Source organism: Streptomyces sp. NPDC008150 (assembly GCF_042956945.1).
In the GTDB taxonomy this organism is placed as follows: Bacteria; Actinomycetota; Actinomycetes; order Streptomycetales; family Streptomycetaceae; genus Streptomyces.
Map to the genome: position 1 here is coordinate 1 of NZ_JBIBHJ010000009.1, position 339,429 is coordinate 339,429.

Here is a 339,429-nt window from a genome sequence, read left to right on the forward strand (position 1 = left end):
ACCAGCAACGGCAGTTCCAACGACACCGCCAGCCCGATGGTCTCCGACTTCAGCGCCACACCCGGCCCGGACGTCGTCGTCACCGCCAACGACCCACCGAACGCCGCACCCAGCGCCGCACCGATCCCCGCGATCTCGTCCTCCGCCTGGAAGGTCCGCACCCCGAAGTTCTTGTGCCGGCTCAGCTCGTGCAGGATGTCCGACGCCGGCGTGATCGGATACGACCCCAGATACAACGGCAGATCCGCCCGCCGCGCCGCCGCGACCAACCCGTACGACAACGCCAGGTTCCCCGAGATGTTGCGGTACGTACCCGCCGGGAACGCCGTCACCGCCGGCGCCACCTCGTAGGAGACCGCGAAATCCTCCGTCGTCTCCCCGAAGTTCCAACCCGCCCGGAAAGCAGCCAGATTCGCCTCCGCGATCTCCGGACGCCGCGCGAACTTCGTCCGCAAAAACTTCTCCGTGCCCTCCGTCGGCCGGTGGTACATCCACGACAGCAGACCCAGCGCGAACATGTTCTTGCTCCGCTCGGCCTCCTTGCGCGACAGACCGAACCCCGCCAGCGCCTCCACCGTCAACGTCGTCAACGGCACCCCGTGCACACGAAACGCGTCCAGCGACCCGTCCTCCAACGGCGACGCCTCGTAACCCACCTTCTGCATCGCACGCCGCGTGAACTCGTCCGTGTTCACGATGACTTCCGCACCCCGCGGCACATCCGCCACGTTCGCCCGCAACGCCGCCGGATTCATCGCCACCAACACGTCCGGAGCATCACCCGGCGTCAGAATGTCATGATCCGCGAAATGCAACTGGAACGACGACACCCCCGGCAACGTCCCCGCAGGCGCCCGGATCTCCGCCGGAAAATTCGGCAACGTCGACAAGTCGTTCCCGAACGACGCCGTCTCCGACGTGAACCGATCCCCCGTCAACTGCATCCCGTCACCCGAGTCACCCGCGAAGCGAATGATCACCCGGTCGAGGCGCCTGACGCCCTTCCCCCCGGCCGCTACGCGCTGCTCCCCCACGACGGCTCCGTCGGCCTGCTCCGCTGGGCTACTGACCTGGCTGGTCACGCTCTGGACCTCCTCCGAGGCGGCTGTTTTGTGGAGCCTTCCCGCAGACCTTCGCAGGATCAACCCTACGTCGGAAGGGGGCGCTCTCCCCGTGTCGCTCGCATGGTGGACCCGCCGTTGGGACGATCCGACGTACGTATGTGCCGGTTGATATGCCAGGTTCTGTCCGTGCCCGGCTCCGTCCCAGAAGACGCCGTCCGCTCCACCTCCGGTTCTGTGCCCGTGCGTGGTCGTGCCTGCCCGTGCCCGGCCGCCCCGTCCCGTCCCGGTCCGTCCCGGCCCGTGTCCGCCTGCCCGGCCCCGTCCGCCGTGCCCGCGGGCGCCGCCTGTCCGCGCCAGTCGGTTGTCTTCCCGTTCTCCGGGGCGTTCGTGCGTCCCGTGCGGCACTTTTCCCGTACTCCGCCACCTTCGCACCGTCCGGGGGACCCGGCGCCTTTTCGTACGGCCCCCTGGTCGTACGGCGGTCGCGGCCGGGCGGGCGGCCCGGTGGACGTACTGGTGTCCGAACCGTCGATCACGCCTGCGACCGGCGAAGTACCCGAACGGGGTCCCCGCCGGACGGGCATACGAGGCTCCGCGGAAGGGGCGGGGACCTGCCGGGCCCCCGCCGGTTCAGGAGTTGAGGTAGGTCAGGACGGCCAGCACCCGGCGGTGGTCCCCGACGCTCTGCGCCAGGCCCAGCTTCAGGAAGATGTTGCTCACGTGCTTCTCGACCGCGCCGTCGCTCACCACGAGCTGGCGCGCGATCGCCGAGTTGGTCCGCCCCTCGGCCATCAGCCCGAGCACCTCGCGCTCCCTCGGAGTGAGCGCCGCCAGGACGTCCTGCTTGCGGCTGCGCCCCAGCAACTGCGCGACCACCTCCGGGTCGAGGGCCGTACCGCCCCGCGCCACCCGGACCACGGCGTCCACGAACTCGCGCACCTCGGCGACCCGGTCCTTGAGCAGGTAGCCGACGCCGTGCGTGGAACCCGCGAGGAGTTCGGTGGCGTACCGCTCCTCCACGTACTGGGACAGCACCAGCACCCCGAGCCCCGGGTGCGACTTGCGCAACTGCACCGCCGCGCGGACCCCTTCGTCGGTGTGCGTCGGCGGCATCCGTACGTCCGCGACGACGACGTCCGGCAGCGCGTTCTGCCCGTCCAGGTCGGTGATCGTCTTGATCAGCGCGTCGCCGTCGCCGACGCCGGCCACGACCTCGTGCCCGCGATCGGTCAGCAGCCGGGTCAGGCCCTCCCTGAGCAGCACTGAATCCTCGGCGATGACCACACGCACTCTGTCCTCCACTGTTCTTCGGCCCCCCACAAGCCCCGGTCGCCGCGACCCGGGCCGGCCCCTGTTCCGCCCCGCGACGGTTCCCGCCGTCGCGCCCCCGCGGCCGCCGCGGTCGTCGTGTCGCGGTCCCGCCCGTACGGCGGGTACCGGGCGACAGCATTCCAGGATTCGCCGCGCCGTGCGCCGGGCCGGGAGCGGAAGCAGGGGGAACAGGCCGTTCCGGCCGTCCCGCCCCGGGGTCGGGGCGGGACGGCCGGAACGGCCCGCGTGCGTTCGTTCAGCCGCGCCAGGGGAGTTCGGCCGTCACCTTGGTGGGTCCGCCCGCGGGGGAGTCCACGACGAGGATGCCGTCCACCGCGTCGAGCCGCTCCGCGAGTCCCGCGAGTCCGGAACCCGCGGTGACGTCCGCGCCGCCGGTCCCGTCGTCCACGACCTGGAGCATCAGCCGGTTCTCCGCCCGCCACACGTCGACCGACGCGGAGCGCGCGCCGCTGTGCTTGCTGATGTTCTGGAGCAGCTCCGAGACCGTGAAGTAGGCGATGCCCTCGATCGCCGCGGCCGGCCGCCGCGCCAGGTCCACCTCCACCGTCACCGGCACCGTGCAGCGCGACGCGACCGACGACAGCGCCGCGTCGAGTCCGCGGTCGGTGAGCACGGCCGGGTGGATGCCGCGGGCCAGGTCGCGCAGTTCCTTCAGGGCCGTCTTCACCTCGCCGTGCGCCTCGTCGACCATCCGCGCGGCGACCTCGGGGTCCTCCGACAGCTTCTCCCTGGCGAGTCCCAGGTCCATGGCCAGCGCCACCAGGCGGGCCTGCGCGCCGTCGTGCAGGTCGCGCTCGATGCGCCGCAGGTCGGCCGCCGCCGTGTCCACCACGACACCCCGGTCCGACTCCAGCTCGACGACCCGGGTCGCGAGCCGCGAGGGACCCAGCAGGCCGTGCACCATCACGCGGTCCACCGTGGTCAGCGCCCGCACGATCCACGGCGTGGCCAGCGTGAACAGCAGTCCGACCAGGGCGGTCACCGTGATCTCGAACGGGTTGTTCAGGTAGACGCTGTGGGTCTCGTCGCCGTAGAGCTGGAGACCGTCCTGCCCGCCGTACATGGGGAACACCCAGAACCACAGCGGGTACGTCAGCAGCGACCAGCCGGTGCTCCAGAGGGTCACCGAGACCACGAACGAGAACACCGCCCACGGGAACTGGAGCACCGCGTACAGCAGCGCCCGCCACGACGCCCCGCTCTTGAGCACCGTGCCCGTCCACGCCACCACGCCGTGCTTGCGCACCCGCAGGGGCGCGGGCGGCGCCACGTCCAGACCGAGCAGCCCGCGTGCCCGCGCCCGCTCCAGCGCGCCGAAGCCGCGGCAGCCGGCCAGCGCCGCCGCGAGCACGGGGATGCCGAGGAGCGTCACCAGCAGACCGGCGCCGAGCGACACGGTCGTCACGGCGTACGTGAACAGCAGGATGCCCAGCGGCAGTCCCAGCAGCACGTACCCGAACTCCCGCCAGGTCCGGCCGGCGAACGGCGCCCGCAGCACGGCCGGCACCCGGTGCCCGGGGCCGTCGAAGCCGTCCGGCCCGTCGTAGCGGTCGTAGCGGTCGTAGGTGCTGTGAGGGTCGGGGCGGCCGGCGTCGGTGTCGCCGTGGTGCCGGTACGACCGGCCGTCGCGGCCCTGTCCCTGCCCGTACCCGTACTCCGTGATCATCGACGTCGTCCCGTCTTCTCTTCCGGTCGTCCGGTGCCCGCCGGTCGCTTCTGACCGGCCTCGCCTCGTCCTCCACCACACTGCTCCCGCGCGGGCCCCGGGACCATGGAGGCCGTGGGTGTCCCGACCCGGGGGATTTCCCCACCCCCCGGACACCGGCGGCCCCCGCCGCGGCCGGTTCGCGCGCCGCCCCGGGGCCCCCGCACGTGCGGCGGGGGCCCCGGGGCGGCGGGTACGCGGGTGTGCGGGCGGGGCCGGCCGGTGGGTGAGGCCGGCGGGCCGGTGCGTGCCCGGAGGTCTACGCCTCCTGGCGGGAACGCCAGGGCAGTTCCGCCGTGATGACGGTCGGGCCGCCCGGCGGGGAGTCGACGACGAACAGGCCGTCGACGGCGTCCAGCCGCTCCGCGAGCCCCCGCATCCCCGTGCCGTCGCCCAGCCCGGCGCCGCCCCGGCCGTCGTCCGACACCTGGATCAGCAGGCGGTCGTCCGTCCGCCACACGTCGACCGACGCGGAGCGCGCCCCGCTGTGCTTGCTGATGTTCTGGAGCAGCTCGGAGACCGTGAAGTAGGCGATGCCCTCGATGGCGGCGGCGGGCCGCGCGTCCAGGTCGGCGGTGACCTTCACCGGCACCGTGCAGCGCGACGCGACCGACGACAGTGCCGCGTCGAGTCCGCGGTCGGTGAGCACGGCCGGGTGGATGCCGCGGGCCAGGTCCCGCAGCTCCTGCAACGCGAGCTTCACCTCGCCGTGCGCCTCCGCCACCATCAGCGCCGCCGTGTCGGGGTCCTCCAGCAGCTTCTCCTTCGCCAGCCCCAGCCCCATGGCCAGCGCCACCAGACGGGCCTGCGCGCCGTCGTGCAGGTCGCGCTCGATGCGCCGCAGGTCGGCCGCCGCCGTGTCCACCACGACACCCCGGTCCGACTCCAACTCGGCGATGCGCCGCTCCAGTTCGTCCGACGGCGACAGCAGTCCGCGCACCATCGCGCGGTCCACGTTGGTCAGCCCGCGCGCCACGAACGGCAGTACCGGCCACAGCACGAACAGCGACGTCAGCGTCACGACGAAGGTGGCGATGCCCCACGGCAGCCGGATGACGTCGTACAGCATCGCGCGCCAGCCGACCGGGTCCTTCAGCGCCGTCCACAGCCGGGCGAAGAAACCGTCCCCGCTGTGCCGCCACAGCGGACTCGGCTCCTCGATCCGCAGCCCGAGCAGCATCCGCGCCCGCCCGCGTTCGAACCGCCCCATCTGCCGCGACCCGGACAACGCCAGCGCCAGCAACGGCAGTCCGACCACCGTGACGGTCAGCCCGGCACCGACGGAGAGCGTCGTCACCGCGTACACGAAGCCGACCAGCGTCACCGGCAGATTCGCCAGAAGGTGGGCGATCTCCCGCCAGGTGTGCGGATCGAAGGCGAAGCGGACCGGGGGCAGCCGGTCGCCCTCGGCGTCCCCGGGGTGCGGGGAGGGGATGGATACGGTCATGTGGGCCAGCGTGCCGTGCCGGAGGCCGCGACGCCATGCGGTCCGCCGCCCTCGGTCCCGGGGGAAAACCCCACCCCCACCCTTCACAGTGCGGCATGCTGCTTACGGCATCTTTAGCAGGCCCTAGACTCCCGTGCGTACAGATCGTCGAACAGCCGCGTACCGCCGAGTACAACCGAGTACAGCCGTTCACGCACGACCGCCGGGCCGCGGCGCACGGGCGCGGGCTCCGGGGGCGAGGGCCCGACGGGCGCGAGCCCGGGGCGGCGGCACGGCGCGGACGAGGTGGCGAGGCCGAGGTCAGGGAGCGAGGGCGAGGGGCGAAGATGCGGGACACCACTGAGGTCGTGGTCGCGGCGGACTACTTCAAGTCCTATTCGGTCGTCGGACTGCTCGCCGTCGTGGGCGTGCTCTTCGTCGCGGTGGCCTTCGGCGCGGGACGCCTGCTGCGCCCCGTCGTGCCCACCCCCGAGAAGCTCATGACGTACGAGTGCGGCGTCGACCCGGTCGGTGACGGCTGGGCACACACCCAGGTCCGGTACTACGTCTACGCGTACCTCTACGTCGTCTTCGCCGTCGACTCGGTGTTCCTCTTCCCCTGGGCGACGGTCTTCGCGGCCCACGGCTACGGGGCGACGACCCTCGTGGAGATGTTCCTCTTCCTCGGCTTCCTCGCCGTCGGACTGCTCTACGCCTACAAGAAGGGCGTCCTCACATGGACGTGACCCCCGCCGCCGCGACCGACCCCGTGACGGACCCCGTGACGGTGACGACGCCGGAGGGGAGTCCGGCCGGCCCGGTCCCGCTCGCCGATCCGGTCGCGCTGCCCGTGCCGAGGAAGCTCGGCGCGCTCGCCCGGCTCGCCCCGGAACCGATGAAGGTCGTCCTCAACTGGGGCCGCCGGTACTCGCTCTGGGTCTTCAACTTCGGTCTCGCCTGCTGCGCCATCGAGTTCATCGCCGCCTCCATGGCCCGGCACGACTTCATCCGGCTCGGCGTCATCCCGTTCGCCCCCGGACCGCGCCAGGCCGACCTGATGGTGGTGTCCGGCACGGTCACCGACAAGATGGCGCCCGCGGTGCGGCGGCTCTACGAGCAGATGCCCGAACCGAAGTACGTCATCTCCTTCGGCGCCTGCTCCAACTGCGGCGGCCCCTACTGGGACTCCTACTCGGTCACCAAGGGCGTCGACCAGATCATCCCCGTCGATGTGTACGTGCCCGGCTGCCCGCCGCGTCCGGAGGCACTGCTCCAGGGCATCCTGAAGCTCCAGGAGAAGATCGCCCGCGAGTCGCTGGGGGAGCGCTACGGGACGGACGGCACCGCCGGTGCGGGATCCGGCGCGGGATCCGCCGCGGATGCGGGCGCCGGTCGTCCGTCGGTGGCGGCGCTCCGGAGCGGGCTGGTCCGGCCGCCGGAGACGGGCACGGGTACGGGTACGGGTGCCTCGGGTGGGGCTGCGGGGGAGGCCGCCGGTTCCGGTTCCGGTGGCGGCGAAGGCCCGGAGGGTGACCGATGACCCTGGTCGGCTGGCTTCCCGCCCCCACCGAGGAACTGTTCGGCGCCGACGCCACCGCCGAGGAGGCGTACGGCCTCCTCACGGTCGACGTGCCGCCGGCCGCCTGGCTCACCGCCCTGCGCACCGCCCGCGACGACCTCGGCTGCACCTACTTCGACTGGCTGAGCGCGGTCGACGAACCCGGCACCGGCCTCCGCGTCTCGGCGCACGTCGTGGCCCTCGCCCCGGTACGCCGCCTCATGCTCCGCACGACCGTTCCGGAAGCAACTCCCTTGCTGCCGACGGCTGTTGACGTCTACGCCGGTGCCGCCTGGCACGAGCGCGAGACGCACGAGATGTTCGGCGTGGACTTCGACGGCCATCCTTCCCTCGACCACCTCCTCCTGCCCGAGGGCTTCGAGGGGCACCCGCTCCGCAAGGAGTTCGTACTGGCGGCCCGCGTCGCCAAGGCGTGGCCGGGCGCCAAGGAACCGGGGGAGTCGGCGGGCGAACACGGCGGCCCGCGCCGACGCCAGATGCTGCCCCCGGGCGTCCCCGACCCCAACGAATGGGGCCCCCTCAAGGGCCAGCTCCCCCCTGCCCCGTCCCGCCCGGCCCGAGCCGCGGGCGGCCGTACGGCGCCGGGTGCGGGGGACCGCCCGGTACGCCGCGCCCGTACGGCGTCCCAGGGTTCCACCAGCCAGAGTCCGGTCGCCACCGGCGACACGGCAACCCCCGCCACCGGGACAGAGCCGGACGCCACCGCCAACTCGGCCTCCACACAGCCCCGTTCCACCACCCCGCCCCGCAGCACGGGCGAGACCCCGGCCGACGGCACCACCCCGGGCACGGGCACACCCCCGGGCACGGCCACGCCCCCGGGCGACCCGGCTTCGGCGCCTGAGACCGCCCTGGGCGCTCCGGCTTCGCAGCCCGAGTCCCCGGGCACCTCGGCTTCGGCGCCCGAGAGCCCGGATGCCGCTGGGTCGGTGCGTCCTGCTGGCTCGCGGCGTTCTCGCAGTGCCTCGCAGGGTTCGGCCTCGCAGCGTGCGCAGTCTTCGGAGCCCGAGTCCCCGGGCGCTCCAGCTTCGGCGCCTGACGCCCCGGGCGCTCCGGCTTCGGAGCCCGAGTCCCCGGGCACCTCGGCTTCGGCGCCCGAGAGCCCGGATGCCGCCGGGTCGGTGCGTCCTGCTGGCTCGCGGCGTTCTCGCAGTGCCTCGCAGGGTTCTGCCTCGCAGCGTGCGCAGTCTTCGGAGCCCGAGTCCCCGGGCACCCCGGCTTCGGAGCCCGAGTCCCCGGATGCCGCCGGGCCGGTGCGCCCTGCTGGCTCGCAGCGTTCCCGCAGTGCCTCGGACGGGTCGGCCTCGCAGCGTGCGCAGACTCCGGCGGTGCGCCCCGATCGGCCCACTGCACAAGGCAGTTCGGACGCCCCCTGGCACCATGCCCGCCCCACCTTCGACACCCCGGAGCAGACGGACCCGGAGCCGGCCGCGCCGGACTCGGCCGCGCCGGAGCCCGAGGCATCGGCGCCCGACACGACGGAGTCGGACGCGTCGGAGCGGGCGGCCTCCGAGTCGCCGACGCGGCCCGAACCCGCCACCCCGCGCGGTGAGGCGGCCGCCTCCGAGGCCGACGGGCCTGGCGCGGATGCTTCCGGGCCTGACGCTTCGGAAGTTCCCGAGTCGGGCGCCCCGGGGCCGAGCGCTCCCGGGCCGGGCACTCCCGGGCCTGACGCCTCGGACGCACCCGGGACCGACGTACCCGCGTCGCCGGTCCTTCCGGCGGTGGACGCCCCCGAGCCCGGCGCTGTCGCCGACCCGGCGGACTCCGCGGGCCCGCGGCGTTCTCGCCGTGCCTCGGAGGGTTCGGCCTCGGCGGGCGCCGAAGCTCCCGCGACGCCGCCCGAACCGCCCGCCCCGGTGGGCGGCTCCGCCTACCCGGACCGGTCGGTACCGGCGGAATCTGAGTCGGAGTCGGGCTCGGAACAGCCGGCGTCGGCACCGCCCGCCGCGCCGGACCCGAAGCCCGCGAAGCCGGAAGCTCCCACCTCCGAGGCGGACCTCTCCGAGTCGGACACCCCTGAGTCCGACGCCGCCGCCGACCCGACGGCTCCCGCCGAACCGAGCCGTACCCACGATGCCGCGGACCGGCCGACCCCGGACCCCTCGGCCACTGACCGTCCGAACCCGGACAGTCCCGCCGGGCAACGTCACGACGCGGAACCGGCGTCCACGGACGAGCCCCGCGTCGCGGAGCCGCAGTCGGCCGAGCACCCCGCGGGTGAACCGTCCACGGAAGACCCGGATCCCCCCGCCGAGGACCCGGAAGTTCCGGCGGTCCCGGAGGATCCGCCCGCCGGTCCGGTCCCGAACCCAGCCCCCGGCAAGCCCGCCCCCCGCGCCCCCGGCGCGCCCCCCACCCCCGAAGACCCAGGAGGCACGCAGTGAACGACGTGCTCGACGTCGCCCTGCGACTCCTGATCGTCTTCGTCGCCTTCCTCGTGCTCCCCCTGGTCGTCGGCCAGACCGAGCACAAGGTGATGGCGCACATGCAGGGCCGCCTCGGCCCCATGTACGCGGGCGGCTTCCACGGCTGGGCCCAACTCGTCGCCGACGGTGTGAAGTTCGCGCAGAAGGAGGACGTCGTCCCGGCGGACGCCGACCGCCGCGTCTTCCAACTCGCCCCAGCCGTCGCCCTGCTCCCGTACCTCCTCGTACTGCTCGCCGTACCGATCGGACCGGGTGACGGCGCCGTCGGACAGGTCGTCGACGCGGGCGTCTTCTTCGTCCTCGCCGTGATGGGTGTCGGTGTCCTCGGTTCGCTGATGGCGGGATGGGCGTCCGCCAACAAGTTCTCCTTGCTGGGCGGCCTGCGCACCGCCGCCCAACTCCTCGCCTACGAACTGCCGATGCTGCTCGCCGCCGCCTCGGTCACCATGGCCGCCGGCACGGTCTCGCTGCCCGGCATCGTGGGCGCGTTCCACTGGTGGTGGCTGCCCTGGCAGATCGTCGGCGGGATCGTGTTCTTCGTCGCCGGACTCGCCGAACTCCAGCGCCCGCCCTTCGACATGCCGGTCGCCGACTCGGAGATCATCTTCGGCGCCTACACCGAGTACACCGGGCTGCGCTTCGCGTTGTTCCTCCTCGCCGAGTACGCGGGGATCGTCGTCCTGTGCGGCCTGACCACCGTCCTCTTCCTCGGCGGCTGGCACGGGCCGTGGGGTGCCGACGGCCTCGGCTGGCTCTGGACCCTGGTGAAGACCGCGGTCCTCGCCTTCGTCGTCATCTGGCTGCGCGTCACCTACCCCCGCCTTCGCGAGGACCAGCTCCAGAAGCTGTCCTGGACCCTCCTCGTGCCCCTCGCCCTCGCCCAGATCGCCCTCACCGGCGTCGTCAAGGTGGTGATCTCCTGACATGGCTCCCATCCCCGGCTCCGGCCTGGCCAAGGGACTGGCCGTCACCCTGCGCACGATGACGAGGAAGACGGTCACCGAGCAGTACCCGGACGTCCAGCCCGACCTTCCGCCCCGCACCCGCGGAGTCATCGGCCTGTTCGAGGAGAACTGCACGGTCTGCATGCTCTGCGCCCGCGAGTGCCCCGACTGGTGCATCTACATCGACTCCCACAAGGAGACGGTCCCGCCCGCCGCCCCCGGCGGACGCGAACGCAGCCGCAACGTCCTCGACCGCTTCGCCATCGACTTCTCCCTCTGCATGTACTGCGGTATCTGCATCGAGGTCTGTCCTTTCGACGCCCTGTTCTGGTCACCGGAGTTCGAGTACGCGGAGACCGACATACGCGAGCTCACCCACGAGCGGGACAAGCTCCGCGAGTGGATGTGGACCGTGCCGGCCCCGCCCGCCCTCGACCCCGCCGCGGAGGAGCCCAAGGAGATCGCCGCCGCCCGCAAGACCGCCGACAAGCTCGCGGCCGTGCGCGCCGCCGACACCGCCCCGGACACGGGCACGGGCACGGGCAACGGCGCCGACCAGGGCCCCGGCTCCGGCTCCGGCTCCGGCACAGGGGAGGGAGACGCGTGACCCCCGGCTCCGCCCTCACGCCCCTGCTGACCACCGCGGCCGGCAACGGCACCGCACCCCACGGCTTCCTCTCCCCGAACGGCGTCGAGATCGCCTTCCTGCTGGTCGGCCTGGTCACCTTCGGCGCCGCGCTGGTCACGGTCACCACCCGCCAACTCGTCCACGCCGCCCTGTGGCTGGTCGTCGCCCTCGGCGGCCTCGCCGTCGAGTACCTGCTGCTCACCGCCGAGTTCATCGCCTGGGTACAGGTCCTCATCTACGTCGGATCCGTCGTCGTCCTCCTTCTGTTCGGGCTGATGCTCACCAAGGCGCCCATCGGGCGTTCCCTGGACGCCGACTCCGCCAACCGCTGGGCCGCCCTCACCATCGCCGTCGCCGCCGCGGCCGCCCTGGTCTGGGTGGTCGTGGACGCCTTCCGCGCCACGTGGATCGACCTGGACGGAGCCGCCGCCGACGGCGCCGGCTCCACCCGGGTGACCGGCGAGAGCCTCTTCCAGCACTGGGTCCTTCCGTTCGAGGCGCTGTCCGTCCTCCTCCTGGCCGCACTGGTGGGCGCCATCGTGCTGTCCCGCAAGGCCGTGACCACCCCGCCCGCCGCCCCGGCCACCACCACCGCGGACCGCACCAACGGCCCGGCCGCATCCGCCCGTCCGGCCGCATCCGCCGGCCCGGCCACGCCCCCCGGCCGGACCCCCGCCCCCGGCCCCGTCGCGTCCGCCACGCCCGCCGCGTCCGGCGCGGACCCGGCCCCCTCGACCCCCGAGCCCTCCGACGGAGGTGACCGCTGATGCACCTCGTCTATCCCGCCGTGCTCGCCGCCCTCCTCTTCTGCACCGGGCTCTACGGAGTGCTCGCCCGCCGCAACGCCATCCTGGTGCTGATGTCGGTCGAGCTGATGCTCAACGCCGTCAACCTGAACCTCGTCGCCTTCGACGCCTGGCTCAGCCGGACCTCCGAGGAGACCCTGCACTCCGGCCAGGCCCTCACCCTGTTCACCATCGCCATCGCCGCCGCCGAGATCGGCATCGGCCTGGCGATCGTCCTCGCCGTGCACCGCAATCGCGGTACCGCCGACATCGACCGCCTCCGCGACACCGCCGAGCGTCCCGAGGACGACGACCCCGACGACGACCCCGGGACCGACGGCCCCGGCAGCGACGACGCCCCCGCGGCCGAGAAGGCTGAGGCCACCGCGTGACCACGACCACCCTCGCCGTCCTCGTCCCCCTCCTGCCGTTCCTGGGCGCCGCGGCCGGACTGCTCCTGGGCCGCACCGCGCCGGGGTTCGTCCGCCCCCTCGCCGTCCTGCCGCCGCTCGCGGCGCTCGTCGTCGCCGTGTTCGTCGCCGTCCGCCAGGGCGGCGGCCAGGCCGTCGACGCGGCCACCGAACTGACGCCCACCGGCTCGGTCCCCGTCGAACTCGCCCTGCACATCGACGGCTTCGCCGCCCTCGTCGCCGTCCTGGTCGGCGTCGTCTCCGTCTGCGTGCAGATCTACTCGACGGGCTACCTGCGCGACGACCCGCGCTACGCCTCGTACGCCGCCCTCGTGTCCCTGTTCACCTCCGCGATGCTGCTCGTCGTCTACTCCGGCGACCTGATCGTGCTGCTGGTGGGCTGGGAGGTCATGGGCATCTGCTCCTACTTCCTGGTCGGCCACTACTGGGAGACACCCCAGGCCCGCGCCGCCTCCCTCAAGGCGTTCCTCGTCACGAAGCTCGGCGACGTCCCCTTCCTGATCGGTCTGTTCGCGCTCGCCACCGACGCGGGCTCGTTCCGGATCACCGCGATCCTCGACACCGTCGCGGGCGGCGGCCTGCACCACCCGACGCTGGTGGCGCTGCTGCTCCTGGCGGGCGTGGCCGGCAAGTCCGCGCAGTTCCCGCTGCACACCTGGCTCCCCGACGCGATGGCGGGCCCCACGCCCGTCTCCGCCCTGATCCACGCGGCGACGATGGTCGCCGCCGGTGTCTACTTCGTCGCCCGGCTCCTCCCCGTCTTCGAGGCGTCCGCCGCCGCGATGACCGTCCTCGCGGTGATGGCCGCCGTCACCATGGCGGGCTCCGCACTCGCGGCCCTCGCCCAGGACGACATCAAGCGGGTCCTCGCCTGCTCGACGATCGGTCAGCTCGGCTACATGACCGGCGCCCTGGCCGTCGGCGACCGCGAGGCCGCCGTCTTCCACCTCCTCACCCACGGCGCCTTCAAGGCGCTGCTGTTCCTCGCCGCCGGCGTGATCATCCACGCCGCCGGCACCAACTCGCTGGCCGCCATGTCCCGCATGGGCAAGCTCCGTTCGCGCATCCCCGACGCCTACTGGACGACGACCGTCGCGCTCCTCGCCCTCACCGCGATCCCGCCGTTCAGCGGGTTCTTCTCCAAGGAGGCCGTCCTCGGGGCCGCCGAGGAGGTCGCCACCGGTGACACCGCGCACGCGCCCGGCGCCGCCGGCTGGATCGTCCTCGTCGCCGGCCTGGTCACGGCCCTGCTCACCGCCGCCTACGCGACCCGCCTGTGGCTGCTGGCCTTCCACGGCCGCGGCCCCGAGGCACCCGACCACGGGAAGCAGCCCCTGGTGATGAACGGCGTCCTGTGGGTCCTCGCCCTGCCGTCCCTCGCCCTGGGCGCCGCCTACCGGGAACTCCCCGGCTGGTTCGACGGCGGCAGCCTGACCCCCGGCCTCGAAACGTCCATGATCGGCACGGGTGTCGCCCTCGTCGGCGTGATCGTCACCTACGGCGCCTGGCGCAGTTCGACCGCCCTCGCGGCCGAGTCCCCGCTCGGCGCCGTCGCCGCGCACCCGGAGGGCGACGCCGGTCTGGTCGAGGCCGAGGCCATCGCCAGCCACACCCCCGCGTACGGCGACGTGGCCTACGCACCCGACCCGGCCGACCCGGGACGCCTGCTGCTGGGGCCGCTCCACCGCCACGCTGCCGCCGGCTTCCACCTCGACGCCGTGTACTCGGCGCTGTTCGTCCGCCCGGTACTGGGCGCCGCCAGGATCGTCCGGTTCCTGGACCGGGAGGTCGTCGACACCTACGTACGCGGTGCCGCCGCCCTGCCCCGGCTGCTGGGCGCCGCCGTGCGCCGCGCCCAGACCGGCAATGTGCAGACCTATGTGAGCGCGCTGCTCGCCGGCACCGTCGTCCTGGTGGTCGCCGCCGTCCTCGTCGCCACGGGAGCGTGAGCAGGCGTGATCGATATCAACGAGTCCGTGATGCAGGTCCTTCTGGCGTTGATCGTGGTGATCCCGCTCCTCGGCGCGGCCACCGCCCTCCTGCCGGCCCCGCCGGGACTGAAGGGGAAGTCGCCCGAACAGGCCGTGCTGCGGCACGGGGTGGTCGTCACCGGCGTCGTCCTCGCCGCCGCGATCGTCCTCGCGCTCGGCTTCGACCACGGCCACCCGTCGAGAATGCAGGCCACGACCGACATCAGCTGGATCCCTGCACTCAACGTGCGGATCCACCTCGGCGTCGACGGCATTTCCCTCCCCCTCCTGGTCCTGACCGCGCTGCTGACCTTCCTCTGCGCGCTCTACTCCTACTTCAAGCCGCCCGCGGGACCTTCCCCGAAGGCGCTCGTCGCCCTGCTCCTGCTGCTGGAGTCCGGCACCCTCGCCACCTTCGCCGTCCTCGACCTGCTGCTGTTCTTCCTCGCCTTCGAGACGGTCCTGGTCCCCATGTACTTCCTGATCGCCCGCTGGGGCGGCGCCGGGCGGCAGGCCGCCGCCTGGAAGTTCATCCTCTACACGTTGCTCGGCTCGGTCGTCATGCTGCTCGGCCTGCTCCTCATCGGGATCAAGTCGGGCACATTCGACATCGTGGCACTCGCCACTGACAACGGCCGCTCGCTCAGCACATCCGTGCAGGTCACCGCCGTTCTGGCGATCGGGATCGGGCTCGCCGTGAAGACCCCGATGTGGCCGTTGCACAGCTGGCTGCCCGGCGCCCACACCGCCGCCCCGACCGTCGGCTCGGTCATGCTCGCCGGGGTCATGCTCAAGATGGGCACGTACGGCTTCGTCCGGATCCTGCTGCCCGTCGCCCCGCACGGCTTCCGCACCTTCGCGCCGTACCTGGCCGCCCTCGCGGTCGCTGGCATCATCTACGGATCGCTGGCCTGCCTCGCCCTCGTCCGGCAGGGCGCGCGCGGCGACCTCAAGCGGCTCATCGCCTACTCGTCCGTCGGGCACATGGGCTTCGTCCTGCTCGGCATCGCCACGATGACCCCGACCGGCGTGAACGGAGCCCTCTTCGCCAACATCGCCCACGGCCTCATCACCGGCCTGCTCTTCTTCCTCGTCGGCGCCCTCAAGGACCGCACCGGCACCACCGACCTCGACACCCTCGCCGAGGGTTCCGGCGCCGCCCTCTACGGCAGAGCACCCCGCCTCGGCGGCCTGCTCGCCTTCGGCGCGGTCGCCTCGCTCGGACTGCCGGGACTCGCCGGGTTCTGGGGCGAGATGCTGGCGATGTTCGGCGCGTTCGACCCGGCGGCGGGCCTGAGCAGGCCGGCCTACCTCGTCTTCATGGCGGTCGCGGGGTTCGGCACGCTGCTGACGGCCGCCTACATGCTGCTCGTGGTGCGCCGCGTCTGCATGGGCGCGGTCCCGCAGGACACCGGCGTCGCGCACCTCGCCGACGTCCGCGCGTACGAGTTCGCCGCGTGGACCCCGCTCGTGGCCCTGACCGTCGTCGCCGGGCTCTGGCCCAAGGCCCTGCTGGGTCTCACCGACCCGGCCGTCCAGCTGCTCCTCGCAGGAGGCACCCGATGAGCGCCGTGGCGCAGCCGCTCGCCCAGTCCGTGGTCCAGTCGGTCGACTGGACCGCCGTGGCGCCGCCCACCGTCACCGCGGCCGTCGCCCTGGTCGTCCTGGTCGCCGACCTGTTCGTGCCGGCCACCCGGAAACCGCTGCTCGGCTGGGTCGCCGTCGCCGGACTGGCCGCCGCCGGCCTCACGCTGCTGCCGCTCCTGGACGGCGACCGGGCCACCTTCTGCCTGACCGGCGACCCGCGTGCGTGCAGCTACACCGTCGACCGGTTCACCCTCGCCGTGCAGCTCCTCGTCCTCGGCGGCGCGCTGCTCACCGCGCTCCTGTCGGTCACCGCGCTCAAGGACGCGCGAGGACGGCTGCCCGAGGGCGAGTTCTGGTTCCTGCTGCTCTCCTCGGCGGCCGGTGCGGCACTGCTGCCCGCGTCCCGCGACCTCGCCACGCTCGTCGTCGCCCTGGAGGTCGCGTCGCTGCCCGCGTTCGCCCTCGTTGGCATCCGGCAGGGCGACCGCAGGTCCTCGGAGGCGGCCCTCAAGTTCTTCCTGTCCTCGGTCACCGCGACCGCGGTCAGCCTGATGGGCATCAGCTTCGTCTACGCGACCACCGGCACGCTCTACCTCGGCCAGGTCGCCGCGCGGCTCCCGCACGTCGACGGGCGGTTCCACACCCTCGCCGCGGCGGGCGTCGTCCTCACCCTCGTCGGCTTCGCGTTCAAGACCGCCGCCGCGCCCTTCCACTTCTGGGTGCCCGACACCTACGTCGGCGCCCCGCTGCCGATCGCCGCGTACCTGTCCGTCGTCGGCAAGGCGGTCGGCTTCTCCGGGCTGATCCTCGTCACCGTCGTCGCGTTCCCGTCGTACTCCGACGCCTGGGGCCCGGCGGTCGCGGCCCTGGCGGCGCTGACCATGACCGTCGGCAACGTGGCCGCACTGCGCCAGCAGGCCGCACGCGCGTACAGCGCGGTACGGCTGCTCGCCTGGTCGTCGGTCGGCCAGGCGGGCTACCTCCTGGTGCCGATCGCGTCCGCCGCGTACGACGGCCAGCCGCGCGTGGCCGTCGGTTCCACCGTCGCGTACGCGCTCATGTACGCGGCGGTGAACCTCGGGGCGTTCGCCGTGGCCGCGCTCGTGGGACGTACCGCCGCCCGCAACCGCCTCACCGACTACCGCGGCCTCTACGCGTCCCGTCCGCTCGCGGCACTGCTCCTCGGCTTCTTCCTGCTGTGCCTCGCGGGGCTGCCGCCCGGCGTCATCGGGCTGTTCGCCAAGGTCACCGTCTTCTCGGCCGCGGTCGATGCGGGCCTCGGCTGGCTCGCCGTCGTCATGGCGGTGAACGTCGTGATCGCGCTCTTCTATTACCTGCGGTGGACCGCCCTGCTCTTCCGCGGCCCCGCCGAGACCCCCGCGGGACACCGCGTCCCGGCCCCCCTCACCGCGGCGCTCGCCCTCACCGGCGTGGTCGGCGTCGCGCTGTCGGGCGCGCCCCAGCTGGTCCTGCGTCTCGCGGACACCGGCCTGTTCTGATCCGGCGCCCGGGGCCGCCGCGGAAGCCGCGCGGCCCCGGCAACGGCCGCCCGCACCGGGCGCCCCGCCGCCGGTCCGTCACCTGGACGGCCCACCCCGCGGCCGCCGCGCGCCGGGGAACTGGAGTGCCCCGCCTGGCGTTGACCAGTACGGGAGGGTCCACTGGGTATGACACCGCCTTACCCGTGGCATCAGAAGATCAGCAGGCAGATCGGCAAACCAAAGAGGGCTCCCCTGCCACACCGCTTGGAGGGCGTACCGTGCACCGCCGGCACAACGGGCTCAGGACAGCGGTCCTCCTCGGGGGACTGTCCGCGCTCATCATCGTCATCGGCAGCTTCTTCGGCCGGACGGGACTGATCGTCGCCGTCCTCATCGCGCTGGGCACCAACGCCTACGCGTACTGGAACAGCGACAAGCTGGCGCTGCGCGCCATGCGCGCCCGCCCGGTCAGCGAGTTCGAGGCGCCCGCCCTGTACCGCATGGTGCGCGACCTCTCCACGCAGGCCCGCCAGCCCATGCCCCGGCTGTACATCTCCCCGACCGAGGCGCCCAACGCCTTCGCGACGGGCCGCAACCCGCGCAACGCCGCCGTGTGCTGCACCGAGGGCATCCTGCGCCTGCTGGACGAGCGCGAACTGCGCGGTGTCATCGGCCACGAGCTCAGCCATGTCTACAACAGGGACATCCTGATCTCGTCGGTCGCCGGCGCCCTGGCCTCCGTGATCATGTTCCTGGTGAACTTCGCCTGGCTGATCCCGGTGGGCCGCTCGGACGACGACGACGGCCCCGGCATCATCGGGCTGCTCCTCGTCATGATCCTCGGCCCGTTCGCCGCCACCCTCATCCAGCTCGCCATCAGCCGCTCCCGGGAGTACGAGGCGGACGCCTCCGGGGCCCAGCTGACGGGCGACCCGCTCGCCCTCGCGAGCGCCCTGCGGAAGCTGGAGACTGGAACCAAGCAGCTTCCGCTTCCGCCGGAGCCCCGCATCGAGACCGCGAGCCACATGATGATCGCGAACCCGTTCCGGCCCGGTCAGGGGCTGTCGAAGATGTTCTCCACGCACCCCCCGATGGGTGAGCGCATCGCCCGTCTAGAACAGATGGCAGGTCGATCCCGGTGAAGACACTCCTGAACGTCATCTGGCTGGTCCTGAGCGGCTTCTGGCTGTTCCTCGCCTACCTGCTCGCGGGCGCACTGCTCTGCGTCACGATCATCGGCATCCCGTTCGGCATCGCGGCCTTCCGCATCGGCGTCTACGCGCTGTGGCCCTTCGGGTACCGCGCGGTCGAACGGCACGACGCGGGAGCCCCCTCCTGCGTGGGCAACGTCCTGTGGCTCGTCCTGGCCGGCTGGTGGCTGGCCCTCGCCCACATCACGACCGGCATCGCCCTGTGCATCACGATCATCGGCATCCCGTTCGGCATCGCCAACTTCAAGCTGGTCCCCCTCTCGCTGTTCCCCCTCGGCCGGGAAATCGTGCGCACGGACCAGCCGTTCGGGGCGCGCTGACCCGTCCCGCCGTCCACGGCGCGAGAGTTGTCCACAGGCCCGGGCCGCTGTCGGTCCGGGCCTGCATCATGAATCCATGACCGAGACCGAGCAGTTGCTGGCAGCGGTGGCCGCGAAGGCCCGCGACACATCCCCGTACGGCTGGGACCGTCTTCCCGACCCCGCCGACGCGGACACCCTGGCCCGCGCCGAGGAGTCCCTGGGCTTCCCGCTGCCGCCGCTGCTCGCCGAGCTGTACCTGCGGGTGGGGGACGGCGGTTTCGGCCCGGAGTACGGTCTGCTGCCCCTGCTCGACAACGCTCCGGCCGGCGAGCCCGCGGCGGTCAGGCAGTACCTGGCGAACCGCGAGGCGGCCAGGAAGGACCCCGAGGACCACTGGCCCGAAGGGGTCCTGCCGATATCCCACTGGGGCTGCGCGATGTACGCGTGCGTGGACTGCCGTTCCCCCGAAGCCACCGTGCTGCTCTTCGAACCGAACGCGGGCGACCTCGACCACGCCTGGTTCGTGGACGCGCCGAGCCTCACGGACTGGCTGCGCGCCTGGCTCGACGGCACCGGCTGGTACGAGGAGGTGAACGACGGCCTGGAGCTCACTCCGTGGCAGCCCCGCGGCCCGCAGACCGAGGGGACGGGTGCTCCGCCCCTGCCGGCCTCTTGACCGCCGGTCCGCCCGCCGCGACCCGACGGCGCAACCACACACGCACCCGCCCGCGTCCTCAACATCAACACGGCACGCCCGGCCGGTGACCGCGCGCAGCCCCTCAACAGAGCGCGGCGGGACGGAAGTCACAGGTCCGGGACAGTGCGGGCACAGCGGAGATGGGCAGGTTCACGGCATGGGCATCATCAGCTGGATCATCCTCGGGCTCCTGGCCGGAGCCATCGCCAAGGTGCTGCTGCCGGGCCGCGACCCCGGCGGCTTCGTCGGGACCACCCTCATCGGCATCGCCGGAGCGTTCATCGGCGGCTGGATATCGTCGAAGTGGCTCGACCACCCGATCAGCAAGCACTTCTACGACGGCGCCACCTGGGCGGCCGCGATCGGCGGCTCGCTCGTGCTGTTGATCATCTACCGCGTCCTGTTCGGCAACTCGCGGGACTGACGCGGCCCTGGCTCATCACGGACGCGGGCGGGAAGGGGGCACCCCTGGATGCCCCCTCGTCCCGCAACCGGCGCCGCTCTACCGGTAGTTGACGAACTGCAGGGCGAAGTCGAAGTCCTTGCCCTTCAGGAGTGCGATGACGGCCTGGAGGTCGTCGCGGTTCTTGGAGCTGACGCGCAGCTCCTCACCCTGCACCTGGGCCTTGACGCCCTTGGGGCCCTCGTCGCGGATGATCTTCGCCACCTTCTTGGCGTTGTCCTGGGAGATGCCCTCCTGGATCTCCGCGAAGATCTTGTACTCCTTGCCGGAGAGCTGCGGCTCACCGGCCTCCAGCGCCTTCAGCGAGATGCCGCGCTTGACCAGCTTGGACTGGAAGACGTCGAGGACGGCGTTGACCCGGTCCTCGGAGTTCGCCTCCATGAGGATCTTCTCGCCGGACCAGGCGATGGACGCGCCCACGCCCTTGAAGTCGTAACGCTGGGAGATCTCCTTGCCCGCCTGGTTGAGGGCGTTGTCGACCTCCTGCCGCTCGACCTTCGAGACGATGTCGAAACTGGAGTCGGCCATGTCCTGTGGCTCCTTGAAATCGGGCGCGCGCGGGGCGCGTCGGCGTACGTGGGGCGGCCACCGGGCCCGCACGAGCCCCCGGCCGCATCCGCACAAGCCTATGGCCTGTCGTCGGCCCTCCGCCCGCCCCCGCCAAGGCACGCACACCCTCCGCCACCCGGGCCGCGCCCACTGCGGCAACCCCCTCCGGCCAGGGCATGGGACCCGCTCCGGGGTCCGTCCGCCGGGCCTCCGGACGCAGATCAATCGAGTGGCGGAGCACCCCTGTCCATCGGGTATCGTTTACGTCGTTGCCACGGAGCACCGCCGAAAAGCGGCGCGACGAGCAGCAAATCTGGCGGTGTGCCCGAGCGGCCAAAGGGAGCAGACTGTAAATCTGCCGGCTCAGCCTTCCCAGGTTCGAATCCTGGCGCCGCCACGTTAAGACGAGGGGCCCGTGACCTGCTGTTAAAGCAGGTCACGGGCCCCTCGTCGTGGGCGCTACGGACGGGCTGGCTGTCTCGCACTGTCTCGCGTTCGAACGCCGTGTCTCGGAATCTGTGGACGGGGCGTGGACGGGATCGCGGGGCGTCAGCCGCGAAGTTCCAGCCGGGCCGAGATCTTGGCATTCGCTGCCTCGTCTCCGCCCTGAAGGAACTTCGCGTACACGCGGAAGAGGACGCCCACGCTGTGGCCGGCCCGCTCCGCCACAAGCTGTGGCTCCACACCGGAGCTGAGCCACGTCGACACCGCGGCGTGACGCAGGTCATAGGGCCGCTTGGCCAGTGCCGAATCGAACTCCGACGCGGTGAGCGCGCGCGTTCGAGCCCCCGCCCACACTTCGCCATAGCCGGTGTCCTGGATCAGTCCGCCCCGCGACGTCTGGAAGAGTCGTCCGTCCGGTGCCGTGCCGTACGCGGTCACGTGCCAACGCAGCAGGGCAACCAGCTCGGGCGGAATGGGGACGCGCCGGACCGCCTTGCGCGGGCGGTGCTTGAGCCCTCTCCGGTCGTGTGGCTTGCCGCTGTCCGTCCATGCCGCCCCGGAGCGGGGACGGGTCTCTCTGAGGTTCAGCAGCCCCCACCCGCGCCGCGGGAGGTCGCAGTCACGGAAGCGCAGCCCGATCACCTCGGCCGGCCGTGCAGCGGCGAAGTACATGCAGCCGAAGAACGCGGCGAGACGACGTCCCCGGGGACTCTGATCCCGCACACCGGCCAGCAATTTGGCCGCCTGTTCCGGATTGGGGACGCACGCGGGATCGACCTCTTCGACCACCTGCTCCGGGGCTTTCCACTTGATGCGGGTGAGCGGATTGTCGGAGAGGAGTTCTGCTTCCACGGCGAACCCAAGGGAGTTGTAGAAGATCGCCCGCTTACGGCTGATGGTCCCCGGTGCCGCTGTCTGCCCGTCCAACTTCCGTGAGATGGCCCGGAGACTGCTCCGGATCAGCACGAGATCCGAGAGAACCGACGTTGCCAGTGACTTGCGCTCGAACCAGGCCAGGACTTTGGCGACGTCGGCCGGGGTTTCCTCGTTCCACCGGTTCTTGTTGAAAGCCCAGCCGTACAGGGCAGTTCGAACGAGCCGGGCGTCAGCCATGCCCTTGGTGTCCTTCACGAACACCGGCGTCACGGTCGCCATCGCTTCGGCGAGCGTGCGCCGTGTTGAAGCGGGGGAGTCGTCCCACTTCATCGCGATGTAGTTGCGTGCGTGCTCGTACCAAGAGACGTCGCGGTTCTTGGTGACACGGGACTTGGGCAACCCAGTCTCGATGTCGAAGGGTTCGCCTTCGCGGGCGGCAGTGATGAGCTGCGCGCGCTTGCTCTCAGCCAACCCCAAGGTGAGAAACGACTCGGAGTGCGGGCGTTCACCCACCTTCCAGCGGAGTTGGTAAGGCTTCCGGTAGTCGCGTTTCCGGATCGCCCAAATCTTGACGGTGTAGCTCCACTCGGTCACGCGACTTCCATTTCATCCTTGAAGGTGTCCAGGACACTGCGGCGAACGCAGATGCGACCGGAGGGGGTGCGACGGGCTTCCGGGCCGTAACCCTGGTTGCGCCAGCGATACCAAGTGGCCCGGCTGATGCCGATCTCGTCCAAGGCGTCGCTCAGCGGCACCAGTTCATCCTTCGGCGTCCGGCGCCGGCGGGTGGGCGTACTCATGCGGTGATCTCCTTGGGCTGAGGAGAGAGCAAAAACGAAGGCAGTTGGCGCCACAGTCCCGTGGGTCGCGGACCATCGCGGACCACCCCTTTTGACCTGGGGTTTTGTTGACGTGGTGTCCGGACCATCGCGGACCACCGGTGGACGCGTGGTCCGCGATGGGCCCGGTTTTGGGGTTGGCGAATGCGCAGGTCAGACAGGGTGGTCCGCGATGGTCCGCGACCCAACGGAATGTGGGCGGTGCTCTACTCGGACGCGTTCGGCGCGGGGCGTAGTCCGATGCCGGTGTAGGTGCGGACGCGGTTACCGCCGTCGCGAGGACGGGTGAGGCTGAGCTGAGGAACGACGGAGAGGAGGTTGCGGCCGAAAATCTGCTTCGTGCCGTGGCGAACGCCGTTGTCCTCGGTCCACTCGCGCCAGACGTTCCACAGGTCGTCCACGGCGACGGTGCTGGCAGGCCCGGTGGTGCAGCGTTCGCGGATGAATGCGCTGGTGGGCGAGGCGGTGTCCTGCATGGTGGTGATGGCTTCCCGGCTGGACGGTGGCTGTGTGATCCGTCCGTTGCGCTGGAGGCGGGCCAGCCCTTCCAGCGCCCAGTTGAGAATGCCGGGCATCTCCGCGGTGAGCCGGTCGGTGAGGGAGGGGTCTTCCTGACCAAGCCAGGACACGCGCATGCTGAGCAGGATGAACCGGTTGGCGATGACTCCGGATGAGTCGCCGAAGTGCGGCAGCTCGTTGGACAGGACCATCAGCCGGGAAGGCACGCGCCCTGTCCAGGGTTCGCGGAACTTGCGGTCGATGTCGATCGTGTCGTCACCGGAGATCGTCAACAGCCGTTCCACGACCTGGCTGTTGTCGTTGCCGGACAGACGGGCGTCCGAGATGACCGCGAGGGACTTGCCGATCAGCGTGGACAGGCCGAAGTTCGTGCCCAGCCCTGCCAGGGTCGGGCCGGCGAGGTTTTCCTTGCCTACCAGGGCTTTCAGCACACGGGCGATGGTGCCCTTCCCGGACCGCGTAGGGCCGACGATGAGCAGGATCTTCTGTTGGTCGGTGCGCCCGGACAGGACGTATCCGAACCACTCCTGAAGCGCTGCGATGGTGTCGGGGTCATCAGGCCAGAGCTGCGCGAGGAACCGTTCCCACGTGGGCGCATTCGCGTCGGGGTCGTAGGCGAACGGCACGGAGACGAGGTTGAAGAACTCCGGGCCGTGCGGGAGCAGCGCCCGGTCCCGGATGCGCAGAAGTCCGTTCTCACAGGCCACGATGGGCCCTTCGTCCTGCCCTGTGGAGCCTTGGTCATCGATCCACGCGGGGACGTCGGTGTCCGTGGGCAACAGGGTGATTGCCCCCAGGGCGTCGAGAAGGTTGCCGATCTTCTGCTTCGTCGGGGCCCACGGATGCTGCTCCGGCTCGCCCTTCTTGTTCGGCTGGACGTAGACGACGTGTTCCAGGCGCTCGTACATGGCTTTGCGTACCTGGGCGTCGTCGACCTCCCGCCAGGAAGAGCCGTTCCAGCGCATCCATGACGCCCGCCAGCGTCGGCACACGAGCCGTCCGTCCTCGGTCTGCCAATCCGTCAGCAGCCGACGGGCAACGGCCAACGGGTTGGTGGGCGAGGGCAGTTCCTCGGTCTCCGTGTCCGTGACAGGGCGGGGCATCATGCGGCATCCCTCCCTTCAGCGAGCGGGACGGGCACTCCGGTGCATACGCTCCGGTGGGCGTCGTAGTCGGCGACCAGAGCGGCCACGGCGTGAGCCCCGATCGCGGTGCCGGTCTGCCCGCACGTACAGGCGTAGGCCGCGGTGGGGGTGTCCCCGTGGCGCGTGGACCAACGGGCCCCGTCCTCGTGATGCCGGTAGACCGGCGGGGCGTAGATCCGGATGCCGGGCCGCTCCGGTGTCGGGTCGGGGGTGCGGTGGCGTGCCTGGTTGCTGCGGTACCGGTTCGGGCGAAGGGCAATGGGGGCGCCTTCGGCGACGTCCTTCGGCCCGCCCACGGCCGGCCGGACCGGGCCCGGCGGGGCGGGGTGCGGCACGGCGGCGGGCAGGGGCTTGCCTTCCAGGGAGGGGGCAGGGGTGCTCATGCCGATTCCCGGGTGCGGGCGGTGCGTTGAGAACTGTCCAGGGCACTGCGGATGGTGATCCGGCACTCGGCAGCGGTGAGCCCCGCCGCCTGCCCCGCCCCTTGGAAGGCATCCTCCGCGGTCTGCCGGGGGAGGTCGCCCCACGCGACGAACCGTCCCACCTTGAAGGCGCACCGGTTCAGGGTGGCGTTGCGCCGCCCGTCCGGGGCCGCGGCAACGACCGCGCATTCGGCTTCGAGTGCAGCCACCGCCGCCCTGCTCCCGTCCGTCACGGTGACCCGGAACGGACCCACAGGGGCGGCCGGAGCGGGCTGCAGGATGCTCAGCAGCCATCCGGGCACCGGGGCCGTCCTGGGGCCGCACAGGGACTCGTACATTCCCGCGGGAGTGAGGCTTCCCGCCGCGACGACGTACCCGCCGGCCGCGCGGGTGTCGACCAACTCCCCAACGGTTCCTGCCGTGTTGGCGAGGCGTACCCGGTCCGGGGCGATGAAGTACAGGTGCTCACCACGGCTCGCGGTCCGGACCCGGTAGGTGTCGGGGACGGAATGTCCGGCGCGCTCGCAGAGCGCTTTGAAGGTGGTCGCGCCGTGCGCGTCCGTACTGCTGTTGTCCTTGGGCGCGTCCAGGTCGATGACCAGCAGCCGGGAGGGTCCGCAGGCGATACCGACGTTGTACGGGCCCCGTGACCAGGCGGCGCGGATGCGGTCGGGGTCGCAGGTGGCGCGGTCCTCCCACTTGCGGTGCCCGCCGACGCAGGGCCCGGTGCCGGGGCACCGGGACTCGCCGTGCAGGGCGGGCCGCTTCGTGCCGGGCCGCAACGGGAAGACTCGCCAGCCCTGTTCGGCTGCGGCGAGAGCGGCGTGCAGGAGTTGTGGGTTCATGCGGCGGCGCTCCCTTCGAGGGTGAGGAACTGTGCGGCGATGAAGTGGGTGTAGGCGGGGGGAACGGCTTTGCGAGCTTCGCGGTTGGTCATCCAGGCGCAGCCCATGGCGTCGGCGTAGGCGCGTTCGCCTTTGTGCTCGAAGGCGAGCAGGGTCTTGGGGTGCCAGCAGGGCGGGAGCAGGTCCCCGCCGCCGCCCCATGACGTTTCGAAGGCGCGGTGGCGGCGGATGTTGAGGGCGAACTGGGTTCCGCACAGCAGGTAGTCCGGGCGCAGGATGCCGGCGGTGGCGGTTTCGGGGACGTTCTCCATGACCCAGGGGCGGCCGGTGGCCTGCATGACCTGGCGTCCGGGCCCGATCAGGTCAGGGTGATCGGCCGGGTTGCCGCGCCACCTGGTGACAGTGGCGTAGCGCTCGCAGGGCCAGGACCCGTGGACCAGGTCGAAGGCGTGCCCGTGGCGGGTGCCGTAGTCGAGCGCGTCGTCCTGGACGAAGGCGAAGGGGTAGTTGGGCTGCAGGGCGATGTCGACGCCGACGACGTCGAAGCCGGCCAGCCAGTAGCCCATCGACAGCCCGCCCGCACCGCAGCACAGGTCCAGCACGCGCAGGCCGTTCGGCCGCCGGAGCGGCAGGACGCGGCCGTTCACGCGGCCACCGCCACCGGTTGCGCGGCGAGTTGGGCGAGGGCGGCGGTGCCGATGCGCTGGGTGTAGGCGGGCGGGATGCATTCGCGGATGCCGTCGCGGTTCATCCACGGCACACCCAGGACACGCCTGGCCAGGTCGACGCCGGAGAAGTTCCCGACGAACTGCCCGTAGTGGCCCGGCGGGACGGGGCGGCCCATCTTCGCCTGCGGGACCAGGTGCGCGGCGTGGCCAGGCGCGCTGAGGGCGAAGCCGCCGCCGGGCTCGAAGAACCGGTGGCGGTAGTTGTCCAGCCCGAACATCGTCGCGCAGAGCATCACCGGCTCCCGGAGCTTGGGTGCCGCACCGCGCACGTTCTCCATCACCCACGGCCGCCCGGTCAGTTCAAGGGCGGCCCGCGTCGGGGCGATCAGGTCGGGGTGGTCGTTGCCGCGGATGCGCTGGCATTCGGTGTCGTGCTGGCACGGCGGTGAGGCGTGGATGAAGTCGAACTCCGCGCCGTGTTCGAGGACGAACGCGATCGCGTCGGCCTGCACGAACCGGAACGGGTACCGCGGCTGCGGGGCGATGTCGACGCCGGTCACGTCGAAGCCGGCCGCCGCGTACCCGGCGGCGGCGCCGCCCTGGCAGCAGTACAAGTCCAGCAGGCGGGGGCGGTTGTCGGTGGGATGGGCCATTCTTGTTGTCTCCGGTTTCCTTGGATTGGGGCCGGGGCGGGGCAGCCGTTTGTCTTTGGCGAGAGGGCGGCTGCCCCTTCTGTGGCTTTCAGGGAGTGGGTATGACGACGGCTTGGCTGGTGCTCGCGGTCGGCGATGCGCGGCAGCACGGCGGGAACGACGGCTACGACGACAACCCCAGCGAGCACTACAGCTGGGACAGCACCGTCAACAACCACGGCCAGATAGCGGTGGGGGACGTGATCGCTGTCTGGAACAAGCGCGAGCTGATCGGGATCTCGGTCATCGACGGCATCGAGGTCGGCCAGGCGGAGAAGACCCGCTACTTCTGCCCGGGCTGCAAGAGGGCGGATTTCAAAAGGCGTTCCCGCCTGACCCCGGCATGCCGCTGCAACCAGTGCGGCGCTCTCTTCGAGACCCCGGCACAGCGCACTGAGCAGGTGACGACATACCGGTCCCGGCATGCAGAGCAGTGGCGAGACGGCCGGGGAACTCTCAACGGCCGTCAGCTGCGGGCACTGTGCGACTCACCGGCCTCCCAGCTGAGCATGCGCCCGGCCCGCTGGGAGAAGCTACGTGCCGCACTCGAAGAGACTTCAGGCACCGGCTGGCAGCTCACCGCGCAACCACGCGGCGGGGCATGGCGGCCGGTCAGGGGCGGACACCGAATCGTGCATGCCCGCACCCGCATCGGCCAGCAGGAATTCAGGGAGCAACTGCTGAACGAACTGGGCGAGAACTGCGCCCTGAGCGGGCCCATGCCCCCGGCTGTTCTGGACGCAGCCCACCTCTACGGATACGCCGAAGCAGAAGAGCACTTCGAGTACGGCGGCCTGCTCCTGCGCACCGACCTGCACCGCCTCTTCGACCGCGGACAGATCACCGTGCACCCCGACAGCGGACTCATCGAGATTGCCGAAAGTCTGCGCAGCCACCCGCTGTACGGGCCTCTGCACGGTCAGGCTCCGCATGCGGAGCTCAGGCCCGAGCACAAGGCATGGCTGGCTGTGCACTGGCACGAGAACCACAGCTGAAGCAGCTTTACACACAGGCCAGTTGAGGGGGACACGGTGTCAGACGCTGTCTTCGGACTCGTTGCTGCCGGTGTCGGTGTCCTTGGGACACTGATCTCGCCGGTCTTTGCACAGAGGACCAACGCGAGAACGCAACAGGCGGAGTTCGAACGCCAGCAACAGGCTGTCCGGGCTCAGTGGGAACGCGAACGCCACGAGCAGGGGCTTCTGGTGCGCCGGGCCTGCTACAGCGAGACCAATGCCGCCTTCCGCCGCTATCGCACCCAGCAGATGGATTACCTGTGGCACGTACACCGCAACGAGGTCAACGACATCGCCAGGGACGCCCTCGAAGACGCGCGGCATGCCCACCACGCTGCATTCGCCCAAGCCCAGATGGTGGCCTCGCCAGCAGTACTTGCTCAGCTCGACGACGTGGCCAAGGCACTGTCAGAGGGATACCGCCGCACTAAGCATCTCGAAGAAGGCACCCCTGACACCGGGGACTCCTTCGAGGTGATCGAAGCGTACTTGCAGTGGATCTGGGAGCGGTGGGAGGAGATGCGCGCCGTTATGCGCGAAGACCTCGGAGAGGAAAACCTGCCCCCCAGCCGTCCCTCCTCCGGCGTCCAATAGCAGTTGGGCGCCGAAGGGTGGCCGTGATCTCCTTACCCGCTGACGCGGTTGCGCTTGATGACGGCTTTGCGGACGTGGGCGGTGGTGTTCGTCTGGCTCACGGGGCCCGCGTAGTGGTGGTTGACGTCCGGGTCCGGCTTCGCGTGCCGGGCGAGGCGGGCGAGGGCGAGCACGAGCGCGATCGGGGCGCCGAAGACGAGTCCGCAGACGATCGGGTCGGCGTACTGCGACACGTACATGAGTACGGCGCTGGTGCCGCCGACCATGGTCGTGGCGGTACCGCCGGCGAGCATGAGCACGCTCGCGTCCGTGGCGCCCTGACTCATCGGCGGACGCCCCGGCTGCATGACCGGCGGGGCGCTCCCGAACTCCGGCGCGGGGGTGTCGTCGCGGTACGCGGTCGCCTGCTCCGGGGCGGGCCGGTAGGCGTCGGCGATGATCCGCCGGGCTTCCGCGTCGGCGTCCGCGGGGGTCATCGGCCTCTCGGGCCGGATGGGCGTGGTGGGTTCCATGGGGTGCCTTCCGTTCAGCCGAGGTCGGAGAGGGCGGCGGCGCAGGCGGTGACGACGTCGTGGATCGGGCCGTAGGCGCCGGTGCCGGCGGCGAAGAACCCGAAGAGGAACAGCACGATCGCGGCGCCGCCGTTCGCGGAGCGGGTCTTGACCGCGAGGGCGGACGCGCCGCCGAACAGCAGCACGGCGGACAGGGTGAGCATCACCGGAACATCGCCTCCCGGACCGGGGTGTTGGGGGTGTCGGTGGTGCCGGCGCGGTAGATGCGGGCCCACCGGTTGTAGAGCCAGCGGCCCGCGCGGATGCGCTTGCCGGTGGCGTTGCAGCGGCGGCAGTCCTTGCCGCGCTTGGGCCGTCCCTTGCGGTCGGTCTTCAGCTTGTGGCCCATGCCGTGGCAGCGGCGGCAGTTGCCGAACGGCGAGACCGCACACAGACCGAAGTAACCGAGCGTGACGGAAAACAGGCAGGCGATAGCAGCGAGGATGGGGGTCACGAGATGCCCTCCAGGCGGTTTTCAGGGGTTTCCGCAGGTGGGCCGCTATCCGCTAGCGGCCTGATCACAGCAGGTTTGGGGCGCTAGCGGGGCCGCTAACGTTAGCGGGGGTTGCCGCTATCGTTAGCGGCCCCGGAGCCTCAGCCCGCGTCCCGCTTTCCGTCACGCTCCGCAATCGCGGTGGTGATGTGGGAGCGGTCGACACCGCGGCGGTTGACGACCTTGCCGTTCACCCGCCGGCCGACCTGCACGGTGCTGATGCCGTGCGGCTTGAGGGCCGCGGCGAGCGCGTCGGGGTCCCACCCGTCGTAGACACCCGCACGCAGGTCGGCGAGCCGGGCAACGATCGTCTCCGACCACACCTTCGGCTCATCCGCCGGGACCACGGCGAGGACGTCGGCGAGCAGGTCGTAGGCCGGCCCGCTCGTCTCTACCTCGGTCTCGCCGGTGGCGTAGCCGGTGAGGGTTCCGGCGGCTTCGCGGGTGGCGCGTGCGCGTTGGGCGATGGCTTCGGCGGCGGGTGCGTCGATGAAGACGGAGCGGACGATCCGGGCGTCGGAACCCTCACCGACGAAGTAGCAGATGCCCTTGTCCTTCCAGGCGAACATCGTGGCGCGCACGCCCCGCCGGTAGGAGGACGTGCCAAGCACCATGTCGTTCTCCAGTTGGCCCATGACCTTCAGGCACCACCGGGCGGACGCGTTCGCGCTGATCCCGGTGGGCAGCGACTTCGCGTCCGGGCGCTGCGTCGCCAGCAGGAGCACGATGCCGGTGGCCGGGCCGCGCTTGACCAGGTCGGTGCAGATTTCCTCGAACTCCGCACCGTACTTGGCGTGTTCGAACCACTTCTGGCATTCGTCCACCGTGATCACGATGGGGTGCAGACCCAGGCTGCGCTTGTCGGCGAGGGCTGAGGTCACCTTCGACTCGGGGCACAGGTTCCGGGGCAGGGAACGGATCACCTTGGCCCGGCGGCGCAGTTCCGCCCGCACCTCGCGCATGTCGGCGATCGCGTATTCGAAGTCCTCTTCGTCCTCGCCGGCGCGGTGCCGGTGGGAGACGAAGTTGCCGACCGGGTCCAGGTCGCCGGTGCCCTTCATGTCGTAGGAGTGCAGCTCAGCGCGCGGGTCCAGCGCGGCGATGAGGAGCAGGAGGCGGAGCAGGAACGTCTTGCCCATGCGGGGGATCGCGCCGATGACGCCGGCGATGTACATGAGGGTGACCTCGACCCAGCGTCCGCGCTGGTCGGTGGCGAACGCGACCGGCTTGAACAGGTCCACGCTCCCCGACTTGGCCAGGGACCAGGCGGGCGGCGCGGTCTTGGCCATGTCCTGGTCTCCGACCCAGAGCACGAGGCGGCCGGTGTGTTCGTCCGGGACGGCTTCGGGCCACACACAGCCCAGGGGGCGGCGCAGGCCGGAGGCGAGGCGGTCGCGGCGCTCGATGACGTCCGTGACCGTCACCCCGTACGGGAGGTCACCCTCCGCGCGCCAGCCGGGCCCGTCGCGGGTGATGGGTGCGGTGAACGCGAACCCGTCCCGCCCCTTGCCCTGCGCCTGATTGATCGCGGGGATGCCGAGCGCACCGAGCGCACGCAGCACGATGTCGCTGGTGAGTTTGGCCGCCTTGGGGACTTCCACCGCCCGGTGGGCAACCGGGGCGTCCGCCCGCCGGCCGGCCATGCCGAGCGCGGCCACGACCGCACCGACGGAGAGGATCTGCACCCAGTCGGGGGCGAGGACGTACACGGAGAGGGCGGCGGCGGTGCCGACGAACAGGGCGAGCACGCCCACGAGGGTGCGCAGCCGGACGCGTCCGTCGCGCTGCCGGGACAGCTTCAGGTACTCCGCGGCGTCCTCGCGGCGCACGGCGGCGAGGCGGACGGGTTCGCCCTCGCGGTCGGCCATCCACCGCATCGCTCCGCCCACGACCTTTGCCGCCCCGCCCGGGGCCTGGAAGGTGAGGCGGGCGGCGTAGACCGGGGAGCGGAGCGCGTGGTAGCCGACCGTGTGGGCGTAGTGCCGGGCGACCCAGCCGGTGGCGGTGCGCAGCTCCGCCGTGGACTTCAGCCACAGCGGGACGACCGACCTCCGGCGGGCGCCGGCGAGGCGACCGAGGTAGCCGGGACCGCCCGACTCGGGCGCCGGTCGGTCGACCATCGGTCGGGCCGACGGGTCGGCCGACTCGGGCGGGTCGGAGTCGGGCACCGCGTCGGGTGCCGGTCGGGCCGACGCGTCGGCCGACTCGGTACGGGCGTTGCGTGCCTTGTCGAGGTCGACCACGTCGGCCCCGGAGTCGGGCGACGGGTCTGGGTTCATCTCGGCTTCGAGTCGGTGGAACAGTTCACTTTCGTCGTCGGGCTGATTCACTGAGGATTCCTTCTCTCACGAGGGAGGGCCGGGCCCGACCGACGCTGTGGAGGTGAGCGGTCGGGCCCGTGAACAATCCTGAGCTGAAAAATCGGCGAAACTATCAGACTTCATTGACAGTCGGGGCCAATGCCTCACTCAGGGTGCGCAGTTCAGGCGGCGCGCTGTTCGTCGTCGGGGTAGGCGCAGGGCACGCACACCCCGAGCGAGCGCGGGATGACGTATCCGGCGTCGGTGAGGCACTTGGGGCAGGTGCGGCGGGCGGTGTTCGCCTTGGCGAGCGCGGCCCACTTCCCGGGCGTCATCGGCCGGACCGGCTTTGCGTCAGCCACGCGGTAGAGGTAGGCGACCAACGGGCCGCGCCGGAACCGCGGACGCAGCACCTGCCCTCGCACGCCCTGCCCGCCGGGCCGCAAGCCGTGGGCCCGGAGCTGGCGTAGGGTGGCGTATCCGTCGGGGGCGTAGCGCCACGGGTAGGTGGGGATGCCGTAGCGGGCCCCGTTCGGGTCGAAGCACTTCGCGAAGCCCGGCATCAGGCCACCACACCGACCGCCGGAGGTGAGGTGCGGGCACCGTGGCGACCGGAGCGGCGTCCGGCGACCGTGGCGAACAGCCAGCCAAGTCCCGCGCGCCGCATGCCGGTTCGGCCCTGCTTCGCCGCGTACATGGCTTCGTCCGCCCGCCGTAACAGCCCTGACAGATCGTCGCCGGGGAAGTCCGCGGCGCGGACCCAGCCGAGGGACACGGTGGTGTGGACGTCGAGGTTCTGTCCATCGGCCGGGCGGGCGAGGGTGCGGTGCAGCACGGTGAGGAGGCCGGCGGCGGTGCCGTGGTCGTCGATGAGGACCGCCGCGAACTCATCACCGCCGAGCCTGCCGGCGACGCCGGATCGGCCCGCGTGGTGGGCGAGGCGGTCGGCGGTCGCCTTCAGCAGCGCGTCGCCGGCCGCGTGCCCGAACGTGTCGTTGACCTGCTTGAAGCGGTCGACGTCCGCGAGGACGACGACCGCCCGCGGGTCCTTCAGCAGGGCCGTGGCACGGGTGGTGAACCCGTCGCGGGTCCACAACCCGGTCAGCGGGTCCCGCCGGGCCGTGACCAGCAAGGAGCGCAGCCACCACACGTGCACCGACCAACCCGCAACGAGCGGGGCCGCGGCGAGTACGAGCGTGACCAGGGTGCTCATGCCGCCGCCCCCGCCAGTTCGGCCGGCTCGTCAACGGAGTGCAGCGGGAGCGCGTCCGCGCGGTCGGCCAACAGGGTGTCCCGCACGGTCCGGGCGTTCGCAGCCGAGCACCGCAGTTTGACCCGCAGCGCGTCCGCCGTGATCTCCGCGTCCTTCCAACCGGCCGCTACCTCACGGGCTTCGGCAAGCAAGTCAGCCGCCGTGCGGCGCCCCTTGGCAGGCTTCAGCTTCGACTTGCGCTTGCGCAGCGCCGGCTTCGGCGTCTCGGTCTCCTGCTTGGGAGGCTCCGGAACGTCGTCCGATGGCGGCGCGTCCTCGCCGTGCGGGGCGAGTTCCCCCAGCTTCAGCAGGACCCGCTCCGGGCGGGGCGTCTTCGACCGCCACCGCCGGCCGTGCGCTTGGCGCAGCTCCGCGCGGGCCAACTGGCGTTCCCGCTCCCGGGCGAGGGCGTCGGAGTAGGAGGTGATCTCCCACAGGGTCATGCGCCGCCATAGGGCGAACGTCGACACCGGGGCCAGCAGCCACCGGGAGCGGCGGATCTTTTCCATCCGGCGGCCGGTCACCGCACCGATGCGGGAGGCGTAGACGTGGGCGGCGACCTCGGAGAGGACCACCCACAGCAGCGGCATCGTGCCGTGCGCAAGCTTCGCCGACACCGACTGTCCGGCGGCGACGTTGAGCCAGCACGTCACCCCGGTCAACGCCCACGGCACGAACCGCACCCAGCCCAACGGCATGTCCGTGCGGATCAGGAGCAGGAACGCCGCGGTGAACACCGGGATCGCGGTGTCGATACCGACCGGGAGCATCCACGGCGAGGCGAACCCCCACCGCGCACCCGCGGCCGACACCGCCTCGAACGACGACGCCAGCCCCAGCCCGCCGACACCGCCGGCGAGGACCGCGACGACACCCAACAGCCACAACTCCGGCTGCGACAACGGCGGAACCGCCGGCCGCACCTCGGTCGGGGCGCTCATGCTGCGCTCCCTGCGGTGAGGAGGGCGGCGAGGATGAGCAGGGCCCCGCCGGTCAGGGTGAGGTCGACCGCCCGTCGCAGGCACCGGAACTTGCCCACCGCGAGGCGGGACAGTCCGGCGATGTCGTGGGCCAGGTCGACGGACACGACGTTGGTGATCTCTTCCGGGGTGAGCGTCGCCCACAGCGGGAAGCCGTGCCGGCCACCGAGGTTTGGGCGCACCGACCACAACAGCAGACCGGCCGCACCCAGCAGCGTGACCACACCCGCACCGCCCACGGCCACACCCGCATCCGTGAGCGGTACCGCACCGCCGATCGTCCACGCGCCGGCGAGGACCGCACCAACGAACGCCAGCAGAAGGGCCGTCTTGTTGTCGGTGCGGGCGATCTCCGCCTTCACCTCCGCATGAGCGGCCGTGAGGCTCTGAGCGTCCGTGGCGCTCACGCGGCACCGCCCGACGTGCGGCCGGCGGCGGACCGGTTGACCAGGTTGCGCCGCTCGTTGAGCAGTCGGCGCCGCGCCCGGCGGATACGCTGCCGGTCCACCTCGGTCGGCGTCCGGTCGATCGTGACGATCAGCGCGTCCAGCAGGTCGACGTCCGCCAGCAGCTCGGGCATCTCCTGCTCGATCGCACTCAGTTCACCGGGCGTCGGTTCCATGAAGTCCGCAAACGCCGTAACAGCGTCCTGAACAGTGACGATGGTGCTCATAGGGTCTGGTTCCTCTCGCGAAGGAAACGGCCCGAACAGCGGCCCCGGTGTTACAGCACCGGGGCCGCGCGCCGTTGAAGTCGGTGGTCCGGCTCCCCGCACTCCCGCCCGTACGGCCTGCGCACCGAAGTGCGGACCGGACGGGCGGGAGAGGCAGCCGGCCGCGGCTCAGTCGCCGCGAAGCCAGGGGTGGACCGAGGTGGTTCCGGCGCTCGCCGCGGGTCCGGGCGGCGGCGCCTGTCGATGTCGTCGACTCATGTCGAACTCCCGCTGTGAGCAGGGACATTGGTGCGCGGCTCCATGCCGCACGGTCCGTCTTTTCGACTCGGGGAGACGGTGGCCCACCTATGGAGTTCTCAAGGAACGAAAGCTGCCTTCGTACTCACCCCTGCGGGCTTTCCTCTGGGCTTGCGGTACCTGTTTTACAGGTACCGCACAGGGGTCGGTCAAGTACCGCGCGGAACTTCCTGGATTTCCTTGCGAGCTTGCTGACCTGTCCTCAGCATCGCTGCACGTCAGGGGAGTTGGTCACCACAGACGTGGACAGCTTCGAATCAGCTCGCTACCGTCAAGAGGTCCCTAGATGTCCCTGCGGGGGTACGCATGTCCAACGAACGCTTACGGTCAGCCCTCTTGGCGCGCGGCCTGACCGTCCAAGGTCTGGCTGAGTCTCTGGGCGTGAACCCGAAGACGGTCGAGCGCTGGATCACCCAGGGCAAGATCCCGTACCGGCGTCACCAGTACGCGACAGCGGCAGCCCTGAAGGTGGACGTCACCACCCTGTGGGACGACGACCGCGTGGTGGAAACAGCGTCGGACCTGTCCCGAGCTGAGATCGTGGCGGTCTACCCGCATCGGCACACCGTGCCGACGGGCCTGTGGCGAGAGATCTACAGCAGGGCGCGGGAATCCCTTGACGTCCTGGTGTACTCCGGCCTGTTCCTCTCCGAGGACCCGGTGTTTCACGACCTCGTACGGGCGAAGCAAGAGGGCGGCGCGCAAGTCCGCATCCTCTTGGGCGACCCGGAGTGCGCCGCCGTTGAGCAGCGGGGCGTCGATGAGGGGCACCGGATCATGGGTGGGAAGATCCGAAACGCATTGATGCTCTACCAGCCGCTCATGGCGAGTCACCCGGAGATCGGCTTCCGCCTGCATGAGTCGACGCTCTACAACTCGGTCTACCGGGCGGATGACGAGATGCTGGTCAACCCGCATGTCTACGGCATAGGCGCCTACATGGCACCCGTCTTCCACCTTCGACGCATAGCCGCCGGGGGACTCTTCGACACGTACGCGAAGAGCATCGATCACACGTGGGCGCACGCTCGCCCTGTTACCCAACGCGACATCACGGGAGCTTGACCATGGGGCGCATCGACTACCTGCACGACTCTTCGGCGCCGCCGGCCAACTCGGTCGTGCCGTCGGTGGTGGCGTTTGTGCAGGACAGCATGGATCGGGTTCTGATGATCCAGCGGTCCGACAACGGGCGTTGGGCCCTCCCCGGTGGAGGCCACGACCTCGGCGAGTCCATCGGCGACACCGTGGTCCGGGAGGCGTGGGAAGAGACCGGAATCAAGGTCGAAGTGGTCGACGTGTCCGGGATCTACACCGACCCCGGACACGTCATGCAGTACGACGACGGAGAGGTCCGTCAGCAGTTCAGCATCTGCTTTCGCGCGCGGCCGGTCGGGGGCGAACTGCGGACAAGTGACGAGACGACACAGGTCCGTTGGGTCCCGCCGGCGGAACTAGCGGAGATGGACGTTCACCCGACGATGCGGCTGCGCATCGAGCACGCCATGGACCGAGCGCGGCCGGCTCCCTACATCGGCTGACGCTTGGCGGCGGCCAGCCGTTCGAGGACTCGGGACGTGCATCCGAGGATCTCCGGCTCAGCACGGCGGATGAACGTCCCGATCAGGCTCTCCGGCCCATATCGACTCGTGATCTCGTTGACGCGGTCGATGGGGTTCGTCGGCGTGCCGTCCGGCGTTGTGTTCATGTCGCAATAGCACAGCGCATCGTCCAAGTGCGCGTCCTCGTGCGGGAACTCGCTATCCAGCTCTTCGCGAAGTCCTCGTGCGTCGGCTTCCATGCAGGCGCACGAGTGGTGGGCAACGAGGTTGACGATCCTCTCGTCTGCGCGAGCGACGTCCCGGAGGTAGCGGGCGCCATCGAGGGGATGGAAGCCCGTCTTGGCCACGTCCGGCGCATAGCCGATGTCGTGCAGGACCGCGGCAGCTTCCAAGAGTTCGGCGTCCTTGCCGAGGACGGGCGCGATCGTGCGGGCTCGCTGCGCCACCCCCTGGCAGTGGTTCCACCGCCGCGGCAGGGGGCCGGCCAGCAGCGACTCCGACAGTGGATAGGCCCATTCAGTCAGCTTCGGCAAGCTACGACAGCCCCTCTCGATCCGGCACGGCGCGGACTGTCCGCACCTTGCCCTGTCCACCGTTGGTCAGCACCCCAGACGCTTCGAGCTTGTCCAGCGCCTTGGTCACGGTGGGCCGGGAGACTCCGAACCGGTCGGCGAGGACGGAGGCACTAGGGAAGGGTGCCCCTGCTTCCAGCCGGTCATCCGTGATGATCGCTGCCAGCCGTTCGGTGAGGGGACGCGCATCCTGCCGCCGGTCGCCGTGAACGACTCGTAGACGTTCACCAGGCGCCTGCTCTGCGATGCCCTCCCGCTGAAGTGCATCGAATGCGCGTAGGGCGACGCCGCGCGAGATGCTGAACTCCTGCATGAGATCGGCTGCGGAAGGCAGCGCAATCATGTTCGGGTCCGCTTCGATCCTGGCTTTTAGAACGTCGGCGACCTTCAAGTATGTACCCCGCGGAGCATTCCCTCGCGTCATACCCTCTCCTTCCCCAGACCTCCGCCGGCTCCAAGCCTCGCATGGTGGGGCGTTCGGCGAGCCAGCCGCGCACCCTGTATGTTTGCCGAGCCTCTGACCCATGCCTTCATAATCTGGGGCGCCTGCGGCGATTCTAATGACATCCCGCGAGAGGTGTCGCAATTGCGCGACCACCTCTCACCTCATCGGAATAGGGCTCACTCAGAAGCCTCGCGGCTTCGTCTCCATCCACCTCATCCGGCGCGATCGGCTGGCACTTGTATTTCGCAGAGGATGGGCGGAGAAGCGCTGTTAGGACAGTTCGCCGTCTTCGCGAAGCAATCGCAAGAGACGTCTTCCGAGATTTGAAAGCGCGTAAGGCTTGTCGCGATCTGCTGTAGAACTAATTCCTCTTGCGCACGATTCAATCAACCCCAGAGAGTGGAGCTTCTGGAGGATGCTAGGCCCGCTTTCCTGAAGTCCGGGATCGCGGCGAAAAACCTGTTGCAGCGACAGGCCGTAGTGATTACTGTCCGGCGCCAGGTCCAGAGCTTCGGGCAGATTCTCTGCGTCCTCAATGACGTACATGAAGCGCACGTGAGGGGCGTCGATATCGGCTATCGCTGTCTGCAGCAGCTCGCATACGTCGAGACGGGCCGGATCAGGATCTGCGGCAGCCGTGGCTAGGGCTCGACTCAAAGCTGATCTCTTGGCAGCGCTGGAAGCGTCCTGAGCAGCCTGAATTATTCGACTAGTGAGTTCGAGTAGCCGTTCGCTAGAGGCCAGGATGTGGGGTAGGTCCGCCTCGTCTACGCGCAATAGGCGTGCAACCTCTCCCAAGACTTCAATCGTCCGCTGATGGCGTATGTTCTGCACTTTAGCGGAGAGCGCAATAAGGGCGCCCGTCAGTACCGGGGCTGCTGCCGCGCCTACCAGTGCACCTGCGGTTCCGCCGATGGCAATGCCGGCGCCGGTTGCGATCGTGGCCGAAGCTATCTCGGCTGCGTTTGAAATTTTCTCGGAATCTTCAGCATTCATCGAAGTAGATCCAAGCTTCGTTCGCCCAACGGCGGCAATTGGGCAACCAGCCTTGTCGTGGCGTGATGTAGAACGGGAGAAGGGTTGCACGTGAAAGCGAGTTCATCAAAACGTGAGACACGAGGGTGACTCCCGCCCACTCCTCAAGCGAGCCAGTCATCCGCATTTGATCAGAGATTCGATTTCCGCCGACTGCGCGCCATTTTCGCGCTCTTTTTTGCCCTATTTGCGCGGATGGGGTCGCCTGGATCAGCGTTCGTCGAGTTCAGAATCTCATACGCCCGCCGCAATGCTTCCTTTCGGGAGGCGAGTACGGCGATAGTTCGATGCTTTTGCGCCGTAACGACGGACCATCCGGATGCTGTTTTATGAATTCCGAGAGTCCGCTTTTTTCCCCCTTTTGCCGTAAGTCGAATTCCAGTGTCTTTTCTGCCCAGGGGGCGTCTTTTGGTGACAGATGTAGCCGCGTTCCATTTTTTCTCGAACGCCTTGGCGGTAATGATTTCAGGCGTAAATTCTCGCTGCTGGGCGATGACGTTTGGGTCGGGGATTGGGAATTCTCCCAATTCGCTACCCTCTTTCGCCCTATCGGTATCGGCGTATCCAAGGCGCCCATCTGCGAATTTTTCGACCTTGCGGCTTTCATAGCCGTCCTCGCCGATTTCGCTCCAGATGGTTACGGGATCGTCGGGGGAGTTGTGGTGCCAAACCACCTTCAGGTAGCGCATCTAGTTCATTCCCCAGTCCTTGATCCGCCCGTTCAGATCGAGAGGTTCGGTTCCGAGTACCACATATACATGGGCCCGTCCCAAGTTTACCGTCAGCCCGGAGGTGTCGATCTGGACGAAGTGCGTGAACCGTGCTGCTGCGAAGGGCATCCTGACCAGGGCGTGGGACAGGTGGCTCCCTGCGAGGCTGCCGGGGGTGATGTCAGTCAAGTACTGCCCGTCACCGTACCGGGCGTCTTTCGGGTTGGTGCTGCGGAGGGATGGGAGTAGGAGCTGACTCCTCAAGATTCCAGCCTGACCCTCTTCCGTGGTGTAGTGAAAGAGGTGCACAGGGTGACCACCCATGCCTGCAGCGGGCACATCAACCTTCTGGGACACTGAACGCCTTTCGCCACCGCCTGCGAAAGATGACCTGTCGGGTTCGGGCTGGCGAAGAAGCCCGGCCGCCCGGAGGCGGCTTCACCCCAAGAGAGACGCTAAATGATCTCTCGCCGTGCTTGGGTCTTCCGCTCCTGCCGGTCCGCTTGTCAAGTCACGTAGACCCATACAGCGGCAGGATTCGGCGGCTGCGCAGGCTGCTCCATCTCCAAGACGGAGCCCGATGTCACCCCAAATCCTAGCAGTCGCAACCGAGTTCACGTTCGACACAGTCCGGAATTGGCACACGCTGCGCGCGATTGCGATACCTGGAGCGCTAGGCCGTCCTCGGGGCACGCGAGGGTGGCCAACGATGGCCGTCAACCCATGAGGGCCGCGGCTAGCTAGACCTAAGTGTCCAGCCACATCCTGGGTCGCCCGGAGTTGATGGGAATTGCCGTGCCGTGCGCAGGGCCTGAAGTAGATGGTCGCCCAGGTTGGTGCGACCACACTGTGACTCCGGCTCCAACGCTGCGGGAGGAACGATGGGCGAGACCCCCAGAGCTCTTGAGTACGAGGACGGCATCGTGTGGACCGAAGACATCGATCGGTTCGACTACGTCAGACAAACCGTTGAGCTGTTCGTTTCAACCCGTAGGCGCCCGGTCCCGTGGACCGGTAGTGGCCGACGTGTTGGCTACGCGGTGCTTCGCCTGGACGCGCCGGCTGGAGACGAACCAGGCAGGTTCATCCGACGCGTCTTCTGGGTCAAGAACTACGACAGGTCCGAGCAGCAGCCTGATGGGACCTACGAGCGCACAGCGCCCAGCGAAGCGGTCGACCCCCGCACTGTTGCCCCCGGAGTCTGGGGCGACCTCACGGAGCGGGCCTGGGGAGCGCCCCTGCCTGAAGCGTAAAACTCTGGCCGTTGAGGCACGCACGGTGGACGAGACGTGGACGGCTTGAGCCCAGACTGACGGGTGCTCCCGCACCTGTGCAGGTCAGCGTGCTCCCTGGACTGCCCTGCTGGGGGGACTGTAAATCTGCCGGCTCAGCCTTCCCAGGTTCGAATCCTGGCGCCGCCACACGACCGAGAGGGTCCGTGAACAGCAGCAATGCTGAGCACGGGCCCTCTCGTCGTTTCCGCGGCCGGGGGAGTGGAGCGGTACCCGCCCCCGGCCGTCCCCCGAGGGCGCGTCCGGGAGCGGCTCGGGGGCGTTGTCGGCGGGCGGGGGCACACTGGCACGTATGTCGTCACGTCGCAGGTTGTGCCCCGAGTGCCGTCGCGAGATCGCCGTCGTCGCGGGGCGTTTCGCACGGCACGACCCGCCGGGAGCCCGCGAGCACGGTGAGCTCACCTCGTGCCCCGGGTCCCGTCGGCAGGCCCAACTCGCCGCTGAGCAGCCCTCGTTGGACGGTTACGCGGTCCCGGACTTTCCCGGGCAGATGTCGCTGTTCTGAGCCGGGCCGCCCGGGCGCGGGCGGCTCCCGGGCTCAGTTGCCCGCGACCGACTTCACGGCCACCGCGACCTTGTCGGGGCCGCTGATCAGCTCCAGGTTCAGGCCCGCGGTCGCCGGGCTCTCCACGAGTTCGGCGATGACCGCCGCCACGTCCTCGCGCGGGATCTCACCGCGCCCCGTGCGCGCCTCCAGGCGGACCAGCCCGGTGCCGGGGTCGTCCGTGAGCCTGCCGGGTCGCAGGATCGTCCAGTCCAGGGCGTCCAGGCCGCTGATGTAGGCGTCCGCCTCGCCCTTGGCGCGCAGGTAGACGTCGAAGACGTCGTCGCCCTCGTGGGCCGGGTCGGCGCCCATCGCGGAGACGACCACGTGCCGCCGGACGCCCGCACGCACCGCCGCGTCCGCGAACAGCACGGCCGCCGCCTTGTCCACCGTCTCCTTGCGTGCCGCGCCGCTGTTCGGGCCGGCGCCCGCCGCGAAGACCGCCGCGTCGGCGCCCCGCAGGCTCTGCGCCACCTCGTCGAGCGACGCCGACTCCAGATCGAGCAGCACCGGTTCGGCGCCGACGGCCCGCAGGTCGTCGCTCTGTTCGGCGTGACGGATGATGCCCGCCGCCTCGTCCCCGCGCGCGGCGAGCAGACGCTCCAGCCGCAGCGCGATCTGACCATGACCACCAGCGATGACAATGCGCATGGTCTCGACCGTACGCCCGCGCGACCGCGTTCGCCCCACGACACCGAGCCCGCACGGCACCGGCCCCCGGTGGCGGGCACGCCGGGCTCAGCGCCCTCGTGCCCCCCTGCGCGCACCGTGGCGCGCACCCGTACCCCTGGGTCACGACGGCTGTCCGCGCCCCTGTCGCGGCAGTCCCGTCTCGGTCGGGGCGCCGCCCGTGTGGCAGAACTCCCGTACCGCGCTGGTGCGGGCCACCACCCGTCCCCGGTGGACGACGATCCGGCTGTACGCCAACGACAGTGCGCCCGCGAGGCCTTCGCCCCGCACCGCCAGCAACTCGGCCGGAAAACCGGCCTCCACGCGCACCTCGGGCAGGCCCAGGCCGGTGCGTGCCGCCGAACTCACCGCGTCATAGGCGTCCTCGGGGCGCAGGCCGTGCCGTGAGGCCAGCAGATAGGCGGCCTCCAGCGGGTCGCCACGGCCCACGGGGTTCGACACGTCCCGCAGTGCGCCGCTCCCGGCGGCGATCCGGACGCCCGCGGAGCGCAACAGCGGTACGGGCGCGGTGCTCCGGTGCTCGGCGTCCGCGCAGCCGCCCTGCGGCAGGCACACCACCGTCACGCCGGCGGCGGCCAGTTGGTCCGCGGCCCTCGCGGCGATCTCGGCGGGCAGCCGTCCCAGGCCGCCGCACGGGCCGAGCGTCACACCGGGGCGCATGCCGCCCACGACGGCCGCCACACGCGCGATGCGCGCCGGATCGGCGGCGTCGGTGTGCAGGTCGACGGGGCAGCCGTGTTCGGAGGCGACCTCCAGGACCGCCTCCACGTAACCCGTGGGATCGGGGTCGAGGTCCGGGCAGCCGCCGACCACCGAGGCGCCCATCTTGACCGCGTCCCGCAGCATCGCGAGCCCGTCGGCCCCGGCGACACCGGTCAGCACGCGGGGAACGGCCACCGTCGTCAGTTCCGCGAGCCCGCGCAGCGCGCGCCGTGCCTGGAGGACCGCGGCGAGGGCGCCGAGCCCCTGCACGTCGCCGATCCGTACGTGGGAGCGCAACGTCGTGGCGCCGTGGCCGAGTTGGAGCAGTGCCGCCTCGGTCGCGCGGCGCTGGACGTCCTCGGGCTCGTACGAGACGGGCCCCCCGGCGTCCGCGGACAGGGCGGTGTCGCCGTGCGCGTGGGGTTCGACGGGGGCCGGCAGCAGCAGGTACCCGCGCAGGTCGACGCGGGCCGCCGAACCGCCGGGTCCGGTCGCGGGGCCCGGCGCCAGGCTGCCCGCGGTGCCGACCGCCTCGATGCGCCCGCCGCCCAGGCGCACGTCCACGAGCCGGCCGTCGGTGAGCCGGGCGCCGCACAACAGCAGGGCCGCCGGGCCGGGTTGCCCCGAGAAGGAGTGGGCCGGGCCCGACGAGGACGAACCGGAGGACGACGAACCGGAGGAGGACGAGGGGGGCGGCTGCGGCTGGCTGTCGGGCATCGCGCTCCAGGGACTCGGACTCGGCTGCGCAAGGAGGCGCAAGATCACGCAGAGTGAGTCGAGCCTAGGACGGTGATCCACGCGGGACGGGGAGGAGCGCAATAGTCGTACTGATGTTGTCCCCGGCCGTGGCGGTGCTCAGGGTGCCTGCGGGGCAGGTGGGACACCGGTCGCGGGCGCCGCGAAACGGATTTGGGCGATCGGCGGGCGACCGTGTAATGTCTTCATCGCTCGCCCCAATAGCTCAGTCGGTAGAGCGTCTCCATGGTAAGGAGAAGGTCTACGGTTCGATTCCGTATTGGGGCTCTGGTGTGAGAGGTTCCCGCCGCGAGGCGGGGACCGATCTCATCAAAGCGGTGTAGCTCAGTCGGTAGAGCAAGCGGCTCATAATCGCTGTGTCACCGGTTCAAGTCCGGTCACCGCTACTGACAGTAGCCGATTGCGGGGTCGGTCCTTCGATCGGCTACTCTTCTATGCATTAATGTCCCATCCGTTCGTCAAGGAGCACTCCTGTGGCTGCCACCGACGTCCGCCCGAAGATCACGCTGGCCTGCGTGGAGTGCAAGGAGCGGAACTACATCACCAAGAAGAACCGGCGTAACAACCCGGATCGCCTGGAGATGAAGAAGCACTGCCCGCGTTGCAACGCGCACACCGCGCACCGCGAGACGCGATAACAAGGCTCGTACACGAGGCCGCCCCCGCAGTTCGGGGGGCGGCCTCGTGTCGTTTTTCGCCCCGCAGGACCGCAGGACCGCGAGTTCGCGAGACCGCGGGTTCGCAGGACCCCCGGACCTCCGGGCGGACCCCGGACCCCGTGCCGGACCGCCGGACGACTGCCGTCGGGGACTCCGACCGCAGGCCGGCCGGGTCCGGCTCCCGCGCCGCGGCGTCCCCGGGTGTGCCGGAGGGCGCGTCGGGCCGTACGCTCCCGGGGTCCCGTCGGTCACCGTGCGTGTCGCACGGCGGCCGGCCACAGCAGAACTTCAGGAGGTGCCGAGCCATGGCGCTCGACCAGTCCTTCGTGGGGCGGTCCTACCCGCCCACCGCCCCCTACGAGGTGGGCCGGGAGAAGATCCGTGAGTTCGCGGAGGCGGTGGGCGATGCCAACGCCGCGTACACGGACCCGGAGGCCGCACGTGCGCTCGGTCACCCCGATGTGATCGCCCCGCCGACCTTCGTCTTCGCGATCACCTTCAAGGCCGCGGGGCAGGTGATCGAGGACCCGCAGCTCGGCCTGGACTACAGCCGCGTGGTGCACGGCGACCAGAAGTTCGCCTACCGGCGCCCGGTGCGCGCGGGAGACCGGCTCACGGTCACCTCGACCATCGAGGCCATCAAGTCCCTTGCGGGCAACGACATCCTGGACATCCGCGGTGAGGTCCACGACGAGGCGGGCGAGCACGTCGTGACCGCCTTCACCAAGCTCGTGGCCCGCGCGGCCGAGGAGGCGTGAGGCGATGACGGCGAAGATCGCGTACGAGGACGTCGAGGTCGGCACCGAACTGCCCGGCCGCAGCTTCCCCGTGACCCGCGCCACCCTGGTCCAGTACGCCGGTGCCTCGGGTGACTTCAACCCGATCCACTGGAACGAGAAGTTCGCCAAGGAGGTCGGGCTGCCGGACGTCATCGCGCACGGCATGTTCACCATGGCCGAGGCGATCCGCGTGGTCACCGACTGGGCCGGCGACCCGGCCTCCGTCGTCGAGTACGGGGTGCGCTTCACCAAGCCCGTGGTCGTGCCCAACGACGACAAGGGCGCCGAGATCGCGGTCACCGCCAAGGTCGCCGCCAAGCTCGACGACAACCTCGTCCGCGTGGACCTCACGGCGACCAGCGCCGGCCTGAAGGTGCTCGGCATGTCCCGCGCGGTGGTCCGCCTCGCCTGACCGGGTGCGCCGGCCCCCGGCCGACGGTTCGGGGTGTGCCCCGGGTGCCCCCTTGCGGTGCGTGCCGCACGGGCGCGTCGCGCGCCGGAGCCCCCGCTCCGGCGCGCCCGCCCGTGCGCACCCCCGCCCGTGCGCTGCCGCACCGGGCCCCGGCGCCCGCGCCCTCGGCGCGTACCTCTCCTCTTGACGACCCCGGTTATTGAGTACTAACTTACTTACATGGTCAGGATGAGCGCAGAGGAGAGGCGTGAAAGCGTCGTCCGCGCGGCGACGAGCGAGTTCGCCCGCGGCGGCTACTACGGCACGTCCACCGAGGCGATCGCCAAGCGCGTCGGGGTGTCGCAGCCGTACCTCTTCCGGCTCTTCCCGAGCAAGAAGGCGATCTTCCTGGCCACCGTCGAGCACTGCATGGCGGAGGTCCTGCGAGCCTTCGAGGGCGCCTCCCGGGGGCTGGAGGGCGAGGAGGCCCTGCACGCCATGGGGGGCGCGTACCTCGACCTCATCGCCGAGCGGCCGGAACAGCTGCTCATGCAGATGCAGATGTACGTCACCGTCGCCGCCGCCGAGCAGGCGGGGGAGCCCGAGCTGGGTGAGGCGGTGCGCGCCGGCTGGATGCGGCTGTGGGACAGCGTGAACCTGGCGCTCGGGGCGGACCCCGAGGCGACCTCCGACTTCATGGGGTGCGGCATGCTGATCAACTGCCTTGTCGCCATGGGCTTCCCGGACGAGCACCGGGTCTGGCAGGGACTCACCGCGATGGACCGGATCGCGGAACGGATCGGCTCGGGTTCGTAGCGCGGGCCCCGGGCTCCCGGGCGCCGGCTGTTTTCTTGCGTGACCCGACCGGGGTCACGTGTGCGAGCAAAAGTTAGTCATCAATAACTAACCGAAGAACCACCGGCTTCTCTGGGGGAAGCGATGTCACAGCAAGCAGCGGAACGACCGGCGCGGCGCGGCAGTGTCGGCTGGGCTCTCGTCATCACCAGCGTCGCCGGGTTCATGGCGGCGCTCGACAACCTCGTCGTCACCACGGCCCTGCCATCCATCCGCAAGGACCTCGGCGGCGCCCTGGACGACCTGGAGTGGACGGTCAGCGCGTACACGCTCACCTTCGCCGTCCTGCTGATGTTCGGCGCGGCACTGGGTGACCGCTTCGGGCGGCGCAGGCTGTTCCTCGTCGGGATCACGATCTTCACCGGCGCCTCCGCCGCCGCGGCGATGGCGGGCGGGATCGACTCCCTCATCGCGGCACGGGCAGTCCAGGGTGTCGGCGCGGCGATCATGATGCCCCTGACGCTCACCCTGCTGACCGCCGCGGTGCCCGCCGCGCGGCGCGGCATGGCGTTCGGCATCTGGGGTGCGGTCAACGGCCTCGCGGTGGCCTCCGGGCCGCTCATCGGCGGCAGCCTCACCGAGCACGTCTCGTGGCACTGGATCTTCTGGCTGAACGTCCCGCTGGGCCTGGCCCTGCTGCCGCTCGCCCGCCTCCGGCTCGCCGAGTCGCACGGCAGCGGCGCCCCGCTCGACCTCGTCGGCACCCTGCTGGCCAGCGGCGGACTGTTCGGCATCGTGTACGGGCTGGTGCGCGGGCCGGCCGACGGATGGTCCGACTCCGTGGTGCTGACCTCGCTGTTCGCGGGCGGCGCCCTGCTGGCCGGCTTCGTCCTGCACGGCAGCCGTGCCGCCAACCCCATGCTGCCGATGCGGCTGTTCCGCTCCCGGGCCTTCGCCGGCATCAACGCGGCGAGTCTGCTGATGTTCCTGGGGATGTTCGGCTCGATCTTCCTGCTCAGCCAGTACCTCCAGGGCGTACAGGGCTACTCGCCCACCGAGGCAGGGCTGCGCATGCTGCCCTGGACCGGCATGCCGATGCTCGTCGCGCCGATCGCCGGCATCCTCTCCGACCGGATCGGCGGCCGCCCCGTCGTCACCACCGGCCTCTTCCTCCAGGCCCTCGGGCTCGGCTACATGGCCTTCGCGGCGACGACCGACCCCTCGTACGCGGTGCAGCTGCCGGGCCTGATCATCAGCGGCGTCGGCATGGCCCTCTACTTCGCCCCCGCGTCCAACCTGGTGATGTCCAGCGTCCTTCCGCGGGAGCAGGGCATCGCGTCCGGCGCCAACAACGCGCTGCGCGAGGTGGGCGGCGCGCTCGGCATCGCGGTCATGTCGTCGATCTTCGCGGCGCAGGGCGGCTACCAGAGCGCGCAGAGCTTCGTGGACGGTCTGCGCCCCGCCCTGCTGACCGGCGCCGGATTCGTCGTCCTCGCGGCCGTCGCCACCCTGGCGATCCCGTCCCGCCGCCCGGGTGCGGGCACCCCGGCCGCCGAGGGCGCCGACCGGGCACCGGTCCTGGAGAACGCCGCCTCCTGACCCGCCTCCTCGGTACGGCCCCGCGCACCCCGCGGGGCCGTACGCGTGCGGAGGGGCGGGCGGGCCGTCGGTACGCGCGCGTACCGGGCAACGGCCCGCCCGCGCGTACCGGCCCCTCCGGCCCGGTCTCGTAGTCTTGGCCGCGTGCAGGAACTTCACGACGTGCCCCTGGCCCCGCTGACCACCTTCCGCCTCGGCGGACCCGCGACCCGGCTGCTGACCGCGACGACCGACGCCGAGGTCGTCGCCGCCGTCCAGGAGGCCGACGGCTCCGGTACGCCGCTGCTGCTGATCGGCGGCGGCTCGAACCTCGTCATCGGCGACAAGGGCTTCCCCGGCACCGCCCTGCGCGTCGCGACCACCGGTCTCACGATCGACGGCACGACGGTCGAGGTGGCCGCCGGCGAGGTGTGGAGCGACGTCGTCGCCCGCACCGTCGAGGCCGGGCTCGCGGGCGTCGAGTGCCTGGCCGGCATCCCCGGCTCGACGGGCGCGACGCCCGTGCAGAACGTCGGCGCGTACGGCCAGGAGGTCTCCGCCACGATCACCGAGGTGACCGCCTACGACCGCCGCGAGGGCCGCACGGTCGCGCTCACCAACGAGGAGTGCGCCTTCACCTACCGGCACAGCCGCTTCAAGGCCGATCCCGACCGCTACGTCGTGCTGCGCGTCCGGTTCGAACTCCAGGACGCGGACGGCCTGTCCGCGCCGCTCAGGTACGCCGAGACGGCCCGTGCGCTCGGCGTCGAGGCGGGCGACCGGGTGCCGCTGGCCGCCGCCCGCGAGACCGTGCTGAAGCTGCGCGCGGGCAAGGGCATGGTGCTCGACCCCGAGGACCACGACACCTGGTCGGCGGGCTCGTTCTTCACCAACCCGATCCTCACGGACGAACAGTTCGCCGCCTTCCACGCGCGCGTACGGGAACGCCTCGGCGACGGCGTCGAGCCCCCGGCGTACCCGGCGGGGGAGGGGAGCACCAAGACCTCCGCCGCGTGGCTGATCGACAAGGCCGGCTTCACCAAGGGGTACGGGACGGGCCGCGCCCGGATCTCCACCAAGCACACCCTGGCGCTGACCAACCGGGGCGGCGCGACCACCGAGGACCTGCTCGCGCTGGCCCGCGAGGTCGTCGCCGGGGTCCGCGAGGCGTTCGGGATCACGCTGGTCAACGAGCCCGTCACCGTCGGCGTCGACCTCTAGCGGGCAGCGCGGCCGGCCGCGGCGCGCGCCACCACGTCGCGGCAGGTCAGTCCGCGGGTGTCGTCAGCCAGTCGTCGACCCCCGCGAGCAGCTTGTCCCGCACGTCGTCCGGGGCCGCCGAGCCCCGGATCGACTGGCGTGCCAGCTCGGCCAGTTCGGGGTCGGTGAAGCCGTGGTGGCGGCGCGCGATGTCGTACTGCGCGGCCAGCCGCGAGCCGAACAGCAGCGGGTCGTCCGCCCCCAGCGCCAGGGGCACGCCCGCCTCGAACAGCGTGCGCAGGGGGACGTCCTCGGGCTTCTCGTAGACGCCGAGCGCGACGTTCGAGGCCGGGCAGACCTCGCAGGTGATCTGCCGGTCCGCGAGCCGCTTCAGCAGGCGCGGGTCCTCCGCCGCGCGCACCCCGTGCCCGATGCGGGAGGCGCTCAGGTCGTCGAGGCAGTCGCGGACCGAGGACGCCCCGCTCAGCTCGCCGCCGTGCGGTGCCGCCAGCAGGCCGCCCTCCCGCGCGATGGCGAAGGCGCGGTCGAAGTCCCTTGCCATGCCCCGGCGTTCGTCGTTGGAGAGCCCGAAGCCGACGACGCCCCGGTCGGCGTACCGCACGGCCAGGCGGGCCAGGGTGCGGGCGTCCAGGGGGTGCTTCATGCGGTTCGCGGCGACCAGGACCCGCATCCCGAGCCCGGTGTCCCGCGCGGCCGTCTCCACGGCGTCCAGGATGATCTCCAGGGCCGGGATCAGCCCGCCCAGCCGGGGCGCGTACGAGGTCGGGTCGACCTGGATCTCCAGCCAGCCCGAGCCGTCCTTGATGTCCTCCTCCGCCGCCTCGCGCACCAGGCGCCGGATGTCGTCGGGCTCCCGCAGGCACGAGCGGGCCGCGTCGTAGAGGCGCTGGAAGCGGAACCAGCCCCGCTCGTCGGTCGCGCGCAGCTTGGGCGGTTCCCCGCTGGTCAGGGCGTCGGGCAGCCGTACGCCGTACTTGTCGGCGAGCTCCAGCAGGGTGGTGATCCGCATCGAGCCCGTGAAGTGCAGGTGCAGATGGGCCTTCGGCAGGTCAGAGACATCACGTACACGCTCCATTCGAAGATCCTGCCGCACGTCACCGCCGTCCCGGAAGCGGTTTCCCCTTTCGTGGTCTTGCTCGAACGAAGAAGCGGGGGCGCGGACCGCTCGCGTGAGCGGTCCGCACCCCCGCCTCCGCGGGACGGGGCCGGCCGTCAGTCGGTCGCCTCGGCCAGCAGCTTCTGGATGCGGCTGACGCCCTCGGCCAGGTCCTCGTCGCCGAGCGCGTAGGACAGGCGCACGTAGCCCGGGGTGCCGAAGGCCTCGCCGGGCACCACCGCGACCTCGGCCTCCTCCAGGATCAGCGCGGCGAGCTCGACGGAGCTCTGCGGGCGCTTGCCGCGGATCTCCTTGCCGAGCAGGCCCTTCACCGACGGGTAGACGTAGAACGCGCCCTCGGGCTCCGGGCAGACGATGCCGTCGATCTCGTTGAGCATCCGCACGATGGTGCGGCGGCGGCGGTCGAAGGCCTCGCGCATCGTCGCGACGGCGTCCAGGTTGCCCGAGACGGCGGCGAGGGCGGCGGCCTGCGCGACGTTGGAGACGTTGGAGGTCGCGTGCGACTGGAGGTTCGTCGCGGCCTTGACCACGTCCTTCGGACCGATGATCCAGCCCACCCGCCAGCCCGTCATCGCGTACGTCTTGGCCACGCCGTTGACGACGATGCAGCGGTCGCGCAGCTCGGGGAGGATCGCGGGCAGCGAGGTGAACGTGGCGTCGCCGTAGACGAGGTGCTCGTAGATCTCGTCCGTCATGACCCACACACCGTGCTCGACGGCCCAGCGGCCGATCGCCTCGGTGTCGGCCTCGCTGTAGACGGCTCCGGTCGGGTTGGACGGCGAGACGAAGAGGACGAGCTTGGTCCGCTCCGTGCGCGCGGCCTCCAGCTGCTCGACCGAGACGCGGTAGCCGGTGGTCTCGTCGGCGACGACCTCGACGGGCACGCCGCCGGCCAGCCGGATCGACTCCGGGTACGTGGTCCAGTACGGCGCCGGGACGATGACCTCGTCGCCCGGGTCGAGGATCGCGGCGAAGGCCTCGTAGATGGCCTGCTTGCCACCATTGGTGACGAGGATCTGCGACGCGTCCACCTCGTAGCCGGAGTCACGCAGCGTCTTCGCCGCGATGGCGGCCTTCAGCTCGGGCAGACCGCCGGCCGGCGTGTAGCGGTGGTACTTCGGGTTCTTGCAGGCCTCGATCGCCGCCTCGACGACGTAGTCCGGGGTCGGGAAGTCGGGCTCGCCGGCGCCGAAGCCGATCACCGGGCGCCCGGCGGCCTTGAGGGCCTTCGCCTTGGCGTCCACGGCGAGGGTGGCGGACTCGGAGATCGCGCCGACTCGGGCGGAGACCCGGCGCTCGGTGGGAGGGGTTGCAGGGCTCATGGCCCCATCGTTTCAGACCGGAAACGCCCACGGCACACGGGTTTCACAGTCTGAACAGTGGGACTCCGCCCTTTGAAACATCCGTCCGGTTCCCGGCCGCGGCCTGCGCGGTCCTGGCCCGTACCGTGTCCCTTCCCACCCTCACGGGCCCTTTCTGTTCGACGGCCGGGCCCGGAGCACGTACACTCTCACCTCGTTGGCCTTCGGCAGCCGTGCCGAACGCGGTGCTCCTGAGCACCCGTGCGGATGCGGTACGTTGGGGGACGCAGCAAAGGGTCGTAGCTCAATTGGTAGAGCACTGGTCTCCAAAACCAGCGGTTGGGGGTTCAAGTCCCTCCGGCCCTGCTACACACACCTTCGCCAGGGATGTGTGCGCATGTACGTACAGCAATGCACTGCCGTGCGGCTCAGACCGGGCGCGGCACGGCCACGACCCGGAATCAGGTGAGGACGAATGACGGACGCCGTGGGCTCCATCGACACGCCTGATGCCCAGGACGACGAGGTATCCGAGCCCAAGAAGACCCGTAAAGGCGGAAAGCGCGCCAAGAAGGGTCCTCTGAAGCGGCTCGCCCTCTTCTACCGCCAGATCATCGCGGAGCTCCGCAAGGTCGTCTGGCCGTCGCGAAACCAGCTCTCGTCGTACACGACTGTGGTCATCTTCTTCGTGGCCATCATGATCGCTCTGGTGACCGTGATTGACTATGGACTCAATCACGCCGCCAAGTACGTCTTCGGCTGAGCAAAGAGCGAAGGGCGCCGTCACCGGCGCCCCTTTCGCATGTTCCACAACTCTGTATCCAGGAAGAAGCAGCCACCGTGTCTGACCCGAACGTGAACGATGCCATCGAGCCTCGCGGGGAAGCCGTCGAGTCCGTGGACGACGAGCTCGACATCGTTGAGGGCGCAGACCAGGACCAGGCAGACCGGACCGAGGCCGCTGACACCGCCGCGGACGAGCCGGCCGAAGAGGCCGCTGTGACCGACGAGGACGAGACCCCCGGGGACGAGTCCGCCGAGGACGACGAACTCGAAGCCGTCGAGGGCGACGAGCCCGAGGCCGAGGACGCCGAGGAGGAGCCCGCCGAGCCGGTCGACCCCGTCGTCGCCCTGCGCGAGGAACTCCGCACGCTGCCCGGCGAGTGGTACGTCATCCACACCTACGCGGGTTACGAGAACCGCGTGAAGACCAACCTCGAACAGCGTGCCGTCTCGCTGAACGTCGAGGACTACATCTTCCAGGCCGAGGTGCCGCAGGAAGAGGTCGTCCAGATCAAGAACGGCGACCGCAAGACGATCCGTCAGAACAAGCTCCCCGGCTACGTGCTGGTGCGCATGGACCTGACGAACGAGTCCTGGGGCGTCGTCCGCAACACCCCCGGCGTCACCGGCTTCGTGGGCAACGCCTACGACCCGTACCCGCTGACCCTGGACGAGATCGTCAAGATGCTCGCCCCGGAGGCCGAGGAGAAGGCCGCCCGCGAGGCCGCCGAGGCCGAGGGCAAGCCGGCTCCGTCGCGCAAGGTCGAGGTCCAGGTGCTGGACTTCGAGGTCGGCGACTCGGTCACCGTCACCGACGGCCCGTTCGCGACGCTCCAGGCGACGATCAACGAGATCAACGCCGACTCGAAGAAGGTCAAGGGCCTCGTCGAGATCTTCGGCCGCGAGACCCCGGTCGAGCTCAGCTTCGACCAGATCCAGAAGAACTGATCCAGTCCTTCCGGACCCCACGCCTCCGACCAGGTCAGACGGGCTGTCACAGCCTGTCTGACCTGCTCGGTTTTTGGCCCCGCATGGATACCCGTTATCGTTGTGCGGTATGCCTCCATCCGGATGATTCACACCCTCGGGTGCGATCACACCGATCGATGGCGGCGGAAACCTCTCACTAGGACCCGGAGAGAGCAATGCCTCCCAAGAAGAAGAAGGTCACGGGGCTCATCAAGCTCCAGATCAAGGCCGGCGCCGCCAACCCGGCGCCTCCCGTCGGCCCCGCGCTGGGCCAGCACGGCGTCAACATCATGGAGTTCTGCAAGGCCTACAACGCCGCGACCGAGTCGCAGCGTGGCTGGGTCATCCCGGTGGAGATCACGGTCTACGAGGACCGTTCCTTCACCTTCGTGACCAAGACTCCGCCGGCCGCGAAGATGATCCTCAAGGCCGCGAACGTGGAGAAGGGCTCCGGCGAGCCGCACAAGACCAAGGTCGCCAAGATCACCCAGGCGCAGGTCCGCGAGATCGCCGAGACGAAGATGCCCGACCTCAACGCCAACGACCTGGACGCCGCGTCGAAGATCATCGCCGGCACCGCGCGTTCCATGGGCGTGACGGTCGAGGGCTGAGCCCCACCTTCGTCAGACCACCGTGGTAGGGCCTGCTCGGCCCGTGCACCACGACTCCTTTCCGAACCACACAGGAGCAAGTTGTGAGCAAGCGCAGCAAGGCTCTCCGCGCTGCGGACGCCAAGATCGACCGGGACAAGCAGTACGCCCCGCTCGAGGCGGTCCGTCTCGCCAAGGAGACCTCCACCACCAAGTTCGACGGCACCGTCGAGGTCGCCTTCCGCCTGGGTGTCGACCCGCGCAAGGCCGACCAGATGGTCCGCGGCACCGTCAACCTCCCGCACGGCACCGGCAAGACCGCCCGGGTCCTGGTCTTCGCGACCGGTGACCGTGCCGAGGCCGCGACTGCCGCCGGCGCCGACATCGTCGGCTCCGACGAACTCATCGACGAGGTCGCGAAGGGGCGTCTGGACTTCGACGCCGTCGTCGCCACCCCGGACCTCATGGGCAAGGTCGGCCGCCTGGGCCGCGTGCTCGGTCCCCGTGGCCTCATGCCGAACCCGAAGACCGGCACCGTGACCCCGGACGTGGCCAAGGCCGTGACCGAGATCAAGGGCGGCAAGATCGAGTTCCGCGTCGACAAGCACTCGAACCTGCACTTCATCATCGGCAAGACGTCGTTCGACGACACCAAGCTGGTGGAGAACTACGGCGCGGCCCTGGAGGAGATCCTCCGCCTGAAGCCGTCCGCCGCGAAGGGTCGCTACATCAAGAAGGCCGCCATCAGCACCACGATGGGCCCCGGCATCCTGGTGGACTCGAACCGCACGCGCAACCTCCTCGTCGAGGAGGACCCGGCCGCGGTCTGAGCCTCCGGCTCGAACCCGTCCGGTTCCACGGGCCCCGCACCTCGCTGTACGCGCGAGGCGCGGGGCCCGTGCCCGTTGCCCCCGTACCGCCGCCCAGCGCGCGGCACGGGGGCACACGCGTTCCCGGAACGCGCGCGTACCGCCTGCGCTAGCGTGCAGCCACCGGGAACGCACGGGCTGGGGGACGGATGACGGGCACGACCGTACGGCGCTGGGCACTGTCCGTCGTGGCATCGGCCGCCCTCGCGGCGACCGCCGCGTGCACCGCGACGACGACGGCCGCGGGGCCCTCCCCGCAGCCGACACCGGCGGGCGGCGGGACGGCCTCGCGGGACGCCGCCCGCGCGGCGGCCCTGCCGGCCCTGCGCGCCGTCGAACGGGCCACCGTGTCGGCGGGGTCCGCGCGCGTGGAGTCGGCGACCCGGCTGGGCACGATGATGTCGATGAACGCCAAGGGCGTCCTCGCCTGGAAGGGCGGCCTCACCGGCGCCCTCACCATCGAGTACACCGGCGGCACCATGGCCGACACCATGCGGAGCCTCGGCAGCACGACGATGCCCGCCCGCTACCTCGACGACGCGTACTACGCGCGCATGAGCGACACGTTCGCCGCCAAGGCCGGCGGCAGGCACTGGATCCGCTACGGCTACGACGACCTGGGCGGCGCCGGCGGTACGGGCGCGTACCTCGGCCTCCAGGACCAGATGCGCGACACCACCCCCGACCAGCCGGTCAAGCTGCTGCTGACCGCGTCGGACGCGCACCGCGCGGGCACCGACACCGTGGGCGGGCGCAGCGTCACCCGCTACTCCGGCACCGTGGACGCCGCACGGCTCGCGACGGCGGGGTCCGGGCTGAGCGGCGGCCAGATCGCCGAGCTGAGGAAGCTGCTCACCCAGGCCGGCGTCACCACGGAGACCGTCGACATCTGGGTCGACGCGGACGGCCTCCTGGTCAAGAAGGCCGAGCGGAGCCGTACCGCCGGCGGTACGACGACGCAGACCGCGTACTACACCGACTACGGCGTCCGTGTCAGCGTCGAGCGGCCCCCGGCCGCTGACACGAGGGACTTCGAGGACCTCATCGGGAAGCAGGGCCTCACCGACGACGACAGCTGACAACTCCCTTGCGGCGCACCGGTGTTGCTGTCCCCAGCCGCTGCCAGGAGGTCCGGCGGAGGGACCGGAACCGGCGGATTTGCCTGGCGGTCACCCGTTCGCGTACTCTTCCGGAGAAGCCAAAGACCGCTGGTCGTTGCCGTGCGCTCGTGAGAGGGCGCGGTGGCCGAAGGATCCGCTGAAATTGCGGGCGACCCGCGCAGGTGACTGTGGATGAACTCCCGGAACCCGCTGCCGCAAGGTGATGCGATCCGGTCGAGTCACGCCCCGTGCGCCTGCGCCGGGGCGTTTCGTTTTCCCCAGTCCTCCTTCGGGTCCGCGCGGTCCGAATCACCCGGAAGGAGGCCGAAACTCTATGGCGAGGCCCGACAAGGCTGCCGCGGTTGCCGAGTTGACGGACCAGTTCCGCAACTCCAGCGCCGCCGTGCTGACCGAGTACCGCGGTCTCACCGTGGCCCAGCTCAAGCAGCTGCGCCGTTCGCTCGGTGAGAACGCCCAGTACGCCGTGGTGAAGAACACGCTGACCAAGATCGCGGCCAACGAGGCCGGGATCTCCACGCTGGACGACCTGTTCAACGGTCCGACGGCGGTTGCCTTCGTCACCGGTGACCCGGTGGAGTCGGCGAAGGGTCTGCGCGACTTCGCCAAGGACAACCCCAACCTCGTCATCAAGGGCGGTGTCCTTGACGGCAAGGCGCTGTCCGCCGACGAGATCAAGAAGCTCGCGGACCTCGAGTCCCGCGAGGTTCTGCTCTCCAAGCTGGCGGGTGCCTTCAAGGGCAAGCAGACTCAGGCTGCGCAGCTCTTCCAGGCGCTTCCCTCGAAGCTCGTCCGCACCGTGGACGCCCTTCGCGCCAAGCAAGAAGAGCAGGGCGGTGCCGAGTAACTCGGCTCGCACAATGGCCGCCGCCTGACGGCGGAGGCCACAGCGGGCCGACAGTACGCCCGCCTCACATGTACATCCGGCACCTGCCGAATTAGTGGAAGGACCGCCACCATGGCGAAGCTCAGCCAGGACGACCTGCTCGCGCAGTTCGAAGAGATGACCCTCATCGAGCTCTCCGAGTTCGTGAAGGCCTTCGAGGAGAAGTTCGACGTCACGGCCGCCGCCGCCGTCGCCGTCGCGGGCCCCGCCGCGGGTGGCCCGGCCGCCCCGGTCGAGGAGGAGAAGGACGAGTTCGACGTCATCCTCACCGGTGCCGGCGACAAGAAGATCCAGGTCATCAAGGTCGTGCGTGAGCTGACCTCCCTGGGTCTCAAGGAGGCCAAGGACCTCGTGGACGGCGCCCCGAAGCCCGTCCTCGAGAAGGTCGCCAAGGACGCCGCCGAGAAGGCCGCCGAGTCCCTCAAGGGCGCCGGCGCCTCCGTCGAGGTCAAGTAACACCACCGGGGCCCGCAGAGGCCCCACGGCGGCGCGTACGGGGCTGGTCCCCGGCCGCGCGGCCACGCGAAGCGGGACCGTCTCATCGAGGCTGTAACGCCGACGCGGCGAAGAGCGATCATCCATCCGGGTGGTCGCTCTTCGGCGTTCCCGAGGGCCCGGTGTCGACTGCCTTGCGGCCGAGGTCGTGAGGGGTATGGTGATCTTCGTTGTGCCTCCGAGCGCCCCTGGTGGCGGGCCGCACGTGACGATGGCAGCACTTGGTTTTGGGCTAGAGGGGCCTTGACGAACCGCACGCAGCGCGCAATTCTCAGGACGCGTCGTCACAACGATCCGAATCCGAGGCATGGATCGACGGCGGAGAGGGCAGTATCAACGTGCGTTGAGGATGGCGATTTGCCGCAGGGGTTGAGGGCGACGAGGGTCTTGAAAAACCGGCACTGGACATCAGTGTGCCTAGTGGCTACACTGTCCCTTTGCGCTGCCTGTTAGCTGTCCCCTGCCCGTCACCAGGGGCATGCCCTCGCTTCAGCATCGACGTATCGACCGTCTCTGACCTGGCCCTTCGGGCTGGATCGTGAGCAGTGGGCCGTCATGCCTCAGCAGGGGACCGGTACGCGCGTAGTGAGTCCGAGCCCTCGGAAGGACCCCCTCTTGGCCGCCTCGCGCACTGCCTCGACCGCGAATACGAACAACGGCGCCAGCACCGCCCCGCTGCGCATCTCCTTTGCAAAGATCAAGGAGCCCCTCGAGGTTCCGAACCTTCTTGCGCTGCAAACCGAGAGCTTCGACTGGCTGCTCGGAAACGACGCGTGGAAGGCTCGTGTCGAGGCGGCTCTGGACAACGGACAGGACGTCCCCACCAAGTCCGGTCTGGAGGAGATCTTCGAGGAGATCTCCCCGATCGAGGACTTCTCCGGGTCGATGTCGCTGACCTTCCGCGACCACCGTTTCGAGCCGCCGAAGAACTCCATCGACGAGTGCAAGGAGCGCGACTTCACGTTCGCGGCCCCGCTCTTCGTCACCGCCGAGTTCACGAACAACGAGACCGGTGAGATCAAGTCCCAGACGGTCTTCATGGGCGACTTCCCGCTCATGACGAACAAGGGCACCTTCGTCATCAACGGCACCGAGCGTGTCGTGGTGTCGCAGCTCGTCCGTTCGCCCGGCGTCTACTTCGACTCCTCCATCGACAAGACGTCCGACAAGGACATCTTCTCCGCCAAGATCATCCCGTCCCGGGGTGCCTGGCTGGAGATGGAGATCGACAAGCGCGACATGGTCGGTGTGCGCATCGACCGCAAGCGCAAGCAGTCCGTCACCGTTCTCCTGAAGGCCCTCGGCTGGAGCACCGAGCGCATCCTCGAGGAGTTCGGCGAGTACGAGTCCATGCGCGCCACCCTGGAGAAGGACCACACCCAGGGCCAGGACGACGCGCTGCTCGACATCTACCGCAAGCTGCGTCCGGGCGAGCCGCCCACCCGTGAGGCCGCGCAGACGCTGCTCGACAACCTCTACTTCAACCCGAAGCGCTACGACCTCGCCAAGGTCGGCCGCTACAAGGTGAACAAGAAGCTGGGCACGGACACCGGTCTCGAAGCCGGCGTCCTGACGGTCGACGACATCATCGCGTCGATCAAGTACCTGGTGAAGCTGCACGCCGGTGAGACCGAGACGGTCGGCGACAACGGCTCGACGTACGTCGTCGAGACCGACGACATCGACCACTTCGGCAACCGCCGTCTGCGCAGCGTCGGCGAGCTCATCCAGAACCAGGTCCGCACGGGTCTGGCTCGTATGGAGCGCGTCGTCCGCGAGCGCATGACGACCCAGGACGTCGAGGCGATCACGCCGCAGACCCTGATCAACATCCGGCCGGTCGTCGCCTCCATCAAGGAGTTCTTCGGCACCAGCCAGCTGTCGCAGTTCATGGACCAGAACAACCCGCTGTCGGGTCTCACCCACAAGCGCCGTCTGTCGGCTCTTGGCCCGGGTGGTCTCTCCCGTGAGCGGGCCGGCTTCGAGGTCCGTGACGTGCACCCCTCGCACTACGGCCGCATGTGCCCGATCGAGACGCCCGAAGGCCCGAACATCGGTCTGATCGGCTCGCTCGCCTCCTACGGCCGCGTCAACGCGTTCGGCTTCGTCGAGACGCCGTACCGCAAGGTCGTCGACGGTGTCGTCACCGACGACGTCGACTACCTGACGGCGGACGAGGAGGACCGGTTCGTCATCGCGCAGGCCAACGCCACGCTGAACGACGACTTCCGCTTCGTCGAGGCCCGTGTCCTGGTCCGCCGTCGTGGCGGAGAGGTCGACTACGTCCCCGGTGACGACGTCGACTACATGGACGTCTCGCCGCGCCAGATGGTGTCGGTCGCGACCGCGATGATCCCGTTCCTGGAGCACGACGACGCCAACCGTGCCCTCATGGGCGCGAACATGATGCGTCAGGCCGTGCCCCTCATCAAGAGCGAGTCCCCGCTCGTCGGCACCGGCATGGAGTACCGCTCCGCCGTCGACGCCGGCGACGTGGTCAAGGCCGAGAAGGACGGTGTGGTCCAGGAGGTCTCCGCGGACTACATCACCACCGCCAACGACGACGGCACGTACATCACGTACCGCCTGGCCAAGTTCTCCCGGTCCAACCAGGGCACCTCGGTCAACCAGAAGGTCATCGTCAACGAGGGCGACCGGATCATCGAGGGCCAGGTCCTGGCCGACGGTCCGGCCACCCAGAACGGCGAGATGGCGCTGGGCAAGAACCTGCTCGTGGCGTTCATGCCGTGGGAGGGTCACAACTACGAGGACGCGATCATCCTGTCGCAGCGCCTCGTGCAGGACGACGTCCTCTCCTCGATCCACATCGAGGAGCACGAGGTCGACGCCCGTGACACCAAGCTCGGCCCCGAGGAGATCACCCGGGACATCCCGAACGTCTCCGAGGAGGTCCTCGCCGACCTCGACGAGCGCGGCATCATCCGCATCGGCGCCGAGGTCACCGCGGGCGACATCCTGGTCGGCAAGGTCACGCCCAAGGGCGAGACCGAGCTGACCCCGGAGGAGCGCCTGCTGCGCGCGATCTTCGGCGAGAAGGCCCGTGAGGTCCGCGACACCTCGCTGAAGGTGCCGCACGGCGAGACCGGCAAGATCATCGGTGTCCGCGTGTTCGACCGCGAGGAGGGCGACGAGCTCCCCCCCGGTGTGAACCAGCTGGTGCGCGTGTACGTGGCGCAGAAGCGCAAGATCACCGACGGTGACAAGCTCGCCGGCCGTCACGGCAACAAGGGCGTCATCTCGAAGATCAACCCGATCGAGGACATGCCGTTCCTGGAGGACGGCACCCCGGTCGACATCATCCTCAACCCGCTGGGTGTCCCGTCCCGAATGAACCCGGGTCAGGTCCTGGAGATCCACCTCGGCTGGCTCGCCAGCCGCGGCTGGGACGTCTCCGGCCTCGCGGAGGAGTGGGCGCAGCGGCTCCAGGTGATCGGCGCCGACCAGGTCGACCCCGGCACCAACGTCGCGACCCCGGTCTTCGACGGTGCCCGCGAGGACGAGCTCGCCGGCCTGCTCCAGCACACCATCCCGAACCGCGACGGCGAGCGCATGGTGCTTCCGTCCGGCAAGGCGCGGCTGTTCGACGGCCGTTCCGGTGAGCCCTTCCCGGAGCCGATCTCGGTCGGCTACATGTACATCCTGAAGCTGCACCACCTGGTCGACGACAAGCTCCACGCTCGTTCGACCGGTCCGTACTCGATGATCACCCAGCAGCCGCTGGGTGGTAAGGCCCAGTTCGGCGGCCAGCGATTCGGTGAGATGGAGGTGTGGGCGCTGGAGGCTTACGGCGCCGCGTACGCACTCCAGGAGCTGTTGACCATCAAGTCCGACGACGTCACCGGCCGCGTCAAGGTGTACGAGGCCATCGTCAAGGGCGAGAACATCCCCGAGCCCGGCATCCCCGAGTCCTTCAAGGTGCTCATCAAGGAGATGCAGTCCCTGTGCCTCAACGTGGAGGTGCTGTCCTCGGACGGCATGTCCATCGAGATGCGCGACACCGACGAGGACGTCTTCCGCGCTGCGGAAGAGCTCGGCATCGACCTGTCCCGGCGCGAGCCGAGCAGCGTCGAAGAGGTCTGACGGAGTCCGGCGGGCCTTCCTCGCGAAGGCCCGCCGACCCCGGGACCCCGTTTCAGACCCCAAGACTTACAACCCTGAGAGGGATTGACGCATAGTGCTCGACGTCAACTTCTTCGACGAGCTCCGGATCGGTCTGGCTACCGCTGACGACATCCGTCAGTGGAGCCACGGCGAGGTCAAGAAGCCCGAGACCATCAACTACCGCACGCTCAAGCCCGAGAAGGACGGACTCTTCTGCGAGAAGATCTTCGGCCCCACCCGGGACTGGGAGTGCTACTGCGGCAAGTACAAGCGCGTCCGCTTCAAGGGCATCATCTGCGAGCGCTGTGGCGTCGAGGTCACGCGTGCCAAGGTGCGCCGTGAGCGGATGGGCCACATCGAGCTCGCCGCCCCCGTCACGCACATCTGGTACTTCAAGGGTGTCCCGTCCCGCCTGGGCTACCTGCTCGACCTCGCCCCGAAGGACCTCGAGAAGGTCATCTACTTCGCGGCGTACATGATCACGTTCGTCGACGAGGAGCGCCGCACTCGCGACCTGCCCTCGCTGGAGGCGCACGTCTCCGTCGAGCGTCAGCAGGTCGAGAACCGCCGTGACTCCGACCTCGAGGCCCGTGCCAAGAAGCTGGAGACGGACCTCGCCGAGCTGGAGGCCGAGGGCGCCAAGGCCGACGTGCGCCGCAAGGTGCGCGAGGGTGCCGAGCGTGAGATGAAGCAGCTGCGCGACCGTGCGCAGCGCGAGATCGACCGTCTCGACGAGGTGTGGAACCGCTTCAAGAACCTCAAGGTCCAGGACCTGGAGGGCGACGAGCTGCTCTACCGCGAGCTGCGTGACCGCTTCGGCACGTACTTCGACGGATCGATGGGTGCCGCGGCGCTGCAGAAGCGCCTGGAGTCCTTCGACCTCGACGAGGAGGCCGAGAAGCTCCGCGAGATCATCCGCACCGGCAAGGGCCAGAAGAAGACCCGCGCGCTCAAGCGCCTCAAGGTCGTCTCCGCGTTCCTGCAGACCAGCAACAGCCCCAAGGGCATGGTGCTCGACTGCGTGCCGGTCATCCCGCCGGACCTCCGCCCGATGGTGCAGCTGGACGGTGGCCGCTTCGCGACCTCCGACCTGAACGACCTGTACCGCCGTGTGATCAACCGCAACAACCGCCTGAAGCGCCTTCTCGACCTCGGTGCGCCCGAGATCATCGTGAACAACGAGAAGCGCATGCTCCAGGAGGCCGTCGACGCGCTCTTCGACAACGGCCGCCGCGGCCGCCCCGTCACGGGCCCCGGCAACCGTCCGCTGAAGTCGCTGTCCGACATGCTCAAGGGCAAGCAGGGCCGCTTCCGTCAGAACCTGCTCGGCAAGCGCGTGGACTACTCCGCGCGTTCCGTGATCGTCGTCGGTCCGCAGCTCAAGCTGCACCAGTGCGGTCTGCCGAAGGCGATGGCGCTGGAGCTCTTCAAGCCGTTCGTGATGAAGCGCCTGGTCGACCTGAACCACGCGCAGAACATCAAGAGCGCCAAGCGGATGGTCGAGCGCGGCCGCACGGTCGTGTACGACGTCCTCGAAGAGGTCATCGCGGAGCACCCGGTTCTGCTGAACCGCGCGCCCACCCTGCACCGCCTCGGCATCCAGGCCTTCGAGCCGCAGCTGGTCGAGGGCAAGGCCATCCAGATCCACCCGCTCGTCTGCACCGCGTTCAACGCGGACTTCGACGGTGACCAGATGGCCGTGCACCTTCCGCTGTCCGCGGAGGCGCAGGCCGAGGCCCGCATCCTGATGCTGTCCTCGAACAACATCCTCAAGCCGGCCGACGGCCGTCCGGTCACGATGCCGACCCAGGACATGGTCCTCGGTCTGTTCTTCCTGACCACCGACGGTGAACTCCGTGACGTCAAGGGCGAGGGCCGCGCGTTCGGCTCCACGGCCGAGGCGACCATGGCGTTCGACGCCGGCGAGCTCGCGCTGCAGTCCGCGGTCGACATCCGCTTCCCGGTGGGCACCATCCCGCCGCGCGGCTGGGAGCCGCCGGCCCGCGAGGAGGGCGAGCCCGAGTGGCAGCAGGGGGACACGTTCCGCCTGCGCACCACGCTGGGCCGCGCGCTCTTCAACGAGCTGCTGCCCGAGGACTACCCGTTCGTCGACTACTCGGTGGGCAAGAAGCAGCTCGGCGAGATCGTCAACGACCTGGCCGAGCGCTACCCCAAGGTCATCGTGGCGGCGACGCTCGACAACCTGAAGGCGGCCGGCTTCCACTGGGGCACCCGCTCCGGCGTCACCGTGGCCATCTCCGACATCGTCGTTCCCGAGGCGAAGAAGGAGATCGTCAAGGGCTACGAGGCGCAGGACGAGAAGGTCCAGAAGCAGTACGAGCGCGGCCTGATCACCAAGGAAGAGCGCACTCAGGAACTCATCGCGATCTGGACCAAGGCGACCAACGAGGTTGCCGAGGCCATGAACGAGAACTTCCCGAAGACGAACCCCATCTTCATGATGGTTGACTCGGGCGCCCGAGGAAACATGATGCAGATGCGTCAGATCGCCGGTATGCGCGGTCTGGTGTCGAACGCCAAGAACGAGACGATTCCGCGTCCCATCAAGGCGTCCTTCCGCGAGGGTCTGTCCGTGCTGGAGTACTTCATCTCCACCCACGGTGCCCGTAAGGGTCTGGCGGACACCGCCCTGCGTACGGCCGACTCGGGTTACCTCACCCGTCGTCTGGTCGACGTCTCGCAGGACGTCATCATCCGCGAGGAGGACTGCGGCACCGAGCGCGGCCTCAAGCTGGACATCGCCGAGCGTGGCGCCGACGGCGTCCTGCGCAAGGCGGACAACGCCGAGACCAGCGTGTACGCGCGCTGCCTGGCGGAGGACATCGTCGTCGACGGCAAGGTGCTCGCCCCGGCGGGCGTCGACCTCGGTGACGTCCTCATCGACCAGCTCGTCGCGGCCGGCATCCAGCAGGTCAAGACCCGCTCGGTCCTGACCTGCGAGTCCGCCGTCGGCACCTGCGCCATGTGCTACGGCCGTTCGCTGGCCACCGGCAAGCTGGTCGACATCGGTGAGGCGGTCGGCATCATCGCCGCCCAGTCCATCGGTGAGCCCGGCACCCAGCTGACGATGCGTACCTTCCACACCGGTGGTGTGGCCGGTGACGACATCACGCAGGGTCTGCCGCGTGTCGTCGAGCTCTTCGAGGCCCGTACCCCGAAGGGTGTCGCCCCGATCTCCGAGGCCTCCGGCCGCGTGCGGATCGAGGAGACCGAGAAGACGAAGAAGCTCGTCGTCACCCCGGACGACGGAAGCGAGGAGACGCCGTTCCCGATCTCCAAGCGCGCCCGTCTCCTGGTCAGCGAGGGCGAGCACGTCGAGGTGGGCCAGAAGCTCACCGTGGGTGCCACCAACCCGCACGACGTGCTGCGCATCCTGGGTCAGCGTGCCGTCCAGGTCCACCTGGTCGGCGAGGTCCAGAAGGTCTACAACTCGCAGGGTGTGTCGATCCACGACAAGCACATCGAGATCATCATCCGGCAGATGCTGCGCCGCGTGACGATCATCGAGTCGGGCGACGCGGAGCTGCTGCCCGGCGAGCTGGTCGAGCGTTCGAAGTTCGAGACCGAGAACCGTCGTGTGGTCCAGGAAGGCGGCCACCCGGCCTCCGGCCGTCCGCAGCTGATGGGTATCACCAAGGCCTCGCTGGCGACCGAGTCGTGGCTGTCGGCGGCGTCCTTCCAGGAGACGACCAGGGTTCTGACGGACGCGGCGATCAACGCCAAGTCCGACTCCCTGATCGGCCTCAAGGAGAACGTCATCATCGGTAAGCTCATCCCGGCCGGTACGGGTCTGTCCCGCTACCGCAACATCCGGGTCGAGCCGACCGAAGAGGCCAAGGCAGCGATGTACTCGGCCGTCGGTTACGACGACATCGACTACTCGCCGTTCGGCACGGGCTCCGGCCAGGCCGTCCCGCTGGAGGACTACGACTACGGTCCGTACAACCAGTAGCAGGCGGGCAGTACCTGTTTGACGCGAAGGGCGGCCACCTCCGGTGGCCGCCCTTCGGCGTTCCCGCGGGCGGCGGCCCCGATCCGGTGCCGTCGCCCCGGCTCCTCAGGGCCCCGCCGGAGCCCGGGAAAGACGCTGGGACGTCTCCGTACGGGTACGGGCCTCCGCGGGCGGGAACCAGGAAGGTGCCCGCCCGCGTTGGTTCGGGTGAAGGCGTTCTTCGCCGGGGGAGGTGGCCGATGTCCGGACCGGCGTGGCAGCCCGTGCCGTGGCAGGGAGGCGGACCGGGGCAGCCCGTCCCGTCGCCCATGCTCGCCGCGCACGCGGACCGGGAGCGTGCCGTCGACGTGCTGCGGGCCGGCTTCGCCGAGGGGCGGCTCCAGCAGGACGAGTACGAGAAGCGCGTGGAACAGGCTTACGGCAGCCGCACCCTGGGCGAGCTGGCCCGGCTGGTCGCCGATCTGCCGCAGGGCCCGCAGCCGTTCGGGACGCCGTTCGCGCAGCAGCCCTACCCGGGCCGCGCCGCGGGGGTCCCGGCGACCTTCCTGCCCGCTCCCGCCGCGACGAACAGCAAGGCGACCGGCGCTCTGGTGTGCGGTGTGCTGTGCGTGTTCACCGGCGGGATCACCGGTGTGCCGGCGGTCGTCCTCGGGCACATGGCGCGGGGCGAGATCAGAAGGACCGGGGAACAGGGCGACGGCTTCGCGCTGGCCGGGCTGATCATGGGCTGGCTGTCCGTCGCCGGGTGGGCGCTCTTCGTGCTGCTGATGGTCGCCGCGTTCTCGGGCGGTCAGTAGGGTCGGCGCCTCCGCCGTCGGGGAACCGAGGGCCCCGGGAGCGGGCGGTCGTGAGGGGCGTACGGCGCTTGCGGGAGCGGGCCGGCGGGCGTGCCGTCCTGTCCGTGGCCATTTGTTTTGACCGCAGCCTATGAGGTAGGTACCCTCGGACCTTGTGCCTGGGGTGTGCCCTGGCTCCCGTGCGTGCCTTCAACCGCAGGGGGTCGTCACTGGCCACCGTGATCCTCGTCGTCCTTTCCACCTCGCGGTGGGAGTCTGCGGGATTCGACACACCCGACCGCGTGGGTCGGCGACTGTTCCAGGTTAGCTTTACTCGGCACACAGAATCGGAGAAGTAGTGCCTACGATCCAGCAGCTGGTCCGGAAGGGCCGGCAGGACAAGGTCGAGAAGAACAAGACGCCCGCACTGGAGGGTTCCCCCCAGCGCCGTGGCGTCTGCACGCGTGTGTTCACGACCACCCCGAAGAAGCCGAACTCGGCCCTGCGTAAGGTCGCGCGTGTGCGTCTGACCAGCGGGATCGAAGTCACCGCTTACATCCCGGGTGAGGGACACAACCTGCAGGAGCACTCCATTGTGCTCGTGCGCGGCGGCCGTGTGAAGGACCTGCCGGGTGTTCGCTACAAGATCATCCGCGGTTCGCTCGACACCCAGGGTGTCAAGAACCGCAAGCAGGCCCGCAGCCGCTACGGCGCCAAGAAGGAGAAGTAAGAATGCCTCGTAAGGGCCCCGCCCCGAAGCGCCCGGTCATCATCGACCCGGTCTACGGCTCTCCTCTGGTGACCTCCCTCATCAACAAGGTGCTGCTGAACGGCAAGCGCTCCACCGCCGAGCGCATCGTCTACGGCGCCATGGAGGGTCTGCGTGAGAAGACGGGCAACGACCCGATCATCACGCTGAAGCGCGCGCTGGAGAACATCAAGCCGACCCTCGAGGTCAAGTCCCGCCGTGTCGGTGGTGCGACCTACCAGGTGCCGATCGAGGTCAAGCCCGGTCGCGCCAACACCCTCGCGCTGCGCTGGCTCGTCGGTTACTCGCGCGCCCGCCGCGAGAAGACCATGACCGAGCGTCTGCTCAACGAGCTTCTCGACGCTTCGAACGGCCTCGGTGCGGCCGTCAAGAAGCGTGAGGACACCCACAAGATGGCCGAGTCCAACAAGGCCTTCGCGCACTACCGCTGGTAGTCGCTACCCACATCGAGACCGAGAGAAGACTGAAGCCTTATGGCTACCACTTCACTTGACCTGGCCAAGGTCCGCAACATCGGGATCATGGCCCACATCGACGCGGGCAAGACGACCACCACCGAGCGGATCCTCTTCTACACCGGCGTCAGCTACAAGATCGGTGAGGTCCACGACGGCGCTGCCACCATGGACTGGATGGAGCAGGAGCAGGAGCGTGGCATCACGATCACCTCTGCTGCCACCACCTGTCACTGGCCGCTCGAGGACAACGACTACACGATCAACATCATCGACACCCCGGGGCACGTCGACTTCACGGTCGAGGTGGAGCGCTCGCTGCGCGTCCTCGACGGTGCCGTCACGGTGTTCGACGGTGTGGCCGGTGTCGAGCCGCAGTCCGAGACGGTGTGGCGTCAGGCCGACCGTTACGGCGTGCCGCGCATCTGCTTCGTGAACAAGCTGGACCGCACCGGCGCCGAGTTCCACCGCTGCGTCGACATGATCAAGGACCGCCTCGGCGCCGTCCCGATCGTCATGCAGCTCCCCATCGGTGCCGAGATGGACTTCCAGGGCGTTGTGGACCTCGTCCGCATGAAGGCGCTCGTGTGGTCCGCCGAGGCGGCCAAGGGCGAGATGTACGACGTCGTCGACATCCCGGCCACGCACACCGAGGCTGCCGAGGAGTACCGCGGCAAGCTGGTGGAGACCGTCGCCGAGCACGACGACGAGATCATGGAGATGTTCCTGGAGGGCCAGGAGCCCACCGAGGAGCAGCTGTACGCCGCGATCCGTCGCGTCACCATCGCGTCCGGCAAGTCCAGCGACGTCACGGTCACCCCGGTGTTCTGCGGTACCGCGTTCAAGAACAAGGGCGTCCAGCCCCTGCTCGACGCGGTCGTGCGCTACCTTCCGACTCCGCTCGACGTCGAGGCCATCGAGGGCCACGACGTCAAGGACCCGGAGCTGGTCGTCAAGCGCAAGCCGTCGGACGACGAGCCGCTCTCCGCGCTCGCGTTCAAGATCATGAGCGACCCGCACCTGGGCAAGCTCACCTTCGTCCGGGTCTACTCGGGCCGCCTGGAGTCGGGTTCGGCAGTGCTGAACTCGGTCAAGGGCAAGAAGGAGCGCATCGGCAAGATCTACCGCATGCACGCGAACAAGCGTGAGGAGATCGAGTCGGTGGGCGCCGGCGACATCGTCGCCGTCATGGGCCTGAAGCAGACCACCACCGGTGAGACGCTGTCCGACGACAAGAACCCGGTCATCCTGGAGTCCATGGACTTCCCGGCGCCGGTCATTCAGGTCGCCATCGAGCCCAAGTCCAAGGGTGACCAGGAGAAGCTGGGTGTCGCCATCCAGCGTCTCGCGGAGGAGGACCCCTCCTTCCAGGTCCACTCGGACGAGGAGACCGGCCAGACGATCATCGGCGGTATGGGCGAGCTGCACCTCGAGGTGCTGGTCGACCGCATGCGCCGTGAGTTCCGCGTCGAGGCCAACGTCGGCAAGCCGCAGGTCGCGTACCGCGAGACGATCCGCAAGGCCGTCGAGCGCGTGGACTACACCCACAAGAAGCAGACCGGTGGTACCGGTCAGTTCGCCAAGGTGCAGATCGCGATCGAGCCCATCGAGGGCGGCGACGCCTCGTACGAGTTCGTGAACAAGGTGACCGGTGGTCGCATCCCGAAGGAGTACATCCCTTCGGTCGACGCCGGTGCGCAGGAGGCCATGCAGTTCGGCATCCTCGCCGGCTACGAGATGACTGGTGTTCGCATCACGCTTCTCGACGGTGCCTACCACGAGGTCGACTCCTCCGAACTCGCGTTCAAGATCGCCGGTTCGCAGGCCTTCAAGGAGGCCGCGCGCAAGGCGTCTCCCGTGCTCCTCGAACCGATGATGGCCGTCGAGGTCACCACGCCCGAGGACTACATGGGCGACGTCATCGGCGACATCAACTCCCGCCGTGGCCAGATCCAGGCCATGGAGGAGCGGATGGGTGCCCGCATCGTCAAGGGCCTCGTCCCCCTCTCGGAGATGTTCGGCTACGTCGGCGACCTCCGCAGCAAGACCTCGGGTCGCGCAAGCTACTCGATGCAGTTCGACTCCTACGCCGAGGTTCCCCGGAACGTCGCCGAGGAGATCATCGCGAAGGCCAAGGGCGAGTAACGCACCCCGTTTGCACGCTTTAGGCTTGACACCGACCGCCGGGGTTCGACCGGCAACGGGAAAGACCCCGGCGGACGGCATCCCAGCAAAGATCACCTGGCGCCGATGAGTAAGGCGTACCAGAACCACTCCACAGGAGGACCCAGTGGCGAAGGCGAAGTTCGAGCGGACTAAGCCGCACGTCAACATCGGCACCATCGGTCACATCGACCACGGTAAGACGACCCTCACGGCCGCCATTACCAAGGTGCTGCACGACGCGTACCCGGACCTGAACGAGGCCTCGGCCTTCGACCAGATCGACAAGGCTCCCGAGGAGCGCCAGCGCGGTATCACCATCTCGATCGCGCACGTCGAGTACCAGACGGAGACCCGTCACTACGCCCACGTCGACTGCCCCGGTCACGCGGACTACATCAAGAACATGATCACCGGTGCTGCCCAGATGGACGGCGCCATCCTCGTGGTCGCCGCCACCGACGGCCCGATGCCGCAGACCAAGGAGCACGTGCTCCTGGCCCGCCAGGTCGGCGTTCCGTACATCGTCGTCGCCCTGAACAAGGCCGACATGGTGGACGACGAGGAGATCCTGGAGCTCGTCGAGCTCGAGGTCCGCGAGCTGCTCTCCGAGTACGAGTTCCCGGGCGACGACCTTCCGGTCGTCAAGGTCTCGGCGCTCAAGGCCCTCGAGGGCGACAAGGAGTGGGGCCAGTCCGTCCTCGACCTGATGAAGGCCGTCGACGAGAACATCCCGCAGCCCGAGCGTGACGTCGACAAGCCGTTCCTCATGCCGATCGAGGACGTCTTCACGATCACCGGTCGCGGTACGGTCGTCACCGGCCGTATCGAGCGCGGTGTCCTGAAGGTCAACGAGACCGTCGACATCGTGGGCATCAAGCAGGAGAAGACCACCACCACGGTCACCGGCATCGAGATGTTCCGCAAGCTGCTCGACGAGGGCCAGGCCGGTGAGAACGTCGGTCTGCTCCTCCGTGGCATCAAGCGCGAGGACGTCGAGCGCGGCCAGGTCATCATCAAGCCCGGTTCGGTCACGCCGCACACCGAGTTCGAGGCCCAGGCCTACATCCTGTCCAAGGACGAGGGTGGCCGCCACACGCCGTTCTTCAACAACTACCGCCCGCAGTTCTACTTCCGCACCACGGACGTGACCGGCGTCGTGACCCTCCCCGAGGGCACCGAGATGGTCATGCCCGGCGACAACACTGAGATGACCGTTGAGCTCATCCAGCCCGTCGCGATGGAAGAGGGCCTGAAGTTCGCCATCCGTGAGGGTGGCCGGACCGTCGGCGCCGGCCAGGTCACCAAGATCAACAAGTAAGTTGATCCGTTGACCCGGTAGCTCCGCGAAGAGCGCCTGGAGGGGCCCGCACGACCTCGGTCGTGCGGGCCCTTTCGCATGCCCGGAGGGGATGGAGGCGTCCCGTGTCCGGGTGCGGCGTGCGCCCGTGTCCGCCGCCCTGCTCCCGGGTGGGGCGGGGCGACCCCGGGCGAGGTGCCTCCCATTTCCCCCATGGCCGGAAATTCCACGCGTCTGGCATATGCCTTTCCAGGACTCCCTTCCGGAAAGGGCCGGCGGCGCGGCGGTCCTTTCCGGAATTCCTCCCTACGGAAATGCCGAGCAGTCCTGGTGCGGTGCTCACCGTGCCCGGCCTGTAATGAGCGGTGCCCCTTCGCGCTGTACCGTAGTTCCACAGTGACGCGAAGTGTTCGGTGACCGGTTCGCGACGGTGAGGAAGGTGGTGGTGGTGGAGTCTCCTGTAGCGGCGTCCTATGACGATCTTCAGTCGTTGCCGACGCTGTTCAAGGCCGCCACGAGTGACCCCGCGCCCGCGCGCGGCAGTGTCTGGCAGGCCCAGCGTGCCCTGTTCCAGGCCATGGAGATCGGTCTCGTGAACCTGGAGGAACTGGCGGACGAGGCCACCGCCCGGCTGCGCGACGGCCGGCCGCGGGCCGCGGAGCGGTCCATCGGCTGGATGGTCGGTTTCGGTCAGCTGTGGGCCGAACTGGCGTGGCTCGTGAGGGAGGTGGCGCCACTCGACGACACCCCCGGCGGGCACGCCCTGGCCGTCGCCGACTCCCCCTCCTGGCGTCGGCTGGCCCACGCCGAGCGCGAACTGGCCCGTGAACTGAAGCCGCTCGCCGACGGACCCGGCGACTTCGCCTGGAAGCGGGACGTGCTGCGCTACGCGATGCTGCAACGGGTCGCACTGGAGCACGCGTGCGTCGGAGGGGCGCCGTACGGGTATCGGGAATTCGTACGGCCCGATGCCGTCGCCGCGGCCGTGCACGAAAAGCGGTTGCCCGGGGAGACGGTATTCCTGCAATTCCGGGCGGCCCACCAGATGCCGGAACTCCTGGTGCGTGTGGTGAACGACCACCTGGAACGCGCGGTGGACGAGATCAAAAGGGGGCACAGCGACGTTGCGGCCGATCTCCTCGCGCGTGCGGAACCTCTGCTGGAGGTCACCGCGCGTATGACCGATCTGCTGGTCGACCGGATGAACACCGCCGAATACCACGAGATCCGCGAGGCCCTCGGTCTCACCAGCGGCAGCCATTCCGTGGGCCTCCACTTCGACCTCATGCGGGACCTGTACCCGGCGCTGGCGCACGCCTCCGCCGGGCAGCCCGACGCCGTGCGGCGCGCGGCCCGGAGCATCGGCCTGCACATCGACCGCTGGCGGCTCGGCCACGTCAACCTGCCGCGGACCAACCTGGGCGGTGCCGGCGCCGGGACCAGGAGCCTGACGGGGTCGCCGGACGCGCTGCGGACCGTGGCGAAGATGCGCGAGGCGGGGCGGGCCCGGGACCCGTACGCGAACGACGGCAGGCCGTTCCGGGCCACCGAGTGGGAGTCCGACGTTCCGCCGCTCGCCGAGGTCGAACGGCGACTGCTCGGTGAGATCGCCCAGCAGACCCAGGAACGCTTTCAGGACGTGCAGGCGCGGACCGGCCGTTACGCTGATCCGTCAGAGTTCACACCACCGCCCAAGAGGTGTCCTGCTCGGCCGAGTTGAGGGGGAAGGCCGTGTCAGAGTCCGATTTCCGACGCTTTCTCAGGCGCCATTTCACCGCTGTCGACCTGCTGAAGATCATCCTTTCGCTGGCCTCGGGCTACGGCGTCGCCCTGCTGGTGGAGGACACGCGGGTCGCCGTGGGTGTGCTGGCGCTGTCGCTGCTCGCGGCATCGGGGGCGTTCGCCCTGGACCGGCTGCGGGTCGCGACCGAGGACGAGATCACCAGCGCGCTGCGTGCCACCAAGGAGCAGGTGCACGCCGACCTGAACGCGATCAACGACCAGGTGTCCGGCCATCTGGGGCGCATGCGGCGCCAGTTGGACCGGCACGTCGACCTGGTGCACGCCGGGGTGCGGTTCGTGCCCGACAGCCAGGGCGAGGAGGAGGGCGACGGCACCGGCTACAACGTCGCCACCGAGGCCGTGCGCAAGGCGAAGCACCGCATCTACGTCGTCGGTGACTACAGCCCACCCGAGGGGGAGGGCGCCACGCTGCTCGACCCGCCCGACAACCGTTCCGAGTACCTCGACGCCATAGAGGAATGCCTCATCACCCGGCTGTCGCAGAACGGCTGGGCCCGCACGACGCTCTCCTACCACCGGCTGATCCAGCGCCCGCCGGAGATCTACGCGGAGATCGCCCAACGGTCTGTCAACGGCGTCGAGTTGAGCCGCGAGGACATGGACGGTGACCTCCAGGCCTTCGGGCACCTCGACCGGGTGATGGAGATCGCGGGCCGCGCGGGGGCCAACCACCGCATCGACATCCAGATGAGGCTGATCCCCTTCCTGCCCAACTGCCCGTCCATCCTCCTCGTCGACGACGAGGAGCTCCAGTTCACCATCCCCACCCGCATCGACCAGCCGGGCGACCGTTTCGCGCTGCTGGGACTGCACGGCGTGATGGTGATGGAGGACCGGGCCTCGGGCAGCCAGTTGTGCGACCACTTCGACAGCCTGTTCAGCAGGCTCAAGACGAAGTCGCTGCCGATAGTGAAGGTGCTGTCGTGAGGAGCCTTCAAGGGGCCTGGCCGGTACGGGGGTTGGGCGTTTCGGCGGCCGCGAGGTAGCCCAGCGCCTGGGCCCGGGCGACCTCGCGCACGGCCTCGTCGGGCGGCAGGAAGACGGGGCTGTGCAGCGGGGCGGGCGCGAAGCCGGGGGCGTCGAGCAGGCCCACGAACACCATGAGCGCGGGCCACGAAGTCCCGTACCGGGCGAAGTCGTCGCCGCCGCAGGACCGCCAGGGCGCGGCGAGCGGAACGCCGGCCGCGCGGGCCGCGTCCCGCAACGCGCCTGTCAGCGCGGGGTCGTTGACGAGGGCGGGCTCGTCGCGGTGGGCCCGTACGGTTCCGGTGCAGCCGTGCGCCGCGGCGACCTGGGCGACGGTGGTGCGCACCGCCTCCCGCATCGGCAGGTGGTCGTCCTCGTGCAGGGTGCGCAGTGTGCCCAGCGCGCTCGCGCGGTCGGGGATGACGTTGTCGCCGGCACCGGCCGAGAGGGCGCAGACGCTGAGGGCCGCGGGATGCACGGGGTCCACCCGGCGCCCGGTCAGCGTGTGCAGGGCGACCACGATCTGCGCGAGCGCCAGCACGGGGTCGCGCGTGGTGTGGGGGTACGCCCCGTGTCCGGCGCTGCCCTCGACGGTGATCTCGAAGCCGTAGGTGGCGGCGTTGACGGCGCCGGGGTCCGCGCCCAGGTGGCCCCAGGGGATGCCCGGGTGCACGTGGACGCCGACGGCGGCCCGGACGTCGTCCTTCAACTCCGCGTCGCGCAGGACGACTTCGGCGCCGGAGGGGGTCCGTTCCTCGCTGGCCTGGAAGACGGCGAGCAGCGGCGCCGGGAGCCGGTGGCGCAGCCGGTGCGCGGCGCGGGCCAGCGCGACCAGGGCGGCGCAGTGCACGTCGTGGCCGCAGGCGTGCATACGGCCGCCGGTGGCGGCGTACGGGACACCGGTGCGCTCGGCGAGCTCCACGCCGTCGAGTTCGGCTCGGACGAGGACCCCGGGCCCCCGGGCGCCGACCCGTGCGACGAGGTTCGTCGTGCCGTCCAACGAGCGGGCGGCCACGGGCAGTTCATCGGCGAGCAGGGCCGACGTCCGTACTTCGGCACCGCCCGGCTCGGGCGTCGCGTGCAACGCCCGCCGCAACTCCACGGCACCGGGCAGCTCCTCCTCCAGCGCCGAGACCAACTCCCGCCACACGGCGCCCCCGTCCCGGACCACACCCACCCACCGCCCGACCGTCCGAGCATGACAAAGCGACGGGGGAGCGCCAAGGGGGCGGGCTCCCGCGTAGCGGCCTTCTCAGGGAAGGAGGGGAAGAGCGGTCTGCTCCGCTGCCGGTCCCAGGTAGGTGTACTCGGCGGATCGGGCGATGCCGACGGCGTCCAGTCGCTGTCTGAATCGGACCCGGAAGTGCACGTTGTCCCCGAGTCCTGGACGCATGCGCAACAGCTCCTCCGGATCATCGAACCGGACGTCGTAGGCGTAGGCGTTCTTCGCCGTTCCCGTTTTGACCTTCACCCAGCCGCTCTCACGGAGTTCGGTGATGCGACCGGAGATGGTGATCTCCTGGTCCCGGTCCTGGGTCTGACGCAACTGCTCGACGTACTGTCTGCCGCGCGCGGTAAGCCTGGCCCTCCGGGTACTGCCGTCGGCGCCGTACCACGTCACGCCCAGGTCGAGCCCGTACCTGCCGAGAGCACGGGACAGGACCTCGACGGACTCGAAGAGCCGTGACCACTCGCGGACGTCTCTCTCGGACTCCAGGGCACCCAGAAGCTCGGTGAGGGTGCTCATGCCGACAGCGGCCGCCGATACCTCCGGAACGGCGAGCATGTTCGATTCCGTTGCCTCGGGCGTGACCGGACGGGCATGAACGACAGTGCTGCCGGCAGAGATGCCGGTCAGTTCCAGCCGGACAGGAGTTCCGGCCGCCGCGGAGACCGCCGATTCCACAGGGTGGAGCAGCGCATCGCCCCACTGGAAGCGGAGGGCGCCGCCCTCGGTGTCAGGGCCGGTCAGCCGGAGCAGAAGTTCTTCGTCGTTGCGGGCGCCAGGGTCGTACTCCCGGGCCGCAGCGAGGCGGCTCGCCCGGTGGTCTGCCTCGACCTCCTCGTCCGCCCGGGTCTCCGTCCCCAGTTCGTCCAGCAGTCGCGCCGTTTCGTCCGCCGAGGGCCGAGCATCATCCTGGAGCGCCTGCCTGCGGTCACGCCAGCTTTCGCCGTTCACAGTCGCACCTCCAGATATCCACGCGCCGGGGCGGCACTCTGCTCGGACGGCGAGCGGTCCTTCTGGTCGGCCAGCCGACGGCGTTGCCACCAGTCGTCCCAGACTTCCCGTTGAGTGAAGTATGTCTGCTCTTCCGGGGTGAAGCGCTGCGGCTCGAAGATGTGGGCGACGGGCCGGTACCCGATACGGAGCGGGGAGACGCCGTATTTCTCCCTCATGCTGTCGCGGCTCTGAAATGCAGAGGTAAGCCACTTGGAGCCGGGCTTCCCGCGAACTGCCCGCTCGGCGCGGACGTCGATCAAGACCGTTGTATCGATGTTTCGAGGGTCGAGCTTCGTGCTGACGAAGCTCCCGCCGAGCCACAGCCGGTGGATGAGCGAAAGGCCGGCCAGAACTTCCGCGTAGATGTCCTCGAGATCCAGGAACACGTCGAGGTATCGGTGGAGTCCGTCCCAGAGGTCCGCCCTGGTGGAGGAGTCACCGAACTGCGGGGCGCTGACCAGAAGAGCTTCCGCCTCGTCGAACGTGACCGAGTACCGACTTGGGGCAGGAACCCGTCGGTCGTGAATGAGGGCTGCAAGTCGGCTGTCTTGTCGGCTCGGGAAGGCGTCTCAACGCATTCGACCGGAACTCGGGCCGCGCGGAGGGCAGTTGGATGTCCGGGCTGGTTCGAGCCGAGGCTAGGGCAGCGCTTCGATTCCGTTCGGGGGTGCGCGGGTCCATCACCCGGGAGAGTGAACCGTCTCTTCGACCGGCCCCCTGGACATCGCGCATGTCCCGGGGCTCAGGGTGTCACTCCCGCCCCCAGTGCCCGCCGTCCCTCCACCGCGTCGCCCTCCCAGGCGTACGCGGGGGCGGTGAACGCCGCGCGGCCCCACAGGGCGAGGAGGAGGTCGCGGGCCGGGGCGGTCACCGCGGCGGCGGACGGGCCCGTGCCGTACGTCCAGCTCGCTTCCGTGTCGCAGGCCGTCAGGCGGACCGACAGGTCGTCCGGCACCGCCAGGGCGCCCTGCCCGACCCTGCGCGGGACGAACATGGCGAAGACCTCCGCCACGCCGTCCGTGCTCAGCTCCGGGTCGAGGGGGCCGGGGCGGCCCAGCGCGTGTTCGGCGTCCCAGCGGTGCACCAGGGACTCCTGCGCGCGGCGGCGCTGCCAGAAGGCGACCGTGCCGGGCGGCGCGAAGGTCCACGCGGGACGGTCCGGCTCGACGTCGAGTGCCGTGAGCAGGGCGGCCGCCGCCTTGTCGTAACGGGCGAGCAGGTCGTCCCCGGGGTCCGGCGCGGGGGAGCGGCCGGGACTCTCCCCGCCGCCGGCCGCGGAGCGCGCCGCCCAGTTGTTGCCCCGCACCATGTGCTCGGCGAGATCGCGCAGGGTCCAGTCGCCGCAGTGCGTGACGGGGCGGTCCAGGTCGGCGTCGGGGCCGGTCAGGCAGGCGCGGAAGGCGGCGGTGTCCGCGCGGAGATGGGCCAAGTACGTGGAGGCGTCCATGCCGCGGACCGTACTAGGACGGGCACCCGGCGCACACTCCCTCCCCGACGCCGGGCCCGGCGCGCGGGGCCGGACGGGGAGGCCCTCCGGCGGTTGGGCTTGGGGGACCGCCAGGTGGAGGCTGCTCAGCGCCCCGGTCGCGAGCAGGGCGCTGCCGACGGGGCCAGGGGCGGCCGGCGCCATGCTGCACGGGGCGGGCGCTGATTGCCGCGTCCTGCGCGGGCGACCGTCGGGTCGCGCCCGCCGGAAGGGGGCGCAGGGCCGCGCCTTCGGTGGCTTGTGCGCTCGGCGTGTGCGGGCGGGCGGGCCCCCGGGGGTTGGCGTCCATGGCGGGTGTGGGCGCGGGCGCGGGTAGGGGTGGGGGTTCCGGTCCCGGGGCGCTGGTGCCGGGCATCGGCAGCGCGGCCGGGGGTGTCTGCGTCGCGTTGGTGGTGCCGGGCACTGGTCTGTGCCCTCGGCCTGTTCCGGGCGGATGGCTCTCGGTGGTTGGCATCCGTGGTGGCTGCGGGCGGGGTTCCTGTCCGGGGGCGGTGGTGCCGGGCACCTGCGCCTCCAGCGGCCCGTGCCCTCAGCCTGTGGGGCCGGTGGCCCCCGGTGGTTGGCATCCGTGCCGGGTGCGGGTGGGGTTCCGGTCCCGGGGCGGTGGTGGCGGGCGCCTCTGCCTTCAGCGGCCCGCGTCCTCGGCCTGTCCGGGCGGGTGGGCCCTGGGGGTTGGCATCCGTGGCGGGTGCGGTCGGGGGTTCCGGTCCCGGGGCGGTGGTGCTGGGCACCGGCGGCGCGGCCGGGGTGTCGGTGGTGGCGTGCACCCGTGCCTTCAGCGGGTCATGTCCCGGCCTCTGTGGGACCTGACGGTCGGGCCGGTACCTGGCAGCCGTGCGCCGCCCTGGGTGCCTGTTCGGGCGGTGGTGTCCGGTGCTCGGGAAGCCCCCCACGCGCGACGGCGCCCCGCCCCCGGTGAAGGGGGCGGGGCGCCGTACCGCTGTGCTCAGCAGCTGCGCGTCAGTGTGCGCCCGCGCCCGCCGGGGCGGCCGCGCCCCGGGCGGTCGGCTTCGTGGTGACCATGAAGCCCGCCGCGACCGCGGCGAGCAGCATCGCCGCGACACCGAACCAGATCGCGTGCGTGTAGCCGTGGACGACGGCCTCGCGCATCACCTGGGTCTTGTCCGACCCCGCCGCGAGGTGCGCGGCGGCGTACGTGGACGTCGCCGACGTCGCGATGGTGTTGAGCAGCGCCGTACCCAGCGAACCGCCCACCTGCTGCGAGGTGTTGACCATGGCCGAGGTCACGCCCGCGTCCTGGGGCCGCACGCCGTGCGTCGCCGTGGAGAACACCGGCATGAAGGTCAGGCCCATGCCGAAGCCGAGCAGCAGTTCGGCCGGCAGCACGTGGCTGACGTACGAGGAGTCGACGGCGAGCTGGGTCAGGATGCCCAGGCCCGCGGCGGCCAGGATCATGCCCGGCACCATCAGCAGGCGCGGGGCGACGTGCGGCAGCAGTCGCGCGGAGACCTGCGTCGAGCCGATGACGATGGCCACCGACATCGGCAGGAACGCCAGACCGGTGCGCACCGGCGTGTAGCCGAGGATGCCCTGGAGGTAGTAGGTCATGAACAGGAACAGACCGAACATGCCGATCGTGGCCAGGCCCATGGTGAGGAAGCAGCCGGCCCGGTTGCGGTCGCGCAGGATGCGCAGCGGCAGCAGCGGCGAGGACGACTTCGTCTGCCAGAACACGAACGCGGCGAGGAGCACCACGCCGCCCGCCAGCATCGAGACGACCAGGGAGTCGCTCCAGCCGCGCGGCTCGGCCTCGGAGAAGCCGTAGACGATGGCGACGAGACCGCCGCAGCCCAGGATGACGCCGGGGACGTCGAGGCGGACGTCCTTGTGGCCGGGGCGGTCGTGCAGCAGCACCAGCGCGCCGATCACCGCGACGATCGCGATCGGGATGTTGACGTACAGGCACCAGCGCCAGTTCAGGTACGAGGTGAGGATGCCGCCGAGCAGCAGGCCCACCGCGCCGCCGGCGCCGGCGAGCGCGCCGTAGATGCCGAACGCCTTGCCGCGCTCGCGCGGGTCGGTGAACGTCGTGGTCATCAGGGAGAGGGCGGACGGCGCCAGGATCGCGCCGAAGACGCCCTGGAGGGCGCGTGCGCCGAAGAGCATGCCGGGGCTCTGGGCGGCGCCGCCGATGGCGGAGGCCAGCGCGAAGCCGATCAGGCCGATGATGAAGGTGCGCTTGCGGCCGACGAGGTCGGCGACGCGGCCGCCGAGGAGCAGCAGGCCGCCGAAGGCGAGGGTGTAGGCGGTGATGACCCACTGGCGGTTGCCGTCGGACATGCCCAGCGCGGTTTGCGCGGACGGCAGCGCGATGTTCACGATGGTCGCGTCCAGGACCACCATCAGCTGGGCCAGCGCGATGACCACCAGGCCCCACCAGCGGCGGGGGTCCGGGGCTTCGGCCGCCGGGCCGGAGTTCGGGGCCGGCGCCGTCCGTATGACGTCGGCGGAAGAGGAGTCACTCATGTTCGCGGGGCGTCGCTTTCCTTGGTCGTGCCGTGGCTCCGGGTCGCGTCCTCGATGACGTGCTGCGCGGAACCGTCATGGCTTTAGATCGTCAGTATCGCTGATTGTCAGGAGCAAGGATACGCTATTCGTATGACGGGTGTGCCTCTCTCCGACGTCCTCTCCTCCAGGCTCGGATATCTGTTCAAGGACGCGCATTACCGCCTCGGCGACCGGCTGGTGGCGGCACTGGCGCCGTTCCGCCTGATCCCCCGTGAACTCGGTGTCATGGCGGTGATCGGCGAGGGCGGCCAGGAGCGCTCCCAGATGGAGCTCGCCGCCGAACTCGGCCTGGACCGCACCACGATGGTCATCGTGATCGACGCCCTGGAGGGCAAGGGCTACGTGGAACGGCGCCGCAGCGAGCGGGACCGGCGCCGCAATGTGGTCAGCCTCACCCCGGCGGGGGCGGAGTGCCTGCGGAACGCGGAGGCGGTCCGGGTCGGCGTCGAGGAGGAGTTCCTGGCCCCGCTCGACCCGCGGGCCGCGCGCACCCTGACGGCCGCGCTCGTCGAGCTGAACCGCGCGCACGCGGCGGAGGGCGGCGAACGTCCCGGCACCCTGGGTGTCGGCAGCCACGTCCGCCACGCGGCGCACCACGCCCGTCACCTCGGCGAGGGGTCCGCGGCGGGTTGCTGAACCCGGCCGCGGGGCTCCGGCACCCGCTTCGACGCCGCTCCGACACCCGTTCGGACTGCCCCGCGTTTGAGCTACGTCACTCTCGGGGTAATGTCTTCCGCCCGATTGGCCAGGGCCCTGCCCCATATGGCAGACTGGCCCAGTTGCTCGGTCGAGTGTTGATGCTGCGCGCCTCCCGCCGGGAGGACCGGAAGCGAGTCCCACAGTACTCGTCGTTCCAACTGCCTTACGGGGCAGCGCTGGGACGGACGTACGGGAATCTTCCGGGAAGTGTGAGCGCAATACCGGCCAGGCACCCGGTGGGCCTTCCGCCCCCGACCTGCGGTTCCGTGAGGGCCGCGTTTTCACGGCAGGGATGTTCGAACAAGGGACATCTGCGTTGGCGAGAGCGCGACACGCCCGACCGCGTGGGTCGGAGAGGGCGGGGCTGGGAACCACCGGGACGCCAGAGCGTTAGAAGAGACAGGACTACGAAGTAGCCATGGCGGGACAGAAGATCCGCATCCGGCTCAAGGCCTACGACCACGAAGTCATCGACTCCTCGGCGAAGAAGATCGTCGAGACGGTGACGCGTACTGGTGCGTCGGTCGCGGGCCCGGTGCCGCTGCCCACTGAGAAGAACGTGTACTGCGTCATCAAGTCGCCGCACAAGTACAAGGACTCGCGCGAGCACTTCGAGATGCGCACGCACAAGCGCCTCATCGACATCCTCGACCCGACTCCCAAGACCGTTGACTCTCTGATGCGACTCGACCTCCCGGCCGGTGTCGACATCGAGATCAAGCTCTGAGGCCGGTGATCTGAAGATGACGAAGCAGATCAAGGGCATCCTGGGCGAGAAGCTCGGCATGACGCAGGTCTGGGACGACAACAACCGTGTCGTCCCGGTGACCGTCGTCAAGGCCGGCCCGAACGTCGTGACCCAGGTCCGTACGAACGACACCGACGGCTACGAGTCGGTCCAGATCGCCTTCGGCGAGATCGACCCGCGCAAGGTGAACAAGCCCCTCAAGGGCCACTTCGCCAAGGCCGACGTCACCCCCCGCCGTCACCTCGTCGAGATCCGTACCGCTGACGCCAGCGAGTACACCCTCGGCCAGGAGATCACCGCCGAGACCTTCGAGGCCGGCATCAAGGTGGACGTGACCGGCAAGAGCAAGGGCAAGGGCTTCGCCGGTGTCATGAAGCGTCACAACTTCAAGGGCCTCGGCGCCGGTCACGGCACCCAGCGCAAGCACCGCTCGCCCGGTTCCATCGGTGGCTGTGCCACCCCGGGCCGTGTGTTCAAGGGTCTCCGCATGGCGGGCCGCATGGGCAACGAGCGTGTGACCACCCAGAACCTGACCGTCCACGCCGTTGACGCGGAGAAGGGTCTGCTGCTCATCAAGGGCGCGGTTCCCGGTCCGAACGGCGGCCTCGTCCTGGTCCGCACCGCGGCCAAGGGGGCCTGAGGTAACCGATGAGCACTGTTGACATCCTTTCGCCGGCGGGCGAGAAGGCCGGCACCGTCGAGCTCCCCGCGGAGATCTTCGACGTTGAGAAGGTCAGCGTTCCGCTGATCCACCAGGTCGTCGTCGCGCAGCTGGCCGCGGCCCGTCAGGGCACGCACAAGACCAAGACCCGTGGCGAAGTCCGTGGTGGTGGCAAGAAGCCTTACCGCCAGAAGGGCACCGGCCGCGCCCGTCAGGGCTCGACCCGCGCGCCGCAGTTCGCCGGTGGTGGCGTCGTGCACGGTCCCGTGCCGCGCGACTACTCGCAGCGGACCCCGAAGAAGATGAAGGCCGCGGCCCTGCGCCACGCCCTCACCGACCGGGCCCGCAACAACCGCATCCACGTCGTCTCCGGCGTGATCGAGGGCGCGAACGTGTCCACGAAGGCCGCCCGTGGCCTGTTCGGCAAGATCAGCGAGCGCAAGAACCTGCTCCTGGTCGCCGAGCGGACCGACGAGGCCGCGTGGCTGTCCGCCCGCAACCTGCCCCAGGTCCACATCCTGGAGCCGGGCCAGCTGAACACGTACGACGTGATTCGTTCCGAGGACGTGGTCTTCACCCAGGCCGCCCTCGAGTCCTTCGTCGCCGGCCCGCAGAAGGCCAACGACACCGAAGGGAGCGAGGCCTGATGGCCATCCGCCACCCCGCCATTGCCTCCAAGGCCGCCAAGAAGGCCAAGGAAGCGCGCGTCGCGAAGGCCAAGCGCCACGCGACCGAGGGCAAGAACACCGTCGTCACCCCGGTGAGCAAGTCGTACACGGACCCCCGTGACGTGCTGATCAAGCCGGTCGTGTCGGAGAAGAGCTACGCGCTCCTGGACGAGGGCAAGTACACCTTCGTCGTGGACACGCGTGCCAACAAGACCCAGATCAAGGAGGCCGTGCAGGCGGTCTTCTCGGTCAAGGTCACCGGGGTCAACACGATCAACCGTCAGGGCAAGCGCAAGCGGACCCGCACCGGCTTCGGCCAGCGCGCGGCGACCAAGCGCGCGATCGTGTCCCTCGCTGAGGGCGACCGTATCGACATCTTCGGCGGTCCGACCTCCTGACGGGGGTTGGAACTGTCCAGATAATCGGAACTTTCCGAGGACTGAGAGACAATGGGTATCCGCAAGTACAAGCCGACGACTCCTGGCCGTCGTGGCGCCAGCGTCGCCGACTTCGTCGAGGTCACGCGGTCCACGCCGGAGAAGTCGCTGGTCCGCCCGCTGCACAGCAAGGGCGGCCGTAACAACGCCGGTCGTGTGACCGTTCGCCACCAGGGTGGCGGACACAAGCGCGCCTACCGAGTGATCGACTTCCGTCGTCACGACAAGGACGGCGTGCCGGCGAAGGTCGCGCACATCGAGTACGACCCCAACCGCACCGCGCGCATCGCGCTGCTGCACTACGCGGACGGCGAGAAGCGCTACATCCTCGCCCCCCGCAACCTGTCGCAGGGCGACCGCGTCGAGAACGGTCCCGGGGCCGACATCAAGCCGGGCAACAACCTGGCGCTCCGCAACATCCCGGTCGGTACCACGATCCACGCGATCGAGCTCCGTCCCGGTGGCGGCGCCAAGTTCGCCCGCTCCGCAGGCGCTTCGGTGCAGCTGCTGGCGAAGGAGGGCTCGATGGCCCACCTTCGTATGCCGTCCGGTGAGATCCGTCTGGTCGACGTGCGCTGCCGCGCCACCGTCGGCGAGGTCGGCAACGCCGAGCAGTCGAACATCAACTGGGGCAAGGCCGGCCGCAAGCGGTGGCTGGGCGTTCGCCCGACCGTCCGCGGTGTCGTCATGAACCCGGTCGACCACCCGCACGGTGGTGGTGAGGGCCGTACGTCCGGTGGCCGTCACCCGGTGTCCCCGTGGGGCAAGAAGGAAGGTCGTACTCGTTCGCCCAAGAAGGCGTCGAACAAGTACATCGTCCGCCGCCGCAAGACGAACAAGAAGCGCTAGGAGCGGGTTTAGATGCCGCGCAGTCTCAAGAAGGGGCCCTTCGTCGACGACCACCTGATCAAGAAGGTGGACGTACAGAACGAGGCAGGCACCAAGAACGTCATCAAGACCTGGTCCCGTCGCTCGATGATCATCCCGGCCATGCTGGGTCACACCATCGCGGTGCACAATGGCAAGATCCACATCCCGGTGTTTGTCACCGAGTCGATGGTCGGCCACAAGCTCGGCGAGTTCTCGCCGACGCGCACCTTCCGGGGTCACGTCAAGGACGACCGGAAGTCGAAGCGCCGCTAATAGCGGGGTGGAATGACCATGACAGACACTGGAAGGACAACCATGGAAGCCAGGGCCCAGGCGCGGTACATCCGCGTTACGCCCATGAAGGCCCGCCGCGTGGTGGACCTTATCCGTGGCATGGACGCCACGGAGGCTCAGGCGGTCCTGCGTTTCGCCCCGCAGGCCGCGAGCGTGCCGGTCGGCAAGGTGCTTGACAGCGCCATTGCCAACGCCGCGCACAACTACGACCACACCGACGCCGACAGCCTCGTCATCTCCGAGGCGTACGTCGACGAGGGTCCGACCCTGAAGCGGTTCCGGCCGCGCGCCCAGGGCCGTGCCTACCGGATCCGCAAGCGGACCAGCCACATCACCGTGGTCGTCAGCAGCAAGGAAGGAACCCGGTAATGGGCCAGAAGGTAAACCCGCACGGGTTCCGGCTCGGTGTCACGACCGACTTCAAGTCGCGTTGGTACGCCGACAAGCTGTACAAGGACTACGTCAAGGAAGACGTCGCCATCCGTCGGATGATGACGTCCGGCATGGAGCGCGCCGGCATCTCGAAGGTGGAGATCGAGCGCACCCGTGACCGTGTGCGTGTGGACATCCACACCGCGCGTCCCGGCATCGTCATCGGCCGCCGCGGCGCCGAGGCCGACCGCATCCGCGGTGACCTGGAGAAGCTGACCGGCAAGCAGGTCCAGCTCAACATCCTCGAGGTCAAGAACCCGGAGACGGACGCTCAGCTGGTGGCCCAGGCCGTCGCCGAGCAGCTCTCCTCCCGCGTCTCCTTCCGCCGTGCCATGCGCAAGAGCATGCAGTCGGCGATGAAGGCCGGCGCCAAGGGCATCAAGATCCAGTGCGGTGGCCGCCTCGGTGGCGCCGAGATGTCCCGCTCGGAGTTCTACCGCGAGGGCCGTGTGCCCCTGCACACGCTCCGCGCGAACGTGGACTACGGCTTCTTCGAGGCCAAGACGACCTTCGGCCGCATCGGTGTGAAGGTCTGGATCTACAAGGGCGATGTCAAGAACATCGCCGAGGTTCGCGCCGAGAACGCGGCCGCCCGTGCCGGCAACCGCCCGGCCCGTGGTGGCGGCGGCGCCGACCGTCCGGCCCGTGGTGGCCGTGGCGGCGGCGGCGAGCGTCGTGGGCGCAAGCCGCAGTCGGCTCCGGCTGCCGAGGCCCCCAAGGCCGAGGCTCCCGCTGCCGCTCCGGCTGAGAGCACCGGAACGGAGGCCTGACCGACATGCTGATCCCCCGCAGGGTCAAGCACCGCAAGCAGCACCACCCCAAGCGCCGTGGTCAGGCCAAGGGCGGCACGACGGTTTCGTTCGGCGAGTACGGCATTCAGGCCCTCACGCCGGCGTACGTCACCAACCGCCAGATCGAGGCGGCCCGTATCGCGATGACCCGCCACATCAAGCGTGGCGGCAAGGTCTGGATCAACATCTACCCGGACCGCCCGCTCACGAAGAAGCCTGCCGAGACCCGCATGGGTTCCGGTAAGGGTTCTCCCGAGTGGTGGATCGCGAACGTGCACCCGGGACGGGTCATGTTCGAGCTGTCCTACCCCAACGAGAAGATCGCCCGTGAGGCCCTCACTCGCGCAGCCCACAAGCTGCCGATGAAGTGCCGGATCGTCAAGCGCGAGGCAGGTGAAGCGTGATGTCGGCCGGTACCAAGGCGTCCGAGCTGCGCGAACTGGGTGACGAGGAGCTTCTCGCGAAGCTCCGCGAAGCCAAGGAAGAGCTGTTCAACCTCCGCTTCCAGGCGGCGACCGGTCAGCTCGAGAACCACGGTCGGCTCAAGGCCGTCCGCAAGGACATCGCGCGGATCTACACCCTGATGCGTGAGCGCGAGCTGGGCATCGAGACGGTGGAGAGTGCCTGATGAGCGAGAGCAACGTGACTGAGAAGAGCACCGCGGACCGCGGTTTCCGCAAGACCCGTGAGGGTCTCGTCGTCAGCGACAAGATGGACAAGACCGTCGTCGTCGCCGTCGAGGACCGTGTGAAGCACGCGCTGTACGGCAAGGTCATCCGCCGTACGAACAAGCTCAAGGCTCACGACGAGCAGAACGCCGCGGGCGTCGGCGACCGTGTCCTCCTCATGGAGACCCGGCCGCTGTCGGCGACCAAGCGGTGGCGCATCGTCGAGATCCTCGAGAAGGCCAAGTAGTAGCTCCCGCAAGGGAGTTCAACTGGCAGGCAATCCCTCCTAGGGGACCCCTAGGAATAGTTCCGCCAGGCTCGGCGGGGTCCGCGCACCACTCGCGGACCCCGCCGGGAACCGGCAGACAACCAGGAGATAGACGTGATCCAGCAGGAGTCGCGACTGCGTGTCGCCGACAACACTGGTGCGAAGGAGATCCTTTGCATCCGTGTGCTCGGTGGCTCCGGTCGCCGCTACGCGGGTATCGGTGACGTCATCGTCGCCACCGTCAAGGACGCGATCCCCGGCGGCAACGTGAAGAAGGGTGACGTCATCAAGGCCGTCATCGTTCGCACCGTCAAGGAGCGCCGCCGTCCGGACGGCTCGTACATCCGCTTCGACGAGAACGCCGCCGTCATTCTGAAGAACGACGGCGACCCTCGCGGCACCCGTATCTTCGGCCCCGTCGGCCGTGAGCTGCGCGAGAAGAAGTTCATGAAGATCATCTCGCTCGCGCCGGAGGTGCTGTAAGCATGAAGATCAAGAAGGGCGACCTGGTCCAGGTCATCACCGGTAAGGACAAGGGCAAGCAGGGCAAGGTCATCGCGGCCTTCCCCCGCGAGGACCGCGTCCTGGTCGAGGGTGTCAACCGGGTCAAGAAGCACACGAAGGCCGGTCCGACCGCGGGTGGTTCGCAGGCCGGCGGCATCGTGACGACCGAGGCTCCGGTCCACGTCTCCAACGTCCAGCTGGTCGTGGAGAAGGACGGCAACAAGGTCGTCACGCGCGTCGGTTACCGCTTCGACGAAGAGGGCAACAAGATCCGCGTTGCCAAGCGGACGGGTGAGGACATCTGATGGCTACCACCACCACTCCGCGTCTGAAGACGAAGTACCGCGAGGAGATCGCGGGCAAGCTGCGTGACGAGTTCAAGTACGCGAACGTCATGCAGGTTCCCGGCCTCGTCAAGATCGTGGTCAACATGGGTGTGGGCGACGCCGCCCGCGACTCCAAGCTGATCGAGGGCGCCATCCGCGACCTCACCACGATCACCGGTCAGAAGCCGGCCGTCACCAAGGCCCGTAAGTCCATCGCGCAGTTCAAGCTGCGTGAGGGCCAGCCGATCGGTGCCCACGTCACGCTTCGTGGCGACCGCATGTGGGAGTTCCTGGACCGCACCCTGTCGCTGGCGCTCCCGCGCATCCGCGACTTCCGCGGCCTGTCCCCCAAGCAGTTCGACGGCCGTGGCAACTACACCTTCGGTCTCACGGAGCAGGTCATGTTCCACGAGATCGACCAGGACAAGATCGACCGCGTCCGGGGTATGGACATCACCGTGGTCACCACGGCGACCAACGACGCTGAGGGCCGCGCGCTCCTTCGTCACCTCGGCTTCCCGTTCAAGGAGGCGTGAGCGAGATGGCGAAGAAGGCTCTCATCGCGAAGGCTGCTCGCAAGCCCAAGTTCGGCGTGCGTGCGTACACCCGCTGCCAGCGCTGCGGTCGTCCGCACTCCGTCTACCGCAAGTTCGGCCTGTGCCGCGTGTGCCTTCGTGAGATGGCTCACCGCGGCGAGCTGCCGGGCGTGACCAAGAGCTCCTGGTAGTCCTGTAGTTCAGGGACTCCCAGGCTCTCGGTAAGCAACCGGTTCGGCAGGAAGCCCGCTCCGCATGCCGTAGGCTTGCGGGGTTGGGCGCCTGCCGCGCCCGAACGCGTGCGGGCCCTCAGGCCCGCTAACGAACGCTTACTACGCCGTAGGTCCACCGCGCCGCACCCGTCCCGTCTCGGATCGGGGAGAGGGATGGCGCACCAGGAAACCCCGGCGAGAGAGGCCGAAGGCCAATTCATGACCATGACTGATCCGATCGCAGACATGCTGACGCGTCTGCGGAACGCGAACTCGGCGTACCACGACACCGTGGGAATGCCGCACTCGAAGATCAAGTCTCACATCGCAGAGATCCTCCAGCAGGAGGGCTTCATCACGGGCTGGAAGGTCGAGGACGCCGAAGTCGGCAAGAACCTCGTCCTGGAGCTGAAGTTCGGCCCCAACCGTGAGCGCTCCATCGCTGGCATCAAGCGCATCTCCAAGCCCGGTCTCCGGGTGTATGCGAAGTCCACCAGCTTGCCGAAGGTGCTCGGCGGCCTGGGCGTGGCGATCATCTCCACGTCGCACGGGCTCCTCACCGACAAGCAGGCCGGCAAGAAGGGCGTGGGTGGGGAAGTCCTCGCCTACGTCTGGTAGCGGAAGGGAACGGAGGAAACAGCTATGTCGCGCATCGGCAAGCTCCCCATCGCGGTTCCCGCCGGCGTGGACGTCACCATCGACGGCCGTACGGTCTCGGTCAAGGGCCCCAAGGGCACGCTGACCCACACCGTCGTAGCGCCGATCGACATCGCCAAGGGCGAGGACGGCACCCTCTCGGTGACTCGCCCCAACGACGAGCGTCAGAGCAAGGCCCTGCACGGCCTCTCGCGCACGCTGGTGGCGAACATGATCACCGGCGTGACCCAGGGTTACGTGAAGAAGCTCGAAATCAGCGGTGTCGGTTACCGCGTTGCTGCGAAGGGCTCGAACCTCGAGTTCGCGCTCGGCTACAGCCACTCGATCACGGTCGAGGCTCCTGAGGGCATCACCTTCAAGGTCGAGAACCCGACGCACTTCCAGGTCGAGGGAATCGACAAGCAGAAGGTGGGCGAGGTCGCGGCGAACATCCGCAAGCTGCGCAAGCCTGACCCGTACAAGGCCAAGGGCGTCAAGTACGAGGGCGAAGTCATCCGCCGCAAGGTCGGAAAGGCGGGTAAGTAACCCATGGCATACGGGCAGAAGATCCTCAAGGGCGACGCCTACAAGCGTGCCGCGATCAAGCGCCGCCACATCCGGATCCGCAAGAGGGTCTCCGGTACCGCGGAGCGCCCCCGTCTCGTCGTGACCCGCTCCAACCGCCACATCGTGGCGCAGGTGATCGACGACCTGAAGGGCCACACCGTGGCATCCGCGTCCACCCTGGACACTTCGATCCGCGGCGGCGAGGGCGACAAGTCCTCGCAGGCGCAGCGGGTCGGGGCCCTTGTCGCCGAGCGTGCCAAGGCCGCCGGTGTCGAGGCCGTCGTGTTCGACCGTGGTGGCAACCAGTACGCCGGGCGCATCGCCGCCCTGGCGGACGCCGCCCGCGAAGCCGGACTCAAGTTCTGAGTCGGTTCCGTAGCTAGCGGAAAAAGAGAGAGGTAATTCCAATGGCTGGACCCCAGCGCCGCGGTGGCGGTGCCGGTGGCGGCGAGCGGCGGGACCGGAAGGGCCGTGACGGCGGCGCAGCTGCCGCCGAGAAGACCGCGTACGTTGAGCGCGTTGTCGCGATCAACCGCGTCGCCAAGGTTGTGAAGGGTGGTCGTCGCTTCAGCTTCACCGCGCTGGTCGTGGTGGGCGATGGTGACGGCACCGTCGGTGTCGGTTACGGCAAGGCCAAGGAGGTGCCGGCCGCGATCGCCAAGGGTGTTGAAGAGGCCAAGAAGCACTTCTTCAAGGTCCCCCGCATCCAGGGCACCATCCCTCACCCCATCCAGGGTGAGAAGGCTGCCGGCGTCGTTCTCCTGAAGCCGGCGTCGCCGGGTACCGGTGTTATCGCCGGTGGTCCCGTGCGTGCCGTCCTGGAGTGCGCCGGTATCCACGACGTGCTGTCGAAGTCGCTCGGCTCCGACAACGCGATCAACATCGTGCACGCGACCGTGGCGGCCCTCAAGGGCCTGCAGCGTCCCGAGGAGATCGCGGCCCGCCGCGGTCTGCCCCTCGAGGACGTCGCCCCCGCGGCTCTGCTTCGTGCGCGTGCCGGGGCGGGTGCGTAATGGCTCGCCTCAAGGTCACGCAGACGAAGTCGTACATCGGCAGCAAGCAGAACCACCGTGACACCCTGCGCTCCCTTGGTCTCAAGGGGATCAACACGCAGGTCGTCAAGGAGGATCGTCCCGAGTTCCGCGGCATGGTGCACACCGTCCGCCACCTCGTGACGGTCGAGGAGGTCGACTGATCATGGCGGAGCAGAACCCGCTCAGGATCCACAACCTCCGTCCCGCCCCGGGCGCCAAGACCGCCAAGACCCGTGTGGGTCGTGGTGAGGCGTCGAAGGGTAAGACGGCAGGCCGTGGTACCAAGGGCACGAAGGCCCGTTACCAGGTTCCGGAGCGCTTCGAGGGTGGCCAGATGCCCCTCCACATGCGTCTCCCGAAGCTCAAGGGCTTCAAGAACCCGTTCAAGATCGAGTTCCAGGTCGTGAACCTCGACAAGCTGGCGGCGCTGTACCCGGAGGGTGGCGAGGTCACCGTCGAGGGACTCGTCGCCAAGGGTGCCGTTCGCAAGAACAGTCTCGTCAAGGTGCTCGGCGCGGGCGAGATCACCGTGGCGCTGCAGGTGACGGTCGACGCCGTCTCCGGCTCCGCCAAGGAGAAGATCACCGCCGCCGGCGGCACTGTCACCGAGCTCGTCTGACTTTCCCGGACGTCTCGATGACCTGAACGATCCCGACCGGGGATACCCCACAAATGGGGTATCCCCGGTTGGTCGTTCCTAGGGGAGTGGTCTCGCCGGTAAGGTGGCCGTCGCTGTCAACTTCCCGCCGAGTTCCTCGTCAACGGGCACCCTGAACGGGAGTTGTCCGTTACACATGTCGTTGCTCTGTTGGAACCTCAAGACCGTCACCTCTGGCGCGCTGGCGCGGGGGTCGCAGGAGGCACCGTGCTCACCGCGTTCGCCCGGGCGTTCAGGACGCCCGACCTGCGCAAGAAGCTCCTCTTCACGCTCGCCATCATCGTGGTGTACCGAGTGGGTACCCACATCCCGATCCCGGGCGTGGACTACAAGAACGTCCAGTCCTGTGTGGACCAGGCGTCCGGCAACCAGGGCCTGTTCGGTCTGGTCAACATGTTCAGCGGCGGCGCGCTGCTGCAGATCACGATCTTCGCGCTCGGCATCATGCCGTACATCACCGCGAGCATCATCCTGCAGCTTCTGACGGTCGTGATCCCGCGTCTGGAAGCCCTCAAGAAGGAGGGACAGGCCGGCACCGCGAAGATCACGCAGTACACGCGTTATCTGACGCTGGCGCTCGCCATCCTCCAGGGCACCGGCCTCGTGGCCACCGCCCGCAGCGGCGCCCTCTTCTCGGGCTGCACCGTCGCGGGCGACATCGTCCCGGACAGCTCGATCTTCACCACGATCACCATGGTCATCTGCATGACCGCCGGCACCACCGTCGTGATGTGGCTCGGTGAGCTCATCACCGACCGCGGCATCGGCAACGGCATGTCGATCCTCATGTTCATCTCGATCGCCGCGACGTTCCCCTCGGCGCTGTGGGCCATCAAGACCCAGGGCACGCTGGCCGGCGGCTGGATCGAGTTCGGCACCGTGATCTTCGTGGGCCTCGTCATGGTGGCGCTGGTCGTCTTCGTGGAACAGGCGCAGCGGCGCATCCCCGTGCAGTACGCGAAGCGCATGATCGGGCGCCGGTCCTACGGCGGTACGTCCACGTACATCCCGCTGAAGGTCAACCAGGCCGGTGTGATCCCGGTCATCTTCGCCTCGTCGCTCCTCTACATCCCGGCGCTGGTCGCCCAGTTCTCGGGCGGGACCTCCGGGTGGAAGACCTGGATCGAGACGAACCTGACCAAGGGCGATCACCCGATCTACATCACTTTGTACTTCCTGCTGATCGTGTTCTTCGCCTTCTTCTACGTCGCGATCTCCTTCAACCCCGAAGAAGTCGCCGACAACATGAAGAAGTATGGTGGCTTCATCCCGGGCATCCGGGCCGGCCGGCCGACCGCTGAGTACCTGTCGTACGTGCTCAACAGGATCACCTGGCCGGGATCGCTGTACCTGGGTCTGATCGCTCTCGTCCCGACAATGGCGTTGGTTGGCTTCGGGGCAAGCCAGAACTTCCCCTTCGGCGGGACGAGCATCCTGATCATCGTGGGTGTCGGCCTGGAGACGGTGAAGCAGATCGAGAGCCAGCTCCAGCAGCGCAATTACGAAGGGTTCCTCCGCTGATGCGTATCGTCCTCGTCGGGCCGCCGGGTGCCGGTAAGGGAACACAGGCAACGCGCCTCGCCGCGACGCTGGAAGTCCCCCACATCTCCACCGGGGACCTGTTCCGTGCCAACATCGGCCGGCAGACGGAGCTCGGCAAGCTGGCGAAGTCCTACATGGACGTCGGCAATCTGGTTCCGGACGAGGTCACCATCGCGATGGCCAAGGACCGCATGGAGCAGGCGGACGCCGAGAACGGCTTCCTGCTCGACGGCTTCCCGCGCAACGTCTCGCAGGCCGAGGCGCTGGACGAGCTGCTGACCCAGGAGGACATGGCGCTGGACGCCGTGCTCGACCTGGAGGTCCCCGAGGACGAGGTCGTCAAGCGCATCGCGGGGCGCCGCGTGTGCCGCAACGAGTCGGCCCACGTCTTCCACGTGACCTACAGCCCGCCGAAGCAGGAAGGCGTCTGCGACGTCTGCGGCGGCGAGCTGTACCAGCGCGACGACGACTCCGAGGAGACCGTCCGCAAGCGCCTGGAGGTCTACCACACGCAGACCGAGCCGATCATCGACTACTACAAGGCCCAGGGCCTGGTCGTCACGATCTCCGCGCTCGGTCCGGTGGACGAGGTCACCGGGCGCGCGCTGGACGCGCTCAAGAGCGACAAGTAGCAAGCAGCAGCAGGCAGTAGCAGAGCCGCACGACTGCACGTGCCGGCCGCGGGACCCTCGGGGTGCCGCGGCCGACGTGCGTGCGGGCCCGGTACGCGCGGTACCGCGGTCGCCCCCGCAGCCCGGGAGGGACCGCGGGGGCGGCACCGTATCGTGGGGGTGTCCGCCGTTTCCCGGTCCAGAAAGGCCGCAGCCGTCATGGTGCAGATCAAGAACCCCGAGCAGATCGCCAAGATGCGTGAGGCGGGGCTGGTCGTGGCCGCCATCCACGCGGCGACGCGGGAGGCGGCCGTACCGGGCGCCACCACGAAGGATCTGGACGAGGTCGCCCGCAAGGTGCTCGCGGAGCACGACGCGAAGCCCAACTTCCTCGGTTACGGCGGTTTCCCGGCGACCATCTGCACGTCGGTCAACGAGGTCGTCGTGCACGGCATCCCGTCCGACGACGTCGTCCTCAAGGACGGCGACATCATCTCCATCGACTGCGGCGCGATCGTCGACGGCTGGCACGGCGACGCCGCGTACACCGCGTTCGTCGGCTCCGGTCACGCGACCGAGCTGATCGAGCTGTCCCGGGTGACCGAGGAGTCGATGTGGGCCGGCATCGCGGCCATGAAGCTCGGCAACCGCCTCGTCGACGTCTCCCGCGCGATCGAGACGTACATCCGCCGCCAGCCCAAGCCGGGCGGCGGCAAGTACGGCATCGTCGAGGACTACGGCGGCCACGGCATCGGCACCGAGATGCACATGGACCCGCACCTGCTGAACTACGTCGAGAAGCGCCGCGGCAAGGGCCCCAAGCTGGTCCCCGGCTTCTGCCTGGCCATCGAGCCGATGGTGTCCCTGGGCACCCCGCGCACCGAGGTCCTCTCCGACGACTGGACCGTCATCACCACCGACGGCACCTGGTCCTCCCACTGGGAGCACTCCGTCGCGCTGACCGAGAACGGGCCGCTGGTGCTGACCGCGCCCGACGGCGGCCGGGCCAAGCTGGCGGAGCTGGGCGTCACCGCCGCTCCGGACCCCCTCGCCTGACCGCCGGCCCCGGCACGGGCAATTCCCCCGCCCGATTGCGCGCGTTGCCCGGCATAGGGATCTCCGTGGCGGGGCAGACTTCACGGATTCGTCTTTCCGGGTGTACTGACGTAGACTGACTCGTCGGCTCTCGTGCACCCGCATGTCCGCATGCGCTCGTTCGGGACCGATCAAGGTAGTCGATTCGAAGGGCGAAGCGTGGCCAAGAAGCAAGGTGCCATCGAGATCGAGGGCACTGTCGTCGAGTCTCTTCCGAACGCCATGTTCAAGGTTGAGCTCCAGAACGGCCACCAGGTCCTGGCACACATCAGCGGCAAGATGCGTATGCACTACATCCGCATCCTCCCTGACGACCGGGTCGTGGTGGAGCTGTCTCCGTACGACCTGACGCGTGGCCGGATCGTCTACCGCTACAAGTAGATCTTGTCCTCGTTCCGCTTCGGCGGGGCGGTGGCACTGACCCGGAGAACCTCACCCCATGAAGGTCAAGCCGAGCGTCAAGAAGATCTGCGACAAGTGCAGGGTGATCCGCCGTCACGGTCGGGTCATGGTCATCTGCGAGAACCCGCGCCACAAGCAGCGCCAGGGCTGACGCACGACCACCCCTCTGCATCACGCAGAACTTCGCGCGACGCGAGCAAACATGTTCATACGCAGGACCCGGGCCCGACGCGGCCCGACACCCCCGGTTCGGAGGCCGGGGACCCGATTCGTACCTGGTACGGCGGTCGGGATCCGGTCCTGTGGAAGACCTCCGAAAATCAACTGGAGCCATTGAATGGCACGCGTTTCCGGTGTTGACATCCCGCGCGAAAAGCGCGTGGAGGTCGCCCTCACCTACGTGTTCGGCATCGGCCGTACGCTGGCGCAGCTGACGCTGGCCGAGACCGGCGTGGACCCCAACACCCGCGTCCGCGACCTCTCGGAAGAGCAGCTCGTCGCGATCCGCGAGTACGTCGACGCGCACTTCAAGACCGAGGGTGACCTCCGTCGCGAGGTGCAGGCCGACATCCGCCGCAAGGTCGAGATCGGCTGCTACCAGGGTCTGCGCCACCGTCGTGGCCTGCCCGTCCGCGGTCAGCGCACCAGCACGAACGCCCGCACCCGCAAGGGCCCGCGTCGCGCCATCGCCGGCAAGAAGAAGCCGGGCAAGAAGTAGTCCTCAGCGGACAACGCTTCATCAGCGGTCTTCGCTGTAGGACCGACCACCTCCCTGTAGGAGATTTGACATGCCCCCCAAGGGTCGTCAGGGCGCTGCCAAGAAGGTGCGCCGCAAGGAAAAGAAGAACGTCGCTCACGGCCACGCGCACATCAAGAGCACGTTCAACAACACGATCGTCTCGATCACGGACCCCTCGGGCAACGTGATCTCCTGGGCCTCCGCCGGCCACGTCGGCTTCAAGGGCTCGCGCAAGTCCACCCCCTTCGCCGCGCAGATGGCCGCCGAGTCGGCCGCCCGCCGCGCGCAGGAGCACGGCATGCGCAAGGTGGACGTGTTCGTCAAGGGTCCCGGCTCCGGCCGTGAGACCGCGATCCGCTCGCTCCAGGCCACCGGCCTGGAGGTCGGTTCGATCCAGGACGTCACCCCCACCCCGCACAACGGCTGCCGTCCGCCCAAGCGCCGCCGCGTCTGACGCGTCGGCCGCCTGCGCGGTCAGTGGTTCCGGGCGGTACGGCTCCTTCGGGTCGTGCCGCCCGTACCCTTGCAGTACCCGCGCTGCTTTTCGCGCGGTCCCGTCGGGCGTCAAATAGCGGGCGTCCACGAGTGAAGGAACTGATCACAGCATGCTGATCGCTCAGCGTCCCTCGTTGACCGAAGAGGTCGTCGACGAATTCCGCTCCCGGTTCGTGATCGAGCCGCTGGAGCCGGGCTTCGGTTACACCCTCGGCAACTCCCTCCGCCGCACCCTCCTGTCGTCGATCCCCGGTGCCGCTGTCACCAGCATCCGCATCGACGGCGTCCTGCACGAGTTCACCACCGTGCCGGGCGTCAAGGAGGACGTCACCGACCTGATCCTCAACATCAAGCAGCTCGTCGTCTCCTCGGAGCACGACGAGCCCGTCGTGATGTACCTGCGCAAGCAGGGCCCGGGTCTGGTCACCGCCGCCGACATCGCGCCCCCGGCCGGTGTCGAGGTGCACAACCCCGACCTCGTCCTCGCCACGCTCAACGGCAAGGGCAAGCTGGAGATGGAGCTGACCGTCGAGCGCGGTCGCGGCTACGTCTCCGCCGTGCAGAACAAGCAGGTCGGCCAGGAGATCGGCCGGATCCCGGTCGACTCCATCTACAGCCCCGTGCTGAAGGTCACCTACAAGGTCGAGGCGACCCGAGTCGAGCAGCGCACCGACTTCGACAAGCTCATCGTCGACGTCGAGACCAAGCAGGCCATGCGTCCGCGCGACGCCATGGCGTCGGCCGGCAAGACCCTGGTCGAGCTGTTCGGTCTGGCCCGCGAGCTCAACATCGACGCCGAGGGCATCGACATGGGCCCGTCCCCCACGGACGCCGCCCTCGCCGCCGATCTCGCCCTGCCGATCGAGGAGCTGGAGCTCACCGTTCGGTCGTACAACTGCCTCAAGCGCGAGGGCATCCACTCCGTGGGTGAGCTCGTCGCCCGCTCGGAGGCCGACCTCCTGGACATCCGCAACTTCGGTGCGAAGTCCATCGACGAGGTCAAGGCGAAGCTGGCCGGCATGGGCCTCGCGCTCAAGGACAGCCCGCCCGGATTCGACCCGACCGCCGCCGCCGACGCCTTCGGCGCCGACGACGACGCGGACGCGGGCTTCGTCGAGACCGAGCAGTACTGAGAGCTCGGGCCGCTCGGTCCGTACTCGGCTGCGGGGCCGCTTCGGCTGGTCGCGCAGTTCCCCGCGCCCCTCACGGGGCGCGGGTTCTCCGGGAGCTCGAAAGAGCCTCCGGATCTCCGACGGGTGACCGCCCGCTCGGACACTGACTCCGGTACCTAGTACGGCCGGGGCAGACACCTAGGAGAAACACCATGCCGAAGCCCACCAAGGGTGCCCGTATGGGCGGCAGCGCCGCGCACGAGAAGCTGCTCCTCGCGAACCTCGCGAAGGCGCTCTTCGAGCACGGCCGCATCACCACCACCGAGGCGAAGGCCCGCCGCCTTCGTCCGTACGCGGAGCGTCTGGTCACCAAGGCGAAGAAGGGCGACCTTCACAACCGCCGTCAGGTGCTCCAGGTGATCACGGACAAGAGCATCGTGCACACGCTCTTCACCGAGATCGGCCCGCGCTACGAGAACCGCCCCGGTGGTTACACCCGCATCACCAAGATCGGTAACCGCCGTGGCGACAACGCGCCCATGGCCGTCATCGAGCTGGTCGAGGCGCTGACCGTCGCGCAGAACGCCGTCGGTGAGGCCGAGGCCGCCACCAAGCGCTCGGTCAAGGAGAACGACGCCAAGGCCACGGACACCGTGGTCGAGGACGCCGCTCCGGCCGACGCGGCGCCCGCCGAGGAGTCCAAGGACGCCTGAGGCACCGCCTGAGCGTTGAGCGGGTCCGCCCCCTGGGGGCGGGCCCGCTTCCGCGTTCCTGAGAGGATGCGCGAGTGAGTGACGAAGTACAGCCCGGCCTCGTACGGGTGCGGTTCGACCTGTCCTACGACGGCACCGCCTTCCACGGCTGGGCCCGCCAGGCCGCGGGGGAGCGCACCGTGCAGGCGGAGGTCGAGGAGGCCCTGCGCACCGTGACCCGGTCGGGGGCGGCGGTGTACCCGCTGACCGTCGCCGGCCGTACCGACGCCGGTGTCCACGCCCGGGGCCAGGTGGCCCACGTCGACCTGCCCGCCGCCGTGTGGGCGGAGCACCGCGAGAAGCTGCTGAAGCGGCTGGCTGGGCGGCTGCCCCGGGACGTGCGCGTCTGGTCGGCGGCCGAGGCCGCGCCGGGCTTCGACGCGCGGTTCGCCGCGCTGTGGCGCCGGTACGTCTACCGGGTCGGCGACCGGCCCGGCGGGGTCGACCCGCTGCTGCGCCACCATGTCCTGTGGCACGACTGGCCGTTGGACGTCGCCGTGATGGACGCCGCCGCCAAGTCGCTGGTGGGGGAGCACGACTTCGCCGCGTACGCGAAGAAGCGCGAGGGCGCCACGACGATCCGGGAGATCCTCGACTTCGGGGTGCGCCGGACGGCGGACGGCGTGGTCGAGATCGAGGTGCGCGCCGACGCGTTCTGCCACAACCAGGTGCGCTCGATGGTGGGCGCCCTGCTCTTCGTGGGCGACGGCCACCGCGGCGTCGACTGGCCGCGCGCGGTGCTCGACGCCGGGGTGCGGGACAGCGCGGTGCACGTGGTGCGGCCGCACGGGCTGACGCTGGAGGAAGTGGCGTACCCGGACGACGCGTTGCTCGCCGAACGGCAGCGGGTGGCGCGGGCGGTGCGGGTGCGGTGACGGCCGCCCGCCCCGCACGCGGTCGTGCGGGGCGCGCGGGACACGGTCCCGGCGGGGCCGTGGGCGCCCCGCGGGCGTCGCCGGGGCCCTGCGGGCCTGCGGGGCCGGGCACGGGCCCCGCGGCGGGCTCAGCCCCCCGTCGAGGCCGCCGCCGCGGACGCCTGGACCTGGCCGCGGCCGTAGAGCTGCTTGAAGATGAACTCCGCCAGGTCGTTGCCCGCCGTGTAGACCGGGGTGTCCTTGGTCGTCACGTCCTTGCCGTCGGTGAACCCGGCGACGGTGAAGTAGTCGTAGCGGCCGAGGGTGTTGGTGGTCGAGCGGCAGATCGCGGCGTCGCAGAACTTCTTCACGTCGCCGCCCGACAGGGACGCCACGATCGACTTCGCGTCCGCCTGCTGCCTGGCCCTGCGTGCCGCCGCCTCCGTGTCGAAGACCGCGACGCCGACCGTCACCGCGACGCCGTCCTTGACGTACGTGGCGCGCAGCAGCCGGGTGCAGCCGTTGGCGGTGAGCACCTTCGGCAGGGTCGCCTGGGCCGCGGTGGCGCACTGGGCGGTGTCGGCGGTCGGGCCCTTGCGGTAGACGTTCGACGTCATCGTGAGCTGCGTGCCCGGGAACAGGGTGTCCGCGCTGAGCGGCGCGGTGTCCTTGGCCTTGCTGGAGATGAACTCCTTCGGGTCCAGCGGCGGCGGGGCGCTGGTCGGCTCGAACGACGGCGCGGTGCTGCCCGCGCCGGGGATGTCCGCGGCCGACGGCAGCTTCGAGGACGGCTTGTCGGACGCCTCGCCGGAGCCGTTCGCCGACACGACCGCCATCGCGACGGCGGCGCCGACCACCACGGTGGCCACCGCGCCGCCCCCGACCAGGAGCAGACGGCGGCGTTTCGTCCGCGTCTCGGACGCCTCGGCGAGGGCGGCCCAGTCCGGGGTCTGCCCGCTGCCCGCGTCACTGGTCCACGGCTGCTGCGAATTCGGTTTCCAGGGATCCCACTGGGACTCCGGCCCCCCCTGCCCAAAGCTCATGGGCGGCATCTTAGACGGGGCCCGGGGTGTGCTGGTCCGCTCCAACAGGGGCCGCCGCCCTTAGCGTTGGGGCAGTGAACAAGGGCAAATGCGACATCTCCGGTTGGCTGGTGCGGCGGGCCTCCTGGCACGCGTGGGCGGTCCTGGTGGCCGTGCTCGGCGCGTGCGCGGCGCACACGGTGCGGGTGACCTCGGACGGAGGGATGGACAACGCGATCGTCGTCCGCGCCGCCCGCACCTGGCTGACCGGCGGTTCCCCCTACGCCGACCCCCACTTCCTCTATCTCCCGAGCGCCGTCCTGGCCGCCGCCCCGCAGGCCCTGCTGCCCGTCGCCGCGCTGCGCCTCCTGGTGCCGGTGACGGTGACCGCCTTCCTCGCCGGCGGGTGGGCGTGCGCCCTGCGGCTGCACGGGGTGCCGCTCCGCAGCCGGCTCGCGGTGCTCGGCCCGGCCGCCCTGTGCGCCGGCTTCGCGCCCTTCGGGCACCTGGTGCTGCTGGGCAACTGGACCGTGACGGCGGCCCTGGCCCTGCCGGCCGCGCTGCTGCTGGCCGGGCGGGGGCGCTGGGTGGCGGCCGGCGCGGTGCTCGGGGCGGCCGTCGCCCTGAAGCCGCTGCTCGCGCCGATGGCCCTGCTGTTCGTCCTGGCCCGGCGGCCGGGCGCGCTCGCGGCGATGCTGCTGGTCCCGGCGGCGGCCTCCGGCGCGGCGGCCCTGCTCATGCCGGACCCCGCGGGCTTCGTCACCCGCACCCTGCCGTTCCTGTTGCGCGGCGACGACTCCTTCGTACGGCTCTACGAGGCGTCCCCCGGCGCCGTGCTGCCGCGCCTCGGGGTGCCGGCCGTCCTCGCGGCGTCCCTCGCGCTCGCCGCCGCCGCGGCCGGGGTGGGGGCGGCCTGCCTGCGGTGGCGGCGCGGGGAGCCCGGACCGCTGCGGCTCACCGAGACGGCGGCGGGCCTGATGCTCTCCGCGTTCCTCGTCTCGCGCCCCTCCTACGACCACTACCTCCTGGTCGTAATGCCGCCGCTGCTCGCGGGACTGCCGTACGCGGGGTCCGTCGCCCGGCGGCCGTGGTTCTGGCTCGCGCTGGTGCCGCAGCTGCCCGGGGTGAGCTGGCCGTACCTGGAGCCGCAGACCCGCAGGGCGGCCCGGGACTGCGCGACCCTGAGTGTGCTGGCTCTCACAGTGGCCCGGCACAACGGGGCGGGGCGGACCCGGAAGGGCCCCGGGGGCGTGGTGGCGCCCCGGCGGGAACAGGGTTCCGGCACGTCTCGCGTACCCTGGAGGGCAGGCAGGGTTTACCGTGCCCGGTGATCCGGCGTTTTGACCCGTCCGGGCCGTCCCGGTAGTCTGCTTGTTCGTTGTGTATTGGCTTGCTCATTCTCACGTGAGGGGCCCTTACACCGGTCCACCGGGCCGATGACCAGCGACCAGCACGCGGTATGCGTCACCGCAGTGCGGTCTGGGCTGTCGATCGTCTTCGGTGACCTTGTCAGGACCCATTCACTGAAGAATCGAAGGCTACGAACCGTGCGTACGTACAGCCCCAAGCCCGGCGACGTGACTCGCCAGTGGCACGTCATCGATGCCCAGGACATCGTCCTGGGCCGTCTGGCGTCGACCGCCGCGTCCCTCCTGCGGGGCAAGCACAAGGCGATCTACGCCCCGCACGTCGACACCGGTGACTTCGTCATCATCATCAACGCCGACAAGGTGCACCTGTCCGGCAACAAGCGGACCCAGAAGATGGCCTACCGCCACTCCGGCTACCCGGGCGGTCTGCGCTCGGTCCGCTACGACGAGCTGCTCGACAAGAACCCCGAGAAGGCCGTCGAGAAGGCCGTCAAGGGCATGCTCCCCAAGAACACGCTGGGCCGTCAGATGCTCTCGAAGCTGAAGGTCTACAAGGGTGACCAGCACCCGCACGGCGCGCAGCAGCCGCAGCCGTTCGAGATCACCCAGGTCGCGCAGTAGTTCCGGCCACCCCCAAGACCGAACAGAATTTTTCGAGGAGAATCGTGGCCGAGACCACTGCCGAGCAGCCGCTCGACGAGACCGTCGACACCGAGAGCTACACCAGCGAGACCGAGGTGCCCGTCGAGGGCGAGTACACCTCCGAGTCCCTCGCGTCCCGCTTCGGCGACCCCCAGCCGGCTGCCGGCCTGGGCCGTCGCAAGAACGCCATCGCCCGCGTCCGGATCGTTCCGGGCACCGGCAAGTGGAAGATCAACGGTCGCACCCTTGAGGACTACTTCCCCAACAAGGTGCACCAGCAGGAAGTCAACGAGCCCTTCAAGGTGCTCGAACTGGACGACCGCTACGACGTCGTCGCCCGCATCGCGGGTGGCGGTGTCTCGGGTCAGGCCGGTGCGCTCCGTCTCGGTGTCGCCCGCGCGCTGAACGAGGCCGACGTCGACAACAACCGCGGCGCCCTCAAGAAGGCCGGGTTCCTCCGTCGCGACGACCGTGCGGTCGAGCGTAAGAAGGCCGGTCTCAAGAAGGCCCGCAAGGCCCCGCAGTACAGCAAGCGTTAATCTCCGCTGCCTGTACGTACTCCGAACGCCCCGGCGGCACGCCTACGTGCCGCCGGGGCGTTCGTTTTACCGCACCCCTGGGCGTATAACGGCACAAGACGCTCAAAGGGTTGTGTGATCGGATGTTCAGGCATGGAATGCCTGGAATGCAGGAGCCGCGAGCGGCGCACCGGACGCGCCGTCCGCATCGGGACGGTTCCGGCGCATCGGCACGGCTTGCGCAACTGACGCTTCCTCAGGAGGACAAGTGGGACGACTCTTCGGCACGGACGGCGTGCGCGGTGTCGCCAACGCGGATCTGACGGCGGAGATGGCCCTCGGCCTTTCCGTCGCCGCGGCGCACGTACTGGCCGAGTCGGGAACCTTCGAGGGGCACCGGGCGACGGCGGTGGTCGGGCGCGACCCGCGCGCGTCCGGCGAGTTCCTGGAGGCGGCCGTGGTGGCCGGCCTCGCGAGCGCCGGCGTGGACGTCCTGCGCGTCGGCGTGCTCCCGACCCCGGCGGTCGCGTACCTCACCGGTGCGCTCGGTGCCGACCTCGGCGTGATGCTCTCCGCCAGCCACAACGCGATGCCCGACAACGGCATCAAGTTCTTCGCCCGCGGCGGCCACAAGCTCGCCGACGAGCTGGAGGACCGTATCGAGTCCGTGTACGCGGAGCACACCACCGGTGCCCCGTGGGACCGGCCCACCGGCGCGGGCGTCGGCCGGGTCACCAGCTACGACGCCGGCTTCGACAACTACGTCGCCCATCTCATCGGGGTGCTGCCCAACCGCCTGGACGGACTCAGGATCGTCCTCGACGAGGCGCACGGCGCCGCCGCGTACGTCTCGCCGGAGGCCTTCGCGCGGGCCGGCGCCGAGATCGTCACGATCGGCGCGGAGCCCGACGGCCTCAACATCAACGACGGCTGCGGCTCCACCCACATGGACAAGCTGAAGGCCGCCGTCGTCGAGCACGGCGCCGACCTCGGCATCGCGCACGACGGCGACGCCGACCGCTGCCTCGCCGTCGACCACACCGGCCAGGAGGTGGACGGCGACCAGATCCTGGCCGTCCTCGCCCTCGCCATGCGCGAGCACGGCGGGCTGCGGCACGGCACGGTCGTCGCGACCGTCATGTCCAACCTGGGCTTCAAGCTGGCCATGGAGCGCGAGGGCCTGGCCCTCGTCCAGACCGGCGTCGGCGACCGCTACGTCCTGGAGGAGATGAAGGAGCACGGCTACGCCCTGGGCGGCGAGCAGTCCGGGCACGTCATCATCCTCGACCACGCCACCACCGGCGACGGCACGCTCACCGGCCTGATGCTGGCCGCGCGGGTCGCCGAGAGCGGGCGCACCCTCAAGGACCTCGCGTCCGTCATGGAGCGGCTGCCCCAGGTGCTCGTCAACGTCCCCGACGTGGACCGCTCCCGGGTCGACACGTCGGCCGAGCTGGCCGCCGCGGTCACCGAGGCCGAGCGCGAACTCGGCGGCACCGGGCGGGTGTTGCTGCGTCCCTCGGGTACCGAGCCGCTGGTGCGCGTCATGGTCGAGGCCGCCGACATCGAGCAGGCCCGCTCGGTCGCGGGGCGACTCGCGGACGTCGTGAAGTCGGCGCTGGGCTGAGGTCTGCCGCCCGGCGCCGCGGGTCACCCCCCGGCGCCGGGCAGTACCCGTCCGCGCTGCCGCCGCCAGAGCCACTTCTGGGCCAGCAGCGTGAGGGTGCCGGCGACCACGATGCCGAGCAGGTTGGCCAGGAGCTGCTGGGTCGAGCCCCACATCTGGGCCGTGTCCCCGTAGGCCAGGGCCACCGCCGCGTTGGCCGCCGCGGGCACCGTCGTCACCGAGATGGCGACGCCCACCAGCGCCCCCGACTTCGCCGACGTCAGCGACAGGGTCCCGGCCACGCCGGCGAGCACCGCGACGACGAACGAGAACCAGTCCGGGGCGTACACGAACCCCGTGTTGGGCCGGTCCGCCTCCAGCTTGCCCTCGCTGAACAGGCCCAGCGCGTCCATGAGCAGGCTGAAGCCGACCGTGACCGCCATCGCCACCGCGAACCCCACGAGCAGGGCGACCAGGGAACGCAGGGCGAGCCGGGGCGCGCGCCGCACCAGCGCGGTGCAGATGCCCGCCAGCGGGCCGAACTCCGGGCCCACCGCCATCGCGCCGACGATCAGGATCGCGTTGTCGAGCACCACACCGCAGGCGGCGATCATCGTCGCGATGGTGATGAAGGCCAGATAGGTCACCGACAGCGTCGACTCCTCGTTCGTCGACTCGGTCAGGTCCTCCCAGAGCACCGCGTCCGCGCCGTCGCCCGGCGCCTCCCGCTCGGCCCGGTCCGCGCGGGCCGACAGCGTCAGGCCGGGGCTCTCCACGGTGATCGCGCCGGTCCGGTCGATGCCCAGTTTCCGCAGCGCGCCCAGGAGTTCGTCGCCGGCCTCCCTGGCGACGTCGCACAGGACGACGTCCCCGACGGGTTCGCGGGCCGCGCCGGTGAGGACGACGAGATGCGTGGTGCCGACCGTCCCCCCGATCAGCTCGACCACCTCGTCGGTCCGGTCGGCGGGTGTGATCAGGCGCAGGTGCAGCATGGGGGCAGGCTAGCCGTACGGCTCTTCCCCGCGCGCCCCGCCCTCAGAGCTTGCGCAGCCGCAGCCGCTGCACCTTGTGGTCCGGGCCCTTGCGGACGACCAGGGTCGCGCGGCCCCGCGTAGGCGCCACGTTCTCCGTCAGGTTGGGCTCGTTGACGGTGCGCCAGGTCGTGCGCGCGTAGTCCATGGCCTCCTCCTCGGAGACCTGCGTGTACTTGCGGAAGTACGAGGACGGGTTCTGGAACGCCGTCTCCCGCAGCCGGCGGAAGCGGTGCAGGTACCAGCGCTCGATGTCCTCGGGGCGCGCGTCCACGTACACGCTGAAGTCGAAGTAGTCCGCGAGGCCGACCCGGGTGCGGCCGTCGCTGCCGGGCAGCGCCGGCTGGAGGACGTTCAGGCCCTCGACGATCAGGATGTCCGGGCGGCGCACCGTCAGCCGCTCGCCGGGCACGATGTCGTAGATCAGGTGGGAGTAGACGGGGGCCGTCACCTCCTCCTTGCCCGCCTTCACGTCGGCCACGAACCGGGTCAGCGCCCGCCGGTCGTACGACTCCGGGAAGCCCTTGCGCGCCATCAGCCCGCGCGCCTGGAGCTCCCGCGTCGGCAGCAGGAACCCGTCCGTGGTGACCAGCTCGACGCGCGGGTGCTCCGGCCAGCGCGACAGCAGCGCCTGGAGCAGGCGGGCCACCGTGGACTTGCCGACGGCCACCGAACCGGCGACGCCTATGACGAACGGGGTGCCCGCCTGGGACCCCTGCTCGCCGAGGAAGGTGTTCAGGGCGCCCCGCAGCCCGTCGGTGGCCTTCACGTAGAGGTTCAGCAGGCGCGACAGCGGCAGGTAGATGTCGCGCACCTCGTCGAGGTCGATGACGTCGCCGAGGCCGCGCAGCTTCTCCACCTCCGCCGCGGTCAGCGGCAGCGGCGTCTTGTCGCGCAGCGCGCTCCACTCGGCCCGGGTGAGGTCGACGTAGGGAGTCGCCTCCGGCCGGGACCGGTGGGCGCTCCTGGGGGTCGTGGGCACCGAAGAGATCACGTTCCATTGTTACGGCGATTTGAACGGGACGGCGGGTGGGGTGTGTCACGCAGGTGGCCGGAGGGCGGGGCGGCCCGTCGTGTCCGGGGTGTCGTACGGCGGTGGGAATTTCCGATTTCGGGCACGGAGTGCCGGATTCCCGCACCGGTCGGCCCGTAGGCTGCCGCCCATGTGCGGAATCGTGGGATACGTGGGGGCGCAGTCGGCGCTCGATGTCGTGATGGCCGGGCTGAAGCGGCTGGAGTACCGGGGCTACGACTCGGCGGGGGTCGCCGTGCTCGCCGACGGCGGTCTGGCCGCGGCGAAGCGGGCGGGCAAGCTCGTCAACCTGGAGAAGGAACTCGTCGAACATCCGCTGCCGGCCGGCGCCACCGGCATCGGGCACACCCGCTGGGCCACCCACGGCGGCCCCACCAACGCCAACGCCCACCCCCACCTGGACAACGCCGGCCGGGTCGCCGTCGTCCACAACGGGATCATCGAGAACTTCGCCGACCTGCGCGCCGAACTCGCCGAGCGCGGCCACGACCTGGCCTCCGAGACGGACACCGAGGTCGTCGCGCACCTGCTCGCCGAGGAGTTCTCCTCCTGCGCGGACCTCGCCGAGGCCATGCGCATGGTCTGCCGCCGCCTCGAAGGCGCCTTCACGCTGGTCGCCGTGCACGCGGACGAGCCGGACGTCGTGGTCGGCGCCCGCCGCAACTCCCCGCTCGTGGTCGGGGTCGGCGAGGGCGAGGCCTTCCTCGCGTCCGACGTCGCCGCCTTCATCGCCCACACCCGCTCCGCGATCGAACTGGGCCAGGACCAGGTCGTCGAACTGCGCCGCGACGGCGTCACGGTCACCGGGTTCGACGGGGCCCCCGCCGAGGTCCGCTCGTACCACGTGGACTGGGACGCCTCCGCCGCGGAGAAGGGCGGCTACGACTACTTCATGCTGAAGGAGATCGCCGAGCAGCCCAAGGCCGTCGCCGACACCCTCCTCGGCCGCATCGACGCCGCCGGCTCGCTGACCCTCGACGAGCTGCGCATCAGCCACGCCGAGCTGCGCGAGACCGACAAGGTCGTCATCGTGGCCTGCGGGACCGCCTTCCACGCCGGGATGATCGCCAAGCTGGCCATCGAGCACTGGACGCGCATCCCCTGCGAGGTGGAGCTGGCCAGCGAGTTCCGCTACCGCGACCCGATCCTCGACCCGCGCACCCTCGTCATCGCCATCTCCCAGTCCGGCGAGACGATGGACACGCTGATGGCGCTGCGGCACGCCCGCGAGCAGGGCTCCAAGGTCCTCGCCATCTGCAACACCAACGGCTCGACCATCCCCCGCGAGTCCGACGCCGTCCTCTACACCCACGCCGGGCCCGAGGTCGCCGTCGCGTCGACGAAGGCGTTCCTGACCCAGCTCGTCGCCTGCTACCTGGTCGCGCTGTACCTGGGCCAGGTGCGCGGCACCAAGTGGGGCGACGAGATCCGCGCCGTCGTGCGCGACCTCGCGCAGATCTCCGGCGAGGTGGACCGGGTCCTGGAGACGATGGAGCCGGTACGGGCGCTGGCGCGCTCGCTGGCCGACAAGAACACCGTGCTCTTCCTCGGGCGGCACGTCGGGTACCCGGTGGCTCTCGAAGGCGCCCTGAAACTCAAGGAGTTGGCGTACATGCACGCCGAGGGGTTCGCCGCGGGCGAGCTCAAGCACGGGCCGATCGCGCTGATCGACGAGGACCTGCCGGTCGTCGTGGTCGTGCCGTCGCCGCGCGGGCGCTCGGTGCTGCACGACAAGATCGTCTCCAACATCCAGGAGATCCGGGCGCGCGGTGCCCGCACCATCGTCATCGCGGAGGAGGGCGACGAGGCGGTCGTCCCGTACGCCGACCACCTGATCCGCATCCCGGCCACGCCCACGCTGCTCCAGCCGCTGGTGGCCACGGTCCCGCTCCAGGTCTTCGCCTGCGAACTGGCCACGGCCCGGGGCAACGAGGTGGACCAGCCGCGGAACCTGGCGAAGTCGGTGACGGTGGAGTAGCCGGGGCCGGGCGGCGGGGAGGGGACGCGCCGGCCGCGCGTCCCCGCCCCGCCGCCCTCACGTCAGCGGCGGCGCGCCGACCTGAAGGCCGCGACCGCCCTGTAGGCCAGTACCAGCAGGAGCGTCACCGGGATCCAGACGACGACGATCCGTCCCGTGTCCGGGGTGTCGTACTGGAGCTCCCCGAAGGTGATGCGCAGGACCGGCACGAGCATCAGCAGTCCGGGCACGGTCAGCAGGACCGCGGTCAGGAGCCGCTTGCGGTCCGCCGCCGTCAGCTTCCGCCACTTCTGCTTCGTGGTGGGCGGCGCGGGCGCCGCCGGTATCTGTCCCGGCTCCCGCGCCGGGAGCGCCACCACGGCCTCCGGCGGGACCGCCGCGTCGATCTCGGCGATCTTCGCGGGCGTCACGCCCCGGAACAGGTTCGGCTCCACGGTCACGTTGAATCCGTCGTGCCCGGTGAGCGAGCGCGCCCCGTCCGGCCGCGTGGTCATGGCGGAGACCGCGTCGTACCGGACGGTGACCGGGCCCCGCGGGCCCTCCAGGCTCACGCCCTCCGCCCCGACGACCAGCGTGACGGCGTCGTTCGTCAGCGAGGGGTGCCGGGTGCCGGTGACCGACTCCTCCGAATGCTGCGGGGCGAGCGTGCAGCCCGCCCAGTCGAGCCCCCGCCCCGGCACCTGGAACAGCGCCGCGTCCCAGACCTCGTGGGCGACTTCGTGCAGGTCGCCCACGGTGACGGCCGCCAGCTCGGCCCGCTGCTGCTCCGGTCCCAGCACGCGGTGCCCGAGCAGCACACTGACGGCGTACGAGGGGAGCGCCGCCGCGCCCAGGTCGGGGACGTCGAACACCTTCAGTGCCCTGGCCCGCGCCGAGTCCAGTTCGGTCTGCGTGATGCGGCCCGCCCGCAGCCGGGCGAGCGTGTCGACGAAGCCGCCGACGACCGCGTCCTGCTTCTTCGGCAGCGCGTCCGCGTACGCGGTCAGCACCGCGTGGTCCGCGTCGCGCGGCGAGTAGTCGGCCTCCGCCGAGTACGAGTAGCCGCCCTCCTGGCGCAGGTCGTGGAAGAGGGCACGGCCCAGCACGTCCGCGAAGAGGGAGGCCGCGGTGGAGCGGCGGACGACCGAGGTGAGCAGGACGTGTCCGTCGTCGCCGGGCACGAAGGCGGGCGTCACGGGCAGGGCGTCGGTCGCCGCGGGCGCCGGGAAGCGGGTGCCTGCCGGCAGCGAGAGGTCCAGGCCCTCGGGCACGTGGTCGCTGGTGATCCACAGCACCGCGTTCTCCCGGGTGAACCGGGTCGCCGCCCAGTCCCGCACCTGCTCCGCGGTCAGGCTCCAGGTGCCCATCTCGTTGTAGCTGGACAGCCCGTAGCCCCGCGCGCCGTGGCGCCACATCGGCAGCTGGGAGACGGAGCCGCGGCCGGACGCCTCCGTGCGCAGGATCTCCCGCTCGGTCTCCAGCCGTTCCATCGGCAGGTCGCGCAGGGCCGCGCAGACGCCGTTGAGGTGTGCGACCACCTCGGCCTCGGAACCGGTGACGTGGAAGAGGGTGTAGGCGTTCGCCGTCGTGCCGTTGTGGTGCGCGTCGGTCAGGCCCAGGCGGTGCAGCGCCAGATGCTCGACGAGGTGGGTGATGCCGGAGGTGGCCAGGGTCTCGTCGGCGCGGCCCACGCGGAAGAAGAGGCCGGCCGTCGTCTCGCCCTGGCGCGGGGCGTAGAGAGTGGGAATGCCCTGCACGGTGGTGTGCGAGACCAGGCCGGCGAGCGTGTCGAGGCCCGGTGCGGCGGTGAGTCCGACGGTCATCGGTGGCCTCCTCGGGCCGTTGCCAGCGCGGCGTCGCGCTGATCGGCGAAGGCTCCCTGCCAGCGGGGCAGGTAGCGCCAGGGGAATTCGTCGATCCGGTTGCCGAGGGCCTCGAAGTGCGGTGCCGCGTCGGCGGGACGGCCGGCGAGGGAGAAGACCATGGCGAACGCGCCGTGCGCACCGGGCGCGTGCCAGCCCGGGACGAAGTCCGGATGCAGCACGGAGTCACGGGCGGCCTGCCGCAGTTCGGCCAGGACGGCCACCTCGCGCAGGTACGCGACGTCCTGGCCGCCCTCCAGCGACACCCAGTGCTCGATGTGCGCGAGTGCGACCAGGGCGCCCGACGGGGAGCCGGGCGGGGCGGCCGTCGCGCACTCGCGGGCGAAGCCGTGCGCCGCCTCCCAGGAGCCGCTCCACTTCGGGCACACCTGCTGGAGGTGCTGGAGCTGTGCGCCGTAGTGGTGCGGGTGGACCGCCGACAGCCGGTCGTAGCGGCGGCGGGACTCGGACTGCCCGAGTTCCAGACCGCGCGCGGACGTCTGGCGCGAGGCCCACGCGGCCGCGTACCCGGGGTGCTCGGCACACACCTCGATGAGCAGCCGCTCGGCCTTGCGCAGCCATTCGTGGAACCGCGCGAACCGGTCGCGCGAGACGTGCTGCGCCTCCGCCCGGCTGCGGATCTCCCAGCCCATGCGGATGTACCGCTCGGCGAGCAGGGCCCGCGGCAGCGGGTCGTCCGGCTGCTCGGCCGCCGCCCGTTCCAGGAGCGTCTCCACCTCGTCCAGGTCGCCCAGGGCGCCGGCCGCGTAGTGGGTCCGCTCGCCGTCCAGCCCGTCGAAGAAGGCCCGGACCGCCGTCCAGTCGCCCGCGAACGCCGCCTGGCGCAGCGGAGCCAGGTCCGGATGGACCTCGAAGGGATCGCACAGCAGTGGCTGCGCTCCCGTGGCAGTTGTGGTCATGCCTCCGCCCCCTGGCGTGCTTACGGAAAGGAGTCCGCCGCGCCGACTGGCCCCCCAGGGCGCGCACGGACGTGATCAACGTCGTGATCAAGTTGCCGCAGGCTAGCAGTCGGCTGTGACAGACGGGTGTCCCTCACACACACCCGTAGGGTGCGGTGCATGAGCATCATCGGGGTCGGGATCGACGTGGCCGAGATCGACCGGTTCGGGGCGTCGCTGACGCGCACGCCGGCGCTGGCCGCCCGGCTGTTCCTGCCGCAGGAGCTGTCGCTGCCGAGCGGCGAGCGGCGGGGGACCGCCTCGCTCGCCGCCCGGTTCGCCGCCAAGGAGGCGCTCGCCAAGGCGCTGGGCGCGCCCGGCGACCTGCTGTGGACGGACGCGGAGGTGTACGTCGAGGACACCGGGCAGCCGCGGCTGCGCGTCACGGGCACGGTCGCGGCGCGGGCCGCCGCGCTGGGCGTGCGGTCCTGGCACGTGTCGCTGAGCCACGACGCGGGGATCGCCTCGGCCGTCGTGATCGCCGAGGGATAGCACCGCCTCCGGCCCCGTCGGCGGCCCGGAGGCGGGCCCGGAGGTTTTCGGGGCAGACTCGGAACCATGCGTACTGCGTACAGCGTGGAGACGGTCCGGACGGCCGAGCGGGAGCTGATGGCGCGGCTTCCCGACGGGGCCCTGATGCAACGCGCCGCCGCGGGACTCGCCGTCGCCTGCGCCCAGTTGACGGGCCGGGTCTACGGCAGCCGCGTCGTCCTGCTCGTCGGCAGCGGCGACAACGGCGGCGACGCCCTGTACGCCGGTGCCCGCCTCGCCCGGCGCGGGGCCGGCGTCACGGCGGTGCTGCTCAGCCCCGGCCGCACCCACCCCGGCGGCCTCGCCGCGCTGCGCCGGGCGGGCGGGTCCGTGAGCGACGACCTCGCCGGGGCCGGCGGCCTCGTCGACCGGGCCGACCTCGTCGTCGACGGCATCGTGGGCATCGGCGGCAGGGGCGGCCTGCGCCCCGACGCGGCGCTCCTCGCCGAACGCGCCGCCCGCTCCCGCGCCGCCGTGCTCGCCGTCGACCTGCCCAGCGGTGTCGACGCCGACACCGGCGAGGTGCACGGGGCCGCCGTACGGGCCGACCTCACCGTCACGTTCGGCACCCACAAGCCGGGGCTGCTGATCGACCCGGCGCGGGAGTACGCGGGATCGGTGCGGCTCGTCGACATCGGCCTCGACCTGCCCGCCGAGGCCGAACTGGAGGCGCTCCAGCACGCCGACGTGGCCGCCCTGCTGCCGCGGCCGGGCGGCGAGAGCGACAAGTACCGGCGCGGGGTCGTCGGCGTCGTCGCCGGGTCCGCCCGCTATCCCGGCGCCGCCGTGCTGGCCGTCGCCGGGGCGCTGCGCTCCGGCGCGGGCGCCGTGCGGTACGCGGGGCCCGCCGGGGACAGCGTGCTCGCCCGGTTCCCCGAGACCCTCGTCTCCCGCGAGGGACCGGCTCGGGCCGGACGCGTGCAGGCGTGGGCCGTCGGGCCCGGTGTGGGGGAGGACGCGGACGCCGTCGCCGAGGTGCTGGCGGCCGACGTGCCGGTGCTCGTCGACGCGGACGGGCTGCGGCTCGCCGACCGGGAGACCGTGCGCGCGCGCACCGCCCCCACCCTGCTCACCCCGCACGCCGGGGAGGCCGCCGCCCTGCTGGACACCGACCGCGCGGACGTCGAGGCGAACCGGCTGGCCTCGGTGCGCGCCCTCGCCGCCCGGTACGGGGCGACCGTGCTGCTCAAGGGCGCCACCACCCTGGTGGCGGACCCGGGGGGCGGCGCGGTGCGCGTCAACGCGACGGGCACGCCCTGGCTCGCCACCGCCGGCAGCGGCGACGTGCTCTCCGGGCTGGCCGGCTCGCTGCTCGCCTCCGGTCTCTCCGCGCGCGACGCGGGCAGTGTCGCCGCCTACCTGCACGGCCTCGCCGGCCGGCGCGCCGCGCACGGCGCGCCCGTCGGCGCGCACGACGTGGCCGAGGCGATCCCGGGCGCCTGGCGCGACGTCATGGACGCGTGAGACGGCGGGCCGGCACGCGCGTACGGACCCGCTGCACCGTACGCGCCGGAGCCGGGGACCTCTTTGAGACACTGGGGCGCGATGACTGAGACACCACCAGCGCCGACCGCGCCGCTGCGCGCCCGCGCCGAGATCGATCTGGCCGCCCTGCGGGCCAACGTGCGCGCCCTGCGCGACCGGGCCCCCGGCGCCGCCCTCATGGCCGTCGTCAAGGCCGACGCGTACGGCCACGGCGCGGTCCCGTGCGCGCGTGCGGCCGTCGAGGCGGGCGCCACCTGGCTGGGCACCGCCACGCCCGAGGAGGCGCTCGCCCTGCGCGCGGCCGGGATTCCCGCGTCGGTGCGGGTCATGTGCTGGCTGTGGACGCCCGGCGGGCCCTGGCGGCGCGCGATCGAGGAGGACATCGACGTCTCGGTCAGCGCCATGTGGGCCCTGGGCGAGGTCGTCGAGGCCGCCAGGGCGGCCGGGCGGCCCGCCCGCGTCCAGCTCAAGGCCGACACGGGCCTCGGCCGCAACGGCTGCCAACCCGGCCCCGACTGGGACGAGTTGGTGGGCGCGGCCCTCGCCGCCGAGGCCGCGGGGCTGCTGCGGGTCACCGGCCTGTGGTCGCACTTCGCGTGCGCCGACGAACCCGGCCACCCCTCCATCGCCGCCCAGCTCACCGTGTTCCGCGCGATGCTCGCGGAGGCGGAGGGCCGCGGCGTGCGGCCCGAGGTGCGGCACATCGCCAACTCGCCCGCCACGCTCACCCTGCCCGCGTCGCACTTCGACCTGGTCCGCACCGGCGTCTCCGTCTACGGCATCTCGCCCAGCCCCGAGATCGGCACCTCCGCCGACCTCGGACTGCGCCCGGTGATGACGCTGTCGGCGTCCCTCGCCCTGGTCAAGCAGGTGCCCGGCGGACACGGCGTCAGTTACGGGCACCACTACGTCACTCCCGGCCGGACCACCCTCGGCCTGGTCCCCCTCGGCTACGCGGACGGCGTCCCGCGGCACGCGTCGGGCGCCGGGCCGGTGCTGGTCGGCGGCAAGTGGCGCACGGTCGCGGGCCGCATCGCCATGGACCAGTTCGCCGTCGACCTCGGCGGCGACGAGCCCCAAGTGGGCTCCCGCGCCGTCCTGTTCGGCCCCGGCGACGGGGGCGAGCCGACCGCCGAGGACTGGGCGCAGGCGGCCGGCACCATCGCGTACGAGATCGTCACCCGCATCGGAAGCCGCGTACCGCGCGTCCACGTGAACGGATGACGGCACCGGTGAACGGGGTAACCGCACAGGGGCGGCCCGCGCCGGACAGGCCCCCCGCGGCACACGCGACCACGGCGAAGAGGAGCGGGACGTGAGCGAGAGCAGTGCGGACGGCGTCGGGGAGGCCGTCGCGGCGGCCGCCGCGGGCAACTGGCGCCGGGCCGGTCTCGCGGGCGCCGCGATAGGGGTCGTCGCCGCGGGCGCCGCGGCCGGTGTCGCCGTGGAGCGCATGACGGTGGGCCGCGGCATGCGGCGCCGCGCCCAGCTCGTCCTCGACTCGTCGGGCCCGTACGGCGCCCTGCGCGGCACCCCCGGCAAGGCGTACGCCGACGACGGCACCGAGCTGTACTACGAGGTCGACGACGTCGAGACCGAGCCGGCCCTCGCGCCCAAGCGGCGCCGCCTGTTCGGGCGCAAGGCACCCGCGCCGGTCACCGTCGTGTTCAGCCACGGCTACTGCCTCAACCAGGACTCCTGGCACTTCCAGCGGGCCGCGCTGCGCGGTGTCGTGCGCACCGTCCACTGGGACCAGCGCAGCCACGGCCGCTCCGGGCGCGGTCTCGCGCAGACCCGCGAGGGCGTGCCGCTGACCATCGACCAGCTCGGGCGCGACCTGAAGGCCGTCATCGACGCCGCCGTGCCCGAGGGCCCCGTCGTGCTGGTCGGGCACTCCATGGGCGGCATGACGATGATGGCGCTGGCCGCGCAGTACCCCGACCTGATCCGTGACCGGGTGGTCGCCGCCGCTCTCGTCGGCACCTCCTCGGGCCACCTCGGCGAGGTCAACTTCGGCCTGCCGGTGGCCGGGGTGAACGCGGTGCGCCGCGTCCTGCCCGGTGTGCTCAAGCTGCTGGGGCAGCGGGCCGACCTGGTGGAGAAGGGCCGCCGGGCCACCTCGGAGCTGTTCGCCGGGATCATCAAGCGGTACTCGTTCGCGTCCCGCGACGTCGATCCGGCGGTCGCCCGGTTCGCGGAGCGGATGATCGAGGCCACCCCGATCGACGTGGTCGCCGAGTTCTACCCGGCGTTCACCGACCACGACAAGCAGGACGCGCTCGTCCACTTCAAGGACATGGCCGTCCTCGTGCTCGCCGGGGTCGACGACCTCGTCACGCCCAGTGAGCACAGCGAGGCGATCGCGCGGCTGCTGCCGGACGCCGAACTCGTCCTCGTCCCGGACGCCGGGCACCTCGTGATGCTGGAGCACCCGGACGCCGTGACCGACCGGCTCGCGGACCTGCTGTCCCGCGCGGGAGCCGTGCCGTCAGGGGCTACCGTGGCTGGTTATGGAAGCACCAGCAGCAGCACGGGGCGCGGCTGAGCCGGAGGCCGGTTCCACCGCCTCGTCCGTTCCCGCCGACGTCTCCTCCGGGGCCCTCCCCGCGACCGCCGTCGAGATCACCGTCGACTCGCCCGACCGCATGCTTGAGCTGGGCCGCAGGCTCGCCGCGCTCCTGCGCGCAGGTGACCTCGTGATGCTGAGCGGCGAGCTCGGCGCCGGGAAGACGACGCTCACCCGCGGGCTGGGGGAGGGCCTCGGGGTACGGGGCGCGGTCACCTCGCCGACGTTCGTCATCGCCCGCGTGCACCCCTCCCTCGGCGACGGGCCGCCGCTGGTGCACGTCGACGCGTACCGGCTCGGCGGCGGACTCGACGAGATGGAGGACCTCGACCTCGACGTCTCGCTGCCCGAGTCCGTGGTCGTGGTGGAGTGGGGCGAGGGCAAGGTCGAGGAACTCGCCGACGACCGGCTCCAGTTGAGGATCCACCGGGCCGAGGGCGACACCACCGACGAGGTGCGCCACGTGACGGCCACGGGCCTGGGCCGCCGCTGGGCCGCCGCCGACCTGGCCTCCCTGGCCGGCTGACGGCCTCGCGGCCCCGGCCGTCCCGCCTCCCACGACCCGCCCGGCGGCGGTACCGCGCGTCCGCCGGGCGGGTCGTCGCGCCCGGACACAGGGCATGCACGGCGATGCGTTCGTACGTTCACCTGAACGTTCCGACAAGGCGTCGGGAAGATATTGCGCCGGGCGCCCCGCCCGTGGTCACATGGTATCCAGCCCGTAGTTAGGTACACCTAACCACGACCGCCCCCGACGCTCAGGAGGCGCACATGCCGGCCACGGAACGAGACGGGACGCCCTTCGCGGCGACCGGGGTGCCCCTGCGCGACCTGCTGGCGGCGGGCGCCGCCGCGCGGGCGGTCTCGACCCCGCCGACCCACGACGAGCGCGCCGCGAGCGGCGACCGTGCCGACGGCGCGGCGCGCGCGGGCGAGCGGCGGGCGGTCGCGGGTGCCCGGCGCGGTGCCGCCGCCGCCCAGGCGCCGGGCGAGACCCCCGGCGCACGCCGCGAGGCGGCCTGACCGTCCCGGTCCGACCGCCGCGTGCGCCCGGCGTCGTCGCCGTTGCCGGCGTCAGCGGATGACGACGACCCGCTGGCCGATCGTCGCGAACTGCCACATCGCCTCGCCGTCGGCCCGTGACTCGCGGATGCCGCCGGTCCTGTCGTCCGGGGCCGGCCGCGTCTGCGGCGGGCGGACCGCCGCGCTGAACCCGATGGCGATCCCGTCCACGCTCGCGAACCGCACCACGTGCTCGATGGGCGCCCCGTCGGTGCCGGTGACCGCGTTGGAGCGCGAGTCGACCGAGTAGCTGTCGGGCGCCGGGTCCACGCTGCCCGGGGCCACCTTGAAGGTCCGCAGCACCCTGCCCCGCGCGCTCACCAGCCAGACCCGGTCGTCGTCCACCGAGTAGACGACCCGCTCGCCCGTGCCCGACGAGGCCGGCAGCGCGGTGGGGTTCCTCCGGTCGCGCGGCGCCTTCGAGGCGACGGCGGCGGTGGGGACGCTCTTCGCGGCGCGGCCGACGCCGGCCGGGACGGTCGCGTACGCCTGGAAGGCGAGGACGCCGACCGTCGCGACGGCCACCGTGGTGAGTCCGGCCACCACCATTCCCGAGCTGCTGTCTGCCACCCTCGCCTCACTCCCCACTGTGACCGTCCGGTACCTCTGGGTGACCGTAGCAGTGCGGGCGGTCCGCCCCGGGCGGCCATGCCCGGTGCGCGGGAGCCGTAGGCTGTTTGCGTGCTCTTGCTCGCTCTGGATACCGCCACCCCCGCCGTGACCGTCGCCCTGCACGACGGGGACGCCGTCGTCGCCTCGTCGAGCCAGGTGGACGCGCGCCGCCACGGCGAGCTGCTGCTGCCGGCCGTGGACCGCGTCCTCGCCGAGGCGGGGCTGAGGATCGACGCCGTCACGGGCGTCGTCGTCGGCGTCGGCCCCGGCCCGTACACCGGTCTGCGCGTCGGCCTCGCCACCGCCGACACCTTCGGGTTCGCGCTCGGCGTCCCCGTGCACGGCGTGTGCACCCTCGACGCCCTCGCGTACGCAGCCGACGTGGACGGACCGTTCGTCGTCGCGACGGACGCCCGCCGCAAGGAGGTGTACTGGGCGCGGTACGCCGACCCCCGCACCCCGCTGACCGGACCGGCGGTCGACCGTCCCGCCGACATCGCCGACGAGGTCGCCGGGCTGCCCGCCGTCGGCGCGGGCGCGCTGCTCTACCCGGACACGTTCCCCGACGCCCGCGCCCCCGAGCACGTCTCCGCCGCCGCGCTCGCCGCCCTCGCCGCGGAACGGCTGGCGCGCGGCGACGAACTCCCGCCGCCACGCCCCCTCTACCTGCGCCGCCCCGACGCGCAGGTGCCCAAGAACTACAAGGTGGTCACCCCCAAGTGACCGGCCCGCAGAGCGAGGCCGCCGGCCCCGACGCGCCCGTACTGCGCGAGATGCGCTGGTGGGACATCGATCCGGTGCTGCGCCTCGAAAAGGAACTGTTCCCCGAGGACGCCTGGTCGCGCGGCATGTTCTGGTCCGAACTGGCCCACGCGCGCGGCGCCGAGGCCACCCGGCGCTACGTCGTCGCCGTCGACGGCGACCGCCTCGTCGGGTACGCCGGGCTCGCCGCCGCCGGTGACCTCGCCGACGTCCAGACCATCGCCGTCGCCGCCGACCACTGGGGCACGGGCCTCGGCGGCCGGCTGCTGACCGAACTGCTGCGCGCCGCGACCGCCTTCGAGTGCGGCGAGGTACTGCTGGAGGTGCGCGTCGACAACGTCCGCGCCCAGAAGCTGTACGAGCGCTTCGGGTTCGTCCCCATGGGCTTCCGGCGCGGCTACTACCAGCCGGGCAACATCGACGCGCTGGTCATGCGCCTGACCGACCCCGCGAACTCCGTACAGGGAACCGACGTGCAAGGAACCGACATCCATGGCTGACTCACGCGACGAGCCGCTCGTTCTCGGCATCGAGACGTCCTGCGACGAGACCGGCGTCGGCATCGTCCGCGGCACCACCCTGCTCGCCGACGCGATCGCCTCCAGCGTCGACGAGCACGCCCGCTTCGGCGGTGTCGTGCCCGAGGTGGCCTCCCGCGCCCACCTGGAGGCGATGGTGCCCACCATCGAGCGGGCGCTGAAGGACGCGGGCGTGAGCCCCCGCGACCTCGACGGCGTCGCCGTCACCGCCGGCCCCGGCCTCGCGGGCGCGCTGCTCGTCGGCGTGTCCGCCGCGAAGGCGTACGCCTACGCGCTCGGCAAGCCGCTGTACGGCGTCAACCACCTCGCCTCGCACATCTGCGTCGACCAGCTGGAGCACGGGCCGCTGCCCGAGCCGACGATGGCGCTCCTGGTGTCCGGCGGCCACTCCTCGCTGCTGCTGTCCACCGACATCACCGCGGACGTCCGGCCGATGGGCGCGACCATCGACGACGCGGCGGGCGAGGCGTTCGACAAGATCGCCCGCGTGCTGAACCTGGGCTTCCCCGGCGGTCCGGTCATCGACCGGTACGCGCGCGAGGGCGACCCGAACGCCATCGCCTTCCCGCGCGGTCTCACCGGGTCGCGCGACCCGCTGTACGACTTCTCCTTCTCGGGGCTGAAGACGGCTGTGGCCCGCTGGATCGAGGCGAGGCGCGCGTCCGGCGAGGACGTGCCCGTGCGGGACGTCGCCGCCTCCTTCCAGGAGGCGGTGGTCGACGTGCTGACCCGCAAGGCCGTCCGCGCCTGCAAGGACCAGGGCGTGGACCACCTGATGATCGGCGGCGGCGTCGCGGCCAACACGCGGCTGCGGGCGCTGGCCCAGGAGCGCTGCGAGAAGGCCGGCATCCGGCTGCGCGTGCCGCGGCCCAAGCTGTGCACGGACAACGGCGCGATGGTCGCGGCCCTCGGCGCGGAGATGGTCGCCCGCAACCGGACTCCGTCCGACTGGGACCTGTCGGCGGACTCCTCTCTGCCGGTGACCGACCCGCACGTCCCGGGCCGCGGCCACCCGCACGACCACGACCACGACCACGACCACGCGCACGAGATCAGCGGGGAGAACCTCTACTCATGACGGTCGCCCTGATGTGGGAGGCCCGCGCGGTTCCCGGCCGGGGGGACGACCTGCTGGCATGGACCCGCGCCCAGGACCTCCCCGCGACGCCCCTGCGGCGCGAGACCCTGCGCGCCCCGCAGGACCGCGTCCTCGTCATCACCTGGTGGGACGCGGAGTACGACGCCGACCTGCCCGAACTGCCGGAACCTGACGGCGAGTTGGTGACCCGCACGGTGCACCGCTGGCGGTTCGAGGCGGTCGACGGGGGCTGAGCCCCGGTCGGCGTCCTGCGTGCCGGGGACCGCGCTGCCACGCGCCGGACACGGACGCGGAGACGGCCGGCCCGGTGTTCCCGACGGGGCCCGGCCCGATGTGGACCCGGCCGACCCGGCCGGGGTGCCCGACCCGGCGGCGGGAACACCCCGTTGTGCGGATCCGTCCGGTTCGGCGAGCGCGGCGCCGCGGGCCGAGGGCCGGGTACCCGGGGCGATGTGCCGCCGGTCGCGGTGCCCGGCCCCGGCCGGAGACCTACGCCTGCGTCACCTCCGTCACCTTCGTCCCGCAGAACAACTCCCGGTCCGGGCCCAGGACTCGCGTCGGCCCCGTCAGGGTGATGTGTTCCATGTGCCGGACGTCCGTCGTGGACGCGGCCAACCGGAGTTCCAGCGCACCCGGTTCGACCACGCGGCGCCCGGTGCGGTCGGTGAACGCGGACAGGTCCGCGTGGAAGGCGAACGCCACCCGGGCGGCCGCCCCCGCCTCCAGCTCCACACGGCGGTAGCCGATCAGGCGGACGTCGGGGCGGGTGACCGAGGCGACCGGGTCGTGCAGGTAGAGCTGGACGACCTCCGTGCCCGCGCGGTCGCCGGTGTTGCGGACGGTCAACGCCACCTCGTGCGTGCCGTCGGTGGCGACGGCCGCCGACCCGTCCTCCCCGGGCGCCGGTTCCCACGCGAACGTGGTGTACCCGCGGCCGTGGCCGAACGGGAACAGCGGGGTCGGGTCCAGGCTGCTGACCTCGCTCGCCAGGCCCAGCGGCGGCTGGAGGTACGTCCACGGCTGGCCGCCGGGCGAGCGCGGCACGCTCACCGGGAGGCGGCCCGACGGGGCGACCCTGCCGGACAGGACGCCCGCGAGGGCGGGGCCGCCCTCCTCGCCCGGGAAGAACGCCTGGACGGCCGCGCCCCAGCGCTCCCGCCAGCGCCCCAGCGCGTAGGGGCGGCCTGTGAGCAGCACCAGGACGACGGGCACGCCGGTGTCGCACAGGGCGTCGAGCAACTCTCCCTGAACGCCCGGGAGTTCGAGGTCCCCCACGTCGCAGCCCTCGCCGGAGGTGCCCCTGCCGAACAGTCCGGCCCGGTCGCCGAGCGCGACCACGACGACGTCCGCCTCGGACGCCCGCGCGACCGCCTCGGCGATGCCGTCGGTGCCGGGCCCCGAGACGTCGCAGCCCTCGGTGAACGTCAGCTTGGAGTCCGGGAGTTCGGCGCGCAGGGCGTCGAGGAGGGTCGGTACGTCGATGCCGAGCGGGATGTCCGGGTGGTGGGTGCCCACGTGCGACGGGAAGGAGTAGCAGCCGAGCATCGCGAGCGCGTCGTCGGCCCGCGGGCCCACCACCGCCACACGCGCGTCGGGGGCCAGCGGCAGCACGCCCGCCGGGTTGTCCAGCAGCACCACGGACTCCTCGGCGAGCCGGCGGGCCAGCGCGCGGTTCGCGGAGGGGTCCAGGTCCAGGTCACCGGGGCCGGCCGGCTCCGGCCGCCAGTCCTCGTCCAGGAGGCCCAGTTCGCACTTCTGGAGCAGCACCCGGCGCACCGCCCGGTCCACCAGCTCCTCCGGGACCGTGCCCGCGCGGACGGCATCGGCCAGGGGGGCGCCGTAGCAGTCGGGGGTGGGCAGTTCGACGTCGACGCCCGCCGCGAGGGCCGCGTGGGCCGCCTCGGCGGGGGTGCCGGCGACGCGGTGCAGGGTGCGCAGGAAGCCGAGTCCGAAGTAGTCGGAGACGACCGTGCCGGTGAACCCCCAGCGCTCCCGCAGGAGTTCGGTCAGCAGCTCCGGGTCGGCGGACGCCGGGACGCCGTCCGTCTCGTTGTAGGCCGCCATCACCGACCGCGCGCCGCCCTCGCGCAGGGCCATCTCGAACGGCACCAGCGTCACGTCGGCGAACTCCCGCACCCCGGCCCGGACGGGGGCGAGGTTGCGGGCGCCGACGGAGGACGCGTACCCGGCGAAGTGCTTGAGGGTCGCCACGACGCCCGCCGCCTCAAGTCCCTTGACGTAGGCGGCTCCCACCGTGCCGACCAGGTACGGGTCCTCGCCGATGGTCTCCTCGACCCGCCCCCAGCGGGGGTCCCGCACGACGTCCAGGACGGGCGCGAGCCCCTGGTGGACGCCGGCCGCGCGCAGGTCGGCGCCGATGCGGCGGCCCATCTCCCCGACGAGCGCGGGGTCGAAGCTCGCGCCCCACGCCAGTGGCACCGGGTAGGCGGTGGCGCCCCAGGCGGTGAAGCCGGCCAGGCACTCCTCGTGGGCGACGGCGGGGATGCCGAACCGGTTGGCGGCGGCGATCTCCCGCTGGGTGCGGGCGAGTGCGCGGGCGCCCGCCGTCGGGTCCACCGGGACGGTGCCGAACGACCGGGTGAGCTGGCCGAGTCCGTGCGCGATCAGGTCGGGCCAGGCGCCCGGCGGTGTCATGTCGCTCTGGTGGGGGGCGACGGCGCCGCCGTCGGTGGCGCCCACCCACACCCCGTAGAGCTGGGCGGTCTTCTCCTCCAGGGTCATCCGGGGGAGGAGGTCGTCGACACGGGCGGCCGGGGACAGCGCGGGGTCGCGCCAGGGGGCGGTGGTCATGGAACTCCGTTCGGGGGAGGGGTGGTTCGCCGGACGCGCGGCCGGGCGGGTGCGGGTCGCGAGGGCGCTCCGACGGACGCTGCCGGGGCGGCGGTGGGGGCCCGGCGGGCGTCCGGCCGGGACGCCGCCCGTGGGGCGGGCCGGCCGGACGGGCCGCCTCAGCGGCGGGGGCGGCGCGCCCCGGTCACTTGCCGCCCACGCCCATCAGGCCGCCGACGAGCGCGCGCCGGGCCACCAGGTAGACGGCGAAGATCGGGACGCCGGAGAGGACGACCGAGGCGAGCAGGGCGGGGATGTTCACGCCGAACTGGCTGATGTAGTTGAACAGTCCGAGGGTGAGCACGCGCGGCCCGTCGGACTGCGTGAAGATCAGCGGGAACAGGAAGCCGTTCCACGCCTGGAGCGCGGAGTAGATCACGACGGTCCCGATGCCGCCCTTGGTCAGCGGGATCACGAGCTGGAACAGCATGCGGACGGGCGAGGCGCCGTCCAGGGCCATCGCCTCGTACAGGTCCTCCGAGACGTCCCGCAGGGTGCCGGTGAGGATCAGGACCGAGACGGGCATCGCGAAGGCCGCCGTCGGCAGGATCACCGCGAGCAGGCTGTCGTAGAGGTTCAGCTTGGCGATCATCAGGTAGAGCGGGACGACGACCGCCTGGGCGGGGATCGCCACGCCCAGCAGGAACAGCCGGAAGGCCGCGCCGGACCAGCGGTCGCGGGTGCGCACGGCGACGTACGAGAGCGGCACGCACAGCACCAGGACGATGCCGACGACCGCCCCGGCGACGATCGCCGTGTTGGCGAGGAAGTGCCCGAAGCCGTTGTGCAGGACGGTGTCGTAGTTCTCGAAGGTCGGATCGGTGGGCGGGGTGAGGGCGTTGTGGCCCAGCGCCTTGTCCTGGCGGGTGAGGGACGCGGAGATCATCGCGTAGATCGGGACGATCACGACCGCGAGCCACACCACGGCGCCGAGGCCCGCCAGCGGGTTCCCGCGCCGCCGCCAGGGCCGGCGCCGGGGCGCGGCCGGCGGCGGGGGAGGCGCCTGCGCCTCGGTCACCGGACGCGGCAGTGTGCTGTGTGACACTCCGTCACATCCCTTCCCGTGTACTGCGCATGGCTCCGAAACCGGTCAGCCGCACCAGCAGCAGGGACAGCGCGGTCGCCGCCACCACCAGGAACGACGCGACGGCGCTCGCGTAGCCGAAGTCGTAACTCTTGAAGCCCGCCTCGTACATGAGGTACGGCAGGATCGCCGTGTCGGTGCCGGGGCCGCCCTGGGTCAGGATCAGCACCGTCTCGAAGTAGGTGAGCGAACCGACCACCATGAGCACCCCGGACGTCGTCGCCGTGGTGCGCAGCTGGGGCAGCGTGATGGAGAAGAACTGCCGTACGCGGCCCGCCCCGTCGATCGCCGCCGCCTGGTAGAGCACGTCGGGGATCTGCCGGGCGCCGCCCTGGTAGAGGAGCGTGTGGAACGGGACGAACTGCCAGCCGCCGACGAACACGATGGCGAGGAAGGCGCCGTTCGTCGTGCCGAGGGTGTCCCGGTGGATGATCCCGAAGTTCGGGTCGAGCAGCGCGTAGAACAGCAGCGAGATCGCCGTCGACGACAGCAGGAACGGCACGAAGAACACCGCCGACAGGATCGCCCGGTTGCGCTGCCGCCCGGCCGCCCAGACGCCGATCAGCAGGGCGGCGACGGTCTGGAAGGCCCAACTGCACGCGGTCAGCAGGACGGTGACCGTCAGGGACTGCGTCAGCCGTGAATCCCCCAGCAGCTTGCGCCAGTTGGCGAGCCCGGCCGGGGTCGGGTCGCCCAGGCCGTTCCAGTGGGTGAAGGAGAGGTAGAACGCCAGGACCATCGGCACGACGGCGAAGAACGCGAAGAACAGCACGGCGGGCAGCGCCCAGACGGCGTGCGGGCGCCCGGCCCGTGCCCGCCCGCCGCCGGGGGCACGGCCGGCCACGGCGGGCGCGCCGGGCGCGCCCCCGCCGTGCGCCGGCGCCGCGGTGTCCGCCGCGCTCACTTCAGGGCCTTGAGCGCCGCCACGAACTTCTCGGGCGTCGACTTGCCCACGAACAGCTTGTTGATCTCGGTGAGCATCGGCGTCGACACCGAGGGGTCGACGGCCTGGTCCCAGCTCAGCGTGAACGCGGGCGCCTTCTGCACCATCGTGTACTGGAAGGTCGCGAACTCCGGGTTGGGCGACTTGGCCAGCAGCTTCGCCGCGTTGGACGTGGTGGGGATGTCCCCGTTGGCGACGAGGTCGCGCGCGTACGTCTCCGAGGCGCAGTCGCGCAGGAAGGCGATCGCGGCGTCCTTGTTGCCCGTGCGCTTGTTCACGGACCAGTAGTTGGTCGGGTTGCCGACGACGTTGCGGACGTCGCCGGTGCCGCCCTCGACGGTCGGGAACGCGGTCCAGCCCAGGTGGTTCTTCGCGAAGTCGGGGAACTTGCCGAGCTGCGTCGAGTACTCCCACGAGCCCATCAGGTGCATCGCCGCCCTGCCCTTGGCGAACACGGCGGGCGCGCCGCCGTTGGTATAGGACACCGAGCTGTAGCCCTTGCCGAACGCGCCGTCGTCGATGAGCGTGCGGACGGTCTGCGCGGCCTTCAGCACCGCCGGGTCTCCCCAGCCGGACGCGTCGCCGTTCTTGATCTTCTCGAAGACGGCGGGGCCGCCGATGCGGTCCACCAGGTACTCCAGCCACATCAGTTCGGGCCAGATGTCGGAGCCGCCGAGCGCGAACGGGGTGATCCCGGCCTTCTTCAGCTTGCTGTTGATGTCGAGCAACTGGTCCCAGGTGGTGGGCGGTTGGAGCTTGTGCTCGGCGAAGACGGTCTTGTTGTAGAAGAGGATCACCGGCTGCATGCCGCGCATCGGGATGCCGTAGTTGCGTCCGTCGAGCGCGCCCGCCGCGAGCACCGAGGGCAGGAACCCGGACTTGAGGACCGGGTCGGTCCTGATGGTGTCGGTCAGGTCGATCAGCTGGTCCGCCTCGCGGTACGCCTTGATCGAGCCGCCGCCCCAGTTGAAGAACACGTCCGGCGCGTTGGGGGAGCCCATCGCCGTGCGCAGCTTGGCCGGGTACTCCGTGCCCGGGACCTTCTCCAGCTTGACCTTGCCGCCGGCCTTCTTGGCGGCCGCCGAGGCGTTGAACCGGTTGACGGCTTTGACCTGCACCTTCACCGCGTCGTCGCCGTAGACGAGGGCGGTGAGCGTACCGCCGCTGCCGGAGCCGTCGCTGGAGCCGCAGGCGGTGAGCCCCGTGGTCAGGACAGTGGCGGCACCGGCGCCGAGCACCCAGCGCCTGCTGAACGTACGCCCGTCGTTGGACGTGGTGGACCCCATGACAGCACCTCTCGCGAATGTTTCGGGCTGCACTTCGAATGTTTTGGGAACGTAAGCCGCTACCGAAGGGTCGTCAAGGGGGTGCGCAGAGATACGATCGCCGCCATGACGTCACCGGAATCCGCTGAAACCCAGACGCGAGCGCGGTCGGCAGCCCGGTCGGCGCCGAAGTCGGCACCGCGGTCGGCACAGACCGCGACGCTCGCCGAGATCGCCCGCGAGGCCGGTGTGTCCGCGCCGACTGTTTCGAAGGTCCTCAACGGCCGCGCCGACGTCGCCCCGGCGACCCGCACCCGCGTCGAGGGGCTGCTGCGCGACCACGGCTACCGGCGCCGCCGCACCGAGTCGACCCGCTCCCCGCTGCTCGACCTGGTCTTCCACGAGCTGGAGAGCGCGTGGGCGATGGAGGTCATCCGAGGCGTGGAGAACGTCGCGCGGGACGCCGGTCTCAGCGTCGTGCTGTCGGAGAGCGCGGGCCGGCTGACCCCCGGGCGCACCTGGGCCGACCAGGTCGTGGCCCGCCGCCCGCACGGCGTGGTGCTCGTCCTGTCGGGGCTCGACGACGCCCAGCGCACCCTGCTGACCAGCAGGTCCATCCCGTTCGTGGTGATGGACCCGGCGGGCGACCCGGGGGCCGACGTGCCGTCCATCGGCGCCACCAACTGGCAGGGCGGACTGGCCGCGACCCGGCACCTCGTCGACCTCGGGCACACCCGGATCGGCGCCATCAGCGGCCCGTCGCGCATGATGTGCAGCCGCGCCCGGGTGGACGGCTACCGCGCCGCGCTGGAGACGGCGGGGCTGCCGGTGGACCCCGCGCTGATCAAGGCGGGCGACTTCCACCACGAGGCGGGCTACCGGCTCGGCCTCGACCTCCTGGACCGCCCCGACCGGCCCACCGCCGTCTTCGCGGGCAACGACCTCCAGGCGCTGGGCCTCTACGAGGCGGCGCGCGAGTGCGGACTGCGGGTTCCGGACGACCTCAGCGTGGTCGGCTTCGACGACCTGCCGGTGGCCCGCTGGGTCGGCCCGCCGCTGACGACCGTGCGCCAGCCGCTCACGGAGATGGCCGAGGCGGCCGCCCGGCTGGTGCTCGACCTCGGCCGCGAGGACGGGACCCCGGCGACGACCCGGGTGGAACTGGCCACCAGCCTGGTGGTGCGCAGCAGCACGGCGCCGCCGCGCGATCCGTCCCGGTGAACCGGGGGCGGCCGGGGCGGCCGTCAGGTCTCTTGACGGGTGGGGCGCGCGCCCCCACACTCCTCCGCAGTCAGTCGGTTGGACGACCGAAACTTTCGGAGGTACCCGCGATGACATCCCCCCGGACGACCGGGAGAACTCCCGCCACCCGTTCCTTAGTCACGCGCCTGGCGGCCCTGGCCACCGGCGCCCTCACCGCTCTCGCCCTGTTCACCGCCGCCGCCCCCGCGGCGCACGCCGCCGACGCCCCGTTGCGCGACCTCGCCGCCGCCAAGGGCAAGGTGATCGGCACGGCGGTCACCGGCTCCCGGCTCACCGGCACCTACGGCGACATCGCCGGCACGCAGTTCAGCTCGCTCACCCCCGGCAACGCCATGAAGTGGGGCAGCGTCGAGCCCACGCAGGGCACGTTCAACTGGAGCGAGGCGGACCAGATCGTCGCCTTCGCGCGGGCGCACGGCCAGCAGGTCCGCGGGCACACCCTGGTCTGGCACAGCCAGAACCCGAGCTGGCTCACCAACGGCACCTGGACCGCCGCCCAGTTGAGCACCCTGCTCCAGAACCACATCACCACCGAGGTGAGCCGCTACCGGGGCCAGGTGGCGTCCTGGGACGTGGTGAACGAGCCGTTCAACGAGGACGGCACGTACCGTTCCGACCTCTGGTACGACAACCTCGGCCCCTCCTACATCGCGCAGGCGCTGACCTGGGCACGCGCCGCCGACCCGGACGCCAAGCTGTACATCAACGACTACAACGTCGAGGGCGTCGGGGCGAAGAGCGACGCCCTGTACGACCTCGTCAAGTCACTGAAGGCGCAGGGCGTTCCGATCGACGGCGTCGGTCTCCAGGCCCACCTGATCCTCGGCCAGGTGCCCGCCACGCTCCAGCAGAACATCCAGCGGTTCGCCGACCTCGGCGTGGACGTGTCCGTGACCGAGCTGGACGTCCGTATGCAACTCCCCGCGACAGCGGCCAAGTTGACCCAGCAGGCCGCCGACTACAAGGCCGTGTTCGCCGCGTGCGTCGCGGTGTCCCGGTGCGCGGGCGTCACCGTCTGGGGCTTCACCGACTCCGACTCGTGGATCCCGGACGTCTTCAGCGGCTACGGCGCCGCGACCCCCTACGACGAGAACTACGCCCCGAAGCCCGCCTACGGGGCCATCGCCGAGGCGCTCGGGGGCGGCGGTACGACGACACCGCCGACGGGTGCCTGCACAGCCTCGTACGAGGTCGTGAGCGCGTGGAACAACGGGTTCACCGGGCAGGTCCGGATCTCCTGCTCGGGTGCCGCGCTGTCGTCGTGGAAGGCGACCTGGACCTACGGCGCGGGGCAGAGGATCACGCAGGCGTGGAACGCGGCGTGCACCCAGTCCGGCACCGCCGTCAGTTGTGCGAACGCCGGGTACAACGGCACCGTCCCGGACGGCGGATCGGTGACGTTCGGGTTCAACGCCTCGTGGAGCGGGAGCAATCCGGTGCCCGTGGTGACGCTGGGCTGAGCGGTGCCGCCGCCGCCCTCCGCGGGGCGGCGGCGCCGATGAGGCGTGCTTGAGAATCGTGAGAATCTCCGAAGGAATGGCCCTCCGCGTCACTGCCTGTAAAAAATCGGACGTATGTTCCTGGCTGTGACGGGACATGAGGAGCGCGGCGAGCGCGGCGACGGAGAGCAGCGCGGGGGCCGGCGGTCGCGAGTGGTGAAGGCCGTCGGTCTCTCCCTCGCCTGCGTCCTCGTCGTCGGCATCGCGGCGGGCGGCTACGCGTACTGGCGGCTCAACGACAACATCAAGAGCGTCGACATCGACGGCGCGCTCGGCGACGACCGTCCCGCGAAGGCCACGGCGACACCGTCGCCGAGCGCGTCGGACGCGGCCGCGCCGCTGCCCACGGGTGCCCTGAACATCCTGGTGCTCGGCTCCGACTCGCGCAGCGGCAAGGCGAACAAGTCGCTGGGCGGGGGCAGCAGTTCGGGAGCGCGCTCGGACACCGCGATGGTGGTTCACGTCGACGCGGGCCGCACGAGCGCGACCGTCGTGAGCATCCCGCGCGACACCCTCGTCACGCGTCCGTCGTGCCCGCTGGCGTCGGGCGGCAGCACGTCGGTCGCGTACGACGCGATGTTCAACAGCGCCTATGCGGTGGGCGGTCCGGTCTGCGCGGTGAAGACGGTCGAGTCGATCACGAACGTCCGCATGGACCACTACCTCGAAATCGACTTCTCCGGCTTCGCGAAGCTGGTGAACGCCCTCGGCGGCGTCACGGTCACCACCGACCAGGACATCGACGACGACAAGAGCCACCTGAAGCTGAAGGCCGGCACCCACCACCTCGACGGCAAGCAGGCGCTGGCGCTCGCCCGCACCCGGCACGGCATAGGCGACGGCAGCGACCTCGGCCGCATCAAGCTCCAGCAGAACCTGGTGAAGTCCCTGCTGGGGCAGGTGTCCACGTCCGACCTGCTGACCGACCCGGCCAAGCTCTACAAGGTCGCCGACGCGCTCACCGACAGCCTGACGACGGACACCGGGCTCGACTCGCTGAGCGAGCTGATGAGCCTGGGCGAGAGCCTGAAGGGCCTGTCGCGGGACGACGTGAAGACGGTGACGATGCCGGTCGTGACCGCGCCCTCCAACCCCAACCGGGTGGTCGCCGAGGAGCCGGAGGCGAGCGACCTGTGGGCGTCCCTGAAGTGACCCTGAGAGTCACCCTGGAGGGACCCCGAAAGGACTCCGAAGGGACCCCGAAATGAGCGACCGCGCGGCACGGGGCCCGGGGCTCGGGGCCTCAGAAAAAACTTCCGCGGATTTCTCCGGCGCGTGTCGATTCCGGCCCGGCCCGTTCGACGCAAGGGTGAGAGGCGGGGAACAGCCCCGCCCGCAGGGCCCGCTCCCGTGGGTCCGTGACACACCAGGAGCAGCCATGCCCCGCTACCTGTCGTTCATCCGCGTCGACGAGTCCACCGCCCCGGCCGACGGCCCGAGCCCCGAGCTGATGCAGCGCATGGGCGAACTGATCGACGAGATCACCAAGGCCGGCGTCATGCTCGACACGGCCGGCCTCACCCCCGCCGACCAGGGCACCCAGGTGAGCTGGAAGGGCGGCGAACTCACCGTCACCGACGGGCCGTACGCCGAGTCCAAGGAGGTCGTCGGCGGCTACGCGCTCATGCAGTGCAAGGACATGGCCGAGGCGGTCGAGTGGACCAAGCGGTTCGTGAAGGTGCACGAGGACTACTGGACGATCACCTGTGAGGTCCGGGAGATCGCGGAGGGCTGACGGGCCGCTCCTCCCGCGGAACCGGGCCCCCGCGCGCCCGACTGGAACCGGGGGCGGCGCGGGTGTCGAATGGCGGACTGTGACCGACGAGCAGCCCGCCCCCGGCCCGCACCGCCCCGGCCCCGGCCGGGAGCGGGGCGGCTCCGGCCCCGCCGACCCCCGCCGTGCCGTGGAGACCGTGTTCCGCATGGAGTCGCCGCGGGTCATCGCGGCCGCCGCCCGCGTCGTGCGGGACGTCGGCATCGCCGAGGAGATCGCCCAGGACGCGCTGGTCGCGGCGCTGGAGCAGTGGCCGCGCGACGGGGTGCCCGACAACCCGGGCGCCTGGCTGACCACCATCGCCAGGCGCCGCGCCGTCGACCTGGTCAGGCGCCGCGAGCGGTACGCCCGCAAGCTCGCGGAGATCGGCCGCGACCTGGAGACGACGGCGCCCTCCGCCGGTGCCGCCGAGGAATCGGGGCCGGCGGAGGGTGACGACATCGACGACGACCTGCTCCGGCTGGTCTTCACCGCCTGCCACCCGGTGCTCTCCGCGGAGTCCCGCACGGCGCTCACCCTGCGGCTGCTCGGCGGCTTGACCACCGCCGAGACCGCCCGCGCCCTGCTCGCCCCCGAACCCACGGTCGCGCAGCGGGTGGTGCGCGCGAAGCGCACCCTGGCCACGAGGAACGTCGCCTTCGAGGTCCCCGTCGGCCCGGACCGCGCGGCCCGTCTCGGGTCCGTGCTCGACGTCATCTACCTGATCTTCAACGAGGGTTACGCCGCCACGGCCGGCGACGACTGGCTGCGTCCGGGGCTGTGCGAGGACGCGCTGCGGCTCGCGCGGCTGCTGTCGGGGCTGATGCCCAAGGAGCCCGAGGTGCACGGGCTCGCCTCGCTGCTGGAGTTCCAGGCGGCCCGCGCGCCGGCCCGCACCGGACCGTCCGGCGAGCCGGTGCTGCTGCGCGACCAGGACCGGCGCCGCTGGAACCGTCTGCTGCTCGCCCGGGGAGTCGACGCGCTCGGCCGCGCGGGCGCCCTCGCGGCGGGGCCGCCGGGACCGTACGTCCTCCAGGCGGCCATCGCCGCCTGTCACGCCCACGCGCACACCTACGAGGACACCGACTGGGCACGCATCGCCACCCTGTACGGGCTGCTGGCCGCGCGGGCGCCCTCGCCGGTGGTCGAGCTCAACCGCGCGGTCGCCGTCTCCATGGCCGAGGGACCCGGACCCGCGCTCGTCCTCGTGGACCGCCTCGCCGGTGAACCGGCCCTGCGCGGATACCACTTGCTGCCCAGCGTGCGCGGCGACCTGCTGGCCCGCCTGGGCCGCACCGCCGAGGCGCGCGCCGAGTTCGACCGGGCCGTGTCCCTCACCCGCAACCAGCGCGAACGCGACCTGCTCACCGCCCGGTTGGCCGCCCTGCCCGACAACTGATCCCCGCATCGGGCACGTTGGTCAACAGGGCTGCCGCGTACGTCCGTTCACGCCCCCGCGGGCGGCAGGGGGTGCCCGATCAGCATCGCCGGGGCACCCGCCACCCGGGTCAGGAACACCGTCGCCGCGTTGCGGCCCTGGGGCTTCACCTTACGGCGCAGCTCCTCCGGCTCCACCGCGGAGCCGCGCTTCTTCACGGTGAGCGTGCCGACCTCGCGCTCCCGCAGCAGCGCCTTCAACTTCTTCACACCAAAGGGGAGTTGGTCGGTGATCTCGTACCCGGACGCGTACGGCGTCGTGCGCGCCTCGTCGGCCGTGACGTACGCGATCGTCTCGTCGACCAGTCCGCCGCCCAGTTCCTCGGCCACCTCCGCGACGAGGTGCGCCCGGACGACGGCACCGTCCGGCTCGTAGAGGTAGCGGCCGACCGGGCGCACCGGCGGGTTCGGCAGACCGCGGCCGCGCAGGACCCGGGGGCCGGGGAGCAGCGTCGCGGTCACGGCGCCGGCGTCGCCGGTGCCGAACCACAGCACGGCCTCCTTGACGTCCCCCCCGTCCGAGATCCACTCGGCCGCCGCGTCCTCGGGCACCGCCTCGTGCGGTACGCCGGGCGCGATCTTCAGGGCGGCCAGGGGAGCGGAACGCGCCGCCCCGATCGCCCACGACAGCGGCGGGGAGTACGCCTCCGGGTCGAAGACGCGGCCGCGGCCGCCGCGCCGCGCGGGGTCGGCGAACACGGCGTCGTACCCGGCGGTGTCGACCTCGGTGACGTCCGCCTCGCGCACCTCGATCAGCGCGTCCAGGCCGAGGGCGGCGGCGTTGGCGCGGGCGACCGCGGCCGTCAGCGGGTCCCGGTCCACGGCGAGGACGCGGATGCCCGCGCGGGCCAGCGCGACGGCGTCGCCGCCGATGCCGCAGCACAGGTCGGCCACCGACGTCACGCCCAGGTCGCGCATCCGCCCGGCCCGGTACTCCGCGACGGCGGCGCGCGTGGACTGCTCGAAGCCGTTCGGGGTGAAGAACATCCGCTCCGCGTCGGGCGCCGCGAACTTCGCCGCCGCGCGCTGCCGCAGCCGGGCCTGCGCGAGCGCCGCCGAGACCAGCTCGGCGGGGTGGTCGCGGCGCAGCCGGGTGGCGACGGCGAGTTCCTTCGCCGGGTCGGTGCCGCGCACCTCGTCGAGCAGGGCGCGGCCCTCGGGGGTGAGCAGCGGGGCGAGGGCGCGCAGGGGGTCGGTCACGTCGTTCACCGGCTCATTGTGGGCCAGTCGGTGGACGCCGCGCCGGTCGTGGCGGTGTCGGCCGGGCGCGCGGCCGGGGGTTTGCGAGGATCCGGCACCATGCGAGTAGTAGGACAAAATGACAAAAAGGGGTCTTCTCGGAAGGCCCGTCTCCGGATCGTGCGGGCCGGCACCGCGGTGCTCGCCGCCGCGGCGGTCCTCGCCGGCTGCGCCCAGGCGGACCGGGACGGTGCCGTCCGCCCCGCCGCCGGACAGCAGCCGCTCCAGGCGCCCCCGGCCCGCGCCCTCGACTCCTACGCGACGAGACTGCGCGCCGCCCAGGCGGCCCGCGTCGCGGCGGCGAAGCGCTGGGGTCTGGACAAGGTGCCGCTGACCGCCCCGCCGCCGCCCGCGACCAAGCCCGTCATCACCGCCCGCGACGGGTTCGAGGTCGACGGCCAGGAGGACCTGCCGCCGGTCTTCACCACGATCCCCACCAAGGACCGCGTCGTCTTCCTCACCATCGACGACGGCGAGGAGAAGGACCCCGCGTTCCTGCGCATGATGAGCGAGCTGAAGATCCCGTACACGGTCTTCCTCAGCGACTACCTGATCAAGGACGACTACGCGTACTTCAAGCGCATGCAGGACCGCGGCATCACCCTCAACAACCACACCCTGCACCACCCGTACCTGCCCGCCCTGAGCTACGAGCAGCAGAAGCACGAGATCTGCGCGATGCAGGACGTGATCGAGAAGCAGTACGGCAAGCGGCCGAAGCTGTTCCGCCCGCCCTACGGCAACTACAACCGCGACACCCTGCGCGCCGCCGCGAGCTGCGGCGTGAAGTACGCCCCGATCTGGGACGAGGAGGTGTTCGTCGACCACTGGGAGTACCGCGAGTGGGACCGCGACCTGCACCCCGGCGACATCGTCCTCACGCACTTCCGCGGCACCAAGGACTGGAAGGGCACCATGCCGGACATGATCCGGCGGTTCCTCCAGCAGATCACGGACAAGGGGTACGCCGTGGCCCGTCTGGAGGACTACCTGTGAGACCGCGACGGCCGGTCGCCGCCCTGCTCGCGGCGGCCGTCCTCGCCCTGCTCACCGGCTGCGCCCAGTCCGTCGACCCCATCGAACGGCTGGGCAGGAAGGCGGCGCAGCGGGTGCACACCGGGAGCCCGCACCCGCACGGCGCCGTCACCGCCGCGCTGCCGCCGTACCGCCGCTGGGGCCTCGCCGCCCCGCTCGCGCGCGCCCCGAAGCCGTCCGGGCGCCCGCTCGCCGGCCCGGCGGCGTCCGGCCTCGCGCCGGTCGTCGACCATGTGCCCACCCGCGACCGCGTCGTCTTCCTGACCTACGACGACGCGGCCGAACGCGACCCCCGGTTCGTCGACATGGTCCGCGAACTGCGGCTGCCCGTCAGCGTGTTCCTCACCGACGACGTCGTCGGGCCGGGGTACGCGCACTTCGCGCACCTGATGGCCGTCGGCGCGAGCGTGCAGAACCACACCCTCGACCACACCGCGCTGCGCGGGCTGCCGTACGCCGGACAGCGCGCCGAGATCTGCCGCCAGCAGGACAAGATCCGCGCCCGCTTCGGCGTCCGCCCCCGGCTGCTGCGCCCGCCCTACGGCGTCTACGACACCGTCACCCGGCGGGCTGCGGCCGGCTGCGGTGTCTCCGCACTCGTGCTGGGGCGGGCGGCGGCGACCGCGGACGGCGGGCTGCGCTTCACCGCCGGGGAGCACCGGCTGCTGCCCGGCGACATCGTCTCCGTCGGCTCCGACGAACAGGCCGGCGGCACGTCCCTGCGCGAGCGCACGACCGCGCTGCTGCGCCGCGCCGGACGCGAGGGGCTCACGGTGGCGCGGCTGGAGGACTACCTCTAGGCGGCGGGGGCGGGAATCCGGGGCGCCGGGAGCCCCCGCCGGACCGTGCCCCGGCACGCCGCGACGCCGTCGATTGGCACTCCGCTTGACCGAGTGCTAATCGCGGTCATAGTCTCGCCTCTGGCACTCCCCGCAGGAGAGTGCCAATAGCGACGGGCAGGTCCGGCACCCGCGACGACGGATCGACCTGGTCGCCACCTCAGACAGTTAACCCCGTGAGATCTCCGAAGGGGGAGGTCGGATCGTGACGACCGCCAGCTCCAAGGTTGCCATCAAGCCGCTTGAGGACCGCATCGTGGTCCAGCCGCTCGACGCCGAGCAGACCACGGCCTCCGGCCTGGTCATTCCGGACACTGCCAAGGAGAAGCCCCAGGAGGGCGTCGTCCTGGCCGTGGGCCCGGGCCGCTTCGAGAACGGCGAGCGTCTTCCGCTCGACGTCAAGACCGGCGACATCGTGCTGTACAGCAAGTACGGCGGCACCGAGGTGAAGTACAACGGCGAGGAGTACCTCGTCCTCTCGGCCCGCGACGTGCTCGCGATCATCGAGAAGTAGTTCACCCGCTTCCACGCGAAGCACCTTTTGCACCGAACGGCGCCCCTGGCCCCCCGCGACCCACTGAGCCGGGCGTCGGGGGCGCCGTTCGTTTCAACCCTTTGCACCTCTAGATTCCCGAGAGGGCCAACGCTCCCATGGCGAAGATCCTGAAGTTCGACGAGGACGCCCGTCGCGCCCTCGAGCGCGGCGTCAACAAGCTTGCCGACACGGTCAAGGTGACGATCGGCCCCAAGGGCCGCAACGTCGTCATCGACAAGAAGTTCGGCGCTCCCACCATCACCAACGACGGTGTGACCATCGCCCGCGAGGTCGAGATCGAGGACCCGTACGAGAACCTCGGCGCGCAGCTCGTGAAGGAGGTGGCCACCAAGACCAACGACATCGCTGGTGACGGCACCACCACCGCCACGGTGCTCGCCCAGGCGCTCGTGCGCGAGGGCCTGCGCAACGTCGCCGCCGGTGCTTCCCCGGCCGCCCTGAAGAAGGGCATCGACGCCGCGGTCAAGGCCGTCTCCGACGAGCTGCTCGCCACCGCGCGCCCGATCGACGACAAGGCCGACATCGCCGCCGTCGCCGCTCTGTCCGCCCAGGACAAGCAGGTCGGTGACCTCATCGCCGAGGCGATGGACAAGGTCGGCAAGGACGGTGTCATCACCGTCGAGGAGTCCAACACCTTCGGCCTGGAGCTCGACTTCACCGAGGGCATGGCCTTCGACAAGGGCTACCTGTCCCCGTACATGGTGTCCGACCAGGAGCGTATGGAGGCCGTCCTCGACGACCCGTACATCCTGATCCACCAGGGCAAGATCTCCTCGATCCAGGACCTGCTGCCGCTGCTGGAGAAGGTCATCCAGGCCAACGCCTCCAAGCCGCTGCTGATCATCGCCGAGGACGTCGACGGCGAGGCCCTGTCGACCCTGGTCGTCAACAAGATCCGCGGCACCTTCAACGCGGTCGCGGTCAAGGCCCCCGGCTTCGGTGACCGCCGCAAGGCCATGCTCGGCGACATCGCCACCCTCACCGGTGGCCAGGTCATCGCCGAGGAGGTCGGCCTCAAGCTCGACCAGGTCGGTCTCGACGTGCTGGGCACCGCCCGCCGCGTCACCGTCTCCAAGGACGACACCACGATCGTCGACGGCGGTGGCGACAGCTCCGAGGTCGCCGGCCGCGTCAACCAGATCAAGGCCGAGATCGAGAACACGGACTCCGACTGGGACCGCGAGAAGCTCCAGGAGCGCCTCGCGAAGCTGGCCGGCGGCGTGTGCGTGATCAAGGTCGGCGCCGCCACCGAGGTGGAGCTGAAGGAGAAGAAGCACCGTCTGGAGGACGCCATCTCCGCGACCCGCGCCGCGGTCGAGGAGGGCATCGTCTCCGGTGGTGGCTCCGCGCTCGTCCACGCCGTGAAGGTCCTGGAGGGCAACCTCGGCAAGACCGGCGACGAGGCCACGGGTGTCGCGGTCGTCCGCCGCGCCGCCGTCGAGCCGCTGCGCTGGATCGCCGAGAACGCCGGCCTGGAGGGTTACGTCATCACCTCCAAGGTCGCCGAGCTCGACAAGGGCCAGGGCTTCAACGCCGCCACCGGCGAGTACGGCGACCTGGTCAAGGCCGGCGTCATCGACCCGGTCAAGGTCACCCGCTCCGCCCTGGAGAACGCCGCCTCCATCGCCTCCCTGCTCCTCACGACCGAGACCCTGGTCGTCGAGAAGCCGGAGGAGGAGGAGCCGGCGGCCGCCGGTCACAGCCACGGCCACTCGCACTGACGCACCGCCGTCAGCGGCACTTCACGCCGAGGCCCGGCACCCCGCACGGGGTGCCGGGCCTCGGCGTTGCCACGGGGATGCGGCAACTTCCTTACTGCGGGCCGTACTTGCGTCCCGTGCGCGAGGTGATCCCGCCGAGCAGCGCGCGGGGCGTCACCTTCACCAGACCCATCAGCGCCTTGTAGCGCGGGTCCGGGATCGACAGCGTGCGGCCCCGGGCCAGGTCCTGAAGCGCCGCCGCGACCAGCTTGTCCGCGTCGAGCCACATCCACCCCGGGATGTTGTCCGTGCCCATGCCCGCCCGCTCGTGGAACTCCGTCCGCACGAAGCCCGGGGCCAGCGCCATCAGCCGCACCCCGCTGCCCGCGAGGTCCCGGGCCGCCCCCTGCGTGAACTGGACCACCCAGGCCTTGGACGCCCCGTAGGTGCCGCGCGGCACGAACGCCGCCACCGACGCCACGTTCACCACACCGCCCCGGCCCCGCTCGCGCATCGCCTCCGCGGCGGCCGACGTCAGCCGCAGCACCGCCTCGCAGTGCACCTTCAGCATCGTCAGCTCGTCGGCCATGGGGACGTCGAGGTAACGGCCCTTGTTGCCGAAGCCCGCGTTGTTGACCAGCAGATCCACGGGGTTCTTGCGGTCGCCGAGCCGCTTGGCGACCGCCTCGATGCCGTCGTCGCGGGACAGGTCCGCGGTCAGCACCTCGGCCTCGATGCCGTGCCGGTCGTGCAGCTCGGTCGCCTGCTCGTGCAGCCGTTCGGTGTCGCGCGCCACCAGGACGAGGTCGTGCCCGTCCGCCGCCAGGCGCCGCGCGAACGCGGCACCGATTCCCGCAGTCGATCCCGTGATCAGAGCCGTTGTCATGGCCCCAGAGTAGATACCTCCGGGGGCCGCGCCGACCGCGCGCGCCCCGAGGCCGCGCGCCCCGTCAGGACCCGTACCGCTCCTGGTACTTGAGGGCGGTGGCCCGCGCCTCCGGGTGCAGGGCCGCGCCCGCGGCGAGCAGGAGCGGCAGCAGGTGCCGCTCGGTGGTGACCGCCCGGAACTGCAGGGCGACGCTCACCTCGTGGCCGGGCCGGTGCACCACCTCGACACTGTCGCCGGCCCGTATCTCCCCGGGCTCGATCACCCGCAGGTAGGCGCCCGGTGCCGCCCGCCCGGTGAACCGCTTCACCCAGCCGCGCTCGCCCAGGTGGCCCTGGAAGGTGCGGCACGGGATGCGCCCGCTGGTGACTTCGAGCAGCAGGTCGGGACCCACCCGCCAGCGCTCGCCGATCAGCGCGCCGGAGACGTCGACGCCCTCGGTCGTCAGGTTCTCGCCGAAGCAGCCGTTCGCCAGCGGCCGTTCCAGCGTGCGCTCCCACTCGTCCAGGTCCTCGCGGGCCACCGCGTACACGGCCTGGTCGTCGCCCCCGTGGTGCCGGAGGTCGCAGACGCTGTCCCCGGCCAGCCCGCTGCCGGACGTCCCCTTCGGGCCGGGCGCCGCCACGCGCACCGGCCCGTCGGCCGGCCGCTTGTCGATGCCCGTCACTCCGCCCACCTGGTCCGTGTACGGCTGCGGACGCGGACGGCCCAGATTCACGGAGAGCAGCTTCATGCGGGCATTCTAGGAGCGCCCGGTGAAAGCGGGGAAGTGGATTTCGGCGCTGTGGATAAGTTTCCCTTATGCTCGGATGCGTGATCGAGGCCCGGCATCTCAGAGTCCTGCGCGCGGTGGCCGCCACCGGTTCCTTCTCGGCGGCCGGCCGCGAACTGGGCTGCACGCAGCCCGCCGTCAGCCAGCAGATGAAGGCGCTGGAGACGGCGGCCGGCACCCCGCTGCTGATCCGCGGCGCCCGCGAGATGCGGCTCACCGAGGCGGGCGAGGCGCTGGTGCGCCACGCGTCCGGCATCCTCGCCGGCCTGACCGCGGCCGAGGAGGAGATCGCCGCCATCGCCGGGCTGCGCGCCGGCCGGGTCCGCCTGGTGTCCTTCCCCAGCGGCAGTTCCGCCCTCGTCCCCACCGCCCTCGCCGCCCTGCGCGCGGACCACCCCGGCACCCGGGTCTCCCTGGAGGAGGCCGAGCCGCCGGCCTCGGTCGGCATGCTCCGCGAGGGCGACTGCGACGTGGCGCTCGCCTTCCGGTACGCCGGTGCCGCGGGCGCCGAGGAGTGGGACGACCTGGTGGTCAGGCCGCTGCTGGCCGACCGTCTCGTCGCGCTGGTCCCCGAGGGGCACCCGCTCGCGTCGGCCGAGTCCCTGGCCATCGAGGCACTCGCCGACCAGCCCTGGATCGCGGGCTGCCCGCGCTGCCGCGGCCAGCTCGTCGAGGTGTGCGAGGGCGCCGGTTTCACGCCCCGCATCGACTTCGCGACCGACGACTACCCGGCCGTGGTGGGGCTGGTCGGCGCGGGACTCGGCGTCGCCGTCCTGCCGCAGCTCGCCGTGGACTCCGTCCGCCCGCGCGGCACCCGCACGGTGGCGCTGGAACCGGCGGTGCGGCGCGAGATCGTCGCGCTCACCCTGCCGGACCTGGCCCGCGTGCCCGCGGTCGCCGCGATGCTCGACCACCTGGCGCGGGCGGCCTCACCCGCCGCCTGACGGCACGGCACGACCCGCCCGCACCGCGCGCCGCGCACCCCCTTGCACCGCGCAGCACCGCGACGCACGCGCGTGCGTCGCGGACGGATCCGGGCAGAGCTGTAGAGAGAAACGTTCCTTCAGTCGTCGTTCCGTGCGCGCCCCTCAGTCGTCGGAGGATCTGTCCGCGCCCGCGGCCGACGCCGTGACCAGGCGGTTGCGCGCGCGTCCCATGAGTTCCTCGCGTTCGTCCTCGGTCAGGCCGCCCCACACGCCGTACGGCTCGCGCACCGCCAGTGCGTGCGCCGCGCACTGCGCGCGGACCGGGCACCTCATGCAGACCTCCTTGGCCGAGTTCTCGCGTGCGCTGCGAGCCGCCCCGCGCTCACCTTCCGGGTGGAAGAAGAGCGAGCTGTCGACCCCCCGGCAGGCGGCAAGGAGTTGCCAGTCCCACAGGTCCGCGTTCGGTCCGGGAAGGCGGGAGAAATCTGCCATTACGTGACCCCTTGTAGCGGTTCTGGGCGGATACGGTGCCAACGACCGTACATCTCCGATCTAAGGAGATGAAAATATGACTCATTGCGAATCTAGCCTCAGACACTGACAAAAGGGAAGAAAAGGGTCTGAACGGGGCATGGGTTGTGGTGAAAAGACGAGGGTCCGCCGCTGCTTCCTGTGGTGTGTCCGCCCCCTCACGTAGAGTGCCGAAGACGGCATGTGCCCCCGTAACTCTTTCGAGTGACCGTCGTTGGTAGTGCGGTGGCGGTTGAGAACACAAGCGCTCGGGCAGGCGTCCGAGGCGGTCGACCGCACAGGTGACGATTTCGTACCAGCCTGGAGGCTCAAGGTGACGCGCAGCAGCTGTGAGAGCCGCGGAGGACAGCCATGACATCCGTCCTCGTCTGTGACGACTCCCCGCTTGCCCGAGAGGCGCTCCGCCGCGCGGTCGCGACCGTGCCCGGTGTCGAGCGCGTGACGACGGCGGCCAACGGCGAGGAAGTCCTCCGCCGCTGGGGTGCCGACCGTTCGGACCTCATTCTGATGGACGTGCGCATGCCCGGACTGGGCGGTGTCGAGACCGTGCGGCGGCTGCTCTCCGCCGATCCCGGTGCGCGCATCATCATGCTCACGGTCGCCGAGGACCTCGACGGTGTGGCCCTCGCGGTCGCCGCCGGGGCCCGCGGGTACCTGCACAAGGACGCCTCCCGCGCCGAACTGCGCGCGACGGTGACGCAGGCCCTGGCCGACCCGACCTGGCGGCTCGCGCCGCGCAGACTGCGCTCGGCCGAGATGGGTGCGGCGCCCACCCTCACCGCGCGCGAGATCCAGGTGCTGGAGGGCATGAGCCACGGCCGCTCCAACGCGGAGATCGGCCGGGAGTTGTTCCTCTCCGAGGACACGGTCAAGACCCACGCGCGCCGCCTGTTCAAGAAGCTCGGCGCATCGGACCGCGCGCACGCCGTGGCGCTCGGCTTCCGGTGGGGTCTGGTGCGCTAGGGCATCGGGCAGAGGGGCGCCTCCGATGGACCCCCGTGGTGCGCGGTGTCCGGCACTCCCGCACGGTGCGCCGGCCGCGGTCGCCCGTGCCGCGTCGCCGTCCGCGTCCTCCCGCGGAGGTCCATCAGAAGCGCCCCGGCCCGTCGTCGGATCCCGGCCGCTCGCGTCCGTCCCCGGCGGACGGTGTACGGGGCGGTGGGCCGACGGCGGCCACCGGGTACTCCGGCCGGCGGACCCGCGTCCGGTCGCCGCAGCGGCCGGGCCGTGGTCCTCCGGGCCCTCGAACCCGGTCACGAGGACGAAGCGAAGTCCCGTTCCCGCACGTGGACGGGGATGTGGACGAGACCCGTCGGACGCCCGCTGCTCGTTTCGCCGCGGATGCCGCATCCTTGAGGTGTGGAGTTCCTCGGGGACGAGTCGGTCGAGCGGAAGGGGAGGGCGCAGGGGATGAGTTCCGGCGCACCTGCTCATAACGCTTCGGTGCACAACAACGGACGCGGTGCCACGGATTCGACGACGCCAGGGCACCATGGACCGATGCGCGACGACGAGACGACGGTGATCGGTGCGCTCGTCCGTCGCGCGGTCGACGGCGACGAGCAGGCCACACACGATCTGCTCGCCCGGGTCCACCCTCTCGCGCTCCGCTACTGCCGCACCCGGCTGTCCCGGCTGCCCGGCGACGCGCGCCACTTCGTCGAGGACCTGGCGCAGGAGGTCTGCGTCGCCGTCCTTCTCGCACTGCCCCGCTACAAGGACACCGGCCGCCCCTTCGAGGCGTTCGTCTTCGCCATCGCCGGCCACAAGGTCGCCGACCTGCAACGGGCCGCGATGCGGCACCCCGGCTCCACCGCCGTGCCCTCCGACGAGATGCCCGAGCGCCCCGACGACTCCCTCGGCCCCGAGGAGCGCGCCCTGCTCAGCAGCGACGCCGAATGGGCCAAGAAGCTGCTCGCCAACCTCCCCGACAACCAGCGCGAACTCCTGCTGCTGCGCATCGCGGTGGGGCTCACGGCGGAGGAGACGGGCCAGATGCTCGGCATGTCGCCCGGCGCGGTCCGGGTGGCGCAGCACAGGGCGCTGAGCAGGCTCAGGGCGCTGGCGGAGCAGTAGTCGGCCGTCCCGCGGCGGCCCGTCCGCGATGCGGCACGCGCCGCCGGTCGGCTGGTCTTCGCGCGTCGCCTTTGTGAAGAACGACTCAGCCGTTCCACGTCCCCACCCGTACGCCCGTCCGGGTGAACGGCCAGCTCACGGCATCCGTACGAACATACGAAGAAGTCGCCCTCCCGATCGGTGGAATGGCCGACCCCCGGTTCCCGTTAGCATGGACATCCGCACCGAGCAAGGCCATATGGGGAAGGTGTCATGACTGCCAACGTCGACGGAGTGCCCGCCAAATTCGCGACCCTCGGGCTGACCTACGACGACGTGCTGCTGTTGCCGGGATTGTCGGACATGGCGCCCGACGATATCGACACCGCCTCGTACGTCTCCAAGAACGTCCGGGTGAAGATTCCGCTGCTCTCCGCCGCCATGGACAAGGTCACCGAGTCGCGTCTCGCGATCGCGATGGCCCGCCAGGGCGGTGTCGGAGTCCTGCACCGCAACCTGTCCATCGAGGACCAGGCCAACCAGGTCGACCTGGTGAAGCGCTCCGAGTCCGGCATGGTCGCGGACCCGATCACCATCCACCCGGACGCCACCCTCGGCGAGGCCGACGCGCTGTGCGCCAAGTTCCGCATCAGCGGCGTCCCGGTCACCGACCCCGCGGGCAAGCTGCTCGGCATCGTCACCAACCGTGACATGGCCTTCGAGAACGACCGTGCGCGCCGCGTGCGCGAGGTCATGACGCCGATGCCGCTGGTCACCGGCAAGGTCGGCATCTCCGGCGCCGAGGCCATGGAGCTGCTGCGCCGTCACAAGATCGAGAAGCTGCCGCTGGTCGACGACGCGGGCATCCTCAAGGGCCTGATCACGGTCAAGGACTTCGTCAAGGCCGAGAAGTACCCGAACGCCGCCAAGGACGCCGAGGGCAGGCTGCTCGTCGGTGCCGCGGTCGGTGTGGCAGGCGACGCCTTCGAGCGCGCCCAGGCGCTGGTCGCCGCCGGCGCCGACTTCATCGTCGTCGACACCGCGCACGGTCACTCCCGGCTGGTCGGCGACATGGTCGCCAAGATCAAGTCGAACTCCACCGGCGTCGACGTCATCGGCGGCAACATCGCCACCCGTGACGGTGCCAAGGCGCTCGTGGACGCGGGCGCGGACGGCATCAAGGTCGGTGTCGGACCGGGCTCCATCTGCACCACCCGCGTGGTCGCCGGCATCGGCGTCCCCCAGGTCACCGCGATCTACGAGGCGTCCCTCGCCGCCAAAGAGGCCGGCGTGCCGGTCATCGGCGACGGCGGCCTGCAGTACTCGGGCGACATCGCGAAGGCCCTGGTCGCGGGCGCGGACACCGTGATGCTGGGCTCGCTGCTGGCCGGCTGCGAGGAGTCGCCCGGCGAGCTGCTCTTCATCAACGGCAAGCAGTTCAAGTCGTACCGCGGCATGGGCTCGCTGGGCGCCATGCAGACGCGCGGCGACCGCAAGTCGTTCTCCAAGGACCGCTACTTCCAGGAGGGCGTCGCCTCCGACGAGCAGCTGATCCCCGAGGGCATCGAGGGCCAGGTGCCCTACCGCGGCCCGCTCGCCTCCGTCGTGCACCAGCTCGTCGGCGGCCTGCGCCAGTCGATGTTCTACGTCGGCGGCCGCACGGTCCCCGAACTCCAGGACAACGGACGCTTCGTGCGCATCACGTCGGCGGGCCTCAAGGAGAGCCACCCGCACGACATCCAGATGACGGTCGAGGCGCCCAACTACAGCCGCAAGTGAGCCGCCGAAAGTGAGCCGTACGCGCGCGTGACGCACGGTCCGAGTGGTGCCGAGGGCGGTCCCGGGGTCTCCGGGACCGCCCTCGGCGTGCCCGCGGGGCGGCCCGGTACGCGCGCGTCGGGGATACTGGGAGGCGCTGAAACGCAGAGGGAAAGGCCACAGACGTGACTGAGATCGAGATCGGGCGCGGCAAGCGCGGCCGCCGGGCGTACGCCTTCGACGACATCGCCGTCGTCCCGAGCCGCCGTACGCGGGACCCGAAGGAGGTCTCGATCGCCTGGCAGATCGACGCGTACCGCTTCGAACTGCCCTTCCTGGCCGCCCCCATGGACTCGGTCGTCTCCCCGGCCACCGCGATCCGTATCGGCGAGCTGGGCGGCCTCGGGGTGCTGAACCTCGAAGGCCTCTGGACCCGCTACGAGGACCCGCAGCCGCTGCTCGACGAGATCGTCGGGCTCCCCGACGAGGCGGCGACCCGCAGGCTCCAGGAGATCTACGCGGCGCCCATCAAGGAAGAGCTGATCGGCGCGCGCATCAAGGAGGTGCGCGACTCCGGTGTCGTCACCGCCGCCGCGCTCTCCCCGCAGCGCACGGCCCAGTTCTCCAAGGCCGTCGTGGACGCGGGCGTCGACATCTTCGTCATCCGCGGAACCACCGTGTCCGCCGAGCACGTCTCCGGGTCGCACGAACCGCTGAACCTCAAGCAGTTCATCTACGAGCTCGACGTCCCGGTGATCGTCGGCGGCTGCGCCACCTACACCGCCGCCCTGCACCTGATGCGCACCGGCGCGGCGGGCGTGCTGGTCGGCTTCGGCGGCGGCGCCGCGCACACCACGCGCAACGTCCTCGGCATCCAGGTGCCCATGGCGACCGCGGTCGCGGACGTGGCGGCGGCCCGGCGCGACTACATGGACGAGTCCGGCGGCCGGTACGTGCACGTGATCGCCGACGGCGGTGTCGGCTGGTCCGGCGACCTGCCCAAGGCCATCGCCTGCGGCGCCGACTCGGTGATGGTCGGCTCCCCGCTCGCCCGTGCCAGCGACGGCCCCGGCCGCGGCCACCACTGGGGCATGGAGGCCGTCAACGAGGAGCTGCCGCGCGGCAAGAAGGTCGACCTCGGCACCGTCGGCACGCTGGAGGAGGTCCTCACCGGCCCCTCGCGCATCCCCGACGGTTCGATGAACTTCTTCGGCGCCCTCCGCCGCGCGATGGCCACCACCGGCTACAGCGAGCTCAAGGAGTTCCAGCGCGTCGAGGTCACCGTCGCGGACTCGCAGCACAAGCGCTGACGGCCGGCCGGCAGCGAACAGTACGCACGCACGCGTAGGGCCCGTTCTCCCAGTGGCATCACTGGGAGAACGGGCCCTACGCGTGCGTTGCGGGCATGCCGGGGGGCGTCGCTCAGACGGCGCTCTTCTTCGCGCCGGAGACGGCGGCGAACGCGGCGAGCGCGAAGAAGAGGAACGTCAGCGGGTCCGCGTCCGCCTTCCAGGCGTCCTGGACGATGCCGAAGTGGTGGAAGAAGACCTCGGTGAAGCTCACGCCGACCGCGTCCGCGCCGATCATCGCCTCGCCGACGAGCTGGCCCAGGTAGACCGAGGCGAGAGCGAGCACCGCGCTCACCACGGGCAGTACCGGGTTGCGGCCGCCGACCCTGCCGGCCGCGAGGCCCACGACGAAACCGACGCCGACCGCCGCGTAGCCGATCTCGTGCTTGGTCAGGCCGATGATCACGCCGTAGAGCGCGGCGGCGACGACGGCGGCGACCACGGCGGACAGCAGGCCGAGCCCGACGTTCGCGGGACGCGCGGGCGGTACCGGAATCGCGGGTACCGCCGGGTACGCGGGTGCGGCGCCGAATCCCGGCGGGGGCAGCCGGCTCGGCACCGTCCCGGCCGCCGGGGCGGGCGGCGGGACCGCGCCGGGCGCGGTGGCGGGGGCCCCGGCGGCCGGAGCGGCCTGGGGCGCCGCGGCCGGTACGGGCACGGCCCCGGGCTGCGGCGCGGGAACGGCGTCGGCGGGCCGCCCGGGTGCGGTGCCCTCGGCGGGCTGCGGCGACTGCGGCGGCGGCACTGACTGGCTCATGACAGGAATCCCCCCACGGGACGGCAAGGCGAACGGAACGAACAGGCGCAAGCAGATTGCCGCAGCACGGCCCCGGAGTGCGCGGGGGTGCTGCGGCAGGCTCGTGTGCGCACCGATGTGCGACGAGTGGCAGGAGACTAGCAGGCCGGTGCCCCCCTGCCACCAGCGAGTTTGTGCGGCTGGAGGGCTCCGGGACCGTCAGAGACGGTGTGCCGCGCCCGTCGGGGTCGCCCCCCGTGTGTCCAGCAGGAGCTGGGCCTTCACCGACAGGCCCTGGAGGTCGTACGTGCGGTGCTGCTGGAGCAGGATCGTCAGGTCGGCGTCGGCGGCGGCCTCGTAGAGCGACTCCGCTCGCGGCACGGGCCGGTCGAGGACGCTCCAGGACGGCACGTGCGGGTCGTGGTAGCTGACCGAGGCCCCCAGCTCCATCAGCCGGATCGCGATCTCGTGGGCGGGGGTGCCCTGTTGGTCGCCGAGGTCGGCCTTGTAGCTGACGCCGAGCAGCAGCACGCGCGCGCCGCGGGCCGACTTGCCGTGCTCGTTCAGGAGGGTGGCCGCGCGCTGCACCACGTAGCGCGGCATGCGGCCGTTGACCTGCTGGGCGAGCTCCACCATGCGCAGGGTGCGCACGGCGTGGCCGGTCAGGTCCTGCGGCAGGCCGTGGCCGCCGACGCCGGGGCCGGGCCGGAACGCCTGGAAGCCGAACGGCTTGGTCTCGGCGCACCGGATGACGTCCCACAGGTCGACGCTCAACTCGTGGCAGAGCACGGCCATTTCGTTGACCAGGGCGATGTTGACGTGCCGGAAGTTCGTCTCCAGGACCTGCACGGTCTCCGCCTCGCGCAGACCACGCGCGCGTACGACGCGGTCCGTGAGCCGTCCGTAGAAGGCCGCCGCGGACTCCGTGCAGGCGGGAGTCAGGCCGCCGATCACCTTGGGGGTGTTGGCGGGGGTGAAGTCGCGGTTGCCCGGGTCGACGCGGCTCGGGGAGTACGCGAGGTGGAAGTCGCGCCCCGCGCGCAGCCCGGAACCCTCCTCCAGGATCGGCCGCAGGAACCTGTCCGTCGTGCCCGGGTGCACGGGCGACTCCAGGATCACCGTGGTGTGCGGGCGAAGCCGCGCGGCCAGGGTGCGCGCGGCCGCCTCCACCTGGCCGAGGTCGATCCCGCCGTCCGCGCCCCGGGGCGTCGGCGCACAGATGACCGCCGTGCGCACCCGGCCGAGTTCGGCGGGGTTCGCGGTCGGCCGGAAGCCCCCCGAGAGCATCCGGCGCAGTTCGGCGGGACTCAGCGAGCCCGCCTCGGACCCGGCCTCGGCGCCGGTGCGGTAGCCGAGGGTGGAGATGCCGGCGGCGACGGCGGCCTGGGCCAGCGGCAGGCCGAGCGGGCCGAGTCCGATCACGGCGAGATCTGCGGGCATGGCGTGGGCCGTCCTTCCCAGTAACCGAAGCGGGACAGGTGCGCAAGCCCGGTGGACAGGATGGGCGAGCGCAATGTCAGACTAGGAGTAAATATGACCGATATGCGGGATTGGTCGGTCGAGTCTCCGGAGTGTTGACGTGCGGATCCGCGGGTCCTCCCGCCGCGGGAGCCGTCGGCCGATCCGGGTTTTCCACAGCCCTGGCTCCGTGGTGGCTGGAACGGGGCATCACGGTCAGAATTTGGGCAGGGGGTACGGAGCCGGGCTTCGCCCCAGAGGTGCGGCCGACGCGACCGACAGCTGGAGGCAGCATGAGGACAGCGGCACTGGGACCGGAGCAGCGCGCCCAGGCTCTGGCGGCGATGGCCGAGCGTGAGCTGGACGTACTGGTGGTGGGCGGCGGAGTGGTCGGTGCGGGCACCGCGCTCGACGCGGTGACCCGCGGCCTGTCCACCGGCCTGGTGGAGGCCCGGGACTACGCCTCGGGCACGTCGAGCAGGTCCAGCAAGCTGATCCACGGCGGGCTGCGGTACCTGGAGATGCTCGACTTCACCCTGGTGCGGGAGGCGTTGAAGGAGCGGGGACTGCTGCTCGAACGGCTCGCGCCGCACCTCGTGAAGCCCGTCCCGTTCCTCTACCCCTTGCAGCACAAGGGCTGGGAGCGCCTGTACGCAGGATCGGGCGTCGCGCTCTACGACGGCATGTCGATGGCCCGCGGACACGGCCGCGGCCTGCCGGTGCACCGCCACCTGACCCGCCGCCATGCCCTGCGGGTGGCCCCCTGCCTGAAGCGCGACGCCCTGGTGGGCGCCCTCCAGTACTACGACGCGCAGATGGACGACGCGCGGTACGTGGCGACCCTGGTGCGCACGGCGGCGTCGTACGGCGCGAAGGTGGCCAACCGGGCGCGTGTCACCGGGTTCCTTCGCGAGGGCGAACGCGTCGTGGGCGCGCGCGTGGAGGACGTGGAGGCGGGCGGCGAGTACGAGATCCGTGCCAAACAGGTCGTCAACGCGACCGGTGTGTGGACCGACGACACCCAGGCCCTGGTGGGCGAGCGCGGCCAGTTCCACGTCCGCGCGTCCAAGGGCATCCACCTGGTCGTCCCGAAGGACCGCATCAACTCCACCACCGGCCTCATCCTGCGCACGGAGAAGTCCGTCCTGTTCGTCATCCCCTGGGGGAGGCACTGGATCGTCGGCACCACCGACACCGGCTGGGACCTCGACAAGGCCCACCCGGCGGCCTCCAGCGCCGACATCGACTACCTCCTGGAGCACGTCAACTCCGTCCTCTCCGTCCCGCTCACCCGCGACGACGTCCAGGGCGTGTACGCGGGACTGCGGCCCCTCCTCGCGGGCGAGTCCGACGCCACCAGCAAGCTGTCCCGCGAGCACACCGTGGCGCACCCCGTCCCCGGCCTCGTGGTCGTGGCGGGCGGCAAGTACACGACGTACCGGGTGATGGCGAAGGACGCCGTCGACGAGGCGGTGCACGGGCTCGACCAGCGGGTCGCCGAGTGCGTCACCGAGGAGACCCCGCTGCTCGGCGCCGAGGGCTACCAGGCGCTGTGGAACGCGCGGGCGCGCATCGCCGAACGCACCGGCCTGCACGTGGTGCGCGTCGAGCACCTGCTGAACCGGTACGGCTCCGCGGCGGAGGAACTCCTCGAACTGATCGCGGCCGACGCCTCGTTGGGCGAGCCGCTCCAGGCCGCCGACGACTACCTGCGCGCCGAGGTGGTGTACGCGGCCTCGCACGAGGGCGCCCGCCACCTCGACGACGTGCTGACGCGCCGCACCCGTATCTCCATCGAGACCTTCGACCGGGGCACGCGCAGCGCCCGGGAGGCCGCGGAGCTCATGGCACCCGTGCTGGGCTGGGACAAGGACCAGATCGAGCGCGAGGTGGAGCACTACGAGAAGCGGGTCGAGGCGGAGCGGGAGTCGCAGCGCCAGCCCGACGACCTGACGGCGGACGCGGCACGGCTGGGGGCGCCGGACATCGTGCCGCTGTAGCGGGCGGGGGAGGGGAGTTGGGCGGGCGGGTCGGTGCCCCCGGTGCGGGGCGCCGGCCCGGGTCCGTTTGCCGCCGCGGGCGCGGGCGCGGTGGAGCCGTGCGGGCGGTGGGGGCGGTGTGTGCGGTGGGGGCCGTGAGGCCGGTGTGGTGAGGGCGGGGACAGAGTGTCACCCGAACGTGTGAGCCGATCCGGGATCTTCGTTCGGAACCGGCTCGTTCTAGGAAGTGCGAGGGCGGAACTCGGCCGCGGACGGCGCCGGTTCGGGGCAGGGATCCGCGCTCGGCCTCCACGGCACCCCGGGCGCCCCAAGGCGCCGTGAGCCCCTGGCCGTCACCGGTGTCCAGCATCCCGCGCAGCCGGCGCGCGGGGAGTGGGACACCGTCGGCCGGGAGCGGCGAGGCGCAAGGGGCGAGGAAGGCCGGGAGGACGACGGGAGAAAGGGGAGGTGACCATCAGGCAGAGGCAAGAGCGTGGACACGGGACCGGTGGTTCGGGTGCGAGAGGCCGCGGCTGCGGACGCGGCGGCCAGGAGGGCGGGTGGTGAAGGGTGAGTGCGATACGTACGGCGGCCTGATGAGGCGTGACCGGGACAGGCGCCCCGGGTGCCCTCGGCGAGGTCGCACGGGCCTCGGTGCGGGGCAGCGGGAGACGGCAGGGCCGGAGCGCGCCCGGCGTTGCCACCCCCGCCCCGCACCGGCCCGGCAGACGCCGCTTCACGGCGCCGGGGCGGGAAAGCCGCCCCGCGACGGCCAGTTGGCGTCCCGGCGGCCGGGGAACCCGCCGGTCGGCAGGGCACCGGCCCGGCGTTCGCGTACGGGATCTTTGCCGCGACGAGGCGCGCGGCCGCGCGGGCGGTCGTGGCGCGGGCGTCACCGCCCAAGACCATTTGGGCGAGAACCGTGTCGGACCCGGGTATGAGGGAACGCGCGCTGTACGGAGCGAAGCCCACGAGGATCAACACCACCGGCACGGCCAGTAGGGTGCGAAGCAGTGGCATCGCAGTTCCTCCCCTTGTCACGGTCCGTCATCCAGGGCCGTACGACGGGCCTTTCACAGGCTCCGCGGGCACTCGCGGGCACCCCGCGCACCGGAGACACCCGGGGCGAGGGGCACTTGTCGGGTGAGGGACAATGAAGGCTCTGTCAGGGCGGGTTGTATGAGGGGACGCATGTCGGAGGCGGAGCGGGCGGGGACATCCCGTCAGGACAAGAGCGCACGTCTCCTCGCCGGGCGGTACCGGCTGGGGGACGTGCTCGGCCGCGGCGGCATGGGGACGGTGTGGCGGGCCGAGGACGAGACCCTGGGCCGCACGGTCGCCGTCAAGGAACTGCGGTTCCCGACGAACATCGACGAGGACGAGAAGCGCCGGCTGATCACGCGGACGCTGCGCGAGGCCAAGGCGATCGCGCGGATCCGCAACACCAGCGCGGTGACCGTCTTCGACGTGGTCGACGAGGACGACCGGCCGTGGATCGTGATGGAGCTCGTCGAGGGCAAGTCGCTCGCCGAGGTCATCCGCGAGGACGGTCTGCTCGAACCCCGGCGCGCCGCCGAGGTCGGGCTCGCGGTGCTCGACGTGCTGCGGTCCGCGCACCGTGAGGGCATCCTGCACCGCGACGTGAAGCCGTCGAACGTGCTGATCTCCGAGGACGGCCGGGTCGTCCTCACCGACTTCGGCATCGCGCAGGTCGAGGGCGACCCGTCGATCACCTCCACCGGCATGCTCGTCGGCGCCCCCTCGTACATCTCCCCGGAGCGTGCCCGCGGGCACAAGCCGGGGCCGGCGGCGGACCTGTGGTCGCTCGGCGGTCTGCTGTACGCGGCGGTCGAGGGCATGCCCCCGTACGACAAGGGCTCGGCGATCGCGACGCTGACCGCGGTGATGACGGAGCCGCTGGAGGAGCCGAAGAACGCGGGACCCCTGCGGGACGTCATCTACGGGCTGCTCACCAAGGACCCCGACCAGCGCCTAGACGACGCGGGCGCCCGCAAGATGCTCAACGCGGTGATCAGCGCGCCCGAGCCCGGCGCGGCCCGTGCGGACGTGCCGCTGGACGCGACGAAGGTCGTGCCGCTGCCCGCGCAGTCGGACGGGCGGACGTCCGGCGACGCGGCCGTCGGCACCGGGCGCCGCGAGGAGTCGGGCGACCGGCTGCGCGGCGCGCTGCGTTCCGTGCGCAAGGCGGCCACGGCCGCCGGAGCCGCCACCGCGGCCGCTGCCGCTCGCAGCAAGCCCGCCCCGGGTTCCACCGGCACCGCCGGCGGACCGGGCTCCGGGGGAGCGGCGTCGGGCGGGACGTCGGGCGCGGATGCGGTGACGGGGTCCCCGTCGGCGCAGTCGCCGTCCGGGAAGTCCCCGTCGGCGCAGTCCCCGTCCGGGCAGTCGTCTTCCGCGTCGGGGGGCGTGGCCGGCTCGAAGGGCTCCGCCAAGTCCGGGGCGCGGTCGGCGTCGCGGGGCGGGGCCTCGGCCGTTGCCGCGTCGGCCTCGGCGCCGGTGTCGGGTGGGCGTTCGGAGAAGGTGCCCGGTCCCCGGGAGGGGGCCGGAGGTGGGCAGAGCGGTTCGGGATGGCCCGCGATGCCGGCACCCGACCTGCCGCCGAGGCCCGCGCCCAAGGCGTCGCTGACCGACGTGGTGCCCCGCCGCACCCTGGTGATCATCGCGGTGGTCGTGGTGCTGGTGGTGACGGCGATCGTGCTGGCCCTCACGCTCGGCGGCGGCGACGACTCCGCCAACGGCGCGAAGGACAAGGGCGGTTCGGCGGCGAGCGCGAGTGCCGGCGGCGACGACAAGCAGAACACCACGGGCGGCGACTCCGACGCGTCGGCCTCGGCGTCCGCGTCGGCGAGCACCTCGCCGTCCGCGACGTCCACGCCGAGCGCGAAGACGTCGGCGTCGGCGTCCGCGTCGTCGAGCGGCGGTTCGGGTTCGAGCTCCGGCGGGGCGGCAGTCGCGTCGACGTACCACGGGAGCTGGTTCAGCATCGGGCTGCCCGCGGGCTGGAAGTACAGCAGCTCCGACTCGGCGGGCACCCGCTTCACCGGTCCCTCCGGGCAGCACCTGCTCGTGGCCGCCCCCACGTCCACGCCGAAGAGCGACCCGGTCGCGGACTGGAAGAACCAGGAGCGCTACATGACGCGCTCGCAGTACCAGCGGATCCGAATAGCCAAGGTGAGCTACCGCGGCTGGAACACGGCCGACTGGGAGTTCACCTCCGTGGACGGCGGAACGAAGATGCGGACCATCGACCGCGGGTTCGTCGTCAACGACCATCTCGGGTCGGCCCTGATGTACTCGGCGAAGGCCGCGAACTGGGACACCGGCCTCCGTAAGGGAACATGGCAGACACTGACCGCCTCCTTCGAACCGAAGGGTTGAGGTGAGCGGGCGGGGTTTGCGGCGCAAGATGTTGTATCCCGTCGTTGCGGGTTGCCTCCGGCACGTATCGTGAGTGGTTGCGGACCGTAGGCATCCATAACGGGCCGCAGGGCGAACGGAATTGACAGGCCGAGCGACCGGGGGAGGCATCGTGGACGAGTACGCGGGACGAGTTCTCGCCGACCGCTACCGCCTGCCCCTGCCGCCCTCCGACGAGTACGAACTCACCGAGACACGGGCCTTCGACACCTACAGCGGTCAGGAAGTCCTCGTCCGCCAGGTGCCGTTGCCCGAAGTGGTCGAGGCGGAGGTGCTCGACGCCGAGGGGCTGCCGGACGGGTTCACCGCCCGTGACCGCGGCACGCGGCGCGCCCCCGCGCGGACGGCCACCCGGCGTCCGGCCGACCCCGCCGTGCGGCGCGCGGTCGAGGCCGCCCAGGCGGCGGCGCGCATCCCCGACCACCCGCGGCTCGACCAGGTCTTCGACGTGTTCGCCGACGGCGGTTCGCTGTGGATAGTCAGCGAGTTGGTGCCCGCGCGGCCCCTCGCGGCCCTCCTCGCGGAGCAGCCGCTGACGCCGTACCGGGCGGCGGAGGTCGCCGCCGACCTGCTCATGGCGCTGCGCGTGCTGCACGCCCACGGCTGGGTCCACCGCAACATCACCGCGCGCACCGTGCTCATAGGGGACGACGGCCGGGTCATGCTGACCGGCCTCGCGGTCGGCGCCGCGGAGGAGGCCCTGTGCGGGTACGACCCGGTGCCGGACCTGGGCACCCCGTTCGGCGCCCCCGCCCCGCAGCCGCCCTCGCCCCCGGCACCCGGCGGCGCCCCGGCACCGAACCACCCGGCCCCCGGCGAACTCCGTCCGGCCGTGGGCCCCGGACCCGGCGCGCACCCCGGCACGCACCCGGGCCAGGGCGGCGCCCCCACCGGAGCCCCCGGCATCGGCCCCGGCCCCGGCACTGGCACCGGTACGGAACAGGCTTACGGCCCGGGGCAGTTGCAGGGTCCGGGAGGTGCCGCGTACCCGGGGGGCCGTGCGGGTTCCGGCCCCGGTCAGGGCATGGGCGGCATCCCCGACCCGATGCGCCGCAGCGACCCCGAGGCGGCGCGGCGTGCCGCGATCGAGGCCCGTGCGGCCGGGCCCGGACAGCAGCAGGCCCCAGGGGCACCCGGCAGGCCGGCCGGTGAGGGCGGCGCGGCCGGTGTGCCCGCCCGCCGCACGGACGACCCCGGCAACGACATCCGGGCGGCACGCGCGGGCGCGATCGCCGCGTACCGGGCGGGTGCGCGTGCGGCGGCCCGTGTGCAGGAGTCCCAGCAGGGCGGCAGGCCCGCACTGTCCCCGCCGCGGCAGCCCGCGGAGGGCGGCGCCGCTGGGGCCCGCCCCGACGACCGGGGGCAGCAGCACCCGCCCAACGGCGCGGGCACCGGCCCGGACGGACCGCAGGGCGGACCGTACGGCGGCGGTGCGCAGGAGTCCGGTCCCGGTGGCCGGGAGGACGCCGGTCGCGCCGGTGCCGCCGGTCCGGACGAGCAGGCGCCTCCGCCGGGGCAGATCGCCGACCCGTACGGGGTGCGCGGCACCGGCACCACCTGGCGCGGCGGGGTTCCGCGGCCGGCCGACCCCGGTGCGTCCTCGCCCCTGCCGGGCGGCACCGGGCAGGGACGCGCCGCCCTCCGGCCCGCACCCGGCACGGGCCTGCACCCGTCGCAGCCGCCGCACCAACCCCGCCCGTCCCACCAGCCGGAGCCCCGGCCGGGTGGCCAGTACCCGGCGGGCCAGTACCCCACGGGTTCCTACCTGGAGCAGCAGCGAGGCGCCCGGCCCGCGCAGGGGAACGGGCCCTACGGCCCCGGCAACGGTCCGGCCACCGGCCCCGGCGGCGGACACGCCCCGGCGCTTCCGGGCGCCCCCGGCACCGGCTCGCCCACCCACCCGGGCGCCCACGACCCCGTCGTCCACGACCCCTCCGGCCACGGCCCCGCCGTCCACAGCCCTGGGGCGCACAATCCCGCGCATCCCGCCGGGCCCGTTCCCCTTCCCGTCGGGGCGGGGGTCTCGCGGGAGCCCGCGCGGTGGGACCAGCTCGTCGCGCACGCGCCGGAGCAGCGGCGCGGTCCGGCCACCGCGCTGGCGGCCGAGCGGGCCCGGCAGGCCCGGATGACCGTCGTCGGCCCGGTCACCGAGCGGTGGGCGCCGGAGCAGGCCGGTCCGGTGCACGAGAACTGGCAGCTCGCCGCGCCGATCGGTCCCGCGACGGACCTGTGGGCGCTGGGTGCCCTGCTGTTCAGGGCGGTGCAGGGCCACGCCCCGTACCCGGAGGACTCGACCGCCGAACTGGTGCAGATGGTGTGCGCCGAGCCGCCCGCGTTCGCGGAGGAGTGCGGGCCGCTGCGCCCGGTCGTCGAGTCGCTGCTGCGCCAGGACCCGACCGAGCGGCTGAGCTTCGAGGAACTCCGGGGCTGGCTGCGGTCGTTGGTGCGCTCCGCGCCCGAGCCGGAGGCCGGTGCGCACGTGGTGCCCGCGCCGCCCGCGGACCCCGCGCGGCTGCCGGTCGTGCGCCGCCGCGGCGAGCTGGTGCGCAGGCGCAGGGCCGGTCTGCCCGCGACGTCGGCGCACGGACGGCACAAGCGCGACCGTCAGGAGGCGGGCTCGCCCGGCAAGCTCGGGCGCAGGCTGCTGCTGACGATCCTGCTGGTGCTGGTCGCGGGGGTCGCGTACGCGATGTTCTTCCTGCCCAAGGCGGACGACACCGGGGCCCACCGGTCCACCGGTGTGTCCGGCGACGCCGGCGCGACACCGTCGCCGTCCGGACCGAGCGCCGGTTCCTCCGACGGTGCCTCGACGAGCCCGTCCGCGAGCCCGACGCCGACGAAGGAGAAGACGCCCTCGCCGTCCGCGACGAAGACGCAGGGCGCCACGCCCGATGCCGCCGCGGGGTTCACCCTGCGCAAGGACCCGGAGGGCTTCCAGGTCGCGGTGCCCAAGGGCTGGACGCGCGCGGGGAAGAACAGTCAGGGCCAAGTCGTGTACTCCAAGGGCGACTTCAAGCTCATCGTCGTGCCCGGCCGGGACAGCACCTCGACGGGCGGCAGCGACCCGATGGTCTACCAGCGGGACAAGGAACCGGAGTTGCAGCCCTACCGCTCGTCCAGCTGGGCCACCTCCAGCGGGCTGCGCACCATCCAGGTCGGCGGACTGACCATGGCCGAGGGGCAGTTCACGTGGACCGGTGACAACGGCAGCGACCTGTTCGTGCGCAACCTGGCGATCCTGGTCGGCCAGCACTACCACGTGGTCCAGGTCCGCGGACCGGACAGCCAGCGCGACGAGGTGACGAAGGTGTACGAGCAGGCGTCGTCGACGTACAAGGTCACCGGCTGAGGCTCGTCCCCGGCAACGCGGACGAATCCGCTGCCACCGGACAAGTCGCCCTGGATGCGGGGTTTTTCGGCCATGCGCGCGTGCCGGTGCGGTCACGGGTCTGTGACCGCGACGCCGTCCTGTGGATACCGGGGCGCCCGCCGCGATATGGATGACTGCATGAGCAGCGACGGGGGAGCCCGGTACGGGTCCGACGAGCCAACGAGTTTCGGTCTTCAGCCACCACGGCCCCGGTCCGGCCCGCTGCCGGACAATCCGTACGCCGTACCGGCCGCGGCCGTGCCCCAGCAGGGGCCGCCCGCACCGCCGTCGCCGGACACGCCGCCGTCGCCGGACGCGGTGCGGTCGCCCGGCGCCCCGGGTTCGCCCAACGGCACACCCGCGCCGGCCCCGCACCCCGCCGCCCCGCCGGACTCGTCCACGCCGGACTCGTCCCCGTCGCCCCCGGGTGCGCCGGACTCCGCCGCGACCGCGCCGTCCGCCCGCCCCGAGGAGGGGGCCGGGCGGCTGATCGCCGGGCGGTACCGGCTGCTCGCCAAGCTCGGGCACGGCGGCATGGGCACCGTGTGGCGGGCGAAGGACGAGACGATGGACCGCGAGGTGGCGGTCAAGGAACCCCGTGTGCCCGACCACCTGCCCGAACGGGAGCGGGCCAACGCCTTCGAGCGGATGCGGCGGGAGGCACGCGCCGCCGCCCGCCTGGACCACCCCTCGGTGGTGAACGTGCACGACGTCGCGGTCGTCGACGGGCGGCCGTGGATCGTGATGGAGCTGGTGCACGGCCGGTCGCTCGGCGACGTGCTCCAGGAGGGCACCCTCGGCGGCGCGGACGCCGCGCGGATCGGCCTGGAGGTGCTCGGTGCCCTGGAGGCCGCGCACGCGGGCGGCGTCCTGCACCGCGACGTGAAGCCGGACAACATCCTGCTGGGCCGGTACGGCCGGGTCGTGCTCACGGACTTCGGGATCGCGCAGATCGAGGGCGAGACGAACCTGACGGACACCGGGGGCTTCGTCGGCTCGCCCGAGTACATCGCTCCCGAGCGGGTGCTGGGGCAGCGGCCGGGCCCCGCGTCCGACCTGTGGTCGCTCGGCGTCTCGCTGTACGCGGCCACGGAGGGCGTGTCCCCGTTCCGGCGCAGCAACACGCCGGCCACCCTCCAGTCGGTCCTCAACGCCACGCCGGCCGCTCCCGCCTCGGCCGCCGGGCCGCTCGCGGAGGTCATCACCGCACTGCTCCAGAAGGACCCGGCCCGCCGTCCCGACGCCGCCCGGGTACGCGCGCTCCTCGACGCGGCGGCTCATCCGCCCGCCCCGGCGCCGACCGCCCTCGCGCCGCTCCCGGCCCCGGCGGAGACCGGCGGCCGGCGCGGCACGGCGGTACGGCTGGGCCGCGGGGCCTGGCTCGCGGCCGGCTCGGTCGTCGTCGCGGCGGCGGTGGCGGCGTACCTGCTGCTCGCGGACCCCTTCGCGGGGCCGCTGCCGGACGGTTGGAAGAAGCAGCACAGCAAGGACGTCGCGGCGACGCTCGCGTTCCCCGCCGGATACACGCGGACGCTGCCGGACCGGAAGTCCGACAAGGGGCACTGGGTCGAGTACGCGGACCCGAGCGGCAGTGTCTGGATGACGCTGGTCCGGCTGAAGGCGTCCGAGGACGAGAACCACCAGATCCAGTCGTCCGCCCCCGCGGAGATGTACAAGGACAACGCAGGCTTCCAGGCGAGCGGCAGTTACGACCTGAGCATGCCGGAGAAGCCGGCGAAGACGCGGACCCGTCCGGTCACGTACAAGAGCAGGGGCGCGGCCGAGAACACGATCACGTACACGACCACCGACAGCGACCATCCCCGCCCCCGGGAGGTCGTGATCTTCTACTACCGGACCACCGGCAGCGACATGTACAAGCTGACGGTCTCCTACCCGGGCAAGGGCGACTTCGTGGCCAGGGGACGCGAGGTGGCGCGGGAGGCCGTCGACAACCTGGACATCGACAAGCTCTGAGGAACGGCCGGCGGACACGGACCGGCGGACGGACGGGCGGACGGGCGGACGGACGGGCGGGCAGGCGCGCGGCCGACGAGCAGCCGTCCGCGCCCCGTCCGCCCCTCCGCCCCGTCCGCCCGCCGCCCGTCGCCCGCCCGTCCCGCTCAGAGCCCCAGCCGCCGGGTGAACGCCTTCACCAGGTCGGTCCGCGCGACGTGGAGCGCGAAGCAACGGCCCTTCCGCTGCGCCGGTTTGGCGTACCAGGGCAGTCCGAGGCGGCGCCACTTCACCGGCGCGGTCGACGGGGGCAGCTGCGGCAGCGGCAACCCCCATGCGCCGAGCCTCAGTTCACCGGTCCACACGCCGGCCCCGAGCCGCTCGACCGGTACCCCCACGGTGAACGGACCGCCGGTGCGGCCCTCTTCGCCGCGCGGCACCGGGAACGCGGCGGTCCGTCCGCCCTCCTCGCTCAGGACGATCCGCAGCGCGTCGTCCGGGTACGAGGCGAGGGAGCAACGCCCGCTGAACTCAAGCCTGTTCGGAACGTCCCGCGCCCAACGGACGCCGTCCACGAGGAGCCGGGGCGTCACGCGGTGCTTGTTCTCGCCGAGGTCGAGGGTGAAGTTGCCGTACGGCTTGGTGGTGTAGAGCGCGAGGGCGCGCGGGCCCGCCGGGGTGTCGACCACGCGCACGCACGGCTCGGCGTCGACGTCGTCGGCCCGCTTGCAGCCGATCCGCACCTCCTTGCTGAGGCCCTGTGCGGCGACGTCCAGGGAGACGTCCCACAGGCCGTCGTCGAGCGGACCGCCCTCGGCGGCGGTCGTGACGTCCACGGAGGCCTCGAACCCGGCCCGTTCGTAGGGATACCGACCCTTGTCCTCGTCGTCACCGAGGCCCGGGGTGTCGGTGTGGGTGACGGGCAGCCGGAACTCGGTGCCCGTGCCGCGTTCGCGCAGGACGAGTTCCGTGGCGACGTCGTGGGTGGCCACGCGGTGCAGGTACGCGTGGCCGGCCAGGTGCAGCGTGGTGCCGCGCAGCTCGGCGCGGGTGAGGTGGTGGCGGGCGGAGAGCAGTGCGGTGACGTCGTAGCAGGCGTCGGGCACGCCGCGTCCGGGGTCGCGCAGGAACGGGTGCCTGACGTAGGCGCGGCCGTCCTCGACGAGCAGCGGTGCGGACACCCCGCTCTCCGCCAACTCCCGTTCGTAGCGGTCGAGTTCGAGGAGTTCGTCGAGCATGGTGTGGCGCACCAGGTGCATCCGCAGCCGGGCCAGCGGGGGCAGTACGTCGTGCAGGCCGTCGTGCCAGAGCGGGGCCAGGGTCTCCGCGAGGCGGGCGAGGGTCTTGTGCTGCTCGTCGCGGGGTTCGTGCACGAGGTGGCAGCGGATCAACGACCCCACCTCGACGGTGAGATGGCGGTGGGCGAGGTGGTCGCGCCCCGGACCGGGCGGCACCCGGTCGACGAGCAGGTCGACCATGCGCGACAGGAACCGCAGCCGTGGTTCCGAACCCGGCGTGCGCAGCGTGATGTTGCCCTCGTCCGCACGCAGCACCCAGTACACGCAGTCGTAGTCGGCGACGACGGAGATGCCCGACGCGTGCAGGTAGGCGCGGGCGACGAAGGGCTGGTCCTCGCCGGTCGGCAGGTCGGTCGGGAACCGCAGGTGGTGTTCCTCGACAAGGCTGCGGCGGAACAGTTTCATGGGGCTGAGCGTCCAGTAGACGCGGGAGTCGAAGACGTCCGTGCGCGGCTGGTTGCGCCGGAACATGGATTGCGGGGGCCGCCGTCCGCCCTCGCCGACCATTTTGCCGAGCACGACGTCGGTGCCGTTCTTCTCCGCCATGACCGCCATGCGTTCCAGGGCCTCGGGTCCGAGGTGGTCGTCGGCGTCGAGGAAGAACACGAACTCGCCCCGCGCCAGGTCGAGTCCGTGATTGCGCGGACCGGCCGGGCCGCCGGAGTTCTCCTGGGTCACGACGCGCAGGAGACCGGGATGGGCGGCGCCGAGGCGCTTCAGTTCGGCGGGGGTGCCGTCGGTCGAGCCGTCGTCGACGACGATGACCTCCAGGGCGGCCTTCCCGATGCTCTGCGCGGCGACGGACTCCACGCACCGAGTGAGATAGGGCATCGCGTTGTAGGCGGCGATGATCACCGAGATGAGGGGGCCGGTCACGGTCACCGTCTTGCGCTCCTGGGAGTACGGGGCGCGCCCGCGCGGTGAATTCCGTTGAATTCGGCTTCGGCTTCGGTTCGACTTTCGGCGGAATTCGCTGGGGGTGAGGCGGCTGATATCCGAACTCGCCGACAGTGCAGCCTATTTGCGAGGGCCGCCGATCGGACTGTGAAGATACCATGGGCCGCCTGTGCGGTTCCCGTTTCTGAATTCTTGATTCATGGCCATGAATTCGCGCTCCGTTAATAAGGGTTCTGGTGTGCGAATTAATGCGCCGTCGCTCTAGCGGGGCGGACGGGCCGCCGCGGCGGCGCTTTCCCGGTAGCGTCCGGGAGTCGTGCCGAACTCCCGGCTGAAGGCGTGGGAGAGGGCGTACGGGCTGCTGTATCCCGTCTCGCGGGCGACCCGCGCGAGGGACGCGTCCGGGTCCCGCAGCCGGGTCGCCGCCAGCGTCAGCCGCCACCACGTCAGGTACCCCATCGGGGGACGCCCGACGAGCGCGGTGAAGCGGCGCGCGAGGGTGGCGCGCGAGACGCCGGCCTCGGCGGCCAGCCGTTCGGCGGTCCACGGTGCGGCCGGGTCGGAGTGCACGGCGCGCAACGCCGCCGTCGTCACCGGGTCGTTGAGGACGGCCGGCCAGGTGCCCGTGGCGGCGTCGGCCAGCCAGGCGCGCACCATGTACACGAGGAGCAGGTCGAGCAGGCTCGGCAGGGCGAGGCAGCCGCCGGGCCGCGAGCCGTCGATCTCCCGCGCCAACAGGTCGATGGCGGAACGGAGTTCGGGGTGCGCGCCGACCCGGTTCGGCAGGTGGACGACCTGCGGGAGCTCCGCCATCAGGGGGTGCGTGCGGCTGCGCTCCAGGCGGTACTTGCCGCACAGCAGCTCGGCCTGGGCGGCCTCCCCGGCCGGACGCGGCTGCGGGATCCGGTCCCGTACGTCCTCGAACGGCACCGCCCGCCGCACCGCCTCGGCGTCGGTGAAGCCGTCCGGCTGCCCGCCCGCGAGCACGTGCCCGGCGCCGTGCGGCAGCAGTACGGCGTCACCGGGGCCCAGTGGCACCGCGTTCCCGTCGTCGGTCAGCAGCCGGCAGCCGCCCGACAGCACGACGTGGAACCCCGCACCCCCGTACGGGGCGAGCCGGGTGGACCAACGACCGCTCACCCGCAGCCGGTTGGAGGAGGGCCGCCCGGTCCGCACGGCGGAGATCGCGTCGCTCACCACGTCCATGCGACGAGCGTAGCGAGAGGGGGCGCGCCGGGCGTCGCGGCGGTGAGCGGTACGCGTATTCAGTTGAGCGGCAGGGGCATTGGGCCGCTCGCCGCCCCGTTCTAGCTTCGGCACATGGACTCACGCGCCGACAACACCCCTACCCGGAACCGCACCCCGGATCCCCTCCCCGCCCCTGCCCCCACCCCCGCGCCCGCCCCCGAAGCGGATCCCCGCCCCGCCCCCGCGATGGTGCTCGGCGACGTCGAGATCCTTCGCGTCGTCGAGTGGCGGGGCGCCTTCCTGCCCGCCGGTGACCTCGTCCCGGACGTGGCGCCCGGGGTCTGGGCGGACCACCGCGACGCGCTGGCCCCCGACCACTGGGACCCCGTCGGCGACCTGGCGGTGGTGGCGCTCCAGACCTGGGTGCTGCGGACCGGAGGCATGACCGTGCTGATCGACCCCGGCGTGGGCAACGGGCGGGAGCGGCCGGGCAACCCCCTGTTCCACATGCGCGAGGGCGACCTGCCGGGGCGGCTGGCACGGGCCGGGGTGCGTCCGGAGGACGTGGACGTCGTGGTCAACACCCACCTGCACGCGGACCACGTCGGCTGGAACACGCACGACGTGGACGGGGAGTGGGTGCCCACCTTCCCGAATGCCCGGTACCTGCTCCCGGCCGCCGACGACGCGTACTTCGGTCCGGCGGGCGGGTACGGCGGCGGGGCGCACCCGGTCGACCGGCTCGTCCACGAGGACAGCGTCGCGCCCCTGCACCGGGCCGGCCGGGTCAGGCTGTGGGAGGGCGTGCACCGCTTCGCGGACGGCCTGACCCTGGAGTCCGTCCCCGGGCACACGCCGGGCTCGTCGGTGCTGCGGGTCGAGTCCGGCGGTGACCGCGCCGTCTTCGTGGGCGACCTGCTGCACAGTCCCGTGCAGATCCTCCACCCCGGGGCGGCCAGCTGCTTCTGCCTCGACCCGGTCCGGGCCGCGGCCGGCCGCCGCCGGGTCCTCGGCCGGGCGGCCGACCGTTCGGAACTGGTGGTCCCGGCGCACTTCGGCGGCGCGGGCGCGGTGGAGGTGCGGCACGCGCCGGGCGGCGGCTTCGCGCTCGGACCGTGGGCGGACCGGCGGTAGCCGGGGCGCGGAGGGGGGCGACGGTCCCGGCGGCGCCGACGAGTCCCGGCGGGGCCGACAACCCCCTGATCAGCACGTTCGTTGCCAGTGATCACTGGCGTTGTGTGAGCAGTCGGTGAATCCGATTACCGGCGGGTACCAAAAGCTTCCGGACCGGCATACCCTGCCGCTCATGACGGACTCGCAGGCCCCGGAGCAGACCGGCAACGACACCACCGCGGCGGACGCGGACGTGGACGCGCCCGCAACCGCGACCACGGACGGCACCGGCACTCCCGCCGGTACCGGTGACGGGGCGGGCACCAACCCGCTCGCCCCCGCGCCCGCGGGCGTCCGGACCGCCGCGGACGTGGTCACGCCCGAGCTGGTCGCGCAGCTCACCAAGGGGGTGACCGGCTCCGGCCGGACCGCGAACCACAGCCCGTTCACCGGGGACAAGCTCGCGGACCTGCCCGAGTCCACCCCCGAGGACGTGGCGCGCGCCTTCGAGGCGGCCCGTGCGGCACAGGAGGTCTGGGCCAGGGTTCCGGTGCGGGAGCGGGCCGCGGTACTGCTGCGCTTCCACGACCTGGTGCTCGCGCGGCAGGCCGAGGTGCTCGACCTCGTCCAGCTGGAGACCGGAAAGGCGCGCCTGCACGCCCACGAGGAGGTGCAGGCGGTCGTCGTGGCCGCGCGGCACTACGGCCGCCGGGCGCCCGCGTACCTGCGGCCGAAGCGGCACGCCGGCGCGATGCCCACCCTGACCCGGGTCACCGAACTCCGGCACCCGCGCGGTGTGGTGGGCCAGATCGCGCCCTGGAACTACCCCCTGGAGCTGTCGGTCGGCGACGCCCTGCCCGCGTTCGTCGCGGGCAACGCCGTCGTCATGAAGCCCGACACGGAGACGTGCCTGACCGCGCTGTGGGCGCGCGACCTGCTGATCGAGGCGGGACTGCCCGCCGGGGTGTTCCAGGTCGTCCTCGGTGAAGGCCCGGTCGTGGGGCCGGAGTTGGTCAAGCACGCCGACTACGTCTCGTTCACCGGTTCCACCCGCACCGGCCGCGAGGTCGCGCAGGGCGCGGCGGCCCGGCTGATCGGCGTCTCGCTCGAACTGGGCGGCAAGAACGCCATGATCGTGCTGGAGGACGCCGACATCGAGAAGGCGGCCGCGGGCGCGGTCCGCGCGTGCTTCTCGTCCGCCGGCCAACTCTGCATCTCCATCGAGCGGTTGTACGTCCACGAGGCCGTCGCGGACGTCTTCCTGGAGCGGTTCGCCGCCCGCACCCGCGCGATGCGGCTGGGCCGGTCGCTCGCGTACGGGGCGGACATGGGCTCGCTGGTGGGCCCGCGCCAGCTCGAAACCGTGACGCGGCACGTCGACGAGGCGGTCGCCAAGGGCGCCCGCGTGGTCGCGGGCGGCGTGGCCCGCCCCGACATCGGCCCGTACTTCTACGAGCCGACCATCCTCGACGGCGTCGAGGCACCCATGGCCGTGTGCACGGAGGAGACGTTCGGCCCGGTCGTCTCCCTGTACCGCTTCCGCGACGAGGACGAGGCGGTCGACCTCGCCAACTCCACGCCGTACGGCCTCAATTCGTCCGTGTGGACCAAGAACGGCGCCCGCGGCCGCGCGGTCGCCGCCCGGCTGCGCACCGGCACGGTCAACGTCAACGAGGGCTACGCGCCCGCCTACGGCAGCGTGCAGTCCCCGATGGGCGGCATGAAGGACTCCGGCCTCGGGCGGCGCCACGGGTCGGAGGGCATCCTCAAGTACACCGAGGCGCAGACCGTCGCCCAGCAGCGACTGCTGCCCATGGCCCCGTCACTGGGCATGGACGACGAGAAGTACGCGGCGTTCATGAGCCGCAGCCTGCGTGTGATGAAGGTGCTGCGCCTGCGCTGACAGCCGCCGCGTCCCCCCTTTCTTTTCGCTTTTTCGCTTCCGTTCCCTTCCGTCATGTGAGCCGCACGAGCTGAGGGAGAGCCATGTCCCAGGACGACGCCGCCCGGAAACCGGGCACAGAAGACGCGGAACGGGACGAACCGCCCGTGGTCGCGGCAGACTCATCCGAGCCCGACCCCGACCCGCTCGGTGCGGCGGCCCCCGCCCCGGACCCCGCGGCGGCGACCGGCGCGGTCCCGCGGGAGAGCGGGGAGCACGGCGACAAGGGGGAGTACGACTTCGACGTCCTCGTGGTGGGCTCCGGCTTCGGCGGTTCGGTCACCGCGCTGCGGCTGACCGAGAAGGGGTACCGCGTCGGCGTCCTGGAGGCCGGCCGCCGCTTCACGCGCGCGTCCCTGCCGAAGAACTCCTGGGACGTGAAGAACTACCTGTGGGCGCCCCGCCTCGGCATGTACGGCATCCAGCGCATCCATCTGCTGGGCAACGTCATGGTGCTGGCCGGCGCGGGCGTCGGCGGGGGCTCCCTCAACTACGCCAACACCCTCTACGTACCGCCGCGTCCCTTCTTCGAGGACCCGCAGTGGCGTGACATCACCGACTGGCAGGAGGAGTTGGAGCCGTACTACGACCAGGCGCGGCGCATGCTCGGCGTGCGGCTCAACCCCACGATGACGCCCTCCGACGTGCACCTGAAGGCGGCGGCCGAGCGGATGGGGGTGGGCGACTCGTTCCATCTCGCGCCGGTCGGCGTGTTCTTCGGGGACGGGGAGGACGCGTCCGGCGAGGCGAAGGTGGCGCCCGGCACGGAGGTCCCCGACCCGTACTTCGGCGGCGCGGGGCCCGGACGCAAGGCGTGCCTGGAGTGCGGCGAGTGCATGACCGGCTGCCGGCACGGGGCGAAGAACACCCTCAACGAGAACTACCTCTACCTCGCCGAGAAGGCGGGCGCGACCGTGCATCCGATGACCACCGTCGTGTCGGTCCAGGAGGACTCGCGGGGCGGCTTCGCGGTGGCGACACTGCCCACGGACGACCGCAGGAACGCGAAGGGGCGCACCTTCACCGCCCGCCACGTCGTCGTCGCGGCCGGCACGTACGGCACCCAGACCCTGCTGCACCGCATGAAGCAGGGTGGTCAACTGCCCTACATATCGGACCGGTTGGGCGACCTGACCCGGACCAACTCCGAGGCGCTGGTGGGCGCGCAGACCGACAACCGGCACTACCGCAAGGCGACGGGCGAGAAGCGGGTCGACTTCACGCGCGGCGTCGCGATCACCTCGTCGATCCACCCGGACGGCAGCACCCACATCGAGCCGGTCCGCTACGGCCGGGGCTCCAACTCGATGGGCGGACTGTCCATCCTTCAAGTCCCGTACGCGGAGGGCTCGTCGAGGTTCCTCGCCTGGCTGGCCCACAGCGCCCGCCACCCGGTCCTCACGCTGCGCTCGGTCTCCCAGCGCCGCTGGTCGGAGCGGACCATCATCGGCCTGGTCATGCAGTCGCTCGACAACTCCCTGACCACGTACCTGAAACCGAAGGGCGTCGGACGCGGACTGCTGACGGCGCGGCAGGGCCACGGCGAGCCCAACCCGGTCCAGATCAAGGCGGCTTCGCAGTACGCGTCCGCCATCGCCGAGGAGATCAACGGCTTCGCCGGGTCCAACGTGGGCGAGCTGATGGGCACTCCGCTCACCGCGCACTTCCTGGGCGGCTGCCCGATCGGCGCCACCCGGGAGACCGGCGTGATCGACCCGTACCACCGGCTGTACGGGCACCCCGGGATCTCGGTCGTGGACGGTGCGGCGGTCTCGGCGAACCTCGGTGTGAACCCCTCGCTCACCATCACCGCGCAGGCCGAGCGCGCCATGTCGTACTGGCCCAACAAGGGCGAGGCGGACCCGCGTCCGCGCCAGGGTGCCGACTACGAGCGGGTCTCGGCGGTCGAACCGCACCGGCCCGCCGTTCCCGAGGACGCGTTCGGCGCCCTGCGGCTGCCGTTCCTGGGGATGCCCGCGGTGCCGCCCAAGGGCTGACCGGGGGCGGGACGCCGGGGGAGTAGAGGAGCCGGCCGCGAAAGGGGCGGCCGGGAAAGGAGGAAGGACCTGCGCCCCCCTCCGCGCGCAGGTCCCTCACCTCTTCGCGCCGGGCGGTCGAGCTCGCCCTCGCGACGCCCCGGCGCTTCGGCCGGCGCACCACGTGACGCTCTCCGTCGTCGCCGGGCCCGGGGGCCCGGCCGGAAGAACACCGCTGTGGGGCGCGGGTTGGCGCTGGGTTCGAGAGGTGTGACCAGGGAGGGGTGCGAAGGGTTGCACTGAATCCGCGTCAATTGGCTGTGGTGTGGGTCACATTCCGGCCGGTCTGCCGGCGACGGACGGACGCGCGGTACGGGGCATGGCCGGCGGGCGCGGGTGCCGGACAGGGGAAGGGCCCCGCGGGACGGAGCCGCGGGGCCCTCCTTCGTCAGCACCGGCGTCAGGGCAGCGCCGGTGCCTGGGGGCGGCGCCGGGGGGTGCGCCGCCTGCCCGGAACGCCGTCGGTCGCCGCCCCGGCGCGCGCCGGGCGCGCGGGTGGTCTCGACCTCTGGCGGTGGGTCGATGGGGATCTGGTCAACACAGTTGCCTGCAATGGGGACTTGGGGCTTTCCAGGCATCGTGCTCGATGGGCCCGGCCTCCGCAACCGTTGGACCCGGCCTTGTGCGATTTTCCGCCGGTCGGCCCCGGGCGTCCCCGGGGCCGGCCGTTCTCTTGGGTGACCGGGCTGCTGTCCCCTGCCGTCCGGTCACTTGTCCGGGGCGAGGTCCCACGACGTACGGCACGACCCGTTCGTCTCATCGCCCCGGCGAGCCACGCGTGGTTCGTTCGGGCCCGCCCCTGGCTGGCACGGACACCGGGACAACGAAGGGGTGAGCGAGGCGGTCACGCGCCGTACGGGTGAGAGGTGGCGCGCACGTACGGACCCGGACGGCGTTGCCGCGTCGGCGAGTTCAGACCCGGCCGCGGCACAGCTCCAGCAGCGTCATGGCGAGCGCCGTGCCGGGCCTGCCGAGGGCCTCGCGGTAGCGGCCGAGGATCTCCGTCTCGCGGGCGAGGTTCACCCGCCGGCCGCCCGAGCCGATGCGGGCCTCCTGGATCACCGCCGAGACGGCCATCCGTTCCTGGACCAGACCCAGAATGCGGTCGTCGAGGGCGTCGACGCGTTCGCGGGCGTCCGTGATCAGGCCCGCGGCGGCGTCGGTACGGGCGCCGGTGCGGTCGGCCTCTGCGGGGGTGGTGGTCATGTCGGGTCTCCTCGGTGTCGGCGGGGGCGAACGGGGTGCCCGGCGGCGACAGGACCCGGGGTGAGGAAAACGACAGACGCCCCGGGCCTTGTCGGCCCGGGGCGCCCGGTAGGTCGCTTGTCAGTGGTTCAAGCGGCACGACCATGGCATCCGGCGGGCCGGCTGCCATAGGTAAAGACGAAGGTCGTGGGCGTGAACATGCGGCCAGTATGGCGCGCGCCGGGCGGACGGCCAAGCCGTTTCGCATCCTGAGACCGCCCGGGACGAGCCATTGGGGACCCCTCTCGGGCCGTCCAGGCCCGGGGGCGGGGCCCCGGCGAGGGGGCGGGCCGGGCGCTCGGCGGGAGGGTGCGCACGTCGGCCCCGTTAGACTTGCTGGCGTATACCCCGCCCAGCCGCCGGAAGGCAACCCGTGTCATCAGCGACTCCCGCTGCCGCCGCCCCCGACACCGTCCTGGTCGTCGACTTCGGCGCGCAGTACGCCCAGCTCATCGCCCGTCGCGTCCGTGAGGCCCGGGTCTACAGCGAGATCGTGCCGAGCACCATGCCGGTCCCGGAGATGCTCGCCAAGAACCCGGCGGCCATCGTCCTGTCCGGCGGACCCTCGTCGGTCTACGCCGACGGCGCCCCGTCCGTGGACCCCGCCCTGTTCGAGGCGGGCGTGCCCGTCTTCGGCATGTGCTACGGCTTCCAGCTCATGGCGCAGGCCCTCGGCGGCACCGTCGACAACACCGGCTCCCGCGAGTACGGCGGCACCCCGCTGACCGTGTCCCGGCCGTCGTCCACCCTCTTCGAGGGCACCCCCGCCGAGCAGTCGGTGTGGATGTCGCACGGCGACGCCTGCTCCGCCGCCCCCGAGGGCTTCACGGTCACGGCGTCCACCGCGGTCGTCCCCGTCGCCGCCTTCGAGAACGACGAGAAGAAGCTGTACGGGGTCCAGTACCACCCCGAGGTGATGCACTCCACGCACGGCCAGCAGGTGCTCGAACACTTCCTGTACCGGGGCGCGGGCCTGACCCCCTCCTGGACCACGGGCAACGTGATCGACGAGCAGGTCGCCCTCATCCGCGAGCAGGTCGGCTCCAGCCGCGCCATCTGCGGCCTGTCCGGCGGCGTGGACTCCGCGGTCGCCGCGGCCCTCGTGCAGAAGGCCATCGGCTCCCAGCTCACCTGCGTGTACGTCGACCACGGCCTGATGCGCCAGGGCGAGACCGAGCAGGTCGAGAAGGACTTCGTGGCCGCCACCGGCGTGCAGCTCAAGGTCGTCGACGCCAGCGAGCGGTTCATCGACGCGCTCAAGGGCGTCAGCGATCCGGAGCAGAAGCGGAAGATCATCGGCCGCGAGTTCATCCGCGTCTTCGAGCAGGCCCAGGCCGAGATCGTGGCCGAGGCGCCCGGCGACCAGCCCGTCGAGTTCCTCGTGCAGGGCACCCTCTACCCGGACGTCGTCGAGTCCGGCGGCGGCACCGGCGCGGCGAACATCAAGTCCCACCACAACGTGGGCGGCCTCCCCGAGGACCTGGAGTTCCAGCTCGTCGAACCGCTGCGCAAGCTGTTCAAGGACGAGGTCCGCATGGTCGGCCAGGAACTGGGCCTGCCGGAGGAGATCGTCCAGCGCCAGCCCTTCCCGGGCCCCGGCCTCGGCATCCGCATCGTCGGCGAGGTCACCCGCGAGCGCCTGGACCTGCTGCGCGAGGCCGACGCCATCGCCCGCGAGGAGCTGACCGCGGCCGGCCTGGACCGTGAGATCTGGCAGTGCCCGGTGGTCCTGCTCGCGGACGTCCGCAGCGTTGGCGTCCAGGGCGACGGCCGCACCTACGGTCACCCGATCGTGCTGCGCCCCGTCTCCAGCGAGGACGCCATGACGGCCGACTGGACCCGGCTGCCCTACGAGGTGCTGGCCCGCATCTCGACCCGCATCACCAACGAGGTCGCCGACGTCAACCGCGTCGTCCTCGACGTCACGAGCAAGCCGCCGGGCACCATCGAGTGGGAGTGACCCCCGGCAGCGTCGCGGTCAGACGCGCCTGACCGTGCGCACCGGCGCCCCCGGGTGCCAGATCTGCACGACGAGGTACTTCTCGTCCTCGACGAAGGTCCGCACGACCTCGGTCAGTTCGGCGCGGAAGAGGTGGAACGGCTCCGGCGGTTCCACCTCTTCGACGTATCCGGCCTTCGCCCGCTCGTCGGTCACCTCGACGGCCCGCCCGCCGATCCGCACGTCGCCGCCACCCATCCCGGTGCCGGGACCGGGGTTGGCCTGGAGCGCGAAGCGGCCGTCCCGCCGCAGATCGAGCGCCTTCATCGACTCGGGCATCATCCCCACGCACAACTCCCCCCGCACGAACTGGACTTCGACGCCCGACGTGCGGGGCGAGCCGTCCTTGCGGAGGGTCGCGAGAACATGGTGGGTGAACGCGCCGAAGCGCTCCTGCACGGTCCTCGCGAAATCGGGTTCGGCCGCGGCCAGTGCCGCCCAGTTCACAGTCATGGCACAGAGTCTGCCGCCGGCGCGGGCCGTCTTCCACCGGGATACCGGACGGCCGCCGGGCGCGGTGTCCGGGGCCGCGGCCCGCGCCCGGGGCCTCAGACGGTCGTGTACGGCACCGGCCGCACGTAGCGCTCGCGGCCCTGCGGGTCCCGCACCGGGGTGCAGCCCGCCGCCGCGAGCTGCCGGGCCAGCTTCGCGACGCGGGCGGTGTTGATCCGCAGGGAGACCAGCAGCATCGCCGGCATCAGGACGGCGAGCGGCACCAGCACCACGTAGGCGCCGGTCAGCAGGGCCATCAGCAGGAAGAAGACGCCGCAGCCCCAGGCCATCCCGAGCAGCAGCTTGCGGTTGCCGGCGACGACGAGCGCGTCGTACCTGATGAGCTTCGTGATCAGGTCGACCTCCGGCAGCACCTCGGGCACCGGCACCAGGGAGCCCTGGTGCATGCCCGGCACCGGCCCGCCCGAGCCCGCCTGCGGGAACGCGGCGACGTTGGCGGCGGCCCGCTGCTGCGCCCAGGGGGACGGGTCGCGGGTCAGCAGCACGTGCAGCACGCGCTGCTTTCCGACCAGCCGCACCCCCGAGTACTGGAAGCCGAAGCACTCCGCGATGTACACCTGCGCGCTGAAGGTGGGCAGTTCGGCGAACGGATGGACCAGTTCCACGACGTCCTGGGTGGCCAACTGCCGGACGAGGGAGGTGATGTGGCGTTCGGCGATGCTCATGTCGTGCTCCGGGGAAAACGGGGACGTGCGTGCGGGCAGCTGGGCCACCGCGCCGACGTCGGACTTCTGTTGCCGCATGACGGACCACCGAACCCCCCGGAGGGTTGCACGCGGCGTCGCCCCACGGGGCGCCCGTGCCCCCCGCCGCCCGCGCGCACCGCATCTTTACGCAACCGCGCTGTTCTCCCGGCCTCACCGACGGTAACTTCCGCCCCGTGACCGAACCCAGAACCTCAGCCCGTACGGACGGGCCCGCACCGCCCGCGCCCCTGCCCCTGGACCGGCTCCGGTTCGCGATGCCGCCGATGCACGACTCCCTCGACGACGAGCGCCGCTACCGCAAGGAGCGGCTCGCGGGCGCCCTGCGGATCTTCGGGCGGCTCGGTTTCGAGGACGGCGTCTCCGGCCACATCACCGCGCGGGACCCGGAGTTCACCGACTGCTGCTGGGTCAATCCGTTCGGCATCCCGTTCAGCCAGGTCACCGTGAGTGACCTGGTGCTGGCCAACCAGGACGGTCAGGTGGTCGAGGGCCGCTACCACGTCAACCAGGCGGCGTTCACCGTGCACGCCCAGGTGCACGCGGCCCGCCCGGACGTCGTCGCCGTCGCCCACTGCCACTCGCTGGGCGGGCGCGCGCTCGCCGCCCTCGGTGACGTCATCGACCCGATCAGCCAGGAGAGTTGCGCGTTCTACGAGGACCTCGCCCGCTACGACTCCTACTCCGGCGTCACGGTCGACGCCGACGAAGGGCGCCGGATCGCCGGCGCGCTCGGCACCCGCAAGGCGATGGTCCTGCGCAACCACGGCCTGCTCACCGTCGGGGACTCGGTGGACGCGGCGGCCTGGTGGTTCGTCTCCCTGGAGCGTTCCGCGCAGGTCCAGTTGACCGCGCGGGCCGCGGGCCGGCCGGTGCTGATCGAGCACCGCATGGCCGTCGCGACCCGCGAACAGCTCGGCGGCGACCTGGTCGCGTGGATCAACTACCAGCCGATGTGGCGGGACATCACCCGACGGGAACCGGACCTGCTGAACTGATGTGCGGGGCAAGGGTGGTGGGCGTCCGGCTCAGAACCCCCGCAGCACCGCGGCCTTCGTCCGGGTGAACTCCTCCTCCGTCAGCACCCCGTCCCGGTACAGCTCGCCCAACTCCCGCAGTCTGCGCAGCAGTACGTCGTGGTGGTCGGCCCGGGGCGGATGCGCCGACACCGCGAACGGGCGCCGCTCCGCGGGCGGCGGCACCGTCCGCACCGAGGGGTGCGGCAGCCGTGCGACGACCGCGGTCGCCACCAGGGCGGTCAGCAGGTCGCGCCGCGCGCTGCCCCACAGGTCCAGGGCGTACGGGTCCTTCTCCGGCGGCAGCTTCGAGAACGCCCCCTCGTGCGTCACGAAGCGCAGGAACCCCTCCTCGTGACCGGTGTTGGGCAGCCACTCCACCTGGACCAGGTCGCCCACGCCGATGACCCGCGAACCGGTGGCGCGCTTGACCCGGTCGGAGGTGTCGGCCCAGTCGATGCGCACCTGGCCGCCGTCGAAGGAGACCGTCCCGTCGCTGGAGCGCACCGACACCGGCACCGGCGGACCGGGCAGCAGATAGGCCCTGGTGGGGTCCTTGGGCACCTGGTCGAGGAGCAGCGCCCTGCGGATCTCCTCCACCACGTACTCGGCGACCCCGGTGCGGTCCAGGTCCACGGTCAGCCGGTACGGGTCGGCCGCGTCCGGCAGCCGGCCCCCGGTCGCCTGGAGCAGCGGGTCGGCGCCCTCGCGCAGCCGGAGCCGCAACCGGCCGCGCCTGCGGTCCGGTTCGTGCGTGACGCCCGAGATGGCTTCGAGGGGCACCCCGATCTCGCCGTAGGTCTGCCGGAACAGCGGCACCGACCGGTGCAGGCCCGGCGTGATCCTGACGGTGCTGCCGTCGAAGGCCCAGGTCCCGTCCCGCTGGATGATCTCGGCCATGGGGGAATTCTCGCAGCCGGGTCACCACTGCCCTCCTCCCTTTCGCGCCGTCGCCCGGCACGCCCCCTCGCCACTCCTGGGCCTGCCGGACGCGGACCGTGTCGAGTAGGGCACAATTCGCTTCCATCAAAGGGGAGTTGCGCGGCACTGCGGAACCCGGCGGAACGTGCCGGAGTACGTGCGCCGCGCGGCCGAGTCGAACGGGTCGCGGCGTGCGGGCCGAGCGGAAGGCGGGCGTCGGACGTGGCGGTGCAGGAAGCGAGACAGGGCGCGCACGCGGGCGCCCACGAGGGCGGCTGCACCTGCGGCGACTGCCCGCACGGCGCGCGTGCGGGCCACCGGCGGGCGGTCGCCGAGTTCCTCGTCAAACGGGACGGCTTCGCCGCCGGACAGGGCCTGCCGCCCGGCGTCGCGCACTCCGCGTCGGCCTCCCGGCAGTGGGTCTCCGACGAACTGACCCAGTCCGCTGCGGTCGTGGCCGAACGGGGCCGCGCCGAGGGCGACGCCTGGCTCGCCCACCTGTGGCGCCGCACGGCCCTCGCCGTGTGGGGAGCCGTCGTCGTGCTGCTCCTGGTCCAGTCGCTGACCGCGATCGGGGCCGGCTGGACCGCGGCCCGCACCGCGGGGCTGCTCGCGGCCGTCCTCGTCGCCGCCGCGCTGACCTGCGCCTCCTGGTTCCACCGGGCGCGCGGCGGAGCGCTCGCGCCCGTCATCGGCGAGGACAACCGGCTCTCCACCTCCCGGTCCGTCGCCGCGGTCTGGGTGCTGTTCGTCGCGTTCGCCGTGCTGGTCCTCGCGGGCCGGCTGGCCGCCGCCTCCGACCACACCGAGCGCGACGGGCTCATCGACGGCCTCGAACTCGCGCGCGGCGCGGGCGTGGTGACCGTTCTCGCGGTGGTGTGCGCCATCGCCGTCCTCGTCCGCCGCGTGGTCGGTGTGCGGGTGTTCGAGCAGCGGTTGCAGAAGGTGCCCGCGGACCGGCCGCGCGCCGCCGACCTGCTGACCGACGACGCGGGGCGCGGCACGTTCGCCGACATCCAGTACGTCGTGATCAGTGCCGTCGCCGTGGTGTTCGCCGCCGTGCGGCTCGCCCGCCGCCCCGACCAACTGCCCGACCTGCCCTGGGGACTCGCGGTCGTGGTCCTGGTGTCCGCGGCGACCTACCTCGCCGGCAAGTACGCCGAGGGCAGCCGCCCCGTGATCCTCTCCGTGGTGCGCTCCCGCGAGGCGGGCGACCTCGACGGCCCGATCCGCACCGGTGACGACATCGAGATCCGCGGGGCCGGGTTCGTCCCCGTGGGCGCGCAGGGCGCCGACCGGCTGTCCCGCATGGTCGTGCGCATCGGCCCGGTGAACGTCCACGTTCCGCTGGTCCCCGTGACCGGCGGCTTCAGCAACCCCGCCGACTCCGTCCTCACGGTCCCGGTCCCCGCGGACGTCGAGCCGGGCCGGGTGGAGGTCCAGGTCGTCACCGCGGCGGGCGTGGAGACGAACCGGTACGCCATCGACGTGACCGACTGACCCGGCGGTGCCGGGGACGAGTCGGGGGTGGGGCTGAGCGGTCGGTCTCCTGGCTACGTATGGTCTGATGAGAGTCATTTCACGGCGAGAGGCGGCCAGAAGCGATGACTTACGGCATGCGTACGGACACGCACAGCTCAACGGGCGGGGGCCGGAGCCGACGGGAATCCGCTTCCCGGTACGCCCTGTTGCCCCTGCGGGTCTTCCTCGGCGTGACCTTCGTCTACGCCGGCATCGACAAGCTGACGAGCAGCAGTTTCCTGAAGGACTCCGGGGCCGGGTCGGTCGGCGACCTCATGCGCTCGGTGCGGGACTCCTCGGCGATCCCCGCCCTCGTCGACCTCGCGCTCAAGAGCCCCACCGGGTTCGGCTACGCCATCGCCTTCGGTGAACTCGCCGTCGGCATCGGCATCCTCATCGGCCTCTTCGCCCGGGTCGCCGCGGTCGGCGGCGCCCTGATCTCCCTCTCGCTGTGGCTGACGGTGAGCTGGTCGGCCGACCCGTACTACTACGGCAACGACCTCCCGTACCTGATGGCCTGGCTCCCGCTGATCCTCGCGGGCGCGGGCGTCTTCTCGGTCGACGCGGCACTGCGGGACAGGCGCCGCAGGGGGTCCGGCATCTCGTTCTGACGCGCCCCGAGTGGGTGCGTACGGCCGGGCCGCCGTCGTCGCGGTGGCCCGGCCGGGAGCCCCCGGGGCGGTGGCGGCCCTGGGCCCGGCCGCCCCTCCGCCGTGCCGCTCAGTGCCTCAAGAGCCCTGCGGGGGGCCGCTGCCGGTGGCCGAGCCCACCCCCGCGGACTGCCCGGACGACGCCCGCCGGCGCCGTCGTCTTCGTACCGTCCGGGTCGTGATAGCCGCCGCCCCGGCCAGCCAGAGGCCGATCCCGACGAGCGGGACCACCGCGAACCACGGTGTCTTCCACAGGCCGCCCGCGTCACCGACGTAGAGGACACCCGTCAGCGTCAGGAAGAGACCCGTCACCAGCCGCCCCGGCTGGAACTCATGACGCGGCACGGCGCACCTCCACCTGTCCGAGCGACACGTGCAGATCCAGGTCGAGCCTGCCGCCGTCGGCGGTGACGCGTGTCGGGTGCAGTGTCTTCTCCTCGTACTTGCCGGGTGCCACGTCCACGTCGTCCTGGTCGTCCCCGGGGAGCTGGATGTCGCCCAGGCCCACGTCGATCGTCAGCCGTACCGTCACGTCGTCGGGCACGATCACCACCAGCCGGCCCAGACCCACCTCCGCGCGCGACGCCACGGTCCGTCCGCCCGGCACTTCCAGCCCGGACAGGTCGAGCACGCCCCTGCCCGTGCCCACCTCGTACGACGGCCGCACCTGCGACGCCGCCACGGGCCGCCAGGTCGGTGTCCGCCAGTCGGTGTCGATGTTCGAGGGCAGCGCCGCCGAGCACGCCAGCAGTCCCGCCGTGAGCACCGCGAGGAAGAATGTCCCCCCGCTGGTGCGGCCCCGGAACGCGCTGAACGCGATGCCCGCGCCGAACACGATCAGCGCCGCGGCGAAGCCCGTCTGCAGGCTCGTGCCCAGCGGGTGGTCGTCCCACATCGCCCGCGCCCCGGCGAAGCCCGCGGCGGCGGCCACGAGCACGATCCAGCCGTCGATGAACCGCGAGCGGCGCGGGCCGGGGCGCACGTCGCCGGACCCGCGGGGGTCCCGGGGGTCCCCGGTGCCGCCGCGGGTGTCCTCGCGGACGGTCCCGAGGCTGATGTTGACGGCGGCGGCGACGTCACGGTCGCGCGCGTCACGCGGGCCCCACAGATAACCCGTGCCGCCGACGTGGGTGCCGTCCTTGACGATCGGGTCGCGCCACCACGACGGCTGCCCGGCGGGGGCGGGCGGCGCCTGTGCCTCGGGCGGCGCGTCGGCGGCGGCCTGCGCGGCGAGCGGATCGGGGTCGGGGGCGCCGCGCTGCCGCGACCAGTAGCCCGCGCCCGCGAGCAGGGCGGAAAGGATCACCGCGAAGGCCATCACCCCGCCGTTGCGCACCAGGGTCAGGAAGACGCCGCAGCCCGCCAGCGCGAACACCACGGCGGCGAGCGCCGGTCCGTCGACGCGGCCGGTGAGCAGCCGGCGCACCTCGTTCTCGTCCTCGTCGTCGTAGGTGACGAACAGCCAGGCGAACCCGTAGAAGATGAGGCCGAACCCGCCCGCCACGGCGAGCACGCTCAGGGCGATCCGGAAGATCACCGGGTCCATGTCGTACTGCCGGCCGAGTCCCGCGCAGACCCCGCCGAGCATCTGGTGCTCCCGGTCCCGCCGCAGGCGCCCGGCCGGGGGAGCGGACGCGTCGCCGCCGGGGACGTCGCCGCCGGAGCCGGAGCCGGAGCCGGAGCCGGAGTCGGAGCCGGAGCCGGGGACGTCGTCGCCGCCACCGCCACCGCCGGTACGCGAGGGCCCGCCGGCCGCGCCCGGGTCCCGCGCTTCGGAGCCGCCCGAACTCCCGCTCGCCGCAGGCCCGTCCGTGACATCTCCACGCGCGGACCGGCCGCCCGGATACGGGCCGCCGCGGCCGGACGCGTCCGGCTCCGGCCCCGGCCCGGACCGCCCGGGGCCGGGGCCGGGCCCCCGGCCCGTCGCGGCGTGCTGCTGATCGCTCATGCGTCCATGGTGACTGCCGAGCCGCCGCATCGGGAGCCGGAACGACCCTGGCTGACCCCTGATATCTCCCCCGAGACCGCCAACGGGAACTGTTCGACCCGTCCCGGGGACGAAGATCAGGGGAGTCTCCGGGCCGGACCCTGATGCCCGCGCTCCCGGGTCGTGTGACCATCGTTGGCATGCCGGAAGCCGCAGCAGCGCCACTCGCCGCCGACCCGAGGCCGCCGCGCAAGCTCTACCGCAGCAGCGACGGACGCTGGCTCGGCGGAGCGGCGCGGGGTCTCGCGGGGCACCTGGGGCTGCCCGTCATCTGGGTCCGGCTGGTCTTCGTGGGCCTGTTCACCGCCGACGGACTCGGCGCCCTCCTCTACGCGGCCTTCTGGTTCTTCGTCCCGCTCGGCCTCGGCGGGGTGGACGGCCGGCGTTCCGCGTCCCCCCTCGTCACCGAACCGGCGCCCGACGGCCGCCGCAGACTCGTCGCCATCCGGCCCGACAAGGGCCAGATCCTCGCCCTGCTGCTCATGGTCGTCGTCGCCCTGATCTTCGTCAGCAAGGTCGACGTCAACACCGGCACCAAGGCCTACCTCTGGCCGACGGTCCTGGTCGGCGCCGGTGTCGCCCTCGTCTGGCGCCAGGCGGACAACGCCCGCCGCGCCCGCTGGGTCGAGGTCGGCCGCCGGCGCCGCACGCTCACCATCGTGCGTGCCATCGGCGGCATCCTGCTCGTCACCACCGGCGTCACCGGCATCTTCGTCCTCCAGGGTTCCGCCTCCCACCTCGCGTCGGTGCTGGAGTCCGCCGTCGTGGTCCTGGTCGGCGTCCTGCTGCTCGCAGGTCCGTACCTCGTACGCATCACGCAGGACCTCTCCGAGGAACGGCTGATGCGCATCCGCGCGCAGGAGCGCGCCGAGGTCGCGGCCCACGTCCACGACTCGGTGCTGCACACCCTGACCCTGATCCAGCGCAACGCGGAGAACCCCGGCGAGGTGCGCCGCCTGGCCCGTGCCCAGGAACGCGACCTGCGCACCTGGCTCTACAAGCCCGAGGGCACCGGCAAGGACGAGGCCGACGAGCCCACGGCGGTCGCCGAGGCGGTACGAAGACACGCGGCCGAGGTCGAGGACAAGCACGGCGTGCCCATCGAGGTGGTCGTCGTCGGCGACTGCCCCCTCGACGACCGCGTCGGGGCACAGATGCAGGCCGCGCGCGAGGCAATGGTGAACGCCGCCAAGTACGGTGGCGAGGGCGGGGCCGTCCAGGTCTTCGCGGAGGTCGAGGACGGCAAGGTCTTCGTGTCCGTCCGGGACCGCGGACCCGGGTTCGACCTCGACTCGATCCCCGCCGACCGCATGGGCGTCCGGGAGTCGATCATCGGCCGCATGGAACGCAACGGCGGTACGGCGCGCCTGCGTTCGGTACCGGGCGGCGGCACGGAGGTCGAGCTGGAGATGGAGAGGACGGAGAGGACGTCATGAGCGACCAGACCGAGAACACGGGCGCGGGCACGGACGGTACGGGCGGTGCCGGGGAGCGCCGGGTGCGGGTCGTGCTCGTCGACGACCACAGGATGTTCCGCACCGGCGTGCAGGCCGAGATCGGAGAGACCGAGCAGACCGGGGTCGAGGTCGTCGGGGAGGCGGCGGACGTCGACCAGGCGGTCACCGTCATCCACGCGACCCGGCCCGAGGTCGTCCTCCTCGACGTCCACCTGCCGGGCGGCGGCGGCGTCGAAGTGCTGCGCCGCTGCGCCCCGTTGAGCGCCGACCCCGAGCGGCCCGTCCGCTTCCTCGCGCTGTCCGTGTCCGACGCCGCCGAGGACGTCATCGGCGTGATCCGCGGCGGTGCGCGCGGCTACGTCACCAAGACGATCACCGGCGCCGACCTGGTCGACTCGATCTTCCGCGTCCAGGACGGCGACGCGGTCTTCTCGCCCCGCCTGGCCGGTTTCGTCCTCGACGCGTTCGCGTCGACCGACGCCCCGCCGGTCGACGAGGACCTGGACCGCCTCACCCAGCGCGAGCGCGAGGTGCTGCGGCTCATCGCCCGGGGGTACGCGTACAAGGAGATCGCGAAGCAGTTGTTCATCTCCGTGAAGACGGTCGAGTCCCACGTCTCGGCGGTCCTGCGCAAGCTCCAGCTCTCCAACCGCCACGAACTCACCCGCTGGGCGACGGCGCGTCGCTTGGTCTGACCGTCAACTCGTCGTGTGGGGGCGGCAATTGCGTGGACATCGCCCTCCGCCCCCACACCGTCCACGCTCGGGACTCCGCGCTGGCTCCCACAGCCCCCGGATCGCCATGGCCGCCATGGCCGCCGTGGCCGGCGAGGCATGGGCCGCGCTTCTCGCCTACGCCTGTCTTCCCGCCGCGCCCTCGCGGAGGTAATTGCTTCGACAGCGGACCTCGTTCACCGGCAGGGTGGGTGCCCATGACGAGCAGTGAGCTGTGGACTCGTGAGATGGCCGAGCGTTACGACGCCGGGGAGGTCGAGACGTCCTCGGACGCGGTTCTCGGGCCGACCCTCGACTTCCTCGCCGGGCTCGCCGGAGACGGCCCCGCGCTGGAGTTCGCCATCGGGACCGGGCGTGTCGGCGTCCCGCTCCGGGAGCGCGGCGTGCCGGTCACCGGTGTCGAACTGTCCGAGCACATGGCGGCGGTGCTGCGGCGGAAGATCGACGCGAGCACGCTCCCGGTGGTCATCGGGGACATGGCGACCACCGTCGTCCCCGGCGAGTTCACGCTGGTCTACCTCGTCTACAACACCATCGGGAACCTGCTCACCCAGGACGAGCAGGTCGAGTGCTTCCGCAACGCCGCCCGTCATCTGGCGCCCGGCGGGCGCTTCGTCATCGAGCTGGGCGTGCCGCCGCTGCGGTTCCTGCCGCCCGGACAGGTCGCGGTGCCGTTCGACGTCTCCGATCGGCATCTCGGCTTCGACACCTTCGACCTGGTCGAACAGACCCTCGTCTCCCATCACTTCGTCCGTGACGGCGACGACGGCCGCTACCGTCGGGCCAACTCCCGGCACCGGTACGCCTGGCCGGCCGAACTCGACCTGATGGCACGGATCGCCGGGCTGGAGCTGGAGCGGCGGGTCGCCGACTGGGACGGGACGCCGTTCGGCGAGGACGCCGGGAAGCACGTCTCCGTGTGGCGCAAGCCCGCGTGAGGCCGGCCGACCGCACACGCCGATCTCACGCCACCCGTGTCGCCCCCGCGAACGGCATCTCGTCGACCGGGGCCACCCGTACCGGCGCCGACGGGTTGGGGGCGTGGACCATCCGGCCGTTGCCCACGTAGATGCCGACGTGGCTGATGCCCGAGTAGAAGAACACCAGGTCGCCCGGCTGGAGTTGGGAGCGGGAGACGCGGGTGCCCGCGTTGATCTGGGCGTAGGTCGTGCGCGGCAGGGCCACTCCCGCGGAGCGGTACGCGGCCTGGACGAGCCCCGAGCAGTCGAAGGCGTTCGGCCCCGTCGCGCCCCACACGTACGGGCTGCCGAGCTTGCTGTACGCGTACGCGACGGCCGCGGCGGCACGGGAGTCCGTGGCCGGTACGGGAGTTGCCGCCGCCGTCGACGATCCCGGCGAGCCCGTCGCGGGCAGGGCGGTGCGCGCGGCGGAGGACGACCGGGAGGCACGGCTCGCGGCGCCGGTGCCCGTGCCGTCGGCGACGACCGCCGCGCGTTCGGGTGCCGACAGCCGGTCCAGCAGCCGTTTCGCCTGCTCCAGCTTGCCGTTGATGGTCTTCTTGCGCTTCTTCAGCTCCGCCTGGCGGGACTTGAGCGTGGTGACCTCGACGTCGGCCGCGTCCCGGATCTGCTTGATCTCCCGCAGTTCCTTGCGGACGTTCGCGATCGCCGTGGACTGCTGGTGGCCGGCGCGCTCCGCGAACTCCGCGCCCCGCAGGTACGCGGCGGGGTCGTCGGAGAGCGCGAGTTGCACGGCGGGGTCGAGACCGCCCTCCCGGTACTGGGACGCCGCGACCCAACCCAGTTGCTTGCGTGCCGAGTTGAGCTTCATGGTCTTGCGCGCGGCCTCGTCGTGCAGGGTGCGCAGGCGGCCCGACGCGTGGTCGGCCTTCTCCTTCGCGCCGTTGTACTTCTCGGTCGCGGCCTCCGCGTCCTGGTACAGCTTGTCCACCTTGGCCTTGACCTGGGCCGCCGTCACCTGGGGCTCCGCCTGTGCCGAACCGTCGAAGGCCGTCGCGGTCGCCGCTCCCGCGAGGGCGATGGTCGCCGCCCTGCGGATCGTGCTGCCGTTCGCTGACCGCCGTCGGGGCTTGCGGTGCGCTGCCACGTGGAGTCCACGTCCTTTCCCGTCCCACTCGACTCGACCGGCCGATCAGCCCCCACGGGCCGCGGTGGCGGGCCCGCGTCCGGCGACGGCAAGTGCAGGGGAGCGGGCCGCCGCCGGACCTTCTCGGCGGTGGTGTCCGGCTGTCGCCCCGGGTGGGGCGGCGGTGAGGAGCCGGTCACCTGGGGCAGGACGCTAGACCGGGGAATCTCGGCCCGGCGACGGACTGTGCGGAAGTGGCGGCAGAGGTCCGGAACGTGACCGTATGTGATCGCCGGTGTCCGGCGCGCCTGTCGACTCCACGCGGGGTGATGACCGATGCGCCGATCCGGACCCGGCGGGAGCGGCGGATTGATATGGCGGGCGCATATACGCGCCACGCGACGGCGTCCGGGCACCGGGGCGGTGTGCGGACCCCGGGAGCCCCCTCACTAGGCTCCGGACCATGGACGTACTCATCCATCTCTTCGTCGCCCTGCACATCATCGGTATCGCGGCCCTGCTCGGGGGCTTCCTGACCCAGATGAAGGCGATGGGCCGCGGCACCGCCCGCTTCGTCCCGGCGATGCTGCACGGCGCCCTCACCATGCTGGTGACCGGGGCGGTCCTCGTCGGCCTCAGCCAGGCCGACGACCACCCCGTCAACAACGTCAAGATCGGCATCAAGCTGGCCGTGCTGATCGTGATCCTGGGCCTCGTCTACGTGAAGCGGGACGACGAGACGGTGGAGAAGGGGCTGTTCGCGGCGGTGGGCGCGCTCACCGTGGCCAACATCTTCATCGCCGTCCTCTGGACCTGATCACGCGGGCCGGTCACCCGCAGGCGACCGGGCCCGCCGCGCGACCGGGTCAGGCCGGCCGCACCACGCTGTGGATGATCGACGAGCCGCCGTAGTAGATGGACTCCTCGCGCACGTACGCGCCGGGCTTCGGGGCGTGGATCATCATGCCGTCGCCGATGTAGATGCCGACGTGGCTGACGTCGCTGTAGAAGAAGATCAGGTCCCCGGGCTGCGCGTCGGCCAGCGAGACCGTCGTGCCGGCGTTGACCTGGTCGGTGGTGACGCGCGGCAGGGTGACGCCGGCGGACCGGTAGGCGGCCTGGGTGAGCCCGGAGCAGTCGTAGGAGCCGGGGCCGGTGGCGCCCCAGACGTACGGCTTGCCGATCTGGGCGCGGGCGAAGGCGATGACCTGCGCGGCCCGCGAGGAGTCCGCCGGGGCGGCGGCCGTGGACGACGACCCGGAGCCCTGCGCGGCCGTCTGCTCGGTGGCCTGCTTCTTCGCGAGCGCCGCGGCCTCCGCGTCGGCCTTCTCCTGCTTCTCCTTCTCGATCTGCGCGAGCCGTGCCTTCTCCTCGGCGTTCAGCTTCGACAGCAGTTCGCGCGCGTCGCCCAGCTTCGTCTGGACGGTCGTCTTGGCCGTCTTCAGGTTCGTCTGCGTCGTGGTCAGCGACTCCAGGCTCTTGGCCGCCTCCGCGCGCTTCTTCATCGTCGCGGCCTGCTCGGTGACGTAGTCGTCGACCGCGCTCTTCTGGCGGCTGGTGAGCCGGTTCATCAACTGGTCCTGGTCGAAATAGCCCTGGGGGGTGTCCGCGAGCAGGAACGTGGTGGTGTCCGTGGCCGTGCCCGAGCGGTACTGGGCCGCGGCGAACGAACCCAGCTCGTCGCGCGCGTCGTTGAGCTTCTGCGTGCGCCTGGCGACGTCGTCCAGGAGCTTGTCCACCTGCTTGCGCTGGGTGGTCGTCTTCTCCTTGGCCGCGTTGTACTTCTCCGTCGCCGACTCGGCCTGCCGGTAGAGGGCGTCGACCTTCTTCTGCACTTCCTCGACGCTCGGCTTGTCGGCGGTGACGGGGGCGGCCTGCGCGGTCTGGGAGAACAGGGCCACCGAGGTGAGGGCGGCCGTGGCCAGCACGGGGGTGCGTATGCCTACGCGCGTTCCCGTCGGGCGCGGCTTGCGGTGCGACGCCACGAGGGCGACTCCTTCCGTGTTCCGCCTACCGGGTTAGCTGTCGGGTTCGGGCGGATGGATCCGGAAGGCTGCCCTACGGCCGGCGCCTCGGCGGAGGCGGACCGATTCACCCCAGGTTCGCGGTGGGTCCCCGGCTCCGGCGGCACGGGGGCGTGAACGGCCCCTGGGACGCGCGGACTCGGCGGGGGCCGTGCGGCCCGGCGACGTTCGCCGGTGGGGGTCGTACGGCCCGACCGAACGGTAACCAACGCGTGCGGCCGCTGTGAAGGTCGGTAGGCGATATGCCCGATACATTTTCGTGACCTGAAACCGCCTGGTCACAGGGTGTGTCCAACTCCTGTCGCGATGAACCCGGTTGGTCCGCCGAAGGGGGGAATCGGCGTTCGCGCCCACTTTGCGGATCTTTCAACGCCCGGGACGGGAGGCCGGGTTGGGAGGCCGGGTCGGGTGAAGCGGCCAACCGGTCTCTCGCGCGCACCCGTTGCCGCCGGCGCACCGCCCGGCGCCGGCCCGTCGCTCAGGCCCTCGCGCCGCCGTCCACCCGGAGCACCGTGCCCGTCACGTAGGAGGCGCGGTCGCTCAGGAGCCAGAGGGCGGCCTCGGCGATCTCGGCCGGTTCGGCGGCCCGGCGCAGCGGGTTCCGGGCGGCGAGCCGGTCGCTCAGCCCCGGGTCCGACTCCTCCCACGTGCGGATCATCCGCGTCCGCGTGTTGCCCGGGGCGACCGCGTTGACGCGGATGCCCTCGGGACCGTAGGTCACGGCCGCCGACTCGGTGAGGCTGTTGACCGCCCGCTTCATCGCTCCGTAGGCGGGCAGCCGGGGGTTCGCCCCCAGGCTGCCGACGCTGGAGTTGTTGACGATCGCCCCCTGTCCGGCGGTGGCCCGCATCACGGCGACCTGGGCGGACATCGCCAGCCAGACGCCCTTCAGGTTCACGGCGTAGAGGTGGTCGAAGTCGGCCTCCGTCACCTCGTCCAGCGGGCGGGGCGGGGTGAAGGCGGCACCGTTGTTGAAGGCCACGTCGAGCCTGCCGTACAGCTCCGCGGCACGGTCCACGGCGGCCCGCACGCCGTCCGGTTCCGCCAGGTCGCACCGGACGTGGTCCGCGGTGCCGCCCGCCGAGCGGATCTCCGCCGTGACCGCCGCGAGCTGCTCCTCGGTCCGGGCCGCGAGCAGGACCCGGGCGCCCTCCCGCGCGAAGAGGCGTGCCGCGGCGGCGCCGATGCCCCGCCCGGCGCCGGTGACGAGGGCGACCTTGCCGGCCAGCAGCCCGGCGGCGGGCGCGGGTCCGGGTGTGGTCGCGGGTGTGGTCGTGGGTGTGGTTGCCGGTGTGCTGTTCATGGGACCGAGCGTGCGCCGGTGGCCCCGGGCTTTCCAGGTACAGGCCGTACCTGGAGGACGCGCACGGCCCCGCGCACACTGGAGATGTGGACAGACGAGAGCTGGCGGCCTTCCTGCGCACCCGGCGCGAGCGGATCACCCCCGCCGACGTCGGGCTCCCTGCCGGGCCCCGGCGCCACACCCCGGGGCTGCGCCGCGAGGAGGTGGCGCAGCTCGCGTACATCTCCACCGAGCACTACACCCGTCTCGAACAGGCGCGCGGGGCGCATCCCTCGCGCGAGGTGCTGGCCGGTCTCGCGCGCGCCCTGCGCCTGACGGACGCCGAGCGCGCCCACCTGCACCACCTGGCCGGCGCGCCCCCGGGCCCGCCGCCCGGCCCGCCGCGCGAGGTGCGGCAGAGCATCCTCGACCTGATGGACCGCCTCCCGAACGCCGCCGCCACAGTGATGTCGGCGACGTACGAGGTACTGGCCTGGAACGACCTCGCCGCCGCCCTCATGGAGGACTTCTCCGCCCTCGTGCCCCGCGACCGCAACTTCCTGCGGCGCGTCCTCCTCGGTCCGCACCGGGACGGCCTCCGGCTGTACGGGGTGTCCGACGCGGACGCGTTCGCCCGTACCGCCGCCCGGCGGCTGCGCGCCGCGGCGGCCCGCTACCCCGAGGACCCCGGGGTCCGGGAACTCGTGGACGGCCTGCTCGCCGGGAGCGACGACTTCGTCCGGCTGTGGAACTCCCACGACGTGTGCGACGAGCACACCCTGCGCAAGACGTTCGCGCACCCGGTGGTCGGCCCGGTCACCGTCAACTGCGACGTCCTCGACATCGCCGACCGCGACCAGCGGCTCGTGATCTACACGGCAGACCCGGGCTCACCGTCCGAGGAGGCGCTGCGGCTGCTGTCCGTCGTCGGCACGCAGCGCATGGACGTTCCCCGCTGAGGGCAGGGCCGCGGACCGCGGGGCCCCGACTTTCCGGGGCGGGCACCGGCTGTCGGTGGGGCGCCCTAGACTCGGAGAGCGATGAGCAGCCTCTTTGACGACAACTTCCTGGCGAACCTCCGGGCCCCGAGCCCGCGCGACGAGGAGCCCCCGCCCCCGCCCGAGGACGAACACGCTCCGGAGCAGGTCCCGGACGATCTGTTCGGCGGGAAGTTCGACGCGCCGCCGGACCGCGACACCCACTACCGGGACGGCGCCCCGCGCCCGGTGCTGGACGCGGCGGCCCTGCTCGACGGGCTGAACGAGAACCAGCGCGCCGCCGTCGTGCACGCGGACACCCCCCTGCTCATCGTGGCCGGGGCCGGTTCCGGCAAGACCCGGGTGCTCACGCACCGCATCGCGTACCTCCTCGGCGAGCGGCACGTGCACCCCGGGCAGATCCTCGCGATCACCTTCACCAACAAGGCCGCGGGCGAGATGAAGGAGCGCGTCGAGCAGCTCGTCGGCCCGCGCGCCAACGCGATGTGGGTGATGACCTTCCACAGCGCGTGCGTGCGCATCCTGCGCCGCGAGAGCAAGAAGCTCGGCTTCACGTCCAGCTTCTCGATCTACGACGCCGCCGACTCCAAGCGCCTGATGGCGCTGGTCTGCCGGGACCTGGACCTCGACCCGAAGCGCTTCCCGCCGAAGTCCTTCAGCGCCAAGGTCTCCAACCTGAAGAACGAGCTGATCGACGAGGAGGACTTCGCCGCGCAGGCCGCCGACGGCTTCGAGAAGTCGGTCGCCCAGGCGTACGCCCTCTACCAGTCCCGGCTGCGCGAGGCGAACGCCCTCGACTTCGACGACCTGATCATGACGACGGTCAACCTGCTGCGCGCCTTCCCCGACGTCGCCGAGCACTACCGCCGCCGCTTCCGGCACGTCCTCGTCGACGAGTACCAGGACACCAACCACGCCCAGTACGCCCTCGTCCGGGAACTCGTCGGTTCCGCGGACGCGGGCCGCGACGAGGACGAGCCGCCGCGCGCGGACGACCTGCCGCCGGCCGAACTGTGCGTGGTGGGTGACGCCGACCAGTCGATCTACGCGTTCCGCGGCGCGACGATCCGCAACATCCTCCAGTTCGAGGAGGACTACCCGAACGCGACGACGATCCTGCTGGAGCAGAACTACCGCTCCACGCAGACGATCCTCACCGCCGCCAACGCGGTCATCGAGCGCAACGAGTCGCGCCGCCCGAAGAACCTGTGGACCAACGCGGGCGAGGGCGCCCGCATCACCGGCTACGTCGCGGACACCGAGCACGACGAGGCGCAGTTCGTCGCCGAGGAGATAGACCGGCTGACGGACGCGGGCGACGCGAAGGCCGGCGACATCGCCGTCTTCTACCGCACCAACGCCCAGTCCCGTGTCTTCGAGGAGATCTTCATCCGCGTCGGCCTGCCCTACAAGGTCGTCGGCGGTGTCCGCTTCTACGAGCGCAAGGAGGTCCGGGACGTCCTCGCCTACCTGCGCGTGCTGTCGAACCCGGAGGACTCCGTGCCGCTGCGCCGTGTCCTCAACGTCCCCAAGCGCGGCATCGGCGACCGCGCCGAGGCGATGATCGACGCGCTCGCGCAGCGCGAGAAGATCAGCTTCCCGCAGGCGCTGCGTCGCGTCGACGAGGCGTACGGCATGGCGGCCCGCTCCACCAACGCGGTCAAGCGGTTCAACACCCTGCTCGAAGACCTCCGGACGATCGTCGAGTCCGGCGCCGGACCGGCCACCGTCCTGGAGGCCGTGCTCGAACGCACCGGCTACCTGGCCGAGTTGCAGGCGTCCACCGATCCGCAGGACGAGACCCGGATCGAGAACCTCCAGGAACTCGCCTCCGTGGCCCTGGAGTTCGAGCAGGAGAACGCCGAGGGCGAGACGGGCACGCTGGCCGAGTTCCTCGAACGCGTCGCCCTCGTCGCGGACTCGGACCAGATCCCCGACGAGGACGACGACGGCTCCGGTGTCATCACCCTGATGACCCTGCACACCGCCAAGGGCCTCGAATTCCCCGTGGTCTTCCTGACCGGCATGGAGGACGGCGTCTTCCCGCACATGCGGTCGCTGGGCCAGACGAAGGAGCTGGAGGAGGAGCGGCGTCTCGCGTACGTCGGTATCACCCGCGCCCGCGAACGCCTCTACCTGACCCGCTCCGCGATGCGCAGCGCCTGGGGGCAGCCCTCGTACAACCCGCCGTCGCGCTTCCTGGAGGAGATCCCGGCCACGCACGTCGACTGGAAGCGCACCGGCGGCAGCCCGGCGGCGTCCGCCGTCAGCGTGTCCAACGTCGCGGGCTCGCTGTCGTCCTCCCGCTCCCGCAACGGGGCTGCGGCGGGCTTCGCCACGCGCCGGACGTCGGAGAAGGCCGTGCCGTCGCTGGCGGTCGGCGACCGGGTCACGCACGACCAGTTCGGCCTGGGCACGGTCGTCGCGGTGAAGGGCACGGGCACGAACGCCGAGGCGACGATCGACTTCGGCGAGCCCAAGCCGAAGCGGCTGCTGCTGCGGTACGCGCCGGTCGAGAAGCTGTAGCAGGCGGGGGTCCCGGTCCCCGGGGCCCCGCGCTTCCCGCGTCCTACGTCGGGTCGAGGCCGTGGCTGCGCAGCCACGGCAGCGGGTCGATCGCCGCGCCGCCGGCCGGGCGCACCTCGAAGTGCAGGTGCGGGCCGGTGGAGTTGCCCGAGTTGCCCGAGTAGGCGATGGGGTCGCCGGCCTTCACCGTCGTGCCCGACGCGACGCGGTAGCTGGAGAGGTGGCAGTACCACGTCTCCGTCCCGTCCTTCGCGGTCACTATCGCCATGTTGCCGTAGGCGCTGTTCCACTGCGTGCGGACCGTGCCGTCCGTCGCGGACATCACCGTCGTCCCGTACGACACGGGGAAGTCGATGCCGGTGTGCACGGACATCCAGTTGACGCCCGCCTGGCCGAAGTAGGCGCTCAGCCCCTTCTGCGTCACCGGCAGGACGAACTTCGGACGCAGCCGCTCCTTGCGGGCCGCCTCCTCCGCCGCCTTCTTCTTCTCGGCGGCCTGCTCGGCCTTGAGGTCGATACGTTCCTGCGTGCGGCTGGCCCGCCCGGCGAAGTCGTCGGCACCGGCCGACAGGCTCGCGAGCTGGGTGTCCAGCTTGTTGTTGGCGGCCGACGGCCGCACCGCGTGCGCGTCGGACGCCGACGCCGTGGTGTCGGTGGCGCTTCCGCCGTCGCCGTGCGTCCCGCCGATGGAGGCCGCCGCGATCCCCGCCACGCCCATCACGCAGACCGAGGGCACCGCCACGGTGAGCAGTGCGGACCGCTTGGCGGGCGAACGGCGCCGGGAGCGACCGGCGTTGCGGCCGTCGGACCGCGCGGCGGTCGCGGCCGGGACGATCTCCTCCTGGTCGTCGAGCAGCACCGGGACCACGGGCATCTCACCCGTGGACGCCAACTCGTGCTCAAAGTTGTCCAGTTGTCCGTTGTCCAGTTGTCCGGCGAGGCGGTCGGCCGGGGGCTCCGGCTGCCGGTCGTAGGGCTCGGACCGCTGGTCGAACATCTCCGGCCGGGGCGCGTCGGGCGACTGCGCGTGCCCGCCGAACTCCTCCGCCGGGGAGGGGAATCCGTCGAGGTGCGCGGCGAACGCGGCGCTGTGATCCGGGTGTTCGGCGGCGGGAGCGGCCATCGGCGCGCCGTCACGGCCGTCCGCGTTCCACTGCGTGGCGTCGTACACACCGGAGTCGTGGCCGGCCGTGCCGTAGGAGCCGGAGTCGAACGGGCCCGACGCGAAGGCGCCCGGCTCGAAGGTCCCCGTTTCGAAGGTCCCCGTCTCGAAGGTCTGCGTGCCCCACGTCCACTGCTGGGTTCCGTCGGCGGCGGACCCGCCCGCGCCGCCCGGCTGGGCCCATGTGCCCGCGTCCCACTGCCCGGTGGCGTCGCCGCCCGTCGACTGCGGCGGCACGGCGGACAGGTGCGGGTAGCCGTTGGTCCAGGAGGTCGTGTCGTACGCGCCCGTGTCGTGGACACCGGTGCCGTACGCGCCCGTCTCGTACCCGGACCCGTGACCGGACTGCGGCCACCGGCCTGTGTCGTACGTCCCGGTCGCCTGCGCGGCGTCGAACCGGACCTCGGTCGTGGTGCCGTAACCGCCGTTCGGCGCCTGCCCGTTGGCGGCCATGTCGCCGAAGAGGGGGTCGGTCGCGAAGGTCGCGGTACCCGTGCCGTCCGTCGCGAACGCACCGGAGTCGAAGGCGCCGGTGGCGTAGGGATCGTGCGAGGTGAAGGCGTCGTACGAGGCCCCCTGTTCGCCGTGCGGCGCGTAGTGCGCCGCGGCGGCTTCGGAAGCCTCGGCCGGGGAGGTCACGATCCCCGACGGGTGACGTTCATTCACCAACTTCTCTTTCGCCTCGACAACAGGGGCCGGCAGAGCAGTGCGGCGACTGTACCCGGCGGTATGAGGGCGCGACAATCGTCGGCGGGTTTCACGGGTGCAGGAAAGGGGCAATCGGCGCGGTTTCGGCTCCCCGGCGGCTCTGGCTTGGCTTTGCGTTCGACAAGTGTTCGACGTGCGACGGCTGTCAGGTCCCTGTCCGTGCGGTGTGGAGCGGGGCTGCGGCGCACCCGCCCGGTCCGCCCCGCCGATTCGCTTCCGCCCACGTCCGCGCACACGCGGCCGCGGGCCGGGAGAGGGTGTGCGCCGTGCACACGGCTGGCGGCGGCAGGCCGGGGAGGCATGTCCTCGGCGTCCGCGGCCCCTCCGAGGGTCAGGCGACGGTCAAACCTTCGGTCCGGGGCACGGCCCCGGCGTCCGGTCCGGGCGTGTCGAGGGCCTCGCGGATGCCCGCCGCGACGGCGGGGTGCACCGGCAGGGCGAGGTGTCCGACACCGCTGACCCGCACGTTGCGCGCCAGCAGGTCGGGGTGCTCCACCCGTGCCGACTCCAGCGGGTCCATCAGATGGTCCAGGTCGCTCCAGAAGCTCACGAAACGCGTGCGGCAGCCGGGTGCCGGACGGGTCAGCTCCTCCACGACGTCCGAGCCGGGGCGCATCTGCCGCACGATCGGGTGCGCGTTGGCCAGCGGCGCGACCCGGGTGCCGGAGTGCGGTGTACCGAGCGTGACCAGCGTGCGGACCCGCAGGTCACCGCCGAGGCGCTGCACGTAGTAGCGCGCGATCAGACCGCCCAGGCTGTGCCCGACGATGTCGACCCGGCGGCTGCCGGTGCGCTCGCAGATCTCCTCGACGTGCCGCCCGAGCAGTTCGGCGGAGGTGCGGACGTCGCAGGTCAGCGGGGAGTAGTTGAGCGAGGCGACCGGACGGCTGCCGTGCTCGGAGAGGCTGCGGCGCAGCAGGACGAACACGGAACGGTTGTCGATGAAGCCGTGCAGCAGCACCACCGGCGGCCGGATCCCGGCCGGCAGGGAGGTGGCGGCGTCCGGCGGGGGCGGCGCGGGGACGGTCATCGGGCGCTCCCGGAGCATGCCGGAGGGGTAGAGCAGGACGTGCCCGGCCAGGATGACGGCCTCCAGGGTGGTCGCCTTCACCAGATCCACCTGGAGACCGGCCAGCCGGGCCACGGCCGCCCGACAGGAGGCGAACAGGCTCGGCGCCGCGCAGGGCGGCTCCGGCCCGTCCGCCGGCCCGGAGCCCTCCCGCTTCGGCGCCGCCGCGGCGGGAGGGGCCGGTTCCGGCGCGGTGAGCAGGGAGGACAGGCAGGGCAGCGGCAGGGACGCGAGGTAGGGGAGGGAGGTCAGCGGGGCCAGGTACGGCCAGGGCGTCAGGGAGTTCAACGAGGTGAGGAGGGGGCGGAGCGGTGTCGATCCGACGAGTTTCGTCAGTCCCGTCCTCGCGCATCCCGCCCTGGTGAGTCCTGCCAGCAGCATGGTCCACCTCCAGTTCGCGCGCCGGAGGACGGCTCTGTCCTCGGGCACGCCCGTCGGAAGTCACTGACCGGGGGTGACGGACGACGATGGGGAGGGGGCGTCCTGGCCACCGGGGAGGCGAACGACGCCGGGAACGGACGCGACGTCGACGGAGGGACCGAAGAATCCCGCCGCCGGGCGACGCGATTCACCGCTGTCGTGCCCTCCGGCCCTGCCACCCTCCGTGTCGTCGTCGGTACGCCCCGCCGTCCACCCGCGCGGCTCGCGGTGGTCCGGTCGCGGCGTCCTCCGTGCGGCTCCCGCTTGTACTTGCTCCCGCTGCGGCGCACCGGCGCCTCTCGGCGTGGGGACCGCTCGGACACCACCGTGCTCCGGGTGCGTGTCCTTTATGTGATTTCCCCCTCGCTCCACCCCGCGAAACGGCCGCTTGCGCGATGCTGGCGATAACGTGCGTTCACTTCTCCGGCCGTCACGGCGGGTGCCCGAGCCGCGACGGGCCACGGAAGAGTCGGCCGCGCCGGGTGCGCGGTCGTGCGCGGAGGGTGCGCGCGGTCGGCGCACCGGACATGCTCGGAGTACGGCACGCGCGCGGCGCGTGCGGTGCGCCGGACACGGCCGGCGGGCTCGACACGCGCTGTACAGCTCGGTACGGATGGATGTAGTCGCTTCAGGAGGCAGTGATGGGTGTGGCAGCCGGTCCGATCCGCGTGGTGGTGGCCAAGCCGGGGCTCGACGGTCACGATCGCGGGGCCAAGGTGATCGCGCGGGCGCTGCGCGACGCCGGTATGGAGGTCATCTACACGGGCCTGCACCAGACGCCGGAGCAGATCGTCGACACGGCGATCCAGGAGGACGCCGACGCGATCGGTCTGTCCATCCTCTCCGGCGCGCACAACACGCTGTTCGCCGCCGTTATCGACCTGCTCAGGGAACGGGACGCCGAGGACATCAAGGTGTTCGGCGGCGGCATCATCCCCGAGGGGGACATCCCGCCGCTGAAGGAGAAGGGCGTCGCGGCGATCTTCACGCCCGGGGCGACCACCGCCTCCATCGTGGACTGGGTGCGGGCGAACGTCCGGCAGTCGGCGGAGGTCTGAGCCGAGCGGCCCGGTGGGCCGGCCGGGGCCGACGCGCGGACCGGCCGGGGGTCCGGGTCAGGAGCCGCCGGCCGTCCCCGCCGGTCCCGGTCCCGGTCCCGGCCGCGGGTCCGGCGCGAGAGCGTCCCCCGCGCCCGTCCCCGTCCCGGCAGCGGTCAGTTCCTCGTGCATCGCCGCCCGCAGGCGCAGCGTCGTGACCATGCGCTGGAATGCCTCCGCCCAGTAACTCCCGGCCCCCGGCGCCGAGTTCTCGGACTCGTCGGGCACCGCCATCAGGCCGTCGAACCGGCCCGCCTCCGACGGTTGCAGACAGCGCTCCGCGAGGCCCATCACACCGCTGAAGCTCCACGGGTAACTGCCCGCGTCCCGGGCGATGTTCAGCGCGTCCACGACCGCCCGTCCGAGCGGTGCCGCCCACGGCACCGCGCACACGCCGAGCAGCTGGAACGCCTCGGACAGCCCGTGCGTCGCTATGAACCCCGCCACCCAGTCGGCACGTTCGTCCGGGTCCAGGGTGCCGAGCAGCCGGGACCGCTCGGCGAGGGACACCGCGCCCGGACCGCCGGCCTCGGGTGCCGCCGGTGCGCCGAGCAGCGCCCGCGACCACTGCGGGTCCCGCTGCCGGGCGGCCGCCCGGCACCAGGCGGCGTGCAACTCGTCCTGCCAGTCGTCCGCGACCGGCAGTGCCACGATCTCCTCCGGGCCGCGCCCGCCCAGCCGTCCCGGCCAGGCGTCCAGCGGGGACGCCTCCACCAACTGGCCGAGCCACCAGGCCCGTTCGCCCCGTCCCGCAGGGGCCTTCGGGACGATTCCGTCGCGCTCCATGCCGGGGTCGCACTCGTGCGGTGCCTCGACGACGATGGTCGCCGCCCCCTGCGTGCGGTCCAGGGCGACGCACGCGCGGGCCCGCGCCGCCATCCGGCCGGCGAGCGCCGATCCCGGCAGCGCGGACAGCAGCTCCGCCGCCGTCGCGCGGACGTTGCGGCTGCGGTCGGCCAGCGCCAGTTCGAGGAACGGCTCGTCCGCCGGATCGAGACCGGTCCGCAGCGAGTCGAGGAACATCAGCCTGTCCTCGGCCCGTTCGGCCGCCCACGTCGTCGCGAGCAGTTCCCGCGCGGCGGCCGGGTGCCGGGAGCGGACCGCCGTGAGCAGCGCGACCCGTTCGGCGAACAGGCCCTCCTCCCACAACTCCCGCATCTTCTGCGGTTCTTCGGGACCCGGCAGCGAGGAGCCGCCACCCGGGGCGGCCCGCAGCGCGAACCGCCACTCGGGATTCAGCCGGGCCAGCCACAGGGCCCGCGACCCGGCGAACGCGAGCGCGGCGGGCCGCAGGTCGGTACGGCCCCGGGCCGCGTCGAGCAGCGCCGGCAACGCCTGCGGGGGAGCCGCGTAACCGAGGGAGTTCGCCGTGGCCAGCCACTGGGGGAGCAGCTCCATCAAGTCGGGGGCGGCGCCCCGGCGACCGCCGCCCGCGGCGCCGGGCCGGTCGGCCAGCAGCAGGGCGAGTCTGCGGGCCGCCGCGTCCGGCAGCGCCGGGCGCGGATCGTGCGGTGCCCGCTCCAGCCGCTCCGCCGCCCGCGCCGGACGCAGCCCCGCCCGCCGCCGCACGGTCTCCACGGCGGCGGCGTCGAGGAGCGCGACCGGTGCGGCCATGGAGGCGGGCACCCGCTCGCCGGGGCCGCTCGCGTCCTGTGCCGCCGCACGCGGGGGACGGCGGTCCGTGCCGAGCAGGGCCGTCGTGACCAGGTCCTCCCACGAACCGGGTGGGGGTGAAGCAGCTTCACTGGAAGGGGTGTTCACGTGACCGCCTCTCGACCTCTCGTCTCGTCCGTTCCGGTGCTCTCGTCCGTTCCGGCGCCCCGGCTCGTTCCGCCCGGCTCCCGGTGCTCCTTGCGTTCCTGTGCCCGTGCGCTCCTGTGTTCTCGGCGTTCCTGTGCTCGTGGCGCCTCCGCGGGGTGCGGCTGCCCGAGCTGCGGCGCGCGGTGCGGCCGGTGGTTCTCAGCACAGGGGGACCGCCGCGCCAGGCCCCTCCGGCCACGCCGTCAGCGGGGTGAAGCCCCGGTGCCCGCACTCGCCGAAGACGGTGACCGGGGCACCGCCCGACAGCGCGACCAGCCGCCACAGTCCGGCCCCGGCCCGTGCGGCGGCCGACAGCGGTATCGCCAAGTCGCCCTTGCTGTCGGCCAGTTGCCAGGTGTCGCCGTCGGGGACCGGGACCACGCCGCCCAGCGTCACCGGCACCGCGTCGAGCCACGGGTCGTGGAGCAGGGCCTCGCCGTAGCGCGCGGCCGCCCGCGCCGTCCCCGTGCCCGCCGGGCGCTCGGCGGTGGGCTCCGGGGCGGCGAACCGCTCGCCGAGCGCCACCCGGAACTGCCCGGTTCCCGGGTACGGCGTCACCTCGGCGTCTACCAACCGCCCTACCGGCAGGGCGAGTTCGGGGGCGCGCCCGACCGGCCCGTAGGAGAGGACGAGTGCCGTGCGGCCGGTACCGGTGCCGTGCAGCCAGATGCGGCGGGTGGTGAGGCGGCTGTCCGCCGTGTCGTACTGGGCCAGGACCAGCCAGCGGTCACGGACGGGCGGACCCTCGGGCGACGTGGGCAGTCCGACCCGGGACCGGACCGCGGCCGAGAGGCCGGCGGGCAGGTCCGCGCCGTGCAGCCAGCCCCGGGCGAGCAGGTGGAGCAGCGCGCACTCCTCCAGCAGCCGTACCGGCCATCCGGCGCCGGAGCCCGGTATCGCCCCCAACTCCCGTGCTTTCGACGCCAGTCCGGGAGCCTGCGCGTCGACCATGCGGGCCGCCGTCTCCTCCCACATCGCGTACCCGGACTGCTCCGCCGTGGCCAGGCCGCCGCGCAGCAGGTCGCACAGGCGCTGCTCCAGCTCCGTCGCACCCGCGGTGACCCGGTCCGCCCGGCGTTCCGCACGGCGCCGGGCCGCCTCCGGATCGGCCGGACCGGACGCCGGACCCACCTCGTCCGCCGCCTGTTCCGACTCCGCGCGCCGCCGCCGGCCCGCCACCCACTCCGCCGCCCAGTCCGGCGCCGCCCCCGTCGGCACCGACCCGTCCCCGGCGGCCCACAGCAGCAGCAGTCCCAGCGCGTGCTTGCACGGGAACTTGCGGCTGGGGCAACTGCACTTGTACGCGGGACCCGCCGGGCCGGCGACGTCGACGACCGTCAGGTACGGCCTGCCGCCGCTGCCCTCGCACTGCCCCCACACCGCCCCCTCGGCCGAACTGCCCACCCCCGTCCACGGATCGACCACGCCGAGCCTGCTCCCTGCCCGGCGTGACGAGTCGTCAGGCGCCAGCGCCAACACGTCGTCGGCAGACCGGCGCACCCCCTGCTGAGTCATGGCAACGACGGTAGGTCCCGCCACTGACATTCGCACTCGCGACGGTGTTCCCGCAGGCCGGGGCGGGTTGTCAGTGGGGTGGTGCATGGTGTGGGCAGATCCGAACCGGCCGAGCTGGAGGGGGCCTCAGCCATGACAGCGTCCGCAGACCCGATGTCCACCGCATCGGCATCCGTCGCACCGGCGTCCGTCGCACCGGGATCCACCGTTGAAGGGGCCGTCGGGGCAGGGTCCGGCGCGCCGGGGAGCGTGCCGCCGCCCGCGCCGCTGCGGCCGCACGCGGAGGACGCCTTCGCCGGTGAACTCGCCGCCCTCGCCGCCCAGGACGACCGGCCGCGCCCCGAGCGCTGGAGGCTGTCGCCGTGGGCGGTGGCCCTGTACCTCCAGGGCGGCACCCTGCCCGACGGCACAGTGATCACCCCGAAGTACGTCGGTCCGCGCCGCCTCGTCGAGGTCGCCGTCACCACGCTGGCCACCGACCGCGCGCTGCTTCTGCTGGGCGTGCCCGGCACCGCGAAGACATGGGTCTCCGAGCACCTCGCCGCCGCCGTCAGCGGGGACTCGACCCTGCTGGTGCAGGGCACCGCGGGCACCCCGGAGGAGGCCGTCCGCTACGGCTGGAACTACGCCCAGCTCCTCGCCCACGGTCCGAGCCGCGCCGCCCTCGTGCCCAGCCCCGTCATGCGCGCGATGGCGGAGGGCATGACGGCCCGCGTGGAGGAACTGACGCGGATCCCGGCCGACGTCCAGGACTCGCTCATCACGATCCTCTCCGAGAAGACGCTGCCGATACCGGAGTTGGGCGGCGAGGTGCAGGCCGTGCGTGGCTTCAACCTGATCGCCACGGCCAACGACCGCGACCGCGGGGTCAACGACCTCTCCAGCGCGCTGCGCCGCCGCTTCAACACCGTCGTCCTGCCGCTGCCGGAGAGCGCGGACGCGGAGGTCGACATCGTCTCGCGCCGCGTCGAGCAGATCGGCCGCTCCCTCGACCTGCCCGCCGCGCCGGACGGCATCGCCGAGATCCGCCGCGTGGTCACGGTCTTCCGGGAACTGCGGGACGGCGTGACCTCCGACGGCCGTACGAAGGTGAAGTCGCCCAGCGGCACCCTGTCCACGGCGGAGGCGATCTCCGTCGTCACCAACGGGCTCGCCCTCGCCGCGCACTTCGGTGACGGCGTGCTGCGCGCCGGTGACGTCGCCGCCGGCATCCTCGGCGCGGTCGTGCGGGACCCGGCGGCGGACCGGGTGGTGTGGCAGGAGTACCTGGAGACGGTCGTGCGTGAGCGCGACGGCTGGAAGGACTTCTACCGGGCCTGCCGCGAGGTGAGCGCTTGACCGCCGACACGGGGCGGCGTCCGCTGGACGGCGCCCCGGAATCAGGGGCCGTCCAACTCCCGCCCCCCGTATGGCCGTTGCTCCTTGGCGTGCGGCATCACGGGCCCGGGTCGGCGCGTGCGGTGCGTGCGGCGCTGGCTGCCGCGCGCCCGTCGGTGGTCCTCGTCGAGGGGCCGCCGGAGGCCGACGACCTGGTTCCGCTCGCCGCCGAGGAGGGGATGCGTCCGCCGGTCGCCCTGCTCGCCCACGCCGTCGACGAGCCCGGACGCTCGGCGTTCTGGCCGATGGCCGAGTTCTCGCCGGAGTGGGTCGCGATCCGGTGGTCCCTGGAACACGGCGTTCCGGTCCGCTTCATCGACCTCCCGGCGGCCAACACGCTCGCCCTCGGCGGAGAGGACGGCCGCGGGGAGGACGACGACGGCGAGGGCGCCGTTCCGCGGGTGCTGCCGCCCGAGGACGGGCCGACGGTCCCCGGCGCCGACGACGGCCCCGCGGACGGTCCCGCCCCGGCGTCCGGCCCCCGGGTCCGCAGCGACCCGCTCGCCGTGCTCGCGCGGACCGCCGGGTACGACGACCCGGAGCGGTGGTGGGAGGACGTCGTGGAGCACCGGGGCGCGACGGGGGACGCCTTCGCCCCGTTCGCCGCGCTCGAAGAGGCCATGGGGGTCCTGCGCGAGGACGACGGTGCCGGGGCGGGGGAGACCGCCGTCGCCCGGGACCGGGACCGCGACCCCGTGCGCGAGGCGCACATGCGGCTCCGGATCCGTTCCGCCGCACGGGAGTTCGGCGAGCGCGTCGCCGTGGTCTGCGGTGCCTGGCACGTGCCGGCGCTGCGGCGGAAGGCCCCCGTGGCGGCCGACCGGGCCCTGCTCAAGGGGCTGCCCAAGGTGCGCGCCGACATGACCTGGGTGCCGTGGACCAACCGGCGGCTGTCCCGGGCAGGCGGGTACGGCGCGGGCATCGACTCGCCCGGCTGGTACGCGCACCTTTTCGACGCGCCCGACCGGCCCGTCGAGCGGTGGCTGACCAAGGTCGCCGGGCTGCTGCGCGAGGAGGACCGGCTCGTGTCCCCGGCCCACGTCATCGAGGCGGTCCGGCTGGCCGGGACGCTCGCGGTGATGCGGGGCCGCCCCCTGGCGGGCCTGAGCGAGACCACGGACGCCGTCCGGGCGGTGATGTGCGAGGGCTCCGACGTCCCGCTCGCCCTGGTGCACGACAGGCTCGTGGTCGGGGATGTCCTCGGGGAGGTGCCGGAGTCGGCGCCCGCCGTCCCGCTGCAACGCGACCTCACCCGGCTCCAGCGGCGGCTGCGGCTCAAGCCGGAGGCGGCGGAGCGCGAGGCCGAGTTCGACCTGCGCAAGGAGACGGACGCGGCGCGCAGCGGACTGCTGCACCGGCTCCTGCTGCTGGGCGTCCCGTGGGGCGAACCGGCCGCCGCGCGCGGCAGTACGGGCACGTTCCGCGAGGCGTGGCGGCTGCGCTGGGAGCCGGAGCTGTCGGTCCGGGTCGCCGAGGCGGGGGTGTGGGGCACCACGGTGCCGGCGGCCGCGACGGCGAAGGCACGGGCGGACGCCATCACCGCGGGGACCCTGGCGGAGGTCACCGGCCTCGCGGAGCGGTGCCTGCTCGCGGACCTGCCGGACGCGCTGCCGGTCGTGATGCGGGTGCTCGCCGACCGGGCGGCGCTCGACACGGACGTGGGCCACCTCGCGCAGGCCCTGCCGGCCCTGGTCCGCTCGCTGCGCTACGGCGACGTGCGCGGCACGGGCACGGGAGCGCTCGCGGAGGTCGCGGAGGGGCTGGCCCGACGGGTCTTCGTCGGGCTGCCTCCGGCGTGCACGGCACTCGACGCGGACGCCGCCCTGGAGATGCGCGCCCATGTCGACGCGGTGCACGGCGCGGTGGCGCTCCTGGCCGACATCACCGAGGACGGCGCCGACGCCGCCTCCGGACCCGGTGGAACCGCCCGGCGCGGCGGTGGTCTGCGCGACCGCTGGCTCACGGTCCTGCGGACGCTGGCCGGACGGGACAGGGTGCCCGGAGTGATCCGGGGCCGGGCCGCGCGGCTGCTGCTGGACGAGGGGGCGTGGGAGCCGGCGGAGGCGGCCCGGCTCATGGGGCTCGTGCTGTCGCCGGGGACGCCGCCCGCGGACGCGGCGGCCTGGATCGAGGGCTTCGCGGGCGGGGCGGGCGGCCTGCTCCTCGTCCACGACGAACGCCTCCTGGGCCTGATCGACACGTGGCTGACGGGTGTCCCGGCCGCCGCGTTCACGGACGTGCTCCCGCTGCTGCGGCGCACGTTCTCGGCGTACGAGCCGGGGGTGCGCAGGTCGCTCGGCGAACTGGTGCGGCGCGGGCCCGCGCGGGCGGCCGGTGTCCGGGCGGCCGCGTCCGGCCTTCCCGGCTTCGCACCGGTCCTCGACACCGCGCGGGCGGACGCCGTCGTGCCGGTGGTGCGGCTGCTGCTGGGGCTGCCCGCCGCGACGGCCCGCGCCGAGCACCCGGACCGTGCCGGGCACCCGCGCGGGCCGGGACGCCCGGCCGACGACCTGACGGGAGCGCCGAGTTGACCGCACGACGGACGGGGGCGACGGGACGGGCGGAGGAGGCGGAGGTGGCGGAGATGGACGGTCCCGCGGAGGAGCCCGACGCGGCCGCCGCCGAGCGGCTGCGGCGCTGGCGGCTGGTGCTCGGCGGCGGGGACGCGGACGGCACGGGCCACGCCCTGTCGGGCAGGGACGCCGCCATGGACGGGACGCTCGCCGCCCTCTACGGCGCGGGCAAGGACGACGGGGGCCGCCGGAGCCGGGACCGTGCGGCCGGGCTCGGGGCGTCGGCGCCGTCCGTGGCGCGCTGGCTCGGCGACATCCGTACGTACTTCCCGTCCTCCGTCGTCCAGGTCATGCAGCGCGACGCGATCGACCGGCTGGGGCTGGCGGCCCTGCTGCTCGAACCGGAGATGCTGGAGGCGGTCGAGGCCGACGTGCACCTGGTCGGCACGCTGCTGTCGCTGAACAAGGCGATGCCGGAGACGACGAGGGAGACGGCGCGGGCGGTCGTCCGCAAGGTCGTCGAGGACCTGGAGAAGCGGCTCGCCACCCGCACCCGTGCCACGCTCACCGGCGCGCTGGACCGCAGCGCGAAGGTCAGCCGCCCGCGCCACCGCGACATCGACTGGAACCGCACGATCGCCGCGAACCTGAAGCACTACCTGCCGGAACACGGCACGGTCGTCCCGGAGCGGCTCGTCGGGCACGGGCGGGCGTCGCGTTCCGTGCGCAAGGAGGTCGTGCTCTGCGTCGACCAGTCGGGGTCGATGGCGGCGTCGGTGGTGTACGCCTCGGTGTTCGGGGCGGTGCTCGCGTCGATGCGGTCGATCAGTACGCGCCTCGTCGTCTTCGACACGGCCGTCGTCGATCTCACCGACCGGCTCGACGACCCGGTCGACGTCCTGTTCGGCACGCGGCTCGGCGGCGGCACGGACATCAACCGGGCGCTCGCGTACTGCCAGTCGCGGATCACCCGGCCGGCGGACACGGTCGTCGTGCTGATCAGCGATCTGTACGAGGGCGGCATACGCGACGGGATGCTGAAGCGGGTGGCGGCGATGAAGGCGTCCGGGGTGCAGTTCGTGACGTTGCTGGCGCTGTCCGACGAGGGGGCGCCGGCGTACGACCGGGAGCACGCGGCGGCCCTGGCCGCGCTGGACGCCCCCGCGTTCGCCTGCACGCCCGACCTGTTCCCCGAGATCATGGCGGCGGCGATCGAGAGACGGCCCCTGCCGGTGCCGGACCCCGGATGAGCGGACGCTGACCGGATGCGGCCGGGCGGACGCGGCCGGGCGGCCGCGGTGATCACCCGCGGCGACCGGGTCCGGCGGCGCCGGTGACCCGGCCCGGGGCTGACGGGACGGGCCGGTCGGAAGTGTGTGCGGCGCACGGAAAGAGTGAGTGTTCCGCAAGTGATCGCCGCCGCCCCGGAAAGGGACCGCGAGCGGGCCGACATGCGCCGGTTTCGGCGGTTTCGGAAGGCGCGTTCGGGCCTCTTCCGCAGCCGCTGGAGGCTGCGCGTGGCAATCATGTGACAGGTATCACCGCTCAGGTGTGAGCTGCGATTTAGGGGCTTCTGGCAAGCGGCGATAATCTGCGAGACGGACATGCCGCGCGCTCGGTCACCGTGTGCGCTCCCCTTGTGACACATGCGGACGTCGTCACGTTGCCCTTCGCGGCACGCCCACGCATCCAACGAACCGCGAGATCACTGATAGGGACGGAAGCGCGTGGACCTGTTCGAGTACCAGGCGAGGGACCTCTTCGCCAAGCACGATGTACCGGTGCTGGCCGGTGAAGTCATCGACACGCCTGAGGCGGCCCGCGCAGCCACGGAGCGCCTCGGCGGCAAGTCCGTCGTCAAGGCACAGGTGAAGGTCGGTGGCCGGGGCAAGGCCGGTGGCGTCAAGCTCGCCGCGACCCCGGACGAGGCCGTCGCCCGTGCGACGGACATCCTCGGCATGGACATCAAGGGCCACACGGTCCACAAGGTGATGATCGCCGAGACGGCCCCCGAGATCGTCGAGGAGTACTACGTCTCCTTCCTCCTCGACCGCACCAACCGCACCTTCCTCTCCATCGCCTCCGTAGAGGGCGGCATGGAGATCGAGGAGGTCGCCGCCACGCGTCCCGACGCCGTGGCCAAGACCCCCATCGACGCCAACGAGGGCGTCACCCCGGAGAAGGCCCGCGAGATCGTCGAGGCCGCGAAGTTCCCGGCCGAGGTGGCCGACAAGGTCGCCAACGTCCTGGTCACCCTGTGGAAGACCTTCGTCGCCGAGGACGCGCTCCTCGTCGAGGTCAACCCGCTGGCCAAGGTCGCCTCCGGTGACGTCCTCGCCCTCGACGGCAAGGTCTCCCTCGACGAGAACGCCGAGTTCCGCCACGCGGACCACGAGGCGCTCGCCGACAAGGACGCGGCCAACCCGCTGGAGGCGGCGGCCAAGGAGAAGAACCTCAACTACGTCAAGCTCGACGGTGAGGTCGGCATCATCGGCAACGGCGCGGGTCTCGTCATGAGCACCCTCGACGTCGTCGCGTACGCCGGTGAGAAGCACGGCGGCGTCAAGCCCGCCAACTTCCTCGACATCGGCGGCGGCGCCTCCGCCGCGGTCATGGCGAACGGCCTGGAGATCATCCTCGGCGACCCGGACGTCAAGTCCGTGTTCGTCAACGTCTTCGGCGGCATCACCGCCTGCGACGAGGTCGCCAACGGCATCGTCCAGGCGCTCCAGCTTCTCGCCGACCGCGGTGAGGACGTCAGCAAGCCGCTGGTCGTCCGCCTCGACGGCAACAACGCGGAGCTGGGTCGCAAGATCCTGTCGGACGCCAACCACCCGCTCGTGCAGCGTGTGGACACCATGGACGGCGCGGCCGACAAGGCCGCCGAGCTCGCGGCTGCGAAGTAAGGAAGAGGGACTAAGACAGCCATGGCTATCTTCCTCAACAAGGACAGCAAGGTCATCGTCCAGGGCATGACCGGCGCCACGGGCATGAAGCACACCAAGCTCATGCTCGCGGACGGCACGGACATCGTCGGTGGCGTGAACCCCCGCAAGGCCGGCACGACGGTCGACGTCGACGGCACCGAGATCCCGGTGTTCGGCACGGTCGCCGAGGCGATCGAGAAGACGGGCGCCAACGTGTCCGTCCTCTTCGTGCCGCCGGCCTTCTCGAAGGCCGCCGTGGTCGAGGCGATCGACGCCGAGATCCCGCTGGCCGTCGTCATCACCGAGGGCATCGCCGTCCACGACTCCGCCGCGTTCTACGCGTACGCGAAGTCCAAGGGCGACAAGACCCGCATCATCGGCCCGAACTGCCCCGGTCTCATCACGCCAGGCCAGTCCAACGCCGGCATCATCCCGGGCGACATCACGAAGCCGGGCCGCATCGGCCTGGTCTCGAAGTCCGGCACGCTGACCTACCAGATGATGTACGAGCTGCGCGACATCGGCTTCTCGTCCGCCGTCGGCATCGGTGGCGACCCGGTCATCGGTACGACGCACATCGACGCGCTCGCCGCGTTCGAAGCCGACCCCGACACCGACCTGATCGTGATGATCGGTGAGATCGGCGGCGACGCCGAGGAGCGTGCGGCCGACTTCATCAAGGCCAACGTGACGAAGCCGGTCGTCGGCTACGTCGCGGGCTTCACCGCGCCCGAGGGCAAGACCATGGGCCACGCCGGCGCCATCGTCTCCGGTTCGTCCGGCACCGCCGCGGCGAAGAAGGAGGCCCTGGAGGCCGCGGGCGTCAAGGTCGGCAAGACGCCGACCGAGACGGCCAAGCTGGCCCGCGAGATCCTCGCCGGCTGACGCGGCGACAGCGCACGGCAGTGGGCCCGCACCCCTCGGGGGGTGCGGGCCCACTGCCGTCCCGGCGGGGTCAACGGGTCAGCGGCACAAGGCGTTCCGGGCCGCTGACCGTCTCCGCGCGCAGCTTCGCGCGCAGTTCCAGTTCCCCGTCGGACAGCGGTCCGGGCGCCGTGCGCGGCGGCACCCCGCGGACGTTCTCGCCGGGGGAGACGGGCGACTCGTAGTGCGTGGGCGCGGTGCGCAGGGTGAGCGCGGTGGCGCCGACGATGGCGACCGTGAACGCGATGGCCGCCCGGGTCCAGAAGCGGGCGCGGCGCTCGCTGCCCTCCCGCACCGCCGTCGGCTTCGGTGCGCGCAGCCGTTCGGAGGAGGCGAGTTCCGCGAGCCGCCGGTGCAGTTCGCCGGGGTCGGCGAGGTCGGGCAGCCGCTCGGCGACCGCCTCGCGCGCGTGCCGCACCCGGTTGGCGGCGGCCGGCGTGCTCGCCTCCGTCTCGGCGGCGGTCTCCGGCAGGTCGAGGCCGACGCCGTCGTACAGCAGGAGGGTGCGGCGGTACGTGGGCGGCAGCTTGAGCAGGACGTTGAGCAGCGCGCGGTCCGAGGCGTCGGCGGGCGGCGCCTCGGGGCTGCGGTAGCGGGGCCGGAAGCGGTGCCAGGGGGAGAGCGCGTACTCGTAGGCGCTCGCCCGCACCCACCCCGCCGGGTCGCGGTCGCGGGCCACCTCCGGCCAGCGCTGCCAGGCGAGTTGGAAGGCCCGCTCCACGGCCTCGCGGGCCAGTTCGCGCCGCCCGCAGAGGAGGTAGGTCTGCCGGACGAGGGCGGGCGAGCAGAACCCGTAGAGGGCGTCGAAGGCCTGGGCGGGAGTCAGCGGCGCCGCGGCGGTGGCGAGGGGGCCGGTCCCGCCGGCCTCGGTTGTGTCCTCCGCGGCGGGGGCGGACGCCGTGGCCGGAGCCGGGCCGTCGGCCGCCGGTACGCGCGGGATCTCCGCCGTGTCGTGGTCACCCGCGACGGCCGCGCCGACCCCGGCGAGCACGGGTTCGGGTGCGGCGGGGGCGTCCTCGTCCGCAGCCGGCGGACAGTCCGTCACGTCGGCCCTGGAGAGCGGTGCCTGAGAGACCGTCACCTCCACGGGTACGGCCGGTTCGGCCAGTTCGCCCAGCAGGGAGAGGTACGCGCCTCCCTTCCGGCCGCGCGGGGTGCTGCGGCCCGCCTCCCAGGAGCGGACGGTCTCCGGGGTGACGCCGATCCGCGCGGCCACCTGATCGTGGGTCAGCGAGGCGTTCTCACGCAGGCGTCGGCGCTCCTTCGGCGGTGGGAGCCGGCCGGCAGGACTCTGCTTCACAGGGCACCCCTTCGCGCGAAAAAGTACATAAGCATATATTGAGCGACACATCGGTGGTTCGCCTGTTACGACGGTAAAGAGCGTGTCGTTGGGAGCATGGCGGGCGTGATGCAGATGACAGCCCGCCGGCCCTCCCTGTCGCCCTTGCTGAACCGTGTGCGCGACCGGTCGCCCGGACTGGCCGCGGGCCTGCTCGGCGGTGTCGTCGCGGCCGGCCTCGGCCTCGGTTCGTCCGCCGTGCTGGTCATGGTGATGTGGATCAGCTCGCCCTACCCGGACAGCGGGCCCGCCGGGGCGCTGCACGTCGCCGCGGGGTTGTGGCTGCTCGCCCACGGCACCGAACTGGTGCGCACGGACACCCTCAGCGGCGTCCCCGCCCCGGTCGGCGTGACCCCGTTGCTCCTCCTGGCCCTGCCGGTGTGGCTGCTGCACCGCGCGGCCCGCGACGCGGTGGACGCGCCCCCCGAGGGCGGCACCGGCGGCCCGGACCGGCGCGGCGGTGCCCGCGGCGAGGGCCGGGGCGGGGGCCGCGGCGACGCCGACAGCCCGCCCCCGGTGCCCGCCCGTACCGCCTGGACGGGTGTCGTCCTCGGCTACCTCGGTGTCGCCACCGCCGCGGCCCTCTACGCCTCCGGCGGTGCGCTGCGCCCCGCGTGGGACTGGACGGCGGTGAGCCTGCCGCTCGTCGTCGCGGTCGCCGCCGGTGCGGGGGTGTGGACCGCCTACGGCCGCCCGCACCCGCCGGCGGAGCGGCTGCTGCGGCGGGCGCCCGCCCCGGTGCGCCGGTTCGTGCTCGGCCACGACGGCCGCACCCGGCTCGCCGTGGCGGCCCGTGCCGCGGCGGCCGGTCTCACCGTGCTGGTCGGTGGCGGCGCGCTGCTGCTGGCGGTGTCGCTGGTGGCGCACGGGGACGCGGCGCAGCACTCGTTCGTCCAGCTCACCGAGGGCTGGTCGGGCCGGTTCGCCGTCCTGCTGCTGTGCCTGGCCCTGACCCCCAACGCGGCCGTGTGGGCGTCCGCGTACGGTCTCGGCCCCGGCTTCACGCTCGGGGTCGGACACGTCGTGGGCCCGCTGTCCGCCGACCCGGCCCCGCTGCTGCCGCCGTTCCCGCTGCTGGCCGCGGTACCGGACGCGGGCGCCGGCGCGCTGCCGAACTGGGCGGCCTGCGCGGTGCCCCTCGCCGCCGGGGCCACGGTCGGCTGGTTCACGGTGCGGGCCGCGCTGCGCGAGGAACGGGACGCACGCCGGGGCTCCCCGCGCGCGGAAGCCTGGCCGGGCGGCAGGCTCGCCGCCACCGCCGGGCTCGCGGCACTGCTGTGCGGGACGGGGGCGGCACTGCTGGCCGCGCTGTCCGGCGGCCCGATGGGGGTGTCCGCCCTCGCCGACTTCGGCCCCGTGGCGTGGCAGACGGGACCGGCCGCGGCCGTGTGGACGGCGGCGGTCGCCGTGCCGGTGGCGCTGCTGCTGCGCACGCGGCGCGGTGCCGGGACGGCGGCTGCGGCGGCCGGTTCCGAGGGGCCGACGGGAGCGCCGGGCGGACAGCGCGGCTCCGGTGCGGACGAGGCCGGCGCGCGCACGGCGGGACGCACGTCGTGGCTCGGCATCGGAAGGCCGCGGGGCGCGAACGCGCCGACGGACGCGGGTACTTCGACCGGTCCTGGTACCGCGGGCGGCCCGGACGCGGGTGACGGCGCGGAGGGCGCGGCCGCCCCGGCGGAGGCGCCGGAGGCCGGGGCGCGGCGCGGGCTGCGGCGCCTGCTGCCGGGGCTGCGGAGGCGGGCGGCCGGGGCGGACGAAGCGCCGGGCACCCCGGCCGGGGAGCAGCCGGACGCCTTCGCGGCGCGGGGGCCGTTCGGCGACGACGCGGACTTCGAGCCGTACGACTTCCTGCCCGTCGACCCGCCGGTCGCGTCGCCCTGGCCCGACGAGCCGTCCGGCGAGTCCCGCTGGACCGCACCGCGCGAGGCGCCGCGACCGGCACCGGCACCGGCACCGGCCGCGGCTGCGGCACCGGTGCGGACGCCGGAGTCGCAGGACGCGCCGGAACCGCTCAACCCGACCGGCGCGCCCGGTGGTTCGGAGGCGCCGGCGGTGCCGCAGGCTCCGGACGCGGCGGAACCGGACGGTTCTTCCCGGGCGCCCGGGACGCCCTGAGCAACCCGGCGGGCCGCCCGCTCGCGAAGGGCCCCGGCCGTTCCCCGGCCGGGGCCCTTCGCGCGGTGCGTGCGCCCGCGGCGCGCGGGGGGATCAGCCCTCCGTGCCCAGCAGGTCCCGGAGCTGGCTCGGGAGGTGCTGGTCGCAGGACTGGCGGGCCTGGCTCGTGAGCGCGTCCTTCGTGCAGGAGTAGTAGTCGCGGTAGGCGAGGTGGGCCGTGAACTGCGCGGCGACCAGGAAGATGGCCAGGCCCGCGGTGACCAGGCCGGTCACCGCCGCCGTGGTCTGCGGCCGGCCGGTCGTGACGGGGGCGCCGCCGGGACCCGCGGGCCGCGCGGGTGCGGGAGCAACGGCGGGACCCGCACCGGGCGCCGCGTCGCGCGGCCGGGACGGGGCCCCCGCCGGGTCCGGGGCACCCTGCTCGACGGCGCGGGGCTTGGCGCGCAGCGCGCTGATGCCCCAGTACAGCGACAGCGCGCCGAGCAGCAGCGCCACGTACGTCCAGCCGAACAGGGCGAAGAAGAAACCCCACATGCCGCACAGCAGTGCGTAACGCGCGTGCCGCTGGGCCGGGTCGGTCGGGTCCCAGCGCATGCCGGGGCCGGGGCCCTGCGGACCGTTCTTCCCGCCGTTCTGGCCGCCGCCCTGCCCGGGACGCTCGCCGAAGCCGCTCGGGGAACGGCCGGGCTGCCGGTCGCTCCACTGGCTGCCCCACGCGGGCGGGGGACCGTCACCGCCGGAGTCCGCGGAGCTCCGCGGGTCGTCGCCCGCGGGGCGGCGCGGCTGCCACGGCTTGTCGGGAGCGCCCTCCGGGGGCGGCGCGAACGGGTTGTCGTCCTTCGGCCCGTCGCCCTGTCCGCCGTCGGGCCGGCCCGACGACGCGTCGGGCGGCGAGGTCGGGCGCTCCCGCAGCAGCACACCGACGCGCTCCCCTCCCCGGGGCGAACGCGGGGGGAGCGAGAGGAGTCTCGGGCTGCGGTCCGGCATCAAGTGAGCGTCTTCCCCTTGCGGTGAACGAATGAGTCGGTCGAGGCCCCGTCGAGGAACCGAGGGACCGGCGGGTCGAACGTTAGCGGTGCTGATCAACGGGTGGAACGGTAGGTGAAGCCGGGTGCGGGACGGCGGAAGCCGATCCGTGGCCGCCGGGACCGCCACCGGGACCCCTCGTTCCGTGAACGCACGGTGCGCGGACCGCGTTCCCGAACCGTGCCGTGAACCCGTGCCCTCGCACCGTTCCCCAGACGCTACCTTCCGGCCGCGCCCCCGTCCCGCCGGGGCCTCGGGCCGTGCCGGTATCGTTGCTGGCGGTCGGCCGCTTCGTAGACTTCCCCGTATCCCGGGGCGCGAAGCATTCGTAGGACCGCACAAACGGCCGCACGGACCCGCTGTTCCGGCGGTGCGCGCGCGGCCGTGCGGGAGCCGGCCGCGCACACCCGCTCCCCCGAGAAAGGGCCCCCATGGTGGCCGCCAAGCCCGAGGCCAAGCGCCTCGTCGTGCTGGTTTCCGGTTCCGGTACGAATCTCCAGGCACTCCTCGACGCCGTCACGGCGGAGGGCGGCGCGGCGTACGGCGCCGAGATCGTGGCCGTCGGCGCCGACCGGAGCGGCATCGAGGGGCTCGCGCGCGCGGAGCGGGCCGGACTGCCGACGTTCGTGTGCCGGGTGAAGGACCACCCGGACCGCGACGCCTGGGACGCGGCGCTCGCCGCGGCCGTGGCCGCCCACGAGCCCGACCTGGTCGTGTCGGCCGGGTTCATGAAGATCGTGGGGAAGGCGTTCCTCGCGCGGTTCGGCGGACGGTTCGTCAACACGCATCCCGCCCTGCTCCCCAGTTTTCCCGGGGCCCACGGTGTGCGGGACGCGCTCGCGTACGGCGCCAAGGTCACCGGCTGCACCGTCCACTTCGTCGACGACGGCGTCGACACCGGACCCGTCATCGCGCAGGGCGTGGTGGAGGTCCGGGACGAGGACGACGAGAGCGCGCTGCACGAACGCATCAAGGAAGTCGAGCGAAGGCTGCTCGTCGACGCCGTGGGGCGGCTCGCCCGCAACGGCTACCGCATTGAGGGACGAAAGGTAGTTATCCAGTGACCGCCACCGCCGAGAGCAACAAGCGGCCCATCCGTCGCGCGCTGGTCAGCGTCTACGACAAGACCGGCCTCGAAGAGCTGGCGCGCGGGCTGCACGAGGCGGGCGTCGAGCTCGTCTCCACCGGCTCCACCGCGTCGAGGATCGCCGCGGCGGGAGTCCCCGTCACCAAGGTCGAGGAGCTGACCGGCTTCCCGGAGTGCCTGGACGGCCGGGTCAAGACCCTGCACCCCAAGGTGCACGCGGGCATCCTCGCCGACCTGCGGCTCGACAGCCACCGCGAGCAGCTCGCCGAACTCGGCGTGGAGCCGTTCGACCTGGTCGTCGTCAACCTGTACCCGTTCCGCGAGACGGTCGCCTCGGGCGCCTCCGCCGACGAGTGCGTGGAGCAGATCGACATCGGCGGCCCCTCCATGGTCCGCGCCGCCGCGAAGAACCACCCGTCCGTCGCGGTGGTCACCAGCCCCGTCCGGTACGCGGACGTGCTGTCCGCCGTGCGGGAGGGCGGGTTCGACCTCACGAGCCGCAAGCGCCTGGCCGCCGAGGCGTTCCAGCACACCGCCGCCTACGACGTGGCGGTGGCCTCCTGGTTCGCCGCGGACTACGCGCCGGTGGACGAGTCGCGCTTCCCCGACTTCCTGGGCGCCACCTGGGAGCGCGCGCACACCCTGCGCTACGGCGAGAACCCGCACCAGCCCGCCGCGCTCTACACCTCGGGCACCGGCGGCCTCGCGGGCGCCGAGCAGCTCCACGGCAAGGAGATGTCGTACAACAACTACACGGACACGGACGCCGCGCGCCGTGCCGCGTACGACCACGACGAGCCCTGCGTCGCGATCATCAAGCACGCCAACCCGTGCGGCATCGCGACCGGCGCGGACGTCGCCGAGGCGCACCGCAAGGCGCACGCGTGCGACCCGCTGTCGGCGTTCGGCGGCGTGATCGCCGTGAACCGCCCGGTCAGCAAGGAGCTCGCCGAGCAGGTCGCCGAGATCTTCACCGAGGTCATCGTGGCGCCCGGCTACGAGGACGGCGCCCTCGAAGCGCTCACCAAGAAGAAGAACATCCGCGTCCTGCGCACCCCGGACGGTCCGTCCGACGAGGTCGAGGTCAAGCCGATCGACGGCGGCGCCCTGCTCCAGGTCACCGACCGGCTCCAGGCCGACGGCGACGACCCGGCCAACTGGACGCTCGCCACGGGCGAAGCGCTCGACGCCGCCGCCCTCGCCGAGCTGGCCTTCGCGTGGAAGGCGTGCCGGGCCGTGAAGTCCAACGCCATCCTGCTCGCCAAGGACAACGCCTCGGTCGGCGTCGGCATGGGCCAGGTCAACCGCGTCGACTCCGCGAAGCTGGCCGTCGAGCGGGCGGGGGCCGAGCGCGCCAAGGGGGCGTTCGCCGCCTCCGACGCGTTCTTCCCGTTCCCGGACGGCTTCGAGGTCCTGGCCGAGGCCGGCGTCAAGGCCGTTGTCCAGCCCGGCGGTTCGGTCCGCGACGAGCTCGTCGTGGAGGCCGCGGAGAAGGCCGGCGTGACCATGTACTTCACCGGCACGCGGCACTTCTTCCACTGATCTCTCCCACCGGTCCGGCAGTACGCCGAAGGGGCCGACTCCGTTGCGGAGTCGGCCCCTTCGGGGTTCACGGCGCCAAGACCGTTGCCGGTCGGGGCTGTTCAGCGCTGGAGGACGAGTGTGCCCGCGACCTTGTCGTGCCAGCCCTGCCGGCGGCCCGACTTGTCCCAGAACGGGGACAGGTAGACCAGGATCTGGCCGACGCCACAGGCGAGTTGGCCGACGTAGGCGATGATGAAGCGGAGAATGCCCCCACCGAGCCCCGGCTTCCCGCCCGTGTCGGCCTTCACCACGCGTATGCCCACGGCGAGTTTGCCGAGCGTCCCGCCGACCAGGCCGACCATCAGCCACTCGTAGAGCAGCGACACGGCGAAGATGATGACCGCGACCGTCATGATCGGGCCCATCATGTCGGACGTGGCGTTGTTGACGCAGGTGTCGTAGTCCACCGAGTTCGGGTCGCAGTCCCCGATCTTGTCGAAGGACGACGATCCGGCGAGGCCCGCGACGAGGAGCACCCCGTACACGATGCCGATGATCGCCCAGTCGATCGCCCGTGCCCCCAACCTGCGCCCCATGGAGGCGAGCCGGGGTCCCGGACCGCCCGGGTAGCCGTAGCCCGGGTAGCCCTGCTGCGGGTAACCGGGCTGCGGGTAACCGGGCTGCTGGGGGTAGCCGTAGCCCTGCGGCGGGACACCGCCCGGCTGCTGCGGGTAGCCGTAGCCGGCCTGGTCCTGGCCCTGCTGCGGGTACCCGTACGGGGGCTGCTGCGGCGGTTGTTGAGGCTGGCCGTAAGGCTGTTCGGGCGGGGAGCCGAAGCTCATCTTCTGTGCCTCCGTGGGCTGCTGGGGACTGAGCGGGCCCAGTGGAGGAGCGTCGTGGATCAAGCGGTGTCCCCCCGTCGGACCGCATGCGCGCTACATCGTCTTCCCGTCTACGAACACCTGTCCAGCGCAAGTCTGTACCTGTTGCCCAAGTGCAACATCACTGATCATGGACGGTGCGGGGGTCGTCGGGCACCCCGGATTGGAACCCGGGGGCGGTCATCCGGGAGGATGGGGTCATGACCGCCCAGATTCTCGATGGCAAGGCCACCGCAGCCGCGATCAAGTCCGATCTGACCGCCCGCGTGGCGGCGCTGAAGGAGAAGGGCGTCACGCCCGGCCTCGGCACGGTGCTCGTCGGCGAAGACCCCGGAAGCCAGAAGTACGTCGCGGGCAAGCACCGCGACTGCGCCCAGGTCGGCATCGCCTCCATCCAGCGCGAACTGCCCGCCACGGCCACGCAGGAGGAGATCGAGGCGGTCGTCCGCGAGCTGAACGAGGACCCCGCCTGCACCGGCTACATCGTCCAGCTGCCGCTGCCCAAGGGCATCGACGAGAACCGGATCCTCGAACTGATGGACCCGGACAAGGACGCCGACGGCCTGCACCCGATGAACCTCGGCCGCCTCGTCCTCAACGAGCCGGCCCCGCTGCCCTGCACCCCCAATGGCGTTCTGACCCTGCTGCGCCGCCACGGCGTGGAGATCAAGGGCGCGGAGGTCGTGGTCGTCGGCCGCGGTGTGACCATCGGCCGCCCGATGCCGCTGCTGCTGACCCGGCGCAGCGAGAACGCCACGGTCACCCAGTGCCACACCGGCACCCGCGACCTCGCCGCGCACCTGCGGCGCGCGGACATCATCGTCGCCGCCGCCGGCTCCCCGCACCTGGTCCGCCCCGAGGACGTGAAGCCGGGCGCCGCCGTCCTCGACGTCGGTGTCTCGCGCAACGCCGAGGGCAAGATCGTGGGCGACGTCCACCCCGGCGTCGCCGAGGTCGCGGCCTGGATCTCCCCGAACCCCGGCGGTGTCGGTCCGATGACCCGCGCGCAGCTTCTCGTGAACGTGGTCGAGGCGGCGGAGCGCAGTGTCGCCTGACGCGCCGGAGGAGGCGGAGAGGGCGACGGGGGCGTCGGAACGGGGCGACGTGACGACCGGCGACGGTACGGCCGCTACGGGCGCGACCCGGGCGGGCGCGCCGAAGGCTGACGCTGCCGGGTCCGCGGCGGCCGAGAGCGCGCCGGCGGAGTCCGCGACCGCGGCCGGGCCGGGCTCGGAGTCGGGCTCCGGTGCGGATTCCGACTCCGGTCCGGAGTCGGAATCCCGGTCCCGGCAGGGTTCCGGCTCGGCGTCCGCCGTGTCCAAGTCCCCCGCTGCGGAAGCCGGTTCGGTCGCCGGCGACACCGGGGGCGACGGCGTCGAGGCCGACGCCGAGCCCGAGATCGAGGTCCGGGACGCCGTCAGCGCCCCCGACGCCCAGGGACGGCCCCGCCGTGCCACGCGCCGGTTCCCCCTGTTCACGCGGGACACCGCGCGCCCCGAGGGCGGCGGCAGGGCGGCGCCGTCGGACGCGCCCGCCCCGGCACGGCAGTGGCCGGTGCTCATGGTGCTGGGCGTGGTCGCGCTCGGCCTGCTGCTCACCGCGCTCGACCTGTTCCGGATCGGGACGATGCTGATCGGCCTGGCCCTGCTGGTCGGTGCGGTGATGCGCTGGGTGGTGCCGGACGTCGGCATGCTCGCCGTGCGCTCGCGCTTCACGGACATCGTCACCTACGGCGTCCTGGGCTTCGCCATCGTGCTGTTGGCGATGATGGTCCAGCCCCGGCCGTGGCTGGAGATCCCCGTGCTCGACGACGCCCTGCACTTCACCATCCGCACCTGACCCACCGGGGCGGCCGGCACGTGCGTTGCGAGGCAGGGCGGTTCCCCAACCGCCGGGGGAACTGAGACCCTGGTCCGGTGCGTCGGGGGAACGGGGAGAGGGGAACGCCATGCCTCGGTGGAAGGCCCTGCCGGACGGTCTCGATCCACAACTGCGGGAGTTCAACGAGCAGTTGCGGCGGCTCGTCGACCGGGGCGGACTGAGCGTCGCCACGGTCGCCGAACGCACGGGATACAGCCGGCCGTCCTGGGAGCGCTACCTCAACGGCAGGCTGCTGGCGCCGAAGGGTGCCGCCGTCGCACTGGCCGAGGTGGTCGGCGTCGATCCGGCCCACGTGACGACCATGTGGGAGCTGGCCGAACGGGCCTGGAGCCGGTCGCAGCCCCGGCACGACGTGACCATGGAGGCCGCGCGGATCAGCAAGGCGCGGGCGGCGCTCGGGGAGTTCGGCCCGCCGCCCCGCACCACCGCGACCGGCGAACCCGCTCCGCGCAACGGCCCGAGCAGCCCCACCGGCCGCGCCGCCGTCGCGCCGGGGGTCGCGGGCCCGGCGGGCGTGGCACCGACGGTGCCGCCCGGCGGCGGACCGGGGCCGGCCGCGCCGGAGTCCGCCGGAGCCGGTCGGCGCGGGCGGCGGACGACGATGTTCCTCGCGGGCCTCGTCGGCGTCCTCGTACTGATCGCCGTCGTGTTCACCCTCGCGCCCGGTGACAACGACAAGCACGGCGACGGCGCGCGCGGCGGGGCCTCGGCCGCCTCGCCGACGGCCACCGCCGCCGCCCCCGCGGACCTGCCCGCCGGGGTGAAGTGCTCGGGGGCCGACTGCACGGGCCGGGACGCGGAGGCCATGGGGTGCAGCGGCGACCTGGTGACGACCACCGCCACGGCCACGGTCGGCACGGTCCTCGTGGAGGTCCGTTACAGCCGGACGTGCGGGGCGGCCTGGGGCCGGGTCACGCGGGCGGCTCCCGGCGACGAGGTCACCGTCACGGTCGGCAAGCACCGCGAGACCGGAACCGTCGACACCGCGGGCGACTCGATCGCGTACACCCCGATGCTGGCGGTGTCGAACCCGTCGCAGGCAACGGTGTGCGCCACCCTCACGTCCGGCCCGAAGGGCTGCGCGGTCCGGTAGCGACCGCGGGCGGGGCGGAGGCCGTGTCGGGCGGCGCCGTTGCGTGCACCCGACGCCGACGGTCTGTGGGCGTCAGCCGTGTCCGGGGGACGGCGTGCGCGCCTGTTGTGTCCTGGTCGAGGCGGGCGGGATGCGGTGCGGTGATCGGCCGTGCGCGAGGCGGAGGCCGTGTCGGGCGGATCCGCTGCGTGCACCCGACGCCGACGCGGCGGTCTCTGGCGTCAGTTGTGTCCGGGTGACGGCGTACGCGCGGCGGTTGCGTTCCGGTCGTAGGTGGGCCTGATGCGGTGCGGCAGCCGACCGTGCGCAGGGCGGCGCCCTTGCGTGCGGCTCGGCGTGGGCCGTGTCAGGGGCGATGGCGCGTGCCCGTTCGCGTCGGGCTCTCGGGGCGGTTGCCGACTGTGCGCGGGGCGCGGTTGTGTGCGGCTCGTTGTGGGTCGTGTCGGAGGCGATGGTGTGCGCCCGTTCGCGTCGGGCTCTCGGGGCGGTTGCCGACTGTGCGCGGGGCGCGGCCGCGTGCGGCTCGTCGTGGGCCGTGTCGGAGGCGATGGCGCGCGACCCTCGCGTCCGGCCCGAAGGGCTGCGCGGTGCGGAGGTCGGCTGTGCGCGGGGCGCGGTTGTGTGCGGCTCGTCGTGGGCCGTGTCGGAGGCGACGGCGCGCGACCCCCGCCTCCGGCCCGAAGGGCTGCGCGGTCCGGTAGCCGACCGCGGGCGGGGCGGAGGCCGTGTCGGGCGGCACCGTTGAGTGCCCCCGACGCCGACGGCCGATGCGTACGCGGCCCTCGGCTTTCGGGCCGCAGGGCCCCCGCCCCGCAGAGGGCACACAGCTACGCCGTGCGGAACCGCGTGAGCGGCCCGCACGGCGTGGACTGCGGCGGGGGCGGGCGGCGGCCCCGGTGGGAATGCCCCGCCTTCGGCCGGGCACCCGGTCAGCATCCCCACGGGACCCGAGAGTCCGGCCCGGGTCGGGCCGGACTCGCCCTCCCGGCGCGGGATGGCGCCGGTTAGCCGGCGACCTCCGCCTTCGTGGGCTTCGGGATCAGGAACGACACCGCGAGCGCGACCGCGATGAGGATCATGCCCGCGATCATCGCGGTGGAGTACCCGGCCGTCGAGCCGGACGAGGACGGGTGCACCGCGCTCTGGACCGCGTCCAGGATGACGAAGCTGACGCCCGCGCCGAGGTTGAACGCGCCCGCGTTCAGGCCCGGCAGGAAGCCCGGGTTGTCGTCCGGGGAGAGCACGATGCCCAGCCCGTTGAGGATGATGTTGCCGACGCCCGCGTAGGTGATGCCGACCAGCAGCGAGCCGATCAGCAGCCAGGCGCGCGAGTCCATGTGCAGGGTGGCCGCGAGGACCGCGACGGCGACGATCGAGCCGGTCAGGCCGAAGCGCAGCATGCGGCCGTAGCCCCAGGTCGCGGCGGCGCGGCCGGCCAGCGGGCCCATGGCGAAACCGGCCAGCGCGTACGGGGTCAGCGTCCACCACGCGGAGCCGGTGGCGGACATCCCGAGGCCCGCGTCGCCGTCCTGGGCGAAGGCGGGCACCAGGCCGTTCATGATGGCGAAGACGCCGGTCATGGTGAGCAGGGTGCAGGCCAGCAGCGACCAGGTGGCGCGGCGCCGCAGGTGGTGCAGGGCGACCAGCGGGTGGGCGGTCCGGCCCTCGGTGCGCCAGAACAGGGCGAACGCGACGACCGCGACGACGGCCATGACCGCGACGTACGCCCAGTTCGCGGCGCCGAGCTTGCCGGCCTCGTCGAGGGCGAGCAGCAGGGTGCCGACCGAGACCGCCAGGCACACCGTGCCCAGCCAGTCCATGCGGGTGGTGCCGGAGGCGGCCCGCGACTCGGGGGTGAACGTGGCGACGAGGACCGCGCCGATCGCGGCGACGGCGGCCATCGTCCAGAAGACGGCGCCGAAGCCGAAGTGGTCGGTGAGCGAGCCGCCGGCCACCGAGTCGACGCCGGCGATGCCGCCGTTGACCGCGGTGATGACGCCGAGCAGGGTGCCGTACGTCTTCGGCTCGCAGACCTCGTTGCGCAGCATGATCAGGCAGAGCGGCACGACCGGCCCGCTGACGCCCTGGAGCACGCGGCCGACGAACAGCATCGGGACGTCCCCGGCCAGGGCCGAGACGACGCAGCCGACGACCATCAGCACGAGCATGCCGGTCAGCACCTTGCGGCGGCCGATCAGGTCGCCCAGGCGCGGCAGGAACAGCGAGAAGACGGCCGCGGAGGTGAAGAACGCGGTCTGGGTGTTGCCGATGGACACCGAGGTGGTGTGCAGCGACGTCGCCATGTCCGCGAGGGCCGGGCTGAGCATGCTCGCGTTGAGCTGGAAGGCGAAGCACGCCACCAGCAGCGCGGCCATGAGCGCGCCGACGCGGGCCGGGCGGCCGGCGCGACCGGGGCCGCCGGAGACCGTGTCCGGGCCGCCGGGCGCGCTCAACGACGCGGAAGCGGGGGAGGAGTTCACGCCTGCTCACCCTCCGGGGCGTGCGCGGTGCCGTCGCCGTCCGGGTCGCCGCCCTCGCCGATGCGTTCCAGCGCGTCGACGACCAGGCCCCAGAAGCGGTCGCGGTCGAGCGTGACGGCGACCTGGGTGGGGCAGTCCTCGGGGGCCGGCCGGCGGAAGTCCGCGACGGTCATGCCGAGGGTGAGCGAGCCGTGCAGCTCGATGTCGACCGGGACCCGGCGGGTGGTCATGACGTCGGGGTCGATGACGTAGGCGACGGCGCACGGGTCGTGCACCGGCGGGTGCTCGAAGCCCTGCGCCTCCAGGTACATGTCGCCGAAGAAGTCCAGCAGGTCGCCGACGAACCGGGCGGGGCGGGTGCCGACGGCGGCGATCTTCTCGCGCACCTCCGGGGTGGCCAGCGCCTGGTGGGTCAGGTCGAGGCCGACCATGGTGACCGGCCAGCCCGCGTTGAAGACGATGTGCGCGGCCTCGGGGTCGATGATGATGTTGAACTCGGCGACCGCGCTCCAGTTGCCCTCGTGGTAGCCGCCGCCCATCAGGACGACCTCGCGGACCCGCTCGGCGATGCGCGGTTCCTTGCGCACCGCCATGGCGATGTTGGTCAGCCCGGCGGTCGGCACGATCGTGATCTCGCCCGGCTCGTGGGACATCACGAGGTCGATGATCAGGTCGACCGCGTGCCGGCGGTCCAGCTCGATGACCGGTTCGGGCAGCACCGGGCCGTCCAGGCCGGACTCGCCGTGGATGTCCGGGGCGGTCTCGATCTCGCGCACCAGGGGGCGGGGGTTGCCCGCGGCGAACGGGACGCCGGTGATGCCGGCGATCCGCGCCACCGACAGGGCGTTGCGGGTCACCTTCTCCAGCGTCTGGTTGCCGACCACGGTGGTGACGCCGACCAGCTCCACGCCGGGGCTGCCGTGGGCCAGCAGCATGGCGATCGCGTCGTCGTGTCCGGGATCGCAGTCGAGGATGATCTTCCTGGTCAACATGAGCCCCTTTGCTCGGCCGGGACGGTGTGCGGGTGCGCGCCGGGCGGTGCCGACGGCAGAACCTTGGGAACGATTCCCGGCACGCACGCGTACCGGGGCTCCCGCCAACGGCTCCTGTGCCGGACGCGCGGGGTGTCCTGCCAGTTGCCTGGTGTCGACGGGTTTCCACAGGTGGGAGCACATGACGGGCGGGCCTGGCGGATGCGCGCGGCGGGCTCGGCACGTGACCGGAGTCGGATCGCCCTGGTCCGCGGGGGCCTCATCGAGAGGCCTGTCGCGTGCCCTGTGATCACGATGTGGGAAATCGTTCTCCGAAGAGAGTGCGGACCTGGATCCCGGGTTGTCAATACTTGAGATGCACGTCACGCACCTGCCCGTTCCCGCCCGTTCTGTGCCGCTGAAGTCACATCAGCAGCCCCTCCCTTGGGGCGGTTTCGTGGTGATAACGTTTGCCGCCGTCAAGGGTGACGTGGTCCGCCGTGCGCGGCCCGCGGCGAGCAAGGAGGCTGCCCGATGGGCGAGGTGACCCTCAGGGACGTGGCGTCGCTGTCCGGCTGCTCCGTGTCCACCGTCTCCCGCGTGCTCGCCGGGACCCGGCCGGTCGGCGGCGAGATCGCGACCCGGGTGCGGGCCGCCGCCGAGACGCTCGGCTACGTGCCCAACCAGGTCGCGCGTTCCCTGCGCAGCCGGTCCACGGGCACCGTCGGCCTCGTGCTGCCGCAGATCACCAACCCGTTCTACCCGTCGCTGGTACGGGAGTTGACCCACGTCCTGCACGACTACGGACGGGCCGCGCTGCTCGCCGACAGCGACGACGACCCCGACGTCGAGGCCGGCCGGATCGCCGACCTGCTGGGCAGACGGGTCGACGCGCTGCTGGTGGTGCCGGTCGACGAACGGCTCAGCAGGCCCGCGGTGGCCGACGCGGCCGGGCGGGTGCCGCTGGTGCTGCTCGACCGCGGCTGCGGCCCCGGGGTCGCGGACCTCGTGGCGGTCGACAACGCCGCCGGCGTCTCCCTGATCCTGGACCACCTGGTGGCCACCGGCCGCCGCAGGCCCTGCTTCGTCGGCGCGGCCGGCACCGCCTCGGCCGCCGCCGAGCGCCGCGCCGCCTTCGACGCGGGCGCGGGCGGCCTCTTCCCCGGAGGGACCGCCCCGGTCGAACTCGGTGACTTCTCCGTCGCCTGGGGCCGGGCCGCCGTCGACCGGCTGTGGCCGTACCGCCCGGACGCCGTGGTGTGCGCCAACGACCTGATCGCCATCGGCGCGCTGCAACGCCTCGGCGAGCTGGGCGCCGACGTGCCCGGCGAGGTCGCGGTGACGGGGTTCGACGACGTGCCGATGGCCTCGCTCACCGCGCCCGGCCTGACCACCGTGCGCCAGCCGGTCCGCGAACTCGCCGCGGAGGCCGCCGCGTTGCTGGACAAGGGCCTGGAGCGGGGCGCGGAGAAGGAACGGGGCCCGGGGGCGGCGGCCGGCGGCCGGGCGGTGCGCACGGTGCGGCTCGCGCCGGGGCTGACCGTCCGCGCCTCCAGCGTTCCGGCGCCCGCCGCCGCGCCCGCGGACCGTCCGGCCGGCCGTCCGCCGCCGTCCGGCGGGTCCGGGGTGCCGGACCCCCGCGAGGAGCGGCCCGCGACCGGGCCGCGCACGCAAGACCACAACGCCCCAACAGTGTGAGGAAAAAGCAGTGATCGCCGTCGTCGGAAGCCTGAACCTCGACCTCGTCGCCCAGGTGCCGCGGCACCCCGTGCCCGGGGAGACCGTGCTCGGCGGGGACATCGCCCAGCACCCCGGCGGGAAGGGCGCCAACCAGGCCGTCGCGGCGGCCCGTCTCGGGGGCCGGGTCGCCTTCGTCGGCCGGGTCGGGGACGACGACGCCGGGCGGCTGATGGCGGAGGCGGTGGGCGGCCAGGGCGTCGACACCACCCACCTGCGCACCACCGCCGGCACCCCCACCGGCCGGGCGATGATCGCCGTCTCCCCGGCCGGGGAGAACAGCATCATCGTCAGCCCCGGCGCCAACTCCCGCCTCACGGCCGCCGACTGCGAGGCCGCCGCCGACGTGCTCGGCCGCGCCGCCGTCACCGTCCTCCAGCAGGAGGTCCCCGACGAGGCCAACCACGCCGCCGCCCGGCTCGCCGGCGGGACGGTGCTGTACAACCCGGCGCCGGTGACGCAGGAGTCGGCCCCGCCGCCGCACGTCGACCTGCTGGTGCCCAACCGCACCGAACTGGCCGCGCTCACCGGGACGGACGTCCCCCGCACCACGGACGAGGTCGTCGCGGCGGCCCGCAAACTGCGCGGCGCGGGCGCGGTCGTCGTCACCCTCGGCGGCGACGGCGTGCTGCTCCTGGAGGGCACCGCGCATCTGCACCTGCCCGCCTTCCGCGTCACGCCGAAGGACACCACCGCCGCGGGCGACTGCTTCTGCGGCGCCCTCGCGGTCGGGCTCTCCGAGGGCCGCTCCCTGGAGGAGGCCGCCCGCTGGGCCTCGGCCGCCGCCGCCCTGAGCACCACGCGCGCGGGGGCGCAGTCCTCCCTGGCGACGCGGGACGAGGTCGAGGAGTTCCTCGCCCGCCGGGCATGAGCGCCGGGCGGCCGCCCGCACCGCCCCGCCGTGCTGTGGGACGGGCCACACGACTGCGGGAGTCCGGGCGCGCACAGGCGCGATAGCCTGACCGGTGGATCTCTTGACGCCAAGAGATCGATCATCGGTATCCGCGACCGACCACTGGTGCCGGTGATCGACCTTCCCAGGCGCCGCCGGCCACCCCGGCTCGGGATCCCCGGACCCCCGGGGCAGGGACGCCCCACCGCCAGCTGTCATACGGAGAACGCCATGACCCGCACTCCCGTGAACGTCACCGTCACCGGCGCGGCCGGCCAGATCGGTTACGCCCTGCTCTTCCGCATCGCCTCCGGCCAGCTGCTCGGCGCGGACGTGCCGGTCAAGCTCCGCCTCCTGGAGATCACCCCGGCGCTCAAGGCCGCCGAGGGCACCGCCATGGAACTCGACGACTGCGCGTTCCCGCTGCTCCAGGGCATCGACATCACGGACGACCCGAACGTCGCCTTCGCCGGCACCAACGTCGGCCTGCTCGTCGGCGCCCGCCCCCGCACCAAGGGCATGGAGCGCGGCGACCTGCTCTCCGCCAACGGCGGCATCTTCAAGCCGCAGGGCAAGGCGATCAACGACAACGCCGCGGACGACGTCAAGATCCTGGTCGTCGGCAACCCGGCGAACACGAACGCGCTGATCGCCCAGGCCGCCGCCCCGGACGTACCGGCCGAGCGCTTCACCGCGATGACGCGCCTGGACCACAACCGCGCGCTGACGCAGCTCGCGAAGAAGACCGGTTCGACGGTCGCCGACATCAAGCGCCTGACCATCTGGGGCAACCACTCGGCCACCCAGTACCCCGACATCTTCCAGGCGACCGTCGGCGGCAAGAACGCGGCCGAGGTCGTCAACGACGAGAAGTGGCTCGCCGAGGACTTCATCCCGACCGTCGCCAAGCGCGGCGCGGCGATCATCGAGGCCCGCGGTGCCTCGTCGGCCGCCTCCGCCGCCAACGCCGCCATCGACCACGTGCACACCTGGGTCAACGGCACCGCCGACGGCGACTGGACCTCCATGGGCATCCCCTCGGACGGCTCGTACGGCGTCCCCGAGGGACTCATCTCGTCCTTCCCGGTCACCACCAAGGACGGCGTGTACGAGATCGTCCAGGGCCTGGAGATCAACGACTTCTCGCGCGCCCGCATCGACGCCTCCGTCAAGGAGCTCGAGGAGGAGCGCGAGGCGGTCCGCGCCCTCGGCCTCATCTGATCCGGCACGGCACCGCACCACGCGGTCCGTCCACGGGCCCGGCACCGGCTTCCACCGGTGCCGGGCCCGTCGCCGTCCCCCTCCCGTGCGAGAACGGGCGGGTGGTGTTCGTCAATCCGCTGTCGCGGGCCGCCGCGCGGCTCCTATGCTGATGCCCCATCACACAACTGGTGGAAGAGCACTGTTCAGCGCATCGGGGGATCGCGTGAGCACCGCACACGTGCCGCAGCAACAGCAGCCGACGTCCGGGGGAGCCGCGACGTCCGGGGGATCCGCCCCGCCGCACCCCGCCACCCCGCCCTACGCCAGCGAGGCGACCCGCCTGCTGTGCCAGGGCACCTACCTGGACGTGGTCTACCGCGAACAGGTCATCGAGCAGCTGCACGTCAACGAACAGCGCATCGTCGCGCCCTCGTTGGGGTTCGACGCCGCCCGGGTCCTCGCCCACGCCCTGCGCGCGCGGCGCCTGGAACTGGCCTGGGCGTGGGCGGTGCTCGGCCTGTGGGTGGTGGGGGTGCTGCTCACCGACGGGCTGCTCACCGGGCTGGTGGTGGCGAGCCTGCTGCTCGCGGTGGCACCGTGGCTGCGCGGCCGGGCCGTTCGGCCGCCCCTGTTCCGACGGGCCTTCGCCTTCCTGGCGCGCTGGTGGGGCCGCGTCATGGTCCTCCTCTCCCTGATCGCGGTGTTCGTCTACGCCTTCGGGATGGTGGACGCGCCCGACAGTTCGAGCGCGTCCTACGACCCCTACGGCATGAGCTCGTCGAGCGGCTTCTCCTTCGAGCACCTCTTCACCCTGTTGTTCGGGGACGGCTCCGTCCGGCCGTGGCAGGCCTGGATCGCGGTCGCCGTCCTGGCGCTGACCGGCCTGTGCGTCGGGGCGCAGCGCGACCAGATCGCCCGCGTCATCGCCGGTGAACTCTCCCCGCGGGGCTTCCCGGACGCCGGCAACGACCCCGCGGAGCACGCCGACGGCGCGCGTTTCCGGGAGGTCTCCGGCCGCATCCGGGTCGAGCAGCACGCCCCGCTGGTCATGTACCACGAGGCGCGTCCCTTCTGCGGTGCCGGGGACGCCCACGAGACGTGGGTGCTCGCCGTCGAGCTGCGGCCCGACGAGACGCAGAAGCGTCAACTCCCGCTCAGCAACCGGATCCTGCTGGAAAAGGTGCGCCCGCTGCTGGAACAGCTCCGGCTGCCCTCGGAGAGCGCCGGCCACACCGTGCGCGACCGGCTGCGCTGGCTGGAGATCGACGAGTGCGTCTTCCTCCCGGCCGAGGGGATCACCCGCCGCGGGGACGCCCCGTACCACCGGGAGACCTTCGAGGAGCACCGGGCGCGCGCCGTCGAGGAGGGCGGCGAGAAGCGGCGGCACTTCCTGCGCGTCCGGGTCGGCGGCTGGGAGGAGGAGCTGGTCGTCACGGTGTTCGTGCGGCTGCACACGCAGGGCCGCATGCTCATGCTGGAAGTGGCGCCGCACGTACTGCGCCCGGTCCGCGAGGACTTCAAGGAGGCCGACCGCGCCGCCCACCGCCACCTGCACAACAGCCCGTTGGGCAAGGCCGCCTGGGCCGCCTCGCACATCCCGCGCTCCGCCGCGCACTCCCTGATCATCCTGGGCAGGTCCGGACTCCAGGCGTGGCGCCGGCTCACCGGCGGCTACGCGGGAGCCCTGCCCGACGGACCGGCGCTCTCCGTGCGGGAGTTGGCGTCGGCGCCCGACGGGTCGCAGTTCCAGTCGATGGACGGGGTGCGCTACCTGCGCAGCATCCAGGACCGCATCGCGCACGGCGTGCGGTCCGCGCTCGCCGAAGCGGGTTACCAGACCGGCGAGTTCGTCCAGAAGATCGTCAACGTCAGCTCGGTGAGCATCGATCAGGCGATCGGCAGCACGTTCGCCATCGGCGACAACGCCACGGCCTCGTCCACCACCACGAACCACGGCGCCCCGGCGCCGCAGAAGGGAGCCGACTCCGATGGAACCCCATGAGCCCGATGAGCCCGGTCAGCCCAACGTCAGCATCGGCGGCGTCTCGCACAGCACCTTCGCCATCGGCAACCGGTCGCACGCCGAGAGCCACCACCACAACGCCCCGGCCCGCGACGCGGCCGCCGAGGAACTCCTCGCCGCGGTGAGAGAGTTGCGCGCCGATCTGGCCCGGGTGCGCGGCACCGACCAGACCGTCGCGCTGGACGCCGAACTGGCCGCCGCCGAGGGCGAGATCACCGCCACCGGGCAGGCGGGACCGACGCGCAGGGAGCGCCTGCGGGCGCTGCTCGCCGACTCCCAGGCACTGCTGAACGTGCTCGCGTCGGCCGGTGCCGTGGCCGGCCTGCTCGGAATGTGAGCGGGTGGGGATGAGCGGGGGCCGGCAGTACTGGAACGAGGACACCCAGCGCTGGGAGGAGAGCGGCGCGACCGGGTCGGTGCCCACGCCGACACCGCCCCCGGCCCCTGTCGGGCCGCCGCCCGCCGTGCCCCCGGCCCACCCCCCGACGGCACCGGACGGCACTCCCGTTCCCGGACCGGGCGCGGGCCCGGCTGTCGACCCCGAGGCGGAGACCTTCTGGAGCGGCCTGCGACGCCCGAACGCCGACGACCACGACCACAGCGGCGGGCCCGACCGGGACGCCGACCCCGGTGGTTCCGACGGCACGTGGTCCGACAGCGCGTGGTCCGCCCCCGAACGGTCCGCCGGCTTCGACGCCGGTGCGGGCGGCACCGGGAGCGTGGGCGGCACCGCCCACGGAGACCCGTACCCGTACCCCCCGCAGTGGTCCCCGGCCCCGGACGACACCGGGCGGCAGCCCGCACCCGGTTGGGACGGCGCACCGCCCTGGGACCCGGAGCGCGGTGACGCCCGGGACGGGCGGAGGAACCGGCGGGTGATGTGGGCGGTGGTCGCCGCGGTGGCGGTCGTCGCCGTGGCGGTGTGCCTGGTGGTGGTCCGCACCGCCGACGACGGGAAGGACGACAAGCAGGTCGCGACGGGCGGCGGGACGAGCGCGCGTTCCTCGCCCGGCACCGGGGGCGGTTCGCCCACCGGCACGTCGAGCTCGCCCACCGTGGAGTCGCCCTCCGACTCGCCCTCGGCGTCCGCCGATTCCGTGCCGCCCGGCTTCGAGGTGCACGACGACGCCGAGGGCTTCCGGATGGTGGTCCCCGCGGGCTGGACCCGCACCACGGCGGCGTCCTCGTTCGGCATGCGCGTGGTCAACCTCCGCAGCCCGGACGCCGGGCACCGCATCCAGGTCTACCAGGTCGAAGAGCCCACCCCGGACGACTCGTTCAGGGAGTTCCTGTCCGACAGGACCGCGAAGGCCCCCGGTTTCCGGGAGTTGAGCCTCACCAACCTCGACCAGGGGGACTTCACCGGGTCCCGTCTCGAATACCTCGCCGACAGCATCCGCGGGGAGCCGGACGTCGGGACGTGGCACGTCTTCGACGAGCGGTTCGTGGCGGGCGACGACCGCGTCTACGCCATCGCCGTCTACGGCCCGGACGCGGGCGGCACCGACGACGAACTGGCCACGCTGACAACGGCGTTGGACTCGTTCTGTCCATCGGGTGCGCCCTGCGCGGCGACGGACACGGACTGACGCGGGCCGCCCGTGCCGGGCGGCCCGCCGGTCGTCACGCTCAGGCGTGCTGTCCCGGCTTGTAGTGCCCCGGCACCATGCGGGTGCTCACGCCGAAGCGGTTCCAGGCGTTGATCACCGTGATCGCCGCGATGAGGTGCGACAGCTCCTTCTCGTCGAAGTGCTCGGCGGCCTTCGCGTACGCCTCGTCCGGCACGAAGCCGTCCGTCAGCACGGTCACGGCCTCGGTCAGCTCGATCGCGGCCAGTTCCTTCTCCGTGTAGAAGTGCTTCGACTCCTCCCACGCCGCGAGCTGCACGATCCGCTCGACGCTCTCGCCGGCCGCCAGCGCGTCCTTGGAGTGCATGTCGAGGCAGAACGCGCAGTGGTTGAGCTGCGAGGCGCGGATCTTCACCAGCTCGGCCAGCTTCGGGTCCAGGCCCTGCCGGGCCGCCGCGTCCAGCCGCACCATCGCCTTGTAGACGTCGGGGGCGTGCTGCGCCCACAGCAGGCGGGGGGTGTGCTCGTGGGCGTAGGGCTGGTCGGTGGCGGTGGTGTCCGTGGCTGCGGTGCTGCTGTTGTCGGTCATGGTGTCGAGCCTAGGCAGCAGGCAGCCCACGGGTATGGTCCACTTCCATGGCGAATTCGTGGGCCACTTCGGCGGGTGTCGACCTGCATCTGGAACCCGCGGGCCCCGGGGTGCGCCGGGGCCTGACCGACGCACTGCGCGAGGCCGTGCGCGGCGGCAGGCTCGCCCCCGGCACGCGGCTGCCGTCCTCCCGGTCACTCGCCGCGGACCTCGGCGTCGCCCGCAACACGGTCGCCGAGGCGTACGCGGACCTGGTCGCCGAGGGCTGGCTCACCGCCCGGCAGGGCTCCGGCACCCGGGTGGCCGAGCGGGCCGTGGCGCCGCCCGCCGGGCCGGCCGCCCGCCGCCGCGTCCCGGGCCCGCTGCGGTACGACCTGGTCCCGGGCACCCCCGACCTCGCGTCCTTCCCGCGCGCCGAGTGGCTGCGGGCGGCCCGCCGCGCGCTCGCCGACGCCCCCGCGCAGGCCCTCGGCTACGGCGACCCGCGCGGTCGGCCGGAACTGCGCGCCGCCCTCGCCGAGTACCTCGCCCGGGTGCGCGGGGTGCGCGCCGACCCGGACCGGATCGTGGTGTGCGGGGGCTTCGCGCACGGGCTGACCCTGCTCGGCGGCGTGCTGCGGCGGCGCGGCGCCCGCACGGTCGCCGTCGAGTCGTACGGCCTCGACATCCACTGGGACCTGCTGGCCCGCACCGGCCTGGGCACGCGACCGGTGCCGTTCGGCGAACAGGGCACGGAGACCGGCGCGTTGGCGGACCTCGGGGCGTCGGCGCTGCTGCTGACGCCCTCGCACCAGTTCCCGATGGGGGTGTCGCTGCGGCCGGAGCAGCGGTCGGCCGCGGTGGAGTGGGCGGGGCGCACCGGCGGCCTGATCCTGGAGGACGACTACGACGGCGAGTTCCGCTACGACCGCCAGCCGGTCGGTGCCCTCCAGGACCTCGACCCGGAGCACGTGGTCTACCTGGGCACCGCCAGCAAGTCGCTGGCCCCCGGCCTGCGCCTCGGCTGGATGGTGCTGCCGGCGTCGCTGACCGAGGAGGTCGTGGCCGCGAAGGGCGTCTCCGACACCTGCGGGGTGCTCGACCAGCTCACGCTCGCCCGGTTCCTGACCTCCGGCGCCTACGACCGCCACGTGCGCGCCGCCCGGCTGCGCTACCGCCGCCGCCGCGACGCCCTGGTGGCCGCCCTCGCCGAGCACGCGCCCGACGTCCGCGCGACGGGCATCGCGGCCGGCCTGCACGCGGTGCTGCGCCTGCCGCCGGGCACCGAGAGCACGGTCGTCCAGGCGGCGACGTGGCAGGGCCTCGCGGTCCACGGCCTGACCCGCTTCCGCCACCCCGCCTCGACGGCCCCCCGCGTGGACGCCCTGGTGGTGGGCTACGGGACACCGCCGGACCACGCGTGGGCGGGGGCGCTCCAGGCGTTGTGCCGGGCGCTGCCCTGAGGGTGCGGCACCCGCCGTGAGCAGGCGCGGCGCGTCCCGCCGGACGCCCCGCCTCCGCAACCGGCGGGCGGATACACGCAACCATCGGGGGCAGTCGTACGTCGGTATTCGCGGACGACGATCAACAGAACCGCACGCGGCACGGGGGAGAGACGGACAATGGCGGACACACGGCGGCAACTCCGTTCGGGCACGGTCGTACTGGGCAGCGTCGGGGTGCTCGCGGTGGCGCTCACCGCCTGCTCCTCCGACCCCGACAAGCGCTGCGTCGACCGCGACAGCTACAGCGCGGCCAAGGGCTACCGCGTCGTCGCGGACAAGAACTGCAAGTCGTCGGGCACCGGCACCTGGTACTACGGCGGCAAGAAGAAGAGCGGTTACATCGACAGCGGCTCCTTCACCAAACCCCGTTCGGGATCGGGCGGTTCGGGCGGCAAGAAGGGAAGCGGCGTCGACCGCGGCGGCATCGGCGGCAAGGGCGGGTCGAGCGGCGGCTGATCCGGCCGCGAACCGCCCGGCACCACCGAACCCGAACCCACGGAGACCCGACAGTGCAGCGCCGCACGATCGAACCGCGCCCCGGCTGGCAGCAGACCGTCGAGGCCCAGGGGCTCGTCTACCCGCTCACCCGGCAGGCCGACGGCACGCTGACGCCCTACTGGGACGAGAGCGCGTACTACGAGTTCGGCCTGCCCGAGATCGAGGCGCTGGAGGACGTCGTCGCCGAACTGCACCGCATGTGCCTGACGGCGGCGGAGCACATCGTCACGACCGGCCGCCTCGCCGACCTCGGCATCACCGACCCGCGCGTCGCGGAGGCGGTCGCCGAGGCATGGCGGCGCCGCGACGAACTCCCGTCCGTGTACGGCAGGTTCGACCTGCGCTACGACGGCACCGGGCCCGCGAAGATGCTGGAGTACAACGCCGACACCCCCACCTCCCTCGTCGAGGCGGCGAGTCCGCAGTGGTTCTGGATGGAGGAGCGGTTCCCCGGCGCCGACCAGTGGAACTCGCTGCACGAACGGCTCGTCGACGCCTGGCGCAAGCAGGCCACGCTGCTGCCGCCGGGCAGTCCGCTGCACTTCGCGCACTCCAGCGCCGACGAACTGGGCGAGGACCTGATGACGGTCGCCTACCTGAAGGAGACCGCCGAGCAGGCCGGACTGGAGACCGACTGGCTGTCGGTCGAGGAGATCGGCTGGGACCCGCTCTCCGAGCGGTTCGTCGACAACAGGCTCCGCTTCATCCGCAGTTGCTTCAAGCTCTACCCCTGGGAGTGGCTGACGTCCGACCGGTTCGCCGGGCACGTCCTGGACACCCTCGACAACGGCGGCGGCACCGGCACCACCCTGTGGATCGAGCCCGCCTGGAAGATGCTGCTGAGCAACAAGGCACTCCTCGCGATCCTTTGGGAGCTCTTCCCCGGGCACCCCAACCTGCTCCCCGCCTACCTCGACGGCCCGCGCGAACTCGCCCGCACCATGGGCTGGGTGGCGAAGCCGCTGCTCGGCCGCGAGGGCGAGGGGGTCACGGTGCATCCCCGGGGCAGCGCGTTCGTACCGGCCGAAGAGCCCTGCTGCTACCAGGAGTTGGCGCCGCTGCCCGCCTTCGACGGCAACCACGTCGTGCTCGGCGCCTGGGTGGTGCGGGACGAGCCGGCCGGACTCGGCATCCGCGAGTCCTCCGGCCTGATCACCGACGAGTACGCCCGCTTCCTGCCGCACGTGATCCGGTAACGGGCTCGCACGGCAAGGGGGTTCAGGCCCCCAGCACCTCCCGCAGCTCCCCGACGCCCCAGTCGAGGTCCTCCCGGGAGATCGTCAGCGGCGGTGCGATCCGGATCGTGGAGCCGTGGGTGTCCTTCACCAGGACGCCGCGCCCCATCATCCGCTCCGAGACCTCGCGGCCCGTGCCGACCGAGGGGTCCACGTCCACGCCCGCCCACAGCCCCCGTCCGCGGACCGCCGAGACCTTGCCGGTGCCCGTCAGTTCCGCCAGGTCGCGGTGCAGACGGGCGCCGAGGTCCGCCGAGCGCTCCTGGTACTCGCCGGTGCGCAGCATCGCGATCACCTCCAGGGCCACCGCGCACGCCAGCGGGTTCCCGCCGAACGTCGACCCGTGCTCGCCCGGCCGGAACACCCCGAGCACCTCCGCCGACGACACCACCGCCGACACCGGCACGATGCCGCCGCCGAGCGCCTTGCCCAGCACGTACATGTCGGGCACCACGCCCTCGTGCTCGCACGCGAAGGTACGGCCGGTGCGGCCGAGCCCCGACTGGATCTCGTCCGCGACGAACAGCACCCCGCGCTCGCGCGTCAACTCCCGTACCGCGGGCAGGTAACCGGCCGGCGGCACCACGACGCCGGCCTCGCCCTGCACCGGTTCGAGCAGCACCGCGACCGTGTTCTCGGTCACCGCCGCCCGCATCGCGGTCAGGTCCCCGTACGGCACGATCTCGAAGCCCGGCGTGTACGGGCCGAAGTCGGCGCGGGCCTCCTGGTCCGTGGAGAACGAGATGATCGTCGTCGTCCGGCCGTGGAAGTTGTTGCCCGCGACCACGATCTTCGACCGCCCGTCGGGCACGCCCTTGACCAGGTGCCCCCACTTGCGGGCCGTCTTCACGGCCGTCTCCACCGCCTCCGCGCCCGTGTTCATCGGCAGCACCATGTCCATGCCGCACAGCGCCGCCAACTGCTCGCAGAACGCGCCGAACCGGTCGTGGTGGAACGCCCGCGACGTCAGCGTCACCCGCTCCAGCTGGGCCCGCGCCGCCGCGAGCAGCCGCGGGTTGCCGTGCCCGAAGTTCAGCGCCGAGTAGCCCGCCAGCAGGTCCAGGTAGCGGCGGCCCTCCACGTCCGTCATCCAGGCGCCGTCCGCCGTCGCCACCACCACCGGCAGCGGGTGGTAGTTGTGCGCGCCGTGCGCCTCGGCAGCCGCTACGAGGGTCTCGGTGGTGCTCACGCCGACTCCGTTTCCGCGGGTACGGACCTGCGCCCGTGACCTCTGCTGATGGATGCGGGACGGCCGTGCGCGGCGGCCCGCGGACCCTTCTTATCCCCGCCCGCATGGTGGACGCGGGAACCGGGCCCTCCGGCGTGCCCGGTACCCTGGCGGCGGGCCGTGACTGGCGCGCTGGGATGGGAACGACCATCGGGGAGCGGTCCTGAGTACGAGTGTGTGCCGTGCGCCTGGGCCGAACCGTGACCGCTGAACCCGCACCGTCCGGAGGCCGACATGCCCGAGCAGCAGCCCCTCTCCACCGAGTCCACCGCCTTCCGCGCCGCCCTCGACGTGATCCGCGCGGTCGAGCCGCGCGTCGCCGACGCCATCGGCCAGGAGGTCGCCGACCAGCGCGAGATGCTCAAGCTGATCGCGTCCGAGAACTACGCCTCCCCGGCCACGCTGCTGGCGATGGGCAACTGGTTCAGCGACAAGTACGCCGAGGGCACCGTCGGCCGCCGCTTCTACGCGGGCTGCCGCAACGTCGACACCGTCGAGTCGCTCGCCGCCGAGCACGCCAAGGAGCTGTTCGGCGCCCGCCACGCGTACGTCCAGCCGCACTCCGGCATCGACGCCAACCTCGTCGCCTTCTGGTCCGTGCTCGCCCAGCGCGTCGAGCTGCCCGCCCTGGAGAAGGCCGGCGTCCGCCAGGTCAACGACCTCTCCGAGGCCGACTGGGCCGAGCTGCGCCGCGCCTTCGGCAACCAGCGCATGCTCGGCATGTCCCTGGACGCGGGCGGCCACCTCACCCACGGCTTCCGCCCGAACATCTCCGGCAAGATGTTCGACCAGCGCTCCTACGGAACCGACTCCGCGACCGGCCTCATCGACTACGACGCGCTGCGCGCCTCCGCCCGCGAGTTCAAGCCGCTGATCATCGTCGCCGGCTACTCCGCCTACCCCCGCCTGGTGAACTTCCGCGTCATGCGCGAGATCGCCGACGAGGTCGGCGCGACCCTCATGGTCGACATGGCGCACTTCGCGGGCCTGGTCGCGGGCAAGGTGCTCACCGGTGACTTCGACCCGGTCCCGCACGCCCAGATCGTGACGACCACCACGCACAAGTCCCTGCGCGGCCCGCGCGGCGGCATGGTGCTGTGCGACGACTCGCTCAAGGACCAGGTCGACCGCGGCTGCCCGATGGTCCTCGGCGGCCCGCTCCCGCACGTGATGGCCGCCAAGGCCGTCGCCCTCGCCGAGGCCCGGCAGCCCTCCTTCCAGGACTACGCGCGGCGCATCGTGGACAACTCCCGCGCGCTCGCCGAGGGCCTGATGAAGCGCGGCGCCACCCTCGTCACCGGCGGCACCGACAACCACCTCAACCTGATCGACGTCGCCTCCTCCTACGGCCTCACCGGCCGCCAGGCCGAGGCCGCGCTGCTCGACTCGGGCATCGTCACCAACCGCAACGCCATCCCCGCCGACCCGAACGGCGCCTGGTACACCTCCGGCATCCGCATCGGCACCCCGGCGCTCACCACGCGGGGCCTGGGCACCGCCGAGATGGACGAGGTCGCCGGTCTGATCGACCGGGTGCTGAGCACCACCGAGGCCGGCACCACCGCCAAGGGCGCCCCGTCCAAGGCGCAGCACGTGCTCGACGCGAAGGTCTCCCAGGAGATCGCCCAGCGCGCCTCCGACCTGGTCGCCGGCTTCCCGCTGTACCCGGAGATCGACCTCGGCTGAGCCCGCCCCGGGCGCCGGTTCAGCCGATCAGTTCCTGCCGCGGTCCGCGCGGCCGCCCGTCCCCCTCGCGGGGCCGGGCCGCCGCGCGCCGCGCCAGCAGGGTGCCGCCCGCGCCCAGCGCCCCGCCGGCCGCGAGTCCGGCGAGACCCCACCACGGCCCGTCACCGGCGCCGTCGCCCGCGCCCGTGCCGCCGGCCGGGGCGCCCGTGCCGAGCAGCCCCGCCCGTCGTACCGCGTCGTAGTCCGCGGCGGACGCGCGGTGCCAGCGGATGTCGTCGTCCGTGACGTCCGGGGCCGGGTCCGACCGCACCCACGGGGTGCCGTCCGGGGCCAGGAACACCTGGTCCTCGCGCTCGATCGCCACGTCCCCGCCGGGCGCGCGCCGGGTCTGCGGCCAGCCGCCCACGCCCGTCAGCCCCCACACCACGGTGACGCGCACGGCCGGCAGCCCGCCCCGCGCCCAGTCCACCGGCACCGGCTGCGAGCCGGTGTACGCCGGGTCGAGCAGCCGCCACAGCAGGTCGAAGTCCGCCTGCCCCTTCCGCAGCGCCGTCGTCGGGCCCGCGCCGCCCGGCACGACCAGCGCGACGTCCGGGGTGTCGCCCGCGTCCCCGGCGGCCCGCGCCCCCGCCGGGACGGCCGCCAGTGCCGCCGTCAGTACCGCTGTGAGAGCGGCGAGGAACGGCGTCCGTCCCCGCGTCCGCCCCCGCGTCCGCCCCCGCGCCCCGCGTCGTCGTCGCCCCATCGGAAAGCCCCCGATTCCCGTGTCCCGCCCCGCCGCGGCCTGTTCCCGACCGCTCCCCGGGACCTGAGAGAATAGGGGGCATGGCCTCTGAACGACCCCGTGTCCTCTCCGGAATCCAGCCCACCGCAGGCTCGTTCCACCTCGGCAACTACCTGGGCGCCGTGCGTCAGTGGGTGGCCCTCCAGGAGAGCCACGACGCGTTCTACATGGTGGTCGACCTCCACGCGATCACGGTCCCGCAGGACCCCGCCGACCTGCGCGCGAACACCCGGCTCGCCGCCGCCCAGCTGCTCGCCGCCGGCCTCGACCCGGAGCGCTGCACGCTCTTCGTGCAGAGCCACGTCCCCGAGCACGCGCAGCTCGCCTGGGTGATGAACTGCATCACCGGCTTCGGCGAGGCCTCCCGGATGACGCAGTTCAAGGACAAGTCCGCCAAGCAGGGCGCCGACCGCGCCAGCGTCGGCCTGTTCACGTACCCGGTCCTCCAGGTCGCCGACATCCTGCTGTACCAGGCGCACGAGGTGCCGGTCGGCGAGGACCAGCGCCAGCACATCGAGCTGACCCGCGACCTCGCGGAGCGCTTCAACGGCCGGTTCGGCGAGACGTTCACGATCCCGAAGCCGTACATCCTCAGGGAGACGGCGAAGATCTACGACCTCCAGGACCCCTCGGTCAAGATGAGCAAGTCGGCCTCCACGCCGAAGGGCCTCATCAACCTCCTGGACGACCCGAAGGCCACCGCGAAGAAGGTGAGGAGCGCGGTCACCGACACCGACACGGTCATCCGCTTCGACGCCGCGAACAAGCCCGGTGTGAGCAACCTCCTCACCATCCACTCCACGCTCACCGGCACCCCGGTCCCCGAGCTGGAGCAGCGCTACGAGGGCAAGGGCTACGGCGCCCTCAAGACCGACCTCGCCGAGATCATGGTCGAGTTCGTGACGCCGTTCCAGGAGCGCACCCGCCAGTACCTGGACGACCCGGAGTCCCTGGACGCGGTGCTCGCCAAGGGTGCGGAGAAGGCCCGTACGGTCGCCGCGGAGACGCTGGCGCAGACCTACGACCGGGTCGGCTTCCTGCCCGCCAAGCACTGACCGGGCACCGCACACCGCGCCCCGCACCACCGGACGGCCGCCCCGCGGGCCCCACGGGCCCCACTGCGGGGCGCCTCCGGCGTCTTGTACCACCGAACAGCGCGCTGCACATCACTACGGCTACGCCTGCCCAGGGCACAGGCGTAGCCGTACAGTCGAAAGCCGGACCACTGCAACCGCAGTCACCCCTGTCCGCGAAGAACCGTCCGACTCGACGTGAGGAGACGACGTGGGGACCGTAACGATCGGTGTGTCGATCGCGGTCCCGGAGCCGCACGGCACCCTGCTCCAGCAGCGGCGTGCGGGCTTCGGCGACGTCGCGGCCCACGGCATCCCCACGCACGTCACGCTGCTGCCGCCCACCGAGATCGAGGCCGACCGGATCGGCCCGGTCGAGGCGCATCTCGCGGAGGTCGCGGCGAGCGGGCGCCCCTTCCTGATGCGGCTGTCCGGCACGGGCACGTTCCGGCCGCTGTCGCCGGTGGTCTACGTCCGGGTCGCGGCCGGCGCGGACGCCTGCGCCTGGCTCCAGAAGCAGGTCCGCGACGCCTCCGGCCCGGTCGCCCGCGAACTCCAGTTCCCGTACCACCCGCACGTCACCGTGGCCCACGGCATCGACGAGGCGGCCATGGACCGGGCGTTCGACGAGCTGGCCGGGTACGAGGCCGAGTGGGCCTGCACCGGCTTCGCGCTCTACGAGCAGGGGCCGGACGGGGTCTGGCGCAAGCTGCGCGAGTTCACCTTCGGCGGCCAGGCCGTGGTCCCGCCGCAGGGCGGTCCCGTGACGCGCGGCACGATCCCGAGCTGCTAGCCGTACCGGTACGCGTCCTCAGACCGGCAGCCGGCGGAACACCGAGCGCGGCGCGTGGCGCAGCGCCGACATCACCACCCGCAGGGCGCCGGGCACCCACACCGTCTCCGAGCGGCGGCGCAGCCCCAGCTCGATCGCCGTCGCGACCGCCTCCGGGGTCGTGGCCAGCGGCGCCTCGGGCAGCCCCTCGGTCATCCTGGAGCGGACGAAACCGGGCCGTACGACCATGACGTGCACGCCCGTACCGTGCAGCGCGTCGCCGAGGCCCTGCGCGAAGGCGTCGAGGCCGGCCTTGCTGGACCCGTAGATGAAGTTCGAGCGCCGGGCCCGCTCACCGGCCACCGAGGACAGCACCACGAGGGAGCCGTGGCCCTGCGTCTGGAGTGCCTGCGCGCTCACCAGGCCCGCCGAGACCGCGCCCGTGTAGTTGGTCTGCGCGACGCGCACCGCGCCGGCCGGGTCGCGCTCGTCGAGGGCCTGGTCGCCCAGCACCCCGAACGCCAGCAGCACCATGTCGATGTCGCCCTCGGCGAACACCTTGCCGAGCACCGCCTCGTGCGAGCCGGGGTCCAGCGCGTCGAAGTCGACGGTGCGCACGTCCGCGCCGAGGCCGCGCAGCTGCGCGGCGGCGTCGTCGAGGCCGGGGGAGGGGCGGCCGGCCAGCCACACCGCGCGGGTGCGGCGGGCGACCAGGCGGCGGGCGGTGGCGAGCGCGATCTCGGACGTACCGCCGAGGACGAGCAGGGACTGGGGGATGCCGAAGGCGTCCTTCACGGCGGCTCCTGACCTTGGAGGGGATTCCCGGCGGGGTGCGGGAACCGGGGGACTCGCGGCGGCCGTGGGCGCGGCCGCCGGGGTGGCGCGCGTCAGAGGCCGAGGCGGCGTGACAGGTCCGAGCGGAAGACGCCGCGCGGGTCGAGTTCCGCGCGCAGTGCGCGGAAGTCGTCGAGCCGCGGGTACATCGTGGCGAGCAGTTCCGGCCGCAGCCGGGAGTCCTTGGCGAGGTAGACACGGCCGCCCGCCGCGGCGACCTCGCCGTCCAGCTCGTCGAGGAACCCGCCCAGTCCGGGCAGCCCGGTCGGCACGTCCAGTGCGAGGGTCCAGCCGGGCACCGGGAAGGACAGCCAGCCCGGGTCGGCCCGGCCGAACCGCTTGAGGACCGCGAGGAACGACGGGCAGCGCCGCTCCGCGATGCGCCGCACGATCCGGTGCAGGGTCTCCTCGTGCCCGTACCCGACGACGAACTGGTACTGCACGAAGCCGCCGCGGCCGTAGACGCGGTTCCAGTGCGGGACGCCGTCCAGGGGGTGGAAGAACGTGGAGATCCGCTGGAGTTCGCCGGTCCGCGCGCGCGGGGCCCTGCGGTACCAGAGCTCGTTGAAGAGACCCACCGTGGTGCGGCCGAGCAGCCCCTCCGGGACGAACTCCGGCGCCGCCGGGAACCGGCCGGGGCGGAACGCGAGGGGCGCGCGGCGGGCCCGCGGGGGCAGCGCGTCCAGCGGGGCGTGGTCGCCGCGGGTGAGCACCGCGCGGCCGGTCGCGGCGCCCCGGGCCAGCAGGTCGATCCAGGCGACGGAGTAGCGGTAGCGGTGGTCGCCCGCGGTCATCCGGGCCATCAGGTCGTCGAGATCGCGGGCCCGTTCGGTGTCCACGGTCACCAGCGACGTCTCGACCGGCTGGAGCCGCACGGTCGCCGTGAGGATCATCCCGGTCAGGCCCATGCCGCCGGCGGTCGCGTCGAACAGCGGCGTGCCGGCGGCGACGGTGTGGATCTGCCCGTCCCCGGTGAGCAGTTCGAAGGACAGCACGTGCCGCGCGAACGAGCCCGAGACGTGGTGGTTCTTGCCGTGGATGTCCGCGCCGATCGCGCCGCCCACCGTCACCTGCCGGGTCCCGGGCGTCACCGGCACGAACCAGCCGAGCGGCAGCAGCACCTCCGTCAGCCGGTGCAGCGAGACCCCCGCGTCGCACAGCACCGTGCCGCCGGAGACGTCGATGGCGTGGACGCTGTCGAGGCCCGTCATGTCGATCACGGACCCGCCCGCGTTCTGCGCGGCGTCCCCGTACGCGCGTCCCAGCCCCCGGGCGATGCTGCCGCGCTCCCCGCAGTCACGGACGGCCTCGACGGCCTCCGCGTAGCTCCGCGGGCGGATCAGACGGGCGGTGGTGGGGGCGGTGCGGCCCCATCCCGTGACGGAAGCGGTCTCGGCTGACATGGCGGCGACCGTATCGTCCGGCTATGTGGATTTGTCGCGAAACATCCGGTCTCTCCCCGAAACGGGTGATTAATGGGATGTCGCTCAATATTGCCGGAGCTGGAGCGGTGCCGACGTGAACAGTGAGACCACATGGACGATCTCGCCGATCTCGCCGATCTCGCCGGCCTCGACGACAGGGGCCGGCACGGTCCGGACGGCACCGGGCGGTCCCGGCCGGACCGCGCGGAGCGCCGGTGCCCGGACCGCCTCCCGGCCTCGCCGGGGCACCCCCCGGCCCCCCTCGACCACCGGCTCCTGACGGCCTGCCACGCCCGGGGCCGGAACCCCGGGGTGGCGCGCGCGGCGCGGGTCCTGTCCCTCGCCGGGGAACACGCCGCCCTGTGGCTCCTCGTCGGGCTCGCCGGAGCCGTCATGGACGGCGCGCGGCGCGGCGCCTGGCTGCGGGCGACGGCGCTCACCGGAGGCGCGCACGTCGCGAGCATGGGCGTGAAGCGTGTCGTGCGCCGGGCGCGCCCCGCGCACGTGGCGCCCCTCGTGCGCACCGCGGGCCGGCACTCCTTCCCCAGCTCGCACGCGGCCTCGGCGGCAGCGGCGGCCGTCGCGTACGGGGCGCTCGGCGTCCGCGCGGTCCCCCCGCTCGCCGCCGCCGTGTGCCTGTCCCGGCTCGTCGTCGGCGTCCACTACCCGTCCGACGTGGCGGCCGGCGCGGCCCTCGGCGCGGTCACGGCGCGCGCGGGGGCGCGCTGGATGCGGAAGGGGCGCCCGTGACGGACACCGCGCCGCGCGCGGGCGCCGCGCACCCCACGGACACCGCCCTGGTCGGGCAACGCGCCCGCGCGCCGCGCGGTCCCGCGCCCCGCGGCGGTGGCGCCGCCGCCGTGCTCGGCGGGCTGGTGCGCACCGCGCGTCCCCGGCAGTGGGTCAAGAACGCCCTCGTCGTCGCCGCGCCGGCGGCCGCGGGCGAGCTGTTCACCCGCCGCGCCCTCGTCGAACTCCCGCTCGTCCTCGCCCTGTTCACGGCCTGCGCCGCCGCGGTCTACCTGATCAACGACGCCCGCGACGCCGACGCCGACCGCGCGCACCCCACGAAACGGCACCGCCCGGTCGCCGCCGGGACCGTCCCGGTGCCCGTCGCCTACGGGGCGGGGTGCGCGCTCGCCGTGCTCGCGCCCGCCGTCGCCGTGTGGCTCACCGCGCCCGCCGTCGCCGCCCTGCTCGCCGCGTACGTGGGCATGCAACTGGCGTACTGCGTCAGCCTAAAGCACGTCCTGGTCGTCGACCTCGTCGTCGTCACCACCGGGTTCCTGATGCGCGCCGTGATCGGCGGACTGGCGCTCGGCATCCCGCTGTCGCGCTGGTTCCTGATCACCACCGGCTTCGGCGCGCTGTTCATGGTGTCCGCCAAGCGGTACTCCGAGGCACTCCAGATGGCCGGACGGGCGGGCGCCACCCGCGCGTTGCTCACCGAGTACACGACCGGCTACCTGCGCTTCGTGTGGCAGCTCGCGGCCGGTGTCGCCGTGCTCGGGTACTGCCTGTGGGCGCTGGAGGAGGGCGGTGCGACACCGCCCGGCACGCTGCCCTGGCGCCAGCTCTCCATGGTCGCGTTCATCCTGGCGATCCTGCGCTACGCCGTCTTCGCGGACCGGGGGACGGCCGGCGAGCCGGAGGACGTCGTCCTGCACGACCGGGCGCTCGCCGTGATCGGCCTCGCCTGGATCGCGATGTACGCGCTGGCGGTGGCCCACTGGTGAACCGCACCGCAAGCACGCGGCACGCCGCGGACGCCTTCCCGCCGGGCACCCCCGCGGCCACCCGGCCCGGGGCCCGCGAGGTGCTGTCCTTCGCCGCCGTTGGAGTGCTCGCGTACGCCGCCGACCTGGCGCTCTTCACGGTGCTGCGCGGGCCCGGCGGACTGGAGACGCTGACCGCCAAGACCCTCTCGTTCGCGGCGGGCTGCACGGTCGCCTACCTGGGCAACGCGCTCGGCACCTACCGGGACGCCCGGCCCCGCGGCGCGCGCCCCGCCCTGGTGTTCCTGGCGGTCAACGTGGCGGGCGCGCTGGTGCAGTTGCTGTGCCTGGCCGTCAGCCACTACGGGCTCGGCCTCACCTCGCAGCGGGCGGACACCGTGTCCGCCGCGGGCGTCGGCATGGCACTTGCCACACTTCTGCGGTTCTGGGGTACCCGGACCCTGGTGTTCAACAACGAGAACAGAGTCGGATCATGGACTGGCTGAAAAAGCTCCCCGGCATCGGCCCGCTGGTGACGCGGCTGATGGCCACGCACGCGTGGCGTTCGTACGAGCGCCTCGACCGCGTCAAATGGACCCGGCTCGCCGCCGCGATGACCTTCACCAGCTTCGTGGCGCTCTTCCCCCTGCTCACCGTGGCCGCGGCCGTCGCCGCCGCCACGCTCAGCAAGAGCCAGCAGAACCAGCTCCAGGACAAGATCGCCGAGCAGGTCCCCGGCATCTCGGACCAGCTCGACATCGGCACCCTCGTCGACAACGCCGGCACGGTCGGCCTGATCGCCGGTGCGGCACTGCTGTTCACCGGTATCGGCTGGGCCGGCTCGACGCGCGAGTGCCTGCGCGCGGTGTGGGAACTGCCGGACGAGGAGGAGAACCCGGTCCTGCGCAAGGCCAAGGACTTCGGCATCCTCGTCGGGCTCGGCGGCGCGCTGCTCGTCACCATCGCCGTGTCCACCGTGGCGTCCGCCCTCGTGGGCTGGATCGTTCGCCAACTCGGCCTCGAACAGGGCGGGTTCGGCAGCGTCCTGCTGCACGTCATCGCCTTCGTCGTCGCCGTCCTCGCCGACTTCCTGGTCCTGCTGTACGTGCTGACGCTGCTGCCCGGCGTGGAGCCGCGCCGCCACCGCCTGTTCGTCGCGGCGCTGGTCGGCGCGATCGGCTTCGAACTGCTGAAGCTGCTGCTCAGCGGCTACATCCAGGGTGTCGCCGCGAAGAGCATGTACGGCGCGTTCGGCGTCCCCGTCGCCCTGCTGCTGTGGATCAACTTCACGTCGAAACTCGTGCTGTTCTGCGCCGCCTGGACGGCCACGAAGAGCAAGGAGGACGAGCTGGGCCCGCCGTACGGACACGCGGGCGAGGACGACGGCGACAGCGCCGAGGACGACCGCGGCAAGGACGACAGCGGCAAGGACGACGGCGGCAGGCCGGAGCCGGAGAAGCCCGGGGAGACCGGGGAGCCCGGGGAGACCGCGGACGAGGCCGGCCGCGACGGCGACGGCAGCGGCAGCACCGACAGCGCCCGCAGCCCTCGCGCGCGGGACGCGAACGCCCCGCGCACCCCGTGACGGCGGCCCCCGCCCCGCTCAGGGCCGGGGGCGTCGCCGCATCAGCTCCGGCAGCGGCCACCGCCGGTTGACCAGGAACACCCCGGCCGCGAGCAGCACCAGCAGTCCGCCGCAGAGCGCGAGCGCCACCGTGGCGCCGCCGGAGCCGTTCCGTGCCGCCGCGCCGGCCTCCGTGTGGGCGGAGGCGGAGGCGCCGGGGCCGCCGGTCGGCGTGGCCGGGGCGGTCGCGCCGGGCTGGGCGGTGGACACGCCCTCCGGGGCCACCAGTTCGCCCACCGGCTGGACCTTCCCGTCCGCCCGGAAACCCCAGTCGAGCAGGGCGGCGGCCTCCTTGTAGACCTCGTTGTGCTCGTCCTTCTGCGGGTTCATGACGGTGACGAGCAGTACGTGGCCGTCCCGTTCGGCGACACCCGTGAACGTCGCCCCCGCGTTGGTGGTGTTGCCGTTCTTGACACCCGCGATGCCCTGGTAGACCGGCACGTCGCTGTCGCCGGACAGCAGCCGGTTGGTGTTCTGGATCTCGAAGGTGTCCCGCGTGGTCTTCCCCTTCTTGCTCTTCGTCGTGGCGCCGGGGAACGAGGCCCGCACGGTGGAGCAGTACGCGCGGAAGTCCTTCTTCTGGAGCCCGGAGCGCGCGAAGAGCGTCAGGTCGTACGCCGACGACACCTGCTTCTTCGCGTCGTAGCCGTCGGGCGTGACCACGTTCGTGTCGAGCGCCCGCAACTCCTTGGCGTGCGCGTTCATGTCCGCGACGGTCTGCGCGACGCCGCCGTTCATCGAGGACAGGACGTGCACGGCGTCGTTCCCGGAGCGCAGGAAGACGCCGAGCCACAGGTCGCGGACGGTGTAGGTCTCTTTCTCCTTTATGCCGACGAGGCTGGAGCCCGCGCCCATGCCCGCCAGGTCGTGCGCGACGACCTTGTGCTTCTCCGTCTTCGGGAACTTGGGCACCAGCGTGTCCGCGAACAGCATCTTCAGGGTGCTGGCGGGAGCGAGCTTCCAGTGCGCGTTGTGCGCCGCGAGCACCTGGCCCGACTCGGCGTCGGAGACGATCCAGGACCGCGCGCTGAGGTCCTTGGGCAGCACCGGCACCCCGGCGGCGAGCCGGACCTGCGTGCCGGGCAGCCCGAGCGAGGCGCCGCCGAGCGTCGACATGGACGCCGGGGGAGTGGCCGACGGGCTCGCCGACGCACCGGGCGCGGCCAGGGCGGGGGAGGCGAGCCCGACGGGCAGCGCGAAGGACAGCAGGGCGGCGGCGGTGACCGGCAGGCGGTGCCTGGTGGTCTTCTCGGATGCGGGCACGGTCGAGAACGTACCGGCAGTGCGGCCCGCCGCCCGCACGGCGGCACCGTCACCCGTCCCACCCCGGCCACGGCGCCCGTCGTCCGGTCGCGATACTGGACGCATGAAGCTCAGCCGCCCCGTGTCCTGGTTCCTGCTCGCCTTCGGGGTGTGGTCGTGGATCATCTGGATCACTTTCGTCAAAAACCTGGTCAAGGACGGCAGCGGGCTCGCGTTCGACGACGCCGGTAGTCCGACCGCGTACTTTTGGGTGCACCTGACGCTCGCCGTCGTTTCCTTCGTACTGGGGACGGTCGTCGGGGGGATCGGGTTGCGCTCGCTGCGGATCCTGCGCCGCGCCCGACAGGACTGACGGATCGACGAGAGGCAGCGGATGGCGGTCGTGGCGGTGCTCGGCGCCGTACTGGCTACGGCGGTCCTGGTGGCCGTCAACCGGTACGTCTGGCAACGGCTGTTCCGCGACACCACCCGCGGCCCCGGCTGGGTGCGCCGGGCGGGTGCCGTCCTGATCACCGGCGGCTGGGTGCTCGCCGCGGGCGCCCTCGTCGCCGAACAGGCGGGCGCGCCGTTCCCGCTCCAGCAGGCGCTGGCCTGGCCGGGTTTCCTGTGGCTGGCCGTCTCGGTGTACCTGCTGCTCGCCCTGCTCGCGGGCGAGGCCGTCCGGCCGCTGCTGAACCGCCTGCCGTCCCGCCGGGGACCGGCGGACCCGCGGGAGGCACCGGCCGCGGAGGGCCCGGCGGACGGGCCGGGCGAGCAGGCCCCCGTGTCCGTCGCGCCGCGCACGGCCACAGCGGACCGCACCGCGGACCGCGGGCCGACCGCCCTCGCGCGTCCCGCTCCGGCCCCCGCCGCTCCGGCCCCGGCCGCCCCCGGCCGCCGGCTGTTCGTCGCCCGCGCGGTCGCCGGGGCCGCCGCCGTCGCGGCCGCCGGGACCGTCGGGTACGGCACGTACGGGGTGCTGCGGGGCCCCCGGGTCAGGCGGGTCACCGTGCCGCTCGCCAAACTCCCGCGCTCCGCCCACGGGTTCAGGATCGCCGTCGTCAGCGACATCCACCTCGGCCCGATCCTGGGCGCGGACTTCAGCCGCAAGGTCGTCGACACCGTCAACTCCACGCAGCCGGACCTGATCGCGGTGGTGGGCGACCTGGTCGACGGGAGCGTCGCGGACCTGGGCCCGGCCGCCGCCCCGCTGGCCGGCCTCACGGCCCGCCACGGCACGTACTTCGTGACGGGCAACCACGAGTACTTCTCCGGCGCCGAGGAGTGGGTGCGCCAGGTGCGGCGGCTCGGCATGCGGCCGCTGGAGAACGCCCGTACCGGACTGCCCGCGTTCGACCTCGCCGGTGTCAACGACGTCGCCGGTGGGAGCGAGGGCCACGGGCCCGACTTCGCGAAGGCGCTGGACGGCCGGGACACGGCCCGCGCGTGCGTCCTGCTCGCCCACCAGCCGGTGCAGATCCACGACGCCGTGCGGCACGGCGTCGACCTCCAGCTCTCCGGCCACACCCACGGCGGACAGCTCTGGCCCGGCAACTACCTTGCGGAACTGGCGAATCCGACCGTCGCGGGCCTGGAGCGTTACGGGGACACGCAGTTGTACGTCTCACGGGGCGCCGGCGCGTGGGGACCGCCGACCCGGGTGGGCGCGCCGTCGGACGTCACGGTGATCCAACTCGCCTCTCTCCAGGCGTGAACGAAACGGGCGAAGGTGTCACGACGTCGCAGACGGGACGCCCTCGGGGACCCTTGACGGCGTTCCTGTAACGGCCCCGGAACGCTCCGCGTTGAGTTCTTTCTCTCATCGCCGGATCCCCCTTCCCCCCGATGAAACCTCTGTGATTAGGTGATCTGCGCCACCAAGGAAGTGGCATATGCACTGGGGCCCGAAAGGGCCTGGGGAGGACACCGATGCGATCGGTTCGCATGCGGATTCTCGCGACGCTGCTTGTTCTGGCAGCCGTGGGAGTGGGCGGCTGGCAGCTGCTGCCGTCGCAGGAAGACAATGACAACGCCATCACGGTCGGTACGACGGACGCCGTGACGTCGCTCGACCCGGCCGGCGCCTATGACGCCGGTTCATGGGCCCTGTTCAGCAACGTCTTCCAGAGTCTGCTGACGTTCGAGCCGGGCGGGGTGCAGCCCGAGCCCGACGCGGCCAAGAGCTGCGAGTTCGTGGGCAGCGAACTGACGACGTACCGCTGCGAGTTGAAGGACGGACTGTCCTTCGCCAGCGGTCGCAAGATGACCGCGGAGGACGTGAAGTACTCCTTCGACCGCGTCAAGAAGATCAACTCCAAGGTCGGTCCGGCCTCGTTGTTCTCCACGCTCGGTTCGGTCAGCACCGAGGGCGACGTCGTCACGTTCCACCTGTCCTCGCCGGACGCGACGTTCCCGTTCAAGGTGGCCACCGGCGCCGGTTCGATCGTCGACCGCACCAAGTACGCGGCGAACGCCGTGCGCAAGGGCAACTCCGTCGACGGTTCCGGCCCGTACACGCTGACTTCGTACGCGTCGGGCAAGAAGGCGGAACTCGCGCCCAACCCGAAGTACAAGGGCGCCGTCTCGGACACCGGCAAGCCGATCGAGCTGGACTACTACGGCTCCAGCGACGCGCTCGGCAAGGCGTGGAAGGCGAAGGAGATCGACGTCGCCACGCGCCAGCTGCCGCCGTCGATCACCTCGACGCTGTCCGCGAGCGACCCGGACATGCGTGTCTCGGAGTCCGACAGCGCCGAGACCCGGAACCTGTACCTCAACGTCCGCGCCTCGTCGCCGCTGCACGACGCGAACGTCCGTCAGGCCATGGCCTGGCTGATCAACCGTGAGCAGCTGGCCTCGACGGTCTACGACGGGACCGTGGACCCGCTGTACTCGCTGATCCCGGCGGGCATCACCGGCCACACCACGTCGTTCTTCGACACGTACCCGAAGGTCGACGTCGCGAAGGCCAAGCAGCTGCTGGCCGACGCGGGCGTCACGACGCCGGTCGAGTTCACCTACGGCTACTCGAACAACAGCGGTGCCGCGGCCGCCGAGGCCAAGGAACTCAAGCGCGAGCTGGAGAAGGGCGGCCTGTTCAAGGTCGACCTCAAGGCGTACGAGTGGACCGCCTTCCAGGGCGAATGGTCCACCGGCAAGCTCGACTCGTACGCCGTCGGCTGGGTCCCGGACTACCCGGACCCGGACACCTTCGGCGGACCGCTCGTGGGCTCGGACAGCACCATGGCGACCGGATACAGCAACAAGGAATCCGACCGGCTGATTCAGGCCAGTCAGCGGTACGCCGACCGCAGCCGCGTCACCGAGGACTTCTCGAACCTTCAGCAGAAGGTGGCGGAGGACGTTCCGCTCCTGCCGCTGTGGCAGGCGAAGGAGTACGTGGTGAGCACCGAGGACGTCGGTGGTGGCCAGTACCTGCTGGACGGCACCGGAATCTTCCGGCTGTGGAGTCTGAACTGGATCTGACCTGATCCGGCGTCACACGGGACCTCCCGTGTGACGCCGGACGGTTTCCTGGCGCAGCATCGGGTGGACAGGGTGCGCGCGGGGACGAGGAGCCGACGTGTTGAGACGCAACTCCTTCCGGCTGCCCCGGCATCCGGCCTCCGTCGGTCTGGCACGGCACCGGGTCCGCGACCACCTCGTGGACTGGGGTCACGACCCGGACGGCACGGTGCAGGACGACGCGACCCTGCTGGTCTCCGAACTGGTCACCAACGTCATCCGCCACGGGGCGATCCTTGAACCGGAGTTCGAGGTCGCGGTGACCGCACTCGCGGACGGCTCCTGCCTGTTGGAGGTGTCCGACGAGGGCGTTCTCGAACCCCGCCCGCGCGAGGTGGGCGGCTCCGCCGAGACCGGCCGCGGGTTGCATCTCGTCGAACAGATCGCCTCGGCCTGGGGCGTGTGGAACAGGGGCGCGCACGGCAAGACCGTGTGGGCGCTGCTGCGGCCCCCCGTCTGATCCCTCGCTGCCCTCAACCGCCGCGCGCCGTCGGGGTGTTCAGGGCCTGCGGCCCAGCTCCGGGCGCTTCGTGTAGTCCGTGAGGCCCACCACGTTGCCCCAGGGGTCGGCGATCTCCACCGTCCAGCCCGTCGCCGTGGACATCGGCTCGTCCAGCAGCGGCACCCCGGCGTCGGTCACCTCCCGCCCGGCCGCCCGCGCGTCGGGCACCTCCAGCCACACACGGGTCGCGGGCCACGGCGGCACCCGCTGCGCCAGCCCCTCCTCCACCCGCAGCAGCAGGCCGGGCGTCTCGCCGCCCACCTTCAGGGACGCGATCCCGGCCTCGTCGACCCGGAATCCCACGGTGAACCCGACGCGTTCGTAGAAGTCCACCGCCACGCCCAGGTCCCCCACGGGCAGCAGTACGTTGTCGAATCCGAGCAGCTCGTACGACTGGTCATCTGACATAACGTCAGGTTAGGTGGGCCGCGGCGGTGTCCGGCGGGGCCGGACCGCGTGCCCGTCGCCGATCACCCGGCCGGGCGCGTCCGGCCGTTCGGACGGGCGTGCGGCTACCGTCCGGGCGTGCGGCGGTTGTTGTCGGCGGCGGGGCCTGGGCGCCGGGGGACAAAAGCCGTAGCCGGGGCTGACGTTGGCGGACGCCGGCACGTCGTGCGGCCCTGCGAATATATGATCGGCGCTCTCCAGCCTGCGCCGCACTCTTCCCAGGAGCCGACCGTGTCCGAGCAGCCCCCACCGCCGAACCAGCCCCCCGGCTACGGCTACCCGAACCCCGCGCCGGGCCCCTACGGCAGCGCGCAGCCCGGACCGCAGGACCAGCCGGCCGGTCCGTACGGCTACCCGCAGGGCGGCACCCCGGGCTACCCGCCGCCCAACTACGGCGCGGGCGGCCCCGGTTACCCGCCGCCCGGACAGCAGCAGGGCGGCTACTACCCGCCCCCGGGCCACCCGCAGGGCGGCTATCCGCCGCCGCCCGGCACCTACACCGGCGACCCCAACGCACCGTACGGATACGACCAGTTCGGGCGGCCGTACTCCGACAAGTCGAAGATCGTCGCCGGGGTGCTCCAACTCCTGCTCGGCGGCCTGGGCGTGGGCCGCTTCTACATGGGCAACGTCGGCATCGGCCTCGCCCAGCTCTTCACCTGCGGCGGCTTCGGCATCTGGTCGCTGATCGACGGCATCCTCATTCTGACGAGCAACGACACCACCGACGCCCAGGGGCGGATCCTGCGTGGCTGACGGCGCTGCGCGCCGCGTCCCGCTGCCGCGCCGCCCGGCGGCGGCCCCGCTCGCGGTGCTCGCCGCCGGGGCGGCCGGAGCCGCCCTGCTCTACGGCACCGACCCGCACGGCTCCAACCACGTCCTGCCGCGCTGCCCGTTCCACATGGTCACGGGGCTGCTCTGCCCCGCCTGCGGCGGCACACGCATGGTCTGGGACCTGATGCACGGCCATCTCGGCCAGGCATGGCTGGACAACAGGGTGCTGCTCCTCGCGTCGCCCTGGGCGCTGGCGCTGCTGGGGCGCTGGACCGTGGAGGGGCTGCGCGGCCGGCGCTGGAGCCCGCGCATCGGCGCGCGGGGGCAACTCGTCATCCTGGGAGTGGCCGTGGCCTGGGCGGTTGTCCGGAACATCGGCTGACCCCGGCGGTTTCTTCACCGTTCAGACCTGAAGTGATCACGGAATCAGCACAATTGGACGAACCGGGCCCTGCCCCGCCGGATGATCTCTAAGCTCGGGCAACACAGGGGGAGTTGGCCGGGGTTCCGGTCCGACATGCGGTGTGCCGCGTCGCGTCGCGCGTGCGGCCGAGCAGCCTCCTGGACCCGCCCGGCGCGTCCCGCCGGGCGTCCCACACTCCCCAGGAGCAGCGCACATGTCCGTCCCCACTCCCCAGGCTCCGTACGGCGTCGACCCCCAGGGCCGCCCGTACTCCGACAAGTCGAAGATCGTCGCCGGCATCCTGCAGATCTTCCTGGGCAGCCTGGGCATCGGCCGCTTCTACGTCGGCAGTGTCGGCGTCGGCATCGCCCAGCTCCTCACCTGCGGCGGCCTCGGTGTCTGGGCGCTGATCGACGGCATCATGTTCCTGGTCAGCAACGACCGCACGGACAAGGAAGGCCGCCCGCTGCGCGGCTGACCCGGCGGCGGCCCGGACCGCTCCCGGCCGCCCGCGCGCCGCACGCCGAGGGCCCCGACTCCCACGGGAGTCGGGGCCCTCGGCGTGCGGCGGCGGACCGGTCAGAAGCGGCGCGTGATGAGCGCCCGCTTCACCTCCTGGATCGCCTTCGTGACCTCGATGCCGCGGGGGCACGCGTCGGTGCAGTTGAAGGTCGTGCGGCAACGCCACACGCCGTCCTTGTCGTTCAGGATCTCCAGGCGCTGCTCACCGGCCTCGTCGCGCGAGTCGAAGATGAAGCGGTGCGCGTTGACGATCGCCGCCGGGCCGAAGTACTGCCCGTCGTTCCAGAACACCGGGCAGGACGACGTGCACGCGGCGCACAGGATGCACTTGGTGGTGTCGTCGAACCGCTCGCGGTCCGCGGCGGACTGCAGACGCTCGCGCGTCGGCTCGTTCGTCTCCTTGGTGATCAGGAACGGCATCACGTCCCGGTACGCCTGGAAGAACGGGTCCATGTCCACGACCAGGTCCTTGAGGACCGTGAGTCCCTTGATGGCCTCGACCGTGATCGGCTTCTCGGGGTTGATGTCCTTGATCAGCGTCTTGCAGGCCAGCCGGTTCTTGCCGTTGATCCGCATGGCGTCCGAGCCGCAGATGCCGTGCGCGCAGGAGCGGCGGAAGGTCAGCGTGCCGTCCTGCTCCCACTTGATCTTGTGCAGGCCGTCGAGGACGCGTTCCTTCGGGTCCATCTCCAGGGTGAAGTCCTGCCAGGTGGACTCCGCGGAGACCTCCGGGTTGAACCTGCGCACCCGGAAGGTGACGGTGATGTAGGGAGAGGCGGCGGACTCGGCCTCGACCTTGTCCAGAACAGGGGTAGCCATCAGTACTTACGCTCCATCGGCTGGTAGCGGGTCTGGACGACCGGCTTGTAGTCGAGCCGGATCGACTCGGTGCCGTCGTCGCCGACCTCGCGGTACGCCATGGTGTGGCGCATGAAGTTGACGTCGTCGCGCGTGGGGAAGTCCTCGCGGTAGTGACCGCCGCGCGACTCCTTGCGGGCCAGGGCGGACACGGCCATGACCTCGGCCAGGTCCAGCAGGTTGCCCAGCTCGACGGCTTCGAGCAGGTCCGTGTTGAACCGCTTGCCCTTGTCCTGGATCGAGACGTTGAGGTACCGCTCGCGCAGCTCCGCGATCTTCTCGACCGCCGTCTTGATCGTCTGCTCGGTGCGGAACACCATGACGTTGGCGTCCATGGTGTCCTGGAGCTCACCGCGCAGCGTCGACACGCGCTCGCCGCCGGTGGAGTTGCGCAGCCGCTCGATCTGGTCGATCACCTGGCGCGCCGGGTCCTCCGCGACCTCGACGAAGTCCGTGCTGTGCGCGTACGCGGCGGCGGCGATGCCCGCCCGCTTGCCGAACACGTTGATGTCCAGCAGGGAGTTGGTGCCGAGCCGGTTCGCACCGTGCACCGAGACGCAGGCCACCTCGCCGGCCGCGTACAGGCCGGGCACGACGGTGGTGTTGTCCGAGAGCACCTCGCCCTGGACGTTGGTCGGGATGCCGCCCATGGCGTAGTGCGCGGTGGGCTGGATCGGGATCGGGTCCGTGTAGGGCTCGATGCCGAGGTACGTGCGCGCGAACTCGGTGATGTCCGGGAGCTTCGCGTCGAGCTGCTCCGGCGGCAGGTGCGTGAGGTCCAGGTACACGTGGTCGCCCTCGGGACCGCAGCCGCGGCCCTCGCGGATCTCCGTGTAGATGGAGCGCGAGACGACGTCACGGGACGCGAGGTCCTTCATGACCGGCGCGTACTTCTCCATGAAGCGCTCGCCGTCCTTGTTGCGGAGGATGCCGCCCTCACCGCGGGCGCCCTCCGTCAGCAGGATGCCCATGCGCCAGATGCCGGTCGGGTGGAACTGGAAGAACTCCATGTCCTCCAGCGGCAGTCCGCGCCGGTACACGGCCGCCTGGCCGTCACCGGTGAGCGTGTGCGCGTTGGACGTCACGCGGAAGAACTTGCCGGTGCCGCCGGACGCGTAGATCACGGACTTCGCCTGGAAGACGTGGATCTCACCGGTCGCCAGCTCGTACGCGACGACGCCGGCGGAGTGCTTGACGCCGTCGACCTCGGTGATGAGCTGGTCCAGGACGTAGAACTCGTTGTAGAACTCCACGCCCTCCTTGACGCAGTTCTGGTACAGCGTCTGGAGGATCATGTGGCCGGTGCGGTCCGCGGCGTAGCAGGACCGGCGCACCGGGGCCTCGCCGTGGTTGCGGCTGTGACCGCCGAACCGGCGCTGGTCGATGGTGCCGTTGGGCGTCCGGTTGAACGGCAGGCCCATCTTCTCCAGGTCGAGAACGGAGTCGATGGCCTCCTTCGCCAGGATCTCGGCGGCGTCCTGGTCGACCAGGTAGTCACCGCCCTTGACCGTGTCGAAGGTGTGCCACTCCCAGTTGTCCTCCTCCACGTTGGCGAGCGCGGCGGCCATGCCACCCTGCGCCGCGCCGGTGTGGGAGCGGGTCGGGTAGAGCTTGGTGAGCACGGCGGTGCGGCTGCGCTTCGTCGACTCGATGGCGGCACGCATGCCGGCGCCACCCGCTCCGACGATGACGGTGTCGTACTTGTGGATCTTCATCAGGATTTACCTCGGTCCCTGTTATCCAGGCGCCTAGCGGATGTTCGGGTCGAAGGTGAAGATCACCAGCGTGCCCAGCAGGATGGTCCAGACCGTGGCGGTGTAGAGCAGACCCTTGAGCCACAGCCGGGTGTTCGCGCGCTCCGCGTAGTCGTTGATGACCGTGCGCAGGCCGTTGCAGCCGTGCAGCATCGCGAGCCAGAGCATCAGCAGGTCCCACACCTGCCACCACGGGGACGCCCACCGGCCGGCGACGAACGCGAAGCCGATCTTGGAGACGCCGCCGTCCAGCACGAGCTGGATCAGCAGGTGGCCGAGCACCAGCACGACCAGCACGACGCCGGACAGGCGCATGAAGAGCCAGCCGTACATCTCGAAGTTGCCGCGGGTGGACCGCGGCGTCTTCCTGGTGCGGGCGCGGGGGGCCTCGATGAGCGGGGCCGGGTTGTCGACGCCGTAGACGGGCGCGGCCTCGACGGGGCCGACGCCGGAGGCGGAGATTTCAGTGGACATCGTCGTCAGCTCCCGAACAGTTCACGAGCGGCGTGGCCGAGGACGGGGTAGATCGCCCCGAGCATCAGCACGACCCACAGGCCGACGACCGACCAGAGCATCTGCTTCTGGTAGCGCGGGCCCTTCGACCAGAAGTCGACGGCGATGACACGCAGGCCGTTGAGCGCGTGGAAGAGGATGGCGGCGACCAGTCCGTATTCCAGGCACGCGACGATCGGCGTCTTGTACGTGGATACGACCTTGTCGTAGTCCTCGGGGGAGACACGCACGAGAGCGGTGTCCAGTACGTGTACGAACAGGAAGAAGAAGATGAGGACGCCGGTGACTCGATGAGCCACCCAGGACCACATTCCTTCCCGGCCGCGGTACAGCGTTCCAGCCGGCACGGAAGAACCCTCCGGGAGCGGGGATTGGGGCCTGCCGGCTTCGGTGTCGGACGGGCCCGGCCGGGTACGGTCCACCGGCCCTCAGCATGGTATCGACGAGTTGTCGGAACGCTTACCCGGGTCCTACCGATGTGATCAAACTGGCAATCAAACAGGCACGTACGGGCTATCGGAACAGGTCCTCGCGGCACCGGAACCGGTGGCTTCCCGGCAATCGGCCGATTCGATCGATTCGGCCGATTCCGCCGATTCCGGCGTTTTACCTGATTCCACCGGCCCTCCGGCCTCGCCGGGGAGGCCGCCCGCGGGACGCGCACCGGCCGTCGCGGCCGGGCGGCGGCCCGCGGCGGAGGGCGAGGTGCCGGCGGGCCCGGCCGGGGAGGTCCGCCCGGACATCACCCTTTCGGGGTAACGACCGTCCGGGTGACGGCTCTCGGGGTGCCGCCGCTCGGTGTGCGGGGCGGACGGGTCCGGCCGGGGCGGGCCCTGCGCGGGCGCGGCCTCGGCGCACGGGCCCGCCGCGTACGGCTGCTGGGCGGACGCGGCCTCCGGGTACGGGCCGCAGGCGCGCACCAGCCGGATCAGCCGGCCCCGGGCGAGGCGCCGCAGTTCCTCGGCGACCAGGACGCGTTCGTCCTCCGGGTCGTTGCCGAGGCGGTCGCGGATGCCGGTCAGCAGCAGGTCGGGCACCTCGTCCGGCGCAACGCCGTCCACGCAGATCACGAACACGTGCCCGAAGCGGCTGCGGTACGCCGTGTGGGCGGCGCGCAGCGCGGTGTGGGCGGCCACGTAGGCCCCGTCGGGCAGGGACGGCAGCGGTTCGCCGGCCAGGGCCTCCGCGATCTCGCCGGGCGCCAGGTCGTACGCCGCCTCGTCGGCCGCCGCGAGCAGGGCCTCCAGGTCGGGGTAGGGCCGGTGCGCGGCGACCCGGTGGGCCCAGCGGGGGCTGCGCAGGCAGCCCGCCAATGCGGCGCGGACGACGTCGCCGGGCGCGGAGTTGAAGCGCTCCAGGTGCGGTGCGAGCGGGTTGCCGCGGGCCTGGACCGGGAGCGCGGGACGGGACGGCCTCTCCGGTGGGAGGGCTCGGCCGGGGAAATGCGGATGGCGGTGCACGGACAGCGTGGGTCCTCGGCGATGTGGGGGGTGCGGCGACGGCCCCTGTGCAGGACACATGAGCGCCGTCAGGGGATGCTGTGAGAAATGTGTTGTCACGTTATCGACATCGAGCGTGACGTGTCCGACGGATGCGCGAATTTCACTCGGACGGGAGAGTTTCGCAACGTGTGGTGGACGAAGCTCCGTTTTTCGGGCCCTAGGTTGGCGGCGTGAGTCAGCACAGGCGCCGGAACGCGGCGAACAACAGGAAGCAGCGGCGGGTGCTGACCGGCACGGCGGTCGTGGCGGTGGCCGCGGTCGGCGTCGGCCTCGGTCTGTGGGCCTCCCGGGACGACGACGGACCCGCGGACGCGGGGCAGGAGTCGGCGGCGGCCTCGCCGTCCCCGACGCCCAGTCCGACCCGCTCCTACCCGCTGTCCAAGGCACCCGAGGTGATCCCGGCGGTGCGCGACCACACCGCGGCCCGGGGCCCCGGCTGGCGTCCCGCGCACGGCGACCGGGTCGTCGTCAGCGACGCGGACCTCGCCGACGAGGGCAAGCTGGTCGCGGGCGAGCTGGGCCTGACGTACGCCGGCGAGAAGGACGACGTGCGGGCCGGCGACGTACGGCTCTCGCTCAGCGACGACGACAGCGCGGGCGCGGAGTCGTACACGATGACCGTGCGCGGCGGCCGGGTCGACATCAGCGGGCCCGCCGACACCGGCGTCTTCTACGGCACCCGCACCCTCAAGCAGGAGGTGCACGGCGGCGGCACGGCGCCCGAGGGCGTGGTGAAGGACCGGCCGGCCAAGCCGGTGCGCAACTTCACGCTCGACATCGCGCGCAAGCCGTTCACCGCCGGCTGGATCGAGGACCGCGTCAAGGAGATCGGCGACCTCAAGTACAACGAACTGGGGCTGCACTTCTCCGACGACCAGGCCTTCCGCATCGAGTCCAGCAGCCACCCCGAGATCGTCTCCAAGGACCACCTGACGAAGGCACAGGTCAAGAAGATCGTCGACCTCGCGACGAGCCGGCACATCACGGTCGTCCCGGAGATCGACTCGCCCGGACACCTCGGCGCGGTGATCGCCGCCCACCCGGACCTCCAGCTGCGCGACGCGCGGGGCGTGGCGACCAAGGGTGCCGTCGACATCTCCAAGCCGGCCGCCGCCGACCTCGTCGACGACCTGCTGAACGAGTACGCCGACGTCTTCCCCGGCGACAAGTGGCACCTGGGCGGCGACGAGTACCAGGCGCTGACCGTCTCCGACCCCGAGACGTCGTACCCGCAGCTCGCGGCGGCGGCGCGCGAGGCGTACGGCTCCGGCGGGACCGTGTCCGACCTGACCACCGCGTGGATGAACGACCGCGCCGACTCGGTGGCCGCGCACGACAGGAAGATCCGCGCCTGGAACGACGGCTTCTACAAGTCGGCCACCAACGTCACGCCGGACGACGACCTCCAGGTCGCGTACTGGACGGGCAAGGAGATCGGCGCCCGGCAGCCCGTCGAGTACCTGAGCACCGGCCGGGACCTGATCAACTACAACGACGAGTTCCTCTACTACGTCCTCGGCCAGCCGAACACCTTCGTCTACCCGACCGGGCAGCGGATCTACGAGAAGTGGACCCCGCTGGTGGTGCGCGGCACGACCCCGGTGCCCTCGAAGTACAACGACCAGATCCTCGGCGCCTCGTTCTCCGTCTGGTGCGACCTGCCCAACGCGCAGACCCAGGCCCAGGTCGCGTCCGGCATCAGGCTCCCGCTGCGGGCGACCGTGCAGAAACTCTGGGACCCGGGGACCCCGGCGCTGACCTGGACGCAGTTCAAGTCGCTGGCGGACAAGGTGGGTTGAGGCTCAACCCGTCCGGTCCGGCCGGTTCGTCCGGTCGGACCGGGGCGGCGTCAGGCCGTCGAGGTCGAGATCGATCGCGAAGGGCACGGCGCGCTTCAGGGAGCCCCGGAAGATGCCGGCCGCCACGTAGGTTCCGGTCGGCCCGTCGAGCTCGTAGACATGGAACGCGGGTTGGCCGTCCTCGTCCTCGACGAGCCAGTAGTGCGCAATGCCCGCCTCCGCGTACTTGCGGAGCTTCACGGTGCGGTCGCGGTGGGCGGACTCGGGGGAGACCACTTCGACGACGAGCCGGACGTCCTCCGGCGCGTACGACGTGCGGTCGCCGTCGAAGGCCGCCGTGGTCACCAGCAGGTCCGGTTCGGGACGGTTGCGCGGGTCGAGGCGGATCGTCATCTCCCGCTCCACCTCGCTGCCGGCAGGAGCCAGCGCCGTCAGCGCGACGGTCAGGGCGGTGACGACACGGCTGTGCCAGGACCGCTGGGGCGACATCATGAAGACGAGTGCTCCGTCGATCAGTTCGGTATGGCGCGGCGCTTCGGGGAGGCGGTCCAGGTCCTCCGCGAACCAGCCCTCCGCGCGCGGCGGACGCATCCACTCGGGCAGTGCGGTCATGCGTCCACGGTAGCCGCTGCGGCGGTGGCGGGCCGGGGGCTTCCCGGGGCGCGGTGTCCCGCCCCGGTCGTGGCGGGACGGGTGACCGGAACGACGGCCGGGACCGCCACCCCCCACAGGAGAGGCCCCGGCCGTCGCAGGTACGGGCCACGCGGCGGCCCGTATTCCCCTCAGCGCCGCGCACGCGCTTTCTGTCACACCTCTCGGTCACGGTTCCGTCACACCTGACGGCGCGCCAGGCCGGACCCGCCGGGGCCGGTGGGGTCCCGGGAGCCGGCGCACACGGGGAAGGACGTGGACGGCCAGTGGTTTCAGGCCTTAACGTGCCTTTCGCGCCGAGCGCGGACTTCCGTTCGACCAGAGCACCTGTGACGGACTCCGCAATCACCACTTCGGGGGAACGACCACGGCGAGTACCCGGTCCGCGGCAGCGGTCCGGCCTGGGCGCACTAAAGGGGCGGAACGGTGCTGGGGGACGACGCGGAGCTGACCGCCGCGGTGCTTGCGGCGCAGGACGGGGACGAGACCGCGTTCCGTTCTGTGTACCGCGCCGTGCACCCGCGGCTGCTCGGCTACACACGCACGCTGGTCGGCGAGGCCGACGCCGAGGACGTGACGTCCGAGGCGTGGCTCCAGATCGCGCGCGACCTCGGCCGCTTCAGCGGCGACGCCGACCGCTTCCGCGGCTGGGCGGCCCGGATAGCCCGCAACCGTGCGCTCGACCACATACGGATGCGGGGCCGCCGCCCCGCGACCGTCGCCGACGAGACCGAACTGACCGCACGGGCGGCCGAGTCGGACACCGAGGGAGAGGCCATCGAGGCCCTCGCCACCGGCACCGCCTTCTCCCTCATCGCGCAGCTTCCGCGCGACCAGGCCGAGGCCGTGGTGCTGCGGGTGGTCGTCGGCCTCGACGCCAACTCCGCGGCGGAGACACTGGGCAAGCGCCCCGGCGCCGTCCGCACGGCCGCGCACCGCGGTCTGAAGCGGCTCGCGGAACTGCTCGGCGCCGAGGGCGGACCGGCGGAGGCGGCCGGTGTCCCGCCGGCCCGGCGGGAGCCGCTCGGCCGTCCCGTCGCACCGGCGGGTCCGCCCGCCGGTGTGACGCAAGTGCGCGCACGGACGCAGAAGGACATGTGATGGCCGACGAGCAGGACAAGTGGCTGGACCGCGAGACCGCGGAGCGACTGCTGCGCGGCGAGCCGCCGCACCCCGTCGGCACGGACACCGGTGAGGGCGGTGCCGGGGACGCGGACGCCGGTGCCGACGCGGTGGCCGAACGCCTCGCGCGCACCCTCGCCGCCCTGCACGTCCCGTCCCGGCCGGACCTCGAAACCCCGGGCGAGCAGGCCGCGTTGGCCGCCTTCCGGGCCGCGCGTCCGGACGTCGCGCACGTCCCGGACGCCGCGGAGGGCCCCGTCGTCCTCGGCCTGGTCCGCGGTGGCCGGCACGCCGCCCGCGGCGCCGCGCAGCCCACGGGCCACCGGCCCCTCGTACGCCTCGGGCTGTCCGCGGTGCTCGCCGCCGGAATGCTCGGCGGGGTCGCGGCGGCGGCCACGTCGGGGGTGCTGCGCACGCCGTTCGGGGAGGCCGATCCGGCGCCCGCGACGTCGGCGACGGGACCGATGTCCGGCGAGCCGTTCGCCTCGCCCTCCGAGGACGGCCCCTCCGGTTCCGCCACCGGCCCCGACGGCGGCGCCGCGAGCGTCTCCGGTTCGCAGACCGCCGGCGCGACCGGCGACGCGCCGTTGCCGGGCACCGCGCACGACGGGCACTCCGCCCGGTGGTGGAGCGGTGTCGCCTCCGACTGCGAGGAACTGCTCGACGGGCGGCGGCTGTCCGACGCCGGCCGGCGCACCCTGGACGACGCGGCGGGCGGCTCGTCCCGGGTGCGCGACTACTGCGAGGCGGTACTGGACGACCCGGGCGGCGACCCGGCCTCCGGCACGTACGGATCGGCCCGCGGCTCCGGCGACGGCCGGAACGGCGACGGCGGCGACGGGCAGAGCGACCGGCCGGACCGGTCCGGCCGGTCCGACGGCTCGACGCACGCCGACCGCACCGAAGCCCGCACCGACGCCCGTACGGGCGACGCCCGCGCCGACGACCGCGACGCCGACGACCGGGCGGGCGGGCCGGCGGACCCCGGCCGCGACGACGAGGCCGCCGGCCGGCGGACCGCGGGCGGCACGGTCAGCATGCTCGCCACCACCGCCGAGTCCCCCGCGCCGGCCGGGCCGGGCCGCGCGGCGAAGGGCGGCAGGCACCGCAAGCCGTCCGGCCGGGGCGGCGCGCACGCGGCGGGCAAGGGCCCCCGCGGCCACTGACGGCCCTGCCGTGCCCGGCGTTCTCGCCGGGGTGTGACGTTTTCGCGGCCGGCGGCGCAGTGAGAAGTGAGCCGACTGGTCATCGGCCCTCGCACGCGGCCGGGGGTTCCCCCCGTACCCACGGCCCGTGCGTTCCCGGCGCGGGCGGGGCACGTTCCCCCGGTCCCGCCCGCGCCCCCTCCGCCGCCGCGACCCGGTGCCAAGTGCCCCTAACTCCCGTGCGGGAAGGCCCGGTTCACCAGGAGACGACGACCTTGTCGCCCGTCCGGACCTCCGAGAAGAGCCGCTTGACGGCAGCCTCGTCCCGCACGTTCACGCAGCCGTGCGAGTTCCCGGCGTAACCGCGCGCGGCGAAGTCGTACGAGTAGTGCACCGCCTCGCCGCCGCTGAAGAACATCGCGTACGGCATGGGCGCGTCGTAGAGCGTGGACACGTGGTCGCGCGACTTCCAGTAGACCTGGAAGACGCCCTCGCGGGTCGGGGTGCCCACGTCGCCGAACCGGACCGCGGTCTCCAGGACCGTCCGCCCGTCGATCATCCAGCGCAGGGTCCGGCTCGTCTTGTCGATGCACAGCACGCGGCCCGTCAGGCAGCGCGGGTCGGGCGCGGCGGCTGGCTGGCCGCCCATCAGGTAGAGGTCCCACTGGCCGGGTTCGGTGGTCATCGCCACCAGGCGCTTCCAGGTGACGGTGTCCGTCTCGCCGGTCCTCGGCAGCCCCCGCTTGCCCTGGAAACCCTTGACCGCGGCCTCGGTCAGGTCGTCGTACGTGCCCGTCGGCCCGTCGAACAGCCACTCCACCTGCCGCAGCCGCGCCTGGAGTTCGCGCACGTCGCGGCCCGTGTCGCCGCGCGACCAGAGCACCGGCGCGGTGGCGGACGCGCCGCTCGCGGTGCTCGGCGCGGCCCCGCCCGCGGACGGCTTCGCGTCGGCGGGGGTGCGCGTGGCCGGGGCGCGCGTCGCCGTCGGCGCCGCCGCGGACCGGGTCGCGGTGGGGAACGTGATGCGCACCGGGGAGTTCCCGCCGCCGTCCGCGGGTGCCGTGCACGCCGCGCACACCACCGTCAGCGCCGCCGCCGAGGCGAGCGCGCCGACCGTGCCGATACCGCGCGTTGGACGCATGACGACCCCCGATGTCCGTGTGGTGTCCGGCGCTGCACCGGACATGCTGCCCCTCTCCCGCCGTGCGCGAACCCACGCCGGTCCTGTGAGCAAGGTCCCAGCGTGGGGCACTGCACCCGGCGCACGGCCGCCGCTACAGTCCGTGTCGGGGCCGCTTTCACAGTGAGTAACCAAGCCGGGTCATCAGCCGAGTCGAAGTAACGAAGCAACGCGGAGGCACGCCATGGCGCGCGAGTCGGAGTCCGGACTGCCCATCGAGCCGGTCTACGGGCCGGACGCCCTGGAGGGCTGGGACGCTGCCGAGAAGCTGGGCGAACCGGGGGCGTTCCCGTTCACCCGGGGCGTGTATCCCTCGATGTACACGGGACGCCCGTGGACGATGCGCCAGTACGCCGGTTTCGGCACGGCCACCGAGTCCAACGCCCGGTACAAGCAGCTCATCGCGAACGGCACGATGGGCCTGTCCGTGGCCTTCGACCTGCCCACCCAGATGGGCCACGACTCGGACGCGGCGATCGCGAGCGGCGAGGTCGGCAAGGTCGGGGTGGCGATCGACTCGCTCGACGACATGCGGGTGCTGTTCGGCGGGATCCCGCTCGACAAGGTGTCCACGTCGATGACGATCAACGCGCCCGCCGCGCTGCTGCTGCTCCTGTACCAACTCGTCGCCGAGGAACAGGGCGTGGGCGCCGACAAGTTGACGGGCACGATCCAGAACGACGTGCTCAAGGAGTACATCGCGCGCGGCACCTACATCTTCCCGCCGAAGCCGTCGCTGCGGCTGATCGCGGACATCTTCAAGTACTGCCGCGCCGAGATCCCGAAGTGGAACACCATCTCCATCTCCGGCTACCACATGGCCGAGGCGGGCGCGTCGCCCGCGCAGGAGATCGCCTTCACGCTCGCCGACGGCATCGAGTACGTGCGCACCGCGGTCGCGTCCGGCATGGACGTGGACGACTTCGCGCCGCGGCTGTCGTTCTTCTTCGTGGCACGCACCACGATCCTGGAGGAGGTCGCCAAGTTCCGCGCGGCCAGGCGCATTTGGGCCAGGGTGATGAAGGAGGAGTTCGGCGCGAAGAACCCCAAGTCGCTGATGCTCCGCTTCCACACGCAGACCGCCGGCGTCCAGCTCACCGCGCAGCAGCCCGAGGTGAACCTGGTCCGCGTCGCCGTCCAGGGCCTCGCCGCGGTGCTCGGCGGGACGCAGTCGCTGCACACCAACTCCTTCGACGAGGCGATCGCGCTGCCGACCGACAAGTCGGCGCGCCTCGCCCTGCGCACCCAGCAGGTCCTCGCCTACGAGACGGACGTGACCGCGACCGTCGACCCCTTCGCGGGCAGCTACGTCGTCGAGCGGATGACCGACGACGTCGAGGGCGCGGCCGTCCAACTCATGGACCGCATCGAGGAGATGGGCGGTGCCGTGGCCGGCATCGAGCAGGGCTTCCAGAAGGGCGAGATCGAGCGCAGCGCCTACCGCATCGCCCAGGAGACCGACTCCGGCGAGCGGGTCGTGGTCGGCGTCAACCGCTACCAGCTCGACGCCGAGGAGCCCTACGAGCCGCTGCGCGTCGACCCGACCATCGAGAAGCAGCAGGCCGACCGACTCGCCGCGCTGCGCGCCGAGCGCGACCAGGCGGCCGTCGACGCCGCCCTGACCGCGCTGAAGAAGGCCGCCGAGGGCGAGGACAACGTCCTGTACCCGATGAAGGACGCGCTGCGCGCCCGCGCCACGGTCGGCGAGGTCTGCAACGCCCTGCGCGAGGTGTGGGGCACCTACGTACCGGCCGACGCGTTCTGAGCCCCGGGCCGCGGCGACCCGCCCGCGGCGTTCCCGCCGCGGGCGCCCTCGTGGCGATTTCGGGCCCTCTCGGGCCGTTGCCCGCGTGCGACACTCGTTGACATGTTCGGTGTTATAGACCTTCCCACCTACCTCGCGGGCCTCGTCCTCATCGTCCTGCTCCCGGGCCCCAACTCCCTCTACGTGCTCTCCGTCGCCGCCCGGCGCGGGACCCGCGCCGGGTACACCGCCGCCGCGGGCGTGTGGTGCGGCGACACGGTGCTGATGACGCTGTCGGCGGCGGGCGTCGCCTCGCTGCTCCAGGGCAACGCCGTGCTGTTCGGGATCGTGAAGTTCGCCGGTGCCGGCTATCTGACCTGGCTCGCGGTCGGGATGCTGCGCGCGGCGCGGGCGACCTGGCGCCGCCGCCACGAGCGTGCCGAGCGGGACGCCGCGCCCGACGCGGGGCCGGCCGGTGAACGCCCCTACCGCAGGGCGCTCGTGGTCAGCCTGTTCAACCCGAAGGCGATCCTGTTCTTCGTCGCCTTCTTCGTGCAGTTCGTCGACCCCGGCTACGCGCACCCGGCGCTGTCGTTCGTGGTGCTCGGCGCCTTCGCCCAGTTCGCGAGCTTCCTCTACCTCAGCGCGCTGATCTTCGGCGGGACCCGGCTGGCCGCGGCCTTCCGCCGCCGCAAGCGCCTTTCGGCATGGGCCACTTCGGCGGCGGGCGCGCTCTTCCTGGGCTTCGCCGTGAAGCTGTCACTGGCCGGCTCGTAGCCCCGGTGCGCGGGGACCGCGCTCAGACCCCCGCACCGTCCGGCGCCACCGCCCCGGTCCGGGCCGCGTACCGGGCGAGCCCGTCCGGCGTGGCGCCGGCCCAGCCCACGTAGCCGTCGGGCCGGACCAGGTACACGCCGGGGCCGTAGGCCGTGCTCGCGGCCAGCCGGGCCGTCGGCAGGCCCAGTGGCGGCAGGGCGGTGTCCGTGCCGACGGTGAGCAGCGTCCAGTGCGGCCCGCGGAACACGTCGAAGAGACGGCCGCCGTCCGGGGTCGCGGCGTCCGGCGCCCGGTCGCCGGCGACGACGGGCCCGGCGCCGCCCGCGCGGGTCTCCTCGCTGAGCGACGACTGCGGGTAGCCGAGGCCCAGTTGACGGGTGGCGGCGCCCCGCCGCACCTCGCCGCGGTGCACGCCGGTCGAAATCCCCAGCATCCGGGCCGCGTTGGGCAGCCGCTCCTCCTCGTACGTGTCCAGCAGTGCGGCCGGGGCGCCCCCGCGCAGTACCGCGCCGAGCTTCCAGCCGAGGTTGTAGGCGTCCTGGACACTGGTGTTGAGGCCCTGGCCGCCGGCCGGGGAGTGCACGTGCGCGGCGTCCCCGGCGAGGAACACCCGGCCCACCCGGAAGCGGTCGGCGAGCGCGGCGCGCGGCCGGAAGTCCGAGGCCCAGCGCACCTCGGTGACGTCGTCGGCCGTCAAGTGGGTCCGGGCCGCGACGAGTCGGCGGATGTCGTCGAGCGACAGGCCGGGGGCGACGTCCTCCGGGAACCGCGCGACGAGCTGGAAGTGGGCGGTGCCCGCGAGCGGGCAGAGCGCCAGGAAGCCTCCGTCGCCCCCGTCGCCCCCGTCGTCCTGCGGCGGGAAGATGTGCCAGTTGTCGCGGTCGATGCCGGTCACCCCGACGTCCGCGACCAGCGTGGGCAGCGGGTCCAGCGTCTCGCCGGTCATCGCCACCCCGAGGCCGCGGCGCACGGCCGACCGCCCGCCGTCCGCGCCGACCGCGTACCGGGCGCGCACCGGCTCCCCGGCGGCGAAGCGCACCGTCACCCCGTCCGCGTCCTGCTCGACCCCGACCGCTTCGTGCCCGGTCGCGATCCGGCCGCCCAGTTCCCGCAGCCGCGCGGCGAGGATCTCCTGGGTGCGCCACTGCGGCACCATCCACGGTTCCAGGAACGGCGCACCGTCGTCCTCGGCGTCCTCGGGCGGGTCGAACATGCTGTGCTCGCCGAGCCGCTTCCCGTCCCGCCAGATCATGCCGACCGGGTACGGGCCGCCGGCCGCGCGGATCGCGTCGAGCACGCCGAGGTCGTCGAACACCTCCATCGTGCGCGGCTGCACGCCCTTGCCGCGCGAGCCCGGGAAGAGCCGGTCCCCGCGCTCCACCACCAGCGCGCGCACACCGCGCCGGGCCAGGTCCACGCCCAGTGCCAGGCCGGTCGGACCGGCGCCCACCACCAGGACGTCCAGCTCCGGTTCCGCGCCCCTGTTCTCGGCAGCCATCGCGCGCCCACCTCTCCTTAACGCTGTTAAGTTCCCGGGCTTCGAGAGTGGCCTTAACGCTGTTAAATTGTCAAGCGTGAGTACCGACCGCCGAACCCCCCTGGACCGCAAGCGCGTCGCGGACACCGCTCTGGCCCTGCTGAACGAGGTGGGCCTGGACGGTCTGTCGCTGCGTGCCATCGCCCGTGAACTGGACGTCAAGGCGCCCGCGTTGTACTGGCACTTCAAGGACAAGCAGGCGCTGCTCGACGAGATGGCGACCGAGATGTACCGGCGCATGGTCGAGGGCGCGCCGCCGCCGGCGGACGCGACGTGGCAGGAGCGACTGCTCACGTCCTGCCACGGGCTGCGCGCGGCGCTGCTCAGCTACCGCGACGGCGCGAAGGTGTACAGCGGCTCGCGCTTCACCGGCACCCTGCACGGCGTGGAGATGGAGGCGACGCTGCGGCTGTTCACCGGGTCGGGCTTCACCCTGGCCCAGTCGGTGCGCGCGACCAGCACCGCGTACCTGTACACGCTCGGGTTCGTCGCCGAGGAGCAGGGCGTACGGCCGCTGCCGGGGGAGCGGCGGCCCGGGTTCGACGTCGGGGAACGGGCGCGGCTGCTGGCCGACTTCCCGCTCACGGCGGCGGCCGGCGCGGACCTCTTCCAGGACTACGACCGGCTCTTCGAGGAGGGCCTGGCCATGGTCGTCGCCGGTGTCGAGGCGCGCTACCGGCCGGGCGCGGCCGCCGGGGAGTCCTGACCGGGGGCGGGCGGGGCGGCGGTCCGGGTGCCGCCGGGCGGCCCGGCCAGCGCGGTGCGCAGCAGCGGGGTGAGGCGCTTCTCGACGAGGCGGTGCAGGAGCCAGGCCAGCACCAGCATCGTGACCACGGTGAGCACGAACGTCGCCTTCGCGGGCACGTGCAGGCCGTGGTGCAGTTCGTGTATCACCACCCAGCCCAGGTGTTCGTGCACCAGGTAGAACGGGTACGTCAGGGCTCCCGCGACCGTGAGCCACCGCCAGTTCACGCGGTCCAGCACGCCGAGCGCCATCACCGCGACCGCCGCGAACCCGAAGGTCACCACGAGCACGATGCCGAGCGAACTCCGGTTGGAGAACGCGTCCGCCGACGGCGCGTGCCACAGGTCGCGCACCGCGAGGTGCTGGCCGATGAGCCAGCTCACCACCGTGATGCCCCAGCCGTGGACGTCGCGGTGGTCGCGGTGGACCAGGTAGAGACCGACCCCGCCGATGAAGAACGGCGCGTACTCGGGCATCAGCACCACGTCGAGCAGCGGCTGTCGGGCCGACACGGTGAGCACGGAGGCCAGGGTCCAACAGGCGCAGAACATGACCACCCGGCGCCGGGTCGCGCCCGGCAGCACGACGCACAGGGCGAACAGCGCGTAGAAGCGGATCTCCGCCCACAGCGTCCAGCAGACCCCGAGCACCCGGTCCACGCCCAGCGGCTGCTGGAACATGGTCAGGTTCACCAGCAGGTCGCTGGGCGAGACCGCCTCGTAGACCACCGCGGGCAGCGCGAACACCCCGGTCACCAGCAGCACGGCGGCCCAGTAGGCGGGCAGCAGCCGCGAGGCGCGCGAGGCGAAGAAGGAGCGCAGCGTCCGGCCCCAGCCGCTCATGCAGATGACGAAGCCGCTGATCACGAAGAAGACCTCGACGCCCAGGCAGCCGTACGCGAAGTACCCGTGCAGCGTGGGGAAGAGATGGGCGGCGGAGGTGCCCCAGGCGGTGGTGACGTCGCCGCCGCGGCCCCCGTAGTGGTACGCGGCCACCATCAGCGCGGCGACCAGCCGCAGGCCGTCCAGGGCGCGCAGCCGCGGCCTGGCGCCGGCCTTCCCGCCGCCGGACGGCCCCTCCCCGGACCGCGCGTCGGCGGTTCCGGCCGCGGGGCCTGTCTCGGGCGGCGGTTCGGCACGGAGCGCGGGGGACGGGTCGGCCTCACGCGTCGCTCCGGACGTGTCGATCACAGAATTCCCCTCGAAGGCCGACAGCCGGACCACAGCACGACAGCACGCTAAACCCGCCCGGGAGGGCCTCCGGCGTACCGGGTCAACGTTTCTCCCCGCGGCCCCTGTGAGTTCACCCGGGCGTCGCTTTCGCTTCCTACTTTTTCTCAACCTCCTCCTTACGTCGCAGTGAATCTCTTACCGAACGCTCTCGACCGAGCTCAATGCGGCGGCAAACCGACAGACCACGCATCAACCTGGAGTGGCATGACGAGCGTCCAGAACAGACGGGCACGTACGCGTGGAGGGGAGTTGGACGACTGCCTGCACGCCTGCGCCACGCACAGCGGCAAACTCGTGGGCAGCCTCGACAGGCGCCGCATCGATCTCGCCGAGAAACTCCGGCAGTTGCTCGTCGCGTGGAGCCTGGCCCCGGCCGCCGCCGCGCCCGACAAGGCCGCCGGTGCCACGGCGCTGCTCAAGCGCGCCGTGAAGGGCGCCGCGCCCGCCGCGCCGACCATCGGCAACGAACTCCTCGACGCCCTCCTCGCGGTCGGCAACAAGGCCCTGGACTGCGGCTACGACGACGAGTTGAACCTCGCCCTCGTGGTCAGCGACACCGTCCTCGCCCAGCGCAAGAACTCGCGCGCCGGATGGCGGCTGCGGGCCCGGCTGCTGGAGACCCTCGGGGACGAGAGCGGGGCCCTGGAGGCCTACGAGCGCTACCTGAAGCTCACCGACGACGACGGCTTCGGCGTCGGCGCCCGGATCACCGGCATGCGCGCGGCGGGCGCCAAGGAGCGGGAACTCCTCCGCGTCCTGCGCGAACAGTGCCCGCAGGCAACGGAGTTCGAGCGCGGACCGGCCACCGACGTGTGGGCCGAGGGGCTCGCCCTGCGCGCCGCGGGCGACGTCGAGGCCGCCGAGCCCCGGCTGGTGGGAGCGCTCCTCGCGCACGCCGCCGAGGACGCCCCGGTCAACGACCGCCAGGAACTGGTCGCCCAGTACCTCGACCTGCGCCGCCGGTCGGCCGGCGGCGACCCCGCCGCGCTCACCCGGCTCACCGGTGCCGTCGAGCTGTGGGCCGAGTACCGCAGGCTGCGGATGCGCGGTCCGGTCGCCGACCCCACCTTCGGCGGGGTGCAGTGGATGAGTCTGGGCGAGTTCCGCAACCAGATCACCGGCAAGTCGATCTGTCTGATCGCCAACTCCGGCCGCGTGAGCGCCAGTTCCATGGGCGCCGACATCGACGCCTACGACCTGGTGGTGCGCTTCAACTCGTACCGCATCGACCCGAGGCACACCGGCAGCCGCACGGACATCCACGCCACCATCCACAAGCACGGGTTCAACTGGGACCAACGGGTCACCACCCGCCTCGTGTTCGGCGGCATCTCCGGCGACTGGAAGCACTCGCTGCGCAACCGCCTGGTGCCCGGCGCGCAGCAGTACCTCGGCGACGAGTCGCTGCGCTGGCCCGTGCGCAACATCGGCCGGCTCGGCAACGAGCAGTGGAGCTCGATCCCGACCAGCGGGTTCAACATGCTGTTCCTGCTGGACTTCCTGGACGTCAGCCCGACCCTCGACCTGATCGGCTTCGACTTCTACGAGAGCGGCGCGTACCGCATGCCCGCCGCGATGAAGATGCCCATCACCTCCGTGCACGAATACACCAGCGAGAAGGAATGGGTCATGCAGCGTGCGCAGAGCGTGACCGACATGAGGATATCCCTGCGATGACCACGACCTCCCCGTCCCCCGCCGCCCTCGCGCCGGCCGCCGACTCCGCCGCCGCGCTCACCGGCAAGCGCCGGATCGCCTTCGCGAGCTTCGTCGACGAGAACTACCTGCCCGGCTTCCTGGTGCTGCTGCGCAGCCTCGCGCTGACCAACCCGGGCGTGTGCGAGGACTTCGTGGTCCTCCACGACGACCTCCGGCCCTCCTCGATCGCCGCCATCCGAGCCCTGCACCCGCGCATCGTGCTGCACCGCGTGGGGGCCGACCGCTACGACGGCTACGTCAAGGGCGACCAGGACAACTACCTCGTCCGCAAGGCCTACTTCATCCTCGACGTCTTCCGGCTGCGCGGCTACGACACGGTCATCACCCTGGACACCGACATGGTGGTCCTCGACCGTCTGGACGAACTGCTCGCCCTGCGCGAGGGACTGGCCGCCGTCCCGCAGTTCTTCTACGGCCAGCACAAGCTGAACTCGGGCCTGCTGGTCATCCAGCGCGAGTACCTCAGCGACGAGTTCTGCGACCGGATCGACACCGTCGGCCGCGCCGGCACCTACGAGCTGGACAAGCACGACCAGGGCATCCTGAACGCCGTCCTCGACGGCGGCTTCGTGCGTCTCGACCCGCGCTTCAACTTCGTCAAGCGGCGCCTCTCCGGTGACCTCCCGGTGCCCGACGACACCGCGATCCTGCACTTCACCGGGCGTCACAAGCCCTGGCAGGGCGGCGAGGCCGGTTACGCGCAGGCCGAGGACCGCTGGCGCGAGTACGAGCTGACCGACGCCGAGTTCCACGCGGCGTACCTGGGGCGCCCCGGCACCCTCCACCACGACCTGCTCGTGCACTACGGCACCCCGCACGTCGCCCGCACCGGCGACCTGGACGCCGCCCGCCGGGTCGCCCTCGCGCACATCGGCGCCGGCGAGTACCAGGAGGCCGTGGAGATCCTGGAGAAGGTCCACGTCCCGGTCGGCGAGGCATGGCCGCACGAGGTGCTCGGCCACGCCCTGTCCAGCGTGTCCCGCTACGAGGAGGCGAAGACCGAACTGCTCCTCGCCACCGCCGCGCCCAACCGTGCCGCCACCGCCTACGCCCGGCTCGCCCAGATCGCCTGGGTGCACGGCGAGAACGCCGAGGCGCTGCGGTACGCGACGGCCGGCCTGACCGTCGACCCCACGCACCGCTCCTCGCGGCTGTGGGCGCAGCGTGCGGCGTCCGTCCCGGCCCAGGAACTGGGCGCCCCCGAGGACCAGTTGGCGCACGTCGCCTTCTACATGGACCGACAGGGCAACGCGGGCGACAAGCTGCTCCCGGAGACCGTGCGGCTCGGCTTCGGCCCCGACACGTCCTCGCGCCGCTGGCACCCCGTGCACGCCCACCGCCTCTTCGACGAGGCCGCGCTCGACCGGGTCAACTCCCGGCGCGGGCTGGTCATCGGCGGTGGCGGCCTGTTCATCCCGGACACCATGCCGAACGGCAACAGCGCCTGGCAGTGGAACGTCCCGGACCGTCTGCTGAACCGCATCGACGTGCCGATCGCGGTGTACGCCGTCGGCTTCAACGCCTTCGACGGGCAGTCCTACCGGGCCGGCCGCTTCCGCGAGTCGCTGCGCCAACTCGTCGAGCATTCCTCGTTCTTCGGGCTGCGCAACCACGGCTCGATCGACAAGGTGCGCTCCATGCTCCCCGCGCACCTGCACGACAAGGTGCGCTTCCAGCCCTGCCCCACCACCGTCACGCGGCAGCTCGTCGCCGGCTGGCGGGACCCGGCGGTCCGCGACGACACCATTCTGATCAACGCCGCGTACGACCGCGCGGGACTGCGCTTCGGCCACGACTACGACTACTTCCTGGCGCAGATGGCCGACGCGGTGAAGCGGCTGGGCTCGCTGGCGGAGGTGCAGTGCGTCGCCCACTCGCTGGACGACGAGCGGATCGCCTTCGACCTGCGGCGCGAGCACGGCATCTCGATGCCCGTCATCCCGATGTACGACTTCGAGAACGACGAGATCCGCGACCTGTACGCGCGGACCAAGCTGGTCATCGGCATGCGCGGCCACGCGGGCATGATCCCGTTCGGTTGCGGGACCCCGATCGTCAGCCTGATCTCGCACCCGAAGATGGCGTACTTCCTGCGTGACATCGACCGGCCCGAGTGGGGTGTCTCGGTGCACGACCGCCACCTCGCGGACCGGCTCGTGGAGCGCTCCCGGGACCTGCTCGCCGACCACGCGGCGACCGTCGCCGACGTGCACGGCCGTCAGCAGGAGCTGTGGAAGGTCACCGAGGCGAACGCCGCCGACCTGCGCGTCATCATGGGCGGCTGAGTCCGTCCTCGCGTCACGCGTTCGCCCCCGCGGTCCAGGACCGCGGGGGCGAACGCGCCGGGCCCGTGCCCGGCCGGCACCCGTCTCCGCTCAGCGGCGGGCCGCCCTCCCGGCGAGCCGGCTGAACCGCCTGGCCAACGGGCCCCGCTGCGCGCCGCGTTCCTCGCTGTACGCCTTCTCGATCTGGCGGAAGTGGTCGGCGCGGGTGCGCGCCAGGTACTCGTCGCGGGCCATCGGCTTGGCGATCCGCCACGCGTCGCGGTGCCGCCCGTCGTAGTGCGCGACGTACGCCTTGGCCAGCTCCAGCACCGACTTGAACGGGATGCCGCCGGTGTGGTCGCGGTCCACGCGCTCCTGCACGGCGGAGATCAGCGCCAGCTTCTCCTCGTACGCGAAGGAGTCCTCGGATATCGCGGTGAGCACCTCCCGCGGCACCGGCCGGGTCACCTCGAAGGCGAGCGTGGAGCGGATCGGGGGACCCGACAGCTCGATGTACGGCAGCAGCGCGCCGGTGCTGTAGTGCAGCCACGGCAGCCGGGGGCCCGCGAAGTCCTGGTGCAGCACGACCGATCCGGGCCGCACCCGGCTCAGGAACCGCTCCGAGACGCAGCGGTGGACGCGGGCCGTCTTGGCCATGTCGATGTGCAGGAACTCCACCGGGCTCAGGTCCTCGGGGTCCGAGGTGCGCCAGATGTCGCCCGCGTGGATCTCCATGAACGGCAGGAACGGCGACAGCCGTTCGCGGAAGTCCTCCAGGAAGGAGTTGTCGTCCTCGGGCTTGGCCCCGGAGGTGAAGAACTTCTCCGTCGCGAAGGTGCCCCTGCCCACCCGGAAGAAGTCGTAGGCGTGCAGCCGGCCCGTGCGGCGGTCGAAGACGGGGCTCTCGCTGAGCCCGAGGGCGAGCGCGTACGTCGATCCGCCGCCGCCCGAACCCAGTTCGACCAGCCGGTCCTTGCCCGCGAGGTGGTGGCGGCCCAGCAGGTAGAGGAAGCGCAGCTCCCACTCGCTCACCTGGGTGTAGGGCAGGTTGTCCGGCAGTTCCACGTCGTCGAGGAGCGGATAGAGCCGGGCGAGGTGCGTCATGGATGCCTCACGGGGTTGTCGGAGCCTGGCGTGTTCCGTTGGTCAACTCCCCTGAGATACCAGGGAAATCAGAGCGCTTTCATGGCGTTCTCTTTCGTTTCCCTCACTCTTCGGCCGCGTGTTCCCCCGCCGTCACCCGAACCGACGGCAACGGCCGCGGACGGCCCCGTGGCCGTCCGCGGCCGTTGCCGCGGTTCCCGCTCCCGTCCGGGTCAGCGGCCCACCGCCTTGCGCAGCGCCCGTGCCCGGCGCACCACGCGGCGGGCCGTCGCGCTGCGCGGCAGGAACGAGAGCTGCGCCGGGATCCCGCCCGGCAGGCCCAGCGACGTGAGCCGCTTGCGCTTGAAGTAGCGCAGGGTGTGGTCGTTCAGCCGGGCCGTCAGGTACGCGACGGCCTCCGGGCGCAGCCGGTGCAGCACCCTCGGCTGCATCGCGAACCCGACCGTGCGCACCAGCGCCGCCAGGTCCGGGGTCGGCATGCCCGGCCGCCGCGCGGTCACCGCCGCCGCGTCCGCCAGGTCGGGCAGCAGGGCGTCCACCACGGTCACCGGCACGCGGTTGCTGTTCTCGAACGGCGACAGCCGGTCGAGCAGGACGTCCGTGCCGACCCGGGCCACCGGCAGCCCGTACAGCGCCGACGCGGTGAGCAGCGCCGTGGAGAAGCAGCCCACGACCAGCGCGGGCCGCATGCGCTGGTACAGCACCTCGGCGAGCACCGGGGTGTCCAGCACCGTGAGGTCCACGCCCAGCGCCTCCGCGCGCTCCTCCAGCGTGCGCGAGTAGCGGGCGGGCGCGGTGGGATGCGGCTTGAAGACCACCGTGCGGTGGCCCAGCGCGAGGGCCCCCTCCAGCATCCGTACGTGCAGGTCCTCCTCCTGCTCCACGGTGAGGATGTTGAGGGCCGACAGGTACTGGCCGAGCAGCAGCGCCGGTGCCTCGACGAGCGGCAACCCGTCGGCGGTGTCGGAGAGTTCGGCGAGCGTCTTGACGAAGGCGTCCGTCGGCACGATCTCCGGCTCCACGCCGAACTCGGTCAGCAGCAGCGGCACCAGCCCCGGTACGAGGTCCAGGTGCAGCAGCCGGTCGATCCGGGAACCGACCAGCGGGTCGATCTTGTTGCGGGTGGGGCCGTAACTCATCAGGCCGTCCGCGTAGACCGTCACGGGGGCGCCCGTGAACATCTGCGTGACGCCGAGCGCCGGGTTGACCTGGATCGACTCCACGGCCACCTGGACGTCGTCGTCACCGATGCGCCACGCGAGGCGCAAGTACCGTTCCCAGAGCGGGAGATCCTCCGCCCGCGGGGCCCAGCCGCCCGGGTGGAAGGGGAAGAACGTCTCGTTCCACGAGACCACCTCGTCGAACCGTCCGCGCAGCCGGTCGAACCCCGGCATCCCGTCCACCGCGGGCGTCGTCTCCGGGGTCGCCGCGTTGTTGCAGACGAGCAGGATCCGCCGGTCGGCCGGCGGGAAGCAGTCGGCGTCGATCGCCGCCGCGAGCGTGGCGGTGCCGTACAGCGTCGACACCTGGAAGATCTGAGTCGTCACGCGGCCGCTCCCGCGCCGGCGGGGCGGCGGCGCAGCCGGCGCAGCCGGGTCGCGCGCTGGACGTCCATCGAGGCCAGCGCCTCGTCCAGCACGTCCTGCGGCATGCGCCGCAGCGCCGTCGCGGACCGGGACTTCAGCTGTTTCGCCACCGCCGGCTCGAACCTTTCGATGGAACCCAGATGATGGGAAATGATCGCGCAATACGTGCGCACCGCCTTGGGCAGCAGGGTTTTCGCGTCGCGGTCCTGCGCCGTTTCGTCGATCACCTGGTCGAATGCCCGAAGGAAATCGAGCTGGCGTACGTCGCCGATCTGCGTGAGGGACGAGGCGACACCGCGCCGGTAGAAAACACCCAGCAGCGCGGTGGCCGCGAAGGACTCCGCCTCGCGGTGCAGTTTCCAGATCCACGGCCGGTCCTCGGCCGTGCGCAGCCCGTCGGTGAAATGCAGCAGCCCGCGGTCGAGCAGCCGCCGGTGGTAGATGCCGGCCCACGCGTAGGCGTAGTCGACCGAGGTGGAGCGGTCCACCGGCAGGATCGCCCGCCGCGGGTCGGCGACCACGTCGCGGCGGCCGTGCGGCACCCGGTGCACGGTGCGGGCCCTGCCGGTGCACTGCACGTGGTCGGTGCGCACGAAGTCGCACCCCAGCCCCTCTATGACCGCGAGCAGGCGCGGCAGGTAGCCGGGGGCGAGCCAGTCGTCACCGTCGAGGAACGTGACGTACTCGCCGCGCGCCCGGTCGATACCGGTGTTGCGCGCGGTCGCCAGCCCCTCGTTCCGTTCGTGTCTGATCACCACCGCACCGGGCAGCTCGCGCTCCGCGCGCGCGAGGATGTCCGGGGTCCCGTCGCGGGAGCAGTCGTCGACGAGAATGAATTCGAAGTTGTCGCGCGCGTTCGCCCGGAGACTTCTGAGGGTGTCCGGCGCGTATTGCTGCACGTTGTAGAACGGCACGATGACGGAGAGCTTGAGCACCCGGCCGACGTTAGGGGGCGCCCCGGCATTCGTCTTTACCGATGGTTTGATACGAGGTGAACTCGACGTGGCGATGACGTGAACCAGGTTCTTTCGGACCTGTTCGAGTGCCCCAACAGCCAATCGGCGATGTGCTGTTAACCCGTTGTTGTATTCGGGTTGGGCCGAACCACGGAATCACTTCCTAACGTCTGTCGTGTGCCAGCAAGTGCAACGAAGTCCCTCAGGATCGCCGTTCTCGCGGATTCCGACACCCGGTGGAAATGGGGCGCGCTCACCGCGAACCGTATCGCTCCGGACGCGTCGGACGTCCGCCTCGACGGCTACCTCCTGCGGGGCCGGTCCACCCCCACCGCCCGCCAGCTCGACGAGGTTGGCGTCCGCGCCGACTCGCTCGGCGAGGTGACCGCCGTCGAGTTCCTGCGCGTCATGGCGCGGGAGTCCTACGACATCGTGGTCCTCGCCCTCGTCGGCGGCGGCGTGCAGGCCGTCCTGCACGGCCTGCGCAACATCTGGGCGGACCGGCGGCAGCGCCCCGTCGTCGTCACCGGCTACGTCGGCGTCGTCTACGAGAAGCTCGCCGACGGCCTGCTGCTGCGGCACGGCGCGGACCTCGTCCTCGCCAACTCCCGCCAGGACGCGGACCGGTTCCGCGACGTGTACGAAGGAGTCGGCGCCGACGCGTCCTCGGTCACCGAGGTCGCCCTGCCGTTCCTCGGCGGAGCGCCCCGCACCGCCGAACACGACCCGTACACCGTGGTGTTCGCGGCCCAGCCCTCCGTGCCGGAGAACCGCCGGGACCGCACGTACCTGCTGGACCGGCTGATCGGCCACGCCCGGCTGCACCCCGGCCGCGAGGTGCTGCTGAAGCTGCGCTCACGGCCCGGCGAACACACCACGCACATCGAGGAGTTGCCCTACCAGAAGCTGGCGGAACGGGCCGGCCTGCCGCCCAACCTCCGCCTGGTCTACGGCCACATGGGCGAGGTGCTGGACCGCACCGACCTGCTCGTCACCGTCAGCTCCACCGCGGCCCTCGAATCCCTGCACCGGCGCGTCCCCACCGTCGTCCTGACCGACCTCGGGGTGCGCGAGGCACTCGGCAACCACCACTTCGTGGGCTCCGGCTGCCTCGCCTCCTGGGACCAGCTGGACGCCGGACACACCCCGTCGCCCGACCCGGAGTGGGTGGAGCGCCAGGGCGTCGCCGCCGGGGCCGGCACCTACGAGGCCGCCTTCGACGCCGCCCGCGCCCGCATCACCAAGCTGCTCGACCGCCCCGGCGGCCTGCCGCCGCTGACCCCCTACTACACGTCCACCACCGCCCCCGGATACCTGCCCGGCATCCTCGCCCGCCACCACCTCGGCCCCGACGGCGCCCCGCTGCCGGGCGCGCCCGCGGCCGACCGGCAGCCCGGACCCGTCCGGCAGATCGTGCGCCGCGCGGCCCGGGGCGCGTACCGCCACGGCGTGCAGCGCGTGGCGCCCGTGATCCGGCGGATGGGCGAACTGTGAGCGACCCACGGCGCGAGGCGGCGGTGGACGACCGCCCGCCCCCGCGCACCGTGCCGGCCGCCGCGCCGGTGCCCTCCCGAGGAACGCCTTCCCGAGGAACCCAAGGAGTCCAGTCCATGTCCGAGCCCGAAGCGGGATCCGGCGCCGCCGTGCGCCGCGTCCTCGCCGTGATCCCCGCACGGGGCGGGTCGAAGGGCGTCCCCGCCAAGAACCTTGCCGCCGTCGGCGGTGTGCCGCTGGTGGCCCGCGCCGTGCGCGAGTGCCGCGCGACCCGCCTGGTGACCGACGTCGTCGTCTCCACCGACGACCGGGCCATCGCCGCGGCCGCCCGCCGGGCCGGCGCCGAGGTCGTCCTGCGGCCCCCGGCCATCGCCGGCGACACCGCCACCTCCGAGGCCGCCGTCCTGCACGCCATGGACGCCCACGAGGCCCTGCACGGCGCCCCGGTGGACGTCGTCCTGCTCGTGCAGTGCACCAGCCCCTTCCTGGTCCGCGAGGACGTCGAGCGGGTCGCCTCCGCCGTCGCCGAGCACGGCGCCGACACCGCCGTGACCGTCGCGCCCTTCCACGGCTTCGTGTGGCGCGACGGCGACGACGAGCCCGCCGGGCAGGCCGCCCCGGCCGCCGCCGCGGCGGCCGGTTCCACCGGCACGACGACCGCCCTCGCGGACACCGCGGCACCGGCCGGCGGCTACGGCGTCAACCACGACAAGTCGTTCCGCCCGCGCCGCCAGGACCGCCCGCAGGACCTGCTGGAGACCGGCGCCGCCTACGCGATGGACGCCCCCGGCTTCCGCGTGCACGGCCACCGCTTCTTCGGCCGCACCGAACTCGTGCGCACCGACCCGGCCCGCGTGCTGGAGATCGACGACCCGCACGACCTGGCCCGCGCCCGCGCGCTGGCCCCCCTCTTCGACGCGGACCAGCCCGGTTCGCTGCCGACCGCCGACGACATCGACGCGGTCGTACTGGACTTCGACGGCACCCAGACCGACGACCGGGTGCTGATCGACTCCGAAGGACGGGAGATCGTCTCCGTGCACCGCGGGGACGGCCTCGGCATCGCGGCCCTGCGCAGGTCGGGGCTGAAGCTGCTGATCCTGTCCACGGAACAGAACCCGGTCGTCGCCGCCCGTGCCCGGAAGCTGAACCTCCCGGTCCTGCACGGCGTCGACCGCAAGGACCTCGCCCTGAAGCAGTGGTGCGAGGAGCAGGGCATCGCGCCCGAGCGCGTGCTCTACGTCGGCAACGACGTCAACGACCTCCCGTGCTTCGCCCTCGCCGGCTGGCCCGTGGCGGTCGCGAACGCCCACGACGCCGTACGTGGCGCCGCACGCGCTGTCACCACCGTCCGCGGTGGCGACGGCGCGATCCGAGAGATCGCCAGCTGGATCCTCGGCCCCTCTCTCGATTCCCTCACCAGTTAAGGAAACCCACCCCCATGAGCAACAACTCCCGCCAGCGCCAGTTCGGTTCGCGTCCCGTGGGCCCCGGCCACCCCGTCTACGTGACCGGTGAGATCGGCATCAACCACAACGGCGACATCGAGAACGCGTTCAAGCTGATCGACGCCGCCGCCGAGGCCGGCTGCGACGCCGTCAAGTTCCAGAAGCGCACCCCGGAGATCTGCACCCCGCGCGACCAGTGGGACATCGAGCGCGACACCCCCTGGGGCCGGATGACGTACATCGACTACCGCCACCGCGTGGAGTTCGGCGAGGACGAGTACCGCCGCATCGACGCGTACTGCAAGGAGAAGGGGATCGCCTGGTTCGCCTCCCCGTGGGACACCGAGGCCGTCGCCTTCCTGGAGAAGTTCGACCTGCCCGCCCACAAGGTGGCCTCCGCCTCCCTGACCGACGACGAGCTGCTGCGCGCCCTGCGCGACACCGGCCGCACGGTCATCCTCTCCACCGGCATGTCCACCCCGAAGCAGATCCGCCACGCGGTCGAGGTCCTCGGCTCGGACAACATCCTGATGTGCCACGCCACGTCGACCTACCCGGCGCAGGCCGAGGAGCTCAACCTCCGGGTCATCAACACCCTCCAGGCCGAGTTCCCGAACGTGCCGATCGGCTACTCCGGCCACGAGACGGGCCTGCAGACCACGCTGGCCGCGGTCGCCCTCGGCGCCGTCTTCGTCGAGCGCCACATCACCCTCGACCGCGCGATGTGGGGCTCCGACCAGGCCGCCTCCGTCGAGCCGCAGGGCCTGACCCGGCTGGTCCGCGACATCCGCACCATCGAGGCCTCCCTCGGCGACGGCGTCAAGAAGGTCTACGACTCCGAGATCGGCCCCATGAAGAAGCTGCGCCGCGTCCAGGGCGTCGTGGCCGAGGCCGAGATCGCCGCCGCGGCCGGCGAGCCGGTCACGGTCTGACCGCCCCGCTCCCCAAGTCCCCCCACGCCGCCTTACGACGGGACGGTCGTACGTCGATGAGCCCCCGCGCCGGGTCCGCCGGCTCCCGCACTCTCGCCTTCGTCGAGAGCCCGGTACAACTGCTGAACGTGCTGGAGTGGGCGCACGCGCACGCCCTGCGGGACCCGGCCCCGGCCGGGCCGACTCCCCTGCCCGGCAAGGGGGTCGACCCGTCCGGAAGCGGCGCGGGACTCACCCTCGTCGTCCTGTCGCCCACCGACCCGATGACCCGCGGACAGCTGCGCCGCATGGCCGAACTCGCCCGCGAGGAGGGCCACGAGGTCCGCTGGGAGGAGGCGCGGGGCGGCACCGCGGCCCCGTTCCACACCATCGGCGGCCTCGCCCCGCTGCTGCGCCGCGCGGAGCGGGTCGTCATGGGGGACCCGTTCTCCCGTTACGTACAGCTCCTTCTGACGATCACCCGCGCGAACGACCTGGTCGTCGTGGACGACGGCACCGCGACCATGGAGTTCGTCGCCCAACTCGCGCGCGGGGAACGCCTGGTGCGCTGGCACCGCAAGGGCGGCCGGCCCGGCCCGCGCGACCTGGTCTTCGCCCCGGTCTCCTCCTCGGCCCGCCGCAGGCTGACGCCGCGCGAGGGACGCCGCGTCGAGGTCTTCTCCTCGATGCCGATCGAGGAGAGGCCCGAGGGCGTCACGGTCACCGAGAACACCTTCGCCTGGACGCGGGAGCGCTTCGGGCCGCCGCGCATCACCAAGGGCGCCGACATGGTGGGCACTTCGCTCGTCGAGACGGGCGTGGTGGACGGCGACCGCTACCTCGAAGCGGTCCGCTCCCTGGCCAAGGCCCATGGCGCGACCCGCTACTTCGCCCACCGCCGCGAGGCCACGGAGAAGCTGCACCGCCTGGCGGTGGAGACGGGCCTGGAGATCGTCCGCCCGGACCTGCCCCTGGAACTGATCGCCCGCCGCGGCCCCATCGGCCGCACCGTGCTGAGCTTCCCCTCGACGGTCGTCCACACCCTCCCGCTGGCCCTGGCCGGCACGGAGGTCCGCGTGGCGGTCTGCGACATCGACCCCACCTGGCTCACGGCCACGGCGTCCCCCCGGGCGGAGGGCTTCCTGTCGGGAGTGACGGGAACGGCACGGGACGTGCAGCGGCTGACGCGGGTCGCGGGGCCGGAGGCCGCGGTCTGAGGCAGGCGGCGGTCCGCGGCCGGGGGCGGTCCGAGCGGGCCCGCCCCTTTCGATACGGATCACATGTGACCGAACACGCCCATGTTGGTGAGCTGACAGTAAGATAACCTTCCCTTCGCCTTACGGTTTCCTGGCCTTTGCCGGGCGCCGGGCCACCGGACATATCGGTCCGGTCCAGCCCTCGCAACCCCGCGCCTCGATGACGTGCGCCGCGATGAGATGAACGGGACAACAGGTGAAGCGCATCCTGATGCGGTCGGGGAAGAGCCCCTTCCACGCCGCGACCACGGCCGAGTACCTCCATCAGGACCTGATGGGGACGAACACCGGCAACCTCCTGTTCAGCGACTCCGCGCACAAGATGCTGACCACGCCGAACGCCGAGGTCACCTCGAACGGCATCCGCACGAACCCCTCGGCGGAGCGCGCGGCGCAGATCAACGAGCAGTACGACGCGTTCGTCGTGCCGCTCGCCAACGCCTTCCGCCCCCAGTTCCAGGCCTCACTGGACCGCCTTTCCACGCTGATCGAGCAACTCACCATCCCCGTCGTGGTGTTCGGCGTCGGCGCGCAGGTGGGCGCGGAGTACGACACCGGTGTGCTCGACCCGATGAAGGACTCCGTCAAGCGGTTCGCCCGTGCCGTCCTCGACCGGTCCGCCACCATGGGCGTCCGCGGGGAGCTCACCGCCGACTACCTGAACGGGCTGGGCTTCAAGGACGTCGACATCATCGGCTGCCCGTCGATGTTCCTGTACGGCGACACGTTCCCCGCGCTGCGCAAGCCGGGCACCTTCGGGCCCGAGACCCGCATCGCGCTCAACCTGTCGCCCAACGCCCGGCCGGTCGGTGACATCGCCGGCCTCGCGGCCCGCACGGCGGAGCGCTTCCCCCGCCTCATGTACTTCGCCCAGAACATGGTCGACGCCGAACTCCTCTACTGGGGCGACACGTCGGCCGAGTCCGGCTACGTCGACGACTTTCCGCTCCAGCTCAGCCACGACCTGTTCCGCGAGGGCAAGGTCACCGTGCCGCTGGACCCGAAGACGTGGCTGGAGGACCTGGCCGAGTACGACTTCGCCTTCGGCACCCGCATCCACGGCAACGTGGCGGCGCTGCTGGCCGGAACCCCCGCGGTGGTGCTCACCCACGACTCGCGCACCCTCGAACTCTGCCGCTACTTCGACATCCCGCACCGGATGTTCCGCGGTCTCCCCGTCGACACGGACCCGGCCACCCTCTACGAGGAGGCCGACTTCGGGCCCATGTACGCCGGCCACGCGGAGCGCTTCGCCCGCATGACGGCCTTCCTCACGCGCAACGACCTGGAGAACGCGTACGAGCACGGCGACGGCGGCACCGCCTTCGAGGCCCGTATGAAGTCGCTGGAACTGCCGCCCTCCGTGCGGCTGTGGGACGGCGCGGACGACGGTGACCTGCGCTACCGGTTCGCCCGGCTCCGCGAGCAGATAGCCGCCAACCGCGAGGCGGCGGGGAAGCGCATCGACGGTCTGGCGAAGAAGAACGAGGCGCTGACCAAGAAGCTCGGCACCGCCGAACGCACCAACAAGACCCAGGCGTCGGCCATCGCCGCCCTGGAGAAGCGCCTCGCCGCCACGGAGAAGCGCCTCGCGGCGACCGACAAGAAGGTCACCGGCATAGACAAGCGCCTCCTGGTCCGGGTGGGCCCGGCGGTGCGCCGCCGGCTGGGAGCGGGCGGGAAGAAGCAGCCGAACAAGACCTCCGGCGACTCCTGACACCTCGCTGCTCCACAAGGGCCGGAATCCGTTTCTCCCGGATTCCGGTCCTTTTTGCTGCCCGGTCTCCTTTGCCTCCGCCTGTTCCCGGTCATGATTTCTCTGTGTGCACCAGCTTTTGTCCGGCTGTGCTTCCCCTTTTTGCCCGACATGGAGTTCTTCGGGCATGTCGTCGGCAGTTGTGAGGACTGTCGCAGCAGCTCAACGCCCTGTTTGGGGTGCCCCGGGTGTCATCACCGGAACGCTTGATCTCTTCGCGTCTGTCCTGAGCTGCGCCTTTTCTGGAAGGGGCGGAATTGGCCGCGGTGCCATCCGACTGTTGACACTTCGTTGGGTTTCCCATTAACTCCATGCTGCCTACACAGGATGATCTTCCGGTGGAGGCGCGGTGACTTTTCGGGAAAGCAGGGGGTGGGGGGCGTGCGGTTCCGTGCGCGTACGGTCGGCCTTTCGGCCGCGGCGGTGATCGCCATGGGCGTCGTCCTGCCGGGCGGCACCACGGCCGCCACGGCGGCGGCGAGCTGCGCCGGGACGGGCGGCTTCGACTTCAACGGGGACGGTGTCCGGGACACGGCCGTGGCCGATCCCGAGGCCACGGTCGGCGGTGTCGTCGGGGCGGGTCTGGTCCGGGTGGTGCTGGGCGGGGGCAAGGGGGTCCTGGAGATCTCCCAGGCGACCGCCGGAATGCCGGCGACCCCCGAGGCGCACGACCAGTTCGGGCAGTCCCTGACCACCCTCGACTACGACCAGGACGGCTGCACCGACCTGGCGATCGGCACGCCCCTGGAGGACGTGACGAGCGCGGACGGCGTCCCTCACGTCGACGCCGGCGCTGTCTACGTCGTCCGCGGGGCCCCGACCGGCCTCGGCGCGGTCAGCGGCTGGTCGCAGAGTTCGTTCGACCCGGCGGCGACCGCCGAGTCCTACGACTGGTTCGGCTGGTCTCTTCAGGGCGGCAACACGGCCGCCGGAGAGCCCTACCTCGCGGTCGGCGCGCCGGGCGAGGGCGTCATCACCGACGGGGTCAACCACCCGGCCGCGGGCTGCATCCAGTACCGGGTGGGCACCACCACCGTGAACATCGACCAGGACGACCCGAACGTCCCCGGCATCGCCGAGGAGAACGACCGCTTCGGCTACTCGCTGGGCGGCACCAACCGCTACCTCGCGGTCGGCGCGCCGGGCGAGGCCATCGGCGACCTGGAGTTCGCGGGCGGTGTCACCGTCTTCAGCCAGACCCCGACCGACGGGCGCCCCACGCCGCTCGCCGGCATCGACCAGGACACCGCCGGGGTCACCGGCGTCCCCGAGGCTGGCGACGGGTTCGGCTCCTCGATCTCGATGACCTACCTGCGCCCCTCGGACGAGACCTACAACAGCGACGCCGCCCTGGTCGTCGGCATCCCGGGCGAGGACATCGGCACGACCACGGACGCCGGATCGATCGCGGTGCTCCAGGTCGACCCGCAGGGCGCCCTGCACGAGATCAACTCCATCGACCGGGACACCGCGGACGTGGAGGGCGATCCCACCCAGGGCGACCACTTCGGCTTCAACGTCACCGTCCAGAACCAGGACACGTCCGTGGTCACCACCGCGGACACGGCCCGCATCGCGGTCGGGGTCCCCGGTGACGACAGCGCCGCGGCGGACGGCGGCGCCGTCCAGGTGTTCTCGATGCTCGGCACCCCCGGCACCGGCGACCGGATCCTGACCCGCGGCGGACTGCTCCCGGGCACCGCGCACGCCCGCGACTACGTGGGGATGAGCGTCGGCTCCAGCGCCTCCACGCTGTTCGTCGGCATCCCCTACAGCAAGGCCGGCGGCGAGGAGGCCGGCACGGCCGCCTACCTGAACTGGGCGACGGCGTGGTCGGGTTCCGGCACCACGTACCCGATCCAGCCCGGCAGCGGCGGCGTACCGGCGGCCGGCACGGCGTTCGGACGGGTGATGCGCTGATGAGCGCCGGACACGACCCGAACGCCGAACCTCCCCTCCGCCGCGCGGCGGCACCACGAAAGGCCCTTGCCGTGCAACCGGCACGCAGAACCCTGCGCACCACGGCGCTCGCCCTCGGACTCGCCACGGCCGTCACCCTCGGCACGTTCGGCGGCCCGGCGCTGGACACCGCCGTGCAGTCCGCCGCCGCGGACGAGACGGCCTCCGCCGCCCCGGCGGCGGGCAGCGCCTCCGCCGACGACGCGCAGGCGCGGGCAGAGAAGTCCGGCGACTCCGTCGAGGTCCTCTCCCTGCGGGACGAGCGCAGCACCACCGTCGCCAACCCGGACGGCACCTTCACGACCACTCAGTACGTCCAGCCCGTCCGCACCAAGGTGGACGGTGCCTGGAAGGACATCGACACCACGCTGGTCGAGGGCCGCAACGGAACCTGGGCGCCCAGGGCCGCACTCAGCACCATGGCGTTCTCCGGCGGTGGCGACCGGACGTTCGCCACGATCGAGAAGGACGGCCGGTCCCTCGGCTTCCAGTGGCCCGACGCCCTGCCGGAGCCGGACGTCGACGGGCCCACCGCCACCTACCCCGACGTGCTGCCCGGCGTGGACCTCCAGGTCACCGCCGGTGCCGAGGGCTTCTCGCACCTCCTCGTCGTCAAGACCGCGCGGGCGGCGGCCGACCCGGCACTGGACGCGCTCCGCCTGGCGGTCGACTCCACCGGGGTGGACCTCGAGGAGACCGCCGACGGCGGTGTCAGCGCCTCCGACTCGGACACCGGCGGAGAGATCTTCGAGGCCCCGCAGCCCCTGATGTGGGACTCCAGCACCACGCCCCACGACGACGCTCCCGCCGAACCGACCGTGTCCCCCTCCCCGTCCGCCCCCGCCGACGGGGCCGCCTCCGACGGCACCGACGTCACCCCGCCCGAGGGCGCCCAGGTCGCCGACGTCTCCGTGGACCTGAGCGGGAACGGCCTGACGCTGTCCCCGGACCAGGCGCTGCTGACCGGCGACGACACCGTGTACCCCGTCTACATCGACCCGGTGGTCAAGACCGCCAACCGCACGGGCTGGACGATGGTGTCCTCGTACTGGAGCGGCACCAGCTTCTGGAAGTTCGGCGACGACGAGGGCGTGGGCCGCTGTCCGGCGGACGTCTCCTACACTTGCTCCAGCACGAGCGACGTGAAGCGGCAGTTCTTCGCGATCCCCACGGCGGGCTTCGAGGGCAAGGACATCGTCTCGGCCGAGTTCGCGGTGACGATGGTGCACACCTACAGCACCTCCGGCAAGGAGGTGCAGCTCGCCCGGGTCAACTCCACCGGCGCCAGCGCCATCAGCTCCTCCACCGACTGGAACAACCAGCCCGCGTCCAAGGAGACGCTGGCGAGCCAGTCCCCGACCAACCCGGCGGGCTCCTGCACCACCACCAACCAGAACGTGCGCTTCAACGTGAAGAGCACGGTGCAGAAGGCCGCGGACAGCGGCTGGGACACCACCACGTTCCGGCTCAAGGCCGGCAGCGAGTCCGACTACTCGTACTGGAAGCGCTTCTGCGGCAACGCGCACCTCGAAGTGACGTACAACAGGCCGCCGTTGCAGCCCGCCATGAACGACCTCACGATGTCGCCCGGCGGTTCCTGCGAGTACGGCAACGCCACCGGTCACTACGTCTCCGACGTGCCCGTCCTCAAGGCCACGGTCAAGGACTACGACCACAACGACAACCCGGGTCTGTCGGAGTCGCTGAAGGCGCAGTTCGAGGTCTTCTGGACGAAGGACGGGACGTACTACGAGCACACGGCGACCACCGCCGCCAAGTCCACCACCGGGACCGGCCAGACGGGCTCCGCGTCGTTCAAGTACACCGTCGGCGACGACGTCAGCGGTGACGGCGAGGCGGGGTTCACGATCCCGCAGAACGTCACCGTCGGCTGGGCCGTGCGCGGTTCGGACGGCACCGCCTGGGGGCCGTGGAGCCTGGACGGCTCCGCCACCCGGTGCGAGTTCATCTACGACTCGACCGTGCCGAAGGCGCCCGTCATCACGTCCGCGGACTACCCGGACGACGACGCCTGGCACGCCGGCGTCGGCGACTACGGCAGCTTCACCTTCGACTCGGCGTCGGCCGACGTGGCGAGCTACAAGTACCGCTTCAAGGGCGAGAGCTGGAAGACCGTGCCCGCGCAGTCGCCCGGTGGTCCCGCCACCGTGCGCTGGATGCCGCCGGACGAGGGCACGATGACCGTCGAGGCCACCGCCGTGGACAGCGCGGGCAACGCCCAGCAGACCGCGAACTCCTACGTCTTCCTGGTGGACGACGGGCGCGCCCCGGCCGCCGGCTGGACCCTCGGTGACGCCAGGGGCTCGGCCGCCGCCACCGGAACCAGCGGCTCGCCCGCGGCCGCCGCCGGCCCGGGTGTCGCCTTCGGCGCGGCCGGCCCGCTCGGCACCACGGACACCGCCGCCGCCTTCGACGGCACGGCGAACGCCTACCTGGACGCCGGGGCACCCGTGGTCGACACCTCGCACAGCTTCTCGGTGAGCGCCTGGGTGGACCTGCCGCAGGAACCCACCGACAACGTCACCGTGGTCAGCCAGGACGGCGTGGCCCAGCCCGGCTTCGAACTGGGCTACGACCGGGACACCCGCTCGTGGACCTTCCGCACCCCGATGTCCGACATCGAGTCCCTCGGTTCCTGGAAGGTCTCCGGGGCGAGCCTCGTACCGGACAGCTGGATCCACCTCATCGGCGTCTACGACGAGGTCGCCGCCACCCTCAGCCTCTACGTCAACGGCGACCTCATCGAGGACGACGTCCAGGCCAAGCACACCGCGTGGGACGCGACCGGACCGCTCCAGATCGGCCGGAAGATCCAGCCCGACGGGTACACCAACTTCCTGAAGGGTAGCGTCGCCGACGTCAAGGTCTACGACCGTGTCGTCACCGAGGCGGAGGGCCAGGACGTGGCCGGCATCCAGGCCGACCAGCTCGCGTACTGGGCGCTGAACGGTGCCACCACCGGGGTCTCCCCGGACGAACAGAACGGCACCGGCCTCACCCTCGGCGGCAGCGCCGCGATCTACACCCCGGACGAGAGCTGCGACGCGGAACTCGACCCGGACTGCACGCCCCCGGCGGAGCCCCTCTGGGGCGACGGCCACCTCGCCCTCGACGGCACCGGCGGCTACGCGAGCAGGGCCTCGGGCCTGCTCTCCAAGGAGGACAGCTTCACGCTGACCGCCAGGGCCAGGCTCACCGCGGCCGGGGGAGCGGACCAGACGCTGCTCTCCCTCGCGGGCGCCAAGGGCACCGCCGTACAGGTCCGTTACTCGGGCAGCGCCGACCGCTGGCAACTGGTCGCCACCGATCAGGACAGCGCCACCGCGACGTCGACCACCCTCACCGGTACGGGAGTCCAGCCCAGCGTCGAGGGGGACGGCGACCATCTCGCACTGGTCTACTCGGCGGTCTTCGGCGACGTGCAGCTCTACGTCAACGGGGTCCTCGCCGGGCAGGCCGCCTGGGACAACTCCTGGGACTTCACGACGACTTCGCTCCAGGTGGGCCGTGCCCTGACCGGGGCCGCCGGGTCCGCGTACTTCGCGGGCGCGGTCGACGAGGTCCGGGTCTTCCAGGGCGCCCTCGACGCCTCGGTGATCCCCACCGTGGCCGTCCTGCCGGACGGCGCGAGCATCGAAGGCACCGTCGCGTGAGCGGCTGACGGAACCGACGGCCGGGCTCCCGCCGGCCGGTGACCCCCGCGGTCACCGGCCGGCGGCCCGGCCGTGCGGTACCCGCCCCGACTCCGTCACCCGTCTCCCACTCCGCCCTTCCGCGCCCTCTCCCCACGGAGCACCCATGCGCTCGGCACGCACCTTCCTCAGAAACCGGTTCCGCATACCGGCCGGCCCGGCCGCGGTCGTCGTCGGCCTCGCGCTCGCCGTCGGCGCCCTGCCGCAGTACGCGCCGCAGGCCGCCGCGGCCCCCGGACTGACCCGGCCCGCCACGCAGACGGACCTCGACGACCCGGTCGACGGGAAGAACGTCAAGGCGAAGAAGTCGACCCTGAAGGACCAGGCGAAGAAGGCCGCGGTCACCGGCGCGGCGACGACGCACTGGCCCGCGGCGGCCTCCGACGACGTCGCCGTCGGGGGCACCGCGAAGTCCGCCGGAAGCGGCCGGAAGGCCAGGGGCGTCAGGGCGGCCGGCACCCCCGTCACCGTCGCCGCCACCGGCACCACCGCCCCCGACTCCGTCGAGGTCTCCGTCCTCCCGCACGCCCGCGCGACCGACGCCGGCATCGACGGAACGCTCCTCACCGTCACCCGCTCCGACGGCGGGACCACGTCGGCACCCGTCCAAGTCACCCTGGACTACAGCGACTTCGCCGACGCGTACGGCGGCGGCTACGGAGCCCGGCTGCACCTCGTGCAGTACCCGGAGTGCGTGCTCACCACCCCGGAGAAGGCGGCCTGCGCCAAGCCCGCCCCGCTCCGGGGCAGCAACGACACGGCGGCGCGGACCGTCACCGCCGAGGCGCCCGCGGCGCCCGACACGGCGGGCACGGAAGCCCAGTTGGTCAGGGACGCCGGCAGCGCCGCCGCCTCCGGGGTCACCGTCCTCGCGGCCGTCGCCTCCGACTCCGGCGGCCAGGGCGACTTCGGCGCCACCTCGCTCAGCCCGTCCGCGTCCTGGAGCGTCTCCAACTCCTCCGGCGCCTTCAACTGGTCGTACCCGATCAGCGGTCCGCCGGTCCCCGGCGGCCTGACCCCCTCGGTCAACCTCTCCTACAACTCCCAGTCGGTGGACGGCCAGACCGCCGCCACCAACAACCAGGGCTCCTGGATCGGCGAGGGCTTCGGCTACGAGCCCGGCTACATCGAGCGCGGCTACAAGGCCTGCGCCGACGACGGTCACGACGACGCCAACGCCGACCAGTGCTGGGGCACCGACAACGCCACCATCCAGCTCGCCGGCGGCTCCTCCGGGGAGCTGATCAAGGACGACACGACCGGCCAGTGGCACGTCGCCTCCGACGACTTCTCCAAGGTCGAGCACCTCACCGGCGCCGTCAACGGCGACAACGACGGCGAGTACTGGAAGATCACCACCGCCGACGGCACCCAGTACTACTTCGGCATGAACCGGCTCACCGGCTGGGCCACCGGCGACACCGAGACCGACTCCACCTGGACGGTCCCCGTCTACGGCGACGACTCGGGCGAGCCCTGCTACAACTCCACCTTCGCCAACGCCTATTGCACCCAGGCCTGGCGCTGGAACCTCGACTACGTGGTCGACGCCCACGGCAACGCCATGTCGTACTACTACGGCACGGAGACCAACTACTACACGCAGGGCCTGAAGACCACCGAGAACGGCAAGGCGTACATCCGCGGCGGCTACCTCAAGCGCGTCGAGTACGGCCAGCGCGCCGGCGCGGTCTACGACAGCGCCGCACCGGCCCGGGTCGTCTTCACCACCGCCGAGCGCTGCGTCGGCGACCTCACGGACTGCTCCGCCGACGCCCTCAAGGACTCCACGGCCGCGGACTGGCCGGACGTCCCCTGGGACCGCAACTGCGCGGCGGGCACCAAGTGCGAGGGGCAGAACTCCCCGACGTTCTGGACCCGCAAGATGCTGACGCAGATCACCACGCAGGTCCGCTCCGGCGCCACCACGTACGAGGACGTCGACAGCTACGCGCTGAACCACACCTTCACCGACAACGGCGACGGCTCCCGCTCCCTGTGGCTCAGCTCCGTCAAGCACACCGGCCTGGTCGGCGACGACCTCACCAGCCCCTCCGTGGACCTCTCGGGCATCCAACTCGCCAACCGTGTCGACGAGTCGGGCGACAACATCCAGCCCTTCTACCGCTACCGGCTGTCCGGCGTGGAGAGCGAGTCCGGGAGCACCCTGTCGGTCAACTACGCCGCCCAGGACTGCTCCGCGTCCGACCTGCCCGACCCCGGTGAGTCCACCTCCCGCTGCTACCCGGTGAAGTGGAACCCGCCCGGCGAGGAAGACCCGATCACCGACTGGTTCCACAAGTACGTGGTCGCGAGCGTCATCGAGGGCGACCTCGTCGGCGACGCCCCCGACCAGGTCACCTCGTACAAGTACCTCGGCGACGCCGGCTGGCGGAAGAACAAGGCCAACGGGCTCACCAAGTCCGAGTACCTGACCTGGGGCGACTGGCGCGGCTACGGCAAGGTCGACGTCACGACGTCCGACGGCACCAACGACCCCTCCAACGAGAAGACCGAGCACGTCTTCTTCCGCGGCCTCGACGGTGACACGGACCCCGACGGCGGCACGCGCACCGCCACCGTCACCGACTCCACCGGCACCAGCTACGCCGACTCCGACTGGAAGTCCGGCTTCGAGCTGGAGACGATCACCTACGACGGTGACGACGTCGTCACCAAGTCCGTCACCACCCCGTGGACCGCCGTCACCGCCACCCACACCGCGGACTGGGGCACCCGCACCGCGCGCTTCGTCCAGCAGCAGACCGCGACCACCTACACCGCGCTCTCCTCCGGCGGCTGGCGCACCACGCAGTCCACCACCACCTACGACGCCACCACCGGGCGGGCCACCCAGGTCAACGACGCCGGCGAGCTGAACGTCGCCGACAACCAGTGCACCCGCACCCAGTACGCCGACAACCCCGACAAGCACCTCTACAGCCTGGTCGCCCGCACCGAGACGGTCGACGTCGACTGCTCGGTCACCCCCGACCGCACCCAGGACGTCGTCTCCGACGACGTCACGCTGTACGACAACACCACCACCGTCGGCGCCGCGCCCACCAAGGGCGACGCGACCACCACCCGCCGCCTCGCCTCGTACAGCACCGCGGGCGTCGCGACCTACCAGACGGTCGCCACGTCGACGTTCGACGCGTACGGCCGCCCCCTGAAGGTCACCGACGCGGGCGGCAACCCCAACACCCTCGCCTACACCGAGACCAACGGCCTCACCACGGGCCGCACGGAGACCAACGCCCTCGGCTGGACCACCAGCGTCGAGTACGCGCCGGAGTGGGGACAGCCCACGGGCCAGGTCGACGCCAACGGCAAGCGCACCGACATGGCCTACGACGGCATGGGCCGCCTCGTCTCGGTCTGGCTCCCGGGCCGCTCGAAGTCCGCGGGCCTGACCCCCTCGATCAAGTACTCGTACGGCGTCTCCAAGACCGCACCGGCCTGGACCCGCACGCAGAAGATCGAGAACGGCGGTACCACCTACGGCAGCGAATACACCCTCTACGACGGCCTGTTGCGCCCGCGCCAGGTCCAGACCGAGGGGCAGGACGGCGGCCGGATCGTCGCGGACACCTACTACGACGGCTCCGGCCGCGTGGTGAAGACCAACAGCGACTACTGGACGACGGGCGCACCGGGCACCGCGATCTTCGAGCCGGTCAACGCGGACGTCGACGCGCAGACCGTCACCGAGTTCGACGGCGCCGGCCGCACCACCGCCAGCGTCTTCAAGGTCGCCGGCGTCGAGAAGAACCGCACCACCTACACCTACGGCGGCGACCGCGTCACCGTCGACCCGCCGACCGGCGAGACACCGACCACCACGATCACCGACGCGCGCGACCGGACCACCGAGTTGCGCCAGTACAAGTCCGACACCCCGTCGCCCAGCGGCACTTCGGCGGACTACGTCGCCACGGACTACACGTACGAGCCGGACGGCCAGCTCGCCACCGTCAAGGACGCGGCGGGCAACACCTGGACGTACGACTACGACCAGCGCGGCCGCAAGAAGACGTCGACCGACCCCGACACGGGCAGCACCTCGTACAAGTACGACGACCTCGACCAGCTCACCTCGACCACCGACTCCCGTGGTAAGACCACGACGTCGGTGTACGACGCGCTGGGCCGGGTGACGGCCGCCTGGGACGGCGCCGCCGACACGGGCACCAAGCTGTCCGTCACCAAGTACGACACGGTCGCCAAGGGCGAGCTGTACGGCACCTACACGTACAAGGGCGGGGCGGTCGTCGCCTCGACCCTCAACACCGTGCTGGACGACGACTACCAGCCGACGACGACCAAGTACACGATCGCCGCGTCGGTCCAGTCGAGCCTGGCGGGCACGTACACCTTCAACACCCAGTACAACGACGACGGCACCGTGCAGGGCGTCAACTACCCTGCCGCGGGCGGCCTTCCGGCCGAGTCCGTCACCTACCAGTACGACGGCCTCCAGCGCCTGACCGGGGTCAACTCCAGCCTGGGCGGCCTGAAGTACGTCTCCGACGTCGACTACTCGCCGACCAACCAGGTCGAGCAGGTCGCCCTCTCCACGGGCACGGCGGCCGACAAGGACGCCTGGCTCACCTACGACTACGAGCAGGGCACCAACCGCCTGACCCGCTCCCGCGTCGACGTCGAGGGCGCCGCCTCCGTCGCCTACGACGCCCGGTACACCTACGACGACGCGGGCAACATCCGGTCGATCGCCGACAACCCGACCGGCGGCACGCCCGACACCCAGTGCTTCGCGTACGACGGCCTGCGCCGCACGACCGACGCCTGGACCGCCTCCGGCACCTCCAACGGCGCGTCGGGCACCGGCGCGACGGACGCGGCGTGCTCGTCCGCGGCCTCGGCCTCCACGGTCGGCGGCGTCTCCCCGTACTGGTACTCGTACACGTACGACGTCACCGGCAACCGCAAGACGGAGACCGACCACGGCATCGCCGGTGCGGCCTCCTCCAGCACCTCGTACGTCTACGGTGAGAACGGCGCCGGCCCGCACCAGCTGACCAGCACGGTCACCGACACGACGGCGACGTCCAGCACCCCCGCGGTGAAGTCGGCGAACAGCTACACCTACGACGCGACCGGCAACACCGACACCCGCGTCCTGGACGGCGACACCCAGAACCTGGACTGGGACGACCAGGGCGACCTGACCAAGGTCACCAACGCCGACGGCACGACGACGTCGTACACCTACGACGCCTCGGGCAGCCGCCTGCTCTCCCAGAGCCCCGACGAGACGACCCTCTACCTCCCGGACATGGAGCTGCACCTCGCGGCGGGCTCCAGCACGGTCACCGGTACGCGCTACTACTCGGTGGGCGACCAGACCGTCGCGGTCCGGGACAACGACGGCGTCACGTTCCTGGCCAACGACCAGAACGGCACCGCCCAGTTGACGGTGACCCCGTCGACGGGCGCCACCCAGCGCCGCCGCCTGGACCTCTTCGGCGAGGCCCGCGACGCGGCGTCGACCACCACGGGCAACTGGGTCGACGACAAGGGCTACGCGGGCGGCACGGTCCAGGCCTCGACGGGCCTGACCACCCTGGGCGCACGCGAGTACGACCCGACCACGGGCCGGTTCATCTCGCCCGACCCGGTCATCGACTACACCGACCCGCAGCAGATCAACGGCTACGCGTACGCCAACAACAGCCCGGTCACGTTCAACGACGCGAGCGGCCTGCGGCTGGCGGACTGCGTGGGCGGCTGGCAGGAGTGCGGCCCGCAACCCCCGGCGAAGGGCTTCCACAAGGGCGCGGTCTCCAGCACCGCCTACGACAACAACAGCGGCACGGAGTCGAAGGCGACCAAGGCGGCGGCCGACGCGGCCATCGCCCGCTCGAAGGCGGACGCGGCGAAGCGCCGCGCGATCGCGGCGGCCAAGGAGATCGCAAAGATCGCCATGGACCAGCTCGGCATCACCGACGCCCTGGACTGCTTCACCACGGGCTCACTGGGCTCGTGCGGCGCCACGGCGATCACGGTGATCAGCAGCTTCCTGGGCGGGGTCGCCGGCAAGGTGGCGGCGAAGTACGGCCTCCCGTGGAAGTGGGCGAAGGGCACGGCCCTGGCGAAACGCCTGTGGAAGGTCGGCGACCGCCTGATCGGCGCGGTGAAGGACTGGTTCAAGGGCCGCAAGGAACTGAAGGCCACCGAGGAGGCGTTGGGCGAGGTCTGCTCGATCAAGAACAGCTTCACGCCCGACACCCGTGTCCTGATGGCCGACGGCAGCACCAAGCGCATCGCCGACGTGAAGATCGGCGACAAGGTCAGGGCGACGGACCCCGAGACCGGCGAGACGAAGACCGAGACGGTCACGGCCGAGATCAAGGGCCAGGGCCTGAAGCACCTGGTCAGGGTCACGATCGACACGGACGGCGCGAAGGGCACGAAGACCGCGTCGATCACGGCGACGGACGGCCACCCGTTCTGGGTCGCGGACCTGGGCGAGTGGCTGGACGCCACCGACCTGAAGCCCGGCGAGTGGCTCCGCACCAGCGCAGGCACCTTCGTCCAGGTGACGGCGGTGCAGCGCTGGACCGCCGGGGACGCGACGGTGCACAACCTCACCGTCAGTGAATTGCACACGTACTATGTGCTGGCGGGGGCCACTCCGGTCCTCGTTCACAACTGCAATACAGGGGGATTGAGCCTCTCGGGTGCGCGGCACGTCAGCGGACGCTTTCCGAAGACTGCTAACCCCGGGGAAACGCTTTTCCGTCAGAAAGAGGATGGGACGGTTACTGCGTATGCGCGTTATGATGAGGAAGGCGCAATTTCCCAGCGCGCGGACCTCGACCCTGACTCAGCACCGCATGCCGGAATACCGGCCCCACACATTCTCGACATGGCCAAGCATGTCAATCCAAAAACGGGCCAGGTTTTTCGCAACTGGGAGAAGATGCCGCGGCCTCTACGCCCCGAGGAAGAGCTATGCGGCTGCCGGTAGACCGAGCCAAATATGGATGGCCGAAATACAAGCCGTGCATAAATAATTGAATAATGGTAGAAGTGCACCACCTCAGGCGCTCGCAGTAACATGGCGGGCGCCTGAGGTCTCTGAATTTCTGAACCTCTGTGGCTTGCCACCATCTCTCTGGGTGGCTCGAATGACTGACCCCCTATGCAAGTGACGCGAGGAGCTATCCGTGAATGACCCGATGGATTACCCGGGGATTAAGTCCTGGGTGGAGGAGTGGGGAGGGGGAGTTGATTACCTAGATTATGTGAAAGGTCATGGCGATCTAGGAATGGTGGTGGCATTTTCCCGGATCTTCTGGCCGCGTTTCGTCGAAGTGGAAGGGTGTGTGCTGTGGGATCGCGCATACGAAGAATCGAATTTTAAAGCCTGGCGCGAGAGCCTCTCCGGTGACATTCGAAAAATTGAGGCGACACTGAATCAGCTGCGAGTCTGGCAGATTGTCGATTCGGACGATGTCGAAGAGGACCGGCTGGCGCAGGATTTCTTTGCCACATGTGTTGCAAAAACGTGGGGTGCTGCGTTGTCTGCAGAATTTCCTCACCGGAGTTTCGATGTTCGGGTTATCGGTTCCGAAGATGGTCCCATTGTTACCTTCTCGTCCGGATCGACGTAGTTCATGGTTTTGTCGCCAAGGGCCGAATGTGACCAATTCTGAGCCATCTGAGGTTGTGCCACTCGCACATTGCTGGGTGAGTGATACCCATCCCGCAGCCCTCCCTCGATGTGGCGCGCGCCCACACCCGGACCGGCGACCTGTCCGCCGCCATGGACGAGTTGACCCGTGCCAGGGAAGCCGCCCCGCAGTGGCTGCGGCACCAGAACGGGGCCGCCGAGACCCTGCAGGAGATCCTAAGCAAGCGCAAGCGCACCCTCACGACGGAGATGCGCGAAATGGCCGACTACCTGGGCGTTGTCGGGTAGCTGTCACGCAGCGTGGCAGTTCGTGAACCAAGAGTCGCAAACTGCCATGGCGTCCATCTGGGGTGACGTTCTGCCAGTGCCTACGGTCATTGAGTCCACCGTCAGTGACCCAGGCCCGGGGTGCCCAGTGAGCCAGCCCAGGAGCGATGCCGACCGTCAACTCGCCGCGCTCCAGAAGCAGTTGCGCTCCACGGTCACCGACGCCACCGGCCGGGGCATCACCGTCGAGGACATCGGAGGCGGCAAGGTGCGCCTCTACTACCGGCACGTCCGCGGCGATACCGACGAGCGCACGCAGGACGAACTTGACGCCAAGCAGCAGTTGGAGAGCCGGATCAACACGATCGTCGGCCACGCCGCCGAGATCGACGACTCCGTCGCCCGCGCCCTCGCCAAGAGCCACGGCAACGACGCCCACAACGCCGGTCACGCCGCGTACGAGTCGCTGAACGACGCGGAGGTGGAGCGCGCCCTCGAACTCGCCCGCAAGGGCGACAAGATGACCGACGCGGAGCTGAAGGAGCTCAACACGCTGCTCCGCTACAACTCCGGTGAGAAGGACGGCGAGTTCTCCACCGAGTTCTACCAGGGGCTCGGCGGGCCGGAGAAGGCGCTCCAGTTCTACGCCGGCATGTCGGAGCAGGGCACCAGCCCCGGTACCGCCAAGACCCGCCTCGACGAGGTGCGTGACCTCCAGAAGTACATGGGCTACAACCTCGCCAACGCCACCGACCCGGACCATGCCCAGCATCTGCCCGCGAGTTGGGGCACGGAGTTCCGGCGCCTGGGCACCCAGCCGATCAGGTGGGAACAGGGTCAGATGAGCGCGCCCTACGGCTACCAGGTCCTCGGCGGCCTGCTCCGGTACGGCAATTACGACGCCCGCTTCCTCGACCCGATCGCGGAGCACATCACCCAACTCCACCAGAAGGAGCCGTACTTCTTCCTCGCGAACAAGCCCGGCGGCAGCGAGGACATCTACGGGTTCAACCCCTCGGGGAAACTGGGCACCGGCAACGACCCGCTGAACAGCGTCCTTGAGGCGCTGGGGCACAGCCCGGAGGCGTCGGAGAAGTTCTTCACGGGAACGCCGACGGCGTACAACGAGGACGGGACGATCAACCCGAAGGGGAAGCTGGACTTCGACTCGTACCTCGATGTGTTTACGGACGATGACTTCGAGTGGACCGTCAACACCAACGACAACAGCATTCTCGCCGACGAGGACAAGATGACGGCGGCCCTGAACTTCGGCCCGCAGGCGTTGGGCCACGCACTGGAGTCGGCGACCACCGGGCAGCCTTATGACAGTGACCGGCCGGCACTGGAGCACACGGAGGCTCGCTCCAAGCTGGTCGGTGAGATCGTCGACAAGTTCGGCGATGAGCCGGGCCTCCTGCTCCACAACGAGAACGGTGATCTGAAGGACGAGGAGACCGGGCCGCTCTACGCGATGCGCGGCAGCCTCGGGAACATCACCGCCGAGTACATGGGCGACTTCCAGAGGGCGATGTACGGCCAGGGGGAGGACGGGGACATCTTCCCGACCTCCGGTGCTGCGGCCGGTCTTGACCCGGGGCGGGCCCAGCGCTTCCTGGGGGCGGTGGGCCAGGACCCGGACGCCTACGCCGCCATCACCGCCTCGCAGCAGACCTACACGTCCCAAGCGGTCGACAACGTCATCAACGGACCCGGGTCGGACGCCTCGCTCGACGGCCGGGTGGCGAACGCGGTTGCCCCCGGTGCCGCCATGGCGGGCATCATGAGCGACGCGCGGGCCGACGCCGTCTACGAGTACCACAGCGCCAAGGACACGGAGTTCAACGAGTCGGCGGCGAACACCCAGAAGTGGGTCAACCGGTTCCTCGGACTGGGTATCGAACAGGTCGGCGAGAAGGTGCCGGTGGCGGGCACCGGCCTGGAGTGGGCCTCCGAGGACATCCAGGAATCCATCATGAAGAGCATCGAGCACGACACCAGCTCCGAGGCCGAACAAGACGCCGGCAACGAGTACTCCAGCGGTCGGCAGGCGGCCATCGACTCCTCGGTCGACGCGGTCAACCGTTCCCTCATGAACAACTCCACCATCGACTCGCCCACTGCCCGTGACCTCCGCGATGCCGTACGCGTGTCGGCGGGCAACAGTCACGCTGCCGGAGCGCAGTGGAATTCGGAGAGTGACGCGAACTGATGCGCGGGCAAAGGGAATTCATCGTGGTGTCGGCCCTGGCTGCCCTGGGTCTCCTGGCGGCCGGTTGCTCCGACGACCCGCAGCGCGGTTTCGCCGTGCCCGAGCAACTCTGCGGTGTCGCAGTGCCGTCCGAGGCACTGTCGAAGCTGCTGCCCGCCTCGGGCGACGAGTTGCGGACCGCCGGGCGGGCGCCGGGTGAGGCGGAGACCGGTGGCTGCGAGGTGAGCGTTGACGGGAACACCGTGCTGACCCTGAAGCGGGAGACCGCCGGGGCGGGGCGCTCCGCGTGGAACATCCTTTCCTACGACCACGGGGCAGGGCAGGCGGAGAAGGCGGACGGGGACAAGGTCGCGTACACCGCCGGTGCGGCCGTCTCCCTCGTCCGGTGCACGGCCGAGGGCCGGAAGGGCGACGCGCTTGGCACGTACATCGTCACCGTCGCCCCGGGGCGCAAGGACGCCGCCGCAATGAAGGATCTCGCTTCTGGATACACCGCCGCGCTGGAGAAGCTGGGCGCGTGCTGAGCGGGCGCCGAGGGCCCTGCTTCCCGGGTCGTACTTCCGCCCGTCGACGCACCAATCCGGGGCACCCTTCTGGAAGGCGGTACGCATCCTGCGTGGCGGCGCCTGGAAAGTCACCCTTCGGGCGGCCGGGGTAGCTGGCTGGGTAGGGCGGCTCGGAGTGGGCCGTGCGCTCTGCATACTCCCGCTTCTGCGACTGTCGGTGCAGAGAACTCGAACTGCTGAACAGAGCACTTCAGGCGCGTACGTCTCGCTGCTGCACTTCTTTGATGACCGCCGCCACCGTGGCGAAGTCGTTGTCCACGTGGAGCACGGTGTGACCGTGATGCACCGCGGTCGCGCACACCAGGAGGTCGATGGCTCCGGCGGCGCGGTGCTGCGCCTGCTGTGTGAGTTTGTACTGGGCGGTCTCGACCCAGCGCCACGCGCCTTTCGGGACGGGCGAGTGATGGCAGAGGGCATCGAGCTCCTCTGCCAGCTCGTCCCGGTGGGCCGGGCTCGTGGCCGAGTAGAGGAACTCCGTCCTCGTGGGCTCGCAGATGTGGAAAACGCCGGCTGCGATGTGTCCCTCCCACGACCGCAGCGCTCCTGGTGTGCGGAAGAGGTGCCACAGGGCGGACGTGTCGAGAAGGTACGTGATCACTCGAAGGCCGCTCGCCGTGCGCGCTTGGCGGCCTCGTGCGCTGCGGCCGCGGCCTCGAACTCGCCGCGCTCACCCCGCGCGGCGAGGTTCTCGGCGGCCTCCAGCCGCTTGACGCGGGCAACGTAGTCCCGCAGGGCCCCGTTGACGGTCTCCTTTTTCGTCGTGGCACCCATGAGGCGCATCGCCTCGGCGAGCGCCTCGTCATCCAGATCGACCTGGGTCACAGACATGTCGCCAGCACCGCCCGTCTCGCTGAGTCCATGATGTACATAACCATGATACGTCGCCAACATTGGCACGGCCATGCTCGCGAACGCCGAGAAGGTCCCGCGCGGCGGCGTCACCGCACGAGACCTTCCGAATGTCATGGACCGAGTCGATCCGGCCGCGCCCCGTCGGTAGCCCTACTCCACCATGAACGTGTAAATGGAACCGTCCGTCCGGGCCCCGGACTCCACGGTTGCGTACACCACGAGGTCGTAGAAGTCCTCGGTGGACGGACTCCACTCGATGGTCGCTGTGCCGCCGCCGTCCGCAGGGACGGTGACCGCGGGTTCACCGGTGAAGGAGTACGTGTAACTCACGACGTTCTTTACCTTCGGAGTGAACGTGAAGGTGCCGGGGACGCCCACGCCACCGCCCGAGTCACTGGTCGGATAGACGTCCGAGGTGATCGTGGTGGTGGAGTCGTAGTGGGTGGTCCACGACACCTCGTCGCTGATCCAGCCGTTCGCGCTCTTGCTGGTCACGTTCAGTCCCGCGCTGAAGGGGCCGTCGAGGGTGAGCGTGACCTTCGCCGTGCCGTCGGCTCCGGCCGCGACTTCCTCCTGCTTCGCTTCGTTGGTTCCGGTGACGTCCACCGTGTAGCTGACGATCGGGCTGATCGCCTGGAGGCCCGCGTCGGGCTCCAGGGTGAACGTCACCACGTCCCCGAACTCCGGCGAGGCGACGTCTCGCGTCAGGGTGGGGCCGGCCCAGCTCGTCCAGATCTCGTAACCGGTGACGTCCGAGCGGTTGAAGGCGCGGTCGAGGCTCTTTATCCACAGGGTCTGCGGGCCGGAGCCCGGCGGCACCAGGGTGAGCTCCGCGGTTCCGCCGGGGGCGTTCGCCCGCACGAAGTGGTCGGTGTCCGCGTACGGGTCGCTGACCTGAGGGACGCCGTAGGGGCCCTCCGTGGCGACGGGGTCGGGAAGGTGCTGGCTCCAGCTGTACTCGAACCCGCTCACGTCGGTGTCGCCACCCGCGTCCAAGGTGAACTCCGCGGGGACTCCGCCCTGACTGGCAGTCTCCTGAGGGTAGTTGGAGGAGGTGATCGTCGGTGCGCTCGGGCGGGTGTTGTCGATCGTGACGTAGCAGGTGACGGACCAGTCCGAAGCGCTGTTCCCGATTACCGTCTGCGCCTGCCACGCGTACGTCTCGCCGTCGGTGAGGGCGGTCGTGGGGAAGGTGCCGATGGTTTCGTACCGGAGGGCGGCGTTGGTGCGGGTGACGGTCGTCACCTGTGCGGGGTCCTCGACCGGCCAGGCCTGGAACTTCAGGGTGGCCAGCGGGCTGTCGGTTGCGCCGATGGTGCCGGGTATGGCCTCCACCTCAAGTCCCCCCGCGGCGGACAGGAACGTGGGGTGCGCGGCGTCGGCCGAGCAGTTTTTGTGGCCGTTGAAGGGCTGAGTAGGTGTGGCCGGTGTGCCGCCCGCCGCGTGCGCGGGCGACACGGCGGCGGCCAGCGCCAGTCCGAGAACGCCCAGCGAAGCGAGGGCGGCACGTGAGCGAGTGCCGACGGACATGGTCAATTGGTCCCTCCCGTAGTGGGGTTCGCCCATGGCACGCAATGCGCACAGATGTGCGAACGACGGGATGATCTTAGGGATCGGTACCGGGCCGCGCAGGTGATTTTGCGCGGGAGGGACCGGCCGGCCTGTACGGGGACCGTCGGCCTCCCCGGAACCTCTACGGCCGACATTCGGCGCATGACGGAAGTGCGTCGATCATCCCCGCCCAGGATTGCTAATTTGAACGAGTTCTTACCTTGGGCAGCCAGGCGACGTCGACACGACGGTCGACGTCCGGCCGGGGCCCGGAGGTCCACGAGGGACGGAACGCGGGGGAGGGGTTCGGCTTGACCTGGAACGAGTGGGAGCAGCTCAAGGCGCGGGCCGCGCAGCGGAGTTCGGGCGGCATGCAGATCGATCACCTCGCACCCGACGGCGGTGGCGGCGGTGACGATCTCGTCGTCCGGCAGGACGACCTCGGTGCCGTCGGCCACGAGGCCAAGCTGCTCTACGAAGGGCTGCGCAAGCAGGCCGACATCGAGGGCGCCGGGGCGGGCGACTCCGGGTCGGGTTCGACCGCGCAGGCGGCCGCCGCCCTGAAGTCTCGCTCCTTCGCGACCGGTGCCGCCCTGGAGACCACCGTGCGCGTGTGGACCTCGCAGGCCGACTCCGTGCTCCAGGCGTGCGCGCACATCTCCAACCACCTGGACTACAGCCAGAAGCGGCACGCCGAGGACGACGCGCAGATCGGCACCGTCATGAACGACGTCGACGGTCTGCCCGTCTCGGTGTCCAAGCTCAACGAGTACTTCAAGTAGGGGGAGCGGACGTGGCGTTCAGCTACACCGACCTCTCCGAGGTCGATCTCGGGAAGCTCGGCACCGCGGTGTCCGACTGGAAGAGCACCGTCGACGGCCTGAAGAAGCTCGCGGTGGACGCGCGCGACGGCATGAGGGCGAAGTCCGACTCGGCGCACTGGGCCGGCGTGAACGCCACCGTCACCCGGGAGTTCATCACCAAGACGGCCAAGGAGGTCTCCGACCTCCACACCGAGGCGAACAGCATCTACCAGGTCCTGGACGACGGCCATACGCAACTCGCCGCGCTCCAGAAGCAGTTGCGCTCCACGGTCACCGACGCCACCGGCCGGGGCATCACCGTCGAGGACATCGGAGGCGGCAAGGTGCGCCTCTACTACCGGCACGTCCGCGGCGATACCGACGAGCGCACGCAGGACGAACTTGACGCCAAGCAGCAGTTGGAGAGCCGGATCAACACGATCGTCGGCCACGCCGCCGAGATCGACGACTCCGTCGCCCGCGCCCTCGCCAAGAGCCACGGCAACGACGCCCACAACGCCGGTCACGCCGCGTACGAGTAGCTGAACGACGCGGAGGTGGAGCGCGCCCTCGAACTCGCCCGCAAGGGCGACAAGATGACCGACGCGGAGCTGAAGGAGCTCAACACGCTGCTCCGCTACAACTCCGGTGAGAAGGACGGCGAGTTCTCCACCGAGTTCTACCAGGGGCTCGGCGGGCCGGAGAAGGCGCTCCAGTTCTACGCCGGCATGTCGGAGCAGGGCACCAGCCCCGGTACCGCCAAGACCCGCCTCGACGAGGTGCGCGACCTCCAGAAGTACATGGGCTACAACCTCGCCAACGCCACCGACCCGGACCACGCCCAGCATCTGCCCGCGAGTTGGGGCACCGAGTTCCGGCGCCTGGGCACCCAGCCGATCAGGTGGGAACAGGGGCAGTTGAACGCGCCCTACGGCTACCAGGTCCTCGGGGGTCTGCTCCGGTACGGCAACTACGACGCCCGCTTCCTCGACCCGATCGCGGAGCACATCACCCAACTCCACCAGAAGGAGCCGTACTTCTTCCTCGCGAACAAGCCCGGCGGCAGCGAGGACATCTACGGGTTCAACCCCTCGGGAAAGCTCGGTACCGGCAACGACCCGCTGAACAGCGTCCTTGAGGCGCTGGGGCACAGCCCGGAGGCGTCGGAGAAGTTCTTCACGGGGACACCGACGGCGTACAACGAGGACGGGACCGTCGACCCGGACGGCAAGCTGAAGTTCGGCTCCTACCTGGACGTCTTCACCGACAAGGACTTCACCTGGACCGTCGACACCAACGACAACAACGTCCTCGCGGACGAGGACAAGACCACGAAGGCCCTCGGCTTCGGCCCTGCGGCGCTGGGCCATGCGCTCCAGGCGGCAACGACCGGGCAGCCCTATGACAGCGACGCCCCGGCTCTTCCGCACACCGAGGCGAGGGCCGGGCTGGTCAGCGACATCATCGACAAGTTCGGGAGCGACCCCGGCCTGATCCGTCACAACGAGAACGGGGATCTGGATCAGGACAGTGGCCCCCTCTACGGCATGCGCGACAGCCTGGGCAACATCACCGCCGAGTACATGGGCGACTTCCAGAAACAGTTTTCCAATTCCGACGGAAGCGAGTTCGCCGTCAACGGAGCTCCTGTCGAGATGACGGAGACGACGGCAGAGCGATTCCTCGCCGAAGTGGGCCAGGATCCCGACGCATACGCGACGATCACCACCGCCCAGCAGGCATACACCGCGGACGTCGTGAACGATGTCATCAACGGGGACAGCCAGAGCAGTGTCGCGGATGCCGAACGCCTGAGGAACGCCGCGCGTCCCGGCGGATTCATCGCCGGAATCCTGAGCGAGTCCCGCGCGGACGCGGTGCTCGACTACCACACGGCCTCTGACCAAGAATTCAACGATGCCGCAGCGGACAAGCAGAAGTGGATCGACCGCTTCCTGAGCCCGGTCGTGGAGGGCGTGGGGGAGAAGATCCCGGTGGCGGGAGCGGCCGTCGGCTGGGCCTACGAGGACATTCAGGAATCGGTGATGGACAGCATCGAACGGGATTCTTCCGATCAGGCCGAGGGCGACGCCACGCGCACCTACGCCGAGGGGGAGTCGGCGGTGAAGGACTCGGTGAAGAGGGCCGTGCAGTCCGCCGCTACGAACAGCGGACTCAACAGCGACACGATCGAGGACCTGAAAACGTCGGCGGCGAACGGCGCGGCCGACGGACATGCGGCAGGAGCGAAGATGGAGAGCGCAGGCGATGCCTCGTGAGCAAAAGCAGGTTGGCGGCGGCGACGACCCTGGTCGCACTTCTTCCTCTGGCCGCCTGCTCGGGGGAGGGCAAGGACTACACGGTGCCGCAGAGCCTGTGCGGTGCGCGGGTCGATGCGGACGTCACCAAGAAGCTGCTGCCGTCCGGTGACACGGTGCACGTCCTCAAGGGCCGCTCGAAGACCGCGTCCCCGCGCCAGTACTGCCAGATAGAGGTCGACGACGTCATAGACCTGACTGTCGAAGGCGTGTGGCGCGCGGCGGGGACGACGGCCCAGGACGTCGCCGCGAAGGAGGGCAAAGGCAACGCGGAGCCGGCCGAGGGCGGCAAGTACGCCGTGGGCAGCCTCTCGGCCTTCACGGTGGTGAACTGCGAGAAGAAGAAGTACGGGGCCGGGGAATTCTCCTTCGAGGTGCGGCTGACGCACTCCCTGGGCGACCGCGGGGCCGACATGGTCGCCTTTCTCAAGCAGTACGCCCCGTCCTATCGCGCCGCCCTCGGCTGCGAGTAGCCGCAGTAGCAGCGGCGGAGGCCGCGCCGGCCCTCCTGGCGTGACGGCCGCCTGCTCTGGGCAGCGCCGCCGCCGGGATGTCCCGGTGGCCCGTCACGCCGATACTGGACATGTCGGTCACCTCCGCCGAAGCAACGACGCTCGACGGGGACCGCCCGCCGGCCGTGGAGCCTCGATCCAGGCTCCAGGTCCCCGGTCGACGATGCCCACTCCGTCCGGCCCGTGAACACCTTTGTGTGGCGAAGGCACGGCGTGGTACTCGTGAGGAGTGGGTGTATGAGCCAAGGAACCGGGGCCGCCCACCTGACCGGGTGTGCTCGGTCGTGCCGGGGTCGGCAAAAGGCAGGCCCTTTTTTACCCCTGACCACCTCCACTCATGCGTCCGGCCGTCAGATTTTCTTCCCCTATCGGGTTGAACTTTTGTTGATCTCGGGTCAGTTGGCCGTCCGGGCGTCCTACCCTTCAGAGGGTGAACCAATTGATGTCCCTGCCCAGAGAGTCCGACGCAGACGCCGGCCACGCGGAGCGGGTCCTCCTCCCCGGCGGGCTGCCCGAGGAACTGCGTGCCGAGCTGGTCGCCTTCCGCCGTGACCTGCACATGCACCCGGAACTCGGCAACCAGGAGTTCCGCACCACCGCCGCCATCAAGGCACGCCTCGAACGCGCCGGGCTCCAGCCCCGCGTGCTCGGCATCGGCACCGGGCTCATCTGTGACATCGGCATCGACAACGACACCGGCACCTGGGACGGCGGACAGCCGATGCTCGCGCTGCGCGCCGACATCGACGCCCTGCCCGTCCCCGACACCAAGACCGAGTGCGCCTACCGGTCCACCGTGCCCGACCGGGCCCACGCCTGCGGCCACGACGTGCACACCACCGTCGTGCTCGGCGCCGGCCTCGTCCTCGCCGCGATGCACCGCCGGGGCGAGCTGCCGCGGCCGGTGCGGCTGATCTTCCAGCCCGCCGAGGAGGTGCTGCCCGGCGGCGCCGCCGACGCCATCGCCGGCGGCGCGCTGGACGGGGTCGGCCGGATCGTCGCCGTGCACTGCGACCCCAAGGTCGACGCCGGCCGGATCGGGCTGCGGCACGGTCCGATCACCTCCGCCTGCGACCGGCTGGAGATCGCCCTCGACGGAGCCGGCGGACACACCGCCCGGCCGCACCTGACCACCGACCTGGTGACCGCCGCCGCCCGCGTCGCGGTCGACGTGCCCGCCGTCGTCGCCCGCCGCGTCGACGCCCGCTCCGGCCTCGCCGTGACCTGGGGCCGCATCCAGTCCGGGCACGCGCCGAACGTCATCCCGCAGCACGCCGAGCTCTCCGGCACCGTTCGCTGCCTGGACCTCGAATCGTGGCGGCAGGCACCCGACATCGTGCACGCCGCCGTCGACGAGATCGCCACGCTGCACCGCGCCAAGTCCGAGATCACGTACGTCCGCGGTGTCCCGCCGGTCGTCAACGACCCGGTGATCACCGACCTGTTGAGGGACGCCATGACCGCGCGACGCGGCGCGGGCTCGGTCGAGGGCACCGAACAGAGCCTGGGCGGTGAGGACTTCTCCTGGTACCTCGAACAGGTCCCGGGCGCGATGGCCCGCCTCGGCGTCCGCACGCCGGGGGAGCGCATCGTCCGGGACCTGCACCAGGGCGATTTCGACGTCGACGAGGCCGCGATCACGGTCGGCGTCGAACTCTTCACCGCCACCGCCCTGTTGGACGCGGCGCGCTGACCGGCACGGATGCCGTGACCTGACGCGGGGGTGCCCGATCGGCACCCCTTCGTCCGCCTGCGACATTCCCCCGTAACCGCGGACGCGCCGCCGTAACCCGGCCCTGGCACGAATCGATAACGTCCGCGAGGAACCCCGTTCCCCTGCACTTCTACGCGCGTTACTGTGCGCCGAAATCGCCAATGGTGGCGGCGGGTTGGGGAAGCGGTCCGGTCACGCGGCCGTGGGGATGAAGGGGTTCTTACTGTGCGTCTGAGGTCTCGGAGGACCAGGTTCTCCCAAGCGGCGGCCGCCGTCGCCGTCATCGCGCTCGCGGCGACCGGTTGCGGCGAGTCGAGCAGCAGTAGCAGCAGTTCCAGCGCCAAGCCGTCCGACGGCAAGTCCGGCGGGTACAGCGGCAAGGGCATAGGCCTCGCGTACGACGTCGGCGGCAAGGGCGACCAGTCCTTCAACGACGCGGCGTACGCGGGTCTCCAGAAGGCCGAGAAGGAGTTCAAGATCTCGGCCCGGGACGTCGAGCCGCAGGACGGCGAGTCCGACGCGGACAAGACGCAGCGCCTCGTGACGCTGGCGAAGGCCGGCTACAACCCGGTCATCGGCGTCGGCTACGCCTACGCGCCCGCGCTGAAGGAGGCGGCGGCCAAGTTCCCGAACACCACCTTCGGCATCATCGACGACGAGACGGTCGTCGCCGACAACGTGGCCGACATGGTCTTCCACGAGGAGCAGTCCTCGTACCTGGCCGGTGTCGCCGCCGCCAAGACGACCAAGTCGAACGTGGTGGGCTTCGTCGGCGGTGTCGACGTGCCCCTCATCCACAAGTTCGAGGCGGGCTTCGAGCAGGGCGTCAAGGACACCAACCCCAAGGTCAAGGTCAAGTCGCAGTACCTGACCGAGACGGCGGCCGAGGGCGGCTTCTCCAGCCCCGACAAGGGCGAGAGCGCGGCCGAGGGCCAGATCGACGCGGGCGCGGACGTCGTCTACCAGGCGGCCGGCCTCTCCGGCCAGGGCGTCATCAAGGCGGCGGCCGCGCACAAGGTGTGGGCGATCGGCGTCGACTCCGACCAGTACTCGCAGAGCGCGCTCGCGCAGTACAAGGACTACATCCTCGGCTCGGCCCTGAAGAACGTCGGCGGCGCGGTCTACGACCTCGTGAAGTCCGTCTACGACGGCAAGCCGCTCAAGGGCGTCGTGCGCGGCAGCCTCGCCAACGACGGTGTGGGCTTCGCGGACACCAACCCGAAGTACAAGGCCATGACGGACGTCGCCGCGGCCGTCGCCAAGGCCAAGCAGGACATCATCGACGGCAAGATCACCGTCAACACGAAGTAACCCGCCCGATCGTCGGGGAGAGCCCCGGTCCGAGCCGCCCGCGGCCCGGACCGGGGCTCCGTCGTGCGCCCCCGCACCCCGGGCCGCCGGTCCGTTTCCGTCGCCCGGCGCTTGCCTTCAGCAAGGGGCGGACTGCGCTGAGTAGTTCGGCGTCGCCCTGCGGCCACATCTCGGTAACGGACCGGACAGAAGGGTTTTTCCGTCAGGTCTACGCGCGTTACGCTGCCGCGAAATCAGCGCCTGGAGCGGGCGCTCGCACGAAGGAGTCATGGTTCCATGCGCCGGGTGTCCCGTTTGGCCGTTGCAGGCATTGCGACCGTTACCCTCGCCATCACCGTATCCGCCTGCGGCAGCTCTTCGAGCGAGTCGACCGGCGGCAGCGGTGACAGCGGCAAGAGCAAGGGCATAGGCCTCGCGTACGACGTCGGCGGCAAGGGCGACCAGTCCTTCAACGACGCGGCGTACGCGGGTCTCCAGAAGGCCGAGAAGGCGTTCGGCGTCACCGGCCGCGACGTTGAGCCGCAGGACGGCGAGTCCGACGCGGACAAGACGCAGCGCCTGGAGACGCTGGCGAAGGCCGGCTACAACCCGGTCATCGGTGTCGGCTACGCGTACGCGCCCGCCGTCAAGGAGGCCGCGGCGAAGTTCCCGAAGGTCACCTTCGGCATCATCGACGACGAGACGGTCAAGGCCGACAACGTCGCCGACCTCGTCTTCCACGAGGAGGAGTCGTCGTACCTCGCGGGCGTCACCGCCGCGATGACCACGAAGACCAACACCGTCGGCTTCGTCGGCGGTGTGGACGTGCCGCTGATCCACAAGTTCGAGGCGGGCTTCGAGCAGGGCGTCACGGACACCAACCCCAAGGTCAAGGTCAAGTCGCAGTACCTGACCGAGACGGCGGCCGAGGGCGGCTTCTCCAGCCCCGACAAGGGCGAGAGCGCGGCCGAGGGCCAGATCGACGACGGCGCCGACGTGGTCTACGCGGCGGCCGGCCTCTCCGGCCAGGGCGTCATCAAGGCGGCGGCCGCGCACAAGGTGTGGGCGATCGGCGTCGACTCGGACCAGTACGCGCAGAGCGCGCTGGCCAAGTACAAGGACAGCATCCTCACGTCGGCCATGAAGAACGTGTCGGGCGCGGTCTACGACCTCGTCAAGTCCGTGATCAAGGACGGCAAGCCGCAGACCGGCGTGGTCCGCGGCAGCCTCTCCAACGCCGGCGTCGGTCTCGCCGACTCCAACCCGACCTTCAAGGGCAACGCCGAACTCCAGGCCGCGCTCACGAAGGCCGAGGCGGGCATCAAGGACGGTTCCATCAAGGTCAAGACCTCCTGAACGAACGGTCGCGAGGCGGCCGGAAGCATGGCCAAAAGAGCGCTGTAATGGCAGCGTTACGGCCGCGGAACGGGGTGCGGGAAGGATGATCTGCCCGTGCCCCGTTCGCGCGGCAAATGCCCGGAACGATCGACGGCGATCGGCGGCGAGTCAGCGATGAGTCGGCGGCGGAATCGGCGGCGACCGGTGACGGGCACTATTCAAGGCAGGGGCGCTATGCGCGTAGAGCGGCCCCTTTCCCAAGGAGAGTGCGCCATCGACGCGTCCAGCAGCCCTCCGTCCTCCGCCCGGCCGACGACCGCGGTCGAGCTGGCGGGGATCACCAAACGATTCCCGGGTGTCGTGGCCAACCACGACATCCATCTGACCGTCCGCCGGGGCACCGTGCACGCCCTGGTCGGTGAGAACGGTGCCGGCAAGTCCACCCTGATGAAGATCCTCTACGGCATGCAGAAGCCGGACGAGGGCACCATCGCGGTCGACGGGCAGCAGGTCACCTTCTCGTCGCCCGCCGACGCCATCGCCCGCGGCATCGGCATGGTGCACCAGCACTTCATGCTGGCGGACAACCTCACCGTCCTGGAGAACGTCGTCCTCGGCAGCGAGAAGCTGCACGGCATCGGCGGCGGAGCACGGCGCAAGATCCAGGAGATATCCGACCGTTACGGTCTGGGCGTGCGCCCGGACGTCCTGGTCGAGAGCCTCGGCGTGGCCGACCGGCAGCGCGTGGAGATCCTCAAGGTCCTCTACCGCGGTGCCGACATCCTGATCCTCGACGAGCCGACCGCGGTCCTCGTGCCGCAGGAGGTCGACGCGCTCTTCGCCAACCTGCGCGAGCTCAAGTCCGAGGGCCTGTCGGTCATCTTCATCTCGCACAAGCTCGGCGAGGTGCTGTCGGTCGCCGACGACATCACCGTCGTCCGCCGCGGCACCACCGTCGGCACGGCGGTGCCCGCGGAGACCACCTCCCGGCAGCTCGCCGAGATGATGGTCGGCAGCGAACTGCCCACCCCGGAGACCGCCGAGTCGACCGTCACCGACCGCCCGGTCGTCCAGGTCGACAAGCTGCGCCTGGAGGCAGAGGGCGGCCGCGCCGTCCTCGACGACATCACCTTCACCATCCACGCCGGTGAGGTGCTCGGCCTGGCCGGCGTCGAGGGCAACGGACAGACCGAGCTGATCGAGGCGCTCATCGGCCTCCAGCACGCCGACTCCGGCACCCTCGCCCTCGACGGCACCGAGATGACCGCCTGGCCCACCCGCAGGCGCCGCGAGCAGGGCATCGGCTACATCCCCGAGGACCGGCACCGCCACGGGCTGCTCCTCGAAGCCCCGCTGTGGGAGAACCGCATCCTCGGCCACGTCACGGAGAAGCCCAACAGCCGTGGCAGGGGCGGTTTCTGGCTCGACACCAAGGGTGCCCAGCAGGACACCCGGCGCATAGTCGAGGAGTACGACGTGCGCACCCCCGGCATCGACGTCACCGCCGCCTCGCTGTCCGGCGGCAACCAGCAGAAGCTGATCGTCGGCCGCGAGATGAGCCACACCCCGAAGTTCCTGATCGCCGCGCACCCCACGCGCGGTGTGGACGTCGGCGCGCAGGCGCAGATCTGGGACCAGATCCGCGAGGCCCGGCGCGAGGGGCTCGCGGTGCTGCTGATATCCGCCGACCTGGACGAGCTGATCGGCCTGTCGGACACCCTGCGGGTGATCTACAACGGCAGGCTGGTCGCCGACGCGGACCCCGCGACCATCACGCCCGAGGAACTCGGCTCGGCGATGACCGGCGCCGCGTCCGGTCACCTGAAGCACGAAGAGCACGACGAGCACGAAGCGCACGACGAGCACGAAGAGGCCGCCGGGCAAGGGGCCCCCTTGGAAGAGGCCGCCCCTGAAGACGACGCCGCGGAGGACGAGGCCCGATGAAGAAGTTCGACAGGGAGCGCGTGCTCCTCGCCGTCGCCGGACCGGTCATCGCGCTCGTCGCGGCGATCGTGCTGACCTCGGTCGTGCTGATCGCCTCGGGCAAGAACCCGGTCGAGCCCTACCACCTGATGCTGGAACAGATCGGGTACTCCGACATCCAGGTGCTGATCCTCAACCAGGCGTCGATGTACTACCTGGCGGCGCTCGCCGTGGCCGTCGGCTTCCGGATGAACCTCTTCAACATCGGCGTCGACGGCCAGTACCGCCTCGCCGCCATGATGACGGCCGTCGTCGGCGCGCACATCGCGCTGCCCGGTGTGCTCCAGGTGCCGGTGCTGCTGCTCGTCGGCATGCTCACCGGCGCGTTCTGGTCCGGCATCGCGGGCGTCCTGAAGACGACGCGCGGCGTGAGCGAGGTCGTCTCCACGATCATGCTCAACGCCATCGCCACCAGCCTCATCGGCTACCTCACCCTCTCCGACAAGTTCGGCGTCCAGGTCGGCAACAACATGACGACCGGTGACATGAAGAAGTCCGGCTGGGTGCCCGGCATCGACCTCGGCGCGGACGTCGGCGAGATCTACGGCCTGGTCTTCCTCGCGATCCTCATGGGCGTCGTCTACTGGATCGTCCTCAACCGCACCCGGTTCGGCTTCGACCTGCGTGCCACCGGCGCCTCGGACACCGCGGCCGCCGCCTCCGGCGTCGACGCCAAGCGCATGGTGCTCACCGCGATGCTGATCTCCGGCGCGGTCGCGGGCCTGTCCGGCCTGCCGCTGCTGCTCGGCGACACCCACACGTACAGCCTGAGCTTCCCGACCGGGCTCGGCTTCACCGGCATCACCATCGCGCTCCTCGGCCGCAACAACCCGGTGGGCATCGCGTTCGCCGCGCTCCTCGTGGCCTTCCTCGACAAGGCGTCCCCCGCCCTCGACTACGCGACCCCGGTCGCGTACGAGAAGGAGATCGCCACGATCATGCAGGGCCTGATCGTCTTCGCGGTCGTCATCTCGTACGAGGCCGTACGGCAGTGGGGCCTGCGCCGTCAGCAGAAGCGGGTCGGCGCCGAACTGGCCGCCGCAGCCGCCCAGACCAACGCCGTGAAGGAGGAGGTGGCGGCCCGATGAGTACCGCGACCATCGACAGGCCCAAGGCTCAGCTCCCCGGCAGGTCCGGCCGCCGGGTCTCCCTGCCCGTACTCCTGATGATCATCGCGGGCGTACTGGTCCTGACCTCCGTCGTGCGCCTGATCACCGGCGCCGACGGCATCACCTCCACCGGCCAGATGTCCACCGCGCTGCGCCTCGCCGTGCCGATCGGCCTCGCCGGTCTCGGCGGCCTGTGGGCGGAGCGCGCGGGCGTCGTCAACATCGGCCTCGAAGGCATGATGATCCTCGGCACCTGGTTCGGTGCCTGGGCCGGCTACCAGTGGGGCCCGTGGACGGGTGTCGTCTTCGGCATCCTCGGCGGTGTCCTCGGCGGCGTGCTGCACGCCGTCGCCACCGTCACGTTCAACGTGAACCACATCGTCTCCGGTGTCGCCATCAACATCCTGGCGCTCGGCACCACCCGCTACCTGTCGAAGTTCACCTTCGAGGACGCGCCGGAGGGCTCCTCCAAGCAGTCCCCGCCGATCGACTCGCTCGGCACCTTCGACATCCCGGGGCTCTCGCACTGGCTGGACAGCCTGAACGGGAAGCACTGGTTCCTGGTCTCCGACCTGGCCGGCCTGGTCGGCGGCCTGATCACCGACCTCTCCCCGCTCACCGTGATAGCCGTCGCCCTCGTCCCGGTCACCTGGTGGGTGCTGTGGCGCACGGCGTTCGGCCTGCGGCTGCGCTCCTGCGGCGAGAACCCGGTGGCCGCCGAGTCGCTCGGCGTCAACGTCTACAAGTACAAGTACATCGCCGTGATCATCTCGGGCGGGTTCGCGGGCCTCGGCGGCGCGTTCCTGTCGATCGTCGCGTCCAACGTGTACCTCGACGGGCAGACCGCGGGCCGCGGTTACATCGGCCTCGCCGCGATGATCTTCGGCAACTGGATGCCGGGCGGACTGGCCCTCGGCGCGGGCCTGTTCGGCTACACCGACAGCCTCAACCTGCGCGGCGGCACCACCAACGTGCACGCGCTGATCCTGCTGCTGGCCATCCTGCTGGTGTTCGGCCTCGGCTACCTGCTGTGGCGCAGGCGGTTCGTGCCGGCCGTCGTCACCGCGGCCGTCGCCGTGCTGATGTTCGTCTGGTACGCGGCCACGGACGAGGTGCCCAAGCAGGTCGTCACGGCCACCCCGTACATCGTCACCCTGCTCGTGCTCTCCCTGTCCGCGCAGAGCCTGCGGATGCCGAAGGCCGACGGGCTGCCCTACCGGAAGGGACAAGGAGCTTGAGCCGAGTCTCCGGCATCGACTGGGACGCGCTGCGCACGGCGGCGAAGGACGCCATGTCCCGCGCCTACGCGCCCTACTCGGGCTACCGGGTCGGCGCCGCCGCCCTGGTCGACGACGGCCGCACGGTGTCGGGCTGCAACGTCGAGAACGCCTCGTACGGGATCTCCCTGTGCGCCGAGTGCGGTCTCGTCTCGCAGTTGCAGGTCACCGGCGGCGGCCGGCTGACGCACTTCACGTGCGTCGACGGACGGGGCGAGGTGCTCGTGCCGTGCGGGCGCTGCCGCCAGCTCCTGTTCGAGTTCGGCGGACCGGAACTCCTCCTGGAGACCCCGCGGGGCGTACTCCCGCTGTCCGCGATGCTGCCGCAGGCGTTCGGCCCGGGGCACCTGTCGGGGGCGGCCAAGCCGTAGCCGCACGGCTGCCGGCGCACCGCGGCCCGACCGCCGCACCAGGGCCCCGCGCGCACCGCGCGGGGCCCTCGCTCTTCTCCTCTCCAGCACTCCGCACTCTCCGGAAGGGACACCCATGGCCGCCATGGACGCCATCTCCGTCATCCGCGCCAAGCGGGACGGCGGTGAACTCACCGACGAGCAGATCGACTGGGTCGTCGACGCCTACACGCGCGGCACGGTCGCCGACGAGCAGATGTCGGCCCTCGCCATGGCGATCCTCCTCAACGGCATGGACCGCCGCGAGATCGCCCGCTGGACCGCCGCGATGATCGCGTCCGGCGAGCGCATGGACTTCTCCTCGCTGTCGCGCCCGACCGCCGACAAGCACTCCACGGGCGGCGTCGGCGACAAGATCACGCTGCCGCTCGCCCCGCTGGTCGCCGCGTGCGGCGCCGCCGTGCCGCAGCTGTCCGGCAGGGGCCTCGGCCACACCGGCGGCACCCTCGACAAGCTGGAGTCGATCCCCGGCTGGCGGGCGCTGCTCTCCAACGAGGAGATGCTGGCCGTCCTCGACACCGCGGGCGCGGTGATCTGCGCCGCCGGTGACGGGCTGGCCCCCGCCGACCGCAAGCTCTACGCGCTGCGCGACGTGACCGGCACGGTCGAGGCGATCCCGCTCATCGCGTCCTCGATCATGTCGAAGAAGATCGCCGAGGGCACGGGCTCGCTGGTCCTGGACGTGAAGGTCGGCAGCGGCGCCTTCATGAAGACGATCGAGGACGCCCGCGAACTGGCGTCCACCATGGTCGGCCTCGGCACCGACCACGGGGTGCGCACGGTCGCCCTGCTCACCGACATGTCCACCCCGCTCGGTCTGACCGCCGGCAACGCGCTGGAGGTCTGCGAGTCGGTCGAGGTGCTGGCGGGCGGCGGCCCCGCCGACGTCGTCGAGCTCACCCTCGCGCTCGCCCGCGAGATGCTCGCGGCGGCCGGTCTGCCCGACGCGGACCCGGCGAAGGCGCTGGCCGACGGTTCCGCGATGGACACCTGGCGGCGCATGATCGCGGCCCAGGGCGGCGACCCGGACGCCCCGCTGCCCACGTCCCGCGAGCAGCACGTCGTCACGGCGCCCGCGACCGGCGTGCTGACCCGGCTGGACGCGTACGACATCGGCATCGCCGCGTGGCGGCTGGGCGCGGGCCGCGCCCGCAAGGAGGACCCGGTGCAGGCCGCGGCGGGCGTCGAACTGCACGCCAAGCCCGGCGACACGGTGACCGCCGGTCAGCCGTTGCTGACCCTGCACACGGACACCCCGGAACGGTTCGCGGCGGCACTGGAGGCGGTCGGGGGTTCGTACGACGTGGCGGCGCCCGGTACGGCGTTCACGGCGGCGCCGGTGGTGCTGGAACGTATCGGCTGAACCCGGGGTTGACGTGGGGTTTCCCCGTGTGGGTGAACGGGACCGGTGGACCTGTGCCGGTCCCGTTCGGCATGCTGGGATCGGTGACGTACCGATGGGAGAACCGCCATGAGCGCACTCACGACGGGCCGGCACTACCTCCTCATCGACCGCTGGGCCCCCGACGACCCGACCGTCACCCTCTACGGCGAGCCCCGCAGCGGCGCGTACCGCACGCTGTACACCGGGAAGTTCGGTGAGCCGGTGGCTCTTCCCGAGCCCTTCGGGCCGTCCCTGGACACCGGCGACTTTCCCGTCGACTGAAGCACCGGCGGAAGCCGCGGCGCGCCCCGCCGATGAGTTGAGCCGCCCCCCGCGGTCTACCGCACGTGGACGCCGCCGAGATCCCCCTCGTACGAGCCCCCGCCGGCCCCGTCACCAGGGAGGCGGTGGCGGAGCTGTGCGGCGATGTGCGCGCGCTGCTGGAGGCGCCCGGGGTCCGCGTCGTGATCTGCGACGTCGCGCCGGTGGTGCTGCCGGGGCTCGGCACCGTCGAGCTGCTGGCCCGGCTCCAGCTCACCGCCCGCCGGGCGGGCGGGCTGATCAGGCTGCGGTCCGCGGCCCCCGCGCTACGCGCCCTCCTCGACCTCGTCGGACTCCGCTTCGAGGTGGAGGGGGAGCCCGAACAGCGGGAACCACCGCGGGACGTCCAGGAAGCAGTGGTACCCGGTGATCCGCCCGGCTGAGATCTCCAGCACCTGCACCGCCCACGCGCTGAAGCCGCCCGCCTCCGGGTCCGGCTTGTAGTGCGCGAAGCCCGGCAGGCCGTTGGCCCGCACCGGCAGCAGCCGGGAACCCGCGCAGGACGCGCCGACCGTCGTCATGAAGCCGGTGATGTCCGCGGGACCGGTGAGCCACAGGTCGAACGGCGGCATCGTCATGATGGCGTCCTCGTGCAGCAGCGCCGTCAGGGCCGCCATGTCGTACCCCTCGAATGCGGCGACGTAGCGCTCCAGGAGTTTCTGCTGCTCCTCGTCCAGCGGGTCGCTCACCGCCGCGTCGGCGCCCGACAGCGCGCGCTCGGCGAGGGTGGCGCGGGCCCGCTGCAACGCGCTGTTGACCGACGCGACGGAGGTGTCGAGCAGCTCGGCGACCTCGCTCGCGTGCCAGGCCAGCACCTCGCGCAGGATCAGCACCGCCCGCTGCTTGGGCGGCAGTTGCTGCAACGCGGCCATGAACGCGAGCCGCACCGACTCCCGGGCCACCGCCGCCTCCGCGGGGTCGTCCACGGTCGGCAGCACCCGGGCGTCGGGCATCGGCTCCAGCCACACGTTGTCCGGGCGGGGGGTCAGGGCCACCTGGGCCAGCGGCGTCGACTCGGAGAGGTCCATCGGCCGGGCGCGCTTGTTGCCGGCGGTCAGCATGTCCAGGCAGACGTTGGTCGCGATCCGGTACAGCCAGGACCGCAGGCTGGAACGGCCCTCGAAGCTGTCGTAGGCACGCCACGCGCGCACCAGGGTGTCCTGCACCGCGTCCTCGGCCTCGAAGGAGGAGCCGAGCATGCGATAGCAGTACCCGGTCAGTTCGACGCGGTACTTCTCCAGACTCGCGTCCAGGTCCGTCCTCGTCGCCGTTCCGTCAGTCATGGTCCGTCCACCCACCCCTGTGGCCCACCTGTCGCGCGCCCTTGCGCCCAGCACTTCGGAACGTACCGCAGCCCACTGACAACGGCAGGGCGAGTCGGGGAAACCGCAGGTGGGGGAGGGGGCGCCGAGCCTCGCCTGCGGGACGTGAACGCGCACCGCCCGTGACCGGCCGGGCCACGGGCGGTGCACGGTCCGTGCGCGCGGTGCGGATGCGCGGGCGCACACGGGGCGGAGCCGGACGGGGGTCAGACCGCCACGGGCTCCCGCCGGGCCGCGACGCGTGCCGCGCGCGAGCCCAGGACGGTGATCGCCACGACGCCGGCGACCGCGAGCAGGCCCATGCCGACCGTGCCGGACCAGCCGCCCGCGTGGAAGGCGACGGCGCCGAGCGTGGAGCCCGCGCTGGAGCCGATGTAGTAGGCGGACTGGTACAGCGCCGACGCCTGTGCGCGGCCGTGCGTCGCGGTCTTGCTGACCGACGAGGACGCCACCGCGTGGCCCGCGAAGAACCCCGCCGTGATCAGCACCAGGCCCAGCAGCACCAGCACGAGGGAGTCCGCCAGCGACACCAGCAGGCCCGTCGCGGTCAGGCCGCCCGCCAGGTAGAGGGCGCCGCGGCGGCCCACCCGGCCCACCAGCCGGCCCGCGGTCGACGCGGAGACGGTGCCCACCAGGTAGACGAGGAAGACCGAGCCGGCGATGCCCTGCGACAGCGAGAACGGCGCGCCGGTGAGCCGGTAGCCGATGACCGTGTAGACCCCGCCGAACACCGCCATGAACAGGGCGCCGATCACGTACAGGCGGCGCAGCAGCGGGTCGGAGAGGTGGTCACGGACGGTGCGGCCCAGGTCGCGCGGGCGCAGCGAGCCCGCGGTGAAGTGGCGCGGCTCGGGCAGCAGCAGCCGGAACGCCACCGCGCACGCCACCGCGATCACGCCGATCACGGCGACCGCCACGCGCCAGCCCCACTCCTGCGCGAGCCAGCCGCCGATGATCCGGCCGCTCATGCCGCCGACGCTGTTGCCCGCCACGAACAGGCCGATCGCGGTGACCAGCGCGCGGGGCCTGACCTCCTCCGAGAGGTAGGCGTTCGCCGAGGCCGGCAGTCCCGCGAGCGCGGCGCCCTGCACCGCGCGCAGTGCGATCAGCGCGCCGAGCGACGGCGCGAACGGCACGAGCAGTCCGACGGCGACCGCGACCGACAGCGAGGCGGTCATCACCGTGCGGCGCCCGAACCGCTCCGACAGGGCGCTCAGCGGCAGGACGAACAGCGCGAGACCGCCGGTCGCCGCCGACACCGTCCAGCTCGCGTCGCCCGCGGTGACGCCGTAGTCGTCCGAGACCAGGGGCAGCAGCGCCTGCGTGGAGTAGAGGAGCGCGAAGGTGGCGACTCCGGCGAGGAAGAGGGCGAAGCTCATCCGGCGGTAGCCGGGGCCGCCGGGGGTCAGGCGCGAGTCCTCGCGCGCGGAGGAGGAGTCGACCGGTGCGGTGGCGGGTGCGGCGGCGTCCACGACGGTGGACGCCCCGGTATCGGCGGGAGACATGCCGCAAAGTCTTGTCCTCGCTCGCTGATCCGTCCAATGCATGGAATCGCCATAATCGTTCCCATGGAGCATCAGCAAAGGTCACAGCCACGCCTGTCATCGTCCAGTGACGAACGTGACGGGGAAGACATCGTCGCGCTGCTCGCCCCGCGGCTCGTCCACTTCGCCGGGGTCGCCCGCACCGAGCACGTCACGCGGGCTGCGGCGGAGATGGCGGTGCCGCAGTCCACGCTGTCCCGCGCGATGGTCCGGCTCGAACAGGACCTGGGCGTCGGCCTGTTCGCCCGGCACGGCCGGACGGTGTCGCTCACGGCGGCCGGACGCACCTTCCTCGGCTCCGTCGAACGGGCCCTCGCCGAGATCGAGCGGGCCGCCGACGAGGTGCGCGCCGACGCGGACCCCGCCACCGGCAAGGTCGCCTTCGGGTTCCTGCACACCATGGGCTCCGAGACGGTGCCCGCGCTGATCCGCGCCTTCCGCGCGGACCACCCCCGGGTGCGGTTCTCCCTGGTACAGAACTACGGCGAGGCGATGATCGGGCGGCTGCGCTCGGGCGAGCTGGACCTGTGCCTGACGTCCCCGGTGCCGGACGCGCCCGACCTCGTCGCGCGGCGCCTCGACGAGCAGAAGCTGCGCCTCGTCGTGCCCCTCGACCACCGGCTCGCGCGGCGCCGCCGGGTGCGTCTGGCGGAGGCGGCCGACGAGACCTTCGTGACCCTGGAACCGGGCTACGGGCTGCGCCGGATCACCGACGACCTGTGCCAGGAGGCCGGGTTCCGGCCCCGCGTCGCCTTCGAGGGCGAGGAGGCCGAGACGCTGCGCGGCCTGGTCGCGGCGGGCCTGGGCGTGGCGCTGCTGCCGCCGCCCGCCTTTCCCCGTCCCGGAGTCGTGGAGCTGTCGGTCACCGCGCCGCGCGCCGTGCGCGAGATCGGCGTCGCCTGGCTCGACGGGCATCCGGACACGCCCCCGGTCGCCGCGTTCAAGAAGTTCCTGCTGGCGCGCCGGGGCAGCCTGCTGCCCGACTGACGTGCCGTCAAGGTGCAGCGGCAGCGCGGTAGTTGGGCCGCCGTGGTGCGGCTAACGCCGCAACGACCGTCCGAAGCCCGCCGCGAGCGGCATCCGCAGGCCCAGCGGGGGAGGCGCCGCGAGCGCGTCCTGCACCGGCCGGGACAGCGGTCGGCCGAACAGCGCGCCCATCACGAAGTTCTCGGTGAGCGACAGGACTTCACCGCGGTACTGGTGCAGTCCGTGGCCGTCCGCGTGGACCTCGAACCGGCAGATGTCGCGGTTGGCCTTCTTCGCCCGCGCGGCCAGCCGGAAGGACAACTCCGGATCGGTGCGCGAGTCGTTGGTGCCGTGCACGATCAGCACCTGCCGTCCGGCGAGCTGCTTCACCGGTTCGGGTGGCGCCGCGACGTCCTCCTCGGGCAGCCAAGGGGCGAGCGCCACCACCGAGTTGACGGCCTCGTGGCCTCCCGCGCGCAGGGCGGCCCGGCCGCCCATGCCGACGCCGACCAGGCACACCGGGACGTCGCCGTAGCGCCGTACGATCTCGTCGGCCGCCCAGGACGCGTCGGCGGCGAGCCGCGCCTCGCTGCCGTTCCAGCCGCGCCCGCGGTAGTGCACCACGTGCGTGGCCAGGCCGTCCTCCCGGCCCGCGCGCACCAGGCGGCGGCCCAGGGCGCGCAGGGACGCCGCCGCCAGCACCGCCGAGGGTCTGCGGCCGGAGACCTCCTCGCCCCCGGGGAGCAGGAGCACCGCCCCGCTCACCGACGTCGGTTCCGGCCCGAATGCCCTGCCCAGTCTGGCCGTTCGCACCGGCGCCACTTGCTCTGCCATGACAGAACAGTGTCAGAAGCGCCGGTGTACGCCACCCTTCGGTGGGGTCACCGTTGGATATCGGCCGAGGGCGGGACGAGCGTTCTACGCGCGTAGGAGTTATGGTTCCGCAATGACGAGCCAGAGCGAGAACATCCCGGCCCTGGACCAGATCCGCCGGGCACCCAAAGTCCTGCTGCACGACCACCTGGACGGCGGGCTGCGCCCCGGCACCGTCGTCGAGCTGGCGCGCGAGTCGGGGTACGCCGCACTGCCGGAGACGGATCCCGGCAAGCTGGGCGTCTGGTTCCGCGAGGCCGCCGACTCCGGTTCCCTGGAGCGGTACTTGGAGACGTTCTCGCACACGGTCGGCGTGATGCAGACCCGTGCGGCGCTGGTGCGGGTGGCCGCCGAGTGCGCGGAGGACCTGGCCGAGGACGGTGTCGTCTACGCCGAGGTGCGGTACGCGCCCGAGCAGCACCTGGAGGGCGGCCTGACCCTCGAAGAGGTGGTCGAGGCCGTCAACGAGGGCTTCCGCGAAGGGGAGCGGCGGGCCCGCGAGGCCGGCCGGCGCATCCGCATCGGCGCGCTGCTCACCGCGATGCGGCACGCGGCCCGCGCCCTGGAGATCGCCGAACTCGCCAACCGCTACCGGGACCTGGGCGTCGTGGGCTTCGACATCGCGGGCGCCGAGGCCGGTTACCCGCCCACCCGGCACCTCGACGCCTTCGAGTACCTGAAGCGCGAGAACAACCACTTCACCATCCACGCGGGCGAGGCGTTCGGTCTGCCGTCCATCTGGCAGGCCCTCCAGTGGTGCGGCGCCGACCGGCTCGGGCACGGCGTGCGCATCATCGACGACATCCAGGTCGCGGAGGACGGCACGGTCGAGCTGGGGCGGCTCGCGTCCTACGTCCGGGACAAGCGCGTTCCGCTGGAGCTGTGCCCCAGTTCCAACCTCCAGACGGGGGCCGCGTCCTCCTACGCCGAGCACCCGATCGGGCTGCTGCGCAAGCTCCACTTCCGGGCGACGGTCAACACCGACAACCGTCTGATGTCGAACACGAGTATGAGCCGGGAATTCGAGTGCCTCGTCGACGCATTCGGTTACACGCTCGACGATCTCCAGTGGTTCTCTGTCAATGCTATGAAGTCAGCATTCATTCCTTTCGACGAACGACTCGCCATGATCAATGACGTGATCAAGCCCGGATATGCCGAACTGAAATCCGAATGGCTGTTCCGTTAGAAGCCTCCCACCAGGGGTTCTGTGACCTCTGGGGGTGTGTTGGAGGGTGCGGGGTGCGGACGGGTGTTCACCATTCGTCCGCATTTCGATGTTTGCGGCGGACACCGTCGCATGTTTACGGTCGTGGACCGCTCAAGATCCCCCGTATCCCCCCACCGCATTCAAGGACGCATTCACCATGAAGAAGTCTGCCGTCAAGACCCTCGGTGTCGCCGCCCTGGGCGCCGCATTCGCCGCCGCCGGCGCGGGTGCCGCCAACGCCGCTCCGGCCCTCCCGGACGCCACCGACGCCCTGAACGGCGTCACCCACGTCCTCCCCGCCGAGAACCTCGCCAAGGCCCTCCCGGGCGCCGGGGAGGCCGTGTCCCAGGCCACCCCCGCCCTGGAGACGAGCGTCGCCGCCGCGCAGCCCGCCGTCCAGCGCGTGCTGGCCGACGGCCCCACCAAGCCGGTCGCCGGCCTGCTCGGCGGTCTGCCGGTGCAGGGCCTGCCCACCCACGGCCTGCCGGTGAACGGCATTCCGCTCGGCTGACCCGAACCGCCTTGCGCGGCACGGGGGTTCCGCGGTCCGTGGAACCCCCGTGACCGCACGCGCCGATGGGGCGCACCCCGCGCGGGGTGCGCCCCATCGGCATGGGTCCGGCCGGGGCACGGCCGGGCGGGTCACCAGGCGGCGCGGCGCGCCTTGTCCTCCGAGGGCAGCAGGATCCACAGGGCCAGGTACACCAGGAACTGCGGCCCCGGAAGCAGGCACGACACCACGAAGATCACCCGCATCGTCGACGCGGACGTGCCGAAGCGCCGAGCCAGCGCTGCGCACACACCACCGATCATGCGGCCGTCTGTGGGGCGGGCGAGGGCGGTCATCGTTGCTCCTTCGTGAGCATGTGGTCGGGGCTTCCCGGTCGGCCGCCCCGCATGCCCTCCACGTTAGGGAGACGAAGGCGGAAGGGCGTCGCTCCACGGGGCGAGCCCCACCCTGGGAATCGTCGGGGTCCTGCCCTGACCGGGTTCCCCCTGCGGGAGGGCGGTAACACCGCGCCGCTCCGCCCTGCGGCGGAGCAGGGACCTGGCCGCCGGGACGACGGCGAGGTGCGCGAGGACGACTCCCACGGTGTTCAGCAGCACGGCGTCGACGTCGGGGACGCGCCCCGGCACACCGGTCTGGAGCAGCTCGACGGCAAGCGAGATCAGCGCGCCCGCGGCGGCCGTGCGCAGCGCGGACACGACGGGCGAGGCGAGGAGTCTGCCGTGCGCCAGCGGCAGCAGGACCCCCAGCGGAGCGAGCAGCCCGAGGCCCGCCCCGATGCGTACCGCCGCGGTCGGCCAGCCCAGCGCCAGGTCGGCCCGGATGCCCGCCAGCGGGGTGAGATTGGCCGGGAGCACCCACGGCACGTTCAGGGGACGCAGCGCGAACCATGCGACGAGCGCGAGATGCCCGACGAGGAGTACACCCCCGGTCGCGCGGATGCTGAACGCGGTCCTGCCGCCGATGGAGCCTTGACGCTGCACGCCCCCCTAGACGCGGCCCCCGGCACGAACGGTTCCGGGATGCCCACCCGCGAACGGATGAGGCATCCGCCACACGGGCGCCGCCGGTACGCGTCCCCGGCCCCGCCCGCCCCCACCGCGCGTGTGCGCACCGGGCTGGACGCGGGCCGCCGGGATGGCGCGGGCCGCGGGCGCGGACGGCGGGGCGCCGGCGCGGGTCAGCCGCCGGTGACCCGGGTGGCCGGCGGCGCGCTGCTGCCGGGCTTGGAGCGCACGTCGTCCGTGCACTCGTAGCGGTTCAGGGCGGTGTCCGCCGGACCGCCCAGGATGACGGAGCCGTCGCCGTCGGCGGCCGCCGAGTCGGAGAACGTGCAGACGATCTGGGCGAGCGCGTACGAACCGAGGTCGGCCGGCGGGGTGCTCAGCCGCAGGGTGTCGTCCGGGTCCCCGGGGCGCGGCCCGCCCACCGTCATGCCGCCGCGGACGTCGGTGGTGAACCCGGCCTGCCGCTCGGCGGCCGACGGTGTCCGGGCGAGGTAGTCGAGCAGCCCCTGGGCCACCAGCAGCCGCCGCCGGGCGTCCGGCGTGCCGTCCGGGACGCTGACCCGGCGGTCGACCGTCACCAGCGAGGAGCCGCACAGCAGGAAGACCTGCGCGGGCACCCCCTTGCCGGCCTCGGCGGTGGCGTCCGGGTCGGACAGCGTGCAGGGCACCCGGGAGGGGGCCGCGCCGAAGTCGGTCGGCACCTCCGTGGGGCGGATCCCGCACCCGGCGAGCAGCGCGGCGAGCGAGGCGGCGCACAGCACCGCCCCGGCCGCCCGTGCGGCGCCCGTGCGGGGTGCGCCCGCGCGGGGTGCGGGGCGGGGCCCGCGGCGGGGCGTGCTGCGCGGCTCCTGACGCGGGGTCATCGGGTGCCCTCCTTCGGCGCGTCGCCGTCCGGGTCGCCCGCGTCCGGGTCGTCGCCGCCGTCCGGCGGCAGGTCGGGTCCGAGGTGGGGCAGCCGCAGGGTGAACACCGCGCCGCCGTCGGGGGCGTTGGCCGCGGTGATGCCGCCGCCGTGGATGTGCGCGTTCTCCAGGGCGATGGACAGGCCGAGGCCGCTGCCCTCGGAACGCGGCCGGGACGCGCTCGCCTTGTAGAACCGGTCGAACACGTGCGGCAGCACCTCCTCGGGGATGCCGGGGCCGTGGTCGCGCACCCGGATCACCAGGGCGGCGTCCGCGCCGGTCTCCTCGCGCACCGACACCCGCACCGGGGAGCCCCCGTGCTTGAGGGCGTTGCCGATGAGGTTGGCCAGGATGACGTCCAGGCGGCGCGGGTCGAGGTAGGCGTAGATGCCGCGCTCGGCATCCAGGTCCACGGCGTCGAGCCACGCCCGCGCGTCGATGCACGCGGTGATCTGGTCGGCGATGTCGACCTCGTCGAGGACCAGCCGGGCGGTGCCCGCGTCGAACCGGGTGACCTCCATCAGGTTCTCCACCAGGTCGTTGAGGCGGCGCGTCTCGCTGACCACGAGCCGCACGGCCGGTTCGATCATCGGGTCCATGCCGCCCGACTCCGAGTCCAGCTCCTCCTCCAGCACCTCGGTGACCGCGGTGATCGCGGTGAGCGGGGTGCGCAGTTCGTGCGACATGTCCGCCACGAACCTGCGGGACGCCTCGTCGCGCGCGGCCATGTCCGCCACGCGTTTCTCCAGCGACTCCGCCGTGCGGTTGAACGTCCGTGACAGATCGGCGAGTTCGTCGGTGCCGGAGACCCGCAGCCGGGTGTCGAGCTGGCCCTCGCCGAGCCTGCGCGCCGCGACGCCGAGCCGGTGCACGGGCTTGAGGACGGTGGTCGCGGCGGCCTGCGCGAGCAGCGCCGAGCCGATCAGCGCGAGGCCGGTCGCGATCCCCAGCGACCAGGCGAGCGAGTTGAGGTCCTTCGCCTCGGGTTCGAGCGACTTCCGCAGGTAGCCGGTCGGCCCGCCGCCCAGCAGCCGGGTGCCCGCCACCAGGTAGGGGGTGCCGTCCTCCACGACCCGCTGCCAGTAGAGGTGGTACGTCGCCGAACCGTCCTTGACCGACGTGTCGTTGGTGCTCGGCGACTGCCTGCCGTTCACGGCGGTGCGCAGCGAGGCCGGCACGTCCCGCAGCGAGAAGCCGTTCAGACCGCCGGAGTTGCCGGAGACGGCGGTGCCGTCGGCGTTCTCCGCGACCAGCAGCACGCTGAAGCGCTGACTGCTGTTGGCCATCTGGTCGGCGGTGCGCTGGAGTTCGTCCTGGGTGGGCCGGACGGGCAGGGTGCCCGCGTGGTTCTGCATCTCCTGCCGGAAGTCGCGCAGCACCGCGTCCTGGGTGCGGGTCAGCACCGCCTCGCGGTTGAGCCAGTACGCGATCCCGGACGCCGACACGGCCGCCGTGAGCGCGACCAGGCCGAAGACCACCACCAGCCGCAGCCGCAGGCTGGTGAACCGCAGCCGTGACAGAACGCCCTTGCGCTCCGAGGCCCAGCCCCGGAGTCCCCCCACCTTGTCGGTCACGCCGCCCTGCCGCCCGTTTCCCCGTCCGCGCGGCGCACCGCCGCGGCCCGCCCCCCGAACGTCCCTCGCGTACGGGCGTGTTCGCGCTCGTGCGTACGGGTCACGAGGGAACGTCCAGTCGGTAGCCGACACCGCGCACGGTACGGATCAGGGTCGGCGACGACGGTACGTCCTCGACCTTCGCGCGCAGCCGCTGGACGCAGGCGTCCACCAGCCGCGAGTCGCCGAGGTAGTCGTGCTCCCACACCAGCCGCAGCAACTGCTGCCGGGACAGGGCCTGTCCGGGCCGCCGGCTCAGTTCGAGCAGCAACCGCAGTTCGGTGGGGGTGAGTTGGAGATCCTCGCCGTTCTTCGTGACGGTCATCGCGGAGCGGTCGATGACCAGGCTGCCGAAGGTCGCCGAGTCGTTCGCCTCGCGCTCCCCGCGGCGCAGCACGGCCCGGATCCGGGCGTCGAGGACCCGTCCCTGCACGGGCTTGACGACATAGTCGTCCGCGCCCGACTCCAGGCCGACCACCACGTCGATGTCGTCGCTGCGCGCGGTGAGCAGGATGATCGGCAGCTGGTCGGTGCGCCGGATGCGACGGCACACCTCGAACCCGTCGATGCCGGGCAGCATCACGTCCAGCACGATCAGGTCCGGCCGCGCCTCGCGCAGCAGTTTGAGGCCGTCCTCTCCGGTCGCGGCCGTGGCAACTCGGTGCCCCTGGCGCGTCAGTGAGAGCTCCAGGGCCGTACGGATGGCGTCGTCGTCCTCGATCAGCAACAGGGAAGGCACGGGCTCATTCTGGCCCATGGGGCGGTCGGGTTTCGACACCCGGACCGCCCCTGCCCGTTACGCACCCCCGCCGCGCGCCCCGCGCGCCCTCTCACGGGTTGCTGTGCGGAGGCGGTGCGACGTCCGTGCGGAACCGGTGCGGCGGGCGCCGAAAGGCGTCTCCGACAGGCCCTGTGACAGCTCTGTGACAGTCGGCGGACACGGTGATGAAGTCGCCCCGGCAGGCTTCTCGGCACAGGCAGAACCGCACGGAACAGCACGACAGACAACCGGGAAGTCCACGACGGGGGGCGCGAGATGACCACGCTGCAGGGCATGAGCACCAGTGCAGTGATCACGCGGCTCCACGACGTGACCCGGGGTTCCGAGAAGTCCGGTGCCGTGGGAGGGCGGGGGTGCTCCCGCGGCACCGGGCGCCAGCACACCGCGACGACGTCCCCGGGGCACCAGCCCCTCGTGGCGGTGGCGGGCGCGCTCACGGGGGAAGCCGGCACGGGGGAGCACGGGGGAACCGCGTACGGGGAGGACACGGGGAAGCGCCGCTCGCTGACGGAGGCGGAGTTCACCGCCTACGTCCAGGAGCGCCGCGCCTCCCTGTACGCGACCGCCTACCACCTCACCGGTGACCGCTTCGAGGCCGAGGACCTGCTCCAGAGCGCCCTGTTCTCGACGTACCGGGCCTGGGAGCGGATCAGCGACAAGGCGGCGGTGGGCGGTTACCTGCGGCGCACGATGACCAATCTGCACATCAGCGCCTGGCGCCGGCGCAAGCTCAACGAGTACCCGACCGAGGAACTGCCGGAGACCGCCGGCGACACGGACGCGATGCGCGGCACCGAACTGCGCGCCGTCCTGTGGCAGGCGCTCGCCCGGCTGCCCGAACTCCAGCGCACCATGCTGGTCCTGCGGTACTACGAGGGCCGCACGGACCCGGAGATCGCGGACATACTCGGCATCAGTGTCGGCACGGTGAAGTCCAGCATCTGGCGCTCGCTGCGCCGGCTGCGCGAGGACGAGGTCCTCAGCTTCGGCCGTGACGAGGAGGAGTCCTTCGGCGAGCTGGTGGCCTGAAGGTCTGAGGGGGGAACGGGGCACCGGTGGTCGGGGGACGACCGGTGGGGTACGGGAGTTCGGGCGCCGGGGGGCGCCCGCCCGGCCCGGGGACCACGGGGGAACGTGGGAAAACGGGGGACACGGGGGGACCACCGGGGGGTGGGGGAGAGCGGGGCTGGAGGGCCGGGGGGTCCGTCCAGCCCCGTTTCCCGTTGTCCGGGGCGGGTCGCTGCGGGGCGGCCGTCCGGGTCAGGCCGGGGTCGTCGTGCGGGCCGGGTCGCCGGCCGGGGTGCGGACCGTGCGGCCCGTCGCCGCCGCGGCCAGCCGGCCGAGCGCCTCGTCCCGATCGCAGGGATGGGCGCCGAGCCCCGACTGCCGCGCCACGATGGCACGTTCGGCACGCATCAGCCGCCAGCCGCGGCGCAGCAGGAACGGCACCGACTTGCGGCCCTCGCGCAGGTCGCGCACGAAACGCCGCCGGAACGTGGTGAACGGACCCCGCGTCAGGCACAGCGCGTCGGCCAGCAGGCCGAGTTCGCGGCAGCGTTCCACTATCTCGGCAGCGAAGATGCCCTCCGCGACGAACAGCCGGGTGCGCCCGATGCTCATCGTGTCCTCGCCGGTACGCGCGCTGAGCCCGATGTCGTACACCGGGACGGCGGTGGCACCCGTCGCGCACAGCCGGGCGATCGCCTCGACCGCGGTGTCCGCGTCCCAGGACGCGGGACTGTCCCAGTCGATGTCGGAACTCCCCGCCACCAGCGGCAGCGTCGGGTCGTCGCCCTCCTTGTAGAAGTCGTCGAGCCGCAGCACCGGCAGACCGGAGCGCGCGGCGACGTGGGACTTGCCCGAGCCCGAGGGGCCGCACAGCAGCACGACACGGGCGGGTGACGCGGGATGGATGCTCACGGGAGACCAGTCTGACGCATGGGCGGGCGCCTGCCGAGCCAGCGGGTCGGCTTTGGAACGCGCGTCACACCTCAACTACCCTTCGTGGCGACCTCATTACTTTCCGTCTCCCTAAGGTGGCAGTGACAGTGGCAGCAGCAACGGGCCGACAGCTCTCCTCCCAGCACCCGACCGCGCGGCGCGCCCTCGTCGCCCTGGCCACCGCGGGCGTCGCCCTCGGCGCCGGTGCGGGCGCCGCGTCGGCGTCGACGGACGGGGGGCCGGCCATCGACGCGGTGCGCACCCGTCCGACCTCCCTCGGCAACGTCGACCCGCTGGCCGGCCTGGACGCGCTCGGCGGCACCCTCGGGTACGTCACCGGACCGCTCTCGGACATCCAGCCGAACCCGCTCGCGGGCACGGGCGTCGACCCGCTCGACAACGGCGTCGGCGCCCAGCTCGCCGACTTCAAGCCCCTGACGTCGCAGGCGCTGACCGCGCCGGTCGCCGAGGCGAAGTCGATCGGTTCCATGCCGGTGATCGGCGGCGTGACGCGGCTGCTCCAGGGCTGAGAGCCCGCGGAGCCGGCCCCGGCGCGCGGAGAGCCGCGTCCGCCCCGGACGGAGGGCGGACGCGGCTCCCGGTCCCCTGCGCCCCCGCGGGGCGCCGGCGGGCCCGTCAGTACGACGAGCCGGACGTGCCCAGTGCTCCCGTCGGGTGCCAGACCGTCTTGGTCTCCAGGAACGCCGTCATGCGGTCCGTGCCGGGGACCGCCGCCCAGTCCACAGGCTGTGGACGAAGGACGCGCTTCAGGTTGTCCGCGGCGGCGATCTCCAGGTCCTTCGCCAGTGCGGCGTCGGCACCCGTGAGGTCGATCGCGTTGACGTCCTGGTGCGCGGCCAGCGACGGCGCGATCTCCGCCGTGCGGCCGGTCAGGATGTTCACCACGCCGCCGGGCACGTCCGAGGTGGCCAGCACCTCGCCGAACGACAGCGCGGGCAGTGCGAGGCGCTCCGAGGCGATCAGTACCGCCGTGCAGCCGGTCGCGACCACCGGGGCGAGCACCGAGACCAGGCCGAGCAGGGACGAGTCCTGCGGCGCCAACACCGCGACGACACCGGTCGGTTCGGGGGTGGAGAGGTTGAAGTACGGTCCCGCGACCGGGTTCCCGCCGCCGACCACCTGGGCGATCTTGTCGGTCCAGCCCGCGTACCAGACCCAGCGGTCCACCGCCGCGTCCACCTGGGCGGCCGCCTCGGCGCGCGGGACACCCTCGGCGTCCGCGACCTCCGCCGCGAACTGCTCCCGGCGGCCCTCCAGCATCTCCGCGACGCGGTACAGGACCTGGCCGCGGTTGTACGCGGTCGCTCCCGACCAGCCGCCGAACGCCTTGCGCGCGGCGACCACCGCGTCCCGGGCGTCCTTGCGGGACGAAAGGGGCGCGTTGGCCAGCCAGTTGTCCTTGGAGTCGGTCACCTCGTACACCCGGCCGCTCTCGGAACGCGGGAACTTCCCGCCGACGTACAGCTTGTAGGTCTTGAAGACGCCCAGCCGCACGGCGCGTTCGGGACCGGCGGTCGCCTCCGCGGCCGAACCGGCCTTCTTCTTCACGGACTTGCCGTGGTTGTCGGTCTTGCCGTGGGACTCAGACATCGAGGTACGCCTCCAGGCCGTGCCGGCCGCCCTCGCGGCCGTAGCCCGACTCCTTGTAGCCGCCGAACGGGGAGGCCGGGTCGAACTTGTTGAACGTGTTGGACCAGATCACGCCCGCGCGCAGCCGGCCGGCGACGGCCAGCATCCGCGAGCCCTTCTCCGTCCAGATGCCCGCGGAGAGCCCGTACGGCGTGTTGTTGGCCTTGGCGACGGCCTCCTCCGGCGTGCGGAACGTCAGCACCGAGAGCACCGGGCCGAAGATCTCGTCGCGCGCGACCGTGTGCGCCTGGGTGACGCCCGTGAACAGCGTCGGCGCGAACCAGTAACCGGACGAGGGCAGTTCGCACTCCGGCGACCAGCGTTCGGCGCCCTCCGCCTCGCCCTGGTCGGCGAGTGCGGTGATCCGGGCGAGCTGCTCGGCGGAGTTGATCGCGCCGATGTCGGTGTTCTTGTCGAGCGGGTCGCCCAGGCGCAGGGTGGACAGCCGCCGCTTGAGCGCGTCCAGCACCTCGTCGTGCACCGACTCCTGGACCAAGAGCCGGCTGCCCGCGCAGCACACCTGGCCCTGGTTGAAGAAGATGCCGTTCACGATGCCCTCGACGGCCTGGTCCAGCGGGGCGTCGTCGAAGACGATGTTGGCGCCCTTGCCGCCGAGTTCGAGGGTGAGCTTCTTGTCGCTGCCGGCGACGGTCCGCGCGATCTCCTTGCCGACCGCCGTGGAGCCGGTGAACGCCACCTTGTTCACGTCCGGGTGGGCCACCAGCGCCGCGCCCGCGTCGCCGTGCCCGGTCAGGATGTTGACGACGCCGCGCGGCAGGCCCGCCTGGCGGCAGACGTCCGCGAAGAACAGCGCCGACAGCGGTGTGGTCTCCGCCGGCTTCAGCACCACCGTGTTGCCGGTGGCCAGCGCCGGGGCGATCTTCCACGCCAGCATGAGCAGCGGGAAGTTCCACGGGATGACCTGGCCGGCCACGCCCAGCGGCTTCGGGGCGGGGCCGAAGCCCGCGTGCTCCAGCTTGTCGGCCCAGCCCGCGTAGTAGAAGAAGTGCGCGGCGACCAGCGGGAGGTCCGCGTCGCGGGTCTCCCGGATCGGCTTGCCGTTGTCCAGGGTCTCCAGGACGGCCAGTTCGCGGCTGCGCTCCTGGATGATGCGCGCGATGCGGAACAGGTACTTGGCGCGCTCGGTGCCGGGCAGCGCCGACCACGGGCCGAACGCCCGCCGGGCGGCGGCGACCGCGCGGTCGACGTCGGCCTCGCCGGCGCGCGCCACCTCGGAGAGGACCTCCTCGGTGGACGGGCTGACCGTCTTGAAGACCCGGCCGTCGGCGGCCTCGGTGAACTCGCCGTCGACGAACAGCCCGTACGAGGGCGCGATGTCGACGACCGCGCGCGACTCCGGGGCCGGCGCGTAGGTGAATGCGGATGCCATGGTGATCAGTCCACCGTCACGTAGTCGGGGCCGGAGTAGCGGCCGGTGGCCAGCTTCTGACGCTGCATCAGCAGGTCGTTCAGGAGCGAGGACGCGCCGAAGCGGAACCAGTGGTTGTCCAGCCAGTCCTCGCCCGCCGTCTCGTTGACGAGCACCAGGAACTTGATCGCGTCCTTGGTGGTGCGGATGCCGCCGGCCGGCTTCACGCCGACCTGCGTGCCCGTCGCCGCGCGGAAGTCCCGGACGGCCTCCAGCATGAGCAGGGTGTTCGCCGGGGTGGCGTTCACGGCGACCTTGCCGGTCGACGTCTTGATGAAGTCGGCCCCGGCCAGCATGCCGAGCCAGCTCGCGCGCCGGATGTTGTCGTACGTCGACAGCTCGCCGGTCTCGAAGATGACCTTCAGGCGCGCGTCGCCGGAGGCCTCCTTCACCGCGGTGATCTCGTCGAACACCTTCAGGTAGCGGCCGGCCAGGAACGCGCCCCGGTCGATGACCATGTCGATCTCGTCGGCGCCGGCCGCGACCGCGGAACGCACGTCGGCGAGCTTGACCTCCAGCGGCGCGCGGCCCGCCGGGAACGCGGTGGCGACCGACGCGACCAGCACGCCGGAACCGGCGACGGCCTCCTTGGCGGCGGCCACCATGTCGGGATAGACGCACACCGCGGCCGTGGACGGCGCGGTGCGGTCGGTCGGGTCGGGGCGGACCGCCTTGGCGCCGAGCGCCCGGACCTTGCCCGGGGTGTCCGCGCCTTCCAGCGTCGTCAGGTCGACCATCGAGACGGCCAGGTCGATGGCGTACGCCTTCGCGGTCGTCTTCACGGAACGGGTGCCGAGCGAGGCGGCACGCGCCTCCAGGCCGACCGGATCGACGCCGGGCAGGCCGTGCAGGAAGCGGCGCAGCGAGCTGTCGGACGCGGCGACGTCCGCGAACGCGGTGCGGGTGGCGCCGCCCGTACCGGGCGGCGCCGGGCGCTCGGAAGAGGGTGCAGTGGTGGGCATGGTCACCAGGCGAGCATATCTACGCGCGTAGCGGCTGTACACCCCCGGGAGTTGATGCGGAACGCCGGCGGGGCGGCGGGGGACCGGGCGGCGCGGGACGGGCTGTTGGGGTGCGGGGAGGGGCGCCGGCGGGGGTGCGGGGTGGGGCGTCGATAGGGGTGCGGGGGCGCGGGGTTGCGTGTGCGGGGTGCCTCTGTGCCCGCGCCGCCCCGCCGCCTGCCGCTTGCCCCGCCCCCGCCCCCGCCCCGCGAGACCGACCTCATACGCGATGCGCGCCGCCCGTCGTGCACAATCGGGGCCATGACGTCCCCGCAGTCCCCGTCCCCCGCGCCGCAGCCGCCGGTACCCGCGTCCAAGGACCGGATCTACCGGTCGCCCGCCGGCATGGCCGGCGGTTTCGCGCTGCTCGTCATCGTCGGCTGGCTCGGCATCGACGGCATCGTCTCCGGTCACGGCCGTACGCCCTGGCTGGCGCTCGCCTCGCTGATCCTGCTGCTCCCGCTGATCATCGCGTTCACGCTGCGCCCGGCGGTCTACGTCAACGACGACCGGCTGCGCGTGCGCAACCCGCTGCGCAGCATCACGCTGCCGTGGGGGGCGGTGACCGGACTGCGCTCGGGCTACTCGAACGAGGTCCTGACCGGCGACGCCGCGACCAAGTACCAGCTCTGGGCCATCCCCGTCTCGCTGCGCGCCCGCAAGAAGGCGGCCCGCAAGCAGGCCCGCGCGACGGCGGCCGTACGGCCCGGCGGCGGCCGCTCCAGGGCGCCGGGCCTCGGCCTCGGCTTCGGCAGCTTCGGCGGCGGCGGCCTGGACACCGACAGCGCGCCCTCCCGCGCCGAGTCGGACAAGATCATGGACGAGCTGCGCCAACTGCACGAGCAGCGCGGCGCGGAGAAGTCCGCGCAGGGCGAGGTCACGGTGCGCTGGGCGTACGAGATCATGGCGCCTGCGGTGGCCGGGGCCGTACTGCTGGCGATCCTGATCGCCGTCGGCTGAGGCGCCGGGCGCCGGGCGCAGTAGCTTCCCGGTGCGGGCCGGCGGGCCCGTGTTCGTCACTCCCGCCCCTGTCCCACCCCGGCGGGACCCGTGCTCCGGGCGCACAGCCCACGCACGGTTTCGCCGGTCATGATCGCCTCCCTCGGCCGCGACGACGGCCGCCCCCACTCCCGAGGCGTCGCTGAGGACCGCTTCCCCGGTCCCCTCTCACGCCCCAGGAGACTTCCGTGCACCCCGACGCCGTCCCGGCGCACCCCCTGTCGCCCGCCGACGACACCCCGCCACGCCCGGTGCCGCTGCCCGGCACCGCGATACCCGACGGCTGCCCGCCCTGGGACGGAGAGCCGGTGCGGGCCTGGCTCGCGGCCCTGCCACCGCGTCCGGTGTCCGGGCCGGTGCGGACGATCACCCTGGCCGCCCTGGTCCTGCTCGCGGCCGGGGGCGGCTGCCTGCTGTCCCGGTACGCGCACGTACCCGCGTTCCTGGCGGCGTTCCTGGGCCTTCAGGTCGTGCTGCCGGCGATCCGCCCCGAGGCGCCGCGGGTCACGTCGCCGCTGCTGCTGGTGGCCGGCGCCGTGCTCTCGCCGTGGCCGCTGTGGGGCGAACTGGTCGGTGCGGCCGTGGTATTGGCCTCCTGGGCGGTGGCCGAGACGCGACTGCGCTCCCGCGCGCGACAGCGTTCGGCGGCTCTGGCGGCGACCGGCCCGGTGACCGCCCCGGTGCCCCCGGAGGCGCGGGCACCGGATCGCGGGGCGGTGCTCGCGACCCTCGGCGTTCTCGTCCTGGTGACAGGGGTTCCCAGGGCGATCGCGGCCCCCTGGTGGCGGCTTGCCGACGAGCGCGGCGTCACTCCCTCCCTCGGCTGGTCGGCGATCGGCGCGGGCGCGACGCTGCTGCTGTCCGCCGCCCTGGCCCGGCGCCGGGCGCTCGTACTGCGCAGGGCCCCCGTCCCCGTCCTGCGCGTGCTGCTGCGCGAGAGCGCCGCCCTCGACACGGAGGTCTACGCAGCCGGGGACACGCGGGCGGCCCGCGCGCTGTTCACGGTGGCGCTGACGGTGCGGGACGGCAAGAGCACCTCCGACCAGGACGGGCAGGCCCGTTTCAAGGCGGTCGTCGCCCGCGGTCCTGCCGTCGAACCGGGCCCGCTGCGGGAAGCCGTCCTGTACGGACCGCCGCACGACGGAGCCGAACTGGTCGTCGTCAGCGCCGCGGAGGACCCCGGTCTGCCGCCGACGACGAGGGTGTCCACCGGGCCCGTGCGGCCGCTGTCGGAGGCGTGCGCGCGGCGCCTCGCGCGGACCTCGACCGCCGCGGCCGCGCGTGCCCGTCGCGCGCGTGAGGAACTTGCGGCCGCGGTCGAGCGGTTCTCGCGCGCCGAGGGTCCCGTAGATCCCGTACCGGTACGGACGTGGCACGCCGGCGTGCTCGACCGTGTCGTCGCCCTGCTGGTCGTCCCGTGGGCCGCCGAGGCACTCCTCGGCGACCGCGGCCCGTGGCCGTCCCTCTCCGGCCTCGCCCTGGTGCTCGGCGGCCTGTACCTGCCGTCCCGGCTGGTCTGGCGGATCACCGCGGACAGCACCGGCCTGTGGTGCACCGGATGGTTCCGCGTCCACCACGTCGGCTGGGACGAACTGCGCGTCGTCGCGTGGGAGAGGGGCGAACTCCTGATCGGCAGCAGGTGGACGACGTTTCCCGACCGCAGACTCCGGTTCGTCCGCACGTACCTGCCGAGTCGCTGGGTGACGGGTCCTCACCCGGGCGCACTCGTCGCCGCGCGGATGACGGCGATGTGGCGCGATCCGGCGCTGCGGCCCGGCACCGAGTCCGACGTGCGCCGCCGCGGACGGCCCCTGTGGTCGCTCGTCGTGCCGCTGGCCGTGTCCTGGTCGGCCGCGTTGTTGCTCCTGGGCTGAGAAGCACGCGCGCGTGTGCGCTCGCTGCGCGGCGCCGGGGGACGCCCCCGACGCGCGCCGGACGGACGCGCGCACGTGCGCGCGGGGTGCCCCGGTTCCCCGGAACACCCCGCGCGTACCGCCCCGTTCAGATGCCGGCCGCCGCCGACAGGTCGCGCTTGACCGCCGCGAGGCGGTCCGCCGCCGTGGTGCGGGCGGCGGGCAGGTCCGCGTGGGAGGCGACCGGGACGACGGCCTCCAGGTAGCACTTCAGCTTCGGTTCCGTGCCGCTCGGACGGACGATGACGCGGGCCCCGTCGAGGGTGTAGCGCAGTCCGTCGGTCGGCGGGAGCGCCGCCGTGCCCAGGGTGAGGTCCTCGGCCGCGGTCACCGCCAGGCCGCCCAGCGTCGCCGGCGGTGCCTCGCGCAGGCGCCGCATCGCGTTCGCGATGACGGAGAGGTCCTCGACCCGCACCGAGAGCTGGTCCGTGGCGTGCAGGCCGTGCTCCACCGCCAGGTCGTCGAGCAGGTCGAGCAGGGTGCGGCCCTCCTCCTTCAGCTCCGAGGCCAGTTCCGTCACCAGCAGCGCCGCCGTGACGCCGTCCTTGTCGCGCACGCCGTCCGGGTCGACGCAGTAGCCGAGCGCCTCCTCGTAGCCGTAGCGCAGGCCCTCCACGCGGGCGATCCACTTGAAGCCCGTCAGCGTCTCCTCGTGGGCGAGGCCCGCCCGTTCGGCGATCCTGCCGAGCAGCGACGACGACACGATCGACTCGGCGAACGTGCCGCGCGCACCCCGCTTCACCAGGTGCGCGGCGAGCAGCGAACCCACCTCGTCGCCGCGCAGCATGCGCCAGTCGGCGCCGTCCTTGACGGCCACCGCGCACCGGTCGGCGTCCGGGTCGTTGGCGACGATCAGGTCGGGCTCGCTGCGCCGGGCCTCGGCGAACGCGAGGTCCATCGCGCCCGGCTCCTCCGGGTTGGGGAAGGCGACCGTCGGGAAGTCCGGGTCGGGCTCGGCCTGTTCGGCGACCAGCACGGGCGCGGGGAAGCCGGCCCGCGCGAACGCCGCCAGCAGCGTCTCCGTGCCGACGCCGTGCATCGCGGTGTAGACCGTGCGGGCCGTGCGCGGCGAGCCCTCGGCCAGGACGGCGTCCGTGCGCGCGAGGTACGCGTCGAGCACGGAGTCGTCCAGGATCTCCCAGCCGCTCTCGGGCCGCGGCACGTCGGCCAGCGCCGCGACGGCCTCGATCTCGGCGGCGATCTCCCCGTCGACGGGCGGCACGATCTGCGAGCCGCCGCCCAGGTACACCTTGTAGCCGTTGTCGCGGGGCGGGTTGTGGCTGGCGGTCACCTCGACGCCCGCGATCGCGCCCAGGTGCCGTATGGCGAACGCGAGCACCGGGGTCGGCAGCGGGCGGGGGAGCACGGCCGCGCGCAGGCCCGCGCCCGTCATGACGGCGGCGGTGTCGCGCGCGAAGTCGGCCGACTTGTGGCGGGCGTCGTAGCCCACGACGACGACGCCGGGCGTGCCGTCGGGGCCGTCCGCCAGGCCGTTCTTCTTGAGGTACGCGGCGAGGCCGGCCGCCGCGCGGATCACCACGGAACGGTTCATGCGCATCGGGCCCGCGCCCAGTTCGCCGCGCAGCCCCGCGGTGCCGAACTGGAGCATGCCGTCGAAGCGGGCGCCGAGTTCGGCGGTGTCCTCGGCCTCGATGAGCTTCGCGAGCTCCTCGGCGGTCTCCGGGTCGGGGTCCTCGGCCAGCCATGCCGTGGCCCGTGCGATGAGTTCGTCGTGCACGTGGGTCAACCTCTCGTCTGTCTGTACGGCGCGCGTGCGGGCGCGTGCGCGAACGCGGCTACGCGCGCGAGTGCGTGCGGGGCCCGGACCTGTGCTCTACCCCGCGGACGCGGTCCCGGACCGCCGGGGACCCCGCGAGAACACCCGGCCGCTCCGCGCGTCCGGCCGGGACGCCACTCCGGTGCCCGCCCGGCCGCTTCCCACGCCGCTCCCGTCCGCGAACCCGCACGCGGGCACCGGGCGGGGGCGGACGGCCGGTACGCGCGCGGGTGGCCGCCGAAGGGGTTCGAAGGGCGGTGCGGGAGTGCGCGACCGCGTCAGCTCACAGCCGGCCCAGCACCTGCGCCAGCAGCGACCCCATGCGGGTGGCGCTGTCGCGTCCCGCCCGGAGGACCTCCTCGTGGTTCAGCGGCTCGCCCGTCATGCCGGCGGCGAGGTTCGTCACGAGGGAGATGCCCAGCACCTCCGCGCCCGCCTCGCGGGCGGCGATCGCCTCCAGCACCGTGGACATGCCCACCAGGTCCGCGCCGATGGTCCGCGCCATGCGGATCTCGGCGGGCGTCTCGTAGTGCGGGCCGGGGAACTGCGCATAGACGCCCTCCTCGAGGGAGGAGTCGATCTCCTTGCACAGCGAGCGCAGCCGCGGCGAGTACAGGTCGGTGAGGTCGACGAAGTTCGGGCCGACGATCGGCGAGGTCGCCGTCAGGTTGATGTGGTCGCTGATCAGGACCGGCTGGCCGGGCCGCATGCCCTCGCGCAGACCGCCGCAGCCGTTGGTCAGCACGACGGTCTTGGCGCCGGCGGCGACGGCCGTGCGGACGCCGTGCGCGACCGCGGCCACGCCGCGTCCCTCGTAGTAGTGGGTGCGGCCCAGGAAGACGAGCGCACGCTTCTCCCCGATCGCGTACGAGCGGATCGTGCCGCCGTGCCCCTCGACCACCGGCGCCGGGAAGCCGGGCAGTTCGGTGACCGGGAACTCGGCGACGGCCGTGCCGAGCGCGTCCACCGCGGGGGCCCAGCCCGAGCCCATCACGAGGGCGACGTCGTGGGTCTCGGCGCCGGTCAGTTCGCGCAGTCGCGCGGCGGCGGCGTCAGCGGCGGCGTGGGGGTCGCCCTGGATGTCGTCCGGAAGGAGAGATGCGTTCACGCCGATGAGGGTAGCCGCTCACGGCCTACGCGCGTAGATGCCTGAGGGTGTGCGAGTGCGATCGTTGTCTTGTCGTTTCCAACGAGGGCGACCGGTCGCCGGTCCCGCCCGAAACCGCCCGTAAGGGGGCGGAAGGGGTGGGGAGTTGGACGCCGGGGCTCGTCCCGCCGCGGCGGCCGGCCGGGACCGCCCGCGGCCGTCGCGCGGTCAGCAGGGGCGCTTGCGCAGTTCCATCACGTAGTCGTGCGGGGCGCCCGCCGATTCGGCGGCGTCGGCGATCTCGCCGAGGTAGCGCGCGGAGGGCAGGCCGCCCTCGTAGCCGTTCAGGACGTAGACCCAGCCGGGTTCCTCGCCGTCCAGCGTGTGCACACGCACCCGTACCCGGCGATAGATGTCGAGGCCGACACCCTCCCAGCGGTCCAGGTGCTCCTCGTCCAGCGGGGCGATGTCGTACAGCGCCACGAAGACCTGCGAGCCCGGCTCCTCGACGACCGTCGCCAGCGCGCCGCTGCCGAGCGCGTCGCTGCCCGCGCCCGAGCCGCCGCCCACCGGCCCGCTGCCCACGCCCCCGTCCCAGCCGAGGTCCGGCTCGCCCTGCTCGGGCCTGGCGCCGGAGGGGTCCGACGGGATCACGTTCCAGGGCTCGCCGCCGAACGTCAGCCGCCACCCGTTCAGCCAGCCGGTGGCACGCAGCGGCGAGTGCGGGGCGCGGCGGGACATCAGCCGCGCGTCGAGGTTGCCGGCGTACGCGGCGTAGAGCGACATGCGACGAGGGTACGTCAGCGGCCCCGCCCGTCCCGCCGGTCACGGACGTCCCGTACGGCGCCGGGCGGGCCCGCTGCCGGCGCCGTCCGGGCGCCGTCCGGGGGCCGTGCGGCGCCGTACGGGACGTCCGGCGCGCCCCCGGCGGCGGGGCGGCTCCCGGGGCGCCGGGGCGGCGACTGTGACGAGGGTCCCCGCCCCCGTGGCGCGACGGCCTTGAGGCGTGCGGGACAATGGAGTACGTGACTCGGATCGTGATCATCGGTGGCGGACCCGGCGGATACGAAGCGGCCCTGGTGGCCGCCCAACTCGGCGCGGAGGTGACCGTCGTCGACTGCGACGGCCTGGGCGGTGCGTCGGTGCTGACCGACTGCGTGCCGTCCAAGACCCTCATCGCCACGGCCGAGGTGATGACCACCTTCGACTCCTCGTACGAGGAGCTGGGGATCATCGTCGCCGACGACACGCCGCCGCTGGAGCAGGCCGCCCGCATCATCGGCGTGGACCTCGGCAAGGTCAACCGCCGTGTGAAGCGGCTCGCGCTCGCCCAGTCGCACGACATCACCGCCTCCGTGACCCGGGCCGGCGCCCGTGTGCTGCGCGGACGCGGGCGGCTCGACGGCCTCCAGGCGGCGGACGGTTCCCGCAAGGTGATCGTGCGCGCCGCCGACGGCACCGAGGAGACCCTCGTCGCCGACGCCGTGCTCGTCGCGACCGGCGCCCACCCCCGCGAGGTGCCCGACGCGCAGCCCGACGGCGAGCGCATCCTCAACTGGACCCAGGTCTACGACCTCACCGAACTGCCCGAGGAGCTGATCGTGGTCGGCTCCGGCGTCACCGGCGCCGAGTTCGCCGGCGCCTACCAGGCGCTCGGCTCCAAGGTCACCCTCGTCTCCTCCCGCGACCGCGTGCTGCCCGGCGAGGACCCGGACGCGGCCGCCGTCCTGGAGGACGTCTTCCGGCGCCGCGGCATGAACGTCATGGCCCGCTCCCGCGCCCAGGCCGCCAAGCGGGTCGGCGACCGGGTCGAGGTCACCCTCACCGACGGCCGCGTGATCAGCGGCTCGCACTGCCTGATGGCGGTCGGCGGCATCCCGAACAGTGCCGGCATGGGACTTGAGGAGGCCGGGGTCAAGGTGCGCGACTCCGGTCACATCAAGACCGACCGGGTCTCCCGGACCTCGGCACCCGGCGTGTACGCGGCGGGCGACGTCACCGGCGTCTTCCCGCTCGCCTCGGTCGCCGCCATGCAGGGCCGCATCGCCATGTACCACTTCCTCGGCGACGCGGTGGCCCCGCTGAACCTCAAGACGGTCTCCTCGAACGTCTTCACGGATCCCGAGATCGCCACCGTCGGCGTCAGCCAGGCCGACATCGACTCCGGCCGCATCGAGGCCCGCTCGGTGAAGCTGCCCCTGCTGCGCAACCCGCGCGCCAAGATGCAGGGCATCCGGGACGGCTTCGTCAAGATCTTCTGCCGTCCGGGCACCGGCACCGTGGTCGGCGGCGTGGTCGTCGCGCCCCGCGCCTCGGAGCTGATCCACCCGATCTCGCTCGCCGTGGACAACAGCCTGACGGTGGAGCAGATCGCCGGCACGTTCACCGTCTACCCGTCCCTCTCGGGCTCCATCGCCGAGGTCGCCCGCCAGCTGCACACCCGCAAGGCGGCCGACGAGGCGTAGGCGCTCCCGGCGGCGGGGGAGCCGGTGCGGCCCGACGGCCCCGACTCCCCCCGCCGCGGCCGGAAGTCGTTCCCCGCTGGTCACGGGGAGTCGCGGCCCATTTCCGCGGCATAGGCAACAGGAGTAGGCCACATACCACTTACTGCCCTCCTGTGCGAACAACTTCTGTTATTCGCCGCAAACTGCTGAAAGCAGACGGTCGTTGGGGTTACTGTCAGTTTCGTGTTCGCTGCAGAACGTCGCCAATTGATCCTCGAAATGGTGCGCGCGAACGGGGCCGTGTCGCTCCGTGAGCTCGCCCGCGTCGTCCAGACCTCCGAAGTGACCGTACGGCGGGACGTGCGTGCACTGGAGGCAGAAGGACTCCTCGACCGCCGGCACGGCGGTGCGGTACTGCCGGGCGGCTTCACGCGGGAGTCCGGCTTTCCGCAGAAATCCCATCTCGCGACCGCCGAGAAGACGGCCATCGCCGATCTCGCCGCGAGCTTCGTCGAAGAGGGCGAAGCCATCGTGGTCGGCGCCGGCACCACCACGCAGGAGCTGGCACGCCGGCTCGCGCGGGTGCCCGGCCTGACCGTCGTCACCAACTCCCTCCTGGTGGCACAGGCGTTGGCCCACGCAAACCGGGTCGAGGTCGTGATGACCGGCGGCACCCTGCGGGGCTCCAACTACGCTCTGGTCGGCTCCGGTGCCGAGCAGTCCCTCCAGGGGCTGCGCGTCTCCAAGGCCTTCCTCTCCGGGAGCGGGCTCACCGCCGAGCGCGGGCTGTCCACGTCCAACATGCTCTCCGCCTCCGTCGACCGGAGCCTGGTGCAGGCCGCCGCCGAGGTCGTGGTCCTGGCGGACCACACCAAACTGGGCGCCGACACCATGTTCCAGACGGTGCCCACGGACGTGATCACCCGCCTCGTCACCGACGAGCCGCCCGGTCACGACGACCGTGCGGCCACGGAGTTGCAGGCCCTCGCCGACCAGGGGGTGCAGATCGCCGTGGCCGGGGCGCCCGGGGCGTCGGGGGGTGATCAGGTCCCGGCGCGCCAACAGCGTCGGGACCTGCCTCTGCCGGGGCCGCGCCGCGGCCAGGGGCCGGGTGCCACGGGCGCGTTGCGTGCCGCGGCGGTCGTGGGGGAGCAGGCGCCGGGCGCCGAACGGGCGAGGGTCGCCGACCTGCGCCGGCGCTAGGGCGCGGACCGGCACCCGCCGGACCCGCGCCCGCCGGGCCGCACCCGCGGCCGACGGTGCCCGAGCGTCGCCGTCCGCGCCAACGGAGAAGGACCGCGCGGGAGTTGATCCCGACGCGGTCCTCGACCGTTGCCTGCGCGTGTCTTCCGTGCCTCGCGGCCCGGTGTCAGTCCTTGATCTCGCAGATGGGTGCGCCCGAGGTGAGGGAGGCGCCGACGTCCGCGGTCAGGCCCTTGATCGTGCCGGACTTGTGGGCGTTGAGGGGCTGTTCCATCTTCATGGCCTCCAGGACCACGATCAGGTCGCCCTCCTTGACCTCCTGGCCCTCCTCCACCGCGATCTTCACGATGGTGCCCTGCATCGGCGAGGCCAGCGTGTCGCCCGAGGCGGCCGGGCCGGACTTCTTCGCCGCCCTGCGCTTGGGCCGCGCACCCGCCGCGAGCCCCGTACGGGCCAGCGACATGCCCAGCGACGACGGCAGCGACACCTCCAGACGCTTCCCGCCGACCTCGACCACGACCGTCTCGCGGCCCGACTCGTCCTCGCCCTCCGCGTCCGCACCCGGCGCCGTGAACGGCGGGATCTCATTGACGAACTCCGTCTCGATCCACCGCGTGTGGATCGTGAACGGGTCCCGGGAACCGCCCAGTTCGGGCGCGAACGCCGCATCCCGCACGACCGCGCGGTGGAACGGGATCGCGGTGGCCATGCCCTCGACACGGAACTCCGCCAGCGCACGCGCCGAACGCTCCAGCGCCTCCTTGCGGGTCCGCCCCGTCACCACCAGCTTCGCCAGCAACGAGTCCCACGCCGGACCGATCACACTGCCCGACTCCACCCCCGCGTCCAGCCGCACACCCGGACCCGACGGCGCCTCGAACACACTCACCGTGCCCGGCGCCGGCAGGAACCCGCGCCCCGGGTCCTCACCGTTGATACGGAACTCGAACGAGTGACCCCGCAACACCGGGTCCCCGTAGCCCAGTTCCTCACCGTCCGCGATACGGAACATCTCCCGCACCAGGTCGATGCCCGCGACCTCCTCGGTCACCGGGTGCTCCACCTGCAAACGGGTGTTGACCTCCAGGAACGAGATCGTGCCGTCGTTGCCGACCAGGAACTCCACCGTGCCGGCGCCGACATAACCGGCCTCCGAGAGGATCGCCTTCGACGCCGTGTAGAGCTGCTCGGTCTGCGCCTCGGTCAGGAACGGCGCGGGAGCCTCCTCCACCAGCTTCTGGTGGCGGCGCTGCAGCGAGCAGTCACGGGTGGACACCACCACGACGTTGCCGTGCGTGTCGGCCAGGCACTGCGTCTCCACGTGCCGCGGCTTGTCGAGGTAGCGCTCCACGAAGCACTCACCACGCCCGAACGCGGCCACCGCCTCACGCACCGCCGAGTCGTACAGCTCCGGCACTTCCTCCAGCGTCCGGGCGACCTTCAGACCCCGGCCGCCACCGCCGAACGCCGCCTTGATCGCGATCGGCAGCCCGTTCTCCCGGGCGAACGCCACGACCTCCTCCGCACCCGACACCGGATCCGGCGTACCCGCGACCAGCGGCGCACCGGCACGCTGCGCGATGTGCCGGGCGGCGACCTTGTCCCCCAGATCCCGGATCGCG

306 protein-coding genes, 4 tRNA genes, 1 pseudogene and 2 riboswitches are annotated in these 339,429 nt (G+C 71.8%); of the genes and pseudogenes, 202 read left to right on the plus strand and 109 right to left on the minus strand.

The features are described from left to right. The 4 genes from ACFZA0_RS21930 to ACFZA0_RS21945 form a co-directional block, all read right to left on the minus strand. Positions 1-1,082: 2-oxoacid:acceptor oxidoreductase family protein (locus tag ACFZA0_RS21930; protein WP_391019507.1), on the minus strand; the 1,082-nt coding region annotated here is incomplete at its 3' end. 612 nt (positions 1,083-1,694) lie between these two features. Beyond that, positions 1,695-2,354 (minus strand): LuxR C-terminal-related transcriptional regulator, encoded by a 660-nt coding sequence (locus tag ACFZA0_RS21935; protein WP_391019510.1) that lies wholly within the window; start codon positions 2,352-2,354, stop codon positions 1,695-1,697. A gap of 277 nt (positions 2,355-2,631) precedes the next feature. Next, the gene (locus ACFZA0_RS21940) at positions 2,632-4,062 is read right to left on the minus strand and encodes a sensor domain-containing protein (RefSeq protein WP_391019512.1); all 1,431 of its coding nucleotides are present in this window, start codon (positions 4,060-4,062) and stop codon (positions 2,632-2,634) included. A gap of 298 nt (positions 4,063-4,360) precedes the next feature. Beyond that, a complete protein-coding gene (locus tag ACFZA0_RS21945) occupies positions 4,361-5,548 on the minus strand; it encodes a sensor domain-containing protein (RefSeq protein WP_391019515.1) in 1,188 nt (395 codons plus the stop codon). Positions 5,549-5,874: 326 nt separating this feature from the next. Between ACFZA0_RS21945 and ACFZA0_RS21950 the strand changes: the two genes are divergently transcribed. The 14 genes and pseudogenes from ACFZA0_RS21950 (at position 5,875) to ACFZA0_RS22015 (ending at position 19,995) form a co-directional block, all read left to right on the plus strand. Beyond that, on the plus strand, positions 5,875-6,273 hold the full coding sequence (locus tag ACFZA0_RS21950) for an NADH-quinone oxidoreductase subunit A (RefSeq protein WP_391019518.1): 399 nt from the start codon (positions 5,875-5,877) through the stop codon (positions 6,271-6,273). After that, a complete protein-coding gene (locus ACFZA0_RS21955; RefSeq protein ID WP_391019520.1) occupies positions 6,264-7,067 on the plus strand; it encodes an NADH-quinone oxidoreductase subunit NuoB in 804 nt (267 codons plus the stop codon). The genes ACFZA0_RS21950 and ACFZA0_RS21955 overlap by 10 nt, the downstream gene beginning before the upstream one ends. Next, positions 7,064-8,575, plus strand: a pseudogene (locus tag ACFZA0_RS21960) (NADH-quinone oxidoreductase subunit C); the annotation flags it as partial. The gene ACFZA0_RS21955 and the pseudogene ACFZA0_RS21960, both read left to right, overlap by 4 nt. 914 nt (positions 8,576-9,489) lie before the next feature. Then, a complete protein-coding gene (locus ACFZA0_RS21965; protein ID WP_391019523.1) occupies positions 9,490-10,458 on the plus strand; it encodes an NADH-quinone oxidoreductase subunit H in 969 nt (322 codons plus the stop codon). Between the two features lies 1 nt (position 10,459). Then, positions 10,460-11,086, plus strand: coding sequence for a 4Fe-4S binding protein (locus ACFZA0_RS21970; RefSeq protein ID WP_391019526.1), 627 nt, complete (start codon positions 10,460-10,462; stop codon positions 11,084-11,086). Between the two features lie 23 nt (positions 11,087-11,109). Continuing rightward, positions 11,110-11,874 carry an NADH-quinone oxidoreductase subunit J gene (locus ACFZA0_RS21975; protein ID WP_391020259.1) on the plus strand — a complete coding sequence of 255 codons (765 nt, stop codon included), beginning with the start codon at positions 11,110-11,112 and terminating at the stop codon, positions 11,872-11,874. Further along, positions 11,874-12,284 carry an NADH-quinone oxidoreductase subunit NuoK gene (gene nuoK, locus ACFZA0_RS21980; RefSeq protein ID WP_391019529.1) on the plus strand — a complete coding sequence of 137 codons (411 nt, stop codon included), beginning with the start codon at positions 11,874-11,876 and terminating at the stop codon, positions 12,282-12,284. Before ACFZA0_RS21975 ends, nuoK begins: the two co-directional genes overlap by 1 nt. Then, entirely contained in the window at positions 12,281-14,272 is a 1,992-nt protein-coding gene (locus tag ACFZA0_RS21985) for an NADH-quinone oxidoreductase subunit L (protein ID WP_391019531.1), read from the plus strand. The genes nuoK and ACFZA0_RS21985 overlap by 4 nt, the downstream gene beginning before the upstream one ends. Before the next feature lie 6 nt (positions 14,273-14,278). Next, positions 14,279-15,859, plus strand: a complete 1,581-nt coding sequence (locus ACFZA0_RS21990) for an NADH-quinone oxidoreductase subunit M (RefSeq protein WP_391019534.1) — start codon at positions 14,279-14,281, stop codon at positions 15,857-15,859. After that, the gene (locus ACFZA0_RS21995) at positions 15,856-17,379 is read left to right on the plus strand and encodes a proton-conducting transporter membrane subunit (RefSeq protein ID WP_391019537.1); all 1,524 of its coding nucleotides are present in this window, start codon (positions 15,856-15,858) and stop codon (positions 17,377-17,379) included. Before ACFZA0_RS21990 ends, ACFZA0_RS21995 begins: the two co-directional genes overlap by 4 nt. Before the next feature lie 260 nt (positions 17,380-17,639). Then, positions 17,640-18,503, plus strand: coding sequence for a zinc metalloprotease HtpX (gene htpX, locus ACFZA0_RS22000; protein ID WP_391019538.1), 864 nt, complete (start codon positions 17,640-17,642; stop codon positions 18,501-18,503). After that, entirely contained in the window at positions 18,500-18,892 is a 393-nt protein-coding gene (locus tag ACFZA0_RS22005) for a YccF domain-containing protein (protein ID WP_391019541.1), read from the plus strand. Before htpX ends, ACFZA0_RS22005 begins: the two co-directional genes overlap by 4 nt. A 76-nt stretch (positions 18,893-18,968) precedes the next feature. Continuing rightward, positions 18,969-19,550, plus strand: coding sequence for an SMI1/KNR4 family protein (locus ACFZA0_RS22010; RefSeq protein ID WP_391019544.1), 582 nt, complete (start codon positions 18,969-18,971; stop codon positions 19,548-19,550). 178 nt (positions 19,551-19,728) lie between these two features. Further along, complete coding sequence (locus ACFZA0_RS22015; protein ID WP_391019546.1) at positions 19,729-19,995, plus strand: GlsB/YeaQ/YmgE family stress response membrane protein; 267 nt, start codon at positions 19,729-19,731, stop codon at positions 19,993-19,995. Between the two features lie 78 nt (positions 19,996-20,073). Here ACFZA0_RS22015 and ACFZA0_RS22020 read toward each other — a convergent pair whose 3' ends face one another. Further along, positions 20,074-20,562, minus strand: a complete 489-nt coding sequence (locus ACFZA0_RS22020) for a YajQ family cyclic di-GMP-binding protein (RefSeq protein WP_391019548.1) — start codon at positions 20,560-20,562, stop codon at positions 20,074-20,076. Positions 20,563-20,898: 336 nt separating this feature from the next. On the opposite strand from ACFZA0_RS22020, the gene ACFZA0_RS22025 reads away from it, so the two are divergent. After that, positions 20,899-20,980: transfer RNA gene (locus ACFZA0_RS22025), tRNA-Tyr, on the plus strand. Between the two features lie 152 nt (positions 20,981-21,132). On the opposite strand, the gene ACFZA0_RS22030 is transcribed toward ACFZA0_RS22025, so the two are convergent. From ACFZA0_RS22030 to ACFZA0_RS22060, 7 genes are all read right to left on the minus strand, one after another. Next, the gene (locus tag ACFZA0_RS22030) at positions 21,133-22,497 is read right to left on the minus strand and encodes a tyrosine-type recombinase/integrase (protein WP_391019551.1); all 1,365 of its coding nucleotides are present in this window, start codon (positions 22,495-22,497) and stop codon (positions 21,133-21,135) included. Next, positions 22,494-22,703, minus strand: coding sequence for a helix-turn-helix transcriptional regulator (locus ACFZA0_RS22035; RefSeq protein WP_391019554.1), 210 nt, complete (start codon positions 22,701-22,703; stop codon positions 22,494-22,496). The genes ACFZA0_RS22030 and ACFZA0_RS22035 overlap by 4 nt, the downstream gene beginning before the upstream one ends. A 245-nt stretch (positions 22,704-22,948) precedes the next feature. Further along, complete coding sequence (locus ACFZA0_RS22040) at positions 22,949-24,367, minus strand: phage/plasmid primase, P4 family (RefSeq protein WP_391019557.1); 1,419 nt, start codon at positions 24,365-24,367, stop codon at positions 22,949-22,951. After that, on the minus strand, positions 24,364-24,789 hold the full coding sequence (locus ACFZA0_RS22045; protein ID WP_391019560.1) for a hypothetical protein: 426 nt from the start codon (positions 24,787-24,789) through the stop codon (positions 24,364-24,366). Before ACFZA0_RS22045 ends, ACFZA0_RS22040 begins: the two co-directional genes overlap by 4 nt. Then, on the minus strand, positions 24,786-25,673 hold the full coding sequence (locus tag ACFZA0_RS22050; protein ID WP_391019563.1) for a bifunctional DNA primase/polymerase: 888 nt from the start codon (positions 25,671-25,673) through the stop codon (positions 24,786-24,788). The genes ACFZA0_RS22045 and ACFZA0_RS22050 overlap by 4 nt, the downstream gene beginning before the upstream one ends. Beyond that, on the minus strand, positions 25,670-26,320 hold the full coding sequence (locus ACFZA0_RS22055; protein WP_391019565.1) for a DNA cytosine methyltransferase: 651 nt from the start codon (positions 26,318-26,320) through the stop codon (positions 25,670-25,672). The genes ACFZA0_RS22050 and ACFZA0_RS22055 overlap by 4 nt, the downstream gene beginning before the upstream one ends. Continuing rightward, a complete protein-coding gene (locus ACFZA0_RS22060; RefSeq protein ID WP_391019568.1) occupies positions 26,317-26,994 on the minus strand; it encodes an SAM-dependent methyltransferase in 678 nt (225 codons plus the stop codon). Before ACFZA0_RS22060 ends, ACFZA0_RS22055 begins: the two co-directional genes overlap by 4 nt. Positions 26,995-27,095: 101 nt before the next feature. Between ACFZA0_RS22060 and ACFZA0_RS22065 the strand changes: the two genes are divergently transcribed. Together ACFZA0_RS22065 and ACFZA0_RS22070 are read left to right on the plus strand one after the other, a co-directional pair. After that, positions 27,096-28,028 (plus strand): HNH endonuclease, encoded by a 933-nt coding sequence (locus tag ACFZA0_RS22065; RefSeq protein ID WP_391019571.1) that lies wholly within the window; start codon positions 27,096-27,098, stop codon positions 28,026-28,028. A 36-nt stretch (positions 28,029-28,064) separates the two neighbouring features. Further along, complete coding sequence (locus ACFZA0_RS22070) at positions 28,065-28,643, plus strand: hypothetical protein (protein ID WP_391019573.1); 579 nt, start codon at positions 28,065-28,067, stop codon at positions 28,641-28,643. Positions 28,644-28,675: 32 nt separating this feature from the next. Here ACFZA0_RS22070 and ACFZA0_RS22075 read toward each other — a convergent pair whose 3' ends face one another. From ACFZA0_RS22075 to ACFZA0_RS22115, 9 genes are all read right to left on the minus strand, one after another. Next, positions 28,676-29,155, minus strand: a complete 480-nt coding sequence (locus ACFZA0_RS22075) for a hypothetical protein (protein ID WP_391019575.1) — start codon at positions 29,153-29,155, stop codon at positions 28,676-28,678. Positions 29,156-29,169: 14 nt separating this feature from the next. Further along, positions 29,170-29,358 (minus strand): hypothetical protein, encoded by a 189-nt coding sequence (locus tag ACFZA0_RS22080; RefSeq protein ID WP_391019578.1) that lies wholly within the window; start codon positions 29,356-29,358, stop codon positions 29,170-29,172. After that, positions 29,358-29,648 carry a hypothetical protein gene (locus tag ACFZA0_RS22085; protein WP_391019580.1) on the minus strand — a complete coding sequence of 97 codons (291 nt, stop codon included), beginning with the start codon at positions 29,646-29,648 and terminating at the stop codon, positions 29,358-29,360. Before ACFZA0_RS22085 ends, ACFZA0_RS22080 begins: the two co-directional genes overlap by 1 nt. Positions 29,649-29,788: 140 nt before the next feature. Next, entirely contained in the window at positions 29,789-32,017 is a 2,229-nt protein-coding gene (locus ACFZA0_RS22090; protein ID WP_391019583.1) for a cell division protein FtsK, read from the minus strand. Positions 32,018-32,169: 152 nt separating this feature from the next. Beyond that, the gene (locus tag ACFZA0_RS22095; RefSeq protein ID WP_391019586.1) at positions 32,170-32,550 is read right to left on the minus strand and encodes an RRQRL motif-containing zinc-binding protein; all 381 of its coding nucleotides are present in this window, start codon (positions 32,548-32,550) and stop codon (positions 32,170-32,172) included. Then, positions 32,550-33,200 (minus strand): diguanylate cyclase domain-containing protein, encoded by a 651-nt coding sequence (locus ACFZA0_RS22100; protein ID WP_391019589.1) that lies wholly within the window; start codon positions 33,198-33,200, stop codon positions 32,550-32,552. The genes ACFZA0_RS22095 and ACFZA0_RS22100 overlap by 1 nt, the downstream gene beginning before the upstream one ends. After that, positions 33,197-34,180 carry a DUF2637 domain-containing protein gene (locus ACFZA0_RS22105; protein WP_391019592.1) on the minus strand — a complete coding sequence of 328 codons (984 nt, stop codon included), beginning with the start codon at positions 34,178-34,180 and terminating at the stop codon, positions 33,197-33,199. Before ACFZA0_RS22105 ends, ACFZA0_RS22100 begins: the two co-directional genes overlap by 4 nt. After that, positions 34,177-34,626, minus strand: a complete 450-nt coding sequence (locus ACFZA0_RS22110) for a Pycsar system effector family protein (RefSeq protein WP_391019595.1) — start codon at positions 34,624-34,626, stop codon at positions 34,177-34,179. The genes ACFZA0_RS22105 and ACFZA0_RS22110 overlap by 4 nt, the downstream gene beginning before the upstream one ends. Beyond that, positions 34,623-34,892 (minus strand): DUF6284 family protein, encoded by a 270-nt coding sequence (locus ACFZA0_RS22115; RefSeq protein ID WP_391019598.1) that lies wholly within the window; start codon positions 34,890-34,892, stop codon positions 34,623-34,625. Before ACFZA0_RS22115 ends, ACFZA0_RS22110 begins: the two co-directional genes overlap by 4 nt. Positions 34,893-35,495: 603 nt before the next feature. Between ACFZA0_RS22115 and ACFZA0_RS22120 the strand changes: the two genes are divergently transcribed. Together ACFZA0_RS22120 and ACFZA0_RS22125 are read left to right on the plus strand one after the other, a co-directional pair. After that, complete coding sequence (locus ACFZA0_RS22120; protein ID WP_391019601.1) at positions 35,496-36,254, plus strand: helix-turn-helix domain-containing protein; 759 nt, start codon at positions 35,496-35,498, stop codon at positions 36,252-36,254. 2 nt (positions 36,255-36,256) lie between these two features. Further along, positions 36,257-36,730 (plus strand): NUDIX domain-containing protein, encoded by a 474-nt coding sequence (locus ACFZA0_RS22125; protein WP_391019603.1) that lies wholly within the window; start codon positions 36,257-36,259, stop codon positions 36,728-36,730. Here ACFZA0_RS22125 and ACFZA0_RS22130 read toward each other — a convergent pair. From ACFZA0_RS22130 to ACFZA0_RS22150, 5 genes are all read right to left on the minus strand, one after another. Then, a complete protein-coding gene (locus ACFZA0_RS22130) occupies positions 36,718-37,284 on the minus strand; it encodes an HD domain-containing protein (RefSeq protein WP_391019606.1) in 567 nt (188 codons plus the stop codon). The two genes, ACFZA0_RS22125 and ACFZA0_RS22130, sit on opposite strands and share 13 nt — an antisense overlap. A gap of 1 nt (position 37,285) precedes the next feature. Then, positions 37,286-37,714: a GntR family transcriptional regulator gene (locus tag ACFZA0_RS22135; protein ID WP_391019608.1), complete on the minus strand. Its 429-nt coding sequence runs from the start codon at positions 37,712-37,714 to the stop codon at positions 37,286-37,288. 324 nt (positions 37,715-38,038) lie between these two features. Beyond that, entirely contained in the window at positions 38,039-38,764 is a 726-nt protein-coding gene (locus tag ACFZA0_RS22140; RefSeq protein ID WP_391019610.1) for a hypothetical protein, read from the minus strand. Between the two features lie 170 nt (positions 38,765-38,934). Next, on the minus strand, positions 38,935-39,492 hold the full coding sequence (locus ACFZA0_RS22145; RefSeq protein WP_391019613.1) for a DUF6881 domain-containing protein: 558 nt from the start codon (positions 39,490-39,492) through the stop codon (positions 38,935-38,937). Further along, entirely contained in the window at positions 39,493-39,837 is a 345-nt protein-coding gene (locus tag ACFZA0_RS22150; protein WP_391020262.1) for an HYD1 signature containing ADP-ribosyltransferase family protein, read from the minus strand. Positions 39,838-39,872: 35 nt separating this feature from the next. Next, a riboswitch (cyclic di-AMP (ydaO/yuaA leader) is annotated at positions 39,873-40,067 on the minus strand. Between the two features lie 327 nt (positions 40,068-40,394). On the opposite strand from ACFZA0_RS22150, the gene ACFZA0_RS22155 reads away from it, so the two are divergent. After that, on the plus strand, positions 40,395-40,766 hold the full coding sequence (locus ACFZA0_RS22155; RefSeq protein WP_391019615.1) for a DUF6009 family protein: 372 nt from the start codon (positions 40,395-40,397) through the stop codon (positions 40,764-40,766). Between the two features lie 331 nt (positions 40,767-41,097). Then, positions 41,098-41,310, plus strand: a complete 213-nt coding sequence (locus ACFZA0_RS22160; protein WP_391019617.1) for a hypothetical protein — start codon at positions 41,098-41,100, stop codon at positions 41,308-41,310. Between the two features lie 33 nt (positions 41,311-41,343). On the opposite strand, the gene ACFZA0_RS22165 is transcribed toward ACFZA0_RS22160, so the two are convergent. Both ACFZA0_RS22165 and ACFZA0_RS22170 read right to left on the minus strand, forming a co-directional pair. Continuing rightward, complete coding sequence (locus tag ACFZA0_RS22165; protein ID WP_391019620.1) at positions 41,344-42,000, minus strand: NAD(P)H-binding protein; 657 nt, start codon at positions 41,998-42,000, stop codon at positions 41,344-41,346. Positions 42,001-42,141: 141 nt separating this feature from the next. After that, entirely contained in the window at positions 42,142-43,458 is a 1,317-nt protein-coding gene (locus ACFZA0_RS22170; protein WP_391019623.1) for an amidohydrolase family protein, read from the minus strand. Positions 43,459-43,691: 233 nt separating this feature from the next. Between ACFZA0_RS22170 and ACFZA0_RS22175 the strand changes: the two genes are divergently transcribed. The 8 genes from ACFZA0_RS22175 to ACFZA0_RS22210 all read left to right on the plus strand — a co-directional run bounded on the left by ACFZA0_RS22175 (position 43,692) and on the right by ACFZA0_RS22210 (position 48,920). Beyond that, positions 43,692-43,764: transfer RNA gene (locus tag ACFZA0_RS22175), tRNA-Thr, on the plus strand. A gap of 46 nt (positions 43,765-43,810) precedes the next feature. Further along, positions 43,811-43,883, plus strand: a tRNA-Met gene (locus ACFZA0_RS22180). Positions 43,884-43,970: 87 nt separating this feature from the next. After that, positions 43,971-44,135 carry a 50S ribosomal protein L33 gene (rpmG, locus tag ACFZA0_RS22185; RefSeq protein WP_003948671.1) on the plus strand — a complete coding sequence of 55 codons (165 nt, stop codon included), beginning with the start codon at positions 43,971-43,973 and terminating at the stop codon, positions 44,133-44,135. 326 nt (positions 44,136-44,461) lie between these two features. After that, a complete protein-coding gene (locus tag ACFZA0_RS22190) occupies positions 44,462-44,914 on the plus strand; it encodes a MaoC family dehydratase N-terminal domain-containing protein (protein ID WP_391019626.1) in 453 nt (150 codons plus the stop codon). Positions 44,915-44,918: 4 nt separating this feature from the next. After that, positions 44,919-45,347, plus strand: coding sequence for a MaoC/PaaZ C-terminal domain-containing protein (locus ACFZA0_RS22195; protein ID WP_391019628.1), 429 nt, complete (start codon positions 44,919-44,921; stop codon positions 45,345-45,347). 219 nt (positions 45,348-45,566) lie between these two features. Further along, positions 45,567-46,142, plus strand: a complete 576-nt coding sequence (locus ACFZA0_RS22200) for a TetR family transcriptional regulator (protein WP_391019631.1) — start codon at positions 45,567-45,569, stop codon at positions 46,140-46,142. Between the two features lie 123 nt (positions 46,143-46,265). Continuing rightward, on the plus strand, positions 46,266-47,720 hold the full coding sequence (locus ACFZA0_RS22205) for a DHA2 family efflux MFS transporter permease subunit (protein WP_391019634.1): 1,455 nt from the start codon (positions 46,266-46,268) through the stop codon (positions 47,718-47,720). A 144-nt stretch (positions 47,721-47,864) separates the two neighbouring features. Beyond that, the gene (locus tag ACFZA0_RS22210) at positions 47,865-48,920 is read left to right on the plus strand and encodes a UDP-N-acetylmuramate dehydrogenase (protein ID WP_391019637.1); all 1,056 of its coding nucleotides are present in this window, start codon (positions 47,865-47,867) and stop codon (positions 48,918-48,920) included. A gap of 46 nt (positions 48,921-48,966) precedes the next feature. Here the strand turns inward: ACFZA0_RS22210 and ACFZA0_RS22215 are convergent, their stop codons facing one another. After that, a complete protein-coding gene (locus ACFZA0_RS22215) occupies positions 48,967-49,995 on the minus strand; it encodes an adenosine deaminase (protein ID WP_391019640.1) in 1,029 nt (342 codons plus the stop codon). A 137-nt stretch (positions 49,996-50,132) separates the two neighbouring features. After that, positions 50,133-51,359, minus strand: a complete 1,227-nt coding sequence (locus tag ACFZA0_RS22220) for an aminotransferase class I/II-fold pyridoxal phosphate-dependent enzyme (protein ID WP_391019643.1) — start codon at positions 51,357-51,359, stop codon at positions 50,133-50,135. A 272-nt stretch (positions 51,360-51,631) separates the two neighbouring features. Between ACFZA0_RS22220 and ACFZA0_RS22225 the strand changes: the two genes are divergently transcribed. The 17 genes from ACFZA0_RS22225 (at position 51,632) to ACFZA0_RS22305 (ending at position 73,336) form a co-directional block, all read left to right on the plus strand. After that, positions 51,632-51,704: transfer RNA gene (locus ACFZA0_RS22225), tRNA-Trp, on the plus strand. Between the two features lie 109 nt (positions 51,705-51,813). Further along, entirely contained in the window at positions 51,814-52,101 is a 288-nt protein-coding gene (gene secE, locus ACFZA0_RS22230; protein WP_391019646.1) for a preprotein translocase subunit SecE, read from the plus strand. Positions 52,102-52,178: 77 nt separating this feature from the next. Further along, on the plus strand, positions 52,179-53,069 hold the full coding sequence (nusG, locus tag ACFZA0_RS22235) for a transcription termination/antitermination protein NusG (protein WP_391019649.1): 891 nt from the start codon (positions 52,179-52,181) through the stop codon (positions 53,067-53,069). Between the two features lie 197 nt (positions 53,070-53,266). Then, entirely contained in the window at positions 53,267-53,701 is a 435-nt protein-coding gene (gene rplK, locus ACFZA0_RS22240) for a 50S ribosomal protein L11 (RefSeq protein WP_391019652.1), read from the plus strand. An 83-nt stretch (positions 53,702-53,784) separates the two neighbouring features. Then, a complete protein-coding gene (rplA, locus tag ACFZA0_RS22245) occupies positions 53,785-54,510 on the plus strand; it encodes a 50S ribosomal protein L1 (RefSeq protein WP_391019654.1) in 726 nt (241 codons plus the stop codon). Between the two features lie 188 nt (positions 54,511-54,698). Then, positions 54,699-55,628 (plus strand): hypothetical protein, encoded by a 930-nt coding sequence (locus ACFZA0_RS22250; protein ID WP_391019657.1) that lies wholly within the window; start codon positions 54,699-54,701, stop codon positions 55,626-55,628. Between the two features lie 355 nt (positions 55,629-55,983). Next, positions 55,984-56,514: a 50S ribosomal protein L10 gene (gene rplJ / locus ACFZA0_RS22255; protein ID WP_391019660.1), complete on the plus strand. Its 531-nt coding sequence runs from the start codon at positions 55,984-55,986 to the stop codon at positions 56,512-56,514. Between the two features lie 111 nt (positions 56,515-56,625). After that, positions 56,626-57,009 carry a 50S ribosomal protein L7/L12 gene (gene rplL, locus ACFZA0_RS22260; RefSeq protein WP_391019663.1) on the plus strand — a complete coding sequence of 128 codons (384 nt, stop codon included), beginning with the start codon at positions 56,626-56,628 and terminating at the stop codon, positions 57,007-57,009. A 654-nt stretch (positions 57,010-57,663) separates the two neighbouring features. After that, complete coding sequence (gene rpoB, locus ACFZA0_RS22265; protein ID WP_391019665.1) at positions 57,664-61,149, plus strand: DNA-directed RNA polymerase subunit beta; 3,486 nt, start codon at positions 57,664-57,666, stop codon at positions 61,147-61,149. Between the two features lie 94 nt (positions 61,150-61,243). Continuing rightward, entirely contained in the window at positions 61,244-65,143 is a 3,900-nt protein-coding gene (locus ACFZA0_RS22270) for a DNA-directed RNA polymerase subunit beta' (RefSeq protein ID WP_391019667.1), read from the plus strand. Positions 65,144-65,382: 239 nt separating this feature from the next. Then, a complete protein-coding gene (locus ACFZA0_RS22275) occupies positions 65,383-65,940 on the plus strand; it encodes a DUF4190 domain-containing protein (RefSeq protein ID WP_391019669.1) in 558 nt (185 codons plus the stop codon). Positions 65,941-66,277: 337 nt separating this feature from the next. Further along, positions 66,278-66,649, plus strand: a complete 372-nt coding sequence (gene rpsL, locus ACFZA0_RS22280; RefSeq protein ID WP_003948652.1) for a 30S ribosomal protein S12 — start codon at positions 66,278-66,280, stop codon at positions 66,647-66,649. Between the two features lie 2 nt (positions 66,650-66,651). After that, positions 66,652-67,122 carry a 30S ribosomal protein S7 gene (rpsG, locus tag ACFZA0_RS22285; RefSeq protein WP_003992340.1) on the plus strand — a complete coding sequence of 157 codons (471 nt, stop codon included), beginning with the start codon at positions 66,652-66,654 and terminating at the stop codon, positions 67,120-67,122. A 39-nt stretch (positions 67,123-67,161) separates the two neighbouring features. Beyond that, a complete protein-coding gene (gene fusA, locus ACFZA0_RS22290) occupies positions 67,162-69,288 on the plus strand; it encodes an elongation factor G (RefSeq protein WP_391019672.1) in 2,127 nt (708 codons plus the stop codon). A 145-nt stretch (positions 69,289-69,433) separates the two neighbouring features. Then, on the plus strand, positions 69,434-70,627 hold the full coding sequence (tuf, locus tag ACFZA0_RS22295) for an elongation factor Tu (protein WP_391019675.1): 1,194 nt from the start codon (positions 69,434-69,436) through the stop codon (positions 70,625-70,627). 427 nt (positions 70,628-71,054) lie between these two features. Continuing rightward, positions 71,055-72,326, plus strand: coding sequence for a hypothetical protein (locus ACFZA0_RS22300; protein ID WP_391019678.1), 1,272 nt, complete (start codon positions 71,055-71,057; stop codon positions 72,324-72,326). An 11-nt stretch (positions 72,327-72,337) separates the two neighbouring features. Further along, positions 72,338-73,336: a hypothetical protein gene (locus ACFZA0_RS22305; protein ID WP_391019681.1), complete on the plus strand. Its 999-nt coding sequence runs from the start codon at positions 72,338-72,340 to the stop codon at positions 73,334-73,336. A gap of 7 nt (positions 73,337-73,343) precedes the next feature. Here ACFZA0_RS22305 and ACFZA0_RS22310 read toward each other — a convergent pair whose 3' ends face one another. The 5 genes from ACFZA0_RS22310 to ACFZA0_RS22330 all read right to left on the minus strand — a co-directional run bounded on the left by ACFZA0_RS22310 (position 73,344) and on the right by ACFZA0_RS22330 (position 79,569). Next, positions 73,344-74,552, minus strand: a complete 1,209-nt coding sequence (locus tag ACFZA0_RS22310; protein WP_391019683.1) for an amidohydrolase — start codon at positions 74,550-74,552, stop codon at positions 73,344-73,346. A gap of 75 nt (positions 74,553-74,627) precedes the next feature. After that, the gene (locus tag ACFZA0_RS22315; RefSeq protein ID WP_391019685.1) at positions 74,628-75,554 is read right to left on the minus strand and encodes a hypothetical protein; all 927 of its coding nucleotides are present in this window, start codon (positions 75,552-75,554) and stop codon (positions 74,628-74,630) included. Then, positions 75,551-76,123, minus strand: coding sequence for a DUF6932 family protein (locus ACFZA0_RS22320; protein ID WP_391020265.1), 573 nt, complete (start codon positions 76,121-76,123; stop codon positions 75,551-75,553). The genes ACFZA0_RS22315 and ACFZA0_RS22320 overlap by 4 nt, the downstream gene beginning before the upstream one ends. Positions 76,124-76,338: 215 nt before the next feature. Then, positions 76,339-77,043 carry a maleylpyruvate isomerase family mycothiol-dependent enzyme gene (locus ACFZA0_RS22325; protein WP_391019688.1) on the minus strand — a complete coding sequence of 235 codons (705 nt, stop codon included), beginning with the start codon at positions 77,041-77,043 and terminating at the stop codon, positions 76,339-76,341. Positions 77,044-78,042: 999 nt separating this feature from the next. Next, positions 78,043-79,569, minus strand: coding sequence for a DHA2 family efflux MFS transporter permease subunit (locus ACFZA0_RS22330; protein ID WP_391019690.1), 1,527 nt, complete (start codon positions 79,567-79,569; stop codon positions 78,043-78,045). A gap of 132 nt (positions 79,570-79,701) precedes the next feature. Between ACFZA0_RS22330 and ACFZA0_RS22335 the strand changes: the two genes are divergently transcribed. The 32 genes from ACFZA0_RS22335 (at position 79,702) to truA (ending at position 98,243) form a co-directional block, all read left to right on the plus strand. Next, on the plus strand, positions 79,702-80,247 hold the full coding sequence (locus tag ACFZA0_RS22335) for a MarR family transcriptional regulator (RefSeq protein ID WP_391019692.1): 546 nt from the start codon (positions 79,702-79,704) through the stop codon (positions 80,245-80,247). Between the two features lie 481 nt (positions 80,248-80,728). Then, positions 80,729-81,037, plus strand: a complete 309-nt coding sequence (rpsJ, locus tag ACFZA0_RS22340) for a 30S ribosomal protein S10 (protein ID WP_003948644.1) — start codon at positions 80,729-80,731, stop codon at positions 81,035-81,037. A 16-nt stretch (positions 81,038-81,053) separates the two neighbouring features. Then, positions 81,054-81,698, plus strand: coding sequence for a 50S ribosomal protein L3 (gene rplC, locus ACFZA0_RS22345; protein ID WP_391019694.1), 645 nt, complete (start codon positions 81,054-81,056; stop codon positions 81,696-81,698). An 8-nt stretch (positions 81,699-81,706) separates the two neighbouring features. Next, on the plus strand, positions 81,707-82,366 hold the full coding sequence (gene rplD, locus ACFZA0_RS22350; protein WP_391019697.1) for a 50S ribosomal protein L4: 660 nt from the start codon (positions 81,707-81,709) through the stop codon (positions 82,364-82,366). Next, positions 82,366-82,785 carry a 50S ribosomal protein L23 gene (gene rplW, locus ACFZA0_RS22355; protein ID WP_391019700.1) on the plus strand — a complete coding sequence of 140 codons (420 nt, stop codon included), beginning with the start codon at positions 82,366-82,368 and terminating at the stop codon, positions 82,783-82,785. The genes rplD and rplW overlap by 1 nt, the downstream gene beginning before the upstream one ends. A gap of 51 nt (positions 82,786-82,836) precedes the next feature. After that, positions 82,837-83,673: a 50S ribosomal protein L2 gene (rplB, locus tag ACFZA0_RS22360; protein ID WP_391019702.1), complete on the plus strand. Its 837-nt coding sequence runs from the start codon at positions 82,837-82,839 to the stop codon at positions 83,671-83,673. A 12-nt stretch (positions 83,674-83,685) separates the two neighbouring features. Further along, the gene (gene rpsS, locus ACFZA0_RS22365; protein WP_168529651.1) at positions 83,686-83,967 is read left to right on the plus strand and encodes a 30S ribosomal protein S19; all 282 of its coding nucleotides are present in this window, start codon (positions 83,686-83,688) and stop codon (positions 83,965-83,967) included. 42 nt (positions 83,968-84,009) lie between these two features. Then, positions 84,010-84,357 (plus strand): 50S ribosomal protein L22, encoded by a 348-nt coding sequence (gene rplV, locus ACFZA0_RS22370; RefSeq protein ID WP_030619142.1) that lies wholly within the window; start codon positions 84,010-84,012, stop codon positions 84,355-84,357. Then, positions 84,357-85,190 (plus strand): 30S ribosomal protein S3, encoded by an 834-nt coding sequence (rpsC, locus tag ACFZA0_RS22375; protein ID WP_391019707.1) that lies wholly within the window; start codon positions 84,357-84,359, stop codon positions 85,188-85,190. Before rplV ends, rpsC begins: the two co-directional genes overlap by 1 nt. A gap of 5 nt (positions 85,191-85,195) precedes the next feature. Then, complete coding sequence (gene rplP, locus ACFZA0_RS22380; RefSeq protein ID WP_006140905.1) at positions 85,196-85,615, plus strand: 50S ribosomal protein L16; 420 nt, start codon at positions 85,196-85,198, stop codon at positions 85,613-85,615. Further along, the gene (rpmC, locus tag ACFZA0_RS22385) at positions 85,615-85,839 is read left to right on the plus strand and encodes a 50S ribosomal protein L29 (protein WP_003998824.1); all 225 of its coding nucleotides are present in this window, start codon (positions 85,615-85,617) and stop codon (positions 85,837-85,839) included. Before rplP ends, rpmC begins: the two co-directional genes overlap by 1 nt. Beyond that, positions 85,839-86,126, plus strand: a complete 288-nt coding sequence (gene rpsQ / locus ACFZA0_RS22390; protein ID WP_391019710.1) for a 30S ribosomal protein S17 — start codon at positions 85,839-85,841, stop codon at positions 86,124-86,126. Before rpmC ends, rpsQ begins: the two co-directional genes overlap by 1 nt. A 135-nt stretch (positions 86,127-86,261) precedes the next feature. Continuing rightward, entirely contained in the window at positions 86,262-86,630 is a 369-nt protein-coding gene (rplN, locus tag ACFZA0_RS22395; RefSeq protein ID WP_003992364.1) for a 50S ribosomal protein L14, read from the plus strand. Positions 86,631-86,632: 2 nt separating this feature from the next. Beyond that, complete coding sequence (gene rplX / locus ACFZA0_RS22400) at positions 86,633-86,956, plus strand: 50S ribosomal protein L24 (RefSeq protein WP_391019712.1); 324 nt, start codon at positions 86,633-86,635, stop codon at positions 86,954-86,956. Next, positions 86,956-87,513 (plus strand): 50S ribosomal protein L5, encoded by a 558-nt coding sequence (gene rplE, locus ACFZA0_RS22405; RefSeq protein WP_391019715.1) that lies wholly within the window; start codon positions 86,956-86,958, stop codon positions 87,511-87,513. The genes rplX and rplE overlap by 1 nt, the downstream gene beginning before the upstream one ends. A 5-nt stretch (positions 87,514-87,518) precedes the next feature. Continuing rightward, positions 87,519-87,704, plus strand: coding sequence for a type Z 30S ribosomal protein S14 (locus ACFZA0_RS22410; RefSeq protein WP_003956452.1), 186 nt, complete (start codon positions 87,519-87,521; stop codon positions 87,702-87,704). A 240-nt stretch (positions 87,705-87,944) separates the two neighbouring features. Next, entirely contained in the window at positions 87,945-88,343 is a 399-nt protein-coding gene (gene rpsH, locus ACFZA0_RS22415) for a 30S ribosomal protein S8 (RefSeq protein WP_190037509.1), read from the plus strand. Between the two features lie 24 nt (positions 88,344-88,367). After that, on the plus strand, positions 88,368-88,907 hold the full coding sequence (rplF, locus tag ACFZA0_RS22420) for a 50S ribosomal protein L6 (protein ID WP_391019719.1): 540 nt from the start codon (positions 88,368-88,370) through the stop codon (positions 88,905-88,907). 3 nt (positions 88,908-88,910) lie between these two features. Continuing rightward, positions 88,911-89,294 (plus strand): 50S ribosomal protein L18, encoded by a 384-nt coding sequence (gene rplR, locus ACFZA0_RS22425; RefSeq protein ID WP_391019722.1) that lies wholly within the window; start codon positions 88,911-88,913, stop codon positions 89,292-89,294. A 41-nt stretch (positions 89,295-89,335) separates the two neighbouring features. After that, on the plus strand, positions 89,336-89,941 hold the full coding sequence (gene rpsE, locus ACFZA0_RS22430) for a 30S ribosomal protein S5 (protein WP_003992370.1): 606 nt from the start codon (positions 89,336-89,338) through the stop codon (positions 89,939-89,941). Next, on the plus strand, positions 89,941-90,123 hold the full coding sequence (gene rpmD / locus ACFZA0_RS22435) for a 50S ribosomal protein L30 (protein WP_055553514.1): 183 nt from the start codon (positions 89,941-89,943) through the stop codon (positions 90,121-90,123). The genes rpsE and rpmD overlap by 1 nt, the downstream gene beginning before the upstream one ends. Before the next feature lie 2 nt (positions 90,124-90,125). Next, on the plus strand, positions 90,126-90,581 hold the full coding sequence (gene rplO, locus ACFZA0_RS22440; protein ID WP_391019727.1) for a 50S ribosomal protein L15: 456 nt from the start codon (positions 90,126-90,128) through the stop codon (positions 90,579-90,581). A gap of 246 nt (positions 90,582-90,827) precedes the next feature. After that, positions 90,828-92,141 (plus strand): preprotein translocase subunit SecY, encoded by a 1,314-nt coding sequence (secY, locus tag ACFZA0_RS22445; protein ID WP_391019730.1) that lies wholly within the window; start codon positions 90,828-90,830, stop codon positions 92,139-92,141. Further along, positions 92,141-92,794, plus strand: coding sequence for an adenylate kinase (locus tag ACFZA0_RS22450; protein WP_391019733.1), 654 nt, complete (start codon positions 92,141-92,143; stop codon positions 92,792-92,794). Before secY ends, ACFZA0_RS22450 begins: the two co-directional genes overlap by 1 nt. 198 nt (positions 92,795-92,992) lie before the next feature. Then, positions 92,993-93,829, plus strand: coding sequence for a type I methionyl aminopeptidase (gene map / locus ACFZA0_RS22455; protein WP_391019736.1), 837 nt, complete (start codon positions 92,993-92,995; stop codon positions 93,827-93,829). A 198-nt stretch (positions 93,830-94,027) separates the two neighbouring features. Beyond that, a complete protein-coding gene (gene infA / locus ACFZA0_RS22460; protein WP_003948620.1) occupies positions 94,028-94,249 on the plus strand; it encodes a translation initiation factor IF-1 in 222 nt (73 codons plus the stop codon). 58 nt (positions 94,250-94,307) lie between these two features. Next, on the plus strand, positions 94,308-94,421 hold the full coding sequence (rpmJ, locus tag ACFZA0_RS22465) for a 50S ribosomal protein L36 (protein ID WP_003998809.1): 114 nt from the start codon (positions 94,308-94,310) through the stop codon (positions 94,419-94,421). 186 nt (positions 94,422-94,607) lie between these two features. Then, entirely contained in the window at positions 94,608-94,988 is a 381-nt protein-coding gene (rpsM, locus tag ACFZA0_RS22470; RefSeq protein ID WP_391019739.1) for a 30S ribosomal protein S13, read from the plus strand. Positions 94,989-95,058: 70 nt separating this feature from the next. Beyond that, entirely contained in the window at positions 95,059-95,463 is a 405-nt protein-coding gene (rpsK, locus tag ACFZA0_RS22475) for a 30S ribosomal protein S11 (protein ID WP_003956432.1), read from the plus strand. Between the two features lie 151 nt (positions 95,464-95,614). Beyond that, on the plus strand, positions 95,615-96,637 hold the full coding sequence (locus ACFZA0_RS22480; RefSeq protein ID WP_003966937.1) for a DNA-directed RNA polymerase subunit alpha: 1,023 nt from the start codon (positions 95,615-95,617) through the stop codon (positions 96,635-96,637). Positions 96,638-96,828: 191 nt separating this feature from the next. Further along, positions 96,829-97,329, plus strand: coding sequence for a 50S ribosomal protein L17 (rplQ, locus tag ACFZA0_RS22485; RefSeq protein ID WP_391019741.1), 501 nt, complete (start codon positions 96,829-96,831; stop codon positions 97,327-97,329). Between the two features lie 74 nt (positions 97,330-97,403). Beyond that, positions 97,404-98,243, plus strand: a complete 840-nt coding sequence (gene truA / locus ACFZA0_RS22490; RefSeq protein WP_391019744.1) for a tRNA pseudouridine(38-40) synthase TruA — start codon at positions 97,404-97,406, stop codon at positions 98,241-98,243. Positions 98,244-98,371: 128 nt separating this feature from the next. On the opposite strand, the gene ACFZA0_RS22495 is transcribed toward truA, so the two are convergent. Next, positions 98,372-99,265 (minus strand): hypothetical protein, encoded by an 894-nt coding sequence (locus tag ACFZA0_RS22495; RefSeq protein ID WP_391019747.1) that lies wholly within the window; start codon positions 99,263-99,265, stop codon positions 98,372-98,374. 74 nt (positions 99,266-99,339) lie between these two features. On the opposite strand from ACFZA0_RS22495, the gene ACFZA0_RS22500 reads away from it, so the two are divergent. The 4 genes from ACFZA0_RS22500 (at position 99,340) to glmM (ending at position 103,401) form a co-directional block, all read left to right on the plus strand. Next, positions 99,340-100,575, plus strand: a complete 1,236-nt coding sequence (locus ACFZA0_RS22500) for a glycosyltransferase 87 family protein (protein ID WP_391019750.1) — start codon at positions 99,340-99,342, stop codon at positions 100,573-100,575. A 216-nt stretch (positions 100,576-100,791) separates the two neighbouring features. Then, positions 100,792-101,235 carry a 50S ribosomal protein L13 gene (rplM, locus tag ACFZA0_RS22505; RefSeq protein WP_391019753.1) on the plus strand — a complete coding sequence of 148 codons (444 nt, stop codon included), beginning with the start codon at positions 100,792-100,794 and terminating at the stop codon, positions 101,233-101,235. Between the two features lie 44 nt (positions 101,236-101,279). Further along, entirely contained in the window at positions 101,280-101,795 is a 516-nt protein-coding gene (rpsI, locus tag ACFZA0_RS22510; protein ID WP_391019755.1) for a 30S ribosomal protein S9, read from the plus strand. 247 nt (positions 101,796-102,042) lie between these two features. Continuing rightward, the gene (glmM, locus tag ACFZA0_RS22515) at positions 102,043-103,401 is read left to right on the plus strand and encodes a phosphoglucosamine mutase (protein WP_391019758.1); all 1,359 of its coding nucleotides are present in this window, start codon (positions 102,043-102,045) and stop codon (positions 103,399-103,401) included. A gap of 23 nt (positions 103,402-103,424) precedes the next feature. On the opposite strand, the gene ACFZA0_RS22520 is transcribed toward glmM, so the two are convergent. Further along, complete coding sequence (locus tag ACFZA0_RS22520) at positions 103,425-104,372, minus strand: DUF389 domain-containing protein (RefSeq protein WP_391019761.1); 948 nt, start codon at positions 104,370-104,372, stop codon at positions 103,425-103,427. A 43-nt stretch (positions 104,373-104,415) separates the two neighbouring features. After that, positions 104,416-105,405 (minus strand): type I pantothenate kinase, encoded by a 990-nt coding sequence (gene coaA / locus ACFZA0_RS22525; protein WP_391019764.1) that lies wholly within the window; start codon positions 105,403-105,405, stop codon positions 104,416-104,418. A 169-nt stretch (positions 105,406-105,574) separates the two neighbouring features. On the opposite strand from coaA, the gene glmS reads away from it, so the two are divergent. Then, positions 105,575-107,422, plus strand: coding sequence for a glutamine--fructose-6-phosphate transaminase (isomerizing) (gene glmS, locus ACFZA0_RS22530; protein WP_391019766.1), 1,848 nt, complete (start codon positions 105,575-105,577; stop codon positions 107,420-107,422). Between the two features lie 62 nt (positions 107,423-107,484). Here glmS and ACFZA0_RS22535 read toward each other — a convergent pair whose 3' ends face one another. Next, a complete protein-coding gene (locus tag ACFZA0_RS22535) occupies positions 107,485-109,224 on the minus strand; it encodes an insulinase family protein (RefSeq protein WP_391019769.1) in 1,740 nt (579 codons plus the stop codon). Continuing rightward, positions 109,221-110,183 carry a hypothetical protein gene (locus tag ACFZA0_RS22540; protein ID WP_391019772.1) on the minus strand — a complete coding sequence of 321 codons (963 nt, stop codon included), beginning with the start codon at positions 110,181-110,183 and terminating at the stop codon, positions 109,221-109,223. Before ACFZA0_RS22540 ends, ACFZA0_RS22535 begins: the two co-directional genes overlap by 4 nt. A gap of 159 nt (positions 110,184-110,342) precedes the next feature. Between ACFZA0_RS22540 and ACFZA0_RS22545 the strand changes: the two genes are divergently transcribed. From ACFZA0_RS22545 to ACFZA0_RS22570, 6 genes are all read left to right on the plus strand, one after another. Then, a complete protein-coding gene (locus ACFZA0_RS22545) occupies positions 110,343-110,714 on the plus strand; it encodes a holo-ACP synthase (protein WP_391019775.1) in 372 nt (123 codons plus the stop codon). Between the two features lie 66 nt (positions 110,715-110,780). Further along, positions 110,781-112,217 (plus strand): NAD(P)H-hydrate dehydratase, encoded by a 1,437-nt coding sequence (locus ACFZA0_RS22550; RefSeq protein WP_391019777.1) that lies wholly within the window; start codon positions 110,781-110,783, stop codon positions 112,215-112,217. A gap of 81 nt (positions 112,218-112,298) precedes the next feature. Further along, positions 112,299-113,462, plus strand: a complete 1,164-nt coding sequence (gene alr / locus ACFZA0_RS22555; protein WP_391019780.1) for an alanine racemase — start codon at positions 112,299-112,301, stop codon at positions 113,460-113,462. A 91-nt stretch (positions 113,463-113,553) separates the two neighbouring features. Continuing rightward, positions 113,554-114,783, plus strand: a complete 1,230-nt coding sequence (locus tag ACFZA0_RS22560) for an alpha/beta fold hydrolase (RefSeq protein WP_391019782.1) — start codon at positions 113,554-113,556, stop codon at positions 114,781-114,783. Next, positions 114,749-115,330, plus strand: coding sequence for a tRNA (adenosine(37)-N6)-threonylcarbamoyltransferase complex ATPase subunit type 1 TsaE (gene tsaE, locus ACFZA0_RS22565; protein WP_391019785.1), 582 nt, complete (start codon positions 114,749-114,751; stop codon positions 115,328-115,330). The genes ACFZA0_RS22560 and tsaE overlap by 35 nt, the downstream gene beginning before the upstream one ends. A 245-nt stretch (positions 115,331-115,575) precedes the next feature. Next, positions 115,576-115,827 carry a hypothetical protein gene (locus ACFZA0_RS22570; protein ID WP_391019788.1) on the plus strand — a complete coding sequence of 84 codons (252 nt, stop codon included), beginning with the start codon at positions 115,576-115,578 and terminating at the stop codon, positions 115,825-115,827. A gap of 51 nt (positions 115,828-115,878) precedes the next feature. On the opposite strand, the gene ACFZA0_RS22575 is transcribed toward ACFZA0_RS22570, so the two are convergent. Beyond that, positions 115,879-116,436, minus strand: coding sequence for a hypothetical protein (locus ACFZA0_RS22575; protein ID WP_391019791.1), 558 nt, complete (start codon positions 116,434-116,436; stop codon positions 115,879-115,881). Between the two features lie 111 nt (positions 116,437-116,547). On the opposite strand from ACFZA0_RS22575, the gene tsaB reads away from it, so the two are divergent. Genes tsaB through ACFZA0_RS22595 form a run of 4 tightly spaced genes read left to right on the plus strand, consistent with a single transcriptional unit; the run spans position 116,548 to position 119,111 of the window. Then, positions 116,548-117,201 carry a tRNA (adenosine(37)-N6)-threonylcarbamoyltransferase complex dimerization subunit type 1 TsaB gene (gene tsaB / locus ACFZA0_RS22580; RefSeq protein ID WP_391019793.1) on the plus strand — a complete coding sequence of 218 codons (654 nt, stop codon included), beginning with the start codon at positions 116,548-116,550 and terminating at the stop codon, positions 117,199-117,201. A gap of 50 nt (positions 117,202-117,251) precedes the next feature. Beyond that, on the plus strand, positions 117,252-117,740 hold the full coding sequence (gene rimI, locus ACFZA0_RS22585) for a ribosomal protein S18-alanine N-acetyltransferase (protein WP_391020269.1): 489 nt from the start codon (positions 117,252-117,254) through the stop codon (positions 117,738-117,740). Next, complete coding sequence (gene tsaD / locus ACFZA0_RS22590) at positions 117,733-118,857, plus strand: tRNA (adenosine(37)-N6)-threonylcarbamoyltransferase complex transferase subunit TsaD (RefSeq protein WP_391019796.1); 1,125 nt, start codon at positions 117,733-117,735, stop codon at positions 118,855-118,857. Before rimI ends, tsaD begins: the two co-directional genes overlap by 8 nt. Beyond that, positions 118,854-119,111, plus strand: coding sequence for a hypothetical protein (locus ACFZA0_RS22595; protein WP_391019799.1), 258 nt, complete (start codon positions 118,854-118,856; stop codon positions 119,109-119,111). The genes tsaD and ACFZA0_RS22595 overlap by 4 nt, the downstream gene beginning before the upstream one ends. 256 nt (positions 119,112-119,367) lie before the next feature. On the opposite strand, the gene ACFZA0_RS22600 is transcribed toward ACFZA0_RS22595, so the two are convergent. From ACFZA0_RS22600 to ACFZA0_RS22615, 4 genes are all read right to left on the minus strand, one after another. After that, entirely contained in the window at positions 119,368-121,689 is a 2,322-nt protein-coding gene (locus ACFZA0_RS22600) for a glycoside hydrolase family 3 N-terminal domain-containing protein (protein WP_391019802.1), read from the minus strand. Positions 121,690-121,873: 184 nt separating this feature from the next. Further along, positions 121,874-122,773, minus strand: a complete 900-nt coding sequence (locus ACFZA0_RS22605; RefSeq protein WP_391019804.1) for an ABC transporter permease subunit — start codon at positions 122,771-122,773, stop codon at positions 121,874-121,876. 4 nt (positions 122,774-122,777) lie between these two features. Further along, complete coding sequence (locus tag ACFZA0_RS22610; RefSeq protein ID WP_391020272.1) at positions 122,778-123,656, minus strand: ABC transporter permease subunit; 879 nt, start codon at positions 123,654-123,656, stop codon at positions 122,778-122,780. A gap of 56 nt (positions 123,657-123,712) precedes the next feature. Then, positions 123,713-125,041, minus strand: a complete 1,329-nt coding sequence (locus ACFZA0_RS22615) for an extracellular solute-binding protein (protein WP_391019807.1) — start codon at positions 125,039-125,041, stop codon at positions 123,713-123,715. A gap of 105 nt (positions 125,042-125,146) precedes the next feature. On the opposite strand from ACFZA0_RS22615, the gene ACFZA0_RS22620 reads away from it, so the two are divergent. The 5 genes from ACFZA0_RS22620 to ACFZA0_RS22640 all read left to right on the plus strand — a co-directional run bounded on the left by ACFZA0_RS22620 (position 125,147) and on the right by ACFZA0_RS22640 (position 130,934). Then, positions 125,147-126,241: a substrate-binding domain-containing protein gene (locus tag ACFZA0_RS22620; RefSeq protein WP_391019809.1), complete on the plus strand. Its 1,095-nt coding sequence runs from the start codon at positions 125,147-125,149 to the stop codon at positions 126,239-126,241. A gap of 110 nt (positions 126,242-126,351) precedes the next feature. Beyond that, the gene (locus ACFZA0_RS22625) at positions 126,352-127,743 is read left to right on the plus strand and encodes an endo-1,4-beta-xylanase (RefSeq protein WP_391019812.1); all 1,392 of its coding nucleotides are present in this window, start codon (positions 126,352-126,354) and stop codon (positions 127,741-127,743) included. A 114-nt stretch (positions 127,744-127,857) separates the two neighbouring features. Continuing rightward, positions 127,858-128,934, plus strand: a complete 1,077-nt coding sequence (locus ACFZA0_RS22630; protein WP_391019815.1) for an LCP family protein — start codon at positions 127,858-127,860, stop codon at positions 128,932-128,934. A gap of 226 nt (positions 128,935-129,160) precedes the next feature. After that, positions 129,161-129,517, plus strand: coding sequence for a YciI family protein (locus ACFZA0_RS22635; RefSeq protein ID WP_391019817.1), 357 nt, complete (start codon positions 129,161-129,163; stop codon positions 129,515-129,517). 79 nt (positions 129,518-129,596) lie between these two features. Continuing rightward, complete coding sequence (locus ACFZA0_RS22640; RefSeq protein ID WP_391019820.1) at positions 129,597-130,934, plus strand: sigma-70 family RNA polymerase sigma factor; 1,338 nt, start codon at positions 129,597-129,599, stop codon at positions 130,932-130,934. Positions 130,935-130,981: 47 nt separating this feature from the next. On the opposite strand, the gene ACFZA0_RS22645 is transcribed toward ACFZA0_RS22640, so the two are convergent. Further along, positions 130,982-132,181 (minus strand): methyltransferase domain-containing protein, encoded by a 1,200-nt coding sequence (locus tag ACFZA0_RS22645; RefSeq protein ID WP_391019823.1) that lies wholly within the window; start codon positions 132,179-132,181, stop codon positions 130,982-130,984. Positions 132,182-132,271: 90 nt separating this feature from the next. On the opposite strand from ACFZA0_RS22645, the gene ACFZA0_RS22650 reads away from it, so the two are divergent. The 4 genes from ACFZA0_RS22650 to groL all read left to right on the plus strand — a co-directional run bounded on the left by ACFZA0_RS22650 (position 132,272) and on the right by groL (position 136,362). Continuing rightward, the gene (locus ACFZA0_RS22650; RefSeq protein ID WP_391019827.1) at positions 132,272-133,207 is read left to right on the plus strand and encodes a polysaccharide deacetylase family protein; all 936 of its coding nucleotides are present in this window, start codon (positions 132,272-132,274) and stop codon (positions 133,205-133,207) included. Next, positions 133,204-134,046, plus strand: a complete 843-nt coding sequence (locus ACFZA0_RS22655; protein ID WP_391019829.1) for a polysaccharide deacetylase family protein — start codon at positions 133,204-133,206, stop codon at positions 134,044-134,046. Before ACFZA0_RS22650 ends, ACFZA0_RS22655 begins: the two co-directional genes overlap by 4 nt. 244 nt (positions 134,047-134,290) lie before the next feature. After that, positions 134,291-134,599 (plus strand): co-chaperone GroES, encoded by a 309-nt coding sequence (gene groES / locus ACFZA0_RS22660; protein WP_055493212.1) that lies wholly within the window; start codon positions 134,291-134,293, stop codon positions 134,597-134,599. A gap of 137 nt (positions 134,600-134,736) precedes the next feature. Continuing rightward, complete coding sequence (gene groL / locus ACFZA0_RS22665) at positions 134,737-136,362, plus strand: chaperonin GroEL (protein WP_391019832.1); 1,626 nt, start codon at positions 134,737-134,739, stop codon at positions 136,360-136,362. 91 nt (positions 136,363-136,453) lie between these two features. On the opposite strand, the gene ACFZA0_RS22670 is transcribed toward groL, so the two are convergent. After that, entirely contained in the window at positions 136,454-137,227 is a 774-nt protein-coding gene (locus tag ACFZA0_RS22670) for an SDR family NAD(P)-dependent oxidoreductase (RefSeq protein ID WP_391019835.1), read from the minus strand. 64 nt (positions 137,228-137,291) lie between these two features. Further along, complete coding sequence (locus ACFZA0_RS22675) at positions 137,292-137,960, minus strand: MOSC domain-containing protein (protein WP_391019838.1); 669 nt, start codon at positions 137,958-137,960, stop codon at positions 137,292-137,294. Between the two features lie 80 nt (positions 137,961-138,040). Here ACFZA0_RS22675 and ACFZA0_RS22680 point away from each other — a divergent pair, with 80 nt between their 5' ends. Beyond that, on the plus strand, positions 138,041-138,943 hold the full coding sequence (locus tag ACFZA0_RS22680) for a LysR substrate-binding domain-containing protein (protein ID WP_391019842.1): 903 nt from the start codon (positions 138,041-138,043) through the stop codon (positions 138,941-138,943). Between the two features lie 144 nt (positions 138,944-139,087). Here ACFZA0_RS22680 and ACFZA0_RS22685 read toward each other — a convergent pair whose 3' ends face one another. Continuing rightward, complete coding sequence (locus ACFZA0_RS22685) at positions 139,088-139,417, minus strand: WhiB family transcriptional regulator (RefSeq protein WP_391019845.1); 330 nt, start codon at positions 139,415-139,417, stop codon at positions 139,088-139,090. Between the two features lie 390 nt (positions 139,418-139,807). On the opposite strand from ACFZA0_RS22685, the gene ACFZA0_RS22690 reads away from it, so the two are divergent. The 4 genes from ACFZA0_RS22690 (at position 139,808) to ACFZA0_RS22705 (ending at position 144,579) form a co-directional block, all read left to right on the plus strand. After that, positions 139,808-140,419, plus strand: coding sequence for a response regulator transcription factor (locus ACFZA0_RS22690; protein ID WP_003948568.1), 612 nt, complete (start codon positions 139,808-139,810; stop codon positions 140,417-140,419). A 537-nt stretch (positions 140,420-140,956) separates the two neighbouring features. Further along, positions 140,957-141,532 carry an RNA polymerase sigma factor ShbA gene (locus ACFZA0_RS22695; protein ID WP_391019848.1) on the plus strand — a complete coding sequence of 192 codons (576 nt, stop codon included), beginning with the start codon at positions 140,957-140,959 and terminating at the stop codon, positions 141,530-141,532. 252 nt (positions 141,533-141,784) lie between these two features. Further along, positions 141,785-143,290 (plus strand): IMP dehydrogenase, encoded by a 1,506-nt coding sequence (gene guaB, locus ACFZA0_RS22700; RefSeq protein ID WP_391019851.1) that lies wholly within the window; start codon positions 141,785-141,787, stop codon positions 143,288-143,290. Between the two features lie 164 nt (positions 143,291-143,454). Then, on the plus strand, positions 143,455-144,579 hold the full coding sequence (locus ACFZA0_RS22705; RefSeq protein ID WP_391019854.1) for a GuaB3 family IMP dehydrogenase-related protein: 1,125 nt from the start codon (positions 143,455-143,457) through the stop codon (positions 144,577-144,579). A gap of 112 nt (positions 144,580-144,691) precedes the next feature. Here ACFZA0_RS22705 and ACFZA0_RS22710 read toward each other — a convergent pair whose 3' ends face one another. Together ACFZA0_RS22710 and ACFZA0_RS22715 are read right to left on the minus strand one after the other, a co-directional pair. After that, positions 144,692-145,375 (minus strand): hypothetical protein, encoded by a 684-nt coding sequence (locus tag ACFZA0_RS22710; RefSeq protein WP_391019857.1) that lies wholly within the window; start codon positions 145,373-145,375, stop codon positions 144,692-144,694. A 198-nt stretch (positions 145,376-145,573) separates the two neighbouring features. Then, positions 145,574-146,794, minus strand: a complete 1,221-nt coding sequence (locus ACFZA0_RS22715; protein WP_391019860.1) for a nucleotide sugar dehydrogenase — start codon at positions 146,792-146,794, stop codon at positions 145,574-145,576. A 311-nt stretch (positions 146,795-147,105) separates the two neighbouring features. On the opposite strand from ACFZA0_RS22715, the gene ACFZA0_RS22720 reads away from it, so the two are divergent. From ACFZA0_RS22720 to ACFZA0_RS22735, 4 genes are all read left to right on the plus strand, one after another. Further along, positions 147,106-148,812 carry an FAD-dependent oxidoreductase gene (locus ACFZA0_RS22720; protein WP_391019863.1) on the plus strand — a complete coding sequence of 569 codons (1,707 nt, stop codon included), beginning with the start codon at positions 147,106-147,108 and terminating at the stop codon, positions 148,810-148,812. A 1,170-nt stretch (positions 148,813-149,982) separates the two neighbouring features. Further along, positions 149,983-152,190 carry a protein kinase gene (locus ACFZA0_RS22725; protein WP_391019866.1) on the plus strand — a complete coding sequence of 736 codons (2,208 nt, stop codon included), beginning with the start codon at positions 149,983-149,985 and terminating at the stop codon, positions 152,188-152,190. 151 nt (positions 152,191-152,341) lie between these two features. Continuing rightward, on the plus strand, positions 152,342-155,578 hold the full coding sequence (locus tag ACFZA0_RS22730; protein WP_391019869.1) for a protein kinase: 3,237 nt from the start codon (positions 152,342-152,344) through the stop codon (positions 155,576-155,578). A gap of 159 nt (positions 155,579-155,737) precedes the next feature. Beyond that, positions 155,738-157,576 carry a protein kinase gene (locus ACFZA0_RS22735; protein ID WP_391019872.1) on the plus strand — a complete coding sequence of 613 codons (1,839 nt, stop codon included), beginning with the start codon at positions 155,738-155,740 and terminating at the stop codon, positions 157,574-157,576. Between the two features lie 146 nt (positions 157,577-157,722). On the opposite strand, the gene ACFZA0_RS22740 is transcribed toward ACFZA0_RS22735, so the two are convergent. Continuing rightward, positions 157,723-159,735 carry a glycosyltransferase gene (locus tag ACFZA0_RS22740; RefSeq protein ID WP_391019874.1) on the minus strand — a complete coding sequence of 671 codons (2,013 nt, stop codon included), beginning with the start codon at positions 159,733-159,735 and terminating at the stop codon, positions 157,723-157,725. Between the two features lie 276 nt (positions 159,736-160,011). After that, on the minus strand, positions 160,012-160,956 hold the full coding sequence (locus ACFZA0_RS22745) for a cupin domain-containing protein (protein ID WP_391019877.1): 945 nt from the start codon (positions 160,954-160,956) through the stop codon (positions 160,012-160,014). Positions 160,957-161,184: 228 nt separating this feature from the next. Here ACFZA0_RS22745 and ACFZA0_RS22750 point away from each other — a divergent pair, with 228 nt between their 5' ends. From ACFZA0_RS22750 to ACFZA0_RS22760, 3 genes are all read left to right on the plus strand, one after another. Beyond that, the gene (locus ACFZA0_RS22750) at positions 161,185-162,072 is read left to right on the plus strand and encodes an MBL fold metallo-hydrolase (RefSeq protein ID WP_391020275.1); all 888 of its coding nucleotides are present in this window, start codon (positions 161,185-161,187) and stop codon (positions 162,070-162,072) included. A gap of 172 nt (positions 162,073-162,244) precedes the next feature. Then, the gene (locus tag ACFZA0_RS22755; RefSeq protein WP_391019880.1) at positions 162,245-163,954 is read left to right on the plus strand and encodes a succinic semialdehyde dehydrogenase; all 1,710 of its coding nucleotides are present in this window, start codon (positions 162,245-162,247) and stop codon (positions 163,952-163,954) included. An 83-nt stretch (positions 163,955-164,037) separates the two neighbouring features. Further along, positions 164,038-165,990 carry a GMC oxidoreductase gene (locus ACFZA0_RS22760; RefSeq protein WP_391019882.1) on the plus strand — a complete coding sequence of 651 codons (1,953 nt, stop codon included), beginning with the start codon at positions 164,038-164,040 and terminating at the stop codon, positions 165,988-165,990. A gap of 951 nt (positions 165,991-166,941) precedes the next feature. On the opposite strand, the gene ACFZA0_RS22765 is transcribed toward ACFZA0_RS22760, so the two are convergent. Next, complete coding sequence (locus ACFZA0_RS22765) at positions 166,942-167,235, minus strand: chorismate mutase (RefSeq protein WP_391019885.1); 294 nt, start codon at positions 167,233-167,235, stop codon at positions 166,942-166,944. 412 nt (positions 167,236-167,647) lie between these two features. On the opposite strand from ACFZA0_RS22765, the gene guaA reads away from it, so the two are divergent. Then, the gene (guaA, locus tag ACFZA0_RS22770) at positions 167,648-169,234 is read left to right on the plus strand and encodes a glutamine-hydrolyzing GMP synthase (protein ID WP_391019888.1); all 1,587 of its coding nucleotides are present in this window, start codon (positions 167,648-167,650) and stop codon (positions 169,232-169,234) included. Positions 169,235-169,252: 18 nt separating this feature from the next. Here the strand turns inward: guaA and ACFZA0_RS22775 are convergent, their stop codons facing one another. After that, the gene (locus ACFZA0_RS22775; RefSeq protein WP_391019890.1) at positions 169,253-169,726 is read right to left on the minus strand and encodes a pyridoxamine 5'-phosphate oxidase family protein; all 474 of its coding nucleotides are present in this window, start codon (positions 169,724-169,726) and stop codon (positions 169,253-169,255) included. 95 nt (positions 169,727-169,821) lie between these two features. Continuing rightward, positions 169,822-170,451 (minus strand): hypothetical protein, encoded by a 630-nt coding sequence (locus ACFZA0_RS22780; protein ID WP_391019893.1) that lies wholly within the window; start codon positions 170,449-170,451, stop codon positions 169,822-169,824. Between the two features lie 215 nt (positions 170,452-170,666). On the opposite strand from ACFZA0_RS22780, the gene ACFZA0_RS22785 reads away from it, so the two are divergent. Beyond that, positions 170,667-171,488: a class II aldolase/adducin family protein gene (locus ACFZA0_RS22785; RefSeq protein WP_391019896.1), complete on the plus strand. Its 822-nt coding sequence runs from the start codon at positions 170,667-170,669 to the stop codon at positions 171,486-171,488. Between the two features lie 30 nt (positions 171,489-171,518). Here the strand turns inward: ACFZA0_RS22785 and ACFZA0_RS22790 are convergent, their stop codons facing one another. Further along, positions 171,519-172,406: a DUF4429 domain-containing protein gene (locus tag ACFZA0_RS22790; protein ID WP_391019898.1), complete on the minus strand. Its 888-nt coding sequence runs from the start codon at positions 172,404-172,406 to the stop codon at positions 171,519-171,521. Positions 172,407-172,649: 243 nt separating this feature from the next. Here ACFZA0_RS22790 and ACFZA0_RS22795 point away from each other — a divergent pair, with 243 nt between their 5' ends. After that, the gene (locus ACFZA0_RS22795) at positions 172,650-173,927 is read left to right on the plus strand and encodes a hypothetical protein (RefSeq protein WP_391019901.1); all 1,278 of its coding nucleotides are present in this window, start codon (positions 172,650-172,652) and stop codon (positions 173,925-173,927) included. Between the two features lie 104 nt (positions 173,928-174,031). After that, positions 174,032-174,559 (plus strand): DoxX family membrane protein, encoded by a 528-nt coding sequence (locus tag ACFZA0_RS22800; protein ID WP_391019903.1) that lies wholly within the window; start codon positions 174,032-174,034, stop codon positions 174,557-174,559. 117 nt (positions 174,560-174,676) lie between these two features. Here ACFZA0_RS22800 and ACFZA0_RS22805 read toward each other — a convergent pair whose 3' ends face one another. Continuing rightward, complete coding sequence (locus ACFZA0_RS22805; RefSeq protein ID WP_391019906.1) at positions 174,677-174,943, minus strand: hypothetical protein; 267 nt, start codon at positions 174,941-174,943, stop codon at positions 174,677-174,679. Further along, a complete protein-coding gene (locus ACFZA0_RS22810; RefSeq protein WP_391019908.1) occupies positions 174,930-176,546 on the minus strand; it encodes a PspC domain-containing protein in 1,617 nt (538 codons plus the stop codon). The genes ACFZA0_RS22805 and ACFZA0_RS22810 overlap by 14 nt, the downstream gene beginning before the upstream one ends. 179 nt (positions 176,547-176,725) lie before the next feature. On the opposite strand from ACFZA0_RS22810, the gene ACFZA0_RS22815 reads away from it, so the two are divergent. The 3 genes from ACFZA0_RS22815 (at position 176,726) to ACFZA0_RS22825 (ending at position 179,714) form a co-directional block, all read left to right on the plus strand. Further along, complete coding sequence (locus ACFZA0_RS22815; protein ID WP_391019909.1) at positions 176,726-178,021, plus strand: PspC domain-containing protein; 1,296 nt, start codon at positions 176,726-176,728, stop codon at positions 178,019-178,021. Further along, positions 178,018-178,737, plus strand: coding sequence for a LuxR C-terminal-related transcriptional regulator (locus tag ACFZA0_RS22820; protein ID WP_391019912.1), 720 nt, complete (start codon positions 178,018-178,020; stop codon positions 178,735-178,737). The genes ACFZA0_RS22815 and ACFZA0_RS22820 overlap by 4 nt, the downstream gene beginning before the upstream one ends. A gap of 236 nt (positions 178,738-178,973) precedes the next feature. Next, positions 178,974-179,714: a methyltransferase domain-containing protein gene (locus ACFZA0_RS22825; protein ID WP_391019915.1), complete on the plus strand. Its 741-nt coding sequence runs from the start codon at positions 178,974-178,976 to the stop codon at positions 179,712-179,714. A gap of 25 nt (positions 179,715-179,739) precedes the next feature. Here the strand turns inward: ACFZA0_RS22825 and ACFZA0_RS22830 are convergent, their stop codons facing one another. Then, positions 179,740-180,843 carry an NlpC/P60 family protein gene (locus tag ACFZA0_RS22830; RefSeq protein WP_391019918.1) on the minus strand — a complete coding sequence of 368 codons (1,104 nt, stop codon included), beginning with the start codon at positions 180,841-180,843 and terminating at the stop codon, positions 179,740-179,742. A gap of 442 nt (positions 180,844-181,285) precedes the next feature. Here ACFZA0_RS22830 and ACFZA0_RS22835 point away from each other — a divergent pair, with 442 nt between their 5' ends. Continuing rightward, positions 181,286-181,639: a hypothetical protein gene (locus ACFZA0_RS22835; RefSeq protein ID WP_391019920.1), complete on the plus strand. Its 354-nt coding sequence runs from the start codon at positions 181,286-181,288 to the stop codon at positions 181,637-181,639. 49 nt (positions 181,640-181,688) lie between these two features. Here the strand turns inward: ACFZA0_RS22835 and ACFZA0_RS22840 are convergent, their stop codons facing one another. Then, positions 181,689-182,807 (minus strand): NlpC/P60 family protein, encoded by a 1,119-nt coding sequence (locus ACFZA0_RS22840; protein ID WP_391019923.1) that lies wholly within the window; start codon positions 182,805-182,807, stop codon positions 181,689-181,691. 7 nt (positions 182,808-182,814) lie between these two features. After that, positions 182,815-182,970: riboswitch (cyclic di-AMP (ydaO/yuaA leader) on the minus strand. Positions 182,971-183,324: 354 nt separating this feature from the next. Next, entirely contained in the window at positions 183,325-184,149 is an 825-nt protein-coding gene (locus tag ACFZA0_RS22845; protein ID WP_391019926.1) for a glucose 1-dehydrogenase, read from the minus strand. An 86-nt stretch (positions 184,150-184,235) separates the two neighbouring features. Here ACFZA0_RS22845 and ACFZA0_RS22850 point away from each other — a divergent pair, with 86 nt between their 5' ends. Both ACFZA0_RS22850 and pcrA read left to right on the plus strand, forming a co-directional pair. Then, positions 184,236-185,087 (plus strand): helix-turn-helix domain-containing protein, encoded by an 852-nt coding sequence (locus ACFZA0_RS22850; RefSeq protein ID WP_391019928.1) that lies wholly within the window; start codon positions 184,236-184,238, stop codon positions 185,085-185,087. 81 nt (positions 185,088-185,168) lie between these two features. Continuing rightward, positions 185,169-187,652, plus strand: a complete 2,484-nt coding sequence (pcrA, locus tag ACFZA0_RS22855; protein WP_391019931.1) for a DNA helicase PcrA — start codon at positions 185,169-185,171, stop codon at positions 187,650-187,652. A gap of 43 nt (positions 187,653-187,695) precedes the next feature. Here the strand turns inward: pcrA and ACFZA0_RS22860 are convergent, their stop codons facing one another. Both ACFZA0_RS22860 and ACFZA0_RS22865 read right to left on the minus strand, forming a co-directional pair. Next, positions 187,696-189,480 carry a peptidoglycan DD-metalloendopeptidase family protein gene (locus ACFZA0_RS22860; protein WP_391019934.1) on the minus strand — a complete coding sequence of 595 codons (1,785 nt, stop codon included), beginning with the start codon at positions 189,478-189,480 and terminating at the stop codon, positions 187,696-187,698. A gap of 373 nt (positions 189,481-189,853) precedes the next feature. Further along, on the minus strand, positions 189,854-190,690 hold the full coding sequence (locus tag ACFZA0_RS22865) for an alpha/beta fold hydrolase (RefSeq protein ID WP_391020278.1): 837 nt from the start codon (positions 190,688-190,690) through the stop codon (positions 189,854-189,856). 962 nt (positions 190,691-191,652) lie between these two features. Here ACFZA0_RS22865 and ACFZA0_RS22870 point away from each other — a divergent pair. Further along, entirely contained in the window at positions 191,653-192,069 is a 417-nt protein-coding gene (locus ACFZA0_RS22870) for a cobalamin-dependent protein (protein ID WP_391019937.1), read from the plus strand. Between the two features lie 57 nt (positions 192,070-192,126). Here ACFZA0_RS22870 and ACFZA0_RS22875 read toward each other — a convergent pair whose 3' ends face one another. Together ACFZA0_RS22875 and ACFZA0_RS22880 are read right to left on the minus strand one after the other, a co-directional pair. Continuing rightward, a complete protein-coding gene (locus ACFZA0_RS22875) occupies positions 192,127-193,869 on the minus strand; it encodes a DUF5691 domain-containing protein (RefSeq protein WP_391019940.1) in 1,743 nt (580 codons plus the stop codon). A 198-nt stretch (positions 193,870-194,067) separates the two neighbouring features. Next, the gene (locus tag ACFZA0_RS22880; RefSeq protein WP_391019943.1) at positions 194,068-195,423 is read right to left on the minus strand and encodes an SWIM zinc finger family protein; all 1,356 of its coding nucleotides are present in this window, start codon (positions 195,421-195,423) and stop codon (positions 194,068-194,070) included. Positions 195,424-195,576: 153 nt separating this feature from the next. Between ACFZA0_RS22880 and ACFZA0_RS22885 the strand changes: the two genes are divergently transcribed. The 5 genes from ACFZA0_RS22885 (at position 195,577) to sucD (ending at position 203,125) form a co-directional block, all read left to right on the plus strand. After that, a complete protein-coding gene (locus tag ACFZA0_RS22885; RefSeq protein ID WP_391020281.1) occupies positions 195,577-196,761 on the plus strand; it encodes an AAA family ATPase in 1,185 nt (394 codons plus the stop codon). Positions 196,762-196,784: 23 nt separating this feature from the next. Beyond that, entirely contained in the window at positions 196,785-199,331 is a 2,547-nt protein-coding gene (locus tag ACFZA0_RS22890; RefSeq protein ID WP_391020284.1) for a DUF5682 family protein, read from the plus strand. Between the two features lie 53 nt (positions 199,332-199,384). After that, a complete protein-coding gene (locus ACFZA0_RS22895) occupies positions 199,385-200,563 on the plus strand; it encodes a VWA domain-containing protein (RefSeq protein WP_391020286.1) in 1,179 nt (392 codons plus the stop codon). 477 nt (positions 200,564-201,040) lie between these two features. Then, entirely contained in the window at positions 201,041-202,219 is a 1,179-nt protein-coding gene (gene sucC / locus ACFZA0_RS22900; RefSeq protein WP_391019946.1) for an ADP-forming succinate--CoA ligase subunit beta, read from the plus strand. 21 nt (positions 202,220-202,240) lie between these two features. After that, positions 202,241-203,125: a succinate--CoA ligase subunit alpha gene (gene sucD / locus ACFZA0_RS22905; protein ID WP_391019949.1), complete on the plus strand. Its 885-nt coding sequence runs from the start codon at positions 202,241-202,243 to the stop codon at positions 203,123-203,125. A gap of 70 nt (positions 203,126-203,195) precedes the next feature. Here sucD and ACFZA0_RS22910 read toward each other — a convergent pair whose 3' ends face one another. Then, the gene (locus ACFZA0_RS22910) at positions 203,196-204,464 is read right to left on the minus strand and encodes a sigma factor-like helix-turn-helix DNA-binding protein (RefSeq protein WP_391019952.1); all 1,269 of its coding nucleotides are present in this window, start codon (positions 204,462-204,464) and stop codon (positions 203,196-203,198) included. Between the two features lie 96 nt (positions 204,465-204,560). Here ACFZA0_RS22910 and ACFZA0_RS22915 point away from each other — a divergent pair, with 96 nt between their 5' ends. Then, positions 204,561-206,618 (plus strand): DUF6350 family protein, encoded by a 2,058-nt coding sequence (locus tag ACFZA0_RS22915; protein ID WP_391019955.1) that lies wholly within the window; start codon positions 204,561-204,563, stop codon positions 206,616-206,618. Between the two features lie 93 nt (positions 206,619-206,711). Here the strand turns inward: ACFZA0_RS22915 and ACFZA0_RS22920 are convergent, their stop codons facing one another. Further along, positions 206,712-207,605 carry a hypothetical protein gene (locus ACFZA0_RS22920; protein WP_391019957.1) on the minus strand — a complete coding sequence of 298 codons (894 nt, stop codon included), beginning with the start codon at positions 207,603-207,605 and terminating at the stop codon, positions 206,712-206,714. Positions 207,606-208,078: 473 nt separating this feature from the next. Between ACFZA0_RS22920 and purN the strand changes: the two genes are divergently transcribed. Continuing rightward, positions 208,079-208,708, plus strand: a complete 630-nt coding sequence (purN, locus tag ACFZA0_RS22925; protein WP_391020287.1) for a phosphoribosylglycinamide formyltransferase — start codon at positions 208,079-208,081, stop codon at positions 208,706-208,708. Next, positions 208,705-210,273, plus strand: coding sequence for a bifunctional phosphoribosylaminoimidazolecarboxamide formyltransferase/IMP cyclohydrolase (gene purH, locus ACFZA0_RS22930; RefSeq protein ID WP_391019960.1), 1,569 nt, complete (start codon positions 208,705-208,707; stop codon positions 210,271-210,273). The genes purN and purH overlap by 4 nt, the downstream gene beginning before the upstream one ends. A 101-nt stretch (positions 210,274-210,374) precedes the next feature. On the opposite strand, the gene ACFZA0_RS22935 is transcribed toward purH, so the two are convergent. Then, a complete protein-coding gene (locus tag ACFZA0_RS22935; RefSeq protein WP_391019963.1) occupies positions 210,375-211,097 on the minus strand; it encodes an RDD family protein in 723 nt (240 codons plus the stop codon). A gap of 239 nt (positions 211,098-211,336) precedes the next feature. Here ACFZA0_RS22935 and ACFZA0_RS22940 point away from each other — a divergent pair, with 239 nt between their 5' ends. The 3 genes from ACFZA0_RS22940 to ACFZA0_RS22950 all read left to right on the plus strand — a co-directional run bounded on the left by ACFZA0_RS22940 (position 211,337) and on the right by ACFZA0_RS22950 (position 214,110). After that, entirely contained in the window at positions 211,337-212,191 is an 855-nt protein-coding gene (locus ACFZA0_RS22940) for a bifunctional methylenetetrahydrofolate dehydrogenase/methenyltetrahydrofolate cyclohydrolase (protein ID WP_391019966.1), read from the plus strand. 343 nt (positions 212,192-212,534) lie between these two features. After that, positions 212,535-212,975 (plus strand): DUF3017 domain-containing protein, encoded by a 441-nt coding sequence (locus tag ACFZA0_RS22945; protein ID WP_391020289.1) that lies wholly within the window; start codon positions 212,535-212,537, stop codon positions 212,973-212,975. 109 nt (positions 212,976-213,084) lie between these two features. Continuing rightward, positions 213,085-214,110 carry a helix-turn-helix domain-containing protein gene (locus tag ACFZA0_RS22950; RefSeq protein WP_391019968.1) on the plus strand — a complete coding sequence of 342 codons (1,026 nt, stop codon included), beginning with the start codon at positions 213,085-213,087 and terminating at the stop codon, positions 214,108-214,110. A gap of 1,004 nt (positions 214,111-215,114) precedes the next feature. Here ACFZA0_RS22950 and ACFZA0_RS22955 read toward each other — a convergent pair. Beyond that, entirely contained in the window at positions 215,115-216,563 is a 1,449-nt protein-coding gene (locus ACFZA0_RS22955) for an MFS transporter (RefSeq protein WP_391020291.1), read from the minus strand. A 23-nt stretch (positions 216,564-216,586) separates the two neighbouring features. Then, positions 216,587-217,579 (minus strand): nucleoside hydrolase, encoded by a 993-nt coding sequence (locus ACFZA0_RS22960; protein ID WP_391020293.1) that lies wholly within the window; start codon positions 217,577-217,579, stop codon positions 216,587-216,589. A 516-nt stretch (positions 217,580-218,095) separates the two neighbouring features. Between ACFZA0_RS22960 and ACFZA0_RS22965 the strand changes: the two genes are divergently transcribed. From ACFZA0_RS22965 to ACFZA0_RS22990, 6 genes are all read left to right on the plus strand, one after another. Beyond that, positions 218,096-219,259 carry a substrate-binding domain-containing protein gene (locus ACFZA0_RS22965; protein WP_391019971.1) on the plus strand — a complete coding sequence of 388 codons (1,164 nt, stop codon included), beginning with the start codon at positions 218,096-218,098 and terminating at the stop codon, positions 219,257-219,259. Between the two features lie 10 nt (positions 219,260-219,269). Next, complete coding sequence (rbsK, locus tag ACFZA0_RS22970; protein WP_391019973.1) at positions 219,270-220,169, plus strand: ribokinase; 900 nt, start codon at positions 219,270-219,272, stop codon at positions 220,167-220,169. A gap of 252 nt (positions 220,170-220,421) precedes the next feature. Further along, positions 220,422-221,411, plus strand: coding sequence for a malate dehydrogenase (locus ACFZA0_RS22975; protein ID WP_391019976.1), 990 nt, complete (start codon positions 220,422-220,424; stop codon positions 221,409-221,411). A 205-nt stretch (positions 221,412-221,616) separates the two neighbouring features. After that, on the plus strand, positions 221,617-223,395 hold the full coding sequence (locus ACFZA0_RS22980; RefSeq protein ID WP_391019978.1) for a hypothetical protein: 1,779 nt from the start codon (positions 221,617-221,619) through the stop codon (positions 223,393-223,395). Next, positions 223,382-223,753, plus strand: coding sequence for a hypothetical protein (locus tag ACFZA0_RS22985; RefSeq protein ID WP_391019981.1), 372 nt, complete (start codon positions 223,382-223,384; stop codon positions 223,751-223,753). The genes ACFZA0_RS22980 and ACFZA0_RS22985 overlap by 14 nt, the downstream gene beginning before the upstream one ends. 10 nt (positions 223,754-223,763) lie before the next feature. After that, complete coding sequence (locus tag ACFZA0_RS22990; protein ID WP_391019984.1) at positions 223,764-225,005, plus strand: hypothetical protein; 1,242 nt, start codon at positions 223,764-223,766, stop codon at positions 225,003-225,005. Positions 225,006-225,045: 40 nt separating this feature from the next. Here the strand turns inward: ACFZA0_RS22990 and ACFZA0_RS22995 are convergent, their stop codons facing one another. Continuing rightward, a complete protein-coding gene (locus ACFZA0_RS22995) occupies positions 225,046-225,573 on the minus strand; it encodes a carboxymuconolactone decarboxylase family protein (RefSeq protein WP_391019986.1) in 528 nt (175 codons plus the stop codon). A 47-nt stretch (positions 225,574-225,620) separates the two neighbouring features. On the opposite strand from ACFZA0_RS22995, the gene ACFZA0_RS23000 reads away from it, so the two are divergent. From ACFZA0_RS23000 to ACFZA0_RS23010, 3 genes are all read left to right on the plus strand, one after another. After that, the gene (locus tag ACFZA0_RS23000; RefSeq protein ID WP_391019988.1) at positions 225,621-227,015 is read left to right on the plus strand and encodes an aminotransferase class I/II-fold pyridoxal phosphate-dependent enzyme; all 1,395 of its coding nucleotides are present in this window, start codon (positions 225,621-225,623) and stop codon (positions 227,013-227,015) included. A 159-nt stretch (positions 227,016-227,174) separates the two neighbouring features. After that, positions 227,175-227,513 (plus strand): hypothetical protein, encoded by a 339-nt coding sequence (locus ACFZA0_RS23005; protein ID WP_391019991.1) that lies wholly within the window; start codon positions 227,175-227,177, stop codon positions 227,511-227,513. A gap of 53 nt (positions 227,514-227,566) precedes the next feature. Then, positions 227,567-228,751 (plus strand): glutathionylspermidine synthase family protein, encoded by a 1,185-nt coding sequence (locus ACFZA0_RS23010; protein ID WP_391019994.1) that lies wholly within the window; start codon positions 227,567-227,569, stop codon positions 228,749-228,751. A 22-nt stretch (positions 228,752-228,773) separates the two neighbouring features. On the opposite strand, the gene rocD is transcribed toward ACFZA0_RS23010, so the two are convergent. Continuing rightward, positions 228,774-229,979: an ornithine--oxo-acid transaminase gene (gene rocD, locus ACFZA0_RS23015; RefSeq protein WP_391019997.1), complete on the minus strand. Its 1,206-nt coding sequence runs from the start codon at positions 229,977-229,979 to the stop codon at positions 228,774-228,776. Positions 229,980-230,252: 273 nt separating this feature from the next. On the opposite strand from rocD, the gene ACFZA0_RS23020 reads away from it, so the two are divergent. Next, entirely contained in the window at positions 230,253-231,704 is a 1,452-nt protein-coding gene (locus ACFZA0_RS23020; protein ID WP_391019999.1) for a glycine hydroxymethyltransferase, read from the plus strand. 19 nt (positions 231,705-231,723) lie between these two features. On the opposite strand, the gene ACFZA0_RS23025 is transcribed toward ACFZA0_RS23020, so the two are convergent. Continuing rightward, complete coding sequence (locus tag ACFZA0_RS23025) at positions 231,724-232,449, minus strand: hypothetical protein (RefSeq protein ID WP_391020001.1); 726 nt, start codon at positions 232,447-232,449, stop codon at positions 231,724-231,726. Positions 232,450-232,529: 80 nt separating this feature from the next. Here ACFZA0_RS23025 and trpS point away from each other — a divergent pair, with 80 nt between their 5' ends. Together trpS and ACFZA0_RS23035 are read left to right on the plus strand one after the other, a co-directional pair. Then, positions 232,530-233,543 carry a tryptophan--tRNA ligase gene (gene trpS / locus ACFZA0_RS23030; protein ID WP_391020004.1) on the plus strand — a complete coding sequence of 338 codons (1,014 nt, stop codon included), beginning with the start codon at positions 232,530-232,532 and terminating at the stop codon, positions 233,541-233,543. Positions 233,544-233,772: 229 nt separating this feature from the next. Next, on the plus strand, positions 233,773-234,354 hold the full coding sequence (locus ACFZA0_RS23035) for a 2'-5' RNA ligase family protein (protein WP_391020008.1): 582 nt from the start codon (positions 233,773-233,775) through the stop codon (positions 234,352-234,354). 18 nt (positions 234,355-234,372) lie between these two features. Here the strand turns inward: ACFZA0_RS23035 and ACFZA0_RS23040 are convergent, their stop codons facing one another. Further along, positions 234,373-235,128, minus strand: coding sequence for a decaprenylphospho-beta-D-erythro-pentofuranosid-2-ulose 2-reductase (locus ACFZA0_RS23040; RefSeq protein WP_391020010.1), 756 nt, complete (start codon positions 235,126-235,128; stop codon positions 234,373-234,375). Positions 235,129-235,220: 92 nt separating this feature from the next. Next, positions 235,221-236,570 (minus strand): FAD-binding protein, encoded by a 1,350-nt coding sequence (locus tag ACFZA0_RS23045; protein WP_391020013.1) that lies wholly within the window; start codon positions 236,568-236,570, stop codon positions 235,221-235,223. Between the two features lie 297 nt (positions 236,571-236,867). On the opposite strand from ACFZA0_RS23045, the gene ACFZA0_RS23050 reads away from it, so the two are divergent. The 4 genes from ACFZA0_RS23050 (at position 236,868) to ACFZA0_RS23065 (ending at position 239,891) form a co-directional block, all read left to right on the plus strand. Beyond that, on the plus strand, positions 236,868-237,341 hold the full coding sequence (locus ACFZA0_RS23050; protein ID WP_391020295.1) for a phosphatase PAP2 family protein: 474 nt from the start codon (positions 236,868-236,870) through the stop codon (positions 237,339-237,341). Next, positions 237,338-238,327: a decaprenyl-phosphate phosphoribosyltransferase gene (locus tag ACFZA0_RS23055; RefSeq protein ID WP_391020016.1), complete on the plus strand. Its 990-nt coding sequence runs from the start codon at positions 237,338-237,340 to the stop codon at positions 238,325-238,327. Before ACFZA0_RS23050 ends, ACFZA0_RS23055 begins: the two co-directional genes overlap by 4 nt. Before the next feature lie 80 nt (positions 238,328-238,407). Beyond that, entirely contained in the window at positions 238,408-238,812 is a 405-nt protein-coding gene (locus ACFZA0_RS23060; protein WP_391020297.1) for a GtrA family protein, read from the plus strand. Continuing rightward, positions 238,800-239,891 carry a YhjD/YihY/BrkB family envelope integrity protein gene (locus tag ACFZA0_RS23065; protein WP_391020019.1) on the plus strand — a complete coding sequence of 364 codons (1,092 nt, stop codon included), beginning with the start codon at positions 238,800-238,802 and terminating at the stop codon, positions 239,889-239,891. Before ACFZA0_RS23060 ends, ACFZA0_RS23065 begins: the two co-directional genes overlap by 13 nt. 18 nt (positions 239,892-239,909) lie before the next feature. Here ACFZA0_RS23065 and ACFZA0_RS23070 read toward each other — a convergent pair whose 3' ends face one another. Further along, the gene (locus tag ACFZA0_RS23070) at positions 239,910-241,193 is read right to left on the minus strand and encodes a D-alanyl-D-alanine carboxypeptidase family protein (RefSeq protein WP_391020022.1); all 1,284 of its coding nucleotides are present in this window, start codon (positions 241,191-241,193) and stop codon (positions 239,910-239,912) included. A gap of 103 nt (positions 241,194-241,296) precedes the next feature. On the opposite strand from ACFZA0_RS23070, the gene ACFZA0_RS23075 reads away from it, so the two are divergent. The 4 genes from ACFZA0_RS23075 (at position 241,297) to ACFZA0_RS23090 (ending at position 245,157) form a co-directional block, all read left to right on the plus strand. Beyond that, positions 241,297-241,545 carry an SCO4848 family membrane protein gene (locus ACFZA0_RS23075; RefSeq protein WP_391020025.1) on the plus strand — a complete coding sequence of 83 codons (249 nt, stop codon included), beginning with the start codon at positions 241,297-241,299 and terminating at the stop codon, positions 241,543-241,545. A gap of 21 nt (positions 241,546-241,566) precedes the next feature. Further along, entirely contained in the window at positions 241,567-242,886 is a 1,320-nt protein-coding gene (locus ACFZA0_RS23080; RefSeq protein WP_391020027.1) for a metallophosphoesterase, read from the plus strand. A gap of 215 nt (positions 242,887-243,101) precedes the next feature. Continuing rightward, positions 243,102-244,658, plus strand: a complete 1,557-nt coding sequence (locus ACFZA0_RS23085) for an ABC transporter substrate-binding protein (protein WP_391020030.1) — start codon at positions 243,102-243,104, stop codon at positions 244,656-244,658. A gap of 97 nt (positions 244,659-244,755) precedes the next feature. After that, positions 244,756-245,157 (plus strand): ATP-binding protein, encoded by a 402-nt coding sequence (locus ACFZA0_RS23090; protein ID WP_391020033.1) that lies wholly within the window; start codon positions 244,756-244,758, stop codon positions 245,155-245,157. 39 nt (positions 245,158-245,196) lie between these two features. Here the strand turns inward: ACFZA0_RS23090 and ACFZA0_RS23095 are convergent, their stop codons facing one another. Beyond that, the gene (locus ACFZA0_RS23095) at positions 245,197-245,607 is read right to left on the minus strand and encodes a VOC family protein (RefSeq protein WP_391020036.1); all 411 of its coding nucleotides are present in this window, start codon (positions 245,605-245,607) and stop codon (positions 245,197-245,199) included. Positions 245,608-245,877: 270 nt separating this feature from the next. Here ACFZA0_RS23095 and ACFZA0_RS23100 point away from each other — a divergent pair, with 270 nt between their 5' ends. The 3 genes from ACFZA0_RS23100 (at position 245,878) to ACFZA0_RS23110 (ending at position 247,301) form a co-directional block, all read left to right on the plus strand. Next, positions 245,878-246,402: an NINE protein gene (locus ACFZA0_RS23100; RefSeq protein WP_391020039.1), complete on the plus strand. Its 525-nt coding sequence runs from the start codon at positions 245,878-245,880 to the stop codon at positions 246,400-246,402. Continuing rightward, a complete protein-coding gene (locus tag ACFZA0_RS23105) occupies positions 246,395-246,802 on the plus strand; it encodes a DUF2752 domain-containing protein (RefSeq protein WP_391020041.1) in 408 nt (135 codons plus the stop codon). The genes ACFZA0_RS23100 and ACFZA0_RS23105 overlap by 8 nt, the downstream gene beginning before the upstream one ends. Before the next feature lie 235 nt (positions 246,803-247,037). Next, on the plus strand, positions 247,038-247,301 hold the full coding sequence (locus ACFZA0_RS23110) for an NINE protein (RefSeq protein ID WP_391020044.1): 264 nt from the start codon (positions 247,038-247,040) through the stop codon (positions 247,299-247,301). Positions 247,302-247,402: 101 nt separating this feature from the next. Here ACFZA0_RS23110 and ACFZA0_RS23115 read toward each other — a convergent pair whose 3' ends face one another. From ACFZA0_RS23115 to ACFZA0_RS23135, 5 genes are all read right to left on the minus strand, one after another. After that, on the minus strand, positions 247,403-248,164 hold the full coding sequence (locus ACFZA0_RS23115; protein ID WP_391020046.1) for a succinate dehydrogenase iron-sulfur subunit: 762 nt from the start codon (positions 248,162-248,164) through the stop codon (positions 247,403-247,405). After that, positions 248,164-249,918 (minus strand): succinate dehydrogenase flavoprotein subunit, encoded by a 1,755-nt coding sequence (gene sdhA, locus ACFZA0_RS23120; protein WP_391020048.1) that lies wholly within the window; start codon positions 249,916-249,918, stop codon positions 248,164-248,166. Before sdhA ends, ACFZA0_RS23115 begins: the two co-directional genes overlap by 1 nt. A gap of 33 nt (positions 249,919-249,951) precedes the next feature. After that, positions 249,952-250,431 (minus strand): succinate dehydrogenase hydrophobic membrane anchor subunit, encoded by a 480-nt coding sequence (locus tag ACFZA0_RS23125; RefSeq protein WP_391020051.1) that lies wholly within the window; start codon positions 250,429-250,431, stop codon positions 249,952-249,954. Between the two features lie 5 nt (positions 250,432-250,436). Continuing rightward, the gene (gene sdhC, locus ACFZA0_RS23130; protein ID WP_391020054.1) at positions 250,437-250,817 is read right to left on the minus strand and encodes a succinate dehydrogenase, cytochrome b556 subunit; all 381 of its coding nucleotides are present in this window, start codon (positions 250,815-250,817) and stop codon (positions 250,437-250,439) included. Positions 250,818-250,964: 147 nt separating this feature from the next. After that, positions 250,965-251,930 (minus strand): 2-oxo-4-hydroxy-4-carboxy-5-ureidoimidazoline decarboxylase, encoded by a 966-nt coding sequence (locus tag ACFZA0_RS23135; RefSeq protein WP_391020057.1) that lies wholly within the window; start codon positions 251,928-251,930, stop codon positions 250,965-250,967. A 212-nt stretch (positions 251,931-252,142) separates the two neighbouring features. Here ACFZA0_RS23135 and ACFZA0_RS23140 point away from each other — a divergent pair, with 212 nt between their 5' ends. Beyond that, positions 252,143-253,771: a family 20 glycosylhydrolase gene (locus ACFZA0_RS23140; protein ID WP_391020060.1), complete on the plus strand. Its 1,629-nt coding sequence runs from the start codon at positions 252,143-252,145 to the stop codon at positions 253,769-253,771. A gap of 3 nt (positions 253,772-253,774) precedes the next feature. Here ACFZA0_RS23140 and ACFZA0_RS23145 read toward each other — a convergent pair whose 3' ends face one another. Then, positions 253,775-254,383 carry a Uma2 family endonuclease gene (locus tag ACFZA0_RS23145; RefSeq protein WP_391020062.1) on the minus strand — a complete coding sequence of 203 codons (609 nt, stop codon included), beginning with the start codon at positions 254,381-254,383 and terminating at the stop codon, positions 253,775-253,777. A 465-nt stretch (positions 254,384-254,848) separates the two neighbouring features. Between ACFZA0_RS23145 and ACFZA0_RS23150 the strand changes: the two genes are divergently transcribed. Both ACFZA0_RS23150 and ACFZA0_RS23155 read left to right on the plus strand, forming a co-directional pair. Continuing rightward, a complete protein-coding gene (locus tag ACFZA0_RS23150) occupies positions 254,849-255,523 on the plus strand; it encodes a sigma-70 family RNA polymerase sigma factor (RefSeq protein ID WP_391020064.1) in 675 nt (224 codons plus the stop codon). Beyond that, positions 255,523-256,710 (plus strand): extensin, encoded by a 1,188-nt coding sequence (locus tag ACFZA0_RS23155; RefSeq protein ID WP_391020067.1) that lies wholly within the window; start codon positions 255,523-255,525, stop codon positions 256,708-256,710. Before ACFZA0_RS23150 ends, ACFZA0_RS23155 begins: the two co-directional genes overlap by 1 nt. A 235-nt stretch (positions 256,711-256,945) precedes the next feature. Here ACFZA0_RS23155 and ACFZA0_RS23160 read toward each other — a convergent pair whose 3' ends face one another. Continuing rightward, positions 256,946-257,830, minus strand: a complete 885-nt coding sequence (locus ACFZA0_RS23160; RefSeq protein ID WP_391020070.1) for a L,D-transpeptidase family protein — start codon at positions 257,828-257,830, stop codon at positions 256,946-256,948. A gap of 223 nt (positions 257,831-258,053) precedes the next feature. Here ACFZA0_RS23160 and ACFZA0_RS23165 point away from each other — a divergent pair, with 223 nt between their 5' ends. Continuing rightward, positions 258,054-259,634 (plus strand): methylmalonyl-CoA mutase family protein, encoded by a 1,581-nt coding sequence (locus ACFZA0_RS23165; protein WP_391020072.1) that lies wholly within the window; start codon positions 258,054-258,056, stop codon positions 259,632-259,634. Positions 259,635-259,736: 102 nt separating this feature from the next. Then, the gene (gene leuE / locus ACFZA0_RS23170) at positions 259,737-260,390 is read left to right on the plus strand and encodes a leucine efflux protein LeuE (protein WP_391020074.1); all 654 of its coding nucleotides are present in this window, start codon (positions 259,737-259,739) and stop codon (positions 260,388-260,390) included. A 22-nt stretch (positions 260,391-260,412) separates the two neighbouring features. On the opposite strand, the gene ACFZA0_RS23175 is transcribed toward leuE, so the two are convergent. Further along, positions 260,413-261,888 (minus strand): FAD-dependent monooxygenase, encoded by a 1,476-nt coding sequence (locus ACFZA0_RS23175; RefSeq protein WP_391020077.1) that lies wholly within the window; start codon positions 261,886-261,888, stop codon positions 260,413-260,415. 76 nt (positions 261,889-261,964) lie between these two features. Here ACFZA0_RS23175 and ACFZA0_RS23180 point away from each other — a divergent pair, with 76 nt between their 5' ends. Continuing rightward, positions 261,965-262,633, plus strand: coding sequence for a TetR/AcrR family transcriptional regulator C-terminal domain-containing protein (locus ACFZA0_RS23180; protein WP_391020080.1), 669 nt, complete (start codon positions 261,965-261,967; stop codon positions 262,631-262,633). Here the strand turns inward: ACFZA0_RS23180 and ACFZA0_RS23185 are convergent. Continuing rightward, positions 262,600-263,862 carry an acyltransferase family protein gene (locus tag ACFZA0_RS23185; protein ID WP_391020083.1) on the minus strand — a complete coding sequence of 421 codons (1,263 nt, stop codon included), beginning with the start codon at positions 263,860-263,862 and terminating at the stop codon, positions 262,600-262,602. The genes ACFZA0_RS23180 and ACFZA0_RS23185 overlap by 34 nt on opposite strands. Positions 263,863-264,108: 246 nt before the next feature. On the opposite strand from ACFZA0_RS23185, the gene ACFZA0_RS23190 reads away from it, so the two are divergent. Both ACFZA0_RS23190 and ACFZA0_RS23195 read left to right on the plus strand, forming a co-directional pair. Further along, positions 264,109-265,581 carry a glycosyltransferase family 29 protein gene (locus ACFZA0_RS23190; RefSeq protein ID WP_391020085.1) on the plus strand — a complete coding sequence of 491 codons (1,473 nt, stop codon included), beginning with the start codon at positions 264,109-264,111 and terminating at the stop codon, positions 265,579-265,581. After that, positions 265,578-267,908 carry a glycosyltransferase gene (locus tag ACFZA0_RS23195; RefSeq protein ID WP_391020087.1) on the plus strand — a complete coding sequence of 777 codons (2,331 nt, stop codon included), beginning with the start codon at positions 265,578-265,580 and terminating at the stop codon, positions 267,906-267,908. The genes ACFZA0_RS23190 and ACFZA0_RS23195 overlap by 4 nt, the downstream gene beginning before the upstream one ends. A gap of 90 nt (positions 267,909-267,998) precedes the next feature. On the opposite strand, the gene ACFZA0_RS23200 is transcribed toward ACFZA0_RS23195, so the two are convergent. The 3 genes from ACFZA0_RS23200 to ACFZA0_RS23210 form a co-directional block, all read right to left on the minus strand. Next, on the minus strand, positions 267,999-268,991 hold the full coding sequence (locus ACFZA0_RS23200) for a hypothetical protein (protein ID WP_391020090.1): 993 nt from the start codon (positions 268,989-268,991) through the stop codon (positions 267,999-268,001). 212 nt (positions 268,992-269,203) lie between these two features. After that, positions 269,204-270,538: a polysialyltransferase family glycosyltransferase gene (locus tag ACFZA0_RS23205; RefSeq protein ID WP_391020093.1), complete on the minus strand. Its 1,335-nt coding sequence runs from the start codon at positions 270,536-270,538 to the stop codon at positions 269,204-269,206. Further along, the gene (locus ACFZA0_RS23210) at positions 270,535-271,512 is read right to left on the minus strand and encodes a glycosyltransferase (protein ID WP_391020096.1); all 978 of its coding nucleotides are present in this window, start codon (positions 271,510-271,512) and stop codon (positions 270,535-270,537) included. The genes ACFZA0_RS23205 and ACFZA0_RS23210 overlap by 4 nt, the downstream gene beginning before the upstream one ends. A 198-nt stretch (positions 271,513-271,710) precedes the next feature. Here ACFZA0_RS23210 and ACFZA0_RS23215 point away from each other — a divergent pair, with 198 nt between their 5' ends. From ACFZA0_RS23215 to ACFZA0_RS23270, 12 genes are all read left to right on the plus strand, one after another. Then, on the plus strand, positions 271,711-273,027 hold the full coding sequence (locus ACFZA0_RS23215; protein WP_391020099.1) for a DUF6716 putative glycosyltransferase: 1,317 nt from the start codon (positions 271,711-271,713) through the stop codon (positions 273,025-273,027). Positions 273,028-273,143: 116 nt separating this feature from the next. Further along, the gene (locus ACFZA0_RS23220) at positions 273,144-274,454 is read left to right on the plus strand and encodes a cytidylyltransferase domain-containing protein (protein ID WP_391020102.1); all 1,311 of its coding nucleotides are present in this window, start codon (positions 273,144-273,146) and stop codon (positions 274,452-274,454) included. Between the two features lie 14 nt (positions 274,455-274,468). Then, positions 274,469-275,407, plus strand: a complete 939-nt coding sequence (locus ACFZA0_RS23225; RefSeq protein ID WP_391020105.1) for an N-acetylneuraminate synthase family protein — start codon at positions 274,469-274,471, stop codon at positions 275,405-275,407. 56 nt (positions 275,408-275,463) lie between these two features. Beyond that, positions 275,464-276,603: a hypothetical protein gene (locus ACFZA0_RS23230; RefSeq protein WP_391020108.1), complete on the plus strand. Its 1,140-nt coding sequence runs from the start codon at positions 275,464-275,466 to the stop codon at positions 276,601-276,603. A 235-nt stretch (positions 276,604-276,838) separates the two neighbouring features. Beyond that, positions 276,839-278,359: a polysaccharide pyruvyl transferase family protein gene (locus ACFZA0_RS23235; RefSeq protein ID WP_391020111.1), complete on the plus strand. Its 1,521-nt coding sequence runs from the start codon at positions 276,839-276,841 to the stop codon at positions 278,357-278,359. 420 nt (positions 278,360-278,779) lie between these two features. Continuing rightward, entirely contained in the window at positions 278,780-280,318 is a 1,539-nt protein-coding gene (locus ACFZA0_RS23240; RefSeq protein WP_391020114.1) for an FG-GAP repeat protein, read from the plus strand. Positions 280,319-280,389: 71 nt separating this feature from the next. After that, positions 280,390-284,031, plus strand: coding sequence for a LamG-like jellyroll fold domain-containing protein (locus tag ACFZA0_RS23245; protein ID WP_391020118.1), 3,642 nt, complete (start codon positions 280,390-280,392; stop codon positions 284,029-284,031). A gap of 145 nt (positions 284,032-284,176) precedes the next feature. Continuing rightward, positions 284,177-291,064 carry a polymorphic toxin-type HINT domain-containing protein gene (locus ACFZA0_RS23250; RefSeq protein ID WP_391020121.1) on the plus strand — a complete coding sequence of 2,296 codons (6,888 nt, stop codon included), beginning with the start codon at positions 284,177-284,179 and terminating at the stop codon, positions 291,062-291,064. A 199-nt stretch (positions 291,065-291,263) separates the two neighbouring features. Next, the gene (locus ACFZA0_RS23255; protein ID WP_391020124.1) at positions 291,264-291,710 is read left to right on the plus strand and encodes a hypothetical protein; all 447 of its coding nucleotides are present in this window, start codon (positions 291,264-291,266) and stop codon (positions 291,708-291,710) included. A gap of 80 nt (positions 291,711-291,790) precedes the next feature. Then, on the plus strand, positions 291,791-292,018 hold the full coding sequence (locus tag ACFZA0_RS23260) for a hypothetical protein (RefSeq protein WP_391020127.1): 228 nt from the start codon (positions 291,791-291,793) through the stop codon (positions 292,016-292,018). Positions 292,019-292,145: 127 nt separating this feature from the next. Beyond that, on the plus strand, positions 292,146-294,209 hold the full coding sequence (locus tag ACFZA0_RS23265; RefSeq protein WP_391020130.1) for a hypothetical protein: 2,064 nt from the start codon (positions 292,146-292,148) through the stop codon (positions 294,207-294,209). A 23-nt stretch (positions 294,210-294,232) separates the two neighbouring features. After that, positions 294,233-294,733 carry a hypothetical protein gene (locus ACFZA0_RS23270; protein WP_391020133.1) on the plus strand — a complete coding sequence of 167 codons (501 nt, stop codon included), beginning with the start codon at positions 294,233-294,235 and terminating at the stop codon, positions 294,731-294,733. Positions 294,734-294,965: 232 nt separating this feature from the next. Here ACFZA0_RS23270 and ACFZA0_RS23275 read toward each other — a convergent pair whose 3' ends face one another. The 3 genes from ACFZA0_RS23275 to ACFZA0_RS23285 all read right to left on the minus strand — a co-directional run bounded on the left by ACFZA0_RS23275 (position 294,966) and on the right by ACFZA0_RS23285 (position 297,157). Beyond that, entirely contained in the window at positions 294,966-295,373 is a 408-nt protein-coding gene (locus ACFZA0_RS23275; RefSeq protein ID WP_391020136.1) for a PIN domain-containing protein, read from the minus strand. Beyond that, complete coding sequence (locus tag ACFZA0_RS23280) at positions 295,370-295,603, minus strand: type II toxin-antitoxin system VapB family antitoxin (RefSeq protein ID WP_391020139.1); 234 nt, start codon at positions 295,601-295,603, stop codon at positions 295,370-295,372. Before ACFZA0_RS23280 ends, ACFZA0_RS23275 begins: the two co-directional genes overlap by 4 nt. A gap of 174 nt (positions 295,604-295,777) precedes the next feature. Beyond that, complete coding sequence (locus tag ACFZA0_RS23285; RefSeq protein WP_391020142.1) at positions 295,778-297,157, minus strand: hypothetical protein; 1,380 nt, start codon at positions 297,155-297,157, stop codon at positions 295,778-295,780. A gap of 332 nt (positions 297,158-297,489) precedes the next feature. Between ACFZA0_RS23285 and ACFZA0_RS23290 the strand changes: the two genes are divergently transcribed. The 14 genes from ACFZA0_RS23290 (at position 297,490) to ACFZA0_RS23355 (ending at position 312,020) form a co-directional block, all read left to right on the plus strand. Next, a complete protein-coding gene (locus ACFZA0_RS23290) occupies positions 297,490-297,960 on the plus strand; it encodes a hypothetical protein (protein ID WP_391020145.1) in 471 nt (156 codons plus the stop codon). Between the two features lie 11 nt (positions 297,961-297,971). Further along, positions 297,972-298,523: a hypothetical protein gene (locus ACFZA0_RS23295; RefSeq protein ID WP_391020148.1), complete on the plus strand. Its 552-nt coding sequence runs from the start codon at positions 297,972-297,974 to the stop codon at positions 298,521-298,523. Between the two features lie 15 nt (positions 298,524-298,538). Then, positions 298,539-300,260 carry a hypothetical protein gene (locus ACFZA0_RS23300; RefSeq protein ID WP_391020151.1) on the plus strand — a complete coding sequence of 574 codons (1,722 nt, stop codon included), beginning with the start codon at positions 298,539-298,541 and terminating at the stop codon, positions 300,258-300,260. Continuing rightward, the gene (locus ACFZA0_RS23305) at positions 300,257-300,772 is read left to right on the plus strand and encodes a hypothetical protein (protein WP_391020154.1); all 516 of its coding nucleotides are present in this window, start codon (positions 300,257-300,259) and stop codon (positions 300,770-300,772) included. Before ACFZA0_RS23300 ends, ACFZA0_RS23305 begins: the two co-directional genes overlap by 4 nt. Before the next feature lie 481 nt (positions 300,773-301,253). After that, a complete protein-coding gene (locus tag ACFZA0_RS23310; protein ID WP_391020157.1) occupies positions 301,254-302,504 on the plus strand; it encodes an amidohydrolase in 1,251 nt (416 codons plus the stop codon). A 246-nt stretch (positions 302,505-302,750) separates the two neighbouring features. Beyond that, the gene (locus tag ACFZA0_RS23315) at positions 302,751-303,836 is read left to right on the plus strand and encodes a BMP family ABC transporter substrate-binding protein (RefSeq protein ID WP_391020160.1); all 1,086 of its coding nucleotides are present in this window, start codon (positions 302,751-302,753) and stop codon (positions 303,834-303,836) included. 276 nt (positions 303,837-304,112) lie between these two features. Continuing rightward, on the plus strand, positions 304,113-305,171 hold the full coding sequence (locus tag ACFZA0_RS23320) for a BMP family ABC transporter substrate-binding protein (RefSeq protein ID WP_391020163.1): 1,059 nt from the start codon (positions 304,113-304,115) through the stop codon (positions 305,169-305,171). Positions 305,172-305,387: 216 nt separating this feature from the next. Further along, positions 305,388-307,097, plus strand: coding sequence for an ATP-binding cassette domain-containing protein (locus ACFZA0_RS23325; RefSeq protein ID WP_391020166.1), 1,710 nt, complete (start codon positions 305,388-305,390; stop codon positions 307,095-307,097). Then, the gene (locus ACFZA0_RS23330; protein WP_391020169.1) at positions 307,094-308,224 is read left to right on the plus strand and encodes an ABC transporter permease; all 1,131 of its coding nucleotides are present in this window, start codon (positions 307,094-307,096) and stop codon (positions 308,222-308,224) included. Before ACFZA0_RS23325 ends, ACFZA0_RS23330 begins: the two co-directional genes overlap by 4 nt. After that, on the plus strand, positions 308,221-309,483 hold the full coding sequence (locus ACFZA0_RS23335; RefSeq protein WP_391020172.1) for an ABC transporter permease: 1,263 nt from the start codon (positions 308,221-308,223) through the stop codon (positions 309,481-309,483). Before ACFZA0_RS23330 ends, ACFZA0_RS23335 begins: the two co-directional genes overlap by 4 nt. After that, on the plus strand, positions 309,480-309,893 hold the full coding sequence (locus ACFZA0_RS23340; RefSeq protein ID WP_391020175.1) for a cytidine deaminase: 414 nt from the start codon (positions 309,480-309,482) through the stop codon (positions 309,891-309,893). Before ACFZA0_RS23335 ends, ACFZA0_RS23340 begins: the two co-directional genes overlap by 4 nt. A gap of 115 nt (positions 309,894-310,008) precedes the next feature. Next, complete coding sequence (locus tag ACFZA0_RS23345; protein WP_391020178.1) at positions 310,009-311,295, plus strand: thymidine phosphorylase; 1,287 nt, start codon at positions 310,009-310,011, stop codon at positions 311,293-311,295. Positions 311,296-311,403: 108 nt separating this feature from the next. After that, positions 311,404-311,598, plus strand: a complete 195-nt coding sequence (locus ACFZA0_RS23350) for a hypothetical protein (RefSeq protein ID WP_391020181.1) — start codon at positions 311,404-311,406, stop codon at positions 311,596-311,598. 65 nt (positions 311,599-311,663) lie between these two features. Then, complete coding sequence (locus ACFZA0_RS23355; protein ID WP_391020183.1) at positions 311,664-312,020, plus strand: STAS domain-containing protein; 357 nt, start codon at positions 311,664-311,666, stop codon at positions 312,018-312,020. Here ACFZA0_RS23355 and ACFZA0_RS23360 read toward each other — a convergent pair. Together ACFZA0_RS23360 and ACFZA0_RS23365 are read right to left on the minus strand one after the other, a co-directional pair. Beyond that, positions 311,904-312,920, minus strand: a complete 1,017-nt coding sequence (locus ACFZA0_RS23360; protein WP_391020186.1) for an RNA polymerase subunit sigma-70 — start codon at positions 312,918-312,920, stop codon at positions 311,904-311,906. The genes ACFZA0_RS23355 and ACFZA0_RS23360 overlap by 117 nt on opposite strands. 245 nt (positions 312,921-313,165) lie before the next feature. Continuing rightward, complete coding sequence (locus ACFZA0_RS23365) at positions 313,166-314,464, minus strand: MFS transporter (protein WP_391020190.1); 1,299 nt, start codon at positions 314,462-314,464, stop codon at positions 313,166-313,168. A 63-nt stretch (positions 314,465-314,527) separates the two neighbouring features. Between ACFZA0_RS23365 and ACFZA0_RS23370 the strand changes: the two genes are divergently transcribed. Then, on the plus strand, positions 314,528-315,490 hold the full coding sequence (locus ACFZA0_RS23370) for a LysR substrate-binding domain-containing protein (protein ID WP_391020193.1): 963 nt from the start codon (positions 314,528-314,530) through the stop codon (positions 315,488-315,490). Positions 315,491-315,541: 51 nt separating this feature from the next. Here ACFZA0_RS23370 and ACFZA0_RS23375 read toward each other — a convergent pair whose 3' ends face one another. Further along, entirely contained in the window at positions 315,542-316,303 is a 762-nt protein-coding gene (locus tag ACFZA0_RS23375) for an alpha/beta hydrolase (protein ID WP_391020196.1), read from the minus strand. A 112-nt stretch (positions 316,304-316,415) separates the two neighbouring features. On the opposite strand from ACFZA0_RS23375, the gene ACFZA0_RS23380 reads away from it, so the two are divergent. Then, positions 316,416-317,531, plus strand: coding sequence for an adenosine deaminase (locus tag ACFZA0_RS23380; protein ID WP_391020198.1), 1,116 nt, complete (start codon positions 316,416-316,418; stop codon positions 317,529-317,531). Between the two features lie 178 nt (positions 317,532-317,709). Beyond that, positions 317,710-318,063, plus strand: coding sequence for an ATP-binding protein (locus tag ACFZA0_RS23385; RefSeq protein WP_391020201.1), 354 nt, complete (start codon positions 317,710-317,712; stop codon positions 318,061-318,063). Positions 318,064-318,194: 131 nt separating this feature from the next. Here ACFZA0_RS23385 and ACFZA0_RS23390 read toward each other — a convergent pair whose 3' ends face one another. From ACFZA0_RS23390 to afsQ1, 5 genes are all read right to left on the minus strand, one after another. Further along, positions 318,195-318,398: a PspC domain-containing protein gene (locus ACFZA0_RS23390; protein ID WP_391020204.1), complete on the minus strand. Its 204-nt coding sequence runs from the start codon at positions 318,396-318,398 to the stop codon at positions 318,195-318,197. 63 nt (positions 318,399-318,461) lie between these two features. Further along, on the minus strand, positions 318,462-319,043 hold the full coding sequence (locus tag ACFZA0_RS23395) for a VanZ family protein (protein WP_391020207.1): 582 nt from the start codon (positions 319,041-319,043) through the stop codon (positions 318,462-318,464). Positions 319,044-319,240: 197 nt separating this feature from the next. Next, complete coding sequence (locus ACFZA0_RS23400; RefSeq protein ID WP_391020210.1) at positions 319,241-319,930, minus strand: hypothetical protein; 690 nt, start codon at positions 319,928-319,930, stop codon at positions 319,241-319,243. Beyond that, complete coding sequence (locus ACFZA0_RS23405) at positions 319,927-321,543, minus strand: ATP-binding protein (RefSeq protein ID WP_391020213.1); 1,617 nt, start codon at positions 321,541-321,543, stop codon at positions 319,927-319,929. The genes ACFZA0_RS23400 and ACFZA0_RS23405 overlap by 4 nt, the downstream gene beginning before the upstream one ends. A gap of 100 nt (positions 321,544-321,643) precedes the next feature. Continuing rightward, positions 321,644-322,321 (minus strand): two-component system response regulator AfsQ1, encoded by a 678-nt coding sequence (gene afsQ1, locus ACFZA0_RS23410; protein WP_391020216.1) that lies wholly within the window; start codon positions 322,319-322,321, stop codon positions 321,644-321,646. 297 nt (positions 322,322-322,618) lie between these two features. Between afsQ1 and ACFZA0_RS23415 the strand changes: the two genes are divergently transcribed. Further along, the gene (locus ACFZA0_RS23415) at positions 322,619-323,392 is read left to right on the plus strand and encodes a SigE family RNA polymerase sigma factor (protein ID WP_391020219.1); all 774 of its coding nucleotides are present in this window, start codon (positions 322,619-322,621) and stop codon (positions 323,390-323,392) included. Between the two features lie 231 nt (positions 323,393-323,623). On the opposite strand, the gene ACFZA0_RS23420 is transcribed toward ACFZA0_RS23415, so the two are convergent. Continuing rightward, positions 323,624-324,283, minus strand: a complete 660-nt coding sequence (locus ACFZA0_RS23420) for a uridine kinase (protein ID WP_391020222.1) — start codon at positions 324,281-324,283, stop codon at positions 323,624-323,626. Positions 324,284-324,411: 128 nt separating this feature from the next. On the opposite strand from ACFZA0_RS23420, the gene ACFZA0_RS23425 reads away from it, so the two are divergent. Further along, positions 324,412-324,834: a hypothetical protein gene (locus ACFZA0_RS23425; protein WP_391020225.1), complete on the plus strand. Its 423-nt coding sequence runs from the start codon at positions 324,412-324,414 to the stop codon at positions 324,832-324,834. A gap of 106 nt (positions 324,835-324,940) precedes the next feature. Here the strand turns inward: ACFZA0_RS23425 and ACFZA0_RS23430 are convergent, their stop codons facing one another. From ACFZA0_RS23430 to deoC, 3 genes are read right to left on the minus strand one after another with little or no spacing between them, the layout of a single operon-like run. Further along, complete coding sequence (locus ACFZA0_RS23430) at positions 324,941-325,915, minus strand: aldehyde dehydrogenase family protein (protein WP_391020228.1); 975 nt, start codon at positions 325,913-325,915, stop codon at positions 324,941-324,943. Then, positions 325,908-327,344 carry an aldehyde dehydrogenase family protein gene (locus tag ACFZA0_RS23435; RefSeq protein ID WP_391020231.1) on the minus strand — a complete coding sequence of 479 codons (1,437 nt, stop codon included), beginning with the start codon at positions 327,342-327,344 and terminating at the stop codon, positions 325,908-325,910. The genes ACFZA0_RS23430 and ACFZA0_RS23435 overlap by 8 nt, the downstream gene beginning before the upstream one ends. A gap of 5 nt (positions 327,345-327,349) precedes the next feature. Continuing rightward, positions 327,350-328,345, minus strand: coding sequence for a deoxyribose-phosphate aldolase (deoC, locus tag ACFZA0_RS23440; RefSeq protein ID WP_391020234.1), 996 nt, complete (start codon positions 328,343-328,345; stop codon positions 327,350-327,352). 300 nt (positions 328,346-328,645) lie between these two features. On the opposite strand from deoC, the gene ACFZA0_RS23445 reads away from it, so the two are divergent. Then, positions 328,646-329,344 carry a PH domain-containing protein gene (locus tag ACFZA0_RS23445; RefSeq protein ID WP_391020236.1) on the plus strand — a complete coding sequence of 233 codons (699 nt, stop codon included), beginning with the start codon at positions 328,646-328,648 and terminating at the stop codon, positions 329,342-329,344. 227 nt (positions 329,345-329,571) lie between these two features. Further along, positions 329,572-331,257, plus strand: coding sequence for a hypothetical protein (locus ACFZA0_RS23450; protein ID WP_391020239.1), 1,686 nt, complete (start codon positions 329,572-329,574; stop codon positions 331,255-331,257). Positions 331,258-331,384: 127 nt separating this feature from the next. On the opposite strand, the gene ACFZA0_RS23455 is transcribed toward ACFZA0_RS23450, so the two are convergent. From ACFZA0_RS23455 to ACFZA0_RS23465, 3 genes are all read right to left on the minus strand, one after another. Next, complete coding sequence (locus ACFZA0_RS23455) at positions 331,385-333,034, minus strand: phospho-sugar mutase (RefSeq protein WP_391020242.1); 1,650 nt, start codon at positions 333,032-333,034, stop codon at positions 331,385-331,387. A gap of 322 nt (positions 333,035-333,356) precedes the next feature. Beyond that, entirely contained in the window at positions 333,357-334,181 is an 825-nt protein-coding gene (locus ACFZA0_RS23460; RefSeq protein WP_391020245.1) for a purine-nucleoside phosphorylase, read from the minus strand. 207 nt (positions 334,182-334,388) lie between these two features. Then, positions 334,389-334,946: a gamma-glutamylcyclotransferase gene (locus ACFZA0_RS23465; RefSeq protein ID WP_391020248.1), complete on the minus strand. Its 558-nt coding sequence runs from the start codon at positions 334,944-334,946 to the stop codon at positions 334,389-334,391. A 230-nt stretch (positions 334,947-335,176) separates the two neighbouring features. On the opposite strand from ACFZA0_RS23465, the gene ACFZA0_RS23470 reads away from it, so the two are divergent. Further along, positions 335,177-336,625, plus strand: a complete 1,449-nt coding sequence (locus ACFZA0_RS23470; RefSeq protein ID WP_391020251.1) for an NAD(P)H-quinone dehydrogenase — start codon at positions 335,177-335,179, stop codon at positions 336,623-336,625. A gap of 222 nt (positions 336,626-336,847) precedes the next feature. After that, the gene (locus ACFZA0_RS23475) at positions 336,848-337,807 is read left to right on the plus strand and encodes a DeoR family transcriptional regulator (protein WP_391020253.1); all 960 of its coding nucleotides are present in this window, start codon (positions 336,848-336,850) and stop codon (positions 337,805-337,807) included. Between the two features lie 166 nt (positions 337,808-337,973). Here ACFZA0_RS23475 and ACFZA0_RS23480 read toward each other — a convergent pair. Continuing rightward, a partial coding sequence (locus ACFZA0_RS23480; protein ID WP_391020256.1) for a biotin/lipoyl-containing protein occupies positions 337,974-339,429 on the minus strand: 1,456 nt, incomplete at its 5' end.

Coding starts and splice junctions, on each gene's coding strand:
- ACFZA0_RS22200 (WP_391019631.1), top strand. CDS start 45,567: ATGGTCAGGATGAGCGCAGAGGAGAGGCGTGAAAGCGTCGTCCGCGCG.
- ACFZA0_RS22715 (WP_391019860.1), bottom strand. CDS start 146,794: ATGCCCGCAGATCTCGCCGTGATCGGACTCGGCCCGCTCGGCCTGCCG.
- nuoK (WP_391019529.1), top strand. CDS start 11,874: ATGCACCTCGTCTATCCCGCCGTGCTCGCCGCCCTCCTCTTCTGCACC.
- ACFZA0_RS22495 (WP_391019747.1), bottom strand. CDS start 99,265: ATGAGCTTTGGGCAGGGGGGGCCGGAGTCCCAGTGGGATCCCTGGAAA.
- ACFZA0_RS22845 (WP_391019926.1), bottom strand. CDS start 184,149: ATGAACAGCACACCGGCAACCACACCCACGACCACACCCGCGACCACA.
- ACFZA0_RS22965 (WP_391019971.1), top strand. CDS start 218,096: ATGGGCGAGGTGACCCTCAGGGACGTGGCGTCGCTGTCCGGCTGCTCC.
- ACFZA0_RS22540 (WP_391019772.1), bottom strand. CDS start 110,183: ATGACCACAACTGCCACGGGAGCGCAGCCACTGCTGTGCGATCCCTTC.
- rpsJ (WP_003948644.1), top strand. CDS start 80,729: ATGGCGGGACAGAAGATCCGCATCCGGCTCAAGGCCTACGACCACGAA.
- ACFZA0_RS23285 (WP_391020142.1), bottom strand. CDS start 297,157: ATGTCCGTCGGCACTCGCTCACGTGCCGCCCTCGCTTCGCTGGGCGTT.
- ACFZA0_RS22100 (WP_391019589.1), bottom strand. CDS start 33,200: ATGAGCACCCTGGTCACGCTCGTACTCGCCGCGGCCCCGCTCGTTGCG.
- ACFZA0_RS22095 (WP_391019586.1), bottom strand. CDS start 32,550: ATGCCGGGCTTCGCGAAGTGCTTCGACCCGAACGGGGCCCGCTACGGC.
- fusA (WP_391019672.1), top strand. CDS start 67,162: ATGGCTACCACTTCACTTGACCTGGCCAAGGTCCGCAACATCGGGATC.
- ACFZA0_RS23045 (WP_391020013.1), bottom strand. CDS start 236,570: ATGTCAGCCGAGACCGCTTCCGTCACGGGATGGGGCCGCACCGCCCCC.
- ACFZA0_RS21955 (WP_391019520.1), top strand. CDS start 6,264: ATGGACGTGACCCCCGCCGCCGCGACCGACCCCGTGACGGACCCCGTG.
- deoC (WP_391020234.1), bottom strand. CDS start 328,345: ATGCCCACCACTGCACCCTCTTCCGAGCGCCCGGCGCCGCCCGGTACG.
- ACFZA0_RS22170 (WP_391019623.1), bottom strand. CDS start 43,458: ATGCCCGACAGCCAGCCGCAGCCGCCCCCCTCGTCCTCCTCCGGTTCG.
- ACFZA0_RS22880 (WP_391019943.1), bottom strand. CDS start 195,423: ATGACTCAGCAGGGGGTGCGCCGGTCTGCCGACGACGTGTTGGCGCTG.
- ACFZA0_RS23230 (WP_391020108.1), top strand. CDS start 275,464: ATGAGCCCCCGCGCCGGGTCCGCCGGCTCCCGCACTCTCGCCTTCGTC.
- groL (WP_391019832.1), top strand. CDS start 134,737: ATGGCGAAGATCCTGAAGTTCGACGAGGACGCCCGTCGCGCCCTCGAG.
- rplQ (WP_391019741.1), top strand. CDS start 96,829: ATGCCGAAGCCCACCAAGGGTGCCCGTATGGGCGGCAGCGCCGCGCAC.
- ACFZA0_RS23470 (WP_391020251.1), top strand. CDS start 335,177: ATGGAGTACGTGACTCGGATCGTGATCATCGGTGGCGGACCCGGCGGA.
- sdhA (WP_391020048.1), bottom strand. CDS start 249,918: ATGAAGATCCACAAGTACGACACCGTCATCGTCGGAGCGGGTGGCGCC.
- rpsE (WP_003992370.1), top strand. CDS start 89,336: ATGGCTGGACCCCAGCGCCGCGGTGGCGGTGCCGGTGGCGGCGAGCGG.
- ACFZA0_RS22650 (WP_391019827.1), top strand. CDS start 132,272: ATGCGAGTAGTAGGACAAAATGACAAAAAGGGGTCTTCTCGGAAGGCC.
- ACFZA0_RS22250 (WP_391019657.1), top strand. CDS start 54,699: ATGACGGGCACGACCGTACGGCGCTGGGCACTGTCCGTCGTGGCATCG.
- ACFZA0_RS23320 (WP_391020163.1), top strand. CDS start 304,113: ATGCGCCGGGTGTCCCGTTTGGCCGTTGCAGGCATTGCGACCGTTACC.
- ACFZA0_RS22570 (WP_391019788.1), top strand. CDS start 115,576: ATGCCGGCCACGGAACGAGACGGGACGCCCTTCGCGGCGACCGGGGTG.
- ACFZA0_RS22150 (WP_391020262.1), bottom strand. CDS start 39,837: ATGGGTGGTCACCCTGTGCACCTCTTTCACTACACCACGGAAGAGGGT.
- ACFZA0_RS22685 (WP_391019845.1), bottom strand. CDS start 139,417: ATGGCAGATTTCTCCCGCCTTCCCGGACCGAACGCGGACCTGTGGGAC.
- ACFZA0_RS22145 (WP_391019613.1), bottom strand. CDS start 39,492: ATGCGCTACCTGAAGGTGGTTTGGCACCACAACTCCCCCGACGATCCC.
- ACFZA0_RS23350 (WP_391020181.1), top strand. CDS start 311,404: ATGAGCGCACTCACGACGGGCCGGCACTACCTCCTCATCGACCGCTGG.
- rplK (WP_391019652.1), top strand. CDS start 53,267: ATGCCTCCCAAGAAGAAGAAGGTCACGGGGCTCATCAAGCTCCAGATC.
- ACFZA0_RS22950 (WP_391019968.1), top strand. CDS start 213,085: ATGCCTCGGTGGAAGGCCCTGCCGGACGGTCTCGATCCACAACTGCGG.
- rpmD (WP_055553514.1), top strand. CDS start 89,941: ATGGCTCGCCTCAAGGTCACGCAGACGAAGTCGTACATCGGCAGCAAG.
- ACFZA0_RS22790 (WP_391019898.1), bottom strand. CDS start 172,406: ATGGCCGAGATCATCCAGCGGGACGGGACCTGGGCCTTCGACGGCAGC.
- rpmC (WP_003998824.1), top strand. CDS start 85,615: ATGTCGGCCGGTACCAAGGCGTCCGAGCTGCGCGAACTGGGTGACGAG.
- rplR (WP_391019722.1), top strand. CDS start 88,911: ATGGCATACGGGCAGAAGATCCTCAAGGGCGACGCCTACAAGCGTGCC.
- ACFZA0_RS22625 (WP_391019812.1), top strand. CDS start 126,352: ATGACATCCCCCCGGACGACCGGGAGAACTCCCGCCACCCGTTCCTTA.
- ACFZA0_RS22120 (WP_391019601.1), top strand. CDS start 35,496: ATGTCCAACGAACGCTTACGGTCAGCCCTCTTGGCGCGCGGCCTGACC.
- ACFZA0_RS22105 (WP_391019592.1), bottom strand. CDS start 34,180: ATGAGCGCCCCGACCGAGGTGCGGCCGGCGGTTCCGCCGTTGTCGCAG.
- ACFZA0_RS23310 (WP_391020157.1), top strand. CDS start 301,254: ATGTCCCTGCCCAGAGAGTCCGACGCAGACGCCGGCCACGCGGAGCGG.
- rplL (WP_391019663.1), top strand. CDS start 56,626: ATGGCGAAGCTCAGCCAGGACGACCTGCTCGCGCAGTTCGAAGAGATG.
- ACFZA0_RS22935 (WP_391019963.1), bottom strand. CDS start 211,097: ATGAGCTTCGGCTCCCCGCCCGAACAGCCTTACGGCCAGCCTCAACAA.
- ACFZA0_RS22220 (WP_391019643.1), bottom strand. CDS start 51,359: ATGAGCCCTGCAACCCCTCCCACCGAGCGCCGGGTCTCCGCCCGAGTC.
- rpsK (WP_003956432.1), top strand. CDS start 95,059: ATGCCCCCCAAGGGTCGTCAGGGCGCTGCCAAGAAGGTGCGCCGCAAG.
- ACFZA0_RS22550 (WP_391019777.1), top strand. CDS start 110,781: ATGCGTACTGCGTACAGCGTGGAGACGGTCCGGACGGCCGAGCGGGAG.
- rpsG (WP_003992340.1), top strand. CDS start 66,652: ATGCCTCGTAAGGGCCCCGCCCCGAAGCGCCCGGTCATCATCGACCCG.
- ACFZA0_RS22620 (WP_391019809.1), top strand. CDS start 125,147: ATGACGTCACCGGAATCCGCTGAAACCCAGACGCGAGCGCGGTCGGCA.
- ACFZA0_RS22275 (WP_391019669.1), top strand. CDS start 65,383: ATGTCCGGACCGGCGTGGCAGCCCGTGCCGTGGCAGGGAGGCGGACCG.
- ACFZA0_RS23220 (WP_391020102.1), top strand. CDS start 273,144: ATGTCCGAGCCCGAAGCGGGATCCGGCGCCGCCGTGCGCCGCGTCCTC.
- ACFZA0_RS22975 (WP_391019976.1), top strand. CDS start 220,422: ATGACCCGCACTCCCGTGAACGTCACCGTCACCGGCGCGGCCGGCCAG.
- ACFZA0_RS23250 (WP_391020121.1), top strand. CDS start 284,177: ATGCGCTCGGCACGCACCTTCCTCAGAAACCGGTTCCGCATACCGGCC.
- ACFZA0_RS22035 (WP_391019554.1), bottom strand. CDS start 22,703: ATGAGTACGCCCACCCGCCGGCGCCGGACGCCGAAGGATGAACTGGTG.
- ACFZA0_RS22015 (WP_391019546.1), top strand. CDS start 19,729: ATGGGCATCATCAGCTGGATCATCCTCGGGCTCCTGGCCGGAGCCATC.
- rplD (WP_391019697.1), top strand. CDS start 81,707: ATGAGCACTGTTGACATCCTTTCGCCGGCGGGCGAGAAGGCCGGCACC.
- ACFZA0_RS22160 (WP_391019617.1), top strand. CDS start 41,098: ATGTCGTCACGTCGCAGGTTGTGCCCCGAGTGCCGTCGCGAGATCGCC.
- ACFZA0_RS22745 (WP_391019877.1), bottom strand. CDS start 160,956: ATGGACGTGGTGAGCGACGCGATCTCCGCCGTGCGGACCGGGCGGCCC.
- ACFZA0_RS23145 (WP_391020062.1), bottom strand. CDS start 254,383: ATGACCGCACTGCCCGAGTGGATGCGTCCGCCGCGCGCGGAGGGCTGG.
- rpsQ (WP_391019710.1), top strand. CDS start 85,839: ATGAGCGAGAGCAACGTGACTGAGAAGAGCACCGCGGACCGCGGTTTC.
- ACFZA0_RS23020 (WP_391019999.1), top strand. CDS start 230,253: ATGCCCGAGCAGCAGCCCCTCTCCACCGAGTCCACCGCCTTCCGCGCC.
- ACFZA0_RS22065 (WP_391019571.1), top strand. CDS start 27,096: ATGACGACGGCTTGGCTGGTGCTCGCGGTCGGCGATGCGCGGCAGCAC.
- rimI (WP_391020269.1), top strand. CDS start 117,252: ATGCGCTGGTGGGACATCGATCCGGTGCTGCGCCTCGAAAAGGAACTG.
- ACFZA0_RS22710 (WP_391019857.1), bottom strand. CDS start 145,375: ATGAGCCAGTCAGTGCCGCCGCCGCAGTCGCCGCAGCCCGCCGAGGGC.
- ACFZA0_RS23330 (WP_391020169.1), top strand. CDS start 307,094: ATGAAGAAGTTCGACAGGGAGCGCGTGCTCCTCGCCGTCGCCGGACCG.
- ACFZA0_RS22205 (WP_391019634.1), top strand. CDS start 46,266: ATGTCACAGCAAGCAGCGGAACGACCGGCGCGGCGCGGCAGTGTCGGC.
- ACFZA0_RS22600 (WP_391019802.1), bottom strand. CDS start 121,689: ATGACCACCGCCCCCTGGCGCGACCCCGCGCTGTCCCCGGCCGCCCGT.
- ACFZA0_RS23155 (WP_391020067.1), top strand. CDS start 255,523: ATGGCCGACGAGCAGGACAAGTGGCTGGACCGCGAGACCGCGGAGCGA.
- ACFZA0_RS22215 (WP_391019640.1), bottom strand. CDS start 49,995: ATGGAGCGTGTACGTGATGTCTCTGACCTGCCGAAGGCCCATCTGCAC.
- ACFZA0_RS22780 (WP_391019893.1), bottom strand. CDS start 170,451: ATGAGCATCGCCGAACGCCACATCACCTCCCTCGTCCGGCAGTTGGCC.
- ACFZA0_RS22450 (WP_391019733.1), top strand. CDS start 92,141: ATGCGTATCGTCCTCGTCGGGCCGCCGGGTGCCGGTAAGGGAACACAG.
- ACFZA0_RS22995 (WP_391019986.1), bottom strand. CDS start 225,573: ATGACCGACAACAGCAGCACCGCAGCCACGGACACCACCGCCACCGAC.
- rpmJ (WP_003998809.1), top strand. CDS start 94,308: ATGAAGGTCAAGCCGAGCGTCAAGAAGATCTGCGACAAGTGCAGGGTG.
- ACFZA0_RS22080 (WP_391019578.1), bottom strand. CDS start 29,358: ATGCTCACCCTGTCCGCCGTGCTGCTGTTCGGCGGCGCGTCCGCCCTC.
- ACFZA0_RS22985 (WP_391019981.1), top strand. CDS start 223,382: ATGGAACCCCATGAGCCCGATGAGCCCGGTCAGCCCAACGTCAGCATC.
- ACFZA0_RS23110 (WP_391020044.1), top strand. CDS start 247,038: ATGTCCGTCCCCACTCCCCAGGCTCCGTACGGCGTCGACCCCCAGGGC.
- ACFZA0_RS22040 (WP_391019557.1), bottom strand. CDS start 24,367: ATGATGCCCCGCCCTGTCACGGACACGGAGACCGAGGAACTGCCCTCG.
- ACFZA0_RS22870 (WP_391019937.1), top strand. CDS start 191,653: ATGGGTGTGGCAGCCGGTCCGATCCGCGTGGTGGTGGCCAAGCCGGGG.
- rplV (WP_030619142.1), top strand. CDS start 84,010: ATGGAAGCCAGGGCCCAGGCGCGGTACATCCGCGTTACGCCCATGAAG.
- ACFZA0_RS22720 (WP_391019863.1), top strand. CDS start 147,106: ATGAGGACAGCGGCACTGGGACCGGAGCAGCGCGCCCAGGCTCTGGCG.
- ACFZA0_RS23025 (WP_391020001.1), bottom strand. CDS start 232,449: ATGGGGCGACGACGACGCGGGGCGCGGGGGCGGACGCGGGGGCGGACG.
- ACFZA0_RS23445 (WP_391020236.1), top strand. CDS start 328,646: ATGACGTCCCCGCAGTCCCCGTCCCCCGCGCCGCAGCCGCCGGTACCC.
- ACFZA0_RS22190 (WP_391019626.1), top strand. CDS start 44,462: ATGGCGCTCGACCAGTCCTTCGTGGGGCGGTCCTACCCGCCCACCGCC.
- ACFZA0_RS23465 (WP_391020248.1), bottom strand. CDS start 334,946: ATGTCGCTCTACGCCGCGTACGCCGGCAACCTCGACGCGCGGCTGATG.
- ACFZA0_RS22520 (WP_391019761.1), bottom strand. CDS start 104,372: ATGCTGCACCTGCGCCTGATCACACCCGCCGACCGGACCGACGAGGTG.
- guaB (WP_391019851.1), top strand. CDS start 141,785: ATGACTGCCAACGTCGACGGAGTGCCCGCCAAATTCGCGACCCTCGGG.
- ACFZA0_RS23335 (WP_391020172.1), top strand. CDS start 308,221: ATGAGTACCGCGACCATCGACAGGCCCAAGGCTCAGCTCCCCGGCAGG.
- ACFZA0_RS23400 (WP_391020210.1), bottom strand. CDS start 319,930: ATGACCCCGCGTCAGGAGCCGCGCAGCACGCCCCGCCGCGGGCCCCGC.
- rpsS (WP_168529651.1), top strand. CDS start 83,686: ATGCCGCGCAGTCTCAAGAAGGGGCCCTTCGTCGACGACCACCTGATC.
- rplC (WP_391019694.1), top strand. CDS start 81,054: ATGACGAAGCAGATCAAGGGCATCCTGGGCGAGAAGCTCGGCATGACG.
- trpS (WP_391020004.1), top strand. CDS start 232,530: ATGGCCTCTGAACGACCCCGTGTCCTCTCCGGAATCCAGCCCACCGCA.
- ACFZA0_RS22725 (WP_391019866.1), top strand. CDS start 149,983: ATGTCGGAGGCGGAGCGGGCGGGGACATCCCGTCAGGACAAGAGCGCA.
- ACFZA0_RS22140 (WP_391019610.1), bottom strand. CDS start 38,764: ATGAATGCTGAAGATTCCGAGAAAATTTCAAACGCAGCCGAGATAGCT.
- ACFZA0_RS22630 (WP_391019815.1), top strand. CDS start 127,858: ATGTTCCTGGCTGTGACGGGACATGAGGAGCGCGGCGAGCGCGGCGAC.
- rplP (WP_006140905.1), top strand. CDS start 85,196: ATGCTGATCCCCCGCAGGGTCAAGCACCGCAAGCAGCACCACCCCAAG.
- alr (WP_391019780.1), top strand. CDS start 112,299: ATGACTGAGACACCACCAGCGCCGACCGCGCCGCTGCGCGCCCGCGCC.
- ACFZA0_RS21970 (WP_391019526.1), top strand. CDS start 10,460: ATGGCTCCCATCCCCGGCTCCGGCCTGGCCAAGGGACTGGCCGTCACC.
- ACFZA0_RS23065 (WP_391020019.1), top strand. CDS start 238,800: ATGGACTGGCTGAAAAAGCTCCCCGGCATCGGCCCGCTGGTGACGCGG.
- ACFZA0_RS23360 (WP_391020186.1), bottom strand. CDS start 312,920: ATGACTGACGGAACGGCGACGAGGACGGACCTGGACGCGAGTCTGGAG.
- ACFZA0_RS23280 (WP_391020139.1), bottom strand. CDS start 295,603: ATGTCTGTGACCCAGGTCGATCTGGATGACGAGGCGCTCGCCGAGGCG.
- ACFZA0_RS23195 (WP_391020087.1), top strand. CDS start 265,578: ATGACCACGACCTCCCCGTCCCCCGCCGCCCTCGCGCCGGCCGCCGAC.
- ACFZA0_RS23385 (WP_391020201.1), top strand. CDS start 317,710: ATGAAGAAGTCTGCCGTCAAGACCCTCGGTGTCGCCGCCCTGGGCGCC.
- ACFZA0_RS23190 (WP_391020085.1), top strand. CDS start 264,109: ATGACGAGCGTCCAGAACAGACGGGCACGTACGCGTGGAGGGGAGTTG.
- ACFZA0_RS21940 (WP_391019512.1), bottom strand. CDS start 4,062: ATGATCACGGAGTACGGGTACGGGCAGGGACAGGGCCGCGACGGCCGG.
- ACFZA0_RS23000 (WP_391019988.1), top strand. CDS start 225,621: ATGGCGAATTCGTGGGCCACTTCGGCGGGTGTCGACCTGCATCTGGAA.
- rplJ (WP_391019660.1), top strand. CDS start 55,984: ATGGCGAGGCCCGACAAGGCTGCCGCGGTTGCCGAGTTGACGGACCAG.
- ACFZA0_RS22920 (WP_391019957.1), bottom strand. CDS start 207,605: ATGCCGGACCGCAGCCCGAGACTCCTCTCGCTCCCCCCGCGTTCGCCC.
- ACFZA0_RS22480 (WP_003966937.1), top strand. CDS start 95,615: ATGCTGATCGCTCAGCGTCCCTCGTTGACCGAAGAGGTCGTCGACGAA.
- ACFZA0_RS22765 (WP_391019885.1), bottom strand. CDS start 167,235: ATGACCACCACCCCCGCAGAGGCCGACCGCACCGGCGCCCGTACCGAC.
- pcrA (WP_391019931.1), top strand. CDS start 185,169: ATGAGCAGCCTCTTTGACGACAACTTCCTGGCGAACCTCCGGGCCCCG.
- rplB (WP_391019702.1), top strand. CDS start 82,837: ATGGGTATCCGCAAGTACAAGCCGACGACTCCTGGCCGTCGTGGCGCC.
- ACFZA0_RS22535 (WP_391019769.1), bottom strand. CDS start 109,224: ATGACCGTCGGACTCACCGCCGCACCGGGCCTCGACACGCTCGCCGGC.
- ACFZA0_RS22615 (WP_391019807.1), bottom strand. CDS start 125,041: ATGGGGTCCACCACGTCCAACGACGGGCGTACGTTCAGCAGGCGCTGG.
- ACFZA0_RS22635 (WP_391019817.1), top strand. CDS start 129,161: ATGCCCCGCTACCTGTCGTTCATCCGCGTCGACGAGTCCACCGCCCCG.
- ACFZA0_RS22595 (WP_391019799.1), top strand. CDS start 118,854: ATGACGGTCGCCCTGATGTGGGAGGCCCGCGCGGTTCCCGGCCGGGGG.
- secE (WP_391019646.1), top strand. CDS start 51,814: ATGACGGACGCCGTGGGCTCCATCGACACGCCTGATGCCCAGGACGAC.
- ACFZA0_RS21950 (WP_391019518.1), top strand. CDS start 5,875: ATGCGGGACACCACTGAGGTCGTGGTCGCGGCGGACTACTTCAAGTCC.
- rplE (WP_391019715.1), top strand. CDS start 86,956: ATGGCTACCACCACCACTCCGCGTCTGAAGACGAAGTACCGCGAGGAG.
- glmS (WP_391019766.1), top strand. CDS start 105,575: ATGTGCGGAATCGTGGGATACGTGGGGGCGCAGTCGGCGCTCGATGTC.
- ACFZA0_RS22820 (WP_391019912.1), top strand. CDS start 178,018: ATGAGCGACCAGACCGAGAACACGGGCGCGGGCACGGACGGTACGGGC.
- rpsM (WP_391019739.1), top strand. CDS start 94,608: ATGGCACGCGTTTCCGGTGTTGACATCCCGCGCGAAAAGCGCGTGGAG.
- ACFZA0_RS23390 (WP_391020204.1), bottom strand. CDS start 318,398: ATGACCGCCCTCGCCCGCCCCACAGACGGCCGCATGATCGGTGGTGTG.
- map (WP_391019736.1), top strand. CDS start 92,993: ATGGTGCAGATCAAGAACCCCGAGCAGATCGCCAAGATGCGTGAGGCG.
- ACFZA0_RS22675 (WP_391019838.1), bottom strand. CDS start 137,960: ATGAAGCTGCTCTCCGTGAATCTGGGCCGTCCGCGTCCGCAGCCGTAC.
- ACFZA0_RS23430 (WP_391020228.1), bottom strand. CDS start 325,915: ATGTCTGAGTCCCACGGCAAGACCGACAACCACGGCAAGTCCGTGAAG.
- ACFZA0_RS22885 (WP_391020281.1), top strand. CDS start 195,577: ATGTCCACCGCATCGGCATCCGTCGCACCGGCGTCCGTCGCACCGGGA.
- ACFZA0_RS22760 (WP_391019882.1), top strand. CDS start 164,038: ATGTCCCAGGACGACGCCGCCCGGAAACCGGGCACAGAAGACGCGGAA.
- ACFZA0_RS21945 (WP_391019515.1), bottom strand. CDS start 5,548: ATGACCGTATCCATCCCCTCCCCGCACCCCGGGGACGCCGAGGGCGAC.
- ACFZA0_RS22990 (WP_391019984.1), top strand. CDS start 223,764: ATGAGCGGGGGCCGGCAGTACTGGAACGAGGACACCCAGCGCTGGGAG.
- ACFZA0_RS22075 (WP_391019575.1), bottom strand. CDS start 29,155: ATGGAACCCACCACGCCCATCCGGCCCGAGAGGCCGATGACCCCCGCG.
- ACFZA0_RS22125 (WP_391019603.1), top strand. CDS start 36,257: ATGGGGCGCATCGACTACCTGCACGACTCTTCGGCGCCGCCGGCCAAC.
- ACFZA0_RS22330 (WP_391019690.1), bottom strand. CDS start 79,569: ATGAGTGACTCCTCTTCCGCCGACGTCATACGGACGGCGCCGGCCCCG.
- ACFZA0_RS23200 (WP_391020090.1), bottom strand. CDS start 268,991: ATGACGCACCTCGCCCGGCTCTATCCGCTCCTCGACGACGTGGAACTG.
- ACFZA0_RS23160 (WP_391020070.1), bottom strand. CDS start 257,830: ATGCGTCCAACGCGCGGTATCGGCACGGTCGGCGCGCTCGCCTCGGCG.
- ACFZA0_RS22045 (WP_391019560.1), bottom strand. CDS start 24,789: ATGAGCACCCCTGCCCCCTCCCTGGAAGGCAAGCCCCTGCCCGCCGCC.
- leuE (WP_391020074.1), top strand. CDS start 259,737: ATGTTCGGTGTTATAGACCTTCCCACCTACCTCGCGGGCCTCGTCCTC.
- ACFZA0_RS22755 (WP_391019880.1), top strand. CDS start 162,245: ATGACGGACTCGCAGGCCCCGGAGCAGACCGGCAACGACACCACCGCG.
- ACFZA0_RS23415 (WP_391020219.1), top strand. CDS start 322,619: ATGACCACGCTGCAGGGCATGAGCACCAGTGCAGTGATCACGCGGCTC.
- ACFZA0_RS23080 (WP_391020027.1), top strand. CDS start 241,567: ATGGCGGTCGTGGCGGTGCTCGGCGCCGTACTGGCTACGGCGGTCCTG.
- ACFZA0_RS23175 (WP_391020077.1), bottom strand. CDS start 261,888: ATGGCTGCCGAGAACAGGGGCGCGGAACCGGAGCTGGACGTCCTGGTG.
- rpsH (WP_190037509.1), top strand. CDS start 87,945: ATGACCATGACTGATCCGATCGCAGACATGCTGACGCGTCTGCGGAAC.
- ACFZA0_RS23095 (WP_391020036.1), bottom strand. CDS start 245,607: ATGTCAGATGACCAGTCGTACGAGCTGCTCGGATTCGACAACGTACTG.
- ACFZA0_RS22670 (WP_391019835.1), bottom strand. CDS start 137,227: ATGACAACGGCTCTGATCACGGGATCGACTGCGGGAATCGGTGCCGCG.
- rpsC (WP_391019707.1), top strand. CDS start 84,357: ATGGGCCAGAAGGTAAACCCGCACGGGTTCCGGCTCGGTGTCACGACC.
- ACFZA0_RS21995 (WP_391019537.1), top strand. CDS start 15,856: ATGAGCGCCGTGGCGCAGCCGCTCGCCCAGTCCGTGGTCCAGTCGGTC.
- ACFZA0_RS22825 (WP_391019915.1), top strand. CDS start 178,974: ATGACGAGCAGTGAGCTGTGGACTCGTGAGATGGCCGAGCGTTACGAC.
- ACFZA0_RS22020 (WP_391019548.1), bottom strand. CDS start 20,562: ATGGCCGACTCCAGTTTCGACATCGTCTCGAAGGTCGAGCGGCAGGAG.
- ACFZA0_RS22775 (WP_391019890.1), bottom strand. CDS start 169,726: ATGACTGTGAACTGGGCGGCACTGGCCGCGGCCGAACCCGATTTCGCG.
- ACFZA0_RS22155 (WP_391019615.1), top strand. CDS start 40,395: ATGGGCGAGACCCCCAGAGCTCTTGAGTACGAGGACGGCATCGTGTGG.
- ACFZA0_RS23225 (WP_391020105.1), top strand. CDS start 274,469: ATGAGCAACAACTCCCGCCAGCGCCAGTTCGGTTCGCGTCCCGTGGGC.
- ACFZA0_RS22010 (WP_391019544.1), top strand. CDS start 18,969: ATGACCGAGACCGAGCAGTTGCTGGCAGCGGTGGCCGCGAAGGCCCGC.
- ACFZA0_RS23325 (WP_391020166.1), top strand. CDS start 305,388: ATGCGCGTAGAGCGGCCCCTTTCCCAAGGAGAGTGCGCCATCGACGCG.
- ACFZA0_RS22545 (WP_391019775.1), top strand. CDS start 110,343: ATGAGCATCATCGGGGTCGGGATCGACGTGGCCGAGATCGACCGGTTC.
- ACFZA0_RS23435 (WP_391020231.1), bottom strand. CDS start 327,344: ATGGCATCCGCATTCACCTACGCGCCGGCCCCGGAGTCGCGCGCGGTC.
- ACFZA0_RS22335 (WP_391019692.1), top strand. CDS start 79,702: ATGACGGGTGTGCCTCTCTCCGACGTCCTCTCCTCCAGGCTCGGATAT.
- ACFZA0_RS22410 (WP_003956452.1), top strand. CDS start 87,519: ATGGCGAAGAAGGCTCTCATCGCGAAGGCTGCTCGCAAGCCCAAGTTC.
- ACFZA0_RS23075 (WP_391020025.1), top strand. CDS start 241,297: ATGAAGCTCAGCCGCCCCGTGTCCTGGTTCCTGCTCGCCTTCGGGGTG.
- tsaE (WP_391019785.1), top strand. CDS start 114,749: ATGGAAGCACCAGCAGCAGCACGGGGCGCGGCTGAGCCGGAGGCCGGT.
- ACFZA0_RS22115 (WP_391019598.1), bottom strand. CDS start 34,892: ATGAGCACCATCGTCACTGTTCAGGACGCTGTTACGGCGTTTGCGGAC.
- ACFZA0_RS22050 (WP_391019563.1), bottom strand. CDS start 25,673: ATGAACCCACAACTCCTGCACGCCGCTCTCGCCGCAGCCGAACAGGGC.
- rplF (WP_391019719.1), top strand. CDS start 88,368: ATGTCGCGCATCGGCAAGCTCCCCATCGCGGTTCCCGCCGGCGTGGAC.
- ACFZA0_RS22940 (WP_391019966.1), top strand. CDS start 211,337: ATGACCGCCCAGATTCTCGATGGCAAGGCCACCGCAGCCGCGATCAAG.
- ACFZA0_RS22895 (WP_391020286.1), top strand. CDS start 199,385: ATGGACGGTCCCGCGGAGGAGCCCGACGCGGCCGCCGCCGAGCGGCTG.
- ACFZA0_RS23125 (WP_391020051.1), bottom strand. CDS start 250,431: ATGTCCACTGAAATCTCCGCCTCCGGCGTCGGCCCCGTCGAGGCCGCG.
- rplX (WP_391019712.1), top strand. CDS start 86,633: ATGAAGATCAAGAAGGGCGACCTGGTCCAGGTCATCACCGGTAAGGAC.
- ACFZA0_RS23370 (WP_391020193.1), top strand. CDS start 314,528: ATGGAGCATCAGCAAAGGTCACAGCCACGCCTGTCATCGTCCAGTGAC.
- ACFZA0_RS22915 (WP_391019955.1), top strand. CDS start 204,561: ATGGCGGGCGTGATGCAGATGACAGCCCGCCGGCCCTCCCTGTCGCCC.
- ACFZA0_RS22325 (WP_391019688.1), bottom strand. CDS start 77,043: ATGGACGCCTCCACGTACTTGGCCCATCTCCGCGCGGACACCGCCGCC.
- ACFZA0_RS22810 (WP_391019908.1), bottom strand. CDS start 176,546: ATGAGCGATCAGCAGCACGCCGCGACGGGCCGGGGGCCCGGCCCCGGC.
- ACFZA0_RS23375 (WP_391020196.1), bottom strand. CDS start 316,303: ATGGCAGAGCAAGTGGCGCCGGTGCGAACGGCCAGACTGGGCAGGGCA.
- ACFZA0_RS23165 (WP_391020072.1), top strand. CDS start 258,054: ATGGCGCGCGAGTCGGAGTCCGGACTGCCCATCGAGCCGGTCTACGGG.
- ACFZA0_RS23345 (WP_391020178.1), top strand. CDS start 310,009: ATGGCCGCCATGGACGCCATCTCCGTCATCCGCGCCAAGCGGGACGGC.
- ACFZA0_RS22815 (WP_391019909.1), top strand. CDS start 176,726: ATGCCGGAAGCCGCAGCAGCGCCACTCGCCGCCGACCCGAGGCCGCCG.
- ACFZA0_RS22735 (WP_391019872.1), top strand. CDS start 155,738: ATGAGCAGCGACGGGGGAGCCCGGTACGGGTCCGACGAGCCAACGAGT.
- ACFZA0_RS22800 (WP_391019903.1), top strand. CDS start 174,032: ATGACTTACGGCATGCGTACGGACACGCACAGCTCAACGGGCGGGGGC.
- rplO (WP_391019727.1), top strand. CDS start 90,126: ATGGCGGAGCAGAACCCGCTCAGGATCCACAACCTCCGTCCCGCCCCG.
- ACFZA0_RS23365 (WP_391020190.1), bottom strand. CDS start 314,464: ATGTCTCCCGCCGATACCGGGGCGTCCACCGTCGTGGACGCCGCCGCA.
- ACFZA0_RS23115 (WP_391020046.1), bottom strand. CDS start 248,164: ATGGCTACCCCTGTTCTGGACAAGGTCGAGGCCGAGTCCGCCGCCTCT.
- ACFZA0_RS23005 (WP_391019991.1), top strand. CDS start 227,175: ATGGCGGACACACGGCGGCAACTCCGTTCGGGCACGGTCGTACTGGGC.
- sucD (WP_391019949.1), top strand. CDS start 202,241: ATGGCTATCTTCCTCAACAAGGACAGCAAGGTCATCGTCCAGGGCATG.
- ACFZA0_RS23380 (WP_391020198.1), top strand. CDS start 316,416: ATGACGAGCCAGAGCGAGAACATCCCGGCCCTGGACCAGATCCGCCGG.
- tsaD (WP_391019796.1), top strand. CDS start 117,733: ATGGCTGACTCACGCGACGAGCCGCTCGTTCTCGGCATCGAGACGTCC.
- ACFZA0_RS23085 (WP_391020030.1), top strand. CDS start 243,102: ATGCGATCGGTTCGCATGCGGATTCTCGCGACGCTGCTTGTTCTGGCA.
- ACFZA0_RS22195 (WP_391019628.1), top strand. CDS start 44,919: ATGACGGCGAAGATCGCGTACGAGGACGTCGAGGTCGGCACCGAACTG.
- ACFZA0_RS22695 (WP_391019848.1), top strand. CDS start 140,957: ATGCGCGACGACGAGACGACGGTGATCGGTGCGCTCGTCCGTCGCGCG.
- ACFZA0_RS22690 (WP_003948568.1), top strand. CDS start 139,808: ATGACATCCGTCCTCGTCTGTGACGACTCCCCGCTTGCCCGAGAGGCG.
- ACFZA0_RS22835 (WP_391019920.1), top strand. CDS start 181,286: ATGGACGTACTCATCCATCTCTTCGTCGCCCTGCACATCATCGGTATC.
- ACFZA0_RS22165 (WP_391019620.1), bottom strand. CDS start 42,000: ATGCGCATTGTCATCGCTGGTGGTCATGGTCAGATCGCGCTGCGGCTG.
- ACFZA0_RS22750 (WP_391020275.1), top strand. CDS start 161,185: ATGGTGCTCGGCGACGTCGAGATCCTTCGCGTCGTCGAGTGGCGGGGC.
- rplW (WP_391019700.1), top strand. CDS start 82,366: ATGGCCATCCGCCACCCCGCCATTGCCTCCAAGGCCGCCAAGAAGGCC.
- ACFZA0_RS22060 (WP_391019568.1), bottom strand. CDS start 26,994: ATGGCCCATCCCACCGACAACCGCCCCCGCCTGCTGGACTTGTACTGC.